This is a genomic window from Pseudohalocynthiibacter aestuariivivens, from assembly GCF_018457175.1.
GTDB lineage: Bacteria > Pseudomonadota > Alphaproteobacteria > Rhodobacterales > Rhodobacteraceae > Pseudohalocynthiibacter > Pseudohalocynthiibacter aestuariivivens.
In genome coordinates, this window is record NZ_JAGFNU010000001.1 from 450,305 (window position 1) to 790,691 (window position 340,387).

The 340,387-nt window shown below is 52.1% G+C and carries 322 protein-coding genes, 3 tRNA genes and 1 pseudogene (1 of these 326 only partly in view); 160 read left to right on the forward strand and 166 right to left on the reverse strand.

Going from position 1 to position 340,387, the window contains the following annotated elements; genetic code table 11:
* The 6 genes in view from J4E70_RS02290 to xdhA are tightly spaced (each overlapping or abutting the next) and all read right to left on the reverse strand, a layout consistent with a single transcriptional unit that may run on beyond the window.
* Nucleotides 1-588, reverse strand: the 5' portion of a protein-coding gene (locus J4E70_RS02290; protein ID WP_213887434.1) for an ABC transporter permease. It extends 345 nt beyond the left edge of the window; only the first 588 of its 933 coding nucleotides appear in the window; its start codon is at nt 586-588; its stop codon lies off the left edge, out of view.
* A complete protein-coding gene (locus tag J4E70_RS02295; RefSeq protein WP_213887435.1) occupies nt 588-1,670 on the reverse strand; it encodes an ABC transporter permease in 1,083 nt (360 codons plus the stop codon). The genes J4E70_RS02290 and J4E70_RS02295 overlap by 1 nt, the downstream gene beginning before the upstream one ends.
* Nucleotides 1,663-3,189 (reverse strand): ABC transporter ATP-binding protein, encoded by a 1,527-nt coding sequence (locus tag J4E70_RS02300; RefSeq protein ID WP_343229438.1) that lies wholly within the window; start codon nt 3,187-3,189, stop codon nt 1,663-1,665. The genes J4E70_RS02295 and J4E70_RS02300 overlap by 8 nt, the downstream gene beginning before the upstream one ends.
* On the reverse strand, nt 3,186-4,130 hold the full coding sequence (xdhC, locus tag J4E70_RS02305; protein WP_213887436.1) for a xanthine dehydrogenase accessory protein XdhC: 945 nt from the start codon (nt 4,128-4,130) through the stop codon (nt 3,186-3,188). The genes J4E70_RS02300 and xdhC overlap by 4 nt, the downstream gene beginning before the upstream one ends.
* A complete protein-coding gene (gene xdhB / locus J4E70_RS02310; RefSeq protein WP_213887437.1) occupies nt 4,127-6,472 on the reverse strand; it encodes a xanthine dehydrogenase molybdopterin binding subunit in 2,346 nt (781 codons plus the stop codon). Before xdhB ends, xdhC begins: the two co-directional genes overlap by 4 nt.
* A complete protein-coding gene (gene xdhA, locus J4E70_RS02315) occupies nt 6,469-7,848 on the reverse strand; it encodes a xanthine dehydrogenase small subunit (RefSeq protein WP_213887438.1) in 1,380 nt (459 codons plus the stop codon). The genes xdhB and xdhA overlap by 4 nt, the downstream gene beginning before the upstream one ends.
* 319 nt (nt 7,849-8,167) lie before the next feature.
* Here xdhA and J4E70_RS02320 point away from each other — a divergent pair, with 319 nt between their 5' ends.
* Nucleotides 8,168-8,605: a hypothetical protein gene (locus tag J4E70_RS02320; RefSeq protein WP_213887439.1), complete on the forward strand. Its 438-nt coding sequence runs from the start codon at nt 8,168-8,170 to the stop codon at nt 8,603-8,605.
* A 53-nt stretch (nt 8,606-8,658) separates the two neighbouring features.
* Here J4E70_RS02320 and J4E70_RS02325 read toward each other — a convergent pair whose 3' ends face one another.
* The gene (locus J4E70_RS02325; RefSeq protein ID WP_343229441.1) at nt 8,659-9,072 is read right to left on the reverse strand and encodes a GFA family protein; all 414 of its coding nucleotides are present in this window, start codon (nt 9,070-9,072) and stop codon (nt 8,659-8,661) included.
* Between the two features lie 203 nt (nt 9,073-9,275).
* Between J4E70_RS02325 and dnaE the strand changes: the two genes are divergently transcribed.
* Entirely contained in the window at nt 9,276-12,728 is a 3,453-nt protein-coding gene (dnaE, locus tag J4E70_RS02330) for a DNA polymerase III subunit alpha (RefSeq protein WP_213887441.1), read from the forward strand.
* A gap of 61 nt (nt 12,729-12,789) precedes the next feature.
* Here the strand turns inward: dnaE and J4E70_RS02335 are convergent, their stop codons facing one another.
* The gene (locus tag J4E70_RS02335; RefSeq protein WP_213887442.1) at nt 12,790-12,996 is read right to left on the reverse strand and encodes a SlyX family protein; all 207 of its coding nucleotides are present in this window, start codon (nt 12,994-12,996) and stop codon (nt 12,790-12,792) included.
* A 54-nt stretch (nt 12,997-13,050) separates the two neighbouring features.
* Nucleotides 13,051-13,824, reverse strand: a complete 774-nt coding sequence (locus J4E70_RS02340) for a phenylalanine 4-monooxygenase (RefSeq protein ID WP_213887443.1) — start codon at nt 13,822-13,824, stop codon at nt 13,051-13,053.
* A 105-nt stretch (nt 13,825-13,929) separates the two neighbouring features.
* Between J4E70_RS02340 and J4E70_RS02345 the strand changes: the two genes are divergently transcribed.
* Nucleotides 13,930-14,388 carry an Lrp/AsnC family transcriptional regulator gene (locus J4E70_RS02345; protein WP_213887444.1) on the forward strand — a complete coding sequence of 153 codons (459 nt, stop codon included), beginning with the start codon at nt 13,930-13,932 and terminating at the stop codon, nt 14,386-14,388.
* Between the two features lie 28 nt (nt 14,389-14,416).
* On the opposite strand, the gene J4E70_RS02350 is transcribed toward J4E70_RS02345, so the two are convergent.
* Entirely contained in the window at nt 14,417-15,082 is a 666-nt protein-coding gene (locus J4E70_RS02350) for an HAD family hydrolase (RefSeq protein ID WP_213887445.1), read from the reverse strand.
* Between the two features lie 107 nt (nt 15,083-15,189).
* On the opposite strand from J4E70_RS02350, the gene hisS reads away from it, so the two are divergent.
* From hisS to hisG, 3 genes are read left to right on the forward strand one after another with little or no spacing between them, the layout of a single operon-like run.
* A complete protein-coding gene (hisS, locus tag J4E70_RS02355) occupies nt 15,190-16,698 on the forward strand; it encodes a histidine--tRNA ligase (protein WP_213887446.1) in 1,509 nt (502 codons plus the stop codon).
* A gap of 1 nt (nt 16,699) precedes the next feature.
* Nucleotides 16,700-17,806 carry an ATP phosphoribosyltransferase regulatory subunit gene (locus J4E70_RS02360; RefSeq protein WP_213887447.1) on the forward strand — a complete coding sequence of 369 codons (1,107 nt, stop codon included), beginning with the start codon at nt 16,700-16,702 and terminating at the stop codon, nt 17,804-17,806.
* Entirely contained in the window at nt 17,803-18,498 is a 696-nt protein-coding gene (hisG, locus tag J4E70_RS02365) for an ATP phosphoribosyltransferase (RefSeq protein ID WP_213887448.1), read from the forward strand. Before J4E70_RS02360 ends, hisG begins: the two co-directional genes overlap by 4 nt.
* A gap of 304 nt (nt 18,499-18,802) precedes the next feature.
* Here hisG and J4E70_RS02370 read toward each other — a convergent pair whose 3' ends face one another.
* Nucleotides 18,803-19,834, reverse strand: coding sequence for a Hint domain-containing protein (locus J4E70_RS02370; RefSeq protein ID WP_213887449.1), 1,032 nt, complete (start codon nt 19,832-19,834; stop codon nt 18,803-18,805).
* A 702-nt stretch (nt 19,835-20,536) separates the two neighbouring features.
* The gene (locus J4E70_RS02375) at nt 20,537-20,968 is read right to left on the reverse strand and encodes a DUF1489 family protein (protein ID WP_213887450.1); all 432 of its coding nucleotides are present in this window, start codon (nt 20,966-20,968) and stop codon (nt 20,537-20,539) included.
* 172 nt (nt 20,969-21,140) lie between these two features.
* Here J4E70_RS02375 and J4E70_RS02380 point away from each other — a divergent pair.
* Together J4E70_RS02380 and J4E70_RS02385 are read left to right on the forward strand one after the other, a co-directional pair.
* Nucleotides 21,141-21,253 (forward strand) — tRNA-OTHER (locus J4E70_RS02380).
* A 179-nt stretch (nt 21,254-21,432) separates the two neighbouring features.
* Entirely contained in the window at nt 21,433-23,697 is a 2,265-nt protein-coding gene (locus tag J4E70_RS02385) for an adenosylcobalamin-dependent ribonucleoside-diphosphate reductase (protein WP_213887451.1), read from the forward strand.
* A gap of 24 nt (nt 23,698-23,721) precedes the next feature.
* Here the strand turns inward: J4E70_RS02385 and J4E70_RS02390 are convergent, their stop codons facing one another.
* The 3 genes from J4E70_RS02390 to J4E70_RS02400 are packed head-to-tail and all read right to left on the reverse strand — an operon-like array spanning nt 23,722 to nt 25,267.
* A complete protein-coding gene (locus tag J4E70_RS02390) occupies nt 23,722-24,333 on the reverse strand; it encodes a DNA-3-methyladenine glycosylase I (protein WP_213887452.1) in 612 nt (203 codons plus the stop codon).
* A 33-nt stretch (nt 24,334-24,366) separates the two neighbouring features.
* Entirely contained in the window at nt 24,367-24,654 is a 288-nt protein-coding gene (locus tag J4E70_RS02395) for a YciI family protein (protein ID WP_213887453.1), read from the reverse strand.
* 16 nt (nt 24,655-24,670) lie between these two features.
* A complete protein-coding gene (locus tag J4E70_RS02400) occupies nt 24,671-25,267 on the reverse strand; it encodes a TetR/AcrR family transcriptional regulator (RefSeq protein ID WP_213887454.1) in 597 nt (198 codons plus the stop codon).
* 301 nt (nt 25,268-25,568) lie between these two features.
* Here J4E70_RS02400 and J4E70_RS02405 point away from each other — a divergent pair, with 301 nt between their 5' ends.
* The 8 genes from J4E70_RS02405 to J4E70_RS02440 all read left to right on the forward strand — a co-directional run bounded on the left by J4E70_RS02405 (nt 25,569) and on the right by J4E70_RS02440 (nt 34,075).
* Nucleotides 25,569-26,705, forward strand: a complete 1,137-nt coding sequence (locus J4E70_RS02405) for an MHYT domain-containing protein (RefSeq protein ID WP_213887455.1) — start codon at nt 25,569-25,571, stop codon at nt 26,703-26,705.
* Between the two features lie 134 nt (nt 26,706-26,839).
* Nucleotides 26,840-27,694: an FAD binding domain-containing protein gene (locus J4E70_RS02410; protein WP_213887456.1), complete on the forward strand. Its 855-nt coding sequence runs from the start codon at nt 26,840-26,842 to the stop codon at nt 27,692-27,694.
* 11 nt (nt 27,695-27,705) lie between these two features.
* Nucleotides 27,706-28,197: a (2Fe-2S)-binding protein gene (locus tag J4E70_RS02415; RefSeq protein ID WP_213887457.1), complete on the forward strand. Its 492-nt coding sequence runs from the start codon at nt 27,706-27,708 to the stop codon at nt 28,195-28,197.
* Nucleotides 28,194-30,614, forward strand: coding sequence for an aerobic carbon-monoxide dehydrogenase large subunit (locus J4E70_RS02420; protein ID WP_213887458.1), 2,421 nt, complete (start codon nt 28,194-28,196; stop codon nt 30,612-30,614). The genes J4E70_RS02415 and J4E70_RS02420 overlap by 4 nt, the downstream gene beginning before the upstream one ends.
* A 44-nt stretch (nt 30,615-30,658) precedes the next feature.
* Nucleotides 30,659-31,537 carry an AAA family ATPase gene (locus J4E70_RS02425; RefSeq protein ID WP_213887459.1) on the forward strand — a complete coding sequence of 293 codons (879 nt, stop codon included), beginning with the start codon at nt 30,659-30,661 and terminating at the stop codon, nt 31,535-31,537.
* Nucleotides 31,534-32,721: a vWA domain-containing protein gene (locus J4E70_RS02430; RefSeq protein ID WP_213887460.1), complete on the forward strand. Its 1,188-nt coding sequence runs from the start codon at nt 31,534-31,536 to the stop codon at nt 32,719-32,721. Before J4E70_RS02425 ends, J4E70_RS02430 begins: the two co-directional genes overlap by 4 nt.
* Nucleotides 32,722-32,731: 10 nt before the next feature.
* Nucleotides 32,732-33,556, forward strand: a complete 825-nt coding sequence (locus J4E70_RS02435; protein WP_213887461.1) for an XdhC family protein — start codon at nt 32,732-32,734, stop codon at nt 33,554-33,556.
* Nucleotides 33,557-33,622: 66 nt separating this feature from the next.
* Entirely contained in the window at nt 33,623-34,075 is a 453-nt protein-coding gene (locus J4E70_RS02440; RefSeq protein WP_213887462.1) for an SRPBCC family protein, read from the forward strand.
* 75 nt (nt 34,076-34,150) lie between these two features.
* On the opposite strand, the gene J4E70_RS02445 is transcribed toward J4E70_RS02440, so the two are convergent.
* From J4E70_RS02445 to J4E70_RS02460, 4 genes are read right to left on the reverse strand one after another with little or no spacing between them, the layout of a single operon-like run.
* Complete coding sequence (locus J4E70_RS02445) at nt 34,151-35,116, reverse strand: isopenicillin N synthase family dioxygenase (RefSeq protein ID WP_213887463.1); 966 nt, start codon at nt 35,114-35,116, stop codon at nt 34,151-34,153.
* Nucleotides 35,117-35,151: 35 nt separating this feature from the next.
* Entirely contained in the window at nt 35,152-35,736 is a 585-nt protein-coding gene (locus J4E70_RS02450) for a carboxymuconolactone decarboxylase family protein (protein WP_213887464.1), read from the reverse strand.
* 11 nt (nt 35,737-35,747) lie between these two features.
* Entirely contained in the window at nt 35,748-36,485 is a 738-nt protein-coding gene (locus J4E70_RS02455; protein ID WP_213887465.1) for an amino acid ABC transporter permease, read from the reverse strand.
* A 9-nt stretch (nt 36,486-36,494) separates the two neighbouring features.
* Nucleotides 36,495-37,247, reverse strand: coding sequence for an amino acid ABC transporter ATP-binding protein (locus tag J4E70_RS02460; RefSeq protein ID WP_246531567.1), 753 nt, complete (start codon nt 37,245-37,247; stop codon nt 36,495-36,497).
* Between the two features lie 124 nt (nt 37,248-37,371).
* Between J4E70_RS02460 and J4E70_RS02465 the strand changes: the two genes are divergently transcribed.
* The 3 genes from J4E70_RS02465 to J4E70_RS02475 are packed head-to-tail and all read left to right on the forward strand — an operon-like array spanning nt 37,372 to nt 39,561.
* Nucleotides 37,372-38,148, forward strand: a complete 777-nt coding sequence (locus J4E70_RS02465; protein ID WP_213887466.1) for a transporter substrate-binding domain-containing protein — start codon at nt 37,372-37,374, stop codon at nt 38,146-38,148.
* Nucleotides 38,149-38,182: 34 nt separating this feature from the next.
* On the forward strand, nt 38,183-38,827 hold the full coding sequence (locus J4E70_RS02470) for a glutathione S-transferase family protein (RefSeq protein ID WP_213887467.1): 645 nt from the start codon (nt 38,183-38,185) through the stop codon (nt 38,825-38,827).
* On the forward strand, nt 38,824-39,561 hold the full coding sequence (locus tag J4E70_RS02475; protein ID WP_213887468.1) for a creatininase family protein: 738 nt from the start codon (nt 38,824-38,826) through the stop codon (nt 39,559-39,561). The genes J4E70_RS02470 and J4E70_RS02475 overlap by 4 nt, the downstream gene beginning before the upstream one ends.
* Here the strand turns inward: J4E70_RS02475 and J4E70_RS02480 are convergent.
* Together J4E70_RS02480 and J4E70_RS02485 are read right to left on the reverse strand one after the other, a co-directional pair.
* Nucleotides 39,558-40,601, reverse strand: a complete 1,044-nt coding sequence (locus tag J4E70_RS02480; RefSeq protein WP_213887469.1) for a patatin-like phospholipase family protein — start codon at nt 40,599-40,601, stop codon at nt 39,558-39,560. The genes J4E70_RS02475 and J4E70_RS02480 overlap by 4 nt on opposite strands.
* Before the next feature lie 192 nt (nt 40,602-40,793).
* Nucleotides 40,794-43,100, reverse strand: coding sequence for a toll/interleukin-1 receptor domain-containing protein (locus J4E70_RS02485; protein WP_213887470.1), 2,307 nt, complete (start codon nt 43,098-43,100; stop codon nt 40,794-40,796).
* 295 nt (nt 43,101-43,395) lie between these two features.
* Here J4E70_RS02485 and J4E70_RS02490 point away from each other — a divergent pair, with 295 nt between their 5' ends.
* The 3 genes from J4E70_RS02490 (at nt 43,396) to J4E70_RS02500 (ending at nt 45,865) form a co-directional block, all read left to right on the forward strand.
* Nucleotides 43,396-43,890 (forward strand): hypothetical protein, encoded by a 495-nt coding sequence (locus J4E70_RS02490; protein ID WP_213887471.1) that lies wholly within the window; start codon nt 43,396-43,398, stop codon nt 43,888-43,890.
* A gap of 170 nt (nt 43,891-44,060) precedes the next feature.
* A complete protein-coding gene (locus tag J4E70_RS02495) occupies nt 44,061-44,717 on the forward strand; it encodes an NUDIX hydrolase (RefSeq protein ID WP_213887472.1) in 657 nt (218 codons plus the stop codon).
* Between the two features lie 167 nt (nt 44,718-44,884).
* The gene (locus J4E70_RS02500; RefSeq protein WP_213887473.1) at nt 44,885-45,865 is read left to right on the forward strand and encodes an agmatinase; all 981 of its coding nucleotides are present in this window, start codon (nt 44,885-44,887) and stop codon (nt 45,863-45,865) included.
* A 63-nt stretch (nt 45,866-45,928) separates the two neighbouring features.
* Here the strand turns inward: J4E70_RS02500 and J4E70_RS02505 are convergent, their stop codons facing one another.
* The gene (locus tag J4E70_RS02505; RefSeq protein ID WP_213887474.1) at nt 45,929-46,288 is read right to left on the reverse strand and encodes a VanZ family protein; all 360 of its coding nucleotides are present in this window, start codon (nt 46,286-46,288) and stop codon (nt 45,929-45,931) included.
* A gap of 107 nt (nt 46,289-46,395) precedes the next feature.
* On the opposite strand from J4E70_RS02505, the gene J4E70_RS02510 reads away from it, so the two are divergent.
* Nucleotides 46,396-46,653: a hypothetical protein gene (locus J4E70_RS02510; protein WP_213887475.1), complete on the forward strand. Its 258-nt coding sequence runs from the start codon at nt 46,396-46,398 to the stop codon at nt 46,651-46,653.
* Between the two features lie 200 nt (nt 46,654-46,853).
* Here the strand turns inward: J4E70_RS02510 and J4E70_RS02515 are convergent, their stop codons facing one another.
* Entirely contained in the window at nt 46,854-47,537 is a 684-nt protein-coding gene (locus J4E70_RS02515; RefSeq protein ID WP_213887476.1) for a GntR family transcriptional regulator, read from the reverse strand.
* Between the two features lie 261 nt (nt 47,538-47,798).
* Between J4E70_RS02515 and J4E70_RS02520 the strand changes: the two genes are divergently transcribed.
* The 3 genes from J4E70_RS02520 (at nt 47,799) to J4E70_RS02530 (ending at nt 50,588) form a co-directional block, all read left to right on the forward strand.
* The gene (locus J4E70_RS02520; RefSeq protein ID WP_213887477.1) at nt 47,799-48,956 is read left to right on the forward strand and encodes a M24 family metallopeptidase; all 1,158 of its coding nucleotides are present in this window, start codon (nt 47,799-47,801) and stop codon (nt 48,954-48,956) included.
* Nucleotides 48,957-48,959: 3 nt separating this feature from the next.
* Nucleotides 48,960-49,757 (forward strand): carbon-nitrogen hydrolase family protein, encoded by a 798-nt coding sequence (locus tag J4E70_RS02525; RefSeq protein WP_213887478.1) that lies wholly within the window; start codon nt 48,960-48,962, stop codon nt 49,755-49,757.
* Between the two features lie 318 nt (nt 49,758-50,075).
* The gene (locus tag J4E70_RS02530; RefSeq protein ID WP_213887479.1) at nt 50,076-50,588 is read left to right on the forward strand and encodes a hypothetical protein; all 513 of its coding nucleotides are present in this window, start codon (nt 50,076-50,078) and stop codon (nt 50,586-50,588) included.
* 88 nt (nt 50,589-50,676) lie between these two features.
* Here J4E70_RS02530 and J4E70_RS02535 read toward each other — a convergent pair whose 3' ends face one another.
* The 5 genes from J4E70_RS02535 to J4E70_RS02555 form a co-directional block, all read right to left on the reverse strand.
* Nucleotides 50,677-53,121, reverse strand: coding sequence for a GcvT family protein (locus J4E70_RS02535; RefSeq protein WP_213887480.1), 2,445 nt, complete (start codon nt 53,119-53,121; stop codon nt 50,677-50,679).
* Nucleotides 53,118-54,020, reverse strand: a complete 903-nt coding sequence (locus tag J4E70_RS02540) for a phosphotransferase (RefSeq protein ID WP_213887481.1) — start codon at nt 54,018-54,020, stop codon at nt 53,118-53,120. Before J4E70_RS02540 ends, J4E70_RS02535 begins: the two co-directional genes overlap by 4 nt.
* Nucleotides 54,017-56,020 carry an ABC transporter permease gene (locus J4E70_RS02545; protein ID WP_213887482.1) on the reverse strand — a complete coding sequence of 668 codons (2,004 nt, stop codon included), beginning with the start codon at nt 56,018-56,020 and terminating at the stop codon, nt 54,017-54,019. Before J4E70_RS02545 ends, J4E70_RS02540 begins: the two co-directional genes overlap by 4 nt.
* Nucleotides 56,017-57,045, reverse strand: a complete 1,029-nt coding sequence (locus J4E70_RS02550; RefSeq protein WP_213887483.1) for a quaternary amine ABC transporter ATP-binding protein — start codon at nt 57,043-57,045, stop codon at nt 56,017-56,019. The genes J4E70_RS02545 and J4E70_RS02550 overlap by 4 nt, the downstream gene beginning before the upstream one ends.
* Nucleotides 57,046-57,133: 88 nt before the next feature.
* A complete protein-coding gene (locus tag J4E70_RS02555) occupies nt 57,134-58,075 on the reverse strand; it encodes an ABC transporter substrate-binding protein (protein ID WP_213887484.1) in 942 nt (313 codons plus the stop codon).
* Nucleotides 58,076-58,296: 221 nt separating this feature from the next.
* Between J4E70_RS02555 and J4E70_RS02560 the strand changes: the two genes are divergently transcribed.
* The gene (locus tag J4E70_RS02560) at nt 58,297-59,076 is read left to right on the forward strand and encodes a DeoR/GlpR family DNA-binding transcription regulator (RefSeq protein WP_213887485.1); all 780 of its coding nucleotides are present in this window, start codon (nt 58,297-58,299) and stop codon (nt 59,074-59,076) included.
* Nucleotides 59,077-59,104: 28 nt separating this feature from the next.
* On the opposite strand, the gene J4E70_RS02565 is transcribed toward J4E70_RS02560, so the two are convergent.
* Nucleotides 59,105-60,034: a phosphotransferase family protein gene (locus J4E70_RS02565; RefSeq protein WP_213887486.1), complete on the reverse strand. Its 930-nt coding sequence runs from the start codon at nt 60,032-60,034 to the stop codon at nt 59,105-59,107.
* A gap of 12 nt (nt 60,035-60,046) precedes the next feature.
* Nucleotides 60,047-62,470, reverse strand: a complete 2,424-nt coding sequence (locus J4E70_RS02570) for a GcvT family protein (protein WP_213887487.1) — start codon at nt 62,468-62,470, stop codon at nt 60,047-60,049.
* 250 nt (nt 62,471-62,720) lie between these two features.
* Here J4E70_RS02570 and J4E70_RS02575 point away from each other — a divergent pair, with 250 nt between their 5' ends.
* Entirely contained in the window at nt 62,721-63,485 is a 765-nt protein-coding gene (locus tag J4E70_RS02575) for a DeoR/GlpR family DNA-binding transcription regulator (RefSeq protein WP_213887488.1), read from the forward strand.
* A 17-nt stretch (nt 63,486-63,502) separates the two neighbouring features.
* Here J4E70_RS02575 and J4E70_RS02580 read toward each other — a convergent pair whose 3' ends face one another.
* From J4E70_RS02580 to J4E70_RS02595, 4 genes are all read right to left on the reverse strand, one after another.
* The gene (locus J4E70_RS02580; RefSeq protein WP_213887489.1) at nt 63,503-64,351 is read right to left on the reverse strand and encodes a DMT family transporter; all 849 of its coding nucleotides are present in this window, start codon (nt 64,349-64,351) and stop codon (nt 63,503-63,505) included.
* A 78-nt stretch (nt 64,352-64,429) separates the two neighbouring features.
* Nucleotides 64,430-65,242 carry an alpha/beta fold hydrolase gene (locus J4E70_RS02585; protein ID WP_213887490.1) on the reverse strand — a complete coding sequence of 271 codons (813 nt, stop codon included), beginning with the start codon at nt 65,240-65,242 and terminating at the stop codon, nt 64,430-64,432.
* Between the two features lie 199 nt (nt 65,243-65,441).
* A complete protein-coding gene (locus J4E70_RS02590) occupies nt 65,442-66,479 on the reverse strand; it encodes a permease (RefSeq protein WP_213887491.1) in 1,038 nt (345 codons plus the stop codon).
* Nucleotides 66,472-66,783, reverse strand: a complete 312-nt coding sequence (locus J4E70_RS02595; protein ID WP_213887492.1) for an ArsR/SmtB family transcription factor — start codon at nt 66,781-66,783, stop codon at nt 66,472-66,474. The genes J4E70_RS02590 and J4E70_RS02595 overlap by 8 nt, the downstream gene beginning before the upstream one ends.
* 678 nt (nt 66,784-67,461) lie before the next feature.
* Between J4E70_RS02595 and J4E70_RS02600 the strand changes: the two genes are divergently transcribed.
* Nucleotides 67,462-68,007 carry a Hint domain-containing protein gene (locus J4E70_RS02600; RefSeq protein ID WP_213887493.1) on the forward strand — a complete coding sequence of 182 codons (546 nt, stop codon included), beginning with the start codon at nt 67,462-67,464 and terminating at the stop codon, nt 68,005-68,007.
* Between the two features lie 59 nt (nt 68,008-68,066).
* On the opposite strand, the gene J4E70_RS02605 is transcribed toward J4E70_RS02600, so the two are convergent.
* Entirely contained in the window at nt 68,067-68,435 is a 369-nt protein-coding gene (locus J4E70_RS02605; RefSeq protein WP_213887494.1) for a hypothetical protein, read from the reverse strand.
* 743 nt (nt 68,436-69,178) lie between these two features.
* Here J4E70_RS02605 and J4E70_RS02610 point away from each other — a divergent pair.
* The gene (locus tag J4E70_RS02610) at nt 69,179-70,735 is read left to right on the forward strand and encodes a trimethylamine methyltransferase family protein (RefSeq protein WP_213887495.1); all 1,557 of its coding nucleotides are present in this window, start codon (nt 69,179-69,181) and stop codon (nt 70,733-70,735) included.
* Between the two features lie 66 nt (nt 70,736-70,801).
* On the opposite strand, the gene J4E70_RS02615 is transcribed toward J4E70_RS02610, so the two are convergent.
* From J4E70_RS02615 to J4E70_RS02630, 4 genes are read right to left on the reverse strand one after another with little or no spacing between them, the layout of a single operon-like run.
* Nucleotides 70,802-72,133 (reverse strand): NAD(P)/FAD-dependent oxidoreductase, encoded by a 1,332-nt coding sequence (locus tag J4E70_RS02615; RefSeq protein ID WP_213887496.1) that lies wholly within the window; start codon nt 72,131-72,133, stop codon nt 70,802-70,804.
* Nucleotides 72,130-73,638, reverse strand: coding sequence for an aldehyde dehydrogenase (locus tag J4E70_RS02620; RefSeq protein WP_213887497.1), 1,509 nt, complete (start codon nt 73,636-73,638; stop codon nt 72,130-72,132). The genes J4E70_RS02615 and J4E70_RS02620 overlap by 4 nt, the downstream gene beginning before the upstream one ends.
* 3 nt (nt 73,639-73,641) lie before the next feature.
* Nucleotides 73,642-74,559: a dihydrodipicolinate synthase family protein gene (locus J4E70_RS02625; RefSeq protein WP_246531569.1), complete on the reverse strand. Its 918-nt coding sequence runs from the start codon at nt 74,557-74,559 to the stop codon at nt 73,642-73,644.
* An 8-nt stretch (nt 74,560-74,567) separates the two neighbouring features.
* Nucleotides 74,568-75,278, reverse strand: coding sequence for a GntR family transcriptional regulator (locus J4E70_RS02630; RefSeq protein WP_213887498.1), 711 nt, complete (start codon nt 75,276-75,278; stop codon nt 74,568-74,570).
* Between the two features lie 254 nt (nt 75,279-75,532).
* Here J4E70_RS02630 and J4E70_RS02635 point away from each other — a divergent pair, with 254 nt between their 5' ends.
* Nucleotides 75,533-76,483, forward strand: a complete 951-nt coding sequence (locus J4E70_RS02635) for a GlxA family transcriptional regulator (protein WP_213887499.1) — start codon at nt 75,533-75,535, stop codon at nt 76,481-76,483.
* Here J4E70_RS02635 and J4E70_RS02640 read toward each other — a convergent pair.
* The 7 genes from J4E70_RS02640 to J4E70_RS19585 all read right to left on the reverse strand — a co-directional run bounded on the left by J4E70_RS02640 (nt 76,480) and on the right by J4E70_RS19585 (nt 85,115).
* Nucleotides 76,480-78,459, reverse strand: coding sequence for an oxidoreductase (locus J4E70_RS02640; protein WP_213887500.1), 1,980 nt, complete (start codon nt 78,457-78,459; stop codon nt 76,480-76,482). The genes J4E70_RS02635 and J4E70_RS02640 overlap by 4 nt on opposite strands.
* Nucleotides 78,459-79,223 carry an NAD(P)-binding domain-containing protein gene (locus J4E70_RS02645; protein ID WP_213887501.1) on the reverse strand — a complete coding sequence of 255 codons (765 nt, stop codon included), beginning with the start codon at nt 79,221-79,223 and terminating at the stop codon, nt 78,459-78,461. Before J4E70_RS02645 ends, J4E70_RS02640 begins: the two co-directional genes overlap by 1 nt.
* Nucleotides 79,224-79,237: 14 nt before the next feature.
* Nucleotides 79,238-81,283, reverse strand: a complete 2,046-nt coding sequence (locus tag J4E70_RS02650; protein WP_213887502.1) for an NADH:flavin oxidoreductase — start codon at nt 81,281-81,283, stop codon at nt 79,238-79,240.
* Nucleotides 81,284-81,293: 10 nt separating this feature from the next.
* Nucleotides 81,294-82,868: a trimethylamine methyltransferase family protein gene (locus J4E70_RS02655; RefSeq protein WP_213887503.1), complete on the reverse strand. Its 1,575-nt coding sequence runs from the start codon at nt 82,866-82,868 to the stop codon at nt 81,294-81,296.
* Between the two features lie 240 nt (nt 82,869-83,108).
* Nucleotides 83,109-83,573, reverse strand: coding sequence for a DUF2269 family protein (locus J4E70_RS02660; protein WP_246531570.1), 465 nt, complete (start codon nt 83,571-83,573; stop codon nt 83,109-83,111).
* A complete protein-coding gene (locus J4E70_RS02665; protein WP_213887505.1) occupies nt 83,573-84,883 on the reverse strand; it encodes an SDR family oxidoreductase in 1,311 nt (436 codons plus the stop codon). The genes J4E70_RS02660 and J4E70_RS02665 overlap by 1 nt, the downstream gene beginning before the upstream one ends.
* A 52-nt stretch (nt 84,884-84,935) precedes the next feature.
* On the reverse strand, nt 84,936-85,115 hold the full coding sequence (locus J4E70_RS19585; RefSeq protein ID WP_213887506.1) for a LysR family transcriptional regulator: 180 nt from the start codon (nt 85,113-85,115) through the stop codon (nt 84,936-84,938).
* A 149-nt stretch (nt 85,116-85,264) separates the two neighbouring features.
* Between J4E70_RS19585 and J4E70_RS02675 the strand changes: the two genes are divergently transcribed.
* On the forward strand, nt 85,265-86,266 hold the full coding sequence (locus tag J4E70_RS02675) for an isopenicillin N synthase family dioxygenase (protein WP_213887507.1): 1,002 nt from the start codon (nt 85,265-85,267) through the stop codon (nt 86,264-86,266).
* Nucleotides 86,263-87,603, forward strand: a complete 1,341-nt coding sequence (locus J4E70_RS02680) for an MmgE/PrpD family protein (RefSeq protein ID WP_213887508.1) — start codon at nt 86,263-86,265, stop codon at nt 87,601-87,603. Before J4E70_RS02675 ends, J4E70_RS02680 begins: the two co-directional genes overlap by 4 nt.
* 83 nt (nt 87,604-87,686) lie before the next feature.
* Here the strand turns inward: J4E70_RS02680 and J4E70_RS02685 are convergent, their stop codons facing one another.
* Entirely contained in the window at nt 87,687-88,301 is a 615-nt protein-coding gene (locus J4E70_RS02685) for a glutathione S-transferase family protein (RefSeq protein ID WP_213887509.1), read from the reverse strand.
* A gap of 201 nt (nt 88,302-88,502) precedes the next feature.
* Between J4E70_RS02685 and J4E70_RS02690 the strand changes: the two genes are divergently transcribed.
* The 7 genes from J4E70_RS02690 to J4E70_RS02720 are packed head-to-tail and all read left to right on the forward strand — an operon-like array spanning nt 88,503 to nt 94,387.
* Entirely contained in the window at nt 88,503-89,231 is a 729-nt protein-coding gene (locus J4E70_RS02690; protein ID WP_213887510.1) for a succinate dehydrogenase/fumarate reductase iron-sulfur subunit, read from the forward strand.
* A 3-nt stretch (nt 89,232-89,234) separates the two neighbouring features.
* The gene (locus J4E70_RS02695) at nt 89,235-89,567 is read left to right on the forward strand and encodes a succinate dehydrogenase (protein WP_213887511.1); all 333 of its coding nucleotides are present in this window, start codon (nt 89,235-89,237) and stop codon (nt 89,565-89,567) included.
* Nucleotides 89,564-89,905 (forward strand): succinate dehydrogenase, cytochrome b556 subunit, encoded by a 342-nt coding sequence (gene sdhC / locus J4E70_RS02700; protein ID WP_213887512.1) that lies wholly within the window; start codon nt 89,564-89,566, stop codon nt 89,903-89,905. Before J4E70_RS02695 ends, sdhC begins: the two co-directional genes overlap by 4 nt.
* A gap of 3 nt (nt 89,906-89,908) precedes the next feature.
* Nucleotides 89,909-91,675, forward strand: coding sequence for an L-aspartate oxidase (locus J4E70_RS02705; protein WP_213887513.1), 1,767 nt, complete (start codon nt 89,909-89,911; stop codon nt 91,673-91,675).
* On the forward strand, nt 91,672-92,634 hold the full coding sequence (locus J4E70_RS02710) for a fumarate hydratase (RefSeq protein WP_213887514.1): 963 nt from the start codon (nt 91,672-91,674) through the stop codon (nt 92,632-92,634). Before J4E70_RS02705 ends, J4E70_RS02710 begins: the two co-directional genes overlap by 4 nt.
* Nucleotides 92,598-93,278: a fumarate hydratase C-terminal domain-containing protein gene (locus J4E70_RS02715; RefSeq protein ID WP_213887515.1), complete on the forward strand. Its 681-nt coding sequence runs from the start codon at nt 92,598-92,600 to the stop codon at nt 93,276-93,278. The genes J4E70_RS02710 and J4E70_RS02715 overlap by 37 nt, the downstream gene beginning before the upstream one ends.
* Before the next feature lie 8 nt (nt 93,279-93,286).
* Nucleotides 93,287-94,387, forward strand: coding sequence for a sulfite oxidase (locus tag J4E70_RS02720; RefSeq protein ID WP_213887516.1), 1,101 nt, complete (start codon nt 93,287-93,289; stop codon nt 94,385-94,387).
* A 13-nt stretch (nt 94,388-94,400) separates the two neighbouring features.
* On the opposite strand, the gene J4E70_RS02725 is transcribed toward J4E70_RS02720, so the two are convergent.
* Complete coding sequence (locus tag J4E70_RS02725; RefSeq protein WP_213887517.1) at nt 94,401-95,144, reverse strand: sulfite exporter TauE/SafE family protein; 744 nt, start codon at nt 95,142-95,144, stop codon at nt 94,401-94,403.
* Nucleotides 95,134-96,054: a LysR substrate-binding domain-containing protein gene (locus J4E70_RS02730; protein ID WP_213887518.1), complete on the reverse strand. Its 921-nt coding sequence runs from the start codon at nt 96,052-96,054 to the stop codon at nt 95,134-95,136. The genes J4E70_RS02725 and J4E70_RS02730 overlap by 11 nt, the downstream gene beginning before the upstream one ends.
* A gap of 125 nt (nt 96,055-96,179) precedes the next feature.
* Here J4E70_RS02730 and J4E70_RS02735 point away from each other — a divergent pair, with 125 nt between their 5' ends.
* Entirely contained in the window at nt 96,180-97,781 is a 1,602-nt protein-coding gene (locus J4E70_RS02735) for a thiamine pyrophosphate-binding protein (protein WP_213887519.1), read from the forward strand.
* 132 nt (nt 97,782-97,913) lie between these two features.
* Nucleotides 97,914-98,537: a TetR/AcrR family transcriptional regulator gene (locus J4E70_RS02740; protein ID WP_213887520.1), complete on the forward strand. Its 624-nt coding sequence runs from the start codon at nt 97,914-97,916 to the stop codon at nt 98,535-98,537.
* A 3-nt stretch (nt 98,538-98,540) separates the two neighbouring features.
* Here J4E70_RS02740 and truA read toward each other — a convergent pair whose 3' ends face one another.
* The gene (gene truA, locus J4E70_RS02745) at nt 98,541-99,326 is read right to left on the reverse strand and encodes a tRNA pseudouridine(38-40) synthase TruA (protein WP_213887521.1); all 786 of its coding nucleotides are present in this window, start codon (nt 99,324-99,326) and stop codon (nt 98,541-98,543) included.
* Nucleotides 99,327-99,557: 231 nt separating this feature from the next.
* Here truA and J4E70_RS02750 point away from each other — a divergent pair, with 231 nt between their 5' ends.
* The 5 genes from J4E70_RS02750 to J4E70_RS02770 all read left to right on the forward strand — a co-directional run bounded on the left by J4E70_RS02750 (nt 99,558) and on the right by J4E70_RS02770 (nt 106,138).
* Nucleotides 99,558-100,973, forward strand: coding sequence for a YcjX family GTP-binding protein (locus J4E70_RS02750; RefSeq protein WP_213887522.1), 1,416 nt, complete (start codon nt 99,558-99,560; stop codon nt 100,971-100,973).
* Nucleotides 100,970-101,416: a GNAT family N-acetyltransferase gene (locus J4E70_RS02755; RefSeq protein WP_213887523.1), complete on the forward strand. Its 447-nt coding sequence runs from the start codon at nt 100,970-100,972 to the stop codon at nt 101,414-101,416. The genes J4E70_RS02750 and J4E70_RS02755 overlap by 4 nt, the downstream gene beginning before the upstream one ends.
* Complete coding sequence (locus tag J4E70_RS02760; RefSeq protein WP_213887524.1) at nt 101,416-102,420, forward strand: YcjF family protein; 1,005 nt, start codon at nt 101,416-101,418, stop codon at nt 102,418-102,420. The genes J4E70_RS02755 and J4E70_RS02760 overlap by 1 nt, the downstream gene beginning before the upstream one ends.
* 233 nt (nt 102,421-102,653) lie before the next feature.
* Entirely contained in the window at nt 102,654-105,611 is a 2,958-nt protein-coding gene (gene ileS, locus J4E70_RS02765; RefSeq protein ID WP_213887525.1) for an isoleucine--tRNA ligase, read from the forward strand.
* 71 nt (nt 105,612-105,682) lie between these two features.
* Complete coding sequence (locus tag J4E70_RS02770; protein ID WP_213887526.1) at nt 105,683-106,138, forward strand: methylated-DNA--[protein]-cysteine S-methyltransferase; 456 nt, start codon at nt 105,683-105,685, stop codon at nt 106,136-106,138.
* On the opposite strand, the gene J4E70_RS02775 is transcribed toward J4E70_RS02770, so the two are convergent.
* The 3 genes from J4E70_RS02775 to J4E70_RS02785 are packed head-to-tail and all read right to left on the reverse strand — an operon-like array spanning nt 106,135 to nt 108,502.
* Complete coding sequence (locus J4E70_RS02775) at nt 106,135-106,836, reverse strand: CDP-alcohol phosphatidyltransferase family protein (RefSeq protein WP_213887527.1); 702 nt, start codon at nt 106,834-106,836, stop codon at nt 106,135-106,137. The genes J4E70_RS02770 and J4E70_RS02775 overlap by 4 nt on opposite strands.
* Before the next feature lie 41 nt (nt 106,837-106,877).
* Nucleotides 106,878-107,798, reverse strand: coding sequence for a tyrosine recombinase XerC (locus tag J4E70_RS02780; protein ID WP_213887528.1), 921 nt, complete (start codon nt 107,796-107,798; stop codon nt 106,878-106,880).
* The gene (locus tag J4E70_RS02785; RefSeq protein WP_213887529.1) at nt 107,795-108,502 is read right to left on the reverse strand and encodes a DUF484 family protein; all 708 of its coding nucleotides are present in this window, start codon (nt 108,500-108,502) and stop codon (nt 107,795-107,797) included. Before J4E70_RS02785 ends, J4E70_RS02780 begins: the two co-directional genes overlap by 4 nt.
* A 203-nt stretch (nt 108,503-108,705) precedes the next feature.
* Here J4E70_RS02785 and J4E70_RS02790 point away from each other — a divergent pair, with 203 nt between their 5' ends.
* On the forward strand, nt 108,706-110,901 hold the full coding sequence (locus J4E70_RS02790; RefSeq protein WP_213887530.1) for a primosomal protein N': 2,196 nt from the start codon (nt 108,706-108,708) through the stop codon (nt 110,899-110,901).
* Here the strand turns inward: J4E70_RS02790 and J4E70_RS02795 are convergent.
* Nucleotides 110,895-112,085, reverse strand: a complete 1,191-nt coding sequence (locus J4E70_RS02795) for a winged helix-turn-helix domain-containing protein (protein WP_213887531.1) — start codon at nt 112,083-112,085, stop codon at nt 110,895-110,897. The genes J4E70_RS02790 and J4E70_RS02795 overlap by 7 nt on opposite strands.
* A 104-nt stretch (nt 112,086-112,189) precedes the next feature.
* On the opposite strand from J4E70_RS02795, the gene J4E70_RS02800 reads away from it, so the two are divergent.
* The 4 genes from J4E70_RS02800 to J4E70_RS02815 all read left to right on the forward strand — a co-directional run bounded on the left by J4E70_RS02800 (nt 112,190) and on the right by J4E70_RS02815 (nt 115,870).
* Entirely contained in the window at nt 112,190-113,419 is a 1,230-nt protein-coding gene (locus J4E70_RS02800; RefSeq protein ID WP_213887532.1) for an MFS transporter, read from the forward strand.
* A 63-nt stretch (nt 113,420-113,482) separates the two neighbouring features.
* Nucleotides 113,483-114,355 carry a 50S ribosomal protein L11 methyltransferase gene (locus J4E70_RS02805; RefSeq protein WP_213887533.1) on the forward strand — a complete coding sequence of 291 codons (873 nt, stop codon included), beginning with the start codon at nt 113,483-113,485 and terminating at the stop codon, nt 114,353-114,355.
* A 103-nt stretch (nt 114,356-114,458) separates the two neighbouring features.
* The gene (locus J4E70_RS02810) at nt 114,459-114,806 is read left to right on the forward strand and encodes a hypothetical protein (protein ID WP_213887534.1); all 348 of its coding nucleotides are present in this window, start codon (nt 114,459-114,461) and stop codon (nt 114,804-114,806) included.
* A 200-nt stretch (nt 114,807-115,006) separates the two neighbouring features.
* Complete coding sequence (locus J4E70_RS02815) at nt 115,007-115,870, forward strand: YihY/virulence factor BrkB family protein (protein ID WP_343229439.1); 864 nt, start codon at nt 115,007-115,009, stop codon at nt 115,868-115,870.
* 74 nt (nt 115,871-115,944) lie between these two features.
* Here the strand turns inward: J4E70_RS02815 and J4E70_RS02820 are convergent, their stop codons facing one another.
* Nucleotides 115,945-116,157 (reverse strand): DUF1127 domain-containing protein, encoded by a 213-nt coding sequence (locus J4E70_RS02820; protein ID WP_213887536.1) that lies wholly within the window; start codon nt 116,155-116,157, stop codon nt 115,945-115,947.
* A gap of 325 nt (nt 116,158-116,482) precedes the next feature.
* Here J4E70_RS02820 and ruvC point away from each other — a divergent pair, with 325 nt between their 5' ends.
* The 17 genes from ruvC to folD all read left to right on the forward strand — a co-directional run bounded on the left by ruvC (nt 116,483) and on the right by folD (nt 132,062).
* Nucleotides 116,483-116,992, forward strand: coding sequence for a crossover junction endodeoxyribonuclease RuvC (ruvC, locus tag J4E70_RS02825; RefSeq protein WP_213887537.1), 510 nt, complete (start codon nt 116,483-116,485; stop codon nt 116,990-116,992).
* A 13-nt stretch (nt 116,993-117,005) separates the two neighbouring features.
* Complete coding sequence (ruvA, locus tag J4E70_RS02830) at nt 117,006-117,677, forward strand: Holliday junction branch migration protein RuvA (RefSeq protein ID WP_213887538.1); 672 nt, start codon at nt 117,006-117,008, stop codon at nt 117,675-117,677.
* Between the two features lie 3 nt (nt 117,678-117,680).
* Entirely contained in the window at nt 117,681-118,712 is a 1,032-nt protein-coding gene (gene ruvB, locus J4E70_RS02835; protein ID WP_213887539.1) for a Holliday junction branch migration DNA helicase RuvB, read from the forward strand.
* A gap of 71 nt (nt 118,713-118,783) precedes the next feature.
* On the forward strand, nt 118,784-119,413 hold the full coding sequence (locus J4E70_RS02840) for a DUF2927 domain-containing protein (RefSeq protein WP_246531571.1): 630 nt from the start codon (nt 118,784-118,786) through the stop codon (nt 119,411-119,413).
* On the forward strand, nt 119,410-119,802 hold the full coding sequence (gene ybgC / locus J4E70_RS02845; RefSeq protein WP_213887540.1) for a tol-pal system-associated acyl-CoA thioesterase: 393 nt from the start codon (nt 119,410-119,412) through the stop codon (nt 119,800-119,802). Before J4E70_RS02840 ends, ybgC begins: the two co-directional genes overlap by 4 nt.
* 109 nt (nt 119,803-119,911) lie before the next feature.
* The gene (tolQ, locus tag J4E70_RS02850; RefSeq protein WP_213887541.1) at nt 119,912-120,607 is read left to right on the forward strand and encodes a protein TolQ; all 696 of its coding nucleotides are present in this window, start codon (nt 119,912-119,914) and stop codon (nt 120,605-120,607) included.
* A gap of 1 nt (nt 120,608) precedes the next feature.
* Nucleotides 120,609-121,079 carry a protein TolR gene (gene tolR / locus J4E70_RS02855; RefSeq protein ID WP_213887542.1) on the forward strand — a complete coding sequence of 157 codons (471 nt, stop codon included), beginning with the start codon at nt 120,609-120,611 and terminating at the stop codon, nt 121,077-121,079.
* Between the two features lie 9 nt (nt 121,080-121,088).
* The gene (locus J4E70_RS02860) at nt 121,089-122,204 is read left to right on the forward strand and encodes an energy transducer TonB (RefSeq protein WP_213887543.1); all 1,116 of its coding nucleotides are present in this window, start codon (nt 121,089-121,091) and stop codon (nt 122,202-122,204) included.
* On the forward strand, nt 122,201-123,544 hold the full coding sequence (tolB, locus tag J4E70_RS02865; RefSeq protein WP_213887544.1) for a Tol-Pal system beta propeller repeat protein TolB: 1,344 nt from the start codon (nt 122,201-122,203) through the stop codon (nt 123,542-123,544). The genes J4E70_RS02860 and tolB overlap by 4 nt, the downstream gene beginning before the upstream one ends.
* A gap of 75 nt (nt 123,545-123,619) precedes the next feature.
* Nucleotides 123,620-124,132 carry a peptidoglycan-associated lipoprotein Pal gene (pal, locus tag J4E70_RS02870; RefSeq protein ID WP_213887545.1) on the forward strand — a complete coding sequence of 171 codons (513 nt, stop codon included), beginning with the start codon at nt 123,620-123,622 and terminating at the stop codon, nt 124,130-124,132.
* 11 nt (nt 124,133-124,143) lie between these two features.
* The gene (gene ybgF / locus J4E70_RS02875) at nt 124,144-124,965 is read left to right on the forward strand and encodes a tol-pal system protein YbgF (RefSeq protein ID WP_213887546.1); all 822 of its coding nucleotides are present in this window, start codon (nt 124,144-124,146) and stop codon (nt 124,963-124,965) included.
* Nucleotides 124,962-126,215 (forward strand): tRNA lysidine(34) synthetase TilS, encoded by a 1,254-nt coding sequence (gene tilS / locus J4E70_RS02880; protein WP_247077026.1) that lies wholly within the window; start codon nt 124,962-124,964, stop codon nt 126,213-126,215. Before ybgF ends, tilS begins: the two co-directional genes overlap by 4 nt.
* Nucleotides 126,216-126,294: 79 nt before the next feature.
* Nucleotides 126,295-128,211 carry an ATP-dependent zinc metalloprotease FtsH gene (gene ftsH / locus J4E70_RS02885; protein WP_213887547.1) on the forward strand — a complete coding sequence of 639 codons (1,917 nt, stop codon included), beginning with the start codon at nt 126,295-126,297 and terminating at the stop codon, nt 128,209-128,211.
* 140 nt (nt 128,212-128,351) lie between these two features.
* The gene (locus J4E70_RS02890) at nt 128,352-128,939 is read left to right on the forward strand and encodes an MOSC domain-containing protein (RefSeq protein WP_213887548.1); all 588 of its coding nucleotides are present in this window, start codon (nt 128,352-128,354) and stop codon (nt 128,937-128,939) included.
* A 167-nt stretch (nt 128,940-129,106) separates the two neighbouring features.
* The gene (locus J4E70_RS02895) at nt 129,107-130,783 is read left to right on the forward strand and encodes a formate--tetrahydrofolate ligase (RefSeq protein WP_213887549.1); all 1,677 of its coding nucleotides are present in this window, start codon (nt 129,107-129,109) and stop codon (nt 130,781-130,783) included.
* A gap of 66 nt (nt 130,784-130,849) precedes the next feature.
* Complete coding sequence (locus tag J4E70_RS02900; RefSeq protein WP_213887550.1) at nt 130,850-131,158, forward strand: chorismate mutase; 309 nt, start codon at nt 130,850-130,852, stop codon at nt 131,156-131,158.
* Nucleotides 131,159-131,168: 10 nt separating this feature from the next.
* The gene (gene folD / locus J4E70_RS02905; protein WP_213887551.1) at nt 131,169-132,062 is read left to right on the forward strand and encodes a bifunctional methylenetetrahydrofolate dehydrogenase/methenyltetrahydrofolate cyclohydrolase FolD; all 894 of its coding nucleotides are present in this window, start codon (nt 131,169-131,171) and stop codon (nt 132,060-132,062) included.
* 88 nt (nt 132,063-132,150) lie between these two features.
* Here the strand turns inward: folD and J4E70_RS02910 are convergent, their stop codons facing one another.
* The gene (locus J4E70_RS02910) at nt 132,151-132,588 is read right to left on the reverse strand and encodes a PaaI family thioesterase (protein WP_213887552.1); all 438 of its coding nucleotides are present in this window, start codon (nt 132,586-132,588) and stop codon (nt 132,151-132,153) included.
* Between the two features lie 192 nt (nt 132,589-132,780).
* Between J4E70_RS02910 and J4E70_RS02915 the strand changes: the two genes are divergently transcribed.
* Nucleotides 132,781-133,455 (forward strand): LytTR family DNA-binding domain-containing protein, encoded by a 675-nt coding sequence (locus J4E70_RS02915; protein WP_213887553.1) that lies wholly within the window; start codon nt 132,781-132,783, stop codon nt 133,453-133,455.
* On the opposite strand, the gene pdeM is transcribed toward J4E70_RS02915, so the two are convergent.
* The 4 genes from pdeM to J4E70_RS02935 form a co-directional block, all read right to left on the reverse strand.
* Nucleotides 133,452-134,117: a ligase-associated DNA damage response endonuclease PdeM gene (gene pdeM / locus J4E70_RS02920; RefSeq protein ID WP_213887554.1), complete on the reverse strand. Its 666-nt coding sequence runs from the start codon at nt 134,115-134,117 to the stop codon at nt 133,452-133,454. The two genes, J4E70_RS02915 and pdeM, sit on opposite strands and share 4 nt — an antisense overlap.
* Nucleotides 134,118-134,158: 41 nt before the next feature.
* On the reverse strand, nt 134,159-136,564 hold the full coding sequence (locus tag J4E70_RS02925; protein WP_213887772.1) for a ligase-associated DNA damage response DEXH box helicase: 2,406 nt from the start codon (nt 136,562-136,564) through the stop codon (nt 134,159-134,161).
* A gap of 65 nt (nt 136,565-136,629) precedes the next feature.
* Nucleotides 136,630-137,451 carry an NAD(P)-dependent oxidoreductase gene (locus J4E70_RS02930; RefSeq protein WP_213887555.1) on the reverse strand — a complete coding sequence of 274 codons (822 nt, stop codon included), beginning with the start codon at nt 137,449-137,451 and terminating at the stop codon, nt 136,630-136,632.
* Nucleotides 137,451-138,761: a P-loop NTPase family protein gene (locus tag J4E70_RS02935; protein WP_213887556.1), complete on the reverse strand. Its 1,311-nt coding sequence runs from the start codon at nt 138,759-138,761 to the stop codon at nt 137,451-137,453. The genes J4E70_RS02930 and J4E70_RS02935 overlap by 1 nt, the downstream gene beginning before the upstream one ends.
* Nucleotides 138,762-138,961: 200 nt before the next feature.
* Here J4E70_RS02935 and J4E70_RS02940 point away from each other — a divergent pair, with 200 nt between their 5' ends.
* Nucleotides 138,962-140,530, forward strand: coding sequence for a hypothetical protein (locus J4E70_RS02940; RefSeq protein ID WP_213887557.1), 1,569 nt, complete (start codon nt 138,962-138,964; stop codon nt 140,528-140,530).
* A 10-nt stretch (nt 140,531-140,540) separates the two neighbouring features.
* Here J4E70_RS02940 and J4E70_RS02945 read toward each other — a convergent pair whose 3' ends face one another.
* The 9 genes from J4E70_RS02945 to J4E70_RS02985 form a co-directional block, all read right to left on the reverse strand.
* Nucleotides 140,541-141,035, reverse strand: a complete 495-nt coding sequence (locus J4E70_RS02945) for a prepilin peptidase (RefSeq protein ID WP_213887558.1) — start codon at nt 141,033-141,035, stop codon at nt 140,541-140,543.
* The gene (locus tag J4E70_RS02950) at nt 141,035-141,895 is read right to left on the reverse strand and encodes a tetratricopeptide repeat protein (RefSeq protein WP_213887559.1); all 861 of its coding nucleotides are present in this window, start codon (nt 141,893-141,895) and stop codon (nt 141,035-141,037) included. The genes J4E70_RS02945 and J4E70_RS02950 overlap by 1 nt, the downstream gene beginning before the upstream one ends.
* Before the next feature lie 27 nt (nt 141,896-141,922).
* Nucleotides 141,923-142,471, reverse strand: a complete 549-nt coding sequence (locus tag J4E70_RS02955) for a tetratricopeptide repeat protein (RefSeq protein WP_213887560.1) — start codon at nt 142,469-142,471, stop codon at nt 141,923-141,925.
* Between the two features lie 25 nt (nt 142,472-142,496).
* Entirely contained in the window at nt 142,497-143,480 is a 984-nt protein-coding gene (locus tag J4E70_RS02960; RefSeq protein WP_213887561.1) for a type II secretion system F family protein, read from the reverse strand.
* 12 nt (nt 143,481-143,492) lie between these two features.
* Nucleotides 143,493-144,461 carry a type II secretion system F family protein gene (locus J4E70_RS02965; protein ID WP_213887562.1) on the reverse strand — a complete coding sequence of 323 codons (969 nt, stop codon included), beginning with the start codon at nt 144,459-144,461 and terminating at the stop codon, nt 143,493-143,495.
* Between the two features lie 5 nt (nt 144,462-144,466).
* Nucleotides 144,467-145,918, reverse strand: coding sequence for a TadA family conjugal transfer-associated ATPase (locus J4E70_RS02970; RefSeq protein ID WP_213887563.1), 1,452 nt, complete (start codon nt 145,916-145,918; stop codon nt 144,467-144,469).
* Nucleotides 145,919-145,936: 18 nt separating this feature from the next.
* Entirely contained in the window at nt 145,937-147,178 is a 1,242-nt protein-coding gene (locus J4E70_RS02975; RefSeq protein ID WP_213887564.1) for a CpaE/TadZ family protein, read from the reverse strand.
* Between the two features lie 202 nt (nt 147,179-147,380).
* Nucleotides 147,381-148,040, reverse strand: coding sequence for an OmpA family protein (locus tag J4E70_RS02980; protein ID WP_213887565.1), 660 nt, complete (start codon nt 148,038-148,040; stop codon nt 147,381-147,383).
* A 4-nt stretch (nt 148,041-148,044) separates the two neighbouring features.
* On the reverse strand, nt 148,045-149,406 hold the full coding sequence (locus J4E70_RS02985) for a type II and III secretion system protein family protein (RefSeq protein ID WP_213887566.1): 1,362 nt from the start codon (nt 149,404-149,406) through the stop codon (nt 148,045-148,047).
* A gap of 835 nt (nt 149,407-150,241) precedes the next feature.
* Here J4E70_RS02985 and J4E70_RS02990 point away from each other — a divergent pair.
* Nucleotides 150,242-151,258, forward strand: coding sequence for a universal stress protein (locus J4E70_RS02990; RefSeq protein WP_213887567.1), 1,017 nt, complete (start codon nt 150,242-150,244; stop codon nt 151,256-151,258).
* Between the two features lie 157 nt (nt 151,259-151,415).
* Here the strand turns inward: J4E70_RS02990 and J4E70_RS02995 are convergent, their stop codons facing one another.
* The 3 genes from J4E70_RS02995 to J4E70_RS03005 form a co-directional block, all read right to left on the reverse strand.
* The gene (locus tag J4E70_RS02995; protein ID WP_246531572.1) at nt 151,416-153,017 is read right to left on the reverse strand and encodes a BCCT family transporter; all 1,602 of its coding nucleotides are present in this window, start codon (nt 153,015-153,017) and stop codon (nt 151,416-151,418) included.
* A 30-nt stretch (nt 153,018-153,047) separates the two neighbouring features.
* Entirely contained in the window at nt 153,048-154,211 is a 1,164-nt protein-coding gene (locus J4E70_RS03000) for an extracellular solute-binding protein (RefSeq protein ID WP_213887568.1), read from the reverse strand.
* A gap of 830 nt (nt 154,212-155,041) precedes the next feature.
* Nucleotides 155,042-155,116: transfer RNA gene (locus tag J4E70_RS03005), tRNA-Thr, on the reverse strand.
* A gap of 109 nt (nt 155,117-155,225) precedes the next feature.
* Here J4E70_RS03005 and J4E70_RS03010 point away from each other — a divergent pair.
* The 12 genes from J4E70_RS03010 (at nt 155,226) to J4E70_RS03065 (ending at nt 162,537) form a co-directional block, all read left to right on the forward strand.
* A complete protein-coding gene (locus J4E70_RS03010) occupies nt 155,226-155,363 on the forward strand; it encodes a hypothetical protein (RefSeq protein WP_213887569.1) in 138 nt (45 codons plus the stop codon).
* Between the two features lie 15 nt (nt 155,364-155,378).
* Nucleotides 155,379-156,644 carry a UDP-N-acetylglucosamine 1-carboxyvinyltransferase gene (gene murA / locus J4E70_RS03015; RefSeq protein ID WP_213887570.1) on the forward strand — a complete coding sequence of 422 codons (1,266 nt, stop codon included), beginning with the start codon at nt 155,379-155,381 and terminating at the stop codon, nt 156,642-156,644.
* The gene (locus J4E70_RS03020; protein ID WP_213887571.1) at nt 156,644-157,123 is read left to right on the forward strand and encodes a DUF2948 family protein; all 480 of its coding nucleotides are present in this window, start codon (nt 156,644-156,646) and stop codon (nt 157,121-157,123) included. Before murA ends, J4E70_RS03020 begins: the two co-directional genes overlap by 1 nt.
* A gap of 3 nt (nt 157,124-157,126) precedes the next feature.
* Complete coding sequence (hisD, locus tag J4E70_RS03025; protein WP_213887572.1) at nt 157,127-158,434, forward strand: histidinol dehydrogenase; 1,308 nt, start codon at nt 157,127-157,129, stop codon at nt 158,432-158,434.
* Nucleotides 158,434-158,916 (forward strand): UPF0262 family protein, encoded by a 483-nt coding sequence (locus J4E70_RS03030; protein WP_213887573.1) that lies wholly within the window; start codon nt 158,434-158,436, stop codon nt 158,914-158,916. Before hisD ends, J4E70_RS03030 begins: the two co-directional genes overlap by 1 nt.
* A gap of 4 nt (nt 158,917-158,920) precedes the next feature.
* Nucleotides 158,921-159,382 carry an arsenate-mycothiol transferase ArsC gene (locus tag J4E70_RS03035; RefSeq protein ID WP_213887574.1) on the forward strand — a complete coding sequence of 154 codons (462 nt, stop codon included), beginning with the start codon at nt 158,921-158,923 and terminating at the stop codon, nt 159,380-159,382.
* Nucleotides 159,383-159,402: 20 nt separating this feature from the next.
* Nucleotides 159,403-160,296, forward strand: a complete 894-nt coding sequence (locus J4E70_RS03040) for a carbon-nitrogen hydrolase family protein (RefSeq protein WP_213887774.1) — start codon at nt 159,403-159,405, stop codon at nt 160,294-160,296.
* Nucleotides 160,297-160,364: 68 nt separating this feature from the next.
* Nucleotides 160,365-160,583, forward strand: a complete 219-nt coding sequence (gene infA / locus J4E70_RS03045) for a translation initiation factor IF-1 (protein WP_213887575.1) — start codon at nt 160,365-160,367, stop codon at nt 160,581-160,583.
* A 4-nt stretch (nt 160,584-160,587) separates the two neighbouring features.
* Complete coding sequence (locus tag J4E70_RS03050; protein WP_213887576.1) at nt 160,588-161,166, forward strand: Maf family protein; 579 nt, start codon at nt 160,588-160,590, stop codon at nt 161,164-161,166.
* Entirely contained in the window at nt 161,163-162,203 is a 1,041-nt protein-coding gene (locus J4E70_RS03055) for a ribonuclease E/G (RefSeq protein WP_213887577.1), read from the forward strand. The genes J4E70_RS03050 and J4E70_RS03055 overlap by 4 nt, the downstream gene beginning before the upstream one ends.
* The gene (locus tag J4E70_RS03060) at nt 162,200-162,382 is read left to right on the forward strand and encodes a DNA gyrase inhibitor YacG (RefSeq protein WP_213887578.1); all 183 of its coding nucleotides are present in this window, start codon (nt 162,200-162,202) and stop codon (nt 162,380-162,382) included. The genes J4E70_RS03055 and J4E70_RS03060 overlap by 4 nt, the downstream gene beginning before the upstream one ends.
* A gap of 80 nt (nt 162,383-162,462) precedes the next feature.
* A tRNA-Phe gene (locus J4E70_RS03065) sits at nt 162,463-162,537 on the forward strand.
* 29 nt (nt 162,538-162,566) lie between these two features.
* On the opposite strand, the gene J4E70_RS03070 is transcribed toward J4E70_RS03065, so the two are convergent.
* Nucleotides 162,567-163,178, reverse strand: coding sequence for a DUF7017 domain-containing protein (locus tag J4E70_RS03070; protein ID WP_213887579.1), 612 nt, complete (start codon nt 163,176-163,178; stop codon nt 162,567-162,569).
* Nucleotides 163,179-163,286: 108 nt separating this feature from the next.
* On the opposite strand from J4E70_RS03070, the gene J4E70_RS03075 reads away from it, so the two are divergent.
* The 3 genes from J4E70_RS03075 (at nt 163,287) to J4E70_RS03085 (ending at nt 164,855) form a co-directional block, all read left to right on the forward strand.
* Nucleotides 163,287-163,733, forward strand: a complete 447-nt coding sequence (locus J4E70_RS03075; protein WP_213887580.1) for a tautomerase family protein — start codon at nt 163,287-163,289, stop codon at nt 163,731-163,733.
* Nucleotides 163,734-164,143: 410 nt separating this feature from the next.
* Nucleotides 164,144-164,368, forward strand: a complete 225-nt coding sequence (locus tag J4E70_RS03080; RefSeq protein WP_213887581.1) for a hypothetical protein — start codon at nt 164,144-164,146, stop codon at nt 164,366-164,368.
* A 256-nt stretch (nt 164,369-164,624) separates the two neighbouring features.
* Complete coding sequence (locus tag J4E70_RS03085; RefSeq protein WP_213887582.1) at nt 164,625-164,855, forward strand: hypothetical protein; 231 nt, start codon at nt 164,625-164,627, stop codon at nt 164,853-164,855.
* An 80-nt stretch (nt 164,856-164,935) separates the two neighbouring features.
* Here the strand turns inward: J4E70_RS03085 and J4E70_RS03090 are convergent, their stop codons facing one another.
* Nucleotides 164,936-166,954: a protein meaA gene (locus J4E70_RS03090; RefSeq protein ID WP_213887583.1), complete on the reverse strand. Its 2,019-nt coding sequence runs from the start codon at nt 166,952-166,954 to the stop codon at nt 164,936-164,938.
* An 85-nt stretch (nt 166,955-167,039) separates the two neighbouring features.
* Between J4E70_RS03090 and J4E70_RS03095 the strand changes: the two genes are divergently transcribed.
* From J4E70_RS03095 to J4E70_RS03110, 4 genes are all read left to right on the forward strand, one after another.
* Nucleotides 167,040-168,416 (forward strand): 1-acyl-sn-glycerol-3-phosphate acyltransferase, encoded by a 1,377-nt coding sequence (locus tag J4E70_RS03095; RefSeq protein WP_213887584.1) that lies wholly within the window; start codon nt 167,040-167,042, stop codon nt 168,414-168,416.
* 147 nt (nt 168,417-168,563) lie between these two features.
* Entirely contained in the window at nt 168,564-169,853 is a 1,290-nt protein-coding gene (ccrA, locus tag J4E70_RS03100) for a crotonyl-CoA carboxylase/reductase (RefSeq protein WP_213887585.1), read from the forward strand.
* A gap of 209 nt (nt 169,854-170,062) precedes the next feature.
* Entirely contained in the window at nt 170,063-171,592 is a 1,530-nt protein-coding gene (locus tag J4E70_RS03105) for an ATP-dependent DNA helicase (protein WP_213887586.1), read from the forward strand.
* Nucleotide 171,593: 1 nt separating this feature from the next.
* Complete coding sequence (locus J4E70_RS03110; RefSeq protein ID WP_213887587.1) at nt 171,594-172,331, forward strand: SDR family oxidoreductase; 738 nt, start codon at nt 171,594-171,596, stop codon at nt 172,329-172,331.
* Here J4E70_RS03110 and J4E70_RS03115 read toward each other — a convergent pair.
* The 10 genes from J4E70_RS03115 to fosX form a co-directional block, all read right to left on the reverse strand.
* On the reverse strand, nt 172,328-173,083 hold the full coding sequence (locus J4E70_RS03115; protein WP_213887588.1) for a TIGR02186 family protein: 756 nt from the start codon (nt 173,081-173,083) through the stop codon (nt 172,328-172,330). The two genes, J4E70_RS03110 and J4E70_RS03115, sit on opposite strands and share 4 nt — an antisense overlap.
* Complete coding sequence (locus J4E70_RS03120) at nt 173,083-173,997, reverse strand: sulfite exporter TauE/SafE family protein (protein ID WP_213887775.1); 915 nt, start codon at nt 173,995-173,997, stop codon at nt 173,083-173,085. Before J4E70_RS03120 ends, J4E70_RS03115 begins: the two co-directional genes overlap by 1 nt.
* Nucleotides 173,998-174,083: 86 nt before the next feature.
* Entirely contained in the window at nt 174,084-175,202 is a 1,119-nt protein-coding gene (locus J4E70_RS03130) for an ABC transporter permease (RefSeq protein WP_246531574.1), read from the reverse strand.
* Nucleotides 175,202-176,296, reverse strand: a complete 1,095-nt coding sequence (locus J4E70_RS03135; protein WP_213887589.1) for an ABC transporter permease — start codon at nt 176,294-176,296, stop codon at nt 175,202-175,204. Before J4E70_RS03135 ends, J4E70_RS03130 begins: the two co-directional genes overlap by 1 nt.
* Entirely contained in the window at nt 176,296-177,861 is a 1,566-nt protein-coding gene (locus tag J4E70_RS03140; protein WP_213887590.1) for an ABC transporter ATP-binding protein, read from the reverse strand. Before J4E70_RS03140 ends, J4E70_RS03135 begins: the two co-directional genes overlap by 1 nt.
* A 9-nt stretch (nt 177,862-177,870) precedes the next feature.
* Nucleotides 177,871-178,860, reverse strand: coding sequence for a BMP family lipoprotein (locus J4E70_RS03145; RefSeq protein WP_213887591.1), 990 nt, complete (start codon nt 178,858-178,860; stop codon nt 177,871-177,873).
* A 189-nt stretch (nt 178,861-179,049) separates the two neighbouring features.
* Complete coding sequence (locus tag J4E70_RS03150) at nt 179,050-179,463, reverse strand: GNAT family N-acetyltransferase (RefSeq protein WP_213887592.1); 414 nt, start codon at nt 179,461-179,463, stop codon at nt 179,050-179,052.
* Nucleotides 179,460-180,095 (reverse strand): tRNA (adenosine(37)-N6)-threonylcarbamoyltransferase complex dimerization subunit type 1 TsaB, encoded by a 636-nt coding sequence (gene tsaB / locus J4E70_RS03155; protein ID WP_213887593.1) that lies wholly within the window; start codon nt 180,093-180,095, stop codon nt 179,460-179,462. Before tsaB ends, J4E70_RS03150 begins: the two co-directional genes overlap by 4 nt.
* A complete protein-coding gene (locus J4E70_RS03160) occupies nt 180,085-180,645 on the reverse strand; it encodes a NifU family protein (RefSeq protein WP_213887594.1) in 561 nt (186 codons plus the stop codon). Before J4E70_RS03160 ends, tsaB begins: the two co-directional genes overlap by 11 nt.
* A 97-nt stretch (nt 180,646-180,742) precedes the next feature.
* On the reverse strand, nt 180,743-181,144 hold the full coding sequence (gene fosX / locus J4E70_RS03165; RefSeq protein WP_213887595.1) for a FosX/FosE/FosI family fosfomycin resistance hydrolase: 402 nt from the start codon (nt 181,142-181,144) through the stop codon (nt 180,743-180,745).
* A gap of 230 nt (nt 181,145-181,374) precedes the next feature.
* Between fosX and J4E70_RS03170 the strand changes: the two genes are divergently transcribed.
* Nucleotides 181,375-181,986, forward strand: coding sequence for a LysE family translocator (locus J4E70_RS03170; RefSeq protein ID WP_213887596.1), 612 nt, complete (start codon nt 181,375-181,377; stop codon nt 181,984-181,986).
* A gap of 47 nt (nt 181,987-182,033) precedes the next feature.
* Here the strand turns inward: J4E70_RS03170 and J4E70_RS03175 are convergent, their stop codons facing one another.
* From J4E70_RS03175 to trpS, 4 genes are all read right to left on the reverse strand, one after another.
* Entirely contained in the window at nt 182,034-182,489 is a 456-nt protein-coding gene (locus J4E70_RS03175) for a universal stress protein (RefSeq protein ID WP_213887597.1), read from the reverse strand.
* Between the two features lie 60 nt (nt 182,490-182,549).
* Nucleotides 182,550-183,413: a branched-chain amino acid aminotransferase gene (locus J4E70_RS03180; RefSeq protein WP_213887598.1), complete on the reverse strand. Its 864-nt coding sequence runs from the start codon at nt 183,411-183,413 to the stop codon at nt 182,550-182,552.
* 82 nt (nt 183,414-183,495) lie between these two features.
* Nucleotides 183,496-183,984, reverse strand: a complete 489-nt coding sequence (locus tag J4E70_RS03185) for a VOC family protein (RefSeq protein WP_213887599.1) — start codon at nt 183,982-183,984, stop codon at nt 183,496-183,498.
* A gap of 98 nt (nt 183,985-184,082) precedes the next feature.
* Nucleotides 184,083-185,105, reverse strand: a complete 1,023-nt coding sequence (trpS, locus tag J4E70_RS03190) for a tryptophan--tRNA ligase (protein ID WP_213887600.1) — start codon at nt 185,103-185,105, stop codon at nt 184,083-184,085.
* A gap of 80 nt (nt 185,106-185,185) precedes the next feature.
* Here trpS and J4E70_RS03195 point away from each other — a divergent pair, with 80 nt between their 5' ends.
* On the forward strand, nt 185,186-185,869 hold the full coding sequence (locus J4E70_RS03195; RefSeq protein WP_213887601.1) for a rhomboid family intramembrane serine protease: 684 nt from the start codon (nt 185,186-185,188) through the stop codon (nt 185,867-185,869).
* An 11-nt stretch (nt 185,870-185,880) separates the two neighbouring features.
* Here the strand turns inward: J4E70_RS03195 and murJ are convergent, their stop codons facing one another.
* The 3 genes from murJ to J4E70_RS03210 are packed head-to-tail and all read right to left on the reverse strand — an operon-like array spanning nt 185,881 to nt 191,361.
* The gene (gene murJ / locus J4E70_RS03200) at nt 185,881-187,413 is read right to left on the reverse strand and encodes a murein biosynthesis integral membrane protein MurJ (protein ID WP_213887602.1); all 1,533 of its coding nucleotides are present in this window, start codon (nt 187,411-187,413) and stop codon (nt 185,881-185,883) included.
* Nucleotides 187,410-190,184 carry a [protein-PII] uridylyltransferase gene (locus tag J4E70_RS03205; RefSeq protein ID WP_377608280.1) on the reverse strand — a complete coding sequence of 925 codons (2,775 nt, stop codon included), beginning with the start codon at nt 190,182-190,184 and terminating at the stop codon, nt 187,410-187,412. The genes murJ and J4E70_RS03205 overlap by 4 nt, the downstream gene beginning before the upstream one ends.
* Nucleotides 190,185-190,188: 4 nt before the next feature.
* A complete protein-coding gene (locus J4E70_RS03210) occupies nt 190,189-191,361 on the reverse strand; it encodes a penicillin-binding protein activator (RefSeq protein WP_213887604.1) in 1,173 nt (390 codons plus the stop codon).
* 57 nt (nt 191,362-191,418) lie between these two features.
* Here J4E70_RS03210 and rsmI point away from each other — a divergent pair, with 57 nt between their 5' ends.
* From rsmI to J4E70_RS03230, 4 genes are read left to right on the forward strand one after another with little or no spacing between them, the layout of a single operon-like run.
* The gene (rsmI, locus tag J4E70_RS03215) at nt 191,419-192,318 is read left to right on the forward strand and encodes a 16S rRNA (cytidine(1402)-2'-O)-methyltransferase (RefSeq protein ID WP_246531575.1); all 900 of its coding nucleotides are present in this window, start codon (nt 191,419-191,421) and stop codon (nt 192,316-192,318) included.
* Nucleotides 192,315-192,668, forward strand: coding sequence for a YraN family protein (locus J4E70_RS03220; RefSeq protein ID WP_213887605.1), 354 nt, complete (start codon nt 192,315-192,317; stop codon nt 192,666-192,668). The genes rsmI and J4E70_RS03220 overlap by 4 nt, the downstream gene beginning before the upstream one ends.
* Nucleotides 192,669-192,723: 55 nt before the next feature.
* On the forward strand, nt 192,724-193,668 hold the full coding sequence (gene gshB, locus J4E70_RS03225) for a glutathione synthase (protein WP_213887606.1): 945 nt from the start codon (nt 192,724-192,726) through the stop codon (nt 193,666-193,668).
* Nucleotides 193,669-194,580 carry an alpha/beta hydrolase gene (locus J4E70_RS03230; RefSeq protein WP_213887607.1) on the forward strand — a complete coding sequence of 304 codons (912 nt, stop codon included), beginning with the start codon at nt 193,669-193,671 and terminating at the stop codon, nt 194,578-194,580.
* A gap of 86 nt (nt 194,581-194,666) precedes the next feature.
* Here the strand turns inward: J4E70_RS03230 and J4E70_RS03235 are convergent, their stop codons facing one another.
* The 5 genes from J4E70_RS03235 to cobU all read right to left on the reverse strand — a co-directional run bounded on the left by J4E70_RS03235 (nt 194,667) and on the right by cobU (nt 199,203).
* Nucleotides 194,667-195,356 carry an OmpW/AlkL family protein gene (locus J4E70_RS03235; RefSeq protein WP_213887608.1) on the reverse strand — a complete coding sequence of 230 codons (690 nt, stop codon included), beginning with the start codon at nt 195,354-195,356 and terminating at the stop codon, nt 194,667-194,669.
* A 211-nt stretch (nt 195,357-195,567) separates the two neighbouring features.
* The gene (locus J4E70_RS03240; protein ID WP_213887609.1) at nt 195,568-197,085 is read right to left on the reverse strand and encodes a YifB family Mg chelatase-like AAA ATPase; all 1,518 of its coding nucleotides are present in this window, start codon (nt 197,083-197,085) and stop codon (nt 195,568-195,570) included.
* A gap of 51 nt (nt 197,086-197,136) precedes the next feature.
* A complete protein-coding gene (locus tag J4E70_RS03245; RefSeq protein ID WP_213887610.1) occupies nt 197,137-198,009 on the reverse strand; it encodes a glutathione S-transferase in 873 nt (290 codons plus the stop codon).
* A gap of 88 nt (nt 198,010-198,097) precedes the next feature.
* The gene (locus tag J4E70_RS03250; RefSeq protein WP_213887611.1) at nt 198,098-198,667 is read right to left on the reverse strand and encodes a histidine phosphatase family protein; all 570 of its coding nucleotides are present in this window, start codon (nt 198,665-198,667) and stop codon (nt 198,098-198,100) included.
* Nucleotides 198,664-199,203: a bifunctional adenosylcobinamide kinase/adenosylcobinamide-phosphate guanylyltransferase gene (gene cobU, locus J4E70_RS03255; RefSeq protein ID WP_213887777.1), complete on the reverse strand. Its 540-nt coding sequence runs from the start codon at nt 199,201-199,203 to the stop codon at nt 198,664-198,666. The genes J4E70_RS03250 and cobU overlap by 4 nt, the downstream gene beginning before the upstream one ends.
* Before the next feature lie 277 nt (nt 199,204-199,480).
* Here cobU and coaBC point away from each other — a divergent pair, with 277 nt between their 5' ends.
* The 4 genes from coaBC to J4E70_RS03275 all read left to right on the forward strand — a co-directional run bounded on the left by coaBC (nt 199,481) and on the right by J4E70_RS03275 (nt 204,288).
* Nucleotides 199,481-200,677 carry a bifunctional phosphopantothenoylcysteine decarboxylase/phosphopantothenate--cysteine ligase CoaBC gene (coaBC, locus tag J4E70_RS03260; RefSeq protein ID WP_213887612.1) on the forward strand — a complete coding sequence of 399 codons (1,197 nt, stop codon included), beginning with the start codon at nt 199,481-199,483 and terminating at the stop codon, nt 200,675-200,677.
* A complete protein-coding gene (gene dut / locus J4E70_RS03265) occupies nt 200,674-201,141 on the forward strand; it encodes a dUTP diphosphatase (protein WP_213887613.1) in 468 nt (155 codons plus the stop codon). Before coaBC ends, dut begins: the two co-directional genes overlap by 4 nt.
* Nucleotides 201,141-202,196, forward strand: a complete 1,056-nt coding sequence (locus J4E70_RS03270; protein ID WP_213887614.1) for a HesA/MoeB/ThiF family protein — start codon at nt 201,141-201,143, stop codon at nt 202,194-202,196. The genes dut and J4E70_RS03270 overlap by 1 nt, the downstream gene beginning before the upstream one ends.
* 67 nt (nt 202,197-202,263) lie before the next feature.
* Nucleotides 202,264-204,288, forward strand: a complete 2,025-nt coding sequence (locus J4E70_RS03275) for a M3 family metallopeptidase (RefSeq protein WP_213887615.1) — start codon at nt 202,264-202,266, stop codon at nt 204,286-204,288.
* Nucleotides 204,289-204,305: 17 nt separating this feature from the next.
* On the opposite strand, the gene J4E70_RS03280 is transcribed toward J4E70_RS03275, so the two are convergent.
* Entirely contained in the window at nt 204,306-205,196 is an 891-nt protein-coding gene (locus J4E70_RS03280) for a cation diffusion facilitator family transporter (protein ID WP_213887616.1), read from the reverse strand.
* Entirely contained in the window at nt 205,180-205,698 is a 519-nt protein-coding gene (locus tag J4E70_RS03285; RefSeq protein WP_213887617.1) for an SH3 domain-containing protein, read from the reverse strand. The genes J4E70_RS03280 and J4E70_RS03285 overlap by 17 nt, the downstream gene beginning before the upstream one ends.
* Before the next feature lie 128 nt (nt 205,699-205,826).
* Here J4E70_RS03285 and J4E70_RS03290 point away from each other — a divergent pair, with 128 nt between their 5' ends.
* Entirely contained in the window at nt 205,827-206,813 is a 987-nt protein-coding gene (locus J4E70_RS03290; protein ID WP_213887618.1) for a 2-hydroxyacid dehydrogenase, read from the forward strand.
* A gap of 320 nt (nt 206,814-207,133) precedes the next feature.
* Here J4E70_RS03290 and J4E70_RS19255 read toward each other — a convergent pair whose 3' ends face one another.
* The 4 genes from J4E70_RS19255 to panC all read right to left on the reverse strand — a co-directional run bounded on the left by J4E70_RS19255 (nt 207,134) and on the right by panC (nt 209,691).
* Nucleotides 207,134-207,541, reverse strand: coding sequence for a TauD/TfdA dioxygenase family protein (locus J4E70_RS19255; RefSeq protein WP_246531576.1), 408 nt, complete (start codon nt 207,539-207,541; stop codon nt 207,134-207,136).
* Entirely contained in the window at nt 207,538-207,942 is a 405-nt protein-coding gene (locus J4E70_RS19260) for a TauD/TfdA family dioxygenase (protein ID WP_246531577.1), read from the reverse strand. The genes J4E70_RS19255 and J4E70_RS19260 overlap by 4 nt, the downstream gene beginning before the upstream one ends.
* An 83-nt stretch (nt 207,943-208,025) precedes the next feature.
* Nucleotides 208,026-208,835: a 3-methyl-2-oxobutanoate hydroxymethyltransferase gene (gene panB, locus J4E70_RS03300; RefSeq protein ID WP_213887619.1), complete on the reverse strand. Its 810-nt coding sequence runs from the start codon at nt 208,833-208,835 to the stop codon at nt 208,026-208,028.
* A 10-nt stretch (nt 208,836-208,845) separates the two neighbouring features.
* Nucleotides 208,846-209,691: a pantoate--beta-alanine ligase gene (panC, locus tag J4E70_RS03305; RefSeq protein ID WP_213887620.1), complete on the reverse strand. Its 846-nt coding sequence runs from the start codon at nt 209,689-209,691 to the stop codon at nt 208,846-208,848.
* A 185-nt stretch (nt 209,692-209,876) separates the two neighbouring features.
* Between panC and J4E70_RS03310 the strand changes: the two genes are divergently transcribed.
* The 3 genes from J4E70_RS03310 to J4E70_RS03320 all read left to right on the forward strand — a co-directional run bounded on the left by J4E70_RS03310 (nt 209,877) and on the right by J4E70_RS03320 (nt 214,532).
* On the forward strand, nt 209,877-212,384 hold the full coding sequence (locus J4E70_RS03310) for a GcvT family protein (RefSeq protein WP_213887621.1): 2,508 nt from the start codon (nt 209,877-209,879) through the stop codon (nt 212,382-212,384).
* A gap of 143 nt (nt 212,385-212,527) precedes the next feature.
* Nucleotides 212,528-213,415, forward strand: coding sequence for a DMT family transporter (locus tag J4E70_RS03315; RefSeq protein WP_213887622.1), 888 nt, complete (start codon nt 212,528-212,530; stop codon nt 213,413-213,415).
* A gap of 112 nt (nt 213,416-213,527) precedes the next feature.
* Nucleotides 213,528-214,532 carry a class I SAM-dependent methyltransferase gene (locus tag J4E70_RS03320; protein ID WP_213887623.1) on the forward strand — a complete coding sequence of 335 codons (1,005 nt, stop codon included), beginning with the start codon at nt 213,528-213,530 and terminating at the stop codon, nt 214,530-214,532.
* A gap of 86 nt (nt 214,533-214,618) precedes the next feature.
* On the opposite strand, the gene J4E70_RS03325 is transcribed toward J4E70_RS03320, so the two are convergent.
* The 3 genes from J4E70_RS03325 to J4E70_RS03335 all read right to left on the reverse strand — a co-directional run bounded on the left by J4E70_RS03325 (nt 214,619) and on the right by J4E70_RS03335 (nt 217,227).
* Nucleotides 214,619-215,011, reverse strand: a complete 393-nt coding sequence (locus J4E70_RS03325) for a response regulator (RefSeq protein WP_213887624.1) — start codon at nt 215,009-215,011, stop codon at nt 214,619-214,621.
* A gap of 198 nt (nt 215,012-215,209) precedes the next feature.
* Nucleotides 215,210-216,292, reverse strand: a complete 1,083-nt coding sequence (locus J4E70_RS03330; RefSeq protein ID WP_213887625.1) for an NAD(P)/FAD-dependent oxidoreductase — start codon at nt 216,290-216,292, stop codon at nt 215,210-215,212.
* The gene (locus J4E70_RS03335) at nt 216,292-217,227 is read right to left on the reverse strand and encodes an aldo/keto reductase (protein ID WP_213887626.1); all 936 of its coding nucleotides are present in this window, start codon (nt 217,225-217,227) and stop codon (nt 216,292-216,294) included. Before J4E70_RS03335 ends, J4E70_RS03330 begins: the two co-directional genes overlap by 1 nt.
* Nucleotides 217,228-217,371: 144 nt before the next feature.
* Between J4E70_RS03335 and proS the strand changes: the two genes are divergently transcribed.
* The 6 genes from proS (at nt 217,372) to J4E70_RS03365 (ending at nt 222,782) form a co-directional block, all read left to right on the forward strand.
* On the forward strand, nt 217,372-218,709 hold the full coding sequence (proS, locus tag J4E70_RS03340; protein WP_213887627.1) for a proline--tRNA ligase: 1,338 nt from the start codon (nt 217,372-217,374) through the stop codon (nt 218,707-218,709).
* A 154-nt stretch (nt 218,710-218,863) separates the two neighbouring features.
* Nucleotides 218,864-220,141: a lipoprotein-releasing ABC transporter permease subunit gene (locus J4E70_RS03345; RefSeq protein WP_213887628.1), complete on the forward strand. Its 1,278-nt coding sequence runs from the start codon at nt 218,864-218,866 to the stop codon at nt 220,139-220,141.
* The gene (locus J4E70_RS03350) at nt 220,134-220,811 is read left to right on the forward strand and encodes an ABC transporter ATP-binding protein (RefSeq protein ID WP_213887629.1); all 678 of its coding nucleotides are present in this window, start codon (nt 220,134-220,136) and stop codon (nt 220,809-220,811) included. The genes J4E70_RS03345 and J4E70_RS03350 overlap by 8 nt, the downstream gene beginning before the upstream one ends.
* A 32-nt stretch (nt 220,812-220,843) precedes the next feature.
* A complete protein-coding gene (locus J4E70_RS03355) occupies nt 220,844-221,821 on the forward strand; it encodes an Ldh family oxidoreductase (protein ID WP_213887630.1) in 978 nt (325 codons plus the stop codon).
* A 127-nt stretch (nt 221,822-221,948) separates the two neighbouring features.
* Nucleotides 221,949-222,353 carry a c-type cytochrome gene (locus J4E70_RS03360; RefSeq protein WP_247077628.1) on the forward strand — a complete coding sequence of 135 codons (405 nt, stop codon included), beginning with the start codon at nt 221,949-221,951 and terminating at the stop codon, nt 222,351-222,353.
* A 24-nt stretch (nt 222,354-222,377) separates the two neighbouring features.
* On the forward strand, nt 222,378-222,782 hold the full coding sequence (locus J4E70_RS03365; RefSeq protein ID WP_213887632.1) for a c-type cytochrome: 405 nt from the start codon (nt 222,378-222,380) through the stop codon (nt 222,780-222,782).
* Between the two features lie 8 nt (nt 222,783-222,790).
* On the opposite strand, the gene J4E70_RS03370 is transcribed toward J4E70_RS03365, so the two are convergent.
* The gene (locus tag J4E70_RS03370; protein ID WP_213887633.1) at nt 222,791-223,234 is read right to left on the reverse strand and encodes a DMT family transporter; all 444 of its coding nucleotides are present in this window, start codon (nt 223,232-223,234) and stop codon (nt 222,791-222,793) included.
* On the opposite strand from J4E70_RS03370, the gene J4E70_RS03375 reads away from it, so the two are divergent.
* Nucleotides 223,233-223,427, forward strand: a complete 195-nt coding sequence (locus J4E70_RS03375) for a hypothetical protein (RefSeq protein WP_213887634.1) — start codon at nt 223,233-223,235, stop codon at nt 223,425-223,427. The genes J4E70_RS03370 and J4E70_RS03375 overlap by 2 nt on opposite strands.
* Nucleotides 223,428-223,506: 79 nt before the next feature.
* Here the strand turns inward: J4E70_RS03375 and J4E70_RS03380 are convergent, their stop codons facing one another.
* The 5 genes from J4E70_RS03380 to J4E70_RS03400 all read right to left on the reverse strand — a co-directional run bounded on the left by J4E70_RS03380 (nt 223,507) and on the right by J4E70_RS03400 (nt 238,992).
* Nucleotides 223,507-224,040, reverse strand: coding sequence for a hypothetical protein (locus J4E70_RS03380; protein WP_213887635.1), 534 nt, complete (start codon nt 224,038-224,040; stop codon nt 223,507-223,509).
* A gap of 56 nt (nt 224,041-224,096) precedes the next feature.
* A complete protein-coding gene (parE, locus tag J4E70_RS03385) occupies nt 224,097-226,064 on the reverse strand; it encodes a DNA topoisomerase IV subunit B (RefSeq protein ID WP_213887636.1) in 1,968 nt (655 codons plus the stop codon).
* A 237-nt stretch (nt 226,065-226,301) separates the two neighbouring features.
* Nucleotides 226,302-228,608 (reverse strand): transglutaminase domain-containing protein, encoded by a 2,307-nt coding sequence (locus J4E70_RS03390; RefSeq protein ID WP_213887637.1) that lies wholly within the window; start codon nt 228,606-228,608, stop codon nt 226,302-226,304.
* Between the two features lie 170 nt (nt 228,609-228,778).
* Nucleotides 228,779-232,702 (reverse strand): PEGA domain-containing protein, encoded by a 3,924-nt coding sequence (locus tag J4E70_RS03395; protein ID WP_213887638.1) that lies wholly within the window; start codon nt 232,700-232,702, stop codon nt 228,779-228,781.
* The gene (locus J4E70_RS03400; RefSeq protein ID WP_213887639.1) at nt 232,699-238,992 is read right to left on the reverse strand and encodes a DUF6531 domain-containing protein; all 6,294 of its coding nucleotides are present in this window, start codon (nt 238,990-238,992) and stop codon (nt 232,699-232,701) included. The genes J4E70_RS03395 and J4E70_RS03400 overlap by 4 nt, the downstream gene beginning before the upstream one ends.
* A 225-nt stretch (nt 238,993-239,217) precedes the next feature.
* On the opposite strand from J4E70_RS03400, the gene J4E70_RS03405 reads away from it, so the two are divergent.
* The 4 genes from J4E70_RS03405 to J4E70_RS03420 all read left to right on the forward strand — a co-directional run bounded on the left by J4E70_RS03405 (nt 239,218) and on the right by J4E70_RS03420 (nt 243,041).
* Nucleotides 239,218-239,766, forward strand: coding sequence for a hypothetical protein (locus J4E70_RS03405; protein ID WP_213887640.1), 549 nt, complete (start codon nt 239,218-239,220; stop codon nt 239,764-239,766).
* A gap of 100 nt (nt 239,767-239,866) precedes the next feature.
* Nucleotides 239,867-240,475 (forward strand): carboxymuconolactone decarboxylase family protein, encoded by a 609-nt coding sequence (locus tag J4E70_RS03410; protein WP_213887641.1) that lies wholly within the window; start codon nt 239,867-239,869, stop codon nt 240,473-240,475.
* A 111-nt stretch (nt 240,476-240,586) separates the two neighbouring features.
* On the forward strand, nt 240,587-241,546 hold the full coding sequence (ppk2, locus tag J4E70_RS03415) for a polyphosphate kinase 2 (RefSeq protein ID WP_213887642.1): 960 nt from the start codon (nt 240,587-240,589) through the stop codon (nt 241,544-241,546).
* A gap of 139 nt (nt 241,547-241,685) precedes the next feature.
* Nucleotides 241,686-243,041 (forward strand): MATE family efflux transporter, encoded by a 1,356-nt coding sequence (locus J4E70_RS03420; RefSeq protein WP_213887643.1) that lies wholly within the window; start codon nt 241,686-241,688, stop codon nt 243,039-243,041.
* 16 nt (nt 243,042-243,057) lie between these two features.
* On the opposite strand, the gene J4E70_RS03425 is transcribed toward J4E70_RS03420, so the two are convergent.
* Nucleotides 243,058-243,468 carry a hypothetical protein gene (locus J4E70_RS03425; protein WP_213887644.1) on the reverse strand — a complete coding sequence of 137 codons (411 nt, stop codon included), beginning with the start codon at nt 243,466-243,468 and terminating at the stop codon, nt 243,058-243,060.
* Between the two features lie 9 nt (nt 243,469-243,477).
* Complete coding sequence (locus J4E70_RS03430; RefSeq protein WP_213887645.1) at nt 243,478-244,680, reverse strand: pyridoxal phosphate-dependent aminotransferase; 1,203 nt, start codon at nt 244,678-244,680, stop codon at nt 243,478-243,480.
* 88 nt (nt 244,681-244,768) lie between these two features.
* On the opposite strand from J4E70_RS03430, the gene J4E70_RS03435 reads away from it, so the two are divergent.
* The 3 genes from J4E70_RS03435 (at nt 244,769) to J4E70_RS03445 (ending at nt 246,023) form a co-directional block, all read left to right on the forward strand.
* Complete coding sequence (locus J4E70_RS03435; protein WP_213887646.1) at nt 244,769-245,167, forward strand: helix-turn-helix domain-containing protein; 399 nt, start codon at nt 244,769-244,771, stop codon at nt 245,165-245,167.
* The gene (locus tag J4E70_RS03440) at nt 245,164-245,424 is read left to right on the forward strand and encodes an FAD assembly factor SdhE (protein ID WP_213887647.1); all 261 of its coding nucleotides are present in this window, start codon (nt 245,164-245,166) and stop codon (nt 245,422-245,424) included. The genes J4E70_RS03435 and J4E70_RS03440 overlap by 4 nt, the downstream gene beginning before the upstream one ends.
* A 104-nt stretch (nt 245,425-245,528) precedes the next feature.
* Nucleotides 245,529-246,023 (forward strand): MarR family winged helix-turn-helix transcriptional regulator, encoded by a 495-nt coding sequence (locus tag J4E70_RS03445; RefSeq protein ID WP_213887648.1) that lies wholly within the window; start codon nt 245,529-245,531, stop codon nt 246,021-246,023.
* Between the two features lie 22 nt (nt 246,024-246,045).
* Here the strand turns inward: J4E70_RS03445 and J4E70_RS03450 are convergent, their stop codons facing one another.
* The gene (locus tag J4E70_RS03450; protein ID WP_213887649.1) at nt 246,046-246,525 is read right to left on the reverse strand and encodes an Lrp/AsnC family transcriptional regulator; all 480 of its coding nucleotides are present in this window, start codon (nt 246,523-246,525) and stop codon (nt 246,046-246,048) included.
* A gap of 106 nt (nt 246,526-246,631) precedes the next feature.
* On the opposite strand from J4E70_RS03450, the gene J4E70_RS03455 reads away from it, so the two are divergent.
* Complete coding sequence (locus tag J4E70_RS03455) at nt 246,632-247,504, forward strand: EamA family transporter (RefSeq protein ID WP_213887650.1); 873 nt, start codon at nt 246,632-246,634, stop codon at nt 247,502-247,504.
* A 33-nt stretch (nt 247,505-247,537) separates the two neighbouring features.
* On the opposite strand, the gene J4E70_RS03460 is transcribed toward J4E70_RS03455, so the two are convergent.
* From J4E70_RS03460 to J4E70_RS03470, 3 genes are read right to left on the reverse strand one after another with little or no spacing between them, the layout of a single operon-like run.
* Nucleotides 247,538-248,275, reverse strand: a complete 738-nt coding sequence (locus tag J4E70_RS03460; protein WP_213887651.1) for a DUF1194 domain-containing protein — start codon at nt 248,273-248,275, stop codon at nt 247,538-247,540.
* The gene (locus tag J4E70_RS03465) at nt 248,262-248,963 is read right to left on the reverse strand and encodes a DUF1194 domain-containing protein (RefSeq protein ID WP_246531578.1); all 702 of its coding nucleotides are present in this window, start codon (nt 248,961-248,963) and stop codon (nt 248,262-248,264) included. The genes J4E70_RS03460 and J4E70_RS03465 overlap by 14 nt, the downstream gene beginning before the upstream one ends.
* Nucleotides 248,957-249,385 carry a VOC family protein gene (locus tag J4E70_RS03470; RefSeq protein WP_213887652.1) on the reverse strand — a complete coding sequence of 143 codons (429 nt, stop codon included), beginning with the start codon at nt 249,383-249,385 and terminating at the stop codon, nt 248,957-248,959. Before J4E70_RS03470 ends, J4E70_RS03465 begins: the two co-directional genes overlap by 7 nt.
* A gap of 209 nt (nt 249,386-249,594) precedes the next feature.
* On the opposite strand from J4E70_RS03470, the gene J4E70_RS03475 reads away from it, so the two are divergent.
* The 4 genes from J4E70_RS03475 (at nt 249,595) to argE (ending at nt 253,336) form a co-directional block, all read left to right on the forward strand.
* A complete protein-coding gene (locus J4E70_RS03475) occupies nt 249,595-250,428 on the forward strand; it encodes a thymidylate synthase (protein ID WP_213887653.1) in 834 nt (277 codons plus the stop codon).
* A 2-nt stretch (nt 250,429-250,430) separates the two neighbouring features.
* Complete coding sequence (locus tag J4E70_RS03480) at nt 250,431-250,916, forward strand: dihydrofolate reductase (RefSeq protein WP_213887654.1); 486 nt, start codon at nt 250,431-250,433, stop codon at nt 250,914-250,916.
* A 109-nt stretch (nt 250,917-251,025) separates the two neighbouring features.
* A complete protein-coding gene (locus J4E70_RS19590; protein ID WP_213887655.1) occupies nt 251,026-251,811 on the forward strand; it encodes an HNH endonuclease in 786 nt (261 codons plus the stop codon).
* Between the two features lie 370 nt (nt 251,812-252,181).
* Nucleotides 252,182-253,336 carry an acetylornithine deacetylase gene (argE, locus tag J4E70_RS03490; RefSeq protein WP_213887656.1) on the forward strand — a complete coding sequence of 385 codons (1,155 nt, stop codon included), beginning with the start codon at nt 252,182-252,184 and terminating at the stop codon, nt 253,334-253,336.
* Here argE and J4E70_RS03495 read toward each other — a convergent pair.
* The 4 genes from J4E70_RS03495 to J4E70_RS03510 are packed head-to-tail and all read right to left on the reverse strand — an operon-like array spanning nt 253,333 to nt 257,096.
* Entirely contained in the window at nt 253,333-254,010 is a 678-nt protein-coding gene (locus J4E70_RS03495; RefSeq protein ID WP_213887657.1) for a DUF1028 domain-containing protein, read from the reverse strand. The two genes, argE and J4E70_RS03495, sit on opposite strands and share 4 nt — an antisense overlap.
* On the reverse strand, nt 254,007-255,170 hold the full coding sequence (locus J4E70_RS03500; RefSeq protein ID WP_213887658.1) for an aromatic ring-hydroxylating oxygenase subunit alpha: 1,164 nt from the start codon (nt 255,168-255,170) through the stop codon (nt 254,007-254,009). Before J4E70_RS03500 ends, J4E70_RS03495 begins: the two co-directional genes overlap by 4 nt.
* Before the next feature lie 10 nt (nt 255,171-255,180).
* Nucleotides 255,181-255,591, reverse strand: a complete 411-nt coding sequence (locus J4E70_RS03505; RefSeq protein ID WP_213887659.1) for a RidA family protein — start codon at nt 255,589-255,591, stop codon at nt 255,181-255,183.
* Nucleotides 255,592-255,638: 47 nt separating this feature from the next.
* Nucleotides 255,639-257,096 (reverse strand): 4-hydroxyphenylacetate 3-hydroxylase family protein, encoded by a 1,458-nt coding sequence (locus J4E70_RS03510; protein ID WP_213887660.1) that lies wholly within the window; start codon nt 257,094-257,096, stop codon nt 255,639-255,641.
* Nucleotides 257,097-257,262: 166 nt separating this feature from the next.
* Between J4E70_RS03510 and J4E70_RS03515 the strand changes: the two genes are divergently transcribed.
* From J4E70_RS03515 to J4E70_RS03525, 3 genes are all read left to right on the forward strand, one after another.
* Nucleotides 257,263-258,165, forward strand: coding sequence for a LysR family transcriptional regulator (locus J4E70_RS03515; protein ID WP_213887661.1), 903 nt, complete (start codon nt 257,263-257,265; stop codon nt 258,163-258,165).
* Nucleotides 258,166-258,272: 107 nt separating this feature from the next.
* A complete protein-coding gene (locus tag J4E70_RS03520; protein ID WP_213887662.1) occupies nt 258,273-259,889 on the forward strand; it encodes a GMC family oxidoreductase in 1,617 nt (538 codons plus the stop codon).
* 10 nt (nt 259,890-259,899) lie between these two features.
* Nucleotides 259,900-261,000: a mandelate racemase/muconate lactonizing enzyme family protein gene (locus J4E70_RS03525; protein WP_213887663.1), complete on the forward strand. Its 1,101-nt coding sequence runs from the start codon at nt 259,900-259,902 to the stop codon at nt 260,998-261,000.
* On the opposite strand, the gene J4E70_RS03530 is transcribed toward J4E70_RS03525, so the two are convergent.
* Complete coding sequence (locus J4E70_RS03530) at nt 260,997-261,566, reverse strand: PAS and helix-turn-helix domain-containing protein (protein ID WP_246531579.1); 570 nt, start codon at nt 261,564-261,566, stop codon at nt 260,997-260,999. The two genes, J4E70_RS03525 and J4E70_RS03530, sit on opposite strands and share 4 nt — an antisense overlap.
* Before the next feature lie 77 nt (nt 261,567-261,643).
* Here J4E70_RS03530 and J4E70_RS03535 point away from each other — a divergent pair, with 77 nt between their 5' ends.
* The 4 genes from J4E70_RS03535 (at nt 261,644) to J4E70_RS03550 (ending at nt 266,046) form a co-directional block, all read left to right on the forward strand.
* Complete coding sequence (locus tag J4E70_RS03535; protein ID WP_213887664.1) at nt 261,644-262,804, forward strand: acetyl-CoA acetyltransferase; 1,161 nt, start codon at nt 261,644-261,646, stop codon at nt 262,802-262,804.
* 1 nt (nt 262,805) lies between these two features.
* Entirely contained in the window at nt 262,806-264,326 is a 1,521-nt protein-coding gene (locus tag J4E70_RS03540; RefSeq protein ID WP_213887665.1) for a class I adenylate-forming enzyme family protein, read from the forward strand.
* Between the two features lies 1 nt (nt 264,327).
* Nucleotides 264,328-265,137, forward strand: a complete 810-nt coding sequence (locus J4E70_RS03545; RefSeq protein WP_213887666.1) for a 3-hydroxybutyrate dehydrogenase — start codon at nt 264,328-264,330, stop codon at nt 265,135-265,137.
* A gap of 312 nt (nt 265,138-265,449) precedes the next feature.
* Complete coding sequence (locus tag J4E70_RS03550) at nt 265,450-266,046, forward strand: DUF6639 family protein (RefSeq protein ID WP_213887667.1); 597 nt, start codon at nt 265,450-265,452, stop codon at nt 266,044-266,046.
* Nucleotides 266,047-266,361: 315 nt separating this feature from the next.
* On the opposite strand, the gene J4E70_RS03555 is transcribed toward J4E70_RS03550, so the two are convergent.
* Nucleotides 266,362-267,555 (reverse strand): cation:proton antiporter, encoded by a 1,194-nt coding sequence (locus tag J4E70_RS03555; protein WP_213887668.1) that lies wholly within the window; start codon nt 267,553-267,555, stop codon nt 266,362-266,364.
* A 364-nt stretch (nt 267,556-267,919) separates the two neighbouring features.
* Here J4E70_RS03555 and J4E70_RS03560 point away from each other — a divergent pair, with 364 nt between their 5' ends.
* Nucleotides 267,920-268,345 carry an HIT family protein gene (locus J4E70_RS03560; RefSeq protein WP_213887669.1) on the forward strand — a complete coding sequence of 142 codons (426 nt, stop codon included), beginning with the start codon at nt 267,920-267,922 and terminating at the stop codon, nt 268,343-268,345.
* Nucleotides 268,346-268,417: 72 nt separating this feature from the next.
* Here J4E70_RS03560 and J4E70_RS19670 read toward each other — a convergent pair whose 3' ends face one another.
* Nucleotides 268,418-268,609, reverse strand: coding sequence for a winged helix-turn-helix transcriptional regulator (locus J4E70_RS19670; protein ID WP_213887670.1), 192 nt, complete (start codon nt 268,607-268,609; stop codon nt 268,418-268,420).
* Nucleotides 268,610-268,722: 113 nt separating this feature from the next.
* On the opposite strand from J4E70_RS19670, the pseudogene J4E70_RS03570 reads away from it, so the two are divergent.
* Nucleotides 268,723-268,884, forward strand: a pseudogene (locus tag J4E70_RS03570) (tautomerase family protein); the annotation flags it as partial.
* Nucleotides 268,885-268,951: 67 nt separating this feature from the next.
* Here J4E70_RS03570 and J4E70_RS03575 read toward each other — a convergent pair.
* Complete coding sequence (locus tag J4E70_RS03575) at nt 268,952-269,320, reverse strand: SPW repeat domain-containing protein (protein ID WP_213887671.1); 369 nt, start codon at nt 269,318-269,320, stop codon at nt 268,952-268,954.
* A gap of 173 nt (nt 269,321-269,493) precedes the next feature.
* Complete coding sequence (locus J4E70_RS03580) at nt 269,494-270,429, reverse strand: AraC family transcriptional regulator (RefSeq protein ID WP_213887672.1); 936 nt, start codon at nt 270,427-270,429, stop codon at nt 269,494-269,496.
* Between the two features lie 137 nt (nt 270,430-270,566).
* Here J4E70_RS03580 and J4E70_RS03585 point away from each other — a divergent pair, with 137 nt between their 5' ends.
* Together J4E70_RS03585 and J4E70_RS03590 are read left to right on the forward strand one after the other, a co-directional pair.
* Complete coding sequence (locus tag J4E70_RS03585) at nt 270,567-271,091, forward strand: DUF4142 domain-containing protein (RefSeq protein ID WP_213887673.1); 525 nt, start codon at nt 270,567-270,569, stop codon at nt 271,089-271,091.
* On the forward strand, nt 271,088-271,435 hold the full coding sequence (locus tag J4E70_RS03590; protein ID WP_213887674.1) for a cupredoxin domain-containing protein: 348 nt from the start codon (nt 271,088-271,090) through the stop codon (nt 271,433-271,435). Before J4E70_RS03585 ends, J4E70_RS03590 begins: the two co-directional genes overlap by 4 nt.
* 148 nt (nt 271,436-271,583) lie before the next feature.
* On the opposite strand, the gene J4E70_RS03595 is transcribed toward J4E70_RS03590, so the two are convergent.
* Nucleotides 271,584-272,201, reverse strand: coding sequence for an HD domain-containing protein (locus J4E70_RS03595; RefSeq protein ID WP_213887675.1), 618 nt, complete (start codon nt 272,199-272,201; stop codon nt 271,584-271,586).
* 99 nt (nt 272,202-272,300) lie between these two features.
* On the opposite strand from J4E70_RS03595, the gene J4E70_RS03600 reads away from it, so the two are divergent.
* Nucleotides 272,301-273,143 carry a LysR family transcriptional regulator gene (locus tag J4E70_RS03600; protein ID WP_213887676.1) on the forward strand — a complete coding sequence of 281 codons (843 nt, stop codon included), beginning with the start codon at nt 272,301-272,303 and terminating at the stop codon, nt 273,141-273,143.
* A 20-nt stretch (nt 273,144-273,163) separates the two neighbouring features.
* On the opposite strand, the gene J4E70_RS03605 is transcribed toward J4E70_RS03600, so the two are convergent.
* The 4 genes from J4E70_RS03605 to J4E70_RS03620 all read right to left on the reverse strand — a co-directional run bounded on the left by J4E70_RS03605 (nt 273,164) and on the right by J4E70_RS03620 (nt 278,524).
* Entirely contained in the window at nt 273,164-273,901 is a 738-nt protein-coding gene (locus J4E70_RS03605; protein WP_213887677.1) for an aspartate/glutamate racemase family protein, read from the reverse strand.
* A 28-nt stretch (nt 273,902-273,929) separates the two neighbouring features.
* Entirely contained in the window at nt 273,930-275,180 is a 1,251-nt protein-coding gene (locus J4E70_RS03610) for an NAD(P)/FAD-dependent oxidoreductase (protein WP_213887678.1), read from the reverse strand.
* A 7-nt stretch (nt 275,181-275,187) separates the two neighbouring features.
* Entirely contained in the window at nt 275,188-277,410 is a 2,223-nt protein-coding gene (locus J4E70_RS03615; protein WP_213887679.1) for a TRAP transporter permease, read from the reverse strand.
* Nucleotides 277,411-277,513: 103 nt separating this feature from the next.
* Nucleotides 277,514-278,524 carry a TAXI family TRAP transporter solute-binding subunit gene (locus tag J4E70_RS03620; RefSeq protein ID WP_213887680.1) on the reverse strand — a complete coding sequence of 337 codons (1,011 nt, stop codon included), beginning with the start codon at nt 278,522-278,524 and terminating at the stop codon, nt 277,514-277,516.
* Between the two features lie 170 nt (nt 278,525-278,694).
* Between J4E70_RS03620 and J4E70_RS03625 the strand changes: the two genes are divergently transcribed.
* Nucleotides 278,695-279,627, forward strand: coding sequence for a LysR family transcriptional regulator (locus J4E70_RS03625; protein ID WP_213887681.1), 933 nt, complete (start codon nt 278,695-278,697; stop codon nt 279,625-279,627).
* 25 nt (nt 279,628-279,652) lie between these two features.
* Here the strand turns inward: J4E70_RS03625 and J4E70_RS03630 are convergent, their stop codons facing one another.
* The 7 genes from J4E70_RS03630 to J4E70_RS03660 form a co-directional block, all read right to left on the reverse strand.
* Nucleotides 279,653-280,465 (reverse strand): PaaX family transcriptional regulator C-terminal domain-containing protein, encoded by an 813-nt coding sequence (locus J4E70_RS03630; RefSeq protein WP_213887682.1) that lies wholly within the window; start codon nt 280,463-280,465, stop codon nt 279,653-279,655.
* A 108-nt stretch (nt 280,466-280,573) separates the two neighbouring features.
* Nucleotides 280,574-282,604, reverse strand: coding sequence for a phenylacetic acid degradation bifunctional protein PaaZ (paaZ, locus tag J4E70_RS03635; protein ID WP_213887683.1), 2,031 nt, complete (start codon nt 282,602-282,604; stop codon nt 280,574-280,576).
* Between the two features lie 10 nt (nt 282,605-282,614).
* Nucleotides 282,615-283,805, reverse strand: coding sequence for a cytochrome P450 (locus tag J4E70_RS03640; protein WP_213887684.1), 1,191 nt, complete (start codon nt 283,803-283,805; stop codon nt 282,615-282,617).
* A complete protein-coding gene (locus tag J4E70_RS03645; protein WP_213887685.1) occupies nt 283,805-285,157 on the reverse strand; it encodes a TRAP transporter large permease in 1,353 nt (450 codons plus the stop codon). Before J4E70_RS03645 ends, J4E70_RS03640 begins: the two co-directional genes overlap by 1 nt.
* Nucleotides 285,154-285,660 carry a TRAP transporter small permease gene (locus tag J4E70_RS03650; protein ID WP_213887686.1) on the reverse strand — a complete coding sequence of 169 codons (507 nt, stop codon included), beginning with the start codon at nt 285,658-285,660 and terminating at the stop codon, nt 285,154-285,156. Before J4E70_RS03650 ends, J4E70_RS03645 begins: the two co-directional genes overlap by 4 nt.
* Nucleotides 285,661-285,728: 68 nt before the next feature.
* A complete protein-coding gene (locus J4E70_RS03655) occupies nt 285,729-286,751 on the reverse strand; it encodes a TRAP transporter substrate-binding protein (protein WP_213887687.1) in 1,023 nt (340 codons plus the stop codon).
* Between the two features lie 51 nt (nt 286,752-286,802).
* Nucleotides 286,803-288,866 (reverse strand): FAD-dependent oxidoreductase, encoded by a 2,064-nt coding sequence (locus J4E70_RS03660; RefSeq protein ID WP_213887688.1) that lies wholly within the window; start codon nt 288,864-288,866, stop codon nt 286,803-286,805.
* Between the two features lie 102 nt (nt 288,867-288,968).
* Between J4E70_RS03660 and paaG the strand changes: the two genes are divergently transcribed.
* Genes paaG through J4E70_RS03680 form a run of 4 tightly spaced genes read left to right on the forward strand, consistent with a single transcriptional unit; the run spans nt 288,969 to nt 292,117 of the window.
* Nucleotides 288,969-289,760 carry a 2-(1,2-epoxy-1,2-dihydrophenyl)acetyl-CoA isomerase PaaG gene (gene paaG, locus J4E70_RS03665; RefSeq protein WP_213887689.1) on the forward strand — a complete coding sequence of 264 codons (792 nt, stop codon included), beginning with the start codon at nt 288,969-288,971 and terminating at the stop codon, nt 289,758-289,760.
* A 2-nt stretch (nt 289,761-289,762) separates the two neighbouring features.
* On the forward strand, nt 289,763-290,188 hold the full coding sequence (paaI, locus tag J4E70_RS03670) for a hydroxyphenylacetyl-CoA thioesterase PaaI (RefSeq protein WP_213887780.1): 426 nt from the start codon (nt 289,763-289,765) through the stop codon (nt 290,186-290,188).
* An 18-nt stretch (nt 290,189-290,206) separates the two neighbouring features.
* Nucleotides 290,207-291,517: a phenylacetate--CoA ligase PaaK gene (gene paaK, locus J4E70_RS03675; RefSeq protein ID WP_213887690.1), complete on the forward strand. Its 1,311-nt coding sequence runs from the start codon at nt 290,207-290,209 to the stop codon at nt 291,515-291,517.
* A gap of 3 nt (nt 291,518-291,520) precedes the next feature.
* Entirely contained in the window at nt 291,521-292,117 is a 597-nt protein-coding gene (locus J4E70_RS03680) for a TetR/AcrR family transcriptional regulator (protein ID WP_213887691.1), read from the forward strand.
* A 53-nt stretch (nt 292,118-292,170) separates the two neighbouring features.
* Here the strand turns inward: J4E70_RS03680 and J4E70_RS03685 are convergent, their stop codons facing one another.
* From J4E70_RS03685 to pcaF, 7 genes are read right to left on the reverse strand one after another with little or no spacing between them, the layout of a single operon-like run.
* Nucleotides 292,171-292,932 carry a Phenylacetic acid catabolic protein gene (locus J4E70_RS03685; RefSeq protein ID WP_213887692.1) on the reverse strand — a complete coding sequence of 254 codons (762 nt, stop codon included), beginning with the start codon at nt 292,930-292,932 and terminating at the stop codon, nt 292,171-292,173.
* Between the two features lie 9 nt (nt 292,933-292,941).
* The gene (locus J4E70_RS03690) at nt 292,942-294,015 is read right to left on the reverse strand and encodes a 2Fe-2S iron-sulfur cluster-binding protein (RefSeq protein ID WP_213887693.1); all 1,074 of its coding nucleotides are present in this window, start codon (nt 294,013-294,015) and stop codon (nt 292,942-292,944) included.
* A 10-nt stretch (nt 294,016-294,025) separates the two neighbouring features.
* On the reverse strand, nt 294,026-294,487 hold the full coding sequence (gene paaD / locus J4E70_RS03695) for a 1,2-phenylacetyl-CoA epoxidase subunit PaaD (protein ID WP_213887694.1): 462 nt from the start codon (nt 294,485-294,487) through the stop codon (nt 294,026-294,028).
* Nucleotides 294,488-294,493: 6 nt separating this feature from the next.
* Nucleotides 294,494-295,267 carry a 1,2-phenylacetyl-CoA epoxidase subunit PaaC gene (gene paaC, locus J4E70_RS03700; RefSeq protein WP_213887695.1) on the reverse strand — a complete coding sequence of 258 codons (774 nt, stop codon included), beginning with the start codon at nt 295,265-295,267 and terminating at the stop codon, nt 294,494-294,496.
* The gene (gene paaB / locus J4E70_RS03705; RefSeq protein ID WP_213887696.1) at nt 295,267-295,551 is read right to left on the reverse strand and encodes a 1,2-phenylacetyl-CoA epoxidase subunit PaaB; all 285 of its coding nucleotides are present in this window, start codon (nt 295,549-295,551) and stop codon (nt 295,267-295,269) included. Before paaB ends, paaC begins: the two co-directional genes overlap by 1 nt.
* A 27-nt stretch (nt 295,552-295,578) precedes the next feature.
* On the reverse strand, nt 295,579-296,583 hold the full coding sequence (gene paaA / locus J4E70_RS03710; RefSeq protein WP_213887697.1) for a 1,2-phenylacetyl-CoA epoxidase subunit PaaA: 1,005 nt from the start codon (nt 296,581-296,583) through the stop codon (nt 295,579-295,581).
* A 15-nt stretch (nt 296,584-296,598) separates the two neighbouring features.
* Complete coding sequence (gene pcaF, locus J4E70_RS03715) at nt 296,599-297,801, reverse strand: 3-oxoadipyl-CoA thiolase (RefSeq protein WP_213887698.1); 1,203 nt, start codon at nt 297,799-297,801, stop codon at nt 296,599-296,601.
* Nucleotides 297,802-298,122: 321 nt separating this feature from the next.
* Here pcaF and J4E70_RS03720 point away from each other — a divergent pair, with 321 nt between their 5' ends.
* The gene (locus tag J4E70_RS03720) at nt 298,123-298,935 is read left to right on the forward strand and encodes an SDR family NAD(P)-dependent oxidoreductase (RefSeq protein ID WP_213887699.1); all 813 of its coding nucleotides are present in this window, start codon (nt 298,123-298,125) and stop codon (nt 298,933-298,935) included.
* A gap of 14 nt (nt 298,936-298,949) precedes the next feature.
* On the opposite strand, the gene pdxR is transcribed toward J4E70_RS03720, so the two are convergent.
* On the reverse strand, nt 298,950-300,356 hold the full coding sequence (pdxR, locus tag J4E70_RS03725; protein WP_213887700.1) for a MocR-like pyridoxine biosynthesis transcription factor PdxR: 1,407 nt from the start codon (nt 300,354-300,356) through the stop codon (nt 298,950-298,952).
* Between the two features lie 143 nt (nt 300,357-300,499).
* On the opposite strand from pdxR, the gene J4E70_RS03730 reads away from it, so the two are divergent.
* Nucleotides 300,500-301,222 carry a GNAT family N-acetyltransferase gene (locus J4E70_RS03730; RefSeq protein ID WP_213887701.1) on the forward strand — a complete coding sequence of 241 codons (723 nt, stop codon included), beginning with the start codon at nt 300,500-300,502 and terminating at the stop codon, nt 301,220-301,222.
* 285 nt (nt 301,223-301,507) lie between these two features.
* Nucleotides 301,508-301,855: an antibiotic biosynthesis monooxygenase family protein gene (locus J4E70_RS03735; RefSeq protein ID WP_213887702.1), complete on the forward strand. Its 348-nt coding sequence runs from the start codon at nt 301,508-301,510 to the stop codon at nt 301,853-301,855.
* Here the strand turns inward: J4E70_RS03735 and J4E70_RS03740 are convergent.
* Nucleotides 301,852-303,918: a molybdopterin-dependent oxidoreductase gene (locus J4E70_RS03740; protein WP_213887703.1), complete on the reverse strand. Its 2,067-nt coding sequence runs from the start codon at nt 303,916-303,918 to the stop codon at nt 301,852-301,854. The two genes, J4E70_RS03735 and J4E70_RS03740, sit on opposite strands and share 4 nt — an antisense overlap.
* Before the next feature lie 235 nt (nt 303,919-304,153).
* Here J4E70_RS03740 and J4E70_RS03745 point away from each other — a divergent pair, with 235 nt between their 5' ends.
* The 6 genes from J4E70_RS03745 to J4E70_RS03770 all read left to right on the forward strand — a co-directional run bounded on the left by J4E70_RS03745 (nt 304,154) and on the right by J4E70_RS03770 (nt 311,341).
* Nucleotides 304,154-306,034 carry a PhoX family protein gene (locus J4E70_RS03745; RefSeq protein WP_213887704.1) on the forward strand — a complete coding sequence of 627 codons (1,881 nt, stop codon included), beginning with the start codon at nt 304,154-304,156 and terminating at the stop codon, nt 306,032-306,034.
* A gap of 274 nt (nt 306,035-306,308) precedes the next feature.
* On the forward strand, nt 306,309-307,172 hold the full coding sequence (locus J4E70_RS03750; RefSeq protein ID WP_213887705.1) for an FAD binding domain-containing protein: 864 nt from the start codon (nt 306,309-306,311) through the stop codon (nt 307,170-307,172).
* Nucleotides 307,169-307,645 carry a (2Fe-2S)-binding protein gene (locus tag J4E70_RS03755; RefSeq protein WP_213887706.1) on the forward strand — a complete coding sequence of 159 codons (477 nt, stop codon included), beginning with the start codon at nt 307,169-307,171 and terminating at the stop codon, nt 307,643-307,645. The genes J4E70_RS03750 and J4E70_RS03755 overlap by 4 nt, the downstream gene beginning before the upstream one ends.
* Before the next feature lies 1 nt (nt 307,646).
* Nucleotides 307,647-309,887 carry a xanthine dehydrogenase family protein molybdopterin-binding subunit gene (locus J4E70_RS03760; RefSeq protein WP_213887707.1) on the forward strand — a complete coding sequence of 747 codons (2,241 nt, stop codon included), beginning with the start codon at nt 307,647-307,649 and terminating at the stop codon, nt 309,885-309,887.
* A gap of 4 nt (nt 309,888-309,891) precedes the next feature.
* Nucleotides 309,892-310,137, forward strand: coding sequence for a MoaD/ThiS family protein (locus J4E70_RS03765; RefSeq protein ID WP_213887708.1), 246 nt, complete (start codon nt 309,892-309,894; stop codon nt 310,135-310,137).
* 349 nt (nt 310,138-310,486) lie between these two features.
* On the forward strand, nt 310,487-311,341 hold the full coding sequence (locus J4E70_RS03770; RefSeq protein WP_213887709.1) for a hypothetical protein: 855 nt from the start codon (nt 310,487-310,489) through the stop codon (nt 311,339-311,341).
* Nucleotides 311,342-311,546: 205 nt separating this feature from the next.
* Here J4E70_RS03770 and J4E70_RS03775 read toward each other — a convergent pair whose 3' ends face one another.
* Nucleotides 311,547-312,476 (reverse strand): hydrogen peroxide-inducible genes activator, encoded by a 930-nt coding sequence (locus J4E70_RS03775; RefSeq protein WP_213887710.1) that lies wholly within the window; start codon nt 312,474-312,476, stop codon nt 311,547-311,549.
* A gap of 173 nt (nt 312,477-312,649) precedes the next feature.
* On the opposite strand from J4E70_RS03775, the gene J4E70_RS19675 reads away from it, so the two are divergent.
* From J4E70_RS19675 to J4E70_RS03805, 6 genes are all read left to right on the forward strand, one after another.
* Complete coding sequence (locus J4E70_RS19675) at nt 312,650-312,817, forward strand: DUF465 domain-containing protein (protein WP_425516541.1); 168 nt, start codon at nt 312,650-312,652, stop codon at nt 312,815-312,817.
* Nucleotides 312,818-312,935: 118 nt separating this feature from the next.
* Nucleotides 312,936-313,190: a TFIIB-type zinc ribbon-containing protein gene (locus tag J4E70_RS03785; RefSeq protein ID WP_213887712.1), complete on the forward strand. Its 255-nt coding sequence runs from the start codon at nt 312,936-312,938 to the stop codon at nt 313,188-313,190.
* A gap of 80 nt (nt 313,191-313,270) precedes the next feature.
* Nucleotides 313,271-313,894 carry a carbonic anhydrase gene (locus J4E70_RS03790; RefSeq protein WP_213887713.1) on the forward strand — a complete coding sequence of 208 codons (624 nt, stop codon included), beginning with the start codon at nt 313,271-313,273 and terminating at the stop codon, nt 313,892-313,894.
* An 81-nt stretch (nt 313,895-313,975) separates the two neighbouring features.
* On the forward strand, nt 313,976-315,145 hold the full coding sequence (gene nhaA / locus J4E70_RS03795; protein WP_246531581.1) for a Na+/H+ antiporter NhaA: 1,170 nt from the start codon (nt 313,976-313,978) through the stop codon (nt 315,143-315,145).
* Nucleotides 315,146-315,179: 34 nt separating this feature from the next.
* A complete protein-coding gene (locus tag J4E70_RS03800; RefSeq protein WP_213887715.1) occupies nt 315,180-315,977 on the forward strand; it encodes an ion transporter in 798 nt (265 codons plus the stop codon).
* Nucleotides 315,978-316,173: 196 nt separating this feature from the next.
* Nucleotides 316,174-316,668, forward strand: coding sequence for a fasciclin domain-containing protein (locus tag J4E70_RS03805; RefSeq protein WP_213887716.1), 495 nt, complete (start codon nt 316,174-316,176; stop codon nt 316,666-316,668).
* A gap of 162 nt (nt 316,669-316,830) precedes the next feature.
* Here J4E70_RS03805 and J4E70_RS03810 read toward each other — a convergent pair whose 3' ends face one another.
* Nucleotides 316,831-317,454 (reverse strand): class I SAM-dependent methyltransferase, encoded by a 624-nt coding sequence (locus J4E70_RS03810; protein WP_213887717.1) that lies wholly within the window; start codon nt 317,452-317,454, stop codon nt 316,831-316,833.
* A gap of 84 nt (nt 317,455-317,538) precedes the next feature.
* On the opposite strand from J4E70_RS03810, the gene J4E70_RS03815 reads away from it, so the two are divergent.
* The gene (locus tag J4E70_RS03815) at nt 317,539-318,426 is read left to right on the forward strand and encodes a LysR family transcriptional regulator (protein WP_213887718.1); all 888 of its coding nucleotides are present in this window, start codon (nt 317,539-317,541) and stop codon (nt 318,424-318,426) included.
* A 44-nt stretch (nt 318,427-318,470) separates the two neighbouring features.
* On the opposite strand, the gene J4E70_RS03820 is transcribed toward J4E70_RS03815, so the two are convergent.
* The 5 genes from J4E70_RS03820 to J4E70_RS03840 form a co-directional block, all read right to left on the reverse strand.
* On the reverse strand, nt 318,471-318,692 hold the full coding sequence (locus tag J4E70_RS03820; RefSeq protein ID WP_213887719.1) for a hypothetical protein: 222 nt from the start codon (nt 318,690-318,692) through the stop codon (nt 318,471-318,473).
* Between the two features lie 75 nt (nt 318,693-318,767).
* On the reverse strand, nt 318,768-320,702 hold the full coding sequence (locus J4E70_RS03825) for an elongation factor G (RefSeq protein ID WP_213887720.1): 1,935 nt from the start codon (nt 320,700-320,702) through the stop codon (nt 318,768-318,770).
* A gap of 360 nt (nt 320,703-321,062) precedes the next feature.
* On the reverse strand, nt 321,063-321,842 hold the full coding sequence (locus tag J4E70_RS03830; protein WP_213887721.1) for a LamB/YcsF family protein: 780 nt from the start codon (nt 321,840-321,842) through the stop codon (nt 321,063-321,065).
* 14 nt (nt 321,843-321,856) lie between these two features.
* Nucleotides 321,857-322,867: a 5-oxoprolinase subunit C family protein gene (locus tag J4E70_RS03835; RefSeq protein WP_213887722.1), complete on the reverse strand. Its 1,011-nt coding sequence runs from the start codon at nt 322,865-322,867 to the stop codon at nt 321,857-321,859.
* Nucleotides 322,864-323,607, reverse strand: coding sequence for a 5-oxoprolinase subunit B family protein (locus J4E70_RS03840; protein WP_213887723.1), 744 nt, complete (start codon nt 323,605-323,607; stop codon nt 322,864-322,866). The genes J4E70_RS03835 and J4E70_RS03840 overlap by 4 nt, the downstream gene beginning before the upstream one ends.
* Nucleotides 323,608-323,836: 229 nt before the next feature.
* Between J4E70_RS03840 and J4E70_RS03845 the strand changes: the two genes are divergently transcribed.
* From J4E70_RS03845 to J4E70_RS03855, 3 genes are all read left to right on the forward strand, one after another.
* Nucleotides 323,837-324,727 (forward strand): TRAP transporter substrate-binding protein, encoded by an 891-nt coding sequence (locus J4E70_RS03845; RefSeq protein WP_425516542.1) that lies wholly within the window; start codon nt 323,837-323,839, stop codon nt 324,725-324,727.
* A 72-nt stretch (nt 324,728-324,799) separates the two neighbouring features.
* A complete protein-coding gene (locus J4E70_RS03850) occupies nt 324,800-325,324 on the forward strand; it encodes a TRAP transporter small permease (protein ID WP_213887725.1) in 525 nt (174 codons plus the stop codon).
* Nucleotides 325,325-325,327: 3 nt separating this feature from the next.
* Entirely contained in the window at nt 325,328-326,629 is a 1,302-nt protein-coding gene (locus J4E70_RS03855) for a TRAP transporter large permease (protein WP_213887726.1), read from the forward strand.
* On the opposite strand, the gene J4E70_RS03860 is transcribed toward J4E70_RS03855, so the two are convergent.
* The 12 genes from J4E70_RS03860 to J4E70_RS03915 all read right to left on the reverse strand — a co-directional run bounded on the left by J4E70_RS03860 (nt 326,626) and on the right by J4E70_RS03915 (nt 340,194).
* Nucleotides 326,626-327,141: a winged helix DNA-binding protein gene (locus J4E70_RS03860; RefSeq protein ID WP_213887727.1), complete on the reverse strand. Its 516-nt coding sequence runs from the start codon at nt 327,139-327,141 to the stop codon at nt 326,626-326,628. The two genes, J4E70_RS03855 and J4E70_RS03860, sit on opposite strands and share 4 nt — an antisense overlap.
* 119 nt (nt 327,142-327,260) lie before the next feature.
* Complete coding sequence (locus tag J4E70_RS03865; RefSeq protein WP_247077585.1) at nt 327,261-328,946, reverse strand: amidohydrolase; 1,686 nt, start codon at nt 328,944-328,946, stop codon at nt 327,261-327,263.
* A gap of 277 nt (nt 328,947-329,223) precedes the next feature.
* Nucleotides 329,224-330,123 (reverse strand): FAD:protein FMN transferase, encoded by a 900-nt coding sequence (locus tag J4E70_RS03870; RefSeq protein WP_213887728.1) that lies wholly within the window; start codon nt 330,121-330,123, stop codon nt 329,224-329,226.
* Nucleotides 330,120-330,656 (reverse strand): nitrous oxide reductase accessory protein NosL, encoded by a 537-nt coding sequence (locus tag J4E70_RS03875; RefSeq protein ID WP_213887729.1) that lies wholly within the window; start codon nt 330,654-330,656, stop codon nt 330,120-330,122. Before J4E70_RS03875 ends, J4E70_RS03870 begins: the two co-directional genes overlap by 4 nt.
* A complete protein-coding gene (locus J4E70_RS03880; protein ID WP_213887730.1) occupies nt 330,653-331,471 on the reverse strand; it encodes an ABC transporter permease in 819 nt (272 codons plus the stop codon). The genes J4E70_RS03875 and J4E70_RS03880 overlap by 4 nt, the downstream gene beginning before the upstream one ends.
* Nucleotides 331,471-332,370 carry an ABC transporter ATP-binding protein gene (locus tag J4E70_RS03885; protein WP_213887731.1) on the reverse strand — a complete coding sequence of 300 codons (900 nt, stop codon included), beginning with the start codon at nt 332,368-332,370 and terminating at the stop codon, nt 331,471-331,473. The genes J4E70_RS03880 and J4E70_RS03885 overlap by 1 nt, the downstream gene beginning before the upstream one ends.
* A complete protein-coding gene (locus J4E70_RS03890) occupies nt 332,367-333,626 on the reverse strand; it encodes a nitrous oxide reductase family maturation protein NosD (protein ID WP_213887732.1) in 1,260 nt (419 codons plus the stop codon). Before J4E70_RS03890 ends, J4E70_RS03885 begins: the two co-directional genes overlap by 4 nt.
* A gap of 12 nt (nt 333,627-333,638) precedes the next feature.
* Nucleotides 333,639-335,543: a TAT-dependent nitrous-oxide reductase gene (gene nosZ, locus J4E70_RS03895; protein WP_213887733.1), complete on the reverse strand. Its 1,905-nt coding sequence runs from the start codon at nt 335,541-335,543 to the stop codon at nt 333,639-333,641.
* 1 nt (nt 335,544) lies between these two features.
* Nucleotides 335,545-337,764: a NosR/NirI family protein gene (locus J4E70_RS03900; RefSeq protein ID WP_213887782.1), complete on the reverse strand. Its 2,220-nt coding sequence runs from the start codon at nt 337,762-337,764 to the stop codon at nt 335,545-335,547.
* A complete protein-coding gene (locus J4E70_RS03905; RefSeq protein ID WP_213887734.1) occupies nt 337,761-338,261 on the reverse strand; it encodes a hypothetical protein in 501 nt (166 codons plus the stop codon). The genes J4E70_RS03900 and J4E70_RS03905 overlap by 4 nt, the downstream gene beginning before the upstream one ends.
* A 928-nt stretch (nt 338,262-339,189) precedes the next feature.
* Nucleotides 339,190-339,387: a Flp family type IVb pilin gene (locus J4E70_RS03910; RefSeq protein WP_213887783.1), complete on the reverse strand. Its 198-nt coding sequence runs from the start codon at nt 339,385-339,387 to the stop codon at nt 339,190-339,192.
* Nucleotides 339,388-339,690: 303 nt separating this feature from the next.
* Nucleotides 339,691-340,194 carry a GNAT family N-acetyltransferase gene (locus J4E70_RS03915; RefSeq protein ID WP_213887735.1) on the reverse strand — a complete coding sequence of 168 codons (504 nt, stop codon included), beginning with the start codon at nt 340,192-340,194 and terminating at the stop codon, nt 339,691-339,693.
* Between the last annotated feature and the right edge of the window lie 193 nt (nt 340,195-340,387).

Below are 340,387 nucleotides of genomic sequence, written 5' to 3' on the forward strand. Positions count from 1 at the left end.
CATGATTGCAAGAAGGCGGATGCGGACCACTTTGTAACCCAGCGCGTGTGCAGCTTCGTGGTTTTCACCAACGGCGCGCACGACCAGGCCGATGCGGCTATACTTCAATGCAGCCCATACGAGGGCAACCAGACCGATTGAGACGTAGACCATCAGGTCATGGTTAAACAAAATCGGACCAAGAACAGGAATGTCAGAGATCAGTGGCATATCCAGCTTGAACGTCGAAGGCGGTTTGATCCCCGCGTAGCTTTGCCCAAGAAGCGCTGACAGGCCCAACCCGAACAAGGTTAGCGCTAGTCCGGTTGCAACCTGGTTGGCTAACAAAATTTGCGTCAACACACCAAATATCAGTGATAGCAAGGCACCCCCGATAGCGGCCGCAATGAAACCAAAAAACGGGCTACCTGTTTCAACGGCAACAGCAAAACCACAGATCGCGCCTGTGATCATCATTCCTTCCACACCAAGGTTCAATACGCCGGATTTTTCGGCAACCAGTTCGCCCGTAGCGGCAAGCAGGATCGGTGTCGCCGCTACCATCAATGTAGCGATCAGAACGACGGGATTAATTGTTGAAAGATCCATTACGCGGTCTCCGCTGTGCCAATGCGAACGCGGAAGTTCGACAGAACATCGCTCGCGAGAATGAAGAAAAGAAGCATGCCCTGAAACGCCTTGATAGACGCCGCAGGCAGGCCAAGGTTTGATTGGGCGATATCGCCACCAACAGACGTCAGCGCAAGAAGCATGCCGGCAAACAATATGCCAACCGGGTGCAATCGGCCCAAGAAAGCCACAATGATTGCAGTAAAGCCGAGGCCCTGATTGAAATCGACACTGATCTGGCCCATCGGGCCTGCGACCTCAAACATCCCTGCGACACCTGCAAGCGCACCTGAAAGTCCCATACAAAATATGATCAGAAGGTTTGGGCGTACCCCTGCGAAGCGGGCCGCGCGTGGCGCCTGACCCGTTAGCCGGATCTGGTACCCAATGATGTGACGGTTCAGCAAAACATATGCGGCAATCACAGCAAGCAGCGCTGCGATCACGCCCCAGTGGATGCCCGTGCCAGCAATAATTTCTGCGTTTGATGCTGCTTCATACTGCTGAAGGTTGCGTGACCCCGGAAAGCCGTGACCTTCCGGATTTTTCAGCAAACCAAAAGAGACAGAGGACAGGATGTGTTCGGCCACATAGACCAACATCAGTGAAACAAGAATTTCGTTGGTGCCAAAGCGGGTCTTCAACAATGCTGGGATTAGCGCCCACAGCATGCCGCCAAAAGCACCGGCAATGACCATTAGCGGGAAGATAAACCAGTAATCGGCTGGATAAAACGCAAGCCCGGCACCGGCTCCGAAAATTGCACCTAGAATAAACTGCCCTTCAGCTCCGATGTTCCAGACTCCTGCCCGAAAACCTAAAGACAAGCCTATGCCAATCAGGATCAGTGGTGCGGCCTTAATTAGTATCTGTGGGCGATAGTACCACGCAAATTCACTGAACAGCGGGTCCCAGAAAATTGTCCGGATCGCCTCGATCGGGGCTTTGCCCAGCAGCGCAAACAAAAGACCACCTGCGATCATCGTCGCGACAACGGCAATGATGGGGGTAAGCAGCGTCCAAAACTGCGAAGGTTGTGGGCGTTTCTCAAGCCTAAACATGGGCAACCTCCATACCGTGTGCGCCGCCCATCATCAGGCCGATCTCGTTAATTGTCAGTCCGAGCGCAGGACGCGGCTCTGTCAGGCGGCCTTCGTTCAATGCAGCAAAGCTGTCTGATATTTCCATAAGTTCATCCAAATCCTGACTGATCACGATAACTGCAGCGCCTTCGGCCGTCAGGTCGAGCAGCGACTGGCGGATCGCAGCTGCGGCAGAAGCGTCAACACCCCAGGTCGGTTGGTTCACAACCAACACGTCCGGGCGTTGCAGGACCTCGCGACCAACCACAAATTTCTGCAAATTCCCACCAGACAAAGATCTGGCCGCATTGCCTGCTCCGGGTGTGCGTACATCAAATTCCTCAATTACCTTTTCCGCGAATGCGCGGATCGCGGGCCATTTCAGGAATCCGTGGTTTGTCAGTTTTTCGCGAATTGCACCTGTCAGCAGCGCGTTTTCTGTAAGGCTCATGTCAGGCGCTGCTGCGTGGCCAAGCCGTTCTTCGGGCGCTGCAAGTATTGCAAGGTGTCTGCGTTCATTTGGACCCAGCGCGCCAACTGGTGTTCCGTTGACTAAAACGGCACCTGCATCCGCGCGAACCTCGCCTGACAGGGCGGCGAGTAGTTCATCCTGCCCATTCCCGGCAACGCCGCAGATGCCCAGCACTTCACCAGCACGGACTGTGAAACTCACATTTTTCAGGGACGTACCAAAGGCGTTGGGGGACTCAGCGGACAGGTTTTTGACTTCCAGCACTACATCACCAACGTCGCGCGGTGCACGCACCGGGACGTGAAGAATCTGGCCAACCATCATTTCTGCAAGCTCAGTCGCTGTTTTCTCACGTGGGTTACACGTGCCAACAACTTTCCCAAGCCGCAAAACGGTTGCGCTGTCACACAGGTTACGGATTTCTTCAAGCTTATGAGAAATATAAAGAATTGCAGTTCCTTCTGCAGAGAGTTTGCGCAGGGTTTCGAACAGGATTTCTACTTCTTGAGGGGTCAGGACGCTGGTTGGCTCGTCCATGATCAAAAGTTTCGGGTCCTGTAAAAGACAACGAATGATTTCCACCCGCTGACGTTCACCCGCCGAAAGGTTTCCCACGATAGCAGCCGGATCAAGCGGCAAACCATAAGTCTCACTTACGTCGCGAATACGGGCAGCCAACTGGCTTTGTGGAGGTGGATTCTCCATTCCAAGAGCAATGTTTTCGGCAACATTAAGTGCATCAAACAACGAAAAATGTTGGAACACCATCGCAACCCCGTCTGCGCGGGCTGCGCGTGGCTCGGATGGCTCATATGGTGCACCGCGAAGTGTCATGCTGCCAGAATCCGGGCGCACAAGACCGTAAATCATTTTTACGAGCGTTGATTTTCCGGCACCATTCTCGCCAAGCAAGGCGTGCACTTCGCCTTCGGCAATTGTGAAGGAAACATCGCTGTTGGCGACGACGCCGGGATAGGCTTTGGTCAGCCCGTCAACCGTCAACAATATGGGGGCGGTTTGGGTCACGATGCGATCTCCTTGGGTGTGTCGAGTTGCGTGCGCATTTGCAAAAAGGTTTGTGCAACACTGATGGCAATGGCTTGTGGTTCTTTGCCAAGCGCGGGATCACCAATCGGGCAGGTGATGCGGTTGATCTGTGTCTTGGTATGACCCAGTGAAGCAAGGCGCTTTTTAAAGCGCGCCCATTTGGTGGCGGAACCGATGAGACCAAGGCTTGCGAAGGGACGAGACAGAAGGCTATGGCAAAGCTCCAAATCCAGAGCATGGCTATATGTCATGACCAAATGATGCGCATCCGGGGGTGCGTAGGAACTTAGCGAAGCGGGATTGGCGGCGATAACCGGCACCACACCATCAGGCAAAGATTCAGGAAATTTTTCAGGACATGTGTCTATCAGCGTAACAGTGTATGGCGATAGCGGTGCCAGAACCGACGCAAGCGCACGGCCAACGTGGCCGGCCCCGTAAATCCAGACAGGTATGGGACGTGGTGAAATGGTTTCTGCAACCCAACCATCCGTGTACATCGGGGCGTCTGCGGCTTCACTAGCCGAGCGAAGCAACGTCGCGGGTACAACCGAAGCCGCGTCTGGTTTGACCGGGCGCATGAAGACACCTTCAACACCACCGCGATCGGGCAGGTCTTCAGATGCAAATCTTTCCAGAAGAAGCGTCACCGACCCGCCGCAGCATTGACCGAGCGCTGGGCCCAGCGGTTTTGTCTGCACCAGCGTGATCGATTGGTCGCCCAACATTCTGCGCGCTTCCGATGTTGCGTCATATTCCAACGCGCCACCGCCTATGGTGCCAGACTGGCCCGTTTCCCAGACCAGCATTGCTGCCCCGGCTTCACGAGGGGCGGAGCCACGTGTGCTGAGCACAACAACACGGATAACAGGCCCATGTTCAGCAAGCGTTGCTGAGAGTTTGGCGCGATCTATGCTCATGCCGCACCTCGTTGTCTTGCAACTGCTGCCAGCACATGTTCTGCTGTTGCGGGTGCATCAAGTGACACATATTCAGAGCCGTCACCGCAGGCAGCGATTGCATCCGAAAGCGCCATAAGAACAGAAATTCCATGCATAAAAGGAGGCTCGCCAACAGCTTTTGACCGATAGATCGTATCTTCCCGGTTCGGTGTATCAAACAGCGAAACGTTAAACACGTCCGGACGGTCCGAACAGGCAGGAATCTTATAAGTCGAAGGCGCGTGTGTCCGAAGCTGGCCCTTGTCATCCCAGACCAATTCTTCGGTTGTGAGCCAGCCTGCACCCTGCACAAAGCCGCCTTCAACCTGCCCAATATCCAGCGCCGGGTTAAGCGAAGCGCCGGCATCATGCAGAATGTCAGTGCGTAAAATGCGGTTTTCCCCGGTCAAGGTGTCAATCACTACCTCGGAAACAGCGGCGCCGTAAGCAAAATAAAAGAATGGCCGCCCACGACCGGCAATCCTGTCCCACTTAATTTCAGGTGTCTTATAAAACCCTGTTGCAGACAGGCTGACGCGGTTTTCATAGGCAAGTTTCGCAACCTCTTCAAAGCTGTAGCTTTCGCTGCCAACCAATACTTTGTCATCTGCGAAGACAACATCAGAGGCAGATGCCTGATGACGCTCTGCTAAAAACTCAGCCATTCTTTCCCGGATCGTGTCACACGCGGCCTTTACAGCCATTCCGTTCAGATCAGATCCGGAAGACGCTGCCGTCGCCGAGGTATTCGGAACTTTCGCGGTATCGGTTGCCGTGATCTTGATCTTTTCAAGGCTGACACCAAACCGGCTGGCCGCGACCTGTGCCACCTTCTGAAACAAACCCTGGCCCATTTCAGTGCCACCATGGTTCATATGGACCGAGCCATCCTGATAGACATGCACCAATGCACCTGCCTGATTAAGATGGGTCAACGTGAAGCTGATGCCAAATTTGACCGGGGTGAGTGCTATACCCTTTTTCAGTACCGGATTCGCAGCATTCCACTTCACAATTGCTGCACGCCGCTTTTGGTATTCGGATGTTTCGGCCAGTTTTTTCGCCAAGGCGTTGATAACACAATCTTCAATCGGTTGATGATAGGGCGTTGTTTGTTTTTCTGCTGTTTTCTCCATTCCGGAAGTATCCCCGCCGGAGGCTCCGGTGCTTGCACCATGCGCATCGCTGTAAAAGTTGACGGAGCGTACGGCAAAGGGATCGGCTTTCAGATGTGCTGCTATGTGGTCCATCACACGCTCTATACCAAGAACGCCCTGCGGCCCGCCAAATCCACGATAGGCCGTGGCGGATTGCATGTTGGTACGTAAACGGTGGCTTTCGATCCGCGCATTTGGCAGATGATAGGCATTGTCGGCATGAAGCATTGCCCGGTCAGCGACAGGTAAGGATAAATCCAACGCCCAACCACAACGCGTCATCTGATTAAAGGTGATGCCCTCAATCTGGCCGTTGTCATCAAAACCAACTTTATATGTGATGCGAAAATCATGGCGTTTCCCGGTGATGACCATGTCATCATCCCGGTCATAACGCATTTTGCACGGGCGGTTTGTAAGTCGCGCGGCAACCGCACAGCCGACGGCCAGCGCATTACCCTGACTTTCCTTGCCACCAAAGCCGCCGCCCATGCGCCGGATTTCTACCCGCACAGAATGCATCGGCTGGCCAATCGCCTCGGCCACTTTGTGCTGAATTTCAGTTGGGTGCTGCGTTGAGGAATGCACCAGCATGTCCCCGCCTTCGAGCGGCAGCGCGAGGGCGGCTTGCCCCTCAAGGTAAAAATGCTCTTGTCCGCCCATTTCGAGCGTACCTTCAATCACATGAGGTGCTTTTGCCAGCGCGGCCTCTGCGTCCCCTTTGCTATAGATGCGCGGCCCGTCCTCAAAACGGCTGTTCGCGGCAAGCGCTTCTTCGATTGAAAAAATCGCAGGTTTTTCGATGTACTTGATTTTGCCGAGCTTCGCAGCCTTGCGCGCGGCAAGGTGACTATTCGCAACGACCATGAATATCGGTTGGCCGACATAGTGCACCGGTCCGTCGGACAACAATGGCTCGTCATGGACAGATGGCGACACGTCATTTGCGGCTGGTAAATCCTCGGCTGTCAGAACGGCAACAACGCCGTTTGCAGCGCGAACCGCCGCAAGATCGATTGCTGTAAATTCGCCATGCGCAATTTCGCTCAGGCCAAATGCCAGATGCAGGCAGTTCGCAGGTGTCGGAATGTCATCTACATAGCGGGCCTGACCAGTGACATGCAGGCGTGCTGCGTCATGAGGGAGGGATGTTGCAACACTCATGCGCGGACCTCCAGAACATTTGTCGCAGTGCCTTCGGTCTCGGCAAAAAAGCGATCCAGAAGGTTTTGCGCAGATTGAAGCCGATACGTCGCAGAAGCGCGCATATCACTTAATGGAGTGAAATCTTTGGTGAAGGCCGGGCGGGCCGCTGCAATTGTTTCTGCTGTCCAAGGCTGGCCAATAAGTGCGGCTTCAACATGCGAGGCGCGCTTTGGTATTCCGGCCATACCACCAAAGGCGATCCGGACGGCCGTAACCTGATCGTGTTCGATCATAATGTTAAAACATCCGCAGACCGCAGAAATATCCTGATCAAAGCGTTTTGAGATTTTGTAACACCGAAGATGATCGGGCTGGCGTGGAATGCTGATTGCTTCAACAAACTCTCCGGGTTCGCGGTCTTGTTTGCCATAGTCTATAAAGAAGTCCTCAAGCGACAGGCTGCGCCGCCTGTCTCCCTTGCGCAGATAAAGCGTGGCACCAAGCGCGATCAAGGCGGGTGGGCCGTCCCCAATTGGGGAACCGTTGGCAATATTACCCCCTATAGTTGCCGCATTACGCACCTGAGTGGAGCCATAGCGGCGGATCATCTCGGCAAATGACGGGTGGTGTTCCGACATTAGTGTACCAAGATCGGTGATGGTAACCCCGGCGCCTATGTGAATGTCTTCGTCGGAAACTGAAGTATCTTTCAGATCTTGAACACCATTCAAAAAAGCAACCGGGCCAAGATCGCGCAATTGCTTGGTAACCCAAAGCCCGACGTCCGTTGCGCCACCAATCAGAGTTGCGTCTGGATGTGCCTCATACCACTGGGCCAACTCGTCTGCAGTGCGTGGCAATGCCAGAGTGTCGCTTTCGATCGGCTCGGCAATCGGCGTGTCTGGAGCGCCAGAAAGCCAAACCGGTACGGGTTCGCTCGCGGCTGTTTTTGCAGCCTGAACAATCGGCGCATACCCGGTGCAGCGGCAGAGGTTGCCAGCAAGCTGATCATCATAGTCGGTAGCGCCATTCAAATGTGCTGTGGCCATCGACATCACAAAACCTGGCGTGCAGAACCCGCATTGGGACCCGTGATGGTCTACCATGGCCTGTTGCACAGGGTGTAGTTCACCATCCGGTCCACTCAGGCCCTCAACCGTACGAACAGATTTGCCGTTCAACTGCGGCAGAAACAGGATACAGGCGTTCATTGCCCGCACACCAGTTTCGTCGCTGACCATGACAGTGCAGGCCCCGCAATCGCCTTCGTTGCAGCCTTCCTTTGTTCCAGTCATGCCTTTATCTTCGCGTAACCAGTCAAGAAGTGTGCGTGTCGGCGACGCGTTGGTCAGACAGACAGAATCCCCATTCAAGAGAAACGCAATCTGGCTCATGAGTTTTCCAATGTCGCTTTCTGTTTGGAGGGATGTTACCCTCTTTGCGCTGGCCCGATGCGACGTAAAGCCAGTGGCGCCTTCCCTATTGTGCTTTCAGGAAAGCTGCAAAATCGTCTTGTGGCAAGAAATGAATCGCTGCTGAGGCGAAAAAGAGTTTCAAGATTTTCAATCTAATCGATAGATTTTGTGATTTTACTGGAAAATATATGTGCAAACAAAGTTTAAAGTTTTCAAAATGGCCGCTTGGCAATAGGCTATCTTAACTATTGGTTTATGGACCTAAAACAAGCATCGGCAGGCAAACAGGAGACCCGTCATGGCACGTATTTTTTTCTTAGCACTTTTTTCAGCAAGTCTTTTAAACGTCTCTGCGGCGTCTGCGCAGAGCATTAAATTTGGCGATGACAATGGTGATTACGCTCTTGATTCCGAATGTGATGACCCACGGTTTGTTGGCTGGGGCGTGGCAACATCCACGAGCGAAGAGAATATAATGCATGACGCATCAGATTGTCAGAAGCTGTTTAATCTGGGCCAGATCCGGCTAAACCGCACGAAAGAGCAATCAAATGTTTCCGAATGTGCGATGATCAATTTTGGCGACAACAGCTCAGAATGGGCGCGGGACAATGAATGCGATGACCCCCGGTTCACGGGTGGCCGCGCAGACGACATTCTGAATTTCGAAGATATCGGTGCTGACGCTGACGACTGTCAGTTGCTTTGTCGGAATGGAACAATCTGGCTTCGTTGAAGCGGGTTTGGCTCGGCGTTAGTAGGGTGCGAAAGCTGTAGTTCAGGACGTGATTAACCTCTGGTGTAATCTGGCCCGATACACGTTGGTAGATTATCAGCAAGTTTCAACCAAGGAAGCTTTTCCTCGTAGGCAACGTGGAGCGTTGGTTCAAATTTCTCTGGTTCGTCCATTGCGGCTACATAGAGGTGCATGACACCCGACATTTTTTCTGATCGAAACGAAAGCGGCGTGCCGCAGTTTTCGCAGAAGGTTCTTTCGACACCCGGAGATGATTTATAGACTTTGGGTGCTTCGCTGGTCCATCGCCATTGAGTGTCTAGCACGCCAATATAGGTTGTCATTGGCGCAGAGCACTGCCTTCGGCAACTTTCACAATGGCAGTTGACGCAAGTTTGGACAGGTGGGTCGACTTCGAACCTGGTGGCTCCACACAAACAACGACCGCACATCTTTGATCTCCTCATAAATATTGCAAGTTTCAAGGCGCGAATGGCTCGGGTCGCATTCAAATGCGTATCGATAATGGACACTGGCGACACTTTTGGGGAAAGGGTTTTACACCAACTCCCGCAGAGCGGACTTTACCATATTGCTGTCTCTCTTTATTTCGTTGCAGCACGCAGTTTATCTGGTTTCCCTGAAAAGCATCGGTCGCTAAGCTGACGCCATGACTGCTGATCCCCGATTCATTCACCTGCGCGTCCATACGGAATACTCTCTTCTAGAGGGTGCCGTTCCCGTCAAAAAACTGCCCGGCCTTTGCGCAAAACATGAAATGCCAGCGGTTGCGATCACTGACACCAACAACATGTTCGCCGCATTGGAGTTTTCTGTCACCGCGTCAGAGGCGGGGGTGCAACCCATCATTGGCTGTCAAGTCGATCTGAGTTTTGATAAGGCTGCCCCCGGCGAACGGCCACGGCCACCGGCTGCTGTTGTATTGCTTGCGAAAAACGAAGCTGGCTATGAAAACCTGATGAAGCTTTCTTCGTGCCTTTACGTCGATGCCGGGGAGGAGCTCCCACAAGTCACTTTGGAAGAGCTTGAGGCGCATTCAGGTGGTTTGATTTGCTTGACGGGTGGGCCTGAAGGCCCGGTTGGGATGTTTTTGCAAAACGGTCAAGGTCCAAAAGCCCAAGCGCTTATGGATCAACTGAAAGCAGCTTTTGCAGACCGTTTATATGTTGAACTGCAGCGTCATCCGGGCGAGGGCGGGCAGTGCACTGAAGCAGAGCGTGCAACCGAACGCGGACTGGTGGAAATGGCCTATGCAATGGACCTGCCACTTGTTGCAACGAATGATGTCTATTTCCCAAACACTGAAATGTACGAGGCGCATGATGCGCTGATCTGCATCGCTGATGGAGCATATGTAGATCAGCAAGAACCGCGCCGCCGATTGACACCGCAACACTATTTCAAATCCCCGCAGGAAATGGCAACACTGTTTGCCGATCTGCCGGAAGCTTTGGAAAACACGGTAGAGATCGCCAAGCGTTGTGCGTTTCAGGCGTACCGGCGTGACCCCATCCTACCAAAGTTTGCGGATGACGAAGTGGAAGAGCTTCGCCGTCAGGCAAATGCAGGACTGAAAGAGCGTTTGGCCGTCATTCCGCACGCAGCGTCTGTTGAAGAGTATCAGGCGCGGTTGGATTTTGAGCTTGATATCATCGTCGGAATGGGGTTCCCTGGTTACTTTCTGATTGTTGCGGACTTTATTCATTGGGCTAAAGATCATGGTATTCCTGTTGGCCCCGGTCGGGGGTCTGGCGCTGGTTCGCTTGTGGCCTATGCGCTGACGATCACCGACCTTGACCCGCTACGCTATTCGCTTCTGTTTGAGCGATTCCTGAACCCAGAACGCGTTTCGATGCCGGATTTTGACATCGATTTCTGTATGGATCGCCGGGAAGAGGTTATCCGCTATGTGCAGGAAAAATATGGCCGTGACAAAGTCGGGCAGATCATAACTTTCGGTGCTTTACTGAGTAAGGCCGCTGTGCGCGATATTGGCCGTGTCTTACAGATGCCATACGGGCAGGTGGATCGAATCTCCAAAATGATCCCGGTCGAAGGTGTTAAGCCTGTCTCAATCCACAAAGCACTTGAGGATGAACCGCGCCTTCGTGAAGAGGCGCGCAATGAGGAAGTGGTCAAGCGATTGCTCGACTACGGAATGCAGGTCGAAGGGTTGTTGCGGAATGCGTCGACCCACGCGGCCGGTGTTGTGATTGGCGACAGACCGCTTGAGGCATTGGTGCCGCTTTATCAAGACCCGCGCTCTGATATGCCCGCGACCCAGTTCAACATGAAATGGGTAGAGCAGGCCGGACTGGTCAAGTTCGACTTCCTGGGATTGAAGACGCTGACGGTGATCCAGAATGCGCTTGATCTGTTAAAACTGCGCGGTGTCGAGATTGATATTGGCACAATCCCTCTGGATGATGAGGCGACGTACAAGCTCTATGCCGCCGCGAAAACGGTTGCAGTATTCCAGGTGGAATCCAGCGGCATGATGGATGCGCTGAAACGGATGAAGCCGACCTGTATCGAAGATATCGTCGCCCTAGTCGCGCTGTATCGTCCTGGTCCGATGGAAAATATTCCAACCTATTGCGAGGTGAAGAACGGCCTGAAAGAGCTCGAGTCAATTCATCCGCTGATCGACCATATCCTTGAGGAAACCCAAGGTATCATCGTCTATCAGGAACAGGTGATGCAGATTGCGCAGGTCATGGGGGGCTATACGCTTGGTGGCGCTGACCTCTTGCGTCGCGCGATGGGGAAGAAGATCAAGGAAGCGATGGACGCGGAGCGTCCCAAATTTGAAGCCGGCGCCAAAGCCAATGGCGTTGATAAGAAAAAGGCGAGCGAAGTTTTCGATCTTCTCGAAAAGTTTGCGAACTACGGTTTCAACAAATCACACGCTGCCGCATATGCGGTGGTTAGCTACCAGACTGCGTGGCTCAAGACGAACTACCCGGTAGAGTTTATGGCCGGGGTCATGAACTGCGATATTCATTTGACAGACAAGCTCGCGGTTTATGCCGAGGAGGTACGAAAACCACTGGATCGTGACGGTTTGGGGATCGAAATTGTTCCGCCTTGCGTCAACCGTTCTGAGGCGATGTTCAGCGTGTCAGAAGGTTGTGTCGTTTATGCGCTGGGCGCTCTTAAGAATGTTGGTGCAGATGCAATGGGTCTGGTTGTTGAAGGGCGTGGTGACAATCCCTTCGTGACGCTGTTCGATATGGCGCGCCGCGTTAATCTGAAGCGTGTCGGCAAAAGACCGATGGAGATGCTGGCGCGTGCAGGTGCTTTTGATGAGCTCGACAAGAACCGCAGACGTGTCTTTGACAGCCTTGATGCGTTGGTAAACTACTCAGCCGCGATTCACGAACAGCGCGCGTCTAGTCAGGTTTCGCTGTTTGGTGAAGCTGGCGATGATTTGCCGGAGCCACGCTTGTCACCTGTTGAAGACTGGCTTCCAGCCGAGCGTCTGGGCGAAGAGTTCAAGGCAATCGGGTTCTATCTGTCAGGCCATCCGCTTGATGACTATGCACTGGCACTTAAGCGCAAAAAGGTGATGACCCTTGCCGAGCTTGAGGAAAAGGCCAAGGCTGGCGCAATGATTGCTAAGTTGGCGGGTACGATCGCCGGGCGGCAGGAGCGGAAATCTGCACGTGGGAACAGGTTTGCCTTTGCGCAGCTTTCTGACACGACGGGTGGCTACGAAGTTACCATTTTTTCAGACGTTCTTGAAAAGGCGCGTGATTATCTTGAGGTTGGTGCAAATGTTGTTGTGACTGTCGAGGCGAAGATGGAAAGCGATCAGCTGAAGCTGTTGGCGCGTGGGGTCCAGCCGATAGACAATGTCGTATCCGATGTCGGCTCTATGGGGCTGAAGGTCTATGTTGACGGGGCCGAGGCGATACCCGCCGTTGCATCTGTACTGAGCCGGGCCGAAGCACGATCAAGAGGGCCAGTAACCCTTTGCTTGCTCGATCCAACGTTGCCTGGCGAAGTCGAGATTTCGCTGGAACAGGATTTTCCAGTTAACATGCAAATAAAAAGCGCAGTCAAAAGCCTGACCGGCGTTGTGATGGTCGAAGAAATCTAATCTCTGGATGCGACCAAAACTATCAAATTGCTGCCCTCTACTTCTGGACAACGGATTGAGTTTACCAGTGCGGCGGTTTCTGATCCGCCAACATGGCCTGTCCACCATGCTCCAGTTCGCGTTCCGCTGAACGTTCCATCAGCATTCTGACTCTGTTTGTGAGCAATGAAATCTCATTTTCCTGCCGGGCAACGACATCAGATAAATCCTCGACCGTGCGGGTCAGGTGGGCAATCTGTTCTTCAAGTATGGTCAGGGTGTTGGACATAGGGTCTCATACCGTGCGCAATAGGGGCTGAGCAAGCCGGATTACGCCGCGCTGTCATGTAGCGCTAGGCAGGTCGCCTTTGGTTTTAGCGTCGTTGATCAGTGTTTCAAAGTCGGCCTCAAGCGACATCGCAAGTTCATGAAAACTGTCGATCACGAAGTAAACAGGTTGTAGAATGTCTATGCGATAAGGCGTGCGCAGGACTTCTTTCATGTCAAAGGGTCGAAGGGTCGCTGCGCCATTTGTCGCATGGTCTGCTTCTGAGGGTGACGATGCAATACCAGCACCGTAGGCGCGCGGTCCGTCCGGCGTGTCAATCATACCAAACTCAACCGTAAACCAGAACAGTCGGAACATATGCCAAGAATAGTCTTTCCCAAGCGACAGCGCGCGCTTTCCGAACCCTTCGATGAAATCACAATAAGCAGCGTCGGTCAGCAACGGGCAATGGCCAAAGACCTCGTGAAAAAGATCAGGCTCTTCAATATAGTCGATATCCTCGCGGCGGCGCAGGAACGTGGCAATTGGGAACTTGCGTTGAGACAGAAGTGTGAAGAACCGTGTTGGCGGAATGATCGCCGGTACACCTTCGACACCCGCCCCGGTAAGCTGTGATAGCTGGGCATCAATGTCTGCGACTTGCGGCACTCGGTGTTTCGTGAGCCCCAGCTTTTCAATGCCCTGAAAATAGGCTGGCGTGATACGGTTCTTCAGAAATTCGATCTGACGCTCGAACAATTCCCCCCAAACGGCAATTTCTTCATCTGTATAATGATAGCGACCGTTCTGATCCGGCATATTGGATGAATATGGGCGTTTTTCAGGCATAGAAGTTCCTTTTTCACAGCATAGTTTCTATGGAATGGGGCTTATTTCCAAAGACCTCTGGAAAACACTCGAATTTGAGTGAAATTTCCAGTAATATGCGAAATTATGAAATTTAATGATAATGAAAAAGCGATATTGCGAGAAATTCAGCGCGATTCATCTGCCTCTTTGGCAGAAATTGCAGAACGCACAAACATGGCGCAAAGTACAGTTTGGCGAAAACTGCAGGAGTTTGATGCAGCGGATATCGTGCGCAAGCGGGTGGCTTTGCTGAATCCGGCCGCGGTTGATGCCAAGTTGTGCGTTTTCGCAAGTGTTTCTCTCGCAGATCATTCCGCAGAAGCTGTTGAAGGGTTTGCGGCGATGGTTCGGCTCCACCCCGAAATTCTGGAATGTCATGCGCTGTCAGGTACATCCGACTACATCCTGAAAATAAGAGTCGCCGATGTCGAGGCCTATGAGGAATTCATGACCCACAACTTGCTGCGCAATCCACATGTACAGTCGGTAGTATCGAGCTTTTCCTTGAAGGAAATGAAATCTACAACCGAGCTACCTGTTTAAAAACTCCATCTACTTGCAGTGCTCGATTTCATAAAGCGATCTCCAAAAGTTCTGTCAGGCTGCCGATCACAGTAAAGGCACCGGAATTTTTGAGTTTTTCCGCGTGGCCGTTCATGCAATGCGACCCTCCATCAAAACCGATACAGGCCATTCCGGCAGCGCGTGCGGCGGTAACACCTGCGACGCTATCTTCGATCACAAGACAATTACTGGGTGCAGACTTCATCTCACGGGCAGCAAATTCAAAGATATCGGGGTGTGGCTTGCCGCGTGCGACAAGATTGGCGGAATAGATATGCGGATAGGTAAGCTCATAAAGTGCTGTTTCTATCAAACCCAGAGCCAGTTTTGTCGGCGAAGAACTTGACGCGATACATTTTGTTGTCTTCAGCGAACTCAGCACCTCACGCGCACCTGTTATTGCATGCAGTTCTGTTCGGTACTTTTGGAAAACCAGTTTCTTGATATCTTCGTCAAACCTTTCCGGTAGCGGGCGACCAAGCTTGGCCTCTACTTCGGCATATAGCGACGCATCCGGGACGCCTGTATAAAGCTGGATGACCTCTTCGGTGGTGATTGGGTATCCGGCTTTTGTCAAAGCTTCGGCGTTTGCAGAAGAAGAAATGATTTCACTGTCAATCAAGACGCCGTCGCAGTCAAAAACCACCAGTTCGAAGTTTTGTTGAATTGTCATCAGGCCGTTATAATTGTTGTTTCAGTATATACAATGCGGGCATTGCTTGCCCCTGCGGTCCCCCTCGGTTAAACCGCGCGCAAGATGACCCAAAGAGACAAAGACCCATGGCCAAGCAAAAGAAACAACCCAGACCCAAGGCCGAAACGCCAAAGGGTTTCCGTGACTATTTTGGTGCGGAAGTCAGCGAGCGCCGCGAGATGCTGGATGCGATCGCCGGGGTTTATCATGCCTATGGTTTTGATGCGCTTGAAACGTCGGCTGTTGAAACGGTCGAGGCGTTGGGAAAGTTCCTGCCGGATGTGGACCGGCCGAACGACGGCGTGTTCGCCTGGCAAGAGAACGACGACAAGGATGCAGGCGATTGGCTTGCGCTGCGTTACGATCTAACGGCCCCGCTCGCGCGGGTCTATGCGCAGTTCAGAAACGATTTGCCAACGCCTTATCGACGCTATGCAATGGGGCCGGTCTGGCGTAATGAAAAACCCGGGCCAGGGCGGTTTCGTCAATTCTATCAGTGTGATGCGGATACTGTTGGTGCGCCGAATGTGGCGGCTGATGCTGAGATATGCTCGATGCTGTCCGATACGCTTGAAACCGTTGGTATTCCGCGTGGTGATTACATTGTGCGGGTCAACAATCGCAAAGTTCTGAATGGTGTGATGGAAGTCGCCGGGGTTCTGGATCCGTCCGACCCGGATAAATTTATCCACGAACGTGGCGTCGTGCTGCGTGCGATAGACAAGCTCGACCGACTGGGACCGGACGGAGTACGCGCGCTGCTTGGCGAAGGCCGCAAAGACGAAAGCGGCGATTTTACCAAAGGGGCCGGGCTGTCAGCAGAGCAGGGCGAGATTGTCATGGGCTTCATGGCAGCCAAACGCGAAAGCGGAGCAGCAACCGTTGAGCGGCTGCACGAACTTGTCACAGGGTCTGTTGTGGGTGTGGATGGCGTGAATGAGCTTGAGACGATTGCAGAGTTGATGGCGGCGCAGGGTTATGGTTCAGACCGGGTTGAAATTGACCCCTCTGTTGTTCGTGGGCTTGGGTACTACACCGGGCCTGTGTTTGAGGCTGAACTCACATTCGAGATCAAGGATGAGAAGGGCCGCCCACGCCAGTTTGGCTCTGTTGCAGGTGGTGGTCGCTATGATGATCTGGTGAAGCGCTTTACCGGGCAGGCGGTACCGGCGACGGGCATTTCTATTGGTGTGGATCGGCTACTGGCTGCGCTGCACGCAAAGGGCCGGTTAAGTTCTGCGGTGCACGGCCCCGTGGTTGTGACGGTGATGGATAAGGACCGGATGGCTGACTATCAGGCGATGGTGTCCGAACTGCGCAATGCAGGCATCCGCGCCGAAGTCTATTTGGGGAACCCAAAGAATTTTGGCAATCAGCTTAAGTATGCGGACAAACGCGCGTCGCCTGTTGCCGTCATTCAGGGGGGCGACGAACAGGAACGTGGTGTTGTCCAGATCAAGGATTTGATCCTGGGTGCAAAAATCGCCGAAAGCGCGAGCCACGAGGAATGGAAATCGCAACCAGCACAGACAGAGGTGGCGCGCGGTGCTTTGGTCGCTGAAGTGAGACGGATTTTAGCTGGGGCAGGAGCCTGAAATGGCCTCTAAGGCGGACCTTCGCGCAGAAGCGCAGCGTCTTATGGCGTTTTTTGAAGCGGCGGGCGCGACACCGGTAGAAGCAGATATTTTGCAGCCGGCTGACACATTGCTGGACCTCTATGGCGAAGACATTCGTGCGCGGGCCTATGTTACCTCGGACCCGTTACGGGGTGAACAAATGCTGCGCCCGGATTTTACGGTGCCAGTTGTTCAGATGCACATGGCCGAAGGCGCGGAACCTGCACGCTACACCTACGCTGGTGAGGTGTTTCGCCGTCAGGAAGAAGATACAGAACGCTCGAACGAGTATTTTCAAGTCGGTTATGAGGTTTTTGATCGCGAGAACCCGGCTGCTGCAGACGCCGAAGTCTTTGCCATGTTTGACTCGGTTCTTTCCCCGCTGAACCTGCGTGCAGCGACCGGGGATATTGGGATACTCATGGCTGCGGTACGTGGGCTTTTGACCACCGAGCGGCGAAAGGAGGCCTTGCTTCGTCACATTTGGCGGCCAAGGCGGTTTCGCGCCTTGCTCGACCGGTTCGGTGGACGCTCCAAATTACCAGCAGCCAGGATCAAGATACTGAAAAGGCTTGAGGATAATTCCATCGAACAACTGATCGAGGATGACGGCCCACTTATTGGTCTGCGAAGCAGTGTGGAGATCGCAGAGCGTTTGAACACACTAAAGGACGACGCAACTGTTGAGCCGATTGGTGCTGGAGAGGTTGAAGTGCTCGACCACATACTCAGCCTGCGTGAAACCGCTCCGAATGCTCTCGAAAACTTGCGTGATATTGCAGTGGATATGCCGTCAATATCAGATGCTGTCAGAAAGATGGATCAGCGTCTTGAGGCAATGGCGGTGCGCGGGATAAACGTTGAGACGCTTGATTTCGAGGCCAGCCACGGGCGCACCACGCTGGAATATTATGATGGGTTTGTATTTAGTTTTTCAGCAGTTGGCCGGCCGGATTTACCGCCAATCGCGATGGGTGGGCGTTACGATGCGCTCACAAAGGTACTGGGTAAGGGGCGATCTATCCCGGCAGTTGGCGGTGTTATTCGACCCGAGTTGGTTTTGGGACTGGAAGGGACGCAGGAATGAGCGTGAAACTTGGCATCCCTTCCAAAGGCCGGCTGATGGAGAAAACCTTTGATTGGTTCGGTGCGCGTGGTGTTTCGTTGCGTCGCACCGGCAGTGACCGGGAGTATGCGGCCGCTGTGGACGGCGCGGATGGGGTTGAACTGGTTTTGCTGAGCGCAGGTGAAATCCCGCGCGAACTGGCAGCCGGGCGCATCCATCTTGGGGTAACGGGAACAGACCTTATCCGTGAAAAGCTTGCAGCATGGGACACGCGAGTAACTGAATTAACACAAATGGGTTTTGGGAACGCGAACCTTGTGATTGCAGTTCCCAAGTGTTGGGTTGATGTTCAAACACTTGAAGATCTGGATGCGGCGGCGGCGGCCTTTCGACGCGTACATCGGTTTCGGCTGAGGGTTGCAACAAAGTACCATCGCCTGGTGCGCGAATTCCTTCGGGACAACGGCGTGGCGGACTATCAGCTTGTAGACAGTCAGGGCGCGACGGAAGGGACCGTGAAGAATGAAACCGCAGAAGCGATTGCAGATATCACCTCAACAGGTGACACCATGCGGGCAAATCATTTGAAAATACTGGACGATGGTTTGATTCTGAAATCACAGGCTACCTTGTTTCGCGCACGTAACGTCGAGGTGGGCGCGCAGGACAAAGACAGCCTTGAAGTGCTTCTTGAGAAACTAAGAGTCGGCTGAAACCCAAAAGACAGCGCGAACAAAAGCGCCCTCGCGAGAGAGCGAGGGCATAGTTTCGCCTGTGGGGGGTGGCGAAGTTCCGCTACAGCTTTTTGTTTTTCAGATCTGCGTTGTTTGACGAGCGGAAACTGACAGAGTTTTTAAGGCTGATCAGAATAAGAGACCCACAAGGAAGCCACTAACGAAGAAGAAGCTGAAAAGAAGCAGCGTCACCACCACAACACCTTGCGGCAGACCATTCGTTTGATCAGAGGATTGATCTTGTGATGATTGTTGGAACGAACTGGAACCTGCCGTTGAAGGATTATGACTGTCGAGCATGAGCTAACTCCCTAAATATATTCGCTTTTTTCGCTTTTGGGCTGTAGTAGCCGATTGGGCGTTTTCTGCGCCGTAGCGCCCGCACTTCAAAGCCTTTAAGTACCGGCTTTACGGGCAAGTAGGCCTTGCGATTTTCCGGATCACCCAATTCAGGGCAGGCTTCTAGAATTTCTTCCCAGGTCTTTTCGTCGAACCCATTCAGCGCGACTTCACCAGGCAACAGGCTTTCACAGGGCAGCCCGTTTGCCACCAGAACCACGTGCTCTGAGCAGAGGATGTGATAGTACCGGATGCGGCGAACGCTGCGATCAATGTTGACGCCATTATTTGCTTCGGTCAGCAATACCGCTGGGGCGAGGGCAGCATCGTGTCCTGTCATCATGGATACGTCCAACCCATCAAGCATAACCCGGTGCTGCTGCGACAGGTATAATGTGTCGTAAGGTTTACCTTTGCCCAGTGCATCAGCCTCAATCCGAACTGGCAGCCGTTTCTCGAACACGTCGGACAGACCCATAGGAATTGTCACTTCAAACGATCCGATCCACTTGATTTGGTGAATTTTCCGCTGAGGTGTGATGACCCAGTCGCCCGCTGAAAGAGACTCAATCGGAACATCAGCAAAGGGTGTGCGAATTTTAGTGCCCTCGGCGAAGCAGATGGGTACCGGGTCAGTACTCGATAAGTTCAGTGTATATTGCGTCCCATCAGTAATAACGGGTGGGCCGTCAGGGAAGAACATGAAGGTTAAACCACCGGCCTCGAACATGATAACAGGTATGCTCTCTGTCCCCGTCGGGCCGTCAAACTTGAACGTACCGTGACCAAGAAAGTCGATTGGGGCACCTCTGAAGGTGGAAACTCCGTCATCGTCGTTGCCGAGTATTCCGTCGTTGTCTTCTAGAATTCCGTTTTGTGCGCCTCCAATATCCGACTCTACCTTTCCCGAAGTAACAGAGGGTGGCGTCCCGAGAGGGCCGTTAAACTGGAAAACAGTAAGTAAATGTTCAGACATGGCATTTTCTTTCTAAGACATACAGGTGACATCCCGGCACATTTCTCTTTCGCCGGTCTGTTGAGCACCCAAAGGTATGTTCACGCCTCGAAACCCTGTAAATTCACGTACTTGTGAGGAATCTTAACTGGACCTAAAGAGTGGCATTTAAAGGTTAATTTGATCCGATCTTCCATTGTGCACTATTGTGTACAAATTCGTTCGCTACCTAACTTTTGCCTTCTGCTGTAGACCGTGCCTGGGCCGTGCGACTGAGCATAATGGTGGAAAATAAAAGGAAGTAATTTAACGAACGAACGGTAAAATATAATTTAATAAACGATCAAATAAAAACTTCGGACGATTGCACAAAGTTTTGGATTTCAATTCGTCAGATTGTGATATTTGATGCGTTGATTGAATGCACATGAACCGGGGAATAAGCCGGGGGTACCGCTCAGGACCGCCTCAAAACTGGACTTAAATTTCCGGCGAATTCGGCGGAAACTATTATCCAGTTGGGTTTGCACAGTAACCAAACAACTCTCATTTACCTGCAACAAATGACCACAAGTTTACGAATTGTCGGGCCGCTAGAAACAATTGTGTTTAGACCGTGCTTGGAAAGAATCGGTAAGGTTGCCGAAAAACTTGGCATTGTGACGCGAAGATGCGCCTTATAAGCCTTATCGATAGTGTTTAAACAGATCCTTGGCTATCGATCTAACGTACACCAATATCGGCAAGGGCGGCTGAAAGCGCATGAGGAAGACTGTCTTCTTTCTCGCGGGATAGTTTCAGATCCCGGGGGCTGTCGTTCGGGTCAAGATAGCGCCAGCCCTGAAAGGGTCGCCGTGGTGCGGGTTCTGTCCGGAATAGTTTTGGGTCCATTACGATTGCGCAGCGTCTTATACCATCTTTTCCAATGGCTTCGTCCAGTCGCAAGACACGTTGGCGCGCCTGAATGACACCTTTGATAACCCAGTAAAGGGACCCGCCATTCAAAAGCTCTGCTTCGCGCCTTGGCCACATGCGGGTAATATGCTGGCTTGGGGTATCTTCGCCCTCAACACGGCGACTGGCACGGTACGCTTCGAGCTGTTCAAAAGAGTCGATGCCGACGCAAAGCTTTACCAGATTTATGGTATTTTTCATCAACAACCCCAACATGTAGCAAGAATTACCTGCCGACTCTTGCATCATAACGCAAATTCGGAGCGGATTACAATTGACCGAAAAGGCTGCTGTACGTACCATTTCCGTAGAATCAAGACGCAAACAGGACTCCTTGATGAGTCGAAATCTAAATCTTGGCTCGGTGAAATGTAGCGAAGTAGCTCAAAAGGACAGAGCGCTCTGCTTTCGAGTATTATAACTGGTGCCGGCAAGCACTATAATAGTACGGTAGAGAGGATGTGGGTTCAAGTCCCGCCTTCGCATCAAATTCAACGTTTTCTCTTTTTGAACAATGCGTGAGTTTCATTGGAGAACAGAAAATTGTAGCTATATCTAGTGTAGTCATTTTTATGACCCGCGATTTATGGTTTGATAGCAATTGACCGAAATAGTCTGGCAGCCTATCGTGTATCTCCTTTCGTTCTGCCACCAAGGACCTGCCGATGAGCCGTTTTTCCGCCCCGATCGCTGAACAAATCTGGGATATGAAGTACCGTCTGAAATCTTCTGATGGTACCCCGGTTGATGCAACGGTCGAGGATACCTGGAGGCGGATCGCGCGTTCCCTGGCCAAGGTTGAAAAAGACCCGGCAGTCTGGGAAGAAAAATTTTACACTGCGCTTGAAGGTTTTAAGTATCTGCCAGCCGGAAGAATTACAGCTGGGGCAGGTACCGATAGGTCCGTGACACTGTTCAACTGCTTTGTCATGGGAACGATCCCGGACAGCATGGGTGGTATTTTCGATATGTTGCGCGAGGCCGCGCTGACCATGCAGCAAGGCGGCGGGATCGGGTATGATTTCAGCACGATCAGGCCGAAAGGTGCGGATGTGCTGGGTGTTGCGGCTGATGCATCTGGCCCCTTGTCGTTTATGGACGTGTGGGACGCGATGTGTCGCACAATCATGAGCGCTGGCAGTCGCCGTGGCGCGATGATGGCAACGATGCGCTGTGACCACCCTGATATCGAAGACTTCATCACGGCAAAGCGTGACCCCGCGCGTTTGCGGATGTTCAATGTATCAGTTCTTGTTACCGATTCCTTCATGGAAGCGGTGAAGGCTAACAAAAGCTGGGACCTTACCTTTAACGGAAAGATTTATCACACCGTCGAGGCGCGCGATCTTTGGAACAAGATCATGCAGTCGACGTATGATCAGGCTGAACCGGGGGTGATTTTCATCGACCGGATCAATGCGATGAACAACCTTTCCTATTGCGAGACAATTGCTGCGACCAATCCCTGCGGTGAACAGCCGTTGCCGCCATATGGCGCTTGCTTACTTGGGTCTGTAAATCTGGCACGTCTTGTGTACGCTCCTTTTGCCAAAAAGGCGTCTTTGGATCAGGAAGCGTTAAGTGAACTCGTCGCGACAGCCGTGCGGATGATGGATAATGTCGTAGACGCCAGTCGTTTTCCCTTGCCTCAGCAGGCACAGGAAGCGCAGACAAAACGTCGTATTGGCCTTGGTGTAACTGGTCTGGCGGATGCTTTGCTGATGGTCGGTTTGCGCTATGGCTCGGAAGAGGCAGCGGAGCAGACCGAGCGCTGGATGAAGGCAATTGCACGTGCCGCTTATCTGGCCTCGGTGGAGTTAGCGAAGGAGAAAGGGGCTTTCCCGCTTTTTGATGCAGAAAAATTCCTAGCCACCGGCCACATGATGGAGATGGACGAAGACGTGCGCGCCGCGATCCGCGAACATGGCATTCGAAATGCGTTGCTCACCTCTATTGCGCCGACAGGCACGATCAGCCTTTATGCGGGCAATGTGAGCTCGGGGATCGAACCGGTCTTCGCTTATGCTTACACACGTAAGGTGCTGCAGAAAGACGGAAGCCGGACAGAGGAAGAAGTCGTTGACTATGCCGTGCAGCTTTGGCGCGAAAAATTTGGCGACAAAGAGTTGCCGGATTACTTTGTAAATGCGCAAACGCTTGCCCCGATGGATCATGTGCGTATGCAGGCCGCAGCACAAAAATGGATCGATTCAAGTATTTCGAAAACAATCAATTGCCCCGAAGATATCAGTTTTGACGCCTTCAAAGACGTTTACATGGCGGCCTGGGATAGCGGCTGCAAAGGATGCACAACCTATCGTCCCAACGATGTGACTGGTTCCGTCCTAAGCGTCAGCGAAAGTTCTGAAAATGTTCCCGAGGCCGAGACTGGCGCAGAAGTTGTTTACATCAGCGAGCCGCTTGACCGCCCGCAAGCACTGGAAGGCAATACGTACAAGCTGAAATGGCCCGATAGTGAACACGCGATATACATCACGGTAAACGACGTCATGATCAATGGACACCGTCGGCCTTTTGAAGTTTTCATCAACTCCAAGAACATGGAGCATTTCGCCTGGACTGTCGCCCTGACGCGGATGATATCTGCAGTCTTCCGGCGTGGTGGGGATGTCAGTTTTGTTGTGGAAGAGCTGAAAGCGGTGTTTGACCCGCGTGGTGGTGCGTGGATGTCTGGCAAATACGTGCCGTCAATTCTTGCCGCAATCGGTGGTGTGATCGAACATCATTTGATCACGATAGGTTTTATCGAAGGCGAAGGCATGGGGCTGAAATCTGATCCGCAGTCACAAGTTGTGCAAATCGGCGGTGCACCGCGTGGCAAAGCCTGTCCGAGCTGTGGGCAATATGACATGCGGATGATCGAAGGTTGTATGACTTGCGGAAGCTGTGGGCATTCTAAATGCGGCTGAGTACAGGTCGGATAGTATCTGTTTTCAGTTTTCCGGTCGCTCGAAGGCTTCGCGTGCGGTTTCAACTTTTTCTCTGATAATGCAATCTTCAACATGATCATTGATCAGCCCCATCGCTTGCATAAAAGCATAGACCGTGGTTGGGCCGACAAATTTCCAGCCCAGTTTTTTAAGGTCTTTTGACAGGGCAATTGAGTCCATAGAGGTTGAAGCTGTCTGCGGTTTTCCAAGTTTGGTTGCGTCAGGTTCGTAGCGCCACAAAAAAGCAGCGAGCGAACCTTCTTGGTGAACAAGTTCCTGCGCCTTTGCTGCGTTATTAATGACTGCTTCGATCTTGCCGCGATGGCGAACAATGCCTTTGTCTGCCAGCAGGCGATCGATGTCGTGTTGTGTGAAACGCGCTATTTTGTCGAAATCAAAATCATGAAACGCCGCGCGAAAGCTTTCACGTTTCGCCAGGATGGTGCGCCAGCTTAGTCCAGATTGGAAGCTCTCCAGGCACAATTTTTCGAACAGACGGTGGTCATCTTTAACCGGATAGCCCCATTCATTATCGTGATATGCAAGAAACTCTGGTGCAGCACCACACCAACGGCACCTTGATAGATTGTCCGGCCCGAGAATTGTGTCGCTCATTTGTTTCGTGTCTTTCTGCCAAAAGGCGTGGTTCTAACCGCGTAGAAACGCCAGTTGCTTGCTCGTTCTCGAAGGTGTGATTTCAAGTATTTCGGCGGTAACAATATTTTCTGCGACAAACGGATCTTCCTGCACCCTGCGTTCAAGATCGGGAAGCGAGGTATTGTGCGCTAGAATCCCCCCACCTAAATTAGGTTGAAGACTGCCGACCAGTGAAAAAACGCCATCATCAAACCCGCGCTTGACCCATTCGTTGTGTCCCTGCATGAATTGGCCCGCGCGGCTTTTATAGTCCGAAAATTTTAGCAGTATGACAAACATCAGTTTTCTCCTCGAATCAGTGGATGGAACGCCGGGCTGCCGTAGTTTCTACGGCCTGAGATTTGACCCAGTCGCACATCAGTTGAGCTTCTATTTTGATGAATTCGCCATCGCGAAATGCTGTTGCCAGCGTCGCGACGCCTTGACTGCGAGCGAGAAGATGCATGGCGAGATCATCAGCGTCAGTCTCGCGCCCAAGTAGCGTGAATTGTCGGCATAACCACGTTCTAAACAGAGTGAAAAGTTTGTTTGCGTCATTCTGCGACGCATGGTTTAGCTTTGATAACTCAGTGCTCAGCGTACCTATCGGGCAGCCGAACTTTATAATTTTCTCCTGATTCTTGATCAGGATATGAATAAAGCTATAAATCCGATCCAGAGGGGTTTCACCCTCAACCTCCCACTGTTTTAACATCACTTGTCTGTCCGCCAGGCGCACATTGATCACGGCGTCCAGAATTTCATCCTTGGATTTGAAGTGGTAGTAAAAATTCCCACGCGAAATCTGGACGACACCAGCGATATCCGCGAACGAGGTATGTTCGAAACCTTGCTGATAGAATAGTTGATCAGCAGCTTTGACAATGTGATCGCGTGTCGTTTTTTCGCGCATCGAATGATCCCCACATTCGTTTTCGATATCAATCAATTTGCATCTTTAAGTCGATCGTAATTTGTAATTAGGACAATCGTCCTAATCCGTCAACAAGCAAAAATAGAAATTTGCACGCCGGGTGTCAGAAGCCGTCTCATGGCTCTCCGAATTAAGCGTGAAACTTTCTTGGGACGTTTAAAACGGCCAAATGTCTGAACAGGTTGCAGCAGGCTCTTGAATTTCGATGAATTGAAGTTCACCTTTGTAATGGGTGAGAACTAAAAAATTCATGCACAACAAATCAGAACGGGAGGCTGTTTTGTTAGAGTATTCGCATGATTTCCGACTTGTTGCTGCGTCTTTAGCGGTGTCTCTGATGGCGAGCTTTACGGGGCTTGCATTGACCCGTGGTATATCGCTTCTTTCCGAAACCCATCGCAAACAAAGGATTGCAATGGCCTCAGTCGCACTGGGGGGTGGGATATGGTCGATGCATTTTGTAGCGATGCTTGGCCTGCAGATGCCAATACTATTTTACTATGACGCACTGCTCACCCTGATTTCCGCACTTGTTGCGATCCTGATGGTTGGGGTTGCATTGCTGGTAATGCATTATTGGCCACGCACCTCTGCAAGTGTGTGCATCGCCGGCACGATTGTTGGACTTGGCATCCCGGCAATGCATTACATCGGCATGTTAGGAATTCAGTTGTGCAAAGCTGTTTATACACCAGTTGGAGTTGTTCTTGCGGTCGCTGCTTCCGTGATTCTGGGAATAGGTTCCTTCTCGATCGCTTATGGCGAGCGGACGCATCGAAATATCATTCTGAGCACGATTACGTTTGGAGTTGCTGTCTTCACGGTTCATTTTCTGGCGATGGCGGGGACGAATTTCCTGCCGACACTGCAAAGCAGTAATGTCGCCGCTGGAATTGATAATTCGATTTTAGCAATGATTGTTACGCTGATTTCTTTCGTTATCTGTGGTGCATTTCTTTTGTCTGGAGTGACCTTTTGGCCAAACGAAAAGTTCCTGCCCGAAAGTGGCTATCCGGAACCAAAAGAACCGATGCTGGCTTCTGATGGCAGCTTTCAAGCAAACGGCTCAGACGCAGCGCCAACGACGTTTGCAATACCGTATGAAAAAGACAGCCGTATCCTATTTGCAGAAACATCGTCGGTTGCTGCAATACGGGCGGAAGGTCACTACACGATCGTTTATGTCGGGTTGAACAAGCTTTTTTGCCCTTGGTCAATTTCCGACGCAGCAAAGCGACTGGCAGGCAGTGCTTTTGTTCAATGTCACAGAAGTTACCTTATCAATCCGAGCCATGTCACAGGTTTCGAGCGGAAGAAAGATAACGGTGTTTGCTTCTTCGAAAACAACCCTCCGCTCGGTAAAGTGCCCGTCAGCCGGTCGCGCCTAAGTAACGTACGCAGTGCCTTGGGGTTATGAGCCACCTGCTGTTCGTGCTGGTAATTCGCATTTCGTGAAACGAATTGCGCGGTTCGTTCGGGACATTATCTACTAAAGTAAACATTTCGTTAATTCTTTTCCCAAGTAAGGTCGCCACAATTTGGGAGGAACGAATGATACCTGCAATGTTTGAGTATCACAGACCGGCAGATGTAAAATCTGCGGTCAGTTTACTGCAGGAACACGGTGATGAGGCACGTGTTCTGGCTGGCGGTCACAGCCTTATTCCGATGATGAAACTGCGCATGGCAGCCGTAGAGCACCTCGTCGACATTCAAGACATAGAAGAGCTGAGAGAGAGCAAAGTGTCAGGCGATACCGTCCACATCGGTGCGATGGTCACTCAGCATGAATTGATCAACAATGCCTCACTTGCAAAAGCCGCGCCCCTAATCCGCGAAGCATCCCTTCAGATTGCTGATCCGCAGGTCCGCTACGTTGGAACGATCGGCGGCAATGTTGCTAATGGTGACCCTGCGAATGATATGCCCGGGTTGATGCAATGCCTTGATGCAACATACGCCCTCTCTGGGCCATCGGGAGAACGTACCGTCAAGGCAAGGGAATTCTATGAATCAGCGTTCATGACGGCGTGCGAAGATGATGAAATTCTGACGTCCATTGCTTTTCCGGCTACCACTGCAGGGTTCGCTTACGAAAAGCAAAAACGTAAAATAGGCGACTATGCGACTGCGGCAGCAGCAGTGCTGATCACAATGGGTGGCAAAACATGCACCGCTGCATCGATCGCGATGACCAACCTTTCAGATACACCTGTCTGGTCCGAAGCAGCTGGCGCTGCTCTTGTGGGAACGAACTGCGGTGATGCAGATATCGCGGCTGCGGTGGCTGCAGCCCTCAATGACACTGATCCGACAGAAGATAGCCGCGGCCCGGTTGAATTCAAACGTCACGTTGCGGGCGTAATTGTCAGACGGGCGATTGAACGCGCCCTGTCACGCGCCTGAGGAGGAAAGAAATGAGCAAGATGCATTTAAAACTCAAGGTCAACGGCGAAGAAAAAGAGCTACTGGCTGAACCGCGTGAACTGTTAATTCATGTCCTGCGCGAGAGACTCGATATAACGGGTCCGCATATTGGATGTGAGACCTCGCATTGCGGGGCCTGCACTCTGGAGATGAATGGTAAATCAGTAAAGTCCTGCACGGTTTTTGCCGCCCAGGCGAACGGTGCAGAAATCACGACAATCGAGGGCTTGGCAGAGCCTGGCACCATGAACGTTTTGCAAAATGCCTTTCGTGAACATCACGGGTTGCAATGCGGTTTTTGTACGCCTGGCATGATCACCCGCGCGCACCGTCTGCTGCAGGAAATTCCAAATCCTACGGAAGAGGAAGTGCGACATGGCATGGCCGGAAATCTATGCCGGTGCACCGGGTACCAGAATATCGTGAAATCAATTCTGGCAGCCGCATCGGAAATGAACGCCGCGAAGGAGGCCGCAGAATGAATGATCTGACCCCAACCAGCGAAGAACGCTCTGCAAAACTCAAAGGCCTTGGCCATTCGCGCAAACGCGTGGAAGATGCCCGGTTTACTCAGGGAAAAGGAAACTACGTCGATGACATCAAACTTCCCGGGATGTTGTTTGGTGACTTTGTTCGCTCGCCCTACGCGCATGCGCGGGTCAAGTCGATCAACGTTGAGGCGGCGCTTGCGTTGCCGGGCGTTATTGCCGTGCTCACAGCGAAAGACCTGGAGCCGCTGAACCTGCACTGGATGCCGACCCTTGCAGGCGACAAACAGATGGTGCTTGCAGATGGAAAAGTACTGTTCCAGGGGCAGGAAGTTGCCTTTGTGATTGCGGAAGACCGTTATATCAATGCTGATGCCATTGACTTGGTAGAGGTTGAGTACGAAGAACTTCCCGTTATCACGGACCCCTTCAAGGCGATGGAGCCTGACGCGGTTGTCCTGCGTGAAGATCTGGCAGGTCAGACGACAGGCGCACATGGCGAGCGGCGCCACCACAACCATATTTTCCTTTGGGAATCCGGCGACAAAGAAGCCACTGAAGACGTGATCAACAGCGCCGATGTTGTCGCTGAAGAGATGGTTTATTACCACCGCACGCATCCTTGTCCGCTTGAAACCTGCGGGTCGGTCGCGTCGATGGATAAGGTGAACGGTAAACTTACGGTCTGGGGTACCTTTCAGGCGCCGCATGTTGTGCGCACGGTCGCCTCCCTTTTGTCGGGGATCGAGGAACATAATATTCGTATCGTTTCGCCCGATATCGGTGGCGGTTTTGGGAACAAGGTCGGCGTCTATCCTGGATATGTTTGCTCAATCGTTGCGTCCATTGTGACAGGCAAACCTGTAAAATGGGTTGAAGATCGGATGGACAATCTGATGGCCACGGCTTTTGCCCGTGATTATTGGATGAAAGGCAAAATCAGCGCGACAAAAGACGGCAAAATCACCGGTCTGCAATGCCATGTCACGGCGGACCACGGTGCATTTGATGCTTGCGCTGATCCAACCAAGTTCCCAGCAGGTTTTATGAATATCTGCACGGGCTCCTACGATATTCCGGTCGCGTATCTTGGTGTTGACGGGGTCTACACCAACAAAGCGCCCGGCGGTGTCGCTTACCGATGCTCTTTCCGTGTGACCGAGGCAGCCTATTTCATCGAAAGGATGATCGAGGTTCTGGCCATTGAACTGGGAATGGATGCAGCAGAATTGCGCGCCAAAAACTTTATCCGCAAGGATCAGTTTCCATATCAGTCTGCCTTGGGATGGGAATATGATTCAGGTGACTACCACACTGCCTGGACCAAAGCGCTGAACGCTGTGGGTTACAAAGATTTGCGTAAAGAGCAGTCAGAACGGGTTGCAGCCTTTAACCGCGGTGAAACGCGTAGCCTGCTCGGGATCGGCCTTTGCCATTTCACTGAAATTGTAGGGGCCGGGCCGGTCAAGAATTGCGATATTCTTGGCATGGGTATGTTTGACAGTTGTGAAATACGAATTCACCCAACAGGCTCTGCTATTGCGCGGCTTGGCACGATCAGTCAGGGCCAAGGCCACGCAACGACTTTTGCCCAAATTTTGGCGAGCGAGATTGGCCTTCCCGCCGATAGTATCACGATTGAGGAAGGGGATACGGATACCGCGCCTTACGGGTTAGGTACGTATGGATCCCGCTCAACACCGGTTGCTGGTGCGGCGGCTGCAATGGCCGGGCGAAAGATACGCGCGAAGGCACAGATGATAGCGGCTTACCTGCTCGAAGTGCACGATAACGACGTTGAATGGGATATCGATAGATTTGCTGTGAAAGGTGCGCCTGAGAAATTCAAAACCATGGCTGAAATTGCCTATGCGTCCTACAATCAGGCAGTACCGGGCGTTGAGCCGGGGTTAGAGGCGGTCAGCTATTATGACCCGCCAAACATGACTTATCCATTCGGGGCTTATGTTTGCGTCATGGAGATTGACGTAGATACAGGTGTTCACGAAATTCGGCAGTTCTACGCGTTGGATGATTGTGGAACACGGATCAACCCGATGATCATCGAAGGTCAGGTTCACGGTGGACTGACGGAGGCCCTTGCCATCGCAATGGGACAAGAAATTGCCTATGATGAGATCGGCAATGTCAAAACCGGAACCTTGATGGATTTCTTTATTCCAACCGCATGGGAAACGCCCCATTACACCACCGACTTTACCGAAACCCCAAGCCCGCATCACCCGATTGGCGCGAAAGGGGTAGGGGAAAGTCCGAATGTTGGTGGCGTTCCTGCATTTTCCAATGCGGTGCATGATGCCTTCAGGGCATTTGGTCTTCGACATGCACATATGCCGCATGATCAGTGGCGTATCTGGAAGATCGCCAATGATCTTGGAATGCACGGTTAGAAAGGGACAGGCGGGGCGGCCTTTGACCGCCCTGCCATATTTTCATGTCAGACTGGAAATCACTCGCATCTCAGTTAGCCGAACAGGGGTACATTGCGTCTCCTGATCTGGCGATGGCTTTGCATATTTCGCTAAAGCTCGGGCGTCCCTTGCTTTTGGAAGGGGCCGCAGGTGTTGGAAAAACCGAAATTGCCCGAACACTGGCCAACGCATTGGATACAAGACTTATCAGGTTGCAGTGTTATGAAGGGCTGGATGCGGCACACGCGATATATGAATGGAACTATCAACGTCAACTTCTTGCAATCCGCGCTTCTGCGGAGGATGGGAAAACCGGACCCGATGTTGAAAAGCGTATTTTTTCCGAGGAGTTCCTACTTGAACGCCCGCTTCTTCAGGCAATTCGTCAGGACACGTCACCAGTTTTGCTGATTGATGAAATTGACAGGGCGGATCAGGAATTCGAGGCGTATTTGCTGGAGGTTCTGTCAGATTTTCAAATCACCGTGCCAGAACTTGGAACACTTACCGCGACAAGCCGACCCTATGTTGTTTTGACGTCGAACGGCACACGCGATCTGTCCGATGCGTTGCGCAGGCGTTGCATATACTCATATGTCGAATATCCGGACCGCGCGACTGAACTTGCTATTCTGGCGGCGCGTTGCCCGGATATTGATGAACGGCTTGCAGCGCAGATTGTCGGGTTTGTTCAATCCTTGCGACGGGAAGAGTTGGAAAAGGTACCGGGCGTCGCCGAAATGCTGGATTTTGCCGCAGCTTTGACCGGGCTCGGCATCAATGATCTGAATGATGATCCTGAAATTCTGCGTGCAAGCCTCGTAACACTTTTGAAAACACAGGCTGATCGCGCAAACGTTCCGCTGGAAGTTGCGCAGCGCCTTGCAGGAAAAGCCGCATGACAAAGATTACGCGCTTTTCAGGCCGTGACCCAGGCGCATCTGCCCGTGTTTCCGGCTTTGTCGGCCATCTTCGAGACCACGGTTTTCCGCTTGGCGTTCGTGAAACAGAAGCGGCACTGGAGTCACTTGGTCATGTGGCAGCAGCAGACCCTTTCGAAGTCTGCCTTGCTCTGAAGGCTGTATGTTCAGGCAATCACGAAGATTTTGACAAGTTCGATATCTTGTTTGACAGCTACTGGCGCAATCAGGGGCGTGTTCGAAACAAAATTGTGAAAACGAACAAAAGCGCTGCACCGAAGTATTCACGAACTTCGCAGGAAGATTCAACGCAACAGACAAATGCAGCAGGAAATATTTCAAGCCCTGATACAGGCGGCGGATTAGGTGAAGTCGCGTCCGAGGGCGAAGGCCGCCTTGTCGCAAGCGGTGTCCAAAACCTCATGAAGAAAGACCTTCGCGAGCTTCTGTCGCCGCAGGATATTGCAGCCGCCGAAGTTGTTGCCCGCCGCTTGGCAGATGCGATCCGGGACCGAAGGTCGCGCCGCAGACACGCGGCAATAAAAGGCGATCAGATTGATTTTCGGAAAGTTGTAAGAAAAAGCTTGTCGACCGGCGGAGAACCGATCCGGCTGCCCCGCCGTCGCCGCCCGGAACGGCCGGTGCACCTTGTCGCGCTTTGCGATGTTTCAGGCTCTATGACCGTTTATGCGCGTTTATTTTTGGCATTTCTGTCTGGATTGATCCGTGCTGATGCAACGGCTGATGCCTATCTTTTTCACACCCGCCTTGTGCGCATCACCCAAGCCCTGAGGGATGATGATCCGCTGCGTTCGCTTAACAGGCTGACCCTTCTTGCCGATGGGTTTGGAGGGGGGTCAAAGATTGGGGCCACGTTTGACCAATTTGGCAAAACCTACGCCCGCCGTTTTGTGAGCGGGCGCAGCGTGGTTCTGATATTGTCAGATGGGTATGATACTGACGCGCCGGAATTGCTGGGTTCGGCATTGAAGGTGATTAAGAAACGGGGATGCAAAATCATCTGGCTCAATCCGCTCAAGGGCTGGAAGGGGTATGAACCTGTTGCGCGCGGAATGGCGGCGGCATTGCCATATCTTGATATGTTTGCCGCCGCCAATACGCTGGAAAGTCTTGCGGCACTTGAACCGGAACTGGCGGGGATTTGAGGTGGGCAGAATGAACGATACATTCATTGAAGATCACATATCGAAATTGCGCGCATCAGGTGCCCCTTTCGCTATCGCCACCGTCGTGCGCACCGTCAACGCGACTTCTGCTAAACCCGGAGACAAGGCAATCGTTTTGGAGGACGGCGCAATTACTGAAGGCTGGATTGGCGGCGGATGTGTGCGATCCGCAGTCAAGAAAGCGTCACTGATCGCGATGAAGGAAGGTGCTGCACAATTTATTTCGCTTAAGCCAGAGGGACTTCTGAAAGCGGAAGGGGTGGCACCAGGCGACGAACGAGATGGTATCCGCTTTGCCCGCAATGGATGCCCCAGCAAAGGATCGATGGATATTTTTATTGAACCGGTTATCCCGCAAGCTGAGCTGGTAATTTGTGGCCGAAGCCCGGTCGCCTTGTCGCTTGCGGACCTTGCAGGCGGGTTTAATTTTTCTCGAACGCTTTGCGCACCTGAATTGCGGGCTGCGGACGCGCCTGTTGTTGAAAATCTTCAAGGTTCTTATGAATTTACCGCGAGCTCCGGCGGTGCTCAGTTTGTTGTTGTTGCAACGCAGGGTCAGGGGGATGAGCCGGCCATGCGTGCGGCACTGTCATCCGGAGCATCCTACATTGCTTTCGTCGGGAGCCGCCAAAAATTTGAAACGATACGTCAGCGGTTGATCGATGCTGGCATTTCCCAAGAATTGCTGGATAATGTTAAATCGCCTGCCGGTCTTGATATCGGGGCAATAACGCCTGACGAGATTGCGCTGTCTATTCTTTCCGAGGTTGTCGCGCACCGAAGATCACATCAGCGCATACGCGCCAAATCATAGGGTTGATGCGTTATCTTTCCCGACTAAAAAATTTGAATTCCGCCTGTTCGAAGAGGAAAACTGAATATGGAACTTAACGACGAAATCACAATTCCCGCCCCGATGGAAAAAGTATACGCATCACTGAATGATCCGGAAATCCTGCAAGAATGCATCCCGGGATGTGAAGAGCTCATCAAACACTCTGATACGGAGCTTGAAGCCAAAGTCGTTCTTAAAGTCGGCCCAGTAAAAGCGCGGTTTAATGGAAATGTTACGCTAGATACCGAAGGTGCGCCCAATCGGTTCTCACTTGTCGGGGCAGGCAATGGTGGGGTCGCCGGGTTTGCAAAGGGCGGCGCTGATGTGGAGTTGGTTGATCAGGGAGATTCAACCCTCCTTAAGTATACTGCCAAGGCAGAAGTGGGCGGGAAAATTGCGCAGCTAGGCAGTCGGTTGATGACCAGCACCGCCAAGAAACTCTCAGCAATGTTTTTCGCTAAATTTGCCGAGATCGTCGGAGAAACAGAAACCACCTGACACGGGTAAAATGCAATCAGCCCGAGCTAGTTTACACGATTTCGAAGGGCTGAGCGCTCCGTCGATGTGCCCACGCTACGCTTTTTTGTGACTGAAAGCCTTGGCAAAGCGCCAGTTGAGATAATCGCCACAGGTTATTGGCGGATTTTCAGGTGCGCATTCGGGCCCAAAAACATCGCGCGCGTCGATCATGGTTTCGGGATTTGGATCATATGCCAGAACAAGAGACAGCCGTTCCCTTCCTGATCTATTCACAACGCGATGTGGCGTTGATTTATAGGCCCCATTGGTCCAGCGACTTAACAGGTCAGCGACATTGATAATCAGGGTGTTTTCAATCGGGGGTGCGGCAATCCATTCGCCGTTTATATCCTGCACCTGAAGGCCGCCAACATCGTCCTGACACAAGACAGTCAAAACGCCAAAATCTGTATGCGCGCCGACGCCAAACTGATCTTTGCCTGCGGCTTCAGGCTGCGCTGGATAATAAACCATTGAAGCACGGCTTAAGGGGGCGTCATTTGTTTGCAGGAAAAAGTCGCGCTCCAGACCAAGGCCCAATGCAAAGCCCTGCATCAGGCAATGTGCAACTAAATGCGCAGCCTCAAAGTACTCCATTGCAATGTTTTCCATGTTTGGCGAAAAGGTAGGCCATTGGTTTTCGCCGCGCAGCTCGTGGTCATCAGGCATATTGCCGGTCTTGTCCTGATACCCCCAGACGAAGCTTTCCTTTAGATCGGGCTTTGCGTCATCTTCCATCTTTGCGCCACCAACAGCGATCCAGCCGCGGTGGCTTTTGGAAACACGCACAGCTTCCTTATTTTTGGGCGAGGCGCGAAAAAACTCGAACGCAGCAGTACGTGTTTTCGTGATCAGTTCATTGGGGATGCCGTGACCTTTGATATAGATAAACCCAAGTCCGGTGTTGGCAACATGTAACTGACGAGCCACTGTTTCAGCATCGGTCCCGTCGCGAAGTGACGTGATGTCGATGACTGGAATAACGTCGCTGCTGACCTGCTTTGCGTCTGCGTAGCTCATTGGACTCTCCTCTATCGAGATCCGTTTTCTTCGGATTAAGTTTCGTCCTTTACATAATAGCCAACGGTGTCGCCTTCAGTAGTCACCCCAAGCCCGTTCAAAAGTCGGTTCACGTAGTTGAAATAGCAGATAATCTGGTTCGCTTCGAGGACTTCACCATCGTCAACGCCGGCTGTTTTTAGGGCGTCTACATCCGCCTTTTCAATATTGCCGGGTTTGATGGTAAGCTTTTCAGCGTAGTGCAGCAGTGCAAGCTCTGCTCCTTCAAACGCATCTTCCGGCCGATTTGCTTTCAAAGCCGTTTCTATTGTATCAGAACGCGCATCGTCCCCTATCAGGTGTTGCGCATTAGACCAGTGATTGGCGTAGGAATAGGGACATTCGTTCAGCTTGGAGACATAAGAGCTTATCACCTCCTGAAACCACATCGGGATTGTGTTACTCTCGTCATGCAGGCACGCGCGATAAAGCTTAACATGTCCGGTCATGGTGCTTGGCCGTAAAGAGTGGACACGCATTACGTTGTCTACCGTTCCATGTGGTGTACGCGCAAAATCAAGCGCTTCCTTCAAGGCTGGGTTCGCCTCTTCATCGGAAATCATTTCAATCCATGCTGACATGCGGCTCCCCCTTAGATTTCACTTGCTTGCATTCTACGCTCAAGCCACCGTACCCCCGCCGAGACGATCAGAATTAGCACAAGGTATTCAAGGACAAGGATGGTGTAGATTTCAAGCGGTCGGTACTCAGACACGACAAGCTCGTTTGCTTTTCGTGTCAGTTCTTGCAATCCAATGATCGAAACAAGCGATGACATTTTCAACATGTAAACCAATTGGTTCCCAAGCGCGGGCAGGATACGCCGGATCGCTTGCGGCAGGATTACGAAACGCATTGTATCCGTGTAATTCAGTGAAACGGATTGCGATGCTTCATACTGTCCCTTGTCTATTGACTGGATGCCTGCGCGAAAGATTTCAGCCTGAAACGCACTGTCAGAGAGCGCGAGCGCCAGAACACCCGCCCAAAAGACATTAAGCGTTATGCCCATTAGCTGGGGCAGGCCATAGTAAACCCATAGGATCAGAACGAGGATAGGAACGGCGCGCACAACTTCAACATAGACCCTGTTGATTGATTTCAGACTGCGTTTCTCGGACAGACCGGGCAGCGCGATTATCAGGCCGACCACGATCGAAATGGAAATCGCCGTCATCGACATCAGGATTGTGTTGTAGGCGCCGCCGATCATGAAGCTCAGGTTGTTCCAGCCGCCGGTGGTTGTTGGGTTGACGACATACCACCCCCAATTTCCAGAGCAGCCAGAAAGCATAAGAAGCAGGGTCGGAAATAGAAATATGCGTTTCATAGTCTTCCCCTAATGCCTCAGAATTTTTTCGAGGAAGTCCTGACACCGCTTGCTTTTCGGTGTGGTGAAAAAGCTTTCGGTATCTGACGCTTCGACAATTTCACCGTGATCCATGAAAACCATTTTATCAGCAACCTTGCGGGCAAACCCCATTTCATGTGTGACACAAATCATTGTCATGCCGCTTTCCGCAAGTTCGACCATTACGTCAAGCACTTCGTTTATCATTTCCGGATCAAGCGCTGATGTCGGCTCGTCAAACAACAAAATTCGGGGCTCCATACAAAGGCTGCGTGCGATTGCGACCCTTTGTTGCTGGCCTCCAGAAAGCTGGCGTGGATATTTATCTGCCTGGTCCGGGATGCGCACTCGTTCCAGATAGTCCATCGCCCTTTCAGTTGCCTCCTTATCCGAAATCTTGAGGGCCCTTTTGGGCCCCAAAGTCAGGTTTTCGAGAACCGTCAAATGTGGAAACAGATTGAATTGCTGAAACACCATTCCGACGGTCGTTCGCACCTTGGTAAGGCTTTCACGGCTGTCAGACAATTCAGTTCCATCAACCGTAATCTGACCGGCTTCATGTTTCTCAAGGCGGTTAATACATCTGATTAAAGTGGATTTTCCAGACCCTGATGGCCCGCAGACGACAACACGTTCTCCAAGATCAACATCCAGTGAAACGTCTTTGAGTGCCTGAAAAGGACCAAAAAATTTGCTGGCCCGCCGTATTTTGATTATTGGGTTTTGCGTGGTTGGTTGCATATTTTTCCCCTGCGGCGTTTACTGAGTAAAGCAGGTAGTTAACTGTGGTGCAATTTACTTAGTTTATGTACGCCGCCAGAAATTGGACCAACCTGCACTAGTTAAAGCGAACAGGGAGATTTCCATGAAATTGCTAAAAGCTGCCTTTACAGCCTTTATCGTCGTCGTTTGCGCCGCCAGCGCGCAGGCACAATCTGCATTGAATGAAATTTTGTCTGAGGGTGTGCTTAAGGTGGGCACAACCGGAGATTGGAATCCGATGACAATGCGTGACCCGGCAACCAATTCCTACCGTGGTTACGATATTGATGTGATGACCCAGCTGGCTGCTGATTTAGGTGTCGAGATTGAATTTGTACCGACAGACTGGAAAACACTTGTCAGCGGTGTGACCTCTGGCCAGTACCACATGACAGGCTCTGCCTCAGTCTCGCCCGCGCGCGCAAAAGCGGCGGGATACTCCCATAGCTATTTCTCGCTTGCGACCGTGCCACTTACGCTTCGCACGAACGAGGGGCGTTTCAATGACTGGGGAGATCTTGATCAGCCTGACGTGACTGTCGCAGCAACGCTTGGCACAACACAGGAAACCCAGGTGAAAGAGTTTTTCCCGAATGCGCAACATCGCATTGTCGAAGCCCCCGCGCGTGATTTTCAGGAAGTGCTTTCCGGTCGTGCAGATGCGCATATCACGTCTAACGTCGAGGCGAACAAGCTGGTTGCGCAGTACGAACAGATGATGATCGTGCCAGTTTCTGCGCCACGCGCACCAACGCCAATCGCCATGCTTTTACCGCAGGATGATCAGGTCTGGATCAACTATGTAAACACATGGATTGGTCTGAAGCAGGAACAGGGGTTCTTCGAAGAACTGGGCCGCAAATGGCAGTTGCTGAATTGATCAAAGGGCAGGGGGCGAAAGCCCCCTTTTCGCGATGCTAACAATCTATGCAATCCCGGTTAGCCTTTACTGCGCTAAGCTGCGAATTTTGCTCCGACACAAATCCCTTGAATGGGAAGAATTGTCACCGCCGGGTGGCTATGGTTCGGACGAATATAAAAAAATCGTTCCATCCGGGAATTTACCTGCATTGATCGACAAAGACCTTTTGCTGGCTGATTCAGAGGCGATCGCTGAATACCTGAACGAGAAATACCCTGAGCCAGCGATGTTGCCTGATGATCTTACAGGCCGCGCCAAGATTCGAGAAAGAGCGCGGTTTCATGACACGCGCCTTGAACCTGCATTGCGCCAGCTTTTTTCGCTGATCCCCAAAGCGGCACGTGACGACGCGCGTCTTCGTGCCGGTGGTGAAGTTTTATCACGCCATCTGAAAACACTCGCTCGGTTGTTGGAGACGGCCCCACTGTCACGTGATGCACTATGGCTGGGCGATATCGGATTTGCAATTTCGGTTGAATGGATTGCCGCATTGGAACAGGCGATCGGGTTGCCTGTTAATTGGCCAGATGCAATTCGCACCTATCGTGAAGACCTTCGGCGTCACGCGGCCGTTGATGCCGAGCTTTCGGAGTATTTACCACGGTTGCTGGGCTATTTGGCAAAGGCGACTGAATGAAACTTGATCTCATGACGTGGCAAGAGGTTGACGCACATCTGGCACGCGCGCCCGCCATTATTCTGCCGACGGGTTCAATTGAACAGCACGGACCAATGGGATTGATCGGTACAGATGCTATTTGTGCAGAGGATATTGCGCAGGCCGCAGCGGAACTGACAAATACAATTGTTGCACCAACACTTTGTTATGGGCCCGCCCCATTCAACATGGACTTTCCGGGTACTATGTCGCTCTCATTTGCAACCTATCAGGCCGTTGTAAGAGAGCTGTTCGAAGGTTTGATTTCGCAAGGCTTCAAGCGGATCTACGTTCTGAATGGTCATGGAGCAAACCTTGAGCCGCTACGAATTGAAGCCGCTCGTTTGGATGAAAAAAAGGTTAGGGCGCGCAGTTGGTGGGACTTTGAACCGGTGAACAACCTGCGCCGTGAGTGGTATGGTGACTGGGAAGGCATGCACGCGACCCCGTCAGAAATATCAATCACACAGGTTAATCATCGTGCGGTTCTACCCGGACAAGCACAGAACCCACCTGTGAAACTCTCTTCTGAATTTATTCAAACACATGCCGGTGATAAACATGGCCCTGCCGCAGAACACCGTGTGGCCTTTCCCGATGGCCGAGTTGGGTCCCACTCGGCTTTGGCGTCTAGAGAGCAAGGAGAGATTTTGCTGAAGACCGCCGCAGCCTGCGTCGCAAAGGATTTTGCGTCTTTCACAGTAGATATTTAACCCTGATGCTGCGCCCCGATACCCTGAAACATGGCGCGCAAGTCGACTGTTGATTTTTCCCCAATGTGGGCGTGGTTTTCTTTGAGCCAGTCGGCGGCGGTCTGACGACCAAGATCCCTGAGATGTGTCAAAAATTTCCACTCAACATTCATTTTTGACGATGCGCCAAGCGGCATAAGCTCTTTCTGGTTTTCGATGATATGCACCCTTGTGTCGCGATATTCATCCGGGGACAAACTTCCTTCACGTATCAAACGTGAAACGAAATCGATCGAACGCAGTTCTTTCAGAAGGCTTCCGTTAAAGCTGATTTCATTGACCCGGTTCAAAATGTCCTGCGCGCTTTTAGGCGCTCCTTTTCTTTCTATAGGATTGATCTGGACGACCACGATATCTGCGCAATCAGATTCAGTGTGGAACGGAAACAAAGACGGGTTCCCCATATAGCCACCATCCCAGTAGGGTACGCCATCAATTTCGACGGCTTGATAGATGAGTGGAAGACAAGCAGACGCCATGACCATGTCAGCGGTCAATTCCTTGCGATTGAAAACCTGAACACGGCCTGTTTCGACATTCGTTGCGGAGATAAAAATTTTCATTTTGTCACAGGATCGGACACGGTCAAAATCGACGGTTTCTTCCAGCACCTGCTTCAGCGGATTGATGTTCATTGGATTTAGCTGATAAGGCGAGTAAACCCGGGAAAGAGCCTCGAAAAAATGGTATCCGGGCGATCTTTCCAAACTCCAGTTTCCCATGAAAACGTCTATGGGATGTCTTTGTACCGGGCTGGCACGTCCGTTTTCGCTCATCTTGTGCCAAAAGCAGTGCATGGCTTCGCGTGCGCCTTCTTTACCACTACGCATGATACCATCAGCGCAGATAACCGCATTCATAGCTCCGGCTGATGTGCCAGAGATTGCGGCAATATCGATCCGCCCATCCTCGAATATTTTGTCAAGGACACCCCAAGTGAACGCGCCATGGGCACCGCCGCCCTGAAGGGCAAAATTCGCGCGTTTTTGTTCAGTGCTCATCGCGTTTCCTTAAAATACTAGGCTTTGGAGAGGCCTGTCTGGCAGCGATAAACATATACTGCCATCTTTAGGTTTCACCACCAACTAACGAGGATTTGTGCTTGATGAAATGAATATGAAGGGAATATGAAATGCCGCTGAATGTGGTTACACTTGCGAACTGGAAAATCAGGCAATTGACCTTTGTAAGATCTATTCGTGATAAACTGGCATCTGGGGTGAGTAGTCTGAACAATCATCGATCTGCAGCGTGGTAACTTCATCCGTGTTTCGTACCGGGGGCACGATTGTGCGATATCCATCTTTAAAGGGCAAAACCAAACAGGCAGTTTGCATCAGATTTCCCCCCGGCAGATTTACGTTCCAGACTCGTATGTCATCCGTTTCTCGCCACGTGACGACATGTTGGCCCTCGTCGGTGAAATCCGCCGAAAGGCTCGTATCAATTGGTTTCCCGGGATGGCGAAGCATAAACAGCAAAAGACTGGACTGCGTGTCCCATATCCGGACACTGCCATCATCTGCAGCCGTTACGAGAAAACGATCATCAGGTGAAAACGCAACGCTTGATACAATTCCACTGTGGTACAGAGTCCGATTAGAAATTGGACGCCCGGAGCTGGTGCTTTCAAGCGCGACAACGTTGTCTTCGGGGACAGTTGCCGTAATTTCACGATTGTGAGACATGAGCGATCGTTCATAAGGCACCGCAGATGCCAGGGATGCCTCGATCAAACTGTCATGTGCCGAGGTTTGGCCAAGACGCCGATGTAGTCCAAGTGCTACCTCGTATACATGCGCGGCTGCTTCGGAACTTGTAACGATCCGGTTGCCATCAGGTGAAAACGCTGCCTGCGTAAAGCGGCTAGAGGAATTGCGAATCTCAAGCATTTCGTTACCGTTTTCCGCCGATGACATAAGAACAGTTTTGCCGGTGGAGACGGTTACGATGCGTGTGCTGTCAGGCGAAAACGCGATGCTGCCAATTTCGGTACCTTTCGGATAGATCGGCTGTGGCTCTAGCAGTGCAAGACCAGTCTCAAACTTCCATACCCCGACCATATTGTTGGCGGCGGCTACGATGGAGTGACCATCTGGCGAAATATCAGCTCGCGTAATCTGACCGACATGTTGGATTGGGTCACGTTTTTCGGTACCACTTGGAAAGTCAAAAATGCGCACTCTTTCACCCGTGACGACCAGCAGTGAGCCCTTATCGCCCCCAAAGAAAACATCAACGATGGCAGCATCCATCTGAAGTGCAGGCCGCGTTTCCTTGCCCGTGTCCGGATTCCAGAAGCGAAGCGCCCTGTCGACGGCGGCTGTCACAATTGTTTTCCCATCAGGAGTAAAGGTAACAGCGGAGACGTCTACATTGTTCTCGATCTTCGTGCCGGTTCGGACGCGTGAACTGATATCCCAAACGATGACGTTTTTTCCAGATGCAACAGCGATACGTTGCTCGTCTGGCGAAAAATTAAATGTGGTCGCAGGCCCAGGTGTATTCAGGGATTTACCAAAGGAGGCCCCGGTAACAGCGTCATATAACTGAACGGTCTGCCGGTTCATTGCAGTCACAATGTATTGCTGATCGGGCGTGAACGCCGCATGTAAAACCGGGCCTTTTTGCGAAGTGATGTGGACACGAAGGCGTTGGTTCGCAATCGCTGTGCTGACGGCATTTAAAGCATCCATAGGGCCGCTTTCCTGGGTGCTTGCCGCTGGTGGCCAAACGCCTAGCGCCATTCTTATGGCCTCTTCCGGATTGCGTGTGGCAAGATCACGGGCTTGTCGCGCAATGCGTTGCTGTTCTTTCGCGAATTCTAAACTAGCGCGCTGTTTTTGAAGGACTGCTATAAAACCGGCCGCAATGACAATTGAGACTACTGCGATCAGGTTAAGGCCCATGTTGCGACGTGCCTTTCGCCTGCTTACGGCGATAAATCGCTTCAGTTCAGGTGTGGGATCAGGTGTATTGTTGGGCTGTCTGTTTAACCAGTCGATAGCATTACGCAGGTCTTTGCCGCGCAGTTCAGTGCCTATCTTGTTGACCCACCGGTTCGCCAGTTCACCAAATCGCGTGTGGGCGCGTATCCATTCGATATCCGCGTCAAAGGCGAACTTTGCTTTTTCCAGTTGCGGCTCAAAGACGACGTTTCCATAGAGGGGAATGTAGTTAATATGGGCAATTGTCGGGGGTAAATCTGCGCCGACATCTTCCAAAGCGACAGGGACCACGCGTTTGTTGAGTTGGTTGGCAAACTCAAGTTCCCACTTGCAGGTATCTGACAAAAGCGATGCCTGACTAAGAATGCACAGCACGACGTCCGCGCTTCGGATCATTTCTGCCAGACGCGGGCGCCATTCCTCAAGCGAGAGGATATCTTCGCTATCAATGAATACCTGAAACCCGTCTGCTTTAAGCGCGTTGTAGATATTGTTCGCAACGGCATCGTCCTGACGCGAATAGGAAATGAAAATTCTGGCTTTGTTGTTCATTTACCTGAAGATGTCCGTTTCTGATCCAGAATCTTAGGTGAAATGCCGGCTTCTGCAAAGGAATGATTCTAGCAAAATTACGAATGAAAATTCGTTGATTTGATCTGCACCTGAGTTTCCGGATCAAAAATTAAAAAAAATAAAGCAATAAAATCAATTAGCTTAGTTCATTTTTGACAAGAGCTGAGTAAAAAATTAAAGAAAGTGTGTTGACTACACTAAGTGTTAGTGTCAAATTAACACCATCAAAAAGATACAAACACACAAACCAAACAAAGAACGAAGGGAATAGAAAATGAAACTCAAAACACTCGTACTCGCAGTCGCAACTCCTCTGGCACTCTCAACAATCGGATCAGCAAGTTCTGCCTCTGCGGCCTGCCCAGATTGGCGTGATGAAGCCCGGACCGAAATCCACAGCAATGCCCAGCAACTTTATACGCGTCACAGCTATTCAGTTCTTGCTGGTGGGGACGTCCAGGTTGACTACTGCCGCGTAAGCGATCAGACCCCAGAACCAGCAACCGGTTTTGTAGCGGACCGCCCGGATTTCGAAGTGTACTACGATGGCTCCAGTGACTATGCCCTCGAAATTTCGGTCACCGGAGAATGTGACACAACACTTCTGGTGAACACAGCGAACGAAAACTGGTTCTTCGATGACGACGCTGCCGGAAACGGCAACCCCCGCATCTACCTGACCTCACCGTCCGAAGGGTGGTATGACATCTGGGTTGGCACATTTAACAACAGCATGTGTGACGCAGAACTGCACCTTGAAACTTACTAAGAAAAAGAGGCCTTGAAGGCCTCTTTTTTCATTGAATTTGGCCGTTCCTTCGATAAGGGCGGCCAAATTTCTGATGGAAACCCATAATGCCGACTAAGGTGATCAATTGATATTGCTCACAGTTAGTGTTCATTATACACGTATCATGGTTTTCGAAATAAAGGTCCAGTATGAGTTATACATATGATTACCCGCATCCCGCCGTCACGGCAGATATTGTGATATTTTCAATCCGTGACGAGGAATTGCATGTTCTTCTTATTCAACGGAAACTTAACCCGTTTAAGGGGGCCTGGGCGTTGCCTGGTGGGTTTATTCAGATGGATGAAGATCTGGAAACCGGGGCCGCACGAGAGTTGGCAGAAGAAACGGGCCTGACAGGTATTCATCTGGAACAACTAGGTGCCTTTGGCCGACCTGATCGTGACCCGCGGGAAAGGGTGATCACGATCGCTTTTCTCGCTTTGGTTCCGTCTGACAAACTTGTGCTGAGCGCTGCAACGGATGCAAGCGATGCGCAGTGGCACAATCTGTCAGACCTGCCAAAGCTCGCTTTCGATCACGAGAACATTCTGAACGCGGGCCGGGAGCGTCTTGCAAACATGGTTTCAAGCGATATCGCGCAATCTGCACGGGTAGTTTTTAAATTTTTGCCGGGAAAATTCACGCTTGCCCAAGCGCAGAGTGTTTTTGAAATCATCAAAGGAGAAGCATTGGATAAGCGAAATTTCAGAAAATGGATCATGGCAAATTGGGCGCTTACGGATCTGGAGGAAAAAACACAAGGTGGGCGCCATCGACCGGCCGCTTTGTACTCTCTGACCTAGAGGGCGAAGTATCTAAGAGACTCGCAAGTGGGCGCATTAACTGGTTTTGAGGGTCGAAAAGGTCAAAAGCAACTGATCGCCCTTTCAGACGTTGGGGCTCATATGCTACCAACAAGTGACGCTCACGCGACGACCCAGTGCGTCAAGATAGAACCTGAGGATCAGACATGACCCGCAAGATTAATCCGTTTTTTCAGCCTGTTTCAGCGATGGATTTACCACGGTACGCAGGTGTTCCCACCTTTATGCGTCTGCCTTATCTGACCTCCGATGACCCAAACTACGCAGCTGTCGAATTGGGCCTCGTCGGTGTGCCGTGGGATGGTGGGACGACCAACCGACCCGGTGCAAGACACGGCCCGCGAAGCCTGCGTGACTATTCCACAATGATCCGTGCAGGCAATCCCGTGAGTGGGATAAACCCTTTTTCATCGGTCAATTGTGCAGATCTTGGTGACGTGCCACCAAACCCAATAGATTTGCACGACAGCATGGAACGCATTTCCACTTTCTACGCTGGCTTAAAGCAAAACAAGATTACGCCGATGACGGCGGGTGGGGATCATCTGATCGCTCTGCCGATACTGCGCGGGCTTGCAAGCGATGCGCCTGTTGGGTTGATCCAGTTTGACTCTCATACCGACCTTTTTGACAGCTACTTTGGTGGCAATAAATATACCCACGGAACACCTTTTCGCCGCGCGATCGAGGAAGGTTTGGTTGATCCAAAGCGCATGGTTCAAATCGGTATTCGCGGTACTGCGTACAATATCGAAGATGTTGAATGGGGTCTGGATCAAGGTATCCGGATTATTCGAATTGAAGAGTTTTTTGATAGGGGCGCGGCAGATGTCATGGCGGAAGTGCGAGGTATCGTTGGCACCGAGCCAGCCTATTGCACCTTCGATATTGATTTCATTGACCCGACGTTCGCGCCCGGCACAGGAACACCAGAGATTGGTGGCCCCAATAGTTTTCAGGCGCAGCAGGTTGTTCGTGCGCTTGAAGGTGTGAACCTGATTGGGGCAGATTTGGTGGAAGTATCGCCACCATTTGATCCCACAGGCGGTACAGCCTGGCTAGGAGTTTCGATCATGTTTGAGCTCATGTGTGTTTTGTCCGCTGCAATTCGGGAAAACCAGGCGTAGCTATGACCGACAATCAAGTTTAGTTTTGTTTCGCCTTCGGGCGAACGTCTAGCAGTCAACATGCTAGGATTTCGTCGCAGATCGTGAATTGCGGATTGTTACACCTAGAAAAGCTGTGACATACCCTAGTATGGCTCCTAGCGTATCTGCCAGAAAATCCTGGTATTCACCTTGCCGGCCCACCATCGGCTGGATGATCTCGATTAGAAGCCCGTAAACAATCGCGGCTGGAAGTACCCAGATCGCATTTCGCAAGTGAAAGTAGCAAAGCGGTATGACCAACGCCCAAAACGCCACCAAATGATGGAGTTTGTCTGAACTTATTTCCGGTCTCTTGGGTGGTTCAATCAAAGGGGTCAGCGTCCCGATGGTGATCAACACAAAAATTGCGATCGATATGATCCAGGCCAACCGAGAAGACATAAAAAGTAACCTTGTTTCCTAATCTTCTACACATCTCAGCGTTTAGTTACCATTGTCTAAGTTGCAAAGCCATGTACTCTGGAAGTGTTAATAATTCAGGGCCAGTTATGCGTGGTTCTCTCATAATCTTACTTTTCCTCACGGCCTGTAGTCCTTCGGTGTCTCCGTTTGGCGCAATTGAGCGTAAGACAATTGAGTATCAGCAAGGTGAGGCGCTCATGAAGGATTGTTACCAGCGTCAACAGCGTTGCACTGAATGGCTGGCGTTCAAGGCTGACTGGGAGGCAAGATTGAAAAATGTCACAACGTTTGAACGCAGCTTGGCAGCGCATAAGGCACGTGTTGCAGCGGGTGGATCTGTGTAACCGTCGAAAATCATGGCCTCTAAAGGAAAACCGCCGCGCTTTGGCGGCGGTCCTTCGAAGCATCTCATTTACGCTCGGTTAAGAAGATATGCTTGGAATTGAAGCGAATTAGACTAGCTTCGACGTAATATTTATACCACAAAATTTAGTGAGTCGCAGCATCAGAGTTTTCATCTGGTATCGGCGTGCAATTGATGCGCTCAAAACAGGTGCTTTCTTATTCGCTCAAATCCATATCCGATGTGTATTCTCTGAATATATCCGACTGCCTCTAAATCGTTCGCCGCAAGTGCGGCGTTGATTTCTGTAAGCTCATCAACCAGCGCCCGTGCCACGTCTGGTCCAACGATGTCACCAACACGGTACCACGTGCTGGCAGCCTGATAGTATGTTTGGAGCCAAAAAGACCGCAATACGATGTTTCCGATCAGGCTTGCGATGAGAATGTTCAGCTGGTGATTGAGAATGATATAGGACCGTAGATTGAATTCTTCGACCAATGCGTTCGCCTGTCTTAGCAAATCTGTCGCTTGCGATTTGTAAGCCTCCTCGATTTTAGTCGGTGTGGTTCTGCCTATTAGGGTCGCAAGATGAAGGCGCATTTCATAAACTTGCATTACTTCATCATCTGACAGCGAAACAACAACAGTGCCAACGCCGTTGCGCGTTTCGACGAGGCCCAGATGGTTGATGCGGCTTATAGCGTCCCGTACCGGGGTTCGGCTGACGCCAAATTCCTTTGCCAGATCTGCTTCTTTCAATTGGTCGCCCGGACGATAGTCCAAAAAGCAGATGCGAAGCAGAATTCCACTCTGAATATCTTCAACAGTCGATTTGTTGCTGTTGCTTTCTGGCAGAGTATTTGACGCATCACTAAGGGGCACGAACCTCTCCTTGTTCCGAATTCAATGCAGTTGTTCCAGCGCTTCTAACGAAGTGAAGTTCATGAATGATAAGTTGTTCAAAACCGGGTTCGCTTTGCATACCTATATACAGCATAGGTTTAAATTTGACTTGTAGACTGATAAATTAGTTATTGACACAAAAGATGTATACAGGTCAACAATGCAGAAGCAAAGCTAATCCTCTAGGATTCGCAGCCAAACCTACCTGAAACCTCTGATTTTTTGAGTAAGGACCATCTCATGCTTGAAGAAGCAAAAGTAAGAACTCGTGATCTGCAAGCGCGAATGAAGGATATGGGGATCCGAAAAGCAGTTTTCACCGACGAAAGCTCGATTGCTTATCTCGCTGGTTTTTGGGGATACTTGGGTATCGAATTTGGGCGCCCCACCATGCTTGTTGTTGACGCTGACGAGGCGCCTGTTGTGATTACACCGCTTATGGAATCCGAGATGGTGGGCGCTATGACCTGGGTCGAGGATATCAGGGTTTGGGAGGACATGGGTCAACGTAGCTGGGGCAGGGCGCTGGGTGAAATTCTGGGCGATAACCCAAAAGAAATATGGATTGAACGAAACCATATCCCGGCCATAGTGCGCAATTTCCTGGATGACACATACCCGGGTACAAAGCTGGCTGATATATCACCTGTTCTTGGTTCGCTGCGCGTGATCAAAGCGCCGCTTGAGATCAGTGTAATGAAAGAGGCAGGTGAGATAGCCGGTGCGATGATGACCGCAGCGCACGACTCTTTACGTGAAGGCGCACAGGAATATGAATCTGCGCTGGCCGTGATAGAGGCCGGGTCGCGCAAAGCGGCGACATTTCTTACTGACAAGGGTTGGGACAAATTCGTTTCGCCGATGATACATAACTTGCAAATCTTGCAGAGCGGAGCGGATACTTCGATGGTGCATCGGCGGGCAAGCGTGAAGGCATATGAAAAATTTGACCCGGTCTATTTTTGTTTCTGCAACATGGCGCAGTTCAAACAATACAAGCTGGGCTTTGACCGCATGTTTCATATCGTTGACGTCACCGATCAGGCAAGGGACGTACAGGAAGCCGCAATCGCCGCGCAGCAGGCGGCAATCGCCGCGATCAAACCTGGTGTAAAAGCAGAAGATGTTGCCGAGGCTGCAAACGAAGTGTATCGCGCACGTGGCTATGAAACAGGCTATCGCACGGGCCGCTCAATTGGGGTGTCCTATCTCGAAGCGCCAGAGCTCAAGGCAGGAGACAAGACAGTGCTGCAGCCCGGTATGACATTTGCTGTTGATGGCGGCATTTCCATCGATGGGGCAACTGCCGGACGCATCGGAGATTCTGTTGTCGTTACCGAAACAGGTTCAGATTACATCACAAGCTATCCGCGTGAAATATTGCTAAGCAAAGGCTAAGTCATGCAGAGCAACTTGAAGGTTGTTGTTGGGCAATGCCCGGCAGATATCGAAGGTCCAACCGCGCGTCTGGAATGGTTGAAAGAAACGCTTTGGCTCATTCGTGATTTGAAAGCGGACCTGCTTATCCTGCCTGAGCTTTTTTTCACAGGTTACAATGTCGGTGGAAAAATTTCAGAGTGGGCAGAGGAAAAGAACAGCCCGGTTTTACAACGCGTCGCTGCACTTGCTCAAAAATACATAATCGCGATCCATTTTGGGTATGCAGAAAAGCGAAAAGGGGCCATTTTCAATTCTGCTATTTGCTATGGTGCGAATGGTGAAGTTGTTGGCCACCATCGCAAGTTACTTTTACCCCCCGGCTTTGAGGGGGAATACTTCGACGCTGGTGTGGATTTTACGCTGTTCGAGATGGGGGGCTTAAAAATCGCGACCCTTATCTGTTATGACGCCGAGTTTCCTGAAAATTTCAGGCAGGTCGTTTCGGCAGGTGCTGATCTTGTCGTTGTGCCGACCGCCCTCGGAGAGCAATGGGGAATTGTTTCCGAAAAGCTTATTCCGACACGCGCGTTCGAAAATGGTGTTTTCGTTTGTTACGCAAACTATGCCGGACAGGAAAATGGTCTGAGCTATTTTGGCGGCAGCTGTATCGTTGGTCCGGATGGTAAAGATTTAGCACGGGCAGGCCCTACGAGTGAAACCATATTCGCAAATCTTGATTTAGACGCTGTTAAGGCAGCTCAATTCCTGCTTCCCTACCATATTGACCGGGCAAAGTTGCCCTGGGTGAAAAGACCCTAGTTTTGCTTAGTTTAGAAATACTCAGGCCAAGTCGCGTATTGTCAAAAGGTTCCTTAGCAACACTCGCACAGTTCCCGTTCGCGATCAGGTTGTACCAATTTGCACATAATTCAACCAAATTCAGTGCAGCGTGTATTTGTTAATAAATTGTTAACCATTTGTTTCAATGAAATTATTAACAAAACCTTAATGGTGGCCCCTGCTTTTCTTTCAGCTCAAAATCCAGTTTGACGAACAGAATAGCGTCAAAACAACGCCCTATTCCCCCGTATACATAGCAACCAGAAAATGAGCTGACATAACTGAAAAGAGATTCACTTGAAAAAGTTTTTGAATCTACAAAAGACGCTAAAACTGTTCTCCTCAAAAGAGGATGGCAGTGTCACAACTGATTGGGTTGTTCTGACCGCAACAATCGTAACAGTCGGGCTCTCGACGGTTACAAACGTCTCGTCGGGTCTTTTGGGTTTGTCGGGGGAAGTTTCGAGCACTTTAGAGTCTATTGAAGTCGCCAGCGCCGCTACGGATGATGCGGGCGGTGCTGACAGCGATAGCAATTCAGAAAGCGATGCAGGCGAGTCCGGCGCGGGCGATGATTCTGCTGCAGACGATAGCGGCGCGGGCGAAAGCAATGCGGCTGACAACAGCAATTCCGGTGGTGGCAGCGACAGCAGTGCCAGTGCGTCATCAGGTGGTGATAGCTCAGCAAGTGATAGTTCTGCGTCTTCGCCCAAAGCAAACAGAGCAGCACGGCGCGCCGCTAGAAGAGAGGCGCGCCGTGCTGCTAGGGCTGCAAGACGTGCGGCCCGGGCCGCGGCGCGTAATAATTGATAAAATCAAGTATTCTTCTGACGGCACGTGCACGCTAGAATCTTTGTGTGTTTGAAATAGTCGTTTCAAATTTGCGATTTATCGCCCCTCAACACTTAACCTTTTCCATTTTGGGATCATACAGCGGCGCCAGATGAACCGAGCAGGGCACACGAACGGTAGCTACTTCAAGTTCGTACTCGCCAGACAAAACAAAATCGTTGTCGACCCCGGATTTATTTCGGACATACCCCATCCCGATCGATTTCCCGATCGTGTGACCATAACCTGCGGAACTCAGCCAGCCGACCCTTTCACCGTTGCGATAAATCGTTTCGCGACCTGATAGAATGATATCGCCATCAGCCACAAAGGACGCCAGTATTTTCGGCTTGCCGTTGGCACGTTGAGCTTCGACAGCGGCGCGGCCCTTGAAGTCTATATTCTTTTTCATCTTCACGGCCCAGCCGAGCCCGGCTTCATCGGGTGTATGATCCGGCCCAATGTCTGAACTCCAGGCGCGGTAGCCTTTTTCAAGTCGCAGCGTCTCAATTGCGCGGTACCCAGCATTGCATAGTCCATGTTTCGCCCCGGCATCATGCAAAGCTGCGTAAACCGCAGAGGCGTATTCGACGGGCAAGTGAAGCTCCCAGCCGAGTTCGCCAACATAGGTGACGCGCAGTGCGTTGACCGGGCATCCAGCGATCCCAATGGTTTTAGCAGTGCCGAATGGAAAGGCTTCATTGCTCACATCGACGCGGGTTATTTCCTGCAAAATATCACGGGATTTAGGACCCATCAGGGAAAGCACTGCATTGGACGAGGTAATGTCTACAAGCTGTGCGTTCATACCGTCAGGGATATTGCGCGAAATCCAGTCAAAATCATGGGTCGCATAGCCTGTTCCGGTGATGATGTAATATTCGTCCTCTGCGATGCGAACGCAGGTCAGATCACATTCTATACCACCATGATCGTTCAGCATTTGCGTGTAGACAAGTGATCCTACGGGTTTCGCAACATCATTGGCTGCTATCCAGCTAAGGGCTGCCTCAGCATCGAGGCCTTTCAGGGTGAATTTTGCAAAAGAGGTTTGATCAAACAGAACGGCAGCTTCGCGGGCGGCCTTGTGTTCGCGGCTAACGGGGACGTGCCAGTTGGGTCTCTCGAATGTGTAGATATCACGCTGTTCTTCACCAGCCTGCGTGTCCGCAAACCAATTTGGGCGTTCCCATCCAAGCTTTTCTCCGAATACAGCGCCGTCTGACTTGAGCGTGTCATAGAGCGGGGATTTTCGACAGGGACGCCCACTGTCGTGCTCTTCGGACGGCCACGCCATGGTGTAGTGTTTGCCATACGCCTCGATCGTGCGGGTGCGAATCCAATCGTCGTCGAAATGTGGGCGGCCAAAGCGACGAATATCAACAGGCCATAGATCAAACGGTGGCTCACCTTTAGCAACCCATTCCGCCAGCGCCATACCTGCGCCACCACCTGCCGCGATGCCATAAGCGTTAAAACCTGCACCCACGAAGAAGTTTTTAAGTTCAGGCGCCTCTCCCAGAATGAAATTTCCGTCTGGCGTGAAACTTTCGGGCCCATTCACCAGTTCCTTGACCCCTGCAGTCTCCAGCGCGGGAACGCGACCCAAAGACAGTTCCATCAATTGCTCAAAATGGTCGAAGTCGCTGTCTAACAAGGTGTAGTGGAATCCTCGCGGAATACCGCTTTGCGCCCAGGGAATGGGGTTTGGTTCATACCCTCCCATCACAAGGCCGCCAACCTCTTCCTTGTAGTAAGTTAAACGGTCCGGGTCGCGCAGTGTTGGGAGGTTGGCTGGCACGCCTTCGATTTGTTCGGTGACCATATACTGGTGTTCCATTGACACGAGCGGCACGTTTACCCCGACAGTTTTGGCAAATGTGCGTGTCCATTGCCCACAGCAGGCAATGACGACACCGCAATCAATACGCCCTTTTTCGGTCTCCACACCTTTGATGACACCTTTATCAACGTCTACCGACAACACTTTTGTATCTTCAAAAATGCGTGCGCCGGCCATGCGGGCACCCTTAGCCAGTGATTGCGTAATATCGGAAGGGTTGGCCTGCCCGTCGGTGGGTAGAAACGCGCCACCGATGACGTCGTCGATTGTCATCAAAGGCCAGAGATCGAACGCTTCCTTTGGGGTGAGAAGCTGCATCTCCAAGCCGAAGGAATGTGCCGTTGTGGCCTGACGCTTGACTTCGGTCCAGCGTTCTTCGGTACAGGCCAGCCTAAGCCCACCGTTCATTTTCCAGCCTGTGGCCTGCCCGGTTTCCTGTTCTAGCGTATTGTAGAGATCGACCGAATAGCCCAGCAATTGGGTAATGTTCGCATTTGAACGCAATTGTCCAACAAGGCCCGCAGCATGAAATGTGGTGCCTGATGTCAGTTTCTTGCGCTCTAGCAAAACCACATCCCAGCCCATTTTGGCCAAATGATATGCAGTTGAACACCCGACGATACCGCCGCCAACGATGACCGCCTTCGCGGTGTTCGGAAAATCACTCATGTTTCGATCCTTAGGGATATGAATTCGGTGTAAGCCCGTTGGTAACGGGACAGGTTTTCGGCCGTATAGGCGGCATAGTCGAAGTCGATTTCGGAGGTGAGTTCCGAAACCATGCTCCACATTGTTTCGCGTAGAAGAGAGGCGCATTTCATCGCGGTGTAGCGATGCAAAAGCTCGGCATCAGGCGCGCTGCCATAGTAAGCTTTCAACATTTGCACTTCAGCCTCGGGATCAAGCCCGCTGTTCGTGGCGAGACCACCCAGATCAAACAGCGGCGAGTTAAAGCCACCATATTCCCAGTCAATCAGCCACAGCCGGTCTTTGCTGCGCAGGATGTTTGCTGGCAACAAATCGTTATGGCCAAGGACAAGGTCTATCGGGCCAACCGCGCGCTCCATAATCTGCGCCTGATCCATCAGATCGGGCAAAACACTAAGGTGTGATGAACCAAGATCGCGCAACGTTGCCGCGTAATCGCGTAGAACATGGAACACCCAGAACGTAAGAACAGGCCCTCGCAGTTTCGGTGCGATTTCACGGTGAACACGGCCTACGAGCTCAACGGCCTGCATCAACGTTTCAGGGTTGCGAACGTCAGCTTCGCTAAGCGGGGCCGCATCGACAAAATCAAGAACCATCGCGCCGGGTTCGGCATAGTGCACAGCGGGTGAAATGCCTGCTGCCTCGGCTGCGCGGCTGATTGCCAGTTCATTAAAACGCATGACGCCGTGCTCGGGGATGTCATGCCCCAACCGCACGACGTAGTCTTTGCCCTGATCCGTTATCAACAAATTGATGTTGGTGATCCCGCCCCCCAATTGGCGCGGATTTTCAGGTGATTTCCAACATGGAAGGGCAAGTGCCTGCTGAATAGCAGCTTGGATTGCGGGTGTAGTCATTTGAGCCCCAATCTTTCACGTGATGCGCGCGCCATGGCCGATACAATCCTGTCGGCGGTGATCGCTATGAAGGCGACAGCCAGCCCGGCAATGATGCCTTGTCCGGTGTTTGCTTTGGTCAAGGCGATGTAGACCTCTTGCCCCAGATCGCGGGTGCCAACCAAAGCCGTGATCACCAGCATTGACAGGGCGAGCATTATGGTCTGGTTCAACCCTAACAAAAGAGATGGCGTTGCAAGTGGCAGCTTGATGCGCCACAAAAGCTGGTTTTTGGTGCAACCAGAGACTTTGCCAGCCTCAATCATTTCGGGTTCAATCTCGCGGATACCATGGGCCGCGTAGCGAACCGCTGGTGCCAAAGCATAAAGAACAACCGCGATCATCGCCGAGAAATCCCCAACGCGAAACAACATCACGACCGGTATAAGGTAGACAAAGCTTGGTAGTGTTTGCAGCGTGTCGATGAATGCGCCGATCACAGAATTAGCGCGGCTGTTTTGTCCGGCCCAAATCCCGAGCGGAATACCAATAACACTCGCGAGAAAGACCGAAACACCGCAGAGATAGATTGTTATCATCGCCTTCGCCCACAGCCCGCTTGCTGCAATGGCCAGCGCCATAAGCGCCGCCATAGCACCAAGCTTCCAACCGCCCACGCGCCATGCAGCCAGACCGATTGCGATGATCCCCCATGCCCAGGGCACGCCCGAGAAAAAGCGTTTTACGGGTAAAAGAAGATAGGTCAGGAAGAAAGTTTTGATCGCTTCGAAGGTGTCAAAGAAATTGATGTTGATCCATTCCATTGCGTCTGACCAGAACGCGCTTGTGGTCAGTGTCGCGCTTTCCGGGTAGCTCTGAATTGCGGGCAAATAGAGCCCTGCCAATCCAGTCCCAAGCATGATCAGCACAACTGAAACCAACCACGGGTGACGCTTTACATATGAAAGCCCTGGTTCTGGAAGGGCATCTTGCGTGCGCGTTGAAAAAGCCTGGCTTAAGCGGTCCAAAGCGATCGCAAGGGCGACTATGGCTAAGCCAGCTTCGATGCCGCCACCGATATCCAAGCGGCGCAGTGCTGTCAGCACATCATAGCCCAGACCCCCAGCCCCGATCATGGATGCGATAATCACCATATTCAGCGACAGCATGATAACCTGGTTCACGCCAACCATAAGCGTTGGCATGGCCGAGGGAACCAGCACTTTCCACATCATCTGGCGCCGCGAACAGCCCATCATACGGCCAGCTTCTTCTATTTCCGTTGGTACACCCTGCAGCGCAACCGTACTGACCCGGACCATTGGGGGCATCGCGTAAATTACGGTGGCGACAAGTGCAGAGACCGGGCCAAACCCGAACAAGAACAAGATCGGAACAAGATAGGCAAAAACAGGCACTGTTTGCATCAAATCCAGTACGGGTCGCATCATGCGTTCAGCAAGCGGTGAAAGATAGGCGAGAATTCCAAGCAGTAGCCCGCCAACAACCCCAAGCGGCACCGCAATGATCACAGACGCAAGCGTGACCATCGCGCTTTCCCATTGTCCGAAGATGGCAAGGTAAACGAAACAGCCACCAACAAGCGCTGCCAGAACCCAATCTTTTGCGTAAAATGCAAGTGCTGCAAGTATGGTGATGATTGCGATCCAGCTTAGCGATGGGGCAATCTCGACCGCTTGTTGGCCCTGCCCAGTGCTGAAACCATCAATCAATCCGGATCGTACGACCTGATAGGGCGCTTCTATCAGTGAAGAAATGAACCGCGTGAGATCTCTGAAGGAAAACAAGCCAAAGCTCGCATCTTCAACCAGCCATTTCATAACTGCGGATATCCAGCCGTCAAGCTGTAGTTCCCACGCTTTTGGAAACTTAATGATCCAGCGTGCATCTAACGCTTTGTAAAGCGGGAAGGAATAAGTCGACAGCACCCATGTCACCCCAAAAAGGCATAACCAGAATGGCCTTGAACCCTTCAGGATATGGCGCGCTAGAAACTTCATTTCCCAGACCGGCCAATCAAAACATCAATCACTGTGCGTGCGTCAATCGTGCCAATCGCTTCACCATTTTTGTTGATGACACGAAAGGGTCGAGATTCAGCTTCGATCTGATCGACGGTGTCGGCAACGCTCAGTCCACCTTGCAGGTCGCCCGCGTAGTTGCCCTCCGGCGCACCCGGCGACATGACAGTTGCAAGACGTAAAACCTTGGCGCGCGGAATATGGCGTGTGAATTCCTCAACGTAATCAGTTGCTGGATTGAGGATCAGTTCTTCTGGTGTTGCAGTCTGAACAATCGCCCCGTCTTTCATGACGGCGATCCGGTCTGCCAGACGAATTGCTTCGTCAAAATCATGAGTGATAAAGATGATGGTTTTGCGGAGCATGGATTGCAGACGCATAAATTCGTCCTGCATCTCGCGCCGTATTAGCGGATCAAGCGCAGAAAACGGTTCATCCAGAAACCAAAGGTCCGGCTCTGCGACAAGCGAACGTGCAATGCCAACGCGTTGCTGTTGTCCGCCAGAAAGCTGCCTTGGAAAATAGTTTTCGCGGCCCTTGAGGCCCACCAGCTCTACCATCTCGTGGGCGCGTGCTTCGCGGGTTTTGCGGTCAACGCCTTGGACATCCAGCGGGAAGGCCGCGTTCTGTAAAACCGTCAGATGTGGCAACAGCGCAAAATGCTGAAAAACCATGCCCATCTTTTTGCGACGAACATCAATGAGTTCGGCTTCGGGCATAGAGAGAAGGTCACGCCCTTCGAATTCAACATGTCCCGCTGTTGGCTCAACCAATCGGGACAAGCAGCGTACAAGCGTTGACTTTCCCGAGCCGGAAAGACCCATTATAACAAAGATTTCGCCCTCATGGATTTGAACATTCGCGTCGCGCACTGCCCCAATTATTTGGGCTTTGTTCATAGTATCCTGATCAGGATTGCCACCATGTTTGTTCAGAAAAGCCGTTGGATTTGGGCCGTAAAGCTTCCAGACGCCTCGGCAATCCAGCTTGACTGAATTCTCCATCGGGACCTCGCATATGTGCCGTTAGAACGGCTTAATATCGGTTGGACGGTAGAGAGGAGCAAATTGTAATTGCTCCTCTCAAATCTTCTTAGTTAATCCAAGTGGACCAGGTTGCCTCATTTGCAGCCATCCATTCGGCAACTACATCTTCAATTGAAACACCTTCAAGATCGACTTTTGCAACCAATGAACCGACATCAGCGTTGCTGATTGTAAACGCTTCAATCGCCGCAGCAGCGCCGGGCCATTTGTCTGCAACGCCGCTCCAGGCAACTTTCCAGATAGGGCCGGTTGGTTTACCGCAATCATAAGCAGCCGACGGATTTATACCGACTGACGGATCGCTGTAGCACTCGCTTGAATAAGCTGGGAATTCAACAAAGCTACCTTCGTATTTCGTGGGGGCCCAATGAGGATCATAAAGCCACAGCACGATTGGTGCTTTGCGTTGGTAGGCGGATTCAAGCTCTGCAAACAACGCCGCATCCGTACCCGCGTGCACAACCTCAAAGTCCATACCCAAGGCTTCGACGCGTTCGTCATCAAAGCCACCCCAGGTTACAGGGCCACCCAGATACCGACCAAGCGGCGCTGTTTCAGGCGTCGCAAATTCCTGTGCGCAATCATTCAGCGCTTCCCAGTTTGGCAGGCCTGGGCAGACCTCTTCCATATAAGACGGGTACCACCATTCTTCGACAGCCATCATGCCGGATTCTCCGACGTTGACGACATTGCCGGTTGCGGTGGCTTCGTCCATGGCCTCACGACCAGTGGTTTCCCAAATTTCCATCGCGACATGCAAGTCACCGGTCTTTAGGCCCGCGAATTGAGCAATATAGTCGGCCTGAACATATTCGATGTTGTAGCCTGCTTTTTTCAGGACTTCGCCCATAATGAAGGTGTTTACAATTTGGCCGGTCCAGTCGTGGGTTGTCAGTTTAATCGGGTCAAGTGACTCAACTTCCGCATAGGCGCTTGAGGCACAGACAGCAGCCAATATCGCCGCTGATATTGTGTAGGTTGATTTCATGTCGGACTCCCTGCGTTTTTAAATATGCGCGTCTTTGGGCAGCTCTGCGTTTCACAAGGCTCAACACGCTGTGCGAACAAATTGTTGCAAGCATCAACAAAATGCAACAAAAATTTATAGTTTTTGTGGGTATTTTAAATTTTAATATGGCTTTTTGTGGGAAATGCTGCGAAATTGGGTGAAGTTTTACTGCAATCTCACAATCCAAGGCAAAAAAACGAATGGACCCTCGCTCCAATCACCGCCAGCAAGAAATATTGGCAGCCTTGCGCAGGGCGGGCGGATCTTCGCGAATTCATTCTCTGGCCCAGACGTTGGATGTGACGGAAGAAACCGTGCGTCGGAACATCAAGCGTTTGGCAGACAGTGGCGTTGTGGAAAAGGTTCATGGCGGTGTCCGGCTTCTCAGTGATGGGCAAGAGGGTGATTTCCACCAGAGATATCGGGAAAATCCCGAGGCAAAGAAACGGATTGCACGCCATGTCGCCGAAATGATCGAAGATGGTAGTTCGTTGTTTCTGGATATTGGAAGTACCACCGCCTACATCGCTGATGCGTTGCGTGATCACCACGAACTGCTTGTTGTGACAAATTCTGTTTCGGTCGCTTACAAGCTGGCAACACGCAACAACAACAGGGTTTTTATGGCAGGAGGTGAGCTTCGCAACCACGATGGGGGCGCCTTTGGCACCGACGCGATGGCATTTGCCGACAACTTCCACACCGAATACGCGATCCTGTCTTCAGCCGGGATCAATGCAAGCAATGGATTCATGCTTTTTGATCTGGAAGAAGCAAAATTTTCCCGACTGATCATGGCCAAGGCAGGCACCCGCATCGTGGCTGCCGACTCCAGCAAGTTTGATCGTGTTGCACCGGTGACTGTGGCGAAACCCTCGTTGGTTGATTACCTCGTCTGCGAAAAGACGCCGCCCGCTTCGATCCAAAAGGCAGCGGTTGATTGGGGAACGGAAATTCAGATCGCAGGGAAATCTGATTAAGACGCAGCGGACGTTTGTGTGACCTTGATCAACCTTCACGCACGGCAGCAACATGATCTTCAAAAGATGGATCGTTCATGAGTGTTTTGCATCGCGCAAACCGTTCAGTTGCGTAGGCCCAGAAATCTTCGGCCGGGTTGTCATCTGCTAGCTGAATTAAACCCCAAAGCGTCCAGAGCAGATCACACATTGCTTTGTAGATGACCACCCGTCCGCGTTGGGCGGGTGTCGGGTCTGCCCCGAAGTAAGCGCGCATCAGTTCCATGTCCTGCTCTGCATCCATTCCCGCCTCGACAGAAAGATCACCAACATCCCAGAGCGGATCATTCATCCCTGAATATTCCCAATCGACGATCCACATCTTTTTGCCGTTATCCAGAAAGTTTTCGCAAAGCGGATCACAATGGCAGGGGGCGAGGGGGCCAGGGTTGGCTGCCAGCGCCTCTTTAACCGGTTCTGCTGCAGCGACAATATCGTGATACCCGTCTGGCAGGTCCACATCCTTTGTTGAAAGAATGTTCAGATAGTCGTCGATCATTGCGAATAGTTCGAAACGAAAATCAAAGGTTTCGCCAGAACCGTGCAGTTTAGCCAACGCCGCACCCGCCCTGGCGGGCGATCCTGCACGGGATTTGAACAGAGCGGGTGTCATTGTTTCGATGCCCTGAATAGCCTCGGATACCATCTCACCCGTGCCAGCATCAGCCCAGATAACTTCGGCTGAAACACCTGCCCGATAAGCAGCATTGGCATTTGTGGTTTCGACAGCGCGATCAATATATTCCTCGGTGCCTTCCCCCGGAATACGTACGATAACCTTTCGGCCCGCAGCTTCGACCAAATGCACGAGATTTGTTAACCCGCCTAAGCGTGTAATTTTGCAGTCCGCAGCCGTGACATTCTTGAATCCGGGTGCTTTTTTCAAGCTGGCGACGACGGTTTCCAAATGCTCTGTCATTGAGGTGCCTCTCTATGCCTTAAGTTTTTCATTTTGCGGATCATAAAGCGGCCCGTCTACCCGTTTGATAGGGTGCCGTTCGCCAAACACTTCGATCTCAAAATCAATCTCCTGCCAAAGATTTTTGTTCAGGTAAGCGAAAATGATCATTTTCCCGACACTGTGGCCAAATCCTGCGCTGGTTGCGAGTGAGACTGTGTTGCCGCCTGACAAAACCGTTTCTCCCCCATAAAGTGGCAGGGAATTTTCAGTGACAAATGTGCATAGTTTTTGGTCAGTCCCATTGGCTTTTTGTTTTTCGAGTACGTGACGACCAATGAAATCTGCACCGGATTTCAGGTGCACCCGAAAGCCAAGCCCGGCTTCTATTGGCGTGTAGTCAGGGCTGATATCGCCAGACCAGTAAAGATAGCCTTTCTCAAGTCGCAGACTATCGATAGCGCGGTAACCCACATCGCGAATACCGTCGGACTTTCCTGCGTCCCACAGCGTGTCATAGACGTGTGCTGCGTATTCTGTAGGGATGTGAAGCTCCCACCCAAGTTCACCGACGAAACCGATACGCACCGCGCGAACTGGGGCCGCCCCAATGGTGATGTCCCGGGCCGTACCAAAAGGAAATGCGTCGTTGGAAACATCATCTTCGCTGGCGCGCGCCAGAACATCCCGTGACAATGGACCGCAAATGTTGATCACAGCGCGCGCTGACGTAACTTCAATCAAATGCACAGAACCATCTTTTGGCATATGACGGCGGATCCAGTCTGCGTCATGCGTGCCAAAGCCGGACCCAGTCACAATGTAGAAATGATCCCGGCTCAGGCGTGTTATTGTCAGGTCAGCCTCTATCCCGCCGGTTTCGTTGCAGAGTTGGGCGTAGATGACGGTGCCGTCGGGTTTGTCCATATTGCAAGCAGCCAACCGCTGCAGTAGATCAAGCGAACCAACGCCGATCATTTCAAACTTGGCAAAACTTGATTGATCGATCAGTACAACACCCTCACGCACGGCCTTGTGTTCTTCTGCTGCGAACCTGTGCCAACCGGGTTTCAAGAAATCGAGTTGGTCGACCGGTTCTACGCCTTCCGGTGCAAACCACAACGGGCGCTCCCAGCCGTTTTTGGAGCCGTAGACCGCACCGTGATCTTTTAGCCGTTCGTAAAGTGGTGAAAGCCGAAGCTGCCGCACGGTTTCATGCTCCTGCCCCGGATAGCGCATTTTGTAGTGGTGGGCGTAATGCTCAACAGCGCGTGGATACATGAAGGCCCGCGTTCCGTGGTGCGGGCCAAATCGTCGGCAATCCAGTGGCCAGAGGTCAAGGCTTGGCCGCCCTTCAACGATCCATTCTGCTATCATTTCTCCCGCGCCGCCCCCTGCTGCAATCCCGTAAAGGAATCCGGTGGCCATCATCAGGTTGTCAAATCCGGGGGCCCAGCCCATCACAAAATCACCGTCGGCCGAATAGGGGATAGGACCGTTTATTACAGTGCGGATTCCAACCTCGTTCAGAACAGGGGTCACTTCGGCAGCCAGTTCTGCCAATGGGCCGAACCGGTCAAGATTATCCGGCAGCAGCTGGCGTACGAAATCGCCAGGAATGCCCTTATCACCAAATGGTAAGGTGTTTTCTTCGTAACCGCCGATGACCAGCCGCCCACCCGCGTCAGGCTTGTAATAAACCAGTCGTTCCGGGTCACGCAGGCTGGGTAGGGTTTTAACGAGGTCTTCGTCAGGCAGAGGCTCGGTTACGATGTACTGATGTTCGACTGCGCAGGCGGGAACGTGGATGCCAAGTTTTGCGCCCAACTCGCGGCTCCACATGCCTGCCGCCATGATGATTGTATCTGCTTCGTAGTCCCCATCAGTGGTCGTCACTTTTGTGATGCGGCCATCTTTGATTTCAAAATCCAGAACCTTCACACCCTGTTTGATCTGTGTGCCATATTTGCGTGCACCAGCGGCGACGGCCTGGCACAGGCTTGCGGGGTCTACGTGGCCATCTGATGGAATGAATGCCGCACCTTCCAATCCGGTTGCATCAATGTAGGGGAAAAGCTTTTTGGCTTCGGTGGCAGAGATCATCTCCATCTCTAGATCGAAACTACGTGCCATGGTGGTCAGACGCTTCGCTTCGAGCAGACGTTCCTTGGTGGCAGCAAGCCGTAGGCTCCCGACTTTTTTCCAGTCAAAAGCCATCCCTGTTTCTGCTTCAAGCTGATCGTACATCGCGACTGAACGTTTCAGCATGCGTGTTGTGTTGCGCGAAGACCGCAACTGTCCGACCAGCCCTGCGGCGTGCCATGTGGCCCCTTCAGTCAACGATGCTTTTTCAAGCAGAACAACGTCTTTTTCGCCGTTTTTGGCAAGATGATAAGCTGTGGAGCAACCAATAATGCCACCACCAATTATCAGGTGTTTCGCTGAGTGATTTGCCATCTGCAGCTCCTAAAATCACAAGAATCTTCTGAAACAGGATTGCAGTATTTCAACAATATACAACGAAAAATGTTGCTTTATGTTGATTATTTTAATTTTCTGCGACTAGATGCCCGGACGATGCTGACTAATAACATAACCAAACGACTTCGATTTCAGGCGATAGGATGCTTTGAAATACGGTTCGATTTTCACGTGCAAGCGCGCAACATCGCTTGTCTTGCCCTGTCAAATGAGGCACGCACACAAGATGTCAAAATATCAACAACAAATAGAAAATGAGATCGCGCTGCGCGGTACGATGACAGTTGCTGAGCTTTCTGAACTTCTTGGTGTTTCAGATCAGACCATAAGGCGTATCGTTAAGCCACTTGAAGAAAGTGGTAAGGTTCAAAAGGTGCATGGCGCAATCAAAAGCGTTGAAAACCCGATGACCGCGCCCTTTCAGATTCGCATGTTGCACAACCGGCGTGCTAAGGCGGAATTGGCCTCTAAGCTGGTTGAATTGATAGAAGATGGTCAAAGCCTAGCAATAGATACGGGCTCAACCGCCGGGTTTGTTGCGCAGGCACTGAAGGCCAAGCGGAATCTGACAATTGTAACCAACTCGGCCTATGTTGCGAGTACGCTTTCCATGAAGCCCGGAAACCGGGTATTCATGGCAGGCACACAATTGCGGGATCATGATGGCGCATCATTTGACCGGACTGCCTTTGCAACCATCGAACGTATGCAGGTCGACATTTGTATTTTGACTGTGGGGCAGGTCCACCCCGAACGGGGTTTTCTGGTTAATGAACAATGTGAAGCCGATATTGCAAAAGCGATGTCAGCAATCGCCGATAAAACGATTTTCGCGATCGATCACTCAAAATTTTTGCCAGCGACTGCTGCAGGAATGGTGAAAATTTCAGGGCTGGCTTCTAAGCCAAAAATCGTAACGGATTTGCCTTTGCCAAAATCCCATTGCAGGTTTTTGAAAGAGGCGGAAGTGATTGTTGCGAAACTAGGCTGACGATTTCATACCGGTTTTCATTGTTTGGAAAAACGAAGAAGGGCCGCACCTAATAGCGTTGCCATGGTTGCCAAAACCTTAACAAGGTTCATAGGTTCCTTCAGAAAGAACACCCCGATGAGCAAGGCAAAAATGATACTGGTTTCCCGGAGTGCCGTGACAAGCGCGATCGGAGCTTGGGTGAAGGCCCAGATAACCAAACCATATGCAACGAACGAAGCGCTGCCACCAAAGAAGAAAACGGGCTTTGCGTGAACAACGACGTCGCGCAGGACGCGAGGTGATGTTAAGGCGGTAAATGCCGCAAAGAGAATACCGTTTCCAATTGCCAGCCATCCATAAAAGCCAAGGGCTGTTCCGGCCAATCGCGCACCTAAGCCATCGACCAATGAATAACTTGCGATGAAGCAGCCGGTTACAAACGCGAGGCGCGCGGCGTGCAGGTTTTGTAAACCGTCTTTCTGTCGCACAAGGCTTATGCTCAGAATCCCCGCACCGATCAAAGCGATTGCAAAGAGTTCTGGAGGATGCAGTACGACCCCCAGAAAAAGAACGGATACACCTGCAACCAGCAGCGGTGCCGTACCTCTTGCAATAGGGTAGACCTGTGTCAAATCCCCTGCGTGGTAGGACCTTAGGAGAAACACCTGATAGCCGATATGCAATCCGATGCCTGCCAGCAAATACGGCCAACTTTCGATTGCGGGGGTTGGAACAAAAGGTAGGATCAAAACCGCCAAAGGCATATGACCCAGCACAACGGCACACATACTAAGGTGTTTGTCAGTGCCGCTTTTCACCAATGCGTTCCAAAGAGCATGCAGCAAAGCGGCAGTGATAACGGCATAAAATACCAGCAAGCCCATCAGAATAGTCCCTTTGGAAACGGCGTCGTTCGGACCCTAAGAGCATATTGTGCGGCAGGCAATGAACCCGATAAAACCTCAGCCTCTTTTTGCAATTTTTGTTAAGAAATCTGACATAGCAGAGTTAACCACGCTCGGCTCTTCTATCGGCGAAGTATGTCCCGCTTTTGGAACTCTGACAAGCTGCGAGCCTTTGATCATTTTATGCATTTTTTCAGATTTATCGGGCGTCGTCGCGGTATCTTCGTCACCGATTAAAATCAGGACTGGCAGATCAATCTGGCTGATCTCTTCGCTGATTCCCAAGCGGCTTATGACGCCTTTAACGGCCCTTGTGATTCCTATTTTGTGATTGGCAGCAATGGAATTTTGCCATTCTGTTCGCTCTTCAGCTCTGTTTGGATCATTCAGGAAACTTTGGCCAAACATGATAGGCATGACCTTCCTGACAACCAGGCCTAAGCCAAACCATTTTGCCACAAAATTCAGGAGTTTGTATTTCGGCAGGTTTTCGACCGCTTCCGGATCTGCCGAGGTGTCGATAAGTATCAAAGATCGTAAGAGCTTTGGGCGGCGGAAACCAATGCGCATTCCGATAAACCCGCCCATGGACAAGCCGGCAAAATGGCAAGGAACCGCCTCGAGGCTTTCAATAAGCTGGATCGCATCTGTTGTGAGCGTATCAATGTCATACCCGTCTTTCGTGACCTCGCTTTTCCCCTGGCCACGATGATCATAACTGATGCATCGGTATTTACTTTTCAGATGTCTTATCTGGTTTGCGAAAACCTTGTCGCTCAGCAAAAGGCCATGGGAAAATATGATCGTTTCCTCGCCTTGTCCTTCATCTGAATAATGAATGCGTGCACCGTTAACATCTATATAGGGCATCTGTCACCTTCAACCGACGAAACACAATATTACGTTTTCAGCCTAAAACGTTGTTGAAAATTTCGCTACAAAATTTCGCTTTTCAAAACTCAATAGATGAAATTTGGAAATCGAGAGAAAAACAGATGCGACTTGGGTCGCCGATTTATTTGTAAGATCCCGGTTATTTGAATGCGCCCTACACTGGACAACACATTTGTCAAACCGCGATCTGAAACAGAATACCCGAGAGTATTGCTCCGCTGACTCCCAGAATGAGGTAAGAGGCGAAAACAGGGCGCTTAACAAGCGACCAAACAGCCGCCATAGCCGGAATGGAACTGACTGAACCGGCAATCATAAACGACATGGCGGCACCCGCGGTCATACCTTGTTCCATCAAGCCCGCTAAAAGAGGAGGCGCGACATATCCATTTAGATACGCAGGCATCCCCACGAATGCGGCAATCACAATTGGCGCTACCCCATCTCCGCCGACCACCTTCGCGATCAGATCTGCGGGGACATAGGTCACCAAAAGAGCCTCTAAAGTATAAGCAAGCATGAGCCATTTGATCAGGAAAAAAGCGTTCTGAAGAAACTCTTTTCTAAATACTTTGCGCCGCGGTTCTTCAGACAAGAACTGCCAAACAGGTTTTTGGTTGAAAGGGGAAGGCCCGCAACCACAGCCGCCGCCACCGGAAATTTCGCGCAAAGGGTTGGTCAAAAACCCGCGCTTCATTGCTAGTTTTATAGCGAAACCGCCAAACAATCCGAGCGCGACTGCAGACATTGCCTTACCAATCGCAAATGGCCATCCAAGAGCCCCGGCAGTGATCAATAGCGTTGGCGGGTCTATTAATGGTGACGAAAGCCAAAACGCCATAACCGCTGATAAGGGCGCCCCCAAAGCCAGTAAGCCAGCGATAAAGGGAATTACCTCGCATGAACAAAAAGGAGCCAGGCCACCGAACAAAGCTGCAAGAAAGATCATTCGTGTTTCACGACCTTTAAACGCCTCTGCAATCATGGCTTCAGCCCCAGCAGCCTTGAGATAAGCGATCAGAAATACTGCGAAAACGATGAAAGGGAGCGTTCCTATAAAGGCTTTAACTGCGAAAATTACGACGGCCCCCAGATTTGTAGGGTCAAGTATGGCAACCAGAAACGGAACGAACGCAATAATCGTCCACGGAGATTTCAAACGGGTCAAAACCGCTCCGATAGATGGTTTGTAGCCTTGAGAAATATTAACCATCTTTCGCCGCCTTTTGTTTTACGTCTGCACAGCATTCGCTGAGTATGAAATTTGCGAGCTGCTCGACCTGATCGAAAGAGGCCTGATTGAGAATTGTGCGACCAACCTTTTCTTGCTTGAGAAGCCCCGCAGCACTGAGAAACTTAAGGTGATGCGCCAAAGTAGATGGCGCAATTCCGGTGCGTTCTTGAATCTCACCAACTGTAAGACCCTCGTTACCGGCACGTATCAGCGTTTTAAGGACCTGAAGGCGCGCCTCTGACCCCATGGCGGCAAATCCTTGTGCGGCAATTTCCCAGTCCATACCTGGCTCCCTAATATTCTACATAACTAATTTTATAGTTTTGTTTGGCGGAGTCAAATACATTCTGCTTAGAAGTACTTGGAGTAGAGATGTTGGTCTTCGGGAGCATTAAAAGAAACTTATTCTTGAATTCGGTTTCTAGAAATGGATGTTCTTATCAATCAAGAATCAGAGCAAAATTAAATTTGGTAGCGGCTAAAAGTAAAAAAATGGTTGAAGGGCGTGAGAAATTTGCAAGAAAATTCTGTTTTTCCAATTTGGAAACACCGGAAAGACGGCAGCGGCGTCTCTTTTGAATTCTACTTAAAGCTGAATAGCTGTATCTGATTTGAAAACGATAGACGGGTTTTCTGTTTAGTTTTGGTGTCCACTTGGAAATAAAACTTCTATTGTTTCCTGATCGAGACCGACCTATTTTTACTACCAATATTTCAGCCTAATTTCCGCCGTATTGTCGGCAATATTTAGCCATAATCTGCCTTTTTTACGTCACAATTTTCGGAAAAGTAAGACTACTTCTTGGTCTTATATCGTTTCCACAGGCCAAGTGGTACGTACGAGTAAACCCATGTTTTTAAGGGATTTAACGAGTATATATGTGCGAAACTGCCGAGGTAATGTCCCACCTCGGCAGATTTGCCATATCAGCGCTTTTGACTTTAGTTGGGATTGCCTGCCATGGAATTTAAACAAGATATTGTTTCTAACGATGAACAGATTCTTTCGTCTGTAATGAACCATGTAAAGCAGGATGAACCTGTTTTAGAGCTCTCAAAGCCGGTCCAAGATAAACTAGTATGGACCCTTCCTGGAATCTGCGCAAAATCCAGAGTGTTTACATCTTTTGGTGAACTGCCGATTGAAGCGCTTCGAGAAAGAGACAAAGTCCGCACAGGTAACGGCAACTACTTGGCTGTGCAATGGATTGACAAAATCCATCTTGATGAAAGCTTTTTGGACTACCACCCAGACGCGCAGCCGATAATGATCCGGAAAGGTTCATTAGGCCCAGGGAAACCGAAAAAAGACATGTTGGTTTCCTCGCAGCAAGAAGTTGCGGCTCTTGGCACTTTGGGGAGTGGTGGGCTGAGATCAGCGCTCGAACTTACAGGGCGACCAAACATCTCGACGCATCCGCAGGATGGTGTCACCTACTACAGGTTCCATTGCGGAGAGCCTGCGATTGTTAACATTGAGGGTTTGGGCTGTAGTACTTCGCCATAGCCTACCCAGCAGCGACTTTCGAACATGAAACCTGCGGCAGTATTATCAAATGTTGCCGCTTAATTCTGCGTGTTGCAATGAACAAGTTCGCCCGTGTTTGCGAGAACGCATGGTTTTCCAAAAACCGCTGCAAGAGTGCCAAAGCTGTGCCCGAGGAACTGGCAGGTGCACAACGTAACATCCGTTTGGGCATTTACTAACGTGAGCCTTTCATTCTGAAAGACCAGGCGAAACCCCTTTTTCCGGAGCCTGTCGATAAGTTCGCTCCAGTTTTTTGAATCGACAAAATCCGGACTTAAGAAGCACCTTAAAGAAACAGAACTTTCTGCGTCCAGCTGACTTTCGGTCGCTTCGCGATCCAAATTGGTCCAGACATTGCTGGTCGGGAGAGCAGGGTTGTCTTCAAAGCCAAGCGTTTTCTTAGACATAGCAGTCTCTTTCATCAGATGCCTTGTTCTGAAATCCTGTCGCGGGAACACGGTTTGGATAAGGTTTACCGATGATATTTTAGAGGCAATGTTTGGACAAAAAGAGACGCACGTGCCGTAGTTTGCGTGGTCTGGGATGTGAAGGAAAAAGCAAGGCTTGGCTGTTGTGCCAGATGCTAGGACTTGCTTTTCGCCGGAGAGGACGAACGAACTGCTGACATCACTCTTTCAAGAGCGAACCCAGATTGGCTGGATTGCTTGATTTGCGCCTTCTGTTTTGTTTGGTTCCTAGCTGAAGACCCAGGTATTGTATCGGATTTTGCGCAGTGGTTTTTGACGGTTTCAAGTTTAAAAGCGTCTTTGTTTCGGCTCGTGCGGAAGATCGGTTTCCCAATGGGTTCAGCCCAGGATTTCTTAGCAACAGCTTTGTGTTTTTGCGTTGCCATCGCCAGCCTTGTTTCAAAGGAATCCATAATTTACCCTTCTCTTTGCGTCGCTAGGGGAGATTATTCTTTGCGATAAAGTCAACAATGTGGCCGGAAATTAGGCATTTTTTGTGGTTGGCGTGCCTGAGTGCTTTCATAGTCACACTAAGGTCTACCTATTGCGAAATGTTGATTGGTTCATCTGATGTCTCAAAAAAAATTGAGCGGTCGTAAAATGTCGAGATACTTCGTTCGCATACTCGCGGGCAATTGAAATTTCTGATCAGTTTAAGGGGTAAAGCTTTCGGAGAAACGCAAATGTCTACTGATTCCGTTATCACAAGAAGCCGCTCCGGTGGCCGCAGTGCGCGCAAGGCTATCAGATCCGCTCCAAACCACCTGATGCTTCCAGGCTTGACCAGAAGTTTACCGTTATGTGAGCCAATGGACGAAGAGCAAATTCTTCGAATTGATACGGCTTCGATGGATATTCTGGAAGATGTCGGGGTCGTGTTTCGTGATGAAATCGCGTTGGAAGATTGGAAGCGCATTGGCGCAGACGTGCGTGGCGAACGCGTGCATCTCGACCGTGATTTGGTTCGTGAAATGATAAGTACCATCCCAACAGATTTTACCTATCACGCCCGCAACCCGCGAAACAACGTGCGGCTTGGCGGCAAACACTCAATCTTTGTTCCGATGACGGGCGCACCTTTTCTGCGTGATCTCGATGACGTACGCCGAAATCCGACACTTGATGATCTTGCGATGTTCCACAAACTTTCACATATGTCGCCAGCACTGCACTCAAGCGCGCACCACATTGTAGAACCTTATGATCACGCCATCAGTCAGCGGCATCTGCGTATCACTTATTCTTCAATGAAGTATTCAGACAAAACCTTCATGGGGATGACGACAAGCCCCAAGAATGCAGAAGACGTAATGGAAATGTGCGCAATTCTTTTCGGCGAGAATTTTCTTGAAAACCACCCCGTCACAACTGGGAACTGCAACGGAAACTCACCACTGGTGTGGGACGAAACGATGCTTGGGGCGATGCGCGCCTTTTGCCGCAGGAACCAGCCTGTGCTTTGCTCGCCTTTCGTATTGGGTGGTGCGAATACCCCGGCGTCAGTTGCGCCCACAGTTGCACAACTGAATGCCGAGGCGCTGAGCGCACTGGCCTATACCCAGGTTATTCGCAAGGGTTGCCCCGCAATTTACGGTCACTACCTGTCAACGGTTTCCATGAAGTCCGGCGCACCTATGGCGGGGACGCCAGAAATCAGCCTGATGAATTTCATGATCGGGCAAATGGCGCGGTTTTACGATGTGCCGTGGCGGACTTCGAATACATTGGGCGGTGCCAAAACCTTCGATGCGCAAGCCGGGTATGAAAGCGCGACAACACTTTCTTCGGTGATCCATGCTGGTGCCAATTACATCTGGCATTCGGCCGGTTGGAACGAGGCCGGAATGCACTGTTCGGTCGCGAAGTTTGTTGTCGACGCAGAGCAATGCGCAATGGCCTATCGCATGGCAGAAGGACCGCGTTGGGATGATTTTGACGAGGCGCTTGCCGCTGTTCGAGATGTTGGTCCTGGCGGGCATTACCTGGGTCACGAACATACATTGAACAACTTTGAGCGTGGATTTTTTATGCCGGAGTTGTTTGATAACAATTCGATCGAGCAGTGGCAGGCAGAGGGCAGTGTTGAAATTACAGAGCGTGCACTTAATCAAGCCAAAAAAATGTTGTCCGAGTATCAGGAGCCGAAACTTGACGAAGCCAAGAATGAGGCACTGCTGGATTATATAGCTCGCAGAGAACGTGAGATCCCTGCTGCCGACGCATTGAATCAGGACTACTGACCTTTAAAAAGGCCCCTCCCTCTCAGAGCGCGGGGTTTGAAATTTGATCGCTTGTATTTTAATGATTTACTCGCGACCTGAACGAATTTCTTTCCATCTCAAGGTTGCGTTCGCACCGATCCAGGCAATGGGCTCTGGTGGCAGGCGTCTGGGGGCATCCATCGCGCTCATCGCTTGCGTGAGTTCACTTTGGACGTCAGAGGCCATTTCCGCGGCCGACATTCCAGCCAAGGTTCCTTTCGCCGTGCCCAGTCCATTTTGGCAAACGGCCGCGTAGATACCGTTCTCTAACTCGCCGTGGGCCGGAACACCATTCCAGCTGACGCATAGATGGCCAGCCCAGCGATAGGCCATCGGTACGTCCTTAAGTATCGGGAAACGCTCTGCAAATTTCTGGTCATGTAGCCTGCCAGCCCGTGCGACCGCTGAATTGCTGACCGTCATTGACGGATTGTAAGTAAAGCGTGTGCGTACAACGATCCGGTTTCCACCAATTCCGTTGATCCTGCGAACGGTTGTACCCATAGGGTCGGCTGGTGTGACACCCCATTTTAGGGCGCCACCCAACACGCCTTCCGGCAATTGTTCTGTCATCGACGCATATGTAAAAATGTGCATCAACCGTCGCGAAAAGAAACCAAAGCTTTCGGCGTGGCCGTTGTTTGCGAGAATGACTTTTCCAGCAGAGACGCTACCTTTCGGTGATTGCAGCTTCCATGCGGGGCCCTCAGAGGAAATTTCTGTGACGGGGCTGTTTTCGAAAAGGTTAACTGTGTCACTCAATCCGGCTGCAAGACCACGAATGTAAGCCGCGGGCTGAAGCATGACGGTGCCGGGTGTGAACAACCCGGATGTATAGTAATCAGTTCCGGTTAGCTCTGCCATTTCGGTCGAATCTAACAGCCGATACGATTCACCCAGCTTTTTCAAATGCGCGCCATAGTCACGATTGTGCTGATCTCCCATTGGTGTGGCGGAGGCGTTGATTTTTCCGCAGGGATCAAATGCGTCTTTCGGTATTTCATATTCAGACGCGGCGTCCGCGCCAAACGCAATTGCAGCGCGGTTAAGACTTGTCTGAACACGATCATTTTCTTCTGCGTTGCCTGCGTAGGTGTCGGAAGACAGATCATGTGGCAGGTCGATCATGAAACCAGAATTGCGCCCAGCGGGGCCTTCAGCAACGCGGCCTGCTTCTAGCACAACGACCTTTGAATTGGGGTCAATTTGGACAAGTCGCCGCGCCGCTGATAATCCGGCAAACCCAGCGCCGATAATAGCAATATCGGCAGTAATATCTTCTCCCAGAACGCGCGTTGGAGGCGGGGCAGGCAGAAGGCAATTCCAACCTGCAGGTCCCGGCTGCTTTGGAAGGCGCTTGGCAGTGAAATGTGTCAATCCACCGCCTCGTCTGCGTCGTCCGCCAAGTCCAGCCAGATTGTTTTCAACTGAGTATACTGATCATGCGCGTGCACGGAATTGTCACGTCCACCAAAACCAGATTGCTTGTAGCCGCCAAATGGGGTTGTGATGTCCCCTTCGCCGTAGCTGTTTACCGTTACAGTTCCAGCTTTCAGCGCGCGTGCACCCCGGATTGCCCGTTTTGCGTTTGCGGTAAAAATGGATGCTGCCAGACCGTATTCTGTATCGTTGGCGATGCGTATAGCCTCATCAAAGCCCGATACGGTAATAACCGAAAGGATTGGGCCGAAAATTTCTTCGCGGGCCAAGGTGTCATCGTTGCTCGCAACATCCACAACGGTTAGCTCAACAAAGACGCCATCAACGCTTTTGCCGCCAAGGTGGATATTTTCACCTTTCAGCTTTTTCAGGTACCCGCAAACCTTGTCAAAATGCGCCTTGGACACCATCGTGCCAACCCTGGTTTCAGGATCAAGCGGATCGCCGATCGGCCATTCGCGTGCGTGGGCGACAACCTTCTCTAACAGCACGTCTTTGACATCCCGGTGGACAATCAAACGCGATGTTGCAGAACAGTTTTCGCCCATGTTCCAGAACGCGCCATTGACGATGTGCGAGGCAACGATATCCAGATTTTCAGCGTCTTCCATGACGATGCAGGGGTTCTTGCCCCCCATCTCAAGCACAATTTCCTTAAGGTTGGACTCAGATGAATAGTTTAGGAACCGTCGCCCCGTGGTGGTAGAGCCGGTAAAGGAAACCATATCAACGTCAGGGTGGCGACCAAGCGGCTCACCAACGTCAGCGCCACCACCGGGAAGGACGTTCAAGACACCGTTTGGAACGCCAGCTTCGCTGGCTAGCTCTGCAACACGCAGCGCCGTCAGTGACGTTTCTTCCGCGGGTTTCACAACAACGGAACATCCGGCTGCAAGTGCAGGGCCAATTTTCCAGGCCAGCATCAAAAGCGGGAAGTTCCACGGTAAAACCAGACCGACCACACCGATTGGTTCACGCACCACCATGGCAATGTGATCATCCGAGGCCGGGGACACCTGGTTATAGAGTTTGTCGATCGTTTCAGCGTGCCATTTGATACAATGGAAGGTTTCCGGGATGTCCACGGTTTCGCAGTCAAAGATCGTTTTGCCACTATCGAGGCTTTCCATCACTGCCAGTTCGCGCGCGTTTCGTTTGATCGATTTTGCAAATCGGATCAACACATCCTTACGATCTGCGGGATGCATTTTCGCCCAGCGGCCGTCATCAAAAGACTCGCGCGCTTTAGCGACGGCGAAATCAACATCATCGCTTCCACAAGCAGAAACCTTGGCTAAGGCAACGCCTGTAGCGGGGTTTGTTGAGGTGAAAGTCTTACCAGAAATCACGGGGCGATAGCCGCCGTCTATGAATGCATTTTCCGGGAATGTAAGTGATCTGGCGATTGCTTGGTATTCGTCACGTGTCAAAAGATCGGACATAGCTTAGTTCCCCGCCTTGATATCTGCGATTGTTGTTTTGAGAGTGCGCACAACCTGTTCCAGTTGGCGTTTATCGTCTTTGTTCAACCCCTTTAGCGGAGGTCGCAGAGGCCCGGCTTTCAGGCCAGCCATTTCTACGCCGTGCTTCACGCACTGAATAAACTTACCACCCTGTTCCAACACGCGCATCAGCGGCATCATAGCCGACATGATGCGGCGGCCTTTTGTGAAATCACCCTGCAAAACACAGGCCTCATAGAGGGCAACATGTTCTTCGGGAAGGAAGTTTGAGCCAGCACAAATCCAGCTTTGGGCGCCCCAAGCGAAAAACTCCAGCGCTTGATCATCCATGCCGCAGGACATCTGGATATGCGGATAGTCACGTGCCAAAAGATGAACCCGGTTAATATCGCCAGAGCTTTCTTTGATCGCGCAGACATTGCGTGAGCGGCCAACACGGTCGAGAAATTCTTCACCCATACTCACGCCCATGCGTCCCGGATAGTTGTATAGAACAATGGGAAGGTTGGCGGCACGGTCGATGGCCAATGCATTCAGGGCATTTTCCTGCTCTGTCGGGACAGAGTAGGGCGGTGTGCCAAGCAATATGGCATCGGCTCCAATTTCTTTAGCACCGGTACCAAGAGCAATTGAATCGGGTGTGCGCATTGCCCCTGTACCAACAATCAATGGCAGGCGCCCTTTAAGGCGGTCTTTGGTGAAACGCGCAAGTTCAAGCCGCTCTTCCACGGTCTGGGTGTAGTTTTCACCAGTTGAGCCGCCAGAGATAAGACCATGGACCCCTGATTCGACAAGGTAGTCGATGTTGTCACTTAAGGCATCAAAATCAAACGAATGATCGGCAAGATGCGGCGTTACAATCGGCGTATAGATGCCGTCGAATTTCATTATTGGGGTCATAGACTGCCTCATGCGGGTTTGGCGCGAGAGAGATTGCCAAGTTGCTCGTCCAACCCATTGGGCATAACGAACATTTCAATCTGATCGCGTGAAAGGTTCCAATGATCGATCGCGAGCTGTGCAGCCGCGGCCTCGTCTTTTGTTTCGATACTTTCAATGATGGCTTCGTGTTGTTGGCTGGCGCTGTCTAGATTTTCGGCCATCTTTGCGTCTACTGGTTTGTAGAACGTCATGCTTATGCGAACGTGGTCGATCAGCAAACGGCTGAAACTTGGCTCAAGATAGACATTATTTGCCATTTCACCGGTGATTTCATGAAAGCGGTTGTTCGCGAGGGCACGTTCCTTGACCGAGCCGTTTTGCAGCGTCTTACGGAAGTCAGCTTGGGCTTTCTTCAGTTTTGATATCTGATCGGATGTGGCGTTTTGCGCCGCGAGGCGGAGAATGGCGCCATAAATCATCGGGGCGGTCAGGAAAAAATCGCGCAAGGTTGTATGGGACATCTCGGAAACACGCGCCCCGCGGTTCTGGTGGATCGTTGTGTAACCTTCGCCGGCCAACTGCCTGAACACTTCACGCAACGGCGTGCGTGACAAACCATAGCTTTCTGACAGTCGCATTTCATCAAGGTCGCTTCCTGGGCGCAGTTCCATCGTCAGGATTCCGCGCTTCAAATCTTCATACAGCTTTTCTTTTCGGTGCTTGGCGGCTTCTTTCATTTCAATTTCGAATGCCTCGTTCTGGTGAAATGCAAAAAGAATCGATCACTTGGTATTTAAATTGCATTTATAAAAAATACACTTTGAATACAATAAAAATGAGATAACCACCCAAGGTAACTAAGATGTCGCTTAGCTTTGGGAAAAACAAAGGCCCGGTTATTGTATAAAGAAAAGCGACAAACCGTTTGTTGAGACCGGAGTAACACTATTTGCACAGGGCCAATAAACACGACCTTACGCGGGAACAGGGAATGAGTGAAACAGAACACTATGTCTTTCTTTTGGTAGAAGGTTTTTCTCACCTTGCGTTTTCCTGTGCGGTTGAGCCGTTGCGGATTGCAAATCTGGTAAGTGGAAAACCGCTGTATCATTGGTCTTACATTTCCGAAAATGGTGATACGGCCACCTCGTCCAATGACTCAGTTACGCTTGTTCATGGGGGATTGGAGCCGCTGAACAAAGTAGATATTTTGTTCGTTCTTTCAGGACTAAATGTCTGGGAACACATAACACCCGGTTTGCTTTCCTTCATACGTCGGGAAAGGGCGCATGGTATAAAAATCGGCGCTTTGTGTTCGGGCGCATTTGTGCTTGCGAAAGCGGGGCTTCTTGATGGTGTGCCAACTGCGCTTCACTGGGAATACCACGACAGTTTTATGGAAGAGTTTCCAGAAGTAAGCCTTTGTAGAAATGTTTTTGTCTCTGACGCGAAATACATCACGGCCTCTGGTGGAACGGCGACGGCAGACCTGATGCTTCATCTGATAGAGAAAAACCACGGGTCCGACCTTGCCGTCGCGGTGGCGGATCAGATGGTTTACAACGCTGTTCGCGAAGCGACAGCGGAACAACGGGTTTCGCTTCAATCACGTCACGGTATTCGAAACCCAAATCTTGTCCGCGCCATACAGATTATGGCTGATTCAATAGAAGATCCGGTTTCACCATCTGTCATCGCGGACGAGGTTGGCATTTCAACCCGGCAACTTGAACGGCTGTTTGGTCGCTATCTTAATTGTTCTCCAGCGAAGTATTTTCTCGATATGCGCCTTCACAAGGCGCAAAATCTTTTGCTTCAGACCGAGCAATCTGTGACAGAGATTTCGCTATCCTGTGGTTTTAAAACGCAGGCTCATTTCGCGCGCGTTTTCAGGGCGCAGTTTGGCAACACACCCCTAATGCACCGAACCAAGATAATCTAGCTGAGTGAGAGCGCGAGCTTGCGCCCCTCGTATATTGCAAAGGCCGCATTTCTTGGTGCGGCTGCATCGCCGATCGAAACGGCTCTGATGCCACGAACGCTAAGGTCTTGGTGAAGGCTGGTGTCCGCTTTGTTTACGGTGGCAAGAACCAAGCTGTCAGCGCTCATTTCTGTGGTCTCACCCGATAAAAGTGAAAATACCTCTGCGCTTCCCTTTTGCCATTGGGTGATAACGCTTTCGGTCAAAAATGTGGTGTCCAATTGGGTTAACCTACAACGCAAGGAAAAGTCTGCTGCTGAGCGTTGCAGCTCTTTGCCAACCAATGCGTCTGGCGTAACTATTGTCACCTTATGTCCATCTTCGGCGAGTTTCCATGCTGTGCCGCAGCCGCGCCAGTTTCCACCTTCATCCAGTACGATAACGTTTTTTCCAAGCCTAGCAGCCCCCATCATTACGTCTTCAACTGACCAGACATCACCCGTTTCGATACCGGGCAATTTTGGCAAATGTGGAAGCGCTTTCTGGAAACCGGTTTCAGCAGGTAAAGATCCAGTGGCAAGCACAACTTGGTCAGCTTTCAGCGCAACGATATCATCAGCATCGAAATAGCTGTTGAACCGAACATCGACATCCAGTTTGGCTAATTGATCCGAAAACCAGTCAATAAGGTCAGTGATTTGGGCGCGCCGCGGCTGGAGACCTGCGAGACGAAACTGACCGCCAAGTTTTGATCCGGCTTCTACGAGCGTGACCTGATGCCCGCGCTCTGCAGACGCACGCGCGGCTTCCAGTCCGGCAGGTCCGCCGCCAACGACAAGTACCCGGCGCGAGGATATTGCGGGGCTGAATCTGTCACCACCCCATTCGTGTTCTCGCCCGACAGAAGGGTTGATGAGGCAGGAAATCCAGTAATCTCGTCCACGCCGCCCCCAGCATTGTTGGTTGCATGACAAACAGCCGCGGATATCATTTTCTCGCCCCTCTGACGCCTTGTGTACAAGGTGCGGGTCCGCGATCTGGCCGCGAACAATGGACACTAGGTCAGCCTCGCCTGCACCCAGAACAGTATTTGCGTTTTCGGGTGTGCGAATGTGGCTTTCTGCGGTGACCAATGCGTGCTTGGTAACTGATTTCAATGTACGGGCGAGGTCGGTGCCCTGCTTTTCCGCCAATTGAAATGTCGGGATGATACGGGTGAAATCAAGATAACTGCCAGACCCGCATGTTACATAGTCCATCGCCTGCTCACTGTCGTGCAGCGCGATGATTTCGGACATGCTTTCGCGGTTCAATGCAGCTTCAATGTCCGGCTCATCGCTGACTGATAAACCAACAATGAAATTTTCCCCGCATTGTTTTCGCACCCTGTGCAAAATCTCACGCGAAAACCGGGTTCGGTTTTCAAGGCAGCCACCCCATTTGTCGTCCCGCTGGTTGGAAAACGGAGTCCAGAACTGATCAAGCAAACAATGATATGCAGCCCATACCTCGACACCGTCGAACCCTGCTTCCTGACACCGCCGCGCAGCTTGCACGAAACTTTCTATGGTCTCCTCGATCTCGGATTCGTTCATCGCGTGGCTTCCATCACTGTCGTGATAGCTTGGCCCGCCGGAAGGTGACCACGCGGGATGCCAGCTATTGTCACCATCGCCATGCGCGCCAACGTGGTAAAGCTGCTGGATCATAACAGCACCTTCGGCTTTGCTGGCCTCGGTTAATTTCCGGAAGTGAGGTATGACATCGTCGCTGCTGTTTCGAAAGTTTCCGCGCGTTAACACTGTTGCCGGGTGAACCGGCATTGGCTCAACCACGATCATCGCCGCACCGCCCATAGCCCGTTCGCGATAGTAGGCGATATGTGCATCGCCGGGCATACCTTGTTCGGCCATGTTGGTTGTATGCGCCCCAAAGACAACGCGGTTGCGTAGTTTTTTATGCCTTAGGTCGATTGGGTTAAAGATGTGCTTGAACATCAATCCTCCTGAGCTTTCAGGCGATCTTCCAGTTGCGCCAGACCTGCGTGAAGCGTTTTCATCACACCTTTCTCAACAAAAAGCTCTCGCAACTCGGCATTGAACCCACCTGGTGTGTTGAGTTCTTCCAACATAGCAGTGAAGACATTTGAGTCTTCGGAAGACTGCGACATCAGGCTGCCGCCAATCAATGCCCGCAGGAACTGTTCCGCATCTGCGCGACTTCCAGTGCGATCTGCAAGCCAATTTGTTGTTTCTTCCAGTAGTTTTACGATTGGCGACAAAACGGCCTGTGCTGCCATATAGGCATCCAGTTTCGCTTCGTCTGATAAATTCACGATGTGGTTTCGCTCGTCAAACAGAGTTTCTACAGTGGATAAGCGTGGAAAGACCAACAAGGGCGATCCACCTTTGGCAATTGCCGGAAACGGAATTGCGGTCGTGGCTTCCTTTGCCGGTTTTACCATTTTGACCAGTTGATCGTGCTTTACCCCAGCCATTGCCGAAACAACAATTTGGTCCGGTCTGAATTTGAGAGAGTTCATGATTCCAGGCGCTACATCCGCCATCAACCCCAGTATGACGACATCACTGTTGTCGATAACGGTTTGGTTGTCAGCAACAGTTACATTGGAATACGCAGACGCTAGGCGTGCAGCATGTTTGCGGCCCCTTTCCGAAACCGTAATCTCGTGGCCGTCCGCAGCAATTCCATCTACCATCGCACTTGCGATTGTGCCTGTACCAACTACTCCGATGCGCATTCTGTCCTCCTGTCTCAGATGTCTTTCATCAACCTTAGCGCATCATAAATCGCAGCATGGGTGTTTCGTGCAGCAACCGCATCTCCGATCCGGAAAAGCTGAAATTTTCCGTCTGGGTTTCGGCTGATCGCCTGCGGCTCCCCATTGACCAGCGCATCGTAGTCCACAGCACCTGAATTTGAGGAATGCGGTTTCAGATCAAAATATAGATTATCCATCGGCAGTGTGCCGTAGTTCACGACAACCTGATCATAATGCGCAGGTTGCCTAAGGTCGCTGTAGTCGGTCCCAATTGTTGCCTTCAGTTGGTTGCCCTCCTGCTCCACATCAAGCAGGCGGCGCGTAACGGTAAAGGTTACATTTTTGTCTTGCAGACTCCGCATGTAGGGCACGAGGTTCATAGCCATAATGTCGGGTGCAAAAACACGGTCTGGCGTCATGATTTCGACCTTGGCGCCACTTTTTGCCGCGATTTCAGCAGCCTGAAGTGCTGCGTGGTCGCCGGATTCGTCGTAAATAAGGATGTTCTGGGCTGGCTTTGCATCGCCAGAGATGATGTCCCAACTGGTCACAACCAGTTCCTGTTCTCTCTTGGTTTCATAAAGCACTGTGGTTGGCATTCCCCCAGTCGCAACAATCACAACATCTGGATCTTCAGCAAGTACATCTTCGGCTTCTGCCCATGTGCTGAATCTAAATTCAACATCGCGCGCAGCACATTGTGACATGCGCCAGTCGATGATCGAAATCATCTCGCGGCGGCGTGGTGTTTGCGCCGTCAGGCGAACCTGCCCGCCGGGGTCAGCTGCGGCTTCGAACACAACGATATTGTGGCCGCGTTCTGCCGCGATACGCGCAGCTTCAAGACCACCGGGGCCAGCGCCAACGATGACAATTTTCTTTTTGACGTCCGCCTTCGGAATATCATGTGGCATCGTCAGTTCGCGGCCCGTTGCTGCGTTGTGCATACAAAGCGCTTCGCCCGCCTGATAAATTCTGTCCAGACAATAGGTGGCGCCAACACAGGGGCGAATGTCGTCTTCGCGGCCTTCAATGATTTTACGCACGATGTGGGGGTCCGCCATATGGGCGCGGGTCATACCAACCATATCCAAAAGGCCTGACGCAACTGCATGGCGTGCTGTTGCGACATCCGGAATTTTTGCCGCGTGGAACGTGGGCATCCCGGTGATTTTGCGCACTTGGCCTGCAAAATCGAGATGCGGCGCGTTTTTCATACCCTGTACAGGGATCACATCGGTCATTGCCGGGTCTGTGTGAATGCGCCCACGGATGACGTTCAGAAAATCGACCTGACCCGTCGCTGCGAGCCGCTTGGAAATTTCAATGCCTTCTTCTGCTCTGGTTCCACCAGCTTGCGCTTCATCCGCTGTGTAGCGGAACCCCACAATAAATTCATCGCCAACGCGTTTGCGGATTGCATCCAGCACATCAAGTGAAAATCTTAACCTGTTGTCGAGCGTATCCGCTCCATATGGTCCTACAAGTTCATTTGTCAGCGGCGACCAGAATTGTTCGAGAAGGTGGCCATAAGCCTGCAATTCAATGCCGTCCATACCACCGGCTTTCATGCGCTCAGCTGCATCGGCAAAATCATTGATGATGCGCTCAATATCCCAGTCTTCGATCTTTTTTGGAAAGGCGCGATGGGCGGGTTCACGGTGTGGGCCGGGCGCGACGGAGGGCAACCAGTCGCCTTTGTTCCAACCCGTTCTGCGCCCCAGATGCGTGAGCTGAATCATCACCGCGCAACCATGTTCATGGCAGGCGTCGGTCAGGTTTCTGATCCATGGAACAACCTCATCTTTGTAGGCTAGGATATTGTTGAACACAGGCGGGCTGTCTTTCGAGACCGCTGCCGAACCCGCGGTCATCGTCATTGCAACACCCGCCTTGGCGCGTTCCTCATGATAGGCGCGATAACGATCCTTCGGCATTCCGTTTTCAGGATACGCTGGTTCATGACTGGTTGTCATGATCCGGTTTTTCAGCGTCAGATGCTTTAGTTTATAGGGCTGAAGTAGTGGGTCTTTTGACATCGAATTTTCCTTAGTACCACGCGTCATCCATAGAGGTTTTTTTGCGTGCAACAAATTCCTTAAGCTCTTCGTCCACTGCGGTGTCTAATGCCGGCGCGTCATACTCATTCAGAATTTTCTTCCATTTGCGATTGGCGCTGATCATCGCATCATCGCCGCCTTGTTCTGACCAGCTTTCATAGGGTTGGTCATCATTTAGACCCGTGTCCCAATATGCGGTTTCGTAGTGCCGCAATGTGTGCGCCGTTCCGAACAAATGTTCCCCGGGGCCACCTTCGGCCAATGCAGCAAACGCGAGTGTTTCGTCGTTAACGTCAATACCGTTCAGGTAAGTATGCAAAGCGCCACACATGTCCGTATCCATGACGAATTTTTCGAAGGACATGGACAGCAATCCATCAAGAAAACCGGCGGAATGCAAAATATAGTTTGCGCCACATTGAACCGCCGACATCATCGACATCATGCCTTGTTGCATCGCCTGACCATCTGGCAGCTTTGACGTGCTGAAGTTTCCAGCGCAGCGCAGGGGTAGGTTCAAGCGGCGTGCAAGCTGCCCCATGACAAGGCTGCCTAGGGCGGGTTCCGGTGTGCCAAATGTAGGGGAGCCAGTCCTCAGTGACATTGATGAAAGAAAAGATGCGAGGATCGCGGGGGCACCGGGACGCACAAGCTGAGTGAGCGCACAGCCAACCATGGATTCGGCCAGGCTTTGGGCAATCGAGCCGGCCATCGTAACCGGCGACACAGCCCCTCCCAGCAAGAAGGGCAGGTGGATGGAGCCCTGCCCAGCAGAGGCGTAAGCGCGAATACCCTGTGTAGAAACACCGTCCCAAACCAGTGGGGAGGTCGAATTGAAATTGCCCATGATCACGCAGTTTTGGTCTACAAAATCAGACCCAAAAAGAATACGCGTCATTTCTATACTGTCTTCCGCGCGTTCGGGTGCGGTGATAGACCCCAAAAATGCCCGGTCCGAATAGCGGATGTGGGCATAGACCATATCAAGGTGGCGTTTGTTTACGGGTATGTCGGTAGGCTCGCAGATCGTGCCGCCAGAGTGATGCAACCATGGGCTTGATTGCGCGAGTTTCACCAGATTTTCGAAGTCTGCAATTGTACCGTAACGCCGGTTTTTATCCATATCCATTATGAATGGGGACCCATAAGCGGGTGCAAAAACCATCGCGTCACCGCCTATTTCAACCGAGTTTTTCGGATTGCGTGCGTGTTGCGTAAAACGGGCCGGGGCGGTTTTCAGGATTTCGCGGAGCATTCCCGGTTCAAAACGGATGTTCCAGGCTTCTTCTGAAACAGGCGTAACTACCCCACCAGCTTCGCGGAACAGGCGCACTGTTTCAGGATCTTCGCGAAATTCAATACCGATTTCCGCCAATATTCGGTCAGCGCATTGCTCTATTTTTTGAAGGCTTTCTTCATCCAGAAGGTCGTAGGTCTTTATCTTTCTGCGGATGAACGGCACTTGTAGGTGCTCATTCTGGCCAGCCCCGCCCGATCGCGCGGCGACGCGATTTGCACGACGAGAGCCGCGTCCGCGTTTTTGTTCGGCTTCTTTGACTGTCATTTAGGGCCTCTGGAATGTTTTACCCCAACCAACAAAACTTCACGAATCGGGGCTGCATCGTCAACTCGACACAACTGTCATATAAATAAACACTTGTGTCAATTTCTCTTGAATCAAAAATACCCGACCAAAGTTTGATCGAATTTGCCATTCCAAATCGGTCTGTCACGTTCATGGAGTTTGCGAAGCGCTTCAGCATATCAACCGCTCGCATGATCAACGTTTAACTGGTCTGCATGGTTAAAAGGTTGGTTTTGTCAGCATCAACCAGACAATCGCCAAGACGGAAAAAAAGGCGGGAAAACCGCAGACAAACCAGACTCGGTACAATCTATGATAAGAAGGCGGTAATGGCTCGTGACGATCCCGAGCAGTGATCGCCAAATTTCGCATCCTGATTTGTATCCAAACGACCGGTAGCCAGAAAACACCTACGAAAACATAGAGTGTAAGCGACAGAAGTACCCATTCCTCAAAAACCGACCAGCCAGCTTCACGTGTAAGAAACCATCCGGTTATCGGCTGTAAAATAGCAGCGGTCGCCGTAAAAACTATATCCGCTAAGACAACTATGCCCGCTGTGTGCGCGATAAGTGTGGCATCGCCACTTCGGTTTGAGATGACCATGAAAAAAGCGATTCCCGCTCCGGTTCCCAAAAGAACACAGGCTCCTATCACGTGCAGAAAGAGAAGAAGTTCGTACATCACCGATCCTCCAGTATCGAGGCAACGAATGACGCAAGCATTATTCCCGGTAGCACTTTGACAAACGGGCCAAGCGGGTCACCCCAGATGTCTGGGGTTAACAAGGTTCCCGCGGCAAAGTACGCAATTGAAACCACAACCATCCCGTAACAGGCTTTACGCGCCCAAGGACGAACCAAAACCGCAAGGCCAAGCATTATATCTACAATCGATCCACCAAACACAGAGAGTGTCGCGAAGACCGGGGAAAGGCCGCGGTCTGTAAGCAAAACCTGCGCCTTTTGATTTTCAGCAAGGCCAACCAATCCTGAGATGATCCAGAAAACCGACAATGTTGCAATCGCAATTGGCAAAAGCAGATAGAGACGGGCAAACCAACGCTCTTGGGTTGTTGCTGGTATGGCGTCCAGTGTTTCAACAAGAGAGCGGCATTTTAGCCCGCCCGCGTTTGCCCATATCTTAGTGTCCCCTTTGATACCATCGGCCAGAACTTTAAGTGCAGTTGAACGCAGCGGGGGTCTCCATCCAAGCCATCCGAGCGCATCTGCACAAAGGCCAGTCAGCCGAAGCAGCGGCGCGGGAACAGACAGGGTAAACATCCATGGCTTAAACCCCAGCCATCCGCGGACCATCTTGTTAACTGTTTGAAATGACCAGGTTTCCTCTTCTGTAAGATCGGCCACGGTCCCTGTCGGAATCTCTCCATTCGCGGCTTGGACCACGGCTTGCGCTACGTCTTCAACGAAAACGGTTTGAAAAGGAGCATCGGGAAACACGCTTACACCGATCATTGGAAAAGCGGCACTTGCCCGTAAAAGCGCGGTTCCCCCGTATGCTTGTATGCTGAGCACTAAGGTTGGGCGTAAGATAATCCATGCAAGGTTTGACTGCATGATCATCCGATCACCGCGCATTTTTGATCTGAAGAATTCCGTCGTTGCGGAGTCTGAAACACCGGCAGCAGAAATTTGAATAAGCAACGTGGCTGTGCCTTCCAGTGCGGAAACCAATCTAGCTACTGCTGTTTCATGAATGCCAGAAAGGCTGTCTTTGGCGCCACTCTGTAGCGCGCCAGAGGCATTTACAACAATGTCCGCGCCCTTCAGGTCATCTTTCCAAGTATCTACAGGTACCTTTGAAATATCCCGTTCAAGCCATCCGATTTTCGGGTCACACCGAAGCCCCGCAGAACGCGACCTGCCAACACCGATGACCCTGTAACCTTCCTGTTTCAAAGCACTAAGGCAAGCGGACCCAATCAGACCATAAGCACCTAAAACAATGGCAGTTTTTGGGTTTTGTTTTTCCATTTGTAGATCACCGAAAATCGATTTAGCCGTGCTTCTTGCGCATCTGCTTATCCTAAAGAGAAACCACGCAGGAAGTCAGGAGATATCGGTGATCGGATGAAATTGTCGCACTTAGGCGGACAAACAAGGCTGCATTTAATTCTTCTTCCAGCGCGTTCATCTGACGGCTGATCGCAGGTTGCTGCACATTCAGTTCTTCTGCTGCGCGCGTGAAACTCTGATGACGTGCCACGCCTCGAAACTTACATGTATTTCAGCCCATGCGCCTTCATATATCTATAAATCCCTAGTGGAATGATCATCATGTAATTTTCCACCGTATTTTTAACTTAAAAACTGTTCTAACCTGACCAAAAGAAAGAATGCGTATCCGGAGCAAAGATGATGATACCCGAAATCGACATTGCCTCATTGTTTGACGGCCCAAGTGACGCTCGTGATCTGGTTGACAGGGAAATATTTCGTGCTGCCGGTGAAATAGGGTTCATGACGATCACGGGCCTACCTGATGATTGTCTTTCGCGGGATTTGCGCAAGGATTTGCTTTCAATTTTTGAATTGCCGGATTCTGAAAAACGTACACTTACCCGCAAGAATTTTGTGCCCGAAAATATGAACGTCTATCGTGGCTGGTTCCCGCTTCAAAATGGATATCCGACTTACAAGGAAGGTATTGATATTGGCGCGGATATTATCGACAAAACCCGAGTTCCTGACCCGCTGGACCCGCTGACAGAATTGACTCCACTGCCGGATTTACCCACGTGGCGGGTGGCGGCCGAACAGTACTATGGAGCGATGTCCAAGACCGGCGGCGCGTTGATGCGGTCCATCGCACGGGCGCTTTCGTTACCCGAAATGCAGTTTGACGCGGCGTTTCAGAATGGCACTTCAACATTGAGAATGATCCATTATCCGCCGCGCCCCAGCGAAAGCTTTGGCAGCGAGGACAAAGATTTTTGGGCCGAGTATAAAGGCGAACAACGCTATCTTCTGGGTGCGGCTCATATGGATAGCGGGTTCATCACACTTCTGGCGCAGGACGGCGTTGAAGGGCTGCAGGCAAAAACCCGCGACGGTGAATGGATAATGGTTCCACCTAAAGAAGGAACACTAACCGTGAATTTTGGCAAGCTTCTGCAGCGTTGGACGGGTGGCGCGATCAAAGCGACCATTCATCGGGTTATTGGCAATGGCCAGCGGCGATACTCTGTACCGTTCTTTTTTGAACCTTCGATCAATACGGTGATCGCACCCCTTGAAGGCTGTGGAGAACCTTTCGCACCCGTCCTTTATGGCGACCACCTGTGGGAGGCCACGACGGGTTTTGTCGAACAAAAGGGGATAGCACATCTGCGTCAACCAAAGGGAGTTGGGGTTTGAGCCGCCTGTTCCATATCGCGGAAGCTCTTTGCGAACTTCCCGAACCGGCTGAAAAAGCGCAGAATCTTATTCGCGGTGCAGGTATCGATCTGATGGGTTGCATTTTGGCAGGGCGGGGCGAGGAAGTTTCCGTCCGAACGCGTCAAACGGTTACCGGTTTCGGTGTGGGACCTGCTGTGGTTTTCGGAACTGGCCTTTATTTGTCGCCGCCGCACGCTGCTTTGTGCAATGCCACTGCGTCACATGCATTGGATTTTGACGACTGGGAAGAGCCCGGAAACACACACCCAAGTGCCGTGCTGTTGCCTGCCTTATGGGCCGTTGCGATGGACAGAGACATAAGTGGCGAGGTTATTCTAGCTGCTTACAATACTGGCTTTGAACTCATCGCGCGTTTTGGTGAGGCGTTTAATTTTGAACACTACAATCGAGGCTGGCACTCTACTGCGACGCTTGGTGTGATCGGTGTTGCGGCCGCGGTCTCCCGCTTGATCGGGCTAAATGCAGATCAGACGGCGAATGCAATGTCGCTCGCGATATCGCGGTCTTGCGGCTACACCTGCCAATTTGGAAGTTCTGCCAAACCTTTGCAGGCCGGGTTTGCGGCGAGCGACGGGCTTATGGCGGCACTTCTGGCTGAACAGGGGATGACAGGGCATCCGGGCGTTCTGGATGGGCCAAAGGGGTTTGTTCATCTCATGGCGCATGGGGACGTGTCGCGACTTGACGCCGCGATCACGCAGATCAATGGCAAAGCGCTGGAACATTGGGGGATCGTGTTAAAGGCATATCCTGCCTGTGGATACACGCATCGTTTGGTTGACTGTGCGTTGGAAATTGCAGGCAAGATAGAACCTTCTCAGATCATGTCGGTGCAGGCCCAGCTTCCCGATTTTCATCATGCAATCTTGCCTTATGGCAAGCCGGCATCAAGATTTGAATCTTTGTTCAGCGTACCGTTTAGCGTAGCAACAGCCCTCTTGCGCGGCCGTTTCTCTTTAGACGATTTGGACGACGTGTCCCGCGAAACCCCAGAGCTTTCAGCCTTGATTGAAAAAATCACCGTTGCGCCACAACCGGCAAATCGCTCTGCTTTAAATTATGACCCGGACCAACCAGACCGCTTGGTCGTTCAGTTGAAGTCCGGTCAAAAGGTTTCTGCTGTTCGTGCATATCCGAAAGGTGCACCGCAAAACCCGATGTCATTGAGCGAAATTCGTCAGAAGTTTGACTCGATCAGCGGATACAGTGACGTACCTGAGATTGATAACCTGATGGACTGGCACCGCGCCAAGAATTTGTCGGACCTACATCGCACTTTTGGAGAAAGACCGTGAGCACCTCTATCTCACGCGAAACAGATGCGGAGATACGAGCGCGATATCCGATACAGCTTAGGTCAATTTGCTAGGGTCTACAGCTATTCATGCAATTCCATAACCCTCTGGACCGCCGCCCGTTTTTTCATTGCTTCGGAATGTTCTTTGATGATTGGAAATTCATCAAGGTTTACACCGTCTGCGGTCATCCATTGCGAGACCGTAAAAAGATAAGGATCACAGATTGAATACGTATTTCCTAAGACCCACGGTCCTTTGAAATAGTGGACTTCAATCATTCTTGCGCATTCGGCCATGTTTCCCGTGACTTTCGCTGTCATGCTTTTGTGTGCATCCGGATCGTCAGACCATCTGTGGCCGCGCATTTTATGCGCGTGAGCAACATGGACAGTTGCTGCCAGATAAATGTTAAACGCCTGAGCCGTTGCAAATTCAAAGGGGTCCTTAGGCGCGAGATTTACGTTAGGGTGGGTCTGGGCGATGTACGCCAATATCGCTGGCGTTTCTGTTAGCAAGCCTTGCGGAGTTTTGAGTGTTGGAACACGCCCTTTTGGGTTTGTCGCCAGATACTCTGGCGATTGCTGTTCCATCTTAGAAAAATCGATAAGCTGGGCTTTGTAGTCAGCTTTTGCTTCCTCTAACACTATATGAGCTGCCAGTGCTGCGGTCCCTTTGGCATAGTAAAGCGTTAACATCAGGTATCTTTCCGCTATGGTGATCGACCGGTTTTTCTTGTTTGTACAGGTGAAACTTAAAGTGGCGGACAAAATAAAGAAGACCACGCGTGTAATTTTTCCTTATAATAACAATTAGTATTTATTCCTTTCTGTTAGCTTTTCTTCCTATTATGTTTCCTTCACTGATCCTCTTTTAGAGACGGATGAACGGAGCATAGCGTGTCAGCGAACTGCGATGAGTTGGAAGTGTCAGTCTGGCGCGGAGATCGGCTCAGCGGGCATTTCGAAGTCTTTCATGTACCTGCCCAGGATAGCCAGACAATTCTGGATGTGGTGTCGTGGATTCAGCAAAATCTGGATGCAACCTTATCGTATCGTTATGCCTGCCGGGTCGGGATGTGCGGGTCCTGTGCCATGATGGTGAATGGAGTGCCGCGCTGGACGTGCCGGACCCATGTGAAAAAAGTTATGAACGGCAACAAGCTGGAGGTGGCCCCGTTGCGCAATCTGCCGGTGATCAAGGACCTTGCGACAGATATGGACCCGTTTTTCGACAAATGGATCGCGGCGGAAGGGCTGCACCACCCGACCAAAACGCGCGACGAACCGATCGAAACGATAAACCCGGATAGCACCATGCGTGCCGAGGCGAATGCTGGAATAGAATGTATAAATTGTTCTGTTTGTTATTCCGCATGCGACACTGTCGCTGGCAACGTTGACTACCTTGGGCCTGCGGCACTTCAAAGGGCTTGGACGCTTTTCAACGACGCCAAAGACAGTGGTCAAAACGCTATTCTTGAGGCTGTTTCCGGCGCGGGCGGTTGCCACAACTGTCATAGCCAGGGAAGTTGCACAGTATTCTGCCCCAACGAACTTAACCCGATGAAGGCAATCGCCGAGCTTAAGAAAGCGACTACCAAATCATTTTTCAAGAAGAGGGTGTAGTTGATGCTGGGTGTCCGTCTTTACATGCTTCAACGCCTCACCGCGCTCATAATGGCACCGCTGACGTTGGGGCATATCGCTGTGATGATCTATGCGGTTCAAGGTGGGTTGAGCACGGCTGAAATACTCAGCCGTACGCAAGGCAGTATTTGGTGGCTTCTTTTCTATGGCAGCTTTGTCGTCGCGGTGTCTTTGCACGCTGCAATTGGCTTAAGGGTCATTGTTCATGAAACGCTTGGTCTGAAGCGTCCAGCTCTCAACATACTTACCTTAGTTGTCAGTCTGCTTCTTCTTTTTATGGGGGCGCGCGCTGTTTTGGCCGTGACACTAACATGATCCGTAAACACCGGGCGCATCCCCTTTGGTTTGCTTACGCGCTGCACCGCCTTTCTGGTCTTGCTCTGGCGCTTTTTCTACCAGCACATTTTTATATTTTGTCAAAGGCACTTACCCAGCCTGAAAGCCTGGATAATTTCCTGACTCTAACAGAAAGCCCGATGGTCAAACTTGCCGAGTTTGGTTTGGTTTTTCTCTTGGCCGTACATTTTCTTGGTGGTTTTCGGTTGATGGCGATGGAATGGTTGCCATGGTCAGACAGGCAAAAAACCTTTGCAGCGGTTGCCGTCGCCGGGGCATTTCTGGTCTCTGGATTGTTTTTCTTGCGGGTGGTGTAAACAATGCAAATGGCAAGCGATATCGAGCGTCACGACACTGATATTTTGATTCTTGGTACGGGTGGCGCAGGTATGTTTGCCGCCCTTCATGCACAGCAGACAGCCCCGGAAGGCACCAGAATTACGATTGCTGTTAAAGGGTTGATTGGCAAATGCGGCTGCACCCGAATGGTGCAGGGCGGATACAATGTTGCGCTTGGCGGCGGCGATACCGTTGAACGCCACTTTATGGATACGATTAACGGCGGCAAATGGCTGCCAAATCAGGACATGGCCTGGAAACTTTGCGAACAAGCAGTAGTACGTGTGCGTGAACTGGAAAACGAAGTTGGATGCTTCTTTGATCGCAATCCTGACGGATCGTTGCACCAAAAGGCCTTTGCCGGACAGACCGCCGATCGCACGGTACATAAGGGTGACCTGACTGGGATCGAGATTATCAGCCGCCTGATGGAGCAGGTTCTCTCGCGGCCCATCGAAAAGCTTCAGGAACATCGCGCGATTGGGCTGATCCCGACGAAAGACGGATCCGCACTTGCAGGTGTCTTGTTCATCGATATGCGGACTGGAAAGTTTCGATTTATACGTGCCAAATGCGTGATGATGGGCACAGGTGGCGGCCCCACGATGTATAAGTATCATACACCATCCGGTGACAAGACGATGGATGGTCTTGCAATGGCGCTGCGTGCAGGTCTTCCGCTGCGAGATATGGAAATGGTGCAGTTCCACCCGACTGGTTTGTTGGCTGGAGCCCATACCAAGATGACCGGCACAGTGCTTGAGGAAGGGTTGCGTGGCGCAGGGGGCTATTTGCTGAACAGCAGTGAAAACCGGTTCATGTTTGACTACGACCAACTTGGAGAGCGGGCGACACGTGATGTTGTCAGCCGTGGTATCTATACGGAAATGCGTAAAAATAATACCTCTGAAAACGGTGGTGTTTACATCTCTATGTCACATCTAGGTCCAGAAAACGTGCGCAAGAAATTCAGCGGTATGGTCAAGCGTTGTGCTGACAGCGGCTTTGATCTGGCAGGTGGTAAGGTTGAGGTTGTTCCAACGGCGCACTATTTTATGGGTGGCGTTGTGGTTGACCCTGATACACGCACCGCAATGGAAGGTTTATATGTCGCGGGTGAAGACGCAGGTGGTGCGCATGGCTCAAACCGGCTTGGCGGAAATGGCGTTGCAAACTCAACCGTTTATGGTGGTGTTGCGGGTGACATCATGGGGTTGGACCTCCGCAAAATGAATGCGCAGCGAGATCCGGATGAAGCAGTCCTGAGCGCAGAGGTTGTGCGCGCGCAGCACCCGTTTTCCAGAAAACCTGCAATCATTCAGGCGCTGCGTCACACCCTGCAAGAAGCGATGTGGGAAGATGTCGGTGTGATGCGTACACGCGCCGGAATGGAGCGCGGAATAGCGCGGGTTTCTGAAATTTCCGACGAATTGATGACCATAGGTGTCGATCCCAGCAATCTGGCGTTCAATCTGACCTGGCATGATTGGCTGAATATGCGCTCACTGTGTGATATATCGAGTGTGATCGCTAAAGCGGGGCTCGTGCGTGAGAACTCTCGCGGTGCGCATTTTCGCGAAGATTTTCCTGAAAGTGGCACGATGGAGAGTTCTTTTTTCACAGTCGCACGCAAAACACGCGATACGGTCGAAGTTTCGCGTGAAAAGGTGAAGTTTTCGATCATCAAGCCGGGGGAATCGATTTTGCCCGAAGGCGAACCCGAAACATTGGTGGAGGCTAAACTATGATCTCAATTGATCTGATCCAAAAGACAGCTGAAACCCTGATGGACAAAGCCGCCATCGAGATTCCGGACGACTACCTTGAAGGGCTCAAAGCTGCAGCCAAGGTAGAGGACGGTGATCTATCCTCTTTTGTGCTTCAGGCGATGCTTGAAAACTATGAAGTCGCTAAGGAAGATCGCCGTGCAATGTGTGGCGATACAGGAACGCCGCGTTGGTACGTTAAGATGGGCAATGAAACCCAGATCGAGGGTGGGCCGATTGCACTGGAAGCAGCATTGCGCCGGGCGACCGCAAACGCCACAAATGGCGTTCCCCTGCGGCCAAACAGGGTGCATCCCCTGTGGCGTACGGACCATGACAACAATGTTGGTATTGGCGCTCCGGAAATCGAATATGGGTATGAGCCGGGTGGCGAATGGATTGATCTGATCACCGTTCACAAAGGTGGCTTGTTTGGCACAGACTACCGGATGCTTTTTCCATCTGACGGGATACAGGGGATAAGGCGGTTCTACCTCGACAGTATTGTTGCCTTTGGTAAACGCGGACTGGCTTGCCAGCCAGCGATCATTGGCATTGGGCTCGGCGGGTGCAAAGACACCTGTATGGTGTTGGGAAAACGCGCCGCCTGTCTGCGCACTGTAGGAGACCGTAACTCGGACCCTAAAGTTGCTGAGTTGGAGCTGGAGCTGAAGGAGTTAGGCAACTCCATCGGCATGGGCGCAATGGGGTTTGTTGGCAAATCCATGGTCATCGATGCGCATATCGAAGTGGGCTATTGCCACACAGGCGGAATGCAAATGTCTGTTCATGCGTTTTGCCTGTCGTCGCGCCGTGCCGTGGCACGTGTTTTTGCCGATGGACGTGTAGAACATCGTACGGATCCAAATTGGTTTACTGATTATCAACGCCGGGAGACTGTGGAATGGGAGATGCCCGAAAGCCACGAGAAATCCGCCTGAGCACAACACCAACGCCAGAGGCGTTAGCGGAACTGCAGCTTGGTGACATCGTCTACCTGGACGGGCTAATGTATACGGCGCGTGAAGGCGTCTACAAGCGTGCGCTTGAAGACAAGGCGAACATACCGCTGGAGTTACCCGGCGAAAGTGCCGCGAATTTTCACTGTTCTCCAGCGGCCCGCATAAACGCGGATGGTAGTTTTGAAATGGGGGCGGTCACGGCAACGGCCTCTTTCCGATTTGCGAAATGGCTGCCCGAATGGTTGGCCAAATCCGGCGCAAAACTGGTCATCGGCAAGGGCGGTATGAGCAGCAAGGATTACAAAAACTACTTTGTACCAAATGGCGCCATCTATCTCAGCACCGTTGGCTACGGGACCGGTGCGCTTTTGGGGCGTGGCATAGAAAATGTTGAGGCCGTTCATTGGAACGAAGAACTTGGTCTTGCCCAAGCCATGTGGGTGATCAGGTGCAAAAAAATGGGCCCGTTCATTGTGGCGTCAGATTTGGATGGGAATTGCCTTTTTGAGCGTGAAAACGCGAAAATTTCTGCAACCATTGAAAGGGCTTACGAGGGTACCAAGCCAGCAACGTTGAAACGCTTTGGTGAAACAGATGACAAAAATGATGAACTGATCGGATAGGTAGTCAGATGAACAAAGAACATAATCCATTTGAACCTTATTCAGGGTGTGTGGTCACTCAGGATGGTGTGTTTAGCGAAGCGGAAGTCGGCCTTGCGAACAGAAATTCTGGTCTGCTTCTTGAAACGCTTGCGCTCGATATAACGCCGACCGGGGCACACTACCTTTTGAATCATTTTGACGTTCCGCTGATAGACGAGGGGGCACATTCCCTGTCCTTCAATGGTTCTTTTAATACGCCTTTCAATCTGACCATGGCCGAGATTAAGGCATTGCCGAAAATCACAATGCCGGTCACGCTGGAATGCGCCGGAAATGGGCGTGCGGGTGTGTCGCCACGGTCTTATTCCATGCCTTGGATGTATGAAGCGGTTGGCACATCTGAATGGACAGGGACACCGCTTGCACCGTTGATCGGAAAAGCGAAGCCAAGCGCGGATGTTGTTGAGATATCGTTTCATGGTGCGGATTATGGGTTCGACAAAGGGTGTGGGCATTTTTTTGGTCGCAGCCTGACCCTTGCACAGATGAAAGAACTTGACGTCCTGCTGGTTTACGCAATGAACGACGCACCGCTCCTCCCGCAACATGGCGCGCCGTTACGTATTGTAGTGCCGGGTTGGTACGGCATGGCGAGCGTGAAATGGCTTACCGAGATTACCGCCCTGACCAATCCCTACGACGGTTTTCAACAGGTTCGAACATACCAATACCGCGAAAGCGATGAAGACCCGGGGCGCCCAATTACGACGATGCGGATAAAATCACTGATGGTGCCACCCGGTGTGCCCGACTGGACGTCACGCAAACGTTACGTGAATACAGGGCCGACTGAGCTGGTTGGGCGGGCTTGGTCGGGTGCAGGCACTCCTATTGAGAAAGTGGAAGTCGAGGTCTCTGGTGTTTGGCACCCCGCAAACCTTGAAAACAGCGAAGACCGTTATGCTTGGAAAAAGTGGACGTTTGACTGGGATGCAACGCCCGGTGCTCATGTTCTCAGATGCCGGGCAACAGACGCAGAAGGCAATGTGCAACCGCTTGAACCACCCTGGGATGTCGCTGGCTTTGCCAACAACGCCGTGCAGGTGGTTCATGTTTTTGTTGAGTGAAACAAGGCGATTATCATAGGATTTCTCGAAAAAATAACACTAATCCAGAGAGAAACATCATCGCAATTATCAGCCTGCGAAACTGATCATCAGCTAGCCGTTTGAAAACGACAATGCCAATTTGTGCGCTGGCCATCGTCAGGGGAAGGGCTGTAGCGATAAGTGTTAAGCTTTCCCAAGTGTAAACGCCTTTGACCGCAAACATGACGGATGTCAGACCAAGAATGACAACGTTAAAGGGTTGTAGCACAGCGCGTGTTTCTGCCTTGGGCCATGGGCGCATCGAACACCACATTGTTGGCAGGGCACCCGAAAGCGATGCTGCCCCGCCAAGAATACCCCCAAGAAAGCCAATAGCGCTATCGACCAGCGGTGTTGGGCGCTCAAATTTAGGGAGCGCCTTTCGAAACGAAAAGAAACCACCATAGAGTATCAGAAAACCAGCGATCAATAGTTTCAGGATCGTGGGATCAAGCATCGCCAGTGTTGCAACGCCAATTGGGATACCGATTATTCCTGATGCCAGGAATCGGGCAAGCCGCTTGGGTTGCCTTAATATCGAATGGCGCACGAGCCAGACGCCCTGCACGCCGCTTACGGCTGAGACGACTACGACGATGGAAACGGCTTGTACCGGCGGCATGATCTGAAGCCAGAACCCAAGCGCAAACAGTGCTGTCCCAAAGCCAGCAAGCCCATTGATAAATCCACCAGCAACAGCGCCCGCAGCCAGCAGCAGAAGAAACTCAGTGGTCATTCTGCGTGGCTTTGATAGAAGTGTTCGAAATCAAACGTCCAATGCCTACCGCGTTCAAAAGTGTTTTGTGCATTTCCACTATTACATTTGTTTTTATACTGTTGGAGCGGTTTATCAGTCCAAGTTGCCGGGCCGGTGCGGCGCCCGGTAATAGCAGCCGTTTAAGGGGCAGAGGGTTCATGTTTTGCACGCTGCGTTTTGGTGTGATCGAAACGCCAAGGTTACGCAGGACCATGCTCGAAATCGCTTCGAGGCTCTCCAACTCCATGCTGTCATACACTTTGAGTTTTTGATCCTGAAGCCAGTTTTCGATCATACCGCCAACAACGGCGTCCCGAGAGAACCTGATGAAAGGATTGTTTTTCAACAGAAAAATAGGATCGTCGCTTTCTGTTTCATGCGAGGCAATAAGTTGGAGCGGCTCTGATGCAATGTCGCGCCAATCATCGCCCTGAGGTATCAAGTTTGGACGAGAGATGATTGCCGCATCCATATTCCCCCGTTCAATCTGGCGTAACAATTCGTTCGTCAGGCCGGGGATCACCCTAACACGAAGGTCAGGATAGCTTTCTTTGAGGATCGAAATTGCGAGTGGGACAAGACCTGTCAGCGTTGTTGGCACGGCACCCAGCAGCAATTCACCATGCAATCCACTATCCCCCAGAACAGAAGGAACGAGGTTTTCATAGGCCTCGACGACCTCGCGTGCCTTCACGACCAGGGCACGACCAATAGGAGTCAGTTCTGGTGTTCTTTTGGAACGATCAAATATCGCGATACTCCATGTTTCTTCCAGTGCTTTCATCTGCTGGCTTACAGCGGCATGTGTGACAAAAACAGTGTCTGCGGCAGCCCTGAACGTTCCATTTTCCTCAACTGCGATCAGCGTTTTCAGCATTCTTATGGACATCGCGTTTCAGCACTTTCATGTAAGAGTAAATTATAAAGCATGTAAAAAGATGAGGCTTTATTTAAGAAAGTCTTAACAATATGGTTTGTCAATAATGAGCTGAGAAAGTTTTAAGGAAATTTGGTATGAGAGGCGCTGATCTATTAGTGCAGACACTGGCGCTCGTCGGCGTCGACCGGATATTTTCCCTGTCGGGCAATCAGATCATGCCGGTTTATGATGCGTGTATTGATGCAGGCATAGAAATTATCCATACGCGTCACGAGGCGGCCGCAGTGTTTATGGCAGATGCCTACGCGCAGCTAACAGGCGGGATTGGCGTCTGTCTTGTCACCGCAGCGCCCGGTGCGGCGAACGCATTGGGCCCGCTCTACACTGCGCGCCAGTCTGAAAGCCCTGTTTTGTTACTTACTGGTGACTCGCCACTTTCACAGGATGGGCAAGGAGCCTTTCAGGAGCTTGATCAGGTTCCGATGACAGCACCCCTTACAAAGCTTTCGGTTCGGGCGAATTCAGCGATTGAGCTTGGAACCGTAATTGCAGTTGCGTTACAGACGGCTTTGTCTGGTCGGCCCGGTCCGGTGCATGTCGCGCTTCCGTCTGATGTTTTGGAGGGGGACGCGCGTGGCGCAGAGTTGCCTAACGCGCAGGATTTACGTTCGCACCCAAACCCGATGAACGCTTCAGAGGTAACGGCCTTACTGAAGGCGCTGGCTATGGCAAAGGCCCCTTTGATTTTGTGCGGCCCCTCGATGAGTAATACGCGCGCGGGCAGCACTTTGACGAAACTGGCGGATGCAATTGATGCGCCAGTCGTTGCTATGGAAAGCCCACGTGGCCTGAATGATCCGGCGCTGGGCGATTTTGCGAAAGCTTTTGAACATGCTGATTTGATTGTCAGCTTGGGAAAACCGATAGATTTCAGTCTTGGTTTTGGGGCGTTAACTGACTCAAATTGGATCGTGATCGATCCGGAGAACGCAAAAATTGACCAGGCGAAATTGAACCTTGGGGAAAAGCTTACCTTTGCGGTTGTGGCTGATCCGCGCGATGCGGCGTTGACGCTCATCGAAAAAGGCCCGGGCTTAAATGCCCGCAAGGATTGGCGCGCGAAAGTTGCGTCACGCCTCGCAAGGCGAAATTTTTCCGCAGCAGATGCGAAACAGCGCGGTAAAATCACCTCTTCTGACCTCTGTATCGCGGTTCAAAAGCAGATCGCGCAAGCGGCGCAGTCAGTTGTGATCAGTGACGGTGGTGAATTTGGCCAGTGGAGCCAGGCCTGCACAAGCCCGACCTATCGACTTATCAACGGCCCGTCCGGCGCGATTGGCGGCGCACTTTGCTACGGTGTTGCTGCAAAAAAAGCAAAATCCGATGCGACGGTTTTCGCCTTGATGGGGGATGGGACAGTCGGGTTTCACTTTGCTGAATTTGAAACAGCCGCGCGGGAAAACAGTGCCTTTATCGTTGTGATCGGCAATGACCAACGCTGGAATGCCGAGCATCAGATACAGCTGCGCGACTATGGACCTGATCGCCTGATTGGCTGTCAGTTAAGTGACGCTCGCTATGACAAAGCCGCCGCAGCTCTGGGTGCTCATGGTGAACATGTGACCGATCTGGCAGACCTTGATGCGGCTCTGAGCCGAGCCGTGCTAAGCGGCAAAATCGCCTGCGTAAATGTGGTCATTGAAGGTTTGCCCGCCCCAAGCGGAAGTGTGCACTAAGGGGCAAAAGGCAAAATCTAGGACGGAAAGTCGTTTGCGGCTGTCGTTCTGTATGGTTGCGTATTTCAGCGCTTTCAACACAAGTGTCGAGTTTGCTTGCGCTTCAATCCTGCGTAATGATAAGCAAACGCCATGAATGAAAATCCAAAAGGCTGGCGCGGGTCGGCAGATCTTTGGCTTGACGCAGCCTATCAATTGCTTGTGACTTCTGGTGTGGAAGCGGTGAAAATTTTACCGCTCGCAAAAGCAGTCAGGATGTCCCGTCCGAGCTTCTATTGGCACTTTGAAGACCGTGAAGCATTGCTTGATGCGTTAATTGCGCGTTGGGATGCAAAGAATACCGGAAATCTCGTCGCTCAGACGCGGCAACATGCGGTTTCGATAGCCGAAGCATTGTTTAACCTATTCGATTGCTGGCTCGATGAGGACCTGTTTGACGCTAAGCTCGATTTTGCCATTCGAAACTGGGCACAAAGTGCGCCCAACCTGAAGACAAAACTAGAAATTGCTGATCAGACGCGGGTCAAGGCGATCACCGATATGTTCGTTCGGCATGGTTTCAACCCTTTCCAGTCTGATATTCGGGCGTCTGCAATCTATTATACACAAGTCGGGTATATCGCGATGATGGTTGAGGAACCAAAATCAAAACGGATCGAAAGAATGCCTGCCTATATTGAAACCTTTACCGGCAACTCACCAACTGAAAGTGAAATTGCTCGGTTTAAAGCACGCCACCTGGGATCATCAAACTAGCACTCAAGCCGTATCGGAGATCTTTGCAAAGGGGTCCTCTTCGTATTGCACAGCAGAAAGATACAGCCCATGGGGGGGCGAGACGGGTCCGCAGGCCGAACGGTCACACGCTTCAAGTGCCAGGCGCATATCATCAGGGCTCCAACTGCCGCGCCCAACCTGAACAAGTGATCCGACGAGGCTGCGCACTTGATTGTGCAAAAAGCTTCGGGCACGCACGTAAAACCTGAATTCCCGGCCATGCGGCAGCTCGAATTCCTCAATACGTAACTCGTCAAGCGTTTTAACAGGCGATTTCGCCTGACACATTACAGATCGAAACGTGGTAAAATCATGAAGCCCCAGCAGGTGGCCAGCGGCTTCCCGCATCGGCGCAAGCTCAAGATGTTGCGAGACTTGCCAGACCTGTCCGGCCTCAAAAGTCATAGGCGCGCGCCGATTGACAATCCGAAACAGATATTGACGCTCAACCGCTGAAAACCTGGCGCTGAAATTGTCCTCAACTTTAGCGACATCCACAACAGCAACGGGCCAGGGTTTCAAGTGATAATTTAACGCTTCTGAAAGCCGAAACAAATCCCAGTTGCGTTTCAGATCGCAATGGGCAACCTGTCCGGTTGCATGCACGCCGCGATCCGTTCGTCCTGCCGCAACAAGGGATGGATCATCAGCCGCCATCTTCGCCAGCGCGTCTTCCACCGTCTGTTGTACGGAAGAATGGGTTTTCTGACGTTGCCATCCGTAAAACGGGGCACCACTATACTCAATTTTCAAGGCAAATCGGGGCATATCCCCCCGATAACCTTTAGGCGCAGATTTTGCAATTGAGCAGAGTCTGCATATTTTCTTTATCCTTCAAATATCCCCGCGCGGAGCGCAATACCGCACGAAGTGCCAGAAAATGTGGCGCGGTACGCGCCTCTGTTTTGAAATTCTTCCCAAACTCTCAAATTTAACCAAAGGGTGGTTTTCACCTCTGGCTCTGCTTATCTTTCGTGATGTTAATGTGAGGTTAGCTGTTTGGGTATTGGTGATATTGTAGAAAGTTTGACGCGCAGCATTGAAAATCTGAGCGCCGACGCCTCTGAAGCTTTGTTTGAACCGGTGGTGCGTCTCGGCGTGACAGGGCTGTCGCGAGCAGGGAAAACTGTTTTTATCACGTCCCTTATTGCGAACTTGCTTGAACGTGGACGAATGCCCCAGTTGCTCGGGGCCGCTAATGGCACGATCCGGGCTGCGTACCTGCAACCACAACCGGATGACACAGTCCCGCGCTTTGACTATGAAACACATCTCGGTGCGTTGTCCTCGTCCTCTCCGCGCTGGCCCGAAAGCACCCGCGCAGTAAGTGAACTGCGCCTGTCACTCCGCGTGCAATCTACAGGATTTCTGGGTGTGTTCTCAGGCCCCAGAACTGTGCATCTTGATATCGTGGACTATCCCGGTGAATGGCTGTTGGATTTGGTGCTTCTCAGCAAATCCTATGAAGTGTGGTCAAAGGAAACCCTAGATAAGATTAAATCGCGTGATATGGCACAGGCCTATTTGAAGCAGGCACAAGCCGTTGATCCCAACGTTGCTTTGGATGAGCCTTCTGCTCAGAATCTCGCAGCAGGCTTTACCGAGTATCTGAAAGCAGCCCGGGAAGCAGGGTTTTCAGACTGCACGCCGGGGCGGTTTTTGCTCCCGGGCGAGTTGGAGGGCTCTCCGGTTTTGACGTTTGCGCCATTGAATAAACCAGAACGCCCGCAACGGCGTAGCCTGTGGGGTGAGATGGAAAGGCGATTTGAAGCGTATAAATCAAGCGTTATAAAGCCTTTTTTCAGAGATCACTTTTCAAAGATCGACCGTCAGGTTGTATTGGTTGACGCGCTTGGTGCAATCCATAAAGGCCCTGAAGCCGTTGAAGATATGCGTCGTGCGATGGCCGAAGTTCTGATGGCTTTTCGACCCGGCAAAAACGGCTTCCTCGCTCAGATATTGCGCGGTAAACGGGTTGAAAAGATTTTGTTCGCCGCAACAAAGGCGGACCATCTGCACCACCGGCAGCATCCGCGTCTCACTGCAATCATGGACGCTTTGGTGCGCGACGCGCATGATCGTGCTGATTTTGCAGGGGCTGAAACGGCGGCTATGTCGATCGCCGCGCTGCGCGCGACAGTCGAAGAAACGCTGGATCATAACGGGGAAGAGCTTGATTGTGTACGCGGCAGGTTGCTTGACGGGGGCAAACAGGCAGCTTTGTACCCGGGGGAATTGCCAGATGACACTGCCACCTTGCTGTCGCCTGCCCGCGAAGGTGCAAAAGAGTGGTTGGATGCCGACTACAAGATCATGTCCTTTGCACCTGCACCGATGAAGCTGAAACCGGGCGAAGGCCCGCCTCATATCAGGCTGGATAAGGCGGCCCAGTTTCTGTTCGGTGACAAGTTATGAGCCCGGTTTTGGAAACAGCCCAGGCAAAAGATGCGCAGGAGGTTGGCCTGATTTTGCATAGTTGGCTGCAAAACACGCAATGGGTTCCAAAGCTGTACACACGAGTTGAAACAATCGGATTCGCAGATTCCATGATTGCGCGCGGCTGGGTTACGGTTGCACGCAAGCATAATGTTGCAGGGTTTCTGGCGCGTGACGCAGGGTTCGTTCACGCACTTTACCTGAGTGACGAGATGCGCGGGCAAGGCATCGGGCGGGCTTTGATCGCACGCGCCAAAGCAGAAGAAGAAATGCTGACGCTCTGGACATTTTTGGCAAACACGGACGCCCGGCAATTTTATCTACGCGAGGGATTTCAAGAAGTTACTCGCACGGATGGCTCCGGCAATGACGAAAAGCTGCCAGATATCTGTTATCAGTGGCGCACGAACGGAGAGACTTGATGGCAAAATCAAACGGCCCGGTACTTATCGATCTGGAAGGTCAGGTTGCAGAGGTTACACCTGCATCTGCGCCACCAGTTCCAGAGATTTTGCCATCAGGACAGGCAATGCAAACCGTTGTGTCACTGGGCGCACGTTGCCCATCCTTGCTTGCCAGATTGTTCTGGTGGCTGGTTGCTGCAATTTTTTCCTTTGCGCTTTCCGTTTGGGCTTGGGATTTCGTGCAGGGCTTGCTGGGGCGAAACGAAATTCTGGGGTATGTCGCGCTTGGCCTGACCAGCCTGTTTGTATTGGTTGTGCTGGCAATTGCTGTGCGAGAATGGGTTGGTTTTCGGCGCCTGAAACGGTTGGATCGCCTGCACAACGAGGCAACGCGTGCTTTTGCAGAAAGCGATTTAGACGCTGCCAGAGCGGTCATCGCTGGTCTGGAGCGGCTTTATTCTGGACGCCATGACCTTTCCTGGGCCCGCGAAAGACTTAGGGAACGCAAAGGCGAAGTTCTGGACGCGGACGGTTTGCTTGGACTTGCAGAGACAGAGTTGTTGGTTCCATTGGACAAGGCCGCGCGCAAAGAGATTGAAGCCGCCGCCAGACAGGTCGCGACGGTTACGGCAATCGTGCCTCTGGCATTGGCTGACCTCGTCACCGCATTGGCGTCGAACATGCGCATGATCCGGCGCATTGCCGAAATTTATGGGGGCCGGTCCGGAACGCTTGGCAATTGGCGGCTAACGCGAACGGTACTCGCGCATCTTGTCGCGACGGGGGCTGTCGCAGTTGGGGACGACTTAATAAGTTCGGTCGCAGGGGGCGGAATGTTGTCAAAGATTTCACGTCGCTTTGGTGAGGGTATCATTAATGGTGCATTGACTGCTCGGGTTGGTGTCGCGGCGATGGAAGTTTGCCGCCCTTTGCCGTTTCAACGCGAAAAACGACCTTCGGTCACCAGTTTGGTGCAACGCGCGCTGAGTGGCGTGTTTGGCCGTGATAAGAGAAAAAAATGATACATATTTGGTCGCCAAATTTTCAGATCATCCCTTTCTACCTAGCCTATGGACCATTCCGAATACCGGGCGTATAACCCCCGCATGAGACGTTTTTGCGTGATCATTATTCGAATTATATGCCCGGCGCTCTGACCCTTCGAGCCGCCGGGACATTCCGCGCGTTTTCTGGCCAAAGCCTGTCGCGCCGCCCCACCCAACATCTACGAAATTTCGTTTAAGGACCACGACGCATGTGTGCCGATACACCTGACTACAAAGAAACACTGAACCTGCCGCAAACCGATTTTCCGATGCGTGCAGGCCTGCCGAAACGCGAACCCGAATGGCTGGAGCGTTGGGCAGAAATTGGTGTTTACGATCGTTTGCGCGACAAAGCTGCCGCAAAAAAGGGCAGTGATGAAGCGCGCAAACCTTTCACCCTGCATGACGGCCCCCCCTATGCCAACGGGCACCTGCACATCGGTCATGCGCTGAACAAAATCCTTAAGGATATGGTTGTGCGCAGCCAGCAGATGATGGGACGCGATGCGCGTTATATCCCCGGTTGGGACTGTCATGGTCTGCCAATCGAATGGAAGATCGAAGAACAGTACCGCCAGAAGGGCAGCAACAAGGATGATGTCCCTGTCGTTGATTTCCGTCAGGAATGCCGTCGGTTTGCTGAAGGCTGGGTTGACATTCAGCGCGAGGAATTCAAACGCCTTGGCGTTACCGGCAACTGGGCTGACCCGTATCTGACAATGGACTTCCATGCCGAAGCGGTCATTGCGGGCGAGTTTCAGAAGTTCCTGATGAACGGCACGCTTTATCAGGGTTCAAAACCTGTGATGTGGTCACCGATTGAACAGACCGCATTGGCGGAAGCTGAGGTGGAATATCACGACAAGGAAAGCTTCACCATCTGGGTGAAGTTCAAAGTTGTCGATCCGGTTGCAGGAGACGGCGCGAAGCTCAAGAATCGCGATTTGGTTGGTTCTTATGTGGTCATCTGGACGACCACACCCTGGACAATCCCGTCGAATAAGGCTGTCGTGTTTGGCGAAGATTTCGCATACGGCCTCTATGAGGTTACAGGAACGCCTGATGAAAGTTGGGCTAATGTCGGCGACCGCTTCATCCTGGCCGACAAGCTGGCCGGCGATGTGATGACCCGTGCCCGTCTTCAAGACGATATGTATACCCGTGTCCGTGACGTAACGGCTGAAGAGCTTTCGGGCCTTTCGCTTCAACATCCTCTCGCCGGGGCCGAAGGTGGCAATGGCGAATGGGACGACCTGCGTGATTTCCGCGCTGCCGATTTCGTGACTGACGAAGAAGGTACCGGATTTGTGCACTGCGCCCCCTCGCACGGGATGGAGGAATACGAGCTTTACCGTGATCTTGGTATGCTGGAACAGGTCATTACCTACAATGTGCTGGATGATGGTTCTTTCCGTTCTGAACTGCCTTTCTTTGGCGGCAAGTATATCCTTAGCCGTAAGGGTAAGGAAGGTGATGCCAACAAGGCCGTAATCGACAAGCTGATCGAGGTCGGTGGCCTGCTGGCCCGAGGCAGGATCAAGCACAGCTATCCGCATTCATGGCGCTCTAAAGCACCTGTCATCTTTAGAAATACACCGCAGTGGTTTGCTGCCATCGACCGCGAGGTTGGCGACGGGCAAGACACCTATGGTAAAACCATTCGTGAACGCGCACTGACCTCGATTGATCAGCTTGTTACATGGACACCAAAGACTGGACGCAACAGGCTGTATTCCATGATCGAAGCGCGGCCTGACTGGGTTCTGTCGCGCCAACGCGCATGGGGGGTGCCGCTGACTTGTTTTGTCAAGAAAGGCGGGCTTCCAACCGACCCCGATTTTCTGTTGCGCGATGCTGCTGTGAATGCACGCATTGTTGCGGCATTTGAAGCAGAGGGTGCAGATGCGTGGTATGCAGAGGGTTCCAAAGAACGCTTCCTCGGAAGCGACTACGACCACGACGAATATGTTCAGGTCTTCGATATTCTGGATGTCTGGTTTGACTCCGGCTCAACGCATGCCTTCGTTCTGCGGGATCGTGAAGACGGCTCAGAAGACGGCATTGCCGATCTTTACCTTGAAGGCACCGACCAACACCGCGGCTGGTTCCATTCTTCGATGCTGCAATCTTGCGGAACACAGGGGCGCGCACCTTATCGCGGTGTGTTGACACATGGGTTCACGCTTGATGCCAAGGGTGTCAAGATGTCTAAATCCATCGGCAATACGATTGTGCCGGAGCAAGTGGTTAAACAATATGGCGCCGATATTTTACGCCTTTGGGTTGCGCAGTCTGATTACACAAGCGATCAGCGGATAGGTGATGAAATTCTGAAAGGTGTCGCCGACAGCTATCGCCGCCTGCGCAACACGATGCGTTTCATGCTTGGCTCGCTTTCAGAGTTTACCGAGGCAGACCGGGTTGCAGCCGCCGATATGCCAGAGCTTGAGCGTTGGGTTCTGCACCGTCTGGCTGAACTGGATCATCAGGTGCGCACCGGATATGCGAAGTACGACTTCCAGGGGGTTTTCCAGGCGATCTTTACCTTTGCGACGGTGGACCTGTCATCGTTCTATTTCGATATCCGCAAAGACGTGCTTTACTGTGATGGAGATAGTGATCGGCGTCGCGCGGCACGCACGGTGCTTGATATCCTCTATCACCGACTAACAACCTGGCTCGCCCCAATTCTGACCTTTACGATGGAAGAGGTCTGGCTGGAACGGTTCCCCGGCGAAAAAAGCTCGGTACATCTGGAAGATTTCCCTGAAACGCCCGCTGACTGGCTGGATGAGCCTCTGGCTGCAAAATGGGCCAATATCCGGCAAGTACGTCGTGTTGTGACGGCAGCCCTTGAGGTGCAGCGTCAGGACAAGGTTATTGGTGCGTCGCTAGAGGCGGCACCTGTTGTGCATGTGAATGACGCCGAAGTTCTGAGCGCGCTGAAGTCGGTTGCGTTCGAAGATATCTGCATCACCTCAGATGTTGTTCTGACCAAAGATCCAAGCCCGACCGAAGCATTCCGCTTGCCAGAGGCCGCTGGAATTGGGGTCGTTTTCGAAATGGCCGAGGGTGAAAAATGTCAGCGTTGCTGGAAAATTTTGACGGATGTTGGCAACCATTCACACCCAGGCACCTGTGCGCGGTGCGATGAAGCACTGGGTTAGAAATCGATTGCACAAGATTTGGAACGCCCCGGCCCTTGCGCCGGGGCGTTTTGTTTTGCGATGATGCGCCTATGAATATTGCATCCGTTGATACACCTGTTGGCCGTCTGGGCCTTGTCGAAGAAGATGGCGCAATTACGCAGCTTTTGTGGGACGCTCAGGATAGTGGCGAACGCACCGCGCTTCTTGAGGAAGGGTGCCGTCAGTTATCTGCCTACTTTGCCGGGGATCTTAGTGAGTTTGACTTGCCATTACAGGTCGCTGGATCGGATTTTCAGCGGGCGGTTTGCGATGCCATGCTTGCGATTCCGTTAGGCGAAACGCGTACCTATGGAGAAATTGCAGCGACGGTTGGTGCTTCTGCGCAGGCAGTTGGTAACGCCTGCGGGGCCAACCCGATTCCTGTGATTATTCCATGCCACAGGGTACTAGGCGCGACCAACCTTGGCGGCTTTTCAGGTGCGGGTGGCGTCGAAATCAAAGTGAAGCTGCTACGACATGAAAACGCTGCGGGGCTTTTGATTTAGGAACGTGAGTTTTGTTCGGGAATAATCTGTTGCGCGATGCCGGCACAAAGCAAGTAAACACTTGTTCCAACCAACCCCCAAAGCGCCCAGCTTTTCGGGTCAAAATCAACCCAGGCGGCCCAGCCCGCAAAACATGTCCATGCAAGTGCCAAAGGCAAAGACAGATTACGCCAGCGCTCTGTGCGCACCGGGTGAATGAACTTGAGTGGCAGAAACATCGTAACAGCCAAGGCGCAGACAATTGCGAGAATGATCCAGAAATTCGGGTGCGTTGCAAACAGAACCAGCACGACCATGTTCCAGCACCCCGGAAAGCCGGAAAAACTGTTGTCCTTAGTTTTCATACGTGTATCTGCGAAATAAAGGGCGCTGGTAAATGTTATTATGATAATAACAATCCAGCCGGACCAACCAGACAGCAGGCCTGACTTGAAAAGTGCGTAAGCCGGTACGAAAACATATGTCAGATAATCGATGATGAGATCCAGAAGAACACCATCGTAAATGGGCGCATTTTTCTTGACGTGATATTTGCGTGCAAGTGGTCCGTCTATTCCGTCAACAGCGAATGCGACAACCAACCACAGAAACATGAGGCTCCATTTTTGATCAACCGCAGCGAGCATTGCCAACATCGCAAAAACTGCGCCGGTTGCGGTCAGTAGATGAACAGATAAGGCTTTTTGTTTTAATGTCATTTGGCTTTCATGAAACAAATTGCCTCTCTTAGCAACGTGGATCAGGCTTTTGGGTGGCTGTTTTCGTAAACTTCCAACAGTCGTGCAGTGTCGACGGCGGTATAGGCTTGGGTGGTGGAAAGGGTGGCGTGACCAAGCAGTTCCTGAATCGCTCTCAGATCGCCACCTGCGCCAAGCAGATGTGTTGCAAAGGAATGGCGTAAGGCGTGGGGTGTGGCAGTGGCAGGCAGGCCTAGCTGCATTCTGGTCTGTTCCATCACTTTCTGTATCGATCGGGCAGACAGTGCGCCTCCGCGAACACCCCTGAAGAGCGGTGTTTCAGGTTCATTGGCGAAAGGCATGAGCTTACAGTAACGGCCTACCGCGTTCCGGGCAGGCGCAATCACCGGCACAAGGCGTTCTTTGCCGCCCTTGCCGAAAATGCGTAAAACCTCAGGCAGCGGTACGTCGGCGAAGGTTAGACCCAGTGCCTCGGATATCCGCAAGCCACAACCGTAAAGCAGGGTCAAAACCGCAGCGTCGCGTGCAGCAATCCAATCTTCGCGTGCCTGTAGTTCGACGGTTTCTATCATTGCCTTTGCGGCATCAATGGCCAGAGGGCGCGGAAGTTTGTTGGTGAACTTGGGTGCTCTGGTTGAAAGAACAGTGGTAGCGTCAAAACCCTCACGCTCGGCAAGCCAGCGATAAAAGCTTTTGATTGCCGAAATCGAGCGGGCAAGAGAGCGGGCGGATACGCCCCGCTCTCGCTCGTGCGCCATGAACGCGCGCATATCTGACAAACCAACGCCAGTAAGCGGGGCGATTCCAGTCTCTTCGCCAAAATGGCGCGTCATGAAACTCAGGAATCCTAAGAGGTCAGTCTGGTACGCAGTTATCGTATTGTCAGCTGCATTGTTCAGTGCCTTTTGAGCAGAAAGCCACCCTGCGAGCGCGTCCTGCATCGCGGGTGACAACAGACTCATGACAACCAGCGGCGCATCGCACGTTCAAACACGCCAGCAAAGAAAGCCAGCAAATCTGTTCCCTGATTGGGTTTGAAGTGATGCGGGTCCTCTGACCCCATAATCAGCATTCCCGGCAAACGTCCTTCACCAAAATCCAGCCGAAGTGCAGCTTCAGACCTGATGTAATCGGTTGCTTCACCATAGATCATGTCGGAATTAGGTTTTAGCTGGCGTAAAGTAACCTGTCGCTCAGGTTTGCTCCGGCTTGTTCCGAGATAGCCGTCGATAAAACCTGGTTCCGCCACTGTCAAAACGTCACCAAGGCGTTTGACGGCAGGGTCATCGGCGCTTTGCACGGTTTCAAGAACCAGCCTCACGCAATCAACACGCAAAATGTCGGCGACGTCACCGCCAAGATCGCGCAGGAAATTTTCGAATTCATTCGGGTCAAGCATCCGCAAGATGGCGCGATGTACCTGATTGGTGCCTGCGAGGTTTTCATAAGCTGCCGCGATAACGGAACGATGTGTATCTTCCAGACGGTCCAGCCGGGATTCCAGCCGTTCCATCGCGATACCTCGCAGATCAACGATATTGCTTCCCAACTGCTTTTCGTTTGCAGCAATAAGGGCGCGCATAACATCCGGGTCTTCAAGAACGACTTCCGGGTCTGCAATTATCTTATCGCGCAGATCAATTTCGGCTATAGCGGTGCTCGTCATGCCTATCTCTTCTTATCTTTTGCATGATTATACAGCATCATGTTCGGATTTCTCCACCGTTTTTACATCTTTAGGCAAAAAAATGGGGATGTGTCGATTTCGCCTGATCAGGCATAGCTGGTTGACCCCGGCAAAAGGCATGGCCAGAATTGTGATCCATTCTGCTGCGGTCTTTGGACCCGGCCATTGGGAAAGAGGCTGACGTGGTAGAGCTGTCATTTTTTGACGAGGGCGATTTGGTGGCTGTGCTGACCGCACAGCCTCTGGATCGTTTGCTTGATTACAAGGCCCCGGAAGGCGGGTGTCAGACCGGCGCGTTTGTCGAGGTTCCGCTTGGTCCGCGCAAGGTTTTGGGCGTTGTTTGGGGCAAAGGGGCCGGCGGGTTCGATCTCAGCAAGGCGCGTTCTGTTATTCGGGTGCTTGATGTTGCGCCGATGCGCGAAGAAATGCGTGCCTTTCTGGCACGAGCGGCTGATTACACGCTGACACCGATGCCTGCCATGCTGCGGCTTGCGACACGCGCGCCGGGATTGGGCGACCCGCCCTCTATGCGTAAAATTCTGAGGTTGGGCCAGGGAGAGCCGGATCGTATGACGGATGCGCGCCGCCGCGTGATGGAGGTGCTGCGCGAGTACGGCGGATTGGCATTTACGCTTCGGGAACTGTCAGAGATGGCCGGGGTAAGTTCGCCGGTGATCAAGGGGCTCATCAAACAGGGTGTTGTTGTCGAAGAAGATACACCACGCGATATGCCCTACCCGTCCTTGCAGCCAGAGTTTGACGGAAAAGACCTGAATGACGATCAGGCAGAGGCTGCAAACCAACTGCGCAACGCTGTCGCCACGGGACATTATGGAACGACGCTTTTGAAAGGTGTGACCGGTTCGGGTAAGACAGAAGTCTATCTCGAAGCCGTTGCGGAATGCCTGAAGCAGGGAAGGCAGGCTTTGGTCCTGCTGCCTGAAATTGCGCTGACGGCAGAGTTTCTGGCACGCGTGGAAGAACGATTTGGCGCACGCCCTGCTGAATGGCACTCGGGTGTCACGATGACCGAACGGCGGCGTTGCTGGCGGATGGTCGGGCAGGGGGCAGCACAGCTTGTGGTTGGTGCAAGGTCCTCGCTCTACCTGCCTTTTCGCGATCTGGGTTTGATCGTCGTCGATGAAGAACACGACAGTTCTTACAAACAAGAGGATGGTGCGCTTTATTCTGCACGCGATATGTCTGTCTTGCGGGCGACCTGTTGTTCTGCTCAGGTCATTCTGGCTTCGGCCACACCGTCGCTGGAAAGCTGGGCGAATGCTGAGACCGGAAAATACCAACGCCTTGATTTAACGTCTAGATTTGGCGTTGCGGAAATGCCTGACATGCGCGCGATAGACATGCGGGCTGAGACCCTCTCGTCAAACAGGTGGATATCAGGCACTCTGAAAAAAGAAGTATCAGCACGGCTGGAACTCAATGAGCAAGCGTTGTTGTTCATAAACCGCCGGGGGTACGCACCAACAACGATATGTCGGGCCTGTGGTCATCAGATTGGATGTGATCAGTGCGATGCCAGAATGGTGGAGCATCGGTTTTTGAAACGCCTTGTGTGCCATCAGTGCGGTGAAACAAAACCAATGCCGGAAAAATGCCCGAACTGCGAAGCTGAAGGCAGGCTTGCCCCTGTCGGCCCGGGTGTTGAACGCCTTGCTGAAGAGACCGCAGAGGTCTTTCCAGATGCACGGATTGCGGTTTTGTCGTCAGACCTGTTTGGGTCCGCAAGGGCCTTGAAAGAAAAGATCGAGTTGATCGCCGAGGGCGGAGCGGACATCATCATTGGCACACAGTTAGTGGCCAAAGGCCATAACTTTCCACATCTTACGTTGGTTGGAGTGATTGATGCTGATCTTGGCCTGCAAGGATCGGACCTGCGGGCAGCAGAACGAACGTTTCAGCTTATGCGTCAAGTCTCGGGCCGCGCCGGGCGCACGGAAAAACAAGGTGTTGCCCTGCTTCAAACCTATCAACCTGAGCATCCCGTTATCTGTGCCATTCTGTCAGGCGATGAAGAAGGGTTTTGGAGGGCAGAGGCGCGCGAACGCGAAGCGACAGGTGTGCCACCCTATGGACGCTTGGCGGGGATCGTTTTGTCGTCACCCGATGTACAGCAGGTGTTTGATCTGGCGGGAGAGATGGCGCGCCAAGACGCACCTCTGCGCGCGATCAATGCGCAGATCTATGGGCCAGCTCCGGCGCCAATTGCCCGTATCCGGGGACGCCACAGGGTGCGTTTGTTGGTCAAATGTGAAAAAGGCGCACCTTTGCAGAAAGCACTTGCTGCGTGGGTTGCACAGTTCAAATTGCCAAGCGCGATACGCTTATCGATCGATATAGATCCACAAAGCTTTTACTGAGCAAGGCTTTTTGTCGGATGTTGGCAAACCCAGTCCACGGTTTCCGCCCCAACGAGCCGCGCAAACCGATATAGTTCCGCTTCGAGCTTGTCTGCACGCGCGCCTGACCATTTCACACCTGACTCTGGCCAGAAACGTGCGACCTTTAGTTTTCCAGCTTTGCGATCCGCCTTGATTTCGGTCCGCCCAACAAAACGGTCGCCTTCCAGCAAGGGGTAGACATAGTAACCCCAGATTCGTTTTGAGGCGGGGACGAATATCTCGATCCTGTAGTCAAAGCCGAACAGACGGTAAAGGCGTGTGCGGTCACGAATAGCAGGGTCAAAAGGATTGAGTATCCGCAAGCGTGTTGTCGGTTGTAGTGCCACTTCAACGCGGCGCTCTATATCGATTGGCGCAAGCGCAGTGCTCCAGTTTCCATCGGCGGCCTGTAGTTCGACTTGCTTCAGGCCCTCTTTAGACTTTTCAATCCAGCTCTCAACCTCCTGTCGTTCCGTCGCCTCCCAAAACCTCTGAATCTCAGTGGGTGATCCAAAAGCCAGACGATCAAGTGCTGCACGGCAAAGCCAGTCAATCTGCGCGTCGTCCGGGTGATCCTGATTGCGCAAGTCGTGCGGAATGACACGCTCTGACAAATCATAGAACTTTTTAAAGCTTTCCCGATGCGACGTCGAAAGCTTGCCTGCGTACCACATGTTATCAAGTGCCAGCTTGTGCGGTGGCCGCGCCCACATTTCTTTCTTACCTGTGATTTTCGTATCAAAAGCATGGGTGGAAAGTGGGCCTTCGGCTTCAATGCGCGCAACAATAGCTTCAAGATCGGCCTCACAAAGACCTGTCTTATAGTAAGCGGACCGGTTTACCTTTTCACCCATCCGACGAAACTGCCGTTTCCACATTGGGTAGAACTCCATCGGCAGAACAGATGCATCATGTGTAAAATGTTCGAACAATGCGCGTTTTTCCGCGAGCAGCTTGTTCAACATAGGCTCTCGATAGTTCTGGTTGCGGCTCCAGAGAATGTGATGATGCGCGCGGGTGACATTGCGGATCGTATCTAGCTGAACGAATCCAAGGTTTTTAATGATCTGCAAAAGATCAAGTGGGCCTGTTGGTGTCGCCGCAAGCCCTTGAGTGTTAAGCCAAAGTCTTCTTGCATCTCGGTTTTGGATTCGGAATGTCATGGCTGAAAACTATGGCACAAAACTTGTGGAAGAAAGGCGAAGTTACTTGCCCAAAATCTCAATGCCTCTTTTCCTTGTCTTAAAACAGGCGTAGGGGCAATGGCATGAAAAATGTCTCTGTCTCTGATGCGCATACGCTTCCTCTTTGGCGCAGGCCCGTAACGTTGTTGTTCATTCTGTCGGCGGCAATGCCAGTTGCGTTTTCGACTTGGAGCGCGCTGTTGAATAACTTTGTTATTGAAGTGGCGCGGTTTGACGGAGCGGATATTGGCTTGCTGCACACGGTGCGCGAAATTCCAGGGTTCCTGGCGGTTGGAGTGATTGCTGTTCTTTTATTCATGCGGGAACAGGTGTTGGGAATTGTTGCTCTGGCGATGCTTGGGTGCGCAACAGCTGTGACAGCGTGGTTTCCCACGATGGGCGGCATCCTGACGATAACAATGTTAAGTTCGATTGGTTTCCACTACTACGAGACGGTAAATCAATCACTGCAATTGCAGTGGATCGAAAAGGCGCGTGCGCCCCAGACATTAGGCTGGATCACGGCGGCGGGGTCGGCGGCTACGTTGGTTGCCTATGTCTTGATAGTCATAAGCTGGAAGCAATTCGATCTATCTTACAATTTTGTCTATCTTGTTTCGGGTGGCTTCACGGCTTTGATCGCCGTTATCTGTTTCTTTGCGTACCCTCAGTTTGAAGGGCGAACTGTGCAGCAGCGCAAGATCATTCTGCGTAAACGCTATTGGCTATATTATGCGCTGAATTTCTTTGCCGGTGCCCGGCGGCAGATTTTTGTCGTGTTCGCCGGCTTCATGATGGTCGAGCGGTTTGGCTTTGCTGTTCACGAAGTAACGGCACTGTTCCTGATCAATCTGGTCGCCAACATGATTTTCGCACCGATGATGGGCAAGGCCGTTGCATATTGGGGCGAACGTCGTGCTTTGATTTTTGAATACACCGGACTGATAATCGTGTTTCTGGCCTACGGCGGAATTTACATGTTTGGTTGGGGCGTTCTGGTCGCGGCTACTTTATACATTATCGATCACTTGTTTTTTGCTCTTGCTCTGGCGCTGAAAACCTATTTTCAGAAAATCGCGGATCCGGCCGATATTGCACCAACTGCCGCGGTTGCATTTACGATCAACCATATAGCTGCCGTTGGGCTGCCTGTGTTTCTGGGTCTTCTATGGGTTGTCTCGCCAACAGCCGTTTTTTTGTTGGCTTCTGGTATCGCCTGCGGTTCGCTCTTACTGGCGCTTTTGATTCCGCGCCACCCTGAGCCGGGTTACGAAACAATCTTTAGTCGCGGCTTGCCTGCACCGGCGGAGTAGAGAGTTCGGTTGACGCGTAGGCATCCCGAAGGTATCCGCGCTGAAAACTCGGAAGGATGTTTGATGCCCACCTATACCGCCCTGACAACATTGCTAGGATTTACTGCGGCAGAAGCGCTGGGCGAGGCAATGGAACGGCTTGATCCTGAACCAACGGGTGTCGGCGTAAGCGAGGTCGAGGACGGCTCCGGCCTTTGGGAAGTTGGCGGATATTTCATCGAAGCACCGGATCAGGCGGGCCTCGCATTGTTGGCGACTGCATTTGATGCAAAACCTTTTGCGATTTCTGAATTGCCAGAAACTGACTGGGTTGCCCATGTGAAACGCGAACTTGCACCAGTCGAGGCGGGCCGGTTTTTTGTCTATGGGAGCCATGACGCGGACAGCGTGCCGGAAGGTTCCGTTGCTTTGTTGATCGAAGCGGCAATGGCGTTTGGAACCGGGCACCACGGCACAACATTGGGGTGCCTTCGGGCGCTCGACAGGTTGGTGGAGCAGGGGTTCGTAGGAAAAAGCGTAGCTGACATAGGCTGCGGAACAGCAGTATTGGGAATGGCAGCAGCCTCTGTCTGGCCAAATCTGGTACTGGTCAGCGACATTGATCAGGTTGCCGTTGACGTCGCCGTTGCGAACGTCAAAGCGAATGGGCTGGAAAATCGTATCGTCTGTTTGGAAGCCGCTGGATTTGATCATCCAAGCCTGACAAGCGCGGCACCCTTCGATTTTGTCTTTGCGAATATTCTGAAAGCGCCGCTGATTGGTTTAGCGCCGGATATGGCGGCGTACATAAAACCCGGCGGGTATGCTGTTCTTTCTGGTATTCTTAACGAACAAGCCGATGAAGTGGTTGAGGTTTATACACGAAATAGTTTCAATCTTGCATCAAAAGAAGAGATTGTTGAATGGACGACTCTTACAATGCTAAGAAATCACTAAATTTTTCAATAAACGCCTTTAAATAGCCCTTATTGCCACATTTTCGCCGTATTTCGCCTGATAATTGGATCAATTCGGTGGGGGCCGAATTTCGGAGGCTAAGATGGCGGATTTACATCTGAATAGCTTTGAAGAACGAAATCGTCGTATCGTGCGCCGTCATAAGAAGATGGCGAACGGATACGTGACGTCGATAAATCAAGATGGGCTGATCGTTGCCCATCCGCGTCGGCGCGCGCCAAACCTCCCTTGGAAGGGGTTTGCCTTAACTGTCGTGCTGTTTCTTCTGTTCAAAGGGTTTCTGTATGCAAACCTTGGACCCATCACTTATGGCGAACGGGTTGATAAGTTGAACCAAGGTACGATTGTTGAACAGGCCGGTGCATTTCTCATGCAGGCAGATAGCGTAACAATTTGGTTCGCGAACGAGATTTCGCGTCTCGTTTACTGATCTTTAGAATTGCGCACAGTGCTTCTTCGCGCAGCTCCTTTTTCCAGGCAGGGTTCCCAAGTCCTAGCCTCAATTTTTAGATTTAACGTCTGAGTCAGAAGTATTAACTTCTGACTCAATTATTGTTTCTTGATATCCCCTTCATAATACCGATTGTTGTGAGTAGTCCCAATTGAAGGACAGAAATCGGTTTAGGTATCGTGAATATTAAATCCAAGACAAGATATGATTGGAATCATCTTTCTCGTGCATTGTTCGAAGTTTGGCGTTCAATGGATGAAACCAACCTGAGCCTTACAGCGGCCGGTGTTGCGTTCTATGGGATGCTTGCGATATTTCCCGGTGTAGCCGCGATAATTGCGTTGTGGGGCTTTTTCGCTGACCCGATCATAATAAACACGCAGATGGAACTTTTGGCTGAGATCATTCCAAGCCCGGCGTTTGAACTGCTTGATGGTCAGGTGACGGCGTTGATTGCCGCGAATGACAGTACGCTTGGTTGGACAACCGCCGTTTCGACCCTCGCGGCGTTTTGGGCGGCCCGTGCTGGTGTTGCAGCTTTGATTCGGGGTTTGAATGTTACATATCGTGAACGCCAAAGAAGTGGATTGGGTCGCCTGATCGCGGCGGTTCTTGTTACATTTGCTCTTGTCGGAATGGTTATGGTAGCGATGGTCAGTGTTGTTGTAACGCCTGTTGTTTTGGCGTTTGTTCCGCTTGGCGGTTGGTCCGAAACAGTGTTGAACGGGACGCGCTGGATTGTGTCACTTCTTGTTGTCGTCTTCGGTTTAGGGATTGTTTACCGTTTTGGTCCAAATCGTCGGCGGACAGGACTTGCCTTCGCTTCACCCGGTGCTCTTGTTGCTGTTATAGTCTGGGCAATTGCCTCTGCTGCATTCTCGCTCTATCTGCAAAACTTTTCTGCATATAACCAAGTCTACGGTTCCATTGGTGCGGCGATTGCGCTTCTGATTTGGTTTTACATATCTGCCTATGTGATCTTGCTTGGAGGGGCCCTAAACTCGGCACTCGAGCTACACGCACCGGAGCGAGAGAAGACGTAGAAACTAGCGCACGGAAACGAAAAAGGCCGCGTCTTTGCAGACACGACCTTTTAATGATCTAGGATTAGTTTTGCTTAGAGGGTGTGGCGCGAAACTACATCTTCGATAACGCTGCGTGACAGGCCGATATCTTCTAGTTCGCGATCGCTTAGTTTGCTAAGGGAGTTACGTGTCGTACGTTTGTCGTTCCACGTAGCAAAGGCGCTAGTGATTGAATGAGCAAAATTGGACAGGCTGCCGAAAGCTTGGCTTCCTGCCAGTACGCGGGTGTTTTCGTAAGCTGCCATTGTACGAGTCCTTATAAACAAAATAGGCATAACGTGTGTTCTTCTAATTCGCCAACTAAGCCTCGTTTTTGATGCGAACAAGCAGGAAAATTGCATACCACCTCTGCAATTCTTGCATAGCTTAAATTAGTGGTAATAGGCTGTTAGATAAAGGAAAAACATGGTTGGCGAAAACGTCGCTTTTAGAATTCACGATGACGAATTTGGGCCACAAAGGGCAGATTTCCACTATCGTTTAGCACTAGAGCTTTTTTGCCTTTGAGATTGGCAAATGTTCGCGTTTCGTGCTACTGCGTCAAAAAAGAAACAGGTTTGAGGTGGCAGGATGCGTGTTTTAGGGATTGACCCTGGGCTCAGAAACCTCGGTTGGGGTGTAATCGACGTGTCTGGAAGCCGACTCAGCCATGTTGCAAACGGAATTTGTCATTCTTCTGCTGACGAGGATCTGGCGCAACGATTGCTGAGTCTCTTTGACCAGCTTACGGCCGTCTTGAAAAAATATGCGCCAACCAGTGCTGCGGTCGAACAGACTTTCGTGAATAAGGATGGTGCCGGAACACTTAAGCTGGGGCAGGCGCGCGGTATCGCGATGTTGGTTCCAGCAAGAGCCGGGTTGAGCATTGGTGAATACGCGCCAAACAAGGTCAAGAAAACCATTGTCGGTGTTGGTCATGCTGACAAACGGCAAATCGATCATATGGTACGGTTGCAATTGCCCGGTGTTGAAATTGCGGGGCCGGATGCTGCCGATGCTTTGGCAATCGCCATGTGTCACGCGCATTACAGCCGGTCCGCAAATCAACTGGATATAGCTTTGAAGCGGGCAAGCCGATGACGGGGTGCGTTACATGATTGGAAAAATTTCAGGACGCATCGACTATCGCGGCAGTGATCACCTGCTGATCGATGTGCGGGGCGTTGGTTATATTGTCTATGTCTCCGACAGAACGCTTGCAGGGTTGCCTGCAGCTGGCGAAGCGGTCGCGCTTTATACTGATCTGATTGTTCGCGAGGATTTGCTGCAATTGTTTGGCTTTACCACTTTGTTGGAGAAAGAGTGGCACCGGTTGTTAATGAGCGTTCAGGGGATTGGAGCCAAAGCCTCGATGGCTATTCTGGGAACTTTGGGAGCAGAAGGTGTGAGCCGCGCAATTGCGCTGGGTGACTGGAATGCAGTTAAGGCGGCGCAGGGCGTTGGTCCCAAAATTGCGCAGCGCGTCGTGAATGAGTTGAAAGAGAAAGCCCCATCACTGATGGCGATGGGCGGAACATTGGCCGCCGCGGTAAGTGAAGAAACAGTCGACGTTATCGACACTCCACATGCTGTGTTGCAGCAACCACCTGTTTCAACGCCAAGCAAAGCCGCACATCAGTCCGATGCGTTATCGGCGCTTGGAAACCTGGGGTACGGCCCCGGCGAAGCGGCGGGAGCGGTGGCAGAAGCGGCCGGGGCGAACCCGGATGCCGATACAGCGGAATTGATCCGTTCTGCATTAAAACTTTTGGCGCCGAAGGGGTAAGACATGAGCGAACCAGACCCCACATTACGCCCTGAACAACGCCCTGGCGATGCTGACCGCGCTTTGCGCCCTCAGGTTCTTGATGAATTTATCGGGCAGGCAGAGGCACGGGCGAACCTCAAGATTTTTATCGAAAGTGCGCGCCAGCGCGGTGAAGCGATGGATCATGCGTTGTTTCATGGCCCCCCGGGCCTTGGTAAAACCACGCTTGCGCAGATCATGTCGCGCGAATTGGGCGTGAATTTTCGCATGACCTCTGGCCCTGTATTAGCCAAAGCAGGTGACCTGGCAGCAATCCTGACAAACCTAGAGCCGCGTGATGTTTTGTTCATCGACGAAATTCATCGTCTCAGCCCCGTGGTTGAGGAAATCCTTTACCCCGCACTCGAAGATTTTGAACTTGATCTGGTGATTGGTGAAGGCCCGGCAGCACGTACTGTGCGGATTGAATTGCAGCCTTTTACACTGGTGGGCGCGACCACGCGGCTGGGTCTGCTAACAACACCGCTAAGGGACCGTTTCGGTATCCCGATCCGCCTGCAGTTTTATTCGGTGGATGAATTGCATGAAATCGTTAGTCGCGGCGCGAGATTGATGGGTATTCCCGCAGAAACAGACGGTATTCGCGAAATTGCGCGGCGCGCGCGCGGAACACCGCGGATCGCGGGAAGGTTGCTGCGCCGCGTGGTGGATTTTGCTGTTGTCGAAGGGAATGGCAAATTGACCCGGGCAATCGCCGACAACGCGCTTTCACGGCTTGGCGTTGATCATCTCGGGCTTGATGGAGCAGATAGGCGATATCTTAGCTTGATCGCTGAGAACTACATGGGCGGTCCGGTGGGCGTGGAGACCCTGTCAGCGGCTTTGTCGGAAAGCCGTGACGCGCTTGAAGAAGTGATTGAGCCGTTCTTACTGCAACAGGGTCTGATCCAGCGCACTCCGCGCGGTCGCATGCTTGCTCAGAAAGCCTGGAGCCATTTGGGAATGTCCGCGCCAAAACCTGCGGGGCAGGTCGATCTTTTCGGCGATGGTTGAGGCTGGTCTTTTATAAAAAGAGATTTTATGCCTCCGGCGGGGATATTTGTGGAAAAAGGTAAGGGAACATTTTGACACCTGATCAGGTTGAGGCGCTCTTTACACGGGCTGATGGTTCTTACGTTTTCGCCCGTTGGGGCCGCCCAATTGTCCCAATTGTTTTTGGTGTTGATGATGCGACGTTGTCGGTTTTGAAGGGTGCGATCGAAGCAGTTGTAACGCTGGCGAACCACAAGATGGCCGAAACCGACCCGGAGCTGGGCGCAAATCTGATGGTGTTTTTTGTTCAGGACTGGGCTGAGCTGGTCGAGACATCGAATATCGACCAGCTGATTCCGGATCTGGCTGCTGTCGTAGAGCGGTTGCAGGCGGCAAAAGCGACACAATACCGGGCGTTTCGCTTTGACGAAGCTGGCGCTATTCAGGCGTGTTTCAGTTTTGTGAGGATGGATAATGCTATGGCAGTGTTACCAGCCGAAACGATTGCGCTTAGCCTGGCGGTACAGGCGATTTTGCTGTGGTCGGATGTTGCCTTTGCAGAGCAGTCACCCTTGGCAGTGCTGCCGGGTGAGGGCGCAACGATCCTGCGACCGGAAATTGCTGGTATAATTCGTGCGGCTTTTGACCCGGTGATGCCGTTGGCAGATCGGGACCCAAGCCACGCATTGCGTTTATTTGCAAGGTTGGGAGGGACGGGATGATCCATCAATTCAGGCTTCGCGTGTATTATGAGGATACGGATCTCGCAGGTATCGTTTACTACGCCAACTATCTGAAATTTATCGAACGAGCGCGGTCAGAATTTGTTCGCGAACTGGGTATTGATCAAACGGTTCTAAAAGAACAAGACGGATTGGTTTTCGCAGTGCGGCGCGTTGAAGCAGACTATCTCAGCCCTGCAAAGTTTGATGATCAACTTGACGTCGAAACCGCGGTTCTGTCGGTTTCCGGTGCGAGGCTGGTGCTGAAGCAGGATGTTAAACGTGATGAGACCTTACTATTCAGTGCGAGTGTTACACTTATCGCACTGAAAGAAGATGGTCGGGCCGCGCGCCTTCCGGCAAATATTCGCCTAGTAATGGCTGAATAGACGAAAAAAACAGTACTGACGCACAATTGATGGCATTCCCCGTGAATCTGGGCTAGATTCGCGTTTAATCAGAGCTGTCAAAAGGCAGCCAAAACAAAAGAGCAGGCATATGGAAACCGAAATCCTTGGTGCGGCGCAGGAGATTGATTTCTCCATGTGGGCGCTATTTGCACGTGCAACCCTGATTGTGAAGCTTGTTGTCCTGATGTTGATTGCTGCATCATTCTGGGCCTGGGCAAACATTTTTCAGAAACTTATCAGTTATCGCAACGCGCGTTCTGAAGCGTCGGTGTTTGATCGCGCCTTTTGGTCAGGGGACCCGCTTGATGAGCTGTTTGACCGGATAGGCGCGCAACCATCTGGCGCGTCAGAAAAAATATTTGCGGCAGGTATGATGGAATGGCGGCGCAGCCACCGACAGGACGGCGTTCTAATTGCAGGCGCGCAAGCACGGATTGACCGGTCTATGGACGTCGCAATTGCCAAAGAGGCGGAAGAGCTGAACAAGGGTTTAAACTTTTTGGCGACTGTTGGATCCACGGCACCCTTTGTCGGATTGTTTGGTACCGTCTGGGGCATCATGAATGCCTTTATCGAGATCGCGCAGCAGCAAAATACAAACCTGGCGGTTGTTGCGCCGGGTATTGCAGAGGCGCTGATGGCAACTGGCCTAGGGCTTGTTGCAGCGATCCCGGCGGTGATTTTCTATAACAAACTATCCGCAGACAGTGATCGTATCATCAGCGGCTACGAGGCTTTCGCTGACGAGTTTGCAACCATCCTTAGCCGACAGTTGGATAGCTGATATGGTCGCAGGTGTTATACAGAAAGACAAAGGGCGCAGACGCCGCGGCGGGCGTGGCAAGAGTCACGCAATGTCAGAGATTAACGTGACACCCTTTGTCGACGTGATGCTTGTTCTGCTCATCATTTTTATGGTGGCGGCACCTTTGCTTACGGTTGGTGTGCCGGTGCAACTGCCTGAAACTGCCGCAAGCGCGTTACCTAGCGAGCAGGAAGAGCCACTGACGATCACGCTCACGGCAGACGGTCGCACTATAATCCAGACAACAGAAACAAACCGGGATGAATTGATTCCAAAATTGCGGGCAATTGCATCAGAGCGCACTGATAATAAGGTGTTTTTGCGAGCCGACGGGTCAATCCCCTATGAACAGGTTGTGCAAGTCATGGGCGCGCTGAATGCGGGCGGTTTTAACAGTATCGGTCTTGTAACAGATACGGGCGGGCCCGATCTGACAGGGCAGGGCGGCTAAGGCTGCGCCGTGAACAAGGGCACTTATATCTCTGGTGCATTGCATTTGATTGCAATCGTCTTGACCCTCTTCGGAGGAATGTTTGACGATATTGATGACAACGAGTTCGAGGTCGCTGAAGTGTCGATTGTTAGTTCCGAAGAGTTTGCCGCGCTGAACCAGCCTGTTGAGGTCCCCAGCCCTGTTTTGGATGTGACTGCACCGCAGGCGCCGCAACAAGAACCTGAAACTGATGCCCCGATTTTGCCTGCAAGTGAGGCACCTCAGGAAACAGCCGAAGTTGCAGAACCTGAAACACCACCCGATGCCGATGTTTCGCCAGATCTATCAGAAATTACACCTTTGCCAGAGGTTGAAGTTGAGCCTGATGTTCCGATCACGCCATCAACTCCCACAACAGAGAATGTAGCGACCTTGCTCCCGAATCTATCGCAACGCCCGACTCCGAGAGATTCCGAGCGTGTTGCACCTACACCAGCGGCGCAGCCGGAACCGGATGTTGAGATTGCCGATTCCGTTCAGGACGCAACCGAGCCTGATGTCCCGGCGGAGCAGGTGCAGGAAGAGCAAGTTGCAACTGCTCCTGAAAAAGCGACAACCGAAATTGTGCCGGAAACAACGGAACCTCCGTCTTCCGCGCCGCTGTCTTCACCCCGCCCTGCATCGCGCCCTGAACGCCCTGTGCGCGTAGCGGAGACGACAGAAGAACCCGCATCGCTTGATACCTCCATCGAGACTGCTTTGAACGAAGCGAATACCTCTGAGCGCGCACCCACGCCAGCTGCTTCAGTACCTTCAGGACCTCCATTGACGAGAGGTGAGAAGGATGCGCTGCGTCTTGCCGTTGGGTCCTGCTGGAGTCTTGGGTCTTCCTCGACAGAAGCAATGCGTACTACGGTTGTTGTCGGAGTAGAGATGAGCCGGGATGGCAAACCTCAGGCGGCAACAATCCGGCTGATCGATTCCGACGGACCGAATGACTCTGCCACACAGATCGCCTTTAGCGCCGCGCGCCGCGCAATCATACGCTGTGGCACGCGTGGCTATAATTTGCCGACTGACAAATATGATAGTTGGCGGGATATTGAAATTACCTTCAACCCGGAGAGAATGAGGACCAGATGACGCTATTAAAACGACTGACCTCCGTTTTGGTCATGGCGCTGGCAATAAACGCCGTGGCCTTCACCTTACAGGCGCAAGAGCGCACTGGTCCGCTTCGGATTGAAATCACCGAAGGAGTTATCGAACCTTTGCCCTTTGCTGTTCCCGATTTTGTGGCCGAGAACCGTGCAGCAAATGATATGGCGCGACAGATTGCCGAGGTTGTTGCCTCTGATCTTTCCGGAACCGGGCTGTTCCGTCGGATCGGAAGCGACGCATTTATTTCTAACATCACGAGCTTTGACAGCCCTGTGCAATATGCAGACTGGCGTGCGATCAATGCGCAAGCTCTGATCACAGGTTCAGTCAATGTGACGGCCGGTGGTCGCGTTACCGTTAAATTCCGTCTCTTCGACGTTTTCGCGGGCAGCGAAATGGGTGGCGGATTGCAGCTTGGCGGTACAACGACAAGTTGGCGTAGGTTGGCCCACAAAGTTGCTGATACGGTCTATTCCCGTATCACCGGCGAGGGTCCTTACTTTGACAGCCGCGTGGTGTTTGTATCCGAGACAGGGCCGAAAAGCGATCGTCGCAAACGGTTGGCGATTATGGACTATGACGGTGCAAATCCTCAGTTTTTAACGGACAGTTCTTCTTTGGTTCTGGCTCCCAGATTTTCGCCAACGGGTGATCGTATTCTTTACACGTCTTACGAATCTGGATTCCCACGTATTTTTGTTATGAATGTCGGGAATGTTTCACGGCGTGCGCTAGACGATCAGCAAGGTGCGATGAGCTTTGCACCTCGGTTTGGGCCGGATGGGAATACTGTCGTATATTCACTTTCGACGGGTGGTAACACCGATATCTACAAACTGAACCTGCAAAGCGGCGAACGTACACGCCTGACATCTGCCCCATCTATCGAGACCGCACCCAGCTTTTCGCCTGATGGCAGACAAATTGTATTTGAGAGCGACCGCAGCGGAACTCAACAATTATATACGATGCCTGCAAATGGCGGCGAGCCACGCCGGATCAGTTTTGGGACTGGGCGTTATGGAACACCTGTCTGGTCACCGCGCGGGGATATGATTGCTTTTACAAAGCAAAATCAGGGTCGGTTCCACATTGGAGTCATGCGTACCGATGGGAGCGAAGAACGTTTGCTGACGGCTTCCTTCCTGGACGAAGGGCCAAGCTGGTCACCAAATGGTCGTGTCATCATGTTCATGCGGGAGACATCGGGTGCAGGTGGTGCACCTGCGCTTTACTCCGTTGATGTTTCCGGCCGTAACCTGAGACGTGTAAACACAAACACTGCGGCTTCTGATCCTTCGTGGTCGCCGCTCTTGCCCTAAGGATACGTTTCCAAAGGGTACGCAGAGTGATATAGTGAATAAAACAGAGCAGAGATATAACAAGGGGCAATCCTCATGAAACATTTATCAAAAGCAGTTCTCGTGGTTGCGGCATTGACGCTTGCCGCTTGTACCGACCCCAGCCGTTTAGGCGGGGGTTATGGTGGTGCGGGCGCAAATGGTGCTGCTGGCGGGTTGAACGACCCATCAAATCCAATTTCTCCAGCATATTTCCAGCAGACAATTGGAGACAGAGTTCTGTTCGCAGTCGATCAGAGCACGCTTAGCGACGGGGCTCGTGCAACATTGGCGGGTCAGGCTGGCTGGTTGGCAGAAAACCCGGAATATGATGCCTTGATCGAAGGTCACGCTGACGAGCAGGGCACACGAGAGTATAACCTTGCGCTGGGTGCACGGCGTGCGAATGCGGTTCAGGAATACTTGATATCACGGGGTGTCGCCCCGAACCGTCTGAGTGTTGTTTCCTTTGGTAAAGAGCGCCCAATTGAAGTGTGTTCGAATGAGTCCTGTTACGAGCGCAATCGTCGTGCTGTTACAGTGATCTCAGCAGGCGGCCTTGGCAGCTGACGGAGCGTGAAATGACCCGACTCTTTGCGTTAATCACTGTTTCGGTGCTAGCCCTTCCCTGGGCAACAACTGTGACGGCTCAGGATCAGACTTTGGCCGATATTCGTCAGGAATTGTCTGTGCTTTATGTTGAAGTTCAGCGTTTGAAACGAGAGCTGTCAACGACAGGCGCGCCGACCACCTCTGTGGGCGGCAATAGTCCGTTAGAACGCGTTGACGCAATAGAGCAAGAATTGCAGCGACTCACTTCAAAAACAGAACAGTTACAGTTCCGGGTCGATAGCGTCGTTTCCGATGGAAGCAACAGAATTGGGGACCTGGAGTTCCGTCTATGTGAACTGGAAGCAGATTGCGACATCAGCCAGTTGGGCGAAACCACAACCCTCGGCGGCGTTGGTTCAGTAACTGTGCCAGCAGTCGCCCTTCCCGCTACGGGTGGCACCGAGTTGGCTGTTGGTGAACAGGCTGATTTCGACAATGCACAGGCTGCGATGGCTGACGGTGATTTTCAGGCCGCTGCTGACGCCTTTGCCGCCTTTACAGAAACGTATCCCGGGGGTCCGTTAAGCGCGGAAGCGCATTTTTTGCGGGGTGAGGCGCTAGAACAACTTGGTGACACAAGACCGGCTGCACGCGCATATCTTGACAGCTTCAGCTCTGCACCGACCGGGCCTCAGGCACCGAATGCTCTTTTCAAAGTTGGCACAAGCCTTGCCGCTTTAGGGCAGATGACGGAGGCGTGCCAAATGTTAGAACAAGTCGAGGTACGTTTTCCCGACGCGGACGTAACTTTGGATGCAAGATCTTCTATGCTTAGCCTGGGCTGTTTGTGACGACCGATAGCGCTCAACTTTTTGAACTACTAAGTTCATCATTGAACGAAACTGGTGGAGTCTCTCTGGGAGTGGCCGTTTCCGGTGGTGGAGATTCAATTGCCCTGCTTCACGTAGCAGCACAGTTTGCAAAATGTGCAGGGATAACCTTGTATGCGGTGACAGTTGACCACGGGCTAAGAGCCGCGTCAGCCAAGGAAGCGCAATTTGTCGCAGATGTCTGTACCCAAATCGGCGTTCACCACGATGTTTTAACTTGGGCTTGCTGGGACGGCACCGGGAACCTTCAGGATCAGGCGCGCCGTGCAAGATACTCATTGATAACAGATTGGGCTCAAAGAGTCGGGGTCTCGACGGTGCTTTTGGCACACACAGCAGATGATCAGGCGGAAACCTTTCTGATGCGTTTGGCACGTGGTGCTGGTGTGGATGGGTTGTCAGGCATGGTGCCCCAGCGAAAGGCAGACGGCATTACCTGGTCGCGCCCCTTTCTGGCGGCAACGCGGCAACAGCTGCGAAATTATCTTACAGTTAGAGACCTTGATTGGATTGATGATCCATCCAACGAAGATACGCGATTTGACAGGATAAAGGCACGCAAAGTGCTGGCGGCATTGCAGCCCCTCGGAATCGATGTTGAATTGCTGAGCGCGGTAACCGGACGACTGTCACAAGCGCGCAAGGCCTTGGAAGCCCAGACCTTACGAGCAGCGCGCGATCTAGCACGGATTGAACATGGGGATGTGATTTATGATTTGGACAAACTGCAAGCGCAATCTCCGGAAATCCGTCGCAGATTGCTTTCACATGCGGTCAAATGGGTTTCATCGGCGGAATATGGTCCGCGGGGCCCGGCCTTGACGGATTTATCAGCAAAAGTTTTTGCGGGTGAGCAAGTAACGTTGCATGGCTGTATCTTGCGCCCTGAAAAGCAAGCCCTTCGCATTCACAGAGAAGCTCAGGCGGTGCGGAATGAGGTTGCAGAAATTGATGAAGTTTGGGACGGTCGTTGGTGCATTAAAGGTAATAAAAACATAAACTTGACGGTACGCCTCCTAGGTGAGAATGGCCTGAATAGCGTGTCGGGCTGGCGTGAAACCAGCATGCCGCGCACGTCGCTTTTGGCCTCACCTGCTGTCTGGGAAGGGCAAGCGCTGGTCGCCGCTCCGCTTGCTGATTTGTCGTCTGAATGGCGGGTAGAACTGGTGCTGGGGGAAGAACATTTCTTTAAGTCGATTATATCGCATTGAAGATCGTTGCTCTGACCTCTATTTTAGCTACGTTGCCACCAAAAATATGAGTGGCTGAAAGAATTCGAGGAGATTCCCCTTGGGCAATGCGAGAAACATCGCTTTCTGGGTCGTTTTGTTTTTACTGATCCTGGCCTTATTCAATTTGTTCAGTGGCGGTCGATCGGCGTTGCAAAACCAGACGGTGAGCTACTCTGATTTTGTGACTTCTGTTGATGGCGGTGATGTTTCGAGTGTCGTGCTTGACGGTGAACGCGTGATGTTCAGGGGCAATAATGGCGAGAGCTATGTCACAATTAAACCTGAAGACGCTGAGATCACAGAATTGCTGATCTCTAAAGGGATCACAATAAATGCAGAGCAGCAGGAACAATCTGGCTTCACTTCGCTACTGATTACCTTCCTGCCCTTTATTTTGCTGATCGGTGTTTGGATATTCTTCATGAACCGGATGCAAGGCGGTGGTAAAGGCGGCGCGATGGGCTTTGGCAAGTCGCGGGCAAAAATGCTGACGGAGCGGCAAGGGCGCGTTACTTTTGATGACGTCGCCGGGATTGATGAAGCCAAAGAAGAGCTGGAAGAGATCGTCGAGTTCCTGCGCAACCCGCAGAAATTCAGCCGTCTTGGTGGGCAAATCCCGAAAGGTGCGCTTTTGGTTGGGCCTCCAGGAACTGGTAAAACGCTGCTTGCGCGTGCGATTGCTGGCGAAGCTGGTGTGCCATTCTTCTCTATCTCGGGTTCTGACTTCGTCGAAATGTTTGTCGGTGTCGGCGCAAGCCGGGTTCGGGACATGTTTGAACAGGCCAAGAAAAACGCGCCCTGCATCGTTTTTATTGACGAGATTGACGCCGTTGGCCGAAGCCGTGGCGCAGGCTACGGCGGTGGTAACGACGAGCGCGAGCAAACATTGAACCAATTGCTGGTCGAGATGGACGGGTTCGAAGCGAACGAAGGTGTGATCATCGTTGCTGCAACCAACCGTAAAGATGTACTTGACCCTGCGTTGCTGCGACCAGGTCGTTTTGACCGTCAGGTTGATGTGCCTAATCCAGATATCAAAGGCCGCGAAAAAATTCTGGCCGTACATGCGCGAAAAACCCCTCTGGGGCCGGACGTTGATTTGCGCATTATCGGGCGCGGAACACCTGGCTTTTCCGGTGCCGATCTTGCCAACCTTGTGAACGAGGCCGCACTGATGGCTGCGCGCAAGGGGCGTCGATTTGTGGTCATGGAAGATTTTGAAGACGCCAAAGATAAGGTTATGATGGGACCGGAGCGCCGCTCTATGGTTCTGACTGCAGAGCAAAAGGAAAAAACGGCTTATCACGAGGCCGGACACGCCATTGTTGGTATCTCTCTGCCAAAATGCGACCCTGTTTATAAAGCCACAATCATTCCGCGTGGTGGCGCCTTGGGTATGGTTGTATCACTACCAGAAATTGACCGTCTGAATTGGCATCGAAGCGAATGTGAGCAAAAGCTGGCCATGACCATGGCTGGTAAAGCGGCCGAAATTGTTAAATACGGCGAAGACGAAGTTTCAAACGGTCCTGCTGGCGATATTCAGCAAGCGTCCGCTTTGGCACGGGCCATGGTGCTTCGTTGGGGCATGTCCGACAAAGTCGGCAATATTGATTATCAGATGGCCCATGAAGGTTACATGGGCAATGGCGCCGGTGGCTTCTCGATTTCGGCTGCTACAAAAGAGTTGATCGAAGAAGAAGTCAAAAGAATGATCGACGAAGGTTATGCAACGGCGCTTAAAATTCTGAAAGACAAGAACGAAGAGTTTGAACGCCTGGGGCAGGGTTTGCTCGAGTATGAGACGCTGACAGGCGAAGAAATTCAGCGGGTCATTCGTGGTGAGACGCCGCATGACGAAAGTGACACCGATGACACGCCGGATCAAGGCAGTGCCCCGAGCGTTACGGCTATTCCGAAAACGAAGCCAAAACCAAAGGCGGGCGGCGGGATGGAGCCAGAGCCAACGATTTAAAATCAGTGCCAATAAAAACACCGCAACTTAGTTTGCGGTGTTTTTTTATGGTCAAATTTAATTAAAATTTAGTTGAACCCCTGATCCTAGCGCGCGACGTTGTGAAAAATTACATCGAAGAAGATAACGGAGCGCAAATAATGGCGGGGCTTTCAAAGACTGATATTGTTGCTGAGATTACTTGGCTTGGCTTGGTGCCTGACCGCGAACAAAGCATTGTCTCAGAGCCACAACAGGAGGTGATTGCACAATTCTCGGGATTTCGCGGCGAATCTCATTCGGGGCTGACACGACCATCGTGTTCGCTGGTGAGTGCGCAATATCCAGTGGGCACGGAAATCAAAAATACGAGACAGCTATCCATTCTCTCAGCAGAGGAACTTGATGTAGTTGCCGCGGAAATGATGATAGGCAAACTGGACCCAACATTGATTGGGGCTTCCATGATAATTAGCGGAGTTCCCAATTTTACACATGTGCCGCCGTCTTCACGATTGATTGCAGAAAACGGGACATCAATTACGATTGACTTGGAAAATGGCCCTTGCCACCTGCCTGTCAAAGTAATTGAGAACGTGCACCCTGATGCAGGCGGACTTTTCAGAACTGCCGCTAAAGCAAGACGGGGGGTAACAGCCTGGGTAGAACGCGAAGGCAGACTATGCGTCGGAGACAAGCTCACGCTGCACATTCCAGATCAGCCAGCCTGGCAGGGTGACACTTCCTGAAAAGGTAATTCGCCCCGCGTTGTTTCCAATAAGAGACACTGCAAAAGCGGCTCCGACGATTCCGGTGTCGGATATGTCGGAAATGCGCCTATCCCTTTCGTCAAGGCTCGGTATGCAGGTGTAGACAAGTGGCCTGCGGCTGCTTCATTGGAATTTAGGGGGGACCCATGAGCTATAAGACGGATATTGAAATTGCACGCGAGGCATCCAAACGCCCGATTCAAGAAATCGGCGCGAAGCTTGGAATTGGTTCAGATCATCTGCTGCCTTACGGTCACGACAAGGCCAAACTCAGCCAGGAATTTATTGACTCTGTTCAGAATAACAAAACGGGCAAACTGATCCTTGTTACGGCGATTAACCCAACCCCAGCTGGCGAGGGTAAAACCACAACCACTGTTGGTTTGGGTGATGGTCTGAACCGGATTGGTAAAAAAGCAGCTATTTGTATCCGCGAAGCGTCGCTTGGCCCATGTTTCGGTATGAAAGGTGGGGCCGCCGGCGGTGGATACGCTCAGGTTATTCCGATGGAAGACATGAACCTGCATTTCACAGGTGACTTTCATGCCATCACCAGCGCACATAACTTGCTCAGCGCGATGATTGACAACCACATCTATTGGGGTAACAGCCTTGAGATTGACACCCGCCGTGTCGCGTGGCGCCGTGTTGTCGACATGAACGATCGCGCACTTCGCCAGATCACGGCAAGCCTTGGTGGTGTTTCCAACGGTTTCCCTCGCGAAGCGGGTTTCGATATCACAGTGGCTTCTGAAGTCATGGCAATACTTTGTCTTTCAAATAATCTGGAAGACCTGCAAAAACGACTTGGTGATATCATTGTTGCCTACCGTCGTGACAGGAGTCCGGTCTACTGTCGTGACATTAAGGCAGACGGCGCAATGACCGTTTTGCTGAAGGATGCGATGCAACCTAATCTGGTGCAGACTCTTGAAAACAACCCTGCCTTTGTACACGGTGGACCATTCGCTAATATCGCGCATGGCTGTAACTCGGTTATCGCAACTAAAACAGCTTTGAAATTGGCAGACTACGTCGTGACCGAAGCAGGCTTTGGTGCTGACTTAGGTGCTGAGAAATTTATGAACATCAAATGCCGTAAAGCAGGAATCGCGCCGTCAGTTGTTGTTCTTGTGGCAACTGTGCGCGCGATGAAGATGAACGGTGGAGTTCTGAAAGCTGACCTCGGTGCAGAGAACGTCAATGCAGTGAAAGATGGCTGCGCAAACCTTGGCCGTCACATCGAAAACCTTAAAAGCTTTGGTGTGCCAGTTGTGGTTGCGATCAACCACTTTGTCACAGACACCGATGCTGAGGTTGAAGCGATCAAAGCCTATGTTACCAACCATGGCTCCGAAGCGATTCTTTCACGGCATTGGGAGCTTGGGTCGGAAGGTTCAGAGAATTTGGCAAAGCGTGTTGCCGAAATTGCGGATGCAGATATGGTTAGCTTTGCACCCATCTACCCGGACGACATGCCGCTGATGGAGAAAATCGAAACCATCGCAAAACGTATCTACCGTGCGGATGATGTTCTTGCGGACCAGAAAATTCGCAACCAATTGAAAGATTGGGAAGATCAGGGCTATGGCAACCTTCCGATCTGTATGGCGAAAACCCAGTATAGTTTCTCGACGGATCCAACCTTGCGCGGTGCACCTACTGGCCACTCGGTGCCTGTTCGCGAAGTCAGGCTGTCTGCTGGTGCTGGTTTTGTTGTGGTTATTTGTGGTGAGATTATGACGATGCCTGGTCTGCCGCGTGTACCATCGGCGGAAGCAATCATGCTGAACGCAGATAATCAGATTGAAGGCCTGTTCTAAGGCGTTTCACAAATTGGAAGGGCACGCTATTAGAGATCGGAAAACTAAATAAAGTGATAAGATCGAATGCGTGCCCCACAAGACTGTAAAACAATGGCTGAGCTACGTTTGGCCATTGATGCACTAGACCAGAACCTGATTGATTTGTTAGCACAACGCGCCGCCTATATTGACCGGGCGGCGGTGCTTAAAACCGGCGATGGGCTGCCTGCGCGAATAGGAAGTCGGGTAGAAGAAGTTGTGACCAACGTCAGGCGGTGCGCCGGAGGCAGAGGCCTTGATCCGGACCTGGCTGAGGAACTTTGGCGTAAGTTGATCGACTGGTCGATTTCGCGTGAGGAAAAGATACTGGGCCCAAGCGTGCCCGCCGACTAAGGAGAACTGAATGTCTGCCAAAATCATCGACGGTAAAGCCTTTGCAGCCACTGTGCGCGAAAAGGTCAAAAGCCACGTAACGCGCATAAAAGAAGAAGACGGGATTACCCCCGGTTTGGCGGTTGTTCTGGTAGGCGAAGACCCGGCGAGCCAGGTTTATGTGCGCTCAAAAGGTAAACAAACCGTCGAGGTCGGTATGAAATCGGTTGAGCATAAGCTTGACGCAGAAACCTCCGAGGCCGATCTGCTCGCATTGATTGACCAATTGAATAATGATGCGTCAATTCACGGAATTTTGGTTCAGCTTCCGCTGCCAAAACATTTGAACGAAGACCTGGTGATCAATTCTATCGATCCCGCGAAAGATGTTGACGGTTTTCATATCTCCAATGTTGGTTTGCTGGGGACCGGTCAAAGATCGATGGTGCCCTGTACGCCGCTTGGGTGTTTGATGATGCTGCGCGACTATCATGGCTCTTTGTCCGGTCTGAACGCGGTTGTTATCGGGCGGTCCAATATTGTTGGCAAACCAATGGCGCAACTACTGTTGGGTGATAGCTGCACAGTTACGATCGCTCACAGCCGCACGAAAGATTTGCCAGAGGTTGTACGTCGGGCCGACATAGTAGTCGCAGCGGTTGGCCGGCCAGAAATGGTGCCGGGCGACTGGATTCGTGAAGGCGCGACAGTAATTGATGTGGGTATTAACCGCATCGAAAAGGAAGATGGCAAAACCAAACTGGTGGGTGATGTTGACTTTGAGTCGGTCTCCAAGGTTGCGGGGGCGATCACGCCAGTTCCGGGTGGTGTCGGGCCGATGACAATTGCTTGCTTGCTGGCGAATACTCTAACGGCTTGTTGCCGTGCAAACGGTCTGATGGAACCAGAAGGGCTGACAGCATAAACTGAAAAAGTTTTAGTGTTACTTTGCTCGTGTTGTTTTGGAACACTGGCAGAGTGTTTATTGGTGCAAATTGCTAGTCCGGTTTCGGTTAGGCTGTTCTTACAGCGACCATCGTCCCAAGCAAGATCGCAATATGAGTGCGGATCGAACCATCAATCGCATAAACATCACTTTGCACCGTGAACAGGCGATTGCCTGGACGAATGACCTTACCAATAGCTTCCAGATGATCCCCCTTTGCGGGTGCGATGAGGTTTATTTTGATTTCGGCGGTCACAACTTCGCTAAGGCTGTCCATTAGTGATAGCGCTGCATAGCCAGCGGCGCTGTCCCCAATTGAAAAACTTAATCCAGCATGGGCAAATCCGTGTTGTTGTCCGGTTTTGGGTATAATTGGCGCGGTAATTTTGCATTGACCTGCGTCTACCTTTTCGAGCTTTGCTTGAAGCGTGTTCATCATTCCCTGAGCAGCAAAACTTGCTCGCACACGGGCTTTGAAATCTCTGGCTTTTGGTTCGAACTGCATTGGTTGAAGGTCCTTAATTGCTCGGAATAGGCGATTGATTTTCGTTATCGGACCCAAAGATTGCAATGGGTTGCTCTAAGGATATGATTTATATACGTATTAGGCGATATCTAGTTTTTTGGTTTGAGTATGAAGTCATATTTTTGGTCATTAAAGAGCGCAGTTTTTGCCCGGAATTGCCTAGCGGTCTGGATGCTTTTGTCTTTGATTGCGGCGGTCACCGGACCATTTGGAACCTACTTGGAAACCAGCTTGTTGTCGCGAAGCCTTTATTGGGCGAGCCTGATCGGTACAGCTCTGATTTTTAGCGAGGGAGTAAAAATTGGGGTCAAACATTTGTGGCCTGACCTGTCGTTTACAATGTCAGCTGTCGCTGCGACCACTTTGTTTGTTCTTCTGTTCACTCCAACCACAATTGTCGCTTGCGCGTTAAATCCATCGCCATTTGGGACAGATTTACCAATTGGAACAATTGTTTTGACGGCGGCAGCACTTTGTATGGGGACGCAAAAGTTAGATTATTTGAATGCAGCCAAACCAGCATCCGATTCGACTGAATCCAGGTTGATTCAGCGCCTGCCAACAGACATGCAAGGCCCGTTGATCCGCATTACTGTGCGGGATCACTATGTCGATGTGTACACCGATAAAGGCATGCATTCATTGTTGATGCGGTTTCGGGATGCAGCTGACGAAGTTGAAGGTGTTGAAGGGTTTTGCATTCACAGATCACATTGGGTCGCGCGCAGGGCGATCGCAGACGTCGTCATGGAGAAAGGTCGCCCATTCGTTATTATGAACGATGGCGTAAAGGTACCGGTGAGCAGGAAATACCGGCACAACGTCGAAGCCGCCGGTTTACTTTAGGAACGTGGCATGGGGATAGGATGTGGCGGCTTGGCCAGAAGAATAGCTAGGGCCTCTGCACGCATAAGTTTGTTTAATGCTTCATGGTCGCTGTGCAACCCCCCAGTATACGTTCCGTAGGCTGGTAAAATAACCCGGTCGCTATCAAGCAAGAAACATGGGCGCGTCAGCCGGTGACCCCGGCGAGAAACACTTGCTTTTGGGTGAAAATGTCCAGAAACTTCTGCGCTCGTTCCAAAACGCGCAATATGGCGAAAGTACAAGGGTGGGGTGTGTAATTCGGCAAGATGCATACCGCCAAAGTCAATCGGGCCCGGATCGTGGTTTCCTTCGATCCAGATCCACCGACGCCCTGCCATCAGCCTCGTAATCCAGAGCGTTTGTTCTTCCGTTAGCGCGTTTGCTGCATCAAGATCGTCAAAGCTATCTCCCAGGCAAACCACAGTCCTTGGGGTAGTTTCGCGAATATCCGCATCAAGCCTGAACAGTGTATCGCGCGTTTCATAGGGCGGTAAAAGAGCCCCGCCATTTCGCGCGATCCTTTCTGACTTTCCCAGATGCAAGTCTGAAACGCAAAGCAATGCTTCGTCCGGCCACCACAATGCACCTGACGGAAGTGCCACCAATTTTGCGCCTGCAAGCGTGAAAGTATAAGTGTTCATGATTTGTTCAAAATGCGCATTTTCAGAAACTTTGCAAGCTTTTAGGTTAGACCCGCTTCACGCATCAGGGCTTTGGTCTCTTCTGCAAGCAGGCGGTCTTCGGCAGCGCCTTTGATTGGAACTTTTCCGATTTCCAGCAGAAGGGGTGCAGCCAGAGGTGTTACTCGGTCAAGTGCAACATGATCGATTTGACCAGCTGTTCGAGATAACATTTCTTCGATGCGACGAAAATCGACCAAACCTCTCAAGGCTTCTTCCCGCGTGATTTTGAGCATGAGATGATCAGGATCATATTTGCGCAGCGTGTCGTAAAGAATGTCTGAGGAAAACGTTGCTTGCCGGCCAGATTTGCGCGCACCTGGCATGTTGCGATCTATCAGACCGGCGATCGTAGCGACGCCTTTAAACGTGCGTTTCATAACAGCATTACCCGCAAGCCAGTTTTCCAAACCGCCACGAAGGTTTTTGAGAGTGAAAAGTGGTGTGGGGTTTGCAACCAGATCAAGCCCCCAGATAAGCGTCGCGTAGTCGGTTGCCACAAACCCTAATGGGTTCAATCCCTCTGCTTCCATTCGCTGTGTAAGCAACAAGCCCAGGGTCTGTTGCGCATTTCGCCCGGAAAAACCGTAAACGCACAGGTGTTGTCTATTGTCATGGGGGAATGTTTCAACAAGCAGCCTATTAGCTTCGGGCAGTTTCGAAACCTTGCGCTGTAGTTTAAGCCACTCAGCCGTATGTTGTGGCAGTTGTGGCCAGTCTTCCTGACGGAACATCGCAAGTATACGGGCAGATAGTTGAGTTGAAGTCGCAAATTTGGTTCCGGTAAATGTAGCGATCTTGGGTTTGCGACCGCGATCACGTGTGACCTGGACAACCATTTCCCGCAGTGAATCGTAACGGACAATCTGTCCGCCTATCAAAAAAGTGTCGCCTGGCGTCAGGGCAGCGGCAAAACTTTCTTCAATTTCGCCTAAAGGTTTTCCACCACGGCTACCCTTTAGTCTGACCTTAAGTGTATCGGTGTCTTGAATAGTTCCTATGTTCATACGGATACGCTGGGTCGCACGCGGGTCGCGTAATTGCCACAACCCATCTGGACGTTTTTGCAACCTTTGCCATTGGTCGTAAGATCGTAACGCGTAGCCGCCTGTTGCGCAGAAATTCAGGCAATCTTCAAAACTGGATCGGCTAAGCGAGCTGTAGGCACCAACCGTTTTGATTTCTTCATAAAGGCGTTCGGCTTCAAATGGCCCAGCCGCCGCGCGGATTAGAATATGCTGGCACAAGACGTCGCGCGGGCCGGGGCCTTGCGGCTCGCCATCAAGGTCATGCGCCTGCACCGCTTCAAGTGCAGCGATACATTCGACAACTTCAAACCTGTTTGCAGGAACGAGAAGCGCCTTTGACGGCGCATTGTACCTGTGGTTGGCGCGCCCAATACGCTGAACAAGACGCTTCACATTCTTGGGGGCGCCTATTTGAACTACCAGATCGACATCCCCCCAATCTATTCCCAGATCGAGGCTTCCGGTGCAGACGATTGCACGCAGGTCACCTCTCACCATCGCTGCTTCAACTTTTTCGCGTTGCTCGCGGGCGAGGGATCCATGATGGATACCGATAGGAAGCGCTTCGTCATTTGCGAGCCAGAGATTATGAAAGAAGATTTCCGCCTGTGCCCGGGTGTTATGAAAAACCAGCGTCGTATTGTGTTGTTTTATTTGGCGAAGAACTGCAGGAATTGCGTATTTCGCTCCTCCGCCTGACCATGGAGGCTCTTCCTCAGTTTCAAGCATCTGGATGTCCGGGTCCGGGCCGGGGTCTGCTTGCAGGATGCTGCATTGTTTTGGTGCACAAGCCAGATAACGCGCAATGGATGTCGGGCTCTCAACGGTCGCGGACAACCCCACGCGCGTCATGCCCGGACAGAGAGCTTGCAGACGGCTGAGCGCGAGCATGAGTTGATCACCGCGTTTGCTTTCAGCAAGTGCGTGAATCTCGTCGATCACGACACGCTTGAGACCCGAAAAAATGCGGGGCGCATCTTCGTACGATAAAAGCAACGCAAGACTTTCAGGTGTCGTAAGCAAGATATGGGGCGGATCAGCGCGTTGACGTTTCTTGCGTGATTGAGGCGTGTCGCCCGTTCGGTCCTCAACGCGGATTGGCAGAAACATTTCAGAAATCGGAGTAGAGAGGTTCCGCCTGATGTCGGCTGCCAGCGCCTTTAGCGGTGAAATGTAGAGTGTGTGCAAGCCTGAGTGCGATTTTGGCGATAAATCGACCAATGTTGGTAGGAATCCTGCAAGAGTTTTACCGCACCCAGTGGGCGCAATGAGCAATAGCGCAGCCTCATCTGCCCGCTCTAACAACGCAATTTGATGCGGATGAACAGACCAACCTTTGCTGGAATACCAATCCTGAAAAAGAGGGGGCAAACGTCTCATTGTCACAGAGTAATCACAGTGAAGCGGAGACGAAAACTTTTAAAAAAGTTTTCACAAAAATCTTTTCAAGATTTTTTTTCGCGTGGAGAAAGGTTTTGAATCAAATTTTGAACAGCACGCGGCAATGTTGTGTCAGCTTTATCGGGCGCCCCATCAAGTGCGCTTTCTACGTCTTTGACGAGAATTCCAATTGTGTTGTCTTCGCGATACCCATCCCGCGCAAATTCGATTTCTTCAAACCCGCTTGCCAACCAGTTCTGGCCCGAAGACGTGCGGACAAGATCCAGAAACTGAGCTTCATTCAAACCGGCATCGTCTGCCCAATCAAGCACAAGTCGCGTCATTGCGGTTGAAGAGGCAGCAAGTAGATTGTTCAGAACCTTCGCTGACATCCCAGCCCCAAATGGGCCCATCCTGTGGAAATGCTGCCCCATTGCTGTGAACAGAGGGTGAAGGTGATCAAGGTCACCGATTGAGCCGCCTAACATGAAAGACAGTTTTTTGTGCTGGGCTGCAATTTGAGCACCTGACATAGGTGCGTCTATCAGACGGATGTGGTCTGGAACGCGGCCTCGTAGTTCTTTTGTGTAACGCGGTGAAAGGGTCGAGCATAAAATGATCTGTTCCAAATCTGCAGCGCGGTCCACGAAACCCTGAGCGCCGAACAGCACGTCCTCTGTCTGGTCAATGTCGCGCACGACCGTGATAAGAATCTGAAGGCCTTCAGCAAAAACCTTGGGCTTGTCAGTCATCACATCCACAGGCGTATTGTAATCCGACGGCGGACGTATATCAAAACCGTGTGCTTCAAACCCCGCTTCGCGAAGCGCAACAAGCATAGGGTATCCCATACGCCCACATCCAGCGACACCGATGCCTTGCAGCATCAGTGAATAATCTTTTCTTCCTTGACGAACATGTTCGCCCAGGCCCGTTCAACCAGTTCAGGAGTCATCTGATGGGGAATGCCTTCGAAATCACAGATTGCCATCATCTGATCAATCAGGAATATCGGTTGATAGTTCGCGTAAACATTGTCGATTGTCGGGTATTTTTTCTTTAGCAGATGGACAAGCGTTGCCTCATCAAGCTGCATTTTCTTTTTACGGGCAACCATTGCGAAAATCTTAAGGAAATCTTCCTGACTTGGTCCATCAATTTTGATTTTGAAGAATATCCGGCGAAGGGCCGCCCTATCGAAGATTTCATTTGGATGGAAGTTGGTTGAGAAAATCACCAGCGTGTCAAACGGCACGGTAAATTTTTCACCTGATTGAAGCGCTAGAATATCCTTGCCTTCTTCAAGCGGAACAATCCAGCGGTTGATCAGAGCCTGTGGCGGCTCTTCCTGACGGCCAAGGTCATCCACGATGAAGACACCGCCGGTGGATTTAAGCTGTAAAGGCGCCTGATAGGTCCGGGCCGTTGGGTTGTAAACAAGATCGAGCATGGAAAGCGAAAGCTCACCACCGGTGATCACCGTTGGGCGTTCACAGCGGACATATCGTGTGTCATATCGATTGCTTGCCCGGCGTAACGATGTTGGATCGTCTTCCTGGGTTTCCGCTGCGCTGTGCACGATGGGGTCATAAACGGTAATGACCTGACCGGAATATTCTATCGCACGGGGTACATAGATTTTGTCCCCAAGCGCATCACGAATACCATTGGAAATAGAGGATTTACCATTGCCAGGTGGGCCGTACATCAAAATGGAACGGCCAGAACTGACGGCGGGGCCAAGATGGTCCAGCAACTCAGGTGGCAAAATGAGATGACCCATTGCACCAGTCAACTGATCACGGGTGATCTGGATGTTTTTGATCGACTGGCGCTCGACCTGATCTTTGTAGACATCGAGCGGCACGGGCATTGCACCATAATATTCCGACTGCGACAATGCATCCAGAGCACGGGCCTTGCCTGCATCGGTCAGCTGATATCCCATTTCATTTCCCGAGGAAGCGTGAAGTGTGCCAGTTGCTTCAAGCAGGCGTTGTTCTCGCGCATGATCTACCAGTTCCTGAGTTACCGGAATAGGCAAACAAATAGCTTTGGCAATTTCGCTAACCTGTTCAACGTTCTGGCGAAACATGGTTTTCAAAAGGATGTCCCGCATCATAACCGGAGGAAGGTTCATCTCCGCAAGGCTTCGGGGTGCGGGAGGCGCGACAACCGTAGATGCATGCATATTCATCGAAAGACCCTAACTGCTCTTTGTTTTAGAGTGATTCTACCCTTCTGTGAGCTTTAGAACAACAAAAACCGCATATGGCTTTTGCATCGGCGAGTCTGCGGCGTTATCCTTTTAAAAAAGGATTGGGGACAGGAATGTACACAACGGCGCAAAGGCCTAATCCGGTACTCTTATTTTGCTTCCTTTTGGGAGTCGTCTTTGTGCTGGGCGGCCTGGCCTTTGCAAAGGACGGGCTGTTCATTGCCAAGCACGAAGGTGACACACTGCACATGATGCAGATCGTGTTTCGAATGGCTGATGGTCAATGGCCACATCTCGATTTCATGACGCCGATTGGCGCGCTTGCGTTTGCGCCAATTGCCGCCTTTGTAAAGCTTGGTTTCGGAATCGGGCACGCTGTAATTTATGCGCAAATTGTGATGGCTTTGGTGCTTATACCTTTCGTTTGGTGGATCGGTATCAGTCGTCTAAGTATCGGAATAGCATATCTTTTTTGCCTTTTCGTGATGGTCTTGGTGCTGGCCTTGATTCACGGCGAAGCTCAACAGTCGCTTTCGGTTTCGATGCACTATAATCGTTGGGCCTGGGCTTTTGCATTTGTAGCGATCTCTTTGTCTGTTATTCCACAGCATCACTATAAAAATGCAACGATTGACGGGATCATCATCGGGGTGGCACTGGCTGCGCTTGCGATGATCAAGGTAACCTATTTTGTTGCTTTTGTGGTGCCGGTTTTGTTGGGATTGGCATTGCACAGAAGTTACCGCAGCATCTTTTTCGCGCTTGTAACAGGCCTTATGATTGCACTTGTAATTACCGCGTTTGCAGGGTCAGGATACTGGCTCGCATATCTGCGCGATCTGCTTGCGGTGGCGCAATCTGAGGTGCGCCCACAGCCCGGAGAGAGTTTTCAGGCAATTGTCGTTGCGCCAGCGTATTTGGGCAGTTCGATTTTAGTGATTTTTTCGGTCGTATTGCTACGACAGGCGAAGGAGCAAGTGGGCGGACTGCTTCTTCTTTTACTGGCACCCGGATTTGCATATGTCACCTACCAAAATTTTGGAAACGATCCGCAATGGCTGCTGCTGTTAGCGGTACTGCTGTTTGCTTTGCGCCCTGCCGCAGATGTTGTGAGTGGGAGAGGTTGGAATATGCGGCTGATGCTGAACATGGCCGGAGCCGCAGCAATTGCATTTTCTTCACCCTCTTTCCTCAATCTTGCGTTTAGCCCTTTTCGTCACCTTGCCGCAGTGAATAAAGATTACGCACCTCTTTTGCCACGAAGCACACAACATGTAGACCTGTTGACGGCCAAAATTCGTGCTTACCGTGTGGATGCAACGGTTGCCATGAATGACCCAGAAACAGGTCTTGATTTTGATGCTGATCTGACAGGACGAAAGGAACTGGTGGAACTTTTGGGTGAACAACTGCCAGAGTGTACTTTGGCAATGGGTATTCCCGCGTGGATCAATGCAATCGTCAAGGATCTGGAGCGTTCCGGGTTAGCTGAAGGAAAACGTCTTTTCGCTGCAGATCTGATCTCAAGCCATTGGCTTTATGGGAGTTTGTTACCGTTAATTGGTGGTGCACCATGGTACTACGGTGGCCTGCCGGGGTTTGAGAGCGCGGATTATCTCTTGGTGCCACTTTGCCCAATTTCGACAGAAGTACGCAAACAGATTCTCGAGATTATTGCTGAAAGAAACGATACCACCCTGAACGAAATTCGGCGCACGCCACTTTATATTTTACTGGAAAAGAGCTGAGTTTTACGCGTCAAGCTCCATAGAATACACCCGCAGAAAGATAGAAAATGAGTGCGCCGCCAAGTGCCAGCCCCATAGGGAATTTCTCGTTTTCCCAGGATTCCCAGTTAGGTGTCAGGTTGCGCAACGCCGGAACACTGCGGAAAAGCCTGTGCGTTGCGAAAGCTGCAAGCAAGACTGCGGCAAAAAAATAGATCATTAGCATCGCGTCCCCCCGCGCAACGAATGGTGCCATAGCAGCGGCGAATTTTGCATCACCTGCACCAATCGCACCAACCATATTCAGGACAAAACCAAACGCCAATATGACGAGTAAATGCACGTAACGCCACGGATATTCCGAAAGCGGCAACGCGATGAGACCCACAACTGCAAATACAAAGATCAATGCAAGGACTGCTTTGTTTGGAATTTTCATGGTTTTCATATCGCTGCTCGCCGCCCAAATACAAATCGGGGCGGCGAATAGTAAAAACCAAAGCGCGGATGAAGCCGAAATATACATTAGCCGTTGGAAACGTTGTCTTCCAATGCGCGTAAGGCGCGCACGGCCGCTTCAAAATGCTGCGGATGAGTGTCGATCGCTTCTTTCAGCAAACCCTTGCCGATTGTGACGTCACCCTGCTTAATTGCCGAAAGCGCAAGGGTGTGAAGCAACTGAGCGCGTTCAACCTGGGTCATCTCAATAACTGGCATATCGTAGTTGCCTTGTGCGCCGCGGGCCAGAATAAGGTTGTTCTTCGCGGTGAACAGGTCCTTGTCGTAAGTGATCGCGCGGATGAAAAGACGTTCAGCTTCGGGGTAATTGCCGCGTGTCAGCATCGAATACCCCCAGTTGTTCAGAACCCCTGAAGGTGTGGTGGTCAACCCAACAGCCGTTTCATAAAAACTGTCAGCTTTTCCCCATTCTTCGTTGCCGTCAGCGATCATTGCTTCCAGGCGATAGCGTTTGTAAGTCTCAAAAGTTGGTGGAACCTTGTCGAGTTCGGCTTCTGCGCCATCCCAATTGCCATTGCGGATCAGCGCGTCAGCCAGGTCAATACGATCATCGTTGTTTGCGTCAGGATGCTGAACAACATCACGCCAGACCTTAACGGCCTGATCTGGCTGTCCGGCACGGACCAGTGATTTTGCGAGCCCACGCTTCAGGTCAATCCGATCCGGATTTTGCTGAGAGGATCGTTGAAAATATGCGACCGCTTCGTTTGGGTCACCTACCGTCAACATGATGTCGCTGAGGTTGCTTTCGTCGATAACGTTCAAATCGGCCAATGCCCGATCTACTTCGGCGTCGTCAGAATTTTCACAAGCTGACAAGCCGACTATCCCTGTTAGGCACAGAGTCGCTAAAATAGAATGGCGCATTTTCGCGTCCTTTACTGCTCGGTCCTTCTAAGGTGTTGAAAGCAGGAGGTATTCACTACTGCCTCGGCGCACCAACTCGAAATTGATATTATTATTCCCTTCATAGTATTCAGGGTTTTGATTCTTTGCGATAGCTAAGCGTAAATTTTCGCGAATGGAGTCACTTTCGCCACTATCAAGCGCATAGGCGCGATGAAAAACCTGTTCGGCCTCTCCGGTTTCGCCTTTTTCCATAAGGATAACGCCTAGATTATTCCACGCTGCCGGAAAGCTATCGTCCTGTTCAACGGCAAGCCGGAGTGATCTTTCTGCCTGACCCAGACGACCAAGTTTCAAGTTGGCTGACCCGATCGCTGAAAGCGTATCAACATTAAGGCCCTGTACACCCGCTGCGCGGTTATAGGCGCGTAGCGCAAGTTGATACTCACCGGCCGCCATGAGCCGATGTCCAACAATGAGGCCATCAACCGAAGAGTCCAGATCATAGGCACCAGTCGGGGCAAAGGGGCTGTCTTCAGACGTACCAAGACCGCCTGTCTGCTGACAAGCGGTCAAAAGGCTAAATGCCGCGATCATAGCCACCCAGTTTTTTATCATGTCCTCAGAAGTTTGTGTTCGAGAGCGTTACCGAGATTTGGTAGACCGACGGCCCGATCAGAATGATCAGAAGCGGCGGCACCGTTAACATCATTGTGGCAAGTGTCATCTTGGTGGGCAAGGTATTTGCTTTCTCTTCTGCCCGCATGACGCGTTTATCTCGCATTTCCGAGGCATAAACCCGAAGAGCGTCGGCGATAGAGGTACCAAAACTCGCAGATTGGACTAAAACGGTCACGAATGACGCGACATCAGTTACACCCGCACGCGCAGACATGTCTTTCAGAACGCTAACTTTGTCTTTACCTGCTTTGACTTCGTTTGAAACAATTTCAAACTCATCCGCAAGAGATGGGAAACCAGCGCGAATTTCTTTACTGACCCGTATGATGGACTGATCAAGCGATTGACCGGCTTCAACACAGACAAGCATCATATCGAGAGCGTCAGGGAAACCATTGGTTATTTCTTCCTGACGTGATTGGACGCGGCGATTGACCCAGTACTTTGGCAACATGTAGCCAACGACACCCGGCAAAATAATTGACATTGCAATGGTTTGGGCTGACGGGTCACCAGTTGATGCTTGAAAGATAGCAAAAATCGCACCGATAACTAAAAACCCCAATCCAAGGGCGAGCTGCATAAAGTTGTATGTCCGCACAGCTTGCTTGCTGCGGTAGCCTGCTTGCAGAAGCTTCAGGCGAACCGCTGAATATTCTTCCTCGTTCTGCGGTTCCAGAAACGTAGAATATTTCTCGAGCTTGTCCTTTTTTGTATCGTAGCGAAGTTTCTGTGCATTTCCTTTAGGTTTTTTTTCTTCAATTTGTGATTTGCGAAGTTTGTCGAGCGGATCTTCATTTTTACGAAGCATTACTGGCAAAGTCAGAAGAACAAGGAACAAGCCCAGAATTCCGACAACTAAAAGTGGGCCGAACTCACCAAATTGGTTTGTGAGCAATTCGTTGATTTGTGAAATAATTTCCATTATGTGGTCCCCCTAAACCTTGATGTCGACGAGTGAACGCATGACAAACACGTTGGCGACAAGGAAGCCAGCAACCACCAGACAGGCAGGGATGAAGACCGAAGTTTCCATCACGTCGTCATAGTAGTTTGGCTGAATGACGTTGATAGCAACGAGTGCAGCGAGGGGGAAAACCGACAGGAACATACCTGACCACTTTGCCTCTGCTGTGATCGCTTTCACGCGACGGAACAGTTTGAAGCGTGACCGGATCACTTTGGCCAGACCGTCCAGAATTTCTGCAAGGTTACCACCTGATGTTTGCTGGATCGTCACGGCAACCGCCAGGAAACGCATGTCCTGCATATCCATACGTTCCGCCATGGCTTTCAGCGCTTCACCGACATCTCGGCCATAGGCGCTTTCATCCGAAATTGCGCCCATTTCAGTACCCAATGGATCAGGCACTTCCTGTGCAACGATTCCGAGTGCTGACGTAAATGGGTGGCCAACGCGCAGGCTCCGTACCATCAGTTCAACGGCATCCGGAAGTTGTTCCTCGAGCATCGACATACGCTTTTTAGCCTTGCCGTTGACCCAGATGTAAATCCCGGCAATACCCATCACGACCGAAAGACCAGCGCGAATTGCGACAGACGCGCCAGTCCCCATCGTGAGTCCCACGAAGGCAACGACACTCAGCACAGCCATCATCAGAATAAGTTGAGCCGGCGAAAATGCTATATTCGCTTTCTGCGCTTTTTCAGCGAGCAAGGAATAGAGCGGAATTGACTTTGATTTCATGTGCTGGGTCATTTCCTTGCGGAGTTGTTCCAGCACTTGTTCACGGCCTGCGCCTTTTTCCAGCATTTCAAGCCGTCGATTGACGCGGCTGTTAAGGCTGATGGATTTACCAAAGACTGTTAGATAGATCCCTTCAACCAACAGGATCACGCCAATAAAAATCAGGCCGTAGACAATGAGTTCCGGATTGATGCTCATGGCGATTAACCTTCTAACGTGGGTTCAAAGATTTCAGCAGGTAAGTTGTAGCCCCACATCTTGAACCGTTCTGAATAATGCGACCGGACACCGGTCGCTGTGAAATGGCCGATAATTTTGTTCTCAGGTGTCAAACCGACACGCTGAAAGCGGAAAACTTCCTGCATTGAGATGACGTCACCTTCCATCCCTGTGATTTCGGTAATCGAGGTCATCCGGCGCGAGCCGTCCTGGAGCCGACTTGCCTGCACAATCAGGTTCACGGCCGAAGAAATCTGACTGCGAACTGCCTTAAGCGGCATCTCGATACCAGCCATGGCGATCATGTTTTCCAGTCGTGAAACACCATCGCGCGCCGAGTTCGCGTGAATCGTGGTCATTGAACCGTCGTGACCGGTGTTCATGGCCTGAAGCATATCAATGACTTCCTCGCCGCGGGTCTCACCCACGATGATGCGATCGGGGCGCATACGAAGTGCGTTTTTCAAACAATCCCGCTGGCTGACAGCGCCTTTGCCCTCAACGTTTGGCGGGCGGCTTTCCATCCGGCCAACATGCGTCTGTTGCAGCTGAAGTTCTGCCGTATCCTCGATTGTCAGAATGCGTTCAGCGTTGTCGATGAAGGAGCTAAGGGCGTTCAAGGTTGTCGTTTTACCAGAACCCGTACCACCAGAGACGATGATATTGAGCCGGCAGGCAACGGCGGCTTGCAAGTAAGCAGCCATTTCTTCGGTGAATGCACCAAAGGTCACCAAATCATCAATCGCAAGTTTTTCCTTTTTAAACTTACGGATAGAGACCAGAGAGCCATCAACAGCGATCGGTGGCACCATCGCGTTAAAGCGAGAGCCATCTGCCAGACGCGCATCCACATATGGGTTTGATTCATCGACGCGCCGGCCAACTGCGGATACGATCTTGTCGATGATACGCAACAGGTGCTTTTCGTCTTTAAATGTGATGTGCGACATTTCAAGTTTGCCGTCACGTTCAACGAATATCTGTCGGGGGCCGTTTACGAGAATATCGTTGACACTGTCGTCTTTCAACAAAGGCTCTAGCGGGCCGAGCCCTGTAACCTCGTCAAACAATTCTTGATTAAGAAGCGAGCGTTCTTCACGGTTTAGCACAACACTCATGTCGTCGAGTGCCTCAGTTGCGATGGCGATAATTTCATTACGCAAGTCTGTATCGCTCGCGTGTTCCAGCGCTGATAGGTTCAGGTTGTCGAGCAAGCGTTTGTGCAGTTCAACCTTGATCTCGCCCAAACGCTCTTTGCGTTTCTTTTCCTTGTCATTCGACTCTTTTGGAGCAATATCCTTAGAGACTTTGCGCATAGATTGTTTAGTTTGCGCGGGCTTTGATGTCGGAAGCGGCGTGACATTGCTTGGTGGGCTGGCTGGTGCTGCTTTAGCACCATCCGTTCCGTTGACTGGTTTTTTGTAACGCGAAAACATAAGCGTTCCTTCTACCTATTACTGACCTGTCTCGGCCACTTCGTTTAATTGATGAATTGAAAGCGCCAGTTTCTGAATTTCCTTGCGCAATGGGTTCTTTGCCACGGTTTCCGCCAACGGCAGCCCATGATCACCGGCCTGTGCAACAGGTTTTCCGCCGTCCGGAAGCTGAATTTCGATATCGATATCCAGACTTTCTGCAAGGCGTTTCACTCTCGCCTTGCCAGACAAATCGGTGAACTTTGGCGCGCGATTCAGAATGAAACGCAGTTTCTCGAAAGGCAATTCCTCGGATTTGAGGGCGCGGACCATACGCAGCGCATTTTGAGCTGAACGCATATCAAGCTCGAGCGTCGCAAAGTAAACATGCGCCTGACTCAGAACCGTTTCTGTCCAACTCACCAAAGTTGAAGGCATGTCAATTACGACATAGTCAAAATTGGTACGTGCGATTTCGACGAGGCGATCAACATCTTGAGGGCCAATCAGGTCGAGAGGAAGGATTTCCGTGGGAGCTGTCAGAACGTGCAGCTTTTCATTGAAAGTCAAAAGAGCCTGCATGAAGCTGTCGCTGTCAATTGCGCTGGTATCAGACAAAAGCTCATAAACAGCTTCGCGACGCGGCAGATCGAGATATGTCGACGTGGTGCCAAACTGAAGGTCGAAGTCGATAAGGCAAACGCGTGGTGATTTCTCTTTATCAATATTGGCAAGTTCCCAGGCCAAGTTTACCGCGAACGTCGTTGCGCCTGTACCACCAGAGAGCCCGTGAACAGGCAGGACGACCCCGTTCTTGTCACCGGTCGCTTTCAGCTTGGTTTTCATTTCGTCTGGGACGTTCACCTCGGAACCGAGAGCGCGCATGCGCTCAATCGCTTCGTGCAATTCTCCGTCTGGCAGAGGGTAGGGGACGAAATCATGTGCGCCCATCCGCAACAATTGGTGTAGCGCAATCGGGCTGACTTCTTCGGCAATCAAAATAACTTTAATGTCGCGCGCTTTTGCGGTTTTGATCAGTTCACCAATTTCAGTCAGGTTTTCTTCGTCCTGATCATCAATGGCGACTGCAACAAATTCCAGCGATTCAGCATCGGGCTGTTTCAGGAAGGCAGCGGCGTCTTCGAAACTCAAATCGCCCCAACTTTCACCAAGCTCTGCTTCCATATCCTCGATGAGAAGATCAAAATTCTGCACGTCCCGCGAAATCGTGCACGCCACGATCGGGGCCAGTTCAGTTTGCAACATTGCACTACTCGTCATTGCCTCACGTCCTTTTGCTTGGGGACGCCAGCGGTTTTAGAGTGTGATTTCAGGTTGTTACTGCTCTAACCCAAATCACTCCGCCGTTGTCCGCACGCGACTCACAATCGCGTGCATCACACCCATGGAGTGAATTTGACGGGCAATATTGGCAACAATAGGGCTAAAAAACCGTAATTATTCGGTTATTTTCTACAGAGCTTTACTCTTCAGCCTTGGCTTGAGATGGCACTGTAATCAAGGTGCTGCGTTCTGTCGCGCTATCAACGTATTCACGATAGACGACTTCAGCGTATTTTCCGTTCAGAACCATTGGGTTATTTTGAACGAAGCCAGAGACTTGGGTAACTGTGCGTCTGTTACGCCGTTCCGGGTTTGGAGTGGCGATCAGGGGCTGTGTTTCACCCAGCGATGACACTGCCTGAAGCCTGCTGCGGTTTACACCGCGACCAACAAGATAACGAACCGCTGCCTGAGCGCGACGCAACCCAAGCGTGCGATTGTAAGCGTCGGAGCCAACCAGATCAGTATGACCAAAGACGCGGAACTGAATTTCAGGAAATTGAAGGATCCAATTTGCCTGACGGTTCAACACTTGTTGCGCTTCTGCGTCCAAAGTTGAGCTGTTAAAGGCAAAATTGATTGTTGACGGGACTTCCGCCTCAAAGCGATGCGCCAAACTTACAGCATAGGAACGCTGCCCGGATTGGATTTGCGTGTTGTTCATCGTTGTATTGCCGAAGTCGCCGCCATCGATGACGCTGCCTGCTTCGGAATAGAACGAGCCTAGCACGTTTTGTCCGCAACCAGCGACACTTGCTGTCGCTGCGATGATCAGAATGCTCTTCAAAGGTCCGCGCATTGTCTTACTCCATCACGTAGCCGTAAGAGCCATCAAAGTCTTGTCTTGCGACTTCTGCAGCACCGCCGGATTGGTTGGCTTCTCTTGCGACCTGTCCGAAAAGGAAAAGCCCTGCTTCGGTTGGGGGATGTACACGATCAGTCGGCAGAGCGTAGGCTTCGCCGCGTGTAGGCGTTACCAGATGCGCCGTAACGATAATGACCAACTCAGACTGGTTCCGTTCGTAGTCTGCACTTCTGAACAAAGCTCCCAGTATCGGAAGATCGCCCAACCAAGGAACCTGCGAGTTTGTATCGCGGAAGTCATCTTGCAAAAGTCCTGCGATTGCAAAACTTTCGCCATCGCGCAGTTCAACAGTTGTCGAGGTTTCGCGACGTCTAAATGCGTCGAAGTTACTCGCTGAAGCTCCGCTAGCCGTATCAATGCTGCTTACCGCAGTAAGAAGAGACAGATTGATAACATCACCATCAACAACCCTTGGGGTGAAATTTAGCTGGACTCCCAAGGGTTTGTATTCGACCGTTATTACACCGCCCTCTTGAGGGACGGGAATTGGAATCTCACCACCTGCAAGGAATGTTGCCTCCTGACCGGAAAGTGCTGTCAGGTTCGGCTCTGCCAATGTTCTTACAACGCCGCGAGATTCCAAAGCTTCCAACAACACAGATAGTTGCGTACTGCCAATGCCGATGCCGATATTTGCTGACCCACCGGCCGTGTTCGCTAAAATTCCGGCACTTGTTCGGCCGAGCCGCACGGTGTCACCGCCATTTGAGATATTGATCCCAGCCGTGAGTTCTTTACTAACAGAACGCTGCATTTCAGCGAAACGAACAGACAACATCACTTGTTGTGTGCCGCCAACGCTCATCAGGTTCGAAACCCGGCCTGGTGCGTAGCGTTCAGCAAGGTCCAATGCGCGATCAAGCCGTGCAATAGAAGAAACAGTGCCTGACAACACGATGCCATCATTTGCTGTGCGAACTTCGACACGTTCGCCCGGCAAAATCTGACGCAGGCGTTCCTTGAACTCTGCAACATCCGGTGTGACATGCACTTCCACGTTGGTGATCAACCGCCCGTCGCCACCCAGAAGCGTCAGAGTCGTGCGCCCGGGCAGTTTGCCCAGCACATATATAGTGCGATCTGACAGGGTAGAGATGTCTGCGATCCCCGGATTTGCGATTGATAGTTCCGCAAACGGTGTGTCGCTTTCAACAACGACTGCCCGATTCATGGGAACGTTAAGCGCACTTGATGGCGCGCCTCGCATCACCTGAAGCGTTTCCGCGCTGGTGCTTGTTACGTTAGCCGTACTTACGGCAAGGCCCAAAAGGGCCGCCTTCATAAATGTTTTATATATCATTGTGATCCAGCCTCTCCGATCACTACTGCTCACAGGTCTGTATTGCCCGTTTGAAAGTCAACATGCAGGAAAGCTGGATTTATTGCAAGAATCAAACGCTTGGGGGTGGGTGCTTATGTGGATAACTCGCAACACAACGCTATCTGTAGCCTAATGCACGTTTAAGTGTACCATATCAGGTAGCGAATTAATGCATGTCTAAAAGGTGCTGCAGCACGGGGTCGGGGATCTCTTGTTTCTTACGGTCCCAATCTGTCCCATTGTTTAGTGAATCCAAAAGGTTCACTAAAATTAGGCGTTCCAAGCTATTCGACGTTGTTTCATACAATCCTATACTGATGGGTGGATGTTCAGGTGGGCACGAACGCGAGAATTTCAAAAGTTTTCCTTTGGTAAGATTGAAAACGCATTTCGGGAAAAAATTCCAAAGGTGGTGGCCTCTTGTTGCATAAACGTGAAGACGGTGGAGCAGAATAGTTCCTTCGCGTTTCAATTAGTGGTCAGCGCAGAGATATGGGCATGGGTGGGTTAACTGATGTAAGACTCAAAGAAGAGCGTTAGGTGGTTGACAAGTGGTGAGCGGTTGTGGGTTCAGGCATCTGAATGTTTTTCGAACGCAACCTCGGACAGTACCAATCCGGTTCCTGATTGATGCACATCAATGCCCTGGCAGTCACCTTTATCTATAAACAATGTGATTGGAGTAGCGCGCATCGAAACTGCTGTGCGCGGGTGCGCAGTTGTTAATGTTGGACTCGCGCCATTCGCGATTTGGCCAACGTACGGTGGCTGATGCAAATGCTGGTGAAGCTACGCTCTAGGAATGGAGAACCCTATGATCCGCACTATTATAACCCCTATTGATGGTTCTGTGCATGCGCAGATGGCATTGGACCTTAGTACAGAACTCGCGGTGAAATACGACGCTCGGTTAGTTTTGCTGCATGTCGTTACTCATGACGACAACATTCCGGAAGATCTCTACGATGCGGCAGCACGCGAGCTCATGGCGGCAGAAACTGGGCCCGCCGCGGGTCCGGTACGCCGCTCAAAAGTTCTGGAACACATCGGAAATACACTCTTGCGGAAGGCGCAGGATCTCGCCAAGCGTAAAGGTGTCAAAAACGTCGAGACTGTCATCGACCTAGGCGAAGCAAGCAAGCGGATCCTCCACCATGCAGAGAACATGTCTGCGGACCTCATCATCATGGGCAGTCGTGGTTTCGGTAGACTCAAAGGGCTTGTTCTGGGGAGCGTCTCGCACAACGTCTTCCATCTCGCTCCCTGTTCCTGTGTTACGGTTCACCATACAGATGGGAAGTCGGAATACGATGGAATCAAAAGCATTCTGGTGCCGACAGATGGCTCGGATCACGCGGATAAGGCGGTTGAACTTGCCAGCGACATTGCTGCCAAGCTAGGAGTAAAGCTATCGCTTGTTTATGTCATGTCCCGTGGGCCGTCACTGGAGAATCTTCGTGACTCTATCGACATGGCACAGCTCAGTGAGAGCGCCCGTAACGAACTTGACCCCGCGAAACATCCGATCGCCGAACATGTGAGCGCCGCCGTCATTCCGCCGGTTATTTCAAAAGAGGTGCTCAATGAAATAGGTGAACAGATTCTCGCGCGCGGACAAAGAACTGCCGTGGAAAAAGGCGTTAAATCTCTGAATGTGGTGTTGATAGACGGCGATCCGGCCCGCAAGATCGTACAAGTTGCCAAGCGCGAGAAGGCGGATTTGATTGCCATGGGCAGTCGCGGTCTCGGTGGGGCTGAAAGCCTTCTCTCAGGTAGTGTGTCTTACAAGGTGAATCACGCTGCGCCCTGTAGCTGCCTGATCGTACGCTGACGACTTTCGCTGTGGTCCCTGAGATGTTCCAAAGAGGTCATGTTAGTTTTTAAGAACTTAGGGACGCAGCAAAAAACAGACTAAATCGAGAATGGTCAAAAGAGAGAGGGGCAGGTTAACCTGCCCCTCTTATCGTTTCAAAGATCACCTGCAATGTTTATCGGTTCAGGAACTCCAGATCGTATTTGTCCTCAACATCCGGCACCGGGTGCTCGTCGTGCAGGGCTTTGACAATGCCGTAGATCATAAACAACAAGATCACAGCAATCGGTAATCCAGCAACGATCGACGCTGTCTGAAGCGCACTTAGCCCCCCTGCCAGCATCAGAACCCCGGCAACGACACCTGATGTAATGCCCCAGAAAACCCGGAATTTCACAGGTGGGTGCTCATCGCCCATCGACAGCATCGTGCACATCACAAGCGTGCCCGAGTCAGACGAGGTGACAAACCACGAGATCAGCAAGATCGTGATCAGAACAGTGATCGGGTAGACCAACCATGCATATCCAAAACCGGCTACGGTCTGGAACACACCCGAGGCGTAGTCATTGTTGACCGCATCCACGACGCCAGCATCGTAAAACAGATCAACACCCGCTGCGGCGCCTCCGAATACACCCATCCACAGCATTACGACTGAGGTTGGGATCAGCAAAACGCAATAGCAAAACTGTCGAATTGTCCGGCCTTTGGATACGCGGGCAATGAACAGCCCTACAAAGGGGCACCACGCAATCCACCAGCCCCAATAGAAGATAGTCCACCAGCTTTGCCATAGGTTTTCTGGATCGCCATTGATCCAGAAACCCATCGGAATGACGTTCCACAGGTATTCGCCAAAGCCGGTAATAGTAACGCCCAACAAAAAGGCGGTTGGACCTAGAATTATGAACAATATCAGCAGGCCGATACTGGCCATGACGTTAGCCTCAGAGAGGATACGCACGCCTTTGCCAACACCAGAAGCGGCAGATGCCGTTCCAAGACAGGTGATGATGGCTACCAGGATCAATTGGTTCGTCTGAGTGTTAGACATCCAGCCAAGATTTTCCAGACCGGCGGCAATCGGCGTAACGCCCAGGCCTAACGAAGTGGCTAAACCAAAAATCGTGCCAAAAACGCCAATCAGGTCTACAAGATGCCCCCAGGGACCATAGATCCGTTCCTTTAGTACAGGATAGAGCGCCGTGCGCAGGGTTAGCGGCAGATCGTGTCGGTACGAGAAATATGCTAAGCTGAGCCCGACAAGCACGTAAAGCGCCCAGCCATGAAACCCCCAATGAAAATTGGTGATAGTCACCGCAGAAACGGCTGCATCGACTGTACCGGGTTCAATGCCAGCACGTGTCAAAAAGGGGCTGCCCTGGATGTGGAACATCGGTTCCGCGACGCCCCAGTAGATCAGTCCTGAGCCGAGGCCCGCACTGAAGAGCATGCAAATCCAGGAGAATGTCGAGAAATCTGGCTCGTCATCGTCTTTGCCCAGTTTTACGTCACCGAAGCGGCTGATCATCAGCCAGAACACAAAGAACAGGGCGACATTGACCACCACCACATAGAACCAGTCCAGGCTGTTGATAATGAAATCCTTGCCCGTGGCGAATATTGCGCTGGAGGCTTCGACATCGCGGATCGTGAAGATCACAAAGCCAAGGATCATCACCATCGAGGCGATGCCCATTATTGGGTTCATTCCCTTGAACAGCCCGGACTTTGCAACCAGATTGTCAGGTCGAATTGTTTTTTCGATACTCATTTCAAATCCTCTTTGTCCTGTTGTCCCGGCTTAGCGGGTTGAACCCGCTGCACCTTGGCGTGCAGACGTCGAGAGCCATGCCCGAAACGCTTCTTCAAGACGCGCGTGGTTGCGCGCCCACCACTCAGCATCAGACATTATGTGTACATTGTCCTCGTAGGCGGGGCCGTTTGGTATTTGGCCCAGAATCTCGTCGGACAAAAGCGCCAGAGAAGATGTACGTGTTGGACCGTTGGGAAGGTGCGAGACCATATTGGCCAAAGATTCGGAACTGCTGGCGTAGCGAATGAATTCGATGGCCTCTTCTTTGTAGCGACTGCCCTTGGGGATACCGAACAGATCCAACTCGATTACACGACCATCCCAGTTGATCGCAAAATCAGCATTTTCCTCCTGAGATGCGACTGCACCAGTTGTGGCCCAGATCGATGACATCGCCACTTCGCCAGAATTCAATAGACGGACAGGTTCACGACCGCTTACCCAGATTTCCAGCCCAGACTTAATCGCATCCATTTTTTTGAGTGCACGTGAAACCCCGTCTTCAGTCTCCAAAGTTGAATACACATCTTCACGGGCCACGCCGTCTGCCATAAGCGCCCATTCCATGATTACGGTTGGGTCGTTGCGGATCGCCCGCGCGCCGGGATAGGTGTCAGTGTCGAAGAAATCGGCAATACTTGTCGGTGGGTTTTCAGGGAATGCTGTTTTGCTGTGCGCAAATGCAGTCGCCCAGACAATGACGCCTACTCCGCAATCATTCAAAGCACCTTCTAGAAAATCATCACTTGCCGGTGTGCCGTCTGCGCCTGCGGGAAGATCGATACCTGAAAGGTTCTCTAGCAAACCTTCATTGCAGGCGCGTAGGGAATCTGCCTGAGTCAAATCGACGACATCCCAGATGACATTGGCACTTTCGACCTGATCACGGATTTCAGCAATGCCACCATTATAATGTTCAACATTAACCCGGCTTCCGCTCGCCTCTTCATAGGGGCGAACAAAACCCAGCATCTGGCTGCGCATATACGGGCCCGTCCAGGAGGTGAATGTAATTTCCGGTGCTGCGACAGCGACTGTGGCATCGGAATCTGGCGCTTCCTGCGCCCATGCATTGCTTAATGGCACTGTCAGAAAGAGCGCCGCCAACACGGCTTTGCGTCCCCCCGAAAAACTGTTTCGATAAAGGTTCATTCATCATCCTCCTTGCCGGAGCTTTGTCTCTTTGCCGTTCTTTTCGCCGACCTGAATTGACATTTGTCCGTTTACCTAACGTCAACATCAATCAATTTGATAGGATCAATCAAGAAAATACGACTGAAAAAACGATAAAAACGACTAATAGAAGTTACATTTTAAGCGATTCCGGAAATTGGGAAAGGGAGCTTAGATGTGTCCGATATAAGTAAAGACATGGAAGAATCAGGCTGCTGAAGGTAGTGGCGGATGTGTTCGTGTGATGCGCAAAAGCAAAAGGACCGACAGAAATCGAGTGAGCGGAGCGGCACGTCAAGCTAGGGCTGAAAGTTCGTTTCATTCGTTCGCCGTTATCTTGACGGATGTCTTTAATAGGGCCGTCCCTGACCTCTGTCGTTGGCTGCGTTTGCTAAATACTGCGATCTTGTTCGTGGTAGGTTTGGGTTCAAAGAAGGCATCCGGTGTTTTCAATCGGGTTTCGCCATAAGTGCAGCCTTTTCAGATTCAAACTTATCATCCCAAACGAATGGTGTCTGTGTCCCGACACCAGCGTTAACTTAAAGTAGTCCAATTCGGTCATGAGATTCCGACACTTGAAATTTCTCGGAGAAAATTATTTGTTCGACAAATGTGTTTCGTGCCGCGGTAGCTCAGTGGTAGAATGCTGTCTTTGCGTTTGCGCGATGGGTACTGCGAAGCAATGGCCATTGTTATTGACGAGCTGGTTCAACGTGCACTGCGGCGAAAATTCGTGCGTGCGGGCTTTGCATGCTAACCTGAAAAACCAACTATCAACCAACAAGCTATTCATATTGCTGAAAAAGTAATGGTGCCGCAGGGGAGAATTGAACTCCCGACCTCGTCATTACCAATGACGCGCTCTACCACTGAGCTACTGCGGCCATGGCGCGGGCGGCGCCTTTGATCATGTGGCCGGGTGATTAGACCTATTCTGGCAATGACGCAAGCCTAATCTGGACCCTTATTGCCCTCTGGGTTAGAGAGTGCTTTATGAACAAAAATACCGATAAAGAAAAACTGACCAACTCTGTAGATAGCCGAAAGGATCGGCTGAAGTTGGCTTTGAAAGCGAATATGGCGAAGCGTAAGTCACAAGCACGTGCACGCAAAGCAGTAGTTAAAAAATAGGACGAGGCAGCGGCAATGGATTCAATAGTAATAAAAGGTGGCGGGGAGCTGCATGGCCAGATCCCAATTGCGGGGGCTAAAAATGCGTGTCTCACTCTTATGCCTGCGACGTTACTTTCAGACGAACCGTTAACCCTGACAAATGCACCACGCCTGTCAGATATTAAGACAATGACTGAATTGCTGCAGTCTTTGGGTGCTGAAGTGACTTCAATGCAGGGTGGGCAGGTATTGGCGATGTCGTCGCACGATATTAATAATCACACTGCCGACTATGACATCGTACGAAAGATGCGGGCTTCAATACTCGTTCTTGGTCCGATGCTGGCACGAGATGGACATGCCATTGTTTCCTTGCCTGGTGGGTGTGCGATTGGCGCGCGTCCGGTGGATTTACATTTGAAAGCGCTGGAAGCGCTGGGCGCTGAACTAGAACTGAAAGACGGATATGTTCATGCGAAAGCCCTTGGCGGTCTGAAAGGCGGTATCGTTGATTTTCCATTTGTCTCTGTCGGTGCAACGGAAAACGCGTTGATGGCTGCTACGCTTGCCAAGGGTACGACTGTTATTAAAAATGCGGCGCGCGAACCAGAGATTGTCGATCTGGCGCATTGCCTGCAAAAGATGGGTGCACAGATTGATGGCGAAGGGACAGAGACAATAACAATTCAGGGTGTCGACCGGCTGAATGGCGCAACGCACCCGGTTGTCACGGATCGAATTGAACTTGGCACATACATGCTGGCACCCGCCTTCACGGGCGGCGAAGTGGAACTGTTAGGTGGGCGACTGGATTTGGTTGGTGCATTTGTTGAAAAGCTGGAAGCCGCCGGTGTTTCCGTGTCTGAAACCGACAAAGGGCTGCTCGTTGCGCGTAAGAATGGCCGCGTAAGCGCGGTTGACGTTGTGACAGAGCCGTTCCCGGGTTTTCCGACTGATCTGCAGGCGCAGATGATGGCGTTATTGTGCACGGCCGACGGGGTAAGTGTTCTCGAAGAAAAGATTTTTGAAAACCGCTTTATGCATGCGCCAGAGCTTGTTCGCATGGGGGCCGATATAGAAGTGCATGGTGGAACCGCAACCGTCACAGGTGTCGAAAAACTAAAGGGCGCACCGGTTATGGCAACGGACTTGCGGGCATCTGTATCTCTGATACTTGCGGCATTGGCGGCAGAAGGCGAGACAGTTGTAAGCCGGGTTTACCATCTGGATCGAGGGTATGAGCGGGTTGAAGATAAGCTTGGGGCCTGTGGCGCCACAATCGAGCGGGTGAAAAGCTGATGGTCAAAGACGCAACCTTTGAAGAAGGTGGTGAAGAACCGCTGCGCCTGATTGCAGAAGATGCCGATGATCTTTCTGTTATTGCGTCTTTGACGCAGGACGCCGTTTTTCCTGCCAGTGAAATGTCGTGGCAAACGCGCCAGCGTCGTTTTGCGATTTTGCTCAATCGATTCCGATGGGAGGATAGAGGGGCTGCCGAACTGCGCGGGCGGGACTACGAACGCGTTCAGTCAGTTCTTGTTGTCGACGATGTTTTGAAAGTCTTATCGCAAGGCGTAGAGCGTGGGGATGCGGATACTATTCTTTCCTTGCTATCAATCGATTTCGAGGCTGGTGAAGACGGAACAGGCCGTTTAACCCTTATCCTTGCGGGTGATGGTGCGATTGCGCTCGACGTTGAAACTCTGAATGTTACGCTGAAAGACGTGACTCGCCCTTATGTCGCCCCGTCAAAATCTGCGCCAAATCATCCGGAGTAATTTGTGCCACAGTTCCTGAACATCCAAGAGCCGGGGTTTGAGGCCGCGTTCGCCGCCTTTCTGACAACCAAGCGCGAGGATGCGCCGGATGTGGATGAGGCCGTGGCCGGAATTATCGCTGATGTACGTGTGCGTGGTGATTTAGCGGTTATAGAGCTGACCGCGAAATTTGACCGTCTTGAACTTACGCCAGAGACACTTGCATTCTCGGCAGAAGAAATTGAGGCAGAGTGCGGCAAGGTGGGTGCCGAAGACCACGCGGCGCTTGAGCTGGCAGCAGCCAGAATTCGTGACTATCACAAGCGGCAAATGCCAAAAGATGAGTCTTGGGTCGATGAAGCAGGTGCTATGCTTGGCTGGCGTTGGGGCCCGGTATCGGCAGCAGGTTTATACGTGCCGGGCGGGCTCGCGTCTTATCCGTCATCGGTTCTGATGAATGCAATTCCTGCAAAAGTCGCGGGCGTCGAACGTTTGGCGATTTGTGTTCCAACACCCGACGGTATTGCAAATCCGCTTGTCTTGCTTGCCGCGCGCATTTCAGGTGTTGATCGGGTTTACCGTATAGGTGGGGCGCAGGCGATAGCGGCACTTGCCTATGGGACGGAGTCAATCGAACCTGTCGATAAAATTACCGGCCCGGGCAATGCCTTTGTTGCGGCAGCCAAGCGCCGTGTGTTCGGCAAGGTCGGGATCGATATGATTGCGGGACCGTCTGAGATTTTGGTTATAGCTGACAAAGACAATGATCCGGACTGGATAGCCGTCGATCTGCTGAGTCAGGCAGAACACGACGAGAGCGCCCAATCTATCTTGATAACTGACGATGCCGAATTTGGCCGTGCGGTTGCGAAGGCTGTCGAAGCACGTTTGCAAACGTTGGAACGCCGCGCAATCGCCGCACCAAGCTGGCGCGACTTTGGTGCTGTCATCACGGTCAGAAATCTGGATGAGGCCGCCACGCTTTCAGATCGTATAGCGCCCGAGCATCTGGAGCTTTGCGTGAATGACCCGGATGCTTTGTGTGAAAAGATCAACCATGCCGGTGCGATCTTTCTGGGACAGTGGACGCCTGAAGCGATTGGCGACTATGTCGGCGGTCCAAATCACGTTCTTCCGACTGCGCGATCCGCCCGATTTAGTTCGGGTCTTTCGGTAATGGATTTTCTGAAACGGACCACCTTGTCGAAAATGACACCTGAAGCGCTTGCAGCGATTGGGCCAGCCGCCGAAACGCTGGCGAAATCAGAAGGCCTGGAGGCGCACGGATTGTCTGTGCGTGCACGGCTTGACCGCATAAACAAAGAACTGTGATGACCAATTCAATTTGCCATATCGAAATAGACGACCGTGGGCTTGCCGCCCCAACCCCTGAGATTGAACAGGAACGCAAAGTTGCAATCTTTGATCTTCTGGAGGACAACAGCTTCGTGTTACCTGAACGGGCTGACCGGAAGGTCCCGGAGGGTCCCTTTCGGTTATCATTGGCTATCCGAGACCGAAGGCTTGTGTTTGATGTGACGACCGAAAGTGGTGAGAAAGCCGGAGAATTCCATCTTTCACTTGGGCCGTTCCGCCAGGTTGTCAAAGACTATTTTCAAATCTGCGAAAGCTATTTCGAAGCGGTGAAAAAACTACCTCCTAGCCAGATAGAAGCTATCGATATGGGGCGAAGGGGGATTCACAACGAAGGAGGCCGCGTTTTGCAGGAGCGTCTGGAAGGCAAAGCTGACGTTGATATCGATACAGCCCGCCGTTTGTTCACGCTTATTTGCGTATTGCATTTCGGAGGGTAGGGGTTTGGTTGTTGACCTTCCACAGTCTATCCTTTTCTGCTGCGATTATAACGCTGTACGCTCTCCAATGGCCGAAGGTTTGATGAAAAAATACTATGGTCAATCGACTTATGTGCAGTCAGCGGGTGTGAAAAGCGATTTGGATATTGATGGGTTTTCAATCGCGGTTTGCAAAGAAATGGATGTTGAACTTTCGCGGCACCGATCACGATCTTTCGATGAAATGGAAGAATGGGGTGATGACCTTTCGGGGTTTGATCTCGTCGTCGCCTTGTCCCCCGCGAGTCAACGTCGCGCATTGGAACTTACGCGTTATTATCACCTTGATGTAGAATATTGGCCTATACTTGACCCAACCGGGCTTGGTGAAACGCGCGAGGCAAAGCTCGTAGCCTACAGACAGGCGCGTGATCAGATTAGTGACCAGCTCATCGCGCATTTTGGGCCGCCAAGAACTGACACATGATTTCAAAGACAGGAATGCTGATGAAAATCGCGACTGCAGCTTACCCGATTGATTGGCACGACGACTGGTCGTCCTATGAAAAAAAGTTAGCTAACTGGGTCGGCAAAGCCGCGGATGCGGGTGCTGATCTGTTGGTCTTCCCTGAATATGGCGCAATGGAACTCGCATCTCTTGCAGGCGCCGAGCAAGCAGGTGATCTCGCGCAAAGCCTGATCGCTGTAAGTGATTTGATGTCTAAGGTGCACGCGCTTCACAGCCTGTTAGCTGTCAAATACGGGGCGCATATTCTTGGAGGTAGCGGACCGGTTGTTACGGAGTCTGGTATTGTGAACCGCGCTGCTTTCTATTCACCGGACGGTCAAAAAAGCTATCAGGACAAGCAGATCATGACCCGTTTTGAACGGGACCCGATGCGTGTTTCATCCGGTGGGCCGTTAACAGTGTTTGAAACTGCAATAGGTCGTATCGGCGTGCTGATTTGCTATGATTGCGAGTTTCCGGAACTTGCGCGGGTCTTGATCGAAAACGACGTTGAAATCTTACTCGCCCCATCATGTACCGAGGCGCTGTCGGGGTACTGGCGGGTCCGCATTGGGGCGATGGCCCGGGCGCTTGAAAGCCAGTGCATTGTCGTACACTCTCCTTTGGTCGGAGCAAGTACTTGGAACCCGGTCGTTGAAATGAATACCGGAGCTGCCGCAATTTACGGTCCTCCCGACATGGGATTTCCCGATAACGGCGTTATTGCCGAAGGTGCGTTGAATATTCCCGGCTGGGTTTATGCTGATGTTTCGCTCGAGGCAGTGCGTGTTGTTCGAAAGGATGGGCGTGTTCTGAATGTGAAGCACTGGGAAGAACAGGCCGCGCGGCTTGGCAATGTCAAAATCGCGTCTCTTATGCCGAAAACCTCTTGAAAAACCGCCAATAAAGGCGCATTTACTTTTCGCCCGCAATATGACGGGTTTTTAGAGAAGGAGTGACCATGGCCAAGGAAGAAGAGCTCGAATTTCCCGGTGTCGTAAAAGAACTCCTGCCAAACGCGACATTTCGGGTCGAGCTGGAAAACGGCCATGAAATATTCGCTCATATGGCAGGAAAAATGCGGAAAAACCGCATTCGTGTTCTGGCTGGCGACAAAGTTCAGGTGGCAATGACGCCGTACGACCTGACGAAGGGCCGCATCAATTACCGCTTCAAGTAAAGCCGTGAAGCTGATTCTGGGCTCGGCGAGCCCGCGCCGAAGAGAACTTTTGGCGCAAATCGGTGTTGTGGCGAATGAGATTCGGCCCGCTGACATCGATGAAACCCCATCCAAAGGTGAATTACCGCGACCCTATTGTGTGCGGCTAGCTCGCGAGAAAGCGCTCGCCGTGCAGGCAGCACATAACGAAGTTGTGCTTGCTGCTGATACTGTCGTTGCTGTGGGCCGTCGAATTCTGGGTAAACCCGAAGATGCAGACGAGGCGCGCTGTTTTCTACGTCTGATGTCCGGGCGCCGGCATCGGGTTATTACGGCCGTTGCGCTGCGTATTGGTTCAAAAATAGTGGAAAAAGAGACGGTGACGGTTCTGAAGATGAAGCAGCTGACAGAGGCTGATATCGAAGCCTATATCGCTACGGGCGAGTGGCAAGGCAAGGCCGGGGGATACGGCATCCAAGGCTATGCCGCCCGTTTTATACCGTGGTTGAACGGCTCCTACACTGCAGTTGTTGGTTTGCCGCTAACTGAAACGGCTGCTTTGCTCGAATCTGCGGGCGTTGCAGTGACTGGTGTTTCAAAATGAAGGGGCGCGTTGTCGTTCTGGGGCAGATCAATGGACGGCGCGCGGCTGCGCTGATTGTTGACGGAGAGCTTTATGATTTCCTGATTGAGCCAGCGGATGCCACCGCCCCGTTGCCCGGTGCGATCTATCGTGCCGTCGCAGACCGCCCCCTAAAAGGGCAGGGTGGGATGATGTTGCGTCTGCCGCATGGCATGGCGTTCTTACGTCAGGGGAAAGGAATACACCCTGGCCAAGCCTTGCTGGCACATGTGACGGGCTATGCGGACGAAGGCAAAGCTGTTCCGGTATCGCCAAAGCTCTTGTTCAAAAGCCGCTACGCGATTGTGACGCCTGACGCGCCCGGCTTGAATATTTCTCGTTCCATAAAAGATGAAGACGAGCGTGAACGACTGCTTGCCATAGCGCATTCCGAAATGGACGAAACCGAGGGTTTTGGTCTGATTCTAAGATCTGCCGCAGCAGGAATGCCCGAAGAAGAAGTGGCGAATGATATCGCTGATATGCGTGATCAGGCATCTGGCGTGATGGATGCAGCAGCAGGAACCCAGCCAGAGCTTTTGCTTGAAGGTCCTGACCCGCATCTGTTGGCTTGGCGAGACTGGGAAGCGCCTGATCAGGTTGTTACGTCTGACAACGGTTTTGAAGAACTTGGGGTTCTGGAACTGCTCGAGCCGTTTTGCCAAGCGTTTGGTGCATTGTCGGGTGGCGCATCTCTCTATGTCGAACCGACGCGCGCGCTGGTCGCTGTCGATGTGAATACGGGGGGTGATACTTCGCCTGCGGCGGGCCTGAAAGCCAACATAGCTGCCGCGCGCGCGCTGCCGCAGCATCTGCGTATCCGCGGTTTGGGAGGGCAGATCGTTGTTGATTTTGCGCCGATGGCAAAGAAGGATCGACGTCAGCTTGAATCTTCGCTCCGTGCCGCATTTCGGTCTGATCCGATTGAGACTTCACTGGTTGGCTGGACACCGCTAGGCCATTATGAATTGCAAAGAAAAAGAGAACGCCAGCCTCAATTGGAAAACCTGAAGCTGTGAGCTGCCCGATATGTGCAAAAGATACTGTGGCGAAGTATCGCCCTTTTTGCTCAAAGCGTTGTGCTGACATAGATCTGGGGCGCTGGTTCGATGGCTCATACGCAATCCCGTCCGATGACCCGGAAGACATTGAGGCTGCGTTTGAGGCGCTGGTCGAAAAAGACTTGCCACGCCACTAAATATTTGCAACTTCCCCTCTGGACACCTGTCTGTGCCACGACTAGAACGTCGCAACCCGAACGATAAATCGTTCACCCGTGCCCGGGTAGCTCAGGGGTAGAGCAGTGGACTGAAAATCCTCGTGTCGGTGGTTCAAATCCGCCCCCGGGCACCACCCAACTTTAGAAGAATTGAAAATAAACACTAATTTGTCCCCTTTTGTCTAACCGATCTAGAATCACTACTCGGGTTAGACACTTTTGTTCCATCTATGTCCGTTTGGATCCGTTCCATGGCGCGGTCTGAGAGGACGCGTTCACGGCGAGTGCCTTCGAGGATATCCCCAAGCAGAGCCCAGGTCCAAGCGGTCCTGAATTGCATTCTCAATACCGGAGCTAACCGTTGGATCGCTAAGTCCACCTCACCATCAGCCAGGTGCAGCTTGCTTTGATAATAGTTGAGCCATTGGTCGTTCGGATCGTCCTGGAGGGATTGTTTCAGGAAGTCCCGCCCCCAATCGATCAAGCCTCTATCCCATTGAGGATCGGGCGCCTTCGCAACCGCTTCGCGGCAGATTGCACGAGCAAAACGTTTTTGAAGGCTGTCGACCTTCTTGCCTTGGTCATTGGTGAAAGGCGCCATGTCCTCGGAGGCGAAATCATCGACGCCGGCCCAACGAGCAAACGACAAAAAATCTTGCCAGTCACCGGACACTTTACCAGCCAAGCGAAGAATCTGGGAGAATGCACTGTCCCCCCGCAAAGGGGACGCCATTTGGGAGAACTCACGCATATAGGGCGACATTTGAATGGACATAGAGGATGCCAACATTTGTTTCGCCTCATAATCGAAGATTACAAATTCTGAAACCTTGGATGTGCCTACATCTTTCTATCCATTGTGCGGAATCTCAAAGGAACAAAAATGCCCACCTACAACGTGACAACGGTGAACCTGATGCTCACCGAAGACCAGAAATCAGAAGTGGCGATGGCCATTACTACGGCGCACAACAAAAGTACCGGCGCGCCTGGTTTCTTTGCGCAGGTCATTTTTCACGATGTAGCGAATGGTCAGCATTTCATCGGTGGCAAGCTGAATGATGTGTCACACATCTTTGTTCACGGCCTGATCCGGGCAGGTCGCACAACAGGCGCAAAATCTGGGCTCATGGCACAGATCAGAGATAGTGTTGTAAAAATCTCAGGTTCAAGTGAAGAAGACATCTGGGTGTACGTTCAGGATATTGAGGCCGAGCAGATGATAGAGTTTGGAAGGTTCCTACCTGCGCCCGGTGAAGAAGATGCGTGGAAAAAAGAAATTTCGGACAAAAAGCGCGATGAATTCGCGCGCGCTGGCGTGGTGATTTAGGGCAGTTTCGTCAGAATACTCGTCTTGAGTGTTGGATTTAACCTGTTCCGCCAGTTCCGAGTTTAGGTCAAGCCCGAGCGCCGCTTTCGCGCGCATGGCGGCGGCCTGTAAGATTTCATCAGCAGTTTCGCGACGCGCCTGAAACTAACATCCCAACTTCAGGTTACAACATTTCAGTACTTTTTTCATAGCCTTGTCCTCCCCAAAGATTTCAGATTTCTTTTGCAAAACACGAACAGAGACAATTTTGTGCGCTACAAATTGGAACAGGGTAGCGCGACATTAAATTAAGGCATCGATTTAAAATATATTTCCCTTTCCGCTGAGTGACCGTTTCGTATAAAAAGGTTAAGTCGAAAACCATTTGCTAAAATGATGTACTTTGGTTTTCGCTCGTGGGGGAGAATACCGTGATCAATGATGGTCCTAAAACAGTGTTGTTCGTCGTATCAGCGCCCGAGCGGGCCGAAGATATGATAGATGCAGAAGCTGCATCAGTGGAGCTTAGCGTCGAGGGTGTGTGTGATGCGGAATACGCCAAGGTGGTTCTGAAGGATGCTTTTGGTGAAATCTGGATGCGGGATGATGTTTATGTCCTATCCGGAGACAATTTCGAGGCGTTGCTTCAGGAATAACTAGCGTTACCTAAAGGACGCTGAAACTTCTGATTTTCAATTGGAAGGCCTTGGTCCCGTCTCAGTTGTTTGACCGTTTATTGTCTAATCCGCTGCAATATTGCCTCTTGCTGTCCTTGTAGCAACTTTTACTTTGGCACTTTGTCGCCACATCATTTAGTATGTGTTGCCTCAATGCTGACAAAATGATCTACTAAAAAGAAAATCCGATATGATTTTGAGGCCGCAACCAGACGTTTTTTCGAGGCAAGAAAGAATGGACACTTTCCAATCCAGACCTGACAAAGATGCGCTAAGGCAAAACCGTTCAAGGCTTTTTGCGCTTTGGGGAACGGCAGTGCCTGCACCGGCTGTTCCGATCGCAAGGGCACCTGAACAACCTGCACCAGCGATCAAACCAACACTCAGCGAACAAGACCGTGAAATGGAAGAACTGATTGCACGGTTCGCGGAAGCCGACAATGATCAGATTGTTATCCACGGCTAGCGCCGAACGTAAAGAACACGACATCAAAACCCGGACCATTTGGCCGGGTTTTTCTTTTTGTCAGCTTTAGTACAAATGCCTTACTCGGCTGCAACTTTCTCGTCTGCAACCAAACCAACGATATCAAACATGATCTTGTTCAGTTCAAAATCCTTGGGTGTGTAAACTTTTGAAACACCCATCGCACGCAAGCGTGCGGCGTCATCGTCGGGGATAATGCCGCCAGCCACAACAGGCACATGCCCAAGACCTGCCGCGCGCATTTTGTCCATCAACTCCTCAATCAGCGGAATGTGGCTTCCTGAAAGGATTGATAGACCGACAACATGCGCCTCTTCTTCCTTGGCCGCCGCAACGATTTCTTCTGGTGTCAGGCGAATACCATCATAGGTTATATCCATCCCACAGTCGCGGGCGCGCGCCGCGATTTGCTCTGCCCCGTTTGAATGGCCGTCCAGTCCCGGCTTACCAACGAGAAATTTCAAACGTCGTCCAAGTTTATCGCTTACGGCGTTTACCTGTGCGCGAATTTCGTCGAGTCCCTCAGTGCGATTTGAGGGGTTTTTGCTAACGCCAGTCGGGGCCCGGTACTGGCCAAAGGCGCTACGTACAACATCGCCCCATTCACCTGTTGTTGCGCCTGCTCTTGCCGCCGCGATAGAGGTAGGCATTATGTTTCCACCTGATTGAGCCGCAGAACGCAGGCTGGAGAGCGCGGCCTGCACCGCTGATTCATTACGCGCGTCTTTCCAAGCCGAAAGACGGGAGATCTGGTCTGCCTCGGCATAGGGGTCAGCGGCCATTGTTGCGCCATCGCCTGCCGTCAAAGGGCTTTCCGCAGCTTCTGTCCAGCGGTTAACGCCGACAACGGTCGTATCACCCTCTTCAATTTTGTTAATCCGGGTTGAGTTGGATTCAACCAGACGGGATTTCATATATCCAATCGCTGCGACTGCGCCACCCATCCCATCAATCGTGGCAAGCTCTGCGCGTGCGCCGTCTTTCAGGGCGTTTACTTTACGCTCGACTGCGGGGTTTCCGTCGAACAGGTCTTCATATTCCAGCAGGTCGGTTTCATAAGCTAGAATTTGCTGCATCCGCAGCGACCATTGCTGATCCCACGGGCGGGGCAGGCCGAGTGCTTCGTTCCAGGCCGGAAGCTGTACTGCGCGTGCGCGCGCGTTCTTTGACAGCGTCACAGCAAGCATTTCAATCAGAATACGATAAACATTGTTTTCCGGCTGCTGTTCGGTCAACCCAAGCGAGTTAACCTGAACGCCATAGCGGAAACGGCGGAACTTGGGATCTTCAACGCCATAGCGTTCGTGACAAATTTCATCCCACAACTCTACAAAGGCGCGCATTTTGCAAAGCTCGGTTACAAACCGAATGCCTGCATTTACAAAAAAGGAAATCCGCCCGACCATCGCGGGGAAATGTTCTGCGGGAACTTTGCCTTTTAGATCGTCAAGAACCGCCGTCGCTGTTGCGAGGGCGAACGCCAGCTCCTCCTCCGGCGTCGCCCCCGCTTCCTGCAGGTGATAGGAACAGATATTCATCGGGTTCCATTTCGGCAGGTGTTCGCGTGTGTACGCGGCAACGTCTGTGATCATCCGCAAACTTGGGGCGGGTGGGCAGACATAGGTGCCGCGCGACAGGTATTCTTTGATGATGTCGTTTTGTACGGTGCCTTGCAGTTGTGTTATGTCAGCACCCTGTTCCTCGGCCGCAGCGATGTACAGCGAAAGCAACCACGGGGCGGTTGCGTTGATTGTCATCGAGGTGTTCATCTTCTCAAGCGGGATTTGGTCAAAAAGTGCGCGCATATCGCCAAGATGGTTGACCGGAACCCCAACTTTGCCAACTTCGCCCCGTGCCAGCAGATGGTCACTGTCATAGCCCGTTTGGGTCGGTAAATCGAAAGCGACAGACAGCCCGGTTTGTCCTTTCGCCAGGTTGGTGCGGTAAAGTTCGTTTGACGCCGCGGCGGTTGAATGCCCGGCATAGGTGCGGAAAAGCCAGGGGCGGTCTTTCTGGGTTTCAGACATGGGCGTCCTTCGATTTGATGGCAAGCAAGAATATTCCGTCTGGAAAGACATAGTTGGAATTTTGTGTCTTTGTCAATTCGCTGCGTTGCGGCATAGGTGCATTTACCCGGATGAAATAACCTGTCAGGGTCCGGGAATGTTTCAAACTGTTGAAATGCCGATATGGGCGCTTGTTTTGATCCTACTCTTTGCCGGAGTGGCAGCTCTGGACAAGGTCATGCTGCCGTCTGTACGCTGGTATTTTCGCCGCAGAATGGAGCGGGTTGTTACCAAATTGAACGAACGACTTGAGCGGCCAATACAGCCGTTCAAGCTTGCAAGGCGCCACGACATGATCCAGCGCTTGATCTATGACCCAAAAGTCGCCGAGGCGATTGTGAAGCACGCCAAAACAGAAGGCGTTCCGGAAAATGTAGCGTTTGAGCAGGCCCGCCGCTATGCGAGAGAGATTGTACCATCTTTCAGTGCCTCGGCTTATTTCGGCATTGCGATTAGGGTTGCCCGCTGGTTCAGCAGGATGCTCTACCGCGTGCGCCTTGGGCATTTTGACGAAACAGCAATCAAGGAAATAGATCCGGACGCGACGGTTGTTTTTGTCATGAACCACCGCAGTAATATGGATTACGTGCTTGTCACCTATCTTGCGGCCGAACGTTCCGCCCTGTCCTATGCGGTTGGTGAGTGGGCGCAGGTATGGCCGCTTCAGGGTTTGATCCGTGCGATGGGCGCCTATTTTATCAGACGAAAATCGCGCGATACGCTCTACCGTCGTGTGTTGTCGCGATATGTTCAGTTGGCAACGCAGAATGGCGTGGCGCAAGCCGTGTTTCCGGAAGGCGGACTGAGCCTTAATGGGAAGATTCATCCGCCAAAGTTAGGTTTGCTAAGCTATATCGTTTCCGATTTTGTTCCAGGAAAGGGCAGGGACGTTGTTTTTGTACCCGTCGCAATCAACTATGACCGGGTTTTGGAAGACCGTATTTTGCTGGAGGCGGCCGCAGAAGGGACGCGGAAGTTCAAATTTAATATACTCAAGATGCTTGGCTTTGTTGGTCGTCAGATCCGCTTTAAACTGACGGGTCGCTATCATCGTTTTGGCTATGCCGCAGTAAGTTTTGGGAATCCGCTTTCCCTTTCTTCATTCTTGAAGGATGGCAATCATACGACAGAGAAAGTCGGCGAAGAACTCATGAACCGAATCAAAGAGGTTCTGCCGGTCTTGCCCGTACCTCTTGTTGCAACAGTGCTTCAAAATGCGCGTGGGCCATTGAGTGAAGCAAATATAGAGCATGCCGTTTCAGAGCTGATCGATCGGCTTTCAGATCATGGCGCCTATATTCATTTACCCCGGGACAGCAAGGAATATGCGGCAGAGGTTGGACTGCGGATGTTGAAACTTCGGAACATGGTGACGGAGACAGAAGGCAACTTCAGCGTCAATCCTCATGAAGCCCCTGCGATCGCATTTTATGCGGCATCAATCTCGCACCTGATAGATGCACCTGCGGCATAAATAGCCCCTTTCCCATTTCATAAAGTCATAAAGTTACAAAAACAACCCTTTTGAGGTTGCATAATTACCCTATGAATTCTATTTCAGCCTTAAAGCGCCGCGCCGATTCTGCGATGCGGCAAAATCGATACTGTTAAGGAGGCTATGATGGCTCTGGACACCATACCCGAAATCACGACCTACGACGCGCCTGAAAAGGATCTCTATGAAATTGGGGAAATCCCACCCATGGGGTATGTTCCAAAGCAGATGTATGCATGGGCGATCCGGCGTGAACGTCATGGTGAACCTGATAAATCCATGCTGACCGAAGTTGTGGACGTGCCATCTATCGACAGCCACGAGGTGCTGGTTTTGGTGATGGCGGCAGGTGTGAACTACAACGGTGTCTGGGCTGGCCTCGGTATTCCAATCAGCCCATTTGACGTGCACAAGGCAGAATATCACATCGCGGGATCGGACGCTTCAGGTATCGTTTGGGCGGTTGGTGACAAGGTGACACGTTGGAAGGTTGGCGACGAAGTTGTCATCCATTGTAACCAGGATGATGGTGATGACGAGGAATGCAACGGTGGCGATCCGATGTTTTCACCCAGTCAGAGAATCTGGGGATATGAAACACCAGATGGCTCTTTTGCGCAGTTCACGCGCGTTCAAGCACAGCAATTGTTGCCGCGTCCCAAACACCTGACATGGGAAGAAAGCGCCTGTTACACGCTGACGCTCGCAACAGCCTACCGGATGTTGTTTGGTCACCATCCGCACGAGCTTAAGCCAGGTCAGAACGTGCTGGTCTGGGGAGCATCGGGTGGTCTCGGATCATTTGCGATTCAGCTCATCAATGCGGCGGGCGGCAACGCAATTGGCGTTATTTCTGATGAGGACAAACGCGACTTTGTGATGGACCTTGGGGCAAAAGGCGTGATCAACCGTAAAGATTTTAGCTGCTGGGGGCAGCTTCCGACGGTGAATACTCCGGAGTACGGCGCATGGTTCAAAGAAGTGCGAAATTTCGGCAAAGCGATCTGGGACATTACCGGCAAAGGCAACAATGTCGATATTGTTTTTGAACACCCGGGCGAAGCGACATTCCCGGTTTCGACTTTTGTCTGCAAAAAAGGCGGTATGGTCGTGATCTGCGCCGGGACCTCTGGTTTTAACTGTACCTTTGATGTGCGCTATCTCTGGATGCACCAGAAACGGGTACAGGGCAGCCACTTTGCACATCTGAAACAGGCGGCAGCAGCCAACCAACTGATGATCGAGCGTCGGATTGACCCTTGTATGTCAGAGGTTTTTCCTTGGGACGAAATCCCGGCCGCGCATATTAAAATGCTGCGTAATGAGCATAAACCAGGCAATATGGCGGTTCTGGTTCAGGCACCAATAACGGGTCTTCGCACGTTAGAGGATGTGCTGGAAGCAGGTCCGCTTTAACCAAGTTTCTTAAGATTTATCTCCTCTGGGCCGGTGTGGTTTGTACGTGCTAATCACACCGGTATTTTTTGTTCTTTGTCTGATTAGCCGTGATATTATTGTTGAGTATCAGATGATTGCGGTGTGATTGCCGCTAAATGTAACTTAACGATACTGATATCAGTCGGATCGCTCTGGCAACCCGGTAGGCTGCCCTGTAGGGTCGCATCATGAGCGTGCGCAAAGTTGTATTTTCCGAAGACCAGGCCGAAGCCTATGACCGTGTAACAGAGCTGTTGCGCAGTGCGGGGATTGATCTGGATGACTCTCTTCTGACCCCGCTTTCGGATGGGAAATCAAGCGTTCTGGCGGTTGTTGGGAAGGCTGGGTCAGGCAAGACCATGCTTCTTGCCGAGCTTTACAAAGATATCGAAGCGGCGGGCGTAGACGTAGTTTCGGGTGACTATGAAGGGCGAAAACGCAAAGACAGACGAACGCTGGCCATTCTTGCGCCAACGAATAAAGCAGCAAGTGTTTTGCGCAATCACGGTGTTCCTGCGACTACGATTCACCGAATTCTTTATACACCAGTTTATGACCCAGAATATGAGAAGATCGCGGATTGGCTGGCGGGCAACGGATCGCGACCCGAGGTGGAGGGTTTAACCGAAATTGCCCTGGACCGGGCAGAGGTCTTTTATAAAGTCAACAAATCGATCCCCGGTGCGCTGGCAGCAGCCGGATTGCGCGGGTCAGATTTCATCACCGGCTGGAAGCGCCGCGAAGACCCGCTTGATATCGGCTTCATCGACGAAAGTTCGATGCTTGATGAAAAGCAGTTTGAGGATTTGAAGGAGATTTTCCCGACACTGGTCTTGTTTGGCGATCCGGCACAGCTTGCCCCTGTCGGGCAATCAGGTGCGATGATTTTTGATAAATTCAAAGACAAACGCAAGATCACGCTCAGCCGGGTGCATCGCCAGACACAGGACAACCCGATCCTTGATCTGGCCCATGCTCTTGGAGATGACAGTATCGGGTTCGAAGCGTTCGAGCGCATGGTGGAAGAGGCTGCCGCACGTGATGACCGTGTTGTCTTGGGTCAGCGCGTCGAAAGTGATTTGATGGCGCGCTCACCCGTTTTGGTCTGGCGCAACGCGACGCGCATTCGCCTGATACATGCGTTTCGGGCGGCATTTGGTGCCCCGCCTGATGAATTGTTGCCTGGGGAACCCCTTATTTGCGATGGCATTGAACTGCCGTTGAAGCACCGAAAAAAGCGGATCGATCTTGAAGCACGCGGCCTTATCAAAGGCGCACAGGTCATTTATCTGGGCCCTGGTCGTAAAGCAGGATTTTCGCGCCTGCACGTGATCGGCGCGGAAGAGCCACAAGTCAGCGCCGCTTCAATCATAAAAATTGAGTTGCCCGACGAAGAAGAACCGTTCATTCCATTTGCGGCGAACATGGGCGCGGCGTTTTTGCACGGTTCTGCTGTTACAATACATAAGGCTCAGGGGTCGCAATGGGAAAACGTACAGGTTTTCGCACCAGATATTTTTGCAGCAGCGAGAATGGGCCGCAGCGAGGCTGGACAACCTTTGTGGAAACGACTGGCCTATGTTGCCATTACGCGGGCTGAAAAGCGGTTGTTCTGGGTCGTACGAAACCGGTTGGCGCGTCCGTCCGGACCGCTCGTAACCGACGATCTGCGAAGCGGGCCGGCACCGCTGACACTGGCCAGCGAAGAGGAGGTTTAGAATGGGAAAATCAATAATCATTACCGGGGCAAGCTCTGGCATAGGGCGTGCAACTGCCGAGGTTTTTCTGGATGCAGGTTGGCAGGTTGGCATTATCGCGCGTCGACGCGAGGCACTCGAAGGCCTTGCAAAAGGTCATGATAAAGCAGTGGTCCTGCCGGCAGATGTGATAGACAGTGAAGCACTTTCCAAGGCCTTTTCAGAATTTGAGCGTCAGGTCGGGCGGCTTGACGTTCTGTTTAACAATGCCGGAAGTTTTGGCCCCTCTGGGCCCATTGACGAGATTGATCTGGACGAATGGCATAAAGTTCTGAACGTCAATGTGTCCGGCATGTTTTATGCAGCGCAACTTGCTTTCAGGCAAATGCGTCGTCAGACGCCACAAGGTGGCCGGATCATCAACAACGGATCGCTCTCTGCCCATGTACCGCGTGCCGGGTCGGTTTGTTACACCACCACCAAGCACGCGATAAGTGGTTTGACCAAGACGATCAGCCTTGATGGACGACCCTTTGATATTGCCTGCGGCCAAATTGACATCGGCAATGCAAAGACGGAACTGGTCGCAGATCTCAACGCGCGGGCACTGGCAGCAAACCCGGATGCAGAACTTATGCCTATGATGGACGTGATAGATGCCGCCAACGCTGTTTTCCACATGGCCAGTTTGCCGCCAGGTGCAAATGTCCAGACGATGACAGTCATGGCGACTAAAATGCCCTATATTGGCCGTGGCTAGGTCAGGAAGTATCTGAAAACTGCAGAGGCTGACCAACCAGCGACTATCGCAATGAACAAAGAAAAAATGCCGTAAATCAACGGGCGATCATGCGCAAGGTTGTAAATCCAGCGCTCCAGACCCACTTTCTGAACGTTGATCACGGTTTCATACGCGTCGACGACAGAGCCGTTACGCGTCAGGAAAATACGTGTTTTGTATGCGCCCTCTGTCAGGTTTGCAGGAAGCGCAATCGAGGTACGGAAGAGTGTGTCTTCGGAAAGTTCAACCTGGTTTTCCAGCTGCTGATAAAGCCCGTTCTTGGTGCGGATGCGGATCAAGGCTTCGGTAAAGGCTTCTGAATCAACGACTGTCTGCGGTGCACCTACAGAACGGATTGCGCGCGGAATGCTCACCTGATGGCGCAAATCTTCGGTATCACGCAGGATATCCACCAACGGCCCGGTTGTCGCGACAGCGTAAAAACTGGGGGCGGCATCTACTTCAACCGCTTCCGTGTTTACCCAGATACCCAGTCGTCTGTCTTTGCGCCGGACGGTGATAGGCTCAGATGGGCCAACAACGGCAACGATAACCTCTAGCGGCTCAGTCGTCGAAATTGGATCTTCACGTTTCACAGCGCCAAAGATCAGGATTTCTGAGCCGTCAAAATTTGCCGTTATAGCAATCCGGTTCTGGCTAAGCCCTGCAACAACTTCTTCAGCATGGGCGGGGAGGGCCAGGGCCAGACAAAGGAGCAAGATACGTAACATCAGTGCCCCCTCGCGCCGAGTGAGTAAAGTTCGCTAGGTTGCAGTAACAGATCAAGCGCCAGTTTACCGCAGACTGCCAACACCATAATGGCGAGCAGGATACGCAACTGCTCTGCCTTCATCTTGACGCCAATTCGTGTACCGATTTGCGCGCCAATGACGCCGCCGACCAAAAGTAAAACAGCAAGGGCCATATCAACGGTGTAATTCGTCGTGGCGTGAAGCAGCGTGGTAAACCCAGTCACGAAAATGATCTGGAACAAGGACGTTCCAATCACAACTTTCGTCGGCATACCAAGCAGATAGATCATTGCCGGCACCATGATAAAGCCACCGCCGACACCCATGATTGCTGCCAAGACCCCTACAAACACCCCAACAATTAAAGGCGGAATGACCGAGATATAAAGACCAGAAGTGCGAAACTTCATCTTGAACGGAAGGTTGTGGATCCAGTTGTGTTTCTTTCGCGCAGCGACAGCGCCGGGTTTGCGTGATCTCCGGATCGCGTTCAGGCTTTCAAAGAACATCAACCCGCCGATGACCCCAAGGAAAACGACATAACAAAGTTTGACGAGCAGATCGACCTGTCCAAGACTTTTAAGCGTATTGAACAGCTGTACACCAAAAGCGGCGCCTACGAGGCCACCGATCAGAAGCACAGTTCCCATCTTTAGATCAACGGTGCGTCGTTTGAGATGCGCCAGTACGCCTGAAAATGAAGAAGCAACAATTTGGTTGGCTTCTGTGGCAACCGCGACGGCGGGTGGAATACCGATGAAAAACAGCAGCGGAGTCATCAGAAATCCGCCACCCACGCCAAACATACCTGACAGGATTCCCACGATCCCTCCAAGGCCAAGCAGCAAGAAGGCGTTTACAGAAACCTCGGCGATGGGAAGGTATATTTGCATGGGCATTATTAATCCGGGTTAACCGGTAAACTCAACGCCCCTTTGCGCAATATTCTTGCTAAAACGGGACTAAAAGACCCGTTTTTTCATCTTTCTTTGACATATGGTTCGCCGCCAGCACGGGGCGGCGTGGCTTTACCCACAAATCCTGCCAGAATCACCACTGTCAAAATGTATGGCAGCGCCTGTATGAATTGCCCTGGAATGGCGGTTTGACCAAATAATCCGCTGGAAAACAAGCTTACTGTACCAACCGTGACAAGCAGGAAAGCAACCCCGCCGAGGACGGCTAAATCCAATAGTGATTTTCTCGAAGACCAGACCAGCCCTGCGGCCATCACTATCAAGATCGCGACAATTATATAGGTCGGAGCCTCAATGCTTTGATAGCGGTTCGAGAGCGCTTCCAGAACGCCAAAAAGCATGCATGCACCCATTGCGTGCCAAGGACGCCATTTTGCAAAAATCAGGGCAGCTAGCGCAATGAAACCACGCCCCGCCGTCATATCCTTCACAAACCCGGCTGCAAGTCCTGTCGCAAGGTAAACTCCGGCGAGGCCGCACAGTACGCCGCAAATCGCGACTGCCGCATATCGGAGCCGTACAACCGAAATACCAGCCGTATCGACAGCGGCAGGGTTTTCACCCACCGCGCGTAGGCGCAGGCCAAAGCGCGTTCGAAACAGGATGAACCAGCTTGCAGGTACTGCCAGCAAGGCGACATAGACCAGAAATGTGTGGCCTGAAATTAACTCGCTATAGAGCGGCCCAGCGATTGGAATGCCTTCCAGAGTTTCAGTCAAGGGCCATTCAAGGGATTTGAAGCGGCCTTCGCCCATGAGCGATGGCGTTCGACCACCAAGCCCGAACCAGCTTTGGCCGATGACAACTGTCAAACCTGCCGCAAGAAAGTTGATTGCCACGCCGGAAATCAACTGATCTCCGCGAAATGTGATAGAGGCAAGGCCATGCAACAGGGCCAGCAGGATTGAGATACCAACACCAGCGAACATTCCCAGCCAGACGTTACCTGTTACTGCGGCAACAGAGGCTGACAGCATCGCAGCGGCAAGCATTTTTCCTTCCAGCCCAATGTCAAAAATTCCACCACGTTCGGAAAACAAACCAGCAAGACAGGCAAGCAACAATGGCGTCGCCAGACGAACTGCAGAATCGAGGATCTGGATGAGTGTCAGAAAATCCATCACGCGACCCTTTTCTTGAACTTGAGAAACAGTCGCTCAACGGGCGCGCGCACCATGTTATCAAGTGCTCCGGTGAACAGGATGACCAGTGCCTGAATAACAACCACAAGCTCGCGCGGAATGTTTTCCCAAAGTTGAAGCTCAGCCCCGCCTTGCGTCAGGAACCCAAACAGTAACGCGGCCAGAAAAACCCCGACAGGGTGCGACCGCCCCATAAGCGCAACTGCGATTCCGATAAATCCGGCACCCTCTACGGAATTCAGGATCAGACGCTCGCTTTCGCCCATCACATTGTTGATCGCCATAAGCCCGGCTAGCGCACCTGATATCATCATTGAAATCATGATGATCTTGGTAGGTGAAATCCCTGCATAGCGCGCTGCGGTTTCGCTGTGCCCAAATGAGCGAATGGCAAACCCAAGGCGCGTGCGCCAGATCAGGACCCAGAACAAAAAGCAGCACAGCAAAGCCAGTAAAAAGCTGATGTTCGCAGGGGCGTGTTTGCTGAACTCTATGCCGAAGGGCGCGAGCATTTCGTGGAATGATGGCAAATGTGCCCCTGCCGGAAAATCACGGGTTTCTGCAGCCATATTCCCCGGTTCTTTCAGTGCATTTACAAGCAGATACCCCATCAACGCCGCTGAAATGAAATTGAACATAATGGTGGTGATTACGATATGGCTGCCGCGCCGGGCTTGCAGGTAAGCTGGTATAAGCGCCCAGCCAGCGCCAAAGATGGCGGCACCAATGGTCGCGGCGGGCAGCGCAAGGGTCCAATGCGGCCAATCGACAGCAAGGCAGACAAGGGCGACACCAAGCCCGCCGATTGCTGCCTGACCTTCGCCACCGATATTGAACATGCGGGCGTGAAAGGCGATTGCGACGGCAAGTCCGGTAAATATGTAGTTGGTGGCGTAATAGAGCGTATACCCCCAAGCGTTCGTACTACCGAATGACCCCTCAACCATTGTTTTGATTGCCACCAAAGGGTCTTTGCCAATCGCGAGGATCACAAGCCCTGAAAGAATGAAAGCCAGCAGCAAGTTGATAAATGGGATCAGAAGGACATCGGCCCATTTAGGCATTTTATCCATCAGGCTGCCTTTCCGTTCATCCCGGCCATCAACAGACCCAGTTCTTTTTCGTCTGTTTCACCGGGCAGACGTTCCCCCATGATCTGACCATCGAACATCACTGCAATCCGGTCTGACAGCGACATGATTTCCTCAAGTTCAACGCTGACCAACAAAATTGCTTTTCCTTGATCACGCAGCGCTACAATTTGCTGATGAATGAACTCGATAGCGCCAATATCAACACCGCGCGTTGGCTGACCGACCAGCAAGAGGTCAGGGTTGCGTTCTATTTCGCGTGCAAGGACGATTTTTTGCTGATTGCCACCCGAGAAATTCTTGGCCTGAAGCCGCGGATTAGGGGGGCGTACATCGAACCGCTCCATCTTGCCTTCGGTATCGGCACGGATTGCAGCATTGTCCATGAGGAGTACGTTTTTGTTATAGGCCGGGTCGTTGTGATAGCCAAAGGCGATGTTTTCCCAGGCCATAAAATCCATGATCAGACCTTCGCGTTGGCGATCTTCGGGCACATGCGCGATTCCCTGCGCGCGGCGGGATTGGCCATCTGAAAATTTGCCTGTCAGATCGATTGGATGCCCGTTGATGTGGATATCGCCAGTCGCAGTTTCAAATCCGCCAAGCACCTCAAGCAATTCAGACTGCCCATTGCCAGACACGCCTGCGATCCCCAAGATTTCACCGGCACGCACATCGAACGAGATACCTTTGAGCCGCACGACACCTTTGGAATCGGTCACTCTTAAATCTTTGACTTCTAAAACGCTCTTACCAGGTTTAGCTGGTGTCTTGTCCACCTGAAGCAAAACTTTACGGCCCACCATTCGTTCAGCCAGATCTTCTGGCGAGGTATCCGCAGTTTTGATCGTGCCTTTCATTTCTCCGCGCCGCATGACACTGACGGTATCCGTCACATCCATAATTTCGCGCAGCTTATGCGTGATCAGGATGATGGTTTTACCTTCGTTCTTAAGGTTGCGCAGGATGCGAAACAGGTGGTCTGCTTCTGCAGGGGTCAAAACACCTGTCGGTTCATCCAGAATGAGAATATCGGCATGCCTGTAAAGCGCTTTCAGGATTTCCACGCGCTGCTGGTGGCCAACGCTCAGATTTTCAATCAAAGCGTCGGGGTCAACGTTTAGCTCGTATTCTTTGGCAAGTTCAGTGAGTAGCTTGCGCGCTTTTGCAAGCGATGGGCGCAGCAACGCACCATCCTCGGCCCCAAGCACGACATTTTCTAGAACAGTAAAGTTCTCAACAAGTTTAAAGTGCTGGTGCACCATTCCGATACCGGCAGAAATTGCGGCTTGGCTGTCAGGAATCGCTGTTCTTTCGCCGCCAATGAAAATTTCGCCAGCGTCTGCTTTGTAAAAACCATATAGGATCGACATCAGCGTTGATTTTCCGGCGCCGTTTTCACCGACGATGCCATGAATCGCGCCTCGTTCAACCGATATCGAAATATCTTTATTGGCCTGTACCGGACCAAAAGCTTTTGAAATACCGCGAAGTTCTATCGCGGGGGCGGCAGTGTTCTGCCGCCCCAACTGGGGTGCGTCCTGCATTCCGCGCCCTTACATCACCGGGCAGGATTCGTCGGACATATAGTCGTGGACTGAGATTTCACCGGATATAATTTGCGCCTTTGCTGCATCAACAGCAGCGCGCATTTCATCATTCAGCAAAGCGTCGTTATGTTCGTCAAGCGCATAGCCAACACCGTCATTCGAAAGGCCAAGCACGTTAAAGCCGGTTTCGAGATCGGCCCCTTCGGTGAAGGCGTTGTAGACGGCAACATCCACGCGTTTTGTCATCGAGGTCAGAACTGAGCCCGGGTGCAAGTGGTTCTGATTGCTGTCCACGCCAATAGAGAAGATACCTTCGTCAGCAGCGGTTTGCAGAACGCCAAGGCCGGTTCCCCCAGCTGCGGCATAAACCACGTCAGCGCCTTGCGAAATCTGCGCACGTGTAAGCTCGCCACCTTTCACCGGGTCATTCCATGCTGAAGGGGTTGTACCCGTCATGTTCTGAATAACATTTGCATCAGGGTTCGCCGCCTTAACACCCTGAACGTAACCACAGGCGAATTTCGAAATAAGCGGGATGTCCATACCACCTACGAACCCGACCGTACCCGTCTTTGAGGCCATGCCAGCCAACAACCCAACAAGGTAAGATCCCTCATGTTCGTTGAACACGACAGAACGTACATTTGGTTGATCAACGACCATGTCGATGATGACAAATTTTGTGTCAGGAAAATCCGGTGCAACCGTTTCAAGCGCGGACGCAAAGGCGAAACCAGCCATAACAATCGGGTTCGAGCCGGATTCGGCAAAGCGACGCAGGGCCTGTTCGCGCTGAGCTTCTGATTGAAGCTCTACTTCACGGAATTGGCCGCCGGTTTCTTCGGCCCAGCGGGTCGCACCTGTAAAGGCGGCTTCGTTAAAGGATTTGTCGAATTTCCCGCCAAGGTCAAAAATGATAGCCGGATCGGCCAAAGCAGCCGTAGCTGCCAGCGCGAGCGATGCAGCCGCGCCAAGGAATGTTCGCATCAATGTCATGACACTCTCCCGATTTGTTTTTTATGGGACGATGGCCGAATACCAGCGCACCCCGAGTTTATGAGCAGATCTAGGTTGATCATCCGCGATTAAGGCCGAAGCGCTAAGAGAGCGTCAATAGCTTTTTACCATTTGGTCGCAATTCTGACGTCAGATTTGATAAATCTTAATACTTACGGGCCCTAAGGTTCAGAAAAGTTCGCGTTCAAAGACAACCGCATCAACGGCGTCTTCGTTCAGACGCCGATAATAGTCGCGCCGCTGGCCACATTTCAAGTAACCGACGGACAGGTAAAGCGCTATTGCGGCATTGTTGTTTGCCGCAACTTCGAGAAACGATTTTTGAGCCCCAAGCTTTTTGGCTTGCGCTTCGAAATCTAATAGGCGAGCACGCCCCAACCCCACACTTCGCTCATTCGGATGAACTGCCAAAGTTAAAAGTTCTGCTTCATCGGCAACGACACGGCCAAGTGCAAAACTCGCCTCGTCTTTTACCAGAAACACCCCCCGGCTCTTGAGCAACGATGCGAACTCCTTTTCGTCCCAGGGGCGGGGCGTTTCAAAGGATAACGCGTGAATATGGGCGAGTTCCGCAGGTGTCATGGCAAAATAACTGGTGCCGGATCGCGTGGGGGCGCAGCGTCAGCCGCACGAATGTAAAGCGGTGCGGGTCGCGCCTGCTGCGTTCTGTACCGTTTGGCTGCAAGATATGCGATTGCAACGGCAAGCGGGAAAGCTGGCAGGCAGATGTTTGGCAAACTATCTTCAAGCGATGTTCCAACCACCTGTTCAGATTTTAGAAACTTTTTTTGTTCGCGTGCTAGCAATTGCGGTTCAGCGACAGTATTCTCACCGATTTTCTGAAGATAAATCTGGTTACGGTGCGCTTCAATGATGGAATAGACTGGCTTTTTCTGGCCATAGGCCTGCGCCTCAAATCCAGAGACGCCGACCGCTGGAATGTCTAGCGCGAGCGCAAGACCACGTGCCGCTGACACGGAAATGCGAATGCCAGTAAAGTTACCGGGGCCAATGCCAACACCGATTGCTGAAAGATCAGACCAGTCTGAACCGCCCTCATCCATTACCTCCTGAAGCAAAGGCACAAGCCGTTCTGCCTGACCTTTCTGCATAGGTTCAAACTTTTGAACAAGAACGCGATCCCCAGATATCAAAGCGGCCGCGCAATGCGCGGCCGATGTATCAAAGCCAAGGATAAGGTCTTTAGGCGGCAACAGGCCGTACCTCAACGACTTCCGGGATATAGTGGCGCAGCAAGTTTTCGATCCCCATTTTCAAGGTCAGTGTCGAAGATGGACAGCCCGCACAGGCCCCCTGCATATGCAGATAGACGATACCCTTGTCAAAGCCGTGAAAGGTGATGTCACCACCGTCCTGAGCAACTGCCGGGCGTACGCGCGTATCAAGTAAATCTTTGATTTGGTTTACAATTTCACCATCAGGGCCGTCGTGATCAGCATGACCAGCATTTGCGGCTTCGCCTTGCATTGCGGGCTGGCCTGATTGAAAATGTTCCATGATTGCGCCAAGGATCGCTGGCTTGATGTGGTTCCAGTCAACCTCTTCGGGCTTTGTCACCGTAACAAAGTCACCGCCAAAAAACACGCCGCTTACACCTTCCACAGCGAATATACGCTGGGCAAGCGGTGAATTGGTTGCCGCATCAGCATTGGGAAAATCTGCTGTGCCCGTCGCTAGAACGGTTTGACCGGGCAAAAATTTCAGCGTTGCTGGGTTTGGGGTAGATTCTGTCTGGATAAACATTCGTGCCTCCTGAGCGCGTCTTTGATATGCGCCCGGACGTGGGTTTTGTCAAGGTTTAGAACCGTTCTAAACCGTCCGGGCAGCGTCGAAAACTACGCTACTTGGCGTAACGGGCAAGACGCTCTTCCAGCGTCCCACTGTGCAATTCTAGCAAGTGATTGTCGTAGTCATAAAAATAAATCGATCGCCCCTCACCTTCGACACGCGACCGCCCGGTGCGTACCTTAAGGCCAAGCGCATTAATTCGGTCCAGATAGTCGTCATATTCCGCATCGGATATCTTGAAAGCGACGTGATTATACGTTTGTTCAGGTAGTGGTTCCCCTTCCATCGTGGCAATCCAAAGACCGCCAATATCGAAAAACCGTTCTCTGGAAATTGAAAATGTGCCAGCACCGCTGTCGTAAATTTTTTTTGCGCCAAAAACCTTTGTCAGCATGTTCTCCATACGATCAAGATCTTTGACGATAAAGGTTATGTGGCTGAGACCTTCAATCATTTGCCATCGCTCCCTTTTGTTCGTTCGTCAAAACGTATTTTGAATTTGCGGTAATGCCATGATCGATAGCAAGACCAGATCTGATAGTTATACCGCGCGATTTACTAAATATTAGTGAATTGAGTTGAGCTAGGAATCTCTAAATTCGCCTTTTTGAACCTTACTGGCTTGCATCTTCGTTCGCTTTTACGAAACATCTACTAGGTTGCTTTTTTGGAAAGTTGTTATCCATGGAGCTCGCATCGCTCGTTTTGTTTGCAGGCGCTTTGCTTGTTGCTGCAGGTTCACCTGGGCCAAGTATTGCTGCGCTTGTCGCAAGAGTACTGTCGCGCGGCCCCCGGGATGTAATGCCATTTCTTGCGGCGATGTGGTTTGGCGAAGCAATCTGGCTCTCGCTCGCGGTGTGGGGTTTGGCCTCTATCGCAGAGTCATTTCACGCAGCATTTTTGGTGCTCAAATGGGTTGGTGTTCTCTACCTTGTGTATTTGGCCTGGAGGATGTGGACCGCTCCTGTCGCATTCGAAGTGTCGGATCTGACAGGGCGTCGTTCAGGAACAAAGATGTTTGCCGCCGGGTTGGCAGTGACTTTGGGCAACCCGAAAATCATGGTGTTTTACATGGCGTTATTGCCATCGATCATAGACCTGAAAATACTGACAGTTTCAGGTTGGGTCGAGCTAACAGCAGCGATGCTTTTTGTGCTTGTTTCGATTGACCTTGTTTGGGTGGCTTTGGCTGCCAGAGCCCGCAGTTTACTTAAAAGTTCGGCAGCGGTGCGTGTCGCCAACCGTTGCAGCGCTGGAATAATGGCAAGTGCGGCGGCCCTTATTGCAGCGCGCTAGAAACAATCAGGCTCTTTAAAACTTGGAAAGCGTAACTCTTTTTGGGCTTAAGTTATCGCTTCCAGCCGTTCCTTGGACAAATCGCCCGGCACAATGGTCAACGGGATCGGCAGGTTGCCCGAGGCGCGGGACATCTGCGTCACAAGCGGACCTGGGCCTTTTTTATCTATGCCAGCACCAAGCACCAGAACGCCAACTTCCGGGTCTTCATTTACCTGAGCAAGTATTTCTTCCACAGCTTCGCCTTCGCGAATAACCAGTTCCGGGTCAACGCCTTGCTTGTCACGCATCCATTTTGCGAAAACCTCAAAATGGGCATGGATTCGTTCGCGCGCTTCTTCTTTCATCAAATCGCCGACACCGATCCAGTGGTTGAATTCGTCAGGTGGAATAATGGATAATATTTCTACGCCACCGCCTGTTCTGGCTGCACGCATCGCAGCAAAACGCATGGCATTCAGGCATTCGCGGCTGTCATCCAGCACAACCAGAAACTTACGCATGTAGGGCTCCCTTTAACAGCGCAATGATGACCCAGCGTTGCGATACGCGCAAGCATCCATTCACTTGGCTGAATGCGCCCAGTCCCAGTAAAGCTCTCTCGCACGTCTTGTGACGGGCCCAACCTGATAATGCGTGCCGTCAAATTCAGTGACGGGCGTAATTTTTGACATGTTTCCGGTTAGAAACACCTCGTCCGCTTCTCTGAAGTCGTCAAAACTGAGTACAGTTTCATGAATGCGAAGGCCATCTGTTGAGAGGTTTGAAATATGGCGGGCGCGGGTGATCCCTGACAAGAATGTTCCGTTTGGAATCGGCGTAAAAACCTCACCATCTTTCACCATGAACACATTGGCTGTCGCGGTTTCGGCGACATTGCCAACAGCATCCGCAACCAGTGCGTTGGCGTATCCTTTGGAGCGGGCCTCTGCCAGCATCCGCGCGTTGTTTGGGTAAAGACACCCTGCTTTCGCATTCACAACATTGTCTTCCAGCATAGGACGCCGGAAACGGGTTGTGGTCAGCGTTGTAGACGCTTCTGCGGGGGCCATAGCAATTTCTTCGAGACAAATGGCAAAACCCGGTTTCCCCTCTGCGGGGATAATACCGCTGTGCCCGCCGTTTATCGCCCAGTACATTGGCCGGATGTAGACTGCGGCATCTTTTGAAAACCCGCTCAGCCCTTCCCAGACAAGCTCCACCATCTTCTCGGCGCTGACAGAAGGCGTGATCATCAGCGCTGTCGCTGAACGGTTCACGCGTTCGCAGTGTGCCCGAAGGTCGGGCGCAATGCCTTCAAAGAAGCGCGCGCCGTCAAAGACGGTCGTCCCAAGCCATGCCCCATGATCCGCCGCACGAATGACCGGCACGTCACCCGTGTGCCAGCTTCCTTTAAAATAGGTGCGGATATTTATACCGATGACCATGATGCTTCTCCCTTTGTCGCGCGGAGCGTAACGGAGGTTTAAGTCAGACGTCCAGACCCAAAATGAGACATTTTTTCTGACATTAAAGTGTGTCAGCCTCTGCCAACAGCGCTTCTAAATCCAGCCGCGCCGTCGTCATGGCCAGGCTGCCATCTGTGGAACGTGGCCAGTCTTTTTCGGCACGATCCACGTATAGCTCTATGCCGTTACCATCTGGATCACTCAGATAAACGGCTTCGCTGACACCGTGGTCTGACGCGCCCTCTATTTTGATACCGGCGTCGATCACTTGGCGCACCGCACGGGCAAGCTCTGCGCGGTTCGGGTAGAGAAACGCTGTATGAAACAGACCGGTATGGCCAGGAGGTGGTGGTGTGCCACCCGCGCTATGCCAAGTGTTTAGACCAATATGATGGTGATACCCACCGGCAGATAAAAAGGCGGCTTCTGTTCCGTACCGGGTCTGAAGCTCAAAGCCCAGAACACCCGAATAAAAATCGATCGCGCGCTCAAGATCGGCGACTTTCAGATGCACATGACCAATTCGGGTTTCCGGATGCGCAGTTGTCATGGGGCTAATCCTTTGTGATCCTCCCCAACAACATAGCAATCAACGCGCCCCCTTTCATCCCAAGGGCGCGCGCAGAGTCTGTGCATTGAAGCAGAGCGTCAGCGGGACCGGATCATCCCGACAATGTCATAAGTTTTTTCAAGAATTGGTCGTGCAATTGCGCTGGCCTTGCTTGCGCCGAGGCCCAGTATTCGATCAATCTCTGACGTGTCCTGCATCAGACGCGCCATTTCGCCTGAGATTGGTGACAGCTTTTCGACCGCGAGTTCAGACAGCATTGGCTTGAATTCTGAGAACTGCTTGCCACCCACATCGGCAAGCACAGCGTCGACCGTCTGATCAGCAAGAGCGGCATAAATATTTACAAGGTTCTTTGCTTCTGGGCGGTCTGCCAATCCCGCGCTTTCCGACGGCAGAGCATCCGGATCGGTTTTTGCCTTACGAATCTTCTTCGCGATAGTGTCAGCATCATCGGTCATGTTGATGCGACTTGCGTCGGACGGATCAGATTTTGACATCTTCTTGCTGCCGTCACGCAGTGACATCACCCGTGTTGCAGCGCCTTCAATAACGGGTTCGGTGATTGGGAAAAAATCGACGCCGAAGTCATTATTGAACTTCGTTGCGATATCGCGTGTCAATTCCAGATGCTGCTTTTGGTCTTCGCCTACCGGAACGTGTGTCGCGTGGTAAACCAGAATGTCTGCCGCCATAAGGTTCGGATAGGCAAAGAGCCCGACAGAAGCATTCTCTCTGTTCTTGCCAGCTTTATCCTTGAACTGGGTCATCCGGTTCAGCCATCCCATACGGGCAACGCAGTTGAAGATCCACGCGAGCTGCGCGTGCTCTGCAACCTGGCTTTGGTTGAAAAGGATCGATTTTTCAGGGTCAATTCCAGAGGCAATGAAGCCTGCCGCAAGTTCGCGCGTTGCACGGCGCAAATCGTCAGGGTTTTGCCAGACGGTGATCGCATGCAGGTCGACCATGCAATAAATCGTTTCAATACCCCTGTCCTGTGCCTGCGCGAAACGCTTCAGTGCGCCAAGGTAGTTGCCAAGGGTCAGGCCGCCCGAAGGCTGGATGCCTGAAAAGACACGGGGTGTATGGACCACCTCTGTCATTATGCTTACTCCATCTGGATTTATACTACTGGCTGCCTTACCCATGGGGAAACAGGCCGTCAACCAATGGAGCCAATGATATGAGCAGTGATCCCAATGCGTCACCCGTAAACCCGTTACCACCAGTGGTGGTGGCACTGGCCGCTTTGATTTTTGGTATCGAGGTATTGTTCAATCTGGGTGCGCGTGGCCTTTTGGGTGGCGCCGAAGCTGTTGGCTGGCGCCTATCAGCGCTTGAAACCTACGCGGTGCCGGGTGGATTGCAAAACTGGATGCTCGAAACGGGCCGCTTTTCTGGTGACAACTTGATCCGTTATGTAACCTACTCGTTTGTGCATGTGAGCTTTACCCATATGCTATTTGTCGTTGTTTTCGTGCTGGCCCTTGGCAAGATGGTGGGTGAGGTTTTTCGCGCCTGGGCTGTGCTTGCCGTATTTTTTGGCGCGTCGATTGTTGGGGCGATAGTTTACGGCTTATTGAACGAACGGGCAGGGCTTATCGGCGGGTATCCGGCTGTCTACGGCTTGATCGGTGCATTTACCTTTTTGCTTTGGGTCAATCTTGCGGCACATGGCGCCAACAAGTACCGCGCCTTTACCTTGATTGCGTTCCTACTGGGCATCCAATTGATCTTCGGTCTGTTCTTCGGTGGTGGTAAAGACTGGGTCGCCGATGTTGCAGGTTTTGCAACAGGCTTTGGTCTTTCCTTCTTTGTTTGTCCCGGCGGGTGGTCCCACGTTATGGCCGTCCTACGCCGCAGATAGTGGTGGCGGTTTTATCGTCGGCGCATTGCAGCACGGAAATCAGCGACATTGAACGCACCCAGCCAGTGGCCGAACAAAGCGTAGCTGACGGTGCCGGAGGCGACCAGAATCAACAAAGCCAGATATCGCCATCCGGCAATTCCAAACATTGGTCCGATCACTAACATAGTCACCAAAAGGCACGCGCCCATAAGGGCAGAGGCTACGATAAGACGCCACAGTCTTTGCTTGAAGCGGGCGTCGAACAGTGCCGCATTGCCCATTTGGCGCGATCCGGCCCAAAGCAACCAGAACATTGCCCAGCCAGCAAAGGTTGTTGCCAGTGCGGCTGAAACATAGCCGATAAACGGTGCAAGACCGATTGCGATCACTGCATTCAGAACCATCGCAATCAAGGCGTAATAAAACGGGGTTTTGGTATTTCCTCGGGCGAAAAACAATGGCTGCAACACCTTTTGCAGCACGAAGGCAGGCAGGCCCAACCCATAGATTGCAACCACGAGCGCAGTCGCGGCAGTGTCATCAGCGGTAAACAGCCCGCGTTCAAACAGAACCTGGACAAGCGGCATTGGCACAATCAGCAACGCAACGGCCGAAGGCAAAGTAAGCGCAAGCGCCATTTCCCCGGCGCGACTAAGCGCTTCTTGCCCGCCTTTGCTGTCATCGGCTTGCAACCGTCTTGAAAGCTCTGGCAACAGAACAATACCAATCGCAATGCCAACAACGCCGAGGGGCAATTGATAGAGGCGGTCTGCGTTGTAGAGCCATGAAATCGCTTTATCAAACTGGCTCGCAACTTGCCGTCCAACGAGGAGGTTGATCTGCACAACGCCGCCGGCAAGGGCTGCGGGGGCTGCGATGATAGCCAGACGTTTAAGCTCGGGCGTCCAGCGCGGCCAGCTCAGTGTAATCGTAAAACCTGCGCGGCGTGCCGCCCACCAGACCAGAGCCATTTGCAAGACACCGGCAATGGGGACGGTCCAGATCAGTGCCGACGCGATATCCCAGCCCCGAAATGCCGCAAGGATCATTGAGGATATGAAAAGAATGTTCAGCAAAACGGGCGCGGCTGCGGCGGCTGCGAACCGCCCCGTTGAATTCAAAACGCCTGACAGCAAAGCAGCCAGTGAAATGAAAATAATATAGGGAAATGCTATACGTCCGTAGTCAACCGCCAGATCAAACTTTGGCGTACCGGCAAATCCTGCCACCTGGGCATAGATCAACCAAGGCATTATCAGTTGCGCGACGACGGTCAGCACAATCAGTATGGTTGTCAGCACGGAAAACGCGTCTTTGGCAAACCCTATGGGGTCATCACCACTTTCCAGCTTCTTCGAAAACATGGGCACGAAGGCCATGTTAAATGCGCCTTCTGCAAAGAAGCGCCGAAACAGGTTTGGCAGGGTAAAAGCCGCAACAAACGCCTGATGCGCCGGACCGGTTCCCAGGTAAGCCGCGATCAGAACATCACGAACAAATCCCAGTATCCGGCTTGCGAGAGTCCAGAACCCAACCGTAAAGAACCCGCCCATCATTCTCATTCTGATTGTGCCCTTTCGGCGCCTTGCCGGATCGCATCGCGAAGCCGTTTTTCCAACGTTTTTTGTTTTGCTTCGGAATGGAACTTTAGCCCGAACATGTCTTTTACATAGAATGTATCGACCACCTGTTCGCCGTAGGTCGCGATAACTGCGGATGCTATATAGACGTTTGACGTCGCCATTGTGCGGGTCAGATCGTAAAGCAGGCCCGGTCGGTCACGGGTATCAACCTCGATAATCGTATAAATTTCCGAGCCGTCATTATCGAAAGTTATCGAGGTTGGAACACGGAATTCACGTTCGCGTTTCTTAATTTTGTCGCGGTCTTTCAGGGCGTCCCGTGCAATCACTTCGCCTTTCAGCGTCTTGTTGATCATGCTGCGCAACCGGTTAAGGCGATTGACTTCGTAGGGGTGCCCCTCGGCGTCCTGTATCCAAAAAACAGCCGTCGCAAACCCGTCTTTTGAAGTGTAAGTCCGCGCGTCAACGACGTTGGCCCCAACCAGCGCCAACGCCCCTGCAAGACGGGAAAAAATCCCCGGGTGATCGGCCAGCGCGAAGGCGGCTTGCGTCGCATCTCTGTCTTGGTCCGGCTTAAGGTCCATGCGGATTTCATCGTCTCCGATCCCAAGAAGCAGGCGTGCAAAAATCTCGTGCTGGGCTGTCTGAAGGCCTTGCCAGTAAGGTGAATAGTGGCGAGACGTTTCAACGCGCAGATCTTTTTTGTCCCAATCAGACAAAGCCTCGCGCAAGGTGCGCTTTGCTTCATTGCTGCGGGCGGCGTGATTGAGGGTTTCATAGCCCGTCTCAAGTGCAGAGGCAGTTTCGGCGTGCAGTCGGCGCAGCAGCATGGCCTTCCAGTTGTTCCATGTTGTCGGGCCAACTCCGCGGATGTCGCAGACGGTCATAACTGTCAGCAAATCAAGTCGCTTCCTGGTTTTTACCGCTTTTGCAAAATCGCGAATAGTACGCGGATCACCAATGTCGCGCTTTTGTGCCATATCCGACATCAGCAAATGATAACGTACAAGCCATTCGACGGCATCACATTCGTCGGGTTTCAAACCAAATTGGGGCGCTAATCTTCGCGCAACCCGTGCCCCAAAGATCGAATGGTCCTCTGGGCGACCCTTGCCAATGTCATGCAACAGCAGTGCAAAATACAAAACCTTCCGGTTAACACCCTCTTTCAGGATGCCAGAAGCAACGGGTAGTTCTTCAACCAGTTCCTCGCGTTCAATCTGGGCAAGGACAGAAATGCACTGAATCGTATGCTCATCAACGGTGTAGTGATGGTACATATTGAACTGCATCATCGCCACAATCGGTTCAAAATCCGGGATAAATGCTGAAAGCACGCCAAGTTCGTTCATGCGCCGCAGCGCACGTTCAGGGTTACCGTGTTTCAAAAGCAGATCAAGAAAGATGCGCACGGCTTCCTTGTCTTTACGCATGTCATCGTCGATCAGATCGAGGTTCGCCGCGATCAGCCGCATGGCATCCGGGTGAATCAGATAACCAGTGCGAAGGGCCTCTTCGAAAATGCGAAGGATGTTTAATTTCTCGCTTAAAAAAGCCTTCTCGCCTGTGATGCTGAGGCGGTTTTGCACGAGCTTATAGCCGGGTTTGAGTTTCTTCCGTCGTCTCAGGAAGCGCATCAAGCTTGGCGCACGTTTTACGTGGCTCGCTTCAAGTGCAGTCAGGAAGATGCGGGTTAGTTCCCCCACGCTTGTTGCATGGCGAAAATAATCTTGCATGAAATGCTCAACCGCTCGCCGCCCACTGTGATCTGTGTAACCCATGCTTGAGGCCACTTCGACTTGCAGATCGAATGTTAACTGATCCATTGCACGGTTGGTGATCAGGTGCAGGTGGCACCGGACGGCCCATAAGAAGCTTTCCGCCTGGTCAAACCTGTCAAACTCTTCCTGTGTGAACACTTTGACAGAGACAAGCTCTGTCGTGTCGTGCACCCGGTGAACGTATTTTGCGATCCAGAACAGCGATTGAAGATCGCGTAGCCCGCCTTTGCCCTCTTTGACATTTGGCTCAACCACATAGCGTTGACCACCTTGCTTTCTGTGGCGCTCTGCGCGTTCAGCAAGTTTCGCCTCGATGAAGTCAGAGGCGGTGTTTCGAAACAGGTCTTTCCACAAAACCTGCTTGAGTTTCGCTGCAAGTGGTTCATTCCCACCAAGATAGCGATGCTCAAGCAGCGCCGTGCGAATAGTATAATCTTCGCGCCCAAGGGTGAGGCAATCGCGAATGGTCCGGCTTGAATGCCCAACCTTCAGGCGCAAATCCCAAAGGATGTAAAGCATTGATTCAATGACGCTTTCGGCCCATGGGGTGATTTTATAGGGCGTCAGAAACAGAAGATCTATATCGGAATGCGGTGCCATTTCCGCACGGCCGTACCCACCGACTGCCACAAGGGTCAATCGTTCCCCTTCTGTTGGGTTTGACAACGGATGCAGCCAGTTCTGCGCAACGTATAACGTAACAGCAACAAGGCTGTCAGCCAGATAGGTATAGGCGCGTGTCGTGGGGCGCGCATCAAGTGGTCTGGCTTTGAACGCGTCTCGTATTGCCGCGTTCCCGCGCTTTTTAGCGTCCGTCAATACTTTTACGGTGAGTGCGCGAATGGCCTTACTGTCTTCGGCCTCAGGCAAGGCAGCCAGCAGTGCAGTCACAACGGCACCATGGTCAAATATTTCTTGTGCCGGACAAATCAAATCGTCCGGCACAAGAAACGGTTGCGTTAAGAGGATCGGTTCAGAGACCGATTCCTGTGAAGGAGCGTGGGGCAGGGTCAATTACAATAACCTGGTTCTCGCGGATCTGGGCAATCGCCAGCCCGCGTTGGTTGGTTCCATCTGGAAGCAAGCGGAACACTCCGTTCACTCCTACAAAGCCTGATCCTTGGGTCAGTGCGGCGGTTGTTAGAGCATCAGACTGACCTGATTTGATCAACGCGCCAATTGCGGCGATTCCGTCATAGGCTAAACCGGCAATAGGGTGCGGCGGGGTGCCATAGGCGGCTGCGTAACGATCACGAAAGCGATCATTCAGTGCGGGATCAGGCAGCGCAAACCACCCATTTTGCACGCCGGGCAAGGCCAACGCAGTTGCAGGGATGTCCCAGCGGCGCAGACCAATAAACTGGCTGACATCTGTCTCGACACCGTTTTCCGGCAAAAGTTGCGTCAGCAAAGGCAAGGCCCCGTCGGTACCAGAGGTGAAGAACACTGATTGCGCACCCGAAGACTGCACCTGACCCGCAATGCCAGGAATGGCGTCAATCAAGCCTTGTTGCGATAGTTCAAATCCTGCTACTCCCGCAAGGGTGCCACCGCTTCGACCAATTGCTGAAATGATCGCATCACGCCCAATTTCTTCTGAGATATCCTGACCATGCACGACCATGATGTTGCTACGCCCCTGGCTGACCGAGTAACTAACCAACCGGTTCGCGGTGTTTTCAAATGTGTTGCCTAGGACAAAAACGTTTCCGCCTGCAATCTCTGTATTGTTCGAAAAAGACAGAACGTTGACGTTGCGGTTTGCAACTGCGACGCCTGTGGCGTTCGCTGCGTCAGCAAAAACCGGGCCGAGGATAATTTTCGCCCCGTCGTTAACGGCACGGCGCGCCGCTTCGGCGGCTTGGCCACTAAGACCGGCAGTTGGATAAACCCGCAGATCAATTTGCACACCCTCTAGGTCTGAAATCGCAAGACGTGCGGCATTTTCCAAACTTTGTGCCAAAACAGAATCGCCCGGGTTAACTGACCCTTGTGGAACCAGAAGCGCGACGGCAACCGGACGGTTCGTATTAATTGATGGACCACCTCCAAGTCCGCCGGGCTGACAAGCCGCAAGCAAAACAACAGATAGTAAAACGAAAGCAATTCCCAGCGACTTGCGGGCAGAACTCAAAACAGCAAACATAGGGTTATCCTCACTCCCTCGGCACAACATACGAGCCTTGCCAGAGTAAGCGGTTGAATGACAAGTGTAAACGAAAAGCAAAAGGCGGAATCACAGGTGAATTTTCAAAAGAAGCCATTGTCCGCCGGTCTGTATTTCGTGGCGACACCGATCGGCAGCGCGCGAGACATTACGCTGCGTGCACTTGATATTCTGGCTTCTGCTGATGTAATAGCGGCTGAAGACACCCGTACGGCGCGAAAGTTAATGGAAATTCACGGCGTCCCACTAGGGGACCGTCCATTAATTGCCTATCATGATCACAACGGTGCGCAGGTGCGTCCGCGACTTTTGGCAATGCTGGAACAAGGCAAATCAGTGGCCTATGCGTCAGAGGCTGGCACACCGCTTGTTGCCGACCCGGGCTATGCGTTGAGCAAAGCTGTAATCGAGGCGGGTTACTTGGTGACCAGCGCGCCGGGGCCTTCGGCAATACTTGCAGCACTTAGCATCGCAGGCCTTCCAACCGACAGGTTTTTCTTTGCTGGTTTTGCGCCAAATGCCAAAGGACAGCGGCAAAAATTTCTGGAAGATCTACGCGATATTCCAGGTACGCTGGTATTGTACGAATCTCCGAAGCGACTAAAAAGTTTTCTTGGCACTTGTGAAACTGTGTTTGGGGGCGAAAGATCGGCAGCGGTTTGCCGTGAACTTACCAAGAAATTTGAAGAAGTCGTTCGTGGCTCTGTTGCTGAACTCAATCAGGTATTCGCAGAGCGAAGCGTCAAAGGCGAAATCGTGGTTCTGATTGATCGCGCACGTGGTGAGGGAGCGGACGCTGCCACGATGGAAGAGGCGCTGGGGAACGCGTTGAAATCAATGTCTGTCAAGGACGCGGCCAACGCAGTTTCAGAGGCGCTGTCGATTCCACGCAGAACTGTTTATCAGGCGGCACTGGCAATGGCGAAAAACAGATGAGCGGTAGAACGTCTTACCTTGCCGGTCTATCCGCAGAGGAAATTGTAGCACGCCACTATTTGGCAGAAGGATGTGAAATCAGGGCAATGCGCTGGCGAGGAACGGGAGGCGAAATTGATCTGATCGTTCAGGATGGCGCGCATTTGATTTTTGTCGAGGTTAAGAAGAGCAGGGACTTTGCCCGTGCCGCCGAACGTATTCGTCCAAACCAGATGCAACGTATCTACGCCACCGCTTCGGAGTTTTTGGCGGGCGAACCGGCAGGGCAAAACACCGATGCTCGGTTTGATGTGGCGCTGGTCGATGCAAGTGGTTCGTTGCAGATCATCGAAAATGCCTTCGGCCATTGAACCGTTTCGCATCATCCTCCATGTAGGGACAACGTGAATTAGGAGAGCCCTCGCCATGCCGTTGAAAGTTGCCATTCAGATGGACCCGATTGGCCCCATTGATATTGATGCCGACAGCAGTTTTCGCATTGCCGAAGAGGCACAGGCGCGCGGGCATGAATTGTTTTATTACACACCTGACAAGCTTGCTTATAGCAGCGGCCGCATCATGGCCAAGGGTTGGCCGCTGAAAGTGCGGCGTGAAAAGGGCAATCATTTCAAACTTGGCAAAGAGCAAGAGATTGATCTGGCAGACTGGGATGTTGTCTGGCTGCGTCAGGACCCACCCTTTGACATGAGCTATATCACGACGACCCACCTGCTTGACCGAATTCACCCGGATACTCTGGTGGTGAATGACCCCTTTTGGGTGCGGAATTATCCCGAAAAACTGCTTGTGCTTGATTTTCCTGACCTCACGCCACCAACCATGATTGCGCGCGATCTCAACACGTTACGCCAGTTCAAGGCAGAACATGGCGATATCATCCTGAAACCGCTTTACGGGAACGGTGGGGCCGGGGTGTTCCGGCTGGAACATAGTGACCGAAACCTCGCGTCGCTGCATGAACTTTTCGCGGGCATTAACCGCGAACCCCTCATCGCGCAGAAATTCCTGCCGGATGTTTCAAACGGCGACAAACGGATTATTCTTGTTGATGGCGAACCTGTTGGTGCGATCAACCGGGTGCCTGCAGCAGGTGAAACACGTTCCAACATGCATGTTGGTGGGCGGCCAGAAAAAATTGGCATGTCTGAGCGCGACCTTGAAATCTGCGCGGCAATTGGTCCGCTGCTGAAAGAAAAGGGACAGATTTTCGTTGGGATCGACGTGATTGGCGACTACCTGACCGAAATAAACGTGACCTCGCCAACCGGTATTCAGGAACTTGAGCGGTTCGACGGCACAAACGTTGCCGAAAAAATCTGGCTCGCGATCGAGGCACGCAAAGGGAAGTAGATGAGCCTGCAACTGCGGCTGTTCAATGTCTTGTGTCGAACTTTGGTAAAGCCCCTGCTTCGCAGAGAGGCAAATCCAAAAAGGGCACGCCGCAGTTTTACCCTGCTCGCCCGGTTGTTGTTTCGCCCACCTCCGTTTTCGCTGTTCTTGCCCGCGTCTTACAAGACCAACAACGGCCCGGAAAGGGCGCTATGGGTGTCTTCAGGCCGGGTTAAAACACGCGAAGTTTTGCTCTATTTTCACGGGGGCGGTTACATTGCAGGCAGTACGCGGACACATCGTGCGATGTTGGCCCGTTTGTCACGATTGACGGGGCTGCAGGTGTTTTTACCAAACTACGGACTGGCCCCTGAATCTCCTTTTCCAGCCGCTTTTGACGACGCAATGGCATCGTATGATGCGCTCCTGACGCGTGGGTACAAGCCATCCGATATCATTGTTGGTGGTGATAGTGCTGGCGGTGGATTGGCCCTTGCCGTGCTTGCCAAACTTTGCCAGCAAGGACGAACCCCAAGAGCAGCTTTTGCGTTCTCACCCTGGACAGACCTTTTGGCGACCGGCGCATCACTGCGGGAAAATGCGCAGGCTGATGTGTTGTTCTCACCAGAACGAATTCCGGTGTTGCGCGACATGGTTGTTTCTGAAGAGGACGCCGATGATACACGCATTTCACCGCTTTACGCAGAGTTCCCAAATTGTCCGCCGGTTTTCTTTCAGGCATCGGAGAGCGAGATTTTGCGCGACGATACACTTCGCATGGCGGCGCGGCTTCGCGAATTCGGAGCAGAAGTGACTGATGTTCTCTGGCCTGATGTTTCGCATGTCTGGCAATTGTTTGATGGCTTGATGCCTGAGGCGCGGGCTGCGCTTTTAGAAACAGCCGGGTTTATCCATGGCCAGTTGGAAACCTGACGCCTTCAGTTTTCGAGACCTCAAAAACGAAAAAGAAAGCGCCTTAACAAAGACGCTTTCAATATTACTTTTAGATATTGAGAGAATTAGAAGCGGTAACCAATACCGACACCAACCAGCCATGGGTCAAGGTCAACACTTGCCGGAGTTGCTGCACCGGTGACTGTTGCATCAAGGTTCAGCCAGAGCTTCTTGACGTCCACGTTGAAGCTCCATTTGTCGTCAATGGCGTAGTCAAAGCCAACCTGTGCTGCCAGTCCAAAAGATGAATCCCAATCGTCAACGCCACCAATGGCAGCGGTTGGGTCACTATCAATGATGGTCGTGTAGTTAATGCCAGCACCGACATAGGGTTTAAACGCACCCAAAGGGTGGTGGTACTGGAATGTCAGTGTTGGCGGCAAAAGCAAAACGTTAGAAATTTGCGCGGCACCTAAGAACACGTCATGCGGTGTCACAGCAAGGATAAGCTCTGCTGCAAAGTTGTCATTGAAGAAGTAGGTAATATCAAACTCTGGTACGACGGCATCTTCAGCTGTTAAGGCTGCTGGCGCACCGCCTAAAAGACCATTGCTTTCATCCGGCAGAACGCCAAGCGCCCTGGCACGGAACATCCATTTCGTACCAGCCCATGGGTTAGCAGGGGTAGCAACTGGAGCAGCCACGTCTGTTTCTGCTGGCGCGGTGGTCATACTACCTGCTGAAGCGGCTGCTGTAGAACAGAGCAGCGCGGCCAAAGTCGCGGAAATAACTTTTCCAAAGAGTTTCGTTTTCATCTATCTTCTCCTGATTTCAGCGACCCTCAATATACGAATCGCCCTCTTCTGACAGGAGCTTTAGGACTCTCCTTCAAACTTGTTTTTGATTCATATCAAGCTTGTTAACTTTTTGTTAAGAAGTGCTGTTTTGTCGCGTTTTCGTACTCATTATTTCCGAAAACCTATTTTGGAAACCGAACATTTATTGGGTTTTCACAATTTGTAAGACTCAGTTCCCTGCAGAAGACGCTGGCAGCCGATAACTGACTGCTTCGGCAACATGTGGCAGTGTCACGTTTTCCTCCCCCTCAAGGTCAGCGATGGTTCTCGCCACGCGTAGCACGCGATGATATCCTCGAGCCGATAGTCCAAAGCGTTCTGCTATTCGTGCCAGAAGTGCACGCCCCTCTGCATCCGGCGTTGCGACATCTTCAAGCAATTGTCCCTCAGCATCTGCATTAACACGCACACTCTCATACCCTTCATAGCGTTGGTCCTGTACTGCGCGTGCGCTGTCAACACGAGCTGCTACCTGCTCAGACGTATCCCCACTTGGTGGAAGGTCGAGGTCAGTATAGGCAACCGGTGGAACATCGATTCGCAGATCAAACCTGTCCATCAGCGGCCCAGAAATCCGCCCAAGGTATTCCTCACCACAGTTTGGTGCACGGGAACACGCCCTTGCCGGGTCCGACAAGTATCCGCATTTGCAGGGGTTGGCTGCAGCAACCAGCATAAAGCGGCAAGGATAGCGCACATGTGCGTTTGCACGCGCAATCACAACTTCGCCGGTTTCGATGGGTTGCCGTAACGTTTCCAGCACCGCACGCGGGTATTCAGGGAATTCGTCCATGAACAGAACACCGTTGTGGGCAAGCGAAATCTCACCCGGTTTTGCATTTCTACCTCCGCCAACTATAGCTGCAATCGAAGCGGTATGATGCGGCTCACGAAAGGGGCGTGCGCGCGAAATGCCACCTTCGTCCAGCAAACCGGAAAGCGAATGGATCATAGATGTTTCCAGTGCTTCGGTGGCTGATAGCGGTGGTAAAATCCCCGGCATTCGCGCTGCAAGCATGGATTTGCCTGATCCGGGTGTCCCGATCAGCAGCACGTGGTGGCGCCCGGCTGCAGCAATTTCAAGCGCGCGTTTGGCCCGTTCCTGTCCTTTCACGTCGCGCAGATCACGGTTGCCTGCCACCGGGTGTACTTCTCCGGGATCGGCGGCCGGAAGGCGTGATTGTCCATTGAAATGTTGGACGATTTCGATCAGTGTTTTTGCCGCCAGAACTTCTGTCGCGCCCACCCACGCGGCCTCTGCGCCGCAAACACTCGGGCAAAGCAAAGCCCGGTCGTCTTCAGCTGCAGCCATAGCAGCAGGCAAGGCCCCAACGACCCCGATCAGGGACCCATCCAAAGACAACTCTCCGAGTGCGACAATGCTTTCTGCAGCGTCACGTGGAATAATCTCGATGGCAGCCAAAAGCGCCAAAGCGATAGGCAGGTCAAAATGAGACCCTTCTTTGGGCAAGTCAGCAGGTGACAGGTTGATGGTGATCCGTTTTGACGGCAATGCGATTGACATTGATGTCAGTGCTGCGCGCACCCGCTCGCGTGCTTCGCTGACCGCCTTGTCGGGCAAGCCGACAATCGTGAACGCGGGCAGGCCGGGTGCAACTGCACATTGCACCTCTACTTTACGCGCTTCTATTCCCTCAAAGGCGACCGTGTAGGCGCGTGCAACCATGGGCCTTCCTCACCGCATTAACCAATGAGTTAACGGATAAAGAGGGATGGTTTACGACTGGTAAATTTCCATGAAACCCGGCCAGGCCTCAGGGTCAGCGACTGTCTTGTCGCGACAAAATGCGTTACAGAACCCAAAAGTCCGACCTGAAACCTCCATAAGATGCGTCGATGGTTTTCCGGAATAAGGGCAGGTTTCGTTTTCCGGCGTACCAAGTGCGACGGAATGCGCTGCAACGGGTCTTGGGCCGGGCCAATCGCAAGTGGTGAAATCTCGTTTATAGAAAGGCTGATCCGGTCCGTCGACCAGACCCATAGCGCGCCAACGGCGAAAAGCCGGGTCTGCCAGGTGGGCATCAACATAGGCTTGAGCGCTCTCGCTCACACGCAGACCATAACCCGCAACGCGCGCTGCCACTGGCGCGAAAAACACGTCTGCGGCTGAATAAGCGCCGCAAAGCCAGGGACCATCGACACCAAGTTCAGCGCGCGCAGTGTCCCATATCAATGCAATGCGCTCTAAATCAGCCTCAACCTCTTCACTTGGCTCAAAGCTTGAATACGCAACCCGCAAATTCATTGGGCAAGCCTCTCGCAACGCCCCAAAACTCGAATGCATTTCCGCTGCCAGGCGCCGCGCAATGGCGCGGGCTTTCGGGTCTTTCGGCCAAATTCCGGCTTCGGGATGGCGACTTGCAAGCTCTTCAGCCATCGCCAGTGTGTCTGTGACCACTGTACCATCCTGTAGTTTGATCGCGGGCACAGTGCGTGACGGTGCAAAGTCACGCAGCAGGTTAGGCAAGTCGTCTGAGTAAAGCCTTCCGATATGAAGGCGATAGGGTAGACTAAAATTTTCAAACAACAGCCACCCACGAAGTGACCAGCTGGAATATGCGCGATCACCGATAGCCAGATCGTAAGTCATGTCTGCAAACCCTGTGTTAAAATGTGTTGGAGCCAGAGGGTAGCGAATGATCGACCATCAATAAAACGAATATTTTTGCTAATACTCATCAAGGATGATGATTGATGTGGCGCGCGTGCCATACACCGTTGTCGTGGGTGAGCGCTGTCACAGAAAAATTCTCGATCTTCTGCGCCAGTGTTTCATAGGCACTCAGCCCAAGCGCGCGCTGCACCTGGGTCAAAATGGTGCCCATATGCGCAACTGCTATGATATGTGCGGGAGCGTCATACGCGTCGACAAACGCGCTGACACGTGACGATAGTTCATTCCAGCTTTCGCCGTCCGGGGCTGCAAGATCGCCGGGCATTTCCCAGAACTGGCGGATCAACGAGTCCTCTTCGCTGTCGATCTCATCAAAATGACGCGCTTCCCAGCTGCCGAAATTGATTTCTCTTAAAGCACGCACATGGGGCAGACGGGCCCGCTGCCCCTGTATCGCGCTCGCTGTGTCCGATGCGCGACTGAGATCAGAAGAAACAACCGGCGCTTGGGCAGGTAAGAATTCATGCAATCGACGAAGCCTGTACACATCAGACAAATCCGCAGGAGCATCTGTCCAGCCAATCATATCTTTACGATGCGTCGGCCCATGTCGAACCCACCACCAGGTTGTCATAGCCAACCTTTCGGCAAATCGCCCTTCAGAACCATTGGCAAACCTGCCATCACTGTAACCACAAGGTCAGAAACCTCGGCAAGCCGTTGATTAAGCTGGCCTTGTGCGTTTCGAAACTGCCGCGAAAGCGCGTTTTCAGGCACAATGCCTGCACCTACCTCATTGCTGACAACAACAACTGGTGCTGCACAGTTGGTAAGTGCGGCCAAAAGATGGGCTTCTTTGGCAACAAGGTCATGCTCTGCCAGCAGATGGTTTGTTAACCAAAGTGTCGCGCAATCAAAAAGCACAACCTCAGCAGCACCCGCACCAACCAATGCATCTGTTACATCAAATGGTGCTTCAACAGTGCGCCAGTCCGGGCCCCGCCTTTCTCTGTGATCAGCGATTTTCGCTTCCATTTCGGCGTCAAAACTTTTCGCTGTCGCAATGTAAACCCTGGGCCGTTCGCTACGCGCAACCAACCTTTCTGCAAACGCGGATTTACCAGAAGCAGCACCTCCAACCACAAGGCTGAGCGAAGGGAGCATGAGCATTTCCTTTGTTATCAATTTGTCGCAACAACACCGAATGCTGATAGCGATAAAACAGTACATTATCGCCGGAAAGACCAGATGCAAACCTGACGCTGGCTTTCGTCGCATTTCAAATCACCGCTTTCTTTATCCCTTAAATATCCCCGCGCGGAGCGCAAAATCGCACGAAGTGCCAGAAAAAATGGCGCGGTACGCGCCTCGATCTAAAACTTTGTTTGCTTGTCACTCTGGTCCCGGGGCCGTAAACCTTTGTTGTAAAGAACAGAAAGGCCTGGTCATGCTTGCTGGAAAACGCATTCTTCTGATCATCGGCGGTGGGATCGCGGCGTTTAAGTCGCTTGATCTGATCCGTCGGTTGCGTGAACGCGGCGCAACTGTGACCCCGGTGCTGACGCGCGCCGCTGAAGAATTTGTAACGCCACTGTCGACATCTGCACTGGCCGCTGAAAAAGTTTACCGCGATCTGTTTGATCTGACGGATGAGGCCGAAATGGGCCATATAGAGCTTTCTCGTTCTGCGGATTTCGTTGTTGTTGCTCCGGCAACCGCGGATTTGATGGCAAAGATGGCGGGTGGTCTGGCGAATGACCTTGCATCGACACTTTTGATGGCCACGGACAAACGCGTACTTGTTGCTCCGGCGATGAATGTGCGTATGTGGCAGCACCCGGCGAACCGGCGCAACATTGCGACCCTGAAAGGTGACGGCATCCTTTTTGTCGGTCCGAACGAGGGTGATATGGCATGCGGCGAATATGGCCCCGGTCGCATGGCCGAACCATTGGAAATCGTGGCAGCGGTCGAAGCTGCGCTTGTCTCAGGTCCACTCAAAGGCAAACACATCATCGTAACCTCTGGCCCGACACATGAACCGATTGATCCGGTCCGATATATAGCCAACCGGTCGTCTGGTGCGCAGGGCACTGCGATTGCCCGTGCGCTTGCGGCTTTGGGGGCGGAGGTTACGTTCATAACCGGACCCGCGGAGGTTGATCCGCCTGTGGGTATGGCCGTCAGACGTGTGAATACCGCTAATGAGATGCTTGCGGCTGTTACGTCGGCTTTGCCGGCTGATGCCGCAGTTTTTGCCGCTGCCGTTGCTGATTGGCGTGTGGCTTCTGCTTCGGACTCCAAGATCAAGAAAGACGGCAGTGGTGCACTCCCAGTATTAGAATTCGCCGAAAATCCGGATATTCTGGCCACGGTTTCTAAGATGAAAAAAGATCGTCCAAACCTGGTTGTTGGTTTTGCCGCCGAAACCGACGATGTGATCGCGCATGCAACTGCCAAGCTTGAGCGAAAGGGGTGTGACTGGATCGTCGCAAATGATGTGTCACCGGAAACCGGTATCATGGGGGGCGCAGAAAATGCCGTTACCGTGATCAGCGCGGATGGGGCAGACAACTGGCCGCGCATGACAAAAGCCGCCGTTTCCGAACGCCTTGCCGCTAAAATTGCCGAGGCGCTTTCATGATTCCGCTCATCCGGTTGACCCGCACAGACGACGCTGATCACGCCATTGCGCTTCCCTCTTACGAGACTGCGGGTGCTGCGGGCGCGGATCTGAGAGCAAACCTTGCACCGGATCAGCGTGAAACGGGAATTCATCTTGCACCCGGCGCACGTGCACTTGTTCAGACAGGCCTGCGGCTCGAAATTCCGCCGGGGTTCGAAGTGCAGATCAGGCCGCGATCTGGACTTGCGCTGAAACACGGTATTACGCTTCCAAATGCACCTGGGACAATCGACAGCGACTATCGCGGCCCACTAGGGGTGATCGTGCTGAACGCCGGGCAGGAGACGTTTCACATCGCGCATGGAGATCGCATTGCACAGATGATTGTGGCACCTGTGATTCAGGCTGGCTTTCAACTGGCTGAAAGCCTTTCTGATACGGCGCGTGGTCAGGGCGGATTTGGGTCGACCGGGCGGGGCTGATGGCGTTTTTTCTTTTTCTTTCCTGTGTGCTCTGGGGCATCGGGCACCTGATGCGGGCCCCTTATCGGATGCGCTGGGCGATGATCGGCGTTCTCTATCTTGCTGTATTACTTGCGCATTTCACGCTTCCTGACGAAAATCCGTTACGGCAGAGCATTGGTGGCACCGCCGGTGGCTGGCTTGTACTGGGCGGCGCTATCGCCCTGATTTACGGATATTCCCGTCTTTTGAAGCGGCTGAAAGCGAAGCCTACACCAGCAGAAAAGCCTTCAAATGGTTTGTTTACAGAGACTGAACTAGATCGATACGCACGCCATATTGTCTTGCGTGAACTTGGCGGACCGGGGCAGAAAAAGTTGAAAGAGGCGCGTGTTCTGGTGATCGGGGCAGGCGGGCTCGGCTCACCCGCATTGCTGTATCTCGCGGCAGCGGGTGTAGGGACCATAGGTGTTGTCGATGACGACATCGTCGACAATTCCAACCTGCAAAGGCAGGTCATCCATCGGGACGCGGATATTGGCATCCCAAAGGTTTTTTCCGCTGAACGCGCAATGCTTGCGCAAAACCCCAATGTTGTCGTGAAGCCGTACAATCGCCGCTTAAATGAAACTGACGCTGCTGAACTGATTGCTGACTATGACATCGTGCTTGATGGCACTGATAATTTTGATACCCGCTATCTTGTAAACCGGGCATGTGTTGCGGCGGCGAAACCTCTTGTCTCCGGGGCCCTGACTCAATGGGAGGGCCAGATCAGCACGTTTGATCCGGCCAAGGCCACGCCCTGCTATCAGTGCATTTTCCCTGAAGCTCCAGCGCCAGAGCTTGCGCCGTCCTGTTCGGAAGCCGGTGTGCTTGGTCCGCTGCCGGGCGTCGTTGGGTCCATGATGGCAGTTGAGGCGATCAAGGTGATCACGGGTGCAGGAACGCCGCTTCACAATGCAATGCTGATTTATGATGCCCTTTACGGGGAATCGCGCCGGATCGGGTTGAAACCACGTTCAGATTGCCCTGTTTGCTACTCTGGTGCTCACGAAAAAGATAAGACTGCCTAGAATTAGATTTCGGGTCTGGAACTCTCCTCGCTCGCGCCATAGCTTGCTGTCAAAGGAGATACGCGCCATGACAAACCCGCTGCTATCGCAATGGAATACACCGTTTGAAATTGCCCCGTTTGACAAGATTTCGGACGACGATTTCATGCCTGCCTTTGAAGCCGCGCTTGCCAAAGACCGCGCGAACGTTGATGCGATAGCGAAAAATCCAGAGCCAGCCAGTTTTGCCAATACAATTGAGGCGCTGGAGCTTTCCAGCGAGGCCTTGCATAAGGTTTTGTCTGTCTTCTATACGCTCGCTGGTTCAGACAGCAATCCGGAACGCGAGGCACTGCAACGCGCATTCGCACCTAAACTGGCCGCTTATTCTTCTGAAGTGTTCATGAATGCGGTGTTGTTTGAACGTATTGAAACTCTTTGGAAAAGTCGCGATTCACTGTGTTTGAACAGCGAGCAAGACCGCGTATTGATGCTAACAAGACGCAGTTTTGTAAGGGCAGGGGCCAACCTGCAAGGGTGCGATCGTGAACGCTTGAAAGAGGTAACAAACAGGCTCGCCGTGCTTGGAACCGAGTTCACGCAGAACCTGCTGGCTGACGAACGAGATTGGTTCATGGAATTGGGAGCTGACGATCTTGAGGGTTTGCCGCAATTTGTACTCGACACCGCAAAGTCAGCAGCCGAGGAAAAGGGTGTTTCCGGGCATGTGGTGACCCTGTCTCGCTCGCTCATCGTGCCATTCCTTCAGTTCTCCAGCCGCCGCGATCTGCGCGAAAAAGCGTACCGCGCGTGGGCGGCACGCGGCGCAAATAACGGTGCAACAGACAACCGGGCTATCGCCGCAGAAACGTTGGCGCTACGTCAGGAACGCGCAGAATTGCTGGGCTACAAAAGTTTTGCTGATTTCAAGCTTGAAACCGAAATGGCGAAAACGCCCGCAGCCGTGCGTGATTTGCTGATGCAGGTTTGGTCGCCCGCCAAGGCACAAGCCGATAAAGATGCAGGGGTTCTGACGCATATGATGCAGGACGACGGTGTGAATGGTGTGCTGGAACCCTGGGACTGGCGCTACTACTCGGAAATGCGCCGCAAGGCAGAACATGATCTCGATGAGGCGGAACTTAAACCGTATCTTCAGCTCGATAAAATGATAGAGGCTGCATTTGACTGCTCCACTCGGCTTTTTGGTTTGAAGTTCAAACCGCTTGATGTTGCGCTTTATCATAGTGATGCGCGAGCATGGGATGTCACGCGTAGCGGCAAGCATATTGCTGTATTCATTGGAGACTATTTTGCGCGCGGCTCAAAGCGTTCGGGTGCCTGGTGTTCTGCAATGCGATCTCAAAAGAAGCTTGGCGGTGAAAAGCAGCCCATCGTCATAAACGTCTGCAACTTTGCCAAACCTTCTGCGGGCAGACCCGCATTGTTGTCCTATGACGACGCAAGGACGTTGTTTCACGAATTTGGGCACGCTCTGCATCAAATGTTGTCGGACGTAACCTACGAATCCATTTCCGGCACCTCTGTTGCACGGGACTTCGTTGAACTGCCAAGCCAGCTTTATGAACACTGGCTGGAAGTTCCAGAGGTGTTAGCAAAGTATGCAGTACATGCCGAGACAGGTGAACCAATGCCAAAGGCGTTGTTAGACAGTCTTCTGGAGGCACAGACTTATGATATGGGCTTTTCGACGGTTGAGTATGTCGCATCTGCCCTTGTTGATTTGGCTTTTCACGAAGGCGCTGCTCCATCCGATCCGATTGCGAAACAGTCCGAGATTTTGGAAGAAATAGGTATGCCGCATGCGATTGAAATGCGCCACCGGACACCTCAGTTTGCCCATGTCTTTTCAGGCGACGGCTATTCCAGTGCTTATTACAGCTACATGTGGTCAGAAGTAATGGATGCCGACGCCTTTGAGGCCTTTGAGGAAGCGGACGGTGCGTTTGACCCGGAGATGGCGGAAAAACTTGAAAAGCATATCTTGTCGGCGGGTGGCTCTGAAGAACCCGATACCCTCTATACAGCATTTCGCGGGCGGATGCCGGGGGTTGAGGCATTGCTGAAAGGGCGCGGGTTGATTCAGGCATGATCTAAACAGGACGTTGTTTAGACAGGGTCCTTATGGATAATCAGATCAACCTCTGGATAACGGCTGATTATATCGCGTTTCAATGCGGCACCAATAGCGTGGGCGTCCTTCAAAGACAGATCACCGTCAAGTTCCAGATGCAGGTTAATATAAACCTTTGATCCAGCTGTACGTGATTTCAGATCATGATAGCCAAGAACACCTGGCCAATTGGTAATGATTGCTTCTATCGCTGCAATGAGTTCGAGATCTGCATTTCTGTCCATCAATGCATCCCAGGCTTTCTTGCCTATTCGTGTGCCGCCAAAAAAGAGCAAACCAGCAGCGCCAAGCGCCACAAAACTATCAAGCGAAGCAAAGCCATATCGGGAAGAAACCCAAAGCGACACCAGCGCACCGATACTGGGAATTAAATCCGCCAGATAATGAACTGAGTCCGCCTGAACCACTGCATTTGACGTCCGCCTCACGACGTGACGCTGCCAAAGCAACAGCAAAACCGTGAGGCTGATCGAAATAATCATGACCACCATTCCGCGGCCTTCGGCATTCAGTTGAACAGGGGACTCTGATGTTAGCCTGCTTATGGCGGCCCAACAGATTGCACCGGCGGAAATCAGAATAAAGACCGCCTGACCGAGCGCGACAAGGTCTTCAGCCGAGGTGTGGCCAAAGGCATGATCCTCGTCAGGGGGCCGCGCCGCATAAATGATCGCCGTAAGGCCTGCCAGTGACACGATGAGATCAAGTGCGCTATCCGCCGCCGAGGCTGCGATCGACAATGCCCCTGTTTCCCGAAGCGCCCATACTTTCAGGAAAACCAGAACCAACGCGACGCTGACGGAGAGCGCACCAGCGCTAAGGCTAAGTTTCAGTCGTTGTTTATGCGGGTCAATCGCGTTCTTCATTGGTACCGACACCCCAAAGGGTGGATTTTTGCGCCCACCCGCGATACCCGTCTGCGGTGATCCGACACCAATTGATGTTACATTCACCGAGTCTCGCGATCACGCCGAGCTCAAGCCGTGCTGTTACCGGGGCGTTTTCAGCAGGGGTGGTTCGCAAAGCGAGCATGTCTTCTTCAATAATTACGGTGCGAGCCCCGGATAGCAATGAGTAATGAATCCACCCGCCAGCACCATCACGGTCCTGCACGCGGCGCCAATTCCCGTATTCAGCAGTAATTTTTAAGGGCATTTGCGGATGTCGGAAGATCCAGTCAATCCGGTGTGTCAGCCCGGGGCCGCGCCTTACATTCCCCTCTGCCGCTTTCATCGAAACAAACCGCGGTATTGGCAAGTTGGTCACCGGCCCTCGCGCGACTGCCTGCGACGAATCCTGACTATTGGCATGGGTTTGGCTTGCCCAAAATGCGCAAACTGCCAGAACAATAATGAGAATGCGGGTCATGCTGGTCTCGCCCGAAATAGCCTGTTACCATTTTTTGCCGTCCTGCGGCGTCCGGGTTCTTGTGTCCCGCGTTTCTATCAGTCACTTTGCCATTAAGAAGAGTTGTTGGAAAGTAGAGGGAGAGCAAAATGCCTGCTGAGCGTCTAAGTGTTGTCGTGACGCGACGGTTGCCCGAGGTCGTCGAAACCCGGATGTCGGAACTTTTCAACGTGGAGTTGCGTGAAGATGATTTGCCGATGACTCGGGAAAATTTGGTCAATGCGATGAAACGCGCCGACGTATTGGTACCCACCCTCACGGATACGATTGATTCCGGTATGCTGGCAGCAGCCGGGGACAAACTGAAGCTGATTGCGAACTACGGTGCCGGTGTGGACCATATTGATGTGCAATCAGCGCGTCAGCGTGGCATTCTTGTCTCCAATACGCCAGGTGTTGTGACAGAAGACACAGCAGATATGACGCTTGCACTGTTACTGGCAGTGACGCGGCGCATTCCGGAAGGTTTGTCGCTCATGCAGTCTGGCGAATGGCAGGGCTGGGCGCCTACCGCCTTGCTCGGTGGGCGTGTCGGAGGACGGCGGCTTGGCATATTGGGAATGGGACGCATCGGGCAGGCTGTGGCACGTCGCGCCCAGGCCTTTGGTATGCAGATCCACTATCATAACCGTAAACGTGTTCACGCCAATATTGAAGAGGCGCTTGAGGCAACTTGGTGGGACAGCCTTGATCAGATGGTAAGCCGTATGGACGTTTTGTCGATCAATTGCCCTCACACGCCAAGCACGTTTCACCTGATAAATTCCAGACGATTGAAACTTATGAAACCAACCGCGGTCATCGTTAATACGTCACGTGGAGAAGTGATTGATGAAAACGCGCTCACACGGATGCTGCGCACGGGCGAGATTGCGGGTGCGGGACTTGACGTTTTCGAGCGGGGTGCAGAAATCAACCCACGTCTGAAAGAACTAAAAAATGTTGTGCTCTTGCCGCATATGGGCTCCGCCACGATAGAGGGCCGCGTCGAGATGGGTGAGAAAGTTTTAATAAACATCAAGACCTATGCGGACGGGCACCGCCCGCCTGATCTTGTTGTTCCAAGCATGCTTTAATGTGAAACGCCCGGCTTTACCTCGGATTGAGCTCACCAAACTGAGGCGCGGAACGCGCCACTTCTTCTGGCACTTCGTGCGGTTTCGCGCGCTGCGCGGGGATATTTAAGGGATAAAGAAAGTAAAGATTGTCGCTTTCTTTATCCCTTAAATATCCTCAGTGCGAAGCACATAGCGAACCCCAACCGGGGTGAGTAAAAACAGTGGCGCGTTCCGCGCCTCATTTTACAAGCTTAATACTCCTATGCGCGCTTGGAATTTTGCGTGTGTGTCAGTGAATCGGAACGACAATCATTTGTCACTGTAACCCGGTTCTTAATTCAACGATGTGGTAGATAGTCAGAAATGGCATAATGCATGGTGCGTCGGTTGTCCCATATGGCAATTGCATTTTCGTTCCATTTGAAGTGGACTTGAAATTCGGGCTGGTCCATATGGTCAAAAAGATAATACAAAAGGCGTCTTGACGCGACAGATGTCATGCCAACCACATGAACGGTGACTCCGGGGTCTGCAAAAAGAAAGGGCCGCCCCGTCGTCGGATGGTTTCTGACAATCGGATGAATAGCACTGCCAAACCGTTGGTGTGCGGCTGTGAGCCGGTTTGTGTCACCGTCAGGTTCATTGACCGTAAAGTTGTTGCGGAAGTCGCTCATGTTATGAACCGCACGAAGTTCCGCCAAATCTTGTTTCATACCATTGGGCAGTGCGTCATAAGCCGCAGTCATTGATGACCAGAGCGTGTCTCCTCCGACAGGCGGAATGACGCGGCTATACAGACGCGGCTATACAGAATCGATGCGAATGGCGGCTCTGCTTTGAAGGTTGCATCCGTGTGCCAAGCATCGGTGTCTGGAGGATTATCTATGCTGAAATCAAGCAACATAACCTGAGGGTGGCCTTCGACATGTGGGCAAATTGGGTGCGGGGGTTCAGGTTCCCCAAAGCTTTTCGCAAACTCTAGCTGGCTTTCCGGCGAAAGGTCTTGATCACGAAAAAAGAGCACCTGATGCGCCATCAGCGTGTCATAAATCTGGTCCTGAACTTTATCGCTGAGCGGTTTCGAAAAATCGATGCCGCTGATTTCGACACCGATGTGCCTCGTCAACTGGTTGATTTCAAATGTCAAAGACCCCTCCTTTTCTCAAAGGAGAGTGACTGATGTTAACACCGGGTTGCCTGTTTGGGAAAAGACAAAAGATCCCGTGCGTGTCAGTTGTAGGTTTGATCTTTCCCCGGGAACACCCGGCTTTTTACTTCGTCAGTGTAATCAGACACTGCTTTTTCGATCATTGGCCCAAGAGTTCCGTAGACCTTCACAAATTTCGGTGTCCATGGGTTCATGCCCAGCATATCCTCAAGCACAAGAATTTGGCCGTCGCAATCGGCCGAGGCGCCAATGCCTATTGTCGGAATGTCGATCTGTTTCGTAATTTTTGCCGCCAGCGGTTCAACCATTCCTTCAAGAACGACGGCAAAAGCACCCGCTTCGGCAACGGCAGTAGCATCTGCCTCATGTGCGGCCCATGTTTCCTCGTCGCGCCCTTGCGTTTTGAAGCCACCCATCACGTGGCTTGATTGTGGTGTAAGACCGGTATGGGCCATCACTGGAATACCGCGTTCGGTCAGAAATCTGATCGTCTCTGCCATGCGTGTTCCGCCTTCAAGCTTTACCGCGCCACACCCTGTTTCCTTCATGATTTTTGCCGCATTGCGAAAGGCCATGTTTGGGCTTTCCTCGTAAGTTCCAAAGGGCATGTCGACGACGATAAGCGCTTTTTCCGTGCCTCTGACCACCGCCTTGCCATGCATAATCATCAGATCAAGCGGGACGCCAACCGTGCTGTCCATACCATGCATCACCATGCCAAGACTGTCCCCGACGAGAATAAAGTCGGCGTATTTGTCGACGATAGCTGCGGTATGGGCGTGATAGCTGGTAAGCGAAACAATGGGTTCTCCGCCTTTACGCGCAGCAATTTGCGGAACGGTTGTGCGGCGGACTTTGTTTTGAACGGACATTGAAGGCTCCTTATGGGTGGGCGACGCGCTGGTCGATCAGTAGTGTTTCGCCAAATTGCGCGGAAATCATGATTGCGACCGGCGAGGTGATTTGGCCGGATACCTCTGACAAATCGTCGGCACCACAGATATCCACGGCTTTCACACTAGCACGGGGTTCTGCAGAGATAACGCTTTTAACGGCGTCACGCAGGGTTTCAACGGTGCATCCTTTGGCGACCAGTCGTTCCGCTTCGTCCAGAGACTGGTTCAGAACAACAGCAGCTTTACGATCTTCTGCTGCAAGACGCAGGTTGCGCGAAGACATCGCAAGACCGTCCGCCTCGCGTACAGTCGGGAGCCCCACGATTTCCACTGGAAAATGCAGATCGTGAACCATTCGACGAATGACCTGCAATTGCTGATAATCCTTTTCACCAAACACAGCGACATCGGGTTGCACGATGTTGAACAGTTTGGCGACAACAGTTGTGACACCACGAAAATGCCCTGGCCTGACAAGCCCATGCAGCATGTTCGCAAGGCGTGTTGTTTCGACAATCGTTTCCGCGCCTTCCGGGTAAATCACATTGGCATCCGGCATAAAGACGGCAGCTACATTTGCGGCTCTCAGTTGTCTAAGGTCTTCGTCAATTGTGTCCGGATAGGCGGCCAGGTCGTCGGCGTTTTCAAACTGTGTCGGATTGACAAAGATCGAAACAACAACCTGATCCGAGATACGGGATGCTTCTTTCACCAATGCAAGATGTCCGGCATGAAGCGCGCCCATAGTCGGCACCAAACCGACCCGTGCTCCGCCATTGCGCATGGAAGCGACACTGCCACGGATATCGCGAACGTTGTGGTAAACGTACATTCCGGCTTCTCTTTTTCTATCCTCAGCGTGTTATGACAAGATAATGCTGCGACTGCAAAATAAATTCTGCCTTACATCATTTCGCGTGCAGGTCGGTTTCGCGCTATGTTGGGTCGGATGGACCTCTCATTTCACGGGAAAATCCGTCAAATTAACATCAGAAAATTCCAAAGAGAGTCGTGACGATGAAAACGCATGTCAAAGCACTGGTAGTTGGTGGTGGAGCAGTAGGAAGTTCCATCGCATATCATCTGGCTAAAGCGGGCTGGGAAGATGTGATGCTGTTGGAGCGGGATGAACTGACCTCTGGTTCAACCTGGCACGCCGCAGGTTTGCTGCCGCTGTTCAACATGTCGTATGCGACAACCCATATCCACAAGTATTCTGTGGACTTCTACAAAACGCTTGAGGAAGAGACTGGCCTCAACGCCGGTTTTGCAGTCGTCGGAAACTTGCGAATGGCACAAACGCAGGAGCGTATGGATGAATATATGCTCTATGCGTCAACGGCTGAAACCTGCGAAGTGCCATTCGAATGGTTGACCGCGGATGAAATCAAGGCGCGCTGGCCGCTGATCCGCACAGACGACCTGAAAGGCGCGATCTATCACAATACCGATGGCTACATTAACCCGGCAGATGTGACGCAAGCGATGGCCAAGGGCGCGAGGCAACGCGGAGTAGTGATTGAACGCAAATGGCAGGCGGATGCGTTCCACTGGAACGGCGAAGCCTGGGAGGTGACCTGTACTAAAATGATCGAAAAGGGTGGCAACCTTGTCCCGTCAGACGAACAGATCGTCGTGACAGCCGAACACGTTGTAACCGCCTCCGGCAACCACGCGCAACGCACCGCTAAAATGCTGGGCATCAAGATTCCGGCGATTCCGGTTGAACACCAGTTTATTGTTATGGATCAGGACCCGGAACTGGTGAAATACCGTGCCGAGGGGAATGCGGAGCACCCGGTTATTCGGGATGCAGACGCACAAAGCTACGTGCGCGAAGAACGCGGTGGCTGGATTCTGGGTGTTTATGAGAAAAACGCACCTGCCGTATTTGAGCATGGTGTGCCCGACAGTTTCCGTGCTGACCTGTTCCCGCTCGATCTGGAGCGGATCGAAGAACAATATATGGCGATGATCCACCGTGTTCCCTCGTGCGAAGAAAGCGGCTTGAAAGACGATTTCAACGGCCCGATCTGTTACACCCCTGACGGCAACCCGTTGGTTGGCCCTGCACCGGGTTTGCGCAACATGTGGCTTGCGGAAGGGTTTTCCTTCGGGATCACTGCTGCGGGTGGTACCGGATACTTCCTGGCACAAATGATGGTTGAAGGCGAAGCCGAGATCGACATGGCATCGCTTGATCCGAAACGCTACAGCCAGAACTGGATGACCACCGAGTTTGCAGCGCGAAAGAACGAAGAGTGCTACGATCACGTTTATGTCCTGCACCACCCTGACGAAGAGCGCCCTGCGTGCCGCCCCTTGCGAACTGTTCCAGCCTACGACCGTCATAAAGCGCGTGGCGCACAGTTTGGTTTTGTGAATGGATGGGAGCGCCCCAACTATTTCGGCCCACTGGATGCGCCGGAAAATTTCGACCACGACAGCCGCTCTTTCCGCCGCGGCGAATGGTGGCAATATGCCGTGGAAGAAGCCAAGGCGATCCGCAATGGCGTTGGTCTGATTGATGCATCTGCCTTTACCAAGCACGTTGTTAAAGGCCCAGGTGCCACACAGTTTCTTGACTGGTTCACTTGTAACAAGCTGCCAAAGATCGGCCGTATCAATCTGACCTATGCCCTGACAGACCATGGAACCACCCGCACGGAATACACGATCGTGCGGAATGGCGAGAATAATTACTACCTCGTCTCTGCGGGGGCGTGGACAGAATATGACGCGGACTTCCTGCGTAAAGCGGCCGAAGACAAGATGGATGAATTTGGCTACATCGAAATTCAGGATGTAACGACACAATGGGGTGTTTTCGCCATTGCTGGTCCAAAATCCCGCGATGTTCTGAAAGACGTCATCAAAGACGCTGATCCTGAAACCGCGCTGTCCAACAAGCGGTTCCCATGGCTGTCTGCCAAGCAGATTGAACTTGGCATGTGCCCGGTAAATGCGATCCGCGTTGCGTACACGGGTGAGCTTGGCTGGGAGCTGCACCACCCGATTGAAATGCAGAATTACCTGTTTGATCTGCTTGAAAAAGCGGGCGAAAAACACGGAATGAAACTGGTTGGTGCTCGTGCTCAAAACTGGTTGCGTCAGGAAAAATCCTACCGTGCCTTTGGCAACGAACTTGGCCGTGATGCGAATCCCCTAGAGGCTGATCTGCCGCGGTTTGTTGACCTATCAAAAGAGTTCAATGGCAAAGCAGCGATGGAAAAAACCGGTGTCCGCGTAAAATGCGTGACCTTGCTGATAAATGGCCCATCTGATGCTGATCCATGGGGTCGTGAGGTGCTTTATACACCTGACGGTACCCGCGTGGGTCGCCTGACCTCTGGTGGGTATTCTGTGGCATTCGAAAAATCCATCGGCATGGGGTATGTCAGGCCAGAATATTCTGAAGTCGGAACAAAGCTCAAGGTGCGGCTGCAACGCGAGCTTTGGGATGCGGAGATCGTCGAAGATAGCCCCTATGATCCGAAAAACGCGGTGATCCGTATAGACGGGTAAGTGTCGTTGCGCCCGGAGTCCTCCACGACTCCGGGCGGTTTTAAGTTTCATCCCCCCTAGCTTTGGTGTCGAGGTTGCGCTTTGACATCCCGCGTCCTGTTGGTGTAGCCGCGAAGTTGTAAGTCTTTCTGGAAAGCCGTGTGATGCAGCTTCATCCTCCAACCCCGGGCTTTGCGTCAGGGGCAGTGTTTGTTTCTGCGTCTGCGTGGGGGCTTTACTGGATTCCACTACGGTATCTGGAAAATCAGGGTGTGGACGGTACGTGGGCGATTGCCTTACTAAATTTCCCCGCTGCCTGCGCGCTTGCAGTCGTTGTTTTGTTGCAATGGCGTTCACATAAGGAAAGTCTTGGTAAAGCCGCCGCGATTGGTGCCTTGGCAGGATTCGGTCTGGCGCTTTATGCCTCTGGGTTGGTATATTCGTCCGTCGTGCGCGCAACGCTGCTTTTCTATCTTACACCGGTCTGGGCAACACTGATTGGCATGGTATGGCTTGGCGAAAAAGCATCCTGGCAGCGATGGGCCGCGATCTTAGGTGGCCTCGCAGGTTTGGTGCTTCTGGTGTCAGGCGGTGGTTCTGTCCCTTTCAACATCGGGGATGTGTTCGCACTATTTTCCGGGGTTTTCTGGGCGCTTGGTGCGGCAATGATTATGCGGTTTGATGCAGTGCCTTTGCCGGGAATGACGATGTTTCAATTCGCCTTCACGACACTTGGTGCGCTGGTGCTGGGATATTCTGTCAGCATCGTCGATATACCCCACCCAGACTTAGCAAATCGCCTTATACCTTTTGCGTCTATGATTTCGGTTTTTGCCATCCTGCCCGCGGTTGTTGTTCTTTTCTGGGCGCAAAAGTTTTTGTTTCCGGGGCGGGTTGGCTTGCTTATGATGTCAGAAGTTCTTGTTGCAGTGATCACCGCAAGCCTGTTTTTGCCAGAAGAGCATATGTCGCCAATCGAATGGCTGGGCGCTGTGCTCATCATCGGTGCTTGTCTGTTTGAAGTTCTGCTTACACCGCGTGAGAATTTTTAAGTTGTGCGCCCGCAAAACTGGCGTGCCAAACAAGCTTTTCAATTTAGTGATTTGTCTCCGGGCTCTTTTTTATGTTCAGATAGCAAATCTCTTTTGATTGAAGGAGGCCAGAATGGAACTTTCAGAAGCGGAAATTCAAGTTCTTGCGTCACTGGAAAAGGCGCGTGTCGAAAGCAAAGATACAGATAGGCATTCGCTGGAAGCAGAGGCTGACAGGTTTTGGATTTTCCTTGAAGACTGGTCTGACGCCTATTTCAGCCTTCAGAAAAAGGGCCTGATCGAAGGCGATCAAAAGGGCTACCGCCTAACTGAAAGCGGTCATCCCCTGGCGCAACAATATCACCACCAGCGGCCCGATATGTACTGGTATTATTACCAAAGGTTCTATCAGGCGGCGCGTGCAAGTGCGGCGCATTCAGAGCTTTGCAGGCAGGTTTTCGGTAAGGATTTATGTCAGGAAGGCCAGACAGATATGGCCGCACTTGATGATCTGCTCGAGCTTCTGGATCTCAAACCGGGAGAAGAGGTTTTGGATCTTGGTTGCGGCGCCGGTGTGATTGCGGAACATATTTCTGACCAGAAAGATGTATCTGTCACCGGGCTGGACTACGCCGATCCGGCGATTGCCGAGGCAGTTGAACGAACCAAAGCGAAACGTTCAAAGCTGAAGTTTTTACAAGGCGATATGAATGCACTTGATTTGTCTGAAAACTCCATAGATGCGGTCATTTCGCTTGATACCCTTTATTGGGTTTCAGACCTTGAAAAGACGTTGTCGATGCTGATGATCGCTATGCGCCCGGGTGGTCGAATGGGAATATTCATGAACCATCACATAGCGGACGGCGATGACCAGTCTGAGTTGGCACCTGAGTCTGCCGATCTTTCAAAGGCACTTACCAATCTTGGGGTGTCCTTCACGACCCGTGACTACACGGTTCAGATTGGGGGCTTCTGGCGCAAAAACTGGAAAGCGGCAGCTGACTTGAAGCAAAGGTTTGAGGCCGAGGGCAACGGCTTTATCGCCGAGAGCCTCATTCGCGAAGCTGAAGAGGATTACTTGCCCGATATCAATTCTGGAAAAATCGCGCGCTACCTATACTACGTTCAGTGCTGATCCAGCGTCTGCACTGCATCAACTTTCAGTTCCAAGATGTTGTAATAAATAAAAAATGGTTCCTGATTACCGGGACCAATCTGACTTCAGGACCCTTTTTGGAACTTGTCCCATGCTGCAGTGATCTGCTCGCCAAGTTCGACAGGGTCAAACGGTTTGGTGATCACGTCAATTGCGTCCGTTTTCATCAAGCCTTCTATTGCGGTTTCTTCTGCCTTGACGGTCAAAAATATCGCTGGAGTATTTGCAAATTCCGGCACCTTGTGAAGCTCTCGCAAGGTTTCTTCACCACTCATATTTGGCATCATTGCATCAAGCAAAAACAAATCCGGCGAAAATGCTTTTGCGGTCTCAACTGCTGCGCTACCGGAGGCGCATTGCTCAACAATAAAGTGCCCCACCAATTCAAGTGACAACCGGGTGACGGCGCGCGTGTCTTCGTCATCATCAACATGTAAAATTTTTCTGAGCTGCGCCATGTATCAACTTTCCTTCGAAACGCTTGTTTAACAGGAAGACAGGCTAAGAAGTCTGTTCATTTCCCTTTATTACGATGAAAAAAAATGAATTTTCAAATCAACGATATAATCATTCAACCCTTCACACAACCTTAGAGAGTTTGGGGGCGACGACATACCGCTATCGGCATTGCAGGGGAAGATCAAAAGCCAAATATTCTAGTGGTTTCCAAAGCGACTTGGGCTAAGTGCCGTAACTGTGACGGCGTCGATTTCCGGTTGCTTCCCTTCAATCAGGTCAGCCGCCAGTTTACTTGCCGCTGGTGAGGTTTGAAAGCCGTATCCACCTTGCCCGGCGACCCAGAAAAAATCACTTTGCTTTGGGTCAAATCCAATAACGAGCGATCGGTCCGGTGCGAAGGTACGCAACCCTGCCCAACTGGTTTCAAGGCGTGTGACCGGTTCTGTCACCATCGCCTCGTACCGCGCGAGCCCTTCGGCAAGCACCATGTCGTCCGCCCAGGCATCGTGCGGCTCAACCGGGTCTTCTTCGGCGGGGGACACCAGCAGCTTTCCTGCATCGGGTTTGGAATACCAGCTTTCGCCGGGCCCAAACATCATTGGCCAGCTACTGACATCGTGCCCACCCGGGGCAGGTAAACGTGCCATGGAGCGGCGATAGGGCTGAACGCCAAGCGGTTTAACCCCCGCAAGGTTTGCGACATGGTCAACCCAGGCACCTGCCGCATTCACCAGTAGCCGGGCCTCGTATGTTCCTTTGCTGCTGTCGACCTGCCAGCCGTTTTGGGTGTGTTCAATGGCAGTCACATGCGCATTGGTCAGGATTTCTCCACCATTGCCCCGCGCCTCGCGTGCGAAATTTTGGATCAAAAGGTCTGTATCTATGTCCCAGGCTTCGGCGTGGTAGCCAAACTGTGTCGCGGTTGCAGGGTTCAGGATCGGGACATGTGCCAGCGCCTCATCCCGGCTGATCCGCGTCATTTCCATGATTTCACAATCTCTGGCAAACAGATCTTCCTGTTCCACGCCACCCAGCAAAAGCATGCCGCGCGGTGATAGAACTCCGCCGTTTGCGTCGCGATGATACGTGTAGCTCGCTTTGTTCAGCGCCACGGTGCTGGGCAAACCATACGTGCCTTCAAACATTGCAGCGGACCGGCCAGAGGCGTGGTAGCCAAGCCCGGATTCACCCTCAAGCAATGTTACAGTTCCCAGATGCGACAGGCGGGCAGCAGCGGATATTCCGGCAATACCGCCGCCAATAATCAAGAAATCGCGCATCAGGCTTCTTCCAGTCGATCTGTCGCAGGAGGTGGAGTAGGGGATAGGTCACACATTCTTTGGTAAAGCGCATCAGACATTTCAAATTTGCCCGCTGATAAAGAAGGACGCAGCTGTTCAACGGATCTCGCGCTGATGATCGGTGCCGTGACCGCAGGGTTCTGCGCGACCCATGCTACGGCAAGCGTTGCCGGATGCTGGCCAACCTCTGCGGCCAGTTCTTTCAATGCGCTTGCCGCCTCATGCATCCAATCGGGGCTGTAACGCTTTGTGTAGCTGCTGTCATCAAGCAGGCGCCCACCTTCACCTCTCGCATATTTCCCGGTGAGCAATCCGCCGCCCAGTGGAGAATAGGGTGCAATGGCAATGCTTTCGGACAAAGCCATCGGAAGAATCTCAACCTCTGCCTGACGTTTTACGAGGTTATACATTGGCTGCAATATCGAGATCGGCAGATCAAACTCTGCGGCAACATTTGCGGCCTTCATGACCTGCCATGCCGAAAAATTCGACAATCCGACATATCGAATTTTTTCTGCATCACGCAGCGTGGCCAACGCCTCAAAACTTTCCGCCAGTTCTGTATCGCCGTCCCATTTATGTAGGTAAAGAATATCAACCATATCCATGCCAAGCCGCGCCCGGCTTTTGTCAAACTGCGCGTTTATGTTGGCGGCACCTGCGCCATCTTTCCACGCACATTTGGTCGCGATAATCAGTTTCTCTCGCTCTGGCCCAGCGAACTTTCCAAGCAAGGTTTCAGAGGCGCCATCGGTGTACACATAAGCGGTGTCGAAAAAGTTTATTTCCGCCACGCGGCAGGCATCATACATACCGCGTGATTCATCGGCACTGGCTTTGCCGCCAAACTGCATAGCGCCAAAACAAAGTGCAGAGGGCGCGGTTCCATCGGGACTGGTGAGCAGGTTTTTCATGGAGAGAAACTGGCACGCACCGAAGCAAAGGAAAAGCCCAATTTATGCTTGAACGAGGTAACAAGCCGCAGCGCTCTCTTGTCTGGACCAACGCGATAGCCTAGACCGGGCAAAATTAGAGAATTCGCAAGGATATCGCTGCTCATGCGCCTGACCCGCTACTTTCTTCCCGTGCTGAAAGAAAACCCTTCAGAAGCGTCAATTGTTAGCCACCGCTACATGCTGCGCGCTGGCATGATCAAACAGTCAAGCGCCGGTATCTATTCCTGGTTACCGCTTGGATTCAAAGTGCTGAAGAACATCGAAAACATCGTGCACGAAGAACAAATTCGTGCCGGGCATATCCCGATGCTGATGCCAACGATACAGCCTGCGGACCTCTGGCGTGAAAGCGGTCGTTACGAAGACTATGGCGAAGAAATGCTGCGGATCAAAGACCGGCACGGGCATGACATGTTGTTTGGCCCCACCAACGAAGAGATGATCACTGATATCTTTCGCGCGCATGTTGGCAGCTACAAAGACCTGCCACTAACGCTTTATCACATTCAGTGGAAATTCCGCGATGAACGCCGCCCACGGTTTGGTGTGATGCGGGGCCGTGAGTTTTACATGAAAGACGGCTATAACTTCGACCTTTCAAAAGAAGATGCTTTGCACGCCTACAACCGCCATTTGGTCAGCTACCTTCGGACCTATGAACGTATGGGTTTGCAGGCCATACCTATGCGCGCTGATTCAGGGCCAATTGGCGGCGATGACACGCACGAATTTCTGGTCCTCGCCGATACCGGAGAAAGCGAAGTTTTCTACGACAGCGCGATCACTGACCTGAAATTTGGCGACCGCGAGATAGACTATGACTCGGTCGAGCAATGCCAAAATGTTCTTGAAGAATTCACCTCTCGCTATGCCCGCACAGATGAAACTCATGACGAAGCTGCCTTTGCCAATGTGCCGGAAGAACGCCGCCGCTCTGCGCGAGGCATCGAGGTTGGGCAGATTTTCTATTTCGGCACGAAGTATTCCGAGTCGATGGGGGCAACAGTCATCAACGATAAGCAGGAGCAGATTCCGGTTCATATGGGCAGTCACGGGATTGGCGTCAGCCGTCTGGTCGGCGCGATTATTGAGGCCAGCCATGACGACAAGGGCATAATCTGGCCCGAAGGCGTGACTCCGTTCCATTGTGGGATTGTGAACCTCAAGCAGGGCGATGCAGAGGCAGATGCCGCATGTGAAGCACTATATAGCGCACTTGAGTCTCACGGACTTGAGCCGCTTTATGATGACCGCAACGAACGCGCGGGCGGAAAATTCGCAACGATGGATCTGATTGGCTTGCCGTGGCGGATCACCGTCGGCCCACGCGGATTGAAAAACGGGGTAGTTGAGTTGACCAGCAGGAGAACCGGGGAAAGCCAAGAAATGGCACCGGACGCGGCAGTTGCGCGCGTCGCCGAAATTTACGCAAACCTCTGAGTATGGTCCAAGAGTTTTATCAAAACTCTTGTCAAAATCTTTTGCAAAGATTTTGGGGCCTCGTGGGCGGGGAAATTTGCCCACCTGCAGCTCTCGGACTTGACCCCGGGCGTCTGCCCCCACAGACTTTGTACAACAAAAACGGAGAGCAGTTTTGACCGGCCCTTTCGCACGCTTTGAATGGTTGATCGCATGGCGATATCTGCGCGCACGCCGCACCGAAGGCGGGGTCAGCGTTATGACCTGGATATCGTTGATCGGTATTATGCTGGCTGTCGCCGCCCTGATCATCACCATGGCCGTGCGTGCCGGGTTCCGCGCGGAATTTGTTGATACAATTCTTGGCGCGAACGCGCATGTCACCCTCTACAACTCTTCTATCGTGACCGAAACCGGCCAGATCACGCGGGTTATTGATGACTACGCAGAAAAAGCTGAAGCTGTAAGGGCGGTCCCCGGCGTTGTTCGTGCAGCCCCTCTGGTTAAGGGTCAGGTCATGGCCAACAACCAAAGCTACAACATTGGTGTTCAGGTCTTCGGCATTGCGCTTGAGGACCTTAAGGGGATACCGCGGATCGCGGATGCAAATACCGGGCAGGGCGATATAGCGCGGTTTGACGAGGGGATCGCACTTGGCGCGGGTGTCGCAACTGACCTTGGTGTTGGGATCGGTGGCCGAATCAGGCTGATCTCTCCCAATGGCGTGCGCACTGCGATGGGCACCAGCCCGCGCGTTAAGGCCTATGAGGTTGTCTATATCTTTTCTGCGGGCCGCTATGACATCGACCATACCCGCGTCTATATGCCGTTCGCCGAAGCGCAGAGTTATTTCAACCGCGAGGGTTTGGCGGATGAACTTGAAATCATGGTTGAAAATCCCGAACTCGTCGATGAACTGAACGCCGATTTGATGAAAGCAGGGGGCGAGCGAACGCTGCTCTGGACATGGCGGGATGCCTCGGGCTCTTTCCTGCGTGCGCTTGATATCGAAGATACGGTGATGTTCGTTCTGATGGCGGTTCTTGTGCTTATCGCTTCGCTCAACATCATTTCGGGTCTTGTGATGCTTGTGAAAAACAAGGGCCGCGACATCGGGATTTTGCGAACCATGGGCCTTACGGAAGGGTCCGTCTTGCGGGTGTTCTTTATCTGTGGCGCGCTTGTCGGGCTGATTGGCACTCTATTGGGTGTGGTTCTTGGGTGCCTGTTTGCAGTCTATTTCGACACGATCCTCGCTTTTGTGAACAGCGCGACAGGTGGCGAAGTCTGGGATGCATCCGTTCGTGGTATCTACAGGCTCCCGGCCAAGCTCATGCTGGGGGATGTGCTTGCCGCAGTTGCCCTGTCACTTGGTTTGTCCTTTGTTATCACGCTTTTCCCCGCACGCCGCGCTGCACGGATGAACCCGGTAGAGGCGCTGCGTTATGAGTAATGCCGTTTTGGAACTTGAAGGTATCAGCAAAGCCTACAACAAGGGAAAGATCAGTGAAGTTTCCGTACTTAAAGGTGCAGATCTCAAACTAAGCGAAGGCGAGATCGTTGCCCTTGTTGCTCCTTCCGGGGCTGGCAAATCGACCCTTTTGCATATCGCCGGATTGTTAGACACGCCTGACAGTGGCGTCATTCGCATTGCGGGCGAGGAGGTGGCGCATCTTTCAGATCGCCGTCGCACGGCGATACGGCGGGCGGGTGTCGGGTTTATCTATCAGTTTCACCACCTGTTGCCGGAATTTTCGGCGCTTGAAAATATCGTTCTGCCGCAGCTTGCCAATGGCACGGCGCAAGCTGCTGCAGAGGCGCATGCGACCAGCCTGCTGAGCCGCGTCGGGATTGCAGAGCGGGCGCATCACCGCCCCGCAGAACTTTCTGGCGGAGAACAGCAGCGCGTTGCCTTTTGCCGCGCACTTGCCAATCAGCCGCGTCTTTTACTGGCGGACGAGCCTACGGGAAACCTTGATCCTGAAACCTCGGATCAGGTCTTTGGAACATTGGTGGAACTTGTCCGCGAAACGGGTTTGTCAGCCTTGATCGCCACACATAACCTTGACCTTGCCGCCCGGATGGACCGGGTGATGCATTTGGAGCATGGGGTGCTCGTCTAACTTTTTTCAAGGCAAATGCCGAAGGATTTGAAATGCCCGAAGTAACGCTAGATCAAATAGAAAAAGCAACGCACGCGGCCCTGACCTATCATGGGGCAGAACCCTGGATTGCGACAGAGGTTGCACGCGCCGTTCGCGCTGCTGAATCCGTCGGCAACAAAATCTGCGGGCTTTACTATCTTGAAAGCTATTGCCAACAACTCAAATCCGGCCGCGTTAAAGGTGATGTGGAACCAGTTGTCAGCCGTCCGCGGCCCGGCGCAATTTCTGTCGATGCGCGCTATGGTTTTGCACAACCTGCCTTTGCACGTGCATTGCCGCAAGCGCTTGATGCTGCGCGTGAAAATGGCACCGCGACACTTGCCATCTGTCATGCCCACACCTGCACGTCGCTTGGTTACTTCACAGAACAGATCGCGCGTGCGGGCCTTATCGGGATTGGGTTTACCAATGCATCGCCCATCGTGGCCCCGCCGGGTGGAAAGACCCGGATCATTGGCACAAATCCAATCGCTTTTTCAGCACCGGACGGGCAGGGCGGTATCGCGATGCAGTTTGACCAGTCAACCACCACGGTTGCGCTTGGCAAAATTACCATGGCCAAGGCCGCGGGTGAGGCTATCCCATTAGGTTGGGCCGTAGATGCGAACGGTGAGCCGACCACTGATCCCGCCGCAGCCATTGCCGGTTCCTTGGTCTCAACGGGCGGCTACAAAGGCTGGGGCTTTGGCCTGATGGCCGAGCTGCTGGCGGCGGGTATGACCGGTGGCGTCGTTTCGCGTGATGTAAAACCGCTGAAAGCCCCCGAGGGGCCGCCGCATGACCTTGGCCAGTTCTACATCCTGATGGACCCCGATGTGTCCGGTGCATTCTTTGACCGGATGGCGCAGGTGCAGGCTGCGATTGACGCCGAAGAAGGCGCGCGCATGCCCGGGGTTGGCAAAAAGCCAATGCAGGTCATAGCTGTTGAAGACAATGTTTGGGAATTGGTGCAATCGCTGGCACGATAAAGAAGTGCATCGTATTTTGGCCACGATAGCCCGATACCCAAAAGGTAGCGCTATCTGATGCGGATCAATGTTGCGCCCGGATGGTTGTGCGAGAGTGATTGAACAAAACAGAAATAGGAGACGTGTTGTGGCGACTGGAAAATATCTGACTTTGCTCTTTGCGGCGTGCCTTGCAGGACCAGCGGTAGCCCAGGACGCGGAAGACGGCCAAGCACTTTACTTGCGCCACTGTGTAAGTTGTCACGGGGCAGAGGCGCTGGGCAGCGGCCCGATGGCACCGGTTCTTCTTGTTCAGCCAGCGAACCTCAGACAGCTTGCCGCAACAAACGATGGCGTCTTTCCGACCGAACGGGTTGTTGCACGTATCGATGGGCGTGACCCGTTGGTCAGTCACGGCAGTTCGATGCCCGTTTATGGGGATTTCTTTGAAGGCGATGATACAGCCGTGAAAACACCCGCGGGTCAACCGATCCTGACCAGTGCGCCAATCGCTGATTTGCTGGCCTACCTCGAAACGTTGCAGACAGAATAACGCGGGAAACGAAGGGGCGCAGGTATGAAGTATTTGGCAGGAATTGTGGGTCTGGGATTTATTGCCGCCTGCACCGTAGACGCAATGCCGGAACCTTATGAAGGGCAGGCGTTATATGATGACAACTGCGCGATCTGCCATGGTGCGTCGGGTCGGGGGGACGGTGCTGTTTCCGATGTCACAGGAACCGCACCCAAGGATCTAACACAAATCGCGCTGCGCAACGGCGGGGTTTTTCCACGGGCAGAGGTGCTGTCGATGATCGACGGTTATCACCGCGAGGCGCTACCGGGGCCGAACATGCCTGAATTCGGTGCGCTGTTACGGGGCGAGCAGGTGCCTGTTGAGACGGGCGATGGGGTGATGACCCCAACCCCAAGGCCGCTTGCCGCACTTATGATCTATCTTGAAAGCATTCAGGACGGTTAAGTCCCTCGTTAGGCCAGTTGCGTTACAAACACTCCAACCGCCATGATGCCGATGCCCGCCGCGCGGGTCAGCGACAGGGGCGAGATTTGCGCCCCAAACAGCCCCAGATGGTCAATGGCAGCGGCAGAGATCAACTGCCCCAGCAGCACAAAGAACACCGCATTGCCAACGCCGAATTTTGGTGCGGCCCATGTGATGGTCAGCACGTAGAATGCAACCAGCAGCCCCGCCAGAAACAGGTGCTTTGGCGCGCCGACCGCGTGTTTCAACGGGCCGGGACCTGCGAACATCAGAACAATACCTGTGCCCAGCAAAGCCACGCAAAACAGGATCATCGCCGCCGCAACCGGCGAGCCGAGCCGTTGCCCAAGGGCTGCATTGAGTGCCGCAAGTATCGGAACGCCAAAGCCAGCAAGCAGCATGGTAAGCGCGTAAAACATGGTGGGGGGCATGGCAGACTCCGAATTGGTTTGCCGTAAATTGGGTGAAACCCGCGTTTTGTTCAAGGCGGAAACGGCAGGGCCAGATAAGCAGCTTGTGATTTCTGTTAACCCATCGCTGCCTTTGAGGAAGCAACAGGCCCGCCCACGCCCCCCACGGGGGCGGGCCCATGATCTTGCCAGAGGCAAGATCATGGTTGGCTAGTCTTCAATAGTATCCTCAAGCTGGTGAGACGCGGCTGAAGAATTTCCTAAATACCATCCAACAGATAATGAAATGAGGATTAGTAAAACGTAAACCAAAATCTCGTCTCTATTACGTACCCAGAAACTTCGATTTTTTTTCTCGTTACTTTACTTGATAACAAATAGGCGATCACTCTTAAAACAGGCCAAATTAGAAGAAGCGTTAGAATTGAAGCTAGAAAGAAAAGAATGACAAATTCGGTGTCAGCAGTACTTTCCCCGAAAAAGTTGGCGAGATAATTATAGAAAACACTTACAATCAGAACAAAACACACCCTAGAGACGAGGTCGCCCAGCGGATGTCTCCACCAAACCCATATCGATTTGAAGTAATCTAGTGAGTTTATAATTGTTAAAACAACGGCCTCTTGTTCGCGAGTTGAATTGATTGAAACTCCCACATCGCTCAATTCCATTGTGATGCCATCAAATTCAAATTTATAAGGAGAGCTGATATTATTAGCGTTTTTCATTATTTCGCTAACACCTACGTAGACTATAGAATTACTTTCACACTCTACGATTTCTGGGTCTTCAGCGCTGTCTGAAATTATTCCAACAATATCTTCCACAGAGATTTGAATGGATCGAAGGGGTCCATAAACGTATTTGCTAGGCGGAACAGTCCTCAAACATCCAGCTCCTCAACGAACTGGGCGTTTTCCTGAATGTACTGAAACCGCATCTCGGGTTTTTTGCCCATCAGGCGTTCCACCAGATCGCTGGTTTCGCCCGGCTCGTCCTCGTCTATCGACACGCGGATCAGCTTGCGGGTTTCGGGATTCATCGTGGTGTCTTTCAGGTCTTTTGCGTCCATCTCGCCCAAACCCTTAAAGCGTGACACGTCGATCCGGCCCTTGCCGCCCAGCCCCTTGGCCAGCGCCGCCTCTTTTTCCAGCTCATCGGTGCAGTAAACGCGCTTTGCGCCCTGGGTCAGGCGAAACAACGGCGGGCAGGCCAGGTAAAGGTGCCCCTTGTCGATCATCGGGCGCATCTGGGTAAAGAAGAACGTCATCAGCAACGCCGCAATATGCGCCCCGTCAACATCCGCATCGGTCATGATGATGATCTTGTCATAGCGCAGATCATCAACGTTGAACTTGGTGCCGATCCCAACGCCAAGCGCCTGACATAAATCATTAATCTCGGCGTTCGTGCCAATTTTTGACGAAGCCGCCCCAAGCACGTTCAGGATTTTTCCGCGCAGCGGCAGCAGCGCCTGTGTCTTCCTGTCCCGCGCCATTTTGGCCGATCCACCGGCAGAATCCCCCTCGACGATGAACAGCTCTGTCCCCTCGCGGTTGGTGGCCGAACAATCGGTCAGCTTGCCGGGCAGGCGCAGCTTTTTCGTGGCTGACTTGCGTGCGGTTTCCTTTTCCTGACGGCGGCGCAGGCGCTCCTCGGATTTCAGCACCAGATAATCAAGGATCGCGCCTGCGGCCTTGGTGTTGCCTGCAAGCCAGTTGTCAAAATGGTCACGAACCGAATTTTCGACCAGCCGCTGTGCCTCGGTCGTCGCAAGGCGGTCTTTGGTCTGGCCCACAAACTCCGGTTCGCGGATGAAACAGCTGACCAGTGCGCAGCCGCCATTCATGATATCGTCACGGGTAATCTGGCTGGCTTTGCGATTGTTCACCAACTCGCCATACGCGCGGATACCCTTTAGTATCGCCGCCCAGAACCCGGCCTCATGTGTGCCGCCCTCGGGCGTAGGCACTGTGTTACAATAGCTTTGGATGAACCCGTCGCGTGACGGGGTCCAGTTGATCGCCCATTCGACAGATCCGGCGGTGTCAGCGCCAAATTTCTCGGCAAACTGCACTTTCCCGGCAAAGGGCGTGTCGGCATAGGCGGTAGAGCCATTCATCCGTTCGTTCAGGTAATCCGCCAGCCCGCCCGGAAAGTGGAACACGGCCTCGGTCGGGGTTTCACCATCATCAATTGCGCTTTTCCAGCGGATTTCAACGCCGGAGAACAAGTAGGCCTTGGAGCGCACCATGGTAATCATGCGTTTGGGTTTGAACCTGTGATGGCCGAAAATCTGCTCATCCGCGTGGAACGTCACCATCGTGCCACGGCGGTTCGGGGCGGCGCCAATCTTTTCGATCGGGCCATCTGGTATGCCACGTGAAAACTGCTGCATGTAGAGTTCTTTGTTCCGCGCCACTTCGACACGCATGTAGTCTGACAAGGCATTTACGACGGATGCGCCAACCCCGTGCAGACCGCCAGATGTCTGATAGGCCTTGCCGCTGAACTTACCACCCGCGTGAAGAGTGCAAAGAATAACTTCAAGCGCTGATTTGTCAGGAAACTTGGGATGCGGGTCTACCGGGATACCCCGGCCATTATCGCGGATCGTGACAGAATAATCTTCGTTCAGCTCGACCTCAAGCCGGTTGGCGTGCCCGGCGACAGCCTCGTCCATGGAGTTATCGAGCACCTCGGCCACCAGATGGTGCAACGCACGTTCATCGGTGCCACCGATGTACATACCGGGGCGTTTGCGGACGGGCTCCAGCCCCTCCAGAACCTCGATAGAAGACGCGTCATATGCAGTTTCCGGTTCATTTTCCCGAAGTAGGTCGTCGGCCATGTTTTGCTGCTCTTTTATTGGCTGTTTCGAGGATAATAGAACATCCCATTGGGGCAAGCCATGTGATTTTCACAAAATATGCTGTTTTACGGCGCTATGCCCATAGGTAAATGCATTCTTTTATGTTTTGCTTGGCGCGTTCACACTCCAAAGCAAGACTCCACCGAAATGGACCTTCAGAAATCTACGTTTCTCTGTCGCTAGAAGGGCGCACCAGGCAGAGTTGCCAGAAACCGATCAAGGTCTGCGAAGTGGCGCTGGCCGGGTCGGATTGAACGGATCGAAAGGTTTTTTCGGGACCGGCCGACCTCTGGGCGGCAATGGTGAACGTGGACGCGGTGGAATCTGCGTTCGTGGGGGTGGAAACGGCCTTAAACCTGAATTTGGCGGAGGACCGAATTTATACGGTCCCATTCCCGGACCCGCACCGCCACCGGGAGGAGAACCACCAGTGGGTGGGCGCCCCCGTGCACCGCCGCCGCGTCGTGCGCAGGAATCAAGAAGCTGCTGCGCACCCTGCATTAATCCGGGTGGCATGTGAGCGAGAGGCCCCATTCCTGACCCGATAGAGATTGCCAGGGAACCGAGACCGCATAGCAGTTGCCGGGCGCGCAAACTGAGAGAGGATTGTTGCGCATTTAAGTCAGTAGTTTCAGCGCCTCCCTGATGTGAGCCGTCCTCCATCTGGTCCTGTGTTCTGCCCGTAACCACGTCTATACCCCACCAGCCGACAGTGGGTGTGTTCCCAAGCGTGACTGGCCGGGTGGGAACAATCACCGCCATATTTGCAGCCATGTCGGTGTTCAGTCGCGTCAACGCTTCGTCTGACAAGGAAAGCCCGTTTTGCATTGCAACGTCAGCAGGGGCTAGTGTGTTGACCTCTATCTGATCGGATGCTGCGACATTAAACACGTCTCCGACGCTGATGCTTGTCATCGGTCCGTCTGCAATTGCCCACGCGGTTAACGCAACGGTCAAACGTTCGACTTCGTGATCAAGAATGCCGTCAAAAACCCGTTCATAAGGGCCAATCGCATCTGCGTCCTTTGCGATTACGCGTCGCGATTTCAGCGCATGGTCAATTGCAAAGGCACTTGGTGGGCCATCGGCGTCCTCTGGGTCGCTGCCAATATAGGTCAGGAACATGAGGTTTGGTCCAGACGGGTAAGAGATGATATCTGTCATGTCAAAGCTCATAGAAGGCACCGTTTCCCGAAGATAGCCGTAGAAATCTAGGATCAAAGCGCCGGCAGCAGCCGAAGCGCGGTTCGGGTCATTACTGGTCAAAGCCTCCATCCGTCTATGCTGCAGGCTTGCTGGCGAGAACCCTGTGGTAACGGTAAAGGCGCGCAGCGTGTCTGCCCAGTCTGCCTCTACCGCAGGCAGTTCCGCGTAACTTGGGTTTCCGGCGATCCGTGCAGCGTGACCTATCCGGTCATAAACTTCATGGCGAACCGTTTGCATCGCACCTGTGGGGTCAACGAATGTCAAAGACAGCCATTCTGCAACCAATTCGGTCGGTTGCTCATTTGACAGCGCTGTTGACAGGGAGTTCAGACCGCCAAAAAGTCCGCCGCCACCGCTGCTTCCGCTATCGGCTTCTACTTCGACGACCAGTTCTACCGGCTCCCCTTCAATCCTTTGGTCGCCAGCAATAAGAACGGGTGTGAAACTATCGTTTACGCCCTGTGCGAAGGTTGTCACGCCGCTTTGACCGGGTTGTTCGTGTATCAGAAGGAAGGCGGTCCCCGAGATATCTGCGGTAAGGGCTGAAAACGAAAAGTTTGTGTGCGTTGTTGGTACGCCATCCTTGACGGTTTCCGTATCAAGCGAGATTTCGACGCGATGAAATGCGGTTTCAGGAAGCTTTTCGACGGAACCGGATTGTTCGCAATGCGTTTCTCCGATTGGCCCGGCGAATGCTGGGTCAAAGTCTGTCCATCCTTCCGCATCGCGCATCTGAACCCAGATATGATCGGATACTGTTTCGCGAAGTTCGTCCTGAACAGAAGGGGAATCTTGGTTAAATATAACATTGGCACCAGTCAAATGCTCTTCGACAAAGATGTAGGTCGCTGATACCCGATCTGCGAACTGATCAATAACTGCTGTTTCGCCCTCTTCGACAAAAATCTCCAGGTTCGGCGACTCTTCCAGAGATACCGTTGGGTTTGCGATTGAGGCGATAAGTGCCTCTGACTTGTCTACGCCAAGGCGACATTGCGCCAGCCGTGTCTCAAACCCTGCGTCACGCAGCAGATTGGAAAGCAGCAGGCTTTGGTCGTAACTATTCCCTGCGCGACTTTGAAGCGCACCATTTGCGCCACGCAAAACACCGGGGTAGGCGTGAAACGCAACATTCTCAGCAACAAATTTATAAAGTGATTCTGGTTCCGCAGAGTGTTCTTGTAATACATCCTCAATCGACAAAATCTGAGGTTGCAAAGCAGCGTCGCCCGAAGTTTGTGCCAATCCCGAACCGCCCGAATTCACAAAGCAGAACATTGCAAACATCAACGGGTGTTTCAGAGAGTGAATACGCAAGGTGCTTTCCTTCTGGATGTTCGGTTGGGGGCCCTAATTAAAGTTTCTATAGTCTTCATGCTAACATTCCGGCGCATGTCCGATAACCCTGTAATAAGAGTGGCGTGAGTTGCAGGTCTCTCAACTTATCATTTGAATTCCGCATTTTTGACCACGCCTCCTTAAAAATCTCATTGGTTTCTGTTCACGAAATCTATCACATCCGCAAAGGTCTGTTCGTTTGGATAACGTGCCTGCCCTGCGCGCGCGACTTGCATAGCCAAATCCAGATTGCCTGAGTTGGCAGAATCCACCGCCCAGTTTGCATAGATCACCCGCAAATTTTGGTTCAGGTTGTCATTGGCACCGAAGATGGAAATCGTGGTTTCAAATGTTTCCACAGCCCCTTGGCTGTCACCTGCTTCATAGGCGCTTAAAGCCGCCTGATTGCCAATTGATTGGCCTTGTTGTTCAAGCCGGGTCAGATTTGGGTAGTTGTTCAGCGCATCGACCAAAAACCGCATTGCGCGCACGGTATCCCCGGTTGCAAGTATAGCCTCGGCCTGCTGACCATAGGTATAGGCTAGCAAATCTTCGGAGTCCGAATTTGGGTTAGCACCGTAAAGTACGTGGGCCGCGGACAGCGCATTTTCAAAATCGCCCGCTTCAATCGCGGTGATTGCCGTGTTGTGGAACACATTTGTCAGAATGCCCGCCAGATCCGGGCCACTTCCGTGTTCACGCGTTAAGCGCTCAAGCGTTTCAAGCACCGCATCGCTTTGTTGTCGTGAAACGGCGTCCATAGCAAAATTCTGGAATGCAACACGCAGATTATTGATGGTGCGTTCGTTTTCCTCCCACCTGTAATGAGCGGATGCCAGAACAAGCCCTTCGTCAAAACGCGCCCCATTGATGGCATCAACGACAGCATTTCCAAGTAAGATACTTGCGACACTACGCAACTCGGCAGCGTCCTCAGGATGTTCAGCGCTTTCTGCATCGACCCATGCAACAGTGTCTTGCGCGTTCTCCGGCGTGAACCTGCTGCGTAAATCTTCCTGATAAACATACGTGATATTCTGGCTGGCAGCTTCGAGCGATGGGTCGCGCAACAAAGCCTGCCTGTAGTGATGGCGGGCGTCTTCCCATTGCTGCTGTTCGGTAAAAGTACCCGCAAGCCTGAAATGCGCGTTGATGAGTAATGTTACAGCGTCTTCTGGCGTGGTTTCAGAGTCTGCAAGGTCGGTCAGAAATTCGAGCGATTCAGCTGCCAACCCCTTGCTCTCCATCGCAGTTGCCCATTCATCAGCCGCATAGATCAACGTGCCAGCAACGCGTGTGTCGAGCGGACTGTTGGTATAAGCGTCGTATGCTCGTGCAAAGGCGCGCCCATGATCGCCCGCCTTAATCAATGACGTGATCAAATTGTACTGACTACCCGCCGCTCGATCCGCCCCGAGGGCCGGGTAGGGCTGGCCTGCGCCAATTGGTTCAGCGGTAAAGCGCGCGGTAACCGCGCTGGTTAGTCCGGGTTCAGCATCTTCAAACCCCTCGTCCAGTGAAACAACCAAACGTGCCGCTGCAGGTATCGGGTCGTCTGCGTGTGAATTGGCTGGCAGCGCAATCTCCGCTCCGCCTGTTTCGTTGAAGCACAAAAGACGGGCGTCAGTGTCATGCAAAACGACCGTTGCTGTTTGTAACAGAAATACTGGTTTGGAGGCACCCGGTACGGTTTCATCCGCCTGCAGCAAACAACGGGTATTGAAATCACTAAACTCCAGCAAACGTACCTGAGTAGGTGCGCCGCCAACCCGGATGTCGTGAATGCCATAGCCGATCCACGTCGGGCGAGACCGCACATCGAATGTATCGCTTCCAAGGCCCAGGTAACTGGGGTTGTTTTCACCTACCAGCGAGGATCGAGAGTGATATGAGGGCCTTTGGACCGGGGTCGTCGGATTTGCTGGTTCCATACGATTTGCGATTAAATGTGCGACGCTTGCGTAACCACCTTCTGCGCGCAGATCGACACCATGATCACGTGTCGTTATTTGGTTGCCAATCAATACAAGCGGGTCAGCCGTGCGCGATGATATCCCCACGGACACATTTTCTATGACGCTGCCCGTCATCGTAATAGACGCGACGTTTGCCTGAATACCCCGATTGCCGTCGGAAAATGTGCTGTTTGTCAGTATAAAGTAACTGGAATTCGCTGTTACAGCGGTATCGAATTGCGTGACAGTCAAACGGTCCATGATCACAGGGTAGGAATCTTCCAGCAATATCCCGGCTCCAGACAAGGAAAGATTGTCCAGTCTAAGGCCCTGTGCGCGTTTGAAATTCAGCGTTGAACCGTCAGTGCTGCGAATTGTGCCGCCGCCGGTCAGGCGAAGATTGCTCTGTGATATCTCGCCAAGTGTCGCGTCGATATCCAATGTGCCCGGAATAATGATTTCACTTTGCTCCGCGTCCGACACTGTAGCGAGCGCGGCAAGAATATCCTGCACAGTTGCAGTCTGTGGCAGTGTTTCACGAACAATTTCTTGCGCTTTGTAAACGTTGTTATTTTGCGAGAAATGCACAGGTGATTGTTCTGCAAAGATGGCCTCACCAATCGGACGAAGAACATTGTTGATTTCTACGACACCAAGCACCCCACGCGCCGGACGGGGAAATACCGCGCGGCGGCGGCTGACACTGACCGGCTCGTAAGCGTCGGAATCCAGAATTTCTGCTTCAATTTCGGTAAAGCCGGGTGAATTGCCTGTTGCCTCTACGACATTTATCCGAAAACCAAAGAAATCCAGCTCGGGGTCGATGGCAATTTCATTCATTAGCGGATCGGCATCTAATTCAAAACTTTCAATGACATACCCGGTGTGCCCAAGCAGACTGAAGGTGAACTTTACAAGCCGCGCTTCGGATTGCAGGTGGTGCAGTGTGAATTTGTCGGTGCGCATGGGCCGCTGCCCCATCACCTGCATATGTTCATATTCCGGGGGATCTATGAATTCCCACTGGAAATAGTCACCGTCCATGCCGTCGTAGACATGCCACGGCCAACGCTGGTCAGACTGCCCAGCCCCGAAAATGTGATACATGTGATAGCTGGTCGTGGTCGCGTCCAGCCCTTCGACCTCTCGCAACGGGCGTGTTTCGGCGTGGCGAACAAACAGGTTGCTTGCGCCGCTTGGTTCTACCCAACCTTCAACGACAGAGTATCCTTCTTCGCCAGGTGGACCTGAATAAAGTGTCAGATTATCAAAGTCATCGAGCACTATCGCGTCAACGAAGCCATCAATAATTCCATCACCGTGGGCAAGTGTGTTTGTAGCGAGGTTTATTGCATCCGCGCCGCTAAGCAGGAGCTCTGCGCCATCAGAGGCACTGAAGCCGACAAAGCCTCCGATAACTGAAACATCGCGCACAACCATCGTGCCAAACCCTTCGGCAGACAGGCCAATGTCAAACCCATCAATGATCAGGTTTTCAACTTCGGTTTCCGGCCCCATGACCAGCCCGGCTCCACGCACCGTGTATCCGTGCGCCATCGCAATGCTCGCGCGCTTCGCAGGTCCGCTTAGCCGATCACCATTACCAGACAGGGGTGGCAAAGGTTCTGTCATGGTCAGAACGGGGCTTGGCCCGTAGCCTTCGACGGATATCACGATATTGTCGGCGCGCATTTCACCAACAGGGCCATTAATTAAAACGCGATCTGACCCTACAGGGCGGTTAGCTCCCGAAGCGTAGTTCAAAGCCTCTCGCAACGTGATAACGCCGTCAGCTGCGGAAGGCCGGTCGTCTGTGACTGTCACAGGAATTATTGTCGGGCGCGTGACGAGTTCCGCAGCAATATTTATTGGGGTCTCATCTTGCTGAAAGGCGTGCGAAAACACATCGTATCCTGGCTTCACAAGTCTGAGTTCAGAAAGACCGGCTCCTGTGGATAGGGCGACATCTGCGGGAGTGACCCCGACCACAGCCCCATTCAGGAAAATCGTCGCACCGCTTGGTTCCGAACTGACAGGAATTGAAAGGCGTTCCTGCGCAGAAACTTGGGTGGCAAGGGAAACAACGACGATGGAAAGAATGAGTAAAGAACGTTTCATCTCAGCAGGTTCCCCAATCTTGACATGCCGCCAGGGCCTTTCCGCTCTGCAGGAGTGGGCTGTGCCGGTGCCGTGCTTGGCCGCGGCGATCCACCTGCAAAACCGCTTATTCCACTCGGCTGACGACCCGGCGGTGCTGGGCGGGGCGGGGGGTTAAGTTGTGCTGCAGGGGGTGCAACAGGCGGTGGTGTTGAAATCTGTTCCCGGAACAGGAACCGAAGCCTGTCGCTTGTGCGATTCCGGAACCCTTCACGCTGTCGCAGGTTTTCGCGTAGCAAGGCATGTGGATCGCCCTCGTTGCCAACACTTGGTCCTGTGGCGGGTTCGCCCCAGGGTGCGGTGTCTTCGTCGTAGAGGCGATTATAACCGTTTAGGAAAACGTCTTCTTCATCGAGCCACTGATTTCTCACCTCTTCCGGCAGGATTTCATGCGCAAACCGGGAGTTTCGTTTAAAAGCGGATTCTTCGGCTCTTTGGCGCGCCTCAATTTCTGCAATTCTTGCGCGTCGATCACGTGCTTCCTCTTCCCTTTCGAGGTCCCTTTCGCGTCTGCGTTCACTTGGTGTGTAGACGGGTTCTCTGCGGTTCTCGGTTGCGTTGTTGCCAGCGGACCCGGTGCTTGGCTCCGATCCGCCAGAGCCGCCTTGGTCATTGTTGTCCACGTTACCGCTATTGTCTTCATCAGAAGCGCGGCCGATCTCGTCTTCGACTTCATCTTTGAAAATGCTGGTGACGTTGTCCCAGATCTTCGCAATGCTATCGAATAAACCCTCTGTCGGTTCCACATCTGCGCCGATCCCACCATTTCCGGATGGAATTGCGCCGGTTGTATCGCGGAAAGTGAAAGGATCTCCCGCCGCATATTCATAGGGCAGCGGAGAGGCCAGTGGACCAAATGGTTCTGGCGAAAGGAACTGGCCGATCTCAGGGTCCATCGCGCGGATCGCGGTCAGATAAAGTCCCGACGCCGGATCAAAAAGCATTCCGTCAAGTTGGGGTTGTGGAATATCTGGCGTGCGCATGACACCTTCGTTAAGGAATTCGGGCATACCAAATGCTGACAGAAAGATGCGTGTGCCAAACTTTCCATCCGAACCGATGTAGGCCAGTGGCCCACCGCCAAAGTCAAGCGCAAGCAACTCAAGACCAGCTTCGGAAACGCGTGCAACGGGCACATTGTTTGGGTCCAGGATGTGTTCAGCCGCTGGTTCACCGTTTCGATAAACGCCGGTAATCGTACCTCCGTCATAGATGATATCATCGGCACGTCCGTCACCACGTAAGGCAACCACACGTCCTTGTCCGTCGCGCAGCAATTTAGTTGTCGTGCCGTTCCACTCAACGGTGGAAACAAGTCCAAACGGATCGCGCACTATCGTCCGGTCGTTCAGTACGGTAACCCGCCCGTCAGGATCAAGCGTTGCGAGCGAGGCATCTTCCGCGTGGGTTGGCAGCCACGGGCTTGACTGACCAGCGGAAAGCCTCGCACCCGCTTCATCAAAGCTAAACTCTTCTTTACGCAGTTCTGGTGAACCTGAATCGCCAAGTCCACCTTGGGAAACAGAGGTGATGCGGCCAGCTTCGTTTCGCTCAATCCTTTGCGGATCGCCAAACAAAGGCTCATCAATGGCAGCGGCGCGGCCGTTTTCAAAACGAATACGTCTGTCGAGCAGAGTTTGCCCGCCCCCCTTGGCGGTAACACGGAAAGCCGAGTCCGGCGCACCAGAGATTGGCAGCATGTATTCAACTACGGCGTCACCCATGGTTGCCGATAAAATTGCGCCCTCAGCCGAATAAACTAGCCTGATGGTATCGCGTCCGACGGCAACAACAACGGTTGAGTCATCCGGGTAACTGAATGTGGATGCTGTGCCACTTGGCAGTACCCTTTCCACCAATCGCCCCTGATCATCATAGCGGCGGGTTATCGAATAGGAGTCACTGTCAGCAATGCTAAGGCGGTCTTCAATTGGGGCGGCACCCTCGTAACGGCGGCTCCATGTGGTTTCATCCCTGCTGTGAGCGATCATCCGGTCAACGCTGTCGTAGGTGTATGTACGTTCCGCGGATTGTGCGTCAAAAGTTGCGACTTCGTTTGCCAATCTGCCATAGCCGTCACGTGTGGAAACTGTTTGTACCCCACGTCCATCGGTCCGTGTTTCAACCAGCCCTTCGCGCCGGAACTGCTGTGATGCGAAACCATACATCTGCACCACTGCTTGTTGCTCATCAGATTGATAAACAACTGAAAAAATGCTTTTCCCGTTGCGGGAAACTTCGGTCAGACGGGCCGCTTCATCAAGGGACGTTTGCCAGGTTGATCCATCGTTGCTTGCAAAACCGGTCACGCGCCCCATCAGATCGCGCTCCGTTGACACCGGATAAAGAGCAGCGCTTCTGAGGCCAACAGAAACAGTGCTGTCACCGCCGGGTAAAACAACCTTTTCCGTATCGTTTAGAGCTACTGCAATTGCGCTCAGGTCCCCGTCTTGCCCGCGTTGCAGGGAGATTTCCTGAACAACAGTCCCATTGTTAAAAACGGTCCGCGTGGCGTGGCGACCTTCATCGTCGTATGAGACACGAATAATGTCGCCGGATTGTGTAGCGGTTTCGATCCGCCTGCCAAACCCATCGTATCGGTGCGCGTGCGACCATCCCAAGCCCGACTCTGATATCAAGCGGCCTTCCACATCATAGGCAAACCGGCGTTCTTCGCCATCCGGCATAACCTCACGAACGGTTCGGCCGAGCAGGTCAATCTCGCGTGACCAGTTTCCGGTGGGGTCAGTTGCGCCAATCGCCCTGCCAAAGGTGTCGTAGCTGTAGGTTTCGACAATCGGCTCACCTGCATCCGCCCAGCGCCGGGTTTCCACAAGCCGGCCAAAACCGTCATAGACAAACTCTGCAGCTTTCTGGCCGTCGCGGTGTTCAGCGATGATCCGGTCAAAGGCATCATACTCAAACGACCGGTCCGGGCGGCCTGCCAGTGTGACACGCACCATTCGCCCAAGTGCGTCGCGTTCGATACCAATATAGCTGCTATCACCCACTTCAGCCCCGATAAGGCCGCCGTTTTCGTCCCAGTCATAGGTCGCGCTGGTCGTTTGCCTGCCTTGCGTATCAATCTCGGTGACTTGTGCTAGGTATCCTTGGTCAGAGTAGGTGTAGCGCGTCATGCTTCCGTCTGGACGGCGGGTTTCCGCACGTGCGCCGCTTGCAGTCCAGACATGGCTTGTGACGCCTGCGTCATCCGCTCTGGTTTCCTGAATCATCCGGCCTAGTGACTGATCAGTTAAACCATCTTGGTTCACGTCGCCAAGCGGCTGGTTGCCTGCGCTGATACCAAAAGCGCTCAGCGCAGCAGAGGCCCCAGCGCCCGCTTCTTCATAGTCAAAAATCCGTGTAATCCTGCGCTTGGCCTCAATCTCAGCCATGTCGCTGGGGATCGCTCCGATGAAGGGTCCAAAGAACGCCTTTTGCTGGCCAAAAACCGGTTCAGTCTCGACAACCCAGTGAACAGGTTGCTGGTCACTTCCGGGCTCTGGCGTGCGTGTTTCGATCGTCAGATTGGCGGCCGGGCCTGCGGTTGTCGTGAACGACGCGCCAGACGCGTAGATGCGCCCTGCTGGTTTGCCTGATGCGTCATAGAGCAGGTCGGTCATGATGTTTTCCGCATCGGGCATGATGTAAGTGGTGGCTTCATGCCGCCCGTCACGCGCGAAAAGATGAAGCTCCGCTGCGCGGCCCTCTGCCTGCAAGCGCGTCGTGAAGAGCTCTGCGCCATTTGTGGTCTGACGACCGTATTCAAAATTCTCAAAAAGGGTGCCAGTGCGTTGCGAGACCACCCGGTCAAAGCTGGCACCATCCGCTTCTTCACCATATTGAATTTCGAGGGATGGCTGTTGGTCTATGCCCCACGCAAGCCAGACCTGCGTTATGTTATGGCGCAGTTCCTGCGGGGCCTCTTCGCCGCCGCCGCGATAGACATAGCGGGTTTCGTTCAGCGCTGTACCAGTCTCTGTATTCAGGTCATATTTCGAATAGAGGTTTCCATCCTGATCATGGGCAAACCCCACGGCTGTGCCGTCGGGTGCGTCCACACGCACAAGGTATCCGCGATCCCCGTCATAGGTATAGCGCGCTTCAGCCCGGTTTCCGTCAACGACACGAACCAGCCGCCCCTGCAGATCATAGTCGAAATCCAGTCGCGCCCCACCAGCCGCCACTACATGTTCGAGCCGTGACTGATCTTCCAATCCGGTTTCTGGAACAAACGTATAGATCATGCCGTCGCGCGTCCGGATGACACGATCTTCAGCGCTGATCTTTAGCCGTGCCCCATCGGCGCTTTGAAACAGTGCCCCTTCGGTCGGGCGGAAATACTCATGCCCGCCATTTTCATCCCGAAGCCGCCAGCCGTCATCATCACGCACCAGTGCAAGCTGGTAGTTATGCACCCAACCATGCCCCATGCTGGTATGCACGGGTGACTGGCTGCGGTAGGTGCGCTGGAAACGCCAGCCCAGCCCAAGCGGCGCAGGCGCGCGCAAATCGACCGAGGTTTCGTAGAACTCCCCCGACGCCAGATAGACCGGATCTTCGCTGGAAGGGGGGTCGCCATATGTCGGGTCTGTCATACGTGGTGTGCCGTCGTCAGGCGGTGGCCCGTCAAAACCGTCATAGGCACGCTCAGCGAAATCCCGGATGTTATTTACGTTCTGACGCGCGAGTTCCTGCGCGCGCTCACGTGAAATTCTGGTGAAAATAGCGGGTCGCGTCGTGTCAGGTGCGTCTTCGGTAACGCATTCGTCTGGTCTGCCGCTGTTGTCGCCATAGCGCCGCATCATCGCGATCATTTCGGCAACCCAGCGAATGCGACCAGTTATACCGGCGCGGGGCATTGGTTCGCCCGCGCGGCTGAAGGCAAGCTCTGCCCGTGTCACAAAATCCTTGTAAACGACAGTCCCTGAAATTGTTGTGGCCTGATTCTCTTCGTCACCAAAGGTAATGTTGAAGCCATATTCACCCCATTGCGGCGGGCATTGTGGAAACCGGACATGGTAGCTGCCACCCGCAACTTGCACGGCGTGATCTTCATAATAGCGACGTCGTTCGCTGTTAGGGTCATCATAGTTCAGCGGGCGCATCGCGCTGTATGATCGATCTGCAAATGTACCACGCACAAAAACATCACCGATGTCATACCCGGCCAAGGCCTGATCGACGGTGGGTGCACGCATTATTCCCTCAAACGCGCCACCTTGTTGGATAATCTGTACAACGCCGCCATCATGTTCGTAGTAGGTCTCGCCGTCAGCAAGGTCTTCTTTTCTCACAACAACTGTTTGTCTTTCGCGGTAACGCTCTCCGTTTTCTGTGATGGCGCGTAGTTCAAAATGATAAGTACCGGGTTCCGTGAAAGTTATTTTGCGGCGGCCTTCGTTCTGCCCAACGAGTTCGCCGGTGCCGATGATCTCTTGCCCGTCTTGCAGAACGCCAGCCCGGCGTACGTCACCTCCGGGGACATTTGCCCTTACAGTGACTTCAACCGGGGCGGCCCCGCTTGTTGGCGCAACGGTGAACCTCAGTCGCGGCGCGTCATCGACAGTTACCATGCGTGCGGCGCGCGCGCGATTTCCGTCATTCCCTCGTATTTCGAGGCGGGCAAGATACCGGCCCGGTCGACTGTAAGTGTGTGAGATCGTTTGAAAGGGCAGGACCCTTACGATTTCCCCATCGCCAAAATTCAGGCGTGCAGCACGGGCAGTGAAGGGCAGGCTGTCTCCGCCAATCCGAAAGGTTGCGGTGTGCGGTGCATCCCCACGATTGTCGTCAACCTGCAGCAACTCTGCCGGATCTGCGGGTGTTTCCGGCATCACAGTAACGCGGGCCTGTGACGTCACACGCTGGCCGTCTTCGGTGGTCATTGTCATACGGGCGGTGAACCTGCCAGGCCGTGTATAGCTGTGGCGCGGGTTTGGCCTGATCCAGCCCCGACCCGTATGCGCGACGATCACACCGCTGCCGTCGCCGGGGTCAATCTCAACCCGGGCAATTTTCCCTCTTGGGCGTGTTTCTGCCAATAGGTTGTATCTGACGGTAAGAGGTGCCGTTCCACGAGATTCTGATGAACTGAACCGAACGACATACCCTACCTCAGCGAAGGCTGATGTTGGTAAAAGCAGGCTGCCAAAAGACGTTAGTACAACAAGAAATAAAGCTGCGAGCCACCCCAAAAAAACCTGGCCAATTACAGGGGTGGACGTTTGGTCGTTCGCTGGACGTTTCATGCTGTACCGCCAAAAAATGATTGACCACCAACAACTTACACAATGAAATAACATAGCGCTGTAGAGCGCATTTTAATTTTCCGAACGATCAACACATGATGATCGCGATCCAAACAAGGGTTTGCTGGGCGAGGTCAGACTGTGATCTTGAAGCTTAAAATGGTAAACGTTTAACAGTTTGAGTCAACAATAGCGGAGCACGAACCACCCCGTGAGGACAGCGAAATGTTTGGAAGTAGGCGCAAACTAAGGCGGAAGCATCCACATCCGGTTGGCCCGGACTGGTGCATCTTGGGCTGGCTCGCCTCTTTGAGATTGGAACATGCCTTAAGGCGCCAGATGGCCCCGGATCACTGGATGCGCGGCAAAAGCTGGTCAGCATTTGCGCATGACACGAAGCAGGACGCTGTGCTTTACCTTGCAGCCGATGGGGAGGCCGCGCTGGTTCATCTCACATGGATGCGTGAGCGTACTAAAGACTGCCCCTCAGCCACTTCTTTTAAAACTCTGGATGATGCACTGCACGACATTGCTGATGCGATTGAAAGCGGATCTAACCCAATTTATTGCCCGGTTTGTAAAAGCGACTGGTCCTTGGACGAATTTGATCCCGGCTGTTTCTGTTGCGGCGGCGGCGCATTAGTACGGGACTGCCCGGTTTGCGACGGTCGATGCGGGGCTGAGTTCAGGCGCGCGATACTGGATTCTCAGGATAGTGGTGAGGCACATTGGAACGGCAGCTGCCTTTCAAAGGACCCGTTCGTTCCCAACTAAACCCGTAAAGTGAACCCACCACCGACTGACGGATTGTTGATTGTGGAACCAGCGTTTTCTGTGGTCTGAATTATATGTGAACCAAATGGGACAGAAACGAATGAGCTGGATCAAAACAATCGCCTACACTGATGCCACCGGAAAACTCAAAACGCTTTACGACCGGGTGAAAGGCCCCGACGACAACGTCGACAACATCATGATGAGCCACAGCCTGCGTCCGCACACGATGGAGGGGCATATGGCGATCTACAAATATGTTCTGCATCACAGCGGGAACAAAATTCCGAAATGGTTTCTTGAAGCGCTTGGTGTTTGGGTCAGTGCATTGAACAAATGTGACTATTGTGTTGAACACCATTTCGCCGGAATGAAGCGGATACTGGGAAATGATCCACGCGCCGATGCAATTCGCGCCTCGATCGTGTCGGGTGATATCTCAACCGCACCACTTGATGATGCACAGAAAGAAGCAATGCACTATGCGAATGTCTTGACGAAAGACCCGTCTGCATTGACCGAAGAAAACATAAAACGCTTGCGGTCAGCCGGATTTGACGATGGTGAAATCCTCGAAATCAATCAGGTTTCCTCCTATTTCAGCTATGCAAACAGAACTGTACTTGGACTTGGGTGTTCAATTGCAGGTGACATTGTTGGCCTGTCGCCCAACAATTCTGATAACCCGGACGACTGGAACCATAGCTAGGTCAGAAAACGCCTCAAAAATAGGGAGAATTGCTGGAAATTGTTGATCCAAGTCAAAGCACGTGCCTTTGACTTCCGTCAAAGTCTTAGCCGAATTTGAAAGGAGTCGTTCATGACCGCGCGCAACGTAAGTACCACTAAATCGTCCACAGCAACAGCCGCTCCGGCTGTTACTGAGGAAGCAACCGACGCCAATATAGAGAGTTTTCCAAATGTCTCGCCTGACAAGATTCGTCAAGCTTTTGAGACCGGAACCTACCCCTATACGGAAAAGATGCGTAAGAGCGAGTACGAGGCTCAAAAAGCCCTGCTTCAGGCCGAACTGCTGAAGGTTCAGAAATGGGTGGCTGAGACCGGGCAGAAGTTCGTGCTCTTGTTTGAAGGGCGTGATGCGGCAGGTAAAGGCGGAACCATCAAAAGGTTCATGGAGCACCTTAATCCTCGGGAAGCCCGCGTTGTTGCGCTGAACAAACCGACCGATAAGGAACGTGGTGAATGGTATTTCCAACGCTACATTCAACACCTGCCTACCGAAGGTGAAATGGTGTTTTATGACCGTAGTTGGTACAACCGCGCGGGTGTCGAGCGCGTGATGAACTTTTGCAGTCCAAATGAATATCTGGAGTTTATGCGCCAGACACCAGAGTTTGAGCGGATGCTCACGCGCTCTGGTATCAGGCTTTACAAGTACTGGTTTTCTGTCACGCAGAAGGAACAAAAGGCCCGCTTTGACAGCCGCAAAACCGACCCGTTAAAGCGCTGGAAGCTGAGCCCGATTGATCAGGCGTCGCTTGCCAAATGGGATGACTACGCCGAAGCAAAAGAGGCGATGTTCTTTTACACAGATACGGCGGATGCGCCTTGGACGATTATCAAGTCAAATGATAAAAAGCGTGCGCGCCTGAATTGTATGCGGCACTTTCTGTCAACGCTTGACTACCCTGATAAAGATGAAAGCGTTGTGGGTTCACCCGATCCGCTGATCGTCGGACGCGCAAGCCATGTTGTGCACGGGTCCGATCATATTCTGGGCGCGTCGCTGCACCCGGAAAACCGTAGAAACAGATCTTGATCTTGAGCCGGGCCTTTCAGAAATGAAGGGCCCGTATTCATTGGTAGAAGTTAGCTAAGCCAAATTGCTGTTGCGCGTCCTTACGGGCGGAGCGTATCTCATACTTGCCGCCGGGGTTTTTCTGCCCTAAGCGGGTTTGATGAGCACTCCATCCCCATATCGCGAAGATGCCAAAAAGCTATTGGTCTTGGGCTTTCCGCTGATCCTGAGCAATCTGGCCCAGATGGCGATTACCGTGACCGATACGATCATGCTGGGTTGGTACAGCATCGAAGCGCTTGCCTCCATAACGCTGATGGGCACGATGATTTTCCTGTTCTTCATCGTTGGGTCCGGTTTTGCCTTTGCGGTGATGCCCCTTGTTGCCGAAGCGGCGCAGCGTAGTGATGACGTTCATATCCGGCGCGTTACCCGAATGGGAATGTGGCTATCGGTTCTGTACTTTTTTTGCATCGTATCGCTGCTCTTCTGGTCAGAGACGTTGCTGACTCTGCTAGGGCAGGATCCGGAAATTTCCGCCATTGCACAAAGCTATTCGCGTATCGCCGCCTGGGGGACATTGGGTGCCCTTCTGGTCATGGTTCTGCAATCTTACCTATCGGCGCTTGAACTGACTAAAGTTGTGCTTTGGGCGACGATTTCGGCTGCGGTGATGAATGGTTTTGCCAACTATGTTTTGATATTCGGAAACTGGGGTGCGCCTGAACTGGGTGTACGCGGTGCGGCTATCGCCTCTGTGCTTTCTGTTTTGGTGTCGCTGGTATTTCTGTCGTTCTATGCGGTGTACAAAAAACCAGAACACGCCCTGTTCCAAAGGGTTTGGCGTCCTGACTGGGAAGCGATGGGAACAGTCTTTCGTCTGGGTTGGCCGATTGGCATGACAAGCCTTGCTGAAACGGGTTTGTTTGCGGCGACCTCTGTAATGATGGGCTGGATCGGAAAAATACCGCTTGCCGCACATGGTATCGCGCTTCAGCTTAGCGCGATCACCTTCATGGTGCATGTCGGTCTGTCAAATGCTGCAACCGTTCGCGCAGGGCGCGCGCTGGGCCGCAAGGACGAGGCTGGGTTAAGGCAGGGCGCGAAAGTCGCTATTTCCATGTCTGTGACCATGGCGATTTTGACAATCATCCTGTTCCTGAGCCTGCCAGAGTTTCTAATCGGGTTGTTTCTCGACTCAGAAGATCCGGAACGCGGCAACATTGTTGCAGTTGGTGCTGGCCTTCTGGCAGTTGCTGCGGTTTTTCAGTTTGCCGACGGGGCGCAGGTTATGGGCCTGTCGCTGCTTCGGGGGGTGCAGGATACGCGTGTGCCGATGATCTATGCCGCCGTGAGTTACTGGTTGATCGGCATGCCCGCGAGTTACATTCTCGGGTTTAAATTTGATTTTGGCGGCGTTGGAATCTGGGCCGGGCTCGTCTGTGGCCTTGCCGTTGCCGGGATGTTTATGATGGCGCGGTTCTGGGGCCGTTCGGTGCGGATCGGCGCACATTAAGCCAGACTAGGCCGGGCTATTCTTCATGCTCTTTCATCAGGCGGTCCGCTTTTTTGCGCACCAGAACGGATCGCAGATCATGCATCGCAAGCAGCAAAGCGTCTGTTACGTCCTCAAGCTGTTCGTCCGTTGCGCGTGACTGGGCCCATTGCGTTGTAAGGTTCATATGGTCAACGGCACGGTGAATATCATCGACATCCCGTTCTGCCAGCAGTTCGATCCGGTCTTCCATCCACTCTTGGATGATTTCCATATCGTCATCTGAAAGGATGCGGTCTCCATGGGCTTTGATCTCGCCGTTCTTGACGTTCACAACGGCAATCTGGTCCATGTCAATCCGACGCTGCCTGTTTTCCGTATCAATACGGAAAACAAGTGCGCCGTTTTCGCGAACTCGGAAATAATACTCTGGCAGCTCTCCGGCCATCTAGCCCTCTTACTTCAATCCCTGACAAAACTGCTGGATGCGGGTGCAGGCCTCTTTCAGCGCGTCATCAGAGGTAGCGTAGCTGACGCGGAAGTTCGGGGAAACCCCGAAGGCGGCTCCAAAGACCACCGCAACACCAGTTTCTTCCAAAAGTGCGGTGGCGAAGGTCTCGTCGTCGGGAATCATGGTGCCGGCAGGTGTTGTCTTGCCGATGCAGTCTTTGATGGATGGGTAAACATAGAATGCACCTTCCGGTTTCGGGCATGAAATGCCGGGGGCTGCGTTCAGCATGTCGACCACCATATTGCGACGGCGCACAAATGTGGCGTTATTGGCGGCAATAAATTCCTGTGTGCCATTCAGCGCCTCGACAGCGGCCCATTGGCTGACCGAACAGGGGTTGGATGTAGACTGGCTTTGGATTTTCCGCATCGCTGCAATCAATGTCTCTGGCCCGGCTGCATAGCCAATCCGCCAGCCGGTCATCGCATAGGCCTTGGAAACGCCGTTGCAGGTAAGCGTGCGATCGTAGAGCCCAGGCTCCACCTCAGCAGGGGTGCAGAACATGAAGTCGTCAAACACCAGATGTTCATACATATCATCTGTCATGACCCAGACCTGCGGGTGCCGCATCAGAACATCGGTCAGTGCCTTTAGCTCGTCCCAGCTATAGGCTGCCCCGGTCGGGTTGGACGGCGAGTTGAAGATCAGCCACTTGGTTTTTGGTGTAATCGCGGCTTCAAGCTGCGCAGCGGTCATTTTGAAATCAGTTTCAATACCCGCCTCAACCGTCACCGGTTCGCCGCCTGCCAGCAACACCATGTCCGGATAGCTCACCCAGTACGGGGCAGGGATGATCACCTCGTCACCCGGGTTCAATGTTGCCATCAGGGCGTTGTAAAGGATCTGCTTGCCACCGGTTCCAACGCTAACCTGCTTGGGCGAATAGTTTAACCCGTTGTCGCGCTTGAGCTTGTCACAGATCGCCTGTTTCAACTCGATAATGCCGTCAGGCGCCGTGTAGCGGGTCTTGCCTTCATCTATCGCGCGCTTTCCGGCTTCGCGAATATTCTCAGGTGTGTCGAAATCCGGCTCACCGGCACCAAGACCGATAACGTCACGCCCCGCCGCTCTTAGTTCTTGTGCCTTGGTCGTTACAGCAATGGTGGGCGACGGTTTGACGCGCGACAGAGTGTCGGAAAGGAAGGACATATCGGTCTCCGGTTTGTATATTCCGGTCCCATGTCATAGGGTGCGCGCAAATCCCAATCAAGCCTATAACCCATAAAGTGAGTTGAAAATGAGCATAGCTGAAACAAACTGGTACAGCGAAGAATCCGCAACGCTTGGAGACCGGATTGCTGGGGCTCGTGAAATGGCCGGAACGTCTCAGGAAGATTTGTCAAAACGGCTTGGTGTAAAGCTTAAGACCATCCGCGCATGGGAACAGGACCTGAGCGAGCCACGCGCAAACAAGATTCAGATGCTTGCAGGGATGCTGAATGTTTCGATCATGTGGCTGATGAATGGCGAAGGTGATGGCGTAGAAGCGCCGGTTGACGAAGTTTACCTGACCGCAGACGTCAATGACCTGTTGACTGAAATGCGCCAGATGAAAACACAGATTTCCCAAACGGCAGAGCGACTCGGCCACTTGGAAAAGCGGCTTCGCACCGCACTAAAAGAACCATCTGAATGAGCGAAACTGCAGAAACCCGGCTGAAACGGTTGAAAATGCGTTCCTCGCGACGAGGCATAAAAGAGATGGACCTGATCCTCGGGGCCTATTCGCATTCAGAGCTTCCCAAACTTCAGGATCCGGCTCTCGATATCTATGAGGATCTTCTGGAAGAAAACGATCATGATTTATATCAATGGGTTACCGGGCAAATGCCCACACCCGACCGTTATTTGCCGCTGATTGTGAAAATCGCAAAACACGCGAACAGGGTCTGACATTCAGCGGAAAAAACTGTGTTTTTCTAAATAATTCCAGGTTAACGGAATGTTTGGCATTTGCCGACACTCTTGTCCCCGAACGGTTATCGGCGGAGAGAGACATGAACATTCAGTCAACGGTTAGCGCCCCGGAAACTCATTTTATGGTCGGGTATCTGGACTCACTTGCACTGGTAGAGCGGCTTCATCGGCTGCTCCTTGATGTGATCAAGGATGAATTCGAACGTGTGGGCGTTCTGGAAATAAACGCGGTACAGGCATTGCTTTTGTTTAACATAGGCGACCATGAGGTCACGGCTGGCGAGCTTAAAAGCCGTGGTTATTACCAGGGCTCGAACGTTTCTTACAACCTCAAGAAACTCGTCGAGACGGGTTACATGCACCACCAAAGAAGTCAGGTTGATCGCCGCTCGGTTCGTGTGCGCCTCACGCAAAAGGGGCGCGCGGTACGCGATCTTGTTGCAAAACTGTTTGGTCGTCATGCGGACGGGCTGCAGTCAAAAGGTGTTCTAGGTCCTGAGGGGATAGAGGATATAAATACCGCCTTGCGCCGGGTGGAACGCTATTGGACCGAACAGATACGGTACATTTATTAAGTGACTCTCCCGGCTCTGCGACTCAATCAGCGTTGTTCACAGGCAATGGTGGAAGCCGGCGCTTTACCGGTGACGATTGTATGACAGACGTATTTGTCATGGCATAGGGTATGATCTTGTCGATTATGCGCTCCATGTCCCCCACGGTTTCAAGGTGCGCACGCGCAAGAAAGCAATCTTCCCCTGTTACGCGATCACATTCCGTGATTTCCGGAATGCTTCGGATAATTTCAACCACGCGGTCCAGCATGCCAGGAACAGGCCGGATGCGTAGCCAGGCCGAAATGGGCAAGCCCGCCGCCGCCGGGTCGATCAACGCGGCATATCCGGTAATCACCCCCGCCTCTTCAAGCCTCTTAACACGCTCTGCAACACTGGGCGGTGAGAGCCCGATAGAACGGGATAAATTTGCGACGGATATCCGCGCATTTTCAACAAGCATTCGGAGAATCTTTTCGTCTATCGCGTCCAGTTGGCCATTTTGATAATTAAGGCGTTTCATGAAATTTACCTTTTAACTGGTGGCAGTTTTTTTAAATTACCCTTTTGTGATCTATATAAAGCTCCGGTTTTCCCTTTCATAGTGCGGTAAATAACCGGGGAAGCAAATGACTGCGAATTCTCATCGCCTGAACAAGGCAGCAACAAGCGTTCCGCCCCATGCATGGTTCGGCATTAGTGCGGTGTTCCATTATCTTGGTCCGTCTTTTGCCGTGCTTCTCTTTCCCGCTGTCGGAGTGCTGGGTGTCGCGTGGTTTCGCATCGCGTCTGCCGCGGTGATTTTTGCGCCATTCACAAACCCATTGAAGACTATCCTGCAGGCTGATCGGCGGACACGCCTATTGTTGCTGGGCCTTGGTCTGTGTCTTGCGGTGATGAACACATCTTTCTATCTCGCGCTTGACAAATTGCCGATGAGCCTTGTCGCAGCGATGGAATTTGCTGGTACGATTGGTGTCGCGCTTTTCGGTTTGCGAACACGGCGCAACCTGGCCGCGCTCGCGCTCGCAGTGCTTGGTGTCTTTATTCTAATCGATGTGAAATGGGCTTCTGACCCGCTCGGCCTGTTCTGGGCGTCACTCAACGCGGCTCTTTTTGTTGGCTACATCATTTTGGGGCACAAAGCCGCCGAAGACGGCGCAAGCGGGGGTGTTGAAAGATTGGGTGCCGCAATGGCGATTGCGCTTATCATACTGATGCCCATAGGGTTTGTTGAAGCATTGCGTGCATTTGGAACACCCACTCTTGTACTTGCGGGTATCGGTGTTGGCTTGTGTTCCTCTGTCATACCCTATGTCTGTGATCAGCTTGCGATGTCGCGGCTGCCCCGATCTTCCTTTGCGCTTTTGCTTGCGTTGCTTCCGGCAACAGCAACGATCATTGCGGCGGTCGTTCTGGCGCAACGTCCATCTGTGCAAGACCTTATCGGTATCGCGCTGGTGATGATCGGTATCGCGGTCCACCGCCCCGCAAAAGGGTGAGCGCAAACGTGTAAGCGGTTTAAACAAGCGTCGTTAATCTTGCAGATGCGAAAGGATCATTCCTTCCAATTCCCGCAATAATTTCCGGACCATAGAGGCTTCAAAATCCTCAAAGCCGAGGGTGGCTTCGACAAAGGCATCAGGCCCTAGAATGACTTCGCTGCGAAAATAGGATGTCAGTTCGCCAATTTCGCTTTGTAGAAGGTCACCTATATCGGGTGAATCAGCCCCAATGACCAAAGCATTGATTGTGATGCCTGCAAATTGATTATCCTCTTTCACTTCGCGGGGCCGCGGCCCTGTGTTGGATGTTCCGTCACCGGAAAGGTCTAGCGTACGGCTCCAGCAATCTCTGCGCTGGGCAAGCAAAACCCCACCAAACAGCATCGCGCTGCCAAGCGCGGTTGAAGGGTCTGCCGCAACGCGCTCGGTGTTGTGCAGGCGGGCAACGACAGCGTCCAGCCGTGCCTCAGACTCAATTGCGGTCCAGTCCAGCAGCAACCTGTGGGCTGACCTGCCGCTCCATTCAAAAACGGCAAGCTCAACGGGTGTCGTGGGCATCGCCAGCAAAGCTTCTTTCACTTTTGGATCCATCAAGGCATTGGCCAGCCCGTCCAACTGCAGCCTGTATTCCCGCGCGTCAACCGATCCTGAAACATCAAGCCCCAGCGCCAGCGCCTGTCGGCAGGTGGCCATACCGGCGGTGGGTAATCCCACCCACAAAAGCAGGGCGAACACTGCAATCCAGTATTTTACCTTAACCCCCACCATGCGGAAGATGCTCCGTATCCATACCCAGCGTCATAACGCCAATTTCGCGGATGAGCTTACTTTCCATAGCCTCTTCAAACGCATGATAATTCTGCGCAAGCACAACAAACGCGCCCGGCCCGCGGATAACATCGCTCAGGTAGAATTGCTGCACTTCGGGGTCTGCCCCGCCGATGACCAGACCGTTGACCGTTACATTGTTTAGCGGAAAGGCCGAATACGCCAGATGCGGCGCGAAGCCGTCATTGTTTACCCCATCGCCCGAGACATCCAGCGTTGCACGGTCACAGCGTGGGGCTTTTGCAAACAGGCTCGCGCTATAGCCAAGCGCATATCCCATCGCGGTGGGGAACTCGCTGTGGCTGCGCTTAGCCGCAGCGATCTTTTCAGCCGCAGAAAAAAGCGCCTCTGGATCGCGAATTTCTATCCAGTCCAGCACGACCGCATGTTGATACCGCCCGCTCCATTCATAGACGGCAAGGCTCACCCAATCGCCGGGGTGGGCGAAAAACGCGTCTTGCACGTTTTCCGATAACAAAGCAGACGCCAGCCCATCGCGTTGAAGCTGATACTCTGCATCATCAACCGACGAGGAGACATCCAGCGCCAATGCCAGCGCCAGATGACAGGCGGCATTCGCCGGGCCACCCACGAACAGGGTGGCCAGTAAGGCGAAAGCCCTTACCAATGCCCCGTGTTTTCCATGCTTGCCCAGGGTTCAACCGGGGCCAGTGGATCACCGTTTTGCAAAAGCTCGACCGAGATATTATCGGGCGAGCGGATAAAGGCCATGCGCCCGTCGCGCGGGGGCCGGTTGATCACCACGCCATTGTCCTGCAAATGCTGGCACAGCGCGTAGATATCATCGCACCCATAGGCAAGATGCCCAAAATGCCGACTGTCAGAGGGCAGGCCATCGTCGCCATCCCAGTTATAGGTCAGCTCTACCGGGCAGTCCTCTTGTCCCGGTGCCGCCATGAACATCAGCGTGAACCGGCCGCCTTCGTTGTCCCAGCGGCGCGTCTCTTTCAGCCCCAGCAGTTCAAAAAACGCTTTGGTTTTGTCCAGATCCAAAACCCGGATCATTGTGTGCAGATATCGAAGTGCCATTCTGTCGCCCTGTATTGTATAAGATTGCCTTAACAAGACCCCTCAAATCGCGCTTGCGCAAGGGGGTAGCGGTCAACATCGTGTGCTCTGGGGACGGTCAAGGTGAATTTTACCCGATATTGTGGTTCCGATACCGGCTTTGCGCAGATATAGTTGCGGGCGACTCGCTATTAAATGCCACTCAATTCAGAACATCAGCGGAGGGTAGAGTGCGCCAATACCATCAGGCACTAAGAGATATACTTGATCACGGTGAAGTTTCGACAGACCGCACAGGTACGGGAACCATCGCCACCTTTGGCCATCAAAGCCGCTATAGCCTGGCCGATGGGTTTCCGCTTGTCACGACCAAGAAACTGCATCTGCGCTCTATCATTCATGAGCTGCTCTGGTTTCTTTCGGGCGACACCAACATTGGCTACCTGAAGGAAAACGGCGTTTCGATCTGGGATGAATGGGCCGATGAAAACGGCGATCTGGGTCCGGTTTACGGTCATCAATGGCGCAGCTTTCCGGCCCTTAGGGCAACCGAACAAACGCTTGAGGGTCAGCCGCTGTTCCTGGCGCGAAGCGTTGACCAGATTGCGGAACTTGTTGATAACATTAAGAAAAGCCCTGACAGCCGTCGGCTGATCGTTTCCGCGTGGAACCCGGGCGAGGTGCCTGAAATGGCGCTGCCCCCCTGTCACACGCTTTGGCAGGTACGGGTTTTGAATGGCCGGATGCACCTGCAGCTTTACCAGCGTTCTGCCGACATGTTCCTTGGGGTGCCGTTCAATATTGCGTCCTATGCTTTGCTGCTTTTGATGCTGGCCCATGTCACCGGGTATAAGCCGGGTGATTTTGTCCACACTCTTGGTGACGCGCATATCTATTCGAACCATATGGATCAGGTCAGCGAACAACTGGCCCGTACGCCAAAGCCCCTGCCGAAAATCCGCATCACACGTGATGTGAAATCGATCTTTGACTTCAAGTTTGAGGATTTCGAGGTGCTGGAGTATGACCCGGACCCCGCAATCCGCGCACCCGTGGCGGTCTGACGATGATATCTTTAATCGTGGCGCGCGCAGAAAACGGCGCGATTGGCAAAGACAACACCATCCCATGGGAGGCGCCAGAGGATCTGACATTTTTCCAGCGCGAAACGCTGGGTGGCGCGCTGATCATGGGGCGCAACACCTGGGAAAGCCTGCCGTTCAAACCCCTGAAAAGCCGCCTGAATATCGTGGTTTCAACAAAGGGGTGTGACGCGGAGAATGTGTTTTCTGACATTCAGTCCGCAATCGATTTCGCCTATTCCAAAGGCTACCGCCGCCTCTACGGCATGGGCGGTGCCGGAATTTACAAAGCTCTGTTGCCGCTCTCTGACAGACTGCTGATCACCGAAGTTTCGGTTGCGGTTGAGGGGGCTGATACGTTCTTCCCCGAAGTCGCGGAAGACGAATGGAACTGCATCGGACGGATGGTTCTGCGGGAAGGTGATCCGAGGTGTGAGTTGGTGGAGTATTTGCGGGAAAGTGGAGCGTAGTTGATCGCGGTATAGGCGATTATACAAGAGAAAATTATGCTTAAGGTGATGTGGCTATCTCGGAGAATTTCACCTAATAGTTAGCTCATGGACGAATTGGGGACAGAAGGTGAATATTTCCCAACTTGAAGATGTTTCGTCGGTTGACGTCTATTTCATTTGCCAAATGATAGATAACATAGCTCGCGAACCGTTTCCTTACTTACGCAATATAGAAGATATCTTTGGAGATGCATCTTCGCAGGCATTGACGCGCAGTTACCCCAAATTCACGGCACTCCATGTTTTTATCGAAGAAGTTATCTCAAGCGTAATCTGGGAAAAAGCGTCTTCAAGAATGGAGACACTCGAAAATGGACTTTGGGTAGACCACCTATTTGAAGCAAACAATATTAATATGGACTTCGACGAATGGAGAGGGGGTGTTGCATTCGGTTGCTCCATCGGAGAATACCTAACGTTTTTGTCTGAAGAAGGTTTCATAGACCAAGTTTGTGAAAAGGTTTCAAAGCAAGTTTTCTACATTCTGTTTTCTAATAGGAAGACACTTTCTTCATTTTCAAGCATGATTAGAGGCTATGTTCTCAATGCTGCACCTTCGTTCTCACCAGAAAAGTTTGCTGCAAACGGCAGGCTAAAACGGACAAGAATTCCCAGTTGGGCGAGAGGTGCAGTTTTTCACCGGGACAAGGGAAGATGTGTTTTATGTAAAACCGATTTGACTCGTTTGTTTAGTCAAAAAGAAAAAATCCACTATGATCACATAGTGCCTTTAGCACTTGGTGGAATGAACTGTGTTACCAATCTTCAACTTACTTGTGAAAATTGTAATTTGAGGAAAGGCTCCAGAAATACTGACACTTCGTTCGAGTACGAAGTCTGGTATAATTATTAGATTCCAAAAATGATCTGACACAGTCAGATCATAGGCCCACCCCCGTGGGGGGCGTGGGCGGGCCTGTTGCGGCGGATAGGCTGGATTTGCCATGTGTGTTTTCGGGTCGCGTGGCGCTGTGCACCCCCAAAATCCCCCGGTTTAAACTCTTTAAAAAGTTGCAAATCCGGGTGTTCACAGCATTAAAAAGATTAAAGAACAGACGACATTCAGGCAAAGCCAGCATCTGGTTCAGACGTCAAAGGGCAGGCGTTTTTCATCGGGAAATCCAGCATCTTTTCGAAATTCACCGTTCAATACTAATGCAACTGCCCTTCGGGTGTTCTATGCATTGTGCAAAGACACAATTGCAGACCGGAGTTTTTGCAATATGACATCTGCCGCGATACTTGAGAAATTGATTGCCTTTGACACCGTCAGCCGCAACTCGAATATGGAGTTGATGGGTTATATATCTGATTATCTTAGTAATTTCGGTGTGACGTCCGAACTTATCCCGAATGAAACAGGCACCAAGGCGAACCTTTATGCAACAATCGGGCCTGCAGACCGTGGCGGGGTGATGTTGTCCGGGCATACGGATGTTGTGCCAATTGATGGTCAGAACTGGACGAAACCCGCGTTCAGGCTGACATGCGAGAATGGTAAATACTACGGTCGCGGTACAACCGATATGAAGGGTTTCGTCGCCTGTGCGCTTCGGGCCGCGAAAAAAGCAAGTGAAAACAAGCTACTTACGCCCCTGCATCTGGCGTTTTCATATGACGAGGAAATTGGCTGTCAGGGCGTTAGATCTATGATTGACATGCTTGCCGTCATGCCTGTCCGGCCTGCAATGTGTATTGTCGGAGAACCGACAAGCCTTTCTGTTGCAACCGGGCACAAAGGTAAGGCTGCGTTTAAGGCATGCTGTACCGGGCGCGAAGGTCATTCCGCCTTGGCACCAATGGCATTGAACGCGCTGCATCTTGGGTGTGATTTTGTAAGTGTTTTGCGTGATGTGCAGACCCAGTTGCGCGAGAACGGTGCGCGGGACGCGGACTATGACGTACCCTATACAACAGTGCATGCCGCCAAGATCAACGGTGGCGTCGCGCTAAACATCGTGCCGAACCGCTGTGACGTTGACTTTGAAATTCGCAATGTTGCGCAGGATGACCCGACGAAAATCTTGGCAGACATCAAGGCCGGTGCCGCAGCAATTGTTGAAAAGGCAAAATCGCAGGCATCCGAAGCAGACATCGCAATCGAGGCAGGGTTTTCCTATCCGGGCCTGAACACGCCAACCGATGCTGGCGTTGTTGAATTCGTTAAATCCCTGACCGGGGCAAATGCAACGAACAAAGTATCCTTTGGCACCGAAGGCGGTTTGTTTTCCGAGCGGTTGGATGTGCCAACGGTTGTTTGCGGCCCGGGGTCTATGACGCAGGGCCATAAGCCAGACGAATATGTCGAAGTTGAGCAGATTGAACGGTGCGACGCTATGCTTGATACATTGCTGAACCGTCTGGTTGCCGGCCTTTAGGGATCTCCGGCGACGCCGTAGCTAGGTGCTATAGAAGGATTGATCGCGCGGTTCAGGTAGTCTTGCATCTGAGGTTCATAGTCCGTCCAGAGCCTTCGTAGCTCCACAATCGGATCAACATCGTGCCAGTCAACGCGCAGGTCAACCAGCGGAAACGGTTGATCGCCAGAAACCAGAAGGGCGGCTGAATGCACAGGACCTTCTTCACCACCTGCTGCAATTCCTCCTTCGATCCCTTGCAGCAATCGCTCTGCCAGATGCGTCGTGGGGTTTGCGTTGAAACCATCTGTGATAGCCTTGGCAATTGCAGCGCTTGACAGAAGATTACCGGCGGCGACGCAATCGGTATCTTCGCTAATCGCGTTGGTGCCAAGGATATGCGCACCGGTAAAATGGGCGGTGGAGCCGTTCGTATCAATTGCCGTGAGCTGCCGATAATCGATATGCGGACGATCCCGAATAACACTTTTGATTGCAGTCTCGGCATCCTGCCCTGACTGGAGCGCATCCAGAACCAATATTCCGAGATTTGGATCGGTGATGTTTTGCGTTGCGACTGCCCCAACGCCAGCACGGACATGGGGGCATCTGGCGCCAACGCAGATTGAGGACGTCGTGATCGCAACCCCAAACATGCCGGTTCTCGCGCATCGGCCTGCAATCGAAAATGTCATGCTTTTTCCTTTGGTGTTTTGCTCAGACGACGGGACAGGTATTTCTGAAAATCATGAATTTCACGTTCTAGCCAGCTAAGCTGCCCGGGCACTGCAAAATCAGATTTGGAACCAGCAAATATTCCTTCGACGACGCTGCGATCTTCCGTGTTCACATGGTCAAAGAATTTTATCAACTCTGCAACCCATGCATCGCGATCCGCAATGCTCGCCTCAACCTCCGGTGCTAAGGCAACGCCAAAGCGAACATCTACCTCACCAACCCCTTTCGGTCTAAGCGAGAGATACCAGAGGTGATCGGGCGCAAGAACATACATATGCGTCGGGAACACCGTGGGCAGAACTGATGTGTTTCGCCAATCCCCTTTAAGCGCGGTATTTTCCTCATGGGCTTTGCCGTAGGTAGCATCACCTGATTTCATGAAAGTCTGGTAGGTGAAGGTGTCATAAACCTCTTCGGGGAACATTGTTTTTTCAACAGGAAACCATGCCCCAACGGTTGCCTTGTGGGCGACTGGAAGGTGGTATCCCTCCATGAAGTTTTCGGTCAACAGTTTCCAGTTCGTTTGCCAGACATGGTCCTGGTTCACGACGGGAACGTAGTCTGCCATCCCGTATCGCGCGACAACTTTGTCCAATGGTGCGAGCGCGTCTTTTACAGGTTTGGCGTCGGGGTTCAGGGTAACATAAATCCAGCCATTCCAAATTTCGGTTCGAATTTCGGGCAGACAGATTTTGCTTTTGTCGAAACCTTCGGAACGCTCCATATAGCCGGCACCGATAAGTTGGCCATCATGTCGGTAGGTCCATGCGTGATAGGGGCAGACAACGCGTGAAGTTCGCCCACGCCCTTGGAGCAATTGCATCATCCGGTGGCGGCACACGTTGGTATAGGTTCTTACCCTGTCGGATTTATCCCGGATGCAAAAAACTGGCTCCCCGGCAATCGTATAGGTCAGGTAATCACCCGTTTTGGGAATTTCGGCTGCGAGGCCGGGGCACACCCAGTCTTTACGAAAGATCTGCGTCTCTTCGACCCTGGCGATGCTTTCATCCCAATACAATGCGGGAGATAGGCCCGTTGCTTTCGCCAGAGGCTTCTTCGCCGTTTTAGCGAGGTCTTTTAACAGTTGGGCCAAGGAGGGAGCTGTCGATATCATGGCAAACCCTTTAGTCCGGTATGACAGCGGTTACTTCGATTTCGACGACCCATTCCGGACGGGCCAGTGCCGGAACGACGAGCCCGGTTGAACAGGGGTGAACACCCTTAAGCCATTTCCCCATTTCACCGTAGACAGCGTCGCGGTAGCGAATATCGGTCAGGTAAACCACGATCCGGCAAATGCTATCCATCGTTGTTCCTGCTTCTTCCAAAAGCATCTTGATGTTCTGCATTGTTTTTTCGGTTTGCTTGGCTGCGTCGCCAACATGAAGCGAGTCGCGTGTGTCCAGATCTTGCGAAACCTGCCCGCGCAGAAAGACCATGGTGCCGCGGGCGATCACACCCTGGCTCAGGTCATTGTTCAGGTTTTGCTCCGGGTAGGTTTCCTTGGTGTTAAACGGACGAATACGTTTGTGCATCGTGGTGATCCAATATGTTCTGCAGTATCTTTATCGCAGATTTGGTTTCAGTGTTTTTTTGCGCCCCAGACGTTGTCTGACAAACCGGCCGCTTTATGAGCAAAGTCGAGCGGGCCATTCCAGTCAAAATTGCGATAAACCGCCGCCAGCTGGGCAAAGGGTGGAGATTGTGCAAAAAGCTGGAACGTCAAACGGTGACCCGCGTAATCCGAGTTCAGAAGGTCGCGTCCAAGGGCGAGCAGTTTACGCCGGTCGTCCGAAATCCAATCGTCATTGATGGTGTAGAACTTATCAAGCCAAGGTTTCGTCTCCGGGTTTTCAAATGATGCGGCGTCAGGTGTCACACAAAGTTGCCCACCGCACAGTTCGCGCGCCAGATGCATCATGCGGGGCAGGTTGGTAAGCGCATGAACACGGCCAGACATCAGCATCGATTGATGTGGCATCAGCAATCCATTTGGGCTTTTCTCGGCCATCGCAATTGATGCGGTGAGGAATGCATCTATTCCTTCCCGCCAGACTGCGAGTTCGGACAGCTTTTCCTGAACCGCCTGTTGTTTGTCGAGCCCGGTTTGTCTCACATTCCAGAGCGCGGTTCCGATGATGAGGTCTGCGTAAGACAGCGTGCGTTGCACAAAAGGAAACGCGGAATACCGGTGCAGCGTTGCCCTGATAAAGGCCGCAGCGCGCGTGTGCTGGTAGAAAAGAACGTCTTCCCACGGCACAAGCACATCATCCAGGATCATCAGCGTGTCGATCTCGTCACAACGACTGGACAGCGGGTAGTCGGCGGCGGGGGCGCGGTCGGCAAAGCCTGATCGGCAGATGTGTTTCACGCCGGGTGCGTCCATTTTGACGATACAGCCAAGCGCATAGTCAGAAAGCTCTGCATTTCCCCAATTGGCGATGGTCGGTTTCAGAAAAGCCTGATTGGAATAGGAGGCCGCGGTTTCATATTTTGCGCCCCGGATAACGATACCGGCGTCGGTTTCTTTTACGACATGAACCAGCATGTCAGGGTCTTGTTCTTGCGGCGCTTTGGAACGATCACCTTTCGGGTCCGTGTTTGCGGATACATGGAACGGATCATTCTTGATGGCCTGATGAATGTGACGCTCTATGTTTTCGGCAAACCTTGGGTCGATTTCATTCAGGATGTCCTTGCCATCCCAGAGCGACCACATTTCGCCAATCGTTTCATCACCAACGCGTGTTACAATGCCGCCGATGTCATGCATCTGCAGGTCGACTGCATCGCGTTTGTCCTGCCAGTCTTTTTTCTCATAGGGCAGTCGCAACCCGATGGCATAGCGTTCGCCATCTTCTTCATAAGTTGTGGCAGTCTGCGTTTTCTCATCGTGCTGCATGTCGTAAATTCGCGCACGAATATCGACGACGGGCTTCATCAGTCGATGAGTTGTTACGTCCTTGACGCGCTCACCGTTAATCCAGACCTCGCGGCCATCACGAATAGAGTCCCTGTAGAAATCGCCAGTCCGGATCATGAAACGCTCTCTTTTTATTATCTAATTCCAAAAATGGGGGTCTGATGGCCAAAAAAATCTGAAGACCACTCCCCCGATTCCAAGTTTCAAATTAACCCTCATTGAGTTCTTGGAATAAGTAAAATTCAATCTTTATTAAGATTGCATAGTTTTATACTATTTAGTCATGATCCAATACTCACTAAGACAGCTGGAATATCTGGTCGCCTGCATTGACACAGGGTCGGTTGCCGGGGCTGCACAAAAACTGAACGTCTCTCAACCCTCAATATCGGTAAGCATCACGAAGCTGGAGGCGACGCTGGGTGTACAGTTGTTGATCCGGCATCATGCGCAGGGGGTCAGCCCAACCGCGGCGGCAGAGCGCCTTGTACAATCCGGACGCAATTTGCTTAGCCATGCCTACGAGCTTCAGCGTCAGGCGCATCTGGAAGGCGAAGCGATCTCAGGCGAATTGTGTGTTGGAAGTTTCATAACCATCGCACCATCCTATCTGCCAAGAGTCATCAAGAACCTCAAAGGCGTTCATCCTGAAATTCAAATTCAGTTGCGCGAAGGTACACAGGACCAATTGGTCAGCAAGCTTCGTGATGGCCTTCTTGAAATGGCTTTTCTCTATGATGAAGACCTGCCCGAAGATCTGCGAAAGGTGGAGTTGGCAACGGTTTCACCCTACGTGCTGCTGCCCCGACATCATCCACTGGTAAAAAGGAAATCCGTTTCGCTTTCAGAGCTTGCACCAGAACCTTTCATTTTGTTGGATGTGCAGCCAAGTCGACGTTATTTTACAGGGCTTTTCGAGGCTGAGGACCTGACACCCAATATAGCCTATTCATCTTCGTCGCTTGAAACGGTGCGCGGACTCGTTGGCTGCGGGCTTGGATATTCTTTGCTTGTGACACGCCCAAAAGGGGATCTGACTTATGATGGTGCCGCGCTTGTTGTGAGGCCAATCAAAGAAATGTCTCGCAAAAGCAGGATCGTTCTTGCGAGCCTGAATGCGCTTCGCCCAACGCAGATTATGAAGAGCTTCGAGGAATTCTCTGTCGCGCATTTCAAAGCTGGTTGAGCGCTGAACGAAAAAGCGTTTGGCAAATCCCTAAGTTCTGTAGCTAAGTGTGGGAAACTGCCCCGTTGGGGTTTCACAAAACCTGCGTATGACTGACGGACTGCTACATGAATGAATACGACTACATCATCGTGGGTGCGGGTTCGGCGGGTTCTGTCCTGGCAAATCGGCTTTCTGAAAATGAAAAGAACAGCGTGCTGGTGCTAGAGGCTGGAGGTTCAGATTGTAGTTTCTGGGTTCAGTTGCCGATTGGGTATGGCAAAACCTTTCACGACGAGCGGTTCAATTGGAAATACACAACAGAGCCTGACCCCGGATTGAACGGCAACCGGATCTACTGGCCACGCGGCAAGGTTATGGGCGGGTCCAGTTCGATCAACGCAATGGTTTATGTACGCGGGCACCCGCTGGACTATGATGACTGGGCCAAGGTAGCACCCGGGTGGGGCTGGTCCGACGTCGCCCCGATATTCCGCAAGGTGGAAGACTGGGCCGGAGGGGCCGATGGAGTGCGGGGTGAAGGTGGCCCACTTCATGTGCATGATATTTCAAATGAGGTGCACGGGCTTACGCGCACATATCTTACCGCTGCCAAACAGGCAGGCATCAGGTTCAATCTGGACTATAATGGCGAATATATGGAAGGGGCGTCACTCTACCAGATCACAACCCGCAATGGTCGACGTGAATCAACATCTCGCAGTTATTTGCGGCCCGCATTGCGGCGTCGAAATCTTGATCTGCAACTCGAGGCACATGTCACTCGTGTTCTTTTTGAAGGCCGCCAAGCCAGTGGTGTGGAATTCACGCAAGGCGGGGAAAAGAAAACAGCGAAGGCAAAGCGCGAAGTAATTCTGTGTGGTGGTGCGATAAATTCACCCCAGCTTTTGCAGCTATCCGGGGTCGGGCCAGAGAGCCTATTGCGAAACTTGGGCATTCCGGTTGTACAGGCATCACCAGAAGTTGGCCGTAATCTGATGGATCATCTGGGCTTTGGGCATCACTACAAGGCGAATGTTCCAACACTAAATCAAGACTTAAATTCTGTCTTGGGGAAGCTTAGGGCAGGCCTGCAATATTTGCTCAGGCGTTCAGGTCCTCTCTCACTCAGTCTAAATCAGGGTGGGGGTTTCGTTCGGATTGATACAAACGCTGACAGACCAGACACGCAACTTTACTTTTCGCCGTGCAGCTTTACCTCGGCGCCGGTCGGGACGCGGCCGGTGATGACTCTTGATCCGTTCAAAGGGTTCATGATTGGCTTCAACCCGTGCAAGCCGACCAGTGCCGGCCATTTGAGAATCCGCTCAGCCGATCCGTTTGAAACGCCTGAAATGCATGCAAACTATCTGGCAACGGAATATGATTGCCGGATTATGCTGGCAGGGTCAAAACTGCTTCGAAAAATTGCCCGAAGCCCTGCGCTTGATGCGGCTATTGAGCTAGAAATTCCAGTGGCTACATCTGCCATGCAGGATGATGAGTTGCTGTCGTTTATCCGTGAAAATGCGTCTACGGTGTTTCACCAATGCGGAACGTGCCGGATGGGGACAGACGCATCGGCCAATGTTGTGGACGCACGACTTCGGGTACATGGTGTCCACGGTTTACGTGTTGCGGACGCCTCGGTTTTTCCTACTATTCCTACAGGCAACATCAATGCCCCGGCCATTATGGTTGGGGAAAAGGCTGCAGAAATTACTCTGGAAGATGCGCATAGCTGAAAGGTGTCCGATGAAGATCAGGAAAATTGAGAGTTTCAGCAATGAATTTGTAGGATTCGTGCGCGTAACGGCCGAGAATGGGGCACAAGGCTGGGGTCAGGTTTCAACCTATCATTCTGACATTACCACGCAGATATTGCACCGTCAGGTGGCCCCCTGGACGCTTGGCAAAGACACGGGCGATCTGGACGACTTGCTCGATTTTATTTTCGAGCGCGAGCATAAGTTCCCCGGATCCTACATCAACCGGGCTATGGGTGGTCTGGAAACGGCGATCTGGGACATGCGCGGCAAGCAGGCGGGCAAATCTGTTTGCGAACTTTTAGGTGGAACACCAGGGACAATTCGGGCTTACGCCTCGTCCATGAAACGCGACATAACGCCGAAAGACGAAGCAGAGCGATTAAAGCGATTGCGTGACGAAAAAGGGTTTGATGCATTTAAGGTTCGGGCAGGGGCGGAAGTTGGTCGCAATCAGGATGAATGGCCGGGCCGGACTGAAGAGATAATACTGACCATGCGCCGTGAACTTGGTGACGACGTTGACCTGCTGATAGATGCGAACAGTTGTTATTCGCCTGACCGCGCCATCGAAGTGGGGCATATTTTACAGGATAACGGCTTTTGCCACTATGAAGAACCCTGTCCTTACTGGGAGTTTGACCAGACCAAACAGGTGACTGATGCTTTGGATATCGACGTAACGGGCGGTGAGCAGGACTGCATGATCCCGACATGGAAACAGATGATTGACAACCATATTGTCGATATCGTTCAGCCCGATGTAATGTACATGGGTGGTATCAGCCGCACGATGCGCGTGGTGCGCATGGCAGAGGCCGCTGGCCTGCCGGTCACGCCGCATTGCGCGAACCTGTCGATGGTCACTTTGTTCACAATGCATTTGCTACGCGCCATTCCAAACGCAGGGAAGTATCTGGAGTTTGCGATTGAAGGGCCAGACTATTATCCGTGGCAGGACGGACTATTTGTTCAGTCACCATTTGAGATTGAAGATGGAAAAGCCCGTGTCACGGACGCACCCGGTTGGGGCGTTGAAATCAACCCGGAGTGGCTCGCGAAATCCGCTTATCAGGTAAGCGAAGTTTAGACCGGCATACCGGACAGTTTCGCCATAAGCTCAAAGCCGTTCTTTGCTTCGAATTTTTGCAACAACTTAGCGCGGTAGACTTCTACCGTTCGTGGTGACAGCGCCAGGTCCTGCGCAATTGCCTTTGTTGGCAGTCCTTGCGTCAAAAGCATTGCGACCTGCCGTTCGCGTCGTGTTAATTTTACCATCGGGCGGCTGTCAGAGAGATCGACGAAACTCCAGACACAATGGGTAAACGGGTGCTTCGGGTCTTCGGATTGCCCACGTGCGCGGCACCAGAAAAGTTCGCCGTTTGCGCGCTTCATGATGCGTTCATCCTGATAGCGACCATTGGTAAGCATCTGTGCCCTGCCAAGTTTGCCGATGTCCAGAAATTCCTTGTTGCTTGGATAGAGCATCGAGAGCAACTGCCCTTCAAGTTCCTCTGCGGCATAGCCGAAGATTTCGCAAAATCGGCGGTTGCAACGCTCCACAATCCGCTCTCGCGTCACGACAAGCCCGATAGGTGCCATGTCAAAGCCAAAATTGTTTTCTTCGGGTTCTGTGCTGTTCGAAATTTTCGCCAAACTACGTAGTCTCACTAATTGCGCGGTTCAGTGAGGATGGGAATACTCTGCCGCGTAGTCAAGTCAGAGGAAATATCATGGACGCAAGGATCGTTGGATGGGGCCACACGCCCTTTGGCCACCTTAAGGAAAGCACGCTTGAAGACATGATCTTAGATGTCGCGAAGCAAGCGGTTTCACATGCTGGTGTGGAGTATGAGGACATTGACGGCATTTGGCTGGGGCATTTTAACTCCGGTATGGTGAGTGATGGTTTCGCCTCGTCCCTTGCACTGAACGCAGATGATGCTTTGCGTTTTAAGCCTGCCGTGCGGGTGGAAAACGCATGTGCCTCGGGGTCCGCTGCCATTCATGCAGCGCGCAATGCAATCCGTGCAGGAGACACAAAGATCGCGCTTGTTCTTGGTGCAGAAAAGATGACCAATTGCGATACCGAAAAGGTCACAGAGGCACTGGCAGGCGCGTCTTATCAAAAGGAAGAAGCTGGCGTTTCCTTCCCTCAAATTTTTGCACAATTCGCGCAAAGTTACTTTCAGCAAAATGGCGATCATTCAAAAACCCTTGCTCGCATAGCTGCTAAAAACCACGCGAATGCGGTGAGCAACCCGCTTGCACATCTGAAAAAAGACATGGGGTTTGAGGCATGCAACACGGTGAGTGAGAAAAACCCGCTGATTGCGGCCCCGCTTCGCATGACCGATTGTTCGCTCATCAGTGATGGCGCGGCCGCGCTGATTTTGGTGGCAGACGATATTGCCGAAAACTTTGAGCACAACATCGCATTTCGTGCGGCGGTGCAGGTAAATGACTACCTGCCAATGTCGCGCCGCGATCTGCTTGCGTTTGAAGGGCCAACTGAGGCATTCTCTCGGGCGTTTGAACAGGCGGGAGTCGCACTGTCAGACATCGACTTTGCGGAAGTGCACGATTGTTTTACAATCGCGGAGCTTTTGATCTACGAGGCTATAGGGCTTACCCCACGCGGGCAGGGCGCGCGGGCAATTGCCGAGGGGACGGTTTATGCCGATGGTGCCTTGCCGGTGAATCTTTCAGGCGGGTTGAAAGCAAAAGGCCACCCTGTAGGCGCTACTGGTGTTTCGATGCACGTTCTTGCGGCCCAACAACTGACGAACAACGCAGGCGATATGCAAAAAGATGGCGCGGAGCTTGGTCTGGTGTTCAACATGGGTGGCTCTGGTGTTGCCAACTATTGCAGCATCCTCGAAAACGGGAAGTGACATGAACCTTGCAAATTGGCTGATAAGAACTGCAAACCTACATCCGGATCGTCCCGCGCTAATCAAAGGCACGACCGCCTGCGCAAACTACGAAGAGTTTGCACGACGTGCGGCGGCAATTGGTGGATACTTAAAAAATGAATTGGGTGTTGGAACGGGCGACCGTGTCGCTGTTTTCATGCCAAATTCAACAGAATATCTCGAGGTGCTTTACGGCATTTGGTTTGCAGGTGCTGCCGCTGTACCAATCAACGCCAAACTGCATGAAAAAGAAGCCACCTGGATCATCGGAAATTCCGGTGCTGTAGCTGTGTTTACTAGCGATAAGTACCGGGCAGCTCTTGCAGAAACACCTATAGACAGTGCCGTGCCGCTTATTTCTGTGGATCGTGACGAGTATGCGTCGCTATATGAAACAGAGCCGCTTTCATCACCCGTCACGATAGGGCAGGATGATCTGGTCTGGCTGTTTTACACATCGGGAACCACCGGAAAGCCCAAGGGAGTCATGATTTCATCGGCCAATATACAGGCGATGACCATGTCATACTTTGTTGATGTTGATGAGGTCAGTGTTTCTGATGCGGCCCTTTATGCAGCGCCAATGTCACATGGGGCAGGGCTATATAACTTTATGCATGTTATCCGTGCGGCGCGGCACGTGGTGCCAGAGTCTGGTGCGTTTGACGCTGACGAAATTCTGGGAATTACACCGCAGCTAGATAACGTTTCGATGTTTGCCGCCCCCACCATGGTGCGCCGTTTGGTAGAGCGCGCCAAAGCACTGGGCAGCCGGGGCGAGGGTATCAAAACAATCGTCTATGGCGGCGGCCCGATGTACCTTGCCGATATCATTGATGCGGTTGAGGCGATGGGACCACGCTTTGTACAAATTCTTGGACAAGGCGAATGTCCAATGTGCATCACGGCTCTTAGTCGCGACCTTGTCGCTGATCGTAAGCATCCCAACTGGCGTAAGCGACTGTCAAGCGTTGGGGTTGAACAAAGCATGGTAACGGTCCGAATTTGCGGTGCCGATGGGCAGGAATTGCCAACGGGTGAAATTGGCGAGATTTGCGTTGCTGGCGTGCCCGTCATGCTCGGCTATTGGCAAAACGAGAAAGCCACAAGCGAGACGATCATCGACGGCTGGCTGCGGACAGGTGATATGGGTGCGATGGATCAGGACGGTTTTGTCACGCTGCATGATCGCTCAAAAGATGTTGTGATTTCGGGCGGCAGTAATATCTACCCGCGCGAGGTCGAGGAAGCCTTGCTTTTGCACCCAAATGTTTCCGAAGTGTCCGTTGTCGGCAAACCAGATCCGGAATGGGGTGAAATCGTTGCGGCGTTCGTTGTTTCAGACGGGGTTGATTCAGCAGTGCTTGATGCCTTTTGCCTTGATCAAATAGCACGTTTCAAAAGGCCAAAACTCTATAAATTCGTGAGCGAACTGCCAAAGAACAACTATGGTAAGGTTCTGAAAACTGAATTGCGCGCGCAGCTTGAAAGTGAGGGGTAAGATGACAGTTAATTCACTAGAAGGCCGGGCAGCCTTTGTTACCGGATCGGTACAAGGAATCGGGCTGGCGGTTGCCAAATCCCTTGCCAGCGCTGGCGCAAATGTTGCACTGCATGGTCTTGCAAACCCCGAACAAGCAGAGGCTGCCATGGCAGAGGTGCGTGCCGCGGGTGCACCTGATGTGATCTTTCTCGACACCGACCTCAGCAAGGCTGGGGCAATTGACGGAATGGTCAAAGCGCTGCGCGATTGGCGCGAGATTGATATCCTGGTCAACAATGCGGGCATTCAGAAAACCACGTCGATTGCGGATGCCACCGCTGAAATCTGGGAGTCGGTTCTTGCGGTGAACCTGAGTGCACCGTTTCACATCATGCGCCATCTGATGCCATCAATGGCGGAGCGTGGCTTTGGCCGGGTGGTCAACATCGCGTCAGTGCATGGCTTGGTTGCTTCGCAAAACAAGGCACCCTATGTGTCCTCCAAATTTGGCCTCGTCGGGCTTAGCCGTGTTGCGGCGCTTGAATATGCGTCGGCTGGGTCAAGGTCGACCGGAGGTGTGACCGTCAACTGCATTTGCCCGGGTTGGACGGAAACCGCGATTATCGAGCCACAGATTGCAGCGCGCGCAGCAGAGTTAGGTGGTGACAGGGATAAGGGCGTTGCAAGCCTTCTTGCGGAAAAGCAGCCGAGCCTGCGCACCTCGGACCCTTCTGAAATTGGAGAGCTTTGTGTCTGGCTGTGCAATAAAGTGGCCCACAACGTAACCGGAACGTCTATTCCAGTTGACGGTGGCTGGACGGCGCAGTGAAAAATAGTTCGATTTGCATATTGGAAATTACTGTTGGTGTTCGTCCGAGTGAACCATCGATTGTTCAGTTAGCATAGCTGCGTCGGATCATCATTTCGACTTCGCTTTTCATCTGCCTGAATAGAATGTGATTAATCTCAACTAAGCCTAGAAATATGGGGTTAGATTAGGTGAGATGATTTTGCAGAACTACTTGGCCTGGGTGCAATGCGGTTTACGATGAAATTAAGGAACACAAGCTTTTGCACAGTAGTACTTGGGAGTTTTGCTTTAGCGCCCATAGCAAAATCTGAGGTCGTACAGTGCGAGAATTTGGAGATCAGCGTCGATTCATCTGACAACGCTCTTGCCCAGCACATCTGCCAAGTTGCAGAACAGGCACGTGATCAGTTGAATGCGTGCCATCTGTTTCAGGCGGAACCAGTTCAAATTAAAATTACAGAGCAACCAAGGCTTAACCATTTTGATTGCTTGGGTGTGTTTAGGTGTGAAGACTCTGTTGTCGAAGTCATTAGACCATCCCGTATTCCTGAAGTTTTGGTTGAGGATGACCCGCTTATACTGATTTCAGAAAATATCGTTTTTGACAGTGTTATCGTGCATGAATTGACCCATGCTTTTGCGCATCAAACGTTAACAACAAGAAGTGGAAGTGTCGCTCAGGACGAGTATTTAGCTTACGCAATGCAGTTTGAATTTATGCCTGAAGACGCGCGAAATGTTATGCTAGAGACGCGCTCAATCGCAACAGATGTCACTCTGGATTCGCTCAATGAAATGATCTTGATGTTTGCACCCACTTTGTTTGGCTTGCGCGCTTGGACGCATTTTAACTATGAGAACAACGGATGTGAGTTTTTTCAGCTTATTCTGGACGACAAGGTGAATTTCGCACCGGAATTTGAGTGACGCAAAAGAGCGCATTATCGACCGCACACAACTAGTGGCTACCTGTCGTTAGCGAGTCTCTCTCAGTCGTTGTGCTGCAATACTGGAACGGTTTTCTATTACCGGTTCTGCCTGCAATGTTGCGAGAAATTCGATTTAAGGCAAAACGAAAATCTTCGCATAGATATCTGTCTTTTCGGGTGAAAAGGGACCTACTCTAGCGTCTTGGGTGGGGTGAAACGGCACTCAGGCGGTCCGCTTTTGATCAGGACGTACGACAAACAATTTATGATTGGTTTTCGTACGCGCTAAAAAATTAGTTCAAGCCGAAAGCTTTTAAGTGGCCTCAGAATCTTTCAGGTCCTGACCCCTGGCTGTGTTCACACGACCAATGGCAAACGACGTTGCCGCAGGTCCCAGAACTTCGAAAAAGACCGTCGTTCCAATTGTGAGTGCCATGATTGTTTCAGCCCAGTCCGGAAACTGTTTGCTTGCGACCAATGCCATACCAACCGCCACCCCGGCTTGCGGCATCAGCGCGGCACCGTACCACGGGCGCTCAGATTTTGGTACGCCAGCAACCTGAGCACCAAACCATCCACCCACAATTCGGGACACGCACCGGAAAACCACATAGGCAACCCCGATCCACCCAATCTTGATAAGAATAGCGGGTTCCAGCGAAGCGCCCGCAAGAATGAAAAACAGGATCATAAAGGGCCATTGGATATGTTCTATTTCATGGAAAGCGCGTTTATGGTGGCGTGCCCGATTAACGATTATCACACCAACAGTCATGCCGCTTATCAAGTATGAAAGTTCCAGCCAGATCGAAAACCCCGCAGTTAGAAAGACAAGAGCGAGCGCTTCGATTTGCAACGGTTCTCCCCCTGTTAGTCGCCCTGTTAGATATGCGGCGGGAAACCCGATTACAGCCCCAAGCAGGATTGAACCACCAAGTTCGCGGGCGACGCCAGAAAGTATCTCTGCGTCGCCGCTTCCGTTTAATTGATGCACAACTACGACAATCAAACTGAAAGCGATTAAACCCCACGCATCGTCGATCGCAACGATACCTTTCAGTGTTTTCGGGAATGCGCCCTTTGCGCCGGACTGGCGTATGACATCTTGGGTTGCTGCGGGGTCAGTTGCTGTCGCGATAGCACCAAGAAGCAGGGCAATTTTTATGTCCATTCCCAGCAACCAAAGCCCAACGCTAACAATGGCAAGCGTTGCAAGCACAATAGAAACCGATATTGCGACAATTGGTTTTCCATGCTTTCTCAGATTTTTTGTTGTCAAGGATCCGCCAAGCAGAAAAGCGACCATGGTCAATGCCACGATTGAAAGAAACTCGTACCAGGCTTCAACTTCGGTTGGGATGACATCAAAACCAGCGCCGCCCGCGATGATACCGCAGCCCAGTAAAAGCGTGACGCGTGGCAGACGTGTCTGATGCCCTACCTGATCAGCGGCAAGCCCGGCAACGAAGAGGGTTCCGAGCGAAATAAGAATGACTGCCAGATCCATTGAGTGGTGCCTCCTTTGGTATCTAGGTCATGGATAGATAAGCAGATTAAACGCGTCAGGGGAAACGTCTTTCATTTAATTTTCATTAACTGCCATGAATTGGCAACAAGGTTCTCAACGATTAGTAAATTGTTAAGGTTTTGACTGTGTAAGCTGCACAATCAATTCCTGAAATTCTGAACGATTATCAGGTCGTTTCCAAGTTGCACGCGTCAATACAAGACAGGAACGTACATTTGGTAAAACTCAGTCAGAAACTGCGGTGTTACGCGTTCTGGATACAAAAAATGAGTTGAACCAAATTGCAATTTCCAGTCAAAACAGCCAGCTTAGGGCCAACAGCAAAATCAAGGACGTTTGAAAAATGAGTTATGACAGCGACAATGTTTTCGCGAAAATACTGAGGGATGAAATTCCCTCCATGCGTGTATATGAAGATAGTGAAACGCTTGCCATGATGGACATCATGCCACGCGCGGACGGGCATGTTCTGGTGATTCCAAAGACACCGGCTAGGAATATGCTGGATGCGTCGGCTGAGCAGATGGCTGCTTGTTTGAACACTGTGCAAAAAATCAGCAGAGCCATGATGCAAGCGTTTGAGGCGGACGGTGTGACAGTTCAGCAATTTAACGAGACTGCTGGAGGTCAGGAAATTTTCCACTTGCATTACCACGTGTTGCCGCGTTTCGAAGGGGTCCGGTTGCGTCCTCCCGGCAATATGGAAGATGCTGAGGTTCTGAAAGCAAACGCTGAAAAAATTCGCGCTGCTTTGTCTGCTAAGTCATAGATTGTCTCATTGCGTTTCGTACGGTACGGCAAGTTATTTTACCGTGCCGTTCCTTCAACGAATGTCCGACATTCACGATTGCCTCGTTCGCGGGACCAGCTCTGCGCCAAGGTCGGCCAGTGAATACTCGACCGATGGCGTCGACGCTGGGTTTACATCCCTTATAACGACGCCGTTAGGTTCCAGTTCTCTTAACCTACGTGTCAGCCTGAACTGGCATTTGCCGATCTCTATTCCACAGGTTTTTTGACCCTCATATAGCACTACAGACTCTGGCAGATCATCTCAAAGGTCTTTGATATTTTAAAGAGTTCCGAAACCGTCTGAAAGGACCAGATATATCTTACGTTAATATCTAACTAACCCCAGAAAAAACGACACTCGAAAACAAAGACCGGCTTATAAAAGGAGCGACCGATTTGCTGGTGGATGTTTTGGGTAAATCACCTGCAACGATATTTGTGGTGATCGATGTTGTGGAAATCGAAGACTGGGAGCTTGGAGGGCTCCCTGTACATGAATACCGAAAACAGCAATAGTCTTAGGTAAGAAGCGCGCCTCAAAAGTCTGGGCGCGCTTTCAAGTTGTAACTTGGCAGGCTGTGGATCAGACTGAAACAACGCTTTCTTCTGGTTTATGAAGCGAAATTACAGTGACAACTGCAGCGCCATTCAGCCAATAGAAAAGTGCGTCAATTCCGCTAAAGCCAAAAAGTGTTGGCGCAGCCAGGAAAGTCAGACCAACTGCCAAGTCAACACCCATGTGAAACTTATAGGGCAGTATGCGGACAACACCCAAATGGTGGTCTGTCAAAAGGGTCAGAACAAAAGCGGCGACACCAGTTACGACAGAAAGCCAGAGTGCGAACACGTTACTATCCCCAAGACCAAGGACAAAAGGGAGTGTGATTAGGGCCATAGCGACGGGATAGTCCAGGTATGCGTGGATGGTTTTTGTTACAAAACGTAGGGACATGATCATTTTCCATTCGTGAGTTCAAATAAAGATACGGTCGGACGTCGTCTCGACGTGAGTGGAATTTATGATCAGAAGTTTGTACGATCAAAGCCAGAACGTACGCAATATTATGCAGATCGTTCAGTTCATATCTGAATAGAGAACGAGCGTGCTTTTTCTGATTATGAAACTTAGTGAACTGATCTGAATGCGGCAGGTGTTAGCCCAACCTCTTTCTTGAACACCCTCGAAAATGCAGATTCCGAAGCGTAACCTGTCAGTTCCGCGACGTCCGACACATTGAGGTTGCGTTCTGCAAGGCCCTGTCGGGCGATCTGCATGCGCCAGCTTGTCAGATATTGCATGGGTGTCACTGTCATTTTGCGTGCGAAAAGCTGGGCAAATCCCGTGCGTGATAAACCCGCGACCCGTGCAAGGCTTTCGACGCTCCAATTCTTTGCTGGGTCCTTGTGAAATGCTGTTAGGGCACGCGATAGATGCGGGTCAGCAAAGCCGGACAGGGCTGTGTCATCAGAGGCCTGCTTTTCGATATGGGCGCGAATGGCCTGGGCAAAGATTGCTTCGGACATCTTGAGTGCAATAAGATCGCCCCCTAACCGTGCGACTCCAGCTTCGTTGCCGATCACACGCAAGGTTGCCTCCATCCAGGTGCCAGCATCTTCGCCATAGTTTTGGATATGAACAAAGGATGGCAGGCGTTCAATGATCAGGTGACGCGACCCCGGAGCGAACGAAAAATGCCCACAGATTAACTGAGCTTCATGTTCCTCGTCCGGGCCGCCATGCACCAAAACGCCTTCGCCGGTGTAACCGGATTCTTCCAAAACCCTGTCCAGCTTCATAACGTTTTCCGGCAATGTTGTGTGGCAGTAAAGGCTATGGCCCACGCCATGTGGGATGATGACAAGATCGCCCTGCGCTACTTTCACGGTTTCACCGGTCTCCGTCAGGCGAATGATGCAGTTTCCGCGATGTGCAAAATGAAACCTCGCAACATTTTCAAAGGCAGGGACTTCCACACCCCAAGGCGCCGTAAAGCTGGTGCGGAAGTAAAGTGTTCCCTTGACGGACAAGCGGGTGAGGATATCGCTGAGCAAATCTAACATAGATTTCACATTACAGATTAAATCGTTTTCGTCCAGAGTTCTGAACGATTGAGCAGATACTTTGAACCCCACGGCATTCTAAGTTCAACTTAATTGGCGTTTGTTGATTACGTTGACACACATTGGGAGAAACCAAAATGAAGGCCACTATTCTTTCCGTACTTATCGCTACTGCCACTGGCATGGGTGCTGTACACGCAAGCGGACCATCAGAACTAAACGATCTGGAAATCGCGCATGTTGCATACACCGCTGACAACATCGACATTCGTTATGCACATCTGGCGCTCGCCATTTCGCAAAACCCCGAAGTGCGCAACTTTGCGCAAACGATGATCAACGACCATGAAGCGGTCAACGAAGCCGCGCTCGCTTTGCTCGAAAAGCTTGGTGCACAGGCGCAAGACAATGATTTTAGCCAAACCCTGAATGAGAACGCCGAGGTGATCATCAATGATCTTGCAGCCCTCAGAGCGGAAGAGTTTGATATGGCTTACGCGTCGAACGAACTAGCCTATCACAAGGCGGTTAACGACCTTGTCGAAAACACTTTCATCCCAAGCATCGACAACGCCGAAGTGAAAGCGTTGTTCCAGCAAGGTCTTGAAATCTTCAAAGTCCACGAAGGCCATGCTGAAAGCATGGTTAGCTCTCTGAAATGAGGCAAGTTTCAAGACGTCAAATCCTAACCAATGCGATGGCTTTGCCCATCGCGTTGGCTGTTTTTTCTCGGCAAGGGCGGGCGCATGAATCCTCGAAACTGCACGAGGTTGATATTGTAAACTTTGCTTTTGTTCCCGAAACGATTTCAGTGCATCCCGGCGATCGGATCGTGTGGACGAACCGTGATCTGAGCCCACATACGGCGACTGCTGAAAGTGGGGACTGGGATACAGGGGAGCTTGGGCAGGGCCAAAGCGCAGAACTCGCAGTGACCGAGGACATGGTTGGCTCATTTTTTTGCACCTTCCATCCAAATATGAAAGGCCAGCTCGTTCTTAGTTAATGTTTTTTAGCGAATCCCATCGGTTCGAATTATGGGAGCTCGCGACGCCAATGCCCGGTCATCGTCCCTAACTTCTGGTCGGGCATTCGAGGCTCCCTGCTGCTGCCTTTGGGCAGCAGCAGGGAGCCTCAATTTCAAATTAGTCGGATTACTCAGCCGCTGTTGTTGCTGTTGCGCTGTCGTCCAGCGTTTCGTTCAGTTCCATATGGCCCTCGCCTTTTGAAAAGACCCGACGCAACATAGGCTCAAAGAACTCCAGTGGTTTGGTTGGGTAATTGGGGTCAAAAGAGGTCTGGTCGTATGTATGGCAGAAATACTTGCAGTCCTCATAGTATGGGCTGTCCTTGTACTTTTCACGCGCGTTCCGATCACCGCCCAGAAAGTGGTTGTAGTAGTACCCTTGAAAAACGCAGTGATGCTGAATGATCCAGTGAGCTTTTTCCGAAACGTAGGGTTTCAGGATCGCCGCAGCCAGCTCTCCGTGGTTGTAGGGCGACAGGATATCGCCAACATCGTGGATAAGCGCTGCGATGATAATTTCTTCGTCAGCACCGTCTTCATGCGCGCGGGTCGCTGATTGCAGACAATGCTGGTAGCGGTTGACCGGGTAGGGGGTCCACTCTTCGTCAAGTGACCTGATGCTGTCCAGCAACCTGTCGACAAGACCGGCATTGTAGTCATCTTCATAATCCATGACCGCAAGGAAGTCTTCCTTGGTTGCGTTTTCAAAGCTGGTCCAGGTGGGTTTGTGGCTTTTGTCTAGCATCTGCATTTCCTTTGTTAGCGTTGAGAAAACATTAACGTTAGTTGAGTAACAAAAAAAATGAATTGATTTAATCAATTCGAACAATAATATTTCTCAGTTATGCAGATCAGAAACTTTGAAACATTTCTAGCAATCGCTGATTTTGGCGGCTTTCATGGTGCCGCGCAGCATCTGAACGTCACTCAAACAGCCGTAAGCGCACGGATCAAGGCGCTGGAAGAGACGCTGGGTACGCAGCTGTTTAGCCGCGGGCCGGGTGGAACGCGCCTTACGGCCTCTGGCCGTCAGTTTCGCCCCTACGCCGAGCAGATGCTGAGAACATGGAGCAACGTGCGTGTCGAACTGTCCGGCCAGTATAAAAACCGCCTTTCATTGCGTTTGGGGACGCAGCTTAGCATTTGGGACCCGCTTTTGGTGGACGTTGCAATCTGGCTTGAGACGGAGCTGGGCAAGCTGCCCATGACGCTTAATTACGATCACTCGATGAACATGCACGAGGCGGTTTGCCAACAGTTGGTCGATATTGCAATTACCAATGATGCCCCCGTTGGAACGCGGTTTGGTGTGGTGGAATTGCCCCCAGAAAAGCTTTTGCTTGTGTCAGACAAGGCATCGGACTTCGAGGATGGTGACTTCCCACTTTTCATGAACCTAGAACTTGGGGCGCAATACCAGGCCCAGTTGCAGGATATCCTGCCAGAGCGTAGCCAGCAGCATATTTTCCTTGGAAACGCGATGATGGGGCTGCGTTATCTGACGAAACGCGGCGGGATCGGATATTTCCCTGTAAACATGCTGGAAGAACCACTATCAAAGGGAGAATTGTACCTTGTCAGGCGTGCTCCGGAAATTGTGTTGTCTTGCTATGCAGTTCACCTACCTGAAAATCCCGCACGTGCGCAGATCAAAGAGGTTCTTTCCGGATTTGTTCAGCTTCGTTGATAGTTTTGCCGTTTGAGGATTTACTCATAAGGCATGAAGCCCGGATAGGGTGCGCGGGTAACCGTTTCATGTACCATCGCCGTTAATGTAGTCAGGTCAAAGATCGGCATTTTCAGGTGCTTCTGCAGAAGATGCGCATAGGGTGGCATATCGGTGCATTCCAGAACCAATACCCGCATGTCGGGATTATTACGGACCAGTTCAGTGGCAGATTCGAGCACTTCGGCCGCGATTTTGTTCAGATCCATCGCATTGCGTCTGCCTTGTAGGATTACCTCGGTGAACTCGGGCTGATGTTCCATGCCTTGAACCGCAACGGGAATGCCTGCAGCGCCAACAGATTCGAAATGCCTGTCAGTCAGGCTTTCGCGGCAGGCAGTCAAAACGCCAACCGGGCCTTTGCGCCCGGCAATGTTGTAGGCCAAAGGAATTTGAATAAGACTTGAGGCGAAGACAGGAATGTTTACAGCATCGGACAGTTCTTGCTGAAAAATGGCAAGAAAACCGCAACTACCGGTGATCGCACGCGCTCCTTCCCGTTCTAGATGCTGTGCCGCTTTGATAAAGGGTGCAAGGAATTCGGGTGAGGGGTTTGCCAGCAAGTCTTTTATCGATGCTCCGACAACCGTTTCGTAGAGCACCGGAAATGGAAGGCTTGATGGGTTTTTGATATGTCCCGGTGGTTTTGGAAAACCTGAATCAAGGCATAATACCCCGATTGAAACACCACAGATGTTCTGTCCACCTTGATAAATCATTCACTTGGTCCGTCTGTAAGGGGAAGTGCTAAAACCGATCGATCCGATAAGGCGAAAGCTCTGTATTGCTCCGTGCCTCTAGCACCGCGTCAGCCACCAGTTCACCTGTCTTGGGAGCCATCATCAGCCCGTAGTGGCTATGGCCAAAGGCTGCAAATAGACCGCTCTGCCCGGGAATGGGCCCAATTGCAGGCAGGCTGTCAGGGAATGACGGGCGCACACCCATCCAGCTTTTCGTCACTTCTGTATTGAGGTCAGGTAGCATTTTTTTCGTCTGTCCAATCAGCATCTGTGCCCGCTTCTCTGTGGGGGGGGCGTCTAGCCCTGCAAACTCTGCTGTTCCGGCAGAGCGAAGGCCGCCCTCCATCGAACTTGAAACGAATTTGAAGTCCGCATCCATGACGGAATTGTTCAGCTCAACACCGGGATTTTCAAACATGATATGGTATCCGCGTTCGGCCTGAAGCGGTATGCTGAGACCCAGCGGTTTTAAAAGGTTTGCCGACCAGGCACCTGCAGCAACCACGATCTTTTCCGCAGGAAAGGCCCCCTGATCAGTGGTGATCAGCCACGTGTTGTCAGATTTTTCAAGACCCCTGACTGTTGCGCGCAAAACCTCCCCTCCAAGAGACAAGAACTTTTCTGTCAGCACTTGTCCAATCCGTCCGGGGTCGCGTGCGCGTGCCTGACCCTTTATTAGTATCGCTGCCTTGTAGTCAGGCGATATCGCTGGTTCCAACCGACGTAGTGCTTCACCGTCAACGACTTCTACCTGCGCACCTTTTTCACGGCGTAAATCCCAACTTAGGCCCGCAACGCTTGCTTGTTTTGGATTGCGGTACACGTGAACGTAGTAGCTGTCTTCGATCAGGTTTTCATGGCCCGTACCAGCAAGGTGTCTTCTGAATAGTTCAATGTTTGAAGTGTTCAATGTCTCCATTGCATCTGAAATTTCGCGCACGCGTTTTGCACGTCCGGCATAAAGAAATCTAACGCCCCAAGGCAGAAATCGCGGCATATAGCTTAGCGGTAGCCGAATTGGGCCTTCGGGGTCTATCAACCAGCCTGGGATGTTCTTCCAAAGCCAGGGAAGGGATTGGGGTACGACAGACCAGGGTGAAATGACCCCGGCGTTTCCAAAAGACGCGCCCTGCCCAGGTTCATCCCGATCAATCAGTTTTACGCTTGCACCACGTTCAACCAAAGCGAGCGCCGTGCAAATTCCCACTATACCCGCACCAACAACGGTTACAGGAGGGGACTGAGTTTCAATTTTCATTCTGGGCTCACGCGTTGATTGTTTTTCGAACCTGAAGTTGCTGTTGTAAAAACACCGGAACCAAAAGAACAAGCGAAATCAGATCGCTTTGACCAGACGGGGCCACCAGAAACAGCCCGCCAATGGCCGCAATAACGCGCCAGATGCCATTCAGAGGGGTTAAAAAGAAACCTGAGACCGCTGTTGCGATTACAAAGACACCAGCCGCGCAGGTCAGTGAAACCTGCAGGAAGGACAGTAACGTGAAGTATTCGGGCAGAACGATCAGCATCGTTGGTGCGTAGACAAAAACCATCGGCACCATTAGTTTTCCCAGCCCCAGTGTGAACGCACTAATACCGGTGCGGAACGGGTTTGAGCCGGCAATACCAGCTGCTGCATAGGCTGAGGCACAGACCGGCGGCGTAATCTCGGAAATAACCCCATAGTAAAGTACGAACATATGCGTTGCGAGCGCGGGAACACCCAGTTGCGAAAGTGCTGGCTGCGCGACAGATACCAGCATGATATAGAGCGCCGTCGTCGGCAAGCCAGCTCCCATCAAGATACAGGCGATTGCTATCAGCACGAGTGATAGGAACTGCTGAATTCCGGCTTGTGAGAAAGCCTCAGAAGGAATCCACCCAAGTAACGGATGAAGGACAGCAGCCATATCAGCGGCGCCATTGGTCACCATAAAGCCGAGGCGGAAACCCACACCAGTTGTGTTGATAACCCCAACGACAATTCCAACAGCTGCCGAAGCCGCGCCCACGGCGAGCGCATATTGAACGCCGACATGGAAGCTATCAAAGAGATCGCGGAAATTCTGACGCTCATTGCGATGAAGTGAACCAAGTATTGTGAGCGCGGCAAGAACGCCCGCCAAATTTGGCGAAAATCCTTCACCGCTCATGGGGGACGCTTTCCAGAAAATGAAACCCAGCAAGGCGAAGGGAACGATCAAGGTTTTGGGTTTGTCCAAGGCACAAAACCCGACGACGACACAAAGATTGAGACCCATGAACGCAGCCATATTTGGGGAATAACCAGAGAACAGAACAATCAGCAAAGCGATCAACGGAATAATTGTGAACCAGCCTTCACGCCAGACTTTGATGAGATTGGGTAATTCATCTTTCGTGTATGTCGGCAGGTTAAGACGTTTAGCAGTGAAATGAACAATCGACATGACACCGATGTAGTGCATCATCGCAGGAACGATCGCGGCAATAACGATTGTTGTGTATGGCACCTCAAGATACTCGGCCATCAGAAAGCTGGCAGCCCCCATAATTGGCGGTGTAATTTGCCCACCTGCACTTGCGGCCGCCTCCACACCACCAGCGAAATGGCCGGGGTAGCCCATTCTTTTCATATTCGGAATCGTGAGCGAGCCGGTCGAAACCGTATTGGCGATGGAAGAGCCGGATATCGTGCCAAAGAAAGCGGATGAAACCACTGAAACTTTCGCTGGCCCGCCCGTGTAGCGGCCTGCTGCGATCATGGCGTTGTCGACGAAAAATTGACCAAGCCCCATGCGCTGGGCAACAACGCCAAACAGCACAAAGTGGAAAACGACCGTCGAAACAACCCAGAGCGTGACGCCGAAGATACCTTCGGCCGGGAAATACATGTTGTTTACGAACTGGTGCCAGTCGACCCCCGGATGGCGCAAAATCTGAGCGGGCATGTAAGGGCCAAACAGGGCGTAGATCATGAAGACGCTGATAATCATTGGCAGCACAAATCCGATGGTGCGCCGTGCAATCTCAAGGACTGCCAAAATCAGAACAGATCCGAAAAACACATCAAGCCCGGTTGGGTTGCCTTGGCGTAGCGCCTGTTCAGGAATAGCCAGACCAAAACTATCTAAACCGCGCCAACTAAGCCATAAGAACAAAGCTGCGCAGACGCCAAGGATCATGATTGCCCAATCATAAATCGGGACGTTGCCTGGGGCTAGAATGCGTCCGGGGCGGTGCTCGTAGCTTTGTGCAAGCTTTAAAAGCGGGAAGCCGACGAATATAAAGATAAACAAACCGGAAAGGTGAATTCCCATGTGAACATGATCAACGGGTGTCCCGAAACCTGCTGTCCAAAGGTGATAAAGGGCAAAAGCGACCGTTCCCCAATACATGACTTTGGTCAGCTGAGGGCTGTTGTTCCGCGTCGCAAGAGCCGAGTCATATTTTCGCTCAAGCGCCTCTAGGGCTTTGGCGTCAAGTTCATGTGGGGCAGGCGAAGTCATACTGGTCACTCCGGATGGGGGGTGATTAAAAGGGGCAGGCCGAGGCTGTGCAACGGCCTGCCGTTCGTTTTGGGGTTATCGGTATACGAAAATCAGAAAGTGATTACTCGAGCATGCCAATTTCACGGTAGTAACGCTCTGCTCCCGGGTGCAACGGAACACCGATACCGTCAACACCAAGCAATGCTGTTTCCAGAGTGATTGCACGACCTTTGGGGTGACCGTTGTCCAACAACTTGCGAGCTGTGCTTGACCACAGTGCTTTGGTGATTTCGTAAATCAGGTCTTCAGACTGGTTTGCATTGGTAACAAGCATGCCTGAAACCGCCACAGTGTTAACGTCATAGGCTACACCGGGGTATACACCAGCCGCAATTGTTGACGGTACATAGTATGGTACGGTTTCATTTGCCTGACGCACTTCTTCCTCGGTGAAGGAGTAAAGTTCCATCCCTTTTGTGTTGTCGAGCTGGATCATCGCTGCAACGGGTGTACCTGCAGCATAGAAATAAGCATCGAGCTGCCCGTCAGAAATTCGCTCAGCGCTTTGGCTGTTGTTAAGCTCTGCTTCGTCGATGTTGTCACGGGTTATGCCGTGGTCACCAAGGATGAGCTCAACAGCAATCTGCGTACCAGAACCCGCCTGGGCGATTCCAACGCGTTTGCCTTCCAGTGCAGCCAGCCCGTCCAACGTTGAGCCTTTTGGTAGAACGAGGTGCAAATCTTCGGGAAACAGGTTCGCAATAACGCGAAGATCAGGTTTTGCGTCACCTTCGTATTTCCCGATGCCATTGTAAGCAAAATGCAGTGTTGCGGCGCCTGTAAGGCCTGCTTCCATCTGGCCAGCCTGGATCGCATTCACATTGTGCGCTGATGCGTTTGTGGATTGCGCGATAGCAACAAGACCGGGAACGCCGCAGTTCCCGCCTTCGTCACATGCACGGGACCCAGGAGGGTTCGAAATCGCGTTAGCGATTATGCCACCGATCGGAAAGTAAGTTCCGCCCGCACCACCCGTGCCAATACGGAAAAAGGTCATTTCCTGTGCAAAGGCTGTTCCAGCCAACATGGCGCTGGCCAATGCGACGCCCGTAAGTTTCGTAAACAATGTCATTATATTCCTCCCAGAACAAAAATCTCAATCCAAGTGGCGCGTATGTTTCGCATAATATGGACTTGGACTTGATGTCTGACAGAATGTCGCGGTAACTCAATAAAATCAAATTTTTATTATTTTGATTTCCATAAATTATTTTTATACTGAATGTAAGAGAGGGTTGCACATTGAACTTAAAACAACTCGCCGCGTTTCGGGAAGTCATGCTTAGCGGATCAGTTTCGCAGGCTGCCCGCAATTTGAACCTTACACAGCCCGCTGTCAGCGCGTCGTTACGTACTTTGGAAGATGAGCTCCAGCTGAAGTTGTTTGAGCGTCGTCAGGGAAGGTTGATCGCCGTTCCCGAAGCGCATTATCTTTTAGCAGAGGCGTCAGAAACGCTAGACCGGTTGGCCGCAGCAAAACAAAACCTTCGTAGCCTGAGCAGCAAGAAAAGCGGGGTTTTGCAGATTGTGGCAATGCCGGGTCCGTCGGTCTTTTTGTTACCCAAGCTCATAAGTCAGTTTGTGGCCGACAATGATGATGTCAAAGTTACTCTAACAACACGTAGCTCACAGCAGGTCCAGCAGATGGTGGCAACTCAGAATTTCGACCTTGGAATTGCTGATTTAGGGGCTGACAAAATTACCGGTGTGAACCTCGTTGAGGCTGATATCTTAAACAGCACCGGGGTTTGTGCTGTGCCAGCACGCGACCCGCTGGCGGAAAAACCACTCATTTCGGCATCTGATCTCGACGGAAAGCCGATGGCGGTTTTGCAGCACACGCATTCGAGTCATGTTTTGACAAAGGCGACGTTTGACGCTGTAGGGGCAACTTTCAATCCGCGTTTTGAGTCGCAGTATTTTTTGCCTCTCTTTACTTTTGTTGAAGCAGGGCAGGCCTATGCTATTGTCGACAAGCTAAGTGCGGAAAGCTATCGGCTCTATACACGCGGTGAACCTGAGATTGTCTTTCGTCCATACGTCCCCGAAGTCGTGCTTCGGTTTGCATTGCTCACACCCGCGCATCGCCCATCATCAATGCTCGCAAGTTCATTCGCGGAACTCTGGAAAGAAACAGTCGCAAGAATTGAAAGTGATGAATTGTTAGGGAGCTAGATCGACTGAACTCAAACACGGACGTTCAGGTCGTGCGTTCCAGACCGCGAAGTGAAGGGCGTTTGAGCATACCCAGAAGTTGGTGGACCAGAGCTCTGCATTCATTTTCGCGCCAGTCTTTTGAATAGAAAGTTTCTGGCAGTTCCGGATGTCGCAGCAGATTGCGCCTCCAGTTATGCACAACAAGCGTACGCAGCGTCGCGATCTCCAGCGGCGTGAGAGAGGTATCCGGTCTTACAAGCTCGGCTACGGCCAACAGGTTTTTTTCGAGAGACTTATACTCGGAAACCAGTTTCGCAGGGGCAATCGTTTTTTTCAGCCAGTTTGGTACAACCAACGTGCTGCCTTCCAGCGCGAAAACTTCTGGTAAAGTTTCCGAAGGCGCGCCATTTCCAAGATAAACACCTGTCCCAAGCACGACATAGTCCTTACCAAGGAAATCCCTTTCAAAACACTGCCTGTCTGTTTGTGTCATTGGCTTTGTCACAACGACGTGCCAGTTTTCGTCTGTTTTAACATTTCGGGCGTAGATGCGTGGTGTGGCCTTGGCACTTTGCACCAGACCATAGTTTGTCAGGCTGTAGAAACTGGTGCGTCCAACCTTTTCACTTTTGATCCATCCGTCTTTGCGAAGACGGTGAAGGGCAACGCGCATGGCTTCGGGCTTAATACCCATCTGATCGGTGATACGCGACATGAGCGGCCCACTGATCTGGTCACCGGGGCGTTGTGCAAGATCCCCGAAAAGGGTCACGATAATTGACCAGACCCGTTGTTCTCCATTTCGGGTCAGTTCTTCGACTGATTTTTGAAAGGCGTGGTCAGCAAGTGAATTCATACAGTCTATATAGGCGTTACCTTTTCGCCTGACCATACGGCACGGTGGCAACCCGAAGAGATGCAAGGTCTTGCCACCCTTCGGGTTTAAAACTGCAAGTTTCGCGTTTCAGTAAGCATTCATGGTCAAAAGTTCATACTCCGCGACAAGCTCGTCTTCCTGATTTGTAAGTGATACGTGCCAGCGCACTTCGCCATACTCCTCGTTTCTGCCCGTTTTCTTTTTCACCGTCAGGCGAACTTTTATGCTGTCACCTGCCTGAACAGGTTTCATGAATCGCAACCCGTCGAGACCGGTATTGGCCAAAACGGGACCAGGATTTGGTTCTACAAACAAGCCAGCAGCAAAAGATAGCAGAAGGTAGCCATGCGCGACGCGCCCAGGAAAGAACGGGTTGGCTGCTGCGGCCTCTTCATCCATGTGGGCGTAGAACGTGTCACCTGTGAACTCGGCAAAATGCTCGATATCATCCAGCGAAATTTCACGTGATGCGGTATGGATCGTTTCACCAATCGCAAGGTCGCCAAAATTTCTGGTGAAGGGGTGCTCCGTGCCTTCAATCTCTTGTGCGCCGGGATTCCATGTTCCGCTGATTGCTGACAGGATGTCAGGGCTGCCTTGGATAGCGGTCCGTTGCATATAGTGCATCACACCCCGTACCCCGCCCATCTCTTCGCCACCTCCAGCGCGACCTGGTCCGCCGTGCACCATGTGCGGCAGGGGCGAGCCGTGCCCGGTGCTTTCTTTCATGCTGTCACGGTTGTTGAAGTAAATGCGCCCATGATAAGCGCCAACTCCCATCACCAAATTTCGAGCAATGTTTCCATCGCGGGTAATGACAGATGCAACCAGGCTGCCTTCGCCACGGTTCGCAAGCTGAATCGCGTGATCCAGATCACGATAGCCCATGATAGTTGAAACAGGCCCAAATGCTTCGGTGCAATGCACAAGATCGGAAGTGTCCGGGTTTGCGCAGTGAAACAGCATTGGCGGAACAAAGGCACCCTTTTCAGCGCCTTCGCCCTGAAGGGTGAAATTGTCAGGGTCGCCATATACCCGCTCTGCCTGCTGCCCGATGATCGCCGCCTTTTCCAGAACATCGCGTTTCTGACTTTCAGAGACCAAGGCCCCCATGCGCACACCTTCAGCGCGAGGATCACCGATTGTTGTTTGATCGAGCCTTGCTGACAACGCTTTGATTAGTGCCTCGACTTGAACTTCAGGCGCAATGATCCTGCGAATTGCTGTGCATTTCTGCCCGGCTTTTGCGGTCATCTCACGGCTGACTTCTTTCACGAACAGGTCAAATTCGGGTGTGCCGGGGGTCGCGTCAGCCCCAAGAATCGAAGCATTCAGGCTGTCCTGTTCCGCAACAAACCGGATTGAATTTTGCAAAATGTTCGGTGCTGACCGCAGGCTGAGCGCGGTATGTGCTGAGCCTGTAAAGCTGACGATATCCTGCATTCCCAAACGGTCCAGCAAATCCCCCGTGCCACCTGAAATCAGCTGAACGGAACCCGCAGGTAACAGACCGCTGTCGAGCATGATCCGAACGCAAGCCTCGGTGACGTAGCAGCTGGAGGTTGCAGGTTTAACGATAGCCGGAACGCCAGCCAAAAGCGTTGGTGCCAGCTTTTCAAGCATACCCCAAACAGGGAAGTTGAAAGCGTTGATGTGCACCGCAACCCCCTGCAGCGGGGTGCAAATGTGTTGTCCCAGAAAGGTGCCATTCCGGCTAAGCTGTTCAATTTCACCATCCAGATAAACATGCCCGTCCGGCATCTCGCGCCGGCCTTTTGAGGCAAAGACGAACATTGTGCCAATCCCGCCATCAATATCAATCAGGTGGTCTGATTGCGTCGCACCCGTATCAAAGGAAATGTCATAAAGTGCTTGTTTGTGTTTTCCGATCTGCATCGCAACGGCTTTGAGCATCCGGGCGCGATCATGAAAGGTCATGGCGCGAAGCGCTGGGCCACCAACATCGCGGCCATAATCCAGCATAGATTGCACATCCAGTGCGTCATTGCCGGCCTTTGCAATCACTTCTCCGGTGATAGCGCTTTTAATAATACGTGCGGATTGACCGGGTTGAACCCACTGACCGGCGGCAAAACTGCTGATTTTCTGTATCGTCATGATGATGTCCTTAGTTCAGTTGGGCGGGCAATCGGGCGTAACCGCGAAACCTGATGCGGCCGCCACGTTTTGCGCCTGAAGTCAGTTGGTAACTCGGGAAGCGTTCAAGAAAGCGCCCGATGGCGATGCGGCCTTCCATACGCGCGAGCGTCAGGCCGACACAGGTATGTGGACCACCGGCAAACGCGAGGTGTTTGTTCGGCTTTCGTTCAACAATCAGCCGATCGGGGTCGTCGAATTTTGCTGGGTCACGGTTGGCCGCGCCAATAGAAAGATGCAGATCAGACCCTTTGGGGATTACTGTTTCGTGCAGCGTTAAGTCTTGCGTGGTCAGCCGGTTTCCGAGCTGATTGGGGCTTTCCATACGCAGGAATTCATCGACTGCCGTTGTTATCAATGATGGGTTGTCCAAAAGCGCGCGCCGCGCGTCCGGGTGCTCTGTAAGCAGTGCAAGCGCATTGCCGATCAGGTTGGTCGTGGTTTCGTGCCCGGCATTCAGGATAAAGATACAGTTTTGGTAAAGCTCAACTTCGCTTAATCCCCCACCTTTGTCAGTTTGAATAAGCCGTGTCAGAACATCTGTTTCCGGGTCTCCCGGGTGGCTTCGGCGCTCAGCAACAATGACGCGTAAAAAATCCACAAATTCTTCAACCGAACGATTGCCCCAGTCCAGTTGCTCTTGTGAAAGTTTCGGTTCAAGCGCGCCAAGGATTGCGAGCGACCAATTGCGCAATGGTCCACGCTGGTCACGCGGTATGTTGAGCAGGTTGCCGATGACCTCGATTGGGATTGCACCTGCAAAATCCTCGATCAGTTCAACGGATATCTTACCCTCCATCTCGTCGAGCAGGCCACTAACCAGAGTTTCCAGACCCGGTTCCAACTGGGCCAGCGCACGCGGGTTCATTGCCCCGACCATCACTTTTCGTACACGGGTGTGCAGGGGTGGGTCATTGAAGACAAGTGATGTTGTGTGATGTTCAAAAAGCGGGCTATCCACGCCAAATTTTGGCGCAAAGACCTTTTTCTTATCCGAGATAAACAGCTTGGTGTCCCGGTAAATCCGGTCCAGATCATCATAGCGCGAAATGACAAAAGACCCGTCAGCTTGTGGACAGACGGGCGCCTGTTCACGCAGCCATTGGTACGTGGGGTAGGGGTTTTCGTGAAACCCTTCCGGTGGGTTGGTCAGATCAAACATCAGTGTCCAAATGCGCCCATCTTATTGGGCAGATAAAGAACGATGATTGGCACAAGCACGATCAGAGCCAACCGGAAGATATCTGCGATCCAAAACGGGGTGACACCTCTGAAAATCGTCGCTGTTGAAACATCGCCGACGACCGCCCTGAGAATGAAAACATTAAGACCGACAGGTGGTGTTATGAGTGAAATTTCCGTGACGACCACTACAACGATGCCAAACCAGATCGGATCATACCCAAGCGACATGACGACCGGGAAAAAGATTGGCACGGTGAGCAGCAGCATCGACAGGCTCTCAAAAACGCAGCCAAGGATGATGTAGATGCCAAGGATCATCAGCATGACGACCATTGGTGAAACATCATAGGCCGTGACCATACCGATAAGCGCTTCGGGCAGGCCCGCAAGATTGACGAAGTTCGAGAAAATTTGCGCGCCAATCAGAACCGAAAAAAGTGCAGCAGCAGTGAAGGAGGTTTCTTTGAGCACTTCAAAGGTGGATTTTATTGTCAGACCACCCCGGCCAAGCGCAATCAGAAAAGCACCCATTGCGCCCATACCCGCCGCTTCAGTTGGTGAAAATGTCAGGTTCAGCGGCGCGAAATCAAAGATTCCATAGAGCCCGCCGATCACAAGGAAAAAGAGCAAAAGCACCGCCCAGACAGATCGCAACGCCTTTAGCCGATCACCCCATCCGGTGCGTTCACCGGCTGGCCCGGCATCCGGGTTGCGCATCACTGTCCAGCGAACCGCAAAAAGGTAAAAGAGGATACCCAACATTCCAGGAATAATCCCCGCAATAAACAGTTTGCCAATAGAGGTTTCTGTCAGCAACCCGTAGATAACCAGAATGACAGAAGGTGGGATCAGAATGCCAAGCGTTCCGCCTGCTGCTATGGATGCGGTCGACAGTGAATCAGCATATCCATAACGCCGCATTTCTGGCATTGCGACTTTGGACATGGTTGCAGCTGTGGCCAGGGATGACCCACAGATCGCGGAAAATCCACCGCAGGCCGCAACTGTTGCCATGGCAAGGCCACCCCGCATGTGACCAAGGAATGCGTTCGAAACCGCGTAAAGTTCGCGCGCAAGACCACCCTTGTTCACAAACAGACCCATAAGAATGAAAAGCGGTACGACAGACAGCCCATAGTCTTGCGCAGTATCTGTGATTTGACGCCCAACCATCGACATTGCGGCCTTCAGGCCGCGTTCGGAAAAGATCGCGCCGCCACGTTCGTAGGCAAAGCCTAGCGAGCCAACCAAACCCATCGCAAAAACGATGGGCAGGCGCAAAAATACCAGTATCAGGACAACGGCAAAGCCGATCAGCGCAGCGGTCATTGCATGCTCTCCTGCAAGAGTTTGGGGGCAAAAAGACGAAGCAGTCCGGTGATGATCATCGCGGCAGAGGTAATTGCCGTCGCAAGCGCGATGAACCCACCGATGTAAAACTGTGGGATTGAAAGATACTCGGTCACATCGCCGTATTCCTGTGCGCGTTCAGACAACAGCCAGACACGATGAATCGGCCAGAACAACATGATCCCACTACTTAGAAAAACAGCCCCATCACGCAACCGTTCCAGCCGGTGGCGATGGAAGAAGCCGTCTGTCAGATCAACTGCAATATGCTCACCCCGAGCCGAGATTATGGGAAGAACGGAGAAAACCATAATTGCCATCAAAATGCGGGTCAGTTCCGTTGCAGCTTCAATTGGTGAATTAAAAAGTGACCTCAGGATGACATCACAAAAAGTCATGACCATCAGAATGAAGAGTGCGAAACAAGCCAGCAGCACTGGCAAGAAACTGATGCGCTGCATTAGGTTTATCAGGTTTTTCAATACGCTACCTCCAGTGTGTCGCTTCAGGCTGGCGGAGACGGCTCAGCCAGCCTGATTTTTAAGTCAGTTTAGTTCGCTGCCATTTCGGTTTTGACCATTTCGTAGGCGGTCTGAGCGTCGATGCCGGTTTGAGCAATCTCTGCAATAACGCTTGCTATGACGCCTTCTGCAATCTGGTTGAATTTTGCCAAATCAGCATCGCTTGCCGGGTTGATGGCGTTGCCTTCGGTTTCGGCTGTCGCTGTACGACCGATCATATCAATCTCGTCCCAGATTTTGCCAATCTCACGGCTCAGAGGTTCGCCAAAAACCTTTTCTTCAAGAGCCGCCTGAAGATCCTCTGGCAGATCGGCAAAAGTGTCTTCATTCATGATGAAAGCGAACGAACCACGGTACAGGCCGCCGGGAACTTCGAAAACGTTCTGCGCGACTTCAGTCAGTTTAAATCCGCGTCGCGATTCCATCGGCATCACAACACCATCAGCCGCTCTTGAGGCAAGTGTTTCGTACACTTTGGGCGCAGGAACCTGAATTCCTGTTGCGCCGAGTGCGGCGCCAACGTCACCACCAACACCGCCGGGAATGCGGACTTTCAGGCCCGAAATTTGGTCTAGCGAGGTCACTGCATCTGCCGAATGCAATTGTGCTGGGCCGTGTGTGTGAAGCGCAATGACCTTAACGCCGCGATGCTCATCTGCAGCTTGCAAATAGGCTTCATAAGTGCGCCAGTAAGCAACAGATGCCTGCTCAGCAGAGCCTTCGTAGCCAGGAAGCTCGATCAGTTTTGTCGTGACAAAACGGCCAGGCTGATAGCCGTGGAAAATGATCGAAGCATCTGCTGCACCATCTTGTACCAAATCCATCTGTGCCGGGGGTGGCGCGATGCCAAGCTTCAGCTCTGCCGTAACCTGACCATCTGTTGCCTCTTCGACCATTTCGATGAATTTAGGCCACATCATTGCGTTGATGCCGTGGGTCGGTGGGGCCCAGCTTGAAATGGTCAGCGTGTAATCGGCAGCAAATGCAACCGTTCCTGCGAATGCCATTGTGGCTCCTGCCAAAAGACCAGTTAATTTTGTAAATTTAGTCATGAGGATCCTCCCTGTTCATGATCAATTTTCAATTCATCCCGTATCAGTCGTCTAAACTGCTGCGGTTTTCAGTTTCTTCGGTTCTTCGTTGTTCATGTTTGCCAGTCGCCATGAGTTTGGGCTTTCACCAGCGACCGTCTTCATCGTCTCAGATGTTGTCCGCCATCCAATTTCCCTGGCGTAGTGCATCGGCCCGCCGCGCCAGCGCGGAAACCCATACCCGTGGATCTGCACCATATCGATTTCAGAAAACCCCTCGGCAATTCCGTCTTCGACAATTTGCGCGCCTTCGTTGGCCAAAACCGCCAGCAGACGTAACAAAATCTCGATTTTGGTGAAGTCTCGGCGGTCTATTCCTTGCTTTGCGGAATAGTCAGCGATCATCTGTTCAACCTCGGGGTCGCGCAGGGGTTTGCGGCTATCCCCATCATAGAGATACCAACCGCGCCCACTGCGCTGACCAAGGCGGTCCATTTCGCAAAGCTGATCACCAATTGGCACATAACGTTCTTTGGGGTCGCGATCTGCGGCCTGTCGCTTGCGGTTTGCCCAGGCAATTTGCAGACCGGTAAGGTCCTGCATCTCATAAGGGCCCATCGGCATCCCAAAGGCACGCATCGCTGCATCAACCTGATAGGGAAGGGCACCGTCAGCCAGCAAATAATCCGCTTCGCGACGGTAGGCCGCCAGCATCCGATTGCCAATGAAACCGTCACATATTCCGGAAAGGACGGAAACTTTCCGCATGCGTTTCCCAAGGGCAAAACCAGTTGCCAAAACGTCGGGATGTGTTTCGGGCGTTTTAACGATTTCCAGCAGTTTCATGATATGTGCCGGGCTAAAGAAATGAAGCCCGATACAGCGTGAATGGTTTTCAATGCCTGCGAAAATGACGGTTGGGTCGAGGTAGGACGTATTGGTGGCAAGAATGGCATTGCGATCCATTGATGCGGCAAGTTCGCTGAAAACGGCTTGTTTGACACTCGCGTCTTCAAATACGGCCTCCACCGCCACCTGAGCAGGTGCCGCATCAGAATAGGCGTCGGATGTGCGAAACGCATTGAGTTGCCGCCTGTGTTGATCAACCCCTAACTTTCCACGCTTTAATGCGCCATCCAGCAAATTTGTGACCCGATCATGCGCAGCATTCGCAGCCGTCTTGTCACGTTCAATCAATGTAACCTTGAGGCCAGCGTTCAATGCTGAAGCTGCAATGCCTGCACCCATCAACCCACCACCAACAACAGCTATGTGTTCAACCTCACGCGCTGTCGCGCCAGCAATCGCCGCAGGTTTCGCAACCTGTCGCTCTGCAAAAAACGCGTGGCGAAGGGCGCGAGATTCAGGCGATTTGCGTAGCGCAAGATGCAGTTCGCGTTCTTTTGGTTGCGCTTCGGAAAAGGGGCGCGCTGCCCAAGTAAGTGCGTCAAAATTATCCAAAGGCGCGTGCTGACCCTTTGCACGTCTCAGAACCTCAGCTTTTTTGCGCGTTAAAGCCGCCTCATCAATCGGCTCAACAATTCGCTGACTGACCGGGGTTGGCCGGAGTGGCAACGTTTGGGCGAAGGCCAGCGCTGCCTGCTTCAGATCGCCTTCAACAACCTGGTCGAGACCGCCGAGCCGGTACAGCTCTTCTGAGTTAATAATTTTACCAGCGCAGGCGATATCAATCGCAGGTTCTATACCGATAAGTCGCGGCAGCCGTTGGGTGCCACCCGCGCCGGGAATAACGCCAACATTCACTTCGGGTAAACCAAACCGGGTTCCGCTAGCGGCAATACGCCATGCGCATCCCATTGCAATTTCGAACCCTCCACCAAGTACATTTCCGTGCATAGCGGCAATAAAGGGTACTTCGCTGTCCTCGATCATCTGCACTACGTCTGGAAGGTGAGGCGCGACTGGCAAGGTGTCGAATTCGGACATGTCACCGCCTGCGATAAAGGTTCGGCCCTCGCATATCAAAATAGCGACACGTGCACCGGCGACGTCGGCGATCGCGGTTTCCAACCCTTCGCGAACGGCGGTCGACGTTGCGTTGACTGGGGGGTTGTTAATGATCACCCAGGCAATGTCGTTTTCTATAAGGGTCCGGACTGTCCGGTCTTCAGACATGGTGGTCAAACTCCGATCAAAGAATCAAAGGTTGATTATTTATTGACCAACCGTTCGGTTTATGCAAATGTTTTCTTGTTCTATGATTTTGCAGGGGCCGTTATGAGCGATACGATTCTTACGCAAGTGCATGAAAACTGGGTCGAAATAACGTTGAATCGCCCTGATCGGCTAAACAGTTTTAACGATGAAATGCATCTTGCACTGCGTTCAGAACTTGAAGCCGCACTTGATAAAGGTGCCCGTGCAATCCTTCTGACGGGCGCGGGCAGAGGGTTTTGCGCAGGGCAGGACCTAGGGGATCGGGATCCTTCAAAAATGTCTGGCTCACCAGATCTTGGGGCAACGCTGGTGAACTTTTACAACCCACTTGTCCGGTTGATCAGATCGCTAGAGTTCCCCGTTGTTTGTGCTGTCAATGGCGTTGCTGCCGGGGCAGGGGCCAACATTGCACTGGCGTGTGACATCGTTTTGGCGGCACAAAGTGCAAAGTTCATTCAGTCATTCGCCAAGGTTGGCCTGATCCCTGACGGCGGCGGTACATGGTCGTTGACGCATTTGTTGGGTGAAGCGCGTGCCAAGGCACTGGCATTGACGGCAGAACCATTAAGCGCACAGAAAGCCGAAGACTGGGGCTTGATCTGGCGCGCTGTTGAAGACGAAGCGTTAATGGGTGAAGCACGCGACCTGACTGCAAAACTGGCAGATAGCCCAACAGTTGGCCTTGGGATGACCAAGATGGCGATTCAAGCGGCATCAACAAACAGCTTGGATCAACAGCTTGATCTGGAAGCAAAAAGCCAGAAAATTTGCGGAGAAACTCCAGACTACGCTGAAGGTGTCAGATCTTTCTTGCAAAAGCGTGCACCAAAATTCACCGGGGTCAAATCATGACAATGACACCAAAAGAAAGAGCAGAGCGCAGCGCTGCAGCGATGTGGGCAGACGATGGCGCGTCAAGCTGGTTGGGAATCGAACTTGTTGAGGTGGATGAAGGCTGTGCCGTCATGGCGCTGACCGTAGAACGCCACCATGCAAATGGGCATGGAATTTGTCACGGCGGTATTACGTTTTCACTGGCGGACAGTACCTTTGCCTTCGCTTGCAATAGCCGTAATCAGTCGACAGTCGCCCAGCACAACGTGATCAGCTATATAGCGCCCGGGTATGTGGGTGACCGTCTGACGGCCACTGCACACGAAGTCAGTTTGACCGGTCGTAGTGGAATATACGATGTGAAGGTAACCAATCAGGATGGAAAACTTATCGCTGAACTTCGCGGTTTTTCACGTGCCATCAAAGGCCAATTGTTTCAGGAATGATCCGTTAGGGAGGAAAGAATGAAAGATCTGACACCAAAGAAATCTGACCTGCATCCGATTGAAATTGCCTCGGTTGATGAAATCCGCGCCCTTCAGCTTGATCGGCTCAAATGGTCCGTGCGTTACGCCTACGACAACGTGTCGATGTACAAACAACGCTTTGACGAAGCTGGTGTTCATCCTGACGATCTGACTACGTTGTCTGACCTCGCTAAATTCCCGTTCACTTACAAAAATGACCTGCGTGACAACTACCCTTTTGGCCTTTTTGCCGTTCCGCGTAGCGAAATTATCCGCTTGCATGCTTCGTCCGGCACCACTGGCAAGCCAACGGTTGTCGGCTACACCAAGACTGACATCGACAATTGGGCTGATCTGGTGGCGCGCAGCTTGCGGGCTTCGGGTCTTCGCAAGGGTGACATGGTGCACAACGCTTATGGCTATGGTCTGTTCACAGGCGGTCTTGGCGCGCACTATGGGATCGAACGGCTTGGTGCCACTGTTGTACCGATGTCAGGTGGGCAAACAGAAAAACAGGTGGGCCTGATAACCGATTTCAAACCTGACGGGATCATGGTGACTCCGTCCTATATGCTGAACATCCTCGAACAGTTCCACAAGGTCGGCCTTGATCCGCGAGAATGTTCGTTGCAGGTCGGCGTATTTGGAGCAGAGCCATGGACTGATGCGATGCGCAAGGAAGTCGAGAACGCATTTGACATGCATGCTGTCGACATCTACGGCCTCTCCGAAATAATGGGGCCGGGTGTTGCCAACGAATGCGTTGAAACAAAGGATGGTCCGGTGATCTGGGAAGATCATTTCTTTCCTGAGATCATTGATCCGATCACGAGCGAGCCAGTTGAAGATGGCGAGATGGGGGAGCTTGTTTTCACCACGCTCACCAAAGAGGGCCTGCCGATGATCCGCTATCGCACGCGGGACTTGACGCGCCTTTTACCGGGCACAGCACGGAGCATGCGGCGGATGGAAAAAATCACAGGTCGTTCGGACGACATGATCATTCTGCGCGGTGTAAATGTTTTCCCGACCCAGATTGAAGAGCAATTGATGGCCACGGGCGGTCTGGCACCGCATTTCCAGATCGAGCTTTACAAATCGGGCCGAATGGACGCCATGCGTGTTTATGTTGAGGCGAATCCGGACGCGACGGATGAGCTATCGAAAACGGCATCGGCCAGGATGTTGACCAAACGCATTAAGGATATGGTTGGTATTTCGACCGAGATCATCGTGGGCGAACCTGGCGATGTTGAACGCAGTCAAGGCAAAGCCAAGCGGGTCGTAGACAACCGCAAAAAGGAGTGAGTTTTGGCCCGTACAATCGCCAAAGACTATGACCAGAAACGCGGGCAAATTCTAAAAGTAGCTGCCAGCGTATTTGCAACCGAAGGGTTTGACCGCGCATCGATGAGCCAGCTAGCGAAAGCTTGTGGGATATCGAAGGCGAATATCTATCACTACTACAGCGGTAAAGACGCGCTTTTGTTTGATATTTTAGATACTTATCTCAAGGCGTTACGCGACCGAATTTGTAACGCTGCCCCGGCAAGTCTTACGCCGGAAGACAGGTTTCGTGCGACAGTATCCGCCATTTTGCTGGCGTATCAGGGGGCTGATGATGAACACCGGGTTCAGGGTGGTGGCTTTGCAATGCTGCCGGACGATCAGCAAGATGTTTTGCGCGGCTATCAACGCGATTTGGTGAAACATCTTTCGGACATTGTGCAGGCAATCGCACCTGAAGTGTTTGAAGGCGAAAAAGGCAAACTTCATGCGGCGACGATGTCTGTGTTCGGGATGCTCAACTGGTTTTACATGTGGAACAGCAAGGCAGACGCGAAGGCACGCGAAGACTATGCAAACATTGTAAGCAATCTGACACTCAGCGGAGTCCGTGGCCTTTAAAACAAGACTTGTCTGGTGGCAGAATCGGCCAATTCCGGCTCTGCCATCAAGTTTTACCCAGCTTTGAGATCCAAACTCCCCAAAACCGCTTTTGCCTCGGTTTCCCAGCGGGATTTTAGGTCTGCATTGGTGTTTTTGCGTAGGCCATAGGCCTTAAGCGCATCTGCGCGACCGGATTTGGTGCTGCCAAAACTTGCCGCGACGCGTGGCCACCAGTAGCTGACACAGGTTTGTACATCTACCGTCGCCGAACCGTCTTCCAGTAGCTTCGTCAAACCCTCCAGTGCCAGTTCCGCGTGGCGGGCCTCAATCGGGGCGATAGCGCGGAATTGCTCGGCCAGCGGTTGGTAAGATACAGATGAGAACTCTTCAAGCTGTACAGCAACGGCAAGGCCCATAAGAAGGTTCATTACAACGGCGTCGGCCCACCCTTGAAGCGGATAATTAAAAACCGCAAGCCGCATGTCAGATTCGGTTCGGGTCGCACCAATATCAGCGTCCCGATCCAGGCGTGCCGACCAGGGGTGGTGAACGGCGTATCTATCAGTATTTGCGCCAAACTCGCCCATGATTTTTAGAACGCGGTCGGCGTTGTCGGTCTTTTCCAGAACGATCTTTGCGGCGGCGATGCGTTCTTTGATACCCGGCCCTTGATTGATGACGTCGGCGAATCCGGCAGCACCTGCCAACTCACTGTCAACAAAGGTGGCCATCAGGCGCATAAGTTCCGCGCGGTACCGTGGTGGTACATTCCCAGGAGAGGTCAGAACCCCACCAGCGGAAAGGTAGCTTTCAATGCTCATTTCGTCGGTCATGGGGTTCTCCTATTGATCGTAGTCGACAACAACGTTGTCGGTCAGCGGGTAACACTGGCACGTCAGCACATAACCACGCGCAACTTCGTAATCTTCCAGCGCGTGGTTTGCGATCATTTCAACCTCGCCCTCAGTTACCTTGGCGCGGCATGTTGAACAGACTCCGGCTTTACATGCGAAAGGTGCGTCGAGCGCGTTCTCAAGCGCTGCTTCAAGAATGGTCTGATTTTTTGGCATATTAAAACTGCGTGTCGCACCATCAAGCGTGATACTTGCACTGGTTTCGTTGGATTTTCCGGCAGAATCCACGCTTACCACTTTACGCGAGGCGCGGCCGGGTTGTGCACTGGCAAAAAGCTCGAACTTGATCTGAGCGTCGGTCAGGCCATGGTCACGTAGGGCGGCTGCAATCGTCAGCATCATCGGCTCGGGACCGCAGATGAAGGTGGAATCGACGTTCTTGATATCGATCCAGTGCTTGAACAATTGTTTGCATTTCTCGGCGTCTATTAGTCCAGTGAACAGGTCGATGTCCTGCGCGTCACTTTCCAGAATGTGGATAATGTTAAGGCGTCCCATAAAGAGGTTCTTAAGGTCTTCAAGTTCTTCCCGGAACATGATCGTGTTCACGCCTTTGTTGGCGTAGACCAGCGTGAATTCCGATTTTGGTTCCTGCGTCAGAACAGTTTTGAGGATCGACAGAACCGGTGTTATGCCCGAGCCGCCTGCAAAACCGAGATAGCTCTTTTCAGCCACTGCATCCAACGGTGTGTGAAACGCACCCATAGGCGGCATTGCCTCCAATATCTCTCCGACTGTTAGGTTTTCATTCGCCCAGGTCGAAAATGCGCCACCCTCAACACGCTTGATGCCGACCTGAAGAATGCCCTCATCTTTGCCTGCACAGATTGAGTAAGAACGGCGTAGTTCTTCGCCGTCAAAGTCGCGGCGGAAGGTCAGATACTGACCTTGCGTGAAATCGAACGCGTCAGCCGCGCCATTTTCGGGTTTCAGTGTCACGACAACCGCGTCGCGGATTGTTTTGTGAACGTCGGTGACGGTTAGGTTATGAAAGCGCGCCATCGGATCCTCCTTAGATGCACTTGAAATAGTCAAAAGGTTCAGCACAGGCGCGGCAGCGCCAGTGTGCTTTGCATGGTGTCGAGCCAAACTGGCTGATTTTCTCAAGGTCAGTCCCACCACAAAGTGGGCAACGCTTTGGGCCACCGGCAGGCTGGGGTGGGGCTATCCCGTATTTTTCCAGTTTTTCCCGGCCCTTATCGGTCAGCCAATCGGTGGTCCAGGCGGGGGAAAGCTGCCGTTTCAACTCCAGCTTTTCGACACCGTGGTCACGTAAGGCAGTCTCGATATCAAGATTGATAATCGACGTCGCTGGGCAGCCCGAATAGGTCGGTGTTACCGTCACGCAAAGCGTGTCTTCCTGCCAATCGACATCGCGAATGATGCCGAGATCAACAAGCGAGATCACGGGGATCTCGGGGTCAGGAACGGCATCAAGCCATTCCCAGACCTGTTTGAGCGACGGTTTTGACATTACATTTTACCAGGTTGCGCCGGGGTAAGCACGTTGCAGCCACTGCATTTGCGTCAGGATGTGGCCTAAATGTTCAGAGTGCCGCATTCCGGTTTTACCACCTTTGTGGGCGAACTTGCTGTCCGGAGTCGTCAGCGTTGCATCGGCAAGTACCCGGCCTACTAACGCATCATACTCGTCACGTAACGAGGCTGGATCAGGCGCAACACCCGCCTTGACCATTTCTGCGTCAACCTCATCACCGACAAACATTTCCCCGATGTAGGGCCATAGCAAATCCAAGGCGGTTTGCATCTTGGCATGGCTCTCTTCGGTACCGTCCCCGAGGCCTGCGACCGTATCAGCCGAACGCTCAAGGTGGTAGGCGACCTCTTTGCTCGCCTTTTCCGCAATGTCTGCGATCCGCTGATCGGAACTTTTCATTAAACGGCCAAGCATGATCGAATGCCAGGCATCGAACAGGAACTGGCGCATCATTGTCTGGCCGAAATCACCGTTAGGCTGTTCGACCAGCAGAAGGTTGCGAAAGTCCCAGACATCTCGCAGGAAAGCCAGATTGTCGGCGGTCCTGCCTTTGCCCTCAACTTCGCCAGCCAGACCCAGCCAAAACTGAGTTTGGCCAATCATGTCGAGCGCGGTGTTTGCAAGAGCTATATCTTCTTCAAGAACCGGGGAATGGCCGCACCATTCCGAAACACGGTGCCCCAGAACAAGGGTGTTATCGCCCAGGCGTAGCAGGAACTGAAACAGCGCGTCATTTTTGTTGAGTTTGTCCGCCATCACATCGCCCCTACGTCTTCTGGAATGTCAAAGAAGGTCGGGTGACGATACACTTTGGAATTTGACGGCTCATAAAGCGGACCTTTGTCACTGGGGGAAGAGGCCGCGATATGCGCTGCTTCGACAACCCAGATGCTGACGCCTTCATTGCGGCGCGTATAGACATCGCGCGCGTTCTTGATTGCCATTTCTGCGTCGGGCGCATGAAGCGAACCCACGTGGCGGTGGCTCATACCGTGTTGCCCGCGGATGAAAACTTCCCAGAGAGGCCATTCATTTTTCATGGTTTTATCCTTTTCGTTTCGCGCGGATTATTCGGCGGCAGTTTTGGCTGATGCTTTGCGCGCAGCTTTTTTGCGGGCATGGGCCAGCAGGCCGTCACGCACCCATTTTCCGTCGTCCCACGCCTTGTTTCGGGCATTAAGGCGCTCGGTGTTGCAGGGGCCATTGCCTTTGATCACCTCAAAAAACTCTGACCAATCGGGTTCGGAGTAATCATAGTGGCCCGTTTTTTTGTTCAGCTTTACGTTTTCATCCGGGATCGTAAGGCCAAGATATTCAGCCTGAGGCACCGTCTGATCGACGAATTTTTGCCGCAACTCGTCATTTGTGTTGATCTTGATTTTCCATGCCATTGACTGGGTTGAGTGGACTGAATCTTTGTCAGAGGGGCCGAACATCATTAAGGCAGGGAACCAGGTGCGGTTCATCGCGTCCTGAGCCATTTGCTTTTGTTCTTCAGTGCCTTGGCACATCTTCATCATGATGTCGTAGCCTTGGCGCTGGTGAAAGCTTTCTTCCTTACAGATACGGACCATCGCGCGGGAATAAGGGCCGAAAGAAGTGCGTTGCAGCGGCACCTGATTCATAATTGCTGCCCCATCAACCAACCAGCCAACAGCACCCATATCAGCCCAGTTCAGCGTTGGGTAATTGAAGATTGAAGAATATTTCATTTTGCCGGAAAGCAGGTCTTCGGTCAGCTCATCCCGGCTGATACCTAACGTTTCTGCCGCGCAGTAGAGGTAAAGACCGTGGCCGGCTTCGTCCTGTACTTTGGCAAGCAGGATCGCCTTGCGTTCCAGCGTTGGCGCACGTGTGATCCAGTTGCCTTCAGGAAGCTGCCCCACGATTTCGCTGTGCGCGTGCTGGCCGATCTGCCGGATCAGCGTGGCGCGGTAGTCGTCGGGCATCCAGTCTTTGGGTTCGATTTTTTCATCAGCATCGATCCGGGCCTGGAAGGCGCGTTCCTGATCCGTCATTTCTTCCGGAGATTTAACGCCGGTCCCGGCGGTCTTGATCATTTGAGCGTACATTGCGGTTTCCTCCGATCAAATTCGTTCGATGATGATTGCCGTGCCCTGCCCGACACCCACACACATGGTGCATAGCGCATAGCGCCCACCTGTTCGTTTCAACTGATAGGCAGCGGTCAGAACAAGACGCGCGCCGGACATTCCCAGCGGGTGGCCCATTGCTATCGCACCGCCATTTGCATTTACGTGCACGGCATCATCCGGCAGGCCCAGTTTGCGCAACGTGGCGAGCCCCTGGCTGGCGAATGCTTCGTTCAATTCTATCACATCCATGTCTTTGAGTGAGAGGCCCGTTTTCGCCAGGACTTTACGTGTGGCAGGAACCGGGCCAATTCCCATTATACGCGGCGCGACACCTGCAGCAGCCATGCCAACAACACGCGCCATTGGGATCAGGCCGTTTTGCACAGCCGCATATTCGGAGGCGAGCAATAGTGCAGCCGCTCCGTCGTTTACGCCGGATGCATTCCCGGCTGTCACGCTCAGGTCCGGGCCATTTACCCCGCGCAGTTTGGAAAGCTTCGCTGCATCCGTTCCGGGGCGGGGATGTTCGTCGGTATCAACAACAATCGGATCACCCCGGCGTTGAGGAACCTCAACCGGTACAATCTCTTCAGCGAAAATACCTGCTTCATGCGCCGCAGCCCAGCGCGCTTGCGACCGGGCGGCAAAAGCGTCCTGATCTTCACGGCTTATGTTGTAATCCGCGGCGACATTGTCAGCCGTTTGTGGCATGGAATCAACGCCATAGGCGGCTTTCATTTTTGGGTTAATAAATCGCCAGCCAATCGTGGTGTCATGAACTACGTTCGCTCGGCTGAACGCGGTTTCCGCCTTCGGCATTACAAAGGGCGCGCGGCTCATACTTTCGACGCCACCGGCAATAGCGAGTTCATAGTCACCCGATTTTATTCCGCGCGAAGCCATTCCAACCGCATCCATACCAGAGGCACATAGGCGGTTTATGGTTGTTCCCGGAACTTCAATAGGCAGGCCTGCAAGCAGTGATGCCATACGCGCAACATTACGGTTATCTTCGCCAGCCTGATTGGCCGACCCAAAGATCACATCGTCTATGCTGGCCCAATCCACCTCTGGGTTGCGGCCCTTCAATGCAGAAATTGGCACTGCCGCCAGATCGTCTGCTCGAATCGAAGAAAGTACGCCGCCGTATCGTCCGATTGGTGTTCGGATGGCATCGCAGATGAATGCAGTCATAGACCGTGGTCTCCCTTTACTTTTGTCACATAATACGCCGACCGTTTGGTCGGTAATACAAGAAAAACCGACTCGCCGCAATAATTAATGTTACCAAAAAACAAAATTTATTAATTATTAGTAACATAAAGAAAACTTTGGGTTTCGGGTCCCCAAAAGCCAATCTTACCATTCTTTCAGCCAGCCAAGTGTACACTCAAGAGACGCAGAATGTGACGAAAAGAATCCGCAGAAATAGCAAAGCCCGAAAATCAAGATTTGCCACCGAATGACTTTTGCATCTTAGTCTAAAGCGAAATTCATTCATCGGAGGGGCGTATCATGAGGTTTAACGACAAAATTGTTCTTGTAACCGGTGCCAACTTTGGAATCGGAAATGCGATAGCGCGCAAGTTTGCAGGCGAAGGTGCAAAAATTGCCATTGTCGCACGTGGTCAGGAACGTTCTGAGAAAGTAGTTGAAGCCTTCGCAGCCGAAGGGTTTACGGCCGATTTTTTCAAAACAGATGTTTCTGACGAGAAAGCAGTTGAAGGCATGATCGCAGCAGTTCTTGCAAAATACGGACACATCGATGTCGTTGTGAACAACGCAGGCTGCGGCAGCCAGAATTGTGGGATCACTCCGGATGATTCACCGGGAAAGAGGTGGGCATTCTTTCGCGGAGCGAATCTTGATTCATGTTACTTTGTAAGTGCTCACGCATTACCGCATCTCTCGAAAAACCCAGGCAGTGCAATTGTCAACATTTCCTCCACCGCAACCCTGCATGGGAATTGGGGCTTGTACGGCGCAGCGAAAGCGGGCGTTGAAGGGATGACACGATCGTTTGCTGCAGAAGCGGCCCAGTTTGGTACGCGGGTCAATTGCATTAGCCCAGGCTGGATAGAAACAAGCCCTGAGCAGACGCTGGCAGCGCAGGGAAGCGAAACCGGAGAATGGGATATGCCGCCATCGCTGTTGAACCGTATGGGAACGATTGAAGAGATTGCCAATGTCGCGGCTTTTCTGGCATCGGATGACGCTTCATTCATCACCGGGCAAACATTGGTTGTCGATGGTGGACTAACGATTACTGATTATCCGTCGCGTGCCTCTCTCTCGACAGTCGGGCATCGAGTTTTTTCGCGTTCCTGATAGATTGACGAAGGTTAACAGCCCCTCTTAAGAACACGCTCAAGGGTTTGCAGGCCTTCTTCCAGTTCAGCCTCTGTGAAACCGCAAAAGCCCAAAAGCAGGCCATTGAGCGCCGAGTTGCCTGAACCGAACTTGGACAGGGGCTGTGTTGTTAAACCTTCAGCATTCGCGCGGTTTGACACCTCTACATCATTGCCGGTTTTTTTCAAATGAAAAGCGATTTGCATGCCCGCCTGATGATCTTCGAAAGAGCCATGGTCAGAAAAAGAAAGAGAAAGCCTGTCTAGGAGAAAGTTCCTTCGCTCTCCATACACACGCCGCATGCGCCTGAGGTGGCGGTAAAACTCACCAGTTTCGATAAATTCTGCGAGGGCTTGTTGCGGCATATAGGATGCCCTGACGCCAAAACGGTTGAGCGTTTCTTTGAATGCGCCAACCAGCGGGCTCGGCAGTATTACGTATCCCAACCGCAGGCTGTTTGAAAAAATCTTTGAGAAACTGCCAATGTAAATCGTCCGGCTTAAGTTATCAAAGCCTGCCATTGCGGGAATGGGGCGGCCTGCATAGCGAAATTCACTGTCGTAATCGTCTTCAATAATCCAGCCGTTGTGTGTCTCTGCCCATTGAATAAATTCAAGCCGTCGGCTGGGGGACATTGCCCCACCAAGAGGGTACTGATGCGAGGGCGTCAGAACCATGAGTTGGCAGTTCTTGTTTGCGCTTGAGAGGCTCGCGCCGTTTTTGTCGATGCTGAGGTATGCAGGGTTAAGCCCAAGTACCGAGACAAAGCTTTGCAATGGCAAATATCCGGGGTCTTCAAGCCCGATCGTGTCATCCGGTTGTGACAGGGTTCTGATGCAAAGCTCCAGGGCATCGCCGGACCCGGCCGTGATGAATATCTGGTCAGGTGAGGCGGCTATCCCGCGCCAATCCGAAACGTGATTGGCGACAGCCGTTCGTAGTGCAAAACTCCCCTGAACTGTATTGCCAATCAGCATGCTTTGAGGATTTGTCCGGCAAACGCGGGAAATCGTTTTGGCCCACTGGAGGTGCGGGAACAGACGCATGTCCGGCTGGCCAGCTTGAAATGGCTTAGGCGAAGCAATTGTTTCGGCTGGCTGTTTGCTAAGGGCAGGGTGGTCCGAAACATTAAGCTCGACAGAACCAATGGGGCAAACGGTGTATCCCGATCCCGGTATGCTTTGAAGATACCCTTCGGCCACAAGTTGTTCATAGGCCGTAACAATTGTTGAGCGCGACACACCGAGCTCTGTCGCGAAAACGCGGGTAGGGGGTAACTTTTTGCCCTGAGCCAGATCACCGGACACGGCCTGTTTTCGAATAGCCATGCAAATTTGTTCAAATACTGGAACAGAAGAAGATCTGTTGATGGAAAAGCCCATCCATGGTTGGTGTTTCATATAATTGGTCTGCTAAAATTTTCCATTTTTGGAGGTTAACGGCGAACCGGGAATGCCGCAATATGGGTCAATACATCGGCAGATACACTTTTGACGTGGTATCAGAGGTCAGTCTCTAATTTCGTTAAACAAAGGGAAAGATAATGTCGCGGCGCGTGAATGAAATTGGCCAACCAATTGGTGATGATGTGCCGGGCTGGTCAGCAAAAAAGACACCACCACACGCGCCAACTGAAGGCAGTTACTGCCGGGTGGAGCCGCTGACATCGCAACACACTACGGCTTTGTACGAAGCGTTCAATACGGGTCGCAACGAAGGTCTATGGACGTATATGCCCGTCGGCCCGTTCGAGACTCTTGGTGCCTTTGAAAAATGGATGGATACCGCCTGTAAAAGCGAAGATCCCTTATTCTATGCAATTGTGGATCGTGCGGCGGACCGGGCTGTTGGATTTGCATCCTATCTGCGGATTGTACCGCAATATGGGGTGATTGAAGTAGGCTTCATCGCGTTTTCACCGCAGCTGCAGAAAACCCCCATTGCTACAGAGGCGATGTACCTGATGATGCGCCGTGTTTTCAATGAACTTGGATACCGTCGGTACGAATGGAAATGTGACGCGCTGAATGCCCCGTCTCGCCGAGCCGCTGAAAGGTTTGGTTTCTCTTATGATGGGCTGTTTGAGCAGGCGTTGATTTACAAGGGCCGCAATCGCGATACGGCTTGGTACTCAATACTCGACCGGGACTGGCCACATCTTGAACAGGCCTATGAGACTTGGTTGGACCCAAAGAATTTTGACGCGGAGGGCCACCAAAAGCGTAGGCTTGCTGATCTGATTGTGGAAATGCGGAAAACTGCCTGAGTGGCAAAGAATTTTTCTTCTTGGGCGTAGCCCTAGTAGAGAACTGCCCACTACGACGCCCTTGTTCAAACGCACAACAAGGCTGTGGTTGACGAGATGGTGCTGGATGTGAAAGCCAATTTGGATGACTTCATGCTAAATGCAGAAACGCTCTTTAAGAATTTCATGAACGCAATCAAATAGTGGTTACAGTTAGTCTTATCCTCTGGAACCTTGCCCCAAACGCAGCATAGGTATCGGAGGCGTTGCCGGATTGCACAAACCGTTCCGATAAAGGGAAAGCACATGATCGCTGTTATATTCGAGGTGAAGATCGCTGAAGGGCGTAAACAGGACTATCTGGATATCGCAGCGGAGTTGCGCCCACTGCTTGCGCAGGTTGATGGTTTCATTTCTGTCGAACGCTTTCAAAGCCTGACCAATCCGCAAAAAATCCTTTCGCTTTCGCTTTATCGCGACGAACAGGCCGTGCAGGACTGGCGTAACCTGACCAAACACCGCGATGCGCAAGGCAAAGGCCGTGCAGGAATATTTTCCGACTATAAACTACGTGTCGCCAGCGTCATCCGCGACTACGGTATGTTTGACCGTGAAGACGCCCCAAATGACAGCAATGCCAGACACGCAGGTTAAGGCTGACCGATTTTGTAGCTCTTTCTGACGTCCACGAAGGTTTCATTGTAGCAAGCACCGTCTTCGATATCGGTGCGGATATCTGACGGGATTAGGGCGTTCGCCGTCAGTCCAGTATCACTTGTATTTAGCCATGTACCCTTTGGAGAATAAAGCACGCCCTTTCTGGTCGCGTCTGTGACGACCAACCGAAGCGTAACTTCTGCGCGGTCGTTCCAAACAGTGACCTTATCAGCGTCAACCAATCCACGCGCCTCTGCATCTGTCGGATTCATTTCAACGATCTCAATGCAATCTGAAGCTTCACAACCGCCAAATGTTGCATTGGTACGCTTGGAAGAAGACGGTGTGATCAGGGTCAATGGCTGATCCTGTGGTACGGGTTCGTATCTTGGAACACCATATCCAAACCTCGTTTGAAGGTCGTCAGAGAAAAGTTCGATCTTACCTGATTTTGTTGCCGGTATCACGGTCTTGCACATGATTAGTTCATGTCCGTCAGGCCCGTTCATTTCAAGCGAGCTATCCATTGCAATCTGGCTTGGTTGAACATCGTTAAATCGAGGATCTGCCCCGTCCATTGCGTCATCCATAAGCTGTTCGTCGCTGGCTGTGAAAATTGCGCCGTCATAGCCACAGCGTGCCGCAAGGCGCCGAAAGATTTCGGTGTTTGGCAGGCTTTCACCAACACAAGGAATAACGGGTGCGGCGCGCTGAACATAGTTTTGGCCATAAGCCCCATAGATGTCGTCATATTCAAAGTGGCTTGCCGCAGGCAGGATGACATCAGCAAAGGCCATGCTGTCTGTCATCACAATGTCAGACCCAACGATGAACAGGTCATCACGCATCAGCGCCTTGATCAGATTCACCTGATCGGGGTGCGTTGCAACAGGGTTATGGTTGTAGATCATTGTGGCCATAACGGGCGGGTCCAGCGTTTTATCAAGCAGCTTTTCAGCGACGTCGACGATATTGAATGTTCTCGTGCCGTTGGGGATCAGGTCATTACTGTGTAGCCGGGCCTGGGTCTTGGGCGCAGAAAGGCCCGATTTAGCGATCACTCCTGCACCCAGACGTCCGTGATTGCCGGTAAGGGCCTGCAACGCCATTGCCGCACGCAAGCCAGACCCACCACTGCGACCGCGTTCAATGCCGTTTCCAAAAGAGGCGGCGATATTATTTGAGCTTTCAAACAGATCGGCAATTTCAAGAAACTGCGCTTCGGGAATTCCGCATTCGGAAACCACATCGTCAACCGAATACCGGCGCGCCTGAGCCATGAAAGGTTCAAACCCAACCGTCCAGTTTTCTATAAACGCCATATCAAGCGCATCACGGCGTTCAAGTTCTGCGGCCAGCGCCATTGCAAGTATCACGTCTGTTCCGGGGTGTATCTGAACAAACAAATCGCACTGCTCCGCGACCTTGATCCGTTTCGGGTCCACGATGACCAATTTCGCACCCTTTGCACGGGCGTCTTTAAGGACTCGCATCAAATGCAGGTTCGACACAGTGACGTTGTTGCCCCAGACAATAATCAGGTCAGAGTGCACCGCCTGTTCAGGTGGCATTCCGGGTGCTGCGCCAAAAAGGCTTGTATAGGCCGTGCCACGTACGGCGCCACAAAGTGGTCCGCGATTAAGAAGGGTTGCACCCATTTTGTGAAAAAAGCGCCGGTCCATAGACCCACCAGCCAATTCACCATGAGGGCCGGCATAGTTGAAGGGCATCACAGATTGTGGACCATGTGTTTTTATCGCTTTCGAAAAGCCCTCAGAAACCAGATCCAAAGCTTCCTCCCAGGTTATTCGGGTATACGTGCCCGACCCGCGCGGCCCGGTTCTGCGAAGCGGGTGCGTTAGACGATTTTTCCCATGCACAAATTCTGGGTAGTAGCGCGCAACCTTGTTGCAGATCACACCGTCGGTATAGGGGTTGGCATGAGAGCCCTTTACATCAACTAACTTTCCGTCTTGGACAAAGGCGCTCAGGCTGCAGGTGTCAGGGCAGTCCAGCGGGCAAACGCTGGGAAGGGTTTGTTTACCAACATGCTGGTTCATAGAAATCTCCTGTCACATTCTTTGTTAAAGAATACCCCAGCGATATGTCACTTGAGAATGTCCAAAACTGTTAATAATGAACATACCAATTTTATAGCGAGATTCCGTCAATAAATTTTCTGAGCAGCAGTTTTCAAAGAGCTGACACGAAGCCTTAGTATAGTATTTGCCAGAGTTTCTTAGATTCTTGATGTCTGTTACTCAGATCTAAGCGTTCAGTTTAAAGAGAATCCCAATGACAAAAGACGAACTATCTTTTGATGAATTTGACGAAGCGAACGATCCACGTCCGGAAATGACTGGCTTTGACAAGGTGGTTGATCAGGCGTTCTCGCGCCGGGGTTTCCTTGGCGGGGTGATGACATTCGGTCTCGGAAGTTTTCTTGTTGGGACAACATCCATACACCCGGCAAATGCAGCAGAGGACCGGTTTGGCTTTGCCCAGGTCGCTGCAAACACTGATGATACCGTTACCGTTCCCGAAGGATTTGATTGGGAAGTGCTCGTTCAGTGGGGTGATCCGCTATGGTCTGACGCTCCTGAATTTGACGAGGCGACACGCGGTACAGCGTCAAGTCAGAAGAGCGCATTTGGCGATAACAATGACGGTATGTCGTTCTTTGCCAGAGATGGCCGAAACATCATGGTTGTGAATAATGAATATACAAACCGGAAAATTATGTGGGGCAACCGCCCTGAGAATAAACCCCAAACTGACGATGACGTTGAAAAAGGCTTGATGGCACATGGTGTTTCAATTTTTGAAGTTGTCAAGGAAGGTGCACATTGGCGCGTCGTTTTGGACAGTGACCTCAATCGCCGTATTACACCGCAAACCGCGATGGAGCTTGTTGGCCCGGCAGCCGGGCATGATTTACTAAAAACGGCTGCAGATCCATTTGGAACACGTTCCTTTGGGACGTGGAACAATTGTGGGAACGGTGAAACCCCTTGGGGCACCTATCTGGCGTGCGAAGAAAACTTCAACGGCTATTTTTCGTCGTCAGATCCAAATCTGGAACGGACTGCTCAGCAACAACGTTACGGGATCAATTTGAAGGATTGGGGCTATGGCTGGGTGCGGATTGACGAGCGTTTTGATATTGCAAAGCATTCTAACGAGCCCAATCGTGCCGGCTATGTCGTTGAAATTAATCCATTTGATCCAACCTCGACACCAAGAAAACACACGGCACTGGGGCGTTTCAAACATGAAAACGCAGAAGTCGTAATAGCGAACAATGGCCAGGCCGTCGTTTATATGGGCGACGATGAACGCGGTGAATTTCTGTATCGTTTTGTGTCTGACGAGGTTCATTCCACAACGGGCGATAATCGCAACTTGCTGAGTTTCGGCCAGCTTTTTGTGGCGAAGTTTCATGATGATCTAACCGGTGAGTGGCTCGCATTGACGCCTGAAACAACAGGAATGAGCGATGCCGAAATCCGGGTATTCACCCGTCAGGCCGCGTCGGCTGTTGGTGCAACAACGATGGATCGCCCGGAATGGGTGGCCGCTAATCCGACGAAAACAGAAGCCTATGTTGCCCTGACAAACAATAAGAACCGCGGAATGAAGCCAAATAACGGAGGCGATGAAACATCTGTAAATGGCCCCAATCCACGTACAGAAAACCAGTATGGTCAGATCGTCCGCTGGGTGCCGGAAAACGAGGACCACACCTCAACCCTCTTTAGATGGTCCCTCTTTGCGCTGGCGGGAAACCCGGATGTGCACACCGATGCCTATGCCGGCTCTCCCAATATCAATTCAGGCAACATGTTCAATTCGCCTGACGGAATGAGCTTTGACACTATAGGGCGGCTCTGGATTCAGACCGACGGCAAATATTCGAATGACGGAGATTTTGCGGGTATGGGCAACAACCAGATGTTGGTCGGTGATACTGCGACGGGCGAAATCAGGCGTTTCATGGTCGGTCCAAAAGAATGCGAAATCACCGGTTTGTGCTGGTCCTCTGACCGCCAGACACTTTTTGTGGGTATCCAACACCCCGGTGAAAAAGGCGGGAGCCATTTCCCCAATGGAGCAGACACTGTGCCACGGTCGGGCATTGTCGCGGTAACTCGGAACGACGGTGGCCAGATAGGGTAGAATTCCTAGCTGTCACAGCAGCTCCAGATACCCCAAAGTCCGGGGGCGTTTTTTTTGCTATTTTGCGAAATGCTGTTCAAGATTTAATGGTCCACGCAGACAAGCATTTCAGAATCGTTTATTCAGAATTCAAATATTAAAACTATTGACTGGACGATGGATTTGAACTGAGGCAGGGTCTTGTGGCTTTTGGAAGTTCAAATGTGTTTTTTGGGACGGGGGATTCAATGAAACAAGACCTGTTCACCACACGATATCAAAGTGGAAAAATCAAATGAGATATGTGAAGGCTGAGAATCTTGAGACTGCCGCTGCTCTCTTAAACGGAGAACCCGGCATTTCGCGAATTTTAGCTGGCGGAACGGATGTTCTTGTTCAGTTAAGGTCAGAAGCTGTCGAGCCTGACCTGATTGTCGACATGAAGTACCTTGACGGAATGCGCGACATTACACCCGAAGACGGAGGTTTTCGGGTTGGTGCTGCGGTCTCGGGTGCTGAACTGGGCGAGCACAAAGAGGTTTGCGCATTGTGGCCTGGGGTTGTTGAGGGGTTTGAACTGATTGGATCCACACAGGTACAGAGCAGGGCGACCATGGCTGGGAACCTGTGCAACGGGTCCCCTGCTGCAGACAGCGTTCCGGGCATGATTGCCGCAAATGCGACTGCGCGGATTTTTGGTCCGGAAGGTTTCCGGAATTGCCCCGTAGCGGATATTCCAGTGAGTCCTGGGAAGACGTCCTTGGCCAAAGGAGAGTTTATCACATCGATCCTGTTGCCTGCACGACCTGCGCGCGCCTCTGACGCTTATCTGCGGTTTATTCCACGCACAGAGATGGATATTGCCGTATCCTCTGCGGCAGTCAGTCTCGAGCTTGATGGTGACGGCACATGTACAGCTGCGCGCGTTGTAATTGGTGCTGTGGCCCCGACCGTTCTACTTGTTCAGGATGCAGGGGCAGCGCTTGAAGGGACAAAACTGGATGACGCCGCAATTGCCAAGATGGTTCAAGCTGTTGAAGCAGCATGTAGTCCGATTGATGACAAACGCGGAACCGTCGAGTTTAGAACCAAAACAGCGGGTGTTCTTGCCAAGCGCGCAGCCCTGATCGCCTATGAACGTGCCGGAGGCAAAAAATGAAAAACTTCCATGTTTCAACAACGATAAACGGCGATGATGCTGAATTCATCTGTACACCAGACGAAACCTTGCTTGATGTTCTGCGCAACCGGCTCGGGCTGACTGGTGCGAAAGAAGGCTGCGGAACGGGTGACTGCGGGGCGTGTAGCGTTACACTGAACGGTCGGCTGGTTTGTTCCTGCCTAGTCCTTGGTGCAGAAGCAGAAGGTGCTGAGATTGAAACCATCGAAGGTATGGCCGACGGCGATGACCTGCATCCACTGCAGCGGGTGTTTATTGACAAAGCTGCTTTGCAATGCGGGGTCTGCACACCAGGCATTCTGGTTGCAGCGCGTTCACTGCTCGAAAAGAACCCCGAACCAACCGATGAAGAAATCCGTTACTGGCTGGCTGGCAATCTTTGTCGCTGCACAGGATACGACAAGATTATCAAAGCAGTACAGATTGCTGCGGCTGAGATGAGGAGCGTTTAATATGGCATTAGATACAAGCAACAAGCGCGAATTCAAGGTTGTCGGCACACGGGTTCAACGCCCTGACGGGATAGACAAGGTCACTGGTAAAGCGATGTACGGGGCGGACGTCACCGCACCCGGTATGCTGATCGGGCGCATCTTGCGCAGCCCACATGCACATGCGCGGATCGTATCGCTCGATACGTCTGCAGCAGAGGCGCTTAAGGGGGTCAAGGCGGTTGTCACTACGGCTGACCTGAGTACCCCGGAAGATGATTATTTCGCTGATATCCGAGACAACTGTTTGGCCCGTGAAAAGGTTCTTTACGATGGCCATGCCGTTGCAGCAGTTGCCGCGACAAATAAACATGTCGCCAAAGAAGCGTTGAAGCTCATCAAGGTTGAATATGAGATTCTGTCGCATGTGACCGACGTTGACGAGGCCATGAAAGCAGATGCTCCCATCGTGCAAGAAGGCCGCGCGGATGAAAGCGTACACGAAGGCTGGTCGCAAAACGTTACCAGCCATTTTGAGTTTGGTCACGGTGATCTGGAAGCTGGTTTTGCCAAGGCAGACAAGATCGTCGAACGCACTTTCAAAACGGCAGCGACACATCAGGGCTATATTGAACCTCATGCCTGTCTTGCGTCTTTGGGTACAGATGGTCGCGGGGAGCTTTGGTGCTGCACGCAGGGCCAGTTCCTTGTCCGTACCAAATGCGCAGAGATTTTGGGTATCGAAGCCAGTCAATTGCGTGTGACGGCATCTGAAATCGGTGGCGGTTTTGGCGGCAAGACAACAGTCTTTATCGAACCTGTAGCGCTCGCGCTTTCACGCAAAGCCGGGCGACCCGTAAAACTCGTGATGAGCCGCGAAGAAGTGTTTCGCGCCTCTGGACCAACCGTTTCATCCTCTATTGACGTGAAAATCGGAATGACGAAAGACGGGCGTATTACGGCAGGGCAGGCGAAGCTGCGTTATCAGGGGGGTGCGTTCCCGAACGGTACGGTTGAATTTGGCTCGCAAGCGGCCTTCGCAGCCTATGATCTTGAAGCCGTTCAAACCCTTGGCTGGAACGTCATGACAAACCGGCCGAAAGAAATATCATATCGTGCACCGGGTGCACCGATGGCGATTTATGCTGTCGAAAGTGTGGTGGACGAGTTGTGTCAGGAACTTTCGCTTGATCCGCTTGAAACCCGGCTAAAAAATGCCGCACGCAAAGGAACGCTGTCGTCTTATGGGCCGACGTTTAATGATATTGGTCTGGTGGCAACGTTGGAGGCCGCAAAGACGCATCCGCATTACTCAGCCCCATTGGGAAAAAATCAGGGGCGTGGTCTTTCCTGCGGGTTCTGGTTCAATTTTGGTGGCAATACCTGTGTTTCGCTGAATCTGAATTCTGACGGGACAGTGGGCGTTGTCGAAGGCAACCCCGATATTGGCGGTTCACGCGCTTCGATTTCGATGATGGCGGCGGAAGAGCTGGGAATACCCTACGAAAAGGTGCGTACCGTCATTACAGACACCAATTCGCTTGGCTACAACGACGTGACTGACGGTAGCCGAGTAACTTTTGCGGTTGGTCTGGCTACCATCGAAGCCGCGCGCGCAGCGATTAAAATAATGTGCTCACGCGTCGCTAAGATCTGGGGCATTGATGAGGAGGCCGTGGTCTGGGAAGACGGCTGTGCGAAGCCATCTGGCCCGAATGCCGGGGAGTTCCCGCCAATGACAATCGCTGAAATTGCTGCGATTGCGGACAATACTGGCGGGCCAATTGCCGGGCATCACGAGGTCAACGCGGATGGCGCCGGGGTGAGCTTTGGTGTGCACATTGTTGATACCGAGGTGGACCCGGAGACAGGTGCCACTAAAATCCTGCGTTACACGGTGTTTCAGGATGCTGGTAAGGCGGTGCATCCCGACTACGTTGAAGGCCAGATGCAGGGCGGTGCCGTGCAAGGTATCGGCTGGGCGCTGAACGAAGAGTATATCTATGGCGAAGACGGCAGATTACAAAACCCGGGCTTTCTGGACTATCGGATACCCGTGGCGTCGGACTTGCCACCAATCGACACGGTGATCCTGGAAATCCCGAACCCGGGGCATCCTTATGGGGTGCGCGGTGTTGGGGAAACCTCGATTGTGCCGCCACTGGCAGCCATTTCAAATGCCGTGTCACGTGCCACTGGGGTTCGGATGACGGAACTTCCGATGTCCCCGCCAAAACTGCTTAAGGCGATGTCGGAGCGCTGAAGACATGGTGAAAGTCAAGCTTTGGGGATCACTACGGACCCTGGCGGACGGGAATGAATATGTCGAGGTTGAAGCCAGCAATTTCAAGCAATTGCTGGATCAGCTTTCGACAAAGTATCCAGCCCTGAAACCACAGATCAAACGCGGAGTTTCCCTGGCGCTTGATGGCGTGATTTACCGGGAAGCGTGGTTCACTGAAATCAGCGATGAAAACGAGATCGTTCTAATGCCCTATATGGTGGGGGGCTAAGCTCAAAGAGGGATATTGTTAGGTATGCAGTTGTGGTCGCGCAGGCGCTTGGGAATTGACATTCCTGCAAACGCTAAAATGTCCGCTATGCGGGGTGGATTCAACTGATCGCCGCAGCCACGTAAAACCCGAGTATTTCTAAAATGCACCTCGCAAGAGAGAAAAATTAGAAATTAGGAAAACCCCAGTCGTGGGCAAAATAAAACAACCAAATCTTAGCCGACGATAATGAGCACAAAGCCGCTCTGAATCTCTCCTCTGCTTAATAGTTGAGTGGCTTGGGCGAGACAGATTGACTTGAGCTCTTCGCAACACTACCACACTAATAGGTTGTAAGCAGAGTTAAGAAATGGCAATTCGAGGTGAATACATAAAGCGCGATATGCGATTGAAAATTCACGTTTCATGCAGGGATTTATATTCCGAAATAGAAATCGAGAAAACCTTTGCTGATCTCTACAAGGCGCTAGAAAAGATTGTAGAAAGCCTCGAAGATAAAAGCATCTATTTCTTCAGTATAGAAATTGAATGCGGCAGCAACACCATGGAGCCGGAAACTGTTGGATACCCTCAAGCAGCATACCCTGAAGGAGAATACAATCCTTGGGAAGCCCAACGCTTGGATTTTTGGCTATCCGCATTCAAAGCACCGCATTTGCATCAGCACATTAAAGACTGGTTTGTACGGCTAGAAGAAGTTCTGGAGCAAATAAAGGGCTATAAACGGTCAGCGGAAGGTTTGTGGGAGGATGAATATACGCAATTTTGCGAGCCTTTGATTAGTTATCTAGCCAATTGCGACATAGAATTCGTTCCTTACTACACCCGTTTGTTGCGCAGGTGGGACCTGATGCACGAGGTGAAACAGCTTGAAGTGATAGACGCAATTTTCCGAAAATTTGGCGCCTGTGCAGAAACCGAGGAGCTGTTATATTGCCGTGTCGTAGAAACAGAGGGCCAACACGGAATAGATCAGGTGGAAAAGCTTTTTCCTTTCCTCCAAGAAGAGTATGGCGACTTCACTAAATCGCTGCTGTTCCGGCGAATGGTTGCTCGATGGCACGCCAAAGAACTGGAGTTGCACACAGAAACCGCAAACGCTTGGAATTCGGCTGAGTGGTTTATCTTCAAGGGTTGCAGCCACAAAGAACTTGAAGACGGGGCAAAACGCATCCTCGATGAGGTTGTCGGTAAATCTAAATAGGTCGAACGTTAGCAGAAAATCGAGGGACTGCGTCCCTTTTGCCATTCCTTAGTAATAACGCTCTTGTATGTCCTCAAAGGGCTCATTGCAGTCCTCTGGCCCTTTCTAACGGATGATCGCTTTTCTTCTGAGGCGCGGCGTGCAGTGGAACATTGCTCTCGCTATAGCGCCCACGACCTGCGTTCCCGCTTGGTCGCAACACATGCTACTCAGGAATAAGGTTTTCAAAATCTTTTCCAACGATGTTTTTAATGAAGCTGGCTAAATCTGCGTATGTCGCAGATTTCCCTGCACCCTTTCTCCAGACCAGACCTATGGAACGCGATACACTGCGATCTCTGACAGGGAGCGTTACGACATCGCCAAGATTTGATACTTCTGACTGCGCATAGAGTGACGGTAAGAAAGTTGTTCCCATATTCATGGACACCATCTGACGAAGGGCGTCCAGGCTGGTCCCCTCATAGTCGCGGATAAGGTCTGCACCATAGTCTTCGCACAAGGCGTGCACCTGATCATGCAGGTGATAATCTGGCGCGAGCGAAAGGACGGGTAAGCCTTTCAGGTCGCGTACTGAAACATCACTCTTGCGCGCGAGGGCATGATCTGAAGAAACGGCGAGAAAAAGTGGTTCTCGGAACAGCCGCTGAACGACGAAATCGGACTTATGAACAGGCAGCTGAGCAAGGATCAGATCGTGCAGGCCGGTGCTCAGTTCGTCTTCCAGCTTGTTTGGCACACCTTCGCGTATGTATAGTTTTACGTCCGGATGCTCGCGGTGAAGTGCGGCAACAACCCGTGGCAAAAGATACGGCCCCAACGTAGCCTTCACGCCAAGTCTTATTGTGCCGGCAAGACCATGCTCTGCCATTGCAGCAAAATCGGATATAGCCTGCGTTTCAAGCAATATCTGCCGGGCACGCTCTACAATCTCGCGTCCGGTGGGCGTTAAATTGACCGTTCCACGCGCGCGTTCTACCAGCCGGGTGCCGAGCACATCTTCCAGTATCTGAATCTGAACGCTCAATGTTGGCTGGCTTACGCCGCAAGATTCTGCCGCGTGGCGAAAGTGTTTCTGGTCCGCAAGAGCGACGAGATACCGAAATTGTTTTAGCGTTGGGTTTGTCTGCGCCATTTTGAGCTCCTGAGTAGGGCAATTCTTGATAGGTAATTACTATCACAAAATAATAGTTTTCCATATTTAATTTGTTGTGTGGCCACCCCAGTTTTGGCTTAACGAAACGCCCAAGCAGCGATACAGAAGGGGATTTGAAAATGTCAAAAAGACGCATTCAACTCAGAGTCCGGATGAATGGGCTAAAGCGTTGGGCAAAACTGGTGAACGATCAAATCAAAGATGAAATGAAACGGCCACTTCCCAATGCCTTGCGATTGAGGGCGTTAAAGGCGAGGCGCCTTAAGTTAAAAGATAATCTTCGTAGAATATCGAAATGGCCGGCTACGCCCGCCGAGTGACTTTATGAAAACTTAAGAACCAAAAATCGTTTCTTCAGAACCAATTGCAGCGGGCCACCTAGAACTTCTCCTCGCGTCAGACCAAACGAACAAACTTATCGAAAGAATGGAAAAAAACATGAAATGCCCTGTGGATAATAATGACCTGATCATGAGCGATCGCAACGGTGTTGAGATAGACTATTGCCCAACATGCCGGGGTGTTTGGTTGGATCGCGGAGAGCTGGATAAGATTATCGAGCGTTCAGCAGCGCCAGTGACCCAACAACACGAAAGCCACCGCTCCATGCACCCGGGGTACGCAGAAAAATACAGTCACCCCAAGAAACAGAAAAGGAAGAGTTCGTTGCTAGGCGAAATCTTCGATTTCTAATTCGCAAACCAACTTCAGAAAATTTGAGCGGCCCTCCGGTTTTGGAGGGAACCGCAGTTTTTATGTGTAAGGAGCTTTGAATGCCGGAAAGACTAGTACAGGGATATCAGCGGTTTCGCGATGGATATTTTATTGAAAACAAAGAAAAACTGGCAGCCCTCGCGATGGAGCAAAAGCCTCGCATTGCGTTGTTGTCTTGTTGCGACTCCCGGGTTGACCCGACAACGGTTTTTGACGCGGCACCCGGTGATCTTTTCGTAATACGAAACGTTGCGAATCTCGCGCCACCTTATGAACAGGAAGGTGTATTTCATGGGACGAGTGCAGCGCTTGAATTCGCTGTTACCGGCCTGGAAGTTTCGCATATTGTCGTTTTGGGACACGCGAACTGTGGCGGGATTCGCGCATTGATGGATAAGTCGCCAAGCGATGATAAAACCTCTTTTATCGATCGGTGGATGACAATAGCTGCACCGGTTCGTGAACATATTTGTGCCTCGGGCGAGATGCCTGACGAAGAGCGTTATGCAACCTGCGAACGTCAGGCAATTGCGCATTCGCTCCGGAATCTGATGACCTATCCCTGGGTAAAGACCCGGGTGAACGCGGGAACACTTTCGTTGCACGGGTGGCACTACGATTTGGCAGAGGGAACACTGTCATCGCTCGATCCTGAGACAAAGAGCTTTTTACCCCTTCGCTGAGCCGCGATTATTGGTTTTCGTACTGCTCATTGATCAATGAGCTGAACAAATAAATTTCACCTATGACAAAACGGAATGAACATGAAAAATCTGAATAAGGACGCAATAGCAGGGCTTTTACTGGCATTCGCAGCCGTTCTTGGCCTCTTGTCCGAGAACATTTCGTTTTTGCGTCCGTTCTACGACCTTTTCTTAAATGCCAATGTGACCGTAGCTGTTGGGGATGCGGGCATTTCAAAGCCGTTGTTGTTGTGGATCAATGATGGCCTTATGGCGGTGTTCTTTCTGTTTGTTGCCTTAGAGATAAAGTGCCAAATCCTTGAGGGGTCTTTGTCGAGCTGGAAGCGCGCGGCGTTGCCATTTTATGGCGCAATTGGTGGTATAACGATCCCGGCTCTGGTGTTTTTGTCAGTTGTAGGTTGGAGCAGTGTAGAGGCACGCGGTTGGGCGATACCCGCCGCGACAGACATTGCCTTTGCGTTGGGCGTACTCAGCTTGTTTGGCAGCAGGGTGCCTGTCGAGCTAAAAACATTTTTGTTGGCGCTTGCTATCGTCGATGATCTTGCAGCTATTTTAATTATAGCCCTGTTCTACACGAGCAAGCTATCGATCATGGCTCTCAGCCTGGCGTTCCTGGTTGGCTTTGCTCTGATCTTGCTCAACCTTTTCGGCGTAAAGCGATTTACCCCCTACGTTCTTCTGGGTGTGATCTTGTGGGTCTGTGTTCTGAACTCTGGGGTTCATGCAACGCTGGCTGGTGTTGCAATCGGATTCGCCATTCCTTTAGAGCGTGACGAAAAAGGAAGATCGCCTGCGATTTCGGCTGAACATGGATTGCACGGCTGGGTCACATATATGGTTATGCCTCTGTTTGCATTTGCAAATGCCGGAGTGCCGCTTGAGGGTTTGAATTTTGACCTTCTGACTCAGCCGCTGACGCTTGCGATCATTCTTGGGCTTTTCATTGGTAAGCAAGTTGGTGTTTTTGGGGCAGCTTGGGCTGCGATCAGATTTGGCCTCGCTGAAGCGCCGCGAAGTGCGAGCATGTTGCAGCTTTACGGCGTAAGCCTTTTGTCGGGCATCGGTTTTACGATGTCGTTGTTCATTGGCGCGCTCGCCTTTATTGACGCGGAACACCAGTCGCTTGTTCGGATAGGCGTTATAGTGGGCTCGATCCTGTCAGGGGTAACCGGTGCGCTTGTGCTTTACATTGCAGGGCGAGAGCCAGCTTACGAAATGCAGAAGTCCTAACCGTTACTCTGACAGCAAAGCGAAGCACTTGAACATGATCAACACGGAAAGATTGCGACGCTTTCTTGAAGCAAAAAGCACGACTCGTTTCATTCTCGGGGTGATACTGTTCAATGCCGTTTTGCTTGGGATGGAGACATCGCAAACAATAATGGGCCACTTCGGCCCGGCGATACTTTTTCTTGATAATCTTTGTCTGACGATTTTTACGGTCGAAATTGCCCTTAAACTAGCGGCCTACAGGTTGAGTTTTGCCAAAAGCGGTTGGAATCTTTTTGATCTGGCAATTGTGGTAGTCTCACTTGTACCTGTGGGGCAGGGGTTCACTGTTCTACGCGCCCTTCGCATTCTACGGCTACTGCGTGTCATTTCAGTTTCACCCAGTTTGCGTAAAGTCGTGGAAGGTTTTGTTGCTGCATTGCCGGGTATGGGGTCTGTGGTGATCCTGATGAGCATGATATTTTACATAAGTGCAGTGATGGCGACCAAGCTGTTCGGGATAGCAAAGCCCGAGTTTTTTGGTACGCTTGGCGCATCGGCCTACTCACTTTTCCAGATTATGACATTGGAAAGTTGGTCGATGGGTATTGTAAGGCCCGTTATGGCGGTACAGCCCTATGCTTGGGTGTTTTTTGTTCCGTTTATTTTGATAACGACTTTTTCGATCGTAAACCTTTTGGTCGGCCTCATTGTCAACTCCATGCAAGACGTGAGCAACCGTAGTGCTGTGGATGAAACCACCCATCACCGGGACGAGGTTTTGGTACGGTTGACAAAGATTGAAGATGCTCTTTCAAAACTATCCAGGGCGGATCGAAGCTTAGGTAAATGAGAGAGAAAAGGTTGGAAATTCCTTTTCTAACAAGGGTCTATGTAGATTTTGGCAAAGAAAGTTCAGGCTTCATATATTTCCTAAGCGGCTAAGCTCGCAAATATTTGCGAGAATAAATGATCCACTAAAGTCGGTGTTTCGTAGTTAAAGTACTTCCCAATACTGGGGAGCATCAAAATTTATAGGGGACCCAGATATGAACCGACGTTTTGCCTTGAAAGCCACCTTGTTCGCAGGTGCCGCAGCTTTGATTACCGCTTGCGCACCAATGATCGATGATGGCGATGATATCGTCGATATCGCAGCATCCAATGATGATTTTTCAACACTTGTTGCTGCTGTTCAGGCTGCAGGTCTTGTTGACACTCTTAAAAGCGACGGACCCTTCACAGTGTTTGCGCCGACGAATGAAGCATTCGCAGCGCTTCCAGCAGGAACAGTTGATACGCTGCTGAAACCCGAAAACCGAGACCAGCTTGTCAGCATTCTGACATATCATGTTGTTCCGGGTGCTGTTACTTCTGATCAGCTGGCTGGCAACAAACTGGATGTGGCAACCGTGCAAGGCCAGACCGTTCACATCAACGCGACGCATGGCGTTAAAGTTAACAACGCTAATGTGACTGCGGCGGACATCATGGCGACGAACGGAGTGATCCACGTTGTTGATACGGTTTTGCTCCCTAAGTAACGATCTTTCGCCGCTGCAACCCGGCTTGCAGCGGCAACACTGCGCTGCGCGTTGATTAAAAGCCAGCCAACAATCAACGCCTCGCACTGATAGCAAAGAAAACGGGAAACAACGTTTAAGAAATCTACCTGACGACAATTTAGGTGTATGGAACCAAAGGATTCACTTCTTTCTTGCCACGATAAATCGACTTGGTGGTGATGCTGGGTATGACCCAGTTTCCAAAACCTCGAACCCTTCGCGCGCTATGAGGTTTTCAAGCTCTTTCGCTTTAAGAAAACCAACATAGGGTGCGAAACCAAAAATCCGCATCAGCCGGATGATGACCCGTATATGCCAACCCTTTTCTGCCAGACAGACCGTTTTTGAAATGAAGATTCCGCCTGTTTTCAACAAGGTGTTCATCCTGTGAACAGTCGTAGGCAGATCTTCGAGCAAATGCAAAAGATTGAAGGCGAGAACCACATCAAATGACTCTGGTTCCATCGCTTCATTCAACGCCGAAGAGCGTACAAAACTCACATTCTCAATCTGCTGTTCAGTTGCCTTTTGCGTTGCGATTTTAATCATTGTGCCAGAGATGTCGCTGGCGGTGATCTGCTTGGCAGAATGTGCCAGCAATAGCGCGGTGGACCCTGTACCGCATCCAACCTCAAGCACTGCATCTACTTTTGTCAGATGCGCCTTGGTGCGTTCCATTGTTTGATTGTAGGCTTCAACGTTTTTGATCGGGCTTTTGGCATATTTTTTGGCCACTTTATCCCAGAACCGCGCTTCTTTACTCATGACAGTACTCCTATGCCGCCCATCTAAATATGCATTTACTTTAATTGAATTGCGAAAAACTGCATTTGTTATATACAAATATGCATGAATTGGCAGGCTGTTTCATTTGACTGGAACCATGTGCGCGCGTTTCTCGCAACGGCCGAGGAAGGATCATTGTCGGCTGCAGCGCGCGTCCTTGCACAGACCCAACCTACGCTTGGCCGCCAAGTTGCAGCACTTGAAGAAAAGCTTGGCGTGGTTTTGTTTGAACGTGTTGGCCGGTCATTGTCGCTCACACAATCGGGCCTTGAGCTGTTGGAACATGTCAGGGCGATGGGTGATGCAGCCAGTCGAATCTCTCTGACCGCGTCCGGCCAATCTCAGACGATTGAAGGGAACGTTCGTTTAACAGCGAGTGATGCAATGTCTGCCTATTTCTTGCCACCTGTTCTAAAAAAGCTTCGTCAGGTCGCGCCGGGATTAACGGTAGAGATTGTCGCCTCCAATACCGTCCGTGATTTACAACAGCGCGAGGCCGACATTGCAATCCGCCACATCCGCCCGGAACAACCTGACCTGATTGCCAAATTGGTACGAGAGACAACTGCACATCTCTATGCTTCGACTAAATTCCTTGATGAACAGGGGCGGCCGTCTTCTGCCGATGATCTGAAGAACGTTGTTTTTATTGGGTTCGAAACATCCGACCGATTGATTTCTGGGCTAAACGAGCTCGGGCTTTCGCTGACAAATGAAAATTTTAAACTGGTTTCCAACAGCGGGGTGGCAACCTGGGAGATGGTGAAGCATGGGTTGGGAATTGGTGTGATGGTTCGGGAGGTTGCGGAGATGACGCCGGATACTGAACTGGTTTTACCCGACCTTGTACCGATACCTGTGCCCATCTGGCTCGTTACTCATCGCGAGCTACATACAAGCCGCCGTATCCGTTTGGTCTTTGACCTTTTGGCAGATGCGTTTCGAAACTGAGAAGTACAACTGTTGTCAGCCTGAACTTCGAGACGTGAAAGCAGTTAGGACCGCGCTGCGATCATCAACCGCTCCAGTCCTTCATCCGCTCTTGCAACAACCCGCTCGGCGTCTGCGAGTTGGTCAATCAACGCGGTCAACAGCACTTCGGCTTGCTGTGTATCTCCTTGGTTCGAGCTGTCCTGAATCGCAACCGAGCGAGAGGCAGCAAACCTCAGCAAATCCAGAGCTGCACGGATATCGGCACCCGATACATTGATTTCCATGACAAACTCCCTCTTTCCCAAGTGCGTTACGAGGTTTCCCTCCGATTGGTATTTGGGAACAGAGGCATTACAGACTTATGCGAGCATACTTCCCTTTTGCGTATGAGACCCTTCTATCTTATCTGCTGAAATTTCCTCGTAGTGGTCAAACCCGGTTTCGGCCCAGGCGGTTCCCTTTGTTGCGCTTGCCAACGCGCGGAACAGCCCCTCGTGGGTCGACGCGGGCAGAAGCGCGCTGAATATCTCCCAACCCTTAGCGTTGGGATTGCTCTCAAAGCCAAGCACCTGACCGTGCAGGCTGCTGATCGTTGGTGCAAGACCACCCGCAAAGATCGAGGGAACGTGAATATCGACGCGCATAATGGGCTGAAGCACCTTAGTTCCAGCGCTCTGTAATGCCTCGCGGACGGCATTTTTGCCAGCGGTGCGGAACGCGTGGTCTGAACTGTCAACGGAATGGTGCTTTCCGTCTCTCAATGTCACGCAAAGGTCAACAACCTGAAAACCGTTTGGCCCAGTTTGCAACGCGTCTTCTGCGCCAGCGGCAACCGAAGGGATATAGTTTCGGGGAACGGCTCCGCCTTTCACAGTCTCTTCAAACTGAAACCCAGCCCCACGGCTTAGCGGTTTCACATCGATATGCACATCTGCGAATTGACCCGCTCCGCCCGATTGTTTGCGGTGGCGGTGGTGGCATTCGAAGGGCTTTGAAATCGTTTCGCGATAGTCCGGCAGTACGGGCTCTTCCTCAATCTTGATGCCAAAGTCCCCGAAGAGCTTTTCATTCAACTGCCGTGCGTGTAGGGGCCCCTGAACAGCCACAATCAACTTGCCGGTAGAGGCATCCTGTTCCAGCCTGAGACCCGGATCAATCTCGGCCAGACGTGAAAGTGCGTTTGAAAGCCTGACATCATCGCGCTCTTTGGTGGGCAAGACGATATGTCGATAGCTTGGTGGACGGCTTCGTGCCCATTCAGGAAGTGGTTGTTGATCGGTGGTGGTATAAATCTTGTTTGGGACCAGATGGTCTGATTTTAACGCAAGCCCAACCTGCCCTGGTTCCAGTTTGCCAATGAAAATTCGTGGGTCGAGGTCGGTAATACCTCCTAGTGTATCACCACCAAGGGGCTTTCCCTGACTAACCTCTGTTCCTAATGCGCGTATAACAACGAGCTTTCCGATGTGCTTTTTAACATCTGCAAGAAACCCGACAGCCTGAACTTCAGCGTTTTCTGTAAGGCGGGCCTTGGCGGATTCAAAATGTGGAACCTCATGGCGCAGGGATTTCATCAGACGCCTTACGCCATTGCCGTGGTTTGCAACGCCAAAGAAAGCGGGGCAAAGATCGTTTTGTTCCATGACCCGGGCTGTAAGATCGAAAACCTCATCGGTTGCGGGCCGCTTGTCTTCGATCAACTGCTCAAGAAGCTCGATGTCGAAGTCTGCCAGTGTTTCCAATAATTTCGTACGTTCTTCCTGTTCCCGGTTGATGACCTTGTCTGGAATCTCGATCAGATCAGAAGGCGCGTCGTCGTGATATTTCCAGGCGCGTTCCGAGATCAGATCGACGGTCCCAATAACTTCTCCGTCTTCACGGATAGGGACCTGCCTAAGAAGGATGTTGTGATTGCTGTAGGATTGGATGGCAGAAACGATGTCCCGAAGCCGGTCTGTCGCCGTGTCCATTCGGTTCACAAACAAAAAACAAGGAATGCCCGCTTCTTCGATCAGGCGCAGATAGGGGGCCGATAATACTGCAGCCTCAGGATCTGGCGGTATACAAAGAACTGCAGCATCACTTGCAGCCAGCGCCGGTCCGGTGCGTGCCAGCTCATCTGGGCCACCTGCTATATCAATCGCGCACCAGGGCTCCTCCAAGTATTTGAATGACCGAAGGGAGACTGTTTCAGACACTTTAAATTGAACTGATGGTCCCTCAAGACCGCTGAGTGCTTTAACGAGCGTTGTCTTACCCGAATGCGGCGGCCCCAGAACTGAAATAACCCGCATGATTGGTTGCCTCCCTCTGATATCGCGCGTCAAAATCGTTGTGCTGCACGACCAAAAAGGGCAACGAAGCGCTGGGCGCTCGTACTCTCATTCTTGTCTTAGTCCGCCTGCCTCTTTGCATATTGCAGGCTCGATATTCAGGAAATGATCGGTCTGCTTGATGCGGCGGTCATTTCAGTGTTCACAATAAGCAGGCCATCAGTCAAGCCCATAGGCATGTCCAAGGTCCAAAAACCAATCCCGTGAATACCCTTGCAAAGCGAGAAATATTATGTGGCGCATATGTTTTATTGGTCGCAACACCATGTCACGACCTGGCAATTCGCGAAGTGAACGAGACTTAAGCAGCAACAAACTCCTTTAGAATTTGTACGATGCAGTGGCAAGCGAGCGGACGGCTATTTCATTCCTGAGGAGAGTGGACTTCACAGCCTTTGCAATTTTGATGGAATTAGGAGTGTCACCGTGCATGCAGATTGTGTCGATTTGTGCGGCGATATGCTTGCCATTTGCGGATATGATTGCATTTCTCTGAACCATATCTAGCACGCGCTTTGCCGCCTGTTCAGGGTCGTGAATAACAGCGCCGGGAAAGCTGCGGTCAACAAGTGACGCATCGTCGTTGTAGGCGCGATCCGCAAAAATCTCTCCGGCCCAGTAGCACCCAAGCTCTTCTGCAACATCCTGCATTGGGGTGGATGCCAGCACCATTATTTTTATGGTTGGCGCAATTTCTTGCGCAGCTTTGTAGCAGACTCGTGCGATCTCTGGATCTTCGCACGCCATGTTGGATAACGCACCGTGCAACTTGAAATGGCTGATCTGCCCACCTGCGGCGCGTGCCATCGCCTGTGCGGCGCCTAGCTGGTAGCAGATCATGTTGCGCAAGTTTTCGGCAGACAGATTTATACGCCTCCGCCCAAATCCCTGTAGATCTGCGAAGCCCGGGTGTGCACCAATGCCAACACCTCGCTTTACCGCGAGGCGCATGGTTTTCGCCATCACGTCCGGATCGCCGGCGTGAAAACCACAGGCTATGTTGGCCGAGGTCACTGTATCCAGCAGGGCGGGGTCGTTTCCCATGACCCAATCGCCAAAGGATTCACCCATATCTGCGTTAAGATCAATGTGCTTTGTCATGGTCCGTGTCCTGTTTAGTCCCAGCCCGTAATTGCGCCACTTACCAACTGGTAGCTAAGCAGATCGCGGATATCGCGGGGATCACGTAACAAGGGCTGCAATTTGCGAGTCAGGTCTGCGCGTAGTGTTTCAGTTGGGCGATGATGGGCAAGCGCCTCTTCATGTGTGACAAATCTGAACTTCAGGCTGACACCGGGCACCGCCTGCGCCACAAGCGGCAGATCGTCGGGTAAAATCGTGCCGATCCTTGGATACCCACCTGTCGTCTGACATTCAGGCAGGAGAACAAAGGGCTCTCCTGCTCCTGTCATCTGAATGTCCCCAGCCACCATCGTTTCAGACAAGATAGTAAGTTGCGCGTCCGAAACGAAAGCTTCCCCCTCGAACTGTAGTTCTGCACCCTGCCGGTTTCCGCGGGGCGTCCGGGTGAACCGTGTCGCCTCAAACCGTGCCCGCGTTGCAGCAGAAAAACGATCCGTCTGAACGCTTGGAAGCACCCGAAGCGTGCCACCGGAAAACCGGTCAATGACAGAAAGAAGTTGCCCGACAAAATCGGGCTTCAGATCTGGCCCAAGTGGAAGTTGTTCGTTTGGACACAGCGGTTTACCAATGCCACCTGCAAGGTGGGTTGCCCGGCTCCCCAAAAAGGGGGGGCAGGCGATGCCGCCCCCAATATGCAAATACCCATAAATCCCTGAAGAAGCGGCGCCAATTGTCAGGCGTTGACCCGCCTGCATGGTATGGCTGGCGTTCCAGACCAGGCGTTGGCCGTCCAGTCTGGCCAACATCGGCGCACCGGTCATCGCGATACGGATATCGCTGGTCGCCTCGAACTCGCCACCAAAACCTGCCATTTCCAATGCGGCGCAATCCAAGCTTTGTCCTAGCAGTACTGTGCCCTCAATGAACGCGTGCCTGTCGGCCGCGCCGCCAGGTGATAAGCCGAACACCATATTTCCAGGACGCCCCAGATCCTGCACAGTAACAGAAGGCCCGCTGCGATGAACGATAAGTGCACCGGTCATGGCAGAAACTCCCACTCCGACCCGCCGTCGCCTGTTTTGTCTTTAGCGCGAATGCTGGCGTAGGTTTCCTCATCGATTGATGCAAATTGCACCTCGTCACCGGGCCGCAGGGCAAAGGGACTGTCACTCTCTGGTCGGAACCCACGGAATGCAGTGCGCCCCACCTGTCTCCACCCAGTGGGTGTTTCAGTTGTAAAGAGAACCAGTTGACGGATCGCCACTGCAATGGCGCCATTCGGGACTTGTTTCGTCAAGCCGGACTGACGCGGGATATCCCAATTCTCAGGTAAAGATCCCAGATAGGGCTGTCCGGGTGCAAAGCCGATTGTCATAACACGCACGCGGGTTGAGGTGAGTTCTTCTATTGCGCGCTCAGGGGTTAGCCCGGCCAGATTTGCAGCCTCTTCCAACTGTGGGCCGCATTCACCACCAAACACAGCAGGAACGCGCCATAAGCGGCGGCGTTCAGGAAGGGTTGCTGTTTCCCAATTCTCCCGAGTGAGCAGCTTTGAAAGATACGCCCGAAGGTCTTTGAGCGGCAGGCGAACCGGGTCATATACCACGAACGTTGACGTCAGCGATGTTGTCGTCTCGGTGATACCTGGAGGAGCGGCCTTTTCGAGTTCAGCACGAAAAGCCAGCGCAGCACGATTAGCGCTTTCCGTCAGGACATCTGAAAAACTGACCAACACCCCGGAAAGCCCGACATTTTTAATGCGCGGGAAGGCATTTGAAGCCATTTCATTCGTTGCAGGGCTTGTCACAATTTAAAGCTTTCTAACAATTTTCCTAGCTTTAATGGCAAAACGATGACAAATTGTCAACGTTTTAACAAAAAAAGACCTGCAAATCACTTTTATATAAATTGCAGTGTCTCAATGGGAGACCCAAAATATGAAGACCCTTCGCACTGCCGTGCTCTTATCAAGCCTCGCTGTTGCAACCCCTGTACTTGCAGAAACATGGGATATGCCAACCCCTTACGGAGACAGCACTTTTCACACCATCAACATCCGCCAGTTTGCTGAAGACGTTGCCGCAGCTACAGATGGTGAACTGACCATCACCGTGCATTCGGCAGGCTCACTTTTTCCACATGCTGAAATAAAAAATGCGATTCGCTCGCGTCAGGTGCCTATCGGCGAATTCTTCCTGTCGCGTCTTTCAAACGAAGATTTAGCATATGGCATCGACAGCCAGCCGTTCGTTGCAACCACCTACGAAGGTGCCGAGAAACTTTGGGGTGCGCAGAAATCTGTGATTGAGGACCTGATGGCTGCCGAAGGGCTGAAACCGCTGTTTTCGGTTCCGTGGCCGGCACAGGGCCTTTATACAAATGGCGAAATCGCAACAGTTGACGACCTGTCAGGTTTACGGTTCCGCGCCTACAATGCTGCTCTGGAAGAATTAGCGGCCTTGGCAAATGCAGCCCCGGTCCAAATTGAAGCAGCAGACATTCCACAGGCGTTTGCAACCGGGCAGGTACAGGCGATGATCACGTCACCCTCTACCGGGGCAAACACAAAAGCATGGGATTTCGTGACTCACTACACCCAGATCGACGCGTGGCTGCCTAAAAACATCGTCGTTGTGAACGCCCGGGTCTTTGATCGGCTTTCACCCGAGGTGCAGGCCGCAGTCATGGACGCTGCCACTGCTGCAGAAACCCGTGGTTGGGAAATGTCGATGGCTGAAGCTGCCGCCAAGACCCAAGAGATGGCGGACAATGGCATAACGGTTGTGGCACCCTCAGATGCGCTGGTCGAAGGCTTGCAAGGAATAGGTGCAACGATGCTCGACAACTGGAAATCCAATGCTAGTGACAACGCGTTGGCCGTTCTGGACTCTTTTCAAAACTAAGCGTTCATCTGCGGCCTCACATATTTGCGGGGCCGTAGTTTCCTGTAGTTCTCCAACAGCGAAAGGTTTGTCATGCGACGGTTTCTGGATCAGCTTTACAAACTTGCCGGTGGCATCGCCGCCTTGTCCATTCTCGGCATCTGCTTGATCGTATCGGCGCAGGTTGGCTTGAACATTCTGGCACGGCTGGGCGGGCCCAGCACATCGTTTACTATTCCATCCTACGCAGATTTCGCCGGGTTCATGTTGTCGACTGCTTCTTTTCTGGCGCTTGCCTACACGTTGCGTCAGGGCAGTCACATTCGGGTTAACCTGTTTGTGCAAAACCTGTCGGAAAAATTTCAATGGATGCTGGAAGTCGTCGCGCTGTTTCTTGGTGCTTCCATGACGGGCTACGCGACCTGGTTCGCAGGTTCACTTGTCGCTGAAAGCTTCCACTACGGCGACATGTCGACCGGAATAGTCGCGATCCCAATATGGATACCGCAGCTTTCGATGGTTGTAGGGCTGGCACTTCTTACCATCGCGCTCATTGACACATTAATCGAAGCCATCATGGCACGCGCGCCAGTGCTGCTTGATGAAGGATCGGAGTAAACCATGTCTGATCCAGTCATTTTTGGAATTCTGCTGACCTTACTCTTGAGCCTTTTGGCGATGGGCGTATGGGTGGCAATATCACTGTTTATCATGGCGCTGGTTGCCTTGGTTGCGTTTTCGAACGCACCGGAAGGATTGGTTTTGGCAACCTCGCTCTGGGGACATAGCCACAGCTGGCCGCTAGCAGCTTTGCCGCTGTTCATCCTTATGGGTGAAATCCTTTTACGGTCGCGATTAAGCGAAGATATGTTTTCAGGTCTTGCACCTTGGCTTGGGCGTGCACCCGGGCGATTGCTGCATGTCAATATTCTGGGGTGCGCGATTTTTGCCGCAGTCTCAGGATCGTCCGCAGCAACCGCAGCCACGATTGGCCGGATGTCGGTACCGGAGCTCACAGCACGGGGGTATCCGGAAAAGTTGATTTTAGGAACCTTGGCTGGTTCAGCGACGCTTGGTTTGTTGATCCCACCATCGATCATTTTGATTGTCTATGGCGTTGCGACAGAGCAGTCTATCGCCCGGCTGTTCGTTGCGGGGATATTGCCCGGTCTGATGCTGGTACTTTTGTTTGGTGGCTATGTCGCTTTGCGCGCTGTGATGAACCCCGAACTGATCCCTAAAGTTGACAGCCAGTTAAACTTTCGCGAAAAGCTTTCGGCGTCTCGACGGCTGATCCCGGTACTTTTGCTAATCGGCGGGGTCATAGGTTCGATCTACACGGGCGTTGCATCGCCTACCGACGCAGCTGCGATAGGTGTTGTCCTTGCGACTTTATTGGCTGCGTCTACAGGTGGCTTCGGGCGCGTCGAATTCACCGATGCCCTGTTTTCGGCAACAAAAACATCTTGCATGATTGCCTTTATCCTGATGGGGGCTGCCTTCTTGTCTATCGCAATGGGCTTTACAGGTATTCCACGAAATCTGGCAACTTGGATCGGCGAATTTAACCTGTCTCCCTATGCGCTGCTTGCTGTTTTGACTGTGTTTTTCGTTGTTCTTGGTTGCTTTCTGGATGGCATATCAGTGGTTGTTCTGACGACGTCTATCATTTTACCAATGGTTCAGGCTGCGGGGATCGACCCGCTTTGGTTTGGGATCTATCTGGTGCTGGTTGTTGAGATGAGCCAGATCACCCCGCCTGTTGGATTCAACCTTTTTGTTATTCAGGGTCTTACTGGTATCAATATTCTGCGGGTTGCTGGTGCTGCTTTGCCGTTCTTTTTCCTGCTGATGCTGGGGGCCCTTCTGATAACGATTTTCCCGTCAATCGTAACGGTGTTACCCAACGCGATGGGCAATTAGAGGGAAGACGCAGCGCGGCTTGCCTGGTCATAATGGCCAGACATTGTTCGTAGATTTGTTGCAAGCTCGCTCAGTTCCTCGCCGGATATTCCGGCGCGGGGCAGGGCGTCAAGCAAGCATTGCTCGCGAATCTGTCTGTAAAGCTGGCAAAGATCACGCCCTTTGTCGGAAACACGATAAAACACTTCCTTACCGCGTTTCTCGGAATTGAGCAGTTCAAGTTTCAGCAGCTTTCGTAGTGCGTAGTTGATCGTATGTGTGTCTTCGATGTTTAGAAGAAAAGAGATGTCCGTCAGACGCTTTTCACGGTCGCGATGATTAACGTTGTGCAGTACCAAGATTTCCAGTGCGCTGAGTTCCGGCATCTCTGCGGCTGCCATACAACGTTGCATCCAACGGCTGAAGGCATTGTAGGCAATGATCAGACCATATTCGAATTCAGAGGCTTCCCAACCTTCGCCTTCTGCAAGGTGGCGTGAGGATACGATGCGACGGCGTTCTGGATTTTTCATAGCAGACTTTCATGATGAATTATCAGCGTTTTGCAAGCTATATTAATGTAAAATGCAAAAGTTTCCAACGTCTGAGATAAGCAAGGTCCACAACCGTCTGAGCCGCTAGCGAAGGTCGCCTACTGCCTGCTCTGTTCGGCGCAGTCGTGCGTGATTTTCCCGCCGCAAATTGTGAGTTCGGCGCCGGATGACAGCATGGTTTCGCGATCAGCGCTTTCAAGGTCTTCGTTCATTATAACAATATCTGCGAAAAGGCCCTCTTGAAGCCTGCCTTTTTTGTCTTCCGCAAATTCTGCGTAGGCGCCACCACTTGTATAGCTGGCAAGCGTTTCAAAAAGACTCTGACTTTGGTCTTGCCACCTTTTTCCGAGGGGAATGGGAAAGACGGCAGTCGCAACTGTCAACATCGGATCAAGCGGCACAACGGGCCAATCCGTACTGAAAATTAGTGTCGCATCCGCCTCTCTTAAGGTCTTCCAGGCAAATGCATTCCTGACTTGCCGCTCGTTGAATATCACGCCTTCAGGCATCACAGGAAACATGCCGCCAAATGGGGCGTGCAAAGGTTGCATGGACGCTACAACGCCAAGCTCGGAAAATCTGGGTATATCAGCGTCAGTGATCGTCTCGATGTGTTCAATTCGGTGGCGACTGTCACGTTGGCCGTTCGCCTTGATCGCGGCTTCATACCCATCCAGTGTCCGTCGCACTGCGCCATCGCCGCAGCAATGAACGCTGATCTGAAGGCCCATGGCATCTGCGCGAATGGCGGCCTCTGTAAAGGCTTCGGCTGCAAACACTGCGTCGCCGTATGTTTCGGGTCTGTCCGGGTAGGGTTCAACCATCAGTGCGGTGTAACTTTCTATGACACCGTCCATGAACATTTTTACCCGCCCTGAATAGAGCATGTCTGAATGATAGAGGCGCTGCATTTCAAGTGCCTCGTCCAGCTTTGATAGTGGATGCGTGTTGCGCAGGTGGCAGGGGACCTGAACACGGCAAAGCAAGTCACCTTCTTGCTCAAGTTCGTAAAGCAGTTCCATCTGATAGAGGTTGCCGTCCATGTTGTGAAGCGATGTGATCCCGTATTGGGCGCAATATGCCAGCCCTTCACGTAGGGCTTGTTTATCGCGTTCGCGTTCTTCCGGTGTTGCAGGCGGGAAAGGGTCATCCCCGGTCACGTAACCAATAAAATCTCGTCCCCCAAGGGCTGTGTGTTTGATCACGTGACTGAACGCGCTGGTTTCCAGCAAAAGACCCGATGCGGTGCCATCAACCTCCATGACGATTTCAGCACCCGGATCAGTCGGGCCTCCATGCAGGATACCACCAAGCTCAAGCGCCTTGGTGTTGGCCCACACGGTGTGATGATCTGCGGCCATCATGGCAAACGGACGGTCAGGCATGACGCGATCCAGCGCGTGGCGATCAATAAGCGTATCTGGCCCAAGGATATGATACCCCGCGCTGACAGCGTAAAGAAGTGGGTCCTCTGGCCGCGCCAGGCTTTCTTTTTGTGCGGCCTCTGTCAGCGCCTGTTGGGTCGAAACATCTGAAAGGTTGAGGCAGCCCAATTCCCCCGACCCACCAAATAGATGAACGTGGCTGTCGATAAACCCGGGGAGTACCGTTTTCTTTCTTGCGTCGATCACCTTTGTCTTCGGTCCAATCAGTTCGGATGGATCGTAATCGCCAACCCGAAGAAACCTGTCGCCTTTGATGGCAATCGTCGCCGCCCGTGGGGATTTGGCGTTCATGGTTAATGCGCGCGCATTAATGATTACGATGTCGGCGTGGGTTTTCACGGCGCTTGTCTCCTAGATCTCTGCAGAGTCAGATCGAATGTGTAAGCTGTGGTTTCTGAGTAACCCGACCTGATTGGCCCAATTAGATTGTTAACGCGTCATCGGTCTCTGGTCCATCGGGACAATGATTTTCTGAGCTAAACGATAGCCGGATAAATTCTAAACCTTTGCGAGTAATATCTAAAATACTACTGTAACCTGGCGGAACTTAGGGGTTTTGGGGCCGGGTTTGTCTGCGTTAATGGCACTCAAAGTTCTTGTGAACCATGACGCATAGTCACGTTAGCAACACGTCGTTGTCGCCTTTTGCTTCGAAAATATCTGCTTCACTCATCAGGCAAAAAGCAGTGGAAAGCCCGTCTGCTTCGGCGGCTGACCGGGAAATGACGCTGACTTCAGACCACATAGACTCCGAAATTCCAGAGCTAGGGTCGAGTATATGTCCAACTGATCCATTCGTATCAAACACCGTTCCAAGCGGGCGTGACGTCGCAATTGCAGCGTCTCGCAATGAAAGTTGTTTCCCATCATGTGTTCCTAGTCTTATCTGCCACGCTTCGCCATCGGGAGCCGTGCCAAGCGCCGCAATCTCACCTGTGTTCACAAGCAAATTCCGAACACCATTATTTCTAAACAATTCAGAAACTTTATCGGCAATGAACCCTTGGGCAATACCATTCAGCGTCAGCATGACACCGGGTCGGTCAAACGCTATTCTCTCGGTCGAGAAAGAAACAAGGTCCCAGCCCGTCGCAGCAAGTGCAATGGAAAGCTGTTCATCGCTAGGCTGTGAACCCGATACATAACTCTCTGCGTAAAGAGACCACAAATTTTGAACGGTCGGGTCAAATATTCCTTTTGTCTGGGCGTTCAGCCGAGAGCAAATCGAAAGCAATTCAACCATTTCAAAGGCCGGCTGCACCAGAACTCCATCTCGGTTAAGATGCGATAGCTGGCTGGCAGATTGATATAAACTAAAAATGTTTTCCAATCGGCGAATTTCCTGAACCGCCTGATAAATCAAAGCATCCGCATTTGGGTGATCCAGTATTATCTGGGCTTCAGCGCCTAGTGCGATGCCTTTCCAGTGGCGTGTGTTAACGCCAGCCTCTGCACCAAAGGCTGGTAAAATAGCAGCACCCGCAAGGATCTTTAGTATTCTTCTGCGAGATGTCATTCGCTTAGCTCCAAAGATGTCGTTGTGAATTCGATGGGTGAAAGAACAACCTCTGCCGGAATGTCCTTAAGGCGCATGATTTCCCCACCATGTTCCAGCGCGAATTGTTCAGCCTTTGTCGTTTCGGCAAAAGGCGCGATCTCCGGTGCGCCCATGCCGCCGATGGCGTCAGACCCGACAACAAAATAGGCGGTGTTTGCATCAATCCAATTGTCGGCACCGGGTTCCAGCCAACTTTGCGCTGCCCCCATGTCGTTTACATACAAAACAAGAATATCTGCGGATTGTTCTGGCGATTTCAAATAGGCAATGCCATCGCGCACCTGACTAAACCAAAGCGGCTCTGACATACCGGCCAAATGCACCTGTGCTTTGGGACCCTGATGCTCAAGTATAATCATCTGGCAGTAGTGTCCGGCCGCCTCTTCGGTCAGCGCAAGAGGCTCTGGAACAGTGACATTTGCCATATCCTCTTTGCAGCCAGCAAGAAACACGAATGGCAGCAGCAATAAAGCCGCTAAATTTAATCTCATGGTTCAACCTTCCGAAGTGCGCGCCAGGCACAAAACAAAGCAAGTAACGGCCAGCCGAAAAGCGAAGCCAATTGTCCATTAATTCCAGACACTGACCCGGCGGCGCTTAGCCCTGATGTCAGAACCGTTACAGAGGTATCGGGCATGTTGATCAGCCGGAAAGCGTCTGCGGGGTTTGCAACCAACAGCCAGGGGAAAACGGTTTTTGTGAAGTAACCTCCGTTGTCGGAGACCAACGCACCAAGCAACCCGATATCGTAAAGGACGACGCACACCAGCCAGATAACGATCACAATACCGGACGCAACGCTGGGCTGACGAACCAAACTTGACACTGTGTACCCCATTCCGAGAAAGGCTGACCCAAGTGCGAGCGAGGTGAAGAAAAGGCGCAACAATGGTGCGAAGGAAAGGTTCGCAGCACCGTGTTGCCAAGCCGTGAGCGTCGCTGTCAGCGCCAACCCGACTGCGACCGCGAAGGCGAGTACGGTAAAATGCGCAAGAAACTTGCCGATCAAGATTTCGGCACGTGAGAGCGGATATGTCAGGCTAAGCGCTAAGGTTCCGCGCTCGGTCTCACCAGCGATAGCATCAAAAGACAGAAGTAAGCCAATCAGAGGTACGAGATAAACCGAAAGCGTGGTGATCGAGCTTACGGCAACGATCAGCGGATCAACCCCCAAGGTGCCTGTTGGCGCACCCCCTGCAAGTGTCAGGACAATCGTGAACAAGCTCATCAAAATGACTGAGGTCGCAACCCACATGTTGCGTCGTGCAATCAGAAGTTCGAGCCGTGCAATTGCGAATACGGACATTACTTACCCTCCGATTCAGTGACGCTGTAGTGGCGGTAAAGCTCTTCAAGGGTTCCGGGCGTTACGTCGACATCTTTGATTATTTCACCGAACGCCGTGATCTGACTTAGCTTGGAGATCTTCTCGTCTTGCTGACAGGTCAGTAAGATTGAGCAACCATTAATACGTTCTCCGCCGAGTCTTTCGGCGACGACATCAACGTTTTCGGCGGTTGTTGTGACATTTACCCTGATCGGTAAACCTGCATTTTGGCGCAAACGGACAAGGCTGTTGTCCGCCACCAACTTGCCCTGGCTCATGATCGCAATTCTGTCAGTGCGTGTTTCAAGTTCGGTCAACGCATGGGAAGACAGCAAAACCGCAGTTCCTGATTGTGCCAGCTCTTCAACGATATCGTAAAATTCATGCCGAGAGATCGGATCAAGACCACTTGTCGGTTCATCCAGCAGCGCAAGCTTCGGTTGCCCAAGCAAAGCTTGCGCCAGACCAATCCTCTGCCGCATGCCTTTGGAATACGTGCGGATTTTCCTGTCTGCCGCATTTGAAAGCCCGACACGATCAAGCAGATCATCAGCAACATGTACGGGAACTGATTTCAGTCGTGCAAAATGGCGTAGCTGTTCGCGACCTGTAAGGGCACCGTGAAAGGCAACGCTTTCGGGCAGAAACCCGATTGACGCGCGCGAATGGCGAGAGCCAGGGTTGGAACCCAAAACCTTTATCGTACCGGAAACAACAGGGGTCAGCCCGAGGATCATCCGTAAAAGCGTGGTTTTGCCAGCCCCGTTATGACCCAGCAGAGCAACACGTTCGCCCGCCTCAATGCTCAGACTGACATTGGAAACGGTTTCCAGTGTACCATAATTTTTACTGACGTTTTCAACTGCTAAAGTGGTCATTGGATATCTTCCCAAGTTGGAAGTTCAGGGCGGGGAGCAGCCATAAGAGGGGCGCGATCAATGACGCCACCGGGCAACGTTGCGGGAAAGGTGGATTGCGACCAGCGGATCAGTTGAACTGCGGGTGATCCTAACAAGGATTTCGCGGCTGGTTGCGTCCAGAGAATACGATCCATAATGTCATTGGGGCGATAGGCGGAATCTGCAATTCCGTTGCCGTCCAGATCAAAAGCTGCGTGATCGGACCAGTAGTTTCCGCGCCCGTCAGCGCTCCATTCGATCCAGGTTGATCCCACGTATTTCACCTGTGTGCGATTGCCGATGAAGGCATTGCCAAAAATTTCGTTGCGCTCTGAACCTGCGGTGAAATGAATACCAATTTCGCAGGATTCAAAACTGTTGCCCTGAAAGCTGTTTCTGTGCGCGTTGTAGATAAACACACATTTCTCACCACCCGCTTCAATTTGATTGCCGATTATGGTGCTTTTATTGGTGTAGTTCATCATAATACCGTGATCACGATCCCCGCTAGACAGGTTTCCCTCAATCCGTACGTTGTTGGAATACATGATTGCGTAGCCCAAATGGTTGCCTTGCGAGATGTTTCCGGAAACCAGACTGTCATTTGCATACATGTAGTGAACAGCAAACCGCAGGTCACGAAAACGGTTACCGGTAAATTCATTGTCGCGTGAAGTGTTCACAAAAATACCATCGCGACCCCAGCGGATATCATTGCCGATGACCCGTGCGCCGGGTGCATTCCAGACATAGACGCCATTGCCACGGTCGTTCATCCGCCGGTCTTGCCGTCCTTCAATGATATTACCGGATGCAAGCACGTTCTTTGGCCCGTGCAGGTCGATGCCAACCAGATTTCCAATAAGGTGATTGCCCTCAATCACCGCGTCATCAGCCAGTTTTGTTAGGGTAATGCCAGCATCAAGCCCGTCCCCGCCGGAGCCTGAGCCAATAATTTTCAACCCGCGTAATGTTACATTAGGTGCATTCACCGTTACTACCGAGCCAAGTTCGCCACCATCAATTATTGTGTTAGTGCCCTCTATCGTCAGAGGCAGATCAATTTTAATCGGGCCTTTGTAGGTGCCCGGACGCAGTCGAAGAATGTCCCCCGCCTGCGCCGATTTTATGGCTTCGACAAGTGCGCCCTCTGTTGCAGGCACAATTATTTCGGCTGCTCCGGTAGGGGATACCGAGAAGCCCAAAACAATTAGCAAGAACAGATAGCGCAACATTGATAAGGCTCCTTACGCTGGTTCAACCAGCATCCGGCCGCGCATCTCCATATGGAGCGCGTGGCAGAACCACTGACAATAGTACCAGTGAACACCCGGACGATCAGCAGTAAAGGTAACAGACGCTGTTGCCTGTGGCCCAACTTCAAAGCAGATACCATGGTTGCCCAGTGTAAACCCGTGGGTCAGGTCGTCCACATCATCAATGTTGGTGATGTAGATTGTGACTTCATCGCCTTGCTTAACCGTGAATTGTTCCATCGAGAACGTCGGAGCGGCAGAGTACATATAAACCCGCACTTTGTTCCCGTCACGGATAACCTCGTCGTGACCATCTTCAAGCACGACACCATCGGCTTCTGCCTGTTTGCGCGCGTCATCCCACATTGGGTTGTCGCGGCTCCAGATGGAATCCGGTGTCACTTTGGAACGGTGAACGATGATACAGTCGTGCGGCTCAGCAAAAGTCGGACTGTCGTGAACAACTGCTGGAACATCGCCTGAAATATCGATCAACTGCTCGTTTTCGGGCTTTAGCGGTCCAACGTTCAGATAGCGGTCTTTCGAAAACTTGTTCAGCGACACAAGCCATTTGCCGTCAGCTTCCTTGGTTTCACCCATAGAGCTGTGGTTGTGCCCGGGTTGATACATCACATCGGTTTTTGAAACGATCGGATCAACGTCTTCACCAGCATAAAGGCGAACCGCTTTGTCGATGTCCCATTTCACCATCTGACTATCCAGGAACAGGGTGGTGTAGGCCATGCCTTTTCCGTCGAACGCCGTGTGGAGCGGACCAAGGCCCAGCTCTGGTTCTGCAACGATACAAGACCGGGGCTCGGCACCGTCAAAAACAGCCTGAAGCTTGTCATACTGAATCACGGACACGGTTGGTGACAGTTTTCCGTTGATCATGACGTATTTACCATCAGGCGAAGAGTTGACGCCATGCGGGCTGTTCGGGATCGGAATGTAAACGGTCAGGTCAGACCCTTTGCGCCCATCCAGAACTTTCACACCATTGTAGACTTCAAAGTTACCCGCAGCGACCGCAGCCTCAATGCGCTCGATGTTAAACACAACTGCATGATCCATCTCTGCTTCCATCATGCCGACAAGTTCAGTCGCACCTTCAGAGTTGTAGCTGGATGAAATTGCGTATTTGCCCTGATAGTCGCAATCGACGTTATCAAGGTTGCCGGTCACGATGACCTGCCAGGCGATTTCCATGGTGTCGCCATCAATGGCGGAAAAGATGGAAACATAGTTTTCCACGTCGTCCATGTTGGTGCCGTCGTTGACCAGCGGTACCCGGTGCTCGCCATTCGCGAACACATAGCCCGTGCGCGGGAATTTTTGTGGGCGCAGACCGTGAATGTCAGACGCATTTGGAATTTCGATCATCTTGTCACATTTCATGAACTTACAGTCCACGCGCGCGACGCGTGTGTTGGCCTTGTCATTCATGAACAGATAACGGCCGTCATATGTGCCGTCAGTAAAGGACATGTGCGGGTGATGGAGGTCACCATTTTCATAGACGTCCATGCCGCGTTTTGCGAGAAACTCCAGGGTTTCAGGCATCATGCCTTCGCGCATGATTTTCTTGGATTCATTCGTGCTGCCCCAACCCGTGGCTGAGCAACGGTTGAACACGGGAACGCGCATAAGTTCGCGCATTGATGGCACGCCCAAGATGCGCAATTCACCTGCCTGGCCGGACGACCAGAATCCATAGTATTCGTCAAGTTCGCCCGGGGCGATTTCGTTAGAAGCGGCAGCCGCCGCAGGTGTTGCCATCAAGGATGCGCTCCCACCAGCAGCGATGATTGTGCCGGCAACCAGGGCACCTTTCGCGGGGCCAGTCAGAACATCACGCCGTGATATTCCATGTTTGGTTTCATTGTCTTCAGACATATCAACTTTCCTTCTTTTGTATTGAGTTAGGGTGATTTGTTTGGCGGGCCATTACTTCGCTAAGCTGAGCTGAGCTGTCGGCCACTTTCGCGCGTCGTTTCAGTGACTTGATGCAAACGGGGCATTTCGTGTTGTCTTGATAAAGAACCTGGCAATGCAAGCAGGACAGGCACTCATTCGGGTTGATCTCACCCGTCGGGTGGATCGCCTGAACAAAGCATTCATGCGCGCAGGTCTGGCAGGGGTTGCCACATTCTTTGTAGCGCTTCAGCCAGTCAAACATTCGCATGCGGCCCGGTATCGCCAAAGCTGCGCCCAGGGGGCAAAGATAGCGACAGTAAAACCGTTCGATAAATAACCCCGCTCCCAGCATGGCCGCCGCAAACAAGACGTATGGCCAACTGCGCGCAAACTTTAGAATGATCGAAGTTTTGAATGGCTCTATTTCTGCGAATTGTTCGGCGATCGGAATGGAAACCAACGACAGGCCAAAAAGTCCCAGAAAAATCATGTATTTGATTGGCCAGAGTCGTTCGTGCAGACCCCAGGGTAAGGTCCACTGCGGGAACTTGAGGAACCGGGCGATCTGGTTGGAAATTTCCTGCAGGGCGCCGAATGGGCATAACCAGCCGCAAAACCCACCGCGTCCCCAGAACAAGAGTGTCACCGCAACTGAAGTCCACAAAATGAACACAAGCGGATCCATCAGGAATGCATCCCAGCTGAAACCGCTGGTCAACGAAGCACCAAGCGCCATCAGGTTCACAACAGAAAGCTGAGCGTTCTGGTGCCATCCCAGAAAAACGAGCGTCAGTAGTAAAAAGCCCATACGGAACCAGTAGAATTTACGCGCGTTCCGGGTCGCTTGTTTCTGAAAGAAAAAGACGCCTGTCAGGACAGTGAGCATTGCAATCAGTATGCCGATTTCCACTTTTTTGCTGTTCCAGATACGTTGCCACAGGGCGGCCCTGGCGGATTTGTCATCTGCTGTTTCAACAACAACGGCGGATGTTTGTGGCGCAAGCGGCGTGAGGTATTTTTCCGGAATATTGTAGCCCAGATCAAACGTCAGAAATGTCTTTTCAACCGGTCCAATAACGCGTTGGGCGAGCAGTTGAATGCGCCAGGGTTTCGTTGGATCAAACCCCGCATCCGCCGGAATTTTAAAGATATCAAGCTCCGTGAAACTTGGTGATCCTGACGCTGCCAGTTCGCCAAGACGGCGTTGTTGTCGATCATGGAACCGTACAGAAATATCACCCTGTATCAGTTGTATCCTGTCAAAAATGCCCCCGCGGACATAGCCAGACCCTTTGTATGAAAATGCCCCGCGACCGGCCAGCAGAATAGCCTGCTCACCATCTTCAAGCCACTCGACAAGGTTACCGTACTCTGCTTCGCCCATCAGGCTGCGGCCAATTGAAGGCGCAGAAACCAACGCGGCATACATGTCGATGTAAATGTCACCGTCTTCGCCTGGCTCAATGTGCTTTAGAACACGCGGATCGCCAGTGGCTTCAAAAGCGCTGTTGATCTGACCTATATCCAGCGTCATCCGCCGGACGGTTCCGTCTCCGGACATTGTGGACCAGTCACTGGTGCTGTTTTCATCCATGTTCAGAACATGTGTTGGTCCAGCACCCTCGGTGTTGCTTGCCAACCCCCCGAGCCCAAGTGCACGTGCGACCTTGATACTGGAGCGAACGATCGAGTCGTCGATGATCATGATTGTCACCGTCGCCCCAGAGATAATATCCAGATCATGCCCCGAGCCGCCGGCAGCGGCTTCGGCTATAATGTCGAGCCCGGAATAGCTGGCGGTCAGGGCTCTGATTTTGCGATCTGGAATTCCGATAAGAACGATGGGTTCAGAGTGCTTTACCAACTCGGCGCGTAACAGTTTTCCGTCAGGCCCAATTGCGACCATTACATGGATTGGTTTGCCCGAGTATCCCGTTGTGCTTACAAAATCAGAAGTAATGAAGGCATGGCCGAGAGTTTCGTGGCCATTCAAGATCGGAACTGCTGGAATGTTCTCCAGCATGGCTCCATAGGCTGTCGCACCCTCGACAAATTCGCTTGCAGGTAATTCGCCTAGAAACCTTTCTAGGACCGGAGCCGTCTGTGCCTGCGCTGCGCTAATGAAACCCAGTATTGCAATATGGAGGATTGCAAAGAGACGTATTAACTTCGAAAATTGGGATGAGTTGGTCAGCTTCATACCCATGGTGACACCCATGTGATACGTGTGACCTTTTCATTGATCTCTCTGAAAAACAAAGAGGAAGTGAGAGTCATTTTATATTCTGCGCTTCTGATTGGGGGGCCTCGGCATGAGGACCAATAGTGTTCAGAGCCTGCTGGCACAGTTGCGCCGCTGTCCGAAAAATGAACGATACGAAAGCCGATAAAGTTCGTTGAATTTAGCTCTGGGGTTTGAAGTGCAAACCCATCAGTTCCGGGAACAAGACAGATGGAACAATGGGCACATTCTGGTGCAGGCGCTTCAGACCCACCGTCAACCTGCACAAGATAAGATCCGCCATCTCCGCAGATTTCAATCCAGTTTGCAGTGCTATTTGCGTCACGACCGGCCATTGCCGAGAAGGTCTGTCCAAGAAAAATGGAAACCGCGAGTACGACAAAGACAAAAAACCGTTGGCCAAAAAAATTGGCCCCAGGTTTCTGGCCTTGTGTTGTTAATCGATTGGTTTTCATTAAGACGAAACTCTGATCCTTGAGGCGATGAATGCATCGGTAAAGCAACGCAAGAAAAGTTCACTTGACATAAATCAAGTAAATTCGCCATTCCGAAAATTAATTGTCGAATGTAAAAGAAGACGATGTCTGACGTCAGCGCCAGCGAGGATTTTTTTGAGAGTTTAAGTAACGAAGGGTTTGCTGGATACTGTCGTAGAACGCTGGCGGCTCGTGTGTCTGCGATGAGGGGCCATCGAATATGTATGACGCATCTTTTCCTCGGCTGAGTACGTTTGGCACGTTTTGCGCCGAATGTTGTAGATATGCTGTTGCTTGCGAGACAACGGCTCCAGTTGCATCTCTGGCGATCGGGCCGTTTTGGCTGGGAGACAAAGGCATGAAGCACAGCCGGGGCGCACCGTATCATCCGCAAACACGCCGAAAATACAATCAGCCAGATGAGTCAGTTGCTAACTCAGTTCAAGCAGCCTCTGGACTCAAAAACTCTTATGAAAGACAACTTTCGAACCACCTCGGTGATGTGGCTATCCAGATTGGGTGAATTTTGGACAACCTCGCGTTAACGACCATAATTTACACTGCGATCATTGGATTGAAGGCAATTGGCTTACCGGCAATGAAAGCTCACTTGATGAAAGAGGACTTCAAGAAACCAGCGTTCAAGGTGAAAGAAATATAGGAAATTCACGCAGATAATTTTAACGGAAAAATCTCGGCTAGGTTAAGTAGGGTGCTTAGAAAATGTCAAAGACACATTTTTCGAAAGAACGCGCGAACAGGAATCGAAAACCCTAAGCACCCCAATGCATCGCTAGCAGCTAGTTCGCATCTTGTACTTGATATAAATCAAGTTGCGCATGCAGGTTGATGAAATACGCAAATGGAGCGAAAATTCACTCGCTCAGGGTAAACTATGTCTCGGCGACTAGTAGGTGGCGATACCTTGGGTTGCTAGACTACCAGAGATCACGTCACCCAAATCAGCAGTCGCGCCGCCGACCGAAGCCATGATCGCGATACCGAGGCCAACGATAGCAGCGGTCAGAACAACCCAGTCAACAGTGACTGCGCCGGATTCGTTCTTGAAAAAATTCGTTATCATTTCAAAATACTTGATCTTCATTTTTTGGCCCTCCGCAGGGATTTGTTTCGACAAATAGTCATGCGTTCGCACGTATTGTTGTTAAGATATGCTCTTTAAAGTTGTCGAAATAATGTTTTGTTAATGTTTAAGGTGGGTTTCCTGAATCTAAGAAGTGATCGTCGGGATATGCCCCACTTTGGGTGGGTAGGTTGGAAATGGCCTGATGCTATGGACTGACCGGAATTTAACGCAGTAGATTAATAAAGCGGATTCCTAGTGGGTTTTCAACTTTGCCGAAACCCGATAGCGCGTGCTAGTTTTCCAATAAATCGACGCTGGGGTCTAAAAATCGAGCTGCATGAAAAGCAAATAAGGCTGCAGTTCAGGGTCACTTTCGCCTTCCGGGTAGCTTTCGATCTCCCGGAAACCCAATTTGCGGTACAAACCTTGTGCGGCAGTGTCGTAGACGCCTGTGTCGAGAAGAACGCTCGTTGCATTCAAGTTTCTTGCGTGGGACAAGATGCTCTCCATCAGCTTTCGTCCGAGGCCCAACCCACGGGCTGCCGGTTTGACGTACAAGCGTTTGATTTCGCACGCATCTGGTCGGATCACTTTTAGGAATACGCATCCTTGCAAATGGCCGTCGCCGTCAATCGAGATATGCAGTCCTCCGGTCGGAGGAAGGTATTCGTTGATGTGGTCAAAGGTATTTGAAACCAGTTCATCGACGTTGAGGTCGAGCCCTGAGACCGCCCGTAACTCTGAAATTTCATGATCGAGATATTCACGAACCAAATCGCGAAGCTGCGCCTCATTTTCCAGCTTTTCGATTGAGCGAATTTCCATTGCGATGACTTTTTAACAAATAAGGACAAACTTAGACTATTCCAGATCTCAATGTCTGCAAAGCCTGGCGGTTTCAACGGGTGGTCGCAACACTTTAGTCTTTTTGGAAAGATGGAGTGTTAGAGATGAAATATCGGACGCGGACGTTTTACACGGACAAACAGAAATCTGAGATGTGGGATCGGTGGCAGCG

Bases quoted from the DNA above. Each gene is read 5' to 3' on its own strand.
- J4E70_RS03905 (WP_213887734.1), bottom strand. From the start codon at position 338,261: ATGAAAACCAATCGATTAACAACACAAGGCCAGAAACCTGGGGCCAAT.
- J4E70_RS02625 (WP_246531569.1), bottom strand. From the start codon at position 74,559: ATGACCCCAATAATGAAATTCGACGGCATCTATACGCCGATTGTAACG.
- J4E70_RS02345 (WP_213887444.1), top strand. From the start codon at position 13,930: ATGAAATTTAATGATAATGAAAAAGCGATATTGCGAGAAATTCAGCGC.
- J4E70_RS02575 (WP_213887488.1), top strand. From the start codon at position 62,721: ATGTCAAAATATCAACAACAAATAGAAAATGAGATCGCGCTGCGCGGT.
- J4E70_RS03310 (WP_213887621.1), top strand. From the start codon at position 209,877: ATGAAAACGCATGTCAAAGCACTGGTAGTTGGTGGTGGAGCAGTAGGA.
- J4E70_RS02535 (WP_213887480.1), bottom strand. From the start codon at position 53,121: ATGAGTGATTTTCCGAACACCGCGAAGGCGGTCATCGTTGGCGGCGGT.
- J4E70_RS02720 (WP_213887516.1), top strand. From the start codon at position 93,287: ATGAACAAAGAACATAATCCATTTGAACCTTATTCAGGGTGTGTGGTC.
- J4E70_RS02540 (WP_213887481.1), bottom strand. From the start codon at position 54,020: ATGACTACACCCGCAATCCAAGCTGCTATTCAGCAGGCACTTGCCCTT.
- infA (WP_213887575.1), top strand. From the start codon at position 160,365: ATGGCCAAGGAAGAAGAGCTCGAATTTCCCGGTGTCGTAAAAGAACTC.
- J4E70_RS03440 (WP_213887647.1), top strand. From the start codon at position 245,164: ATGAGCGAAACTGCAGAAACCCGGCTGAAACGGTTGAAAATGCGTTCC.
- J4E70_RS02465 (WP_213887466.1), top strand. From the start codon at position 37,372: ATGAAATTGCTAAAAGCTGCCTTTACAGCCTTTATCGTCGTCGTTTGC.
- J4E70_RS02705 (WP_213887513.1), top strand. From the start codon at position 89,909: ATGCAAATGGCAAGCGATATCGAGCGTCACGACACTGATATTTTGATT.
- J4E70_RS03540 (WP_213887665.1), top strand. From the start codon at position 262,806: ATGAACCTTGCAAATTGGCTGATAAGAACTGCAAACCTACATCCGGAT.
- J4E70_RS02685 (WP_213887509.1), bottom strand. From the start codon at position 88,301: ATGTTAACGCTTTACTATGCCAAAGGGACCGCAGCACTGGCAGCTCAT.
- J4E70_RS02630 (WP_213887498.1), bottom strand. From the start codon at position 75,278: ATGAAAGAAGCCGCCAAGCACCGAAAAGAAAAGCTGTATGAAGATTTG.
- J4E70_RS03825 (WP_213887720.1), bottom strand. From the start codon at position 320,702: ATGCGGGTTATTTCAGTTCTGGGGCCGCCGCATTCGGGTAAGACAACG.
- J4E70_RS03545 (WP_213887666.1), top strand. From the start codon at position 264,328: ATGACAGTTAATTCACTAGAAGGCCGGGCAGCCTTTGTTACCGGATCG.
- J4E70_RS02505 (WP_213887474.1), bottom strand. From the start codon at position 46,288: ATGTCTTCTCGGTTGGCCTGGATCATATCGATCGCAATTTTTGTGTTG.
- J4E70_RS02810 (WP_213887534.1), top strand. From the start codon at position 114,459: ATGGCGGATTTACATCTGAATAGCTTTGAAGAACGAAATCGTCGTATC.
- J4E70_RS02735 (WP_213887519.1), top strand. From the start codon at position 96,180: ATGAGAGGCGCTGATCTATTAGTGCAGACACTGGCGCTCGTCGGCGTC.
- J4E70_RS03620 (WP_213887680.1), bottom strand. From the start codon at position 278,524: ATGACATTGTTTACGAAACTTACGGGCGTCGCATTGGCCAGCGCCATG.
- J4E70_RS02520 (WP_213887477.1), top strand. From the start codon at position 47,799: ATGCTTGAAGAAGCAAAAGTAAGAACTCGTGATCTGCAAGCGCGAATG.
- J4E70_RS02545 (WP_213887482.1), bottom strand. From the start codon at position 56,020: ATGAAGTTTCTAGCGCGCCATATCCTGAAGGGTTCAAGGCCATTCTGG.
- J4E70_RS03640 (WP_213887684.1), bottom strand. From the start codon at position 283,805: ATGTTTGATCTGACCAACCCACCGGAAGGGTTTCACGAAAACCCCTAC.
- J4E70_RS03750 (WP_213887705.1), top strand. From the start codon at position 306,309: ATGAGATATGTGAAGGCTGAGAATCTTGAGACTGCCGCTGCTCTCTTA.
- J4E70_RS02510 (WP_213887475.1), top strand. From the start codon at position 46,396: ATGCGTGGTTCTCTCATAATCTTACTTTTCCTCACGGCCTGTAGTCCT.
- J4E70_RS02460 (WP_246531567.1), bottom strand. From the start codon at position 37,247: ATGCAACCAACCACGCAAAACCCAATAATCAAAATACGGCGGGCCAGC.
- J4E70_RS02620 (WP_213887497.1), bottom strand. From the start codon at position 73,638: ATGTCCGATCTTTTGACACGTGACGAATACCAAGCAATCGCCAGATCA.
- J4E70_RS02935 (WP_213887556.1), bottom strand. From the start codon at position 138,761: ATGAATATGCATGCATCTACGGTTGTCGCGCCTCCCGCACCCCGAAGC.
- J4E70_RS03410 (WP_213887641.1), top strand. From the start codon at position 239,867: ATGAGCTGGATCAAAACAATCGCCTACACTGATGCCACCGGAAAACTC.
- parE (WP_213887636.1), bottom strand. From the start codon at position 226,064: ATGGCCGACGACCTACTTCGGGAAAATGAACCGGAAACTGCATATGAC.
- J4E70_RS02585 (WP_213887490.1), bottom strand. From the start codon at position 65,242: ATGCCCTATATAGATGTTAACGGTGCACGCATTCATTATTCAGATGAA.
- J4E70_RS02325 (WP_343229441.1), bottom strand. From the start codon at position 9,072: ATGAGGAGATCAAAGATGTGCGGTCGTTGTTTGTGTGGAGCCACCAGG.
- J4E70_RS03790 (WP_213887713.1), top strand. From the start codon at position 313,271: ATGCCGGAAAGACTAGTACAGGGATATCAGCGGTTTCGCGATGGATAT.
- ruvC (WP_213887537.1), top strand. From the start codon at position 116,483: ATGCGTGTTTTAGGGATTGACCCTGGGCTCAGAAACCTCGGTTGGGGT.
- murJ (WP_213887602.1), bottom strand. From the start codon at position 187,413: ATGAGAATGATGGGCGGGTTCTTTACGGTTGGGTTCTGGACTCTCGCA.
- J4E70_RS02400 (WP_213887454.1), bottom strand. From the start codon at position 25,267: ATGCGCGAAAAAACGACACGCGATCACATTGTCAAAGCTGCTGATCAA.
- J4E70_RS02570 (WP_213887487.1), bottom strand. From the start codon at position 62,470: ATGGCAAATCACTCAGCGAAACACCTGATAATTGGTGGTGGCATTATT.
- J4E70_RS03120 (WP_213887775.1), bottom strand. From the start codon at position 173,997: ATGCAAATATACCTTCCCATCGCCGAGGTTTCTGTAAACGCCTTCTTG.
- dnaE (WP_213887441.1), top strand. From the start codon at position 9,276: ATGACTGCTGATCCCCGATTCATTCACCTGCGCGTCCATACGGAATAC.
- J4E70_RS02335 (WP_213887442.1), bottom strand. From the start codon at position 12,996: ATGTCCAACACCCTGACCATACTTGAAGAACAGATTGCCCACCTGACC.
- fosX (WP_213887595.1), bottom strand. From the start codon at position 181,144: ATGATTGAAGGTCTCAGCCACATAACCTTTATCGTCAAAGATCTTGAT.
- J4E70_RS02710 (WP_213887514.1), top strand. From the start codon at position 91,672: ATGATCTCAATTGATCTGATCCAAAAGACAGCTGAAACCCTGATGGAC.
- J4E70_RS02475 (WP_213887468.1), top strand. From the start codon at position 38,824: ATGAAACTTGATCTCATGACGTGGCAAGAGGTTGACGCACATCTGGCA.
- J4E70_RS02965 (WP_213887562.1), bottom strand. From the start codon at position 144,461: ATGAGCATCAATCCGGAACTCATTGTCTACGGCCTGATTTTTATTGGC.
- J4E70_RS03605 (WP_213887677.1), bottom strand. From the start codon at position 273,901: ATGATTTATCAAGGTGGACAGAACATCTGTGGTGTTTCAATCGGGGTA.
- J4E70_RS03275 (WP_213887615.1), top strand. From the start codon at position 202,264: ATGACAAACCCGCTGCTATCGCAATGGAATACACCGTTTGAAATTGCC.
- J4E70_RS03000 (WP_213887568.1), bottom strand. From the start codon at position 154,211: ATGAACCTTTATCGAAACAGTTTTTCGGGGGGACGCAAAGCCGTGTTG.
- J4E70_RS19255 (WP_246531576.1), bottom strand. From the start codon at position 207,541: ATGACTGCGGCTTATGACGCACTGCCCAATGGTATGAAACAAGATTTG.
- J4E70_RS02910 (WP_213887552.1), bottom strand. From the start codon at position 132,588: ATGCAGTTCGAACCAAAAGCCAGAGATTTCAAAGCCCGTGTGCGAGCA.
- J4E70_RS03785 (WP_213887712.1), top strand. From the start codon at position 312,936: ATGAAATGCCCTGTGGATAATAATGACCTGATCATGAGCGATCGCAAC.
- proS (WP_213887627.1), top strand. From the start codon at position 217,372: ATGCGCCTGACCCGCTACTTTCTTCCCGTGCTGAAAGAAAACCCTTCA.
- xdhA (WP_213887438.1), bottom strand. From the start codon at position 7,848: ATGAGCCAGATTGCGTTTCTCTTGAATGGGGATTCTGTCTGTCTGACC.
- J4E70_RS03900 (WP_213887782.1), bottom strand. From the start codon at position 337,764: ATGAAGCTGACCAACTCATCCCAATTTTCGAAGTTAATACGTCTCTTT.
- J4E70_RS02945 (WP_213887558.1), bottom strand. From the start codon at position 141,035: ATGTATATTTCGGCTTCATCCGCGCTTTGGTTTTTACTATTCGCCGCC.
- J4E70_RS03370 (WP_213887633.1), bottom strand. From the start codon at position 223,234: ATGCCCCCCACCATGTTTTACGCGCTTACCATGCTGCTTGCTGGCTTT.
- J4E70_RS02695 (WP_213887511.1), top strand. From the start codon at position 89,235: ATGCTGGGTGTCCGTCTTTACATGCTTCAACGCCTCACCGCGCTCATA.
- ybgC (WP_213887540.1), top strand. From the start codon at position 119,410: ATGATCCATCAATTCAGGCTTCGCGTGTATTATGAGGATACGGATCTC.
- hisG (WP_213887448.1), top strand. From the start codon at position 17,803: ATGAGCGTGAAACTTGGCATCCCTTCCAAAGGCCGGCTGATGGAGAAA.
- paaI (WP_213887780.1), top strand. From the start codon at position 289,763: ATGACACCAAAAGAAAGAGCAGAGCGCAGCGCTGCAGCGATGTGGGCA.
- J4E70_RS03115 (WP_213887588.1), bottom strand. From the start codon at position 173,083: ATGTTACGTATCTTGCTCCTTTGTCTGGCCCTGGCCCTCCCCGCCCAT.
- J4E70_RS03580 (WP_213887672.1), bottom strand. From the start codon at position 270,429: ATGTTAGATTTGCTCAGCGATATCCTCACCCGCTTGTCCGTCAAGGGA.
- J4E70_RS02990 (WP_213887567.1), top strand. From the start codon at position 150,242: ATGATCCGCACTATTATAACCCCTATTGATGGTTCTGTGCATGCGCAG.
- J4E70_RS03885 (WP_213887731.1), bottom strand. From the start codon at position 332,370: ATGACCACTTTAGCAGTTGAAAACGTCAGTAAAAATTATGGTACACTG.
- J4E70_RS03010 (WP_213887569.1), top strand. From the start codon at position 155,226: ATGAACAAAAATACCGATAAAGAAAAACTGACCAACTCTGTAGATAGC.
- J4E70_RS02525 (WP_213887478.1), top strand. From the start codon at position 48,960: ATGCAGAGCAACTTGAAGGTTGTTGTTGGGCAATGCCCGGCAGATATC.
- J4E70_RS03645 (WP_213887685.1), bottom strand. From the start codon at position 285,157: ATGACCGCTGCGCTGATCGGCTTTGCCGTTGTCCTGATACTGGTATTT.
- paaZ (WP_213887683.1), bottom strand. From the start codon at position 282,604: ATGACGATACAGAAAATCAGCAGTTTTGCCGCCGGTCAGTGGGTTCAA.
- J4E70_RS03860 (WP_213887727.1), bottom strand. From the start codon at position 327,141: ATGAAAAATCCAGAACGCCGTCGCATCGTATCCTCACGCCACCTTGCA.
- J4E70_RS03105 (WP_213887586.1), top strand. From the start codon at position 170,063: ATGAGCGTGCGCAAAGTTGTATTTTCCGAAGACCAGGCCGAAGCCTAT.
- J4E70_RS03655 (WP_213887687.1), bottom strand. From the start codon at position 286,751: ATGACTAAATTTACAAAATTAACTGGTCTTTTGGCAGGAGCCACAATG.
- J4E70_RS03560 (WP_213887669.1), top strand. From the start codon at position 267,920: ATGAGTTATGACAGCGACAATGTTTTCGCGAAAATACTGAGGGATGAA.
- panC (WP_213887620.1), bottom strand. From the start codon at position 209,691: ATGTACGTTTACCACAACGTTCGCGATATCCGTGGCAGTGTCGCTTCC.
- J4E70_RS02555 (WP_213887484.1), bottom strand. From the start codon at position 58,075: ATGAAATCAACCTACACAATATCAGCGGCGATATTGGCTGCTGTCTGT.
- J4E70_RS03055 (WP_213887577.1), top strand. From the start codon at position 161,163: ATGAAGGGGCGCGTTGTCGTTCTGGGGCAGATCAATGGACGGCGCGCG.
- J4E70_RS02595 (WP_213887492.1), bottom strand. From the start codon at position 66,783: ATGGACTGGGAAATTGCCGCACAAGGATTTGCCGCCATGGGGTCAGAG.
- J4E70_RS02775 (WP_213887527.1), bottom strand. From the start codon at position 106,836: ATGACATTAAAACAAAAAGCCTTATCTGTTCATCTACTGACCGCAACC.
- J4E70_RS03875 (WP_213887729.1), bottom strand. From the start codon at position 330,656: ATGAGATTAAATTTAGCGGCTTTATTGCTGCTGCCATTCGTGTTTCTT.
- J4E70_RS03290 (WP_213887618.1), top strand. From the start codon at position 205,827: ATGCCTGCTGAGCGTCTAAGTGTTGTCGTGACGCGACGGTTGCCCGAG.
- J4E70_RS03175 (WP_213887597.1), bottom strand. From the start codon at position 182,489: ATGCGTAAGTTTCTGGTTGTGCTGGATGACAGCCGCGAATGCCTGAAT.
- J4E70_RS03685 (WP_213887692.1), bottom strand. From the start codon at position 292,932: ATGACCGACGAAATGAGCATTGAAAGCTACCTTTCCGCTGGTGGGGTT.
- J4E70_RS02645 (WP_213887501.1), bottom strand. From the start codon at position 79,223: ATGCGCATCGGAGTAGTTGGTACAGGCACAATCGCAAGTGCGATGGTA.
- J4E70_RS03220 (WP_213887605.1), top strand. From the start codon at position 192,315: ATGAGCGGTAGAACGTCTTACCTTGCCGGTCTATCCGCAGAGGAAATT.
- J4E70_RS03070 (WP_213887579.1), bottom strand. From the start codon at position 163,178: ATGTCCATTCAAATGTCGCCCTATATGCGTGAGTTCTCCCAAATGGCG.
- J4E70_RS02960 (WP_213887561.1), bottom strand. From the start codon at position 143,480: ATGGAAATTATTTCACAAATCAACGAATTGCTCACAAACCAATTTGGT.
- J4E70_RS03525 (WP_213887663.1), top strand. From the start codon at position 259,900: ATGAAGATCAGGAAAATTGAGAGTTTCAGCAATGAATTTGTAGGATTC.
- tolB (WP_213887544.1), top strand. From the start codon at position 122,201: ATGACGCTATTAAAACGACTGACCTCCGTTTTGGTCATGGCGCTGGCA.
- J4E70_RS02350 (WP_213887445.1), bottom strand. From the start codon at position 15,082: ATGACAATTCAACAAAACTTCGAACTGGTGGTTTTTGACTGCGACGGC.
- J4E70_RS03210 (WP_213887604.1), bottom strand. From the start codon at position 191,361: ATGTTTGCTGTTTTGAGTTCTGCCCGCAAGTCGCTGGGAATTGCTTTC.
- J4E70_RS02925 (WP_213887772.1), bottom strand. From the start codon at position 136,564: ATGAGACGTTTGCCCCCTCTTTTTCAGGATTGGTATTCCAGCAAAGGT.
- paaA (WP_213887697.1), bottom strand. From the start codon at position 296,583: ATGTACGCTCAAATGATCAAGACCGCCGGGACCGGCGTTAAATCTCCG.
- J4E70_RS02415 (WP_213887457.1), top strand. From the start codon at position 27,706: ATGAGCAAGATGCATTTAAAACTCAAGGTCAACGGCGAAGAAAAAGAG.
- J4E70_RS03455 (WP_213887650.1), top strand. From the start codon at position 246,632: ATGACTGCGAATTCTCATCGCCTGAACAAGGCAGCAACAAGCGTTCCG.
- J4E70_RS03890 (WP_213887732.1), bottom strand. From the start codon at position 333,626: ATGTTGCGCTATCTGTTCTTGCTAATTGTTTTGGGCTTCTCGGTATCC.
- J4E70_RS03730 (WP_213887701.1), top strand. From the start codon at position 300,500: ATGTCGCGGCGCGTGAATGAAATTGGCCAACCAATTGGTGATGATGTG.
- J4E70_RS02420 (WP_213887458.1), top strand. From the start codon at position 28,194: ATGAATGATCTGACCCCAACCAGCGAAGAACGCTCTGCAAAACTCAAA.
- pcaF (WP_213887698.1), bottom strand. From the start codon at position 297,801: ATGACTGCATTCATCTGCGATGCCATCCGAACACCAATCGGACGATAC.
- J4E70_RS03325 (WP_213887624.1), bottom strand. From the start codon at position 215,011: ATGGCGCAGCTCAGAAAAATTTTACATGTTGATGATGACGAAGACACG.
- ileS (WP_213887525.1), top strand. From the start codon at position 102,654: ATGTGTGCCGATACACCTGACTACAAAGAAACACTGAACCTGCCGCAA.
- sdhC (WP_213887512.1), top strand. From the start codon at position 89,564: ATGATCCGTAAACACCGGGCGCATCCCCTTTGGTTTGCTTACGCGCTG.
- J4E70_RS03800 (WP_213887715.1), top strand. From the start codon at position 315,180: ATGATCAACACGGAAAGATTGCGACGCTTTCTTGAAGCAAAAAGCACG.
- J4E70_RS03160 (WP_213887594.1), bottom strand. From the start codon at position 180,645: ATGTTTATCCAGACAGAATCTACCCCAAACCCAGCAACGCTGAAATTT.
- J4E70_RS02800 (WP_213887532.1), top strand. From the start codon at position 112,190: ATGAAAAATGTCTCTGTCTCTGATGCGCATACGCTTCCTCTTTGGCGC.
- J4E70_RS03845 (WP_425516542.1), top strand. From the start codon at position 323,837: ATGCCAACCCCTTACGGAGACAGCACTTTTCACACCATCAACATCCGC.
- J4E70_RS03240 (WP_213887609.1), bottom strand. From the start codon at position 197,085: ATGGTTGCACGCGCCTACACGGTCGCCTTTGAGGGAATAGAAGCGCGT.
- J4E70_RS03185 (WP_213887599.1), bottom strand. From the start codon at position 183,984: ATGACAACTGCGCATCCGGAAACCCGAATTGGTCATGTGCATCTGAAA.
- J4E70_RS03910 (WP_213887783.1), bottom strand. From the start codon at position 339,387: ATGAAGATCAAGTATTTTGAAATGATAACGAATTTTTTCAAGAACGAA.
- J4E70_RS02425 (WP_213887459.1), top strand. From the start codon at position 30,659: ATGTCAGACTGGAAATCACTCGCATCTCAGTTAGCCGAACAGGGGTAC.
- nosZ (WP_213887733.1), bottom strand. From the start codon at position 335,543: ATGTCTGAAGACAATGAAACCAAACATGGAATATCACGGCGTGATGTT.
- J4E70_RS03110 (WP_213887587.1), top strand. From the start codon at position 171,594: ATGGGAAAATCAATAATCATTACCGGGGCAAGCTCTGGCATAGGGCGT.
- J4E70_RS02485 (WP_213887470.1), bottom strand. From the start codon at position 43,100: ATGAACAACAAAGCCAGAATTTTCATTTCCTATTCGCGTCAGGACGAT.
- J4E70_RS03030 (WP_213887573.1), top strand. From the start codon at position 158,434: ATGACCAATTCAATTTGCCATATCGAAATAGACGACCGTGGGCTTGCC.
- J4E70_RS02795 (WP_213887531.1), bottom strand. From the start codon at position 112,085: ATGACATTCCGAATCCAAAACCGAGATGCAAGAAGACTTTGGCTTAAC.
- tolR (WP_213887542.1), top strand. From the start codon at position 120,609: ATGGTCGCAGGTGTTATACAGAAAGACAAAGGGCGCAGACGCCGCGGC.
- ppk2 (WP_213887642.1), top strand. From the start codon at position 240,587: ATGACCGCGCGCAACGTAAGTACCACTAAATCGTCCACAGCAACAGCC.
- J4E70_RS03365 (WP_213887632.1), top strand. From the start codon at position 222,378: ATGAAGTATTTGGCAGGAATTGTGGGTCTGGGATTTATTGCCGCCTGC.
- J4E70_RS03285 (WP_213887617.1), bottom strand. From the start codon at position 205,698: ATGACCCGCATTCTCATTATTGTTCTGGCAGTTTGCGCATTTTGGGCA.
- J4E70_RS02675 (WP_213887507.1), top strand. From the start codon at position 85,265: ATGATGATACCCGAAATCGACATTGCCTCATTGTTTGACGGCCCAAGT.
- J4E70_RS03495 (WP_213887657.1), bottom strand. From the start codon at position 254,010: ATGACATTTTCGATTGCAGGCCGATGCGCGAGAACCGGCATGTTTGGG.
- trpS (WP_213887600.1), bottom strand. From the start codon at position 185,105: ATGACAGAGGTGGTCCATACACCCCGTGTCTTTTCAGGCATCCAGCCT.
- J4E70_RS02980 (WP_213887565.1), bottom strand. From the start codon at position 148,040: ATGCGCGGACCTTTGAAGAGCATTCTGATCATCGCAGCGACAGCAAGT.
- J4E70_RS02560 (WP_213887485.1), top strand. From the start codon at position 58,297: ATGGACCCTCGCTCCAATCACCGCCAGCAAGAAATATTGGCAGCCTTG.
- J4E70_RS02785 (WP_213887529.1), bottom strand. From the start codon at position 108,502: ATGACGAGCACCGCTATAGCCGAAATTGATCTGCGCGATAAGATAATT.
- J4E70_RS02440 (WP_213887462.1), top strand. From the start codon at position 33,623: ATGGAACTTAACGACGAAATCACAATTCCCGCCCCGATGGAAAAAGTA.
- J4E70_RS03335 (WP_213887626.1), bottom strand. From the start codon at position 217,227: ATGAAAAACCTGCTCACCAGTCCCGATGGAACCGCGCCCTCTGCACTT.
- J4E70_RS03425 (WP_213887644.1), bottom strand. From the start codon at position 243,468: ATGGCCGGAGAGCTGCCAGAGTATTATTTCCGAGTTCGCGAAAACGGC.
- J4E70_RS02565 (WP_213887486.1), bottom strand. From the start codon at position 60,034: ATGACAGAGCATTTGGAAACCGTCGTCGCCAGCTTGAAAAAAGCACCC.
- J4E70_RS02715 (WP_213887515.1), top strand. From the start codon at position 92,598: ATGGGAGATGCCCGAAAGCCACGAGAAATCCGCCTGAGCACAACACCA.
- panB (WP_213887619.1), bottom strand. From the start codon at position 208,835: ATGTCCGTTCAAAACAAAGTCCGCCGCACAACCGTTCCGCAAATTGCT.
- J4E70_RS03430 (WP_213887645.1), bottom strand. From the start codon at position 244,680: ATGTCCTTCCTTTCCGACACTCTGTCGCGCGTCAAACCGTCGCCCACC.
- J4E70_RS03850 (WP_213887725.1), top strand. From the start codon at position 324,800: ATGCGACGGTTTCTGGATCAGCTTTACAAACTTGCCGGTGGCATCGCC.
- J4E70_RS02635 (WP_213887499.1), top strand. From the start codon at position 75,533: ATGAGTGAAACAGAACACTATGTCTTTCTTTTGGTAGAAGGTTTTTCT.
- pdxR (WP_213887700.1), bottom strand. From the start codon at position 300,356: ATGAAACACCAACCATGGATGGGCTTTTCCATCAACAGATCTTCTTCT.
- J4E70_RS03250 (WP_213887611.1), bottom strand. From the start codon at position 198,667: ATGACAACCTGGTGGTGGGTTCGACATGGGCCGACGCATCGTAAAGAT.
- paaB (WP_213887696.1), bottom strand. From the start codon at position 295,551: ATGAAAAATGAATGGCCTCTCTGGGAAGTTTTCATCCGCGGGCAACAC.
- coaBC (WP_213887612.1), top strand. From the start codon at position 199,481: ATGCTTGCTGGAAAACGCATTCTTCTGATCATCGGCGGTGGGATCGCG.
- J4E70_RS03040 (WP_213887774.1), top strand. From the start codon at position 159,403: ATGAAAATCGCGACTGCAGCTTACCCGATTGATTGGCACGACGACTGG.
- J4E70_RS02890 (WP_213887548.1), top strand. From the start codon at position 128,352: ATGGCGGGGCTTTCAAAGACTGATATTGTTGCTGAGATTACTTGGCTT.
- J4E70_RS03075 (WP_213887580.1), top strand. From the start codon at position 163,287: ATGCCCACCTACAACGTGACAACGGTGAACCTGATGCTCACCGAAGAC.
- J4E70_RS03450 (WP_213887649.1), bottom strand. From the start codon at position 246,525: ATGAAACGCCTTAATTATCAAAATGGCCAACTGGACGCGATAGACGAA.
- J4E70_RS02930 (WP_213887555.1), bottom strand. From the start codon at position 137,451: ATGCTGCAAGGCATCGGTGTCGCTGGATGTGGGCGTATGGGATACCCT.
- J4E70_RS03820 (WP_213887719.1), bottom strand. From the start codon at position 318,692: ATGGAAATCAATGTATCGGGTGCCGATATCCGTGCAGCTCTGGATTTG.
- J4E70_RS03195 (WP_213887601.1), top strand. From the start codon at position 185,186: ATGAGCAGTGATCCCAATGCGTCACCCGTAAACCCGTTACCACCAGTG.
- murA (WP_213887570.1), top strand. From the start codon at position 155,379: ATGGATTCAATAGTAATAAAAGGTGGCGGGGAGCTGCATGGCCAGATC.
- J4E70_RS02295 (WP_213887435.1), bottom strand. From the start codon at position 1,670: ATGTTTAGGCTTGAGAAACGCCCACAACCTTCGCAGTTTTGGACGCTG.
- J4E70_RS03150 (WP_213887592.1), bottom strand. From the start codon at position 179,463: ATGACACCTGCGGAACTCGCCCATATTCACGCGTTATCCTTTGAAACG.
- J4E70_RS03535 (WP_213887664.1), top strand. From the start codon at position 261,644: ATGGACGCAAGGATCGTTGGATGGGGCCACACGCCCTTTGGCCACCTT.
- J4E70_RS03230 (WP_213887607.1), top strand. From the start codon at position 193,669: ATGAGCCTGCAACTGCGGCTGTTCAATGTCTTGTGTCGAACTTTGGTA.
- J4E70_RS03180 (WP_213887598.1), bottom strand. From the start codon at position 183,413: ATGGTCATCGGTATAAATATCCGCACCTATTTTAAAGGAAGCTGGCAC.
- J4E70_RS03460 (WP_213887651.1), bottom strand. From the start codon at position 248,275: ATGGTGGGGGTTAAGGTAAAATACTGGATTGCAGTGTTCGCCCTGCTT.
- J4E70_RS03505 (WP_213887659.1), bottom strand. From the start codon at position 255,591: ATGCACAAACGTATTCGTCCGTTTAACACCAAGGAAACCTACCCGGAG.
- ybgF (WP_213887546.1), top strand. From the start codon at position 124,144: ATGACCCGACTCTTTGCGTTAATCACTGTTTCGGTGCTAGCCCTTCCC.
- tolQ (WP_213887541.1), top strand. From the start codon at position 119,912: ATGGAAACCGAAATCCTTGGTGCGGCGCAGGAGATTGATTTCTCCATG.
- J4E70_RS02975 (WP_213887564.1), bottom strand. From the start codon at position 147,178: ATGACGAGTAGTGCAATGTTGCAAACTGAACTGGCCCCGATCGTGGCG.
- J4E70_RS03320 (WP_213887623.1), top strand. From the start codon at position 213,528: ATGGAACTTTCAGAAGCGGAAATTCAAGTTCTTGCGTCACTGGAAAAG.
- J4E70_RS02755 (WP_213887523.1), top strand. From the start codon at position 100,970: ATGAGCCCGGTTTTGGAAACAGCCCAGGCAAAAGATGCGCAGGAGGTT.
- J4E70_RS03555 (WP_213887668.1), bottom strand. From the start codon at position 267,555: ATGGATCTGGCAGTCATTCTTATTTCGCTCGGAACCCTCTTCGTTGCC.
- paaG (WP_213887689.1), top strand. From the start codon at position 288,969: ATGAGCGATACGATTCTTACGCAAGTGCATGAAAACTGGGTCGAAATA.
- J4E70_RS02390 (WP_213887452.1), bottom strand. From the start codon at position 24,333: ATGAGCGACACAATTCTCGGGCCGGACAATCTATCAAGGTGCCGTTGG.
- J4E70_RS03520 (WP_213887662.1), top strand. From the start codon at position 258,273: ATGAATGAATACGACTACATCATCGTGGGTGCGGGTTCGGCGGGTTCT.
- J4E70_RS03395 (WP_213887638.1), bottom strand. From the start codon at position 232,702: ATGAAACGTTCTTTACTCATTCTTTCCATCGTCGTTGTTTCCCTTGCC.
- J4E70_RS02660 (WP_246531570.1), bottom strand. From the start codon at position 83,573: ATGTACGAACTTCTTCTCTTTCTGCACGTGATAGGAGCCTGTGTTCTT.
- J4E70_RS02550 (WP_213887483.1), bottom strand. From the start codon at position 57,045: ATGGAGAATTCAGTCAAGCTGGATTGCCGAGGCGTCTGGAAGCTTTAC.
- ccrA (WP_213887585.1), top strand. From the start codon at position 168,564: ATGGCTCTGGACACCATACCCGAAATCACGACCTACGACGCGCCTGAA.
- J4E70_RS03405 (WP_213887640.1), top strand. From the start codon at position 239,218: ATGTTTGGAAGTAGGCGCAAACTAAGGCGGAAGCATCCACATCCGGTT.
- J4E70_RS03770 (WP_213887709.1), top strand. From the start codon at position 310,487: ATGGCAATTCGAGGTGAATACATAAAGCGCGATATGCGATTGAAAATT.
- gshB (WP_213887606.1), top strand. From the start codon at position 192,724: ATGCCGTTGAAAGTTGCCATTCAGATGGACCCGATTGGCCCCATTGAT.
- J4E70_RS03590 (WP_213887674.1), top strand. From the start codon at position 271,088: ATGAGGCAAGTTTCAAGACGTCAAATCCTAACCAATGCGATGGCTTTG.
- cobU (WP_213887777.1), bottom strand. From the start codon at position 199,203: ATGCTCATGCTCCCTTCGCTCAGCCTTGTGGTTGGAGGTGCTGCTTCT.
- J4E70_RS02360 (WP_213887447.1), top strand. From the start codon at position 16,700: ATGGCCTCTAAGGCGGACCTTCGCGCAGAAGCGCAGCGTCTTATGGCG.
- paaK (WP_213887690.1), top strand. From the start codon at position 290,207: ATGAAAGATCTGACACCAAAGAAATCTGACCTGCATCCGATTGAAATT.
- J4E70_RS03815 (WP_213887718.1), top strand. From the start codon at position 317,539: ATGAATTGGCAGGCTGTTTCATTTGACTGGAACCATGTGCGCGCGTTT.
- J4E70_RS03595 (WP_213887675.1), bottom strand. From the start codon at position 272,201: ATGCTAGACAAAAGCCACAAACCCACCTGGACCAGCTTTGAAAACGCA.
- J4E70_RS03610 (WP_213887678.1), bottom strand. From the start codon at position 275,180: ATGAAAATTGAAACTCAGTCCCCTCCTGTAACCGTTGTTGGTGCGGGT.
- J4E70_RS03760 (WP_213887707.1), top strand. From the start codon at position 307,647: ATGGCATTAGATACAAGCAACAAGCGCGAATTCAAGGTTGTCGGCACA.
- pdeM (WP_213887554.1), bottom strand. From the start codon at position 134,117: ATGAACACTTATACTTTCACGCTTGCAGGCGCAAAATTGGTGGCACTT.
- J4E70_RS03090 (WP_213887583.1), bottom strand. From the start codon at position 166,954: ATGTCTTTCCAGACGGAATATTCTTGCTTGCCATCAAATCGAAGGACG.
- J4E70_RS03145 (WP_213887591.1), bottom strand. From the start codon at position 178,860: ATGACATTGATGCGAACATTCCTTGGCGCGGCTGCATCGCTCGCGCTG.
- J4E70_RS03095 (WP_213887584.1), top strand. From the start codon at position 167,040: ATGTTTCAAACTGTTGAAATGCCGATATGGGCGCTTGTTTTGATCCTA.
- J4E70_RS03315 (WP_213887622.1), top strand. From the start codon at position 212,528: ATGCAGCTTCATCCTCCAACCCCGGGCTTTGCGTCAGGGGCAGTGTTT.
- J4E70_RS02665 (WP_213887505.1), bottom strand. From the start codon at position 84,883: ATGGAAAAACAAAACCCAAAAACTGCCATTGTTTTAGGTGCTTATGGT.
- xdhC (WP_213887436.1), bottom strand. From the start codon at position 4,130: ATGAGCATAGATCGCGCCAAACTCTCAGCAACGCTTGCTGAACATGGG.
- J4E70_RS03775 (WP_213887710.1), bottom strand. From the start codon at position 312,476: ATGGCGCAGACAAACCCAACGCTAAAACAATTTCGGTATCTCGTCGCT.
- dut (WP_213887613.1), top strand. From the start codon at position 200,674: ATGATTCCGCTCATCCGGTTGACCCGCACAGACGACGCTGATCACGCC.
- J4E70_RS02970 (WP_213887563.1), bottom strand. From the start codon at position 145,918: ATGTTTTCGCGTTACAAAAAACCAGTCAACGGAACGGATGGTGCTAAA.
- J4E70_RS03755 (WP_213887706.1), top strand. From the start codon at position 307,169: ATGAAAAACTTCCATGTTTCAACAACGATAAACGGCGATGATGCTGAA.
- J4E70_RS03400 (WP_213887639.1), bottom strand. From the start codon at position 238,992: ATGAAACGTCCAGCGAACGACCAAACGTCCACCCCTGTAATTGGCCAG.
- J4E70_RS03500 (WP_213887658.1), bottom strand. From the start codon at position 255,170: ATGATATCGACAGCTCCCTCCTTGGCCCAACTGTTAAAAGACCTCGCT.
- J4E70_RS02740 (WP_213887520.1), top strand. From the start codon at position 97,914: ATGAATGAAAATCCAAAAGGCTGGCGCGGGTCGGCAGATCTTTGGCTT.
- J4E70_RS02730 (WP_213887518.1), bottom strand. From the start codon at position 96,054: ATGTCCATAAGAATGCTGAAAACGCTGATCGCAGTTGAGGAAAATGGA.
- J4E70_RS02410 (WP_213887456.1), top strand. From the start codon at position 26,840: ATGATACCTGCAATGTTTGAGTATCACAGACCGGCAGATGTAAAATCT.
- truA (WP_213887521.1), bottom strand. From the start codon at position 99,326: ATGCCCCGATTTGCCTTGAAAATTGAGTATAGTGGTGCCCCGTTTTAC.
- J4E70_RS02455 (WP_213887465.1), bottom strand. From the start codon at position 36,485: ATGAAACGCATATTTCTATTTCCGACCCTGCTTCTTATGCTTTCTGGC.
- J4E70_RS02375 (WP_213887450.1), bottom strand. From the start codon at position 20,968: ATGAAAAATACCATAAATCTGGTAAAGCTTTGCGTCGGCATCGACTCT.
- J4E70_RS03690 (WP_213887693.1), bottom strand. From the start codon at position 294,015: ATGGCGCGCTTTCATAACCTAACCGTCACCGACGTTCACAAAACAATC.
- J4E70_RS03330 (WP_213887625.1), bottom strand. From the start codon at position 216,292: ATGCGCGATTTCTTGATTATTGGCGGCGGTATTGCCGGAATATCCGCT.
- J4E70_RS02900 (WP_213887550.1), top strand. From the start codon at position 130,850: ATGCGTGCCCCACAAGACTGTAAAACAATGGCTGAGCTACGTTTGGCC.
- J4E70_RS02320 (WP_213887439.1), top strand. From the start codon at position 8,168: ATGGCACGTATTTTTTTCTTAGCACTTTTTTCAGCAAGTCTTTTAAAC.
- J4E70_RS03880 (WP_213887730.1), bottom strand. From the start codon at position 331,471: ATGTCCGTATTCGCAATTGCACGGCTCGAACTTCTGATTGCACGACGC.
- J4E70_RS03355 (WP_213887630.1), top strand. From the start codon at position 220,844: ATGCCCGAAGTAACGCTAGATCAAATAGAAAAAGCAACGCACGCGGCC.
- J4E70_RS03720 (WP_213887699.1), top strand. From the start codon at position 298,123: ATGAGGTTTAACGACAAAATTGTTCTTGTAACCGGTGCCAACTTTGGA.
- J4E70_RS03510 (WP_213887660.1), bottom strand. From the start codon at position 257,096: ATGATCCGGACTGGCGATTTCTACAGGGACTCTATTCGTGATGGCCGC.
- J4E70_RS02470 (WP_213887467.1), top strand. From the start codon at position 38,183: ATGCTAACAATCTATGCAATCCCGGTTAGCCTTTACTGCGCTAAGCTG.
- J4E70_RS02610 (WP_213887495.1), top strand. From the start codon at position 69,179: ATGTCTACTGATTCCGTTATCACAAGAAGCCGCTCCGGTGGCCGCAGT.
- J4E70_RS19675 (WP_425516541.1), top strand. From the start codon at position 312,650: ATGAATGGGCTAAAGCGTTGGGCAAAACTGGTGAACGATCAAATCAAA.
- J4E70_RS02580 (WP_213887489.1), bottom strand. From the start codon at position 64,351: ATGGGCTTGCTGGTATTTTATGCCGTTATCACTGCCGCTTTGCTGCAT.
- J4E70_RS02605 (WP_213887494.1), bottom strand. From the start codon at position 68,435: ATGTCTAAGAAAACGCTTGGCTTTGAAGACAACCCTGCTCTCCCGACC.
- J4E70_RS03140 (WP_213887590.1), bottom strand. From the start codon at position 177,861: ATGCAGGACGCACCCCAGTTGGGGCGGCAGAACACTGCCGCCCCCGCG.
- J4E70_RS02450 (WP_213887464.1), bottom strand. From the start codon at position 35,736: ATGTCAGCATGGATTGAAATGATTTCCGATGAAGAGGCGAACCCAGCC.
- paaD (WP_213887694.1), bottom strand. From the start codon at position 294,487: ATGTCAAAACCGTCGCTCAAACAGGTCTGGGAATGGCTTGATGCCGTT.
- J4E70_RS03170 (WP_213887596.1), top strand. From the start codon at position 181,375: ATGGAGCTCGCATCGCTCGTTTTGTTTGCAGGCGCTTTGCTTGTTGCT.
- J4E70_RS03855 (WP_213887726.1), top strand. From the start codon at position 325,328: ATGTCTGATCCAGTCATTTTTGGAATTCTGCTGACCTTACTCTTGAGC.
- J4E70_RS03245 (WP_213887610.1), bottom strand. From the start codon at position 198,009: ATGACTTACGATCTGGCTATCGGTGATCGCGCATATTCCAGCTGGTCA.
- J4E70_RS03765 (WP_213887708.1), top strand. From the start codon at position 309,892: ATGGTGAAAGTCAAGCTTTGGGGATCACTACGGACCCTGGCGGACGGG.
- J4E70_RS02655 (WP_213887503.1), bottom strand. From the start codon at position 82,868: ATGACAGTCAAAGAAGCCGAACAAAAACGCGGACGCGGCTCTCGTCGT.
- J4E70_RS02985 (WP_213887566.1), bottom strand. From the start codon at position 149,406: ATGATATATAAAACATTTATGAAGGCGGCCCTTTTGGGCCTTGCCGTA.
- J4E70_RS03470 (WP_213887652.1), bottom strand. From the start codon at position 249,385: ATGGCACTTCGATATCTGCACACAATGATCCGGGTTTTGGATCTGGAC.
- J4E70_RS02820 (WP_213887536.1), bottom strand. From the start codon at position 116,157: ATGGCAGCTTACGAAAACACCCGCGTACTGGCAGGAAGCCAAGCTTTC.
- J4E70_RS03130 (WP_246531574.1), bottom strand. From the start codon at position 175,202: ATGGATTTTCTGACACTCATCCAGATCCTCGATTCTGCAGTTCGTCTG.
- J4E70_RS03515 (WP_213887661.1), top strand. From the start codon at position 257,263: ATGATCCAATACTCACTAAGACAGCTGGAATATCTGGTCGCCTGCATT.
- J4E70_RS02445 (WP_213887463.1), bottom strand. From the start codon at position 35,116: ATGAGCTACGCAGACGCAAAGCAGGTCAGCAGCGACGTTATTCCAGTC.
- J4E70_RS03270 (WP_213887614.1), top strand. From the start codon at position 201,141: ATGGCGTTTTTTCTTTTTCTTTCCTGTGTGCTCTGGGGCATCGGGCAC.
- J4E70_RS02995 (WP_246531572.1), bottom strand. From the start codon at position 153,017: ATGAGTATCGAAAAAACAATTCGACCTGACAATCTGGTTGCAAAGTCC.
- J4E70_RS02495 (WP_213887472.1), top strand. From the start codon at position 44,061: ATGAGTTATACATATGATTACCCGCATCCCGCCGTCACGGCAGATATT.
- J4E70_RS02770 (WP_213887526.1), top strand. From the start codon at position 105,683: ATGAATATTGCATCCGTTGATACACCTGTTGGCCGTCTGGGCCTTGTC.
- rsmI (WP_246531575.1), top strand. From the start codon at position 191,419: ATGACAAGTGTAAACGAAAAGCAAAAGGCGGAATCACAGGTGAATTTT.
- J4E70_RS02895 (WP_213887549.1), top strand. From the start codon at position 129,107: ATGAGCTATAAGACGGATATTGAAATTGCACGCGAGGCATCCAAACGC.
- J4E70_RS03735 (WP_213887702.1), top strand. From the start codon at position 301,508: ATGATCGCTGTTATATTCGAGGTGAAGATCGCTGAAGGGCGTAAACAG.
- J4E70_RS03745 (WP_213887704.1), top strand. From the start codon at position 304,154: ATGACAAAAGACGAACTATCTTTTGATGAATTTGACGAAGCGAACGAT.
- J4E70_RS02370 (WP_213887449.1), bottom strand. From the start codon at position 19,834: ATGTCTGAACATTTACTTACTGTTTTCCAGTTTAACGGCCCTCTCGGG.
- ruvA (WP_213887538.1), top strand. From the start codon at position 117,006: ATGATTGGAAAAATTTCAGGACGCATCGACTATCGCGGCAGTGATCAC.
- pal (WP_213887545.1), top strand. From the start codon at position 123,620: ATGAAACATTTATCAAAAGCAGTTCTCGTGGTTGCGGCATTGACGCTT.
- J4E70_RS02385 (WP_213887451.1), top strand. From the start codon at position 21,433: ATGAGCCGTTTTTCCGCCCCGATCGCTGAACAAATCTGGGATATGAAG.
- J4E70_RS02915 (WP_213887553.1), top strand. From the start codon at position 132,781: ATGCTTTTGTCTTTGATTGCGGCGGTCACCGGACCATTTGGAACCTAC.
- J4E70_RS02395 (WP_213887453.1), bottom strand. From the start codon at position 24,654: ATGTTTGTCATACTGCTAAAATTTTCGGACTATAAAAGCCGCGCGGGC.
- J4E70_RS03660 (WP_213887688.1), bottom strand. From the start codon at position 288,866: ATGTCTGAAGACCGGACAGTCCGGACCCTTATAGAAAACGACATTGCC.
- J4E70_RS03840 (WP_213887723.1), bottom strand. From the start codon at position 323,607: ATGGCTTCAAATGCCTTCCCGCGCATTAAAAATGTCGGGCTTTCCGGG.
- J4E70_RS03480 (WP_213887654.1), top strand. From the start codon at position 250,431: ATGATATCTTTAATCGTGGCGCGCGCAGAAAACGGCGCGATTGGCAAA.
- J4E70_RS03600 (WP_213887676.1), top strand. From the start codon at position 272,301: ATGCAGATCAGAAACTTTGAAACATTTCTAGCAATCGCTGATTTTGGC.
- J4E70_RS03830 (WP_213887721.1), bottom strand. From the start codon at position 321,842: ATGACAAAGCACATTGATCTTAACGCAGATATGGGTGAATCCTTTGGC.
- J4E70_RS02760 (WP_213887524.1), top strand. From the start codon at position 101,416: ATGGCAAAATCAAACGGCCCGGTACTTATCGATCTGGAAGGTCAGGTT.
- J4E70_RS03630 (WP_213887682.1), bottom strand. From the start codon at position 280,465: ATGAATTCACTTGCTGACCACGCCTTTCAAAAATCAGTCGAAGAACTG.
- J4E70_RS03870 (WP_213887728.1), bottom strand. From the start codon at position 330,123: ATGACATCTCGCAGAAGAATACTAAAGATCCTTGCGGGTGCTGCTATT.
- J4E70_RS02725 (WP_213887517.1), bottom strand. From the start codon at position 95,144: ATGACCACTGAGTTTCTTCTGCTGCTGGCTGCGGGCGCTGTTGCTGGT.
- J4E70_RS02600 (WP_213887493.1), top strand. From the start codon at position 67,462: ATGGAATTTAAACAAGATATTGTTTCTAACGATGAACAGATTCTTTCG.
- J4E70_RS03020 (WP_213887571.1), top strand. From the start codon at position 156,644: ATGGTCAAAGACGCAACCTTTGAAGAAGGTGGTGAAGAACCGCTGCGC.
- J4E70_RS03350 (WP_213887629.1), top strand. From the start codon at position 220,134: ATGAGTAATGCCGTTTTGGAACTTGAAGGTATCAGCAAAGCCTACAAC.
- J4E70_RS03585 (WP_213887673.1), top strand. From the start codon at position 270,567: ATGAAGGCCACTATTCTTTCCGTACTTATCGCTACTGCCACTGGCATG.
- xdhB (WP_213887437.1), bottom strand. From the start codon at position 6,472: ATGAGTGTTGCAACATCCCTCCCTCATGACGCAGCACGCCTGCATGTC.
- J4E70_RS02490 (WP_213887471.1), top strand. From the start codon at position 43,396: ATGAAACTCAAAACACTCGTACTCGCAGTCGCAACTCCTCTGGCACTC.
- J4E70_RS03915 (WP_213887735.1), bottom strand. From the start codon at position 340,194: ATGGAAATTCGCTCAATCGAAAAGCTGGAAAATGAGGCGCAGCTTCGC.
- J4E70_RS03445 (WP_213887648.1), top strand. From the start codon at position 245,529: ATGAACATTCAGTCAACGGTTAGCGCCCCGGAAACTCATTTTATGGTC.
- J4E70_RS02950 (WP_213887559.1), bottom strand. From the start codon at position 141,895: ATGCGCCATTCTATTTTAGCGACTCTGTGCCTAACAGGGATAGTCGGC.
- J4E70_RS03810 (WP_213887717.1), bottom strand. From the start codon at position 317,454: ATGAGTAAAGAAGCGCGGTTCTGGGATAAAGTGGCCAAAAAATATGCC.
- J4E70_RS02955 (WP_213887560.1), bottom strand. From the start codon at position 142,471: ATGATCGCGGCATTTAGCCTTTTGACCGCTTGTCAGCAGACAGGCGGT.
- J4E70_RS02500 (WP_213887473.1), top strand. From the start codon at position 44,885: ATGACCCGCAAGATTAATCCGTTTTTTCAGCCTGTTTCAGCGATGGAT.
- J4E70_RS03135 (WP_213887589.1), bottom strand. From the start codon at position 176,296: ATGGATAAAATGCCTAAATGGGCCGATGTCCTTCTGATCCCATTTATC.
- J4E70_RS03575 (WP_213887671.1), bottom strand. From the start codon at position 269,320: ATGTCCCTACGTTTTGTAACAAAAACCATCCACGCATACCTGGACTAT.
- J4E70_RS03740 (WP_213887703.1), bottom strand. From the start codon at position 303,918: ATGAACCAGCATGTTGGTAAACAAACCCTTCCCAGCGTTTGCCCGCTG.
- J4E70_RS02805 (WP_213887533.1), top strand. From the start codon at position 113,483: ATGCCCACCTATACCGCCCTGACAACATTGCTAGGATTTACTGCGGCA.
- J4E70_RS02640 (WP_213887500.1), bottom strand. From the start codon at position 78,459: ATGTTCAAGCACATCTTTAACCCAATCGACCTAAGGCATAAAAAACTA.
- J4E70_RS02780 (WP_213887528.1), bottom strand. From the start codon at position 107,798: ATGAGTCTGTTGTCACCCGCGATGCAGGACGCGCTCGCAGGGTGGCTT.
- argE (WP_213887656.1), top strand. From the start codon at position 252,182: ATGACATCTGCCGCGATACTTGAGAAATTGATTGCCTTTGACACCGTC.
- J4E70_RS02480 (WP_213887469.1), bottom strand. From the start codon at position 40,601: ATGAGCACTGAACAAAAACGCGCGAATTTTGCCCTTCAGGGCGGCGGT.
- J4E70_RS03615 (WP_213887679.1), bottom strand. From the start codon at position 277,410: ATGACTTCGCCTGCCCCACATGAACTTGACGCCAAAGCCCTAGAGGCG.
- nhaA (WP_246531581.1), top strand. From the start codon at position 313,976: ATGAAAAATCTGAATAAGGACGCAATAGCAGGGCTTTTACTGGCATTC.
- J4E70_RS03835 (WP_213887722.1), bottom strand. From the start codon at position 322,867: ATGACCGGTGCACTTATCGTTCATCGCAGCGGGCCTTCTGTTACTGTG.
- J4E70_RS03235 (WP_213887608.1), bottom strand. From the start codon at position 195,356: ATGAAAACGAAACTCTTTGGAAAAGTTATTTCCGCGACTTTGGCCGCG.
- J4E70_RS03805 (WP_213887716.1), top strand. From the start codon at position 316,174: ATGAACCGACGTTTTGCCTTGAAAGCCACCTTGTTCGCAGGTGCCGCA.
- J4E70_RS03280 (WP_213887616.1), bottom strand. From the start codon at position 205,196: ATGAAGAACGCGATTGACCCGCATAAACAACGACTGAAACTTAGCCTT.
- hisS (WP_213887446.1), top strand. From the start codon at position 15,190: ATGGCCAAGCAAAAGAAACAACCCAGACCCAAGGCCGAAACGCCAAAG.
- paaC (WP_213887695.1), bottom strand. From the start codon at position 295,267: ATGGCGGACAAACTCAACAAAAATGACGCGCTGTTTCAGTTCCTGCTA.
- J4E70_RS02430 (WP_213887460.1), top strand. From the start codon at position 31,534: ATGACAAAGATTACGCGCTTTTCAGGCCGTGACCCAGGCGCATCTGCC.
- J4E70_RS03375 (WP_213887634.1), top strand. From the start codon at position 223,233: ATGGCAGACTCCGAATTGGTTTGCCGTAAATTGGGTGAAACCCGCGTT.
- J4E70_RS02650 (WP_213887502.1), bottom strand. From the start codon at position 81,283: ATGTCAAAAGACCCACTACTTCAGCCCTATAAACTAAAGCATCTGACG.
- J4E70_RS03085 (WP_213887582.1), top strand. From the start codon at position 164,625: ATGGACACTTTCCAATCCAGACCTGACAAAGATGCGCTAAGGCAAAAC.
- J4E70_RS02435 (WP_213887461.1), top strand. From the start codon at position 32,732: ATGAACGATACATTCATTGAAGATCACATATCGAAATTGCGCGCATCA.
- J4E70_RS02340 (WP_213887443.1), bottom strand. From the start codon at position 13,824: ATGCCTGAAAAACGCCCATATTCATCCAATATGCCGGATCAGAACGGT.
- J4E70_RS03435 (WP_213887646.1), top strand. From the start codon at position 244,769: ATGAGCATAGCTGAAACAAACTGGTACAGCGAAGAATCCGCAACGCTT.
- J4E70_RS03420 (WP_213887643.1), top strand. From the start codon at position 241,686: ATGAGCACTCCATCCCCATATCGCGAAGATGCCAAAAAGCTATTGGTC.
- folD (WP_213887551.1), top strand. From the start codon at position 131,169: ATGTCTGCCAAAATCATCGACGGTAAAGCCTTTGCAGCCACTGTGCGC.
- ruvB (WP_213887539.1), top strand. From the start codon at position 117,681: ATGAGCGAACCAGACCCCACATTACGCCCTGAACAACGCCCTGGCGAT.
- J4E70_RS02590 (WP_213887491.1), bottom strand. From the start codon at position 66,479: ATGGTTAATATTTCTCAAGGCTACAAACCATCTATCGGAGCGGTTTTG.